The sequence below is a fragment of the Pseudomonas sp. LBUM1640 genome (assembly GCF_059716225.1).
Genome location: NZ_CP166816.1, coordinates 3,268,830 through 3,730,202, shown reverse-complemented (window position 1 = coordinate 3,730,202; position 461,373 = coordinate 3,268,830). Strand labels below are relative to the sequence as shown.

Annotated in this window: 362 protein-coding genes, 1 tRNA gene and 17 pseudogenes (2 of these 380 running past the window's edge); 160 read left to right on the top strand and 220 right to left on the bottom strand. The window is 59.6% G+C overall.

From position 1 onward, the window contains the following. Together ACA065_RS16615 and ACA065_RS16610 are read left to right on the top strand one after the other, a co-directional pair. Positions 1 to 234, top strand: partial view of an IS3 family transposase gene (locus ACA065_RS16615; protein ID WP_497695362.1) — the 3' portion only. Its footprint begins 603 nt before the window's first position; the window shows 234 of its 837 coding nt (coding positions 604-837); its start codon lies off the left edge, out of view; its stop codon occupies positions 232 to 234. A gap of 67 nt (positions 235 to 301) precedes the next feature. Further along, positions 302 to 565: pseudogene (locus ACA065_RS16610) on the top strand (MFS transporter); the annotation flags it as partial. Between the two features lie 1,057 nt (positions 566 to 1,622). On the opposite strand, the gene ACA065_RS16605 reads toward ACA065_RS16610, so the two are convergent. From ACA065_RS16605 to ACA065_RS16570, 8 genes are all read right to left on the bottom strand, one after another. Further along, positions 1,623 to 2,498 (bottom strand): LysR substrate-binding domain-containing protein, encoded by an 876-nt coding sequence (locus tag ACA065_RS16605; protein WP_497690619.1) that lies wholly within the window; start codon positions 2,496 to 2,498, stop codon positions 1,623 to 1,625. A gap of 128 nt (positions 2,499 to 2,626) precedes the next feature. Beyond that, a complete protein-coding gene (locus ACA065_RS16600; protein ID WP_497690618.1) occupies positions 2,627 to 3,796 on the bottom strand; it encodes a hypothetical protein in 1,170 nt (389 codons plus the stop codon). Positions 3,797 to 3,881: 85 nt separating this feature from the next. Continuing rightward, positions 3,882 to 5,519 carry a dipeptide ABC transporter ATP-binding protein gene (locus tag ACA065_RS16595; RefSeq protein WP_497690617.1) on the bottom strand — a complete coding sequence of 546 codons (1,638 nt, stop codon included), beginning with the start codon at positions 5,517 to 5,519 and terminating at the stop codon, positions 3,882 to 3,884. 2 nt (positions 5,520 to 5,521) lie between these two features. Continuing rightward, positions 5,522 to 6,358 carry an ABC transporter permease gene (locus ACA065_RS16590; protein ID WP_497690616.1) on the bottom strand — a complete coding sequence of 279 codons (837 nt, stop codon included), beginning with the start codon at positions 6,356 to 6,358 and terminating at the stop codon, positions 5,522 to 5,524. Then, positions 6,355 to 7,308, bottom strand: coding sequence for an ABC transporter permease (locus ACA065_RS16585; protein ID WP_497690615.1), 954 nt, complete (start codon positions 7,306 to 7,308; stop codon positions 6,355 to 6,357). Before ACA065_RS16585 ends, ACA065_RS16590 begins: the two co-directional genes overlap by 4 nt. A 65-nt stretch (positions 7,309 to 7,373) precedes the next feature. Next, positions 7,374 to 9,008, bottom strand: coding sequence for an ABC transporter substrate-binding protein (locus ACA065_RS16580; protein WP_497690614.1), 1,635 nt, complete (start codon positions 9,006 to 9,008; stop codon positions 7,374 to 7,376). Positions 9,009 to 9,407: 399 nt separating this feature from the next. Further along, positions 9,408 to 10,631, bottom strand: a complete 1,224-nt coding sequence (locus tag ACA065_RS16575; protein WP_497690613.1) for a M24 family metallopeptidase — start codon at positions 10,629 to 10,631, stop codon at positions 9,408 to 9,410. Between the two features lie 49 nt (positions 10,632 to 10,680). Beyond that, a complete protein-coding gene (locus ACA065_RS16570; protein WP_497690612.1) occupies positions 10,681 to 11,562 on the bottom strand; it encodes a HalD/BesD family halogenase in 882 nt (293 codons plus the stop codon). 105 nt (positions 11,563 to 11,667) lie between these two features. Here ACA065_RS16570 and ACA065_RS16565 point away from each other — a divergent pair, with 105 nt between their 5' ends. Beyond that, positions 11,668 to 12,582: a LysR family transcriptional regulator gene (locus ACA065_RS16565; RefSeq protein WP_497690611.1), complete on the top strand. Its 915-nt coding sequence runs from the start codon at positions 11,668 to 11,670 to the stop codon at positions 12,580 to 12,582. On the opposite strand, the gene ACA065_RS16560 is transcribed toward ACA065_RS16565, so the two are convergent. Continuing rightward, positions 12,520 to 13,752, bottom strand: coding sequence for an MFS transporter (locus tag ACA065_RS16560; RefSeq protein ID WP_497690610.1), 1,233 nt, complete (start codon positions 13,750 to 13,752; stop codon positions 12,520 to 12,522). The genes ACA065_RS16565 and ACA065_RS16560 overlap by 63 nt on opposite strands. Positions 13,753 to 14,038: 286 nt before the next feature. Here ACA065_RS16560 and ACA065_RS16555 point away from each other — a divergent pair, with 286 nt between their 5' ends. From ACA065_RS16555 to ACA065_RS16535, 5 genes are all read left to right on the top strand, one after another. Further along, the gene (locus ACA065_RS16555; protein WP_497690609.1) at positions 14,039 to 14,968 is read left to right on the top strand and encodes a LysR substrate-binding domain-containing protein; all 930 of its coding nucleotides are present in this window, start codon (positions 14,039 to 14,041) and stop codon (positions 14,966 to 14,968) included. A 1,087-nt stretch (positions 14,969 to 16,055) separates the two neighbouring features. Next, entirely contained in the window at positions 16,056 to 17,480 is a 1,425-nt protein-coding gene (gene aldA / locus ACA065_RS16550) for an aldehyde dehydrogenase (protein ID WP_497690608.1), read from the top strand. A 77-nt stretch (positions 17,481 to 17,557) separates the two neighbouring features. Continuing rightward, positions 17,558 to 18,868, top strand: a complete 1,311-nt coding sequence (locus tag ACA065_RS16545) for an MFS transporter (protein ID WP_497690607.1) — start codon at positions 17,558 to 17,560, stop codon at positions 18,866 to 18,868. Position 18,869: 1 nt separating this feature from the next. Continuing rightward, a complete protein-coding gene (locus ACA065_RS16540) occupies positions 18,870 to 20,087 on the top strand; it encodes a mandelate racemase/muconate lactonizing enzyme family protein (protein WP_497690606.1) in 1,218 nt (405 codons plus the stop codon). A 27-nt stretch (positions 20,088 to 20,114) separates the two neighbouring features. Next, a complete protein-coding gene (locus ACA065_RS16535) occupies positions 20,115 to 21,725 on the top strand; it encodes a GMC family oxidoreductase (RefSeq protein WP_497690605.1) in 1,611 nt (536 codons plus the stop codon). A 133-nt stretch (positions 21,726 to 21,858) separates the two neighbouring features. Here ACA065_RS16535 and ACA065_RS16530 read toward each other — a convergent pair. Both ACA065_RS16530 and ACA065_RS16525 read right to left on the bottom strand, forming a co-directional pair. Continuing rightward, positions 21,859 to 22,059, bottom strand: a pseudogene (locus ACA065_RS16530) (sodium:solute symporter family protein); the annotation flags it as partial. Between the two features lie 1,349 nt (positions 22,060 to 23,408). Further along, on the bottom strand, positions 23,409 to 24,512 hold the full coding sequence (locus ACA065_RS16525; protein WP_497690604.1) for a DSD1 family PLP-dependent enzyme: 1,104 nt from the start codon (positions 24,510 to 24,512) through the stop codon (positions 23,409 to 23,411). A 70-nt stretch (positions 24,513 to 24,582) separates the two neighbouring features. Between ACA065_RS16525 and ACA065_RS16520 the strand changes: the two genes are divergently transcribed. Beyond that, complete coding sequence (locus tag ACA065_RS16520) at positions 24,583 to 25,209, top strand: helix-turn-helix transcriptional regulator (RefSeq protein WP_497690603.1); 627 nt, start codon at positions 24,583 to 24,585, stop codon at positions 25,207 to 25,209. Here ACA065_RS16520 and ACA065_RS16515 read toward each other — a convergent pair. Together ACA065_RS16515 and ACA065_RS16510 are read right to left on the bottom strand one after the other, a co-directional pair. Continuing rightward, positions 25,197 to 25,577 (bottom strand): RidA family protein, encoded by a 381-nt coding sequence (locus ACA065_RS16515; RefSeq protein ID WP_497690602.1) that lies wholly within the window; start codon positions 25,575 to 25,577, stop codon positions 25,197 to 25,199. The genes ACA065_RS16520 and ACA065_RS16515 overlap by 13 nt on opposite strands. Further along, a pseudogene (locus ACA065_RS16510) lies at positions 25,574 to 26,538 on the bottom strand (threo-3-hydroxy-L-aspartate ammonia-lyase). The gene ACA065_RS16515 and the pseudogene ACA065_RS16510 overlap by 4 nt, the downstream one beginning before the upstream one ends. Positions 26,539 to 26,650: 112 nt before the next feature. On the opposite strand from ACA065_RS16510, the gene ACA065_RS16505 reads away from it, so the two are divergent. From ACA065_RS16505 to ACA065_RS16495, 3 genes are all read left to right on the top strand, one after another. Continuing rightward, a complete protein-coding gene (locus ACA065_RS16505; RefSeq protein WP_497690601.1) occupies positions 26,651 to 27,268 on the top strand; it encodes an LbetaH domain-containing protein in 618 nt (205 codons plus the stop codon). Positions 27,269 to 27,360: 92 nt separating this feature from the next. Beyond that, positions 27,361 to 27,879 (top strand): sigma-70 family RNA polymerase sigma factor, encoded by a 519-nt coding sequence (locus ACA065_RS16500; protein ID WP_497690600.1) that lies wholly within the window; start codon positions 27,361 to 27,363, stop codon positions 27,877 to 27,879. Continuing rightward, entirely contained in the window at positions 27,876 to 28,796 is a 921-nt protein-coding gene (locus ACA065_RS16495; protein WP_497690599.1) for a FecR domain-containing protein, read from the top strand. The genes ACA065_RS16500 and ACA065_RS16495 overlap by 4 nt, the downstream gene beginning before the upstream one ends. 24 nt (positions 28,797 to 28,820) lie before the next feature. On the opposite strand, the gene ACA065_RS16490 is transcribed toward ACA065_RS16495, so the two are convergent. From ACA065_RS16490 to ACA065_RS16480, 3 genes are read right to left on the bottom strand one after another with little or no spacing between them, the layout of a single operon-like run. After that, entirely contained in the window at positions 28,821 to 29,537 is a 717-nt protein-coding gene (locus ACA065_RS16490) for an ABC transporter ATP-binding protein (RefSeq protein WP_497690598.1), read from the bottom strand. Further along, the gene (locus tag ACA065_RS16485) at positions 29,534 to 30,361 is read right to left on the bottom strand and encodes an ABC transporter permease (protein WP_497690597.1); all 828 of its coding nucleotides are present in this window, start codon (positions 30,359 to 30,361) and stop codon (positions 29,534 to 29,536) included. The genes ACA065_RS16490 and ACA065_RS16485 overlap by 4 nt, the downstream gene beginning before the upstream one ends. Positions 30,362 to 30,371: 10 nt before the next feature. Then, positions 30,372 to 31,343, bottom strand: a complete 972-nt coding sequence (locus ACA065_RS16480; protein ID WP_497690596.1) for an aliphatic sulfonate ABC transporter substrate-binding protein — start codon at positions 31,341 to 31,343, stop codon at positions 30,372 to 30,374. 279 nt (positions 31,344 to 31,622) lie between these two features. Here ACA065_RS16480 and ACA065_RS16475 point away from each other — a divergent pair, with 279 nt between their 5' ends. Next, positions 31,623 to 31,838 carry a TOBE domain-containing protein gene (locus ACA065_RS16475; RefSeq protein WP_003173733.1) on the top strand — a complete coding sequence of 72 codons (216 nt, stop codon included), beginning with the start codon at positions 31,623 to 31,625 and terminating at the stop codon, positions 31,836 to 31,838. Between the two features lie 140 nt (positions 31,839 to 31,978). Here ACA065_RS16475 and ACA065_RS16470 read toward each other — a convergent pair whose 3' ends face one another. Continuing rightward, positions 31,979 to 35,326 (bottom strand): hypothetical protein, encoded by a 3,348-nt coding sequence (locus tag ACA065_RS16470; protein WP_497690595.1) that lies wholly within the window; start codon positions 35,324 to 35,326, stop codon positions 31,979 to 31,981. A gap of 317 nt (positions 35,327 to 35,643) precedes the next feature. Here ACA065_RS16470 and ACA065_RS16465 point away from each other — a divergent pair, with 317 nt between their 5' ends. Next, positions 35,644 to 40,026, top strand: coding sequence for an Mcf1 protease effector domain-containing protein (locus ACA065_RS16465; RefSeq protein ID WP_497690594.1), 4,383 nt, complete (start codon positions 35,644 to 35,646; stop codon positions 40,024 to 40,026). Positions 40,027 to 40,070: 44 nt separating this feature from the next. Here the strand turns inward: ACA065_RS16465 and ACA065_RS16460 are convergent, their stop codons facing one another. Then, positions 40,071 to 41,216 carry a MalY/PatB family protein gene (locus ACA065_RS16460; protein ID WP_497690593.1) on the bottom strand — a complete coding sequence of 382 codons (1,146 nt, stop codon included), beginning with the start codon at positions 41,214 to 41,216 and terminating at the stop codon, positions 40,071 to 40,073. Positions 41,217 to 41,561: 345 nt separating this feature from the next. Here ACA065_RS16460 and ACA065_RS16455 point away from each other — a divergent pair, with 345 nt between their 5' ends. Continuing rightward, positions 41,562 to 46,001 (top strand): Mcf1 protease effector domain-containing protein, encoded by a 4,440-nt coding sequence (locus ACA065_RS16455; protein WP_497690592.1) that lies wholly within the window; start codon positions 41,562 to 41,564, stop codon positions 45,999 to 46,001. Between the two features lie 1,142 nt (positions 46,002 to 47,143). Here ACA065_RS16455 and ACA065_RS16450 read toward each other — a convergent pair. Both ACA065_RS16450 and ACA065_RS16445 read right to left on the bottom strand, forming a co-directional pair. Continuing rightward, positions 47,144 to 47,446, bottom strand: coding sequence for a hypothetical protein (locus tag ACA065_RS16450; protein ID WP_497690591.1), 303 nt, complete (start codon positions 47,444 to 47,446; stop codon positions 47,144 to 47,146). Positions 47,447 to 47,974: 528 nt separating this feature from the next. Next, positions 47,975 to 48,826: a LysR substrate-binding domain-containing protein gene (locus ACA065_RS16445; protein WP_497690590.1), complete on the bottom strand. Its 852-nt coding sequence runs from the start codon at positions 48,824 to 48,826 to the stop codon at positions 47,975 to 47,977. A 244-nt stretch (positions 48,827 to 49,070) separates the two neighbouring features. On the opposite strand from ACA065_RS16445, the gene ACA065_RS16440 reads away from it, so the two are divergent. The 10 genes from ACA065_RS16440 (at position 49,071) to metC (ending at position 59,641) form a co-directional block, all read left to right on the top strand. After that, the gene (locus ACA065_RS16440) at positions 49,071 to 49,892 is read left to right on the top strand and encodes a transporter substrate-binding domain-containing protein (RefSeq protein WP_497690589.1); all 822 of its coding nucleotides are present in this window, start codon (positions 49,071 to 49,073) and stop codon (positions 49,890 to 49,892) included. Positions 49,893 to 49,894: 2 nt separating this feature from the next. Then, positions 49,895 to 50,701 carry a transporter substrate-binding domain-containing protein gene (locus ACA065_RS16435; RefSeq protein ID WP_497690588.1) on the top strand — a complete coding sequence of 269 codons (807 nt, stop codon included), beginning with the start codon at positions 49,895 to 49,897 and terminating at the stop codon, positions 50,699 to 50,701. Continuing rightward, positions 50,694 to 52,115: an FAD-binding oxidoreductase gene (locus ACA065_RS16430; RefSeq protein WP_497690587.1), complete on the top strand. Its 1,422-nt coding sequence runs from the start codon at positions 50,694 to 50,696 to the stop codon at positions 52,113 to 52,115. The genes ACA065_RS16435 and ACA065_RS16430 overlap by 8 nt, the downstream gene beginning before the upstream one ends. Continuing rightward, positions 52,112 to 53,314, top strand: coding sequence for an aminotransferase class I/II-fold pyridoxal phosphate-dependent enzyme (locus ACA065_RS16425; protein ID WP_497690586.1), 1,203 nt, complete (start codon positions 52,112 to 52,114; stop codon positions 53,312 to 53,314). The genes ACA065_RS16430 and ACA065_RS16425 overlap by 4 nt, the downstream gene beginning before the upstream one ends. After that, a complete protein-coding gene (locus ACA065_RS16420) occupies positions 53,311 to 54,036 on the top strand; it encodes an amino acid ABC transporter permease (RefSeq protein WP_497690585.1) in 726 nt (241 codons plus the stop codon). The genes ACA065_RS16425 and ACA065_RS16420 overlap by 4 nt, the downstream gene beginning before the upstream one ends. Further along, positions 54,026 to 54,709, top strand: a complete 684-nt coding sequence (locus ACA065_RS16415; protein WP_497690584.1) for an amino acid ABC transporter permease — start codon at positions 54,026 to 54,028, stop codon at positions 54,707 to 54,709. Before ACA065_RS16420 ends, ACA065_RS16415 begins: the two co-directional genes overlap by 11 nt. After that, entirely contained in the window at positions 54,696 to 55,520 is an 825-nt protein-coding gene (locus ACA065_RS16410) for an amino acid ABC transporter ATP-binding protein (RefSeq protein WP_497690583.1), read from the top strand. The genes ACA065_RS16415 and ACA065_RS16410 overlap by 14 nt, the downstream gene beginning before the upstream one ends. A 16-nt stretch (positions 55,521 to 55,536) precedes the next feature. Beyond that, positions 55,537 to 56,130: a cysteine dioxygenase family protein gene (locus ACA065_RS16405; protein WP_497690582.1), complete on the top strand. Its 594-nt coding sequence runs from the start codon at positions 55,537 to 55,539 to the stop codon at positions 56,128 to 56,130. A gap of 136 nt (positions 56,131 to 56,266) precedes the next feature. Next, positions 56,267 to 56,914, top strand: coding sequence for a glutathione S-transferase family protein (locus ACA065_RS16400; protein ID WP_497690581.1), 648 nt, complete (start codon positions 56,267 to 56,269; stop codon positions 56,912 to 56,914). A 27-nt stretch (positions 56,915 to 56,941) separates the two neighbouring features. After that, positions 56,942 to 59,641, top strand: a complete 2,700-nt coding sequence (metC, locus tag ACA065_RS16395; protein ID WP_497690580.1) for a cystathionine beta-lyase — start codon at positions 56,942 to 56,944, stop codon at positions 59,639 to 59,641. 40 nt (positions 59,642 to 59,681) lie between these two features. Here the strand turns inward: metC and ACA065_RS16390 are convergent, their stop codons facing one another. The 6 genes from ACA065_RS16390 to ACA065_RS16365 all read right to left on the bottom strand — a co-directional run bounded on the left by ACA065_RS16390 (position 59,682) and on the right by ACA065_RS16365 (position 65,859). Next, complete coding sequence (locus ACA065_RS16390; protein ID WP_497690579.1) at positions 59,682 to 60,758, bottom strand: nucleoside hydrolase; 1,077 nt, start codon at positions 60,756 to 60,758, stop codon at positions 59,682 to 59,684. Positions 60,759 to 60,786: 28 nt separating this feature from the next. Further along, the gene (locus tag ACA065_RS16385; protein WP_497690578.1) at positions 60,787 to 62,097 is read right to left on the bottom strand and encodes an MFS transporter; all 1,311 of its coding nucleotides are present in this window, start codon (positions 62,095 to 62,097) and stop codon (positions 60,787 to 60,789) included. A gap of 294 nt (positions 62,098 to 62,391) precedes the next feature. Further along, the gene (locus ACA065_RS16380; protein ID WP_497690577.1) at positions 62,392 to 63,024 is read right to left on the bottom strand and encodes an N-carbamoylsarcosine amidohydrolase; all 633 of its coding nucleotides are present in this window, start codon (positions 63,022 to 63,024) and stop codon (positions 62,392 to 62,394) included. A gap of 140 nt (positions 63,025 to 63,164) precedes the next feature. After that, complete coding sequence (locus tag ACA065_RS16375; RefSeq protein ID WP_497690576.1) at positions 63,165 to 63,917, bottom strand: maleate cis-trans isomerase family protein; 753 nt, start codon at positions 63,915 to 63,917, stop codon at positions 63,165 to 63,167. Positions 63,918 to 63,931: 14 nt separating this feature from the next. Beyond that, entirely contained in the window at positions 63,932 to 64,729 is a 798-nt protein-coding gene (locus ACA065_RS16370; RefSeq protein ID WP_497690575.1) for an alpha/beta fold hydrolase, read from the bottom strand. After that, positions 64,726 to 65,859 carry an FAD-dependent monooxygenase gene (locus tag ACA065_RS16365; protein WP_497690574.1) on the bottom strand — a complete coding sequence of 378 codons (1,134 nt, stop codon included), beginning with the start codon at positions 65,857 to 65,859 and terminating at the stop codon, positions 64,726 to 64,728. Before ACA065_RS16365 ends, ACA065_RS16370 begins: the two co-directional genes overlap by 4 nt. A 307-nt stretch (positions 65,860 to 66,166) precedes the next feature. Between ACA065_RS16365 and ACA065_RS16360 the strand changes: the two genes are divergently transcribed. From ACA065_RS16360 to ACA065_RS16340, 5 genes are all read left to right on the top strand, one after another. Next, positions 66,167 to 67,219, top strand: a complete 1,053-nt coding sequence (locus ACA065_RS16360; RefSeq protein ID WP_497690573.1) for a 2,5-dihydroxypyridine 5,6-dioxygenase — start codon at positions 66,167 to 66,169, stop codon at positions 67,217 to 67,219. Positions 67,220 to 67,425: 206 nt separating this feature from the next. Further along, entirely contained in the window at positions 67,426 to 67,860 is a 435-nt protein-coding gene (locus ACA065_RS16355) for a MarR family winged helix-turn-helix transcriptional regulator (protein ID WP_497690572.1), read from the top strand. Between the two features lie 142 nt (positions 67,861 to 68,002). Beyond that, positions 68,003 to 68,494 carry a (2Fe-2S)-binding protein gene (locus ACA065_RS16350; protein ID WP_497690571.1) on the top strand — a complete coding sequence of 164 codons (492 nt, stop codon included), beginning with the start codon at positions 68,003 to 68,005 and terminating at the stop codon, positions 68,492 to 68,494. Beyond that, positions 68,491 to 72,015 carry a molybdopterin cofactor-binding domain-containing protein gene (locus ACA065_RS16345; protein WP_497690570.1) on the top strand — a complete coding sequence of 1,175 codons (3,525 nt, stop codon included), beginning with the start codon at positions 68,491 to 68,493 and terminating at the stop codon, positions 72,013 to 72,015. The genes ACA065_RS16350 and ACA065_RS16345 overlap by 4 nt, the downstream gene beginning before the upstream one ends. Positions 72,016 to 72,292: 277 nt before the next feature. Then, entirely contained in the window at positions 72,293 to 73,624 is a 1,332-nt protein-coding gene (locus ACA065_RS16340) for an IS110 family RNA-guided transposase (protein WP_497690569.1), read from the top strand. Between the two features lie 143 nt (positions 73,625 to 73,767). Here ACA065_RS16340 and ACA065_RS16335 read toward each other — a convergent pair whose 3' ends face one another. Further along, the gene (locus ACA065_RS16335) at positions 73,768 to 74,415 is read right to left on the bottom strand and encodes a TetR/AcrR family transcriptional regulator (protein ID WP_497690568.1); all 648 of its coding nucleotides are present in this window, start codon (positions 74,413 to 74,415) and stop codon (positions 73,768 to 73,770) included. A gap of 159 nt (positions 74,416 to 74,574) precedes the next feature. On the opposite strand from ACA065_RS16335, the gene ggt reads away from it, so the two are divergent. Together ggt and xth are read left to right on the top strand one after the other, a co-directional pair. Then, a complete protein-coding gene (ggt, locus tag ACA065_RS16330) occupies positions 74,575 to 76,299 on the top strand; it encodes a gamma-glutamyltransferase (RefSeq protein WP_497690567.1) in 1,725 nt (574 codons plus the stop codon). Between the two features lie 65 nt (positions 76,300 to 76,364). Then, positions 76,365 to 77,159: an exodeoxyribonuclease III gene (xth, locus tag ACA065_RS16325; protein WP_497690566.1), complete on the top strand. Its 795-nt coding sequence runs from the start codon at positions 76,365 to 76,367 to the stop codon at positions 77,157 to 77,159. On the opposite strand, the gene ACA065_RS16320 is transcribed toward xth, so the two are convergent. The 4 genes from ACA065_RS16320 to ACA065_RS16305 all read right to left on the bottom strand — a co-directional run bounded on the left by ACA065_RS16320 (position 77,156) and on the right by ACA065_RS16305 (position 82,459). Then, a complete protein-coding gene (locus ACA065_RS16320) occupies positions 77,156 to 78,664 on the bottom strand; it encodes an FAD-dependent oxidoreductase (RefSeq protein ID WP_497690565.1) in 1,509 nt (502 codons plus the stop codon). The genes xth and ACA065_RS16320 overlap by 4 nt on opposite strands. Positions 78,665 to 78,746: 82 nt before the next feature. Next, on the bottom strand, positions 78,747 to 79,268 hold the full coding sequence (locus ACA065_RS16315; RefSeq protein ID WP_497690564.1) for an AAA family ATPase: 522 nt from the start codon (positions 79,266 to 79,268) through the stop codon (positions 78,747 to 78,749). Continuing rightward, a complete protein-coding gene (pnuC, locus tag ACA065_RS16310; RefSeq protein WP_497690563.1) occupies positions 79,265 to 79,828 on the bottom strand; it encodes a nicotinamide riboside transporter PnuC in 564 nt (187 codons plus the stop codon). Before pnuC ends, ACA065_RS16315 begins: the two co-directional genes overlap by 4 nt. Before the next feature lie 996 nt (positions 79,829 to 80,824). Then, positions 80,825 to 82,459, bottom strand: a complete 1,635-nt coding sequence (locus ACA065_RS16305; RefSeq protein ID WP_497690562.1) for a methyl-accepting chemotaxis protein — start codon at positions 82,457 to 82,459, stop codon at positions 80,825 to 80,827. 226 nt (positions 82,460 to 82,685) lie between these two features. Between ACA065_RS16305 and ACA065_RS16300 the strand changes: the two genes are divergently transcribed. From ACA065_RS16300 to ACA065_RS16290, 3 genes are all read left to right on the top strand, one after another. Further along, complete coding sequence (locus ACA065_RS16300) at positions 82,686 to 83,516, top strand: undecaprenyl-diphosphate phosphatase (protein ID WP_497690561.1); 831 nt, start codon at positions 82,686 to 82,688, stop codon at positions 83,514 to 83,516. Next, a complete protein-coding gene (locus ACA065_RS16295; RefSeq protein ID WP_497690560.1) occupies positions 83,513 to 83,896 on the top strand; it encodes a DUF1294 domain-containing protein in 384 nt (127 codons plus the stop codon). Before ACA065_RS16300 ends, ACA065_RS16295 begins: the two co-directional genes overlap by 4 nt. A 119-nt stretch (positions 83,897 to 84,015) precedes the next feature. Continuing rightward, on the top strand, positions 84,016 to 85,308 hold the full coding sequence (locus ACA065_RS16290) for an amidase (protein ID WP_497690559.1): 1,293 nt from the start codon (positions 84,016 to 84,018) through the stop codon (positions 85,306 to 85,308). On the opposite strand, the gene ACA065_RS16285 is transcribed toward ACA065_RS16290, so the two are convergent. The 3 genes from ACA065_RS16285 to ACA065_RS16275 form a co-directional block, all read right to left on the bottom strand. Further along, positions 85,295 to 85,648 carry an MmcQ/YjbR family DNA-binding protein gene (locus ACA065_RS16285; RefSeq protein WP_497690558.1) on the bottom strand — a complete coding sequence of 118 codons (354 nt, stop codon included), beginning with the start codon at positions 85,646 to 85,648 and terminating at the stop codon, positions 85,295 to 85,297. The genes ACA065_RS16290 and ACA065_RS16285 overlap by 14 nt on opposite strands. Next, positions 85,645 to 86,553 (bottom strand): LysR substrate-binding domain-containing protein, encoded by a 909-nt coding sequence (locus ACA065_RS16280; RefSeq protein ID WP_497695361.1) that lies wholly within the window; start codon positions 86,551 to 86,553, stop codon positions 85,645 to 85,647. The genes ACA065_RS16285 and ACA065_RS16280 overlap by 4 nt, the downstream gene beginning before the upstream one ends. Positions 86,554 to 86,747: 194 nt before the next feature. Next, complete coding sequence (locus ACA065_RS16275; RefSeq protein ID WP_497690557.1) at positions 86,748 to 88,127, bottom strand: NAD-dependent succinate-semialdehyde dehydrogenase; 1,380 nt, start codon at positions 88,125 to 88,127, stop codon at positions 86,748 to 86,750. A gap of 158 nt (positions 88,128 to 88,285) precedes the next feature. Between ACA065_RS16275 and ACA065_RS16270 the strand changes: the two genes are divergently transcribed. Next, entirely contained in the window at positions 88,286 to 89,212 is a 927-nt protein-coding gene (locus ACA065_RS16270) for an AraC family transcriptional regulator (protein WP_497690556.1), read from the top strand. On the opposite strand, the gene ACA065_RS16265 is transcribed toward ACA065_RS16270, so the two are convergent. Beyond that, positions 89,178 to 90,368: an MFS transporter gene (locus ACA065_RS16265; protein ID WP_497690555.1), complete on the bottom strand. Its 1,191-nt coding sequence runs from the start codon at positions 90,366 to 90,368 to the stop codon at positions 89,178 to 89,180. The two genes, ACA065_RS16270 and ACA065_RS16265, sit on opposite strands and share 35 nt — an antisense overlap. Before the next feature lie 233 nt (positions 90,369 to 90,601). Between ACA065_RS16265 and ACA065_RS16260 the strand changes: the two genes are divergently transcribed. Then, a complete protein-coding gene (locus ACA065_RS16260) occupies positions 90,602 to 91,213 on the top strand; it encodes an FMN-dependent NADH-azoreductase (RefSeq protein ID WP_197627987.1) in 612 nt (203 codons plus the stop codon). 240 nt (positions 91,214 to 91,453) lie between these two features. Beyond that, on the top strand, positions 91,454 to 92,491 hold the full coding sequence (locus ACA065_RS16255) for an alpha/beta hydrolase family protein (RefSeq protein ID WP_497690554.1): 1,038 nt from the start codon (positions 91,454 to 91,456) through the stop codon (positions 92,489 to 92,491). Here ACA065_RS16255 and ACA065_RS16250 read toward each other — a convergent pair. The 3 genes from ACA065_RS16250 to ACA065_RS16240 form a co-directional block, all read right to left on the bottom strand. Continuing rightward, entirely contained in the window at positions 92,485 to 93,660 is a 1,176-nt protein-coding gene (locus tag ACA065_RS16250; protein ID WP_497690553.1) for an MFS transporter, read from the bottom strand. The two genes, ACA065_RS16255 and ACA065_RS16250, sit on opposite strands and share 7 nt — an antisense overlap. A 264-nt stretch (positions 93,661 to 93,924) precedes the next feature. Further along, entirely contained in the window at positions 93,925 to 95,511 is a 1,587-nt protein-coding gene (locus tag ACA065_RS16245; protein WP_083358272.1) for an ABC-F family ATPase, read from the bottom strand. Positions 95,512 to 95,653: 142 nt separating this feature from the next. After that, positions 95,654 to 96,892 carry an MFS transporter gene (locus ACA065_RS16240; RefSeq protein ID WP_497695360.1) on the bottom strand — a complete coding sequence of 413 codons (1,239 nt, stop codon included), beginning with the start codon at positions 96,890 to 96,892 and terminating at the stop codon, positions 95,654 to 95,656. Positions 96,893 to 97,046: 154 nt separating this feature from the next. Between ACA065_RS16240 and ACA065_RS16235 the strand changes: the two genes are divergently transcribed. Next, positions 97,047 to 97,859 (top strand): class I SAM-dependent methyltransferase, encoded by an 813-nt coding sequence (locus tag ACA065_RS16235; RefSeq protein WP_497690552.1) that lies wholly within the window; start codon positions 97,047 to 97,049, stop codon positions 97,857 to 97,859. Positions 97,860 to 97,996: 137 nt separating this feature from the next. On the opposite strand, the gene ACA065_RS16230 is transcribed toward ACA065_RS16235, so the two are convergent. Further along, entirely contained in the window at positions 97,997 to 98,383 is a 387-nt protein-coding gene (locus tag ACA065_RS16230) for a TIGR03067 domain-containing protein (protein WP_497690551.1), read from the bottom strand. Between the two features lie 290 nt (positions 98,384 to 98,673). Between ACA065_RS16230 and lpxO the strand changes: the two genes are divergently transcribed. After that, complete coding sequence (lpxO, locus tag ACA065_RS16225; RefSeq protein WP_497690550.1) at positions 98,674 to 99,573, top strand: lipid A hydroxylase LpxO; 900 nt, start codon at positions 98,674 to 98,676, stop codon at positions 99,571 to 99,573. Between the two features lie 18 nt (positions 99,574 to 99,591). Here the strand turns inward: lpxO and ligD are convergent, their stop codons facing one another. Beyond that, on the bottom strand, positions 99,592 to 102,102 hold the full coding sequence (gene ligD, locus ACA065_RS16220) for a DNA ligase D (RefSeq protein WP_497690549.1): 2,511 nt from the start codon (positions 102,100 to 102,102) through the stop codon (positions 99,592 to 99,594). A gap of 24 nt (positions 102,103 to 102,126) precedes the next feature. Next, a complete protein-coding gene (ku, locus tag ACA065_RS16215; RefSeq protein ID WP_497690548.1) occupies positions 102,127 to 102,978 on the bottom strand; it encodes a non-homologous end joining protein Ku in 852 nt (283 codons plus the stop codon). Between the two features lie 184 nt (positions 102,979 to 103,162). Between ku and ACA065_RS16210 the strand changes: the two genes are divergently transcribed. Continuing rightward, positions 103,163 to 103,477: a hypothetical protein gene (locus tag ACA065_RS16210; RefSeq protein WP_497690547.1), complete on the top strand. Its 315-nt coding sequence runs from the start codon at positions 103,163 to 103,165 to the stop codon at positions 103,475 to 103,477. 12 nt (positions 103,478 to 103,489) lie between these two features. After that, entirely contained in the window at positions 103,490 to 104,647 is a 1,158-nt protein-coding gene (locus ACA065_RS16205; RefSeq protein WP_497690546.1) for a PQQ-dependent sugar dehydrogenase, read from the top strand. A gap of 125 nt (positions 104,648 to 104,772) precedes the next feature. Here ACA065_RS16205 and ACA065_RS16200 read toward each other — a convergent pair whose 3' ends face one another. Beyond that, positions 104,773 to 105,249, bottom strand: a complete 477-nt coding sequence (locus ACA065_RS16200) for a nuclear transport factor 2 family protein (RefSeq protein ID WP_497690545.1) — start codon at positions 105,247 to 105,249, stop codon at positions 104,773 to 104,775. Between the two features lie 53 nt (positions 105,250 to 105,302). Then, positions 105,303 to 105,866, bottom strand: coding sequence for a TetR/AcrR family transcriptional regulator (locus ACA065_RS16195; protein WP_497690544.1), 564 nt, complete (start codon positions 105,864 to 105,866; stop codon positions 105,303 to 105,305). A 124-nt stretch (positions 105,867 to 105,990) separates the two neighbouring features. Between ACA065_RS16195 and pssA the strand changes: the two genes are divergently transcribed. Then, entirely contained in the window at positions 105,991 to 107,334 is a 1,344-nt protein-coding gene (gene pssA, locus ACA065_RS16190) for a CDP-diacylglycerol--serine O-phosphatidyltransferase (protein WP_497690543.1), read from the top strand. 308 nt (positions 107,335 to 107,642) lie between these two features. Beyond that, positions 107,643 to 111,113: a hypothetical protein gene (locus tag ACA065_RS16185; RefSeq protein ID WP_497690542.1), complete on the top strand. Its 3,471-nt coding sequence runs from the start codon at positions 107,643 to 107,645 to the stop codon at positions 111,111 to 111,113. Positions 111,114 to 111,180: 67 nt separating this feature from the next. Here ACA065_RS16185 and efeO (ACA065_RS16180) read toward each other — a convergent pair whose 3' ends face one another. The 4 genes from efeO (ACA065_RS16180) to efeU are packed head-to-tail and all read right to left on the bottom strand — an operon-like array spanning position 111,181 to position 115,403. Then, the gene (efeO, locus tag ACA065_RS16180) at positions 111,181 to 111,999 is read right to left on the bottom strand and encodes an iron uptake system protein EfeO (RefSeq protein ID WP_497690541.1); all 819 of its coding nucleotides are present in this window, start codon (positions 111,997 to 111,999) and stop codon (positions 111,181 to 111,183) included. A gap of 26 nt (positions 112,000 to 112,025) precedes the next feature. After that, positions 112,026 to 113,330, bottom strand: coding sequence for an iron uptake transporter deferrochelatase/peroxidase subunit (gene efeB / locus ACA065_RS16175; RefSeq protein ID WP_497690540.1), 1,305 nt, complete (start codon positions 113,328 to 113,330; stop codon positions 112,026 to 112,028). 14 nt (positions 113,331 to 113,344) lie between these two features. Beyond that, positions 113,345 to 114,547: an iron uptake system protein EfeO gene (gene efeO, locus ACA065_RS16170; protein ID WP_497690539.1), complete on the bottom strand. Its 1,203-nt coding sequence runs from the start codon at positions 114,545 to 114,547 to the stop codon at positions 113,345 to 113,347. 10 nt (positions 114,548 to 114,557) lie between these two features. Further along, a complete protein-coding gene (gene efeU, locus ACA065_RS16165) occupies positions 114,558 to 115,403 on the bottom strand; it encodes an iron uptake transporter permease EfeU (protein ID WP_497690538.1) in 846 nt (281 codons plus the stop codon). A 169-nt stretch (positions 115,404 to 115,572) separates the two neighbouring features. On the opposite strand from efeU, the gene ACA065_RS16160 reads away from it, so the two are divergent. After that, positions 115,573 to 116,583 (top strand): AraC family transcriptional regulator, encoded by a 1,011-nt coding sequence (locus ACA065_RS16160; RefSeq protein WP_497690537.1) that lies wholly within the window; start codon positions 115,573 to 115,575, stop codon positions 116,581 to 116,583. Positions 116,584 to 116,659: 76 nt separating this feature from the next. Here the strand turns inward: ACA065_RS16160 and ACA065_RS16155 are convergent, their stop codons facing one another. From ACA065_RS16155 to ACA065_RS16080, 16 genes are all read right to left on the bottom strand, one after another. Then, positions 116,660 to 118,609: a hypothetical protein gene (locus tag ACA065_RS16155; RefSeq protein WP_497690536.1), complete on the bottom strand. Its 1,950-nt coding sequence runs from the start codon at positions 118,607 to 118,609 to the stop codon at positions 116,660 to 116,662. A gap of 375 nt (positions 118,610 to 118,984) precedes the next feature. Then, complete coding sequence (locus ACA065_RS16150) at positions 118,985 to 122,479, bottom strand: hypothetical protein (RefSeq protein WP_497690535.1); 3,495 nt, start codon at positions 122,477 to 122,479, stop codon at positions 118,985 to 118,987. 180 nt (positions 122,480 to 122,659) lie between these two features. Next, positions 122,660 to 124,075, bottom strand: coding sequence for an efflux transporter outer membrane subunit (locus ACA065_RS16145; protein WP_200624663.1), 1,416 nt, complete (start codon positions 124,073 to 124,075; stop codon positions 122,660 to 122,662). Further along, positions 124,072 to 127,251: an efflux RND transporter permease subunit gene (locus tag ACA065_RS16140; RefSeq protein WP_497690534.1), complete on the bottom strand. Its 3,180-nt coding sequence runs from the start codon at positions 127,249 to 127,251 to the stop codon at positions 124,072 to 124,074. The genes ACA065_RS16145 and ACA065_RS16140 overlap by 4 nt, the downstream gene beginning before the upstream one ends. Before the next feature lie 15 nt (positions 127,252 to 127,266). Beyond that, positions 127,267 to 128,508 carry a multidrug efflux RND transporter periplasmic adaptor subunit MexE gene (gene mexE, locus ACA065_RS16135; RefSeq protein WP_497690533.1) on the bottom strand — a complete coding sequence of 414 codons (1,242 nt, stop codon included), beginning with the start codon at positions 128,506 to 128,508 and terminating at the stop codon, positions 127,267 to 127,269. Between the two features lie 208 nt (positions 128,509 to 128,716). Continuing rightward, complete coding sequence (locus ACA065_RS16130) at positions 128,717 to 130,060, bottom strand: TolC family outer membrane protein (protein WP_497690532.1); 1,344 nt, start codon at positions 130,058 to 130,060, stop codon at positions 128,717 to 128,719. A gap of 22 nt (positions 130,061 to 130,082) precedes the next feature. After that, positions 130,083 to 131,600, bottom strand: a complete 1,518-nt coding sequence (locus ACA065_RS16125; protein ID WP_497690531.1) for a DHA2 family efflux MFS transporter permease subunit — start codon at positions 131,598 to 131,600, stop codon at positions 130,083 to 130,085. Next, positions 131,597 to 132,664, bottom strand: a complete 1,068-nt coding sequence (locus ACA065_RS16120; RefSeq protein ID WP_497690530.1) for an HlyD family secretion protein — start codon at positions 132,662 to 132,664, stop codon at positions 131,597 to 131,599. The genes ACA065_RS16125 and ACA065_RS16120 overlap by 4 nt, the downstream gene beginning before the upstream one ends. Positions 132,665 to 132,691: 27 nt before the next feature. Further along, positions 132,692 to 133,498 (bottom strand): DUF3050 domain-containing protein, encoded by an 807-nt coding sequence (locus tag ACA065_RS16115; protein ID WP_497690529.1) that lies wholly within the window; start codon positions 133,496 to 133,498, stop codon positions 132,692 to 132,694. A gap of 59 nt (positions 133,499 to 133,557) precedes the next feature. Continuing rightward, on the bottom strand, positions 133,558 to 134,511 hold the full coding sequence (locus ACA065_RS16110; RefSeq protein WP_497690528.1) for a fatty acid desaturase family protein: 954 nt from the start codon (positions 134,509 to 134,511) through the stop codon (positions 133,558 to 133,560). A gap of 10 nt (positions 134,512 to 134,521) precedes the next feature. Then, positions 134,522 to 135,349, bottom strand: a complete 828-nt coding sequence (locus ACA065_RS16105) for an SDR family NAD(P)-dependent oxidoreductase (RefSeq protein WP_497690527.1) — start codon at positions 135,347 to 135,349, stop codon at positions 134,522 to 134,524. Then, positions 135,346 to 136,488: an acyl-CoA dehydrogenase family protein gene (locus ACA065_RS16100; protein ID WP_497690526.1), complete on the bottom strand. Its 1,143-nt coding sequence runs from the start codon at positions 136,486 to 136,488 to the stop codon at positions 135,346 to 135,348. Before ACA065_RS16100 ends, ACA065_RS16105 begins: the two co-directional genes overlap by 4 nt. Positions 136,489 to 136,491: 3 nt before the next feature. After that, the gene (locus tag ACA065_RS16095; protein WP_497690525.1) at positions 136,492 to 136,935 is read right to left on the bottom strand and encodes a type II toxin-antitoxin system RatA family toxin; all 444 of its coding nucleotides are present in this window, start codon (positions 136,933 to 136,935) and stop codon (positions 136,492 to 136,494) included. 16 nt (positions 136,936 to 136,951) lie between these two features. Then, on the bottom strand, positions 136,952 to 138,211 hold the full coding sequence (locus ACA065_RS16090; protein WP_497690524.1) for an aspartate aminotransferase family protein: 1,260 nt from the start codon (positions 138,209 to 138,211) through the stop codon (positions 136,952 to 136,954). Continuing rightward, positions 138,208 to 139,272, bottom strand: coding sequence for an SDR family oxidoreductase (locus ACA065_RS16085; RefSeq protein WP_497690523.1), 1,065 nt, complete (start codon positions 139,270 to 139,272; stop codon positions 138,208 to 138,210). The genes ACA065_RS16090 and ACA065_RS16085 overlap by 4 nt, the downstream gene beginning before the upstream one ends. A 182-nt stretch (positions 139,273 to 139,454) precedes the next feature. Continuing rightward, positions 139,455 to 140,183 carry a helix-turn-helix domain-containing protein gene (locus ACA065_RS16080; RefSeq protein ID WP_497690522.1) on the bottom strand — a complete coding sequence of 243 codons (729 nt, stop codon included), beginning with the start codon at positions 140,181 to 140,183 and terminating at the stop codon, positions 139,455 to 139,457. 257 nt (positions 140,184 to 140,440) lie between these two features. Here ACA065_RS16080 and ACA065_RS16075 point away from each other — a divergent pair, with 257 nt between their 5' ends. Both ACA065_RS16075 and ACA065_RS16070 read left to right on the top strand, forming a co-directional pair. After that, a complete protein-coding gene (locus tag ACA065_RS16075) occupies positions 140,441 to 142,162 on the top strand; it encodes a ShlB/FhaC/HecB family hemolysin secretion/activation protein (protein WP_497690521.1) in 1,722 nt (573 codons plus the stop codon). A gap of 33 nt (positions 142,163 to 142,195) precedes the next feature. Continuing rightward, a pseudogene (locus ACA065_RS16070) lies at positions 142,196 to 151,288 on the top strand (two-partner secretion domain-containing protein); the annotation flags it as partial. 571 nt (positions 151,289 to 151,859) lie between these two features. Here ACA065_RS16070 and ACA065_RS16065 read toward each other — a convergent pair. Then, complete coding sequence (locus ACA065_RS16065; protein ID WP_497690520.1) at positions 151,860 to 153,119, bottom strand: IS256 family transposase; 1,260 nt, start codon at positions 153,117 to 153,119, stop codon at positions 151,860 to 151,862. Between the two features lie 61 nt (positions 153,120 to 153,180). On the opposite strand from ACA065_RS16065, the gene ACA065_RS16060 reads away from it, so the two are divergent. Beyond that, a complete protein-coding gene (locus ACA065_RS16060) occupies positions 153,181 to 157,836 on the top strand; it encodes a DUF637 domain-containing protein (RefSeq protein WP_497690519.1) in 4,656 nt (1,551 codons plus the stop codon). A 952-nt stretch (positions 157,837 to 158,788) separates the two neighbouring features. Then, positions 158,789 to 159,169, top strand: coding sequence for a hypothetical protein (locus ACA065_RS16055; RefSeq protein ID WP_497690518.1), 381 nt, complete (start codon positions 158,789 to 158,791; stop codon positions 159,167 to 159,169). A gap of 32 nt (positions 159,170 to 159,201) precedes the next feature. On the opposite strand, the gene ACA065_RS16050 is transcribed toward ACA065_RS16055, so the two are convergent. Further along, positions 159,202 to 159,369, bottom strand: a complete 168-nt coding sequence (locus tag ACA065_RS16050) for a hypothetical protein (RefSeq protein ID WP_497690517.1) — start codon at positions 159,367 to 159,369, stop codon at positions 159,202 to 159,204. 7 nt (positions 159,370 to 159,376) lie between these two features. Next, complete coding sequence (locus ACA065_RS16045; RefSeq protein WP_497690516.1) at positions 159,377 to 160,582, bottom strand: MFS transporter; 1,206 nt, start codon at positions 160,580 to 160,582, stop codon at positions 159,377 to 159,379. A gap of 118 nt (positions 160,583 to 160,700) precedes the next feature. Here ACA065_RS16045 and ACA065_RS16040 point away from each other — a divergent pair, with 118 nt between their 5' ends. Then, positions 160,701 to 161,612, top strand: coding sequence for a LysR family transcriptional regulator (locus ACA065_RS16040; RefSeq protein ID WP_497690515.1), 912 nt, complete (start codon positions 160,701 to 160,703; stop codon positions 161,610 to 161,612). A gap of 119 nt (positions 161,613 to 161,731) precedes the next feature. Here the strand turns inward: ACA065_RS16040 and ACA065_RS16035 are convergent. After that, positions 161,732 to 161,818 (bottom strand) — tRNA-Leu (locus ACA065_RS16035). A 230-nt stretch (positions 161,819 to 162,048) separates the two neighbouring features. Here ACA065_RS16035 and ACA065_RS16030 point away from each other — a divergent pair. Beyond that, positions 162,049 to 162,414, top strand: a complete 366-nt coding sequence (locus ACA065_RS16030; RefSeq protein WP_497690514.1) for a VOC family protein — start codon at positions 162,049 to 162,051, stop codon at positions 162,412 to 162,414. Between the two features lie 9 nt (positions 162,415 to 162,423). On the opposite strand, the gene ACA065_RS16025 is transcribed toward ACA065_RS16030, so the two are convergent. After that, positions 162,424 to 162,705: a hypothetical protein gene (locus tag ACA065_RS16025; protein ID WP_497690513.1), complete on the bottom strand. Its 282-nt coding sequence runs from the start codon at positions 162,703 to 162,705 to the stop codon at positions 162,424 to 162,426. 181 nt (positions 162,706 to 162,886) lie between these two features. Here ACA065_RS16025 and ACA065_RS16020 point away from each other — a divergent pair, with 181 nt between their 5' ends. Beyond that, complete coding sequence (locus tag ACA065_RS16020; protein ID WP_497690512.1) at positions 162,887 to 163,345, top strand: GFA family protein; 459 nt, start codon at positions 162,887 to 162,889, stop codon at positions 163,343 to 163,345. A 2-nt stretch (positions 163,346 to 163,347) separates the two neighbouring features. On the opposite strand, the gene ACA065_RS16015 is transcribed toward ACA065_RS16020, so the two are convergent. Then, positions 163,348 to 163,875, bottom strand: a complete 528-nt coding sequence (locus tag ACA065_RS16015) for a DinB family protein (RefSeq protein ID WP_497690511.1) — start codon at positions 163,873 to 163,875, stop codon at positions 163,348 to 163,350. Positions 163,876 to 164,000: 125 nt separating this feature from the next. On the opposite strand from ACA065_RS16015, the gene ACA065_RS16010 reads away from it, so the two are divergent. Next, positions 164,001 to 164,693, top strand: a complete 693-nt coding sequence (locus tag ACA065_RS16010; protein WP_497690510.1) for a DUF533 domain-containing protein — start codon at positions 164,001 to 164,003, stop codon at positions 164,691 to 164,693. Positions 164,694 to 164,856: 163 nt separating this feature from the next. Here the strand turns inward: ACA065_RS16010 and ACA065_RS16005 are convergent, their stop codons facing one another. The 10 genes from ACA065_RS16005 to ACA065_RS15960 all read right to left on the bottom strand — a co-directional run bounded on the left by ACA065_RS16005 (position 164,857) and on the right by ACA065_RS15960 (position 173,725). Next, complete coding sequence (locus tag ACA065_RS16005) at positions 164,857 to 165,678, bottom strand: PA4824 family protein (RefSeq protein ID WP_497690509.1); 822 nt, start codon at positions 165,676 to 165,678, stop codon at positions 164,857 to 164,859. A gap of 18 nt (positions 165,679 to 165,696) precedes the next feature. Next, complete coding sequence (locus tag ACA065_RS16000; RefSeq protein WP_083358296.1) at positions 165,697 to 166,044, bottom strand: DUF2493 domain-containing protein; 348 nt, start codon at positions 166,042 to 166,044, stop codon at positions 165,697 to 165,699. 65 nt (positions 166,045 to 166,109) lie between these two features. Further along, positions 166,110 to 168,824: a magnesium-translocating P-type ATPase gene (gene mgtA, locus ACA065_RS15995; protein WP_497690508.1), complete on the bottom strand. Its 2,715-nt coding sequence runs from the start codon at positions 168,822 to 168,824 to the stop codon at positions 166,110 to 166,112. A gap of 235 nt (positions 168,825 to 169,059) precedes the next feature. Beyond that, on the bottom strand, positions 169,060 to 169,368 hold the full coding sequence (locus ACA065_RS15990) for a hypothetical protein (protein ID WP_497690507.1): 309 nt from the start codon (positions 169,366 to 169,368) through the stop codon (positions 169,060 to 169,062). 317 nt (positions 169,369 to 169,685) lie between these two features. Then, positions 169,686 to 170,297 carry a LysE family transporter gene (locus tag ACA065_RS15985; RefSeq protein WP_497690506.1) on the bottom strand — a complete coding sequence of 204 codons (612 nt, stop codon included), beginning with the start codon at positions 170,295 to 170,297 and terminating at the stop codon, positions 169,686 to 169,688. 73 nt (positions 170,298 to 170,370) lie between these two features. Continuing rightward, positions 170,371 to 170,832 (bottom strand): helix-turn-helix transcriptional regulator, encoded by a 462-nt coding sequence (locus tag ACA065_RS15980; protein WP_497690505.1) that lies wholly within the window; start codon positions 170,830 to 170,832, stop codon positions 170,371 to 170,373. Positions 170,833 to 170,882: 50 nt separating this feature from the next. Continuing rightward, entirely contained in the window at positions 170,883 to 171,569 is a 687-nt protein-coding gene (gene arsH, locus ACA065_RS15975; RefSeq protein WP_497690504.1) for an arsenical resistance protein ArsH, read from the bottom strand. Positions 171,570 to 171,581: 12 nt separating this feature from the next. Beyond that, positions 171,582 to 172,052: an arsenate reductase ArsC gene (locus tag ACA065_RS15970; RefSeq protein ID WP_497690503.1), complete on the bottom strand. Its 471-nt coding sequence runs from the start codon at positions 172,050 to 172,052 to the stop codon at positions 171,582 to 171,584. A 13-nt stretch (positions 172,053 to 172,065) separates the two neighbouring features. Continuing rightward, complete coding sequence (locus ACA065_RS15965; protein ID WP_497690502.1) at positions 172,066 to 173,349, bottom strand: arsenic transporter; 1,284 nt, start codon at positions 173,347 to 173,349, stop codon at positions 172,066 to 172,068. A 19-nt stretch (positions 173,350 to 173,368) separates the two neighbouring features. Continuing rightward, positions 173,369 to 173,725 carry a metalloregulator ArsR/SmtB family transcription factor gene (locus tag ACA065_RS15960; protein WP_497690501.1) on the bottom strand — a complete coding sequence of 119 codons (357 nt, stop codon included), beginning with the start codon at positions 173,723 to 173,725 and terminating at the stop codon, positions 173,369 to 173,371. A 178-nt stretch (positions 173,726 to 173,903) separates the two neighbouring features. On the opposite strand from ACA065_RS15960, the gene ACA065_RS15955 reads away from it, so the two are divergent. The 3 genes from ACA065_RS15955 (at position 173,904) to ACA065_RS15945 (ending at position 175,194) form a co-directional block, all read left to right on the top strand. After that, the gene (locus ACA065_RS15955) at positions 173,904 to 174,119 is read left to right on the top strand and encodes a hypothetical protein (protein ID WP_017138831.1); all 216 of its coding nucleotides are present in this window, start codon (positions 173,904 to 173,906) and stop codon (positions 174,117 to 174,119) included. Positions 174,120 to 174,190: 71 nt separating this feature from the next. After that, positions 174,191 to 174,886, top strand: coding sequence for an AzlC family ABC transporter permease (locus ACA065_RS15950; protein ID WP_497690500.1), 696 nt, complete (start codon positions 174,191 to 174,193; stop codon positions 174,884 to 174,886). Further along, the gene (locus tag ACA065_RS15945) at positions 174,883 to 175,194 is read left to right on the top strand and encodes an AzlD domain-containing protein (protein WP_497690499.1); all 312 of its coding nucleotides are present in this window, start codon (positions 174,883 to 174,885) and stop codon (positions 175,192 to 175,194) included. Before ACA065_RS15950 ends, ACA065_RS15945 begins: the two co-directional genes overlap by 4 nt. A gap of 1,390 nt (positions 175,195 to 176,584) precedes the next feature. Here the strand turns inward: ACA065_RS15945 and ACA065_RS15940 are convergent. Beyond that, positions 176,585 to 176,842 (bottom strand): hypothetical protein, encoded by a 258-nt coding sequence (locus tag ACA065_RS15940; RefSeq protein ID WP_497690498.1) that lies wholly within the window; start codon positions 176,840 to 176,842, stop codon positions 176,585 to 176,587. Between the two features lie 109 nt (positions 176,843 to 176,951). Here ACA065_RS15940 and ACA065_RS15935 point away from each other — a divergent pair, with 109 nt between their 5' ends. Beyond that, complete coding sequence (locus ACA065_RS15935; protein ID WP_497690497.1) at positions 176,952 to 177,305, top strand: hypothetical protein; 354 nt, start codon at positions 176,952 to 176,954, stop codon at positions 177,303 to 177,305. Positions 177,306 to 177,450: 145 nt separating this feature from the next. On the opposite strand, the gene ACA065_RS15930 is transcribed toward ACA065_RS15935, so the two are convergent. The 8 genes from ACA065_RS15930 to ACA065_RS15895 form a co-directional block, all read right to left on the bottom strand. After that, positions 177,451 to 178,155, bottom strand: coding sequence for a YoaK family protein (locus ACA065_RS15930; protein ID WP_497690496.1), 705 nt, complete (start codon positions 178,153 to 178,155; stop codon positions 177,451 to 177,453). Positions 178,156 to 178,224: 69 nt separating this feature from the next. Continuing rightward, positions 178,225 to 179,859: an ABC-F family ATP-binding cassette domain-containing protein gene (locus tag ACA065_RS15925; protein WP_497690495.1), complete on the bottom strand. Its 1,635-nt coding sequence runs from the start codon at positions 179,857 to 179,859 to the stop codon at positions 178,225 to 178,227. 124 nt (positions 179,860 to 179,983) lie between these two features. Next, positions 179,984 to 181,033, bottom strand: coding sequence for a DNA topoisomerase IB (locus ACA065_RS15920; RefSeq protein ID WP_497690494.1), 1,050 nt, complete (start codon positions 181,031 to 181,033; stop codon positions 179,984 to 179,986). Between the two features lie 73 nt (positions 181,034 to 181,106). Continuing rightward, positions 181,107 to 182,186 (bottom strand): molybdenum ABC transporter ATP-binding protein, encoded by a 1,080-nt coding sequence (gene modC, locus ACA065_RS15915; protein ID WP_497690493.1) that lies wholly within the window; start codon positions 182,184 to 182,186, stop codon positions 181,107 to 181,109. A 5-nt stretch (positions 182,187 to 182,191) separates the two neighbouring features. Then, positions 182,192 to 182,872 carry a molybdate ABC transporter permease subunit gene (modB, locus tag ACA065_RS15910; RefSeq protein ID WP_497690492.1) on the bottom strand — a complete coding sequence of 227 codons (681 nt, stop codon included), beginning with the start codon at positions 182,870 to 182,872 and terminating at the stop codon, positions 182,192 to 182,194. Then, positions 182,873 to 183,646, bottom strand: a complete 774-nt coding sequence (gene modA / locus ACA065_RS15905) for a molybdate ABC transporter substrate-binding protein (protein WP_497690491.1) — start codon at positions 183,644 to 183,646, stop codon at positions 182,873 to 182,875. A gap of 113 nt (positions 183,647 to 183,759) precedes the next feature. Continuing rightward, complete coding sequence (locus tag ACA065_RS15900; RefSeq protein ID WP_497690490.1) at positions 183,760 to 184,824, bottom strand: NAD(P)H-dependent flavin oxidoreductase; 1,065 nt, start codon at positions 184,822 to 184,824, stop codon at positions 183,760 to 183,762. Positions 184,825 to 184,933: 109 nt separating this feature from the next. Beyond that, complete coding sequence (locus ACA065_RS15895; protein WP_497690489.1) at positions 184,934 to 185,812, bottom strand: alpha/beta fold hydrolase; 879 nt, start codon at positions 185,810 to 185,812, stop codon at positions 184,934 to 184,936. Between the two features lie 171 nt (positions 185,813 to 185,983). Here ACA065_RS15895 and ACA065_RS15890 point away from each other — a divergent pair, with 171 nt between their 5' ends. Next, positions 185,984 to 186,574 carry a CGNR zinc finger domain-containing protein gene (locus ACA065_RS15890; protein ID WP_497690488.1) on the top strand — a complete coding sequence of 197 codons (591 nt, stop codon included), beginning with the start codon at positions 185,984 to 185,986 and terminating at the stop codon, positions 186,572 to 186,574. Positions 186,575 to 186,594: 20 nt separating this feature from the next. Here ACA065_RS15890 and ada read toward each other — a convergent pair whose 3' ends face one another. The 4 genes from ada to ACA065_RS15870 form a co-directional block, all read right to left on the bottom strand. Then, entirely contained in the window at positions 186,595 to 187,638 is a 1,044-nt protein-coding gene (gene ada, locus ACA065_RS15885) for a bifunctional DNA-binding transcriptional regulator/O6-methylguanine-DNA methyltransferase Ada (RefSeq protein WP_497690487.1), read from the bottom strand. A 75-nt stretch (positions 187,639 to 187,713) separates the two neighbouring features. Next, a complete protein-coding gene (gene alkB / locus ACA065_RS15880) occupies positions 187,714 to 188,379 on the bottom strand; it encodes a DNA oxidative demethylase AlkB (protein ID WP_497690486.1) in 666 nt (221 codons plus the stop codon). A gap of 3 nt (positions 188,380 to 188,382) precedes the next feature. Continuing rightward, positions 188,383 to 188,550 carry a hypothetical protein gene (locus tag ACA065_RS15875; protein ID WP_497690485.1) on the bottom strand — a complete coding sequence of 56 codons (168 nt, stop codon included), beginning with the start codon at positions 188,548 to 188,550 and terminating at the stop codon, positions 188,383 to 188,385. A 26-nt stretch (positions 188,551 to 188,576) separates the two neighbouring features. Then, entirely contained in the window at positions 188,577 to 188,879 is a 303-nt protein-coding gene (locus ACA065_RS15870; protein WP_497690484.1) for a DUF1883 domain-containing protein, read from the bottom strand. A 212-nt stretch (positions 188,880 to 189,091) separates the two neighbouring features. Here ACA065_RS15870 and ACA065_RS15865 point away from each other — a divergent pair, with 212 nt between their 5' ends. The 4 genes from ACA065_RS15865 to ACA065_RS15850 all read left to right on the top strand — a co-directional run bounded on the left by ACA065_RS15865 (position 189,092) and on the right by ACA065_RS15850 (position 191,495). Continuing rightward, positions 189,092 to 189,442, top strand: coding sequence for a hypothetical protein (locus ACA065_RS15865; RefSeq protein WP_497690483.1), 351 nt, complete (start codon positions 189,092 to 189,094; stop codon positions 189,440 to 189,442). Between the two features lie 178 nt (positions 189,443 to 189,620). Next, positions 189,621 to 190,268, top strand: coding sequence for a c-type cytochrome (locus tag ACA065_RS15860; RefSeq protein ID WP_497690482.1), 648 nt, complete (start codon positions 189,621 to 189,623; stop codon positions 190,266 to 190,268). Beyond that, on the top strand, positions 190,265 to 191,188 hold the full coding sequence (locus ACA065_RS15855; protein ID WP_497690481.1) for a c-type cytochrome: 924 nt from the start codon (positions 190,265 to 190,267) through the stop codon (positions 191,186 to 191,188). Before ACA065_RS15860 ends, ACA065_RS15855 begins: the two co-directional genes overlap by 4 nt. A 76-nt stretch (positions 191,189 to 191,264) precedes the next feature. After that, positions 191,265 to 191,495, top strand: coding sequence for a hypothetical protein (locus tag ACA065_RS15850; protein WP_497690480.1), 231 nt, complete (start codon positions 191,265 to 191,267; stop codon positions 191,493 to 191,495). A gap of 8 nt (positions 191,496 to 191,503) precedes the next feature. Here the strand turns inward: ACA065_RS15850 and ACA065_RS15845 are convergent, their stop codons facing one another. Continuing rightward, a complete protein-coding gene (locus ACA065_RS15845; protein WP_497690479.1) occupies positions 191,504 to 191,788 on the bottom strand; it encodes a hypothetical protein in 285 nt (94 codons plus the stop codon). Positions 191,789 to 191,932: 144 nt separating this feature from the next. Beyond that, complete coding sequence (locus ACA065_RS15840) at positions 191,933 to 192,118, bottom strand: hypothetical protein (RefSeq protein ID WP_497690478.1); 186 nt, start codon at positions 192,116 to 192,118, stop codon at positions 191,933 to 191,935. A gap of 310 nt (positions 192,119 to 192,428) precedes the next feature. Here ACA065_RS15840 and galU point away from each other — a divergent pair, with 310 nt between their 5' ends. Further along, complete coding sequence (gene galU / locus ACA065_RS15835) at positions 192,429 to 193,268, top strand: UTP--glucose-1-phosphate uridylyltransferase GalU (RefSeq protein ID WP_003173830.1); 840 nt, start codon at positions 192,429 to 192,431, stop codon at positions 193,266 to 193,268. Between the two features lie 104 nt (positions 193,269 to 193,372). Further along, a complete protein-coding gene (gorA, locus tag ACA065_RS15830; RefSeq protein WP_497690477.1) occupies positions 193,373 to 194,731 on the top strand; it encodes a glutathione-disulfide reductase in 1,359 nt (452 codons plus the stop codon). Here the strand turns inward: gorA and ACA065_RS15825 are convergent, their stop codons facing one another. After that, entirely contained in the window at positions 194,732 to 195,739 is a 1,008-nt protein-coding gene (locus ACA065_RS15825; protein ID WP_497690476.1) for a DNA-binding protein, read from the bottom strand. Between the two features lie 170 nt (positions 195,740 to 195,909). Here ACA065_RS15825 and ACA065_RS15820 point away from each other — a divergent pair, with 170 nt between their 5' ends. The 3 genes from ACA065_RS15820 to ahpF all read left to right on the top strand — a co-directional run bounded on the left by ACA065_RS15820 (position 195,910) and on the right by ahpF (position 199,246). Further along, positions 195,910 to 196,842 carry a site-specific integrase gene (locus ACA065_RS15820; RefSeq protein ID WP_497690475.1) on the top strand — a complete coding sequence of 311 codons (933 nt, stop codon included), beginning with the start codon at positions 195,910 to 195,912 and terminating at the stop codon, positions 196,840 to 196,842. 132 nt (positions 196,843 to 196,974) lie between these two features. Next, complete coding sequence (ahpC, locus tag ACA065_RS15815) at positions 196,975 to 197,538, top strand: alkyl hydroperoxide reductase subunit C (protein WP_010210361.1); 564 nt, start codon at positions 196,975 to 196,977, stop codon at positions 197,536 to 197,538. 142 nt (positions 197,539 to 197,680) lie between these two features. Then, positions 197,681 to 199,246 carry an alkyl hydroperoxide reductase subunit F gene (gene ahpF, locus ACA065_RS15810; protein WP_497690474.1) on the top strand — a complete coding sequence of 522 codons (1,566 nt, stop codon included), beginning with the start codon at positions 197,681 to 197,683 and terminating at the stop codon, positions 199,244 to 199,246. A 107-nt stretch (positions 199,247 to 199,353) separates the two neighbouring features. Here ahpF and gloA read toward each other — a convergent pair whose 3' ends face one another. After that, positions 199,354 to 199,875, bottom strand: a complete 522-nt coding sequence (gloA, locus tag ACA065_RS15805; protein ID WP_448651187.1) for a lactoylglutathione lyase — start codon at positions 199,873 to 199,875, stop codon at positions 199,354 to 199,356. 198 nt (positions 199,876 to 200,073) lie between these two features. Between gloA and ACA065_RS15800 the strand changes: the two genes are divergently transcribed. Next, on the top strand, positions 200,074 to 200,610 hold the full coding sequence (locus tag ACA065_RS15800; RefSeq protein ID WP_497690473.1) for a DUF4946 domain-containing protein: 537 nt from the start codon (positions 200,074 to 200,076) through the stop codon (positions 200,608 to 200,610). A 110-nt stretch (positions 200,611 to 200,720) separates the two neighbouring features. On the opposite strand, the gene ACA065_RS15795 is transcribed toward ACA065_RS15800, so the two are convergent. From ACA065_RS15795 to ACA065_RS15785, 3 genes are all read right to left on the bottom strand, one after another. Beyond that, a complete protein-coding gene (locus ACA065_RS15795) occupies positions 200,721 to 201,086 on the bottom strand; it encodes a histone-like nucleoid-structuring protein, MvaT/MvaU family (protein WP_094952200.1) in 366 nt (121 codons plus the stop codon). A 200-nt stretch (positions 201,087 to 201,286) separates the two neighbouring features. Next, positions 201,287 to 202,828: an EAL domain-containing protein gene (locus tag ACA065_RS15790; RefSeq protein ID WP_497690472.1), complete on the bottom strand. Its 1,542-nt coding sequence runs from the start codon at positions 202,826 to 202,828 to the stop codon at positions 201,287 to 201,289. A gap of 121 nt (positions 202,829 to 202,949) precedes the next feature. Then, entirely contained in the window at positions 202,950 to 203,819 is an 870-nt protein-coding gene (locus tag ACA065_RS15785) for a LysR family transcriptional regulator (RefSeq protein WP_497690471.1), read from the bottom strand. Between the two features lie 76 nt (positions 203,820 to 203,895). Between ACA065_RS15785 and ACA065_RS15780 the strand changes: the two genes are divergently transcribed. Both ACA065_RS15780 and hppD read left to right on the top strand, forming a co-directional pair. Beyond that, entirely contained in the window at positions 203,896 to 204,819 is a 924-nt protein-coding gene (locus tag ACA065_RS15780) for a DMT family transporter (RefSeq protein WP_497690470.1), read from the top strand. Positions 204,820 to 205,062: 243 nt separating this feature from the next. Next, complete coding sequence (hppD, locus tag ACA065_RS15775) at positions 205,063 to 206,139, top strand: 4-hydroxyphenylpyruvate dioxygenase (protein ID WP_497690469.1); 1,077 nt, start codon at positions 205,063 to 205,065, stop codon at positions 206,137 to 206,139. 57 nt (positions 206,140 to 206,196) lie between these two features. On the opposite strand, the gene rarD is transcribed toward hppD, so the two are convergent. After that, the gene (gene rarD / locus ACA065_RS15770; RefSeq protein WP_497690468.1) at positions 206,197 to 207,078 is read right to left on the bottom strand and encodes an EamA family transporter RarD; all 882 of its coding nucleotides are present in this window, start codon (positions 207,076 to 207,078) and stop codon (positions 206,197 to 206,199) included. A 339-nt stretch (positions 207,079 to 207,417) separates the two neighbouring features. Between rarD and ACA065_RS15765 the strand changes: the two genes are divergently transcribed. Then, on the top strand, positions 207,418 to 208,668 hold the full coding sequence (locus ACA065_RS15765) for a dermonecrotic toxin domain-containing protein (RefSeq protein WP_497690467.1): 1,251 nt from the start codon (positions 207,418 to 207,420) through the stop codon (positions 208,666 to 208,668). Between the two features lie 39 nt (positions 208,669 to 208,707). On the opposite strand, the gene ACA065_RS15760 is transcribed toward ACA065_RS15765, so the two are convergent. Then, on the bottom strand, positions 208,708 to 209,715 hold the full coding sequence (locus ACA065_RS15760; protein WP_497690466.1) for an aldo/keto reductase: 1,008 nt from the start codon (positions 209,713 to 209,715) through the stop codon (positions 208,708 to 208,710). A gap of 81 nt (positions 209,716 to 209,796) precedes the next feature. Continuing rightward, positions 209,797 to 210,699, bottom strand: a complete 903-nt coding sequence (locus tag ACA065_RS15755) for a LysR family transcriptional regulator (protein WP_497690465.1) — start codon at positions 210,697 to 210,699, stop codon at positions 209,797 to 209,799. A 101-nt stretch (positions 210,700 to 210,800) separates the two neighbouring features. Between ACA065_RS15755 and ACA065_RS15750 the strand changes: the two genes are divergently transcribed. Beyond that, on the top strand, positions 210,801 to 211,505 hold the full coding sequence (locus ACA065_RS15750; protein ID WP_497690464.1) for an SDR family oxidoreductase: 705 nt from the start codon (positions 210,801 to 210,803) through the stop codon (positions 211,503 to 211,505). Positions 211,506 to 211,633: 128 nt separating this feature from the next. Here ACA065_RS15750 and ACA065_RS15745 read toward each other — a convergent pair whose 3' ends face one another. Then, positions 211,634 to 212,944 carry an MFS transporter gene (locus ACA065_RS15745; protein ID WP_497690463.1) on the bottom strand — a complete coding sequence of 437 codons (1,311 nt, stop codon included), beginning with the start codon at positions 212,942 to 212,944 and terminating at the stop codon, positions 211,634 to 211,636. 161 nt (positions 212,945 to 213,105) lie between these two features. On the opposite strand from ACA065_RS15745, the gene ACA065_RS15740 reads away from it, so the two are divergent. Next, on the top strand, positions 213,106 to 214,212 hold the full coding sequence (locus tag ACA065_RS15740; RefSeq protein WP_497690462.1) for a sugar diacid recognition domain-containing protein: 1,107 nt from the start codon (positions 213,106 to 213,108) through the stop codon (positions 214,210 to 214,212). A 91-nt stretch (positions 214,213 to 214,303) separates the two neighbouring features. Then, positions 214,304 to 215,443, top strand: coding sequence for a glycerate kinase (locus ACA065_RS15735; protein WP_497690461.1), 1,140 nt, complete (start codon positions 214,304 to 214,306; stop codon positions 215,441 to 215,443). Positions 215,444 to 215,460: 17 nt separating this feature from the next. Here ACA065_RS15735 and ACA065_RS15730 read toward each other — a convergent pair whose 3' ends face one another. Further along, positions 215,461 to 217,053 (bottom strand): alpha/beta fold hydrolase, encoded by a 1,593-nt coding sequence (locus ACA065_RS15730; protein WP_497690460.1) that lies wholly within the window; start codon positions 217,051 to 217,053, stop codon positions 215,461 to 215,463. A 179-nt stretch (positions 217,054 to 217,232) separates the two neighbouring features. On the opposite strand from ACA065_RS15730, the gene ACA065_RS15725 reads away from it, so the two are divergent. Then, positions 217,233 to 217,745, top strand: a complete 513-nt coding sequence (locus tag ACA065_RS15725) for a GNAT family N-acetyltransferase (protein ID WP_497690459.1) — start codon at positions 217,233 to 217,235, stop codon at positions 217,743 to 217,745. Here the strand turns inward: ACA065_RS15725 and ACA065_RS15720 are convergent. Continuing rightward, a complete protein-coding gene (locus ACA065_RS15720) occupies positions 217,742 to 218,434 on the bottom strand; it encodes an aspartate/glutamate racemase family protein (RefSeq protein WP_497690458.1) in 693 nt (230 codons plus the stop codon). The two genes, ACA065_RS15725 and ACA065_RS15720, sit on opposite strands and share 4 nt — an antisense overlap. 116 nt (positions 218,435 to 218,550) lie before the next feature. Then, positions 218,551 to 218,751, bottom strand: a pseudogene (locus tag ACA065_RS15715) (cbb3-type cytochrome c oxidase subunit I); the annotation flags it as partial. Positions 218,752 to 218,939: 188 nt separating this feature from the next. Here ACA065_RS15715 and ACA065_RS15710 point away from each other — a divergent pair. Both ACA065_RS15710 and ACA065_RS15705 read left to right on the top strand, forming a co-directional pair. Continuing rightward, positions 218,940 to 219,434: a hypothetical protein gene (locus tag ACA065_RS15710; protein WP_497690457.1), complete on the top strand. Its 495-nt coding sequence runs from the start codon at positions 218,940 to 218,942 to the stop codon at positions 219,432 to 219,434. A 69-nt stretch (positions 219,435 to 219,503) separates the two neighbouring features. Further along, a complete protein-coding gene (locus tag ACA065_RS15705; protein ID WP_497690456.1) occupies positions 219,504 to 220,175 on the top strand; it encodes a DUF3313 domain-containing protein in 672 nt (223 codons plus the stop codon). Positions 220,176 to 220,178: 3 nt separating this feature from the next. On the opposite strand, the gene ACA065_RS15700 is transcribed toward ACA065_RS15705, so the two are convergent. The 5 genes from ACA065_RS15700 to ACA065_RS15680 all read right to left on the bottom strand — a co-directional run bounded on the left by ACA065_RS15700 (position 220,179) and on the right by ACA065_RS15680 (position 228,360). Beyond that, a complete protein-coding gene (locus tag ACA065_RS15700; RefSeq protein WP_497690455.1) occupies positions 220,179 to 221,177 on the bottom strand; it encodes a YiiG family protein in 999 nt (332 codons plus the stop codon). Continuing rightward, the gene (locus ACA065_RS15695; RefSeq protein ID WP_497690454.1) at positions 221,174 to 222,736 is read right to left on the bottom strand and encodes a J domain-containing protein; all 1,563 of its coding nucleotides are present in this window, start codon (positions 222,734 to 222,736) and stop codon (positions 221,174 to 221,176) included. The genes ACA065_RS15700 and ACA065_RS15695 overlap by 4 nt, the downstream gene beginning before the upstream one ends. A 118-nt stretch (positions 222,737 to 222,854) precedes the next feature. Continuing rightward, positions 222,855 to 224,249 carry a DUF1254 domain-containing protein gene (locus tag ACA065_RS15690; protein WP_497690453.1) on the bottom strand — a complete coding sequence of 465 codons (1,395 nt, stop codon included), beginning with the start codon at positions 224,247 to 224,249 and terminating at the stop codon, positions 222,855 to 222,857. A gap of 178 nt (positions 224,250 to 224,427) precedes the next feature. After that, positions 224,428 to 224,787, bottom strand: coding sequence for a response regulator (locus tag ACA065_RS15685; protein WP_497690452.1), 360 nt, complete (start codon positions 224,785 to 224,787; stop codon positions 224,428 to 224,430). A gap of 222 nt (positions 224,788 to 225,009) precedes the next feature. Further along, complete coding sequence (locus tag ACA065_RS15680) at positions 225,010 to 228,360, bottom strand: OspG family effector kinase (protein ID WP_497690451.1); 3,351 nt, start codon at positions 228,358 to 228,360, stop codon at positions 225,010 to 225,012. Between the two features lie 276 nt (positions 228,361 to 228,636). On the opposite strand from ACA065_RS15680, the gene ACA065_RS15675 reads away from it, so the two are divergent. The 5 genes from ACA065_RS15675 (at position 228,637) to ACA065_RS15655 (ending at position 235,204) form a co-directional block, all read left to right on the top strand. Next, complete coding sequence (locus ACA065_RS15675) at positions 228,637 to 232,134, top strand: response regulator (RefSeq protein WP_497690450.1); 3,498 nt, start codon at positions 228,637 to 228,639, stop codon at positions 232,132 to 232,134. Beyond that, on the top strand, positions 232,135 to 232,965 hold the full coding sequence (locus ACA065_RS15670; protein ID WP_497690449.1) for a CheR family methyltransferase: 831 nt from the start codon (positions 232,135 to 232,137) through the stop codon (positions 232,963 to 232,965). It abuts the gene before it with no gap. Beyond that, entirely contained in the window at positions 232,962 to 233,561 is a 600-nt protein-coding gene (locus tag ACA065_RS15665) for a chemotaxis protein CheB (protein ID WP_497690448.1), read from the top strand. Before ACA065_RS15670 ends, ACA065_RS15665 begins: the two co-directional genes overlap by 4 nt. Continuing rightward, positions 233,555 to 234,748, top strand: a complete 1,194-nt coding sequence (locus ACA065_RS15660; protein WP_497690447.1) for a hybrid sensor histidine kinase/response regulator — start codon at positions 233,555 to 233,557, stop codon at positions 234,746 to 234,748. The genes ACA065_RS15665 and ACA065_RS15660 overlap by 7 nt, the downstream gene beginning before the upstream one ends. Before the next feature lie 78 nt (positions 234,749 to 234,826). Next, positions 234,827 to 235,204 (top strand): response regulator, encoded by a 378-nt coding sequence (locus ACA065_RS15655; protein WP_003217591.1) that lies wholly within the window; start codon positions 234,827 to 234,829, stop codon positions 235,202 to 235,204. Between the two features lie 57 nt (positions 235,205 to 235,261). Here the strand turns inward: ACA065_RS15655 and ACA065_RS15650 are convergent, their stop codons facing one another. The 5 genes from ACA065_RS15650 to ACA065_RS15630 all read right to left on the bottom strand — a co-directional run bounded on the left by ACA065_RS15650 (position 235,262) and on the right by ACA065_RS15630 (position 245,425). Beyond that, positions 235,262 to 239,854: an Mcf1 protease effector domain-containing protein gene (locus tag ACA065_RS15650; protein ID WP_497690446.1), complete on the bottom strand. Its 4,593-nt coding sequence runs from the start codon at positions 239,852 to 239,854 to the stop codon at positions 235,262 to 235,264. 228 nt (positions 239,855 to 240,082) lie between these two features. After that, positions 240,083 to 241,753, bottom strand: coding sequence for an ATP-binding protein (locus tag ACA065_RS15645; RefSeq protein WP_497690445.1), 1,671 nt, complete (start codon positions 241,751 to 241,753; stop codon positions 240,083 to 240,085). Then, positions 241,753 to 243,252: an ATPase domain-containing protein gene (locus ACA065_RS15640; protein WP_497690444.1), complete on the bottom strand. Its 1,500-nt coding sequence runs from the start codon at positions 243,250 to 243,252 to the stop codon at positions 241,753 to 241,755. The genes ACA065_RS15645 and ACA065_RS15640 overlap by 1 nt, the downstream gene beginning before the upstream one ends. A 143-nt stretch (positions 243,253 to 243,395) precedes the next feature. Continuing rightward, entirely contained in the window at positions 243,396 to 244,454 is a 1,059-nt protein-coding gene (locus tag ACA065_RS15635; protein WP_497690443.1) for a tetratricopeptide repeat protein, read from the bottom strand. Between the two features lie 77 nt (positions 244,455 to 244,531). Beyond that, on the bottom strand, positions 244,532 to 245,425 hold the full coding sequence (locus ACA065_RS15630; protein ID WP_497690442.1) for a bestrophin family protein: 894 nt from the start codon (positions 245,423 to 245,425) through the stop codon (positions 244,532 to 244,534). A gap of 236 nt (positions 245,426 to 245,661) precedes the next feature. Between ACA065_RS15630 and blaOXA the strand changes: the two are divergent. From blaOXA to ACA065_RS15595, 7 genes and pseudogenes are all read left to right on the top strand, one after another. Beyond that, positions 245,662 to 246,468 (top strand): annotated as a pseudogene (gene blaOXA, locus ACA065_RS15625) (class D beta-lactamase); the annotation flags it as partial. Positions 246,469 to 246,579: 111 nt separating this feature from the next. Then, complete coding sequence (locus tag ACA065_RS15620) at positions 246,580 to 246,918, top strand: Rid family hydrolase (protein WP_497695359.1); 339 nt, start codon at positions 246,580 to 246,582, stop codon at positions 246,916 to 246,918. A 186-nt stretch (positions 246,919 to 247,104) separates the two neighbouring features. Continuing rightward, entirely contained in the window at positions 247,105 to 248,754 is a 1,650-nt protein-coding gene (locus tag ACA065_RS15615) for an AMP-binding protein (protein ID WP_497690441.1), read from the top strand. 21 nt (positions 248,755 to 248,775) lie between these two features. Beyond that, the gene (locus ACA065_RS15610) at positions 248,776 to 249,543 is read left to right on the top strand and encodes an SDR family NAD(P)-dependent oxidoreductase (protein WP_497690440.1); all 768 of its coding nucleotides are present in this window, start codon (positions 248,776 to 248,778) and stop codon (positions 249,541 to 249,543) included. A gap of 12 nt (positions 249,544 to 249,555) precedes the next feature. Next, a complete protein-coding gene (locus ACA065_RS15605; protein WP_497690439.1) occupies positions 249,556 to 250,740 on the top strand; it encodes an acetyl-CoA C-acyltransferase in 1,185 nt (394 codons plus the stop codon). Between the two features lie 9 nt (positions 250,741 to 250,749). Next, positions 250,750 to 251,877, top strand: coding sequence for an acyl-CoA dehydrogenase (locus ACA065_RS15600; RefSeq protein ID WP_497690438.1), 1,128 nt, complete (start codon positions 250,750 to 250,752; stop codon positions 251,875 to 251,877). 11 nt (positions 251,878 to 251,888) lie between these two features. Beyond that, entirely contained in the window at positions 251,889 to 252,662 is a 774-nt protein-coding gene (locus ACA065_RS15595; RefSeq protein ID WP_497690437.1) for an enoyl-CoA hydratase, read from the top strand. Between the two features lie 561 nt (positions 252,663 to 253,223). Here ACA065_RS15595 and ACA065_RS15590 read toward each other — a convergent pair. From ACA065_RS15590 to arnC, 12 genes are all read right to left on the bottom strand, one after another. Continuing rightward, positions 253,224 to 254,375, bottom strand: a complete 1,152-nt coding sequence (locus ACA065_RS15590) for an acyl-CoA dehydrogenase family protein (RefSeq protein WP_497690436.1) — start codon at positions 254,373 to 254,375, stop codon at positions 253,224 to 253,226. Between the two features lie 3 nt (positions 254,376 to 254,378). After that, entirely contained in the window at positions 254,379 to 255,482 is a 1,104-nt protein-coding gene (locus ACA065_RS15585) for an enoyl-CoA hydratase/isomerase family protein (protein ID WP_497690435.1), read from the bottom strand. A gap of 117 nt (positions 255,483 to 255,599) precedes the next feature. After that, positions 255,600 to 256,313, bottom strand: a complete 714-nt coding sequence (locus ACA065_RS15580) for an HPP family protein (RefSeq protein WP_497690434.1) — start codon at positions 256,311 to 256,313, stop codon at positions 255,600 to 255,602. A 192-nt stretch (positions 256,314 to 256,505) separates the two neighbouring features. Next, positions 256,506 to 256,664 carry a type VI secretion system contractile sheath small subunit gene (locus ACA065_RS15575; protein WP_497695358.1) on the bottom strand — a complete coding sequence of 53 codons (159 nt, stop codon included), beginning with the start codon at positions 256,662 to 256,664 and terminating at the stop codon, positions 256,506 to 256,508. 311 nt (positions 256,665 to 256,975) lie between these two features. Continuing rightward, entirely contained in the window at positions 256,976 to 258,598 is a 1,623-nt protein-coding gene (locus ACA065_RS15570) for an ArnT family glycosyltransferase (RefSeq protein WP_497690433.1), read from the bottom strand. A gap of 3 nt (positions 258,599 to 258,601) precedes the next feature. Further along, complete coding sequence (locus tag ACA065_RS15565) at positions 258,602 to 259,981, bottom strand: UDP-glucose dehydrogenase family protein (RefSeq protein WP_497690432.1); 1,380 nt, start codon at positions 259,979 to 259,981, stop codon at positions 258,602 to 258,604. Then, a complete protein-coding gene (gene arnF, locus ACA065_RS15560; protein ID WP_497690431.1) occupies positions 259,978 to 260,391 on the bottom strand; it encodes a 4-amino-4-deoxy-L-arabinose-phosphoundecaprenol flippase subunit ArnF in 414 nt (137 codons plus the stop codon). The genes ACA065_RS15565 and arnF overlap by 4 nt, the downstream gene beginning before the upstream one ends. Further along, the gene (arnE, locus tag ACA065_RS15555; protein ID WP_497690430.1) at positions 260,388 to 260,735 is read right to left on the bottom strand and encodes a 4-amino-4-deoxy-L-arabinose-phosphoundecaprenol flippase subunit ArnE; all 348 of its coding nucleotides are present in this window, start codon (positions 260,733 to 260,735) and stop codon (positions 260,388 to 260,390) included. Before arnE ends, arnF begins: the two co-directional genes overlap by 4 nt. Further along, positions 260,732 to 262,387 (bottom strand): lipid IV(A) 4-amino-4-deoxy-L-arabinosyltransferase, encoded by a 1,656-nt coding sequence (arnT, locus tag ACA065_RS15550; protein WP_497690429.1) that lies wholly within the window; start codon positions 262,385 to 262,387, stop codon positions 260,732 to 260,734. The genes arnE and arnT overlap by 4 nt, the downstream gene beginning before the upstream one ends. Continuing rightward, positions 262,384 to 263,268, bottom strand: coding sequence for a 4-deoxy-4-formamido-L-arabinose-phosphoundecaprenol deformylase (arnD, locus tag ACA065_RS15545; protein WP_497690428.1), 885 nt, complete (start codon positions 263,266 to 263,268; stop codon positions 262,384 to 262,386). The genes arnT and arnD overlap by 4 nt, the downstream gene beginning before the upstream one ends. Continuing rightward, positions 263,268 to 265,259, bottom strand: a complete 1,992-nt coding sequence (gene arnA, locus ACA065_RS15540) for a bifunctional UDP-4-amino-4-deoxy-L-arabinose formyltransferase/UDP-glucuronic acid oxidase ArnA (RefSeq protein WP_497690427.1) — start codon at positions 265,257 to 265,259, stop codon at positions 263,268 to 263,270. The genes arnD and arnA overlap by 1 nt, the downstream gene beginning before the upstream one ends. Continuing rightward, positions 265,256 to 266,299 carry an undecaprenyl-phosphate 4-deoxy-4-formamido-L-arabinose transferase gene (gene arnC / locus ACA065_RS15535; RefSeq protein ID WP_497690426.1) on the bottom strand — a complete coding sequence of 348 codons (1,044 nt, stop codon included), beginning with the start codon at positions 266,297 to 266,299 and terminating at the stop codon, positions 265,256 to 265,258. The genes arnA and arnC overlap by 4 nt, the downstream gene beginning before the upstream one ends. A gap of 470 nt (positions 266,300 to 266,769) precedes the next feature. Between arnC and ACA065_RS15530 the strand changes: the two genes are divergently transcribed. Both ACA065_RS15530 and ACA065_RS15525 read left to right on the top strand, forming a co-directional pair. Beyond that, positions 266,770 to 267,588 (top strand): M949_RS01915 family surface polysaccharide biosynthesis protein, encoded by an 819-nt coding sequence (locus ACA065_RS15530; protein ID WP_497690425.1) that lies wholly within the window; start codon positions 266,770 to 266,772, stop codon positions 267,586 to 267,588. 108 nt (positions 267,589 to 267,696) lie between these two features. Next, positions 267,697 to 268,611 (top strand): site-specific integrase, encoded by a 915-nt coding sequence (locus tag ACA065_RS15525; protein WP_497690424.1) that lies wholly within the window; start codon positions 267,697 to 267,699, stop codon positions 268,609 to 268,611. 163 nt (positions 268,612 to 268,774) lie between these two features. On the opposite strand, the gene ACA065_RS15520 is transcribed toward ACA065_RS15525, so the two are convergent. Together ACA065_RS15520 and ACA065_RS15515 are read right to left on the bottom strand one after the other, a co-directional pair. Continuing rightward, a complete protein-coding gene (locus tag ACA065_RS15520; RefSeq protein ID WP_497690423.1) occupies positions 268,775 to 269,632 on the bottom strand; it encodes an SDR family oxidoreductase in 858 nt (285 codons plus the stop codon). 143 nt (positions 269,633 to 269,775) lie between these two features. Continuing rightward, positions 269,776 to 270,996, bottom strand: a complete 1,221-nt coding sequence (locus ACA065_RS15515; protein WP_497690422.1) for a multidrug effflux MFS transporter — start codon at positions 270,994 to 270,996, stop codon at positions 269,776 to 269,778. A 238-nt stretch (positions 270,997 to 271,234) separates the two neighbouring features. Between ACA065_RS15515 and rbsK the strand changes: the two genes are divergently transcribed. Genes rbsK through ACA065_RS15500 form a run of 3 tightly spaced genes read left to right on the top strand, consistent with a single transcriptional unit; the run spans position 271,235 to position 274,558 of the window. Continuing rightward, positions 271,235 to 272,155 carry a ribokinase gene (gene rbsK, locus ACA065_RS15510; protein WP_497690421.1) on the top strand — a complete coding sequence of 307 codons (921 nt, stop codon included), beginning with the start codon at positions 271,235 to 271,237 and terminating at the stop codon, positions 272,153 to 272,155. Between the two features lie 28 nt (positions 272,156 to 272,183). Then, positions 272,184 to 273,515, top strand: a complete 1,332-nt coding sequence (gene fucP, locus ACA065_RS15505) for an L-fucose:H+ symporter permease (RefSeq protein ID WP_497690420.1) — start codon at positions 272,184 to 272,186, stop codon at positions 273,513 to 273,515. Beyond that, entirely contained in the window at positions 273,512 to 274,558 is a 1,047-nt protein-coding gene (locus tag ACA065_RS15500) for an aldose 1-epimerase family protein (protein ID WP_497690419.1), read from the top strand. Before fucP ends, ACA065_RS15500 begins: the two co-directional genes overlap by 4 nt. On the opposite strand, the gene deoR is transcribed toward ACA065_RS15500, so the two are convergent. Beyond that, entirely contained in the window at positions 274,555 to 275,313 is a 759-nt protein-coding gene (gene deoR / locus ACA065_RS15495; RefSeq protein WP_497690418.1) for a DNA-binding transcriptional repressor DeoR, read from the bottom strand. The genes ACA065_RS15500 and deoR overlap by 4 nt on opposite strands. Before the next feature lie 128 nt (positions 275,314 to 275,441). On the opposite strand from deoR, the gene deoC reads away from it, so the two are divergent. Beyond that, positions 275,442 to 276,125: a deoxyribose-phosphate aldolase gene (gene deoC / locus ACA065_RS15490; protein WP_497690417.1), complete on the top strand. Its 684-nt coding sequence runs from the start codon at positions 275,442 to 275,444 to the stop codon at positions 276,123 to 276,125. Between the two features lie 80 nt (positions 276,126 to 276,205). Here the strand turns inward: deoC and ACA065_RS15485 are convergent, their stop codons facing one another. After that, positions 276,206 to 277,060 carry a DUF4238 domain-containing protein gene (locus tag ACA065_RS15485; RefSeq protein ID WP_497690416.1) on the bottom strand — a complete coding sequence of 285 codons (855 nt, stop codon included), beginning with the start codon at positions 277,058 to 277,060 and terminating at the stop codon, positions 276,206 to 276,208. A gap of 365 nt (positions 277,061 to 277,425) precedes the next feature. On the opposite strand from ACA065_RS15485, the gene ACA065_RS15480 reads away from it, so the two are divergent. Then, the gene (locus ACA065_RS15480; protein WP_497690415.1) at positions 277,426 to 278,487 is read left to right on the top strand and encodes an SDR family oxidoreductase; all 1,062 of its coding nucleotides are present in this window, start codon (positions 277,426 to 277,428) and stop codon (positions 278,485 to 278,487) included. Positions 278,488 to 278,804: 317 nt separating this feature from the next. Continuing rightward, positions 278,805 to 279,350 carry an SH3 domain-containing protein gene (locus ACA065_RS15475; RefSeq protein WP_497690414.1) on the top strand — a complete coding sequence of 182 codons (546 nt, stop codon included), beginning with the start codon at positions 278,805 to 278,807 and terminating at the stop codon, positions 279,348 to 279,350. A 176-nt stretch (positions 279,351 to 279,526) separates the two neighbouring features. Here the strand turns inward: ACA065_RS15475 and ACA065_RS15470 are convergent, their stop codons facing one another. After that, positions 279,527 to 279,775, bottom strand: a complete 249-nt coding sequence (locus tag ACA065_RS15470; RefSeq protein WP_497695357.1) for a hypothetical protein — start codon at positions 279,773 to 279,775, stop codon at positions 279,527 to 279,529. A gap of 342 nt (positions 279,776 to 280,117) precedes the next feature. Here ACA065_RS15470 and ACA065_RS15465 point away from each other — a divergent pair, with 342 nt between their 5' ends. Continuing rightward, positions 280,118 to 280,360, top strand: coding sequence for a hypothetical protein (locus ACA065_RS15465; RefSeq protein ID WP_497690413.1), 243 nt, complete (start codon positions 280,118 to 280,120; stop codon positions 280,358 to 280,360). Between the two features lie 399 nt (positions 280,361 to 280,759). On the opposite strand, the gene ACA065_RS15460 is transcribed toward ACA065_RS15465, so the two are convergent. The 9 genes from ACA065_RS15460 to ACA065_RS15420 form a co-directional block, all read right to left on the bottom strand. Further along, positions 280,760 to 282,295 carry an aldehyde dehydrogenase (NADP(+)) gene (locus ACA065_RS15460; protein ID WP_497690412.1) on the bottom strand — a complete coding sequence of 512 codons (1,536 nt, stop codon included), beginning with the start codon at positions 282,293 to 282,295 and terminating at the stop codon, positions 280,760 to 280,762. A gap of 24 nt (positions 282,296 to 282,319) precedes the next feature. Further along, a complete protein-coding gene (locus tag ACA065_RS15455) occupies positions 282,320 to 283,318 on the bottom strand; it encodes an ABC transporter permease (protein WP_497695274.1) in 999 nt (332 codons plus the stop codon). Positions 283,319 to 283,344: 26 nt separating this feature from the next. After that, a complete protein-coding gene (locus ACA065_RS15450) occupies positions 283,345 to 284,853 on the bottom strand; it encodes a sugar ABC transporter ATP-binding protein (RefSeq protein ID WP_497695273.1) in 1,509 nt (502 codons plus the stop codon). A 69-nt stretch (positions 284,854 to 284,922) separates the two neighbouring features. Continuing rightward, the gene (locus ACA065_RS15445; protein ID WP_497695272.1) at positions 284,923 to 286,011 is read right to left on the bottom strand and encodes a sugar ABC transporter substrate-binding protein; all 1,089 of its coding nucleotides are present in this window, start codon (positions 286,009 to 286,011) and stop codon (positions 284,923 to 284,925) included. A gap of 90 nt (positions 286,012 to 286,101) precedes the next feature. Beyond that, a complete protein-coding gene (rpiA, locus tag ACA065_RS15440) occupies positions 286,102 to 286,812 on the bottom strand; it encodes a ribose 5-phosphate isomerase A (protein ID WP_497695271.1) in 711 nt (236 codons plus the stop codon). Between the two features lie 40 nt (positions 286,813 to 286,852). Next, on the bottom strand, positions 286,853 to 287,692 hold the full coding sequence (locus ACA065_RS15435) for a MurR/RpiR family transcriptional regulator (protein ID WP_497695270.1): 840 nt from the start codon (positions 287,690 to 287,692) through the stop codon (positions 286,853 to 286,855). Then, positions 287,689 to 288,363 (bottom strand): HAD family hydrolase, encoded by a 675-nt coding sequence (locus ACA065_RS15430; RefSeq protein WP_497695269.1) that lies wholly within the window; start codon positions 288,361 to 288,363, stop codon positions 287,689 to 287,691. The genes ACA065_RS15435 and ACA065_RS15430 overlap by 4 nt, the downstream gene beginning before the upstream one ends. 10 nt (positions 288,364 to 288,373) lie before the next feature. Beyond that, the gene (gene xylB / locus ACA065_RS15425; protein WP_497695268.1) at positions 288,374 to 289,873 is read right to left on the bottom strand and encodes a xylulokinase; all 1,500 of its coding nucleotides are present in this window, start codon (positions 289,871 to 289,873) and stop codon (positions 288,374 to 288,376) included. A 3-nt stretch (positions 289,874 to 289,876) separates the two neighbouring features. After that, the gene (locus ACA065_RS15420; RefSeq protein WP_497695267.1) at positions 289,877 to 291,361 is read right to left on the bottom strand and encodes an aldehyde dehydrogenase family protein; all 1,485 of its coding nucleotides are present in this window, start codon (positions 291,359 to 291,361) and stop codon (positions 289,877 to 289,879) included. A 287-nt stretch (positions 291,362 to 291,648) separates the two neighbouring features. Between ACA065_RS15420 and ACA065_RS15415 the strand changes: the two genes are divergently transcribed. Genes ACA065_RS15415 through ACA065_RS15405 form a run of 3 tightly spaced genes read left to right on the top strand, consistent with a single transcriptional unit; the run spans position 291,649 to position 294,525 of the window. After that, positions 291,649 to 292,791 (top strand): fumarylacetoacetate hydrolase family protein, encoded by a 1,143-nt coding sequence (locus ACA065_RS15415; protein WP_497695266.1) that lies wholly within the window; start codon positions 291,649 to 291,651, stop codon positions 292,789 to 292,791. Then, positions 292,788 to 293,753 (top strand): C-terminal binding protein, encoded by a 966-nt coding sequence (locus ACA065_RS15410; protein WP_497695265.1) that lies wholly within the window; start codon positions 292,788 to 292,790, stop codon positions 293,751 to 293,753. Before ACA065_RS15415 ends, ACA065_RS15410 begins: the two co-directional genes overlap by 4 nt. A 10-nt stretch (positions 293,754 to 293,763) precedes the next feature. Further along, on the top strand, positions 293,764 to 294,525 hold the full coding sequence (locus ACA065_RS15405; RefSeq protein WP_497695264.1) for an SDR family NAD(P)-dependent oxidoreductase: 762 nt from the start codon (positions 293,764 to 293,766) through the stop codon (positions 294,523 to 294,525). Between the two features lie 188 nt (positions 294,526 to 294,713). On the opposite strand, the gene ACA065_RS15400 is transcribed toward ACA065_RS15405, so the two are convergent. The 10 genes from ACA065_RS15400 to glcC all read right to left on the bottom strand — a co-directional run bounded on the left by ACA065_RS15400 (position 294,714) and on the right by glcC (position 304,904). Beyond that, positions 294,714 to 295,385 (bottom strand): amino acid ABC transporter permease, encoded by a 672-nt coding sequence (locus tag ACA065_RS15400; protein WP_497695263.1) that lies wholly within the window; start codon positions 295,383 to 295,385, stop codon positions 294,714 to 294,716. A gap of 10 nt (positions 295,386 to 295,395) precedes the next feature. Then, positions 295,396 to 296,058, bottom strand: a complete 663-nt coding sequence (locus tag ACA065_RS15395; RefSeq protein WP_497695262.1) for an amino acid ABC transporter permease — start codon at positions 296,056 to 296,058, stop codon at positions 295,396 to 295,398. Between the two features lie 10 nt (positions 296,059 to 296,068). Next, positions 296,069 to 296,830, bottom strand: coding sequence for an amino acid ABC transporter ATP-binding protein (locus ACA065_RS15390; RefSeq protein WP_497695261.1), 762 nt, complete (start codon positions 296,828 to 296,830; stop codon positions 296,069 to 296,071). An 83-nt stretch (positions 296,831 to 296,913) separates the two neighbouring features. After that, entirely contained in the window at positions 296,914 to 297,750 is an 837-nt protein-coding gene (locus ACA065_RS15385) for a substrate-binding periplasmic protein (RefSeq protein ID WP_497695260.1), read from the bottom strand. 493 nt (positions 297,751 to 298,243) lie between these two features. Then, the gene (locus ACA065_RS15380) at positions 298,244 to 299,509 is read right to left on the bottom strand and encodes a histidine-type phosphatase (protein ID WP_497695356.1); all 1,266 of its coding nucleotides are present in this window, start codon (positions 299,507 to 299,509) and stop codon (positions 298,244 to 298,246) included. A gap of 7 nt (positions 299,510 to 299,516) precedes the next feature. Continuing rightward, the gene (locus ACA065_RS15375) at positions 299,517 to 301,637 is read right to left on the bottom strand and encodes a TonB-dependent receptor (protein WP_497695259.1); all 2,121 of its coding nucleotides are present in this window, start codon (positions 301,635 to 301,637) and stop codon (positions 299,517 to 299,519) included. Between the two features lie 113 nt (positions 301,638 to 301,750). Continuing rightward, positions 301,751 to 302,176, bottom strand: coding sequence for an ExbD/TolR family protein (locus tag ACA065_RS15370; protein WP_497695258.1), 426 nt, complete (start codon positions 302,174 to 302,176; stop codon positions 301,751 to 301,753). Next, entirely contained in the window at positions 302,176 to 302,904 is a 729-nt protein-coding gene (locus ACA065_RS15365) for a MotA/TolQ/ExbB proton channel family protein (RefSeq protein ID WP_497695257.1), read from the bottom strand. Before ACA065_RS15365 ends, ACA065_RS15370 begins: the two co-directional genes overlap by 1 nt. 84 nt (positions 302,905 to 302,988) lie before the next feature. Further along, entirely contained in the window at positions 302,989 to 303,714 is a 726-nt protein-coding gene (locus tag ACA065_RS15360; protein WP_497695256.1) for an energy transducer TonB, read from the bottom strand. A 422-nt stretch (positions 303,715 to 304,136) separates the two neighbouring features. Beyond that, positions 304,137 to 304,904, bottom strand: a complete 768-nt coding sequence (gene glcC / locus ACA065_RS15355) for a transcriptional regulator GlcC (protein ID WP_497695255.1) — start codon at positions 304,902 to 304,904, stop codon at positions 304,137 to 304,139. Between the two features lie 232 nt (positions 304,905 to 305,136). On the opposite strand from glcC, the gene glcD reads away from it, so the two are divergent. From glcD to ACA065_RS15310, 9 genes are all read left to right on the top strand, one after another. Next, positions 305,137 to 306,636, top strand: coding sequence for a glycolate oxidase subunit GlcD (glcD, locus tag ACA065_RS15350; protein WP_497695254.1), 1,500 nt, complete (start codon positions 305,137 to 305,139; stop codon positions 306,634 to 306,636). Continuing rightward, a complete protein-coding gene (gene glcE / locus ACA065_RS15345) occupies positions 306,636 to 307,700 on the top strand; it encodes a glycolate oxidase subunit GlcE (protein ID WP_497695253.1) in 1,065 nt (354 codons plus the stop codon). Before glcD ends, glcE begins: the two co-directional genes overlap by 1 nt. A 3-nt stretch (positions 307,701 to 307,703) precedes the next feature. Beyond that, entirely contained in the window at positions 307,704 to 308,921 is a 1,218-nt protein-coding gene (gene glcF, locus ACA065_RS15340; RefSeq protein WP_497695355.1) for a glycolate oxidase subunit GlcF, read from the top strand. 21 nt (positions 308,922 to 308,942) lie between these two features. Next, positions 308,943 to 309,344 (top strand): heme-binding protein, encoded by a 402-nt coding sequence (locus tag ACA065_RS15335; RefSeq protein ID WP_497695252.1) that lies wholly within the window; start codon positions 308,943 to 308,945, stop codon positions 309,342 to 309,344. Between the two features lie 50 nt (positions 309,345 to 309,394). Continuing rightward, the gene (locus tag ACA065_RS15330; RefSeq protein ID WP_497695354.1) at positions 309,395 to 311,575 is read left to right on the top strand and encodes a malate synthase G; all 2,181 of its coding nucleotides are present in this window, start codon (positions 309,395 to 309,397) and stop codon (positions 311,573 to 311,575) included. 428 nt (positions 311,576 to 312,003) lie between these two features. Further along, positions 312,004 to 312,813 (top strand): transporter substrate-binding domain-containing protein, encoded by an 810-nt coding sequence (locus tag ACA065_RS15325; protein ID WP_497695251.1) that lies wholly within the window; start codon positions 312,004 to 312,006, stop codon positions 312,811 to 312,813. 57 nt (positions 312,814 to 312,870) lie between these two features. Further along, the gene (locus ACA065_RS15320) at positions 312,871 to 313,545 is read left to right on the top strand and encodes an amino acid ABC transporter permease (RefSeq protein WP_497695250.1); all 675 of its coding nucleotides are present in this window, start codon (positions 312,871 to 312,873) and stop codon (positions 313,543 to 313,545) included. Beyond that, complete coding sequence (locus tag ACA065_RS15315) at positions 313,542 to 314,198, top strand: amino acid ABC transporter permease (RefSeq protein ID WP_497695249.1); 657 nt, start codon at positions 313,542 to 313,544, stop codon at positions 314,196 to 314,198. The genes ACA065_RS15320 and ACA065_RS15315 overlap by 4 nt, the downstream gene beginning before the upstream one ends. Further along, positions 314,195 to 314,920 (top strand): amino acid ABC transporter ATP-binding protein, encoded by a 726-nt coding sequence (locus ACA065_RS15310; RefSeq protein WP_497695248.1) that lies wholly within the window; start codon positions 314,195 to 314,197, stop codon positions 314,918 to 314,920. Before ACA065_RS15315 ends, ACA065_RS15310 begins: the two co-directional genes overlap by 4 nt. A 95-nt stretch (positions 314,921 to 315,015) precedes the next feature. Here the strand turns inward: ACA065_RS15310 and ACA065_RS15305 are convergent, their stop codons facing one another. The 6 genes from ACA065_RS15305 to ACA065_RS15280 all read right to left on the bottom strand — a co-directional run bounded on the left by ACA065_RS15305 (position 315,016) and on the right by ACA065_RS15280 (position 319,677). After that, entirely contained in the window at positions 315,016 to 315,828 is an 813-nt protein-coding gene (locus tag ACA065_RS15305; RefSeq protein ID WP_497695247.1) for an aspartate dehydrogenase, read from the bottom strand. After that, positions 315,825 to 316,592 (bottom strand): alpha/beta fold hydrolase, encoded by a 768-nt coding sequence (locus tag ACA065_RS15300; protein ID WP_497695246.1) that lies wholly within the window; start codon positions 316,590 to 316,592, stop codon positions 315,825 to 315,827. Before ACA065_RS15300 ends, ACA065_RS15305 begins: the two co-directional genes overlap by 4 nt. Positions 316,593 to 316,602: 10 nt before the next feature. Continuing rightward, positions 316,603 to 317,124: a cupin domain-containing protein gene (locus ACA065_RS15295; protein WP_177063203.1), complete on the bottom strand. Its 522-nt coding sequence runs from the start codon at positions 317,122 to 317,124 to the stop codon at positions 316,603 to 316,605. 137 nt (positions 317,125 to 317,261) lie between these two features. Further along, positions 317,262 to 318,296 carry a proline racemase family protein gene (locus ACA065_RS15290; protein WP_497695245.1) on the bottom strand — a complete coding sequence of 345 codons (1,035 nt, stop codon included), beginning with the start codon at positions 318,294 to 318,296 and terminating at the stop codon, positions 317,262 to 317,264. Between the two features lie 51 nt (positions 318,297 to 318,347). Further along, positions 318,348 to 318,914, bottom strand: coding sequence for an NIPSNAP family protein (locus ACA065_RS15285; RefSeq protein WP_497695244.1), 567 nt, complete (start codon positions 318,912 to 318,914; stop codon positions 318,348 to 318,350). 10 nt (positions 318,915 to 318,924) lie between these two features. Continuing rightward, positions 318,925 to 319,677 carry an SDR family oxidoreductase gene (locus ACA065_RS15280; RefSeq protein WP_497695243.1) on the bottom strand — a complete coding sequence of 251 codons (753 nt, stop codon included), beginning with the start codon at positions 319,675 to 319,677 and terminating at the stop codon, positions 318,925 to 318,927. Between the two features lie 577 nt (positions 319,678 to 320,254). Here ACA065_RS15280 and ACA065_RS15275 point away from each other — a divergent pair. Further along, positions 320,255 to 321,286, top strand: coding sequence for a LacI family DNA-binding transcriptional regulator (locus ACA065_RS15275; RefSeq protein ID WP_497695242.1), 1,032 nt, complete (start codon positions 320,255 to 320,257; stop codon positions 321,284 to 321,286). Between the two features lie 186 nt (positions 321,287 to 321,472). Here the strand turns inward: ACA065_RS15275 and ltrA are convergent. The 8 genes and pseudogenes from ltrA to ACA065_RS15235 all read right to left on the bottom strand — a co-directional run bounded on the left by ltrA (position 321,473) and on the right by ACA065_RS15235 (position 330,338). Continuing rightward, positions 321,473 to 322,895, bottom strand: a pseudogene (gene ltrA / locus ACA065_RS15270) (group II intron reverse transcriptase/maturase). A gap of 582 nt (positions 322,896 to 323,477) precedes the next feature. Further along, complete coding sequence (locus ACA065_RS15265) at positions 323,478 to 323,948, bottom strand: copper-binding protein (RefSeq protein WP_497695241.1); 471 nt, start codon at positions 323,946 to 323,948, stop codon at positions 323,478 to 323,480. Positions 323,949 to 324,051: 103 nt separating this feature from the next. Further along, positions 324,052 to 324,393 (bottom strand): hypothetical protein, encoded by a 342-nt coding sequence (locus tag ACA065_RS15260; protein ID WP_497695240.1) that lies wholly within the window; start codon positions 324,391 to 324,393, stop codon positions 324,052 to 324,054. A gap of 141 nt (positions 324,394 to 324,534) precedes the next feature. Then, the gene (locus tag ACA065_RS15255) at positions 324,535 to 326,121 is read right to left on the bottom strand and encodes a GMC family oxidoreductase (protein ID WP_497695239.1); all 1,587 of its coding nucleotides are present in this window, start codon (positions 326,119 to 326,121) and stop codon (positions 324,535 to 324,537) included. 46 nt (positions 326,122 to 326,167) lie between these two features. Further along, on the bottom strand, positions 326,168 to 327,052 hold the full coding sequence (locus ACA065_RS15250) for a sugar phosphate isomerase/epimerase family protein (protein WP_497695238.1): 885 nt from the start codon (positions 327,050 to 327,052) through the stop codon (positions 326,168 to 326,170). Continuing rightward, positions 327,036 to 328,076, bottom strand: a complete 1,041-nt coding sequence (locus ACA065_RS15245) for a glycoside hydrolase family 3 N-terminal domain-containing protein (protein WP_497695237.1) — start codon at positions 328,074 to 328,076, stop codon at positions 327,036 to 327,038. The genes ACA065_RS15250 and ACA065_RS15245 overlap by 17 nt, the downstream gene beginning before the upstream one ends. Then, positions 328,063 to 329,094 (bottom strand): glycoside hydrolase family 3 N-terminal domain-containing protein, encoded by a 1,032-nt coding sequence (locus ACA065_RS15240; RefSeq protein WP_497695236.1) that lies wholly within the window; start codon positions 329,092 to 329,094, stop codon positions 328,063 to 328,065. Before ACA065_RS15240 ends, ACA065_RS15245 begins: the two co-directional genes overlap by 14 nt. 77 nt (positions 329,095 to 329,171) lie before the next feature. Next, on the bottom strand, positions 329,172 to 330,338 hold the full coding sequence (locus tag ACA065_RS15235; RefSeq protein WP_497695235.1) for a Gfo/Idh/MocA family protein: 1,167 nt from the start codon (positions 330,336 to 330,338) through the stop codon (positions 329,172 to 329,174). A 437-nt stretch (positions 330,339 to 330,775) separates the two neighbouring features. On the opposite strand from ACA065_RS15235, the gene ACA065_RS15230 reads away from it, so the two are divergent. Beyond that, the gene (locus ACA065_RS15230; protein ID WP_032899479.1) at positions 330,776 to 331,642 is read left to right on the top strand and encodes a helix-turn-helix transcriptional regulator; all 867 of its coding nucleotides are present in this window, start codon (positions 330,776 to 330,778) and stop codon (positions 331,640 to 331,642) included. Here the strand turns inward: ACA065_RS15230 and ACA065_RS15225 are convergent. Beyond that, on the bottom strand, positions 331,633 to 332,724 hold the full coding sequence (locus ACA065_RS15225; protein ID WP_497695234.1) for a thiamine pyrophosphate-dependent enzyme: 1,092 nt from the start codon (positions 332,722 to 332,724) through the stop codon (positions 331,633 to 331,635). The genes ACA065_RS15230 and ACA065_RS15225 overlap by 10 nt on opposite strands. Positions 332,725 to 333,622: 898 nt before the next feature. Here ACA065_RS15225 and ACA065_RS15220 point away from each other — a divergent pair. The 5 genes from ACA065_RS15220 to ACA065_RS15200 all read left to right on the top strand — a co-directional run bounded on the left by ACA065_RS15220 (position 333,623) and on the right by ACA065_RS15200 (position 339,407). Further along, positions 333,623 to 334,783, top strand: a complete 1,161-nt coding sequence (locus ACA065_RS15220; RefSeq protein WP_497695233.1) for an ABC transporter substrate-binding protein — start codon at positions 333,623 to 333,625, stop codon at positions 334,781 to 334,783. A 109-nt stretch (positions 334,784 to 334,892) separates the two neighbouring features. Continuing rightward, positions 334,893 to 335,828, top strand: a complete 936-nt coding sequence (locus ACA065_RS15215) for an ABC transporter permease (protein ID WP_459021497.1) — start codon at positions 334,893 to 334,895, stop codon at positions 335,826 to 335,828. 28 nt (positions 335,829 to 335,856) lie between these two features. Next, positions 335,857 to 336,648 (top strand): ABC transporter permease, encoded by a 792-nt coding sequence (locus tag ACA065_RS15210; protein ID WP_010170899.1) that lies wholly within the window; start codon positions 335,857 to 335,859, stop codon positions 336,646 to 336,648. A 5-nt stretch (positions 336,649 to 336,653) separates the two neighbouring features. Then, the gene (locus tag ACA065_RS15205) at positions 336,654 to 337,721 is read left to right on the top strand and encodes an ABC transporter ATP-binding protein (RefSeq protein WP_497695232.1); all 1,068 of its coding nucleotides are present in this window, start codon (positions 336,654 to 336,656) and stop codon (positions 337,719 to 337,721) included. A gap of 114 nt (positions 337,722 to 337,835) precedes the next feature. Continuing rightward, positions 337,836 to 339,407: a GMC family oxidoreductase gene (locus ACA065_RS15200; RefSeq protein ID WP_497695231.1), complete on the top strand. Its 1,572-nt coding sequence runs from the start codon at positions 337,836 to 337,838 to the stop codon at positions 339,405 to 339,407. 155 nt (positions 339,408 to 339,562) lie between these two features. Here the strand turns inward: ACA065_RS15200 and hisD are convergent, their stop codons facing one another. Then, on the bottom strand, positions 339,563 to 340,846 hold the full coding sequence (gene hisD / locus ACA065_RS15195; protein ID WP_497695353.1) for a histidinol dehydrogenase: 1,284 nt from the start codon (positions 340,844 to 340,846) through the stop codon (positions 339,563 to 339,565). A gap of 288 nt (positions 340,847 to 341,134) precedes the next feature. On the opposite strand from hisD, the gene ACA065_RS15190 reads away from it, so the two are divergent. Genes ACA065_RS15190 through ACA065_RS15180 form a run of 3 tightly spaced genes read left to right on the top strand, consistent with a single transcriptional unit; the run spans position 341,135 to position 345,272 of the window. After that, positions 341,135 to 341,860: a ThuA domain-containing protein gene (locus ACA065_RS15190; RefSeq protein ID WP_497695230.1), complete on the top strand. Its 726-nt coding sequence runs from the start codon at positions 341,135 to 341,137 to the stop codon at positions 341,858 to 341,860. Beyond that, positions 341,857 to 343,644, top strand: a complete 1,788-nt coding sequence (locus ACA065_RS15185; RefSeq protein ID WP_497695229.1) for a thiamine pyrophosphate-binding protein — start codon at positions 341,857 to 341,859, stop codon at positions 343,642 to 343,644. Before ACA065_RS15190 ends, ACA065_RS15185 begins: the two co-directional genes overlap by 4 nt. A 17-nt stretch (positions 343,645 to 343,661) precedes the next feature. Then, positions 343,662 to 345,272 carry an FAD-dependent oxidoreductase gene (locus ACA065_RS15180; protein ID WP_497695228.1) on the top strand — a complete coding sequence of 537 codons (1,611 nt, stop codon included), beginning with the start codon at positions 343,662 to 343,664 and terminating at the stop codon, positions 345,270 to 345,272. A gap of 82 nt (positions 345,273 to 345,354) precedes the next feature. Here the strand turns inward: ACA065_RS15180 and ACA065_RS15175 are convergent, their stop codons facing one another. Further along, positions 345,355 to 346,452 (bottom strand): LacI family DNA-binding transcriptional regulator, encoded by a 1,098-nt coding sequence (locus ACA065_RS15175; RefSeq protein ID WP_497695227.1) that lies wholly within the window; start codon positions 346,450 to 346,452, stop codon positions 345,355 to 345,357. Positions 346,453 to 346,507: 55 nt separating this feature from the next. Continuing rightward, positions 346,508 to 347,635, bottom strand: a complete 1,128-nt coding sequence (locus ACA065_RS15170; RefSeq protein WP_497695352.1) for an MFS transporter — start codon at positions 347,633 to 347,635, stop codon at positions 346,508 to 346,510. 245 nt (positions 347,636 to 347,880) lie between these two features. Here ACA065_RS15170 and ACA065_RS15165 point away from each other — a divergent pair, with 245 nt between their 5' ends. Continuing rightward, on the top strand, positions 347,881 to 349,194 hold the full coding sequence (locus ACA065_RS15165) for an MFS transporter (RefSeq protein ID WP_497695226.1): 1,314 nt from the start codon (positions 347,881 to 347,883) through the stop codon (positions 349,192 to 349,194). Between the two features lie 71 nt (positions 349,195 to 349,265). On the opposite strand, the pseudogene ACA065_RS15160 reads toward ACA065_RS15165, so the two are convergent. From ACA065_RS15160 to ACA065_RS15150, 3 genes and pseudogenes are all read right to left on the bottom strand, one after another. Next, positions 349,266 to 349,373: pseudogene (locus ACA065_RS15160) on the bottom strand (LysR family transcriptional regulator); the annotation flags it as partial. 1 nt (position 349,374) lies between these two features. After that, positions 349,375 to 349,732 (bottom strand): annotated as a pseudogene (locus ACA065_RS15155) (transposase); the annotation flags it as partial. Between the two features lie 90 nt (positions 349,733 to 349,822). After that, complete coding sequence (locus ACA065_RS15150) at positions 349,823 to 350,968, bottom strand: asparaginase (protein ID WP_497695225.1); 1,146 nt, start codon at positions 350,966 to 350,968, stop codon at positions 349,823 to 349,825. A gap of 1,198 nt (positions 350,969 to 352,166) precedes the next feature. On the opposite strand from ACA065_RS15150, the gene ACA065_RS15145 reads away from it, so the two are divergent. From ACA065_RS15145 to ACA065_RS15125, 5 genes are all read left to right on the top strand, one after another. Continuing rightward, positions 352,167 to 353,417 (top strand): cation:dicarboxylate symporter family transporter, encoded by a 1,251-nt coding sequence (locus ACA065_RS15145; protein ID WP_497695224.1) that lies wholly within the window; start codon positions 352,167 to 352,169, stop codon positions 353,415 to 353,417. Positions 353,418 to 353,487: 70 nt separating this feature from the next. Then, positions 353,488 to 354,624, top strand: a complete 1,137-nt coding sequence (locus tag ACA065_RS15140) for a threonine synthase (RefSeq protein ID WP_497695223.1) — start codon at positions 353,488 to 353,490, stop codon at positions 354,622 to 354,624. A gap of 190 nt (positions 354,625 to 354,814) precedes the next feature. Continuing rightward, entirely contained in the window at positions 354,815 to 355,435 is a 621-nt protein-coding gene (locus tag ACA065_RS15135) for a helix-turn-helix transcriptional regulator (RefSeq protein WP_497695222.1), read from the top strand. After that, complete coding sequence (locus ACA065_RS15130; RefSeq protein ID WP_497695221.1) at positions 355,425 to 356,396, top strand: ornithine cyclodeaminase family protein; 972 nt, start codon at positions 355,425 to 355,427, stop codon at positions 356,394 to 356,396. The genes ACA065_RS15135 and ACA065_RS15130 overlap by 11 nt, the downstream gene beginning before the upstream one ends. A gap of 88 nt (positions 356,397 to 356,484) precedes the next feature. Next, positions 356,485 to 356,877: a RidA family protein gene (locus ACA065_RS15125; protein ID WP_497695220.1), complete on the top strand. Its 393-nt coding sequence runs from the start codon at positions 356,485 to 356,487 to the stop codon at positions 356,875 to 356,877. A gap of 973 nt (positions 356,878 to 357,850) precedes the next feature. Here ACA065_RS15125 and ACA065_RS15120 read toward each other — a convergent pair. Continuing rightward, positions 357,851 to 357,985 (bottom strand): annotated as a pseudogene (locus tag ACA065_RS15120) (transposase); the annotation flags it as partial. Positions 357,986 to 358,189: 204 nt separating this feature from the next. Between ACA065_RS15120 and ACA065_RS15115 the strand changes: the two are divergent. Then, positions 358,190 to 359,110, top strand: a complete 921-nt coding sequence (locus ACA065_RS15115; protein WP_497695219.1) for an aldo/keto reductase — start codon at positions 358,190 to 358,192, stop codon at positions 359,108 to 359,110. Between the two features lie 164 nt (positions 359,111 to 359,274). Here ACA065_RS15115 and ACA065_RS15110 read toward each other — a convergent pair whose 3' ends face one another. Beyond that, positions 359,275 to 360,603, bottom strand: coding sequence for an OprD family porin (locus ACA065_RS15110; protein ID WP_497695218.1), 1,329 nt, complete (start codon positions 360,601 to 360,603; stop codon positions 359,275 to 359,277). Positions 360,604 to 360,953: 350 nt separating this feature from the next. Between ACA065_RS15110 and ACA065_RS15105 the strand changes: the two genes are divergently transcribed. The 4 genes from ACA065_RS15105 to ACA065_RS15090 all read left to right on the top strand — a co-directional run bounded on the left by ACA065_RS15105 (position 360,954) and on the right by ACA065_RS15090 (position 365,178). After that, entirely contained in the window at positions 360,954 to 361,643 is a 690-nt protein-coding gene (locus ACA065_RS15105; RefSeq protein WP_497695217.1) for a GntR family transcriptional regulator, read from the top strand. Between the two features lie 22 nt (positions 361,644 to 361,665). After that, entirely contained in the window at positions 361,666 to 362,343 is a 678-nt protein-coding gene (locus tag ACA065_RS15100; protein ID WP_497695216.1) for a DUF2848 domain-containing protein, read from the top strand. Positions 362,344 to 362,350: 7 nt separating this feature from the next. After that, on the top strand, positions 362,351 to 363,691 hold the full coding sequence (locus ACA065_RS15095; protein WP_497695215.1) for an amidase: 1,341 nt from the start codon (positions 362,351 to 362,353) through the stop codon (positions 363,689 to 363,691). Between the two features lie 152 nt (positions 363,692 to 363,843). After that, complete coding sequence (locus ACA065_RS15090; RefSeq protein ID WP_497695214.1) at positions 363,844 to 365,178, top strand: MFS transporter; 1,335 nt, start codon at positions 363,844 to 363,846, stop codon at positions 365,176 to 365,178. A gap of 38 nt (positions 365,179 to 365,216) precedes the next feature. Here the strand turns inward: ACA065_RS15090 and ACA065_RS15085 are convergent, their stop codons facing one another. Genes ACA065_RS15085 through ACA065_RS15055 form a run of 7 tightly spaced genes read right to left on the bottom strand, consistent with a single transcriptional unit; the run spans position 365,217 to position 374,768 of the window. Next, entirely contained in the window at positions 365,217 to 366,008 is a 792-nt protein-coding gene (locus ACA065_RS15085) for a cyclase family protein (RefSeq protein ID WP_497695213.1), read from the bottom strand. Beyond that, on the bottom strand, positions 366,005 to 367,003 hold the full coding sequence (locus tag ACA065_RS15080; protein WP_497695212.1) for a fumarylacetoacetate hydrolase family protein: 999 nt from the start codon (positions 367,001 to 367,003) through the stop codon (positions 366,005 to 366,007). Before ACA065_RS15080 ends, ACA065_RS15085 begins: the two co-directional genes overlap by 4 nt. 35 nt (positions 367,004 to 367,038) lie before the next feature. After that, positions 367,039 to 368,268, bottom strand: coding sequence for an MFS transporter (locus ACA065_RS15075; protein WP_497695211.1), 1,230 nt, complete (start codon positions 368,266 to 368,268; stop codon positions 367,039 to 367,041). Continuing rightward, entirely contained in the window at positions 368,265 to 370,679 is a 2,415-nt protein-coding gene (locus ACA065_RS15070) for an efflux RND transporter permease subunit (protein WP_497695210.1), read from the bottom strand. The genes ACA065_RS15075 and ACA065_RS15070 overlap by 4 nt, the downstream gene beginning before the upstream one ends. Beyond that, a complete protein-coding gene (locus tag ACA065_RS15065) occupies positions 370,676 to 371,719 on the bottom strand; it encodes a WD40/YVTN/BNR-like repeat-containing protein (protein ID WP_497695209.1) in 1,044 nt (347 codons plus the stop codon). The genes ACA065_RS15070 and ACA065_RS15065 overlap by 4 nt, the downstream gene beginning before the upstream one ends. After that, a complete protein-coding gene (locus ACA065_RS15060; RefSeq protein ID WP_497695208.1) occupies positions 371,719 to 373,068 on the bottom strand; it encodes a DUF1329 domain-containing protein in 1,350 nt (449 codons plus the stop codon). Before ACA065_RS15060 ends, ACA065_RS15065 begins: the two co-directional genes overlap by 1 nt. A 38-nt stretch (positions 373,069 to 373,106) precedes the next feature. Then, positions 373,107 to 374,768 (bottom strand): DUF1302 domain-containing protein, encoded by a 1,662-nt coding sequence (locus ACA065_RS15055; RefSeq protein WP_497695207.1) that lies wholly within the window; start codon positions 374,766 to 374,768, stop codon positions 373,107 to 373,109. A 177-nt stretch (positions 374,769 to 374,945) separates the two neighbouring features. On the opposite strand from ACA065_RS15055, the gene ACA065_RS15050 reads away from it, so the two are divergent. Then, positions 374,946 to 375,902: a LysR family transcriptional regulator gene (locus ACA065_RS15050; RefSeq protein WP_497695206.1), complete on the top strand. Its 957-nt coding sequence runs from the start codon at positions 374,946 to 374,948 to the stop codon at positions 375,900 to 375,902. A gap of 30 nt (positions 375,903 to 375,932) precedes the next feature. Here ACA065_RS15050 and ACA065_RS15045 read toward each other — a convergent pair whose 3' ends face one another. Further along, positions 375,933 to 376,856: an AraC family transcriptional regulator gene (locus ACA065_RS15045; RefSeq protein WP_497695205.1), complete on the bottom strand. Its 924-nt coding sequence runs from the start codon at positions 376,854 to 376,856 to the stop codon at positions 375,933 to 375,935. 116 nt (positions 376,857 to 376,972) lie between these two features. On the opposite strand from ACA065_RS15045, the gene ACA065_RS15040 reads away from it, so the two are divergent. The 5 genes and pseudogenes from ACA065_RS15040 to ACA065_RS15020 all read left to right on the top strand — a co-directional run bounded on the left by ACA065_RS15040 (position 376,973) and on the right by ACA065_RS15020 (position 380,201). Continuing rightward, positions 376,973 to 377,971, top strand: coding sequence for a zinc-dependent alcohol dehydrogenase family protein (locus ACA065_RS15040; RefSeq protein WP_497695204.1), 999 nt, complete (start codon positions 376,973 to 376,975; stop codon positions 377,969 to 377,971). 375 nt (positions 377,972 to 378,346) lie between these two features. Continuing rightward, on the top strand, positions 378,347 to 378,532 hold the full coding sequence (locus tag ACA065_RS15035) for a hypothetical protein (RefSeq protein ID WP_497695203.1): 186 nt from the start codon (positions 378,347 to 378,349) through the stop codon (positions 378,530 to 378,532). A gap of 69 nt (positions 378,533 to 378,601) precedes the next feature. Beyond that, positions 378,602 to 379,297 carry a type 1 glutamine amidotransferase domain-containing protein gene (locus tag ACA065_RS15030; protein WP_497695202.1) on the top strand — a complete coding sequence of 232 codons (696 nt, stop codon included), beginning with the start codon at positions 378,602 to 378,604 and terminating at the stop codon, positions 379,295 to 379,297. Between the two features lie 17 nt (positions 379,298 to 379,314). Then, positions 379,315 to 379,410 (top strand): annotated as a pseudogene (locus ACA065_RS15025) (organic hydroperoxide resistance protein); the annotation flags it as partial. A 257-nt stretch (positions 379,411 to 379,667) separates the two neighbouring features. After that, positions 379,668 to 380,201 carry a TetR/AcrR family transcriptional regulator gene (locus ACA065_RS15020; RefSeq protein ID WP_497695201.1) on the top strand — a complete coding sequence of 178 codons (534 nt, stop codon included), beginning with the start codon at positions 379,668 to 379,670 and terminating at the stop codon, positions 380,199 to 380,201. Between the two features lie 87 nt (positions 380,202 to 380,288). Here ACA065_RS15020 and ACA065_RS15015 read toward each other — a convergent pair whose 3' ends face one another. From ACA065_RS15015 to ACA065_RS14985, 7 genes are all read right to left on the bottom strand, one after another. Further along, complete coding sequence (locus tag ACA065_RS15015; RefSeq protein ID WP_497695200.1) at positions 380,289 to 381,470, bottom strand: hypothetical protein; 1,182 nt, start codon at positions 381,468 to 381,470, stop codon at positions 380,289 to 380,291. Continuing rightward, a complete protein-coding gene (locus ACA065_RS15010; protein ID WP_497695199.1) occupies positions 381,460 to 382,701 on the bottom strand; it encodes a phosphopentomutase in 1,242 nt (413 codons plus the stop codon). The genes ACA065_RS15015 and ACA065_RS15010 overlap by 11 nt, the downstream gene beginning before the upstream one ends. Next, positions 382,698 to 384,005 carry a thymidine phosphorylase gene (gene deoA / locus ACA065_RS15005; protein WP_497695198.1) on the bottom strand — a complete coding sequence of 436 codons (1,308 nt, stop codon included), beginning with the start codon at positions 384,003 to 384,005 and terminating at the stop codon, positions 382,698 to 382,700. Before deoA ends, ACA065_RS15010 begins: the two co-directional genes overlap by 4 nt. Positions 384,006 to 384,015: 10 nt before the next feature. Then, complete coding sequence (locus tag ACA065_RS15000) at positions 384,016 to 385,281, bottom strand: NupC/NupG family nucleoside CNT transporter (RefSeq protein ID WP_497695197.1); 1,266 nt, start codon at positions 385,279 to 385,281, stop codon at positions 384,016 to 384,018. A gap of 54 nt (positions 385,282 to 385,335) precedes the next feature. Further along, positions 385,336 to 385,734: a cytidine deaminase gene (locus ACA065_RS14995; RefSeq protein WP_497695196.1), complete on the bottom strand. Its 399-nt coding sequence runs from the start codon at positions 385,732 to 385,734 to the stop codon at positions 385,336 to 385,338. 454 nt (positions 385,735 to 386,188) lie between these two features. Further along, on the bottom strand, positions 386,189 to 386,434 hold the full coding sequence (locus ACA065_RS14990; RefSeq protein WP_094951048.1) for an Arc family DNA-binding protein: 246 nt from the start codon (positions 386,432 to 386,434) through the stop codon (positions 386,189 to 386,191). Positions 386,435 to 386,568: 134 nt separating this feature from the next. Next, positions 386,569 to 387,180, bottom strand: coding sequence for a dTMP kinase (locus tag ACA065_RS14985; protein WP_497695195.1), 612 nt, complete (start codon positions 387,178 to 387,180; stop codon positions 386,569 to 386,571). A gap of 241 nt (positions 387,181 to 387,421) precedes the next feature. Between ACA065_RS14985 and ACA065_RS14980 the strand changes: the two genes are divergently transcribed. Beyond that, positions 387,422 to 388,624: a M48 family metalloprotease gene (locus ACA065_RS14980; RefSeq protein WP_497695194.1), complete on the top strand. Its 1,203-nt coding sequence runs from the start codon at positions 387,422 to 387,424 to the stop codon at positions 388,622 to 388,624. Next, positions 388,612 to 394,065, top strand: a complete 5,454-nt coding sequence (locus ACA065_RS14975) for a WGR domain-containing protein (protein ID WP_497695193.1) — start codon at positions 388,612 to 388,614, stop codon at positions 394,063 to 394,065. The genes ACA065_RS14980 and ACA065_RS14975 overlap by 13 nt, the downstream gene beginning before the upstream one ends. Positions 394,066 to 394,120: 55 nt before the next feature. Here the strand turns inward: ACA065_RS14975 and ACA065_RS14970 are convergent, their stop codons facing one another. After that, entirely contained in the window at positions 394,121 to 395,026 is a 906-nt protein-coding gene (locus tag ACA065_RS14970) for a LysR family transcriptional regulator (RefSeq protein WP_497695192.1), read from the bottom strand. Between the two features lie 151 nt (positions 395,027 to 395,177). Here ACA065_RS14970 and ACA065_RS14965 point away from each other — a divergent pair, with 151 nt between their 5' ends. Both ACA065_RS14965 and ACA065_RS14960 read left to right on the top strand, forming a co-directional pair. Beyond that, positions 395,178 to 395,375 (top strand): tautomerase family protein, encoded by a 198-nt coding sequence (locus tag ACA065_RS14965; protein WP_497695191.1) that lies wholly within the window; start codon positions 395,178 to 395,180, stop codon positions 395,373 to 395,375. Positions 395,376 to 395,425: 50 nt separating this feature from the next. Beyond that, positions 395,426 to 395,776, top strand: a pseudogene (locus ACA065_RS14960) (putative quinol monooxygenase); the annotation flags it as partial. On the opposite strand, the gene ACA065_RS14955 reads toward ACA065_RS14960, so the two are convergent. Together ACA065_RS14955 and ACA065_RS14950 are read right to left on the bottom strand one after the other, a co-directional pair. Further along, a complete protein-coding gene (locus ACA065_RS14955) occupies positions 395,769 to 397,088 on the bottom strand; it encodes an LLM class flavin-dependent oxidoreductase (RefSeq protein ID WP_497695190.1) in 1,320 nt (439 codons plus the stop codon). The pseudogene ACA065_RS14960 and the gene ACA065_RS14955 overlap by 8 nt on opposite strands. A gap of 23 nt (positions 397,089 to 397,111) precedes the next feature. Next, a complete protein-coding gene (locus ACA065_RS14950) occupies positions 397,112 to 398,068 on the bottom strand; it encodes an ABC transporter substrate-binding protein (RefSeq protein ID WP_497695189.1) in 957 nt (318 codons plus the stop codon). A gap of 317 nt (positions 398,069 to 398,385) precedes the next feature. On the opposite strand from ACA065_RS14950, the gene ACA065_RS14945 reads away from it, so the two are divergent. The 6 genes and pseudogenes from ACA065_RS14945 to ACA065_RS14920 all read left to right on the top strand — a co-directional run. Further along, positions 398,386 to 399,993 (top strand): efflux transporter outer membrane subunit, encoded by a 1,608-nt coding sequence (locus ACA065_RS14945; RefSeq protein ID WP_497695188.1) that lies wholly within the window; start codon positions 398,386 to 398,388, stop codon positions 399,991 to 399,993. Positions 399,994 to 400,009: 16 nt separating this feature from the next. Further along, entirely contained in the window at positions 400,010 to 401,197 is a 1,188-nt protein-coding gene (locus ACA065_RS14940; protein ID WP_497695187.1) for an efflux RND transporter periplasmic adaptor subunit, read from the top strand. A 9-nt stretch (positions 401,198 to 401,206) separates the two neighbouring features. Then, entirely contained in the window at positions 401,207 to 404,254 is a 3,048-nt protein-coding gene (locus ACA065_RS14935; RefSeq protein ID WP_497695186.1) for an efflux RND transporter permease subunit, read from the top strand. 82 nt (positions 404,255 to 404,336) lie between these two features. After that, positions 404,337 to 406,694: an AAA family ATPase gene (locus ACA065_RS14930; protein WP_497695185.1), complete on the top strand. Its 2,358-nt coding sequence runs from the start codon at positions 404,337 to 404,339 to the stop codon at positions 406,692 to 406,694. After that, positions 406,691 to 407,476 carry an HNH endonuclease gene (locus ACA065_RS14925; protein ID WP_497695184.1) on the top strand — a complete coding sequence of 262 codons (786 nt, stop codon included), beginning with the start codon at positions 406,691 to 406,693 and terminating at the stop codon, positions 407,474 to 407,476. The genes ACA065_RS14930 and ACA065_RS14925 overlap by 4 nt, the downstream gene beginning before the upstream one ends. Positions 407,477 to 407,570: 94 nt before the next feature. Next, positions 407,571 to 407,728 (top strand): annotated as a pseudogene (locus tag ACA065_RS14920) (LysR family transcriptional regulator); the annotation flags it as partial. A gap of 102 nt (positions 407,729 to 407,830) precedes the next feature. On the opposite strand, the pseudogene ACA065_RS14915 reads toward ACA065_RS14920, so the two are convergent. From ACA065_RS14915 to ACA065_RS14865, 11 genes and pseudogenes are all read right to left on the bottom strand, one after another. After that, positions 407,831 to 408,115 (bottom strand): annotated as a pseudogene (locus ACA065_RS14915) (IS4 family transposase); the annotation flags it as partial. Between the two features lie 833 nt (positions 408,116 to 408,948). Further along, a complete protein-coding gene (locus tag ACA065_RS14910) occupies positions 408,949 to 409,410 on the bottom strand; it encodes an SMI1/KNR4 family protein (RefSeq protein WP_497695183.1) in 462 nt (153 codons plus the stop codon). Beyond that, positions 409,407 to 409,865, bottom strand: coding sequence for a deaminase domain-containing protein (locus tag ACA065_RS14905; protein WP_497695182.1), 459 nt, complete (start codon positions 409,863 to 409,865; stop codon positions 409,407 to 409,409). Before ACA065_RS14905 ends, ACA065_RS14910 begins: the two co-directional genes overlap by 4 nt. Continuing rightward, positions 409,831 to 410,070: a hypothetical protein gene (locus ACA065_RS14900; protein WP_497695181.1), complete on the bottom strand. Its 240-nt coding sequence runs from the start codon at positions 410,068 to 410,070 to the stop codon at positions 409,831 to 409,833. Before ACA065_RS14900 ends, ACA065_RS14905 begins: the two co-directional genes overlap by 35 nt. A gap of 9 nt (positions 410,071 to 410,079) precedes the next feature. Beyond that, positions 410,080 to 410,322, bottom strand: coding sequence for a DUF4951 domain-containing protein (locus ACA065_RS14895; protein WP_497695180.1), 243 nt, complete (start codon positions 410,320 to 410,322; stop codon positions 410,080 to 410,082). A 118-nt stretch (positions 410,323 to 410,440) separates the two neighbouring features. Continuing rightward, entirely contained in the window at positions 410,441 to 410,761 is a 321-nt protein-coding gene (locus ACA065_RS14890) for a hypothetical protein (protein WP_497695179.1), read from the bottom strand. A gap of 461 nt (positions 410,762 to 411,222) precedes the next feature. Further along, positions 411,223 to 411,714, bottom strand: coding sequence for an immunity protein RhsI2 family protein (locus tag ACA065_RS14885; RefSeq protein ID WP_497695178.1), 492 nt, complete (start codon positions 411,712 to 411,714; stop codon positions 411,223 to 411,225). Continuing rightward, positions 411,714 to 412,063, bottom strand: a pseudogene (locus tag ACA065_RS14880) (hypothetical protein). Before ACA065_RS14880 ends, ACA065_RS14885 begins: the two are co-directional and overlap by 1 nt. A 206-nt stretch (positions 412,064 to 412,269) precedes the next feature. Further along, the gene (locus ACA065_RS14875; RefSeq protein WP_446436407.1) at positions 412,270 to 412,746 is read right to left on the bottom strand and encodes a hypothetical protein; all 477 of its coding nucleotides are present in this window, start codon (positions 412,744 to 412,746) and stop codon (positions 412,270 to 412,272) included. Further along, a complete protein-coding gene (locus tag ACA065_RS14870; RefSeq protein ID WP_497695177.1) occupies positions 412,743 to 425,225 on the bottom strand; it encodes a two-partner secretion domain-containing protein in 12,483 nt (4,160 codons plus the stop codon). Before ACA065_RS14870 ends, ACA065_RS14875 begins: the two co-directional genes overlap by 4 nt. 30 nt (positions 425,226 to 425,255) lie before the next feature. Continuing rightward, a complete protein-coding gene (locus ACA065_RS14865) occupies positions 425,256 to 426,965 on the bottom strand; it encodes a ShlB/FhaC/HecB family hemolysin secretion/activation protein (protein ID WP_497695176.1) in 1,710 nt (569 codons plus the stop codon). Between the two features lie 528 nt (positions 426,966 to 427,493). On the opposite strand from ACA065_RS14865, the gene ACA065_RS14860 reads away from it, so the two are divergent. The 5 genes from ACA065_RS14860 to ACA065_RS14840 all read left to right on the top strand — a co-directional run bounded on the left by ACA065_RS14860 (position 427,494) and on the right by ACA065_RS14840 (position 433,564). Next, on the top strand, positions 427,494 to 428,888 hold the full coding sequence (locus ACA065_RS14860; RefSeq protein ID WP_497695175.1) for an MFS transporter: 1,395 nt from the start codon (positions 427,494 to 427,496) through the stop codon (positions 428,886 to 428,888). A 128-nt stretch (positions 428,889 to 429,016) separates the two neighbouring features. Then, the gene (locus ACA065_RS14855) at positions 429,017 to 430,345 is read left to right on the top strand and encodes an OprD family outer membrane porin (protein WP_497695174.1); all 1,329 of its coding nucleotides are present in this window, start codon (positions 429,017 to 429,019) and stop codon (positions 430,343 to 430,345) included. 172 nt (positions 430,346 to 430,517) lie between these two features. Continuing rightward, a complete protein-coding gene (locus ACA065_RS14850) occupies positions 430,518 to 431,546 on the top strand; it encodes a LacI family DNA-binding transcriptional regulator (RefSeq protein ID WP_497695173.1) in 1,029 nt (342 codons plus the stop codon). Between the two features lie 22 nt (positions 431,547 to 431,568). Then, complete coding sequence (locus tag ACA065_RS14845; protein WP_497695172.1) at positions 431,569 to 432,561, top strand: nucleoside hydrolase; 993 nt, start codon at positions 431,569 to 431,571, stop codon at positions 432,559 to 432,561. A gap of 133 nt (positions 432,562 to 432,694) precedes the next feature. After that, positions 432,695 to 433,564 (top strand): isocitrate lyase/PEP mutase family protein, encoded by an 870-nt coding sequence (locus tag ACA065_RS14840; protein ID WP_497695171.1) that lies wholly within the window; start codon positions 432,695 to 432,697, stop codon positions 433,562 to 433,564. A gap of 45 nt (positions 433,565 to 433,609) precedes the next feature. Here the strand turns inward: ACA065_RS14840 and ACA065_RS14835 are convergent, their stop codons facing one another. After that, complete coding sequence (locus ACA065_RS14835; RefSeq protein ID WP_497695170.1) at positions 433,610 to 436,219, bottom strand: type III effector HrpK domain-containing protein; 2,610 nt, start codon at positions 436,217 to 436,219, stop codon at positions 433,610 to 433,612. Positions 436,220 to 436,827: 608 nt separating this feature from the next. On the opposite strand from ACA065_RS14835, the pseudogene ACA065_RS14830 reads away from it, so the two are divergent. Further along, positions 436,828 to 437,019 (top strand): annotated as a pseudogene (locus ACA065_RS14830) (OprD family outer membrane porin); the annotation flags it as partial. A gap of 43 nt (positions 437,020 to 437,062) precedes the next feature. Here the strand turns inward: ACA065_RS14830 and ACA065_RS14825 are convergent. Continuing rightward, entirely contained in the window at positions 437,063 to 437,863 is an 801-nt protein-coding gene (locus tag ACA065_RS14825; RefSeq protein ID WP_497695169.1) for a hypothetical protein, read from the bottom strand. Between the two features lie 151 nt (positions 437,864 to 438,014). Here ACA065_RS14825 and ACA065_RS14820 point away from each other — a divergent pair, with 151 nt between their 5' ends. Next, positions 438,015 to 438,395 (top strand): RidA family protein, encoded by a 381-nt coding sequence (locus ACA065_RS14820; RefSeq protein WP_497695168.1) that lies wholly within the window; start codon positions 438,015 to 438,017, stop codon positions 438,393 to 438,395. Positions 438,396 to 438,624: 229 nt separating this feature from the next. Beyond that, on the top strand, positions 438,625 to 440,604 hold the full coding sequence (locus ACA065_RS14815) for a peptidase U32 family protein (RefSeq protein WP_497695167.1): 1,980 nt from the start codon (positions 438,625 to 438,627) through the stop codon (positions 440,602 to 440,604). Here ACA065_RS14815 and ACA065_RS14810 read toward each other — a convergent pair. After that, on the bottom strand, positions 440,582 to 441,487 hold the full coding sequence (locus ACA065_RS14810) for a DMT family transporter (RefSeq protein ID WP_497695166.1): 906 nt from the start codon (positions 441,485 to 441,487) through the stop codon (positions 440,582 to 440,584). The two genes, ACA065_RS14815 and ACA065_RS14810, sit on opposite strands and share 23 nt — an antisense overlap. A 109-nt stretch (positions 441,488 to 441,596) precedes the next feature. Between ACA065_RS14810 and ACA065_RS14805 the strand changes: the two genes are divergently transcribed. Then, on the top strand, positions 441,597 to 442,037 hold the full coding sequence (locus ACA065_RS14805; protein WP_497695165.1) for an Lrp/AsnC family transcriptional regulator: 441 nt from the start codon (positions 441,597 to 441,599) through the stop codon (positions 442,035 to 442,037). Positions 442,038 to 442,138: 101 nt separating this feature from the next. Continuing rightward, a complete protein-coding gene (locus tag ACA065_RS14800; RefSeq protein ID WP_497695164.1) occupies positions 442,139 to 442,987 on the top strand; it encodes an NmrA family NAD(P)-binding protein in 849 nt (282 codons plus the stop codon). 198 nt (positions 442,988 to 443,185) lie between these two features. On the opposite strand, the gene xylB (ACA065_RS14795) is transcribed toward ACA065_RS14800, so the two are convergent. From xylB (ACA065_RS14795) to ACA065_RS14770, 6 genes are all read right to left on the bottom strand, one after another. Beyond that, on the bottom strand, positions 443,186 to 444,655 hold the full coding sequence (gene xylB / locus ACA065_RS14795) for a xylulokinase (RefSeq protein WP_497695163.1): 1,470 nt from the start codon (positions 444,653 to 444,655) through the stop codon (positions 443,186 to 443,188). Between the two features lie 16 nt (positions 444,656 to 444,671). Beyond that, entirely contained in the window at positions 444,672 to 445,664 is a 993-nt protein-coding gene (locus ACA065_RS14790) for a LacI family DNA-binding transcriptional regulator (RefSeq protein ID WP_497695162.1), read from the bottom strand. A gap of 21 nt (positions 445,665 to 445,685) precedes the next feature. Continuing rightward, on the bottom strand, positions 445,686 to 446,618 hold the full coding sequence (locus tag ACA065_RS14785) for an ABC transporter substrate-binding protein (protein WP_497695161.1): 933 nt from the start codon (positions 446,616 to 446,618) through the stop codon (positions 445,686 to 445,688). Between the two features lie 33 nt (positions 446,619 to 446,651). Continuing rightward, the gene (locus tag ACA065_RS14780) at positions 446,652 to 447,644 is read right to left on the bottom strand and encodes an ABC transporter permease subunit (protein ID WP_497695160.1); all 993 of its coding nucleotides are present in this window, start codon (positions 447,642 to 447,644) and stop codon (positions 446,652 to 446,654) included. Continuing rightward, positions 447,637 to 449,169, bottom strand: coding sequence for a sugar ABC transporter ATP-binding protein (locus ACA065_RS14775; protein ID WP_497695159.1), 1,533 nt, complete (start codon positions 449,167 to 449,169; stop codon positions 447,637 to 447,639). Before ACA065_RS14775 ends, ACA065_RS14780 begins: the two co-directional genes overlap by 8 nt. Before the next feature lie 1,422 nt (positions 449,170 to 450,591). Continuing rightward, the gene (locus ACA065_RS14770) at positions 450,592 to 451,590 is read right to left on the bottom strand and encodes a M14 family metallopeptidase (RefSeq protein WP_497695158.1); all 999 of its coding nucleotides are present in this window, start codon (positions 451,588 to 451,590) and stop codon (positions 450,592 to 450,594) included. 90 nt (positions 451,591 to 451,680) lie between these two features. Here ACA065_RS14770 and ACA065_RS14765 point away from each other — a divergent pair. Further along, positions 451,681 to 452,220 (top strand): annotated as a pseudogene (locus ACA065_RS14765) (TetR/AcrR family transcriptional regulator); the annotation flags it as partial. Here ACA065_RS14765 and ACA065_RS14760 read toward each other — a convergent pair. The 7 genes from ACA065_RS14760 to ACA065_RS14730 form a co-directional block, all read right to left on the bottom strand. After that, complete coding sequence (locus ACA065_RS14760; protein ID WP_497695157.1) at positions 452,176 to 453,174, bottom strand: DMT family transporter; 999 nt, start codon at positions 453,172 to 453,174, stop codon at positions 452,176 to 452,178. The pseudogene ACA065_RS14765 and the gene ACA065_RS14760 sit on opposite strands and share 45 nt — an antisense overlap. Further along, positions 453,171 to 453,869, bottom strand: coding sequence for an ABC transporter permease (locus ACA065_RS14755; RefSeq protein ID WP_497695156.1), 699 nt, complete (start codon positions 453,867 to 453,869; stop codon positions 453,171 to 453,173). The genes ACA065_RS14760 and ACA065_RS14755 overlap by 4 nt, the downstream gene beginning before the upstream one ends. 7 nt (positions 453,870 to 453,876) lie before the next feature. Then, positions 453,877 to 454,581: an ABC transporter permease gene (locus tag ACA065_RS14750; protein WP_497695155.1), complete on the bottom strand. Its 705-nt coding sequence runs from the start codon at positions 454,579 to 454,581 to the stop codon at positions 453,877 to 453,879. Then, complete coding sequence (locus ACA065_RS14745) at positions 454,581 to 455,435, bottom strand: transporter substrate-binding domain-containing protein (RefSeq protein WP_497695154.1); 855 nt, start codon at positions 455,433 to 455,435, stop codon at positions 454,581 to 454,583. Before ACA065_RS14745 ends, ACA065_RS14750 begins: the two co-directional genes overlap by 1 nt. Before the next feature lie 23 nt (positions 455,436 to 455,458). Continuing rightward, positions 455,459 to 457,453 carry an aminotransferase class I/II-fold pyridoxal phosphate-dependent enzyme gene (locus tag ACA065_RS14740; protein WP_497695153.1) on the bottom strand — a complete coding sequence of 665 codons (1,995 nt, stop codon included), beginning with the start codon at positions 457,451 to 457,453 and terminating at the stop codon, positions 455,459 to 455,461. Positions 457,454 to 457,649: 196 nt separating this feature from the next. Beyond that, complete coding sequence (locus tag ACA065_RS14735; protein ID WP_497695152.1) at positions 457,650 to 458,429, bottom strand: CDP-diacylglycerol diphosphatase; 780 nt, start codon at positions 458,427 to 458,429, stop codon at positions 457,650 to 457,652. A gap of 176 nt (positions 458,430 to 458,605) precedes the next feature. Then, entirely contained in the window at positions 458,606 to 459,589 is a 984-nt protein-coding gene (locus ACA065_RS14730; RefSeq protein WP_497695151.1) for an aldo/keto reductase, read from the bottom strand. 113 nt (positions 459,590 to 459,702) lie between these two features. On the opposite strand from ACA065_RS14730, the gene ACA065_RS14725 reads away from it, so the two are divergent. Both ACA065_RS14725 and ACA065_RS14720 read left to right on the top strand, forming a co-directional pair. Beyond that, positions 459,703 to 460,629 (top strand): LysR family transcriptional regulator, encoded by a 927-nt coding sequence (locus ACA065_RS14725; RefSeq protein WP_497695150.1) that lies wholly within the window; start codon positions 459,703 to 459,705, stop codon positions 460,627 to 460,629. Between the two features lie 155 nt (positions 460,630 to 460,784). Continuing rightward, positions 460,785 to 461,373, top strand: the 5' end (the start) of a protein-coding gene (locus ACA065_RS14720; RefSeq protein ID WP_497695149.1) for a glycosyltransferase. 4,415 nt of this gene lie beyond the right edge of the window; 589 of the gene's 5,004 nt are visible here — the first part of the coding sequence; the start codon lies at positions 460,785 to 460,787; its stop codon lies off the right edge, out of view.

Sequence of the window (461,373 nt, the reverse complement as noted above, 5' to 3'; positions counted from 1 at the left end):
ATGGCCCATGAGCTAAAGCAAAGCATGAGTCGAAAAGGCCAATGTTGGGATAACGCCCCGATGGAGCGCTTCTTTGGCAGTTTGAAATCCGAATGGGTCCCTGAAGACGGTTACGATTCAGAGTTCGAGGCCCGTGTTGATATCAACCGATATGTGGCGCGCTACAACAATGTAAGGCGCCACAGCTACAACGGATATCACTCGCCGGCAGCGGCAGAAAAGATGGCCGCTTGAGAACCGAAAAGAATGTCCAAAATTACTGGACCAGATCAGCTTGCTCGCGAAAGCGTCGGGCCAGCCCGTCAAAGCCGCGGCGTTGTTTCTACTGGCGGTGTTGCCCGGGAGTATGGCGTGGTTGATGGTGTTGACGTTCGGTGTGTTTACGTTGGTGCTGTCGGCGGTGAGCAATTTGGTCGGCGTGTTTCCGGCAGAAAGTTTCCCTACCGAAGTGCGTGCCAGCGGGATCGGTTTGGCGACGGCGGTGAGTCGCCTGGGGTCGGCGATTAGTACCTTGCTGTTGCCGGTGAGTGTGGCTGGGATTGGGTTGAGCCCGACCATGGTTATTTGGGATTGGGTACATATCCGTTGCTGCGGTAACGGCTGCTATGGGTTCCGCTCTTACAGCGGGTCACTTTTGGCAAACGCCCGGAATGCCGGCCCAGCCAAAAGTAACCAAAAGGTCTTTGCCCCACCACTCGGTGCCTCGCCTAGGCTCGGCATGCCCGCACTCCGGCCCGGTTCCGCGGGTCGCCGCGATGGGCCATCCCTGGCCCAGCGCGGCTAAACCGGCATCCTTGCCGGTTTACCCGCTCCACCGTGCCTACTTGCGGCCATCGTGGTTAACGGGGCCTGTCAGATCAAGATCAAAATCTACAGCACGGCGGCCTAGTAGCCGACCTGAGTGGTTGAAGCAAAAGCAGGGCAACAGCACAGCAAGAACAGATCAGAAGCAGAGCTGCTTTTCTGTGGGAGCTGGCTTGTCGGACCGCCGAACCGCTGCGATGCAGACACCTCGGTACATCAGGCATAACCAGTTGATGCCTTCGCAGCGGTTCGGCGGTCCGACAAGCCAGCTCCCACCTTTGACCGAGTACACACATCTACCTGATGTACTGAGTTCAAAATGTGGGAGCGGGCTTGCTCGCGAAGGCGGTGGGCCAGTAACAGATGAATTGACTGACACACCGCCTTCGCGAGCAAGCCCGCTCCCACATTTAGATCTCATTCCATCAGATGGATACTGTGTTGCCGTGCTTTTGCCCTGCTGTTGCTTCTACCACTCAGGTCGGCTACTAGGCCGCCGTGCTGTAGATCTTGATCTTGATTTTGATCTTAGGCGCCCCGTCAACCACGCTGGCCGAACGCAGGCTTTGGAGCGGGGGTAAACCGGCAGGACGCCGGTTTAGCCGCGCTGGGCCAAGGATGGCCCATCGCGGCGGCCCCCGCTCCAAAGCCTGCGTGCGGGCACACCGAGCCTAAGCGAGGTGCCGAGTGGTGGGGCAAGAGCCCTTTTGGTTACTTTTGGGGCTCTTTTCCAAAAGTGACCCGCCGTAAGGGCGGAACCCATATCCGCCATCACCCAAACAATGGATATACACCCCATCCCACCCACATTCCCATCATCAAGGATTGCTAACCTGGCCAAGCCATTGCGTAAACAGCCGAACCTTGGATAACCCCTGTTTGTCCGTCGCCACATCCAGCCAATAGCCATACGGGCCGATCACTTCCACGGGCGTGATCGGCAACAGGCTGCCATCGACCAATTCGCGCTCGATCATCTGCCGGTCAATCACGGCAAGCCCGCCGCCTGCCAGGGCCGTGTGAATCACCTGGTCCAGGGTGCTGAATTCCAGGCCCTGGCCCGCATCGATGTCGTTCCGGCCCATGGCCGCCAGCCAATTCTCCCAGACTCTCAAACGCTTGCCGTCGTGCAGGATATGCAGCAGTGGAAAACGCCGCAGGTCAGGCGGTTGGCCGTCGCTGAACAACTCCGGGCTGGCCACGGCGATGTGACGCTCCATCACCAGCAATTCACTGCTGCAATGCGCCGCCGGCTCCAGGCCGAACCGAATCCGGCAGTCGATTTCCGTGAGGCTGTCGTGGCTGTTCTGATGGGTCACGCTAAGGTTGATATCCGGGTAGCACTCGCAGAACCGTCGCAGGTGTGCCGACAGCCAGCGTGTGGCCCAGGTCGGCGGCGCGACGATGCGCAGGCGCTGGCGCAGGTTGGGCACACGTACCGCTTGCAGGGCGCGTTCGATATGGTCGAAGGCATCGCTCAAGTGCGGCGAGAGGGCGAAGCCCGCCTCGGTCAATGACAGGCCTTGGGGCGTGCGGATGAAGAGGGCGACGCCGAGGTAGTCTTCCAGCTGTTTGATCTGGCGGCTGACGGCGCCTTGGGTCACATTAAGGCCCACGGCGGCCTGGCTGAAGCTGCGGTGGCGAGCGACTTCTTCGAAGATGCGCAGCATATTTAGAGCAGGCAGTTGGCGCATGAAAGAACTTCCACACTTATTATTTTTGCAGTGCCCGTAGTGGCCTCTTCGCGAGCAAGCCCGCTCCCACAGGAGGAATGCATTCCAAAGGTGGGAGCGGGCTTGCCCGCGATGGCGTCAGTGGCCTATTAGAAGTAGTAACCAATGTTCATGTACAGCTGATTCTCCCACTGATTACTCCCACCTGCGCCCAAACTCTCGGTGTAGCTGCTGCCCCCAATATACGGATCGTTCTTGCCGATCAACCACTCCGTCGCCACCCACAACTTGCTCACCGAAAACGACGTGCCGAGGATCACCCGCTGCGACGTCTTGAACTGGCTCTCGGATTTATCAAACGCGCTGTAGTTGGCATACAGCTTCACGCCGCTGACCTGGTCAAACAGGTATTTGCCGCCCACGTCGTAGCTCAAATCCGCCACGTACAAATTGCCCCGGCTGGCCACGTTGAACGTGCCGTCATAGCCGCCCAGCGTCACCACGCTGTCGGTGCCTGGGTTACGCGGCGACATTTGCTGGCGCGCCGCCTGCAATTGCACGCCCCATGGCCCGTTCTTGCCCAGGTAGTGGATCGCCACGGCGTTGCGCCGGCCGTCGTCGTTGGTGTCTTTGTTCTCAAGCGTTGAGGTCAAGCCGGAAAGCCCCACTTCCGACTTCCAGTTGCCCAAGTCCATGGCCTTGGCCACGCGCACCACCACGGTGTTGCGTTCCTGGTTGTTGCTGCCATCGCCCACGTAGCTGTCGGCTTCGGAGATCACGCTGGAGTAGGTCACACCTTTGCTGGTGCCTTTGCCTTGCCACGCCGGGCGCAGGTAGTAGCCGGCCTGGATGTTCCAGTCGCCGCTTTGCTGGATGTACTTGGCGCCGACCTGTTGTACGTCTTCCAGGCCGATCACGTTGCCCAGGGTTTCATAGAAGGTGCTGCCGAAGTACGGCTGCAAGCCGAACGGCACGGTGTTCAGGCCCACCTGCACTTGCTGGTCCGGGTTGAACTTGTAGCCCACCCACGCAAACTTGGCGAACTGGATATCGCCGTAATTCTTGGTGTACTGATACGGGTAGGAGCGCCCGTAGAAGCGGTACTGCGCCTCACCGATCCAGGTGTCGGAGTTGTATTTGGCGCTGAGGAACGCGGTGTCGAGGCCGAACTTCTGGATGTCGCGGTCCGGGTCATAGTCCCAGCGCGCACGCACGGCGCCGCCGAGGTCGAGGTTGTCGGTGACCTGGTAGGCCATGACCGGTGCCGCCAGGGCGCCGAGCACAGGAACCAGGGCGATGTAACGTAGGATTGGTCGCATGGTTTTGCTCTCATTATTGGTTATTTTTTGGCAACAGCAGCCCGTTGCCGCAGCGAACACTGCGACGCGGGGAAAGGCTTGGAACTCAGTGCGCGGCGGGGCGGATCAACCTTAGTGGCGGCCCGGCAGCCGGTAATTGCGTGGCGCCCGGCGCGGCGGCGAGCAGCGCCTGGGTGTAGCTGTGCTGAGGGCGCAACAGCACCTGTTCGGCGCTGCCGTACTCGACGACTTCACCCTGGCGCATCACCGCGATGTGGTCGCTGATCTGCGCCGCCACGCGCAGGTCGTGGGTAATAAACAGGATGCTCAGGTTCAACTGCTTTTGCAGGTCGGCGAGCAACTCCAGTACCTGTTTTTGCACCGACACATCCAGCGCCGAGACGCTTTCATCAGCGATCAGCACTTCCGGGCGCATGGCCAGGGCGCGGGCAATGCCGATGCGTTGGCGCTGGCCACCGGAAAACTGCCGGGGCTTGCGCTTGAGGGCGTCGCGCTTAAGGCCCACTTGTTCGAGCAAATCACCGGCTTCGGCCCAGGCATCCTTGGCCGATAGCCCACGCAATTGCGCGGCGCGGGCAATGATGTCGCCGACCCGGTGGCGTGGGTTGAGCGAGCCGTAAGGGTCCTGGAAGATCATCTGGATACGTCGCCGATTGGCCGCCAGGGCCGAGCCACGCAAGGCCAGAAAGTCGGTATCGCCGACCCACACATGGCCGCTGTCACTGTCCACCAGGCGGATCGCGGCTTTGACCAAGGTGCTTTTGCCCGAGCCGGACTCGCCGACAATCGCCAGTGTCTTGCCGCGTGGCAGGTTCAGCGACACGTTGCGCAGCGCCGCGACCGAGCTGCCGCCGACGTTGTAGGTCTTGGTCAGGTTTTCGATGCGCAGGGCCAACTCACCGTCGGCACTCGGCGTGTGCAGTTCCGGGTGCAGCGCTGGCACTGCCGCGATCAGTTTGCGGGTGTAGGCATGCGTGGGGGCGTTCAGCACTTGGTCGCGCTCGCCGATTTCCACCAGACGGCCACCTTCCATCACCGCAATGCGGTCGGCAATCTGCGCCACCACACCGAAGTCGTGGGTGATAAACAGTATGCCGTGCTGGCCACGCCCGCGCAGGTCGCGCACCAGCTTCAGCACTTGGGCTTGGGTGGTCACGTCCAGCGCCGTGGTTGGTTCGTCGGCGATCAACAAGTCCGGGTTCATCGCCAAGGCCATGGCGATGACCACGCGCTGGCACTGGCCGCCGGACAGTTGATGGGGAAAGCTGTTGGCGATGCGCGGCGGGTCTGGCAACTGGGTGGACTCGAGCAGCGCGAGCATGCGTTCGCGGCGTTCACGCTGGGGCATGTGCGGGGCGTGGATGTCGAAGATTTCTTCGACTTGCTTGCCGATCCGAATCGCCGGGTTCAACGCCGCCATGGGCTCCTGGAAAATCATCGCAATGCGGTTACCGCGCAATTGCCGCAGGCGCGCTTCATTCAACGTGCAGATATCGTCACCGAGAAAGTCGATCACCCCACCGGCATGCCGCAGGCCTTTGGCGTAATCGCCCATGATCGCCGCCGACAGCACCGATTTGCCCGAGCCGGACTCGCCGATCACGCAGAGGATTTCGCCCTTGCGCACCTCCAGGCTGATGCCCTGCACGGCATGGCTGCGGTCGGCGCCGGCGGGCAGTTCGACCGACAGGTTGTGTACCCGTAATACTGGTTCAGGGTTCATGCTCAATTCCTCGCGCCGTGCTGGGCGTTTTCATCCAGGCCGTCCGCCAACAGGCTCAGGCCCAGCATCAGGGTGGAGATGGCAATGCAGGGGAAGATCACCAGGTGCGGGAAGGCGATGGCCATGGCGCGGCCGTCGTTGATCATGCCGCCCCAGTCCGGCGTGGGTGGCGGCAGGCCGAGGCCGAGAAAGCCCAGGGCACCGATCATGATCGCGGTGTAGCCGATGCGCAGGCAGAAATCGACGATCAGCGGGCCGCCGCAGTTGGGCAGGATCTCCACCAGCATGATGCGCAGTGAGCCTTCGCCCTGGGTGATCGCACTGAACACGTAATCTCGTGAGCGGATATCGATCGTCAGCGCACGCATGATGCGAAAGATTGCCGGTGCGCTGGTGAACGTCACCGCAATCAGGATATTGAGCGCCGAGGCGCCCAGGGCGATGATGATCACGATGTACAACACCAGCACCGGAAACGACAGCACGGTATCGGCCACATACGACAGCACGGCATCGACCCAGCCGTTGAAATAACCGGCGCACAAGCCCATGGCGATGCCCACGGCGAACGCGGTGAGCGTGGCCAGAATCGACCAGAACAGCACGGTGCGCGTGCCCCAGATCAGCCGCGAGAGTATGTCGCGGCCGATCATGTCGGTGCCCAGCAGGAAGCTCTGGCCGTTGTCGCCGGCGGTCATGGGCGTCAGCAATGGCGTGAAGCTTTCCAGCGGATCATGCGGTGCCAGCCACGGTGCAAACAGCGCGGTGACCACCCAGCCGCCGACCAGCAACAGGCCGAGCAACGCCAGGGGATGTTTGAAGGCTTGCAGGCGGTTCATCGGGCACCTCCACTGAGGCTGCGCAGGGTGATGCGTGGGTTGAGCCAGGTGTAGGCCAGGTCCGAGAAGATCTTGGTGATGCCCACCACCACGGCGCTGACCATGGCGCAGGCTTCGATCAGGTACACGTCATGGTTCAGTGACGCGGTGTACAGCAGCGAGCCAAAGCCCTTGTAGGCAAAGAACACCTCCACCACGATCACGTTGGACAGCAGCCACGGGATGTACAGCATGATCACCGTGATCGGCGCGATCAGCACATTGCGCAGGGCATGCCGTACGACGATGCGCGCAGTCGAAGCGCCTTTGAGCCGCGCCGTGCGGATGTACGGCGACTGCATCACCTCGACCATCGACGCCCGGGTGATCCGCGCCAGGTAGCCAATGCCAAACAGGCACAGCACCATCAACGGCAGCACCAGTTCCACGGGGCTGAAGCCGTCGCTCATGCTACTCACGCCGGGCAGCCAATTGAGCCAGAACACAAAGATCGCCGAAACGAACACCGCGCTGGCAAAGTCAGGAATCGAGGTGGTGACGATCGACAGGAACGACACCAGCCGGTCGAGTACCGAGCCCTGACGGATGCCGGCCAGAATCCCCAAGGTCAATGCCACAGGCACCATCACCAGCAAGGCCAGCCCGGCGAGGGTCAAGGTTTGTGCCAGGTTGGGGAGCAACAGCTTGATGACGGATTCGCGAAAGTACACCGAGGTGCCCCAGTCGCCGCTGACAAAGTCCTTGAGCCACAGCAGGTAGCGCCACACAAAGGGTTGGTTGTAGCCATGTTCCAGCAGCCACGCTGCTCGCTGGTCGGCGGCAGAGTAGGGGCCGAGGACATTGATGGCGACGTCCTCGATGTTCAGCTCCAGGGCCAGGAACACGATCAATGACACCGACAGCAGGGTTGCCACCAGCGCGAGTAATTTACGCAATAGAAAATGAGCCATGGGTGCATGCTCCGACTGTTCCAGGGAGGCCTGCCCGTAATCGGGCAGGGGTGTCGCGTATTAGCTCAAGCGCTGAGCCACACGTTGCCCATGGGGTAGAAGTCGGAAGGGTGCACCTGGAAGCCCTGGACCTTTTTGCTCACGGCGGTGAATTTATCACCCCAGAACGGCTGCACGATTACGCACGCGTCCTGCAGGATCTGCTCGACGTTTTGCATCGCGACGGCGCGTTGTTTGGGGTCAATGATGCCCATGGCTTTGTCCAGCGCGGCATCGAAGGCCGGGTCGCTGTAGTGGCTTTCGTTCCAGGCGCCGCCGCCGCGGTAGGCCAGCTCCAGGGACATCACGCCCAACGGGCGATGCGCCCAGTAGGTGAGGCTGAACGCGGCTTTGTCCCAGATCGGCCAGTACTGCGCGGCTGGCACCACTTTGAGGTTGATGCGAATCCCGGCTTCCAGGCAGTTCTGTTGCAGGATCTGTGCGCAGTCCTGCTCATAGCGGCCCTGGGTGTTGCCGACGATCAAATCGATGTCCAGGCCGTTGGGGAAGCCGGCGTCGGCCAGCAGTTTTTTCGCCGCCGCCACATCGCGGTTGCGCTTGGGCAGCGGGAAGTATTCGGGATGGGAGGGCGCCACATGGTGGTCTTCGCCCAGGGTGCCCATGCCGCGATAGGCGATCTTCAGCATCTGCGCGTTATCGGCGCACAGCACCACGGCCTTGCGGATGCGCAGGTCGGTGAACGGCTTTTGATCGCAAGCCATGCGCATCACCACGGTTTGCGCGGATTTGCAGGTGAGCAACTGCGCGCCGGGCAAGCGTTTGGCCAGGTCGAGTTCAGCCACGGTCACGCGGTACAGCACGTCGACTTGCCCAGCCTGCAGGGCGGCGAGGTGGGTGGACACGTCGGTGCCCATGTCAATGTAGCGCAGTTCGTCGAGGTGGGCAGGTTTGCCCCAGTAATCGGCGCGCTTGGCAAACGTCGCCTGCTTGTTCACCGCGAACGAAACCAGCTTGAACGGCCCGGTCGCCAGCGGGTTTTTCGCCCAGTCGTCACCGGCCTTGAAGCTGCGGTGCACGATGGCGCAGGTGAAGGCGTTGAGCATTTCCGGGATCGCCAGCATCGGCCGCTTGAGCTGCAGGCGGAACTGGTAGTCGCTGACTTTCTCGAAGGCCTTGATGTCCTGGAACGCGGTGCGGTTGACCGACTTGGAGTCAGCCGCGATCCAGCGTTCGATGTTGTGCTGCACATCGTCGACATTGAAGCTGTCGCCATTGCTCCACTTCACATCCTGGCGCAGGTTGAAGGTCCAGGTGGTGAGGTCGTCGGACGGGCTCCAGCTTTCGGCAAGATAAGGGTGGGTGATGTTGTCGGCGTCAACCCAGGTCAGGTACTCCAGCGAATTGCGCAGCAGGTTCGAGGCTTCGATCCAGGTGATCAGCATGGGGTCCTGGATTTCCTGGATCGCGCAGGCAAAGCGCAGGCTGCCACCTTGGCGGGCGGGTGTGCCATCGGCGGCCTGGGCGTCACTGCCCAGCAGCGCCGAGCCGAGGAAGGTGCTGGCGCTGGCAACGGTGACGCCTAGCAGCGCGGCGGTGCGCAAAAATTGGCGGCGGTTGATCTCGCCGCTTTGGGCTTGGGCACACAGGTCACTGATGGCTGGATGCGCCACGGCGCCGTCCAGGGTAGTCAACTCTTTCATAAGCCTCTCCGGTACTTGCGAATATGCGTTTTTGTTGAACCGCAAGGGTCAGTGGCAAGCGCCGCAACGGCGCAGCACGGACCGCTGTGAAGCCGGCAGAAGAACAAGGCGCAACGAAGTCAGGAGGCGGGCAATGGGACGGGACATAGGGCAGCTCTCATGTTGTTTTTATTAGAGATGCCCGCAGTTTTGTCATTTGCGCAAAGATCGACAAACGACAAATTCTGCGCAGTAACCTTCTATAAATGCATGTTACAGATCCGTTCCCAGGGCTGCCTGCCGTTGATCGTTCCCACGCTCTGCGTGGGAACGCCGCACCGGACGCTCTGCGTCCTGACTTTGCGAGGGTGACGCAGAGCGTCACGGGATACGTTCCCACGCAGAGCGTGGGAACGATCATTACCGCAGCAGGCGCGCGTCGAACGGGTAATCGGAGAGCAACTCGATGCCGTGTTCGTGGATGTAGATCTGCTCTTCAAGCTTCACGCCTTCGCCGCCGTCGTCGTGGCCGATGTAGCTTTCCACGCAGATGGTCATGCCGGCCTCGAACACGCCGTCGTAGCCCAGCGCGTCAATGTCTTCGCGGTGCACCACGTAAGGGTATTCACCGGTCATGCCAACCCCGTGCACCAGGGCGAAGTAGCGGTTGTTTTTGTAATGCTCGGGAATCTTCCAGGCCATCTCGGCGTATTCCTTGAAGCTGCGCCCGGCCTGGAGCATTTCCACATTGGTTTGCACTTGCTCGTAGGCGAGTTTGTACAGCGCTTGCTGCTTGGCGGTGGCGGCCTGGTCGCCACAGAGGAAGGTGCGCGAGAAGTCGGCGTAGTAGCCGAAGCGCCCGACCACATCGGTGTCCAGTGCCACCAGGTCGCCGGCTTCGATTGGGCGTGTGCTGCATTCCTGGAACCACGGGTTGGTGCGCGGCCCCGAGGACAGCAAGCGTGTCTCAACGTAGTCGCCGTCGGTAGCGATCACATGCTGGTGCAGGTGCGACCACAGTTGGTTTTCGGTGATGCCAGGCACGAGTTTACTTTCCATCAGGCGCACACCCGCCTCGGTGGCGCGCAGGCTGGCGCGGATCATCTTCAGTTCGTTGGGCACCTTGATGCAGCGCGCCCGCTCCAGCGGTTCCTGGGCATCGAACACTTGGTAGCCAAGCTTTTGCAGTTCAAAGGCGGCAGCCGAGGTGGCGCTCTCGATGGCGATGCGTTTGCCGCCACCGCACTTGCGCACCAACTCATCGATCTCGCCGGCCCAGTCGGCGGTGACGTTGCCGAGAAAGCTTTCACAGAAGTAGTAAGAGATGGCTTTGGCGGGGCGAACTTCGTCCACGGTATTGAGGGTTTCGGCCAGGTGCAGGCAGCCGCCGAACTCAAAGATCACCACCGGGCCTTCCGCCGGGATGAAGGCATAACGCGCCGGGTTGCGCGCCGAGTACACCTGCATGTTGCGTGAGCCGGTGGCGTAGCGCATGTGGGTCGGGTCGAACAGCACACAGGCGGCGTAGTCGCGTTTTTTCAGTTCATTGCGCACCCGTTGCAGGCGGTCCAGTTGGATTTGCTGGATCTCCTCATAGGTGGGTTCGCAGTCGGCGGGGTTGCGGTTCGGGCCGGACAGACTCATGGGGTGTTCCTCGCAGGGCAAATACGGTTTTAAGTTTTTTAGGGGTGAATCAGTCGAGCAACTGATCGCTGCGCACCAGGTTGCGTTCGGCTTGCAGGTGGGCTTCGGACAAGCGTCCGTAAAGCTGTTTGGTGCGTTGGGCGCGGCCGATGATTCCGGGCTTTTCCGAGTAGGCGAAGATCGCCGTATTGCGTTCGGTGACGCCTTCCACGCGGGTGACCCGGTGCACCGAGAAGCGGCCCTTGAAGATCTGCAGGTCGCCAGGGTTGAGCTCCAGCTCCTGCACCCGCGAGCGGTCTTCGCCGCGTACCACTTTGCCGACGGCGCCGAGGTTTTCCTGGCTGCGCGAGCGGATCATCGGTGCGTATTCGAACAGCCCGCCGGCCTCAGGCTTCTGGGTCATCATGCTGACGATGAATTCGTTGGTGTCGAAGTGCCAAGGCTGTTCGGTGCCTTCGGGCATCACGTTGATCACCAGGCCGGCGAACGGGTCGGCGTATTCGAAAATCTCCGGTTCGTCGAGGCAGGCACCGATGAAGCGCTTCATCATTGGCGAGACGTACAGGCGGTGGATGATTGCATCGGGGGCGATCATGTCGCGGGTCACAAAGCCGCTGGTGCGCTCCATGAATGTGCGGCGCGGGTCATCCTGGGGCAGGCTGGCGTCGTCTTCGGTGAAATAGGCGTTTACCTTGCGCACCGAATAAAAGGTCTTGCCCGACAGTGCCTGGCCTTCCAGGCGCGCCTGCTCCAGCACTTCGGGGCGCAGGAAGTTCTTCAGCAGGCAGCAACCGTCCTCGGCCAGTTCGGCCCGCGCATGTTCAATTAATGCCTGTAATTGAACATGGCCCGAATCATGTATGGGGTACAGCTCGGTATTAATGATGTCGCTGATATCACCGGTTTCGGCATCGGCAAGTTTAAGACTCATACACGGCTCCTGAAGTAGGCTGTTGTGTTGAATCGATAGTTGCGTAAACCGCTTTGAAGTGGAAATTACAAGTTGTGATCGAATCCATCGGCAGGGGCGATAGTGATGTCAGGCGAACTGGATGGCAGCTTACTTAAAGTATTTGTGGCGATTATCGAGTGCCAGGGGTTTTCGGCCGCCGCCGAGCGCCTGCATAAAACCCAGTCCACCGTCAGCCAGAGCTTGCAGCGGCTTGAAGAGATTGTCGGTACGCCGCTTATACGCCGCACCAGTCGCTCCGTCGGCCTGACCGCGGGCGGGGAGACCTTTCTGATCTACGCCCGGCAAATCCTCAAATTGCACCACGAGGCGGTGAGCGCTGCGCAGTTGCCCAATGAGCAGGTGTGCATCCACCTGGGCATGCCGGAGGACTACGCCGAGTATTGCCTGGGCGGGATGCTCAAGGACTTCCAGGCGCAATTTGCCCAGGTGCGCCCGGACATCTGCTGTGAGATGTCGACCGCGCTGGTTGGTCGTTTGCATCGCGGTGAGCTGGACCTGGTGTTGGGCGTTGAACATGCCGGCCTGCAAGCTGGGGAATACTTGTGCGACGAGCCGCTGGTGTGGGTGGCAGCGCCGAGTTGGAGTTGCGTGGGGCGCCAGTCGGTGCCGTTGGCGGTGTACGCCGAGGGCTGCGCGTTCCGTGCCAATGCCGTGCAGGCGTTGGCCGAGGCCGGGCGTTCATGGCAGGTGGTCTACACCAGCCAGAGCCCACGCGGGATCGCAATTGCGATTGAGCAGGGCTTGTCGGTTGGAGTGATGGCGCGACGCTTGGTGCCGGCCGGCTGGCAGATTCTGGATGAGCGCCAAGGCTTTCCACCGATTGCGCCAGCCCGCCTGATGTTCTGGCGTTCAGCCGGTTGCCAGGTGCCGGAGGTGGAGGCGCTGGTGGAGATTTTGCAGCGTCAGTTGGGGCGCTCAGGTTATCTGGACAGGCAGCGCCGTGTCAGTCGCACGCCGAGCCATGCATTTGAGCAATAACAGGCAGGCGAGCACCCCGCCGGCAATCCAGGCATGCACCACGGCAAATTCGCCGCTGGCTTGCAACAGCCAGCCGCAGAGCCCATTGGCCATAGCACTGGCCAGGCCATAGCTGACCATGCTCAGGCTCACCACTTGCAGGCTGTGCACCGGGTTGAGGCGCGCGCTGAGGTAAGCCGCCATCAAGCCCCATGACGGAAAATAGAACAACGCGAATAACCCGGCGGCCCACCAGCTCAGTAGCAGGCTGGGGTGCGCCAGCAGGCCAAGCATGGCCAGGCCGAACGCAGCGATGCTCAGCGCCAGCACCCGCAGCGCGCCCCAGCGATCTGCCAGTGTGCCCAGCAGCAACCCGCCAATCGCGCCGGCGATGCCGATTAATGTCCACATCGAACCGGTCACTGCTGCGCCGGCGTGCAGGCGGTCGCTGACAAAGGCCGACAGAAAGTTGAGAAACGGCCCACTGATCGCGCCGATAAACCCGCTGAGCAACACAATGTGCAACGCCACCGGCTGTTCCAGGCACAAGCGCAGCCATTGCCTCAGCACTTGGCTGAATACAGGCGTTTTGGGGGCGTGGGGTGCTTGCTCGGTGTGCGAGGCCAAGGCCCAGAGGGTCAGCAGGGTGACGATTAGCGTTAACCCGGCACAGATCAACCAGAATTGCCGTAAAGACAGGCCCTGCAACACGGCGATCAATAACCCATTCAAGCAGATCGCAAACGCCGCGCCCGAGGACGCCAAGCCCAGTACGCGGCTGCGGTGGCTGGCCGGGATGACCTCGCGTGCGAGTGCCGCAATTGCATTCCAGTTCGACACCGCACACGCCGACACCAGCGCCAGGCACAGGGCAAACGGCAGCACCCACGGGGTAGCGACAGCCAGTGCCAGCAGCGCGGGGCTCAGCACGATGGTCAGGCGCACCATATTGCGCGGGCTCACCCACGCTGCGGCGATCCCGCTGGCAATCGAGGCGCCCATATAGAACAGCTGCAACAGCGCGGCAATCAGCGCAGCCTGGCTGTAGCTCAGTTCAAATGCGTGACGAATCTGCGGTAATAAGGCGGAATACAGAAAAACACTGAAACCATGGGTCGTTGCGTTGCAGGCGGTAAAGACGAGTGCCAGCAGCCCGATACTTCGCCGCGATGAAACAGGTGTGTTCGACATGGCGCGACCCCGGTTTATTTAATCGTGAAGTGGCATGGGTTAGTTACAAGGCAGACTAACTTTTGTGGTGAGTCAGCGACCAATGCTTAATTGTCTTAGTGTGCATGCGTTATACGCGTGCTCTGTGTTCGTCAGCGACGTGATTAGTCCAAAAACGACAGCGCCGTTTTAAGCCGAGTTTCTTGGCGGTGCACAGGGTGCTACCCCTGACGCAATACAAAAAGGTATGTTGTGTGCAGAGTTTCGCTGTTCAATCTTCCTTGAATGCTGCTGTCGAGTGCCTTCCATGAAACGCAAAATGCCCGGTCTCAATGCCCTCAAAGCCTTCGAAGTGGCCGGCAGCACCGGCAGCTTTACCCGGGCTGCGCAGCTGTTGAACGTGACCCAAAGTGCGGTCAGTCGCCAGGTACGGCAGTTGGAAGAACAACTGGGTGAAAACCTCTTGGAGCGGCGCCATCACCACCTTGAACTCACCAGCGCCGGGCGCGTGTTGTTGCGGGCGTTGCACCAGTCGTTCGACAAGATTGAGCTGACGGTGCGCAGTATCCAACAGAAAACCCACTCCAATCGGCTGCATATCAATGCGCCTCCGACCTTTACCAGCCGCTGGTTGATGCCACGGTTGGGGCGTTTGCGTGAGGCGCATCCGGAGCTGGAGTTGAGCATTACCACGTGTTTGCAAGACAGCCTGGCGCAGACCAGCACGCTCGATTGCGCTATTCGGTTTGGTAATGGTGAGTGGGATGGGCTGGACAGCTCGTTACTGGTTCAGGAGCGGCACATCGCAGTGTGTGCGCCGTCGCTGTATGCCCGTGAGTGCAGTGATGGGGTGGATTTGAACCGCATGACCTTGCTGCATGTGTTGGCCAGTGAGGATCAGCGATACCTGACGTGGAAGCATTGGCTGGATGCGGCGAGGATTCATGGGGTGGATACTCAAGGTGGGTATGAGTTTGACCTGCTGGATTTGGCGATTCGGGCGGCGACGGATGGGTTGGGGATCACGATTGCGGACTGGCATATGGTCGCGGCTGAGTTGGCCTCGGGGCAGTTGACGCAGGTTCTGAATGTGCATGTGGAGGGGCATCAGTCGTATTGGTTGGTGACCCGGCCGGAGCAGACGGATATGCCGCAGTTGCAGGTGTTTGGGCGGTGGTTGCAGGAGGAGATCTGGTTGGCTCAGCGGCAGTTGGAGCCTTCTACGGCGGCGGGGTGAGTGGGGTTTTTTGGTTGGGTACATATCCGTTATTTAGGTAACGGTGGCTTAGGGTTTCGCTCTGTTACCCACGGATTCAAGCCTGCGTTCGGCCATCGTGGTTAACGGGGCCTGTCAGATCAAGATCAAAATCTACAGCACGGCGGCCTAGTAGCCGACCTGAGTGGTTGAAGCAAAAGCAGGGCAAAAACAGGGCAGAAGCAGAGCTGCTTTTCTGTGGGAGCTGGCTTGCCTGCGATGCAGACACCTCGGTACATCAGTAAGACACAGTCGATGCCTTCGCAGGCAAGCCAGCTCCCACCTTTGACCGAGTACACACATCTACCTGATGTACTGAGCTCAAAATGTGGGAGCGGGCTTGCTCGCGAATGCGGTGGGTCAGTTATAAATGAGCTGGCTGACACACCGCCATCGGGAGCAAGTCGAACCGTCGCACCGCCCCTCCCACCTTTGACCGAGTACACACATCTACCTGATGTACTGAGCTCCAAATGTGGGAGCGGGCTTGCTCGCGAATGCGGTGGGCCAGTTATAAATAAGCTGACTAACACACCGCCATCGGGAGTAAGCCCCTCCCACATTTAACCCAGTTCAGCTTCCAAGAACAGGTCGACTGTAAGGCCGCCTCGCTTTCGCTTTTGATCTAACCACTCAGGTCGGCTACTAGGCCGCCGTGCTGTAGATCTTGATCTTGATTTTGATCTTAGGCGCCCCGTCAACCACGCTGGCCTCACGCAGGCTTTGGAGCGGGGGTAAACCGGCAGGACGCCGGTTTAGCCGCGCTGGGCCAAGGATGGCCCATCGCGGCGGCCCCCGCTCCAAAGCCTGCGTGAGGGCACACCGAGCCGGAGGCGAGGTGCCGAGTGGTGGGGCAAGAGCCTTTTGGTTACTTTTGGGCTCTTTTCAAAAGTGACCCGCTGTAAGAGCGGAACCAATGGAGGCCATCACCCAAATAACGGATATGCACCCAATCCCCCAGTAACCTGCATTTTCCTCAAGTTACCCCACCCAATAAGTCGTTTGCACACCCCCCAAGCAAATACAAAACTGCATGTCACTCGCAAAACAACAACGTTGGGCAAACCACATGCAATTCGAGCGCAATTTCTACAACGGTCAGTTCGTCGAACCCGCCAGCGATGCCCTGATCGCCGTCTACAACCCTGCCACCGAAACCCTGGTCGGCCATGTCAGCGCTGCCACCTCTGACGAAGCCACCGCCGCCGTCGACGCCGCCGCCAGCGCCCAGAAAACCTGGGGCAAACTCACCAGCATCCAGCGCGCCGAATACCTGCGCGCGTTTGCCGATGCCCTGGACACCCACGCCGAAGCCATTGGCACAGCCTTGGCCAGCGAATCCGGCAAAAGCCTGCGCGACGCCAGCAACGAAGCCCGCTACGCCGCACAAATCACCCGCTACCACGCCGAATGGGCACGCCGCATCGAAGGCGAGATCATCCCCAGCGATACCCCGGATGAAAACCTGTTCCTGCAACGCGAGCCGATTGGCGTGGTGGCCTGCCTGATCCCGTTCAACTACCCGGTCTACACCCTGCTGCGCAAGATCGCCCCGGCGTTGATTGCCGGCAACACCGTGGTGGTGCGCCCGAGCAACAACACGCCGTTGTCAGCGTTTGAAATCGCCAAAGCTGTGGTCACAGCGGGGGTTCCGGCCGGTGTGATCAATATCCTGACCATGGACCACGCCACCGCCGCCAGCGTCTGCACCCATAAAGCCGTCGGCCTGATTACTCTTACCGGCAGCGTCAACGCCGGGCGTATCGTGCTCGATTACTGCAAAACCAATATCGCCAAGCCGTCCCTGGAGCTGGGCGGCAAAACCCCGGCGATCATCGAGGCCGATGCCGATCTGGAAAAGGCCGCCGAAGCGATCGTCGCGTCCAAAACCACCCACTGCGGGCAGCTGTGTACAGCGGTAGAGCGCGTGTATGTGCACGAGCGCGTCTACGACCAATTCCTCACATTGCTGAAAACCAAGATCAGCACGGTGAAGTTCGGCGACCGCGCCACAGATGAAAGCCTGATGGGTCCGCTGGTCAACGCCAGCGCCCAGAAGAATATCCACGCCATGGTCGAGCGCGCCGTCGCTGCCGGTGCTGTACTGGAAGCAGGAGGTGTGCTGCCGGTTGGTCCGGGCCATTTCTACCCGCCGACCTTGCTCAGCGGTTGCCGCCAGGACATGGAGATCATCCAGGAAGAAATCTTCGGCCCAGTGCTGCCGGTGCTCAAGTACCGCGATATCGACGAAGCCCTGGCGATGGCCAACGATCATCAGTTCGGCCTGTCGTCGGTGCTCTACACCGAAAATTACCGCACGGCGATGAAAGTGGCGAATGCCATCGAAGCCGGTGAGTTGTACGTCAACCGCACGCCGGCAGACCCGTATCAGGGCTTCCACGCCGGCTGGAAACGCTCAGGGCTGGGCGGTGATGATGGTAAGCACGGGATGCTTGAGTTCACCCAGACCCGCCTGGTGGTCATGAAGTACTGATTCACGAATAACCTGCTGCACCTTCAATAAAAACAATTATCAGGGCACCTGCGCATTGGGTGCCCGAGGTTCACACGATGTCCAAGCCTGCCCCCATTGCCCAGGTTCCAACCGCCGTGCCCGCGGCAAACAGCGACAAAGCCAGTCGTTATCTCCAACTGATGCTGCTGGTGCTCGCCGCCGGGGCGATCTACCCGATCCTCTACCTGCGCCAGGTCTACCAGACCACCATGCTGGAGGTGTTCCAGATCAACCACAGCCAGCTGGGTTATCTGTACTCAATGCTCGGCACGATCTTTTTGCTCAGCTACTTGCCCAGTGGCTGGTTGGCGGATCGCTTGCCGCCGCGCTTTTTGATTTTTTTCTCACTGGTCGCCACCGGCGCGCTGGGCCTTTGGTATTCGACGGTGCCGTCGATGACCGGCCTGATGATCATCTTCGGTTGCTGGGGCCTGACCACCGGCCTGACGTTCTGGGCCTCGGTGCTCAAGCGCGTGAAGATGATCGCCCATCACAGCGAACAGGGCCGTTTCTTCGGGATTCTGGATGGCGGTCGCGGTCTGGTGGAAGCGTTATTGGCCACCGCCGCGCTGGGCCTGTTCGCCTATGCCACCGAAACCCGCAGCCAGTCGGCGGCCGAAGGCTTCAAGCATGTGGTCTACCTGTACTCGTTCATTTGCATCGCCATTGGCTGCGGGCTGGTATTGCTCAAGGACCCCAAGTCGATGGCCGACACTGCGCCGGTAGAGAAGGGCAAATTCAACCTCATCGCCGACCTGACCACCCTGGTAAAAATCCCCGAGTTGTGGCTGGTGACCGCCATTGTGTTCTGCGGTTATCACATGTTCTGGGCCACCTACAGCTTCTCCGACTACCTGCAGGGCAGCGGCATGACCGCCGTGATGGCCGGCACCATCACCACCATCAAACTGTGGATGCGCCCCATCGGCGGCATCGGTGGTGGCTGGCTGGGCGACAAGTTCTCGAATATTTCGGTGCTGATCGTCGCGCTGGTCCTGGTGACGCTGGGCATGCTCGGGTTGATCGTGTTTCCCGGCTTTAACAGCCTGGGCCTGTTGATCGGCACGGTGATCTTTATCGGCCTGATGACCTACGCGATTCGCGGCTTGTACTGGGCGATCCTCGACAGCTGCGACATCCCGCTGCGCATCACTGGCCTGGCCATTGGCATTGTCTCGGTGGTGGGTTACCTGCCCGACACGTTTATCCCGCTGATCAATGGCTACCTGACCGATACCTACCCAGGTAAGGCCGGTTACAACCTGTATTTCGGCTACATCGCCTTTGTCGGCGTGCTCGGGACCCTGGCGGCCCTGGCCTTGCGCGCCCGAATCAACCGTAAAAAATTCAACCAGACAGGTGCCTGAGATGAAAATCGTCGCCCTTGAAACCCATATTGTTGCCGTTCCGCCGCCGCACATCGGTGGCATGTATTGGCTGTTCGTCAAACTCAAGACCGACTGCGGCATCGAAGGCGTCGGCGAAATCTACGCCGCCACCTTCGGCCCCAAGGCCATGCTGCCGATTATCGAGGATGTGTTTGAGCGTTACCTGCTCAACCATGATCCGCACCATATCGAACGCTTCTTCCGCCAGGCCTACTCGAGCGGTTTCACCCAGCGCCCGGACCTGACCATGATGGGCGTGGTCAGTGGCCTGGAAATGGCCTGCTGGGACATCATCGGCAAGGCGGCCAACAAGCCGGTCTACGAGTTGCTCGGCGGCAAGGTCAACGAGCGCCTGCGTTCCTACACCTACCTGTACCCGGTCAACAGCAAGGGTGAGTACGACTACGACGACCCGGACCTGGCCGCCGAGTGCGCCATCGATAACATGAACAAAGGCTTCACCGCGGTGAAATTCGACCCGGCCGGCCCGTATACGGCGTACTCCGGTCACCAGATTTCGCTGGAAGTGCTGGAACGCTGCGAGACCTTTTGCCGCAAGATCCGCGAGGCGGTGGGCGACAAGTGCGACCTGCTGTTCGGCACCCACGGGCAAATGGTGCCGTCGTCGGCGATTCGCCTGGCCAAGCGTCTGGAGAAGTACGACCCGCTGTGGTTCGAAGAACCAGTGCCGCCGGGCCAGGAAGAGGCGATGGCCCAGGTTGCCGCCAAGACCAGCATCCCGATTGCCACCGGCGAGCGACTGACCACCAAGTACGAATTTTTCAAGCTGCTGCAAGCCGGTGGTGCATCGATCCTGCAGATGAACGTGGCGCGTTGCGGCGGGCTGTTGGAGGCCAAGAAAATCGCGAGCATGGCCGAGGCCTACTACGCGCAGATCGCGCCGCACTTGTACAACGGGCCGATTGGTGCCGCGGCGAGTTTCCAGCTGGCGACCTGCACGCCGAACTTCCTGATCCAGGAAAGCATCATGACCTGGGGCGGCTTCCATGCCGAAGTGCTGACCAAACCGCTGCAATGGGAGGACGGCTACATCATCCCGTCCACCGAGCCGGGGCTGGGCGTGGAGCTGAACATGGACGTGGTGCGCAAACACACGCCGTATACCGGCGAGCGCCTGCACCTGCAAATGGGCGACACCCCGGCTGACGTCAAAGACACTTCGCCCGCCAAGGGCTAAAAAAAACGACTTACGCGGTAACCGTGAATGACATACGACTACATCATCGCTGGCGCAGGCGCGGCGGGTTGCATCCTCGCCAACAGGCTTTCTGCGTCCGGGCAGTATTCAGTATTGCTGCTGGAAGCCGGTGGCAAGGACAGTTCCTGGTGGTTCAAGATCCCGGTCGGTTTCGCCAAGATGTATTACAACCCGACCTTCAACTGGATGTACTACAGCCAGCCGCAAAAGCAGCTGGCTGGCCGTGAAATCTACGCGCCACGCGGCAAAGTGCAGGGCGGCTCGGGCTCGATCAACGCGATGATCTACGTGCGCGGCCAGGCCCATGACTTCAATGACTGGGCCGCCAATGGCAACGACGGCTGGGGTTTTAAGGACGTGTTGCCGTACTTTCGCAAGTTGGAAAACCACCCCTTGGGTGACACCGAATACCACGGCGGCAGCGGCCCCATCAGCATTACGCCGATGAAGGGCCAGACCCACCCGATTTGCGACGTGTTCCTCAAAGGCTGCGAACAGCTGGGTTACGCCCACAGTGATGACTTCAACGGCCCCAACTTTGAAGGCGCCGGGCTGTATGACGTCAACACGCGCAATGGCGAACGTTGCTCCAGCAGCTTTGCGCACCTGCACCCGGCGCTTGGCCGTGCGAACCTGACCGTGGAACTGCATGCATTGGTCGACCGCGTACTGTTCGACGACCAGCAGCGTGCTACCGGCATTGCGGTCACGCAACACGGTGTGGCGCGTACTTTCACGGCGCGCAAGGAAGTGATCCTCTGCGCCGGTGCGGTGGACACGCCGAAGATCCTGCAACTGTCGGGTGTGGCCGACCAGCACTTGCTCGCCGAGCACAGCATCCCGCTGGTCAAACACTTGCCGGCCGTGGGCGAAAACCTGCAGGACCACCTGTGCGCCAGCTATTACTACAAGGCCAATATCCCGACCTTGAACGACGAACTCAGCTCATTGTTCGGCCAACTGAAACTCGGCCTCAAGTACCTGTTGACCCGCAAGGGCGCGCTGGCCATGAGCGTGAACCAGGCCGGAGGCTTCTTTCGCGGCAACGACGCACAGAAAGACCCGAACCTGCAGCTGTACTTCAACCCGCTGTCGTATCAGATTCCGAAAAACAACAAGGCCAGCCTCAAGCCTGAACCGTATTCCGGCTTCCTGTTGTGCTTCAACCCGTGCCGTCCCACCAGCCGCGGGACCATTCGTATTGCCTCGAAGAACCCCCGTGACGCGGCGTTGATCGACCCCAACTACCTGAGCACCCAGAAGGACATCGATGAAGTGATCCAGGGCAGCCGGTTGATGCGCAAGATCATGCAGGCACCGGCGCTCAAAGGCATCACCGTGGCCGAAGTACTGCCCGGTGCGGCGGTGCAAACCGATGAGCAAATGCTGCAATACTTCCGCGAAAACAGCGGCTCGATCTACCACCTGTGCGGCTCCTGCGCCATGGGCTCGGACCCGCAAGTGTCAGTGGTGGACAAGCGCTTGAGGGTGCACGGGCTGGAAGGGCTGCGCATCGTCGATGCGTCGATCTTCCCGAATGTGACGTCGGGCAACACCCATGCGGCGGTGCTGATGGTGGCGGAGAAGGGCGCGGACTTGATTTTGCAGGATGCTTGATTGCTGCACTATTTGGATAAATGAGCGGTGCCCTACTTCCTTACAGTCGCGGGGTGACCGTTTGCTATTGAGCTGAAGCGTAGATGCGAACCCAGAGCGCTTTAATCAACGGTTTCTCAAATGTGAAGTCGATTGCGGTGCCGATGCTCACCGCCGTGCCAATAAACTCCGATAGCATCAAAAAGCCGATCAGGAATGCCGGAAAATGCCCACCCCCGGTGGTGTAGTTAGTAGCGCTGCGCGAGTGCCGACGTACCCCGTAGCTGATCAACGCAAGGCTGAGCATGTACAGGCCGGTGATGGACAGAACGATCCAGGAGGAATGGGGCTGAATCTTTATACTCTTTAGGTATTTTTATAATTGGCGTCAGTTTCCTCCCTTGGTTTTGTTTGCGTCTAATATCGAGTGAGTATGGTTTGATACTCAGTAGGTATTTATTTGTAAGGGCCGGTTTGAGGGCGATGAGCATAGGTATCTACACATCTTTTTTTACGGGTTGAGTGGTGTGGTTGTCACGGGGCCGCTGGGTACATATCCGTTGCTGCGGTAACGGCTTCGTAGGGTTCCGCTCTTACAGCGGGTCACTTTTGTAAAGACACAAAAGTAACCAAAAAGTCTTTGCCCCACCACTCGGTGCCTCGCTAAGGCTCGGCATGCCCTCACTCCGGCTTGAATCCGTGGGCCGCCGCGATGGGCCATCCTTGGCCCAGCGCGGCTAACCCGGCGTCCTGCCGGGTTACCCACGGATTCAAGCCTGCGTTCGGCCATCGTGGTTAACGGGGCCTGTCAGATCAAGATCAAAATCTACAGCACGGCGGCCTAGTAGCCGACCTGAGTGGTAGAAGCAAAAGCAGGGCAACAGCAGAGCAAAAACAGATCAGAAGCAGAGCTGCTTTTCTGTGGGAGCTGGCTTGCCTGCGATGCAGACACCTCGGTACATCAGGTACACCAAGTTGATGCCATCGCAGGCAAGCCAGCTCCCACCTTTGACCGAGTACACACATCTACCTGATGTACTGAGCTCAACATGTGGGAGACACCTCTGTACATCAGGTACACCGAGTTGATGCCTTCGCAGCGGTTCGGCGGTCCGACAAGCCAGCTCCCACATTTGACCGAGTACACACATCTACCTTGAATGTAATGAGATCTAAATGTGGGAGCGGGCTTGCTCGCGAATGCGGTGGGCCAGTTATATATAAGCCGACTGACACACCGCCATCGGGAGCAAGCCCCTCCACAATTTGACTGAGTTCAGCTTCCAAGATCAGGTCGGCTGTCAGGCCGCCTAGCTTTTGCTTTTGATCTAACCACTCAGGTCGGCTACTAGGCCGCCGTGCTGTAGATCTTGATCTTGATTTTGATCTTAGGCGCCCCGTTAAACCACGCTGGCCGAACGCAGGTATTACGGAGCGGGTAAACCGGCAGGACGCCGGTTTAGCCGCGACGGGGCAGGGACGGCCCGTCGCGGCGGCCCGCGGAGTAATGCCGGAGAGAGGGCACACCGAGCCGGAGGCGAGGTGCCGAGTGGTGGGGCAAGAGCCTTTTGGTTACTTTTGGGCTCTTTTCAAAAGTGACCCGCTGTAAGAGCGGAACCCATATCCGCCATCACCGAAATAACGGATATGCCCCCAGCGGCCCCGTAACCCTGCGCCGACAAGCCAGGCGCCTACAGGTTGGTGTCACCAGCCACGCAAACGCTCCCACACCTGCACGTCACCGCTCTCCAGCACCGCGCTGTAACTGCCGAACTGCGCACCCGTGGCACACGCGTGATTAGGCAAAATGCGCAAACGAGTGCCGAGCGGAAATTGCGTGACCACATCCACACCGTTGTTCTCGAACCGCACCACACCATGCTCTTGATTGGCACTGCTCAGCAACAACCCGTCGATCAGTTCACCGCGCTCATCACACACCTGGCCATAACCGAAATCGCGTTTCTGCGACTGGGTGCCGCGATCCCGACTCATGGCCATCCAGCCGGCATCGGTGATGATCCAGCCTTTCTCCGGTTGGTGGCCGATCACCGTGGTCAGCACGCTCAAGGCCAGTTCATCGGTACGACACACGCCAATGTTGTGCATCACCAAGTCGAAAAACGCATACACGCCCGCGCGCAGTTCGGTGACACCGTCCAGGTTCAGCGCCGATAAGGCGGTCGGCGTGGAACCGACGCTGACCTGTGCACACGGCAGGCCCGCCGCGCGGATGCGCTCGGCGGCGTCAACACAGTGTGCGCGTTCCTGTTCCGCGATGGTTTGCAAGGCCTCGGGTGTATCCAGGCCGTAGCTTTCCCCGGCGTGGGTCAGTACGCCGACGAGGCTGTCGCCAAGCAGCCGCGCGATGTCCAGCAGTAAGGGCGCTTGCGGCTTGACCCCAGAGCGATGGCCGTCGCAATCGATCTCGATCATCACGGCAAAGGTCTCGCCGTGCTGTCGGCCGAAATCGACAATCGCCTGGGCACCGGCGCGGCTGTCGGTGATCAGCGTCAGCGCGCACCCTCGGCGCCGCAACGCCAGGGCCTGGGGCAGTTTGTGCGGGGCCATGGCCACCGCGTAAAGAATGTCGTGGATGCCCAGCTCGAAAAAGTACTCGGCTTCTTTGAGCGTTGACACGGTGATGCCGCGCGCCCCGGCGGCGATCTGCGCGGCCACCACTTCGGCGCACTTGTGGGTTTTGACATGCGGGCGCAACAGCACGCCCAGGCTGTCGGCGCGTTGTTGCATGCGTTGGATATTGCGCTGCATTTTCAGCGTATCAATCAATGCGGCAGGGGTGTCCATGGTTGAAACTCCACAATGAGGGACAGCGGCAAAATTGACGCCCTGTCCAGGACTGGATATGTTGTCTTGCATGAAAAAGACCTCTCCCGAAGAAACCACCCTGATCAGCCAACTCGAGCAGATTGCCGAAGGCTTGAGCAAAACCTTCAGCCCGTTCTGCGAAGTGGTCCTGCACGATTTGCGCGACCCGCAGCACGCGATCCTGGCGATCCATAACAACCTTTCCGGCCGCCAACCGGGCGACCCCGCAACCGAGCTTGGGCTGGCGCGCATTGCCGACCCGGATTACCCGCAGGTCATCGCCAACTACCAGAACCAGTTCGCCGATGGCCGCCAGGTCAAGAGCACGTCGATAGGCATCAAGGACACGCATGGCAAGTACGTCGCCGCTTTGTGCATGAACGTTGATCTCTCGTTGTTCCGTGGCTTGCAGGGCATGCTGGAACAGTTTGGTTCGGTCAGTGGCGACAAACCCAATGAGTCCCTCGACCCCTCGGGTGCCGATGTGATTCGCGCGCGTATCGACCAGTTCGCCGCACGCTTGGCGACCACCCCGCGCGCACTCAAGACGGCCGATCGGCGAGTGCTGATGCAAGAGCTCAAAGACTCGGGCTGCATGGACATTCGCCGGGCCATGGAAACTGTGGCCTCGCACCTGGGCGTGTCACGCGCGGCGGTCTACACCTACGCCAAGTAGCGCGCCACGGCTTCAATCTCCACGCAATAACCGTGATGCAACTCGGGCACCGGCACCACCGCGCGGGCAGGGCGGTGCTCGCCCAGTGCGGCGGCGTAGACGCGGTCGAATGCTGGCCAGTGCTGCACCCCGACCACGTAGACCGTGACTTTCAGCAAGTCCTGGGGCGAGCCGCCCGCAGCGTTCAAGATGGCCAACAGATTGGCCAGCGCCACCTGCGCCTGTTCGGCAAACGACGCCTCAAGGTTATGCCGCCCGTCCGGGCTGACCGGCAATTGCCCGGAAATGTACAGCGTGTCGCCGTGGCCGACGGCTTGCGAATAATGGCCGGCAGGTATCGCGGCCGTTGGGGTGTGGATGAGGTTCATGGCGCCTCGCTGAGCAGGGCGGCGTAGCGCTCGATATCGACGTTGCCGCCAGTGACGATAAGCCCCACGCGTTGGCCCCTGAACCGCTCGCCCAGTTGGCGCAATGCCGCCAGGCCCAGGCAGCCGGTGGGCTCGACGACCAGCTTCATGCGCTGCATGAAGAAACGCATGCTGTCCACCAATTGCGCGTCGGTAACAGTGAGGATGTCGCTCACCTGATCACGGATGATCGGGAAGGTGTAGTTGCCCAGGTGCTGAGTCTGCGCGCCGTCGGCAATCGTTTTTGGGGTGTCGATGTGCACAATGCTGCCGGTGCGGAATGAGCGCTGGCCGTCGTTCCCGGCTTCGGGTTCGACGCCGAACAGCTGGCAATCCGGCGCCAGCGCGCGGGTCGACAACGCAGTGCCCGAGAGCATGCCACCGCCGCCGAGGCCGACGAACAAGGCGTCCAGGGGGCCGGTGAATTCCAGCAACTCCTTGGCGGCAGTGCCTTGGCCGGCGAGGATGTGCGGGTGGTCGTAGGGCGGGATCAGCGTCATCCCTTGCTCGTTGGCAAGGCGACGGCCGATCTGTTCGCGGTCTTCAGTGAAACGGTCATACAGCACCACGCTGGCACCATATTCCCGCGTCGCGGCGACCTTGGCGGCTGGCGCGTCGGTGGGCATCACAATCGTCGCCGGCATGCTCAGCAAACGCGCCGCCAGCGCAATGCCTTGCGCGTGGTTGCCGGAGGAGAACGCCACCACACCGGCCTTACGCTGCTGCGCGTCAAACTGCGACAGGGCATTGAACGCACCGCGGAACTTGAACGAGCCGGCACGTTGCAGGTTTCACATTTGATGAAGACCTGCGCACCGGTTTCGGCGTCCAGGGTGCGTGATGTGAGCACCGGTGTGGCATGCGCGACGCCCTCCAGGCGTTGGGCGGCGGCGATGACGTCTTGATAGGTAGGCAATTGCATGAGCGGACCTCGTGTGCATTTGTAGATAAAATATCCATATAAAGACAAATAGTAAAGTTCCGGATGTTCATGCTAGCGTTTCGAACTTCTCTGAACGCTGGAGGGTTCGACGTTGATCCGACTTGCCGACTACATTGCCGACTTTGCCCAATCCCCTTTGGCACCTTGGGCCGACTTGACGCCCTGGGCGCTGGTGAGCCAGGCGCCCGCTATCGTTCGCCACATGCTGGCTGAGCTGCCGGCTGACGAGTACGCCATCCACGATGAGGTCGCCGTGCACCGCACCGCCACCATCGAACCCGGCGCCTTGCTCAAGGGGCCACTGATCATCGGCGCCGAGTGTTTTATCGCCAGCGGCTCGCTCCTGCGCGGGGGCTGCTGGTTGGACGCACGGTGCATCATCGGCCCCGGTGCCGAGCTGAAAACCTCGTTTGTGTTCGGTGGCAGCAAGTTGGCGCACTTCAACTTCGTCGGCGACTCGGTGCTCGGCCACGGGATCAACCTGGAAGCGGGCAGCATCGTCGCCAACTACCGTAACGAGCGGGCAGACAAAGACGTGTGGGTGCGGGTCGACGGGCAGTTGCAGCGCACCGGTTGCGAAAAATTTGGCGCGCTGCTGGGCGATCAATGCCGGATCGGCGCCAATGCGGTATTGGCGCCGGGGGCGGTGCTGGTGCCGGCCAGCGTCATCGGGCGTGGGCAAGTGTTCGACGCAGAGGCGTCTGTATAAACGCAATGTTGAAAAGAGCATGGTGTCGCGGCGAGATATTAAATAGAATGAATCTCATTTGAGACTCACTCGCGCTGCGCAGGTCGCTTGCCATGAATGATGCCGTTGTTTCGACCCACGCCGCCGAACTCACCATGTCGAGTTTGTACCGCGACCACCGCAGCTGGCTCGAAAGCTGGCTGCGGCGGCGCCTGGGCAATGCTTGGGACGCAGCGGACCTGAGCCAGGATACCTTCCTGCGCGTGCTGGCCAGCGCCCAGCCGATTGCGCAGATGCAGGAGCCGCGGGCGTATCTGGTAACGGTCGGCAAGCGCTTGCTGGTCAACTTTCATCAGCGGCGCAGTCTCGAGCAGGCGTACTTGAATGCCTTGGCCAACCTGCCGCAGGCGTGTGTGCCGTCGCCGGAGCAACGCTGGCTGGTACTGGAAACCCTGCAGGCGTTGGATGAGTTGCTCGACGGTTTACCGGTGTTGGTGCGCCGCGCATTTCTGTGGAGCCAGCTGGAAGGCCTGGGTTATCGCGAGATCGCCGAACGGCTCGACGTCTCTGAGCGCACGGTAAAACGCTACATGGCGCAAGCCTACGAACACTGCTTGCTGGTCGACCTGTGAGCCGCGATGTTGCACGTGCTGCCGCCCAGTGGTTGGCGTTGCTGGAGTCCGGCGCGGCCACTGAGCGTGATCACGCCGCCTTGCAGCAGTGGCGCGACAGCCATCCCCAGCACGAGCAGACCTGGCAGAAAGCCCAGTCCCTGCGTCAGCGTTTCAGCGACTTGCCCCAAGCCTTGGCCATGGCCAGCCTTGACCGCCCGCAACCGGGGCGGCGTGCAATCTTAAAGCGTGCCTTGGGGGTCGCGGCGTTGGTGCCGACCGCCTGGCTGATCAGCCGTCAGCTGCCCATCGAGGCATGGCGGGCCGACGTGCACACGGCCACTGGCGAGCGCAGGCGCCTGCCGTTGGCCGATGGCAGCCGCTTGCAACTCAACACCGCCACGGCGGTGGATGTCGATCTTGCACAGCGGCGTATCACGTTGGTGGACGGTGAGCTGGCGGTGAATGTGCCAGGTTCGGCGTCGATGACGGTAAAAACCCGCTATGGCGAGGTTCAGGTCAGCCAGGCGCAGGTGTGTGTGCGGCAATTGGCGGCCGGGTGCCTGGTGTCGGTGATCGAGGGTGCGGTGCAGGTGCGCGATCTGCGTGGGCAACTGGCGAGATTGCAGGCAGGCCAACAAGCGTCCTTAAGAACCGCCGGGCTTGGCGCCTGGGTGCCGTTTGATGTGCTGCAGCTGGGCTGGCGTGACGGCGTATTGACCGCACAGAACCAGCCACTGGGGGATTTCTTGCGCGAATTGGAGCGTTATCGCCCGGGTGTATTGCGCTGGGACCCGAGCCTGGAAACATTGCGCGTTACCGGTAGCTTTCGCCTGGATGACACCGACCGCATCCTGACGCTGCTGTCCCAGACGCTGGGGTTTGAGGTGCGAGCGCGGACGCGGTATTGGGTGACATTGAGCCGCACCTTGGCGTGACCCTCGCCACAGGACAATCTGCCTCTAGATCACATGCGCCCGCTGCAGCTCGGTCAAGGCCAGCGCCTTGAGCCGGGCCAGCAACGGGTCACGCCGGTCCCGTGGGTGAGGCAGTTCCACCGCAATTTCCTGGCGGATGCTGCTCGGCCGGTTGCCCATCACCAGCACTCGATCACTCAGGTACAGTGCCTCGTCCACATCGTGGGTCACCAGCAATAACGCAATGGCATGGTGCTCAGCCAGTTGCAGCAGCAAGTCCTGCAGCTTCATGCGGGTGAAGGCATCCACTGCGCTGAATGGCTCGTCCAGCAGCAACACCTGCGGGCGCGAATACAGGCCGCGTGCGATGGCCACGCGTTGCGCCATGCCGCCGGACAATGCCTTGGGCAGCGCCTGAGCGAAGCCCTTGAGGCCGACTTCCTCAATCAACTGGGCGACCCAGGCCCGGTCATAGTGGTCGTCATCACTGAAACCGATGTTCTGCTCCACCGTCAGCCAGGGCATCAGCCGTGGTTCCTGGAACACGAACGCCACTTGGCCTTCGGGGCTGCGCAGTTCGCCTTGAAAGTCCTTCTCCAGGCCGGCGACGATGCGCAACAACGTGCTTTTGCCACACCCACTGGGCCCCAACAGGCTCACCGCTTCGCGCGGCTGCAAGGCCAGGTGCACACCTGTCAGCACGGCGGTGCTGGCGAAGCTTTTACGCTCGACGCGAATTTCCAGTAAGGGCTGCATGCTCATGGCTGCGCACCTTGGCCGTTGAACGTGTCACGCCAGGCCAGGCTGCGTTTCTCCACGGCCGCGAGCAAGCCATCACTGACCTTGCCGAGCAGCGCCAAGACGATGATTGCCGCCAACACGATGTCGGGCCGCGAGGTTTCCCGACCGTCACTGAGCAAGTAGCCCAAGCCCTTGGTGGCCGCGATCAACTCGGCTGCCACCAAAAACATCCACGCCAGGCTCAGGCCACTGCGTAAACCGGTAAACAGGCCGGGCAGGGCGGCGGGCAACAGTATCCTGCGCACCAGCCGGCGCCGGTTGAAACCATACATTTGCCCAACTTCCACCAGTTTTCGGTCGATATCGCGAATCGCCGCGACGCCATTGAGGTACACCGGGAAGAATGCGCCAATCGCAATCAGCACGATCTTGGAGGTTTCATCAATGCCCAGCCACAGCAGCAACAGCGGCACCCAGGCCAGGCTCGGGATCGAGCGCAGCCCGGCAAACGTCGGCTCCAGATAAGCTTCGGCCTCGCGGCTAAGCCCCACCCAGGCGGCAAACACCAGTGCCAGGCTGGCGCCGATGGCGAAGCCCGCCAGCACCCGCAACAGGCTGGCGCTGATATGTTTCCACAAGGCGCCTTCAGCCAGGTCAGTGAGGGTCACGGCGATCTCGCTAGGCGCTGGCATCTGGTACGACGGCAGCCAGCCGATACGCACGACCACCTCCAGCACCAGCAGGATCAGCACCGGCAACACCAGGCCTTTAAGCCGCCGTGGCCAGGCACTGCGGTGGGTGATCAACGGCGCCGCAAGCGGCACGATTTGGGTTTTGCTGGTCATCACGCGCCCCTTACTGTTTCGGCAAGGTTTGGCCGAACGAGGTATCGATCAATTGGTCGACCACCTGATCCACATTCACGCCACGGCGCACTAATTCCTCAGACACCAGAATCGGCGCAGCGGCTTTGGAGGACACCACATCCTTGCTGGTCAGCAGCGGGCTGCTGAGGTCGGTGCGCGACAGTTGCAGCTTGGCCACTTCCAGCGGCAGCCCGGATTCGTCGGCGAGCAGTTTGGCGAATTCGTCCGGGTGCTTCACCGCCCAGTCACGGGCCTTTTCATAAGCGCCGAGTACTTTGGTGATGGTTTGCGGATGCTCCTTGGCGTACTGCTCGGTGACGCTGACTACGCCGTAGCTGTTGAAGTCCTTGTTGCGGTACAGCAGGCGCGAACCGGCCTGGATTTCGCTGGCAGCCATGTGCGGATCGAGGCCGGCCCAAGCGTCCACGTCACCTTTCTCCAGGGCGGTGCGGCCGTCCGGGTGCTGCAGGTGTACAAGCTCAACGTCATCTTTTTTCAGCCCGGCTTTTTGCAGGCTGCGCAGGGTGAACAGGTAAGGGTCGGTGCCTTTGGTGGCGGCGATTTTCTTGCCTTTCAGATCCGTCACGCTCTTGAGCGGCGAGTCTTTGCGCACGACCAAGGCGGTCCACTCGGCACGGCTATACACGTAGACCGATTTGATCGGGCTGCCATTGGCGCGGCTCAATACGGCGGACAAACTGGCGGAGGAGGCGAAGTCGACGCCACCACTGTTGAGGTATTCCAGGGAGCGGTTGCTGCCCTGGCTCAGTACCCAGCCAACTTTGGTTTGCGGCAGCGCTTGTTCCAGCCAGCCGAAATGCTTGAGCACCAGGCTGACCGGTGAGTAGTAGGCGTAATCCAGGTTGACGTTCGCGGGGTCGGTTTCGGCGGCGAAGGCCTGCGGCTGCAAGCACAGAGCGAAGGCGCAGACGCCCAGTAAGCGTTGGGTGAAGGGTTTCATGGAACAGCTCCGGACAAGGCGTTGAGAGAAGGCATAACAGGAGAAGGTGCAGTCTCTGTGCCATCTGACGCGCCGGTGTATTTACGGGCGTTTAACGCCAATAGTGCTGTGACAGGTGTGAGCAGTTTGTTGATCAGATGTTGCCAGACAAACAGTGCGCATATATCCGTATCGAATAAATAAAGAGTTATATATTCCTTTTAATATATTTTCGGATGGCGCATTTTGAGGGCCTGCGCATTCGTGCGGATTGACCCAACAGCCAAAAGGAAAGCCGACATGACCATTAAAGCGATCAACGTGCGCAACCAGTTCAAGGGCGTGATCAAGGAAATTCTGCTGGGCGAAGTGGTGTCCGAGATCGACGTGCAAACCGCGTCCGGCATCGTCACGTCGGTGATCACCACGCGCTCGGTGCGTGACCTGGAATTGAAAGTGGGCAGCGAAGTGATTGCCTTTGTGAAGTCGACTGAAGTGTCGATTGCCAAGCTGTAAACCCCAAATCCAGTTGTGAGCCCAATCAAACATGTGGGAGCGGGCTTGCTCGCGAATGCGCAGTGCCAGACGATAAATAGGTCGACTGAACCACCGCATTCGCGAGCAAGCCCGCTCCCACGTTTGGTTTTGCGTATTAGTCAGTTGAGGCGTGGCCCACCACCCCCCGGTGGATGCGGCTGCGGTTTGTCCGGCGGCGCATCACTGGGCAGGCTCTTGGGCGGTGTGTTCGGGTCTTCGTAGTGCTTGTGCAAGTTCCCATCCAGCCGATTACTCGACGAGCCACCTTTTTGCGGCGTCTGGTCAAAGTGCTCCCATTCCGTCTGCTGGAAGCGAAAGATGCTGTCATCGGTCGGCGTGTCGCGGCCGTGGTAATGATGGATTTCGTAGTGGGCGTATTCGACTTTGTCGGCCCAGTTGTCCTGCAGGAGGCCGTCGCCCGCCAGGTCGCGATACCAGTCGTTTTCTTTCTCGGTGGCCTTCTGCTTTTTGTTGTGGTCGACAAAGTAGCCGATGATCCCGCCGACCACCGCCAACACCACGCCCACCAGAAACAACGGCCCAGTCAATGCCGCCGCGGTGCCCGCGCCAAACAGTGCCGCCGCGCCGAGTACGCCAGCCGAGGCGCCGAAGGCACCGCCCGCCACTTGCAGGCCACCGGCTGCCTGGGCCAGCGGGTCTTTGCTGTCGACCCCACTTTTGATCGCCAATGCACCCAACACAATATCGGCGAACCCGCCGGCGATGTCCGTGGCCGGGCCGAGCACCTTGATCACTGAACCTGCAATCTTCGCCGATTTGGACGCGCCCAGCTTTGCCGCGCCTGCTGCGGCCAGGCCGTCGTCCAGGTGCGTCGCCAGGCCTTCGGTGGCTTCGGTGACGGCTTTGTCACCCTCGCCGAACATCTGCGAGATGCCGTCGTATTGACTGTCTGGCACGGCATCCAGCGCGCTGCTGATCTTGGCTTTGACATCGGGGGGCATTTCGCTGACGCGAAACTCAAAATTCGGCTCCTGCAGGCCGGTCTTGCCCCAGATTTCAGGCAGGGTTTTGTCCAGCCCCAGGAAGTCCACCAGACCACCTTTGCCCAGGGTCTCACCGATCTTGTCACCCAGGCGTACAAAGTGGCTGGAGCCACCGGCAAAGCTCAAAAAGTCCTTGGCGATGGACATGCGCTGCGCTGGCGTTTCGCCGAGCTTGCCGCCTTTGCCCACCAACTGGTAAATCGCCGAGAACAGGGTCACGCCGGCGCCAAGGGAACCGAGGATGCCCTTGCTGTTAAGGGTGTGGAACACCTCGCCGAGCATGCCGCGATCGGCCACCGGGATATAGGGTTTGCTCAGCGCGGTTTTCAGGTCGGCTTCAGTGATGGCGCCGTTGTTCTTGTACACCTCGCCGAGCTCTTCCAGCGCCTTGGTAACGCCGGCAGATTTTTCCTTGCCCTCCAGGCCTTCGTTGAGGAATTTCTCCAGGGTTTCCTGGGTACGGCGCGGCAGGTCGAGCAAGGTGCCTTTCAGCACGCCCTTGAGCAGGCCGAACAGATCCTTGGTGGCCAGGGCCTTGTTTTCGTCGGAGATCTTGCTGGGGTCCGAGAGGATCGCGTTGAGGTCGGTGGTCAAGCCGTCGGCCTGGATATTCTGCGCAGCCTTGCTCGCGGCCTCCGGATCGAACAGCGACAGCGAGGTGAGGGTGTCGCTGAGGTCTTTTTGCGCCTCGGAGGTCTTGCCGTGGTCTTGCAGGTCCTTGAGGTACAGCACGTAATCCGGGTTAGACGTGAGGTCGAGCAGCTTCTGCTTGATCTCATCCTTGTTCGGCAGTTTGTTGATGGCGTCGTCCATCTTCGACTTGTAGTCGGCCTGCACGGTCGGGTCTTTGAACAACTCGCCGATCTGCTCCTGCACCGCCTTGCCATCGATGATGTCGTGCATGTCGGCCGAGGTCAGGTCGGTCTGCTTGTCATCGAACTCCCGCCAGGTGGTATTGAACGGGCGCTTGGCTTCTTCGTAGCCGGTGATGCCGTGGCCGTTCTGATAGGCCGCCTGGGCTTCCAGCGCGCGCACCAGCTTGGCCCGAGGGTCGTCCTTGGGAATTGAGCCGTCCTTGACGCCGGCGCGGTAGGTATCGATCAGTTGGGTGGTGGCCAGCTCGCTGACGCTGAGGGTCGGCGACTTGTCGTCTTTCTCATCGGCGTGCACGCCGGTGTCCATGTTCAGCACATCAAGGTCGCCGGCCTTGGGCAAGTTGTGCTGGGTGCGGGTGTCGTCGACCGCACCGGCACTGGAGGCGTCCCACTTGGCTTTGACGTCATCGTAGAGCTGCGGGCTGAGCTCCTTGGACACGATCACTTTGCCTTCGCTGGTTTCATAGCGGATCAGGCCATCGCCCAGTTCATCGGGTGAGCCGAAGGTGATGTCGGTGTTTTTCAGGAAGTCATTCGGCCCGGCCAGCTTGTAACCTTCGCCTTCGCTGGTATGGATCTTGGCCCAGGTGTCATTGGCAGTGGCCACACGCTTGAACAGTTCGGGGCTGATGTCGGAAGACACTACCACTTTGGTGCCATCCTGCAGTTCGTAGGTGAGGATGCTGTCTTTCTGGTCGTTGTTCCAACTGAACGTCTTGTAGTCGTTCAGGCCGGGCACCGGCGTGTTGGCGTCGGCCAGCGCCGCACCGTTATTGAGCTCGCCTTCCACCACGGCTTTTTTGCCCGGGTCGGTGTAGACCGCGTGCAGGCCCGCCAGGTAGTCGAACAGCTTGGGGTTATCGTCACGGGCTACGACCATTTTCTGGCCGTTGCTTTCAAAGCGAATCAGGCCGGGGCCCACTTCATCTTCAGGGCCGACCGTGGTGCCGGCATAGGGCGGCCACACTTCATTGTCGCTGGCGCGCTTGTAGCCGGCGCCTTCGCTGCTCGATAGGCCGCTGAAGCTCTCGTAGTCTTCCTTGGCTTTCTGGAAGGCTTCGGGGTTGTCGCGCTGGCTGATGACGACCTTTGTACCGTCCTGGGTCTCGTAGCGGATCACGCCCGGGCCGGTCTCATCGGGCGGGCCAAGGGATTTGTAATCGGCGAGTTTTTCCGGGGCCTTGCCATCCGCGCCGAGGCTTTGGTAACCAGCGTTTTGACTGGCGACTAAGCCCGTCAGCGATTTGAAATCGGCGCTGACCTGCTTGAACAGCTCCGGGCTGTCCTGCTCGCTGACGATGACTTTTTTGCCGTCCTGAGTCTCATAGCGGATCAGCCCAGGGCCCACTTCATCGGGCGGGCCGATGGCTTTGTAGTCGGACAGGGCAGGCGGCGGCGTGGCGTCCTTGGCGGCAAGTTCATAACCGTCCTTCTTGCTGGCATCGAGCCCCGATGGCGGCTTGTCCTGGGATTCTACTTTTTTGTTGGCGCTGTTCTTGAGCAGCACGTGAAAAGCGGCGCTCGATTTGGATGGCGTGCTGGGAAGGGCTTTAGGGTCGGACGCGCGATCGAGAGGCTGGGTCGCCATGCCATGGAACTCCTGCTGTTGCCGGTGGGACGGATAGGCAAAAACAGTAACAGCCGAGGCGGGCCCCACGTTGCGAAACGTTGTGAAATGCGGTGAGTCACGGCGGGGGATTCATTATGAATAATCCTGCACATCGCTCGAAGATTTAACGGCCAGTATTAAAATTAAACTTCCGATCTAAAACACCTTGTAAAACGATAGCGGAGTGTCGGCGGATAAGTCTGATCGTTACCCTGTTTTTATACTTGTACTGTTTCGGGATGGGACTCTATATGCCAATGAGTTCAAACTAGTAAGTTTATATTTCGGAAATAATAATGAACATATCCTCTCCAGCAATAACCCTGTTCTCGCCCCCCGTGGTGCCTGTTCGCGACACTTCCCAAGCGTCTTACTTACAACCGGATACCTCTGAACATAATCGCACCCGCCGGGATACATCGACTGTAACGGGGGATGACCGCGACGCACCTCGTGATGTCATACCGGATGAGGAAGTGCCCGCGATGTTTCAAGCAAAAGTCATACAGGCCAAGCACGGGGCTGCCGGTAGCGATTACTTGCTAGGCTATAAGGCACCCGCGTCTGTGGATGTGCCCGGCTATTCTGCATCAATGAGCCAATTGGCGCTTATGAGGCTTGCGTTGGATACCCGACTTAACCCGCAGCAAATGGGGGCCTTGCAGTACTTGAGTGAACAGCGCGTCAGGAAGGGGGCGGGTAACAACGTAGCGTTATACAACTCGATCATGACCAAGATAGGCGTGACGACGACCTCCAATCCCCAAAGTTACTACCTTTCCATTATCAACCAATTGGCCGGTGGAGAATGCGCAGGGTTCTCACATCTGCATTCATTAGCGGTGGCAGAGGGTAAAGATCAAATCTTCCTGGGGAACATCTTCCAGGCGACTGTCGATCCGGACGCCCCTGAGTCCCAAGCGTTTTTCCAGACGCTTGCGCAGGTCCAAGGCAAGCTCAAAAGCCGTGGGATTGCGCATGATCCTGCAACGGTTAAAGTTGCGCCCTTTACTAGCATCGCCCCACAGCTCAAAGATTCACCCACCACAAAAACACTACTGATCAGCAGTGAAGGCCATCGCTTGACGGCGGGCGTGATCGTGGGGCCGGGGGATACCCGAACGTATTACTATAGCGATCCGAATATCGGCCCTACTCGGTTTACGTCTGCCGAACTCTTTGAAGAAGGGCTGAAAAAGGCCTTTACCGATAAACGGCTGCAGCATCTGATTCAGCCGTTGAAAGGCTACTCTAATGGCCCCCAGTTCTTGGTCAGCGTGTTTAATCGCAACCACATACCTGAAGTGTCCGGCGACACCAATAGCATCAAGTTTATGTACGGCGCGCCCTTGTCCGGGCTCGATACGGTCAAGGTAATCAATGCTTCACGGCTGCCGACGTCGGACGATTTCCGCCTTCAGACCCCGGCCCCTGATAGTGCTGCCTTAAAGCAATATAATCAGGTGGTGCAAGGGCTGGACAATGTGCAGGCGGGTAATGGCATGGCGCAGTATCACCAAACATTGGCCGTGCTGGACTCAGTCAAGAACTTTATGGCTGACCATCCAAATTCCATGCTTATGTCTGCCATGAAGACACTTGGGCAAAAGTTGCTCAATGTGATCAATGAGGCGGAGGCGCCGGTCGACTATCCGTTTATCTTTGAGCGAATGGAGGCGGACCGTGCCAAGTTGGCAGAGCAGAAAATCGGTGTACCTACGCAGTTCAAGACCGAGATCATTCAGGGCAAGTCCGTTGATATAAAAAGTAATGGCAGCACCGACCCAAGCAGGATTAAAGCGGTGAGCGATGCCGTCGACGCAGCACTGAAGAAACTCTCACAGCGTGATCCGGCCGCCGCAGCGGCGGTGGGTGAGAAGATCAGAGTGGTCATTGCCAACCCCGGCGATCAAGCGGAAACACAGTTGCGCTTAGGCGAACCGCCGGTTCTGGTCATGGGTGACGATTTCTTTGCCGCTCCCGCCACGGCTGACACCACCGTTGCCGAGCGCATTGGCCGTGAGGCCCAATCGGGTGGCGGTGACTCTTCTACCCAGAAACACGCGGCGTTAATCGCCGGCAAACTGGGGATGGTGAGTTATTACAAAAACCACTCCAAAGAGTTCCTGGCGATGCTCAACAACACCGAACCGTTTCGCGGCGTCGGTAGTCACCTCAGCCCGCGCGCCTCCAGAACTTCACGGGACTTCATGGCGGAAGCATTCACCGCCCGTCTCTACGATGGAGCACTCAACAGCCAAATCGAAACGGCAATACGCAAGACTCTCCCGTTACCAGACGTTACCCAGGTGCCCGTGACCGTCACGCCACCGGCCGCAACTGTGGTACCCATTGACCAGGAGCAAGTGAGGCGCCTGCAATTACTTGATGATACGCAGCCTGCCTTGCGAATCGGTGAGGTGGAAGTCAGTCGTGTCGAGCTTTACAAAATGGGTGCCGAGCTCAATGGCAAGCCGATTGAAAGCGCGCTGGCCAATGACCCGCAGGGGCGCACACTCGCCAACACCGTGCAGATTGACTACGTCCGCTTTGCGGCCAATCGCAGAACCGCGTCGAATGATGTGACTGGGCGCATAGCCGATGTTGTCGAGGCGTTGGCGGCCAATCGCAACCCTGCAGCTGCGCCCTTGATCAGCCGTGCGGATGGCGGTCTGGTGCCTGAGACGTTACAAAAACCTATCCATGAAATAACTCAACACGCTGATGCGCTGCGTGCGTTGGAGAGCAGCGGCAAACCGCTACCTGCGGATTTCTTCTCCTCAGAAGCACCTGGCAAGGTCGGCGCGACGACCGCCGCAGGGCTGGGGATGCGATCCTTCTCTACTTACCATCAACTGCGCAGTGGCATCCAGAACCTGGAGAGTGGAGAGACCACGGCCGGGGTCATTAATTTGGGCTCCGTGGTTGCGGATTTCGCGGGCGACGGTGCGGAATATGCCCTGAACCGCGCGGCGCAAAAGATCATCAGCAGTCAAGCACCCTCCATTGCCGGCTTCAAGACCAGCAGCCTCGGCAAAATGATCGGCAAGGCCGGTGGTGGAATCGGGTCGCTGTTGAGCGTGCCTTTTGATATTTACACCGCAGTCGATTCATTCACCAAAGCCGGAAAAACCACGGGCAAAGAGGCTCAAGATCACTATGTCAACGGTGCGATGGCCGTCGCCGGTGCGGTCACGTCGATTGCCTTGAGCGCTTCGTTTATGTCGCGCGGCGGGGCTTCATCCCGAGTGGGGATGGCGGTGGCGGCGACATTAATGACGGCGCAAGCGATTTATACGGCGGTGCGTGGCGTGGAGGACATTGATGGCGTAACGCCGCTGACCGGCCAGCAGAAATTCAGTAGTGGCCTGAAGTTCTTCCTGGGGATTGAACCAGGCTTCGATGTCATGAAGCCCTACCTGGAAGCCAAATATTCGAAGGCGTATGAGGAAAGTAACCAGACCCGCTACGAGAACTTTTTGAAGGGGCCAGGCAAACAGTTTTTTGAGCGTGTTGTGATCGGCTCTACCGACGTAGAGGTCAAAAGGGTTCCGGCAAGCGTTGGGCTGACACCGTCCCTTTGGTATTCGCCCATCACGTGGCTGCTGAACCTTATCCCGGCGCCAGGGCTGGTGCCGGAGGTGACCGCAACAGGTGGTAAGGATCATATTTCCAGCAACCTCACGTCCTGGAACCAAAAGCCGGTCAAAACGGTAGAAGGCGAGCAAGGGCAGAACAAAGCCACATTCTGGGATTTGGGCGATGGCAGTGACTGGGTGGAGGGTATCAAGGGCAAACCCAACTATTTCGTCATGGGCGGTGGCAAAAAAGGGATCAAGGGCGGCGATGCGGACGATAAGGTCGTCTTCAACGCCGACGCCCGCCAGACACAGGCGCAAGCCAAGCAGGTGGAGCAAGCGCCAGAACAAGACAGCAATGCCCACGCGAGCGTACTGGATGGCGGGCAGGGTCGAAATACACTGATCTTTTCGGGGCCTTTAACGACCACGGTTAAAGAGAATGGTCAGGACACAACCACCAAATACTTGGGGCATCACATCAACTTAAAAACCAATACAGTCTCGATCAGAACCCCGGTCCGGTTGAGAGACCGAGACTATAAAGTCGATACGGACGGCTTGAAAAAAATCGCCCATATCCAGGCATTTTCTGATGTGACTACGGTGGCGGACGGGCTAAGCGTTATTCAAGGTGATGATCAGAACAATCTGTTCGCGCTCAATGGCAAGCTCGACACGGTTTTTACGGGAAAAGGCGCGAACTTTGTCGTGATCAATGGCGGCGCTGAAGTCACCGGTGAGGGAGGGGCCAATACCTATCTGGTTAACCAGGCCAGTCATGCCAATAGCAGCGTGACCATTGATGACCCCGCCGACAGTATCATCAGGCTCGACTATAGCGCTGCGCAAGTCTCGGGCTGGACCCTGTTACCGTCGGGGAATCTGATGGTAATGCTGGCGGGTGATACCTCTGATCAATCACGGGTTCTGATTATCAAGAAGGCTTTTTCCGATGTCTCGCCAGACGATAACGCGCGGCCGACATTCATCACCAATGACGGCGTGATGATGACGATCAGTGCCCCGCGACAGGCCGGTTCATCCAACCGTGTTGTGCAGGTCAATAGCATGAAGGTTGAGGTCAAGCCTAAAGACTAAGGCGTGCCGCGAGCTGATGGGCACCGCAAAGGTGCCCGTCAGTGTCAGCGGTTTTGCAGGCAGCGTTCCATGCGCTGCAACCCTTCTTCCAGCATCGCCCGTGGGCAGCCGAAGTTCAGGCGCACACACTGCTGGCTGTCATCACCGAATTCGATCCCCGCGCTCAAGCCGACCTTGGCCTGTTCCAGGAAGAATTGCTGCGGGTCAGCCAGGCCCAGCGCGCTGCAATCGAGCCACGCCAGAAAGGTGCCTTGAGGTGCATGCATCACCACGCCGGGCAAACGGGTGTGCACGGCGTTGAGCAAGTAGTCACGGTTGGCCTGCAGGTACTGCACCAACGCGTCCAGCCAGTCGCCGCACTCCGCGTAGGCGGCGCGGGTAGCTTCCAGGCCCAACGGGCTGACGCTGTCGACCATGCCACAGCGCGCGTTATTGAAACGCTCACGCACCTCGGCGTTTTGCACCACGGCAAAGCAGGTCTTCAAGCCGGCCACGTTGTAGGCCTTGCTCGCCGACATCAGGGTGATGGTGCGCTGGGCGATTTCTGCGCTGAGGCTGGCGGTAGGGATGTGGCGGCGGCCGTCGAAGCACAGTTCGGCGTGGATTTCGTCGCTGATGATCAGCGCGCCGTTTTCCAGGCAGGCGTTGGCCACCGCCAGCAGTTCTTCGCGTGGGAAGACTTTGCCGATGGGGTTGTGCGGGTTGCTCAGCAGCAGGGCGCCGGCGCCAGTCAGCGCCTGGCGCATGGCGGGCAACGGTGTGAGGTACTCACCGTCAACCTGCTCGAACGCCACTTCGATACGCGGCAGGTTCCAGTGCCCCGGCGCCAGGCGAATCGGCCGGTAGTTGGGGGTTTGCAGCACCACCGGCTGGCCCGGCTGCACAAAGGCATGCAAGGCCATATTGAAGCCAGGCTCGACGCCGGGCAGAAACAGCAGCTCTTCGGGCTGCACGCGCCAGGCGTACTTGGCCCACAGGTCGGCGACAATTGCCTCGCGCACATCAGGCCCTGCGACGCTGTAGCCGAGAATCTGCTGGTCGAGGCGCGCGTGCAAGGCGTGCAGTACGGCAGGTGGCGCGGCGATATCCATGTCGGCGATCCACATCGGCAAGACGTCTTGCGGGTAACGGTTCCACTTGGTGCTGCCGGTGCCGAGGCGGGGGTGGATCGTGTCGAAATCAAAGCTCATGGGACGCTCGTATCAGGAAGGCAGGCGCAAGAATGGCGCTGATTCTAGCGCCATTATTTTTATAGGCCAGCGCTGATTGCCGCGCGCAGTTGCCGGTGGGCGTGCTCCACGGCACGAGCGAACGCTTTTGCACCGCGCGTCCTCGCGCCCACGTAGACGAAATTCAGGGCGCGGACCGTGGGTCTCGAACTTTTTTTGTTGGCGCTGTTTTTGTTGTAAAGAGGGCACGAGAAGCAGGGGCGGATAAATCCGATAGTTACCCGTGGAGTGAATTTGTATGTTCGCCTGATCAGGACTCACGCTGACATGGACGACAGGCCCATCGATATATACACGGAACTATCCATGCAACGATTGTCTTCGCTCGCTCATCCGTTCTTGCCTGCCACCGTACCTGACCAGAGCGTCCCCTTGGTGCCCGACCAGGCCTCTGTAACGGCTCACACTCGGGCACGCAGGGACACCGCCAAGGTGACGGACACCGGCCAGACATCGAGGCCTGAAAAGATCAAAACCGCTCAAGTACCCATGCACTTTATAAATAAAACCAGTGAAACCAAAGTGGGGCCTGCGCACAGCGAATTTATGCAGGGCTTCAACAGGCCCTCTGCTGTAGTGATCCCCGGTTACTCTGACAAGATGAGCGACGTGGCGCTGATGAGGTTGGCGCTGAGTCCGTCGATAACGCCAGAACAACTCGGGGCATTAACCCGTATCAATGAGCAGCGTTTGATCAACAAGGAACATGACTACTCGCGCGTGTTTTCGAAGGAGTTATCGGGCAGCGGGGTGAAGGTCACACCCATGCCTCAAGGTTATTATCTCTCGGTGATCAACCAATCAAGCGAGGGCGAATGTGCGGCGATTTCACATCTGTTGTCGTTGGCCGTGAGAGAGGGTAAACAGCATATTTTCCTTGGTAATATTTATCAGGCCCTTGCCTACCCCGACAAGCCTGAATCACAGGTTTTTTTTCGTAAGCTTGCCGAGGTGCAGTTGCTGGTCGAGTCGAATGGCGCGCATGACCGTGCAACCTCCAAAGATGCCCCCTATACGGCTATTGCAGCCGAACTGACTGATTCGCCTACGACAAAAACAATGTTGATCACCAGTTCCGAGCATCGCATAACAGCCGGTGTGATCGTGGGGCCCGATAAGGAGCGAACTTACTACTTCAGTGATCCGAACGGTGCTTTTATCGAGTTTTCTTCCAAGGAGGCTTTTGACGAAGGATTAAAGAAGGTATTTACCAGTGCCAGGCTGAAGGGCTTTAACAAGCCGATTAATGACAGTTTTTATCATATGAGTGTATTCAATCCCCATCATGTTCGGCAGGCTGCTCCCACCTTGAGCGGCATTAGATTTATGTATGACGTTCCTTTGGCCGGTCTCGATGAAGTAAAGGTGATTGAGGCCTCTGTCGTACCGACGCCGAAGGAATTTGGCATTAGAGCACCGGCACCCGAAGGTGCGCCTTTGGCGGATTATCAAAAGGTGTCAAAGGGCCTGGAAAAACTGCATGAGTCCAAGGGAATGTCGCAGTTTCATGACACGGTAAGTGTATTGGCGGCCGCCCGACAGTTTATAGCTCACCATCCAGATGCTTCCCTCGTAAAGGACATGAAGGTACTTGAGCGAACGTTGCTCAACGTGATAAATGAGGCGGCTGCGCCTGTTGGGTATCCCTATGCCTTCGAGCGTATGGAGAAACAGCGGGCCGATCTGCCCCAGCGTGAGTTAGGTGCAGTAACCAAGTCTCAGGTTAAGGTCTTGCAGGGTGTAGAAGTTGATATGCACAGTCATATCAAGGCTGACCCCGACAGGTTCAAAGTCGTGATTGAGGCGGTGGATGCTGCGCTATTGAAACTTAAACAGCACGCCCCGCAAACCTTCGAGGCCGTGGGCCGGGAGATCAAAGTGATCATTGCCAGCCCCGGCGATCAGGCGCAAACACAGCTGCGCATAACCGACACAAAGCCCACCTTGATTATCGGTGGCGATTTTTTCACCCTCGGCGAGCGTGGCGACTCCGTTGCAGATCGAGTAGGCATTGTTGCTGGGCACAAGGGCGAACCTCCCTTGGCGAATAAGCAAGCTGCATCGCTCGCGGGCAAGTTTGGCACGCTGGGCTATTACCAAGCGGACCCCAAAGGTTTCCTCGAGGTCATTAACAATAAACAAAGGTTCGAACCCTCCGGGCCCGCTCTCAGTGCGCGTGCCGGCAGTAACCAACTGGAGTTTGTGACGGAAGCCTTCACCGCGCGTCTCTACGATGGGGCGCTTGATAAGCACACCACGGCCGAACTCGACAGGATTTTCGCGCCAACTGGCAGCGCCGTGGGGCCTGAGCCTGTAGTCACCTCTCCGCCTGCTTCAGGTACTGGGCCCACGCCTGTGCGCAGAGACGGCGCCCTGCGCGCAGGCGCCGCCGCTGCGCGGAGACCCTCCGCCGCACCTTCCATTTACGCACCACCGCCGCTGACGCTTGCGCACGTCAATGAGGCAGTACTGCTGCGCCTGCAAAAACTCGATGATGCCGGGCCATTGATCAACATGGGTGAAAAACAATTCAGTCGCGTCGAACTGTACAAAATGGGGTACAGCATCAATGGCAAGCCGGTCGAAAATCCATTGGTCGACGATCCGGATGGTCGCAAGTCAGCTGGCGCAATGCACTTGGATTATCCGAGTTTCCAGGCGTATCTCAAGGGCGGTGGCGACGATGTCAGAGCCGCTGATGCGTTTACTGAGATCGCCTCCCAACGCAGTGTGAGCGCGTCACCCATGATCAACAAAGGCGACGCAAGCACCTTTTTTGAGACCCTGCAAACATCCGCCCGTGACATGTCGAGACAGGCCGCCGAAATCAGTGAGATACAGCGCAGCAACAAGCCGGTCCCTGCGAATTTCTTCTCCTCGGGATCCCCCGACAGTCCAGGAGCGACGCACACGGCGGGTCTCGGGTTTCAGGCTTTCAGTACCTTTCAGGGGTTGCGCAGTGCCATCGACAGTTTCAATCGTGGTGATACCACGGCGGGCGCCATAAGCCTCGGTGCCGTGGGGGCTGACTATGTCGGCATGGGCATAGAGGTTGGCCTGAACACAGTGGCGCAGAAGGTGGTCAGCAAGGCAGCGCCCACCATACTCAGCTTCCAGGCCGCCAGTATCGGCAAAATGATCGGGAAAGTCGCGGGTACGGCCGGAACGGTATTCAGCGTGCCTTTTGATGCGGTGAATGCCGTCGATTCGTTCAAAAAAGCGGGGCAAAGCACAGGCAAGGAAGCTCAGGATCACTACGTCAATGGCGCCTTTTCAGTCGCCAATGCTGCCACCTCGATGGCCTTGACCGCCGCTTATCTGGCGGGCTTTAGTGCAGCCGGGCCGGCAGGGCTGATTGCGGCGGGGGTATTGATGTGTGCCCAGGCAATTTACTCGGCAGTGCGTACCGTAGAGGACATTAATGAACACATACCGCTGACCGGACAGCAGAAGTTTTCGATCGGTGCGAAGGCGTTCCTGGGCTTTGAACCGGGGTTTGACGTTATGAAGCCCTTTTTGGAAGCGAAGATACCCAAGGAGCACGAAGCGAGGGAGCGGGAGCGCTACAAAACATTTCTGGAGGGGCCAGGCAAGGATCTTTTTGAACGTGTTGTATTCGGCTCTGTGAAGGTTGAGGTCACGCAGATTCCGGGGAGGGTTGGGCTTACCGGGCAGCATTGGTGGGCGCCCATTACCTATGTGCTGAACCAGATCAAAGTGGATGGCAAAGTCACCAACGTCAAAACCCAGGGAGGAAACGATCGTCTTAACGCACCTCCCGAATCCTGGAACGGCAAGTTGGTGCCTCCTGTGGAAGGCGTTGGGGGGGAGAAAAAAGCCACGCTCTGGGACTTGGGCGACGGGGACGACACGGTGTCGGGCGTGCAGACCAAACCCAATTATTTTTCGTTGGGCGCTGGCAAAAAACTGATAAGCGGAGGAGAGGCCGATGATACGGTCATCTTCACCGCCGATGCGCGCCAGACATTGGAGCAAGCCCGGCAAGTTCGGGAGGCTGGAGCGAGCGGCATCAAACAGAAGGGTTCCGAGTTCTGGGGGGGCGAAGGCAGAAACACACTGAATTTTTCCGGCGAATTGAGCACTGAATTCACGGTCGTTCGCGAGCCTGCGACAGCCACCTATCTAGGGCATGTGATTGACTTCAAAACCGGTACGATTGCGGTCAATACCCCTGACTCGAACACTCAAGGCGCAGCGCCCATTGCGCGCTTTCATTCATTTTCCAATGCCGCCACGGTTGAAAAGGGGGAAAGCTTTATCCAGGGCGATGATCAGAACAATATGCTGACGCTCAATGGCAAGAACGACACGGTTTTAACCGGTAAAGGCGCGAACGTCATTGTGATCAATGGCGGCGCCACTGTCGTCGGGCAGGGTGATGCGAATATTTACATCATTAACAAGAACCAGCGGCCCGTGACCATCAATGACACGGCCGACAGCGTTGTCAGGCTGGATTACAGCGCCGCTCAAATCCGCGACTGGGGTGTTACGCCCGAAGGGAATTTGGTCGCAACATTGAACGGCGATGCACCTGGGAAGACGCGACTGTTGACGGTCAAGAATGCCTATCCCGATGGCTCGACAGCGGATAACGTCCGGCTGAAATTCATCACTGACGACGGCGTGATGATGACGATCAATGCCCCGCGCAAAGCGGGTTCATCCAAACGTGTTGTGCAAGTGAGCAGCATGAAGGTTGGGGGTGGCAAGCCTGAAGCTTAAGGGCTGGGAGGATTAACTTGCTGGCGCGGTTGTTGGTCTCGGTGCCGGATTACGCTGTTGCTGAGTTGGCTAATCGTGCGGGTTTGGCTATGGTTTTACGCAGGGTTATTGCTGAGTACATATCCGTTGCTGCGGTAACGGCTTCGTATGGTTCCGCTCTTACAGCGGGTCACTTTTGGCAAACGCCCCAAAAGTAACCAAAAGGTCTTTGCCCCACCACTCGGTGCCTCGCTAAGGCTCGGCATGCCCTCACTCCGGCTTGAATCCGTGGGCCGCCGCGATGGGCCATCCTTGGCCCAGCGCGGCTAACCCGGCGTCCTGCCGGGTTACCCACGGATTCAAGCCTGCGTTCGGCCATCGTGGTTAACGGGGCCTGTCAGATCAAAAGCAGATCAAGATCAAAATCTACAGCACGGCGGCCTAGTAGCCGACCTGAGTGGTAGAAGCAAAAGCAGGGCAACAGCAGAGCAAAAACAGATCAGAAGCAGAGCTGCTTTTCTGTGGGAGCTGGCTTGCCTGCGATGCAGACACCTCGGTACATCAGGCATAACCAGTTGATGCCATCGCAGGCAAGCCAGCTCCCACACTTGACCGAGTACACACATATACCTGATGTACTGAGCTCAAAATGTGGGAGCGGGCTTGCTCGCGAATGCGGTGGGCCAGTTAAGAATAAGCCGACTGACACACCGCCATCGGGAGCAAGCCGCCTCCCACATTTAACCCAGTTCAGTTTCCAACAACAGGTCGGCTGTCAGGCCGCCTCGCTTTCGCTTTTGATCTAACCACTCGTGGTTAACGGGGCCTGTCAGATCAAGATCAAAAGCAAGAGCACGGCGGCCTAGTAGCCGACCTGAGTGGTTGAAGCAGAAGCAGGGCAACAGCACAGCAAAAACAGATCAGAAGCAGAGCTGCTTTTCTGTGGGAGCTGGCTTGCCTGCGATGCAGACACCTCGGTACATCAGGCAAACCCAGTTGATGCCTTCGCAGGCAAGCCAGCTCCCACCTTTGACCGAGTACACACATCTACCTGATGTACTGAGCTCAAAATGTGGGAGCGGGCTTGCTCGCGAATGCGGTGGGCCATTCACCAGCTACATCAACTGACACACCGCCATCGGGAGCAAGCCCCCTCCCACAATTCAACCGAGTTCAGTTTCCAACAACATGTCGGTTGTCAGGCCGCCTCGCTTTTGCTTTTGATCTAACCACTCGTGGTTAACGGGGCCTGTCAGATCAAGATCAAAATCTACAGCACGGCGGCCTAGTAGCCGACCTGAGTGGTTGAAGCAGAAGCAGGGCAACAGCACAGCAAAAACAGGGCAAAGAGAGACCTGCTTTTCTGTGGGAGCTGGCTTGCCTGCGATGCAGACACCTCGGCACATCAGTGAGACACAGTTGATGCCTTCGCAGGCAAGCCAGCTCCCACCTTTGACCGAGTACATACATCTACCTGATGTACTGAGCTCCAAATGTGGGAGCGGGCTTGCTCGCGAATGGGGTGTGTCAGTTACAAATAAGCTGACTGACACACCGCATTCGCGAGCAAGCCCGCTCCCACAATTAGACCGAGAACAGCTTCAGTAAACAGGTCGGCTGCCAGGCCGCCTCGATTTTGCTTTTGATCTAACCACTCAGGTCGGCTACTAGGCCGCCGTGCTGTAGATCTTGATCTTGATTTTGATCTTAGGCGCCCCGTCAACCACGCTGGCCGAACGCAGGCTTTGGAGCGGGGGTAAACCGGCAGGACGCCGGTTTAGCCGCGCTGGGCCAAGGATGGCCCATCGCGGCGGCCCCCGCTCCAAAGCCTGCGTGAGGGCACACCGAGCCTAGGCGAGGTGCCGAGTGGTGGGGCAAGAGCCTTTTGGTTACTTTTGGGCTCTTTTCAAAAGTGACCCGCTGTAAGAGCGGAACCCATATCAGCCATCACAAAAATAACGGATATGTACACAACCCCCACCCCGACAAAAACCTCACAACCCCTGACTCCCCCGAATCAAATCATAAGCCTTACGCGCAATCGGATTCGCCGTATTCGGCCGAATCCACAAGTAATACGTCACCTCAGGCAAACGCGGCAGCCCATCCGTCTCCCCCAACACACGCATGTCCGGCCCTAACATTTCCATGCTGCGCGGCGTCACCCCCAACCCCGCGCGGGTCGCGGCCTTGATGCCAATCAGGTTCGACGCCAGGTACGCCTGCCGCCAAGGAATATTCGCCTGCTCCAACGCCTCGAGCGCATACCGCCGATAAATGCTCGGTTCATCCACCAATATCAACGGTAGCGGTTCACCGGGCTGGTGAATGTACTGCGCCGAACAAATCCACCATACCGGTGAAGTACGCAACGCAAACCCCTCCAGGTTCGGATCCGAACGCGTGGAAATCACCATGTCCACCTTGCCCCGGTGCAAGTCATCCATCAAAAACGGACTACGCCCCACATCAATCTCCAGGCGCAAACGCGGGGCCGAGCGGGCGATGTGGCTGAGGATCGGCGGCAAGATAGTGTCCGCGATGTCATGCGGCGAACCAATGCGCAACACGCCGCTCAAGCTGCTTTCACGCAGCGAATTCAACGCGTCGTCATTGAGCGACAGCATCAGCCGCGCATGCCGCAGCAGCTGCAAGCCCGGCTCGGTCAACTGCTTCTGACGGCCGCGCTTTTCGAACAGGCTCACGCCCACTTGCTGCTCCAGGCGCTGCATGTGCTGGGTCACGGACGACTGGGTACGCGCCAGGTGCGTGCCGGCTTCGGCGAAGCTGTGGTGGTCAACCACGGCGATAAAAGTGCGCAGCAGTTCCAGGTCTAGCGTCGACATAGGCCATTTCCGAAGGCGGTTTTATATCAGGACTGTGAAGTTAAACATTACAGATTTTAATGTGTTGTTGAGGCGGATTTTTATAAGTGCCAGCAAATAAAGGGTTATGCCTGAATCAAAGGTCGCCCTTACACGGCAAGTTATAACGATATGAGATATTTGCATTTCCGTTGCTGGCGCACTCTCCCTAGCATGCCCCTCCATCAGGTCGGGGTACGCCGATCATTCGCCAGGGGGAAGTCCAATGATGTTCAAGAAATGGTTGCCGGTGGCCCTGGGATCGATGATCGCCCTGGGCGGCAGCGTGGCGGCCCAGGCCGATGCGACGTTGGACAAAATCGAACAGCGGCATGTGCTGGTGGTTGGCGTGCTGCTGTCCGGCGGGCCGTTTGGCAGCATTGATCCGGCCACGCAGAAGCCCAAGGGCTTGAACGTCGACCTGGCCAACGAACTGGGGCGTCAGCTTAACGCCCAAGTGCAGCTGGTGCCGGTATTGCCCGCCAACCGCGTGCAGTTCCTGCAGCAAGGCAAAGTCGACCTGTTGATCGCCAACATGGAATGGACCGCCGAGCGCGGTGAAATCCTCGGTTTTGTGCCAACCCCGTTCTACCGCATCGGCGGCACCGCGGCGGTACTCAAGGACAGCAAGGTTACCCGCTGGGAAGACCTCAAGGGCCAGCCCGTGTGCACCTCCCAGGGCAGCAGCTACGTCAAGCCGCTGACCGAGTTCGGCGCACAGATCAAGGCATTCAAGAGCTCGTCCGAATCGCTGTTGGCCCTGCGTGGCAACAACTGCGTGGCGGCGGTGCATGACTCCACCCTGATCAACCCGCTGATCAACGACAGCGCCGAATGGAAGGACTACCGCGCCATCAGCCCGGAACTCAACCCGGCGCCGTCGGTGATCTGGACCCGTCGCGGCGAAAGCGACACCCAGGCCAAACTCGACCCGATCGTCAAGGAACTGCACCGCAGCGGTTGGCTGATCGACGCCCAGACCCGTAACCGCATCAGCCCGGCATCGCCGGCGCTGGTGGAATTGCAACACCAGTTCAAGGGGGCCTGAGCATGCCGTTTAAAACCCTCACCGCACTTGGCCTGGCCCTGTGCGCCGGTTTCGCCCACGCCGATGCCACCCTCGACAAGATCCAGCAACGCCATGCCATCAGCGTCGGCGTGATCCTCAGCGGCCCGCCGTTCGGCACCATCGACCCCAAGACCGGCGAGCACCTGGGCTACAACGTCGAACTGGCCAAAGGTATCGGCCAGGCACTGGGTGTCGAGACCAAGACCGTTTCGGTGCTGGCGCCCAACCGCGTGCAGTTCCTGCAACAGGGCAAGGTCGACATCCTGATCGCCAATATGCAGTTCACCGAAGAGCGCGCCGAGATCCTCGATTACGTGCCCACACCGTATGAAGAAGTCGGCGGCGCGGCGTTGATTCGCAAAGGTGCCGGGATCAAACAATGGGCCGATCTCAAGGGCAAGCCGGTGTGCGTGTCCCAGGGCAGCAACTTCATCAAGCCGCTGCAGGAAACCTACGGTGCGCAGATCAAGGCGTTCCGCAGCCAGTCCGAATCGTTGTTGTCGCTGCGCGGCAATGGGTGTGTGGCGGCGGTGCACGTCAGCCCGACCATGCATGCGTTGCTCAGCGAAGCCGAGTGGGACGGCTATGAAATTCCACTGCCGGGCGACCTGATTCCGTCCAAATCGGTGATCTGGGTTCGCAAGGGCGAACACGACACCCAGGCCAAGCTCGATGCCATCGTGCGCGAGTGGCATAAAAGCGGTTTCCTGATCGCCCTCGGCGAACGCACCGGCATGGCGCCGTCCCAGGCCCTGCGTGATCTGCACGAGCAGTACAGCCATGAGTGAAGCGCTTTTCGCTACCTTGCAACAACTGCTCGGCGCGGCCCATGTACAGACCAGTGATGAAGCGGCCCAGTACCTCACCGACAAGCAGGGTCGCTACACCGGCCAGGTCATCGCGGCGGTGCACCCGGCCACTACCGACGAAGTGGCCGCGGTGGTGCGTGCCTGCGTGGCCTTGCGCACGCCCATCGTGGTGCAGGGCGGCAACACCGGGCTGATGGCCGGCGCCACGCCGGATGCCAGCGGGCGTTCGGTGTTGCTGTTGCTCGACCGCATGAACCGCGTGCGCCAGGTCGACACCGATAACGACACGCTCACGGTGGAAGCAGGCTGTATCTTGCAGAACATCCAGGGCGTGGCCCGCGAGGCCGGCCGCTTGTTCCCGCTTAGCCTGGGCGCCGAGGGCAGTTGCACCATCGGTGGCAACCTGGGCACTAATGCTGGCGGCACCGCCGTGCTGCGTTACGGCAACACCCGCGAGTTGACGCTGGGCCTGGAAGTGGTGACCGCTGAAGGCGAGATCTGGCACGGTCTGCGTGGCCTGCGCAAGGACAACACCGGCTACGACCTGCGCGATTTGTACATCGGCAGTGAAGGCACGCTGGGGATTATCACGGCTGCCACCTTAAAGTTGTTCCCGTTGCCGCAAGCCCAGGCTACGGCGTTATTAGCCTTTGATGAACTGGCCCAGGCGGTAGCGTTCCTGTCCCATGCCCGCGCCGGGTTTGGCGCCAACCTGACGGCCTTCGAACTGCTCACCGCCGATTGCCTGGCGCTGTTGCGCGAGCAGTTTGCGGACGGCCCGCAGCCTTTCAAAACAGCCTGCCAGCCTTGGTTTGCCTTGATTGAGCTCTCCGATAATCACGGCGAAGCACATGCCCGCGAAGCCTTCGAACAGGTGCTGGGCGATGCCTTCGAACAGCAACTAATCAGTGATGCCTTGATCGCCGAAAGCCTGGCGCAAAGCGAGGCCCTGTGGCTGCTGCGCGAGAACATGAGCGAGGCGCAAAAGCGCGCCGGGCGCACTATGAAGCACGATATCTCGGTGCCGATTTCCCAGGTTGTGGCGTTCGTCGCGCACACCGATGCATTGCTGCAGCAGCACTTCCCCGGCGTACGCAACTTCACCTTCGGCCACTTGGGCGACGGCAACCTGCATTACAACGTGGCACACCCGCTGGATTCAACGGTGGACGCGCACATGGCCCATTACGCCGAGTTAAGCGCCCTGGTGCATGACAGCGCCCACGCCCACGGTGGTTCGATCAGTGCCGAACACGGCATCGGCCAGCGCAAGGTCGGCATGCTCAGCCGCTACAAGAGCGCGGTGGAGCTGGACCTGATGCGCCGCATCAAGCAGGCGCTCGACCCACATAACCTGCTCAACCCCGGCAAAGTCCTTGAGGTGCAGCCATGACCGTACGCTTGTCCACACGCGTGCAGCGCGTCGCGCTGTCGGCCAACGCCGCCGCCAAATCCCGCGCCACCGAATTGCGTGACGCCGGGCGCGATATCCTTGACCTGACCACCGGCGAGCCGGATTTCGACACCCCGGAACACATCAAACAAGCCGCTTACGCCGCCATCGCGGCGGGTGCCACCAAATACACGCCGACGCCGGGCGTCAAGGCGTTGCGCCTGGCAGTGCAACGCAAGCTGGGCGCAGAAAACAGTCTGGACTATCCGTTGTCGTCCATCGTGATTGCCAACGGCGCCAAGCAAATCATCTTCAACGCGTTTGCTGCCACGCTGGATGACGGCGATGAGGTGTTGGTGCCGACACCTTACTGGCCGTCGTTTCCGGACAGCGTGCGCTTCAACGGCGGCGAGCCGGTGTTTATCGAATGCGCGCTGGAGCAGGGCTGCAAGTTGCGGCCGGCGCAGTTGGAGCAACACATCACCCAGCGCACGCGCTGGCTGATCCTCAATGGCCCCGGCAACCCCAGTGGTGCGGTGTACAACGCCGACGAGCTGCGTGAGTTGGCCGAGGTGCTGCGCCGCCATCCTCAGGTGCTGGTGCTGCTGGACGAGCTTTACGAACACATCCGCTTTGACGGTCACCCGGCCCAAAGCCTGCTGAATGTCGCGCCGGACTTGCTTGACCGTTGCTTACTGGTGGGCGGCGTGTCCAAGACCTACGCCATGACCGGCTGGCGCATCGGCTTTGGCGCCGGGCCCAAAAAACTGGCGGATGCAATGGTGGTGGTGCAATCGCAATCCACTTCCGGTGCTTCATCGGTAGGGCAGGCGGCGGCCTTGGCGGCCTATAGCGGCGGGTTGGGCTTTCTGGCGGAGCAGGTCGCGGCCTATCAATTGCGCCGCGACATTCTGGTTGCCGCGCTGAGAAACGTTGAAGGCCTGGAAGTCCTCGAACCCCAAGGCGGCTTTTTCGTGTTCGTGCGCTGTGCCGGGCTGTTGGGCCGCTCTCGCCCGGACGGCCAGCGCATCGACAGCGACGAAGACCTGGTGGCCTGGTTGCTGGAAGAGGGCGTGGCCGGCGTGGCGGGCAGTGCCTATGGCCTGTCGCCGTGGTTTCGCCTGTCCATCGCCACTGCGACCGACAGCGTGGCAGAGGCGGGGCGGCGGATCGCGGCTGCCTGCGGACAGTTGCAATGATGCAGGCGTTCGTCCATTGGGCTGCCGGGTTCGGCCTGAACTACACCTTTCTGCTGGACGCCTACCAACGCGGCACGCTGGTCCAGGGCGCGCTGACCACCGGCTTGCTGTGCCTGTTCACCATTGTCGGCAGCCTGTTGGCGGGCATCAGCCTGGCGGCCATGCTGACCTCGGGCAACCCGTGGCTGGCCAAACCGGCACGGGTGTTTGTCGAGGTCACGCGTAATACGCCGACGCTGGTGCAGCTGTATTGCGCCTTCCTGGTATTGAACATGCTGCTGACCCAAGCGGTGGGCGCGGCCAACCCGCTGACGCCGTTTGCCTGGGTGGTGATCGTGATTTCCCTGCACAAGGGTGCGTTTCATGCCGAGGCTTTGCGCGCCGGCATCGAGGCGGTGCCTGCGGTGACGCTGGAAGCCGCGAGTTCGTTGGCCTTCAGCAGTCGTCAATTGCTATGGAATGTGCAGCTGCCGCTGGCACTGCGCTTTGCCTTGCCGTCGCTGATCAACAACCTGATCGACCTGGTGAAGATGACCGCGGTGGCTTCGGCCATCGCCGTGGGCGACATCACCTACGCCGCGATCATGATCTGGACCCAAAGCGACAACGTACTGGAGCTGATGATCCTGATCCTGAGTTTCTTCGGCCTGCTCAGCTTTATCGTCAATTGTGTGGGGCGCTGGCTGGAAGCGCGCCTGAGGATGCCCGGCTATGGCCATTGATTCATTCCCGGTGCTGTCGGCGTTGTGGCAGTGGTCGCCGGCGCTGGTCGCAGGTTTTGGCCAGAACATCCTGATCAGCCTGCTGGCGATTGCCATCGGCTCGCTGCTCGGCCTGTTGATCGGCGCGCTGGCGCTGTCGCCGCTGGGGTTTGTCGCACGGCTGTGGGTGCAGGTGTTTCGCAATGCACCGTGGCTGGTGCTGATCTATTTCACCACCTATGTGTTCCCGTTCGAGATCCATATCGGCAGCAGCTACGTGTCGTTCCCCGACTGGGTCAAGGTCACCATTGGCCTGGCGTTGCCCGCAAGTGCCAACGTGGCGGAGATCTTCCGGGGCGCCATCGGTTCGATCCCCAGCACCCAATGGGAAGCTGCGCGCTCACTGGCATTCACCCGTGGCCAGCTGTTCCGTTCGATCATCCTGCCGCAGTGCTTCAAACGCATGTTGCCACCGTGGATGAACCTGTATGCGGTGGTGACCATGGGCACCGCGCTGGCCTCCCTGGTGGGTGTGCATGACGTGATCGACACCGCCCAGATCGCCAGCAACACCGTGAACCTGACCGGCTTTACCGTGGTGATTTACCTGAGCCTGCTGGTGCTGTTCTTCGCCTACTGCTATCCGATCTCCCGCCTGACCCAACACCTGGAGCGCCGCTATGCCTTCTATTGAACCCCTGGTGAGCCTGCGGGATATCCACCTGTCGTTCGCCAGCAACCCGGTGCTCAAGGGCATTGACCTGGATGTGCATCGTGGCCAGGCCGTGTCGATCATCGGCCCGTCCGGCTCGGGCAAATCCACGATTTTGCGTTGCATCACCGGGTTGTTGCAGCCCCAGCGCGGCAGCATTCGTGTGGGTGAAACCCGCGTCGACACCCTGGCCCATGAAGCCCAGCGCATCGAGCTACGCAAGCGCGTCGGCTTTGTGTTCCAGCAATACAACCTGTTCCCGCATCTGTCCGTGCTGGAAAACCTGGTGATCGCCCCACGCAAAGTGCTCGGCCGCAACCGTGCCGACGCCGAAAAAGACGCGCGAGCGCTGCTGGCCAAGGTGCGCATGGAGCACAAGGCTGATGCTTATCCCGGCCAGTTGTCCGGCGGCCAACAGCAGCGCGTGGCGATTGCCCGCGCCCTGGCAATGCGCCCGGAGCTGATCCTGTTCGACGAAGTGACTTCGGCACTCGACCCGGAAACCGTCGGCGAAGTGCTGACGGTGATCCGCGAACTCACCGAAGAGGGCATGACCTGTGTGCTGGTCACCCACGAAATGCGCTTCGCCGAAGAGATCAGCGACCTGGTGTACTTCACCGAAAACGGCGTGATTGTCGAGCACGGCAGCGCCGCGCAGATCTTCCAGAACCCCGGCAGCGAACGCACCCAGACGTTCCTGCGCCATGCCCTGGGTGATTCGGGGCGCCGTGGCCCCATCGCCCACGACCCGTACCTGTTGACCAATTTGAGCCGTTACAGCCTGTCAGTCTGATAAGAGGAAAACCGTCATGAGTAGCGTAAACCGTGCTGCTGTCATCGAAGCGTTCTTGCAGCAAATCCGCGTCATCAACCAGCGCGGCGTAGACCGTGCGGCTTTGGTAGAAGTCGTCAGCCTGCTGGAAACCCTAGCCGAGCGCCGCGACCTGTTCAACTTCGACGCCTTCCCCGCGCCGGTGCCGGGGCAGGGCAGCACGGCGTTCCGTTATCGCCTGAATGACGACGGCGACACCCCGACGCTGTACCTCAACTCGCTGTTGCCGGGCAAAAGCACCATCGCGCACAACCATGAGACCTGGGCGATCATCAGCGCCATTGAAGGCCAGGAAATAAACTACGTTTATGCGCGCAATGACGAAGGCCGCGCGCCGGGTTTCACCACCTTGACGCTGGAGAAAGAAGTGATCGTGCAGCCGGGTACGTCGATCTCGTTTCTCGGTGAAGACCTGCATGGCATCAAGGTTGAAGGCGAACAGGCCACCTTGCACTTCCACCTCTACGGCTTGCCGCTGGAATCGCTGAACGGCCGTTATGGCGTGGAAGCGGACGGGCGCATCCTCAACTACAACGCCTCGCAGATGGCGCCGTCGATTCGCGCGTACTGATCGTTCCCACGCTCTGCGTGGGAATGCTTCCTGTGGCGCTCCGCGTCACGCTTAACCCCGGGACGCAGAGCGTCCCAAGCGACATTCCCACGCAGAGCGTGGGAACGATCAGACGATCAGAGGGCGGTGTTTTTTTATGATTGATCTGTATTACTGGCCAACCGGCAACGGCCTCAAAGTCGGCATCCTGCTCGAAGAGCTTGGCCTTGAATACCGCCTGCTGCCGGTGAACATCCGTGAAGGCGAGCAGAAGCACGCCAGCTTCCAACGCATCAGCGCCAACGGGCGGATTCCAGCGATTGTCGACCATCGCCACGAAACACCGCTGAGCCTTTTCGAGTCCGGTGCGATCCTCAATTACCTGGCCGACAGCGCCGGGCAATTCCTGCCAGCGGCCGGCACTGCCGAGCGGCAAAACGTCCAGGAATGGCTGTTCTGGCAAGTCGGGCATATCACCCCGTATCTGAGCCAGTTGCAGGTGTTCAAGGAGAAGGCACCGGAACCGATCCCGTTCGCCCTCGACCTGCTCAATGCCGAAGCCACGCGGCTCTACCGCGTGCTGGAGCAGCGCCTGGCCGAAGTGCCGTATGTGGCGGGCGAGTATTCAGTGGCCGATATGGCGATCTTTCCGTGGATTCAGCCGCTGCGCCAGGGTCAGGACCTGGCCCACTACCCGCATATCCAGGCCTGGCGCCTGCGCATCAAAGCGCGGCCGGCGGTGCAGCGTGCCTATGCCAAAGGTCGCGAAGTAGCACCGGGCGAGCGCTCGTTGGCGTTGCAGTAACTCTTTTCTTACTTTGTTGGGACTTCCATGAGCCAGACCATCACCCCAAGTCAACTGCAGCAATGGCTGTTCGACGGGCAGGAAATCGCCGTGTTCGACGTGCGCGAACACGGGCAATACGGCGAAGCCCACCTGTTCCACGGGGTGAATTTGCCCTATAGCCGGCTGGAGTTGGAAGTGCGCCGCCTGGCGCCCAACCCGCAGGTGCGCCTGGTGATCTACGATCAGGACGGCGGTGAAGTGGCGGCCCGCACAGCCGAGCGCCTGCAGGCGCTGGGCTACAACCAGGTGCATGTATTGGCGGGCGGCGCCGAGGGCTGGCAAGCGGCAGGTTTGCAGCTGTTTGCCGGTGTGCACGTGCCGTCCAAAGCGTTTGGCGAATTGGTCGAAGAGGCCAGCCACACGCCCCACGTCACCGCGCGGCAATTGGCGCAGTGGCAGGCGCGTGGCGAGCCGCTGGTGGTGCTGGACGGTCGGCCGTTCGATGAATACCGCAAGATGACTATTCCCGGTTCCATCTGCTGCCCGAATGGCGAATTGGGCTACCGCGTGCATGATCTGGTGCCGGATGACAGCACGCCAATCGTGGTCAATTGCGCGGGGCGCACTCGCAGCATTATCGGCGCGCAAACGCTGATCAATCTTGGCTTGAAAAACCCGATCTATGCCTTGGAGAACGGCACGCAAGGCTGGTATCTGGAAGATTTCCAGCTGGAGCACGGCAGCACCCGACGTTACAGCGAGCAGGTCAGCACCGACCTGGCCCAACAACGCCAGGCCGCGCGGCAATTGGCTGAGCGGGCAGGGGTGGTGAATGTCTCGGTGGATCAGGTTCGAGACTGGGCGGGTGACGCGCAGCGCAGCCTGTTCCTGTGCGATGTGCGCACTGGCGAAGAGTTCGCCGTCGGCAGTTTGCCGGGTTCTCAGCATACCCCGGGCGGGCAGTTGATCCAGTCCACCGACCTGTACATCGGCGTGCGTCAGGCGCGCATTGTGCTGGTGGACAGCGATGGCGTGCGCGCGCCGATTGTGGCCAGCTGGCTGCGCCAGTTGGGGCACGAAGCCTATGTGTTGAGCGGCGGCATCCACAGCGGCCTGGCCTTGCCAGTGCTGCAGCCGGTGGCGTATGAGCCGCTGCCGTTGATCAGTGCCCAGGCGCTGGCGCTGGAATTGAATGACGTCAACCTGATCGACCTGCGCCCGAGCATGCTGTATCGCAAGGGGCATATTGCGGGCTCGCAATGGTCGATTCGGTCACGCTTGAAAACTGATCATCGGCCTTTGGTGCTGGTCGCGGATGATCCGGCGTTGGCGGCCTTTGCTGCCGAAGGCCTGTCGGCGAGGCTGCTGGACGGCGGTTTCGCAGCCTGGGCCGCAGCGGGTTTGCCGGTCAGCGACAGCCCGCAAACCCCGCCTGACGCGCAGTGCATCGACTTCCTGTTTTTCACCCACGACCGCCACAGCGGCAACAAGGACGCCGCGCGCCAGTACCTGGCCTGGGAAATCGGCCTGTTGGCGCAGATGAGCGAAGCGGAAATCGCCAGCCTCAAGCCACTGACGCCGCCGTCGCGCGTGCGCACGCGGCTGATCCACGCCGCGCGTACCGAAAAGGGCCACGGCGGCCGCGCGGTAAATGTACCGATCACGCGCTTGAGCACGGTGCTGTTCGATAACCTGGCGCAGATGCGCGACGCCCGCGCGCGGCGTGACAGCGAGCGGGTGTTGAGCTACGGCGCGCGTGGCAACCCCACGTCCCACGCACTGGAAGACTTGGTCACGGAGCTGGAAGGTGGCTATCGCACGCGGCTCTACGGCACCGGGCTGGCGGCAGCCGCTCAGGTGTTCCTGGCCTACCTGCGCCCCGGCGATCATGTGCTGATCACCGACGCGGTGTATTCGCCGGTGCGTAAGCTGGCTCGCGAGTTTCTGCAGCCATTCGGCATTGAGGTCAGCTACTTCGCGCCCGATGCGACGGGTCTGGGCGCGCAACTGCAAGCCAATACCAGGCTGGTCTACGCCGAAGTGCCGGGCTCGCTGCTGTATGAACTGTGCGATTTGCCGGCGATGGCGGCGTTGTGCAAGTCACGCAACATCCTGCTGGCCGTCGACAACACCTGGGGCTCGGGCTACCTGTACCGGCCGCTGGCATTGGGCGCAGACATTTCCATCATGGCCCTGACCAAATACCTGGGCGGTCACAGCGATGTGATGATGGGCAGTGTGTGCACCTCTGAAGCCGCCTGGCCGGCGCTGGGCAAAATGAGCGATACCTTCGGCAACGCGGTCAGCGCCGACGATGCTTACTTGATCCTGCGTGGTGCGCGCACCTTGGCTTCACGCCTGGACGTGCACGAGCGCCAGGCCGTAGAGATTGCGCACTGGCTACAGGCGCAACCCCAAGTGAAGCGCGTGTTTCACCCAGCATTGCCCGAGCATCCAGGGCATGCGCTGTGGCGCCGGGATTTCACCGGCAGCAATGGTTTGTTGTCGTTTGAACTGGCGAATGCAGACGCAGCTTACGTGGAGCGCTTTATCGATGCCTTGCAGCTGTTCGGTTTGGGCGCGTCGTGGGGCGGTTACGAAAGCCTGGTCACCGTGGCCGATACCCACGACCGCGAGAGTACGGCGGACCGTGCCTTGAACCCGCTGGTGCGCTTGCATATCGGCTTGGAAGATGTGGCGGCGCTGATCGAGGATCTGCAGCGCGGTTTTGCCCTGGCAGGCTGAATGAAGATCGCTCCCACGCAAGGTGGGAGCGATCAACCGGTCAGTGTTTGACCGGAGTCGGCAGGGTCACGAGGTTGACGTAGCCATCCCAGAATTTCTTCTGATCCACCTCGAATACCACTTTCGCCTTTTGCGTGCCCAACGGCGCACCTTTCTTGTAACCCAGTGCGCGGCCGTAATCCGCGCCGAAGGTTGCGTCTACGTCCACCCACAAATCGCGCGACTGCGTGACGATCTCCGGGCTGACCAGGAACAGCGCCGGCAGGCTGTCCCAGGTGAAGCTGTGATAGCTGGGGTCTTTGTCGAACAGCGGCCCGAACTCATGTTTGTACAGGTCGGCAATCGCGCCTTTCTGGGCAATCACGCGCTGGTACACCGATTTGTCGAAGGTGACTTTCTCGCACACATCATTCGGGAAAATGACGTGTTCAATCGGCGAGCGCAATACGATCTTCGCGGCCTCCGGGTCGAACCACCAGTTGAATTCCGCCGCCGGCGTGGTGTTGCCCGGAATCTCCAGCGCGCCGCCCATGTACACGATGCGCTTGATCAGCGGCACGATGTCCGGCGCCGAGCGAATCGCCAGGGCGATGTTGGTCAACGGGCCAACGGCGAGGAGGGTCACTTGGTGCGGGTTGGCGCGTACGCTTTCGACAATAAACTGCGCGGCGGTTTCACTGCGCAGTTTGGTGTGGGTGGCCAAGCCATCCGGTGGCGCGATCAACTGCGTCGGCGAGGTGGGGCGCGGGTTCTTGAACGCGCCCGGCCAGCCGGAGCCGAAAAGAGTTTTTTCGGCCTCATAGGTGGCGTAGTCATGCAGCAGCGGGTAGGCGGCGCCCGAGTAGACGCCGACCTCTTTCTCTACGCCCATGCGTTCGACGGCCTTGAGCGCATCGACCTGTTCCTGGTCAACCCAGGCGTTGCCGCTGACCAGGGTCATGCCCAGCAGCTCGATGCGTTTTTGCGCATGCAACTGGGCGAGCATGATAAAGGCCTGGCCGTCATCGTTGAGCACGTTGAAGTCGGTGTCGAAGATGACTTTTTCCGCCGCCTGCGCGGTGCCGGCACACAGGCCGACCGCCACGAGCAGCGCACAGCTTTTCAGAAAACCTTGCATGGTGATTCATCCGCAAAAATTGTTGTTGTTAACGGTTCACCAGTTTCGCCGGCAAGGCGATGACCAGGAAGCTGCTGAGGATCAGGCAGCCGGCGAAAAACCACAAGGCACCCGCGCTGCTGCCGGTGACGTCGATCGCCACCCCCATCAACGAGTTGCTCACCAGGCCGGCGATATTCGCCACCGAACAGGCCAGGGCAAAGCCTGTGGCCGCTGCGGTGCCTTTGAGAAAAGTCGCCGGCAGGCTGAAAAACACCGGCACGGCGCCGATGATCGCGGCTGAGGCGATGGCGAACAGCAGCACGGTGGCCGCCACGTTATGGGTGAAGAAAGTGCTGGTGGCCATCGCCGCCGCGCCGATGAAAAACGGCACGATGATGTGCCAGCGGCGTTCACGGTGTTTATCGGAGCTGGCGCCGATCAGCAGCATGCCGAGCAACGCTGCCACACTGGGCAACGCGGTAAGGATGCCGATATGGAAGGTGTCGGTCACCCCGGCGTTGCGGATGAACGTCGGCATCCAGAAGCCCATGGCGTAGGCGCTGAGCAGAATCGAGAAGTCGATACCGCCGAGCATCCACACTTTGAGGTTGAAGAAACCGTCGCGGAAGCTGTGCTTGCTGCCGGTGGCGTCGGCTTCGTCCTTGCGCAGCTCATTTTCGAGCAGGGCTTTTTCTTCGTCCGACAGCCATTTGGCTTGCTGGAAGGTGTTGGGCAGCGCCCAGAAGGTCAGCACGCCGAGCAAGACGCTGGGCACTGCTTCGATCAAAAACAGCCACTGCCAACCGCGCAAGCCGCCCATGTTGTCGAAGTGGCCCATGATCCAGCCGGACAACGGGCCGCCGATCACGCTGGACAGCGGCAGGCCGATCATGAACAGCGCAATGATGCGGCCGCGCCGATGGGTCGGGAACCAGGTGGTCAGGTAATACAGCACGCCCGGCAAAAAACCGGCTTCGGCAGCGCCGAGCAGAAACCGCAGGATGTAGAACTGGGTGGTGGAGGTGACCAGCATGGTGCACGCCGAAAGCAGGCCCCAGGTGATCATGATGCGCGCGATCCAGATCTTCGCGCCGACCCGTTCCAGCACCAGGTTGCTCGGCACTTCGAAGATGATGTAGCCGACGAAAAACAACCCGGCGCCAAGGCCGAATGCGGTTTCACTGAAGTGCAGCTGGTCGAGCATCTGCAGTTTGGCGAAGCCGATGTTGATGCGGTCGAGGTAGGCGGCCAGGTAGCAGAAACACAGGAACGGAATCAGCTTCCAGGTGACCTTGTGGTAGAGCGTGGTAACGGGGTCGGCGACCGTGGTCGCGGGCGCTGCATTCGCAATGGGCATTGGGGTGTCTCCTGGCGGTGACTTATGGTTTTTATACAGCCGCTTTTGTTCCAGCACTTCGGAGTGCTGTAGAAGCGACTTCCAAAGGCAGTGTCAGAAGACTGAGATTTCCCTGCTGGAGGAGATCAAGTGTGGGAGCGGGCTTGCTCGCGAAAGCGGTGGATCAGTCAGTACATTTTTAACTGACAGACCGCATTCGCGAGCAAGCCCGCTCCCACATTCGATTGCATTCCAAAGTGGGAGACGCTCAGTTTTTTCCGGACCACGCTCTTTGTCGTGGTTCCTGGTGAATCGTTATTGCTCCCTGAACTTGCTCATCGCCTCCTGCTTGCTCACCACGTCGCCATACTTGCTGTCGATGTCGAACAAGTTGGCTTCATGGGGCGCCGGGTGTCGATCACCCACACATTCGCGCACGACGATGGTGCGAAACCCGTGTTGCACTGCATCCACCGCGGTGGCACGAATGCAACCGCTGGTGGAGCAGCCGGCCAGTACCACGGTGTCGATGCCTTGAGCGTGCAGCATCGGTGCCAGGCTGCTGCCGAAAAACGCACTGGCGTACTGCTTGGTGATCACCACTTCATCGGCCTGGGGCAACACCTCGGCGCAGAACGCCGCGAGCGGGTTGCCGTCGACCATGTCTTTCATCACTGGGGCTTTCTTGACCCAGATACCGCCGTCGGCGAAATGGCCGGGATGGTAGCGGATATTGGTGTGCACCACCGCAATCCCGTGTTGGCGCGCACTGGCCAGCAACTCGACGCTTTCAGCCACAGCCGTGACCACGCCCGGCGCGAACAGTGGCGCGCCTTCGGTGGTGTAGCCCTGCATGAAGTCGATCATCAGCAGGGCGGCCTTTTTGCCAAAGCCGATGCGGTTGCCCCAGACGCCTTGGTAATTGGCATCGGCGGATTGGTCACTCATTGTTTTATCCCCTGATTCTGGAAGGTGCACCTGCCCTGTGGCGAGCGAGCTTGCTCGCGCTGGAGTGCGCAGCGCTCGCGTTTTTTCAGGGCCGCTTCGCGCCCCAGCGGGAGCAAGCTCCCTCGCCACAACAGCTTCACTTAGTACGCACCGGAGAGCAAAGCACCGGCACCGGGCACGATGGGTTCCAGGCCCAGGGCTTTGAGCATCGCGTAGGTGGTGGCGATGGCGGCGGTGAGCACCGGTTTGCCGGTTTGCGCCTCGACCTTGGCCACCACGGGCAGCGACTGCATCTGCACGCAGGCCGAAAGCACGATCACGTCGACGCCTTCCAGGTTCATGCCAGCGACGATGGCCGGCAGGTTGGCCGGGTCGTGGCGCGCCACTTCAAGGTTGTCGGGGATCTCCAGGGCGCGCCAGTCCACCACCTCAAAGCCTTCCTCACGGATGTAGTTCACCACCAGTTCGGTCAGCGGCTTCATGTACGGCGCGACGATGGCGATGCGCTTGGCACCCATCACTTTCAACCCTTCGATCAACGCACCGGCACTGGTAATCACCGGGGCATTTGCGTCGTTATCGGCGGTGGCCTTGCGCAGGCGCTGTTCGGAGTTGCGGTGATAACCCAACCCCATGGCCATGATCGCCACCAGGCACGCATAACCCAGCACGTCGACCTTGGCGTCGGACAGCTCGACGGCGCAACGGTCGGACTCGCCGTCCATCGCCGCCAACTCCTCTTTACGCACTTGCTTCATGCGCATGCGGCTGGAGTGAAAGGTAAAACGTTCGGGGCGGATCGCCTGGCGCGCGTTGAGCATCGCCGGGATTTCGGTTTCCATGGTGGTGTTGGAACTCGGCACGATCTGGCCGATGCGGTAAGGCTTCTGCATGGTGGTCTCCGTTCTTATTGTGTGAGGAAGTCGCCGAGGGCGTGGAAGAAGCCGTCGAAGTCATCCCACGGAATCATGTGGCCGGCATTGGGCACGCGGGCGACCTGGATACCCGGTTGCAGGCCCTGGATTTCGGCAACATCCTCATCGAGGATCACACCGCCACGCCCGGCCACCATCAACAGGGCAGGGGCCTTGAGGTGGGGCAGGTCCTGGTGGAAGTCAACGTCGTGGAAATCATTGAAGGCGCGCACGATGGCGGGCTCAAAACAGGTGTGCAGCCATTCGGCGCGCAGTTGCAGTTGCTCGTGCGTCCAGGTGGCGCAAAAAGCGCGCATCGCCTCAGCGTCCATGCCGACCAATGATTGGCGGATCGAATCGACATACCACGGCAGTTTGCTCGGGTACTCACGGCGGCCGGGGCCGGACACGGGCGGGTCGATCAGCACGACGCGGTTCACGCCCTGCGGATGTTTCACCGCACTGCGCACGGCAAAGCGCGCGCCCATGGAGTGGCCGACCAGGTGGTAGCTGTGCAGATTGAGCGCATCGGCGAACGCGCCAATGTCGTCGCTGCAGGTGTCGGCGCTGTAATCCAACTCGGGGCCGGTGGACGACAAGCCGCGCCCGCGAACATCCAGCACGTAAGTGTCGAATTGCGCGCCCAGGCGTTCGGCGACAAAGCCCCAGGTGATCGCCGGGCTGGTGATCCCTGGAATCAGGATCAGCGCCGGGCCTTTACCGCCGTAACGCAGGTAGTGCTGGCGAATGCCGTTGGCCTGCACGTTGCCGCCATAGAGAAAGCTGCTCACGCGGCCACCCCCGATTTCAGTGGCTGGGCATACAAGTCGTAGCCGTACACCCAGTCCGGGTCTTCCTGAGTGCGCAGCCACGTGTTGGCGTTGGACACCGCCTGCACGCGGGAGGCGCGCTCTTTGCGGTTGGCTTCGTAAAGCTGGAACGCGGTGCGGTAGTCATTGATGCCGGTTTCCTGCAGGCAGCGGGTCAGCATCGCAGCGTCTTCGATGGCCATGCCGGCGCCCTGGGCCATGTGTGGCTTCATCGGGTGGCAGGCATCACCCAGCAACACCAGGCGGCCACGGCTCCACAGCGGCAGCGGGTTGCGGTTGCGCAGCGGCCACTTGGTCACGCTTTCAGTGGACTCGATCAGCGCCTGCACGGTGGGGTGGTAGCCCTTGAAGGCGTCGAACATCTCTTCGCGGCTGCTGTCGACGAACGCGCCCTGGAAGTCCCATTCGGCATGGGGCACGCCGGTCACGTAGTAGTACTCGTCACGTTTGCCGGTGGTGTAATACACCATCATGTGGCGGTCTTCGGTCCACCATTTGATGCAGTCTTCGAACTTCAAGTCGTACTTGGCCAGTTGGTCGCCACGGATCAGCGCACGGTGCGCGACCCAGCCGCTGTACAGCGGTTTTTCCACGCCGAGCAGTTCTTCACGAATCTTCGAATTAATGCCGTCGGCGCCGATCACGATATCGGCGTAGGTCACTTCGCCGTCTGCAAAGGTCAGGCGCACTTGGGTGTCGGTTTCTTCGAGGGTTTCCAGGCGTTTGTTGAAGTGCAGGGTGCCGGGTTTGAGGGTCGACATCTGCAGGGCGTGCAGGTCGCCGCGGTGCACGGTGATGTAGGAAGCGCCATAGCCGGTGAGCGGGATGCGCGAGAGGTAGTCGCCGGTTTCGCCGCAACGGCTGAACCAGTGTTCGGGGTGCGAGCCCATCAGGTCCAGCTGCTTTTCGATGCCCATGCGGCGAAAGATTTTCATGATGTTGGGGCCCATGTGAATCCCCGCGCCCAGCCGGGAAAACTCCGGCGCCTGTTCGTAGATGTCTACGTCAAAACCGGCTTGTTGCAGCAACGTGGCAGCGGCGGCACCGCCCAGGCCGGCACCGACGATGGCGATTTTTTGTGTGCTTCCCATGGGGCGTGATCCTCTGTCTTTGTAATTTTCGGCGGTGTTTGTCCGCAAGGTTTTTAAAGTGTATACGCTCATTTTTTGAAATAGGAAGCCTTCGGTTATAAATTTATTTTTTGGCCGTATTTATCTTGTGTAACGCTATGTAGCCAGCAAATGCTGAGCATGTTTCGATAGGTAACGTTTTGGCGCGTTGCTTGCAGTCCGCCTTCAAATCAGGTCTTATCGTTATTAATTGGCGTATACGCTATAAAAACGCACTAGAGTGAAGCGCGGTGCTTGAACTTGGTGCAGCCCCACAGGAGACAGGAAGATGCCGGTAAGCGATTGCGAACTGACCCAGATGTTTGAACACGTGCTGAAGCTGTCGAAGGTCGACCCGACCCAGAGCGTCGCCGTGCTCAAGAGCCATTATTCCGACCCGCGCACCGTGCGCGCCGCGATGGATGCGGCGCAGCGCCTGGGCGCCAAGGTGTATGCGGTGGAGCTGCCGTCGTTCAACCATCCGCGGGCGATGGGCAATGACATGACCGCCTACTGCGGCGACACTGCGCTGACCGGCAATATCGCTGCGCAACGTGCGTTGGAAGCGGCCGACCTGATTGTCGATACGATGATGTTGCTGCACTCGCCGGAGCAGGAGCAGATCCTCAAGACCGGCACGCGCATCCTGCTGGCCGTGGAGCCACCGGAAGTACTGGCGCGCATGCTGCCCACCGAAGAAGACAAGGTGCGCGTGCTGGCGGCCGAGCAGTTACTGAAAAAGGCGCGCTCGATCCATGTTAAATCCCGCGCCGGCAGTGACTTTCGCGCTGCCTTGGGGCAATACCCGTCGGTGACCGAATATGGGTTTGCCGATGAGCCTGGGCGCTGGGACCATTGGCCCAGCGGCTTTCTGTTTTCCTGGCCCAACGAAGAAACCGCCGAGGGCGTGCTGGTGCTGGACATCGGCGACATCCTGCTGCCGTTCAAGACCTACACCCGCGAGAAGATCACCCTGGAGATCGAGAAGGGGTTCATCACCAAGATCCACGGTGGTTTCGAGGCCGAATACCTGCGTGATTACATGAAGTATTTCAACGACCCCGAGGTGTATGGCATCTCCCACATCGGCTGGGGCCTGCAGCCACGGGCGCAATGGACCGCCATGGGCTTGCATGACAAAAACGACGGCATGTGCATGGACGCGCGGGCGTTTTATGGCAACTTCCTGTTTTCCACCGGGCCGAATACCGAAGTGGGCGGGACGCGCAAGACGCCGTGTCATATGGATATTCCACTGCGCAATTGTGATGTGTACCTGGATGATGAGGCGGTGGTTATCGCCGGTGACGTAGTCGCCCCAGCAGCCTCTCTGGCCCGCTGAAGATCCTAATGTGGGAGCGGGCTTGTGTGGGAGCGGGCTTGCTCGCGAATGCGGCGTATCAGTTAAAGATGTATTGACTGACACACCGTATTCGCGAGCAAGCCCGCTCCCACAGTTCTAACCGTGTTTCCTCAATGAGAAACTTGAGTCGATCCGGTAAGCCAGCCATCATGCCTCCCCATCGCCAATCACCCACCGAGCCCGCCGTGCCTGATTCCTACGTTTTCTCTGAACAAGTTGGCCACCTGCTGCGCAAGGCCTACCAGCGCCACCTGGCGATCTTTCAGCAGAATGTCGGCGACTCCCAGCTCACCGCCGTGCAGTTCGTCACCCTGTGTGCATTGCGCGATCATGGTGCAAGTTCCCTCACCGAACTGGTCAAGGCCACCGCCGTCGACCAGGCGACTATTCGTGGCATCGTCGAACGGCTCAAGGCCAAGGAGCTGATTACCCTGGAGCCGGACCCGCAAGACAAGCGCAAGGTGGTGGTGGACCTGTCTGCTTGCGGCGCCGAACTGGTCGCGCAAACCGCGCCCCGGGCCGCACAGATCAGCGAACTGACCATGAGCAACCTCAACCCGGCGGAACGCGTGGCGGTGCTGTTTCTGCTGCGCAAGATGATCGACGATCCGCAGGAATAATCCCTGCTGGCATCGATTTTGCTCTGTGTTGATGTAGTAGCCACTTCACCCTTCAAGTGTGTCGCGAGGCCCCAGGTCCGCGATGCTTTTTTTTGGCTGTTTCGTGTAGTAGCTGCTTCACCAACTGACACAGGCGAAGCGAATGACCAGCCCCCCCATCACGGTAGCCCTTGAGGTCAACGGCCACACCCGCGAAGTCAGCGCCATGGCGGATACGCCGCTGTTGCTGGTGCTGCGCAATGACCTGGCGCTCAACGGCCCCAAATACGGCTGCGGCCTTGGCGAGTGCGGTGCCTGCACCGTGATCATCGACGGCGTGGCCGCGCGTTCCTGTGTGTTCCCGCTGGCGGGCGCAGTCGGTCGCCAGATCGTCACCCTTGAAGGCCTTGGCACACGCCAGGCACCGCACCCGGTGCAGCAGGCGTTTATCGATGAGCAGGCGGCGCAATGTGGTTACTGCCTCAACGGCATGATCATGACCGCCAAGGCCTTGCTCGACCGCAACCCTAACCCCAGCGAAGCGCAGATCCGCAACGAACTCTCGGGCAACCTGTGCCGTTGCGGCACCCATATCGAAATCCTGCGCGCAGTGCTGCGTGCCGCTCACCTTTTGACCGTGGATGGCCAACCATGACCGACACCGCACTTTCCCGTGACCAGTGGCTGGCCAAGGCCGGCGTCTTGTTGATCGTCGATGACGTGCTGCCGCCTTCTGGCCCTGTGGCCAAGGGTGGCACGCCGACCGTGAAGCCCAAGGAGCTGGGGCTGTTTATCGCGGTAAATGATGACGGCCTGGTCTACGCGTTCAACGGCCATGTGGATTTAGGCACCGGTATTCGCACCTCGCTCGCGCAGATTGTCGCCGAGGAACTGGACCTGACCATGGACCAGGTCAAGATGGTCCTGGGCGATACCGAGCGTGCGCCGAACCAAGGCGCGACCATCGCCAGTGCGACCTTGCAGATTTCCGCGATCCCGTTGCGTAACGCGGCGGCCGAAGCGCGGCGTTTTTTGCTCGCGCGGGCGGCGGGGCGCTGGGGCGTGAGCACAGCCAGCCTCAAGGTTGAAGCCGGCGTGATTCACGCTGCAGACGGGCGCACCACCACCTACGCGGAGCTGGTCAGCGGCCAACATGACCAGTTGCGCATCAGCGGCGAGGCGCCTTTAAAAGCCATCGAGGATTACCGTCTGGTCGGCAAGGGCACCGCGCGCGTGGACATCCCCGGCAAAGCCACTGGCGAACTGACCTACGTGCACGATATGCGTGTGCCGGGCATGCTCCACGGCCGCGTGGTTCGCCCGCCGTATGCCGGTTTGGACTGCGGGGATTTTGTCGGCAATAGCCTGTTGAGAGTGGATGAGGCGTCCATTGCGCATATCCCTGGGATTGTCGCGGTGGTGGTGATTCGCGATTTTGTCGGTGTGGTAGCACTGCGCGAAGAGCAGGCGATCAAGGCTGCCCACGAGTTGCAGGTGCACTGGAAAGCCTGGAACAACGCCTTGCCGGACATGAGTGACGTCGAGCAGGCCATCCGCGACAACCCTCGCGTGCGCCGCACGGTGCTGGACCAGGGCGATGTCGACGCCGCACTGGCGGGCGCCAGCCAGCGCATGCCGCGCAGTTACCTGTGGCCCTATCAGATGCATGGCTCGATTGGCCCGTCCTGCGGCGTGGCGGATTACTCGCCAGCCGGCAGTCGCGTGTGGTCGGGCAGCCAGAACCCGCATTTGCTGCGTGCTGACCTTGCGTGGTTGCTGGAGTGTGATGAAACGCTGATCGACGTGATCCGCATGGAAGCCGCTGGCTGTTACGGGCGCAATTGCGCCGATGACGTCTGCGCGGATGCCTTGCTGTTATCGCGCGCCGTGGGCAAGCCGGTGCGGGTGCAGTTGACCCGCGAACAGGAACACCTGTGGGAGCCCAAGGGCACCGCGCAGTTGATGGATGTGGACGGCGGCCTCAACGCCGACGGCAGCATCGCCGCCTACGATTTTGAAACCAGCTACCCGTCCAATGGCGCGCCGACCCTGGCGCTGTTGCTCACCGGCCGCGTCGAGCCGGTGGCGGCGATGTTCGAGATGGGCGACCGCACCTCGATCCCGCCCTACGACATCGACAATTTGCGCGTGACCATCAACGACATGGCGCCCATCGTGCGTGCCTCATGGATGCGCGGCGTGTCGGCCTTGCCCAACACCTTTGCGCATGAGTCCTATATCGACGAGCTGGCGTTTGCTGCCGGGGTCGACCCAGTGGAATACCGCCTGCGCTACCTCAAGGATGAGCGCGCCATCGACCTGGTGAAGTCCACCGCCGAGCGTGCCAAGTGGTCACCGCGCACCGCGCCGATGCAAACCGCCAATGAAGACCATTTGCTGCGTGGGCGCGGCTTTGCGTATGCGCGTTACATTCACAGTAAATTTCCGGGCTTCGGTGCGGCATGGGCGGCGTGGGTGGCGGATGTGGCCATCGACAAACACACCGGCGACGTGTCAGTGACACGCGTGGTGATCGGCCATGACTCGGGCATGATGATCAACCCGGCCGGCGTGAAGCACCAGATCCACGGCAATGTGATCCAGTCCACCAGCCGCGTGCTGAAGGAACGGGTGACCTTTGAAGAGTCGACGGTGGCGAGCAAGGAGTGGGGCGGTTACCCGATCCTGACCTTCCCCGAAGTGCCGCAGATCGACGTGCTGATGATGCCGCGCCAGGACCAGCCGCCGATGGGCGCCGGTGAGTCGGCTTCGGTGCCCAGCGCGGCAGCGATTGCCAATGCGATCTACGACGCCACCGGCATTCGCTTCCGCGAGCTGCCGATTACCCCGGAACGGGTGTTGGCGGCATTGAATGCGGGCACGCTGGGCGAACCGGCCAAGTCACCGCACACACGCAAAAAATGGTGGTTTGGTGCGCTGTTTGCGGCCCTGGGCGCAGTGTTGGCCACGGCCTGGCCGTTCCACAATGAAATCGCACCGATTGCGCCACCCAGCGCGGGCACTTGGTCCAAGGCCACCCTGGAGCGCGGGCGTTTGCTGGCGGCGGTGGGTGATTGTGCGGTGTGCCATACGGCGCCAGGCGGCGCGACCAATGCCGGTGGCTTGGCGATGGAAACACCGTTCGGCACGCTGTACAGCAGCAATATCACCCCGGACGTGAAAACCGGCATCGGCGCCTGGTCGTACCCGGCGTTCGAGCGGGCGATGCGTGACGGCATCGGGCGCGACGGGCGCAATTTGTACCCGGCGTTTCCGTATACGGCGTTTCGCAATATCAATGAGGCGGACATGCAGGCGCTGTATGCCTACCTGATGTCACAAGCGCCGGTGAGCCAGGCGCCGACGCCGAATGCCATGCGTTTTCCGTTCAATATCCGGCCGTTGATGGCCGGGTGGAATGCGCTGAATTTAAGGCGTGGCGAAATCACTGTGCAGCCAGAGCGCGGTGAGCAGTGGAACCGCGGCAATTACCTGGTCAACGGCCTGGGGCACTGCGCCGCGTGCCATTCGCCGCGCAACCTGATGGGCGCGGAGAAGGGCGGCAAGGCGTTCCTGGCTGGCGGCAGGGTCGATGGCTGGGAAGCCCCGGCATTGACGGGGTTGTCCAAGGCACCGACGCCGTGGACCGAGGATCAATTGTTTACCTACCTCAGCACCGGCTATTCCGACGCCCACGGCGTGGCGGCAGGCCCGATGGGGCCGGTGGTGAGTGAATTGTCGAAGTTGCCCAAGACAGATATCCGCGCGATGGCGGTGTACCTGGCGTCGCTTAATAGTGATGCGACTGCTGAGGCGCAGGTTGCAGCGGCCACGGTGCCGAACCCAAATGGCCGACGCGTGTTTGAAGGTTCGTGCAAGGCCTGTCACGCCGATGGCCTGGGGCCGAAGTTATTTGGGGTGAGCCCGTCATTGGCGACCAATACCAATGTGCACAGTGATCAGCCGGATAATTTGATCAAGGTGATTTTGCAAGGCATCAGCAACCCAGCCACCAAGGACCTGGGGTATATGCCGGGGTTCAAAGACAGTTTGTCGAACACTCAGGTTGCCGACTTGGTCGAGTACCTGCGCGGGCAATTTGCGCCGAATGCGCCGCAGTGGAAAGGGGTGGAGCAGAAGGTCGCACACCTGCGGGCCAACCCGGGCACCCACTGATATTCCAAAACCGGTGAAGATCAAATGTGGGAGGCCCCGCCACATCTTCGACGTAGCGCTGTCGCGCATCAAACTGGTTCATCGTAAAGTTGAAGAACGCGTGCGGGGCAAAGGCCGTAACCAGCACTGGCGTATCAGCACCCGAGTGGGAGAGTGGCCTGCACGGTATCGGCGTGGAGTCATTGTCGGCACAGCTAGCTGTGACCACGTATGAGAGAGTGAATCCGCTCGCCACCGTGTACCCCGCACGCGTCGTTCAATCCTGCGAGGAATTGTCATGACGCGCAAGAACCAAAAGCGTTTTGAAGTTATTCACCCCGACTGTGCTGCCGTTGATGTGGGCGGTGGTGAGCATTGGGCCGCTGTTGATCCGACGAAATGCGCTGAGCCGGTTAAGAGGTTTTCAACCTTCACCGATGATTTGCATGCCATGGCCGATTGGTTTGAGTCCATGGGAGTCAAGGTGGTGGCGATGGAGGCGACCGGGGTTTATTGGATCCCGCTCTTCGAGATACTGGATAGACGAGGTTTTGAGGTTTATCTCGTTAATTCCCGCGCGACTCGACAGATAACCGGTCGCAAGTCCGATGTGCTTGATTGTCAGTGGATCCTTCAGCTCATGACGCATGGCCTGTTGAGAGGCGCTTTTCGGCCCTCGGACGAAGTGTGTTCACTGCGTTCATTGGTCCGTCAGCGTGGCAATAAGGTTCGCGACCAAGCTAAAGCCCTTAACCGCATGCAAAAGGCTTTAGTCCAAATGAATATCCAATTGGCTCAAGTCATCAGCAACATCGCCGGGGTGACAGGCATGGGTATTTTGCGGGCAATCGTTGAAGGCGAACGCGACCCCGAAGTGCTTGCAAGGCTTAGAGATAAGCGTGTCAAAGCCGACCAGGCCACCGTCGCCCGCAGCCTGCGGGGCAACTGGCGAGCTGAGCATTTGCATTCGCTGAGTCAGGAATTGGCGGCTTATGACTTCCTGGAAAAACAGATTGGTGAATGCGACCAAGCCATTGCTTTTGCACTTGAGCGGCTGCCCGTCCTTCAGACACAAATCACGCCACCCAATAAAACCCTACGTAATCCACACCGCTCCAATGAGCAGCAATTGGTGCTGCATCGGGCGTTGAACACGGTGATGGGGGTGGATTTGACTGCAATCCCCACCATAGGGGTCGACACAGCCTTGGTTTTGGCCAGTGAATTAGGGCCAGATTTATCACGTTTTCCGACTTCGCAGCACTTCTGCTCTTGGCTGGGGCTTGCGCCACCCACGAGGATTTCCGGAGGTAAGCCTCTTCCTGGCAAAGGCGTAAAAGTGATCAATCGAGCCGCACAGACGTTGAAGCAAGCTGCTTCCATCGCACGCAACGACAAGAGTTTTATCGGCGCCAGCCATCGTGCTCGCCTGACGCGGATGGACACCTGCTGCGCGATCAAAGCAACAGCGCATCAGCTCGCACGATTGATTTACGCGATGCTGACTAAAGGGCAGCCCTATGTTGAGAAAGGAATAGAGGAATTTGAAGAAAGAAGCCGCGACCGGCAGATGCGCGCCTTGGAACGCAAAGCGCGCAAGTTAGGGTTGCAGCTGGTTAAAGTTGCATGATTTTTTAAGAGTAAAAACAATGAGTTGCTTTTTGTTTGATGAGAGCTGGCTTGCCTGCGATAGCGGTGTGTCTGCACCGAAAATACTACCTGACACATCGCCATCGCAGGCAAGCCAGCTCCCACAGGGATTAGAGCCGGTTTCTACAGTGAGGTTGGGGTGACGCCCCTCAGCACCAAATCACTGATAAACCCCAGCCAATCCTGCTGCTGCCCTTTATCCGCCAGGTCTTCACCCAGAAACGAGCTGAGCGTATGGCGGTTGGAATTATAGAAGTAGCACAGCGAAGCAATCATCAAGTACACATGCTTGAGGTCGACATCCTGGCGAAACACGCCTTGGGCTTGGCCCGCCTCGATAATCGGCCGCAACACGCCCACCGCTTCACCCGACAGCCGCCGCATCTCGCCGGACTGTTGGGCATGTTTGCCTTGGTGCAGGTTTTCGATGCTCAGGATCGCTACAAACTCAGGGTGCTTGACGTAGTAATTCCAGATAAATGCCACCAGGTCCTGCAACGCCTGCACCGGCGCCTCCAGATCCAGCTTGAGTTTGCTTTCGGCCTTGTTGAACTGCTCGTAGACGTATTCCAGCACGCAGATGAACAGGTGTTCCTTGCTGCCAAAATAGTAATAAAGCATGCGGTCGTTGGAATCGGCTTCCTTGGAAATGCTGTCGACACGCCCACCGGAATAACCGTCGCGAGTGAACACCTTGACCGCCGCCTGCAAGATCCGCGCACGCGTCTGGTCGGCCTGTTGAGCCCGAATACCGGTCTTCTTGATCACCATCTCAAAGTGCCTTGCAGCCAGTCTGGGCGCGAAATATAGCATGGGCTTTTTCGCGTCCGTTCTATGACCGACAAGTTCTGTAATAAAAACGCCATTGCGCTGGGGATTGGATTCGACTCGGGCTATTTTGGGGCGTCCCAATAACTAGAGTAGCCATGGATGAAATACCAACCCTTCAGCCGCACCTTAATCGCCACCGCCCTGGTGTTGACGGTCAGCGGTGTACAAGCCGCTTCCCAGGCCCCGGTGGCCGGTGAAAACGGCATGGTAGTAACCGCCCAGCATTTGGCCACTCATGTGGGAGTGGATGTGCTCAAGGCCGGCGGCAACGCGGTGGATGCGGCCGTGGCCGTGGGCTACGCGCTGGCCGTGGTGTACCCGGCGGCAGGTAACCTGGGCGGTGGCGGTTTCATGACCGTGCAGTTGGCGGATGGGCGCAAGACCTTCCTCGACTTCCGCGAAAAGGCCCCGCTGGCGGCCACCGCCAACATGTATTTGGATAAAGACGGCAAGGTCATCGAAGGCCTCAGCGCCAAAGGCCATTTGGCGGTCGGCGTGCCTGGCACCGTGTCCGGCATGGAAACCGCGCTGAGCAAGTACGGGACCCTCAAGCGCGCCCAGGTGATTGCCCCGGCGATCAAGCTGGCCGAAAACGGCTTTGAACTGGAGCAGGGCGATATCGACCTGCTGCACACCGCCACCGGCGAGTTCGAAAAAGACCAAGACCTGCGCGGCATCTTCCTGCACAACGGTAAACCGATGCAGGTGGGCCAGAAACTGGTGCAAAAAGACCTGGCCAAGACCCTCAAGGAAATCTCCGCCAAGGGCACCGACGGCTTCTATAAAGGTTGGGTGGCCAAGGCGCTGGTGGATTCCAGCCAGGCTGGCAAGGGCATCATCACCCAGGCCGACCTCGACAAGTACAAAACTCGTGAGCTGGCGCCCATCGAGTGCGATTACCGTGGCTACCACGTGGTTTCGGCACCGCCGCCAAGCTCGGGTGGTGTGGTGATCTGCCAGATCATGAACATCCTCGAAGGCTACCCGATGGCCGACCTGGGCTATCACTCGGCCCAAGGGTTGCACTACCAGATCGAAGCGATGCGCCACGCCTACGTGGACCGTAACAGCTACCTCGGCGACCCGGATTTCGTGAAGAACCCAATCGCCCACCTGCTGGACAAGGACTACGCCGCCAAATTGCGCGCCGCCATCGACCCGCAGAAAGCCGGTGATTCCCAGGCGATCAAGCCGGGTGTGTCGCCCCATGAAGGCAACAACACCACGCACTATTCCATCGTCGACAAGTGGGGTAACGCAGTCTCGGTCACCTACACCCTTAACGACTGGTTCGGTGCCGGCGTGATGGCGAGCAAGACCGGGGTGATCCTCAACGATGAAATGGACGACTTCACCGTCAAGGTCGGCGTGCCGAACATGTATGGGCTGGTTCAGGGCGAGGCCAACGCCATCGCGCCGGGCAAGGCGCCGCTGTCGTCGATGAGCCCGACCATCGTGACCAAGGACGGCAAGGCCGTGATGGTCGTCGGTACGCCAGGTGGCAGTCGCATCATTACAGCAACCTTGCTGACCATCCTGAATGTCATCGACTACAAGATGAACATCCAGGAAGCCGTCGATGCGCCGCGTTTCCACCAGCAATGGATGCCTGAGACCACCAACCTTGAGACCTTTGCGGTCAGCCCGGACACCCAGAAAATTCTGGAGAGCTGGGGCCACAAGTTTGCCGGGCCTCAGGACGCCAACCACTTGGCCGCGATCCTGGTGGGCGCGCCGTCCCTGGGTGGCAAGCCCGTGGGCAACAACCGTTTCTATGGGGCTAACGACCCGCGCCGCAACACTGGGTTGTCGCTCGGTTACTAATGGCTGATTGAACATCTGCACACCTTCCAGGCTCTACCCCTAGAGACCTGGAAGGACCCCGCCCCATGAAAGCGCTGAAAGTCGCCACCTTTAATATCAACGGCATCCGTGCCCGCTTGCCCAACCTGTTGCAATGGCTTGAGCGTGAGCAACCCGATATCGTTTGCCTGCAAGAGCTCAAGGCGCCGGAAAGCCTGTTTCCCTATGCCGAGTTTGAAGCGGCCGGCTACGGCGCGATTTGCCTGGGCCAGGCGTCCTGGAACGGTGTGGCGATACTGGCGCGCGACGCCCAGCCACTGGAGAGCCGACGGGGTTTGCCGGGCGATGACAGCGACACCCAGAGCCGCTACCTCGAAGCCGCCGTGCATGGCGTATTGGTTGGCTGCCTGTATTTGCCCAACGGCAACCCGCAGCCGGGGCCGAAATTCGATTACAAACTGGCCTGGTTCGAACGCCTGATCGACTATGCCCAGGCGCTGCAAGCCAGCGAGCACCCGGTGCTGCTGGCCGGGGATTTCAATGTGGTGCCGACCGACATGGACATTTATAACCCGCGCTCCTGGCTCAAGGACGCGCTACTGCAACCCGAGAGCCGCGCCTGTTATCAGCGCCTGCTGGAGCAAGGCTGGACCGACTCGCTGCGCCATCTGTATCCCGAAGCACGCGTCTACACCTTCTGGGATTATTTCCGTCAGCATTGGCAGAAAAATTCCGGGCTGCGCATTGATCACCTGTTGCTTAACCCCGCACTCAAACCCTACCTGAAAGACGCCGGCGTGGATGCCTGGGTGCGCAACGAGCCGCATGCCAGCGACCACGCGCCGACGTGGATTCAACTGAGTACGCGCAAAAAACGTTAACCCCCGCGAATGATCGCCAGGGCCTCGGCCTTGCCCAACGGCTGCTGCATACGCTGCGACAGCCGCGCCATCGCTTGCTGATGTTCGCAGGCAACCACGGCTTCGACCTGATCGTCGTGGCAGAGCAGGGCAATGAAATCGTGGCGTTGAAGGTCGCCTTCCACCTGCAGGCGGTTCCAGTGGTGCGGGTGCCCGAGCACTTCAAAGGTTTTATCGAAGTGGTAGGTCCAGAAGAACGGCACGTCGGCATACACCTGCGTATCGCCGAGCATATTGCGCGCGGCCAGTACGGCCAGTTGTTGGGCCACGCGCCAGTGTTCGATGCGCGTAGGCTGCTGTTGCCAGGGGAACGTCACGTTGTCGCCTGCTGCCCATAACCCAGGCGCCACTTGCAGCTGGCTGTCAGCGTTCAGCGACTGGTCCTCGGCCTTGTCCACGTCGTGGATAAAGCCGGTGGCAGGCGTGACACCAACGCCCATGATCACCAGGTCTGCGGCCAGGCGCTTGCCGTTTTTGAGCAGTACGGTACTCACCGTGCCGTGGCCGTCGAGGCGCTCGGGTTCAGTATTGCTGTGGAATATCACACCGTTGTTTTCGTGCAATTGGCGGATGGCCGCACCGATGCGCTTGCCCAACTGCGCCGCGAGAGGCATTTGATGGCGGCTGACGACTTGCACCACCAGACCGCGTTGGCGCAAAGCGCAGGCGGCTTCCAAACCGATAAAGCTGTCGCCGATGATTACCGCGCAGGTTGCTGACGTCGCGGCTTCGTCGATGCGCGCGGCATCCTCGCGGCTGCGCAGTAAAAACACGTTGCTGAGGACGGCGCCGGGGATGTCCAGCGGCTGGGCTTCGCCACCGCAGGCAACCAGCGCAGCGTCATAGTTGTAGTGGCGGCCGTCGGCGAGTTCGATGCGTTTGGCGCGCGCGTCCAGGCGCTGTACGTCGCCGTGAATGCTGATGGGTGGGTCTTCGAGCAGTGACGGCGTGTCTGCGGGGGCCATTTTGCCGGCGATCACGAATTTGCTCAGGGCCGTGCGGTCGTAAGCGGGCGCCTGTTCTCGGTCGATCCACAACAGGCGCCCACTGAAGCCTTGCTGGCGCAATGTAGCGACGGCGGCCGAGCCTGCCGCGCCTGCGCCGATCACCGCAAAACAGCGACGCTCACCCAGTGCGGGCGGGGTGGCAGGTGTGATCGGCTGGTCGCCGACACTGACCACGCCATCGTGGACCTGCACCGGGTATTGCTTGAGCGCCACCAGCGCCGGAGGTTCCAGCACCGCGCCGCTGTCCACGGCAAACGCCGCTTTGTGCCAAGGGCAAATAATCCGTCCGTTGCAGATAATGCCTTCTTCCAGCGGTGCGCCGGCGTGCGGGCACTGTGCCTGGTAGGCACGTACCTGGTCGCCGACACGCACGAGCAAGAGTGGAAGTTCTGCCGCCGTGACGCGCACGCCACGGTTTTCCGGCAAGTTGATCAGGCGAGCAACAATGCGCATGTTCATAGGCCAATCTCCTTTAGAAGATTGACTGGCGCGCAGGGAAAGGGACTGCGTTGACCCGATGGTCGGTATTACGGGTTGAGCATCAAGCCAGCAGTTGCGTCACCGCTTTAAATGCCTGGGCGCGGCGTTCTGCCCAGTCGCCGCGAATCACCACGGCGGGCTGCCGGTGCTGCTCGATCCACGCCAGGCTGCCCTGGAAAAACGCCCGGCGATCAGCCAGTTCCGGCTGGCAGCGCTGGCCGTCGGCGGTCCACTCCACATCCTCGGGAGAGAGCAGCAGGTGCAGGTCGTAATGGCGGGCCAGCAATTCGTCGTCCAACCATGCGGGGTAATCGCCGAACAGGGTTTGGCTCCACAGTTTGTTGGTCAGCAGGTGGGTGTCGAGGACGAGTAAGGTGGGTTGCTCGTCGCGGGCGGCGTCTTCCCAGGCCAACTGGCCACGGGCAATCGCCGGGATATCCGCCAAGGTGGTGTCGCGCTGGTGATGGTCGATGAAATACCGCACGTATTCACCGACCATCAGCCCACCGAAGTGCGCGTGCAACTGCGCCGCCAGCCAGCTTTTGCCGCTGGACTCGGGCCCGGCCAGTACCACGACTTTCATGCATGCAACGCCGAGTCGGTGCGCCATTCACGCCAGCCTTGCACGGCAATCACGGTGAACAGGGCGTAGAGCGCGGCGGTGAGGTAGAGGCCTTTGTAGAGGAACAGCCCGACGAAAATCACATCCACGGCAATCCACAGCGGCCAGCACTGCACGCGTTTTTGTGCCATCCACATTTGCGCCACCAGGCTGAAGCCGGTAAGGGCGGCGTCGAGCCACGGCTGGGCGGCGTCGGTCCAGTGGGCCATGGCGGCGCCGAGCAGCAGGCTGAACACGGCGCCGACGAACAGGCTGGTCATGATCGCAGGCCAGCCGAGGCTTGTGACCTGGCGGCCTTGCTTGACGGTGCCGGCGCGGGTCCATTGCCACCAGCCGTAGAGTTGCAGGGCGGCGTAGACCACTTGCAGGAGCATGTCGGAGTAGAGTTTTACGTCGAAGAACACCCAGGTGTAGAGCAACACCATGACCAGGCCGATGGGCCAGCACCAGGGGTTCTGTTTGACCGTCAGCCAGACGGCGATCACCCCCAGCGCGGCGGCGAACAGTTCAAGCCCGGACATGGTGGTTCCTTGGGGGAGTGGGAGAGGGGGTAATTGTAACCAGAGGTGAGTTTTCTTCAAACTTAGATGTGAGTACATATCCGTTGCTGCGGTAACGGCTTCGTATGGTTCCGCTCTTACAGCGGGTCACTTTTGGCAAACGCCCGGAATGCCGGCCCAGCCAAAAGTAACCAAAAGGTCTTTGCCCCACCACTCGGCACCTCGCCTAGGCTCGGTGTGCCCGCACTCCGGCCCGTTTCCGCGGGTCGCCGCGATGGGCCATCCCTGGCCCAGCACGGCTAAACCGGCATCCCTGCCGGTTTACCCGCTCCACCGTGCCTACTTGCGGCCATCGTGGTTAACGGGGCCTGTCAGATCAAAAGCAGATCAAGATCAAAATCTACAGCACGGCGGCCTAGTAGCCGACCTGAGTGGTAGAAGCAAAAGCAGGGCAACAGCACAGCAAGAACAGATCAAAAGCAGAGCTGCTTTTCTGTGGGAGCTGGCTTGCCTGCGATGCAGACACCTCGGTACATCAGTAAGACACAGTCGATGCCATCGCAGGCAAGCCCGCTCCCACAATTAGACCGAGAACAGCTTCAGTAAGCAGGTCGGCTGTCAGGCCGCCTTGGCTTTGCTTTTGATTCAACCACTCAGGTCGGCTACTAGGCCGCCGTGCTGTAGATCTTGATCTTGATCTTGATTTTGATCTTGATCTTAGGCGCCCCGTTAAACCACGCTGGCCGAACGCAGGTATTACGGAGCGGGTAAACCGGCAGGACGCCGGTTTAGCCGCGACGGGGCAGGGACGGCCCGTCGCGGCGGCCCGCGGAGTAATGCCGGAGAGAGGGCACACCGAGCCGGAGGCGAGGTGCCGAGTGGTGGGGCAAGAGCCCTTTTGGTTACTTTTGGGGCTCTTTTCCAAAAGTGACCCGCCGTAAGGGCGGAACCCATCTCAGCCATCACCCAAACAACGGATATGTACTCAATCTATAAAAAAGCCCCCCCCAGTGAGCGCTAAACCTTGAACTGGCGCAGCAACCCACCCAGCTGTTCACTCAACCCACGCAACTGCGCACTCGCCACACTCGACTGCTCCGCCGCCAACGCGGTGCTGTGGGACAACCCCGCCGCCTGGGTGACGTTCTGGTTGATGTCCTCCACCACATGCGCCTGTTGCAAGGTCGCGCTGGCAATCGAAGCATTCAGCCCATTAAGGTTGCGCAACGCCTGGCCAATGGCGGTGAGGCTGGCACCCGCCTGACCAGCCTGTTCAATGGTCAGTTGCGACGCACTGTGGCTGTCGCTGATCACCTTCACCGCCGCTTCCGAATGACCTTGCAGACGCTCGATCATCACCTGGATTTCAGCCGTGGATTTCTGCGTACGCTGAGCCAGCAACCGCACCTCATCGGCCACCACGGCAAACCCGCGGCCCTGTTCCCCGGCGCGCGCGGCTTCAATCGCGGCGTTAAGGGCCAGCAAGTTAGTCTGGTCGGCAATCGAGCGAATCACTTCCAGCACCCCACCAATCTGCGTGCTTTCGCTGGACAGCGTGCGGATCACCTCAACGGCCTGGCTGATGGTGCTGGAAAGCTGGTCGATCTGCTGCAAACTGCCGTCGATGTTCACCTGGCCCTGCTGCGCCTGGGCCTGGGCGTCACGCATTTCGCTGGCAGCATGCTCGGCGTTTTTGGCCACATCCTGCACGCCGTAGGTCACTTCATTGATCGCCGTCGCCACCAGCTCCATCTGCTGCGACTGTTGCTGGCTGCGGTCATGCGCCTGGCTGGCATTGGTGCCCAGCTCCGTGGACGACTGGCCCAACGCGTTGGCGCACACCTGCAGTTGGCCGACCACTTGGCGCAGCTTGGCGGTAAAGCTATTGAAGTGCTGGGACAACTGGGTGACTTCGTCGCGCCCATGGGTGTCGAGGCTGCGCGTCAGGTCGCTTTCGCCACTGGCGATATTGGCCATGGCGTTCACTGCCGCCTGCAACGGTTGCACGATGCTGCGGGCGATCAGCAGCACCAGCACGGCCATCACCAGCGCGATGCCCAGACCAATCAGTGAGGCTTTCCATACCTGGCCTTTGAACTCGGCCTGCACATCATCCACGTACACGCCGGAGCCGATAATCCAGCCCCAGGGTTCGAACAGTTGGATGTAGGAGGTTTTTTCCACCGGTGCTTCGGCGCCGGGCTTCGGCCAGCGATAGTTGACGATGCCAGCGCCCTTGGCCTTGGCCAGGATCACAAATTCGTTGAACACCGCAAAACCATCCGGGTCGCGAATCGCCGAGAGGTTCTGGCCATCCAGCTTGGGGTTGGCCGCGTGCATGATCATCACGGGCGTGAGGTCATTGATCCAGAAATAATCGTCGTGGTCGTAGCGCAGGCCACGCACCGCGCTGAGCGCTTGTTTTTGCGCCACGTCGCGGGTCAATACGCCGGTTTTTTCGAGATTCTGGTAATAGGCCAGCACGCCGCTGGCGGTCTGCACCACGTGCTGGGTTTGCTGGCGTTTGGCCTGGTAGAGGTCGCCGTGGATCTGCTTGAGCATCAACAGCCCCAAGGTCAGCAGCATCAACACGGCGACTATCAGGATCAGCCACAGACGGCGGCTGATCGACATGTTGCGCAAACTGTTCATCGTCCTGTCACTCCCTGCTTTTTATAATTGTGTGCTGCATCGACAATTCCAGCGTGTCTGATAGGCTTTCGGCCTGTAATCGGAAAACCTGAGTACTCCCTGATTTTTCACGAAATTTTTGCAGACCGATGTTGAAAATCAGCAGCGGAAATTGAGTGCGCTTGCGTCAGTGAACCATTAAAAAGACAGACAAGGCATGCCACCGCGCATGACCTTTGGGGGAAGCATGGATTTTTGGACCGCCATACAGGCATTGATTCTTGGCGTTGTGGAGGGGCTGACTGAGTTCCTGCCGATTTCCAGCACCGGCCACCAGATCATCGTCGCCGACTTGATCGGCTTCGGCGGTGAACGCTTTGAAGCGTTCAACATCATCATTCAATTGGGCGCAATCCTGGCCGTGGTCTGGGAGTTTCGGCGCAAGATCTTCGACGTGGTCATCGGCTTGCCGACCCAGCGCAATGCCCAGCGTTTCACGGTTAACCTGATGATCGCGGTACTGCCGGCGATTGTGCTGGGGGTGATTTTTGCCGACCTGATCAAGCATTACTTGTTCAACCCGATCACCGTGGCCACCGCGCTGGTGGTGGGCGGTGTGATCATGTTGTGGGCTGAACGCCGCCAGCATGCGGTGCACGCGCAAACCGTGGACGAGATTACCTGGAAAGACGCGCTCAAGGTCGGCCTGGCCCAATGCCTGGCGATGATTCCGGGCACTTCACGTTCCGGCGCCACCATCATCGGCGGCCTGCTGTTCGGCCTGTCGCGCAAGACCGCCACCGAGTTTTCGTTCTTCCTGGCCATGCCGACCATGGTCGGTGCGGCGGTGTATTCGGGCTACAAGTACCGTCACCTGTTCCAGCCGGATGACTTGCCGGTGTTCGCCATCGGTTTTGTCACCTCGTTCATCTTCGCGATGATTGCGGTCAAGGCCTTGCTCAAGTTCATCGCCAGCCACAGTTATGCGGCGTTCGCCTGGTATCGCATTGCCTTTGGCGTGGTGATCCTGGCGACCTGGCAGTTCGGTTGGATCGACTGGTCTGCGGTCAAGCCATGAACATTCAGCACCCGCGCCTGAAGGCGCTGATCTTTGTGCTGCTGTGCGCCGCGCCGCTGCTTGGCGCGGCACTGGTGTGGTATCGCGGTGAGACGGTGATCCCGCTGGCGGCCTATGGCGTGGTCAGCGTGGTGGCGTTTTTCCTGTACTGGGGCGACAAGCGCAAGGCTCAGGCCGATGGCCCGCGCGTTCGCGAGAATATCCTGCACGCCGTTGAGCTGGCGGGCGGATGGCCAGGCGCGTTGATCGCCCAGCAGGTGTTCCGCCACAAGACGCGCAAGGTGTCGTACCAAGTGCTGTTTTGGGTGATTGTGCTGCTGCACGAGGTGTTCTGGCTTGATCAGTTATTCCTCGGCGGTACGTTGCTGTCAGTGATATAGGCCAGGGGGGATGGATCTTCCCTACAAGATTGCGGGAAGCTCCTGACCCAATCATCGATATGAACCGGCAGCCCACAGGCGTTATTCTCCAGGCACTTGAACGTATTGGGCTAACACGGATGTCTTTTTCGGATTCATTGCTACGCCATTCAGCGACTGAGCTTGCCGCACTGATTCAGCAGCGCAAGCTTACCTCCACCGCGATTGTTTTCACCTACCTGGCCCGTATCGAGGCGCAAAACCCTTCGATTAACGCACTGGTGCAAGTGTGTGCCGAGACGGCGCTGGCCGGTGCATGGGCGGCGGACCGTGCAATCGCTCAAGGTGAGTATGGCGGCGTGCTGCAGGGCGTTCCCTTTACCGTCAAAGACGTTATCGATACCCGTGGCGTGGTGTCGGCGGCGGGGTTGATGGATCGGGCGGGCTTTATGCCGGAGCAGGACGCCGTAGTGGTGACGCGCATGAAAGCGGCCGGTGCCATTTTGCTCGGCAAAAGCAACTGCCCTCCGGGCGGCGGCGGTGGGGTGACCGACAACCCTGTTTACGGCGCCACACGTAACCCGCACGCGTTGTCCCATAGCCCTGGCGGCAGCAGCGGTGGTGAAGCCGCGGCGCTTGCTGCAGGGCTTTCCCCGCTGGGGCTGGGCAGTGATTCCGGTGGCAGCTTGCGCGTGCCGGCGCATTTTTGCGGTGTTTGTACGTTGAAACCCACCAGTGGCCGCGTCCCCAACACCGGTGTTTTCGATCATCCGGGTGGGTTGAGCGACTGTCGCAGCCAGATTGGCCCGATGGCCCGGCATGTCGAAGACCTGGCCTTGGTACTCCAGGTGATTGCCGGCGAAGATGGCCAGGATGCCGGGGTGATTCCAATGCCCCTGCGTGCTGTGCATCCTCAAGCACTGAGTGGTTTGCGCGTTGCTTGGTACAGCGAGGGTGGCATAGAGCCCGTCGATGAGATAACCCAGGCAACTTTGCAGGTGGCTGCACACCTGTTGGAAAACGCAGGCGCGGTGCTGCATAGCGCGTACCCCTGGGCACTCAGGCATTCTCGCGACATTACTGAACGCTATTGGGCGATGAGCAAAGGCTCCGGGGCGCAGGCGATAAAGCTGTTTGCAGACTGGGACCAGTTTCGCAGTGCCATGTTGGGGTTTATGGCGGATTACGACCTTATCCTGTGCCCGGTTGACGCCGCCGCCGCGCCGCGTTTGGGAGAGATGCGGCCAGGGCTGTTCAGCCACACTTTGCCTTACAGCCTGGCGGGTTGGCCCTGTGTGGTGGTGCGTGCGGGTACGGATGCGTCGGGTTTGCCGGTTGGTGTGCAGATTGTCGCGCGACCGTGGCACGAGCATTTAGCGTTGGCGGCGGCGATGGCCATTGAGCGCGCACTGCCGTTTGTCAATCCAACCTGAGCCCCACCTGAGTGCGCTTGGGCAGTTTACTCACGACCAACTGGTGAGAGCGCTGCAACAGGCCGCGCAGTTCCTCGGCGCCCAAGGGGTAAGGCGTGTTCATGATGACCCACTGCGCCCGCGCCAGGTAGGGCGCCGGGTGGATGCCGGGGCGGTCCACATGGCCGAGGAACAGTTCCTTGTCGACCTTGAACGCCAATGACTCGCCGCGAAGGTTTTGCAGGGCAAACATCTTGTTGCCGGCAATCGAGAACACGCGCACGCCGCCCCATTTGTAGTCTTCCCGCGCGCCGGGCAGGCTCAGGCAGAAAGTGGCCACCTGTTCCTCGTTCATTTTCATAGCAAGCGGTCTCCGCAGCCCTTGAAGGCTTCTTCCAGGTAGTCGATCCAGGCCCGAATGGCCGGCAGCACGCCACGTCGGTGTGGGTACACCGCCTGCAACCAGCCGCCCGGCGACGACCATTGCGGCAGCAGTTGCACCAATTGGCCGCTGGCCAATTCTTGTTCGCAGTACATCATCGGCAATACGGTAAAGCCCAGGCCTTTCATGGCGCAGGCTTTGCGCACGATGAAGTCGTCGATGCCCAGGCGGGCTTCCAGCGCCAAGTCTTCAGTGTTGCCTTGCGGGTCGATCAGGCGCAGGTGCACCAGGCGGTCGGCTTCCAGCGCGCCCAGTACCGGCAGTTGCTTGAGGTCTTCGAGGCTGTCGATGTGCCGCTCGCGGATGAATTCCGGGCTGGCCACCAGGATGGTCTGGGCCTGGCGCAGGCGCTTGGTCACCAGCAGCGGGTCTTCATCGCCTGACTCGCGCACGCGCAGGGCCACGTCGATGCCCTCGGCGACCAGGTCGACGCGGCGGTTGACCAAGGTCATCTCAAGCTGCACCAGTGGGTGGGCAGCGAGAAACCCAGCGACCATGTTCGGCAGCATGTGCTGGGCCATGCCCACCGGGCAACTGACCCGCAGGCGCCCGCGCGGCTCGCTGGACATACTGGCCACGGCCTCGTCGGCCATCTCCGCTTCCAGCAGCATGGCCTGGCAATGGCGCAAATAGCGCTCGCCGACGGCGGTCAGGGTCAGTTGGCGGGTGGTGCGCTGCAACAGCCGAGCGCCGAGGCGTTCTTCCAGCTCGGCAATACGCCGTGACAGCCGCGACTTGGGAATCCCCAGCAATCGGCCCGCCGCCGCAAAGCCGCCAGCTTCGACGACTTTGGCAAAATAGTAGAGGTCGTTGAGGTCTTGCATGGTCAACCTATTGTCCTGTCAGTGGGACGAACTATCCGCGTCTGGCGAGGGCAAATCCACTACAAATAGTGGCGATCTCTGTGGCGAGCAAGCTTGCTTGCGCTGGAGTGCGCAGCGCTCCCGCTTTTTTGGGGGCGCTACGCACCCCAGCGGGAGCAAGCTCCCTCGCCACAGGAGGCCAGTTTCTACAGGGGTTAGAACTGCGCGCCGGCCATCAGCACATACTTCACATGCACATATTCTTCGATGCCGTAATAGCTGCCTTCGCGGCCATAGCCCGATTGCTTGATACCACCAAACGGAATCGACGCGGTGCCGACCGAGCCCGAGTTGAGGATCACCATGCCGGCCTCCAGCTGGCGCGACAGGCGCAATGAACGGCCCAAGGCGCTGGTATAGGCATAGGCCACCAGGCCGAACTCGGTCTGGTTGGCGCGCGCAATCACTTCTTCTTCATCCTTGAACGAGTAGATGGCGAACACCGGGCCGAAAATTTCCTCGGTGGCCAGCGGTGAGTCGTCCTGCAAACCGGTCAATACCGTCGGTTCGTAGAACAAGCCGCCCTTGGCGTGGGGCTTGCCGCCCATCAGCACTGTGGCGCCGGCGGCCTTGGCGTCTTCGACCAGGCGCACGACTTTGTCGAACCCCAGTTGATTGACCAGCGGCCCGACCACAAAGTCTTCGCGCAGGCCTTGATCCACTTCGATCTTGGCGACGGCCGCCTTCACCCGTTTGATGAAGTCCTCGAGGATGCTGTGCTGCACAAAGATGCGGTTCGGCGAGATGCACACCTGCCCGGAGTTGCGCAGCTTGGCACTGACCAAGCCCTTGACCGCCTCATCCAGATTGGCGTCCTGAAACACAATAAACGGCGCGTTGCCGCCCAGTTCCAGGGTCATCTTCTTGATGGTGGCCGCGCATTGCGCAGCGAGCAACTTGCCGACGCCGGTGGAGCCGGTAAAGGTGATTTTGCGGATGCGCGGGTCGCCGGTGAAGATCAGGCCGATTTCCCTGGGGTCGCCAACCACCACTTCCAGCACGCCGGGTTCGATACCGGCCTTGCGTGCGTAGTCCAGCAGCTTGAAGGCGGTCAGCGGCGTGTCTTCGGCGGGCTTGATCACCATGGTGCAGCCGGCCGCCAAGGCCGTGGCAACTTTGCGGGTGATCATCATGAAGGGGAAGTTCCACGGCGTGATCGCCGCGACCGGGCCGATGGCTTCCTTGGTCACCAGCACGTTGGCGTTGCGGTCGTGGGTGGGAAGGGTGTCGCCATAAACGCGCTTGGCTTCTTCGGCGTACCACTCGATAAAGCCCAGGCCGTAGTCGATTTCGCCGCGGGCTTCGCTCAGGCACTTGCCGTTTTCGCGGCACAGCAGTTCGGCGAAGGCTTCCCTGTCGGCCTTAACGGCGTCGTGCCAACGGCGCAGGATCTCGCTGCGTTCCTTGGCAAGCCTGGAGGACCATTGCGGGAAGGCCGCGCAGGTGCGGTCCACCGCCGCCTTGACCTCGGCTGAGGTGTGCTTGGCAACGCGGCCGATTTCTTCGCCAGTGGCAGGGTTGTAGACGATAAGCATGAGGCAATCTCCGAGGGCTGAATGTGCTGTTTCAGGCTACGGAAATAGGCGGGATGAGCGAATATCCATTCCAATGTGCTGATTGCCTATTCCTATGAGCGCGTAGCCATGGCGAGGTTTGCGCAGTAACGTGCGGTTTTCCCCAGGAGCCGCGCACCATGGGCCGTACCCAACGAATCATCGAGCTGATGGGCGCTTTGGCGCCTGTGGAAGGCTATAACCTGACCGCGTTGGATGACGTGCGCTTCCTGCGTTCCAACCGGCCTTTGCAGCGGGTGCCGGTGCTCTACGATCCGGGCATTGTGATTGTCTGCCAGGGGCGCAAGCGCGGTTATCTGGGCGAAGAGATTTACCTGTATGACGCCCAGCACTATTTGGTGGTGTCGGTGCCGGTGCCGTTCACCATGGAGACCGAGGCCACTGAAGCAGAACCCATGCTGGCGGTGTACTTGCGGCTGGATTTCACCCTCGCGGCTGAGTTGATGGTGGCGCTGGATGAGTTCCCGGCGTTGGTTGAGGCCAAGCCCCGGGGCATGTATTCATCGCCGATGGATGAACAGCTCAGCGAATCACTGCTGCGTTTTCTTGAGGCCATGAGCACGCCGATGGAGGCGCAAATTCTCGGCCCTTCGCTGATGCGCGAGATCTACTACCGGATCATCACGGGCGAGCAAGGCGGCTCCATGCGCGCCGCGCTCAACCGCCAAGGCCAGTTCGGCAAGGTGGCGCGGGCGATCCGCAAGATTCATGGGTGCTACCACGAGCACCTGAACGTGGAGGAGCTGGCTGCGGAGGCGATGATGAGCGTGCCGAGTTTTCATGCGCACTTTCGCACGGTTACCGACACCTCGCCGATGCAATACCTCAAGTCCACGCGCCTGCACCAGGCGCGCTTGTTGATGTTGCGCAATGACATTACGGCCGCCACGGCCTGTGCCAAGGTCGGCTATGAAAGCGCCTCGCAGTTCAGCCGTGAGTTCAAGCGCTTCTTCGGGCGCACGCCACAGGAAGAGATCCAGTGGATGAAACGCACGTATGCGTTGCCGGCGCCTACGTCGGCGTCGATTTATGTGTCGTCGCATTGAACAGGGTCATCAGCAACGCCAGCCCGGCAAACGCCGCACCGGTCAGCGCCTGGCCCTGCCAGCCGTAGTGTTCGGAGGCGAATGCGCCGGCGGCGGAACCCAAGGCGCCGCCGATAAAGTAGACCACCATAAACACCGTGTTCAGGCGGCTGGTGGCTGACGGTTCCAGCGCCAATACGCGGGTCTGGTTGGCTAACTGGTTGGTCCGGTTGCCCAGGTCGAGAAAGGTCGCCGCGATCAGGATCGGCCACCACCAGCCGCTGAGGCCCAGGGTGTAGATCAGAATAAACGCCACCAGCACCGTGGTGATGCCGACGCGCTCGAGCAAGCGGCCGTGGCGCCGGGTGTGTTGGCCGATGGTGGATGCGCAAAGAATCCCGACGATGGCCGACAGACCCAGCAGGCCGGCCTGGGCACTGGAAAAACCATACGGCGGCAACGCCAGCAAGGCCGCCATCGAGCCCCAGAACACATTCAAGGCGCCGAACACCAACGCGCCTTTGACGGCTGATTGGCGCAAGGTCGGGTGCTGGCGGGCCAGGCCCCACAGGGATTTGAGCAAGGCGCCATACGCGAGTTTGCTGGTCGAAATCGACACCGGCATGCGCGTCAGGATCGCCATGAACAGCAGCACATCCAACGCCGCTGCCACAGCAAACATGCCGCGCCAGCCCAGCCAGCCGCTGACCACGCCGCTGACGGCCCTGGCCAGCAAACCACCGGCCGACAAACCGCTGACCATCAAGCCCAGCACCACGCCTTTCTGTTCAACGCTACTCAGGTCCGAAGCGGCAGGGATGATCACCTGCGCGCTGATGCCCGACAGCCCCAGCAGCACGCTCGCCACCAGCAGCCAGGCATAAGACGGTGCCGTGGCCGAGGCCAGCAGGGCGATGAAGTTGATGCACAACACAGCCAGGATCAGCGTGCGCCGGCTGATACGGTCGCCCAGCGGCACGAACAGCAGCAGGCCGCTGGCGTAGCCCAACTGCGTGAGCATCGCGATCTGCCCGACGTGCGCGGTGGACACCTCGAAGGTATTGGCAATCAGCGGCAGCATCGCTTGGTTGTAGTAAATCGTGGCGACCGAAAACCCGCAGCAGATGGCGAGGATAAGGGTCAGCCCCTTGGTCAGTGCGGGCGTGTGTGGGTGCATGGCGCGGCCGGTGGCTGTAGGAACTGCCGGCGAGAATGAAGTGAAGCGTGGGCGAAATCCAGTGCTGCAGAGGATTGGGCAATAAGCCTGTCGGATTGGGTTTTGCCAATCAATGGATTGTCCTGCTGGCAGGACGAACAGTCATATTTTAGCCGGCTAATCGTTTATTGGGTTCATGTGTAGGATCAGCCTCACTCGATCGCCTGGTCGCGATCCTCACTTGGAGATTCCGCATGAAACTGTTGCATATCGATTCGAGCATCCTTGGCGACAACTCGGCTTCCCGTCAGCTCAGCGCTGGTGTGGTCAAGGCCTGGCAAGCGGCTGAGCCGGGTGTGGAAGTGACTTACCGTGACCTGGCGAGCGAAGGCATCAGCCACTTTTCCGGCCTGACCCTGGGCGCCCTGGGCACCGCGGCTGAATTGCGCGACGCGGTACAACAGCACGAGGCTGAGCTCAGCGCGTCGTCGCTGGCCGAATTCATCGCTGCCGACGCCGTGGTCATCGGCGCGCCGATGTACAACTTCTCGGTGCCTTCGCAGCTCAAGGCCTGGATTGATCGCATCGCCGTGGCCGGCCAGACCTTCCGTTACACCGAAGCCGGCCCTGAAGGCCTGTGCGGTGGCAAGAAGCTGATCATCGTCTCCACCGCCGGCGGCCTGCACGCCGGCCAGGCAAGCAATGTTGGCCATGAAGACTACTTGAAACTGGTGTTTGGCTTCCTTGGCATCACTGACATCGAGTTCGTCCGCGCCCAGGGCCTGGCCTACGGTGAAGAAGTGCGCAGCAAAGCCTTGAGCGACGCCAACGTGGTTATCAACGAACAATTGTTCGCCGCCGCGTAAGGCTTGTGTAAATTTTGCCTTCGCCCGGTTCCAATCTGAAACCGGGCGCCTAAACTCTGTATTCTGGTCGCCTCAAACGACCGGAGTACGGAGTTTTTTCGTTTACCCGCTGTCACTACCTTGGCCCAGGTTATGCACGTATGGGTTTATCAACCGGTGCGAGCGCCTTGAACCATGGACTTCTCATATAGACATGCCGCGGGTGTTGAACGTGGTCGCGCAGCAAAGGTGAACATCCCCATGATGCGTCTTTGTGCTGTTTTGGTTCTCTCCCTGCTCGGTGGCCTGATTTCAGTGCACGCCGCCCCAGCGCCGCACCCGCATTGGAGTGTGGGCTTCCATCGCATGACCTTTCTCGACCCGCTGGATTCGCAGCCGATGAAGGCCATCGCGTTTTACCCGTCCACCGACGATGAACACAGCACACAGTTGGGCGCCTACCACGTCGCCGCCTCCGAAGACTCCAAAGTCGCCATCGGCCGCTTTCCGATGCTGATGCTGTCCCACGGCAACACGGGCACGCCACTGGCGTTGCACGACCTGGCCACGTCGCTGGCGCGCAAGGGTTTTGTGGTGGTGGCGGTATTGCACCCCGGCGACAACTACAAGGATCACAGCCGCCTGGGCACCGTGAGCAACCTGTACGGCCGGCCGATACAGATTTCTGAAGCCATCACCGCCACCCTCGGCGACCCGATGCTGTCGCCGTTCGTCAACGTTGATCAAGTGGGCGTGATCGGCTACTCGGCGGGTGGCGAGACTGCGTTGATCCTGGCCGGCGCCAAGCCGGATTTCGACCGCCTGCGCCGCTATTGCCAGGAGCGCCCGGAAGACCGCGATGCCTGCACCACCAAAGGTGAACTGGTAATCGACCGTGACGACCTGCAACCGCAGGCTGACCCGCGTATTCATTCGTTGATGCTGATGGCGCCGTTGAGCCTGATGTTCGGCCGCCATACCCTGGCCGATGTGCATGTGCCCGTGCTGCTGTACAGCGGCGATGGCGACAAGTTGGTGGCCGTGGATAAAAATGCTGCTGCCCTGGCGCGTAAACTGCCGGAGCCGCCGGACTTCAAACTGTTGGCGGGGGCAGGGCATTTCGTGTTCATGGCGCCGTGTGACAGCGACCAGTTGGTGGCGATGCCGGCTATTTGCACCGATGCCGATGGCGTTGATCGCGAAGGCATTCACCGCGACTTGATCTCAGAGGCGGGGCGCTTCTTCTCCCACAACCTGGGCCAGGCAACCCGTGCCGGTTTGCAGACCGCCGATCAGTAAGCGCGGCGCTTGAGCAACACGGTCAGGGCCAGCGCCGTGACCGACAACAGCGCGGCACAAAAGAAGATCCAGCCATAGCCGAGGTTCAGCGCCACGGCACCCATCAAAGGCCCGGCAATCGCCAGGGCCAGATCAAAAAACACCGCATACGCACTCAACCCGGCGCCACGGCTGCTATTGGGCACCTGTTTGATGGCTTCTACGCCCAGCGCCGGGTACACCAGTGACAAGCCGAAACCCGTCAACCCGGCACCGATCAAGGCGACACCGGTGGTCGGCGCCAGCCACAGCAGGGTCAAACCGAGGGTTTCGATGATCATGCAGGCAATCGCCGCGCTGAATCCGCCAAAACGGCTGATGGCCGAGATAAACACCAGGCGCGACAGGATAAAACACACGCCAAACACCGTGAGGCAGTACGCCGCGCCAGCCCAGCCGCGGTTGAGGTAATACAGGGTGATGAACGTCGTCAGTGTGCCGTAGCCAATCGACGCCAGGCACAGGCTGGTGCCAAACGGCGCGATGCGCCCGAACACTGCCCAAAAGGGCAGCCGCTCGCCACGCACCACTGGCACCGAGGGTTTGTTGCGGATCAGCACCAAGCCCAACCCGGCCAGCACTGATAGGACAATACCGAGGCTGGTGTAGCCATATTCGGCCACCATCACCACGCCCAACGGCGCGCCAATGGCGATGGCGCCGTAGGAGGCGATGCCGTTCCAGGAAATCGAGCGTGCCGTGTGTTCGGCGCCGACTGCGCCCATGCACCAACTGATGGTGCCCACGCCGATCAGGCCCTGGGCCACGCCAAGCAGCAGACGGCCGACAATCAGGATACCCAGGCTCAGGGCGGGCAGGCTCTGCACCAAGGTGGCGAAAAACGTCAGCACACCGCTGACCAGAATACCGGCCAGGCCCAGCACAATCGCGCGCTTGGTGCCGACGTTGTCGGACATGCGCCCGGCCATGGGGCGGCTGAGCAGGGTGGCCAGGTATTGCGAACCGATGGTGACCCCGGCCACTACCGCGCTGAAGCCCAATTGTTCATGTACATAGCCTGGGATGACCGCAATCGGCAGGCCGATGCAGATAAAGGCGATGAAGGTGTAGAAGACGATGGAGACGATCTGCAGGGTGATCGACAATGAGCTGGGGGCGGCGGCAGGCATGGTCACTCGTTCGCGGGCGGGCGGTGACGGCATGATGGCAAGGGCTTGGGGGAAAAGGAAGCAGGCTAACTAGTTTGTTTGATGGCCGGTGCTTTTGTGGTGAGCAGGCTTGTTATGGCGATTGGGCTTGCCCCGCGTTGGGCTGCGCAGCAGCCCCCATAAAAAACACCGCGTTCTGCCAGGCAAAACGCGGTGTTTGATTTCAGGGCCGCTGCGCAGCCCAACGCAGGGCAAGCCTGCTCGCCACAAAGGCAGTGCAGCGGTTTAGAACACCACACCTTGGCTACGCAGGTAGTCATCATAGGTGCCGCTGAAGTCGATCACGCCATTGGCGCTCAACTCGATGATGCGGGTGGCCAGGGACGATACGAACTCACGGTCGTGGCTGACGAAGATCAGCGTGCCCGGGTAGTTCTCCAGCGCCAGGTTCAGCGCTTCGATGGATTCCATGTCCAAGTGGTTGGTCGGTTCGTCCATGATCAGCACGTTCGGCTTTTGCAGGATCAGCTTGCCGAACAGCATGCGGCCTTGCTCACCACCGGAGATGACTTTGACCGACTTGAGGATCTCGTCGTTGGAGAACAGCATCCGGCCCAACGTACCGCGAATCATTTGTTCGCCCTGGGTCCACTGACCCATCCAGTCGAACAGGCTCATGTCATCTTCGAAGTCGTGCGCGTGATCCTGAGCGTAGTAGCCCAGTTCGGCGGCGTCGGTCCACTTGATGCTACCGGCATCCGGGGTCAGTTCGTTGACCAGGGTGCGCAGCAGGGTGGTCTTGCCGATACCGTTCGGGCCGATGATCGCAACACGCTCGCCCGCTTCAACCTGGAAGCTGAAGTCTTTGAACAGTGGCTTGCCGTCGAAACCCTTGGCCATTTTTTCGACCATCACAGCCTGGCGGTGCAGCTTCTTGTTCTGATCGAAACGGATGAACGGGCTCACACGGCTCGAAGGCTTGACCTCGGCCAGCTGGATCTTGTCGATTGCCTTGGCACGCGAAGTGGCCTGCTTGGCTTTCGAGGCGTTGGCCGAGAAGCGGCTGACGAAGGATTGCAGTTCGGAGATCTGCGCCTTCTTCTTGGCGTTGTCCGACAGCAGTTGCTCGCGGGACTGGGTCGCCACGGTCATGTACTCGTCGTAGTTGCCCGGGAACAGGCGCAGCTCGCCGTAGTCCAGGTCAGCCATGTGGGTGCACACGCTGTTCAGGAAGTGACGGTCGTGAGAGATGATGATCATCAGGCTCGAACGCTGGGTCAGGATGTTTTCCAGCCAGCGGATGGTGTTGATGTCCAAGTGGTTGGTCGGTTCGTCGAGCAACAGCACTTCTGGGTCCGAGAACAGCGCCTGGGCCAGCAAGACGCGCAGTTTCCAGCCTGGGGAGACTTCGCTCATCGGGCCGAAGTGTTGTTCCAGGGGAATGCCCAGGCCCAGCAACAGTTCACCGGCACGCGATTCGGCGGTGTAGCCGTCCATTTCGGCGAACTCGGTTTCCAGCTCGGCAACGGCCATGCCGTCGTCTTCGCTCATTTCCGGCAGCGAGTAGATACGGTCGCGCTCGGCCTTGACCTTCCACAGCTCCTCGTGGCCCATGATCACGGTGTCGAGCACGGTGAATTCTTCGTAGGCGAACTGGTCCTGGCGCAACTTACCCAGGCGTACGTTCGGCTCGAGCATGACCTGGCCGCCGGACGGATCGAGGTCGCCGCCGAGGATTTTCATGAAGGTCGACTTGCCGCAACCGTTGGCACCGATCAAACCATAACGGTTGCCGGCGCCGAATTTGACCGAGACATTCTCGAAGAGCGGCTTGGCGCCGAACTGCATGGTGATGTTAGCTGTGGAGATCAATTACTTTACCTATCAATGGGTTGCGAGCGTGGCGGCAGGAGCCTTCAGGCGTGCGTCAACAGCGACATCAAGGCGCGAAACCCGGTCGCTGAGCAGAAAATTTTGGATGTGTGTTGGAATTTGGCGCGCATTGTCGCATATGTCAGGTGACAGTTGTAATGCGTGCGAACGATGGTTTTGCCAATGTCTCCGGCATGGCCAGCCATAACAGGGCCAAGGCCGACGCCGCGACGCCCGCCAATGTCAAGAAGGCCGCGTTGTAACCGGCCTGTTGCACCACAAAACCGGCCAGGCTGCTGCTCAGTGCCGCGCCCAGGCCAAACACCGTGGACAGCGCGCCCAGGCTGACGTTGAAGCGGCCGGTGCCTTGGGTCAGGTCCTTGACGATCACCGGGAACAGCGCGCCGAAAATCCCCGCGCCGATGCCGTCGAGCATCTGCACGGCGACCAGCCAATAAGGGTCGTCGGACAAGGTGTACAGCACCCCGCGCAACGGCAAAATCAGGAAACCGGCCAGCAACAGCGGCTTGCGCCCCCACACATCGGCTTTGTTGCCCACCAGCCAGGCCATCGGCACCATCACCAATTGGGCGGCGACGATGCACGCCGAGGTCAGCGGCGTGGCCATTTGCAGGTTGATCTGCGACAGCTTCTGGCTGACCAGCGGCAACATGGCGGCATTCGCCAAGTGAAACAGGGCGCAGCAAATGGCGAATAGCAGCAGCGAGCGATTAGCCAGCAACACTCTGACGCCGGACGGCTGTTCGTGTTCGCTGGCATGGGATGGGTCAAAACCGCGGGCGACCTCATGATCAATCGCCGACGCTGAGACACAACTGACCGCAACGATGCTGGCCACCGCCATAAACGCCATCAGGTAAAACACCACCACCGGGCCGTACAGATAAGCCAGGCCACCGGCCAGCAGCGCCGCCACGGCATTGCCGGCGTGGTTGAAGGTTTCGTTGCGCCCGGTACGGCGGGTGAAGGCGCGCGGCCCGGTAATCCCAAGGGAAATCGCCGAAATGGCTGGGGCGAATACCGAGGCAGCGACGGCACTGGCTGCTTGGGTCAACGCCACCCAACTGAACGAGCTGACAAACGGCAACACCAGGCAACTGACGGTCACGAGGATGGCGGCTACCGCGATCACCGCGCGCTTGCTGCGCGTGCGGTCGATCAACGCGCCCGCCGGGCCTTGGGTGATCAAGGCGGCGATGCCCGCCAGGGTCATGACTACGCCGATGCTGGCCGGGTCCCATTTATGCACGGCCAGCAGGTAAATCGCCAAGTAGGGCCCGAGGCCGTCGCGTACATCCGCCAGGAAGAAATTCAGGCTGTCCAGGGACAGGGTAGTGCGCAGGTCGGCGGGATGGGCCATGGCGTTATCTTCGGCAAGGGTGTTCTGGGGCTGAACACTCATTGGGTTAGTGACACGCGCGCTATGTCGGAAGTTTCGACGCTGCAGAGGGTTTTATCTGACCGGTATTTGGCTTATTTTCCGAAGCCCGCTGTACTGACTATTTGGAGACGCAATGGACATGCCCTCAGCCCAACAGGCTATCGCCAGTAACAAAGACGCCTGGGATGCATCCGCCGAACTGCACAAAGGCACCGCTAACTGGAAAGCACTGCTGGAATCGGTTGCGCTTGCCGATTTTTCACGCCTGGACCCCACCATTACCGCATTGCTGCAAGACGTCGGCGTTGCCGGCAAGGACGTGGTGCAATTGGGCTGCAACAACGGGCGTGAAAGCCTGTCGCTGTTCAGCCTGGGCGCGCGCTCCGTGGTGGGTGTGGATCAATCCCGCGCCTTTCTTCAGCAAGCGCAGGAACTGGCTGAGGTTTCGCCCCACAGCCCCGAGTTCATTGAGGCCGATATCTATCAGCTACCCGAGCGTTTGCACGGGCGCTTTGATATCGCCTTGGTGACCATTGGCGTCTTGGGCTGGATGCCGGATGTGGCGGCGTTCATGCAGCACGTGGCGAGCACACTCAAGCCTGGTGGCACCCTGGTGATCTACGAGACTCACCCGTTCCTGGAGGTGTTCGACCCGCTGGCCGCCAACCCGCTGCTGCCCGTCTCGTCGTACTTCCAACGCGACCCCTTCGTGCTGCAGCAGTCGATTGTCTACGAAGGGCTGGAAGAGATTGCCGGGCCGACGTCCTATTGGTACGTGCATACCCTGGGCAGCGTGGTGAGCGGGGCGATTGCGGCGCACTTGCAGATCGAGCATCTGCAGGAATACCCGCATTGCAACCGCGAGGAACTGTATGAACAGTACGAGCATCAGGCGGCCCAATTGCCGCTGTGCTTTACCTTGACCGCCACCAAGCGCCGCACCTGAGCGGTTTGCGCAGGCGCAAAAAAAAGCCCGCGAGGAGAGGCGGGCCAAGTGATTCACTGGAGTAGGTAGGCCTCACCCTATAGGCCGAGAAGTGAAGGCCATGTGAAAACCGTGTCGCAACTTCGGATGGGGGCGGATCAACCTCTGCGCACAAAACTGCGCATGGTTTGCCCTGGCCCGGTGCTGAATTCCGTCGGCCGGGGCATGCCTTCATCGGCGGCGATAAACACAAATTCGTCGCCGTCCAGGCGATAGCTGGCGGGCAATTGTTTGCCGGCGTCTTCGCCGATGGAATCCACCCAGGTAATGCTTTTTGGCGTGGTCGTGCTGTCCAGGGAAAAGTGACCCGCCAGCAATACCTCGCCGCTCGTCGTGCGCACTTCAAAGCAGTCGCCGGTGATGGTGGTCAGGGCACCCGGTGCGCTGTGGCCGTCGATCGGGTTGAGTACACCGCTGTCTTCGAGCGCGGTTTGTTCCCAAGTGCCTTGCAGCGCTTGATGATCGGCGTGTAACAGAGCTGACATACAAAATCCTTTTTGTTGAGGGTTGTTTCCGACAGTGCACCATGGCGTCTGTCTCGAGACAAGCGCATGTGTTGATCCAGCACAAAGCGTGGACAGCTTTTCACAATTCTTAGTTAACCTTTGGTTACAAACTGTGGCTAAATAACTGCCAATGGCGCTGAACCGGTGGTCGCTGAGCCGGTCGTGCCGCCTATATGTGAATTGTGATTTCAGGTGCTGCTTATCCAATCCTCGGCCGTTGTGGGCACGCAGGAGCAGCCTGTTTTCTCTACTGACGTGTGACGAATCCCTTGAAACTCATCATTGTTGCTCTCTACGTTGCCTCCATTGCGTATGTTCACCTGCGTGGTCGGGTGCGACACAAGCTGGGTCGCCAGCTTAGCGATCACTCGACGTTCCTGGCGCCGATCAATTGCTTCCTTTACCTGTTCTCCAAGCAACCCAGTCGCCCGTTTCTTTCGCCCAGTGACTTTCCGGACCTGAGCCCCCTGCAGGAAAACTGGGAGCAGATCCGTCAGGAAGGCCAGAACCTGATGCGCATGGGCGAGATCAAGCGCTCGGACCAGTACAACGATGTGGGTTTCAACTCGTTCTTCAAGTCTGGCTGGAAGCGTTTTTACCTCAAGTGGTACGGCGACAGTCACCCGTCGGCGATGAAGCTGTGCCCGCGCACCACCGAACTGGTGCAAAGCATCGGTTCGATCAAGGCGGCAATGTTCGCCGAGTTGCCACCGGGTTCCAAACTGGTGCGCCACCGCGACCCGTACGCGGGCTCTTACCGTTATCACTTGGGCCTGGATACGCCTAACGATCCTGGCTGCTACATCAACGTGGACGGCGAAAGTTATTACTGGCGTGACGGCGAGCCGGTGATGTTTGATGAGACCTACATTCACTACGCAGAAAACACCACGCAGCAGAACCGCATCATTTTGTTCTGCGATATTGAACGCCCGATGAAGTACCGCTGGGCGGCGGCGTTCAATCGCTGGTTCAGCCGTAACGTGATGGCGGCGGCGGGTTCGCCCAATGATGATGGCGACAAGACCGGTGGCCTGAACCGCGCGTTTACCCGCCTGTACAAAATCCGCCTGCGTGGCAAAGAGCTGAAGAAGCGTAATCGCGCGCGCTACTACCTGGAAAAATGGGCGATTTTTGCCGGCTTGGCGCTGATCTTTATCCTCATCTAAACCACCCTCGGGCGCGAATCACTGCGGTGGTTTCGCGCCCAGCTTGTCCCACATCTTCTTACTGATCTTCTGCCGGTTGGCATAACCGGCCCACGGGTCGCCCTTCAACTTTTCCAAGCGCTCGTGCAGGTTGGCGACTGTCCACTGCTGGGCGCCGCGTAAGCCGTTCAATTCCTCGCGACTCACCGGCACTGACACCGGCAGGCCTGGGCGTGCCCGCACCGAATAGGCGGCCACCGTACTCGCGCCCCGTGCGTTACGCAGATAGTCGATAAAGATCTTGCCCACGCGATTCTTCGGCCCGGAAGTGGCGGTAAAACGTTCGGGCAACTGCACGGCCATGAACTGGGCGATGGCCTTGGCGAAGGCCTTCACCGTGTCCCAGCCATCGCGACGCGCCAGTGGCACCACCAAATGCAAGCCTTTGCCGCCGCTGGTCTTGGCGAACGCCTGCAACCCCAACTCGTCGAGCACTGACAGCGTCAGTTGCGCCGCCTCCAGCATGGCTTTCCACGGCAGCGCCGGGTCTGGGTCGAGGTCGAGTACAAACAGGTCGGGGGTTTCGATTTTGTCGGTGGTCGCGCCCCAAGTGTGCAATTCCATGGTGCCCATCTGCACGGCGCCGATCAGGGCATTGCTCGTGTCAATTTCCATCAAGCGCGCATGGCCCGGGTCGAGTGCCTGGTCCAACTGCTTGATATGCGGTATGGCCAGTCGCTCGGAATGCTTTTGGAAGAACTGTTCGCCTTCGATGCCTTGCGGTGCGCGCAGCAGCGACACGGGCCGGTGCTGCAGAAACGGCAGTATCCACTCGCTGATGCTGTTGTAGAAGTCTGCCAACTGCTGTTTTTGCGTACCGCTTTGCGTGTCGATCACGCGGTCAGGGTGGGTGATGTTTACGCCGCTGCTGATGTTTTTCTTCGCGGTGGCGGTCTTGGTGACGGACTTGGCGGTGCGCGGCAGCTCATGAGTGATCTGCGCCACCGGTTTGTCGGTGCGCAGCGCAATGAACGACGCTTGGCGCACGACACCTTCGCGGGTCCATTCGGCGAAATTCACCTCGCCCACAAGCTTGGGTTCAACCCACTGCACGCCGCGCGCCTGGGCGCTGGTCAACGGCTTTTCCAGCGGTGAGGTTTTGCGTTCCAGGGGCGTGAGTTGCGCATAGATAGTCTTCAGCGCCGTCTGATCAAAGCCGGTGCCGACACGTCCGGCATACACCAGCCCTGAATCATCATTCACCGCCAGCAGCAACGCGCCGAAGCCGCTGCGTGAGCCCTGCGGCCGCGTGTAGCCGACAATCACGAATTCCTGGCGCAAACGACATTTCAGTTTGATCCAGTCGGCATTGCGGCTGGACACATACGCGCTGCCGACACGTTTGCCGATCACGCCTTCCAGCGCCAGGTCGCAGGCACTTTCGAAGATGTCGCGCTGGTTGGCGGCAAAGGCTTCGGAGAATCGCAGCAGTTTGCTGCGGCTGCCGGACAGCGCGGCTTTGAGAGCGGCGCGGCGTTCCTCCACGGGTGTTTTGCGTTGGTCCTGCCCGTCAAGAAAGGGCGCATCGAACAGGTAATACACGATGTCCAGGCTGCGGCCGATATCAAAGGCATTTTGCAGCGCCTGGAAATCCGGCAGGCCATCGCCGTTAAGGCTGACCACTTCACCGTCGAGCCAGCTGTCCTTTAGCTTGAGGGCTTGCAGGGCTTTGACCTGGCGCGGCAGGCGGTCAGTCCAGTCATGGCCATTGCGCGTGAACAGGCGTACTTCGCCGTCGCGGATGCGCGCGAGCATCCGGTAGCCGTCGAATTTGATTTCGTACTGCCAGTCGCCGTCCGGCGCGCGATCAACCAGGGTCGCCAGTTGCGGGGTGAATTGCTCGGGCAGGGCAGTGATTTGCTTGGCGCCAGGTGTTTGTTTGGCCGGCGCTGCTTTTTGGCGTTTCGCAGGCTTCTTGGGCGTGCCGACCGAGGCGTCGCTGAGCACGCTTTTCGGCTCGGCCTCGACGATGTCGTAGTCATTGGAGGGCCGCGCCTGCAGGTCCTTTTCCTTGATCAACAACCACTGCTCCTTGTCGCCGCTGCCTTTGAGGCGGGTGCGCACCAAGGCCCAGTCCCCGGAGAGCTTTTCGCCGACCAAGGTGAATTTGAGTTTGCCAGCGGCATAGGCCTTGTGCGGGTCCTCATGCGGCTGCCACACGCCACGGTCCCACACGATCACATCGCCGGCGCCATATTGGCCGGCAGGAATACTGCCCTCGAAATTGCCATAGCTCAGCGGGTGGTCTTCCACGTGCACCGCCAGGCGTTTCTGGGTCGGGTCCAGGCTCGGGCCTTTGGGCACCGCCCAGCTCTTGAGCACGCCATCAAGCTCCAGGCGAAAGTCATAGTGCAGGTTGCGCGCGTCGTGTTTTTGAATCACGAACGACAGCGCCGACGCCTTGCGTTTGCCCCCTGGCGCGCTGCCGGCGGGCTCTGCAGTGATCTCGAAGTCGCGTTTGCGGTTGTATTCGCTCAGGGGCTTGGCCATGGCGTTCTCCGGCTAATGGCGGGCTCAAGAGGCCTTTTTGGTGGATTTTTTCGCGGCAGGCTTTTTCGTCGCACTCTTGGTCGCCGGCTTGCCGGCCAGGCTGCGCTTGAGCAGCTCGGTGAGGTCGATGACATCCGCCGATTTACGCTCTTCACTGCCTTCCTGGCTTTCCACGTCTTCGATTTTGCCGGCCTTGGCCTTCTTCGCCACCAGCGCCATGATCTTGTCCTGGAAGCTGTCGCGGTACTCGTCGGGCTGCCAGTCGGCGCTCATGTCTTCCACCAAGCGCTTGGCCATGTCCAGTTCGCCTTTGGCCAGGCTGGGTTTGGTCACATCACTGCCCAGCTCAAGCTCGTCCAGGCTGCGCACTTCGGCGGGCCAGCGCAACATCACCAACACCAGCGCAGAGTCCAGCGGCATCAGCGCCGCCAGGTGCTGCTTGGTGTGCAGCACCACATTGGCGAGGGCGACCTTGGCGGTTTTTTTCAGGGTTTCGCGCAGCAGCGCGTAGACCTTGCCGCCGCGTTTGTCCGGGGCCAGGAAGTAGGGCGTGTCGATGTTTTGCAGAGGGATCTGGTCGGCGGCGACAAAAGCGATGATTTCGATGGTCTGGGTCGACTTGGGGTGGGCCGAGCGAATCTCGTCTTCACTGAGCACCACATAGCGGCCTTTCTCAAAGGCCACACCCTTGACGATGTTCTCTTTGGTGACGTCCTTGCCGGTGGTTTTGTTGATGCGCTTGTAGCCCACCGGGTCCATGCTGCGTTTGTCCAGCCAGTCAAAATCAACGCCTTGGGAGGACGTGGCTGAGACCAGTGATACCGGGATATGGACCAAGCCGAAACTGATGGCGCCTTTCCAGATTGCCCTTGGCATGCCTGCGATTCCTTGAGAAGAGACTGTGTTCTGGTGACTCGCAGGCGTTGGTAAAAGTTTCGATGAGCAGATGCGCGGACAGATTGTGTTACACCTGATGAGAAACTATTTAGTGTCGAAAGCCGAACCCAAGGCGTAGCGTGTTATCGAAAGCACGTACAACTCGCCCCAGAGAGGCTTTGTGATGAACAGCTGTGTGCGTTATCTCACCGTACTCGCGTTGGGCCTGGCCATTGCGCCATTGGCCCAGGCGCAGAACCTGCCCGGCACCCACGACACCAACAACAGCCCTATTCATCGGGCCAACCCGAACAGCATGCAGGGCACCCAGCCCAATGCACCGGCCGTTCGCGGTATTCAAACCGGGCCGACCAGGCCCGCACCGACCGTGGAAAACGGCGGCATCGGCAATCGCTATCCGACGCGTAATGCCGCGCCGAGCCGTCCTGCCACCGACACCAAAGCGCCCACTTACGATGCCAACGGCAATCGCCGGTAAGGATTCCGTCTTATGTTTCTACGCAAAACCCTGCTAGCCGCTCTATGCGCAACCACGCTGCTGCCACTGGCCGCGGTGTACGCCGCCGATGCCCAGCAATTTCCGAGTGAGCAAGGCAGCATCACCGCGACCCCGATCGCCAAAGGCCTGGACCACCCTTGGGCGGTGGCGTTTTTGCCGGACAAACAAGGTTTCCTGGTGACCGAACGCCCAGGCCATCTGCGCTTTGTGAGCCCCGACGGCAAGCTGTCCGCCCCGTTGACCGGCGTGCCGCAGGTGTGGGCCAAAGGGCAGGGCGGTTTGCTCGATGTGGTGCTGTCGCCCGACTTCAAGCAGGACCGCATGGTCTACCTGTCGTATGCCGAAGGCGGCGGCGAGGGTGGCAAAGCCGGCACCGCCGTCGGGCGTGGGCGGTTGGCCGATGACTTGAGCGGCTTGAAGGACTTCAAGGTGATCCTGCGCCAGGAGCCCAAGCTGTCCACCGGCAATCACTTCGGCTCGCGCCTGGCCTTTGACCGCGATGGCTACCTGTTTGTGACGCTGGGTGAGAACAACGACCGGCCGACCGCCCAGGACCTGGACAAGCTGCAAGGCAAGGTGGTGCGGATCTTCCCGGACGGCCGCGTGCCGGATGACAACCCGTTCGTGGGCCAGCAGGGCGTACGCCCCGAGATCTGGTCCTATGGCCAGCGCAACCCGCAAGGGCTGGCGTTGAACCCGTGGAGTGGCACGATCTGGGAAAACGAACATGGCCCACGTGGCGGCGATGAAATTAACATCATCGAGCGCGGCAAGAACTACGGCTGGCCACTGGCGACCCATGGCATCAATTATTCGTTGACGCCGATTCCCGAAGCCCAGGGCAAGACGGTGGAAGGCACGGTGGCGCCGCATCACGTCTGGGAAAAATCACCGGCCATCAGCGGCATGGCGTTCTATGACGCCGACCGCTTCAAGGCGTGGCAGCACAACCTGTTTATCGGTGCGTTGGCCAGCCAGGAGTTGATTCGCCTGCAGTTCGATGGCGATAAGGTGATTCATGAAGAGCGCTTGTTGGGAGGCTTGAAAGCACGCATTCGCGATGTACGGCAGGGGCCGGATGGCTTCCTGTATGTGCTGACCGATGAGGATAACGGCGTGCTGTATCGGGTGGGGTTGAATCAGGACTAAGCTTGGCAACAAGCTAATGTGGGAGCGGGCTTGCTCGCGAAGGCGGCGGATCAGCCAATGCATCTGTTGACTGACACACCGCCTTCGCGAGCAAGCCCGCTCCCACATTTTGATTTGCGTGAGATTCAGAGGCCTAGTTCGGACAACCCCGGATGATCATCCGGGCGCCGGCCCAGCGGCCAGTGGAACTTGCGCTCGCTTTCCTTGATCGGCAGGTCATTGATGCAGGCAAAACGGTTAGCCATCAGGCCATTCTCGTCGAACTCCCAATTTTCATTGCCATAGGAACGGAACCAGTTGCCGGAGTCGTCATGCCACTCATAGGCATAACGCACGGCGATACGGTTACCGGTGAACGCCCACAATTCCTTGATCAACCGATAGTCCAGCTCCTTGGCCCATTTGCGGGTCAGGAAACCTTTGGCTTCTTCACGGTTATGCGCGAATTCAGCGCGGTTGCGCCACTGTGTGTCCAGCGTATAGGCCAGGGACACCCGTTGCGGGTCGCGGGAGTTCCAGCCGTCTTCAGCCAGGCGAACTTTCTCGATAGCCGACTCACGGGTAAACGGCGGCAGGGGCGGGCGTACTTCTGTGTTAGGCATGGAGCAGCTCCTGGAACAGTAAGGGATTGTCGAAAGTTGCATGGCTTGTGCGTTCAAAGCCCCAATAACGTTCGCGCCATGCATTGCGCATTATCAGCGGCGGTTGAATCGCCCATCACCAGGGCAACGGTAATGGCGCCATCGATCAGGATCAGCAGTTGCGCGGCCTGCTTTTCGGGGTCGGGGGTGCCATGTGCTTTACACAGTTCGAGCGCGTACTCGAACAGTTTCTGTTTATGCGCTTTGGCCAACAGGCGCACCGGGTTGTGCGGGTCGCCCGTTTCGCCACTGGTATTGATAAAGGCGCAGCCGCGAAAGTCCGCCGAGCCAAACCAGGTTTTCAGGGCACTGAACAGTGCCAGCAGGCGCTCGCCACTGCCTTCGCTGCGTTGCACTTCGCTGCGCAACCACTGCAGCCAACGCGCGTCGCGGCGTTGCAGGGCGGCAATCACCAACTCATCTTTATTGGCGAAGTAACGGTAAATACTTTTGCGCGAGACCCCGGCGGTTTTCACCAGTAAGTCCATGCCGGTGGCGGCGATGCCATGGCGATAGATCAACTTCTCGGTGACGTCGAGGATAATGTCGCGGGTGTCATTGAGGGTCATGTCGTTCATGCTGAAGACAGTAGAATGATCGTTCTCCTTGGTCAATTAACTTTTCGCCTGTTTATCGGCGAGACCTGAGCAGCCCCATGGTGTAAGCTCGGGGCCTCTTCGGATTCGACCCATTGCGAGCCTTATGCCGTCGTTCTTCAAACGCTCCCTGTTACCTAAACTGCGCGGTTTTCCACTGTCTCCCGAGGCCATTGAGGTGCTGTCCGGCGCCGCGGCGTTTCGTGGTTGCCTGCTGGAAAAAATCCCCCAGGCCACGCGGCGTATCTACATCGTTGCGCTGTATTTGCAGCAGGACGAAGCGGGCCAGGAGATCTACGACGCCTTGCACGCCGCCAAGGCTGCACGGCCTGAGCTGGATATCGTGGTGGTGGTTGACTCGTTGCGTGCCCAGCGCGGCCTGATCGGCGCCGGCAAGCAGCCGGGGAACAGCGCCTGGTATCAAGCCATGACCCAAGCCCACGTCAGTGAAGTGCCGGTGTACGGCGTGCCGGTGCAAACCCGCGAGCTGTTCGGCGTGTTGCACCTCAAGGGTTTTGTGATCGACGACAGCGTGCTGTACAGCGGCGCGAGTCTGAATAACGTGTACCTGCACAAGTTCGACAAGTACCGCTATGACCGTTATCACCTGATCCATAGCCAACCGCTGGCGGATTCAATGCAGCACTTGGTGGAGCACGGCCTGATCACCTCCAAGGCGGTGCATCGCCTTGACCTGCCGAACCCGCCCACCACGCGCAGCTTGCGCAACGACATCGGCGACCTGCGCAGCCGCCTCAAGCATGCCGCCTACGACACCACCACGGGGCTGTTGCCCAATGGGCACATGTCGGTGAGCCCATTGCTCGGCGTCGGCAAGAACAACCCGTTGAACCGGGTGATCCTCGAACTGATCGCCAGCGCCCAGCATCAACTGACCATCTGCACGCCGTACTTCAACCTGCCGCTGCCGGTCACCCGTGAAATCAACCGCGCCCTGGCACGCGGCGTGAAGGTCGACATCGTCGTCGGCGACAAGACTGCCAACGACTTCTACATCCCGCCCAGTGAGCCGTTCAAGGTGATCGCGGCGTTGCCCTATTTATACGAGATCAGCCTGCGCCGCTTCGCCAAACGCCATCAGCCGATGATTGAGACCGGCCAGCTGAACCTGCACCTGTGGCGCGACGGTGACAACACCTATCACCTCAAAGGCATGTGGGTCGACCAGCGTTACACCTTGCTCACCGGCAACAACCTCAACCCGCGGGCCTTCCGCCTCGATCTGGAAAATGCCTTGCTGATCGATGACCCGCAAGGCCAGTGGCTGCAGCCACGGCGTACCGAGCTGGCGCAAATTTTCGAGCACACCACGCGCATCGAGCGTTACCAGCAGTTGCAGACGCTGGTGGATTATCCGCAAGCGGTCGGCAAGTTCCTGCGGCGCGTCAGCCGGGTGCGGATCGAGCGGTTGTTGTACCGCATTTTGTGATGTCGGCTAGTCGGCCTGGTTAAGGTTTTGCCTACAGGCTGAACGAGAGGCTACCTCGCACTGTAAACCCGCCATTGCGCCAAGCCATTTGGGGCGGGACGTTGGCCCAAGCCTGGCTTGACCGGCCCTTTGCCCGCGACAGGCATCTGATTGCGCTCGAACCTCCTTGTAGGCTTTCTGCCCACGAAGCTCCCTTCAATGCATTGAGAGTTTACCTACACACATTCTTCGTGTTCCTTCGTAGGATCTTTGTTCGAGGTTCTTATGGACAAGAACTCTTGCCACTCATTGGTATAGAGAAATTGAAAATGTCGAACATCACGCTCAGCCAACAGGCGCACAGGGTTAATTTATCGGTGTTGCCTGTCACACAAGCACCTGTCGCTGATTCTTTATCCGACATCGCGGCTCGCGCCAAGCGCAGCCCGGCGCCTGCGTCGACCACGGCGCAAACCTCCCCGTGGACACTTCAACCTTTACCGACACCTTCAACTGAAGCTTCTTCTGCCGCCGATCGTTGGCTTCTCGAAAGGCGGGGCGAGCCCCACACACGTCATGCGGCGCACACCAAAGTGCAACTGCAGCCCGCAGCAACCATTTTTCCGCTCTTTGATGCTTACCGGCGCGCGCTGAATTCGCCTGAGTTACGGGCCTGGTTCCAGAGTAAAGGCATTGTGCTGTCGTCGCTGGTGGTTAAGCCCGACTCCGTCAGCGGCAGCGTGGCCAAAGACGACGTGAGCAGCGTGCAAACCTTTACCACTCATGATTTGACGGGGTGGTGGCAAGCCAGTGCGAAGTTGCGCGCCGCTGTGCAAGCCCTTGATCCCGAGGGCAAGGGCCTACCGTACGTTCACCAGGACGCCGATACCTTACCGCTTGACTCGGTTTTACGCTGGTACTCGAGCCCTTCTTCCCTCGATACGGCCGGTGTAGCGCAGGCTGGGCAGGGGCCATCAATGGCCGACGGGGCTGCGCTGACCCCTGCCAACAAGGCAGTGCTGGAGCATCGGGTGCAAAAGGCGAGGCAAACCATTGATGCCTTGGATGATCGCGCTCACTTGGCACACACGCTGGCAGGCCTTGTCGCAGGCAAGGGCGATGCTGAAAAGGTGTCGCTGACCGATCTGAAAGTGCAACTCAGCGCCACCTCGACGCTGGCCCGCGACGCGGCGGGCAAGGCACCGATCGCTGACGTCTTGCAATCCTATGGGGTGCCGCAACCGAATACGGTGGGCGAGCTGCGTAATGCCCTGCGCTGGCTCAAGGCAGTTTTGCCTTCGCCGCCACTTCATGGGAATTACACCTCCAACCTGCTATCGAAAAAATGGTCGCCTGGAGCCATGTCTGACGCCGACAAGCACTATTTGATCCAATTGAACAATCATGAGGATCCAAAAAAGTCGAGCGCCTACAACCTCCTGGCCGCGTTGGATGTTGAGAATAGTATTCTCGATCGTTACTCACCCATCGTGCTGCGCACTGGAGCTGACCGCTTTCTCGACCAGTTACTCAGTAACGATCAGACGTTGCATTGGGGCGAATTGTTCGCCCAGGAACAGGGTTACCACGGGGCATCCGGCACGACACAGCTTTCGGACGATGAACGCAGGCAATGGTTAATCGCCGCGATCAAGCTACAGATTGATCCTGACGCCCCTGGGCGTGCGGGGACCATTGCCGACTACGACATCTATCAGCCGGGTAACAGCGGGCGCAGCCTGGCCGAGGTGCGCACGGAAATCGAAACCCATTTGAAGAAAAACCCACTGCTCAACCCCAAGGCCGCGCCGCTCGTGGCCCATCTGTTCCTGGCAAGTGTGGCGCCTGAGTTTCTGGTTCGGGACGTGCCCACCACACTGCGCGTAGGCACCCCGGAATGGGCAGACTTACGCCTGGGTGTTGCAATTGCTGAGCACCTGGGGGGGCCGGGGGCATCCCGCGTCATGAGCTACAAGGACCTCATGGCCCTCACTCGGCTGGACCCGCGCACACCGGAAGAGGCCGCTGTGCTCGATAACTATGGCGTCGATGCAGTGCTGGATTGGGGCTTGATGCAAGGGGTCTACGCCCAGCCCGCGGACGGGCTATATACACCGCAGATGCATCAGGACGCCACTGAAGCCCTCAACGCCCAACAAGCTCAACTTCTCAGTGCTTTTAAGCATTTTAATGAGGTGCTGCCTACTCGAGAAGACGTGGCGATCCAAAACTTGCAACTGGTGTTTCCCGAGTACAGCGTTAAACAATTGAAAGCGATGAGGGTGCACATTGCAGACCTTGACGTGATTCGCAATAAAAAGTTGTCGGAGCCGGCCACTCGCCCTCTGATAGAAACGTATATGACCGGCGATCTGCCCAAACAACGCTGGATGCTATTACTGCCAGGGGAGCAGATACCCGAACCCGCGAAGCAGAAAACGCCCTATGACATCAACCGAGGCCTGAGCAAGGAACAACTAGAAGCTATCGACAAAAACGTTAAGGCATTGAAAGCCAGGACCATCGACCTGCCGGATGTGGAGACCCACTTGTCCGCTGAGGTCGATACCTATCTGAGCGGCCTCAAGCGGGCCTTGAGCGTCTTCACGAAGCGGATGATTGCGAACCTGCCACTGCCTGTTCGCCAGGCCCTGGAATTTGGGACCGTCAAAGTACTTGCTTTGCGTGAAAACGTGAAAGACGTGCCCACGATAGACCTGACACCTGAGCTGAAGGAGGAGCGACGCGGGCGCAAAGGTTCATTGATAACGTGCGAACACCTGGGTGTGACCCGTGTTTTAGAGGTGTTCCCGGATAAAATGCTGATCGTGGAGCGTAACGACCTCGTGGGCGAACTGAAATTGGGCGGTACCCTGGAAAGCTACCAAAATACGTTAGGGCCGTTCGCGCCCTCAGACCTTCAACGGCATATTGGGGACGAGGTCCCGATTGATTTCACAGCGTATAGCACCGACGCTTTGCCCAGGCATGGTGTGAAGTCGCCGGGCATCATTATCGAACAGTTGGGTGAGACCTTGATTCCACCACCACCGACTGTGCCGGAAGTTAAAGAGCCCGTTGTCCCCGACAGTTTTTTTTCGGAACGGACTGAGGCGATTGTCGACCGGATAATGCAGGGCAATTTTGTCCATCATCGCGCCAGCGTGTGGAAGATCGCCCGAGGCGAGTTGCCGTTGGAGCAACAGCGCGAGGTATTGAAGAGCAATGATCGTATTTTGCTCGGTATGATCCCCTTTGTCGGCGCAATCGTGGATCTGGCAAACGGCAAGATTATCGAGGGTACGCGAGGGCTGATTATCGATACGGCTGGCGCTTTTCTAGGGGGCGCAGGCTCAACTTTGAAACCTTTTGTCAAAGCCACAAAAATGGTTGCGCCCTTCGGCGCCAAGGCTATGCGGGTACTGGAACGCGGCGTAAGCGTCGTCAACGGCTTTTTGAATCCGATTGCAGGCTCTGCGGAAATTATGGTGGGTGCTACGAGAGGGGTCATTGCCCTGCCGAAAGTGTCGAAAATGGCGTTGAAACCATCACTGTTGGCGAACATAGGGTCTGCAGAGGAAAAGATGCGCACCTACCTCAATGCGACATCGGCGTTGAACCAACTCGGAACCGACCAGGGCGGCGGAGAACAGCCCGCCACTCACAACGGGCACAATAATAACGTGCCTGTTAATGCGGTGCAGGTCGGTGAGTACTGGTATGAGACTAACCCGGCCACCGGCTTGCCGCTTGGCACGCCGTTGACGGCGTATAAACCATTGAACGCGACGAATGTATAGCACCCCACCGATGGCTGACGCCCGAGCCATGTATACGACACACCGTGTACATGGCTCGGCGTTTCTATCAGTTCAAGCCCAACTTGCCACGTAGCATCGACAGGTCTTCAGCCAACGTATTGACTGGACCTACCAGCGCCTTACGGTCGTTTTCCTTCACTTTGTCATAGGTCTCAAAGCCGCCATCCTTGGTTTTGTACTTGGCCAGGATCTTGTCCACGGCGGCAAAGTTCTTGTCGACCTTGGCCAGGAAGGCCTTGTCTTGTTTCTCGATCTGACCACGGAACAGGTCGACGATTTTCTTCGCGCCGTCGATGTTGCCCTGGAAGTCATACAGGTCAGTGTGGCTGTAGCGGTCTTCTTCACCGGAAATCTTGGTGGCGGCGACTTCTTCCAGCAGCGCTGCGGCGCCGCCGACGACTTTCTCTGGCGGGAAGGTCAGGCCATCCACACGGGTTTTCAGGTCGTTGACGTCGGTGTTGAGCTTGGCGGTCAGGGTTTCCAGGCCTTTGGTGGTCTTCTCGGAGAACAGCACGTATTCGATGCGGTGGAAGCCGGTGAAGTCTTCGGCGGTCACGCCTTTTTCGTGGTCGTCCACGCGTGAGTCGATGGACGCGTCGAGGTCGCTGAACAGCTCGGCGATCGGCTCGATGGACTCATAGTGCACGCGGGTTGGCGCGTAGAGCTTCTGGGCGGTCGCCAGGTCGCCTTTGTTGATGGCGGCGGTGAACGCCTGGGTCTGGGTGACCAGCTCACCGATTTCTTCGGTGACGTAAATTTTGTAGTCCGACACCGGGCCTACCAGGTCCAGCGGCGCCGTAGCGGCGAACGCTGCCAGCGGCGAAAGGGTCATTAACAACGACAACGCGATAGTCGACTTCTTCATGGGACGTTTTTCCGCTCTGGTGTGTTTTAGGTGTTGGCAGTGGTTTGAGGGTGCGTTGCAGTGAGCAGCGTGCGGCCAATGAAATCCGCAGGCCCGGTGACCCCCGGCAAGGTGAAGAAATACCCACCGCCGACCGGCTTGAGGTACTCCTCCAGGGGCTCGCCGTTGAGCCGGGTTTGCACGCTGATAAAGCCTTTCTCCAGGTCAGCCTGGTAGCAGATGAACAACAGCCCCATGTCCAGCTGACCGTTTTTGTTGACGCCGTTGGAGTAGTTGAACGGCCGACGCAGGATCAGGTTGGCCTGAGTCTGCGGGGTGCGCGGGTTAGCCAGGCGGATGTGGGCATCGAGCTTGGTCAATTTGCCTTCCGGGTCCTTGCTGTAATCAGGCACCTGGGTTTCTGTGTCGCCATCCATGGGTGCGCCGGTGGGTTTGACGCGGCCAATGATGCTTTCCTGCTCTTGCAGTGGCGTACGGTCCCAACGCTCGACGAAGTTGCGGATGATGCGCACGGCCTGGTAGCTGCCGTTGGCGGCCCAGGCAGGCTCGTCGCTACCGGGCTGCACCCAGACAATCTGGTCCATGGCTTTGGCGTCGTTGGAGTTCGGGTTGGCCGAGCCGTCACGAAAGCCGAGGAAGTTACGCGCGCTCTGGGCCGGCTCTCCAGGCTTGGCAGGCGCCTGCGGTGGCACGCTGCCTTCCTGTTTCCAGCGCACCAGCAGCAGGTCTGGCAGGTTCTTCACGATGTCGCGCAGGGCGTGGATATTGGTGTCCGGGGTGTTCGAGCTGAACTGCAGGCTCAGGTCGCCATGGCACTGCGCCGGTTCCAGCGCATCGTTGGGGAAGCCGACCATACGGCTCAGGCGCTTGGGCTTGACGGCGGTGAGGCCAAAGCGCTCATCGAACAGCGATTCGCCGACGGACACGGTGATGGTCAGGTTGTCGGGGGTGACCACCGGGCCAAGGATGCCGGAATCGGTGGGCGGCAGTTTCGGGTCGACTTGCGGCACGGTGCCGCCGGTCATCAGGAACGCTATGCGCTCGTTCAGGGTGCGGAACAGGCGCTCCAGGTCTTCGCGGTCGCTGGCCAGCACGTCAAACGCCACGACCATGCCGCAGGCCGGGCGCGGGGTGACGATGCCGCTCTGGTGCTTGCCGAAAAAGTCGTGATGGTCCTGGGTTTTGTCACTGCGCGGTGCCGTGGTGACTTGCTCGGCCGCAGCGGCGATGGCCGGGCAGGTCAGGGTGCTGCCGGCAATCGCGGCGCCGGTGGCTGCCATGCCCAACAGGACACGGCGACGTTGCGCGCAAAACTGTTCTGAATCACTCATGTAGTAGGTCGTCTTCACTGCAGGCCGGAAAGGCCAAGGGCGGGGTCGATTCCATCGAGTGCAACGGCCAGAGCCTTGGCCTTGTCGGCGATCTGCTTGCGCTGATCGGCCGTGACGCTGTCGTAGCGGCTAAACTTGCCGTCGACTTTCAAACTATCGAGCTGGGCATCGAAGGCGGCGAGGGCGCTGTCGATTTTGGGCAGCAAGTCAGCCGCGGACTTGGTCAACAATGGGCGCATCAACTCCACTACCTTGTGGGCGGCTTCCAGGTTGGCAGCAAAACCGTTCAAGTCGATGTGGCTGTAGCGCTCCTCTTCACCGTTGGCGGCGCGCACGTCCGCCAGGCTGTTGAGGTTGCGTATCACAATGCTCACCAGTTGCTCCGGTGGCAGCGACTGGGCCAGCAACTGTTGCTTGAGCGTGGTGACATCGGTGACCAGGCGCTGGGCAATCGGCGCCAGGCCATCGAGGCTGCGCTGCTGGAACAGGCTGTATTCCAGGCGATGGAAGCCGCTGAAGGCTGGGTCTTGCTCGCGCTTTTCAAAGTAATCGGCGCGGGCGTTGATCGCGTTATCCAGCTCGGCCAGGCGTTGCGATGCCGGCGCCAAGCGCTGGTAAGCCTCACGCGCCGGCGTATAGAGGGCCTGCGCCTGGGTCAAGTCGCCGGCCTCAATGGCTTGCTGCAGGGCGGTCACAGCCTTGACCAGTGCACTGCCTTGGCCGCTCAGGTACACGCGAAACTCCGACAGCGGGCCGATAAACGCCACCATCGAGGGCTTGGCTTTGGCCTGGGCGTCGGACTCTGCGGTTGGCGTCACGTGCAACGTGCCGCGCGGGTTGCTCAGCAAGCCGCAGGTGATTGCATAGTCGCCGGGCAACAGGTTGGCGTTGATCACCTGGCTCAGGCCGGGCGCGATGTTTTCCCGCTCTTCGATCACCAGCACGCCGTCGAGGATTTCCCACTCCACCGCCCGGTCGGAGCGGTTGATGATGCGGAAACTTGCGCGCCCGGCAGGCACGGTAATTTCGTTGGGTTCACAGGCGTGACCATGGATCGTCACGGCGATTTCATTGTGGTTGGTCTGGCGTTTGGCCGCAGCCAATTGCGAGGCGTAATAGAACAGCGCGCCAGCGGCGATCATCACGACCACCGAGCCTGCCACCGCCCAGCGCAAGGCGCGGGAAGGCGGAGCCGGTTGAGGGGTTGGGTTGGACAAGAGGCGGTCCTTAATGGCTGGAAACAGAAGAGGTATTGGCGACTGGCTTGGGTGGGGCAGAGGGCAGGAAGAACATCACCAGCGCCACCACCAGGTAAATCAGATAAGCGCCCAGCGTGCTGACGGTCGGCGCATCCTGATAGCCGAACATCCCGGCCAGCACCGAGCCCAACGGGCCATCCATCGGCAGCGTCGCGCTGAAATCGAACAACACGGTTTGCAAGTGGTTCCACACCCCTGCTTCGTGCAGGGCTTGGACCGAGTTGGCGAGAATGCCGGCGGCGACCACCAGGATGAACAGGCCGGTCCAACGGAAGAACGCACCCAGGTTCAAGCGCATGCTGCCGGTGTAGATCAGGAAGCCGACGATGATCGCCAGAATCAGGCCGAGCAGGGCGCCAATCGGCGCGCCCGGGCCTTCGCTCTGCTGGAACACGGCGAGCAGGAAGAACACCGTCTCCAGGCCTTCGCGGGCCACGGCAAAAAACACCATGGCGATCAACGCGATCACCTGGTGCCTGGAGCCGGCCAACGCATGGTCGAGGGATTCGTGCAGGGCGTGCTTGATGGAGCGCGCTACTTTGCGCATCCAGAACACCATGGAACTCAGAATGCCGACGGCGACCAGGCCGACCACGCCTTCGAACAGTTCCTGTTGTTTTTGCGGGAATTCAGCGCTGACCAGCTCCAGGCCACCGCCTACCAGCAAGGCCAGGGCGGCGGCGAGGAACACGCCGATCCACACGGCGGGCATCCACTGGCCGCGGCCGGTCTGTTGCAGGTAACTGGCGATGATGCCAACGATCAATGCTGCTTCAATGCCTTCGCGCAGCATGATTAGAAAGGGAACGAGCATTCGGCACCGCATCAAGGCTGGAAAGGATGCTAATTTGTAACATAATGATACTCATTACTAAACAGGCAATATTGACCTTTGCTGAACCGCGGCTGAACGGTGGTGGCGAAGCGCAACCGCCCTTATGATGCACCCCATCTTTTTAGATAAAGCCGAACAGCCCACTCCCATGTCGGAAAAAGACACGATCTCCATCCACCTTGTGCGCGAAGCCTTGCTGCAAAGCTGTGCGCCTGGGGCGGCCACGGTTGAGGCGTTGAGCAAAGTCGGAATTGCCCCGGCCTTGCTTGAGCACCCCGACGCCCGTGTGCCTGCCAACGCCTATGCGCGCCTCTGGCGCTTGTTGGCTCGGCGTATGGATGATGAGTTTTTCGGCATGGACCCGCGCAAGCTCAAGTCCGGCAGCCTGGCGTTCCTGTGCCGCGCTGCGATGGCGCAACCGAGTCTGGATGCCGGGCTGGAAACCGGCTTGGGGTTTTTGTCGTTGATGCTGGAGCAGATGCCCGCCCAACTGGTGCGCCAACAAAGCCTGGCGGAAATCGTGTTGCTCGAACCCGAGCCTAAACGCGCGTTTACCTATTTCACCTACTGGATGATCGTGCACGGCGTTGTCTGTTGGCTGGCAGGCCGGCGAATCCCGATCCTGGCCATTGAACTGCGTTGTTCGCAGCCGGACTTCTGTGACGATTACCGGGTGATGTTCTCCGACAACCTGCGCTTTGACCGGCCGCGTACCCGCATGATTTTTTCCGCTGACTGCCTGGACCTGCCGATCAAGCGCAGTGCGCCAGAGCTCAGGCGTTTCCTGGCCCATGCGCCGGCCAACATATTGGTCAAGTACCGCGACCCTGCCAGCCTGGCTAACCGTATCAAGCACGACCTGCGCCAGATGCCGCCCGACACGTGGCCGGAAACTGAAGGGTTGGCTGCGCGTTTGTGTATCTCCGCCTCGACCTTGCGCCGCCGTCTGGCGGATGAAGGGCAGACCTATCAGGGGCTTAAAGACAGCGTGCGCAAAGAGCTGGCGATTGTCTGGCTGGCTGAGCCGCAGATCAGTTTTGCCGAAATTGCCGTGCGCTTGGGGTTTGCCGACGCGAGTTCGTTTTATAAGGCGTTTCGTAAGTGGTCGGGGTCGAATCCGGGGCATTATCGTAGTTTGATTCTTAATGGGGCAGGTTGAAAGTGTCGAAAAAAGGGACAGCCTATGTTAAAGAACTGCCCCGAACTATCAGCGATAGTTGTTAAAAAGTTTATAGTTAGTAAATTATAAACTGATCCAATAAAAATTGCGTATTGGCTATAATAGAGATGGTTTTTATTTCACCAATAAATCCTGAGTCGACCAAGGTCTCGTTGTGAATGAAATAGGTATTGGTCTGTGCGAGTGTCTTGCTCCCAAGTGGGGTGCCCGCTGCATTTAAATAATAAATAGTAAACGATGGATTGGGTATGGTTATATTTCCTCCCGCTAACCAAAAACTGATTCTTTGCGACGTTCCATTAATGACCTCAATTTCATAGCGAATAGGATTGGTTCCAAGGGGGTGGCCCCCTAAATAGCAAAGCATCACCTTATTGTAAATGTGAGGTTTAAAGTAGCTGGGCGTGGGGGTGTCAATCGATATATAGTCAGCAGTATCGCGCTTTTGAGTAAGTTTAAATCTCAACAGTCGTGTAGCTATTGGAACGCCTACCGTACCCACCTTTTGCATCGGGGCGTCTTCGAAGTTCTCCACGGCGTAAAGGGCGCCAACCGTCACTTCCTGAACATCCGACTTGGTTGTTTTGCCCCCCACCGTCACCTCGTAACTTAACTTGATAACTTGGCCCGCGCTCTGGGCGAGGGTTTGCGCATCGATGCGGAAGATCACTGTTCCACCGTTTATCCCGCTCTTTAGCCCAAGGGTGACGACGGTGCCATTTGGAGTGGTCGACGTGAGGCGGATTACATCGGCAGTGGTTATGCTCCGGTACGCCACCGTCACATCGGCGCCATTGGCATAGTTCTGCAGGGTGATCGTCTGAGGCCCTGGCTTGTTGTCGAAGGCCGGCGCCGGATACGTCAATACCCGCGTGCCCCCCACCCGCACCGTGCTGCTGCCCGAGCGTCCAAGCAATACCCCTGTTGGGGTTAACAGAACGAACGACATGCGAACAAACCCTTCCTCTTGGAAGTAATCATCAGGCACCGGCGTTTTATCGCCGGCCCTTTGCGTGTGCGCAAACGGCGGCAAGCTCTTGCTCGCGCGTATTGTTGTACCGTCAGGCCTGAACCAGGTCAGCGTCACAACGATCTGGTTGGGTGGGCTGGGGAACCCTACCGTGCGTCGCGGTGTAGCCAGCACGCTGAGAGGGAGATTACTTTGGGTGCCCAGATCAAACACAATGGACTCAATGTCTTTGACATAAAGCAACGGTGGATCAAACAGCAAGGGGTCCGCGTTGCTGTTCAACATGAAGGGCGGCGAAAACTTATCGTTCCCCTCGGGTGTGTTTCCGGCCACGTCTAACACGGTGCAAATAAGCGCTATGGGGCCGGATTGACTGATCTTCTTGAAGACCGTCGGCGGTATGAACACCCGATACGGCCCAGCCCCGCGGGCCTCTGTGGCGCTCAAGCGATGTTTGGTGGGGACACCGTCCAGGTAGACGAAAATTTCGTCGTTCTCACGGGCGTTCAGATATTTATCAACCAGAGCCCACATCCCGCGAGCTGCAGTGTTTTCATCAATATCCGACTCTGCCGAAAAGCCTTCAGCCACCACGCGCAATCCGTCGTGCCCGAAGATGTCCGGCCTACGGTCTATGCCGGCAGGGTGGGTTTTCATGACCAGATACGTCTCGGTCGTCGAACGACTTTTCTGACCGGTCCTGCGCTCCACTTCCCAGTACACATTGACCAAGCCCTCCGGCAGGTCGTTCAGGAGGACTTTCAAGAAGTAACGCGTTGCCTTGGTGGTAATGCTGCCCTTGCTCACCAGTTTGTCATTACAGTACAGGTAGAATTCGTCACCGATGGATTCAGCGAACCAGGCCTCGGAGGAGAACTCGGCATAAGGGTCCGTGGCGCGCAGCCCCAAGGCCCATTTTGCTATTTCAGGGTAGTCGAGTTTATATGGGATCTCGGTTTCATCAAGCGCGATGGCGAAGGTCGCTTTGGGTGCATTCAGGGATATGTCAACGATTGGGCCGGTAGGAGTCGTCATCATCATTGCCTTGCTGGTTTAGGGCGCGCGGGAATGGCGCGACGGGCAAGATGAATGAGGCGCTTGGAGGATTAACCGAATCTACTGTCAGAATTGACAGTGGCGACGAGTGGTCACGCGACACGGATGTCAAAAAAACCTTAACCGAACTCGCCATGGGATAAACATTCGCTGGGTGTAACCCGCCAAAAGGAGCGCCTTACCACACTTGCGGCTGCGTTGAGCGGCGAATGGAAATGTGTACACATGGATGCTTAAAAAGCTTCGAAAGAATCTGCTGTTGAGGGGGGCGGGTCGGGTGCGAGAGTGTCAGTGGCACGTGGCGTATGGGTGTGAAATTGACGTACTGAGCATCCCTGCTCGAAGCAGTAATGGTTAAGATTGAGCGCTTATTGTGCTGCCGGGGGATTGGACGGGTGGCGGTTGCTGGCTGAAGTCATGTGTGCCGATCCCGGTGTTTATCAACCCTGTGTTACTCAGCAAACCCGCAGTTTCATCGGCCGTCCAGGCTTTGAGCGATCGCCTGATCTGGCTCTGGCTGTGTCCGCAGGGCACCCATTTTCGAAAGTCGGCAAGGCCTTTGGCCAAGGTTCCAGAACCGGCATTGCCTAGGCTTCTGACCCCAATTGATGAGAGGCGGAATAAAGACTTACCGGTGTCCACGACGGCACCCGGAAAGTTGAACATCGACACGGCTGCCTTACCCACTTGTGCAAGTTTGAACGCTATCGTAGTGCCTTTTGCGGCTGCCTTGATAGCGCCGCCCACTACGAACAGGGTGCCGAAAACTTCCAGCCCGAGACCGAGCATCCCCATCGCCATACGTTTTGGATCGCCTGAGGCGATTTCCTCAATATTGGACTTGAAGGGAATGAGCGTGTTGATAATAAATGTTTCAGCAATGTCGAATCGCTGCTGAATGCTCTCACTTTTGGTTGTCCCTTTGGCGCTCGTCAGCATCAATGGGCGGTTGATAAACATCCGATTATTCTTGAAGACCTGAATCATTTCATTTGTCCGCTTGGATGAATAGGTGTTCGGTACCTGTGCAGATCCGTCTCGATAGTTTTTATCCGCTGGGAAATGCCCCTTGATATCAATATCCCCCGCCAACGTCGGATGGTGTTTTTTGAGCATGCGCAGCGTATTTTTGTGTCTCTCCAGATCAACTTTTTTCAGGGTGTGCATGCTGGCCAGCAATTCCGGGCGCAAGATATAACTGTTTGTCGCCGGGAGAAACTCATAACACTGGGCGCCCGAGGCATCACTGGCAAATACGATAGGTCCCATTTTTTGTTGGGCCTGCTCTTGGGTGAGGTCTGCGCCCTCGGACTGCTGTAACGCTGAGGCGCCAAATATAAAGACATCGCCAAACTCCAGCCGGGTTCTATCTTCGAGAGGCATTTCGCTCATCATCACTCTGGCTGACGTGAGCTTGAAATTCTCAAGGTGCTCACTCCCGGCATTGAACTTGCCATCGAATACCTCGTTGATAGGCTTTAACTTTGATAGCTGGGGCTTGAGCGACTCAAATTTCAGTCGCTCCTGCAGGCTGGTAAATTTCCATGGCGTGGTACTTACATTTTCTGCAGTCAATACGCCCGACATGTACAGGTCGTAGGGGGAGCTCGCTTCAATTAAGAGTTCCGCCGTCGACACCGGCCGCTTATCAACAACGTAGTGCGATCCGCCCGAGGCCGAACTGGAAAAAGCTAAAACGGCTTTGCCGATTTTATATAACGTTGAGTCTGGCTCAGCATAAATCGTGCTCTTTTTAAAAAAGTCACCGTTCCCCGGGCACACCCTCTCTAGCTCTTGTCTGCCGGCTTCAAGACGGGTGGTATACACTGCGTGGGCGTTTTCAAGATCACTGCTCATGGCCTTGTATTCGTCGATACGTTGGTTGTAGCTTTTGAGTGCTCGTTTGACGGCTGACGGCGAATACGCTTCCTTGGTGGTGACAACCCCCTGCGCAAGGGCCCAATCATAAATGGGGCCAGCGCTCTCCACCGCTTGCAATTGCTGGTGATCACTGGATATAGGGCTCAAGAACGCGCGTGAACTGATCTGTTCTGTACTCATGTCACGCGAACTGCCTTGAGAGGCCAGTTCCACCATTGCGGTTTGAATACGCAAGTTCACCAGCGCCACACTCCCCACCCGTTCTTCGCCAGCGCCCTTGACCAGGAACTCGGGAGCGGCAGTCGCCAATAAGGCATGCGTGACTAATACCGCCTGGTTCATGGGGATCTGTTTCGTTGCGCCGATGTATTGCTCCAGCTCAGCACGCACCTCGGACAGGGTTTTTCCTGTGTTCGATGCTGAATACAGGTTGTAGCCAGCAATATAATTACGTTTCAAGCCCAGCTCTGGATCGATGCAGAGCAGATCACGGGTCAGGATCATCTGTTTGCGGTAGCTTGGGGACGCTTCTTGCGCCGCCGATGACGGATCGTCTTTTAATGCACGCAGAATAGGATCGCAACGCCCCAAGCCTACGCCTTGAGTCAACGACTGGGTAATGAGCTCATCAGCGTTCTCACGTACTTGCTCCAGGGTTTTCCCTGACCACGGCTGCGGCGAACAATCGAGCATCATCAACGTTGGCTCTGCACCCGCGCCAGACACTGAACGGCGTACTCTGTCGCGCTGCTCGGTGCTCAAGTTGTCAGGTGATTGCAGGCCCGTCAGGAACTCCCGCGCGTAGCTGCCTAATGCAGGCCCAGGCGGCACCGGGTTGAGTTTCCAGTTCAACAGGTTCTGCAGCTGCGCAACAGTGACTCTGGCGGGCAACGCGCCCATCCCCGCAAAGCGCAGCAGCTGCTCTGCGCTAGCCTTTGCGCCTGAATTGATGATATTCCCAGTACTTTTCGCTTGTTCGATAGCGTTATCCAAAAGGCGGGACAGTTCTGGCCTGCTTCTAAGGTCCACCGTCACGTCGATCCATTGTGCGAGCGGGCCACGGCTCTTAATATAAAACGCCCCATCGACTAGCCGAGCGGGAGCATTCCAATCAGCTTGGCAGCTTCGCAGGACAGACAGCATGAGGGGGTGGTCCCTCAGGTTCTTCACCAGTTGGGGCTTGGACCTGTTGGCAATCGCGAAGGATGACCCCGGCGTAATGGCCTGAAGAATCGTGCGTAGATCGATTGGCGTATTGCCAAGCTTTCCCTTGATGACGCCGAGCAATGTCTTTATCAGCGCGGCCTCTTGCTCTGAGTCCATGAATTCACGCGATGCCAGCTCCCGAACCTGAGAAGAGCGCAAAGGATCTTGCGCCACACCCACGGAGGGGAAGCCGCTGGCCCTGAGTTGACCGGCCTGCGCATTACTGAGAGGCCAGGTCAGGCCGTAGAACGCCGCGACGTTCTCCGGCCAGAGAACAGCCCGAGAAGCGCCGAGCAGACCTGACTGTTGCGGGTCAAGTATGGCAGCGCTGGCGATGGCTTGGCGGCCTATCGGCCACCAACCAGATCCATCCGATGGGGTAAAGGTTCGCTGGGTGATTTTGCCGTTCACGATCGATTGCGCTGTCAGTGTGCAACCCCGTAGACGAAGCGAGCGAGGCACGAAGTTTTGTGCCTTCATCCAAGCCTGCATTGCAGGCGCTGCCCACGACCGGTTGAAAAGATCCAGCCACTTGCCAACCGATGTTTGTGTGGACAGAGGCCGCCACAATCCGATGTCGTTGTGGACGTCGGCTAAAAACGTGGCCAGTTCATCGTCAGCTTTTTTCTGCAGGTCAACCGACCGCCCCAACTTGACGGACACCTGCGCACTGGGTGGCTCTTTCCTGTTGACGTTGGCTTTGGGCGCGAAAAACCGCCCGCTGTACGAAACTCTTCCTGCATCGGCATTGAGTAAACTCATGAAAAAAGCTCCAGGCTAAAAGGAGCCAGCATTCTGAAAATCCTTTTCCCCGCTCAGAAGCAGATTCGTCCTAATCGCTCAAGTCGGCCCGTACTGAACGCTCAAAAAAAAGCCCCGCGACCGAATGGGGCGCGGGGCTAAAAATTGGCTGGATGCGACCAACCAAAGGAGCTCTTTACATCACTTGCTGCTGGCGACAACCGTGTCCGGCTGCCAGCCGCCACCGAGGGCTTTGTAGATCGCGACAATCCCACGATACAAGTCCACTTCGGCCTGGGCCTGGGAGTCTTCAGCGGCCAAACGTTCACGTTGTGCGTCGAGCAGCACCAGGAAATCCACAGTGCCTTCGCGATAACGGATCGCCGCTAGGTCGGCAGCGGCACGACTCGACTCACTTTGACGGATCAGCGAGACCAGACGCTGCTGGCGTTTGCCGTAATCACTGAAAGCATTTTCCGATTCTTCCAGCGCCAGCAACACTTGTTGCTCATAGGTTGCCAGGGCGCCATCGGCCTCGGCATTCGCCCCACGCAAGCGCGCACGCACGCTGCCCAGGTCAAACGCCGCCCAGGTAATACTCGGGCCCAGGGACCAGGCATTCGCTGCGGCCGAACCGATCTGCGAACCACGCCCGGCGGTAAAGCCGAGGAAACCGCTGAGGCTGACCCGTGGGAACAGATCGGCCTTGGCCACGCCGATACGCGCGGTGGCGGCAGCCAGTTTGCGTTCGGCGCTGAGGATGTCCGGGCGACGTTGCAGCAGTTGCCCCGGGTCGCCAATCGGCAACGCCTTGGCAATCGCCGGCAGGTCTTTGGGGCTCAGGTCCACGGTCAGCTTGTCGGGGCGCTGGCCGAGGAGGGTGGCGATGCGGTTACGCTCGCGCACTTGCTCAGCCTGCAGTTGCGGCACGCTGGCTTCAACGGCGGCCAGGCGCGCATCGGCGCGCTCCACATCGAGCTGATCACCGACGCCGGCATCCCGCAGGCTCACGGTGATGGTGCGCGATTCCTGCTGGTTCTTCAGGTTGTCCAGGGCGATGCGTTCACGCAACTGAGCGCCGCGCAGTTGACCATAAGCGTCCACCAGTTCAGCAATCATGGTGACTTGCAGTTGGTACAGGTCGGCTTCGGCGACCTGTTGGTCAGCGTCGCTGGCTTCCAGGTTGCGGCGAATGCGCCCGAACAAATCCACTTCCCAGGCCATGTCCAGGCCCAGGTCGTAACGCTCGCTGTTGACGCGCTTGGTGGTCTGGCCAGGGATCTGGCCTTTGCCCACGTCGCTGCTGGCACGGCTGGTCACCACCGGCATGATGTCGTTTGCCGCGTCATCGCGAATGGCACGGGCCGCTCGCAAACGAGCAAAGGCTACGCGCAGGTCACGGTTACCGTTCAACGACTGGGTTACCAGTTGGTCGAGGGTCGGGTCGTCGAACTGCTGCCACCAAATGCCTTCGTACTTGGCATGGTCATAACTCTTGGTGTCGGCGGCGGCTGTGATATTGGCCGCCTCCAATTTCTCGGTTTTGTAGTCCGGGCCCACGGCACAGGCGCTCAGCGCCAATACCAGCAAGCTCGGCAGAAAGACTTTCACACTCATTGCTGTGTCTCCAGCTTCAAGGCCTTGGCCGCTTTGCGCGCTTCGCCGCGCTCCACATAGCGACGGATCAGTACGTAGAACACTGGCGTCAGCAACAGACCGAAGAAGGTCACGCCGATCATCCCGGAGAACACCGCCACGCCCATGGCATGCCGCATCTCGGCACCGGCGCCGCTGGACAACACCAGTGGCACCACGCCCATGATGAAGGCGAACGAGGTCATCAGGATCGGCCGCAGACGCAGGCGGCAGGCTTCCAGTACCGCGGCAAGCGGGTCGAGGCCTTCCTGCTGTTTATCCTTGGCGAACTCGACGATCAGAATCGCGTTTTTACACGCCAGGCCCACCAGTACGATCAAGCCAATCTGGGTGAAGATGTTGTTGTCGCCGCCCGAGATGATCACCCCGGTAATGGCCGACAGCAGCGTCATCGGTACGATCAGGATCACCGCCAGTGGCAGGCTCCAGCTTTCGTATTGGGCGGCCAGTACCAGGAACGCCAGCAGTACGCAGAGCGGGAACACGAACAGCGCGGTGTTGCCCGAGAGGATTTGCTGATAAGTCAGGTCGGTCCACTCGTAGGTCATGCCGTTGGGCAGTTCCTCTTTCAACAGTTTTTCAATCGCCGCCTGAGCCTGGCCGGAGCTGTAGCCCGGTGCGGCGTTGCCGTTGATTTCCGCAGTGATAAAGCCGTTGTAGTGCATCACGCGGTCGGGGCCCGAGGTGTCGCTGACCTTGATAAAGGTCGCCAGCGGGATCATCTCGCCTTTGTTGTTACGCACTTTCAGCTGGCCGATCTGGTCTTCATCCTGGCGGAACTGTTGCTCAGCCTGCACGTTGACCTGGTAAGTACGGCCGAAGCGGTTGAAGTCGTTGGCATACAGCGAGCCCAGGTAGATCTGCAGGGTGTCGAAGATGTCGCTGACGGCCACGCCGTGGGTCTTGGCCTTTTCACGGTCGATGGCAGCATCGACTTGCGGCACGTTGACCGTGTAGCTGGTAAACAGGCCGAACAATTCAGGCGTGGTGCGGCTCTTGGTGATGATGTTCTGCACTTCTTTGTACAGCTCGTCATACCCCAGGTTGCCACGGTCTTCGATCTGCAGGCGGAACCCGCCAATTGTCCCAAGGCCCTGTACTGGCGGCGGTGGGAAGATCGCCATGTAGGCTTCTTCGATGCTGCTGTATTTGCCGTTCAACGCACCGGCAATCGCCCCGGCGGACATGCTTGGGTCTTTGCGCTCGTCGAACGGTTTCAAGGTCACGAACACGATGCCGCTGTTCGGGCTGTTGGTGAAACCGTTGATCGACAGGCCCGGGAACGCTACCGCGCTTTCCACGCCCGGTTGCTTGAGCGCGATGTCGGACATGCGCTTGATCACGTCTTCGGTGCGGTCCAGGCTCGCGGCGTCCGGCAGTTGCGCAAAGGCCACCAGGTACTGCTTGTCCTGGGCCGGTACGAAGCCGGTCGGCGTGTGGGCAAAGCCCAGCCAGGTCAGGACCATCAGCCCGGCGTACAGGAACAGGGCGATACCACTGCCGCGAATCACCCGGCGTACGGTGCCGACATAACCATGGCTGGCTTTTTCGAAGAAGCGGTTGAACGGACGGAACAACCAGCCACCCAACAGCTTGTCGAGCACCTTGGAGAAGCGATCCTTCGGCGCGTCATGGCTTCGCAGCAACACGGCGGCCAGGGCAGGGGACAAGGTCAGCGAGTTGAAGGCCGAGATCACCGTGGAAATCGCGATGGTCAAGGCAAACTGCTTATAGAACTGCCCGGTCAAGCCACTGATAAACGCCGCTGGAATGAACACCGCACACAGCACCAACGCGGTGGCGATGATCGGGCCGGTCACCTCGCTCATGGCCTTTTCAGTGGCCGGGAACGGTTCCAATCCCAACTCAATGTTCCGTTCGACGTTCTCCACCACCACGATGGCGTCGTCCACCACGATACCGATGGCCAGTACCAAACCGAACAGCGACAAGGCGTTAAGTGAGAAGCCAAACAGGTGCATCACCGCAAACGTACCGATCAACGATACCGGCACCGCCACCAACGGAATGATCGAGGCGCGCCAGGTTTGCAGGAACAGGATCACCACCAGCACCACGAGGATCAGGGCTTCGAACAGGGTGTGAACCACCGCTTCGATAGAGCCACGTACGAAGATAGTCGGGTCATAGACGATGCTGTAGTCCATGCCTTGCGGGAAGCTCTTTTTCAGCTCCTCCATCTTGCCGCGTACTTCGTTGGAAATCTCGATGGCGTTGGAGCCTGGGCGCTGGAAGATCGGAATCGCCACGGCCGGCTGGTTGTTGAGCAACGAGCGCAGGGCGTATTGGCTGGAACCCAGCTCAACCCGTGCGATGTCCTTCAGGCGCGTGATTTCACCATTGTCGCCTGCGCGAATAATGATGTTCTCGAACTCTTCTTCAGTGACCAGACGGCCCTGCGTGTTCACCGACAACTGGAAGCTGGTGGCAGTCGGTGCAGGTTGCGCACCCAAGGCACCGGCGGCCACTTGACGGTTCTGCTCACGGATTGCGTTGACCACATCGGTCGCGGTCAAGTTGCGCGAAGCGGTCTTGTTCGGGTCCAGCCATACACGCAGGGAGTAGTCGCCCATGCCGAACAGTTGCACGTCACCCACACCGCCCAGCCTGGCCAGCTCATCCTTCACGTTGAGCAAGGCGTAGTTGGACAGGTAAAGCATGTCGTAACGCTGATCCGGGGAGGTCAAGTGCACCACCATGGTCAGGTCGGGGGAGGCCTTGTCCACGGTGATACCGATGCGGGTCACTTCCTCAGGCAGTTTCGGCTGAGTGCGCGTCACACGGTTTTGCACTTGCACCTGCGCGTTGTCCAGGTCAGTGCCCAGGGCGAAGGTGATGGTCAGGGTCAGCTTGCCGTCGGCGGTCGACTGCGAGGACATGTACAGCATGTTCTCGACGCCGGTGATGGCTTGCTCGAGCGGCGCTGCCACGGTTTCACCGATGACTTTAGGGTTGGCGCCCGGGAAGTTGGCGCGTACCACTACCGTCGGTGGCACCACTTCCGGGTATTCGCTGATCGGCAGTTGGAACAGCGAGATCGCACCGGCGATCAGGATCAACAGCGACAGCACCGCTGCGAAGATCGGCCGCGAAATGAAGAACTTGGAAAAATTCATCTTGAGTTGTATCCCTTAACCGCGTGGAGTCGCGACGCTGGCAACTTTTGGCGCAGCTTTATCCGGCGCCACTTGTTCCAGGTTGCTGGCTTCAAGCGCTTGTCGTTGTTGTGCCAAGGCGGCGAGGGTTTCCTTGCTGGCCATCGGGATGGTTTCCGGCGCAACCGGCGACCCCGGGCGAATGCGCTGCAGGCCCTTCACGACGATGGTGTCTTCCTTGTTCAAACCGCTGCGCACGATGCGCAAGCCTTCAATCTTTGGCCCAAGCTCCACCGAGCGATAGGCCGGCTTGTCGCCGTCCATCACCAGCACGAACTTCTTGCCAAGGTCAGTGCCGACGGCTTCGTCGTTGATCAGCACGGCGGAGTAGGTGCCGCTGCCGACCAGCTTCAAGCGCGCATACAGGCCAGGCGTGTATTCACCCTTGCTGTTATCGAACACCGCGCGACCCCGGATGGTGCCGGTGGCCGGGTTGACCTGGTTGTCGACGAAGTTCATCTGGCCCAGGTGCGGGTTGCCGGTTTCGTTGGACAGGCCCAGGTACACCGGGGTGGTCGCGCCACGACGGCCTTCGCGCGCCAGTTGGGTGTACTTGAGGTACACGCGCTCGTCAGCGTCGAAATAGGCGTAAACCTTGTCGGTGGACACCACGCTGGTCAGCGCGGTGACGTCGGCGGTCACCAGGTTGCCGGCGGTGATTTCGGCACGGCTGACGCGGCCACTGATCGGCGAGGTCACGCGGGTGAAACTCAGGTTCAGCTTGGCCAGGTCCAACTGCGCCTGAATCCCGGCGACGGCGGCGCGGGCTTCCTGGGCGGCGGTGGTGCGCGAGTCGGCCAGTTCGGCGGAAATTGCATTGCTCTGACGCAGGCGGTCGCCACGTTGCGCTTCGTTATCGCTGCGGGTGGCGGCGGCTTTGGTTTGGGCCAGCTGGGCTTCGAGGCGGCGTACTTCAGCCTGGAACGGACGCGGGTCGATCTGGAACAGTAAATCGCCTTTCTTTACCAAGGCGCCTTCGGTGAAGGCCACTTGGTCGATCTGGCCAGACACGCGTGGGCGAATCTGCACGGTTTCCGGGGCTTCCAGGCGACCGGTGAATTCATCCCACTCGTTGACCGGTTGTTCGAGCACCTTGGCCACACTGATTTTCGCAGGGGGCATGGCGGCCGCTTGTTCCGGGCTCTTGCCGCACGCGCTCATCACCACCACGGCCAAAATCGCCAGGGGGAAGCGCAAATGTTTGAGTGACTGTTCCATGAGGTGCATCCGCCAATGTATTTGAGATGGGCGGATCATGCGCGGCGATGTGCTATGTCACGAATCGAATGAAACAAAGGTAACTATCATTCGGAATGATATAAGCGCCAGATTAGCCCTCTAGCATGCGGCTTTCGTTAGGAAGCTATCAATGGGAGTGATGACAAAAGACTGTTGCGCGGGCTGCAAGGAACACCCGCGCTATTTTTTAGTCCAGCAGGCGGCTGACTTCGCGCAAGCGCACGTCGTTGAGGTTGCCCGTGGATGCCAGCAGGTTCAGTTGCGCCAACAGGATCGCATAACGCTGCTGCGCCAAACGCTGCTGAGTATCGGTGACTTTCTGCTGGGCATCCAACACATCGGTATTAATGCGTGACCCCGCTTCAAAGCCATGCGTCACGGACGCAAGGTTAACCTGGCTGGATTTGAGCGCCTGCTTGAGCGCCTGGTATTGGCTCATGCCGCTGGTGACTTGCAGGTACGCCTGGCGTGCCATCAGCCCGGCGCTGCGGCGTGCGTCTTCGAGCTCATCCAGGGCCTTGCTCTGCAGCGCGTGGGCTTCGCGCACACGGCTGCTGGTGCGGCCACCGCCATACAACGGCACGCTCAATTTGACCCCGACCACGGTCTGGTTATAGCGGTTTTCCGGCAAGGTGACGTCGTACACCTCACCGCCCACCGAGGCAAAGCGGCCGTGGGCGGCGATCAAGTCGAGGGTCGGCAAGTGGCCGGCCTGTTCCTTGTCGATGTCCATTTCGGCCAGGCGCTGGGCGATCTGCGCGCGCTGCACGGCAAGGTTGCCTTGCTGCGCGGTGTTCGCCCAATCGCCGATGGCGGCGGGCACCGGGGCGCTGAACTGCGGCTCCTTGCCCGACCATGGGCGCGCCTGGGCGGCGGTCAATTGGGTGAGGGTTTCGGTGGCGATATCCAGCGCGCCGCGTGCGGCAATCTGTTCGGCGAAGGCCTGGTCGTATTTGGCCTGCACCTGTTCAAGCGCGTTGGCGGTGGTGGCGCCGTCGGCCAGCAAGCGCCGGCTGCGGTCCTGGCTCTCCAGCAGCGTTTGCAGTTGTTGCGTACGGGTATTCAACAGTTCCTGGTTGAGCAACACATCAAAATAGGCGCGGGCCACACGCAGCATCAGGTCCTGGCGCGCCTGTTCGGTCTGCACCTCGCTGGCGCTGATCAGCAGTTTGCTTTGGTCGTGGGCGATCACATTCTGCCAGCGCAGCAGCGGTTGGGTGAGCACCACGGCGTAGGCATTGGTGTTGTTGCGGTTGCGGTGGTAATCCGACGAGTCCTCGGCGTCCACCCAGGCGGCGCCGCCGGTGACGGACAGGTCCGGCAGCAGGTTGGCGCGGCTTTGCGGTTCTTTTTCCGCCGTGGCCAACTGCTGGGCCTGGGCGGCGGCGAACTTCATGTCGTGGCTCAGTGCTTTTTGATACAGCTGGTACAAGTCTTCTGCCGACGCGTGTGCCGGGCAGCAGGCAAGGGCGAGCCCGCACAGGGAGGTGAGCAGGGTGAGGTGTTTTAGATGCAGCCCTGGAATACGCAAGGGTAGGTGCTCCACAAAAAAATTATCGGCTGAGGGTGCTTCTGCGCATCATCAGCACCATGGGAATGCCGATGGCCATGACGGCGCCCAACGTGCCGAACAGCATGCTGAAGGCCAGCATTTGCGCTTGTTCACGCGCTTGCAGGTAAGGCATCAAGGCCAAGGCTTGTTGATGGCTGGCAAGGCCCAGGGAAAGGAACAACGGGTTGGATTCCAAGCCGCCCCAGCCATTGGCGATCAGGCTGGACTCGGTCACGTGTTCGGAGAGCAGGCGATAGCGCTCCCACGAGAACCGCGTGAGCAACGTGGCGGCGATGGCGATGCCGACGCTGCCGCCGAGCTGGCGCATCAGGTTCAGCACGCCCGAGGCGCCGGAGATCAACGTCAACGGCAGCCGACGCATGGCCAGGTTGGTCAGCGGCACGAAGATCATGCCCAGGCCCAGGCCGCGAATCACCAGCGGCCAATACAGCGTGTCCGGGTTGCTGTCGAGGGTGAACTGGGTGTGCAGGAACATCGCGTAGCAGTACATGACGATGCCCAAGGTCACGAACACGCGTTCGTCGATCTTGTTTTCCTGGGACAGCTTGCCGATCACCAAGGTGCTGATGGCGCTGGCCACTGCGCCGGGGAAAATCACCAGCCCGCTCTGGTACGCGCTTTGCGCCAACAATGTCTGCAAGAACAACGGCACCATAAATAACGTGCTGTACAGCCCGAAGCCCACGCAAAACGCGCAGATACAGCCCATCAAAAACTCGCGGTTCTGAAACAACGCGACGTTGACGATCGGGTTGGCCACGCGTCGTTCCCACCAGAAAAACCCCACCAGGCTGAAGCTGCTGAGCAACAGGCAGGCCACTGTCCAGTTGGATTCCATCCAGTCCCAATGCTCGCCACGCTCCAGCAGGATCTGCAGGCTGCCAACCCCCAGGGCCAGCAGGCAGAAGCCGCTGTAATCGACACTGCTGGGTTTTTGCTCATTGGCCGAATCGCCGATGCACAACCAGCACAGCAACAGCGCCACGGCACCGATGGGCACGTTGATCAAGAAGATCCAGTGCCACGACAAGGTATCGATCAGGTAACCCCCGACGGTCGGGCCCAGGGTCGGCCCCATCATCACGCCGACACCGTACAGCGCCATGCCGCTGCTGACCTTTTCCTTGGGGAACACGTCGTAAATGATCGCCTGGGAAATCCCCAGCAACCCACCACCCGCCAAGCCTTGCAGCACGCGGAAAGCCACCAGTTGCCACAGCTCGGCGGAAAACGCGCAGCCCACTGACGCCAGCACAAACACGGCGGTGGAGACCAAGTAGTACCGGCGCCGCCCAAACCAGGCGGACAGCCAGCCGCTGACCGGCAGGATCACCACGTTGGCCACCACGTAGCCGGTGGAGACCCACGAGATTTCATCGACCGACGCCCCGTAGGTGCCCATCAGGCTGGGAATGGCCACGTTGACGATGGTGACATCGAGCAACTCCATCATCGAGACCAGCGTCACCGTGAACGCAATCAGGTACGGCGACTTCATAGCGTCTGGCTGCCGGTGTGTTGCGTGGCGACTTCGACGAAGGCGCTCATGCCGGGGCTCAGCAAGGCCTTGTAGTCATCCGGCACGTCGGTGAGGGCAATCCGCACCTGAACGCGCTGCACCACCTTGGTGAAGTTGCCCGTGGCATTCTCCTGCGGCAACAGCGAGAACTTCGCCCCGGTGGCCGGTGCCAGGCTTTCGACCACACCGTCAAAGGCGTGGCCGGGAAACGCATCCACGGTGACCTTGGCGTGCTGGCCGACACGCACGCGGCCGACTTGGGTTTCCTTGAAGTTGGCGGTGATCCACAGCGGGTCGGTGGCGATCAGGCTCAAGAGCTTCTGGCCGGCAACCACGAACTGGCCGGGTTCCACCTCTTTTTTCGACACGATGCTGCGCACCGGTGCGGTTTGGCGGGCGTCGTGCAGCTTGATCCTGGCCTGCTCCAGCTCGGCTTGCGCCGCCGCGATGCGGTAGTCCTGCACCTTGAGTTCGGCTTTGTTGGCCAAGGTGCTTTGCGCCGCGGCCTGGGCATTGCTGCGCGCGGCTTCCTGGGCGTGGCTCAGCGCGTCGAAACGCGCCTTGGCCAGTTCCAGGTCCTGGGTGCTCAATACGCCCTGGGCACCCAGGCGACGGGCACGCTGGTAGTCATTGCGCGCCTGCTCAAGGTTGGCGCTTGACTGTGCCAAGGCTGCCTGCGCGGCCTGGCGCATGGCGACGGCGCCGAGGATCTGGCTGTCCAGCGCACCCGGGCTGCCGCTGCGCCCGGCGGCGGCGAGCAGGGCTTGCCATTGCGCTTCACGCTGCTCTACCTGGTATTGGTATTCGCTGTCGCGTATCTGAAACAGCAGGTCACCGCTTTCCACGGTGACGTTATCCATCACCGGCACGCTCATCACCACGCCTGACAGCTTGGCCCGCACCGGAATAATCACCCCATCGAGCTCCGCGTTGTCGGTGCTGACGTAGGCGCTGGAATACTGCCAGCGCTGCCAGCCGAGCAGCAGCAAACCCCCGACCACGACAGTGCACAGTGTGAGTTTGATTAGCTTGCCTTTGGTCATGTCTTGCTCCCTGTGTTCATGCGCGGCTCAGAAACTGTGTGCAACCCGGCGCACGGGGCGTTGCGTGGTGTGTTGCGCTTTCTCCTGGAGGAAGTGGTGCACGCCGTCCCACAGGTCGATCCGTGAATTGATCGCGGTCTTGGCGCTGTCGATCATGTGTTGGTGTTGCTCGGGCGTGGTGACGATTTCAGCGATGATGCGTTTGGCCGCCGGGCCGTGGTCGTCGCCGTCCATCTCAATGTGGCGCTTGAGGTAATACGTGAGCATCGGCACCTCGTGCTCACTCACCGACCACTGCGTCAGCAGGCGCCCGAACATGTCGGGGATGATGTCTTCGCGGCCAAAGAAGAAGTACGCCAACACCGCTTCGGTAGAGCCGTGTTGCGCGACATCGAGGGTCTGGCACATGAACACTTTCGCCGCCAACGGAATGTCGCGGTCGTTGAGCGCCTTGGCCAGCGGCACCTTGGCTTGGATCGCGGCAAGGAAACGGCGGAACACCGAACTGTCGGCACCGATTTCGTCCATGGCCGTGAGGTACAGGTCCAGGTGGCTGATAAAACCGCCGCCTGGGTGTTCGTCGGTTTCTTCACCCACCACGATTTCATTGATCAAACGCGCAGCGGTAATGTGCATCGGCGGCACCCACGGCAACTCCACGCAGGTGAGGTCGCGCTGGATGCGCTTGAGCAAGGTCATAAAGTCCCACACGGCGAACACGTGGAACTCCATCAAGCTGCGCACGTCTTCAACGGTACGGATGTTGGCAAACAGCGGGTGGCCGAATAATTGCGCGCGTTCGGCTTCAATGTGGCTATCAATATCAAACGGCATACATGCTCCTGCAGCCTGAGGTTCAGGCGGGAAATCCATGGGGAATTGTGGTTGTGTGTTTAGTCGTTCACCGTGTCTGCACGGTAAGGGTGGCGGCGGGTGGCGTACTTGAAGGACGCGACGAAGTTTTTTTCCAGCAGGTGCTGGCGGTCGGCGTACCAGCCCGCGTCGAGCAGTTGCCGGTGCACCTTGGGCAGGCGCCAGCACGGCACGGCGGGGTAAAAATGATGCTCCAGGTGAAAGTTCGCGCCGGCATGCATCCAGGTACACAGGCGCGCCGTGCGCGAACGCGCGGGCGGCTGTTCATCGTCGGTGCTGAAGGCATGTTCCTGATAGGCATTGAAGGCCGACACCAGAAACGCCACTGCCAAGCTCAGGCAAAACCCCAGCAGCAGCCCGTCGATCTGCCACAAGGCAACCGCGTACACACCGAGCCAGCCCACCTGACAGGCGATATTGCAGCGCGCCAAGCGTTGCACCTGCGCCGCGCTCAAGGGCAGCGGCGAAGGGTTGCTCAGCGGGCCGAACGCCAGGCGCAAGGTGGCCTGCAGGTAGTTCGAGGTCGCTAGTAAGCGCGACAGCGCGATGCGGCTCAGCAAGGTGCGATAGCGCGAGAAGTGCCGGTAGTCCGGGTCGTTTGCGCTGTTGCTGAAACGGTGGTGTTGCCAGTGGTCGACGAAGTAACCGGTCACGCAGAACCCCGGCAGCATCGAACTGGTGAAGATGCCCAGGTAACAGCTGTGCATCGGGTTACGGCTCAGGTTGAAGTGAAAGCCTTCATGCCCAAGGATCGCTTGCAAAAACATCCCGTACCCGGCCATCACCCACAGTGGCGAGCACAGCACCACCACCCACAGGCTGGGCGCCGTGTTCACCACCCACACAAACAGCGCGAGCGGCAGCAGGTAGAGGCACAAGGCGTAACCGATGATCAACAAGGACTCGCCCGTGTGCGCTTTGAACAAGGCGCGGTCGAGACGGACCTGGGGCTTGGCGTACAGTTGTCTGGCCATTGGCGAGGCGTTACTCGATCAGTTCAGGTTTGAGTGCCAAGTGCCCGCCGCGTGTCAGCGTGCGCAGGCGCAAGGCGATAAAGGCGTCGACCACACTCGGCGCAATGCGCGCGGTGTACATGGCCAGGGTGCCCATGAAGGTCAACCCACGGTTACGCAGGCCGTTTTTCCGGCAGGCACGCACCAGCCCGTCAGAAGCGGCATCGAGTGTTTCTTCCAGGGACAGCAAGGTCTTGTCACCCCGCATGAAAGTCACCAGCCGCTTGACCGACAGGCCTACCCGCTGGGCCGGCAAATGAATCGCGGTGTCGATGAACCCCGGGTACACCGTGACCACATCGAGCTGCCCGCGATACTGCATGCGCAGCACGTCGGAATAAGCACTCAGCGCGCGTTTGCTGGCGGCATACGCGGCCACATACGGCGCATTCACCAAGGCAAACAGCGACGACACGTTGACCACCTTGCCGCGCTTGCGCAGCAGCCCCGGCAGGAACCCGGCCACCAGTTGCCACGGCGCGAACAGGTTCACATCCACCGCGCGGGTGACTTCGTCAGTCACGCCGGTTTCGCCACGCTCCAGGGTCAGGGTGCCGGCGTTATTGACCAGCATGTCGATGTCACCGAAGTCAGTGCTGATGGCCGCAATCACATCAGCCAGCGCCCTGCGGTCACTCAGGTCGACTTGATAAAACCCGTCGAGCAAGCCAAGTTCCTGCGGCGCCAGGATGTCCAGGCCGATCACTGTGGCGCCTTGCTGCTTGAGCTTGCGGGCGGCGGCGTGGCCCAGGCCCCGTGCAGAGCCGGTGATGACGATGATTTTTCCGAGCAGGTTCATGGGTGCGCTCCGGCGATGCTGAAGGATGAATGGGACAAGTAGGTGTCGAGGTTGGTCGCCATCGAGATCTTCGCTGGCGGGTGAAACTGCAGGCCCCGGCAGGCCATCAACCAACTGGAGCTTTGGTTACCGGTGATAAAGGCCATGCCACCGAGCATGGCGTGGGCCTGGTCCGACAGCTGGGTCAGCAGTTGTTCGATGCCGTAGCGCACCAGCAGCAGCCGTGCGAGCACGGTGTGCAGGTCGTGCGGGTTGCGTTCGATGTCCAGCGTTGCGCCTTCCAGGGCGGTGATCGCCAATTGCAGGTTGGCCGCCAGGTCCACACGGTGATGGGCGGTCCAGCGTGCAGCGTCGGTCACGGTTTCAATCAGGCCGGCGCAGGCACCCACGTAGGACGCGCAAATCAACAGCTCGAACCAGATGAAGCCCACGGTTTGCACGTCGCCCAACAGGTGCTTGTAGCCGGCGGAAAACACCATGCGTTGCGGCACGAACACTTCGTTGAGGCGCACTTCGATGCTTTCGGCGGCGGCCAACGCGCTGTTTTGCCAGAACGGTGCCCGGCTGATGCCCGGCGCATTCGCGGGAACCAATGCGACCATCAATTCTTCGCCTTCCACGCCTTGACGGGTGTAGCTGGCGGTGAGCAAGTCCATTGACTGGCCGAGGCAGCATGGCTTTTTACTGCCACTGAGCAACACGCCTTCCGGGGTGTGTACGGCCTGCATGTTCGAGTCGAGGATGCCGGCGCCCGAATTGCCCTCGGCGAACCCCGAGGACAGCAGCAAGCGGTTTTGTGCAACGGCGGCCAGCAACAGGCCTTCGGCGCCGCCGCCGTTTTGGGTGAGTGCCAACAGGCTCGCCACGGAGAATTGGTGCATGGTGCTGGCCACGGCCAGCGAGGGCGAGCGCGCACCCAGGGCGATCTGCACATGCACCGCATCGAGGATGCCCGCGCCCAGCCCACCGCCTGCGCGGTTGACCAGCAGCCCGACCGGGCCGTGTTGTTTGAACAGGGCGACGACTTCGCTCTGCGGTGCTTCACGTTCAGCGAACGCAATGTCCGCCAGGCGCGCGTCAAAACCTGGGGCGTAGGTGTGGAGTACCGCGCGTGAGCGGTTCAACAGGGACAGGGTCATGGCTCAGGCCTTCAAGTAGCTTGCCGGAAACAACCCGGTGATGATCGAGTGAATGTTTTCGCGGATGGCTGTTTTGGCCACGGGGTCGAGCATGTCGGCGAGCATTGGCAGGCCCAGGTCAAAGCGTGAAGCGAAAGTGATGATTGCGTCCTTGCCGTCCGGCAGTACTTGCCAGGTGCCGGAAAAGTGATCGACATCGCCGGCCAATTGCTCGAAGTGGATTTCGCGGGTTTGGGCGTTGAACGTGTCGCGCTCCTGCCATTTGAGAATGCCGCTGTGGAAGTTGACTTCCCACGAGGTGAACGACACCTGGTCGCTGACCTTGTTGATGGTGATATTGCGCACCGAATCGCACAGCGTTTCGTATTGGCTGAAGTCGCTGATCAAGGCGAAGACTTCATCAGCGCAGGCGTGGGGGATGTGCGCCTGGACATTGACTTCTTGCATGGGGTAACTCCAAAGATCAAAGGGGAGAGAGGGAGGTGGTGAGCGCCTGGGCGAAACCCTCGATCAACCAGTTGCAGTCCTGGGCGCTGAGCAGCGGCGACGGCGTCAGCCGCACGACCCGGTGATCATTGAGTGAATGGCACACAATGATGTGCTGCTCGATCAGGGCCATGACCATGTTCGCGGCGATTGAGGCGTCGCTGAATTCAAAGCCCAGCAGCAAGCCCGCGCTGCGCAATGTCACGCGCTTGGCCAGGCCCATTTGCTGCAGCAATGCGCTGAAACGCGCGTGCAGGTCCTGGCCCATCAGCCGGGCACGCTGCACCAGGTCTTCTTGCTCCATCACTTGCAAGGTGGCCTGCACGGCCGCCATGGCCAGCGGGTTGGCGCCGAAGGTCGAGGTGTGCACCGTGGGGTTGCGGTTGAACGGCGCATAGATCGCCGCGCTGGCGACCATGGCGCTGACGGGGACGCAACCACCGGACAGGCTCTTGCCGACCAGCATGATGTCGGGCACCACCTGTTCCTGGTCACACGCCCACCAATGCCCGGTACGGCCCAGCCCGGATTGGATTTCATCGATGATCAGCAGTGCGCCGTACTGGTCACACAAGGCGCGCACACGCGTCAGGTAACCGGGAGGTGGAAGGATGACGCCGGCTTCGGCCTGGATCGGTTCGAGAATCACGCAGGCCTTTTCCGGCGACGCCAGCAGTTGCTGTTCCAGCGCGGCACTGTCGCCGAAGGGCACGAACGCGCTCTCACTGAGCAGACCACTGAACGGCTCGCGGTAGCTTTCGCGGCCGGTGACAGCCAGCGCGCCGAGGGTTTTGCCGTGGAAACCGCCGAGGGTCGACAGCGTGCGACGGCAGCCGTTGAGCCGGGCGAGTTTCAAGCCGGCTTCGGTGGCTTCGGCACCCGAGTTGCAAAAGAACACATAGTCCAGGTTGCCGGGGCAGCGTGCCGCCAGGGCGTGCGCGGCCAAGGCCTGTTGCGGGTTGAGCAACAATTTGCTGGCCAGCGCGTTCTGCTGCAGTTGCCGGGTCACGGCCTCCACCACGACCGGGTGGCCGTGACCGAGGAAGAACACGCCATAGCCGCCGGCATCCAGGTACTGGCGCCCTTGGCTGTCATAGATATAGACGCCGTGGCTGGACTGCTCGATGGGCAGGTTCATCAGCGAGGCCAGGCGTGCATAACCCAAATTCACATGTTGGCGGAAATACTGGTCAATCTGCTCGGCGTCGGCGGTGGGTTCGATAAGGCGCTGGTTCATGCCACGGATGCCTCTGCGAAGGGCGGAACCGGCTGCTTGAGCATCCGCGTCAAGGCACCCAGCTTGGGCGCCAGGTGATTGAGCGACAGCAGCAACTCGCGGCTGACATCGCGTGCGCTGAACGCCGCTTCGCCAAGCAACTCGGGCAAGGAAGTGGGCAGCGGCGTGCGCAGGCAGGCATAGCGACACAGTTGATTGGCACGGCCCAGTGCGGCCTGGATATTGCCGGTCAGCGCCGGCAGAAACACCGGGCGGATCAACCGTTCATAAATGTCCGGCGCCATGCAACGTGGCCGCGTGAACGCTTGCGCCTGGGCTTGCATGGATTGGCACATCAAATCCAGCAGGCCAGTAAGATCCAACGCCTGCGGGCCGCTGGTGAGGAAGTAGTCCTTGCCGATCAAACGCTGGTGCAATGCATTGGCAATCGCACGTGCCGCGACGTCGCGGGCGATCAGGTCGATATAGCCGGCGGGCGGGCAGGGCACGATAGGCAGTACGCCGGACATCATCAGGCCCATGGTCATGTGAAAACCCTGGAAGTTGGGCATATGCCCGGTGCCTGAATCGCCGATGATGATGGACGGGCGAAAGATCGACACGTCAATGTCGGCCGAGCGCACCAGGGTTTCGGCCTGGCGCTTGGCGACTTCGTACGGGGTTTGTGCCTGCACGCCTTCGTAGTAGTCGCACGGGTGGGTGAAGGCGGTGCTGATGTGGTAGAGCGGCACCTTGGCCTGCTGGACAAAGCTCACGACGTTTTCGGTGCCGAGGTAATTCACCGAGAAAATCTGGTCGACATCGCCATCCATGCGGGTGACGGCCGCGGCGTGAATCACCCAGTCGACGCGTTTGAGCAGGGCTTCATAATCGGCGGCGTCCAACCCCAGTCGAGGGCGGCAGATGTCGCCCTTGAGCACTTCCACCTGAGGGTGGCGGATGCGACTTTTGCGCGCCAGGCAGACCAGGTGAAAGTCCTGCGCCAGGCAGTCGATCAATGACTCACCGAGCACGCCTGAGCCTCCCGTGAGAAGGACGGTTAATTTTTGCTGTTCTGACATGTAGGACGCTTCCTGCGGACTCATCGAAAGAATGACTGTTACGCTCCGCCAAACCGCAGGCACGGGTGCCCCTGGCGAACACTCTTGTATTCACTTTCGGTGGCGCTGACGTGCTTTGTGGGAAGGCAATCAGCGCTTAACGTTTTCGCGAATAAGAGGCGATCGATATTGGCGTTTTGATATCACTGCGTCTTGAACGAAACGCTTGTCTTGCGCAAAACCTTGGCAGCGGTGCGGGGCGTCATGCCAATCATGCGGCGCATCATGCGGGCTAGGTGCGCCTGGTCGGAAAAGCCACCCTCTGCAGCGGCGTCCGACAAGGTAGAGCCGCCCGCCAGGGACTTGGAGGCGCGCTCAAGTTTGTTCCAGATGATCCATTGCGACAGCGAAACGCCCATCTGGTGAGTGGCGACGCAGCGCAAGCGCGGGCTGGACAGGCCGACCGCGTTGGCCGCACGGCTTACGCAGCCGGGGCCGTCGCGGTCCAGGCGCAGAATGTTCAAGGCCTTATAGAGGCGCTGATCGATGGGCGGCGTGATCGCCAGCAACCGTGCGAGCGCCTCGACAAACTGCGGCAGGGACGTGGTGCGGCGAAAACACTCCAGCAGTTCGTCACTGGCCAGAGCGATGCCGTTGTCATGCAACAAGGCTTTGAGGGCGCGGCCCAGTGGAGTGTCCGGGCTGATGTAGACAAAGGCCACTGGATGCTTGTCGGCCACCGCACGGTGCTCGACGTTGGGGCCGATGATCACCCCGGCCGCGCGGATCAGCTGGCCGGGCAACTGCAGCTTGACGGGCTGGTGCACGCCGATGCACAGCTGAATGGCGACATGGGAGTGGGCAGTATTTTGATCCGCGCGCCCAATGTAGCCGGCCCATGAATCACCAAAGGTAACGCTGCCATCCCACATGTAAGGTCTTCCTGACGCTAAGGGTGAGTTTTTCGGTGTGCAGGGTAGGCTTGCACAGGTCTGGATTCAAGCACCGAGCATGCATTGACCGCTGCTGAATGTAATTAACTAATTGATATCTATAAAGATAGTTAAATGAGGTGGAAATTCTTATGTATGAGTAGAGATACAAAGCCGTACATTTAATTGACGCCATCAAAACGCCACCCTAAGATCGCAAAAAATAATGGCACAACGCCATGCAGAGGGATCTGGAAATGTGGCGTTTTATGCGTCGGACCAGGCTTGGCCTGTTGTCCGTTCTTCTCAGCCTGGGCACTGTCGGACTCGCGCACGCCGCCCCCCCGCAGAACACCCCCGGCATCACCGATCTGATTCGCGACCGCCAGGACCGCCTGCTCGAAGAGCAGCAAAAGCGCCTTGAAGACCTCAAGGACCTGCCCGGCAAGTCCGCTGCCCCTGCGGCACCGACCACGCCCGCTGACACCCGTTGCTTCCCGATCAAAACCGTCGAGCTTGCCGGCGCCGACGCGTTGTCCGAAGGCGAGCGCGCTGAGTTGATCAAGCCCTACATCGGCCAATGCCTGGGCGTGCCGCAGCTCAACGCGGTGCTCAAGGTGATCACCGACCGCTACCTCGCAAAAGGGCTGGTGACCAGCCGCGCTTATCTGCCACAACAGGACCTTTCCAGCGGCAACCTCAAGATCCAAGTGGTCGAAGGCAAACTCGAAAGTTTGCAAGGCGCCGAAGGCAGCGGCATCACCGACCGCCAGTTGGCGATGAGCTTCCCCGGCAAGACCGGCGAGTTGCTCAACCTGCGCGAGATCGAGCAGATGGTCGACCAGCTCAACCGCCTGCCATCGAACCAGGCGCAGATGGAGTTGGCGCCGGGCAAGGCCGTGGGCGGCAGTGATGTGCTGGTTAAAAACACCCCGCAAAAGCCTTGGCGTGTCGGCTTGTCACGGCACAACGGCGGCCAGCGCAGCACCGGCGAGCAGCAGTGGGGCGCGAGCCTGGATTGGGATAACCCGCTGGGTTTGGCCGATCAGCTTTCATTGCGCGGCGGCCATGATGCAGTCAGCGATCACCAGAAAACTTCGCGCAACTCGATGCTCAATTACAGCCTGCCGTTCGGCTGGTGGAACCTCACCTACACCTACAGCGAAAGTGAATACCGCTCCCAGGCCCAGGCGAATAATTTCAAGTTCAAGCAGACCGGCGACAGCCAGAACCACCAGTTGCGCCTGGAGCGCGTGATCCATCGCGACGCGCTGAGCAAAACCTCGCTGAGCACCGGCGTGGCCTACCTGCGCACCAATAACTTCATCGAAGACAGCAAGCTGGCGCTGAGCAGCAACCGCCTCAGCGAAGCCCAATTCGGCATCAACCACGGCCGGCGCATCGGCAGCGCATTCCTCAACATCGACCTGGGCATGCAAAACGGCATCGGCGCATTCGACGCCCAAGCCAATCACGACCCAAAACCCGGCCAGGCCGATGCGCGCTACCGCAAATACACCGCCACGGTGAGCTACTTGTACCCGTTCAAGGTGTGGGGCGAGTCGCTGAGTTTCAGCAGCCTGATGACCGGCCAGCACAGCGAAGACGTGCTGTTCAGCCCGCAGCGCATGAGCTTGGGCGGGCAGTCATCGATTCGCGGCTACAAGGACCAGATGCTCTCCGGCGACAGCGGCGGCTACTGGCGCAACGACCTGCGCTGGAGCCGTCCGGTGACCTGGGCCTGGCTGCAGCCGGTGTTCGGCGAATACGGCACCAGCCTCGGTTACGACCAGGGCGTGATCAGCCGTGACCGCTACAACGCCGAGCAGCATGGGCGCATGAGCAGCAACTCGGTGGAGCTGTTTGCGCGCGGCCAGAATGTCGCCGCCACGGTGACCTTTGCCCACTCTTTGGAACGACCCGGTGCGATCACGGAACGTGAAGCGCCGATTTACTTCCGTATGGATTTTTTCCTTTAAATTTTTTAACGCCCTCGGGCATCGGGACATGACATGGACGTTCGTCAGTTTGCCTTCCTCGCGCGCCAGCCTTCTGCTGCCGTAAAAAGCCGCTCCAAGTTCCTGGGGCTGCCTAAACGTGGGTTAGCGTTGATCCTGGCCAACGCCATGTTCTGGCAGCCGCTGCTGGCCCAGGCGGATGGCATTGTGGTGAGCGCGCCGGGCACGGGCCTGGCGCAAGCGGGCAACGGCGTGCCGATCATCAACATCGCCGCGCCGAACGCCAACGGCCTGTCGCACAACCAGTTCCATGACTACAACGTCGGCGCCAACGGGGTCATTCTCAACAACGCCACCGGGCGTACTCAGTCCACCCAGCTGGGCGGCATCATCGTCGGCAACCCGAATTTCCAAGGCACCGCCGCCACTATCATCCTCAACGAAGTCAACGGCGGCAGCCCCAGCCAATTGCGCGGCTACACGGAAGTGGCGGGGCAATCAGCGCATGTGATCGTGGCCAACCCTTACGGCATCAGCTGTAACGGCTGCGGCTTTATCAACACCCCGCAAGCCACATTGACTACCGGTAAAGCCGTGATCGAAAACGGCCAGATCAGCCGTTACCAAGTCGACAAAGGCAACGTCGCCATTGAAGGCGCCGGCCTGAATGCCAGCAACGTCGACCAGTTCGAAATCATCACCCGCGCCACCACCATCAACGCGCAGATCCAGGCGAAAAAACTCACCATCGTCGCCGGTCGCAACGACGTCGACGCACGTACCTTGAACGCCACGGCACGCGCGGCGGATGGCAGCCAGGCGCCGGATTTGGCGATTGACTCGTCGGCGCTCGGCGGCATGTACGTGGGCGCGGTCAAGTTGGTCGGCACCGAGGCCGGTGTGGGCGTGCGGTTGTCGGGTGACATGGTGGCTGGCGGCGATATTCAGATCGACGCCGCAGGCAACGTGGTGATGGGCCAGACCTCGGCCGGTACGGCCGTAAACGTGAAGGCTCAGAGCGTCGAAGCCAAAGGCGCGGTCTACGCCGGTACGGATTTGTCGATCAAAACCCAAGGCGCACTGACCAACCAACAAACCCTCGCCGCTAAAGACAGCATCACGCTGGACGCGGGCGGGCGGTTGACCAACAACGGCATTATCGAAGCCGGTGTCAACCCCGACAACAGCCGCAACACCCAAGGCGACGTACGCCTGACCGTTCAAGCCCTCGACAACACCGGCAAGACCGTCATCGCCAGCCGCGACCTCAGCGTCACAACCGGCGAACTCGCCAACCAGCGCGGCACGCTGAGCGCCCAACGCGCTGCACAGCTGACCGCCACGCAGATCGACAACCAAAACCAAGGCCGAATCCTCAGCGCCGGCAGCCTCGCCATAAATGCCGACCAACTGCTCAACAGCCAAGGCGGCCTGGTCACCAGCACCGGCAACCTTACGGCGGGTATCGGCCAACTGGTCAACCGCAGTGGCGAACTGTCGAGCCAGGCGCAGGTTACGCTGCAACTGGCGGCGTTGGATAACGTGGCGGGGCTGGTATCGGCGGGGCAGTTGTTGAGCCTGAATGCCGCAGGCCAGGTGAATAACCAGCACGGCAGCTTGCGCGGCGATGTGCGCCTGGACTTGAAAGCCGGCCACGTCGACAACAGCGAAGGCGGGCGCATCAGCGGCAGGCAGGCGCTCAATGCCAATGTCGCAAGCCTCGATCAGCACAATGATGGCCGTCTCTTCGGCCAGGGCGCCGTCAGCCTCGACCTCAATCGCGGGCACCTGAATAACAACGGTGGCGTGATCAATGCGCCGGGCCAATTACTGTTGAGCAACCTCAGCAGCGTCGATAACAGAGGCGGCGAGATCTCCAGCAGCCAGGCCTTTACCCTGGCCGCCGACACCCTGAACAACGGCAACGCCAAGCTCTTAAGTGAACAGGCGCTGACCGTGCGCATCGCCCAGGCGCTCGACAACACCCAAGGGCTGGTCTCGGCCAAAGCCCTGGATATGCGTGCCGGCAGCCTGAATAACAGTGGCGGCACACTCAGCGCCGGTGACGGCCTGCTCGCGCAGATCGACGCGGCACTGGATAACCGCAACGGCAAAGTGTTGGCGCGAACCGCATCGGTCAACAGCGCGTCACTGGACAATCGCCAGGGGCTGCTGCAAGGCGACACCACCCTCAACCTCAGCAGCCTCGGCCTAATCGATAACCGCCAGGGCACGCTGTTCGCCGGGCAGGCGGTTGATATCAGTGCCGGCAGCCTCGATAACAGCGGCGGCAAGCTGGTCAGTGACGGACGCCTGACTGCGCTGATCAGCGCGCAGTTGCTGAACCAAACCGGCCTTTTAAGTGCGGTGGGCCAACTGCAAATCAGCGCCGCCAGCCTCGACAACAGCGCCAAAGGCAACCTCTTCAGCCAGGCGGGCGTGAGCCTCGACCTGAACCATGGCCATCTGAATAACCAGGGCGGCTTGATCCACGCGCCGGGTGTGTTGCTGCTGAGCAACCTCAACAGCGTCGACAACCAGGGCGGAGAAATTTCTACTGCTCAGGCGCTGGATTTCAACGCTGCAAGCCTCGATAACCGCAGCGGCAAATTGCTCAGCGAGCAAGGGCTGTTGGTACGTGTAGCCCAAGCGCTGGATAACACCAAGGGCTTGATCGCCTCCACCGGCCTGGACCTGCGGGCCAACAGCCTGATCAACGCTGAAGGTGAACTCAAAATACGTGACGACGTGAACGTACTCGTCACCACTGCGCTGGACAATCGCCAAGGCAAAATTGTCGGCGCGACCACCACCGTAAACAGTTCGACACTGGACAACAGCAAAGGTCTGCTCCAGGGCGACAGCCTGCTGACCGTCACCAACGCGGGAATTGCGATCAACCGTGGCGGCCGCTTTATCAGCGGCCAGCGTCTGAACCTGAACGTCGGCCAGTTCGACAATCAGGGCGGTGAAGTGTCCAGCGTCAGCGACCTGTCCTTGGTCGGCAGCCAGTTCGATAACAGTAACGGCGGACGCGTGCTGGCCAATGGCGCGGTGCAACTGACTGTCGATAACGTGAACAATCAACAAGGCACCGTGCGCGGCGATGGCAACCTCACACTGCAAGCCGCCACGCTGACCAACGACGGTGGCCGCATCAGCAGTGGCGCGGCGCAGGTGTTGGCTCTCACGGGGGGCATCAGCAACCGCAACGGTGAATTGCTCAGTGCCATGGCGTTGACCCTGAACAGTGCCAGCCTGGACAACCGTGGCGGCAAACTGATGGGCGACGGTGCCGTGCGCGTCACCACCGGCAGCTTGAACAACCAGTACAGTGGGCGCCTGACCAGTGCAGATCGCCTCGACCTGACAGCGGGGCAGGTGGATAACCGCTTTGACGGCCATATCGCCAGCAACCAAGCGCTTAACGCCAGCGTTACCGGCCTCGACCAGCGCGGTGGCGGCGAGCTTTACAGCCTCAGTGACCTGACGCTGGACATGCACCAGGGGCAGCTCAATAACGCCGGTGGGCTGATCCATGCGCCCGGGCAACTGCTGCTCAAGAACCTGAACAGCGTCGCCAACCAGAACGGCGAGATCTCCAGCGAGCAGGCGTTCACCCTGACCGCGCAAAGCCTGGATAACAGCAATGGCCAGGTGCTCAGCGATCAGGCGTTGACGCTCAAGATCGACCAGGCGCTGATCAACGTCAAAGGTCTGGTTTCTGCTGCCGGGATCAGTGCCGACGCAGCACGTCTGGATAACAGCGGCGGGGTGTTCAGCAGTTCCAAAGGCTTGGCGCTGAACCTCGGTGCCGACTTGCTCAATGTTGGCGGTGAGGTCTCAAGCAGCGGCGCGAGTGTGGTCAACACCATGACGTTGAATAACCGCAACGGCCAAGTGATGGGCGATATAAGCCTGGCCCTGACGACGACCGGCGCAGTGGTCAACCAGGGCGGCACCTTGGGCAGCGGGCAACGTTTGAACGTCACGTCAGCCAGCCTGGACAACAGCCAGTCCGGCAGCCTGGTGAGCGATGGTGGTGTGACCGTGAAGGTCGATGGCCTGTTGGATAACCAAGCCAAAGGCAGCGTGTTGGCCAAAGGGATCATGGATATCCAAGCGGGTAGCGTGGACAACCGTGAAGGTCGCCTGTCCGGACAGAACCTGCTGACCTTACGCGGCAGCAGCCTGGATAACCGTGGCGGCGCGGTGCGTGCCAATCAGAACCTGGACCTGCAAATCGGCCAGATAGACAACCGTAACGGAGTGCTCAACAGCAAGCAGGCACTGGCAATCACTGGCCAAACCCTGACCAACCAGGGTGGCCTGGCCAGCGCTATCGGGCCGGTGCGCTTGAGCCTGGACAGCATCGATAACACCAAGGGCCGGATTGCCAGCCAGGACGATCTTGACGCCAGCGTCGGCGTGTTGAACCAGCAGGGCGGCGAGCTGGTTGCCCAGGGCAACCTGACGCTCAACGCCGATGCTGTCGACAACCGTGACAAAGGCCTGATCGCTGCGACAAAAGCGCTGAAACTGAAGGCCGACAGCGTCGACAACCGCGCCGGGGAAATTTCCAGCCAGCAAAGCATTGAACTCAGCGGCCAGCGTCTCGATAACAGCGGCGGCAAGCTGCTGGCGGGGACCGCGCTGGAACTGGTGATGGCGCAGGTGATCAACCAGGCCAAAGGCTTGGTCTTTGCGCAAGACACGCACCTTATCGGCGCCAGCCTGGACAATACGGATGGCACCGTCGGTGGTCAGCGCTCGCTGGTGCTGCAACTGTCGGCGGGGCTGGACAACACACGCGGCAAGCTCACCAGCGAAGGCCTGCTGGAGTTGGCTGCCCAGCGTATCGATAACACCGGTGGCAGCCTCTCCAGTGCCGGTCCGCTGGCCATCACCAGCGTCACGGATTTGATCAATACAGGTGGCACCGTCGAGAGTGCGCAAAGCCTTAAGCTGGCTAGTGCCAGCCTCGATAACGCCAACGGTCTGATCAAAAGCCAGGGCGCCGCAACCCTCACTACCGGCGTCCTTAAAAACGCTGTCGACGGGCGTGTCACCAGTGGCGACAGCCTTGATCTTACGGCCACCCAATTGACCAACAGCGGGCATATCGGCAGCGTTGGTGTGCTGAATGCCAACCTCACCGGGCTCACCCAACTGGGCGGCGCCGAGCTGTTGAGCACCACGCAACTGAACCTCGACTTGCACGAGGGCGAGCTGGTCAACGTCGGGTTGATCAACGCACCGATCCTGGTGCTGAATAACCTCGCCAGCATCAACAACCAACACGGTGAGATCTCCAGTCAGAACGCCTTCACCCTGGCGGCTAAAAACCTCGATAACAGCAATGGCAAGCTCATCAGCAATCAGGCGCTGACCTTGCGCGTTGAACAGGTGCTGGCCAACGTCAAAGGCCAGGTCAGTGCCGCCAGCCTCAACGCACGCAGCACGCAACTGAACAATGCCGATGGCTTGCTCAGCGGTCGCGGTGGTGTGGACATCAGCGCCACTGAGTCGATGGATAACCAGCGCGGCAGTTTGATTGCCGACGGTGCCTTGCTGTTGGCCAGCGCGGTGCTCAATAACCGTGGCGGCGAGATTGCCGGCAAGGCCCACGTCACGGTTAACGCAGGAAGCGTGGATAACCAGAACGGCAAGCTGATCAGCACCGACGGCCTGCAGCTGAGTGCTGCCACGCTGGACAACCGCAACGGTCTGGTAGGCGCGACAAAAGCGCTGAAACTCGACGTGGGATCTGTCGACAACCGCGCCGGCGAGCTGACCGGCAACGCCGACGTCAGCATCACCGGCCAGCAGTTGAACAACAGCGACAAAGGCACCGTGTTTGCCGGCGGCGCTTTGAACCTGGCAGTTGATCAAGTCATCAACCGCACCCTCGGTGAATTGAACGGCCAGCGCCTGACCCTTATCGGCAGCTCGCTGGACAATAACGAGGGCAAGCTGCTCAGCCAACAACCGCTGGTGCTGGAACTGACGGGCGATCTGGACAACAGCCAGGGCGTGCTGAGCAGCGAAGACACGCTGAGCGTCAAAGCGCGCAGCCTCAACAACAGCAAGGGCAGCGTTTCCAGCGCCCAAGGCTTGAATGTCGCCGTCACCGACAGCGTGAACAACCAGGACGGCACGTTGCTCACCGACGGCAACCTGGTCGTACACAGCGCTAGCCTCGCCAACCAGCAGGGCACCCTCAGCGGCAAAGGCCCGGTCTCGGTCAGCACGGGCGTGCTGAATAACCAAGGTGGGCGCCTCAACAGCGGCGACACCCTGGCGTTGAGCACCGGGCAACTTAACAACGGCGGCAGTATCGGCGGCGAGAAGGGCGTAACCGCCAGCGTCACCGGGCTGGACCAGCAAGGTGGCAAGCTGTTCAGCAACGCCGGCTTGAGCCTGGACCTGAACAACGGCGGGTTGAACAACGCGGGTGGTTTGATCAATGCCAAAGGTCCGTTGCTTTTGACTAACCTCAACACCGTCACCAACCAGAACGGCGAAATTTCCAGCGGCCAAGCCTTCACCCTGGCCGCGCAAACACTGGATAACAGCAACGGCAAACTGCTGAGCAATCAGGGCCTGACACTGCGCATTAACCAGGCGTTGACCAACCTCAAAGGCCTTATTGGTGCCACCAGCCTGGATGCGCGTGCGGCGACCGTGGACAACCGTGGCGGCACCTTGACCAGCCGCAGCGGCCTGCAACTGACCAGCGACGGCCTGCTGAACAACGGCGACCAAGGCTTGATCAGCGCAACCCAAGCGTTGACGGTGCACAGCGCAGACCTGAGTAACCAGAAAGGCAGCGTGCTCGGCGGCGCCGTCACGCTCAACGCCATGGCCCTGGACAACAGCGCAGGCGGCCTGATCAATAGCCAGAGCACCTTGAACCTGACCGCCGCCAGCCTCAACACCGGCAACACGGGCGAAGTGTCGGCCAAAGGCACGTTGAGCATCGGCGTTAACGGCCTGGCAGTCGCGGGCGGGCGGATCGTCGGCGAGCAGGGCGTGGCCCTCGACCTCAACAACAGCGACCTGGATAACCGTAATGGCCTGATTCTCGCCAACGGCCCACTGACCCTTAACAACCTGCGCGACCTCAACAACCAGGGCGGCGAAATCTCCAGCCAGCAAAGCTTTTCGCTGGCGGCGCGCAGCCTGGACAACAGCGCCGGCAAGCTGATCAGCAGCCAGGCGTTGACCCTCAACGCTGCCAGCCTGGTTAACAGCGCAAACGGCCTGATGTCCGGTTGGCAAGGCCTGAATGTCAACGGTGGCAACCTCGACAACCGCGACCACGGCACGCTGTCCAGTCGCAACGGCGCGATCGATGTGCGCCTGACCGGCGCGCTGCAAAACAACACTGATGGCGCGCTCGTCAGCCAAGGGCGGTTGGATGTCCGTGCCGCCAGCCTGGATAACCGTGACAAAGGAGTGATTTCCAGCGGCGGCGCGCAGAACCTGACGGTCAGCGGGGCGCTGGTGAACGGCGACGGCGGCTTGATCGACAGCGGTGCCACGCTGGATCTGCAAGCGGCGACCCTGGCCAACCAGTCAAGCATCACAGCACAACAAGCACTGACCTTCACTGGGGGCGACCTGACCAACAACGGCGGCACCCTGGCGAGTAACGGTCGCTTGACCCTTGACCTGCTCGGCAACCTCAATAACAGTGGCGGCAAACTCGCCAGCGCCGGGCCGTTGCTGCTGCAACGGGCCAACCAGGTCTACAACGACGCAGGTGGCCAGATCGTCAGCCAAGGCCTGTTGACGCTGTTCACCGGCGGCCTGAATAACAGCGAGCGTGGCACCATCGCCGGCAAGGAACGGGTGGCAATCACCAGCACCGGCGCGGTGCAAAACCAAACCGACGGCTTGATCTACAGCCAGGACGCTGACGTGCAGTTGAGCGCGGCTAGCCTCAATAACGCCAATGGCTCGGTGCAGGGCCAGACCGGCCTGGGCTTGAGCGTTAACGGCGACATCGACAACAGCGACGGCAAGCTCGTTGCGCAAACCGGTGACCTCAACGTCAAGGCCGGCAACCTGGACAACCGTGGCGGCACACTTGCCAGCCTCAAGGGGTTGCTGGATGCGCAACTGGCCGGTGCTTTGAATAACCTGGGTGGCACCACCCAAGGCCAGCGCCTGAACCTGCTCGCCAACAGCCTCAATAACCAAAGCGGCCGCGTGGCTGCGCAGACGGGCGACCTATGGGTCAACACCCAGGATTTCGCCAACACCAGCGGCGCCGTGTACGCCAAGGGCGTGTTGAAAGTAGGCGCTCAAAGCCTGGATAACACTGCCGGACAGATGGCCGGTGGCGCGATTGACCTGAGTAGCAACGCTGCGCTGACCAACCGCAATGGCGTGATCGAGAGCGACAGTACGCTGAGCGTGACGGCGAGCAACCTCGATAACCAGGGCGGCAAACTGCGTGCGCTGGGCCGCGACGGCAAGACGCTGTTCCAGATCGGCAGTGTGTTTGATAACCGCAGTGGCGTGGTGGAAACCGCCAATACTGACCTGACCCTGGCCGCCAACAGCTTCCAGAACAGCGATGGCCGCTTGCTGCACCTGGGTGACGGCAACTTCGACATCTCTCTGCCGAACGTTACCGGGGCTGGTGGCAGCATCGTCACCCGTGGCGGCTTGACCCTCAACGCCGACACCTGGAACAACAGCAGCGTGATCCAGGCCGGCCGGCTGAACGTTAACGTCAATAACTTTACCCAGTCAGAGACCGGGCAACTGCTGGCGTCCACGCGCCTGGAAGGCAAGGGCGGTAATTGGACCAACAACGGGCTGATCGCCAGCGACGGCAGCATGGCCCTGCAAGTGACCGGCACGTATCAGGGCAACGGCAAGGTCAGCAGCGTAGGCGCCCTGGACATGTCGGCGGCGCAATTGAGCCTCAATGAAGCGGCGAGCATCGCTGCCGGTGGTATCACCAACGTCACCGTTGGTGGGCAGTTGACCAACCGTGGACGGTTAACCTCCAACAGCGCGTTGAACATCAACGCCGGTGGCGTCAGCAACTTCGGCACCTTGGCCAGCGGACAAAACCTGCTGATCAATACACAAACCCTGACCAATGATCGCGTGCGCGTGGGTGCAGGTTCAGCGCTGATCAGCGGCGGCGACATGAAGCTGCAGGTGGGCACGCTGACCAACAGCTACAGCGACATTTACAGCCTCGGCGGGGTCGAGGTGGGCGGGTACAACGGCGCTGAGCGCGCGGCGCGGGTGGATAACCTGTCGGGGCGGATTGAGTCGACGGGGGATATGTCGCTGAAGGCGGCGGTTGTGACGAACAAGATGGAGAGTTTTAGTGTTAAGGCGACCAGCTTGGTGTCTTCCTCGATCGGGGTGAGGTGCTATGACTGTAACTATGTGGGACAGAACGGGGTGTTCACCTCCCATTTGGTTTGGCAGCAAAAATTTAACGTCGAGGCCACCGGCGAGCAGGTGGTTGCAAACTTGGTGTCCGGTAAAAAATTGAACGTGCAGGGTGATAAGTTCGAGAACTTTAACTCTGCTGTGACCGCCGTCAGCGACATCAGTATTGCAGTCAATGACTTTGTGAATACCGCCAGCGCAATGGGTGGCTATACCAGTCTGAAATATATAGCGGAGAGTGTCAGATTTTTTGTGTGCGGGCCGGTAACGGCCTGCCGTCAGGCAGGCCTTAGTTTTACCAGGTTGGCCTGATAAATCGATCTCCATACAGGATCGCAAATTGATTCATCGCGTTCTTCCAGTCGTGTGCCGGCTTACCCCAATTTGCGGTGATGTTGCGTAAGCCCAACCAAATTAGCTTCGTCGCGGCATCATCTGTTGGGAAGTGGCCTCTGGTCTTGATGATTTTGCGCAACTGAGCATTGATACTCTCGATGGCGTTCGTTGTGTAGATCACTTTACGTATGGCCGGGGGAAACACGAAGAACGGGATAACGCGATCCCAGGCACGTTTCCAGGCCTTTACGACCGTTGGATATTGCTTGCCCCAAGGGCCGACTTCGAAGGCTAACAGCGCTTGTTCAGCAGCGTCAGCGTTGAGTGCCTGATAGATCGGCTTCAATGCTTTCGCTAGCTCGCGGCGTTTATCCCAAGGCGCGTAATCAAGGCTGTTGCGGATCAAATGCACAATGCAGGTCTGTAACGTCGTCTCAGGAAATACTGCGCTTAGGGCTTCAGGCATACCTTTAAGGCCATCAGTTACTGCGATCAAAACGTCCTCGACACCTCGAGTTTTCAGGTCGTTGAAAACCTTCATCCAAAACTTCGCACCTTCGGTTGTTTCAATCCAAATGCCCAAGATGTCTCGAGTTCCATCCGGTAAGACACCCAGCGCCAGGTAGATCGCTTTGTTGCGAACCAAACCTTCGTCGCGAATTTTGACTCGCAATGCGTCGAAGAAAATCACTGGGTACATCGGTTCAAGTGGTCGTTGTTGCCAGGCAGTTACTTCGTCTAAAACCGCATCGGTAACTGAGCTGATGAAGTCGTGAGAGACGTCTGTTCCGTACTGTTCAGATAGAAATGCACGGATCTCACGAACCGTCATGCCTCGGGCATACATTGCAATGATCTTGTCGTCGAAACCAGTAAAGCGTCGTTCGTGCTTGGGGATCAGGATCGGCGCAAAGCTTCCATCGCGATCCCTGGGAATGTCTAGGCGAAGCGGGCCGTCATCGGTGAGCACCGTTTTACTGCTCTTGCCGTTGCGCTGGTTGCTCGAATCCTCAGGGCGCTCGGCGCCCTGAGGATAACCAAGGTGGTGACCCAGCTCAGCACCAAGGGCTCGCTCGATCAGTGCCTTTTTGAACGCCATCGACGCATCCTGAATGGCTTCGGCACTCATCGGGCCGCTGACGAACTGGTCGATCAGCTCTTTTGGAATGGTTGGAAGGTCTCGCGGGGCCTCACGGGCCAGTTTCTTTTTGGTCGGCATACATGCACCTCTTCAGCAATGTTATGCCCGAACACAAAATTTATGACAGTCCCATATAGCGATGCGCCCGTCCATTGATTTGTGGGGCAAGTTGCTGACGTACAATGCTATCAACGACCCAACGTATAATAAGAATATTCACTTCTGGAACGCGGCCGAGCAAGAATCAATTGTCGGACTTAAGCAGCCCAGCGATCGAGGTCAAAGCTTTGCGACTTACTCGTATAACTTTGGCCCCAAGGGCGGGTCCGGTGCGACCATTCCTAAAGTCAGGTACACACCCGGTGTAACAAGCCAGGCACCCGCAGAAATTATCAATGCCACTCCGTTCGCCGAAAAAATAATCGCGGCCGATGGGGCGAGCTTTGTACCCGCCATTATCCAGAGTGGCGGTAACGTTGCGATCAACGCCACTAACAAAATCACCAACGGCGTCGAGCGCTCCTTCACTACAACTGCTGCCGGCGCATCGCGCAGCACCAATACCCAGGTTGCAGGAACGGGCAACACCACCGTCATCAACCTCAATCGCCAACTGCCTCCGGACCTGGCTCAGCAGCAGGTCAACCCCGTAACCCTGCGCGGCTTCAGCTTGCCCACCGGTAAAAATGGCCTGTTCCGCCTGAGTGAGGACGGCGCCAGCGCCCAACCGACCGGCCAAGGGCATTCCGGTGCGCAAAGTTGGACGATGGGCGGGGCTGATATCGATTTGGCCCAGCGTCAAAAAGCCCTGCCTGAAAGCCAGGGCAGAACCCTTCAGTTGGACGGCGCGGCCCAGGTTGCGGCAGACACCCACCAGGTCGTGGTCGCCGCCCGTGAAGCCAACGGCATCAACGTCCAGGCCCGCACCGTCGATGCATCCGTCGTCGGTAATGCGGACGCCGGCATCGTATTGCCGGGGCGCACTTCGGGTACGGATATTACGCGGGTAGATGGCATCAGCGCGGGCAACACAACGGGAGCGCCCGCCGTCGGCGGTCTGAACACAGCGGACAGGGACCCTCGAAACCTCGTGACGGCGCCGGGAAGTTTGCCATCCCTGAATGTGCCAGGCGTGTCCAGCGCTGAACGCGACACCCGCGTAGGCGCCAATCAGTCCGGTGGTTTGAACCTGCCTGACCTGACCCCGCTGGCCTCCGCCGCGTTGGTTTCCTCAGGCGCAAGCGGCCAAACCCTCAACCGGGTACAAGGCTTGCCGGGCAGCAAGGCGGTGTCGCAGCCGCACAAATACCTGATCGAAACCAACCCGGTGCTCACCGACCTCAAGCAATTCATGAGCTCGGACTACCTGCTCGCAGGCTTGGGTTACAACCCGGATGAAAGCGCCAAGCGCTTGGGCGATGGCCTCTACGAACAACGCCTGATTCAGCAGGCGATTGTCGAGCGCACCGGCCAACGCTTTATCGACGGCCAGACCTCGGACGAGGCGGTGTTCCGTTACTTGATGGATAACGCCATCCGCAGCAAACAGACCCTCGATTTGTCGGTGGGTGTGTCGCTGACGGGGCAGCAAGTCGCTGCGCTGACCCACGACATCGTCTGGCTGGAAGAGCATGAGGTCAATGGTGAAAAAGTCCTGGTGCCGGTGGTGTACCTGGCCCAGGCCGAAAACCGCCTGGCACCGAATGGCGCGCTGATCGCGGGTCAGGATGTGAGCTTGATCGCCGGTAAAAACCTGGAAAACGCCGGCACATTGCGCGCCAGCAACAACCTGTCGGCGGTAGCGGGCAATGACTTGGTCAACAGTGGCTTGATCGAAGCGGGCAAGCGCGTGGACCTGCTGGCGGGCAACAACATCGTCAACAAAGCCGGCGGCATTATTGCCGGGCGCGATGTGTCGATGACGGCGGTCAATGGCGACGTGATCAACGAACGCAGCATTACCAGCGCGGGCTACAACATCGGCTTCTCGAAGAACACCGATTACATCGACAGCGCCGCCCGTATCGAAGCGGCCAACGACCTCGGCATCCGGGCTGGTCGCGACGTCACCAGCGCCGGCGGTGTGCTTCAGAGTGGCAATGACACCACCATCGTTGCAGGGCGCGATGTAAATCTGGTTTCCGCGCAACAGCACGACACCATGAACGGCGGCAAGCGTAATCGCGCCGAGGAAGTGACCCAGAACGGTTCCAGTGTCGAGGCCGGTCGTGACCTGAAAGTCAGCGCAGGGCGAGACTTCACCGCAATCGCCAGCGAAATCGACGCCAAGCGCGACGTCGCGATGAGCGCAGCCGGCGATATGTACTTTGCCTCAGGCGCTGACGAGCAACACTCCTACTCCAAGACATCGAGCACCAAACGCCAGGAGGATCACGTCAGCCAGGTCGCCACCACCGTGGCAGCGGGCCGTGATGTGACCTTGAGTGCGGGCAAAGACCTGGCGTTGATCGCCAGCCGTATCAGCGCAGGGGACGAAGCCTATCTGGTCGCAGGCAATAACCTCGGGCTGCTTTCTGCCGAAGACAGCGACTATTCGCTGTACGACATGAAGCGCGGAGGCGGCTTCGGTTCAGGCAAAACCCAGCGCGATGAAGTGACTAAAGTCAAAAACATCGGCAGCGAAATCAAGACCGGTGGTGATCTCACCATTCAGAGCCTGGGTGACCAGAAGTACCAGGTCGCCAAGTTGGAAAGTGGCGAAGACCTGGCGATTGTCAGTGGTGGGGCGGTGACTTTTGAGGGGATGAAGGACCTTCATCAGGAAAGTCATGAGAAGAGCAAAAGCAGTTTTGCCTGGACCAGCGCGAAGGGCCAGGGCAATACCGATGAAACCCTGCGCCAAAGTGTATTGATTGCCAAAGGCGATATGACCATCAAAGCTGTTGATGGCTTGAAAATCGACATCAAACACATTGATCAGAAGACCGTTAGCCAGACTATCGATGCAATGGTGCAGGCAGACCCGCAACTGGCATGGCTCAAGGACGCTGAGAAACGAGGGGATGTGGATTGGCGGCAGGTTAAGGAGATTCACGACAGTTTCAAATACAGCAACTCAGGGCTTGGAGTCGGAGCCCAACTGGTCATAGCCATCGTCATGGCCTATTTCGTAGGGCCCATGGCAATGGATGCACTGACTGCTGCGGGTGCCAGCACGGCAGTTGCTGCAGGTGGTGCTGCGGTTGCTACCAGCGCGGCAACCAACGCGACGGTTAGCTTTGTCAATAACCGCGGCGATCTCGGTGCTGTAATAAAGGATACGACCTCTAACGATGCTCTAAAAGGCTACGTGGTCAATGGGCTAACATCAGGACTCGCAGTAGGTGTTTTCGGCGATCTGACGGGTACGCAAGTAGACCCGTTGACCGGGAAAATCAAGATTGACCTAACGACCATAAATGGCATCGGTCGATTCGCTGCCACTCAGATATTGCAAAACGGTACGTCAACAGCGCTGAGTAAGGTGCTGGGGATGGATGCAAGTTTTGGCGGAGCGCTGACCACGTCGTTGCTCAATACAGTGGCAGCCGCAAGTTTCGATGCGGTCGGAGGGCAGCGGATGGTCGACGGCAGCGCCGACAAGATAGCGGTCCATGCACTGATCGGTGGTTTACTGGCGCAGGCGTCGGGGAGCAGTTTCCTGGCGGGGGCAGTGGCCGCAGGTGCGAACGAAGCCCTCGCCACTCAATTGCGACGCACGGTGACGCAGTTGGATCCGCAACAACGAGATCTGCTGTTGACCTCCGCCTCTCAACTGGTGGGATTGTTGTCGGCTGCCCTGGCGGGTGGCGACGCCGAAGCGCTGGAGACAGGTGCATGGATTGCTAAAAATGCCACCCAATATAACTTTCTGAACCACTATGAAATGGTGGACTTCGTTGGGGACATGAATGCCTGCGCAGGGAGCGACATCTGCTATCGGAACACGTGGACAGCGCAGTACGGTAATACAAACTATAGCCAGCTGAGTCAGGATAACCTCAAAGATGCCTTGGGCACTGTTGGGCCTGCCAGGGCTAATGCCCTGCTAGGCGAAATCCATGGTGGTCTTGCTGCCTTAGGTGAGTTGCAATGCACATCACCTGTCTGTGATACGTACAAGTTTACATTGATCGACAGAGCTTTGACGGCAAGAGCCGAGCTGCAAAAAGTATACGCTGAAGGTCCTGGAATCATAGGTGGGATACTGCTCGGGCCGATTGGGGCGGTGGGCGGCTCGGTTCGAGGTAGCAGCACGGCAGCGGAAGCGAGTGGGATTGAAAAGGCGTATGCTTATTGGGCTGGAGTGCGGGAAGCAAAAAACATCCCAACTATAGCTAAAGGTTTTGTACCGGCGGAACGGACGGGCTTGGAGTTTGAGATAAAGTCTGTTTCTGGTGCGGAGGGACATATAAGCGTTGAGCTTTCAGCAAGGCAAAAATTTGACAGTTCAGGGAAAGCCGTCAGCAGTAACTATGCTCAATCTGACCTGCTTGCTAGATATTCTCCTGAAGGAGAGTTATATATCGATTGGTATGGTACTACAGTGACGGGTCGCGGGGTTGGTAGTGAAATGGTATCAAGGGCCATAGAAACTGTTGGTCCAGGCAATGTTAAATCTGTTGCAGCGCAGTTAGGTCATACAAATCTAGAAGCTTTTAGAGCGGCAACGGCTTCGGGATTGACTAGAGAACAAGCTATATGGTTAACACCGCTTGGAAAAACAATGAATGCTTTAGGGTTTACTAAAGCTGAAATATCTGGAGCTGGTAGCGGTGTGAGATTTCTACCTTAACGTGGAGAGCAATTTTGGAAAAAGTCGAGGCGATTCGGCAACTCGTAAACGTCGGGCGGGCTAGAGATGTCTTGGCTTTTGTCGAGGGCGACTCTTCATATGTAACCAGTGAGAGCGTTGGCGCACCTCAAGAGTTGGAGTGTCGGCGCTTGTGGATTCTAGTTGTTCACCATTTGCGGTTCGTTTCGGAGTATGGCGCTCACTCGTCAGGAATAATGAAAGACGGAAAGTATTTAACTGCGTTTTCCCAGGAGTTTGATCGGTGGCTTCAAATCGGTGCACCTGGAGTTTCCAGTGAGGATCTTGATGTGTACCTAAAGGATTTTCCGTTGTAATGATAGCGACGTATATCTGAGGCAGAGAGGAAGGGTGGCCCTGAGATATACATCGGTAGACGGGTCCTCAATAGATTGATAGAAGGCAGCTTTGAAAAAGAAGGCTTACGTAAATGGTGCCAGATCACCGTAATTTAAATCGTGGGCTGGCCCGTATTGAACGCTAAATCAAATTGGCGAGGGCATAGCAGGAGGGGGCGCACGTGCGGGAGCTACAGGAGCAACCGACGCAAGTGTTGGGGCAGGAAGAGCGTCAGGTTCAGTTGGCGAAGCAATTGAAACGGGCGGAACGAAAACCACTGTAGAGGTTTCCAAAAATGGATTAGGGCCTTCTTATCGGCCGGCCGATAGCGAAAGGCTTGAAAAGATATTGGACTCTTATTATGGTGCGGTTAAGACGGGTAACAGAGTCGGAAATGGCGGGTTAGCTGACGCTGTTCGTTATGAGAAATCTACGGGCGAATTGTTGTCCCCGGCAGGGCACGAGCAAAAAGCCATCGAAGTAAGTAAACGGCTTGGTGATCTGATTAGAAATGCCGAGAACCAACCTGCGGGGAATTATCCTTACACTCAAAGGGATATAAATTTTGCTAAACAGCTTGTAAAGGATCTCGAAAATGCTCTCGGACGATGAGTACTTTAAAAAAAGCCTTTTATGGCTCGCATCGCAATTTTCAATTTCAAAGACGCAACTAGAAGATGCATTGAGTGATCTGGGTGGCGTGTCAGGAGTTATAAATAATGGGTACTACATTTCTGCATACGAGTCATTAGGCGCTGTGGTTGTGCAGGAAGTGACGTCTGGTGACTTACTTAAGATCGTAAAAGACAGTGAGTTGGCTTTGGATCACAATGTTGAATGTATGTATTATTTTGTCGAGTCAATAGTCGATCATGCATTGCTACAGGGCTGTAGTGCGGAAGTGCTGATAGGTGTTGCGCCAGAAAGTTGCAAAAAATTTTTACGCAAGCGCTTTTTGCCGGAGCAGGATATATGAGGCGCAGGATAATCAAAGTCAGAGCTTTATAGTTACATCGTCGCGTGGTGCATGCGGATCTCCGTCAGCAACTTGCTGAAATTAACCCCCTCGTCCGCCAGTCGACGGCGCAACGTCGCTTCACTGACTGCCAACTCATAGCCGGCGAGTGCGGCGTCCAGGGTTGCTCGGGCGCTTTGGCGAGCAGTCGAGGCGCTCACTATGGGCTTACTTCAGCTCTTCAGGGGGGCGCTGAGCTGAAAGGGCAACCCCCACCCCGTAGAGCAACCCACCGGCAATGATAAACAGCATCAACATGTAAAAAATGTAGTGAGCCGGCTGCGTTGCCAGCACGATGCCACACAGCACCGGCCCTAGCGCCGCGCCGATGTTGCTTAAGTTCTGTGCGGCGTAATACATGCCGCGCAGGTGACTCGGTGCAATGTTGTCGATAAACATGTATTCGGCCGGGAAGACGATGATTTCGCCCAGGGTAAAAATCGCCATGGACGCCATCCATACCATCAACGTGGTCGACAGGGCAAAACCGCCAAGCCCGACGAGAAACAGGCTGAGTCCCGCCGCGAGCCAAACGTTCAGGTGTCGACCGGAAATGCGCTTGCCAATGCTGTATTGCAGGCTGATCACCATCAGGGCGTTGGTCGCAACGACCGTACTGATAGTCCGGTAGGCCGCGTGGGGCGTGGTGGTCACAATCAGGTACTGCGAGAGGTAAGCGGTGAACTGGCCAAATACCACGGCACTCAACACCCCGCCGAGGGTGAAGCACACCAGGCGGTAATCGCGCAGCAGCAGTTTGCCGACGGCCAGAAAGGGCGCGGGTTTGGGCTGTGCCTCGCCAGTCGCCAAGCCCCTGTCGCCCCACACGAAGTAAACAAAAAAGAACCCGGCGCCAAGCCCCGCCGAGAGCAAAAACGGCAGGCTGATGTCGAGGGCGGCCACGCCCGCGCCGAGGAACGGGCCGACGGCATAGCCGATATTGGTCAGCGTGTATTTGATCGAAAACACTTCGCTGCGCTGGTCCACAGGGAGCAGGCTGCCAAACCCGGCTTTCACCGTGATATCGATGACCGCATACGCCAGGTTGATTGACACCAGGCACAGATAAAACAGCCACAGCGCGGATGCGCCGTACGCGCCCAGAAAGCCCAGCGTGAACACGCCGCAGCAGGTGAGGATCAGCCGGTAACTGGACAGCCTGTCGACGAGAAAGCCGCCGTACAGGCTCAACAGCGAGCCGATGATCAGCGTGCTGCCGATCACCAGGCCGATATCGGCGATGCTCAAGCCAAAATTGCCTGACAAGTAAATCACCAGATAAGGCAGGGTGATCGCGCGGGCCAGGGTTAATACCAATGACGCAGACAGCAGCAGGTTAAGGGTGGAGGGATAGGTTTTCAGCGTGGCGAGCATTCGGGCCTCATCGTCCATTTACAGGGTGCAAGCGACACAGCTTACTGGTGAGGTGAATTCTGATTTAGGATGCTTTCTATCGAAAGCCAAGAATTGAATTCATGAATAAGGAACGTCAATGTTTTCCTCCGAACGCTTGAAGGGTATCGACGTGTTTGTCTGCGTCTCGGAGCACGGCAGCTTCGCGGCGGCGGCCGAGAAAATGAACCTGACGGCCTCTGCCATCAGTAAAAGCATCGCCAGGTTGGAAAAACGCTTGGGCGCCCGACTGTTTCAACGGACGACGCGTACACTGGCGCTGACCGACGCGGGCACGGCGTTCCTGCGTACGTGCACCGGGGTGCTGGCCGACCTGGAAGAGGCCGAGTTGTCACTGCACAGCGAAAGTACCGGGCCGCGCGGGCGAGTGCGCATTGACCTGCCAGGCCCATTCGGTCGCACGCAGGTACTGCCGATCCTGCTGCCCTGGATGAATGAGCATCCGTTGCTGGTGCCGCACATATCCTTCTGCGATGGGTTGGTAGACCCATTCCAGGCTGGCGTCGACATCGTGGTTCGTATCGGCAATGCGGATGTTTGGCCGCAGACGGTAGGGCACAGGCTGCTCGCGCGCGAGCGGCACGTGTTTTGTGCATCGCCTGCGTACCTGGCTCGCCATGGCACGCCGTTGTCAGAGGGCGACCTTGAGCACCATCAATGCATTGCCTACGGCTGGGTTGACGGACGCATCAGCCCTTGGCGGTACACCAGCGAGCAGGGCGTGACGCAGCATAGGCAAGTTACGCCGCAACTGGTGGTGGGCAATGGCGATGGACTGGTGATGGCTGCACGGGCGGGCTGCGGCATCGTCCAGTTACCCTCGTGGCTGATTGAGCAGCAGCTACAAGAAGGGGCACTGGTTGAGGTGCTGCCGCACCTGGCGACTGAAGGGTTTGAGGTCACCTTGGCCTGGGTCAAAAGCCGTCAAGCACAGCCCAAGGTTCGCGTAGTGCTTGAGGCATTGGTGGCGGGGCTGAGTGACTTTGAATGAGTCGGGCCAATCGGTGGAGTCAACTGAAGGCGGTCGGAACGCTATAACGAAAAAACCCGCCAATAAGGCGGGTTTTAAAGGGTTCCACGGACTTTGCTGGCTGCCAGTGGAACAAAAGATGGTGCCCGAAGCCGGAATCGAACCGGCACGCCCTTACGAGCGGGGGATTTTAAGTCCCATGCGTCTACCAGTTTCGCCATTCGGGCGGCAGCGCGGTGCAGCAGGGTTGGGAATATATAGACCCACGCGCTTGGATGCAAGGTCGAAGCTTGAGTTTATCGCATTCATGCAAAGCTGAAAAAGCTTGTAGGATCAGTGATCTACACCGGAAACCTGGCGCTGTGGGGAGGTTCTTGATACCGGCCGAAACGCTCCTGCCAAGAACTGACACGGGTGTGAAATAGAGTGAGGTTTCACTTTCAAGCCAGGTTCACTCATGAAATTCGCCTCCGTCCGTCTCGTTACCCAGCAATTTGAGCAACTCCTCCAGTTCTATCAAAAGCTTTCTACCCTTGAACCCCGGCATCTCGCGGAGGGCTTTGCTGAGGTGCATTTTGATGGCGTCGTCTTGGCGATCAGCGATGAGCGTTTGATCCGCCTGCATAACCACGGGCTAGCCGTTGCGGCGAGCAACCGCTCGGCGATCCTGGAGTTTCAAGTGGAGGAGGTGGAGGCCGTCGTGCTGCGGGTCAGCAGCGTGAACGTGGTAATGCCCGCGACGAAAATGCCATGGGGTAACACGTCCGCGCTGCTCCAGGACCCAGATCAGAACTGGGTGAATATTTTTTCAAAGCCCGAATAGGTCAGGCGCTCAGACAAATGGCTGACCGCTGAAACCGCGTGGCAAACGCTGCAACCCAGGCAGGTCGGTGAGGCGTTGTGTCCAGGCGCTGCGCCAGTCGCTGGCAGTGTGGGTGCGGGCTTTGCGCGCGGAGCGGCGCGCGGCATTGCGCTGGGTGCGGCGCGCCTCTTTGTAGGCGTCGGTATTGCGGCAGGTACGGCATTTGACCCGGTTCAGCTCAGTGCTGGAGGTGAGGTTGCTGCCGTGATGGCCGCAGGCTAAATGCCCGGCGACCTTGAAGTGAGTGACCATGTAAGCGTCTCCTTCTTATGGGGGTACGCGCCGCCAAAAGCAGTGGTTGCGCGCGAGCAGGGCGGGGCAATTAACCCCGGCGCCTTATGGTTACGACCCCAGGCGTGGCGCAGCGTTCGGTTTTGCACTTACATGGGTTCACGCTACCCTGTGCCGCCACACTCATAAAAAGGAATGAATGATGAGCGTCGAAACCCTGCCGCTGGAAGGCAGTTGCCGCTGTAACCGTGTGCGTTTCAGTGTCAGCCTGCCGCCGGTGATCACCATGGCGTGCCATTGCAGCGGCTGCCAGAAAATGACCGCCAGCGCCTTCTCCCTCAGCGCCCTGATTCCCGCCAGCGGCTTCACCGTGACCCAAGGCTGCCCGGTGATTGGCGGTTTGCACGGTGTGGATCGCCATTATTGCTGCCCGCACTGCATGAGCTGGCTGTTTACGCGGCCCCATGGCATCGACGAGTTCGTCAACGTGCGTGCTGCCTTGCTGGATAATGCCCACGACTACGTGCCGTTTATGGAAACCTGGACCAGTGAAAAGCTGCCGTGGGCCGCCACGCCCGCCGTCGAAAGCTTTGCACAATTACCTGCGCCGCAAGACTTCCCACGCTTGATGCAGGCCTACACCGCGTTCAACGCGCGCTGAGTTCAGTCAATCAGCGCCAGCAGGTCGGTATCGCCCACGTCCACGCCCGCCTGGGTCAGCAACGTGGTTGCCTGGCCTCGGTGGTGAGTCTGGTGGTTGAAAAAATGCACCAGCAGGCCGAAGAACGGCTTGGTGTTCGCCACGCCGCGCATGTTGTGGTAGTTGAGGTGTTGATCCAGGTCGGGCTCGCGCAGGCTCTGGGCCCAGTCGATGATGAGTCGATCCAGCCAGGTGCGATGGGCTGACAGCTCGCGGATATCGGCAAAGGCCAGCCGCTTGAGGTCGGTGGGTGTGGCAATCACACTTAATGGCGCCAGCGCCGAAAAGCCTGCCGGGTGCTGGGCGAAGCGCTTGAGCCAGACGGTATCACCGAGCGCCAGATGATTGAGGGTGCCGAGAATCGAGCCGAAGAATGCCTGCCGATCCGCCTCTAATTCATTGTCTGTCAGCTTGTCAGCGGCGGCGTAGACCTTGCGGTTCATCCACTGGTTGTAGTTGGCCATCAACGCGATGTGTTCAATGCGGTTCACGTGTGTGCTCTCTCAATGGCGCGATGTCGCCATCATAAAGCGTGCCCGCCCGGCGGTCATGGTGTTCCACTGGCAGCGGGCTATGGTTGTTGAATGCCAATATTGCGCCTTCGGAGGGTGACACCATGAACACCAGCAATCTACTCGAACAGCTGTTGCGTGCCGGGCAGCAAGGCGGCGCCGCCTCAGGCGCAGGGTTAGGCGGGCTGCTCGGCGGTTTATTGAAAGGCACCAGCACCGGTAACGCCTCGGCGGGTGGTGGCCTGGGTGGGTTATTGGGTGGCCTCGGCGGTTTGTTGGGTGGCGCACCGGCCAGTGGTACGACGCAGGCGCGCTCCGGGGGGATGAACTACGCGGCGCTGGCGTCGTTGGGGATGGCGGCCTTTCAGGCGTACCAGGCCTGGCAACGCCAGCAGGCGACGGCGCCGCAGCAAGCCATCCAGACGGTGGACCAGCTGCAAGGCCCCGAAGCTGAAGCGCATAGTCATGCGTTGTTGCGTGCACTCATCGCAGCGGCCAAGGCGGATGGCAAGATCGATGAGCAGGAGCAGCAGATGATCTCTACCGAGCTCGGCCGCCACACCGATGACCCGCAGCTGCAGCAGTGGCTCGATGCTGAAGTCGCCAAGCCGCTGGATGCAGCGGATTTCGCTGAGTATGCGAAAGATCCTGCGGTGGCTTCGGAGGTCTACCTGGCCAGCGTGATGCTGGTGAACGATCAACAGGATGCAGAGCGTAGTTACCTGGATGACCTGGCAGGGCAGTTGCAGATCGACCCGCAGCTGCAACTGCAGCTGGAGCAGCAGGCTAAAGCTTAGAGTGGCGACAGCAAAAGCAGAGCAGCACCATCGCTAACTGAATGTAATGAGATCCAGATGTGGGAGCGGGCTTGCTCGCGAATGCAGTGGGGCAGTTACAAATGAGCTGACTGACCCAACGCATTCGCGAGCAAGCCCGCTCCCACAGGTTGTCCGAGTCAAACTAGAAACGCACCGTAGCACCGGTAGTCAGCCACTGGTTGCGGTCCCCGCTCAAGCTTTGCCCAACCACCACATCCACATCAACCAGTTGGCCTATATGGAAGCGCGGCCCGGCCTGCCAGGCTTGGTCGCCGCCTTCCTGGCCGTAGCGCTCACCTATCAGTGTCAACGCATCCGCCAGTTGATACTCGAACCCGGTCCCCCACGTCAGCCGGTGATTCTGCTCACCGCCGTTATAGGCATGTGTCCAACCGCCATTAATGTTCAGACGCAATGCTTCGACGGGTTGCCAAGTCAACGGCACGTTCAAATCTGCGCCATCAAACGCATGGTGGCGGTCCAACGCAAAATGCGACGTTGCCGAAACCGCCAGCTGCAGCCCCACGTCATCGCGTGACCACACCTGGGCCTTCACTTGCGGGCTGACCTGCGTTTCGGCATCGCCTGCATTGCTGGCGCGCGCGAGTGCGGCGCTCCATTGCACGGAGGGCAGTGCGCCAAAGGTGCAGGCCGGGTTCAAGGTCTGGTTATGGATGTTGCCTTGGTGCCGATCGGCCGTGTACCAGCCGTCCACATTGCATTCGCCCGGCGCGTTGACCGCGCCGTCGTCAACCACATAAGCACCTCCGGCCGCGTGGGCCTTGGAAAACAGCGCGATGAGCAAAACAAGGCCCAGGGTCACGCCGATAAACGTCAGGTTACGTTGCAGTGCACGCCGCTTGGCCGGTGGCAACAGCAACAGGCTATGGCGGGCGCCGCGATAGTGACGCGCGCGGTATTTGGCAAACCCATCGTTGCGAAGAGGCGTGTGTTTTTTGTGCATGATGCACCTCGCTTGAATTCAGCTTTCTACGGTCAGCACCGAAATGCCGCTGGCTTTGGCCTGGCAGACCAACTCCGAGGTGTCGTCACCACCCGGCAGGGCGATGACCACGTCGGGGCGGCTGTCGGCCAGCATGAAATGGTTGCGCTGGCGTTCCGCCTGCTTGCCGTGGCGTTGCCAATTGGGCGGGTAGCGCACCACGTCGATGCCGATTTCCCGCGCCCATTCCTCAACGTCACTGCCCAGGAATTGGTTGCCACCGTGAATCAATACCTGCACCGGGCGCAGGCGGTGGTAGGCGTCCAGCACTTGGCGGGACTTTTTGGTGTCGGCGTAATGACGACCTGCACAGATCAAGACGCGCATATTCGAAATCCTTGTGTTGCACGGTGGCGGCCGGGCGACCGCTACCGTTTAAACGGCGGGGGTGATCAGTACCACTGCTTGAAGCGGCGGATGTAGATCGTTTTCATCAGTTGAGCCACGCAGCAGTAGGCGAGCAGGGTGCCGACCAACCATGGGAAGTACGCCAGCGGCAGCGGCTCCAGGCCCACCAGGGTGCCCAGCGGCGAGAACGGCACGTAGATCCCCAGCCCGATGACGATGGCGGTCATCATCAACACTGGCCAGGCGGCCGTGCTCTGGAAGAATGGGATCTTGCGGGTGCGCAGCATGTGCACCACCAGGGTTTGCGAGAGCAGCCCTTCGATAAACCAGCCGGACTGGAACAGGGTCTGCATTTCCACACTGTTGGCGCTGAACACGTACCACATCAGTGCAAAGGTGGTGATGTCGAAGATCGACGAGGTCGGCCCGATCCAGATCATGAAGCGGCCAATGTTTTTCGCATCCCACTTGCGTGGTTTGGCCAGGTATTCCTTGTCCATCTTGTCCCACGGCAAGGCCAGCTGGGAGATGTCGTACATCAGGTTTTGCAGCAGCAGGTGGATCGCCAGCATTGGCATGAACGGAATGAACGCACTGGCTACCAGCACCGAGAACACGTTGCCGAAGTTGGAACTGGCGGTCATGTTCAGGTACTTCATGATATTGCCGAAGGTTTCGCGGCCCTTGAGCACGCCTTCTTCCAGCACCATCAGGCTCTTTTCCAGCAGGATGATGTCGGCCGATTCCTTGGCGATGTCCGTGCCGCTGTCCACCGAGATACCCACGTCGGCATCGCGCAGCGCTGGCGCATCGTTGATGCCGTCACCGAGGAAGCCGACGGTGTGGCCGTTGGCTTGCAGTGCCTTGAGCACGCGGGATTTCTGCAGCGGCGTCAGCTTGGCGAATACCGTGCGTTCTTCCACGCGGCGCATCAGGGTCGCGTCGTCCATTGCTTCGATTTCAAAGCCCAGCAGCGGCAGGCCTGGCTCGAGGCCAACCTGGCGGCAGATCTTGCTGGTGACCACAGCGTTGTCGCCAGTCAGCACTTTCACCGCCACGCCGATTTGTTGCAGCGCCGCAATCGCCGGGCCTGCAGTTTCCTTCGGTGGATCCAGGAAGGTCAGGAAACCCTGGATGATCAGGTTGCGCTCATCGGCCGTGGTGTATTGCTGGCGCGCCAAGGATTTAGGGATGTTGCGGGTGGCGACCACCAGCACACGGAAACCGTCTTCGTTGTAGTCGTTGGCCAGCGCCAGCAGCTCGTTACGGCGGCGATCATCCAGCGGCACCGCAGCACCATCTTCCATCACATGGGTGGAAATGCTCAGCATTTCTTCGACGGCGCCCTTGCACACCAGCAACTGGTCGCCGGCAGCGTCCTTGACCACGATCGACAGGCGACGGCGCACGAAGTCGAACGGCAATTCGTCGACCTTGCTGTAGGCAAATGGCAGCTGGAACTTGGGGTTGTGTTCCGAGAACTGCACCACGGCCTGGTCCATCAGGTTCTTCATGCCGCTCTGGTGGTAGCTGTTCAGCCAGGCCAGGGACAGCACCGCATCATCACGTTGGCCGAAGGCGTTGACGTGGTGTTCGAGGATGATTTTGTCCTGGGTCAGAGTGCCGGTCTTGTCGGTGCACAGCACGTCCATCGAGCCGAAGTTTTGGATCGCATTCAGGCGTTTGACCACCACTTTGCGCTTGGCCATGGCGGTAGCGCCCTTGGCCAGGTTGGCGCTGACGATCATCGGCAGCATTTCCGGGGTCAGGCCCACGGCCACCGCCAGGGCAAACAGGAACGCATCGCCCCAGTCGCCTTTGGAGAAGCCATTGAGCAGGAATACGATGGGCACCATCACCAGCATGAAACGGATCAACAGCCAGCTGACGCTGTTCACGCCACGGTCGAACGCCGTTTGTACCCGCGAGCCGACAATCGCTTTGGCCAGCGAGCCAAAGTAGGTGCGCGGCCCGGTGGCGACCACCACGGCTTTGGCGCGTCCGCTGACCACGTTAGTGCCCATGAAGCAGATGTTCGGCAGGTCCAGCAGGTTGCCTTGGTCGGCGGCCAGCGAGGAGGCGGATTTCTGCGTGACGTCGCCCAGTGTGTCGTACTTTTCGACCGGCAAGGCTTCGCCGGTCAGCACGGCCTGGCTGATAAACAGGTCGCGGGATTCGATCAGACGGATATCGGCCGGGATCATGTCGCCGGCTGACAGCTGCACGATATCGCCGGCCACCAGCTCGCGCATCGGCACTTCGCGCAGCGTTGGTTGCGCGCCGACGTGCTCACGGCGCAGCACAGTGGCAGTGGTGCGCACCATGGCTTTGAGGGCTTCGGCGGATTTGGCCGAGCGGTGTTCCTGCCAGAAGCGCAGCAGGCTGCTGAGCAGGACCATGGTCATGATGATGATGACTTTGGTCAGGTCGACTTCTTCACCGGCCTGCAACGGCAGCCAGTAGTCGGTGACAAAGCTGATGCCGGCCAGGGTCAGCAGCACATAGATGAAGGGGTTGTTCAGTGCCTGCAGGAACTGGACGATGGCGTGAGGCGGCTTGTCATGGGCCACTTCGTTATAGCCTTCGCGTTGCAGGCGCGCCGAGGCGTCCAGTTCGGTCAGGCCATCCTGGGTGGCGCGCACATTGGCAAGGGTGGCCTGCAGGCCATTCTGGGCTTCACGGGCGGCACGCATCGACAGTTTGGTGTCGGTTGCAGTGCCATTTTTCTTGTGCAAAGGCGTGTTTTTTACGGCGCTCATTGTCTGTACTCCTGTCGCCAATTCTCGACAAAACATACCCGGTACTTACCTGAATACAGGCGAGCGAAAGCATGCCGAGCCGCGGACTTCGCGATCGGTTTAAATAAGGTGTTCACATAACTTTTACAGGGCCCGCCAAACGCGCGTTAGTTAACTAACGCGCAGCGGGCCACTACTGGACTTGTTCATAAAGAACTCCAGGCTATTGATCAGGAAGTTGCTGTTTCCAGCCGGTTTAAGCGGCGCGCATACTCAGGTAAACACCGAGCAGCAGGCTGGCTTGAGCCAGTGTGGAAACCTGGGGTCTCTGCGGGTCTTGAGGGTCGGCGTGGTCCCAGTGCTGCAGCAGTTGGCCGCTGGCAGGGCAGATACGCCAGCGCGCCAGCACAGGGGTCGGGCGCGCTTGGTCTTTACTGGCTTGAGGGAGGGGTGCAGCAAAGGTGCCCCGGGTAGGCGAGAAGCCTACTGGCTCACGGCACAGCTTGGCGCGCAGGGCTGCCGCTCGCGTACGTACATCTGGCAAAACTAAAAGTTGGAAGGTCATAACACACCTCGGGACCGGACGGGCGACCGGTGAGGCAGTTACGGTGGAGCATCAAGCTCTAGCGCAGCTTACCGGACCTGGAAGGCGAGTCCTGTCATATTCTGGGTTTGGCGCCCGATGCCCGCGTTAGCGGTGCTCGGACAGCGACTAGATACTGTGTCCATTGGCTTCTTTTGTGAGGTTTAAAAAAGGCCCCAGTTGCGGGCACGGGCAATCTACTCAGACGGTTACAAAATGTCAACGCATGATTAATTAAATTAACCCGTGTTCAGAGTTCATTCAGACAAGCCGCACAGCAACTTCCGGGGTATATAACTTCATATACCTTGTGTTGCAAGAACGGCCAGATAGATCAATACCACGCCACACGCACCGTAACTGATGCGCTGCCACAGCGGTGATGCGTTCTTGCGTAACAGATTGACCAGCGCCGCTATCAGAAAACACGAGAGCACTGACGCCAGCATGAAGCCCGCAAAAAACATCAGAGTTTGCCCATGGCTCGGTGTGGCGCCGACGATACCCGACAAGGCGCTGCCGAGTGCGCCCCAGTAAACAATGTTCTTCGGGTTGGCCAAGGAAATGGCCGCGCCCACCGCCAGCGCATTCTGCCCGGAACTGGCCGGTGCGGTGCCCGCTTGGGGCAAGTGCCAGGCGTCGAGCAAACTGCGCACGCCCAGCCAGGCCAGGTAAAGCGCGCAGACGGCAGTCAGCGGCACCCGCACGGCATCATGCGCAATCAGCAGGGCGATACCGGTGAGGCCGATCACCGCCCAGACCGCGTCACCCACCAGCGAGCCGATCTGCACCAGCAAGGCTGGGGTAAAACCGTGGAGCAACCCACGGCGTAAGGTTTCCGCCAGCACTGCGCCGGGTGAGAGGCAAAACACAAAGCCGAAGACCAGCGCGTAAAAAAAGATCGTCAACATGCCCGCGTTCCTTCAGAAGATGCGCGCAGTGTGCCAGTGAGTGGTGCGGCCGTCTTGAACCAGATTGCGCAATTCAGCGTTTGAACACGCTTTGATAGCGCCCGGGGGTGGTGCCATAGGCGGCGCGAAAGTGTCGATTGAGGTGGCTCTGGTCGGCAAAGCCCAGGTCATGGGCGACGTCGCTGGCCGAGACGCCGTTGCGCAACAGGCCCTTGGCACGGCAGGTGCGCAGTTGCATTGCCCATTGCCTGGTGCTCAACCCGGTTTCTTTCTGAAAGGCGCGCAACAGGTGGAACTTGGACAGGCCCAGCTCGTTGCCCAGTGGGTCCAGCGGCGGCGACTGGTGCAGTTGCGAAGCGAGCAATTCCTGGGCGCGGCTGATCAGGCTTTTGCCAATTTTCGCCACGCGGGGCAGGCGCACACCGCTGACGCCGATCACGCATTCATCATGGCTGTGGCGGGCAAAGGTCAGGCCGGTGCAGGTTGTACTGCTGACTTCGTAATTGCCCAGCCAGGCGTGTTGAATGGCGCTCATCGCTATAGCTCGGTTACAGGATAGGCATGAGCATACGCCGGCAGCGTGGGTCAGATCGACCGTTGATTGACGCGCTGCGACAGCTCGGCAGCGCTTTCCTTGCGCTGCGAGTAGCGGTCGACCAGGTCCGGGCGCTCGCGCAGCAACAGGGTGAACTTCACCAGTTCTTCCATCACATCGACGACACGGTCATAGAGCGCCGACGGCTTCATGCGGTCCTGGTCATCGAACTCCATGAATGCCTTGGGCACCGAGGATTGATTGGGGATGGTGAACATGCGCATCCAACGGCCCAGCACGCGCAGTTGGTTGACGGTGTTGAAAGATTGCGAACCGCCGGACACCTGCATCACCGCCAAGGTCTTGCCTTGGGTGGGCCGAACAGCGCCCAGGGCCAGCGGCACCCAATCGAGTTGTGCCTTGAACACGGCCGACATCGAGCCGTGCCGTTCCGGCGAGCACCACACCTGGCCTTCGGACCATTGCATCAGGTCCAACAGCTCCTGGACTTTGGGGTGATCGTTGGGCGCATCGTCCGGCAGCGGCAGGCCCGATGGATTGAAAATTTGCGTGTCGGCGCCGAAGTGACGCAACAGGCGCGCGGCTTCTTCCACCAGCAAGCGGCTGAATGAACGGGGCCGCGTGGAGCCGTACAGCAACAGAATGCGCGGCGCGTGCGCGGGGCCGGTGTGCAGCGGCGTTGAAAGGGTTGTATCCAGACTGGGCAGGGTGGTCATCAGCGTCTCCGGTCACATCCGCGCAATGCGGTCGAGTTCAGCCTTCAGTTCAATCGGGCCGAGGCGGGCAAAGGGCAGCGCAAAAAACGCCTGGCAGCGAGTGGCGATGATGTTGAGGGTGGCGTTAAAAGCGGCCTCGACGCGGGTGTCGTCACCGTGCAGTTCAGAGGGGTCTTCCAACCCCCAGTGCGCCTTCAATGCCGGCCCGAAATACACCGGGCAGGCTTCGCCGGCAGCCTTGTCGCACACGGTGATGACCACGTCCGGCGGGCTGCCTTCAAAGGCTTCATTGCCCTTGCTGTACAAACCTTCGGTGCTGATGCCCGCCGCCTGCAGCGTGCTCAGGCTGCGCGGCAGGACCTGGCCCTTGGGAAAGCTGCCGGAACTGATCGCTTCGAAGCCTTTCGGCGCCAAGTGGTTGAACACCGCTTCGGACAAGATGCTGCGACAGCTGTTGGCGGTACACATGAACAGGACTTTCATTGCAGTCTCTCCGTCAGATACTCAGGCGCAAGGCGAGCGCCGCGAGGGTGATTAACAGCACCGGCAAGGTCAGCACAATGCCAACCTTGAAGTAGTAACCCCAAGTGATGGTGATGCCCTTGCGCGCAAGGATGTGCAGCCATAACAAGGTGGCCAGGCTACCGATAGGGGTGATTTTCGGGCCCAGGTCACTGCCGATCACATTGGCGTAGATCATCGCGTCCTTGACCACGCCCGCGGCATGGCTGGACTCGATGGACAGTGCGCCGATCAGCACCGTGGGCAAGTTGTTCATCGCCGACGACAGCAGCGCCGTCAGCACGCCGGTGCCCATGGCCGCGCCCCACACGCCGTAGGTGGCGAAGGTGTCGAGCCAGGTGGCCAGGTAGGTGGTCAAGCCAGCGTTACGCAGGCCGTAGACCACCAGGTACATGCCCAGGGAAAAGATCACGATCTGCCACGGCGCTTCTTTGAGCACTTTGCGCGTGGAAATCGTGTGGCCCTTGGCGGCGATCACTAGAAGCAATACGGCGCACACGGCAGAAATCGCGCTGATGGGAATGCCCAGCGGCTCCAGGGCGAAACAGCCGACCAGCAGAATACCGAGCACCCACCAACCGGCACGGAACGTCGCGCGGTCGTGGATGGCGCTGGCCGGGTCTTCGAGGTCGGCCGGGTCGTAGGCCTCTGGAATGTCACGGCGGAAAAACCACAGCAGCACCGCCAGGGTTGCTGCAACGCTGACGAAGTTCACCGGCACCATCACTGCGGCGTATTCGTTGAAGCCGATCTTGAAGTAGTCCGCCGAGACGATGTTGACCAGGTTCGACACCACCAGCGGCAAGCTCGCCGTGTCGGCGATAAACCCCGCGCCCATCACGAAGGCCAGGGTCGCCGCCGGGGAAAAGCGCAGGGCCAGCAGCATCGACATCACGATCGGTGTGAGGATCAACGCCGCACCGTCGTTGGCAAACAATGCCGAGACCAGGGCGCCGAGCAGCACCATATAAGCGAACAACCGTCGGCCACGCCCACGGCCCCAACGTGCCACATGCAGCGCGGTCCAGGCGAAGAACCCGGCTTCATCAAGCAACAGGCTGATGATGATCAGCGCAACAAAAGTGCCGGTGGCGTTCCAGATGATGTGCCACACCACCGGGATATCGGCCAGGCTGATCACACCGCACGCCAGGGCGAGGATCGCGCCCATCGTTGCACTCCAACCGACCCCAAGGCCTTTGGGCTGCCAGATGACCAGGACAATGGTGAAGATAAAAATCGCAATCGCGACAAGCATGAATAAACGCTCCGATGGCTCAGCAGCAGGTGCTGGCCCGTTGTGGTCTGTCGCCCATTGCATCAAGACGCAGTGCGTCGTTCTGCAACCATGGCTGGTTGGCTTGCAAGGTGGTGCCCAGCACGTCTGTCACCCAGGCGGGCAGTGCCGGATTGATGCGGTAATAGACCCATTGGCCCTGGCGACGATCCAGCAATAGCCCGCAGCTGCGCAGTTGCGCCAGGTGGCGAGAGATTTTTGGCTGGCTGTCGTCCAGAGCATGGATCAGCTCGCACACGCAAAGTTCGCCCTCGCGCAGGATCAACAGTGCCAATCGCGTTCGCGTGGCATCTGCCAGGCATTTGAACAGTGTGGGAGGGGTGAAGAGGTCTGACATAATCAAGGTCTTTGTACATATGGTTATCCGAATATACCGATACACATATATGTAGGTCAAATCCTGAATTCGATTGACATGGATCAAATCCCCGCAAATCGACCACAAGTGACTGAAATTAAAATGAAACACGAATGTCCTAAAGTGCCTGCCCATTGCTGATGAAGGAAGAACCCGCGTGACCCGTGCCACTCGCAACCTGCGCAAGACCCTCGATTCCGTCGCGGACAATAACGAAACCGCGGCGTTTGACCTGATGCGTGCCGTCGAAAAACTCGGCGATGAAGTGCTGCGCCAACGCCTGCTCAACACCATTCACCGGCTCAACCAGGATGCCCATGAGCTGCGCGAAGCGCGTGACTCGGTGGAGCAGGTCTCGGTAAAGCTCGCCTGAGCACGATCGTTCAAGACAAGCCCTTTATGACGCTGGCATGCTTGTCGACTGTCTGTCGATGAGCCGTCTCCATGCCTACAGCCTTACCTCATTACGCCTTCGGTCGCGGCGCTATCGCCGTTATCCCCTTGTCCCTGGCCTGTGCGCCTTGGGGGCTGCTCGCCGGTTCCATGGCCATTGACGCGCAATTTACCCCGCTGCAAGCCCAAGGGTTGTCCGCCATCGTATTCGCCGGTGCCGCGCAGTTGGTCGCCATCGGTATGGTCAAGAGTGGCGCCAGCCTGATTTCGATTGTGTTGACCACGCTGCTGCTGACTTCCCAGCACTTGCTTTATGGCATGCATATGCGCTCGACGCTGTCGTCGCTCAATGCGCGCTGGCGCATGAGCTTGGGTTTTTTGCTGACTGACGAATTTTTTGCGCTGGTTAATCACTATGACCGTGAGACCTTCAACCGCTGGTATGCACTGGGCGTCGGCCTGACGTTTTATATCATCTGGAACCTGTTTACCTTGGCCGGTATTGTGCTGGGCAAAAGCATTCCCGGCCTTGATCAGTTGGGGTTGGAGTTCTCGATTGCGGCGACGTTTATTGCGTTGATCACGCCGGTGGTGCGTGATGTGCCCACGGTGGTGTGTGTGGCGGTTTCGTTGTTTTGCTCGGTGTGGTTGAGTTACTTGCACTGGGAATCGGCGGTGGTGGTCTCGGGTGTGCTGGGGATGAGCGCGGGGTTTGCCTGCAAGCGGCTGGGGGTAGGGCAGCGATGATCTACGTGATGATTGTGGCGATGGGGCTGGTGGTGTTTTTTAACCGCTATGTGTTTATTGAACCTCGTCTGCCTGTGCGTCTGAACCGCGGGGCGCGGGAGTTTCTTGGGTTTGCGGTGCCGGGGATGCTGACCGCGATTTGTGGGCCGATTATTTTTCTCGCGGATCATCGGTTGAATTTGAGTTTGGCTAATCCTTACTTGGTGGCGGGTGTTTGTGCGGTGGCGTTGATGTTCTGGACGCGCAGTGTGTTGATTACTGTGCTGCTGAGTATGGGGTTGTTTTATTTGTTTCGTTGGTGGGTTTGATACGCAGGTCTCGTTGGGTTTTGGGGGCATATGGGGGCATATCCGTTGCTGCGGTAACGGCTTCGTATGGTTCCGCTCTTACAGCGGGTCACTTTTGGCAAACGCCCGGAATGCCGGCCCAGCCAAAAGTAACCAAAAGGTCTTTGCCCCACCACTCGGTGCCTCGCCTAGGCTCGGCATGCCAGAACGAAGGCCCGGTTCCGCGGGTCGCCGCGATGGGCCATCCCTGGCCCAGCGCGGCTAAACCGGCATCCCTGCCGGTTTACCCGCTCCACCGCGCCTACGTTCGGCCATCGTGGTTAACGGGGCCTGTCAGATCAAGATCAAAATCTACAGCACGGCGGCCTAGTAGCCGACCTGAGTGGTTGAAGCAAAAGCAGGGCAACAGCAGAGCAAAAACAGATCAAAAGCAGAGCTGCTTTTCTGTGGGAGCTGGCTTGCCTGCGATGCAGACACCTCGGTACATCAGGCATACCCAGGTGATGCTTTCGCAGGCAAGCCAGCTCCCACATTTGACCGAGTACACACATCTACCTGATGTACTGAGCTCAAATGTGGGAGCACGGCGGCCTAGTAGCCGACCTGAGTGGTTGAAGCAAAAGCAGGGCAACAGCACAGCAAAAACAGATCAGAAGCAGAGCTGCTTTTCTGTGGGAGCTGGCTTGCCTGCGATGCAGACACCTCGGTACATCAGGTACACCGATTTGATGCCTTCGCAGCGGTTCGGCGGTCCGACAAGCCAGCTCCCACATTTGACCGAGTCACACACATCCACCTGATGTACTGAGCTCCAAAATGTGGGAGCGGGCTTGCTCGCGAATGGGGTGGGTCAGCCACCAAATGCATCAACTGACACACCGCCATCGCGAGCAAGCTCCCTCCCACATTTAACCCAGTTCAGTTTCCAGGATCAGGTCGGCTGTCAGGCTGCCTCGCTTTTGCTTTTGATCTAACCACTCAGGTCGGCTACTAGGCCGCCGTGCTGTAGATTTTGATCTTGATCTTAGGCGCCCCGTTAAACCACGCTGGCCGAACGCAGGTATTACGGAGCGGGTAAACCGGCAGGGATGCCGGTTTAGCCGCGACGGGGCAGGGACGGCCCGTCGCGGCGGCCCGCGGAGTAATGCCGGAGAGAGGGCACACCGAGCCGGAGGCGAGGTGCCGAGTGGTGGGGCAAGAGCCTTTTGGTTACTTTTGGGCTCTTTTCAAAAGTGACCCGCTGTAAGAGCGGAACCGATACCCGCCATCACCCAAACAACGGATATGTACGCAATCCAACCCAACCCCAAGGCAAAAAAAAGCCCGCGGGAGGGCGGGCAGAAGGGAGACTTCTTAAAAATGAGCCTGCCAACTATAGGCAGCACAACCTCCCTTCACAGTGAAACTAAATTCATTCGGCAGCAGCTGACGCCTTCTTCTTGGCTTTGGCCTCAGCCGCCAGGCATTCCAGCGCGAACTGCTCGGTGTAGGTCATCTGGATCGGCGTGCTTTCGCCTTTCACGGTACGCGCGCCATCAAGGATGTAACGGATACGCTTGTCGGTAACGCCGATGCGCTTGGCGATCCACGTGGGCGTCTGGCCGATGCGGCTGATCAGCTTGTCGGCGTAGTCGGTGGAAGGGTTGTAGCGTTCGGCGTTGGGGGTCATCGGTTTTCCAGGTGCAAACGAGGTCGTAAGTAGGCGCCAGGGTGACGTAATAATCCTTGGGTGTCGCCTGCAAATGGTAGAGTCGCGGTTTTTCCAAGGAAGCGATGGCATGCGAAAGCTGGTAATTGGCGCATTGGTGGTGGCAGCACTGTCCGGTTGCGCGGGTTCGAAAATGAAAGAGGCGCGCACCGGCACGCCTTACAAGACCCTGGCGTCGGAGAAGGCCCCACTGGTGGTTGCCCAATGCATCCAGTTCGGTTGGCAGGATGAGACCGTATTCGGCGTTGACGCCGGCGGCTTCAAGGAGCCGATCGAAGCCGGCGGTTATACGGTGTACACCACCGGCGGCGACTATTTCGTCGACGTGCGCAGCGCGGGTGCCGGTTCTACCGTGAATTACTTCGCGGGCCAGGATTCGATGCCGGCAAAACGTCGTTTGGCCGCACTCGCGACCTGTCTGTAGGCTGTCGCCTAAGCGTTTTTCGGAAATGCCTGGCGGGACAGCCGCCGGGCATTCGCTTATCATTCCTCCCGCTCGCTCGACGTGATGGCTCTTTACCAGTACACGGACGTCGAGGCCGAAACGTCGGGCGGGCCTCTTTTGTTCCTTATCGCGGCATGTAACCCAAGTGCCAGCGCCGGGGAATCTTCAGCGACACCAACCCCAGCAACGCGGCCAATGCGCCACTGACCAGCAGCGCCTTGAGGCCGAGCTGATGCTCCAACAGTGCGCCAATCACCGCACCGACAAACATCCCCGCCCACGGGATCAGTTGCACCCGCCAGCCATTGCGCCGCTCTCCGAGTATCCAGCGGCCCAGCCCGCGACCAAAGCGTGACAGCGCCCCGGTCACATAGGTCAGGCCCACCGGCAAACCGTTGACCTCTTCTACCGCCGCATTGAGCATGCCCATGGCAATGATCGCCGCGAGCAACGCCGGCAATGTATCGGCAAACGGCCACAAGGCCGCGCCGCATAACAAGGCCGCAATGCACAACAGCAAGGGCAGCGCATGCCGCCTGGCGATGCGGCTGACCACCACGCCCAACGCGTTGCCGACCACGAACATCGCGATCAGCAACAACAACCGCCCCGTAAGGCCCAAGTCCCCCGCGCCAATTGCCACCGCCAGCCGCGTGGTATTACCGCTCATGAACGAGACAAAATCGCCACTGGCCATAAAACCAATGGCGTCGGTCATGCCGGCCAGCACGGAAAGACTGGCCACCAACATCAAACCGACCCGGCCGCGCCAACGTTGCCGATGAGCCAGGGCGGCATTGGCGTAAGGTTTGCGCGATGCAGGCAGCATGGGGCCGGGCTCCTTGGTGAGATTATTCGGCCACCACCGTAGGACGCTTTGAGCGTGCGCGCAATGACCTCAGACACATGCCAGCCTCCAGCCCCGACTTTGCCAGGTTAAAACGTGCGTCGGCCTGATCGCCTGCACAAACGCCTCGTCATGGGACACCACCACCATCGCCCCGGTAAAACCCTGCAACGCCTGTTCAAAGGCCTGCACGGATTCCAGGTCCAGGTGGTTGGTGGGCTCATCCAGCAACAGCAGTTGGGCCGGGACTTTGCGCCACAAGGCAATCGCCATCGCCGCTTTTAAGCGTTCGCCGCCACTCAACTGGTCGGTGGGTTGAGTCACGCGCATTGCGTCCAGTTGCAACAAGGCCAGGCGCGTGCGCAGTTCGCCTTCGGCCAGCGGTGTGTCGAGCCGGTTGAGCTGTTCGACGATGCTGCGTTCGTCCTCCAATAGCGCCAAGTGTTGATCGATATAAGCGCTGGGTACTTGCACGGAGCATTCGCCGCTGACGGGCTGCCACAGGCCTGCCAGCAGTTTGAGCAGGGTGGATTTGCCGCAGCCGTTCGGCCCGTGCACGGCAACGCGCACCGGGCCCATCAGGTTGAGTGTGAGGTAAGTAGAAGGCGACTGCGGATCCAGCCACGGCAGCTGCGCATGCTCCAAGGTCAGGACGTGGCGACCGTTGGGCACTGCCGAGCCAGGCAAGGCGAGCAGGGTGGGCGTTTCGTCGACGACGCGTTCGTAGGCCTGACGCACCTGCACATCAAGCTCGTTTTTATACGCGCGGTGTGCACTGCGCGCGGTGCTGACAATTTCCGTGGCGGCGCCTTTCCAGCGGGCTTTGGTGAACCGATCGACGTTGGCGGTCTCGGCATGCTTGCGTGAGCGGGCGGCGTTGCGTTGCAAACTGTCGTGGTCTTTTTGCAGGCGCTTGTGCTCGCGGCTACGTTGCAGGCGCGCGTGCTCAAGGGCTGCAACGCCAGCCTGCTGCTCGGTGTTGCGTTGCAGGCGGTAGGCATCGTAATTGCCGCCATACGCGCGCGCGCCGAGGGGCGACAGCTCGAGGATGCGGCCCATGGTGTTGAGCAATTGCCGATCATGGCTGACCACCACCAAGCCGCCGTGCCAGCCTGCCAGTACCCGCAACAGCCAATCACGGCCGTCGCTGTCGAGGTGGTTGGTGGGCTCATCGAGAATCAGCAACTGCGGTTCGGTCAACAGTGCACCGATCACCGCGACCCTGGCCAATTGGCCGCCGCTGAGCTGTTTGGCCGGTGTATCCGCATCCAGGTGTGGCAAGCCTGCGGCGCCCAGTGCGGTGCGCAGGCGTTCGGCAAGGTCCCAGCGATCGTCGATCAGCGCCAGGTCGTCCACCCGCGCTTCGCCCCGAGCCATGCGTGCAAGTGCGGCCAACACGTTGGCGGTGCCGGTGACATCGGCGATGGTTTCGCCCGGTTGAACCGCCACTGCCTGGGCGACGTAAGCCACGCTGGCTGAGCGCTTCAGCGTGCCGGAAGAGGGCGCCAGCACCCCGGCAATCAATTTGGCGAGGATGCTTTTACCGCGACCATTACGGCCGACAATCCCGGTGGGCGTGTGATCAATCGACAGGTTGAGGTCTTTCAGCAAGGTGTCGCCATTGGCGAACTGGAAAGATACGTGTTGCAGAGAAACGAGTACGGGCAGCCGGTTGACGTCAGTCATCAGCACCTCCAAAAAAATGTCGAACAGGCCAACAAGCGCGCCAGGCGGCTCGTTGCAGTTACATTTTGGAAGGCTTAGTTGTTCACGTCGGCGGTCATCCCGGGAGTCAGAAGGGACGCAGAGGCTAACCCACCTTGGCGTTCTTCGGCAAGTCGGCGGCCAACTGCTCGAGGAACATCGCCAGTGCGACTTCTTCGGCTTTCAAGCCCTTGCGCACCCGTGGCTTGGGCAGCCTGGACAGCTGGCCCAGGCTGAAATGCTCCAGTACGGCCGGGTGGATATAGCACTTGCGGCACACCGCCGGGGTATTGCCCAGTTGCTTGGCGACGTCTTGGACCGTTGCTACCACGTGCCGCTTGGCATCGGATTCCGGCTGCCATTCCAGTTCGCGCAACACGGCCAAGGCGAGGGCGGTGCCGGCCCAGGTGCGGTAATCCTTGGCGGTGAAATCGGCGCCCGTCAGGCTGTGCAAGTAGGCGTTGACGTCGTGGGAACTGACGGTATGCCGCTCACCGTCTTCATCCAGGTACTGAAACAGGTTTTGCCCAGGCAGCTCCAGGCAGCGCTTGACCACCGTGGCCAGGCGCCGGTCCTTGACGCTGATCTGATGCTCCACGCCACTCTTGCCGCGAAACTGGAATTGGATCTCGCTGCCCTTGATCTCCACATGGCGGGTGCGCAAGGTGGTCAGCCCGTAGGATTTGTTGTCCCGCGCGTACTGGGTATTGCCGACGCGAATCAGCGTGGCGTCCAGCAGCATCACCACCGTGGCCAACACTTTGTCCCGGGTGAAACCGGGTTCGGCGATTTGTGCTTCTAATTTCGCGCGCAATTTTGGCAAGGCATTACCGAACTCTTGCAGGCGTGAGTACTTGTCGCTGTCACGCACTTCACGCCAGCGCGGGTGGTAACGGTATTGCTTGCGACCGCGTGCATCGCGGCCAGTAGCTTGCAGATGGCCAAGCGGGTCGGCGCAGATCCACACGTCGGTGTAGGCGGGCGGTACAGCCAGTGAGTTCAGGCGTTTGATCTCGTCGGCATCGGTGATGCCTACACCTTTGGCGTCGAAATACTGGAACTTGCCGCGCAGCTTTTTGCGGCGGATACCCGGTTGGGTGTCGTCTACGTAATGCAGGTCGCGGGGCAGGTCGGCAAGCAGTGCGGAGTCGGGCATGGTGCAAATTCCTTGGCGGTAATCAGGCCGGTATGTCTGATTGACCGCAGGGTTTTGCATGGGTGCCAAATAGTTATGCGAGTACGGCTACCGCCTTGATTTGCGCCCACAGCCTCAGACCGGGCTGCAGTTGCAGTTGGTCGCGGGAGAACCGCGTAATGCGCGCCAGCAGCGGCGTGCCGCCAACGTCCAGGCGCACCAGCACATGGGCATTGTTATCCGCAGAAGTCTCCTGGGTAACCGTCACCGGCAGGCGATTGAGGATGCTGCTGGGTTCTTGCCCATACAAGCTGAGGCTGACATCTCGGGCCTGCACCTTGATGCGCAGCGGCTTGCCCACTGCCAGCGGCGCGTGCGCCACGCGTATCTGCAACGGGCTGTCGGGCAATTGCAGTGTGAGCAATTGATAGTGCTCATCGTAGGCACTGACCGTGCCATTGATCACCACGCCGGCGTCGTCACCCAAGGCCATCGGCAGGTCGAGCCGGGCGAGGGTTTCACCAATGGGCCCGCTGGCAAGGGCTTTGCCGTCGCTGAGCAAGACGATGTGATCGGCCAGCCGCGCCACTTCGTCCTGGGCGTGGCTGACGTACAGCATGGGTATGTCCAGTTCATCGTGCAGGCGTTCGAGGTACGGCAAAATCTCGCTTTTGCGTTTGCTGTCCAGGGCCGCCAGCGGTTCATCCATCAACAACAATTGCGGGCTGGTGAGCAGCGCGCGGGCGATGCCAATGCGCTGGCGCTCACCGCCGGACAAGTGCTGCGGGTGGCGCTCAAGCAGGTGGCCGATACCCAGCAGTTCGGTGGCGTGGGCCATGTCCACCCGACGAAGCTTGCGTGGAATACGCTTGAGGCCAAACTCCAGATTGGCGCGCACTGACAGATGGGGAAACAGGCTCGCTTCCTGGAACACATAACCCAGCGCGCGCTTGTGCGGCGGCACAAACAGGCCCTTGCGGCTGTCTTGCCAGACCTCATCGTTGATCTGCACAAAGCCGTCCTCGGCCTGCTCCAGCCCGGCGATGCAGCGCAGGCAGGTGGTTTTGCCCGAACCGGAATGCCCGTACAACGCGGTCACGCCACGGCCGGGTAAATTCAACGCCACATCCAACGCAAAGCCGGAGTAATTCAGTTGCAGGCGTATATCAATCATCGCGATCAGCTCCAGCCCATCTTGGTTTTACGGCTTGAGTAGAGCGCCAGCAATACGAGGAAGGCGAACACCACCATGGAACCGGCCAACCAGTGGGCCTGGGCGTATTCCATGGCCTCGACGTGGTCGTAGATCTGCACCGAGACCACGCGCGTCTTGTCGGGGATATTGCCGCCGATCATCAGCACCACGCCAAATTCACCGACGGTGTGGGCGAAACCGAGAATCGACGCGGTGATAAACCCCGGGCGGGCCAGGGGCAGGATCACCGTGAAAAACGTGTCCCAGGGGTTGGCGCGCAGCGTTGCGGCGACCTCCAGCGGGCGCGTACCGATGGCGGAGAAGGCGTTTTGCAACGGCTGCACCACAAACGGCATGGAATAGATCACCGAGCCGATCACCAGCCCGGTAAAGCTGAACGTCAGGGTGCCCAGCCCCAGCCATTGCGTGAACTGGCCGAAGTAGCCATTGGGGCCCATGGTCAACAACAGGTAGAAGCCGATGACCGTGGGTGGCAACACCAACGGCAGAGCGACAATCGCACCAATGGGGCCGCGCCACCAGGAACGGGTGCGCGACAGCCACAGGGCAATCGGAGTGCCGATGACCAGCAGGATCACGGTGGTCAGTGACGCCAGTTTGATGGTCAGCCAGATCGCGGAAAAATCGGCACTCGACAGCGGCATTTAGTTGGCCAGCTCATAACCGTAGGACTTGATCACCGCAGCGGCTTTAGGGCCTTTGAGGTAGTCGACCAGGGCTTTGGCGGCGGCGCTGTCCTTGCCTTTGTTGAGGATCACGGCGTCCTGTTTGATCGGGTCATGCATCGAGGCTGGAACGACCCACGCCGAACCGCTGGTGACTTTGCCGTCTTTGTAGATTTGCGACAGGGCGACAAAGCCCAGTTCAGCGTTACCGGTGGAGACAAACTGGAAGGCCTGGGTGATGTTCTGGCCTTCAACGAGCTTGTCCTTGACCTTGTCGGTCAAGCCTTCTTTAGCCAACACTTGGGTGGCGGCCAGGCCGTAGGGCGCGGCTTTCGGGTTGGCGATGGACAGGTGCTTGAATTCATTCTTCTTCAGCACCTCACCTTTGGCATCCACATAACCGTCCTTGGCCGACCACAGCGCCAGGGTGCCGACCGCGTAAGTGAAGCGCGAACCTTTGACGGTGTCGCCTTCGGTTTCGAGTTTTTGCGGGGTGGTGTCGTCGGCGCTGAGGAACACTTCGAACGGCGCGCCGTTCTTGATCTGCGTGTAGAACTGGCCGGTGGCGCCGTAGGCTGCAACCAGTTTATGGCCGGTGTCTTTTTCGAAATCGGCGGCAATCGCCTGGATCGGTGCGGTGAAGTTGGCCGCAACGGCAACCTGTACTTCATCCGCCTGGGCTGAGCCAAAGGCACAGGCGGCAATCAGGGTGGCGAGGGCCGTGGGGGCCAGGCGTGAGGCGCGGATCAACATGAAGCAGCTCCTTTGAAGGTGTACGGCTCGTTATAGGTAGAAGGCGTTACCGCTATGTATGGGAATATATAGCGGTTGGCCATTGCCGGTACAGTGCAAAGTTGCCGTAACTGTCAACGTTGGTTGAACTTGGCCAGCGCCTGCTCGGCCAATTCGCGGGTCAGGTCATAGGTGGATACGTCTTTACCCAGACGCAAGGCTTGGCCTGACCACAGATTGCTGAAACCGGCTTCATCCTTGGCTTTGAGCGGCATCAAGGCGCCGCCAGACGTGGGGAAGGCAGGCGCATGCGGGTGGATCGCGCCGAGTTCACGCATCACGCGGTTGACAATGCCCCGCGCCGGGCGGCCCGTGAACACGTTGGTCAGCGCGGTTTCGCTGGCCTGGGCGTGACGCAACGCGTGATGGTGGGAGGCATTGACGCTGGCTTCGGGGGTAAACAGGTACGCCGTGCCGATTTGCACCGCTGAAGCGCCCAGGGCGAATGCCGCGACAATGCCACGCGCATCACCGATACCGCCGGCGGCAATCACCGGCACGCTGACCGCGTCGACAATTTGCGGCAGCAGTGCCATCAGGCCGATCTGGGTGTTGAGGTCGTCACTGAGAAACAACCCGCGATGCCCACCCGCCTCAATACCCATCGCAATGATCGCATCGCAACCCTGCTGTTCCAGCCAGATGGCTTCTTCCACGGTGGTGGCCGATGACAGCACCTTGGCGCCGGTGGCTTTTACCCGGTCGAGCAAGGCTTTTTCCGGCAGGCCAAAGTGAAAACTCGCTACCTCGGGGCGGAACTCCTCGACCACTTGGCAAGCGGCGTCGTTGAAGGGCGCACGGTTGGACACGGGCGTTGGCGCATCAAAATCGGCGCCGAGTTCACGGTAGTAGGGCTCCAGCAAGTCCTTCCAGCGACGGTCACCGGTTTGGTTGGCGTCAGGCGGCTGATGGCAGAAGAAATTCACGTTGATAGGCCGCGAGCTTGCCTGGCGGATAGCGGCCAAGGCTTCGCGCAATTGCTCGATAGTCAGCGCGGCGGCGGGCATTGAGCCGAGCGCGCCAGCCTCGTTCGCGGCGATGACCATGGCGGTGGTCGTTGCCCCGGCCATCGGGGCCTGGATGATGGGTACTTCAATACCCAGCAGGTCAAGAATTCGCGTGTCAGGCCAGGTGCTCATCGGATGCGTCTCCAGCGTTAGTAAGGCTTTTCGCTGTTTTAGCAGGGCCATCGGCACCCGGCCAGTCTGTTTTATTCACTGGACGAGGGCGCAGTTTCGTGCCCCGCCATTAGTCGATTGCATGCCCAAGCACGGCGTGAATGCGCTCGGCGATATGGGCGGCGTGGGTTTCCAATGCGAAGTGGCCAGTGTCCAGCAGTTCCACCACGGCATTGGCGTTGTCGCCCTTGTAGGCATGCGCGCCAGGCGGAATGAAGAACGGGTCGTGCTGGCCCCAAATCACCAGCGTGGGCACTTGGCTGGCTTTAAAGAATGCCTGGAACGCCGGGTACAGCGTGAGGTTGTTGCGGTAGTCGAGGAACAGGTCCAACTGGATTTCGTCGTTGCCGGGGCGTTGCATCAACAGCACATCCAGCATGTAGGACTCCGGCGCGACCAACTCCGGCTGATTCACGCCGTGCAAGTACTGATAGCGCGTGCCTTCCAGATTGATCACATTGTTGCGGATCACCTCGCGATTGGCTTGGCTCGGCTCGGCCCAGTAGGCCCGAATCGGCGCCCAGGCATCGCCCAGCCCCTGCAGGTAAGCGTTGCCGTTTTGCGAGACCAGCGCGCTGACCCGCTCCGGATGCGCCACCGCCAGCCGCAGGCCTACCGGTGCGCCGTAATCGAACACGTACAGGGCGTAGCGGCTCAGCTTCAACGCATCGACGAAATGCCCGACGGTGATCGCCAGGTCATCGAAGCGGTAGTGGTAATTGCGCTCGGCCGGTACTTCGGTGAAGCCAAAGCCAGGTAAGTCGGGAGCGATAACCCGAAAGCGCGTGGCAAGCAGCGGGATCAGGTCGCGGAACATGTGCGACGAGCTGGGAAAACCATGCAGCAGCAACATGACCGGGGCGGCGGGGTCGCCGGCTTCGCGGTAGAACATGCGCACGCCATCGACATCGACGTGGTGGTAGCGAACGACAGGGGCTGCGATAGACATGACGGAACACCTTTGTAACTTGATAAAGTGTGATTACGGGTTACCTGATTAAAAGCTGCGCCCAAAAAAGTAACCTGTCAAATTAATTATGGAGGTTACGTGTTTGCATGCTGTAACTATCAAGCCACTAAAATAGCGGTTACGATTGCACGGTGCTCAAGAGGACGAATCATGGCCACCCCCACACCTGCAGCAACACCTTCAGAACCCTATGTGCTGGCCGATGACCCGGTGCTGGACATGCTCAATACCTTGGCGACTATCGATGGCGTGCCGTGGGATTTTTGGAAGGTTGATGCCGATGTGACGCGCTGGCTGGTGCGCCTTGAGTGGGCCCAGGAGGGGAGTATTCCCGCGTTTGAAGAGGGTGCCTTGCTCAGCGCAGCCCGCGAATTGCGCGAGGTTATTCGCGAACTGGTGGCTGCGCGTAAGAACGGTGAGGCGGGCAACCCGGCTGCCCTCAATTGCTTTTTACGCAAAGCGGTCAGCCACCCGCAGTTAGTCTGGCCTGCGTCGGGTGTGCCGCAGCTGGAGCGCCAGCGTAAGCAGCAGACGGCTGAGCAATTTTTGTCGCCGATTGCCGAAGCAGCCGCTCATTTATTGGTCGCCGGCGACTTCAACTTGATTCGTCGCTGCGAGCATCCGGAATGCATCCTGTGGTTTTATGATCGGACCAAGGCCCACAAGCGCCGCTGGTGCAGCATGGCCTTGTGTGGCAACCGGCATAAGGTTGCTGAGTTTCGTAAACGCAAAGCTTTGTGAGCGCAACGGGCGCTTTCTGTTCAGCGCGTCTCACGCTCCAGCAACTGCCGTTTGCGTTCGACGCCCCAACGGTAGCCCGACAGCTCGCCATTACTGCGCACCACGCGGTGGCAGGGGATCGCGACTGCCAGGTGGTTGGCGCCGCAAGCCTGGGCCACGGCGCGAAAGGACTTCGGAGCGCCGATCCGCAGGGCAATCTGCGCGTAGCTGGCGGTGCTGCCCACCGGGATTTCGCGCAGCGCCTGCCACACCCGTTCCTGGAACGCGGTGCCGCGTAAATCCAGGGGCAAATCCAGACCCAGCGCAGGTGCCTCGATAAAGCCCACGACTTGGGCAACCAACTGTTCAAAGTCTCGGTCCGCACCGACCAACTCGGCCTTGGGGAATTGGTCTTGCAGGTCACGCACCAACTTGTCCGGGTCGTCCCCCAGCAGAATCGCGCAAACGCCCCGTTGACTCTGGGCCACCAGAATCGCCCCCAAGGAGCATTGGCCCACTGCAAAACGTATTTCGCTATGGGTGCCACCGGCCTTGTAGTCGCTGGGCTTCATGCCGAGCAGTTGATCAGCGGATTCATAAAAGCGGCTGTTGGAGTTGAAGCCTGCGTCATACAGCGCATCGGTCACCGAGTGCTGCCCCTTCAGGCCGTCGCGTACTTTGCGCGAGCGCAGGGCGCTGGCGTAACCCTTTGGGGTCAGGCCGGTGATGGCTTTGAAGACGCGATGAAAATGAAACGAACTCAACCCGGCGAGACGCGCGAGTACGTCCAGGCTGGGCGGCGTTTCGGCCTGTTCTATTTTCCGGCACGCATCGGCCACCAGTTGCCCGTGGTGCGCGGCCAATTGAGTCTGATCACCGCGGGCGCGTTTGCTGGGCCGGTAACCCGCCGCTTCGGCCTGTTCGGGGTTGTCGAAGAATTCGATGTTTTCCGGCCGTGGCACACGTGAGGCGCTGCTGGGGCGGCAATACACGCCGGTGGTTTTTACGCCGTACACAAACAGCGTGTCGGCCTTGGCATCGCGGGCGACGATGGCGGCCCAGCGGGGGTCTTGTTCGTTGTTCATGGCCTGCACTCTTGACGGGGCTCCGGCAGATTAACCGCGCGGGCCACTCTCGGCACTCGCAAGCTTGCGGTCAAATTAACCCGCGGTGCGAAAGGTCAGGTTGATGCGTTGCGGGCCCATGATCGGATGCACCCCGTCCTTGATTGGCATCACCCCATGAAAGCGCAAGCGATCGACCCCACCCCAAACCACGACATCACCGTGAAACAGGGAGATCTTTTGCGTGCGGCTGCCGCGTTCATGGCCGCCGAACAGGAAAATCGCCGGCAAGCCCAGGGATACGGAGACCACGGGGGCGCCGTAGCGGCGTTCGTTCTTGTCTTGGTGCAGGGACATCTTGGCGCCGGGCACATAGCGGTTGATCAGGCAGGCATCTGGGGCGAAGTCGCTGAAGCCGGCCTCTGCCGCCGCCCGCACAGCCAGTTCGCGCAAGGCGTCAGGCATGGCAGGCCACGGTTGCTGGCTGCGCGGGTCAAGGGGGCTGTAACGATAGCCGCTGCTGTCGGTGGTCCAGCCCAGTTCGCCGCAACTGCTCAGTGCCGCGGACATGGTAAAGCCACCGGGTGTGACCATCTGCCGAAACGGGGATTGGGCTAATATCCGTCGCAACTCAGGTAACAGTCGCTCAATCCAGGGCAGGGCGTAGCCCCTTAGCACGTAAGACTCTTCGCCAATCTGTTCGCGCCCCGTGGGTTGTTGCAGGGCGTCATCGGCGAACAGATCGGCAGTCGGGCCTGGCATGGCTTACAGCGCCTTGCTCACGGTGATGTCAGTGATTGCGTCAGAGGCGTCGTGAATTTTCGCCAGGGCTTGTTTGGCCTCTTCCACGTCGTTGCTTTGCAACTGCGCGAATTCAAAGCGGCGTTCGCCGTTGAGCTTGTACTTGATGACGTATTTAGTCGTGGTAGTCACAGCTGTTTTCCTGTCGAGTGTGCGGGTCAGCTCAGCTTGGTGCTGGTGCGCCGAACGATGCTAATTTTATGGGACAGCGCCGGTTTGCGCGTAACGCTGATGGCGCGGCGCGTCACCACATCCAGGGTGATGTTCCAGAAACCGGTGCTGGGGGCGGTGATTTTCGCCGGGAACTTGTCGAAGGCGCCGCCGTGGTAGGTGTGGCGGCCACCGTTCTTGAAGCTGCGAAAGTTGGCGTCGCTCATCAGGCGAATGTTGCAGGTTTGCGAGCATTCGATGACAACGATGTCGCCCTCGTTGAGGTGCTCGCGCTGGTGGATGAATTTCATGGGGTGTCTCCAGAAGGGCTTTTTCTGAAAAATCAGAATGATACGTAGGTTAAGATGGAGTTTATCAGCCCCAGCGAGTTTATTATCGGGTCGTCGTCGACGACTTCGACAATTTAAAACAGTTATTCACCGTGTTTTCAGAGATAAATCCTACATTGGCGGGAGAAATTTACTCTCTACGCTGTCGTAGGGTCTTTATCGGAGGTTTTAGTATGAAGTGGAGTGTGTTGGTTCTGGCCTTGGCGTTAGGTGGGTGTGCTTCGGTTGCAGATATCAAGCAGACCCCGCCAACGTTGGTGGTCATTTCAGGGAAGAAGCCGCCGGAATATGCCGCGTGCGTGGTGCGTAAACTGGCCGAGACTCGTCGTCCGCCGCAGATAGAACCGCATAAGGACGGTGTACAAGTGATTGTGCCGCAGAAATTCTCGGCTGACCCTTCGGCGATCTTGGAGATTGAGGAGCGCTCAAGCGGCAGCAGTATCAAGCTCTACGAGAGTATGTCCAATGTACCGATCCGCCCTGGCGACGTGAAGAAAGCCGCGGAGGAATGTATTTCCGGCTGAGCCCCCCAGGCTCATCCCGTGCACTCGAATCCGATAAAAAAGCCTGGCCCTGCCGATGCAGCGCCAGGCTTTTTTTTGTACTGATTTTTTGGGTGTTGTCGCAAGAGGGTCATTACCCTACCATTTGTAGGCTTATGCGATTGTGAGCTAAGCATATAACTATAAAAATGGAGCCGTGATGATGTCTCTGGAACGCGTTTTAATGGGTGGCGCATTGATGCTGCTGCTAGGCAATGCCCACGCATTGGATGGGAAAAAGATTTTTACCGAAGGTGGTTCACAGCCTGGCGCGATGCCGTGTGTGGCCTGTCATGGCGCCGATGGGCTAGGGCTCGCCGCGGCAGGATTTCCCCGGCTGGCGGGGTTGCCTGCAGCGTATGTGCGAAAACAACTGGCGGACTTCAGCAGCGGCGCACGCACTAACCCGGTGATGCAGCCCCTGGCCAAGGCGTTGACTGACCCCGAAATCGCTGCGCTCAGCCAGGCCGTGGCGGCGATGCCGTTCCCGGTTCCGGCCACGGTGCAGCGCAGCGAAATGCCCGGCAACGCGGCGCAGAAACTCGCCCTGCAAGGCGCCTGGGAGCGGCAGATCCCCGCTTGCGTCAGTTGCCATGGGCCTGCCGGAGTAGGGGTCGGCGACGCATTCCCAGCGTTGGCCGGCCAGCCTGCCGCCTACCTGACGGCGCAACTGACAGCCTGGCAGAACGGCACTCGACGCAATGACCCCAACGATTTGATGGGCCACATTGCCAAGTCCCTTACGCCCGAAGAAGTGCAGGGCGTCGCCCACTACTTCGCGTCGCTGCCTCTGGAGGCAAAGCCATGAAGCGCTTCATGTTTGCGCCCGCGTTGGGCCTGCTCCTGGCACTGCCAGCCCATGCCGCCACGATTGCCATGGAGGACCAGTCGCAATTGCAGCCCTTGGCAGCGCACCCGGTCGCCAATCAATTCCAGCCGCCTCAAGAAAGCGAATTGCCTGACAACGCCTACGGCAAATTGGTGCGGCAGGGTTACGCCTTGTTCGTCGACACCAAGCGCCTGGCACCGCAATTTGTCGGTAACGGGCTCAACTGCAGCAACTGTCACCTCGACCAGGGCCGCCTTGCCAACTCAGCACCGCTGTGGGGCGCGTACCCGATGTATCCCGCTTATCGAAAGAAGAACGACAAGGTCAACACCTTCGCCGAGCGTTTACAGGGCTGCTTTCAATTCAGCATGAACGGCGGCACGCCACCTGCGGCGGACAGCCCCGAGATAACCGCGCTGTCGGTGTACGCCTACTGGTTGGCCAGCAAGGCGCCCTTGGGTGTAGAGCTGCCGGGGCGCGGTTATCCCGATGTGGCGCAACCGGCCAATGGCTACAACCTGGCGTCGGGTGCCGAGGTTTATAAAGGGCAATGCGCGGTGTGCCATGGTGGCGAAGGGCAGGGGCAGAAGGTCGGCGACAGCTTCGTCATGCCGCCGCTATGGGGTAAAGACTCCTACAACTGGGGCGCCGGCATGCACCGAATCAATACGGCGGCGTCTTTCATCAAACACAACATGCCATTGGGCAAGGGCGGCAGTTTGAGCGACCAGCAGGCCTGGGATGTCGCTGCTTACGTCAACAGCCATGAGCGGCCGCAGGATCCGCGCCTGGTGGAAGGCTCAGTGGAGAAAACCCGCGTCAAGTTTCACGCCAATGATGGCGTCAATCTCTATGGGCAAACCGTCGATGGCGTGTTGATCGGGCAAGGCATCCGTTAAACTACGGCCATTCAATGCCAAAAATGCCGCGCAAGCCTTGAGGTTGCGCGGCATTTGTCTTTTTTGGGAAACCGCCATGAAACGTGAACACGTCAAAGCACGCTATGCCGAGGGCCAGATATCGGCCACCCATGTCATACAAAACCCTGCCGACCTGGGCGAGTGGATCGTCTTCTTCAAGAAAAGCGGCGGGCGCAGTTACTTCCTGGTGGATGATCAGGATGAAGTCGAGTCGTTCCCACGCCTGGATGACCTGATCGAGCTATTGCGCGACCTGGGCATCAAGTTCGCCGAAATTCACCTGTAGCCTGCGGGTTACTTGCAGACCACAACCACGCTGCGGCTTTTGAAGTTGCCGACGTCTTTGCCCAGGGTTTTGTCGCTTTCTTTCAGCGATGGCGTGCCGTCAGTGCCGACGATGCGGTAGCCGGTGCCCGCGCACGAAGCGTCGGCTTTTTCGTAGCAACTGGCCCAGGAGTTGGCCTCGCCCGAACAGTCAATCGTCAGGCCTTGCTCGCCGTTTTTCAGGAAAGTGTCGGAGGTAGTGGTGCAACCGGTCATCAGCACCAGGGCCGCAGTCAGTGCCAGGATTTTGTTCATGTGTGGGGTCGTCGTCGAGGGTATTGGAGGGGCGCTGACACTGTCGTGGGGCGTTTGCAGCAGATTATAGCGAACGGCCATCAAGGTACAGACAAACACAAAAAAGCCCCGCTAAACGGGGCTTTGTGCGCGGGGCGTTTGTACTTACTTGCTCTTCGGGCGCTTGCTCGATGCATGACCGGCTTCATCCACAAACACTTCGGCGACTGCAACAGCCATGGCTTCGGTCGGGAATACCCCGGCAACGCTGTCGCCGTGGAAGTTGATCAAGTGCCAGCCGTCTGCGCGCTGGGTGATCAGGTAGCCGTTTACACCTTTTGGTTCTGACATCTATTAACAATCTCGTGGTCTGGTTCAAGGGCGCAATGATAGCGCCAAATGGCCTGCGCCCGCCGAAGTTATTCCACATCAGTGCCCTCGGCTTGAAAGCATGCTAAAAGGGATGTAGCCCTCAGAAACATTGGCTTGTAGGTTGTTTACGTGTTGAGGGTGACGGTACTTGTCGGAAGATAAGTGGAACTTACGCCGACATTTTTTCTCTATGTTGACATCGCAACGCCAGCAGGACCCATTGTAAGGTGACTGCGGCCTGATTAGACTGCGCCGAATTCCGTACGCACAGCCCTTTGTAAGGACTCATATGATCAAGAAATGCTTGTTCCCAGCAGCCGGTTACGGCACTCGCTTCTTGCCAGCGACCAAAGCCATGCCCAAAGAGATGCTGCCGGTGGTGAACAAGCCACTGATTCAGTACGGCGTCGAAGAGGCACTGGATGCCGGCCTGAACGAAATCTCCATCGTCACCGGCCGTGGTAAGCGCGCGCTGGAAGACCATTTCGACATCAGCTACGAGCTGGAAAACCAGATCAAGGGCACTGACAAGGAAAAATACCTGGTCGGTATCCGTAAATTGCTCGACGAGTGCTCGTTTTCCTACACCCGTCAGACCCAGATGAAAGGCCTCGGCCACGCCATCCTCACCGGCCGCCCACTGATCGGTGACGAGCCGTTCGCCGTGGTTCTGGCAGATGACCTGTGCGTTAACCTGGAAGGCGACGGCGTACTGACCCAGATGGTCAAGCTGTACCAGAAATACCGTTGCACCATCGTTGCAGTGATGGAAGTTAACCCGACCGAAACCAACAAGTACGGCGTGATTGCCGGTGACGACATTGGTGATGGCCTGATCCGCGTACGCGACATGGTCGAGAAGCCAGCGCCGGAAGACGCGCCGTCTAACCTCGCGATCATCGGTCGTTACATCCTCACGCCGGACATCTTCAAGCTGATCGAAGAAACCGAGCCAGGCAAGGGTGGCGAGATCCAGATCACCGACGCTCTGTTGAAGCAAGCCAAAGACGGTTGTGTGATTGCCTACAAGTTTAAGGGTCAGCGTTTCGACTGCGGTGGCGCTGAAGGCTACATCGAGGCGACCAACTTCTGCTACGAGCACTTCTACAAAACTGGCAAGGCTTACTGATTCACGCTTGCTGGTTGTTTTAAGAGAAAGCCACCTTCGGGTGGCTTTTTCGTTTTTCAGCCCCATCTAAATCGGTATGCTGATGTCCTGCCGAGGAGAGTGAAATGGCCTACGATTTTGACCTGTATGTAATTGGCGCCGGTTCCGGCGGTGTTCGCGCGGCGCGGTTTGCTGCTGGTTTTGGCGCCAAGGTGGCTGTGGCGGAAAGCCGTTACCTGGGCGGCACCTGCGTTAACGTCGGCTGCGTGCCAAAAAAACTGTTGGTGTACGGTGCGCATTTCGCCGAGGACTTCGAACAAGCCAGCGGTTTTGGCTGGTCGCTGGGTGAGGCGAATTTTGATTGGGCGACCTTGATCGCCAACAAGGACCGCGAAATCAACCGCCTCAATGGCATCTACCGTAACCTGCTGGTCAACAGCGGCGTGACCCTGCATGAAGGCCATGCGCGTGTGGTGGATCCGCACCAGGTAGAGATTAACGGCGAACGCTTTACCGCCAAACACATCCTGATCGCAACGGGCGGCTGGCCGCAGATCCCGCAAATCCCGGGGCATGAACACGCGATTGGCTCCAACGAGGCGTTCTTCCTGAAGGAGCTGCCTAAACGTGTGCTGGTAGTCGGCGGCGGTTACATTGCTGTCGAGTTCGCGGGTATTTTCCATGGTTTGGGCGCACAGACTACGCTGCTGTATCGCGGCGATCTGTTCCTGCGCGGCTTTGATGGTTCGGTGCGCACGCACCTGAAGGAAGAATTGACCAAGCGTGGCCTGGACCTGCAATTTAATGCCGATATCCAGCGCATCGACAAGCAAGCGGACGGCAGCCTCAAGGCCACCTTGAAAGATGGCCGCGTACTCGAAGCAGACTGTGTGTTCTACGCCACTGGCCGTCGCCCGATGCTGGACAACCTGGGCCTGGAAAATACCGGCGTCAAGTTGGACGAGCGTGGTTTTGTTGAAGTGGATGACCTGTACCAGACCGCCGAGCCGTCGATCCTGGCGCTCGGCGATGTGATTGGTCGTGTGCAATTAACGCCAGTCGCCCTGGCCGAAGGCATGGCGGTGGCACGTCGCCTGTTCAAGCCTGAGCAGTATCGTGCGGTTGACTACGCGATGATCCCGACGGCGGTGTTCAGCCTGCCGAACATCGGCACCGTCGGCCTCACCGAGGAAGAGGCGAAGAAGAACGGCCACAAGGTACAGGTCTTCGAAAGCCGCTTCCGGCCGATGAAGCTGACGTTGACCGACTGCCAGGAAAAAACCTTGATGAAACTGGTGGTCGACGCCGACACCGACAAGGTGCTGGGTTGCCACATGGTCGGGCCGGACGCTGGCGAAATCGTGCAAGGCCTGGCGATCGCGCTCAAGGCGGGCGCGACCAAGCAGCATTTCGATGAAACCATCGGCGTGCATCCCACGGCGGCGGAAGAATTCGTCACCATGCGCACGCCTGTGGCTGGCTGATCAGCCTTGCGGGGTTGCTTCTGGCGCTGCTGCAACGGCAGCCGCCAGGCGCAATGCCTCGATACTGGCCTGAGCCTTGATAAGGTCCAGCTCCAGGCTCTTGTTGCTCTGCTGGTGCTCGGTCAGTGCTTGCTGGCGTGACTGGCTTTCCAGCACGGCAACCCGTAGGCGCTCCTGAAGCAAGGTGCGTTCGCTTTCAATCAGGCTCACCTGTTCGCTGAGCTTGTGCTGCACGGCTTGGTCTTTGCGGGTTTGTTCCTGCAAAGCGGCCAATTCCTTCGCGGTCACGCGGTGCTCGATCAGCAGTCGCTCATTGTCACGATGCAGCTGCGTGATCTCATCCTGACGCACCATCGCGCTTTGCTGGGCCTGGCGCAGTTCCGCCTGCACCTGTTGCACCTGGCCTTCATGGCGGCGCTGTTCCTGCTCGCGCTGCTCCTTGATCGCAGTGCGGTAATGCTCCAGGGCATCCCGGGCGTGCAGGTGCTTTTCTTCCAGTGAGCGAATCTGCTCGTCTTTGTCGCTGATACGTAGCTCGTAATCGCAGCACGCCTGGCTGAGCCCGGCGTTGCGGGTTTGCTCGGTTTGCAGGCTGGTGCTGGCGGTTTGCAGGGCGGCGCTTTCTTCTGCCAGTGCGCAAGCCTGGATTTCAAATTGCTGTTTGAGCTCGGTGTGAGCTGTCTCCAGCGTTTCTAGCTGGGCGAGCAGGGCGGCTTTGTGCTGTTCGAAGTGTGCCAGGGCCAGGTCGATGGGCTCCTGGGCTTTGTCTTTAAGGCGTTGGGCCAGGCGTGCGACCAGTTCGCCCAGCTCGTCATCAATCGGCGCCTCGGTGATGGTCAGCCGGCTTTCGCTGTCGTCCAGCTCCTTTAAGTAGCGATGAATCGTGGTTTTCGAGCCGGTGTTGCCCATCTCGATACGCACCGCATCGATGCTGGGGTTTTCGCCACGGGCCAGGATTGCCAAGCGTGCCGTTTGAACTACTGCTTTGTTTATGCCGCCGCGCGCCATGGGGTCTCCGTCGATTTCGTACTGTGGTACAGGGTATGTAGATACATACTGTAACATGAACGAAAGTGCGTTTAAATTGTTGATTTAACAGGTGGGATATTGGCGTATTATCCCGTGTCATAGCCGTTTTAAGCGCGGATTCACCCTGTAGCAGTACGAATGGGCCTTTCATGAGCGATCTGGATCGGTATCTCAACGCCGCCACCCGCGATAACACACGCCGCAGTTACCGTGCGGCCATCGAGCACTTCGAAGTGAGTTGGGGCGGGTTCCTGCCCGCTACCAGCGACAGCGTGGCTCGCTACCTGGTGGCGCATGCCGGCGTGCTGGCGGTCAACACCCTGAAATTGCGGCTTTCAGCACTCGCGCAGTGGCACGCCAGCCAAGGTTTCCCTGACCCGACCAAGGCACCGGTGGTGCGCAAGGTGCTCAAGGGCATTCGCGCCGTGCACCCGGCGCAGGAGAAGCAAGCAGAGCCGCTGCAGGTCAAGCATCTCGAACAAGTCGTTGCTTCACTGGAGGCAGAAGCGCTTCAGGCGAGCCAAGACCAGGACTTAGCACAGCTGCTACGCGCCAAGCGCGACACTGCATTGATCCTGTTGGGCTTCTGGCGGGGGTTTCGCAGTGATGAGTTGTGCCGCCTGAACATCGAGCATGTGCAAGCAGTGCCGGGCGCCGGCATCAGCTTGTACTTGCCGCGCAGCAAAAGTGACCGCGACAACCTCGGCAAGACCTACCAGACCCCGGCGTTATTGCGCCTGTGCCCGGTGCAAGCCTACAGCGACTGGCTGAGCGCTTCGGGCCTGGTGCGTGGCCCGGTGTTTCGTGGGATTGATCGCTGGGGCAACCTGGGCGAGGAGGGCCTGCACCCCAACAGCGTGATCCCACTGTTGCGTCAAGCGCTGGAGCGCGCTGGCATTCCTGCCGACCTGTACACCAGCCACTCGCTGCGCCGCGGCTTTGCTACCTGGGCCCATCGCAGTGGCTGGGACTTGAAGTCACTGATGAGTTATGTCGGTTGGAACGACATGAAATCGGCAATGCGCTATGTTGAAGCGACGCCCTTTCTCGGGATGACCTTGGCGACCCAGCCGCTGATTTGAGATTTCTTCTATTAATACAGTTACCTGATAGAGAAAACCAATCGTCAGCATCAGGTTTGCCAATGAGCCATCGACCGAAAGAGTCGGTAGGATTCACCTCATCAACTTCTTAACCCTGACGGAGAGTCATCGATGCCTATCATCAACAGCCAAGTAAAACCGTTCAAAGCTACCGCGTACAAAAACGGCAACTTCGTAGACGTGTCGGACGCTGACCTGAAAGGCAAATGGTCCGTCGTGTTCTTCTACCCAGCCGACTTCACTTTCGTTTGCCCAACTGAGTTGGAAGACCTGGCTGACAACTACGCCGAATTCCAGAAGCTGGGCGTCGAAATCTACAGCGTTTCCACCGATACCCACTTTGCTCACGCTGCCTGGCACAACACTTCGCCAGCCATCGGCAAAATCCAGTACACCATGATCGGCGACCCAACCCTGACCATCTCCCGCAACTTCGACGTGCTGATCGAAGAAGCTGGCCTGGCTGACCGCGGTACATTCGTGATCAACCCAGAAGGTCAGATCAAGATCGTTGAACTGAACGACGGCGGTGTTGGCCGTGACGCTTCCGAGCTGCTGCGCAAAATCAAGGCTGCTCAGTATGTTGCTGCCCACCCAGGCGAAGTGTGCCCAGCCAAGTGGAAAGAAGGCGAAGCGACTCTGGCTCCGTCCCTCGACCTGGTCGGCAAGATCTAAGTCTGTGAAATACCTGCTCTTGAGAAAGCGGCGCGGGACTACCGCACCTAAGTAAGCAGCTTCCGCCCCCAAAACGCCCGGGCGAGATTCGCTCGGGCGTTTTTTTGTCTGCAATAAACCGAATTAATAGGAAATCGCCCGTATGTTGGACGCCAATCTTAAAGCTCAGTTGAAGTCATACCTGGAACGGGTCACCCAGCCGATCGAGATCGTCGCCTCCCTCGACGACGGTGCGAAATCCCAGGAAATGCTTGCCCTTTTGCAGGACGTGACCAGCCTCACCACGCTGATCACCCTGAAAACCGATGGCGATGATGCGCGCAAGCCATCGTTCTCCATCAACCGCCCGGGTGCGGATATCAGCCTGCGTTTCGCCGGCATCCCAATGGGCCATGAATTTACTTCGTTGGTGCTGGCCCTGCTGCAAGTCGGTGGCCACCCGTCGAAGGCCAGTGTCGAAGTGATTGAACAGATCCGCGCCCTTAAAGGCGAGTTCAGCTTCGAGACGTACTTCTCGCTGTCCTGCCAGAACTGCCCGGACGTGGTCCAGGCGCTGAACCTGATGGCCGTGCTCAACCCGAACATCCGTCACGTCGCCATCGACGGCGCGCTGTTCCAGGCTGAAGTCGATGAGCGCCAGGTTATGGCGGTGCCAAGCGTCTACCTCAATGGTGTGAATTTTGGCCAGGGCCGCATGGGCCTGGAAGAAATCCTCGCCAAGCTCGACACCAGCGGTATCGAAAAAGCTGCCGAGAAAATCAGTGCCAAAGACGCCTTTGATGTACTGGTCGTCGGCGGTGGCCCCGCCGGTTCGGCAGCCGCCATCTACGCCGCACGTAAAGGTATCCGCACCGGCGTGGCAGCTGAACGCTTTGGCGGGCAAGTGCTGGACACCATGTCCATCGAGAACTTCATCTCGGTGCAAGAGACCGAAGGTCCTAAACTGGCCAGCGCCCTTGAAGCCCACGTGCGTCAGTACGACGTGGACATCATGAACCTGCAACGTGCCAGCAGCTTGGTTCCGGCGAAAAACGCCGGCGGCTTGCACGAGATTCGCTTTGAAAGCGGTGCGACGCTCAAGTCCAAGACCTTGATCCTGGCCACGGGCGCCCGCTGGCGCGAAATGGGTGTGCCAGGCGAGCAGGAATACAAAGCCAAGGGCGTGTGCTTCTGCCCGCACTGCGACGGCCCGTTGTTCAAAGGCAAGCGTGTGGCAGTGATCGGCGGCGGCAACTCCGGCGTTGAAGCAGCCATCGACCTGGCCGGTATCGTCAGCCACGTGACCCTGCTGGAGTTCGACAGCAAGTTGCGCGCCGACGCTGTGTTGCAGCGCAAGCTCTACAGCCTGCCGAACGTCGACGTGATTACTAGCGCGCTGACCAGTGAAGTCAAAGGCGATGGCCAGAAAGTCACCGGCCTGGCGTACAAGGATCGCGACAGCGGTGAGTTCAAGACCATCGACCTGGAAGGCATCTTTGTGCAGATCGGTCTGCTGCCCAACACTGACTGGCTCAAAGGCACTGTAGAACTGACCCCGCGCGGCGAGATCATTGTCGATGCGCGTGGCGAGACTTCACTGCCCGGTGTATTTGCCGCCGGCGACGTAACGACTGTGCCGTACAAGCAGATCGTGATCGCGGTAGGTGAGGGCGCCAAGGCTTCCCTGAGTGCTTTCGATCACCTGATCCGCACTTCCGCACCGGCGTAAATCCGGGCCCGCAAATGAAAAACCCCATGAGTGATCATGGGGTTTTTTTGTCGTTCCCACTCTTCGAGTGGTATGCCTGCGGTGACGCGCCGCGTCACAAAGTAGGCTTACATCGGTGCTGGCTGGATAATCTCAACCCAGTACGCATCCGGGTCCTTGATGAAGGCCAGGCTTTTCATGCGGCCATCGCTCAGGCGCTTCTGGAAATCGCAGCCCAGGGCTTCGAAACGCTCGCATGCGGCGACGATATCCGGCACCGAGATGCAGATGTGGCCAAAGCCACGCGGGTCAGTGTTGCCGTTGTGGTAGGCAAAGTCGGCATCGTTTTCGGTGCCATGGTTGTGGGTCAGTTCCAGGATGCCCGGGATCGACTTCATCCACTGGGTGCGCTCGGCGGCGTCGGCCGGGATCTGGGCCTTGTCGACCAGGGCCAGGAAGTACAGGCTGAATTCGGCTTCCGGGAAGTCGCGCTTTTCCACCAGGGAAAAACCCAGCACGCGGGTGTAGAAATCCAGCGACTTGGTGATGTCCTTGACCCGCAGCATGGTGTGGTTGAACACGAAGTTCGCGGTGGCGGTGTCAGGTTGGGCGGTGACGCCCGGGAAAGTGTTCAGATCGTGCAGGCTCATGGGCCCTCCAGAAAAAAATGGGGCAAACGCGACTTGAAATAATAGGCGCGGTCCGTTGGCTTGCGGCAAGCATCCCTGCAGCCGAGCCATGATACGCAAGGCCCGCCCACGGCGCCAAATGAAAAAGGTCACGCAGCGCTTGCGACCAGCAGGTGTCGGGCTCAAACTTTGGCGCTTGACCCTTGGGTGTTTTTCGTAATGATTGAATTTCGTAAATCGCTGTTGAGCTCTATGTGTTTCCTGTTGGTCAGCCCATTTGTGACCGCGGCCGACCCGGAAGTTCATTGGCCCAGCGGCTGGCAAGTCGAAGAAGTGGAATCGGATGGCGAGGCGCCCATAAAACCCCAAGCCGTGTCGCGCCAGCGCGCGATCAAGAACGACGAAAATGGCAACACCTTGATGGTCATGGAGTTAACCGGCACACCGATAGAGGCTGGGCACAAAGTTAATCTTCAAGGTGTATTGCTGGACATGCGCAAATCGATCCAGAAAGACTTTGCGCAAAGCGGTTACCAAAGCGTGTGCAGCAAGATGCACCCCAGCACATTGAGCCGTCTTGACGCACTGGAAACTACTTGCGTGATTACTGAGAACGGGCGACACGTGTTGTCGCAAACATTGGTCGGCGCAATCGATACCGATAAAGCCTATGTTTTTTCATACGCCGGCCAAGCTGAAGCCTACGAGGCCAGCAAGGAAGAAGTCGGTTCGGTACGCGACAGCCTGAAACTTTGAATGCAGTAGGTTGATCGATGTTGAACGAAGTGAGCGGGGCGTTAAGTTCGTTTTCGAACCTTTAAACAAAACGCCCCGCGTAGGCGGGGCGTTTTGTTAGTGCGTTGCGATCAGCCGCGCAGCCAGGAATCTACAGTGGCGGCGCCATACTGTTCTTTCCAGGCTTTCAGGCCGCGGTGGTTGCCGCCTTTGGTTTCGATCAGCTCGCCGGTGTGCGGGTTGCTATACACTTTGACCACGCGTGCGCGGCGCTGTTTTGGTGCAGCGGCGAGCGTGGCGCCGGCCTTGCCAGGGTTTGGATCAAGGATCGAGATGATGTCGCGCAGGCCTTTGCCATAGTGCTTCATCAAGCCCTGCAGCTTTTCTTCAAATTCGATTTCTTTCTTCAGGCCGGCGTCGTTCTTCAAAGATTCCAGCTGGGCAAGCTGCTCTTGAAGGGCTTTTTCTGCTGCGCGAAATTCGGCGAGTCTGGACAAAATCTATACTCCAATAATGGTGTTTGCTGACATCAACTGCAGACAAAGCAATAAGCCAAGCGCTTATAAGGTGACTCAAAGAAAGAGGCCTTTCTGCGAGTTCAGCACAGGCAGGAAAAATTGTAGTAGTTAATGCCCCACGAGTAAATCACGTCTTTTGCCTAAATAAGATTATTTCATCAAGCGCAGTAGGTGGCTATTCAATGGCTGCTCAGCGACTTAATGAATTCTTCACACGGTAACGGCCGACCAAACAGGTAACCTTGCAGGAAATCCACACCGTGTGCCGCCAGATAGTCGCACTGCTCGGCTGTTTCCACCCCCTCGGCAACGATGCCCAGGTCCAGCTTGCCGGAGAGTTCGATGATACTGTCGAGAATATGCCGCGAGAGTGCATCCGCACCAATCATGGCCACAAAGCTTTGATCGATCTTCAAGTAATCGACATTGAAGTTGCGCAAGTAACCCAGGCTGGAATGGCCGGTGCCAAAGTCATCAATCGCAATCATCACCCCCAGTTCATGCAGGGCGTCGAACAGGCGACGGGTGATATCGGTTGGCTTGATCAGCTCCCGCTCGGTCAACTCCAGCACCAGCGTGACCTGGCCAGGCTCGAACGCGGCCAAAAACACTCGACAGTCCTCAACCAGGTCCAGGTCCTCGCAGTGGCGTGCGGTGATATTCACGCCGATATGAAAGCCCGGACTGAAGCGCGCGGCATGCGGGGCGAGTTGTTCAGCCGTCTGGCGCAGCAAGGCGCGGGTCATCGGCACAATCAGCCCGGAATGCTCCGCCAATGGTATAAACAAGTCAGGGCGCACCAAGCCTTCCTTCGGATGCTGCCAACGCATCAGCACTTCACAGCCGGCCCATTCACGCGTATCACCACGCACCACAGGCTGGAAATACGGGATGAACTCGTTGGCGCCCAAGGCGCGCTGCAACTCATGGGTCGGCGCGGACGAGCGCTTTTGCAGCCAGTGCGCAAGCACGCCTGCCAGCACACCAAAGAACACCAGCAGGCTGAACAGCGCCGGGTAGCGTGCTTCCATATAGCGCCACACTTCACCGGACGGCATGCCGGCCTCGACGCTGTAGTGATAGCGCTCTGAAGCCAGATAATGATGGGCCACGGCAAACTCCGGCACCGGCGTGTTGTGTACCTTGCCGTCGGCGTCCAGCCAGTTGGGCCCCACTTGCAGAACCAGGTCTGTGTAGCGGCTTATCAGGCGCAGCGCGTTGGTCAGGTGGTAGCCGTCAACCGAGGCGAACGCCGCCTTGTCACCGTCGACCAAGCGGTAAACCAGCAGCGCAGTGTCCGGTGTTACCGGGTTGCCGTTCATTAACCACAGCGTGCCGTCCACATAATCATCCGGGTTGACGGGCGACTGGTAGTTACCCCCGAACAGCGAGCTGCAATAGATGTTTTTCTGCCAGGACAGCGTGGTTGCCCGCACAAAGGGCCGACGCGTGACTTGTTCACGCAGCGCCAGTTGCGCGCCGTTGTCACACGGCTGGCCTGCCAGTGGCAGCAAGGTTTGGGCGGCGAGGGCGGTGTTGTTGAGCATCAGGTCAAACTGGCGCACAGCCTCCTGGGCAGTCTGCGCAGTGCTTTGTTGCAGCGTGCGTTCAGCCTGCCAATACAGGATGACGATGCCCAATGCGATCGGCAGCACGCCGCTGAACGCTGTGATCAAGTAGCGGGTAGCGCGTTTGCGCGGGCCGTTGACGGTCAGGGGCATGGGAGGAACGGCCTGTCACAGGGTGGGAAAAGCACTGAAGGCGCTGATCAGAATAATTGGATGATAGATGGCGTGGCCGAAATAAGCTCGCCATACCTGACCGTTCGGCTAGTCGGCAGCACTAGAAATCAATGCCTTGTGCCAAGTGAATAAACGCAAGGGTCGCGGGCGTCGACTGACGTTGATCCAGCACCGCCAGGCCGATGTCACGACTGACGGGTGGCGAGAGCGGGCGCACCTGGTAACGCGCGTTCGGCGCCTCGGGCAGCGACGCCTGCGCCACCACACTCACGCCGTCGCCTCGGCTGACTGCCTCCAGGGTGCTGAGCAGTTGCGAGCATCGGTAACGCACATTCGGTGTCAACTGCGCGGCACTGAATAAACGCGAGACCAGCTCCTGCGAGCCGGCGTCGGTAAGAATGAACGGGTCGTCACACAGCGCCTTCAATTCCACGCAAGGCTGCGCGGCCAGCGGGTGTGCGGCGGGAAGCAGCGCAACCATCTGGTCCTGGAACAGCGCAAACGTATCGAAACGCTCCTGTCCCAGCACCACAAAACCTACGTCGATACGTCGCTCATCCAGCCACTGGGTCACTTGGCGGTCCGGGCCTTCATCCACATGCACTTCAATGCCCGGATGCTCGCGCCTGAACTGCTTGAGAATGCGCGGCAGCAGGCGATTGGACGAGGTTGGGCCGAACGAACCGATGCGCAGGGTGCCACGCTTCATGCCACGGGCATCCGAGGCTTCCTGTTGCAGGGTATCGGCAACGCCCAAGAGCGTGCGTGCGCGCATCAGCAGTTGCTGGCCGATATCACTGAGTTCGACTTGGGACTGATGGCGCCGAAACAGTTCGACGCCCAACGCCTGTTCAAGGGCCTTGATCGCATGGGACACGGCTGACTGGCTGATGCCCAGGCGGTGGGCGGCGTGAGTGAAGCTTTGCAGCTCGGCCACCCGAGAGAAGATTTCCAGTTGCGTGAGCGTCATGAGTGTTTACTCATTTTACAATGACCTGTCATTAGCCAGAGGATACCCCAATCCTGACACTCACAGAGCACCGCCGATGACGCTTTCGACCGACCGCCTGACCTACCTCAAGCTTGCCGCTGTCACCATGATCTGGGGCGCGACCTTCGTGGCAGGCCGCTACCTGGCCGCTGACGTTGACCCGCTGCTGGCCGCGACGTTGCGTTTTGTGCTGGCAAGTGCAGCGCTGCTGGGGTTCATGGCCTTTGCGCGGGTGCGCCTGGCTCGGCCCAGTGTGGCGCAGCTCGTGCAATTGGCGATGCTGGGGTTCTTCGGCATTTTTTTCTACAACCTGTGTTTCTTTTACGGCCTGCAATACATCAACGCATCGCGGGCGTCGCTGATCGTCGCGTTAAACCCGGCGGTGATCGGCCTGGCTGCGTGGCTGCTGTACAAGGAGCGTTTGGGCGCGGCCAAATGCTTGGGCATTGCCTTGTGCCTGGGCGGCGCAGGCGTGGTCATCGTCAGCCGCAACCCGCAACTGTTGCAGGGCGCCGACAATGCCTGGCGCGGCGACTTGCTGATTTTCGGCTGCGTGGTGGGGTGGGGCGTGTACTCGCTGTTTTCCCGTAGCCTCAACCAAAGCCTGGGGCCATTGCAAACCGTGACCTGGTCCATTCTGTTGGGCACGGCGATGCTGACGATCACCACGCTCGTCGGCGGCAAGCTCAGCTTAAGTGCCTTGAGCGCCATTCACCTGCCGCAACTGCTCAGCCTGCTCTACCTGGGTATCTTCGGCTCAGCGCTGGCCTATATTGCCTGGTACGACGGCATCCGCCGCATCGGCGCAACCCGCGCCGGCGTGTTCATTGCGCTTAACCCGCTGACGGCGGTCATCTGTGGCGCTGTGTTGTTGGGTGAGCAACTGACCGCGCCGATGCTGCTGGGTGGGGCGGTGATCCTGCTGGGCATTTATCTGTGCAACAAACCCCTTGCACCGGCCCGGCCATTGGGGCTTTGATAAGAGTGCGGACAAACACTGTTACGCTGTGTAGAATCGATTTACGCATACAAGAATATGGACTTGCGCTCACGCAAGCCTCGGCCGTCAGAGACTGATGTAACCATGAAGCTACTCGGCTCCCCCCTCATCTTTGGTGACTTCCTCGCCCGCAGCGTGCGAGGCCTCTCCTGTGCGCCGCCCTCCAACCTCATCCTTGCTCGCAAATAACTATTTGTTCACTACAAGAATGAGGCGCCGAAAATGGCCGACCAATACGAAAACCCAATGGGCCTGATGGGCTTTGAATTCATCGAATTCGCATCGCCAACCCCCGGCACCCTGGAGCCGATCTTCGAGATCATGGGCTTCACCAAAGTCGCGTCCCACCGTTCCAAGAATGTGCACCTGTATCGCCAGGGCGAGATCAACCTGATCCTCAACAATCAGCCCGACAGCCTCGCGTCGTACTTTGCGGCCGAACACGGCCCGTCGGTATGTGGCATGGCGTTTCGTGTCAAAGACTCGCAACAGGCTTACAACCGCGCCTTGGAACTCGGCGCACAGCCGATCCATATCGAAACCGGCCCGATGGAGCTGAACCTGCCGGCCATCAAGGGCATCGGCGGCGCGCCGCTGTACCTGATCGACCGTTTCGGCGAAGGCAGCTCGATCTACGACATCGACTTCGTGTACCTCGAAGGTGTGGACCGCAACCCGGTGGGCGCCGGGCTCAAGGTCATCGACCACCTGACCCACAACGTGTATCGCGGGCGCATGGTCTATTGGGCCAACTTCTACGAGAAGCTGTTTAACTTCCGCGAAGCGCGCTACTTCGACATCAAGGGCGAATACACCGGCCTGACCTCCAAGGCCATGAGCGCTCCAGATGGCATGATCCGCATCCCGCTGAATGAAGAGTCGTCCAAGGGCGCCGGCCAGATCGAAGAGTTCCTGATGCAGTTCAACGGCGAGGGCATCCAGCACGTGGCGTTCCTCACCGACGACTTGATTAAAACCTGGGATGCGTTGAAAAAGATCGGCATGCGCTTCATGACCGCGCCGCCAGACACCTACTACGAAATGCTTGAAGGCCGCCTGCCGAACCACGGCGAGCCGGTGGACCAGCTGCAAGCACGCGGCATTTTGCTCGACGGTTCGTCGATTGCCGGCGACAAGCGCCTGCTGCTGCAGATCTTCTCGGAGACCCTGATGGGCCCGGTGTTCTTCGAATTCATCCAGCGCAAGGGCGACGATGGGTTTGGCGAGGGCAACTTCAAGGCGCTATTCGAGTCGATCGAGCGTGACCAGGTGCGTCGTGGCGTTTTGACCGCCGACTAAGTGCACAAAAGCCCGGCCGAGGTTAACCCCTCGGCCGGGCTTTTTATTGCCTGCCAATCACGCTTTGCGCTGACGCACCAAGTGCTTGAAACCCTCGTACACCAGCACCATCACCGCCAGCCAGATCGGGATATAGGTCAGCCACTGGCCGCCCTTGATGCCTTCGCCCAATATCAACGCCACCGCCAGCAGCAATACCGGTTCCACGTAGCTGAGCAGCCCGAACAGGCTGAAAGGCAGCAAGCGGCTGGCCACGATATAGCTCACCAGCGCCGAGGCACTGATCACGCCCAGCAGCGGAATCAGCGCGTACAGCTTCGGATGAATATCCATCACCGCAAAGCCTTGTTCGCCGTGCTGCACAAACCACCAGGCCACGGGCAGCATCAGCGCCATGTCCAGCCATAAGCCGCCCAGGTGATCGGTGGTCAGGTATTTGCGCACCACAAAATAGATCGGGTAACCAATGATCACCACCAGTGTCGCCCAGGAAAAACCACCGGCCTGATACAACTCGTTCAGCACGCCGAGCGCGGCAAAAAACACCGCGATCTGCTGCAGGCGCGACAAGCGTTCGCCGTACACCAGACGCCCGGTCAGCACCATGGTCAGCGGTAGCAGGAAGTAACCCACCGACACATCCAGGCTGCGCCCATTGAGCGGTGCCCACATAAACAGCCACAGTTGCACACCCAGCAACGCCGACGACAGCAGCACACCGCCGATCAGCCGCGGTTTGCTCGCCAGCATTCGCAGCAGTTCCCACACCCTGCGCCATTCGCCGCTGATGATCATGAACACCGTCATGCACGGCACGGTCAGCAGCATGCGCCAACCGAAAATTTCCAGGCCGCTCAATGGCGTGAGCAGCGAGGTGAAGTAATACATCACGGCAAACAACACCGAGGCCAATACCGACAACACAACACCTTTAGACACACTGTCCTCGCGAAAGCCGAATTATTCAAAAAGAAGAGGTATTCAGGGGGGAATATAGGGGGCGCGACAGCTTTTGTCACATCAATTACGTCGCTCTAATGGAACAAATTCCCACGGTAATTCCACATAAGTACAACGGCACTTGGTGAGCGTACCCAGAAGTCGTATTTCACGGAAAGTTTCACATGACCCCTGTGTGTCATGTGAAAACCTCAACTAATGGAACGAAGGTATTCATCGCGACCTCAAGCGTGTTCTCCGTTCTGTCGTTCACCAAGAACTTGGCGGAGAGCATACCTGGAAGTTTAGGGCTTTAGCATTCTACAGAGAGTGAATTTTATGACCGTCGTCTCACCCTATTATGGTTCATCACAAGCTACCTTCAGCACCCTGCCGGGTATTATAGGTCGATTTGGGGAAAGCCGGCCGTTTCCTACCGATAACACACCTGCCTGGAAAAAACTTGATGTCTATAAAACATTTTCTGAGTCGTTGGCGAGAGATACAGAGCTCGGTGTACTGACGGCGGGTGGTAAAGAGCTGCTTGATGCGGCGGTATCTCCAAACCCTTCGACTCAGCCTCGCGTAACTGTTTCCAACTTTAACGTGGGGCCTCATTACGCCAAGGACATGTTTTTTGTTAGGCGCGAACCGATCGAGCCAGGCAAAGTCAACTTCGTACTGTATATGCCGGAGAAGGGCTTTAAATCAAATTATGAGTTCAAAAGCTATCAGGAAATGGATGGTTTCTTGAAAAGCCTGGCGAAAAAACCCGACTCACTTAACGCATTTCTTGCCCACTTTGCAGACAAAACAGAATCTGCTGCCGTCAGGGTACACCTCCTGGAGCTGGCATCCACACCTGAAGGCAGCCAGCGCACGGTGCTGACGGGGCCCGGCAAACAGATCATGGGGAATGTGTTTGAACACTTGGATCAGTCAAGTGAAAACCCCACAACCTTTATTTATGTCAATGGCCTCGTCAATCAGCAGTTGGAGTCGCTCGATTCTGGCAGGCCCACTTACAGTGGCGTGAGACCCGATGGGGAGAAAGTGGTTTACCGGTACGACAAGAGCGGTCACCTGTTAGGCTCCGGTGATAAAGGAAACTTTTATTTCCTGATAAACGGTGCAAACAGTAAGTTGCCGCTTGTTCCAATCACGTTGCAACAGTTAAGAGTGGTCGCCTTTGGTGATGACCCCACGCTGCTATGCACCAACGCGATCGCAAACTTTCTTGAGCATCCATTTTCCGGCGTTTCAACGCTACTTCAAGGGCTGGGTGTCGATAAAAGCACTGCCGATTCTGTAGAGCAAGGTCTGGATAATCCAGTCACTGGCGTATTGCTCTTTCTAAATAAAAATAATGATATCGGTAGGGTGTTCGGTCTGCCAAAGAGTGAAATGGACGAGGCACTTTCCTATTTTGGTAGTACGGCCCAAGGGTTTGTTCCTACCTATGGCACCTACCGGGCTGTCGCGGAGGTATTGGCGAAGATGATGAGGCGAGAGCCTGTGACGGCGCAAGAGGCCAGAGATGCCGCCAATGGGTTAGGTGTGAAAGCGGATTTAAACTTCTTACGCACGTAACGAACAAGGCTGCCCACATAGGTCATGTGGGCGGTTGTATTATCGAGAAATACGACCCGATACAAAATGGCTCACATCATTAAACCCTGGCGTAGACGAATGCCCCGGCGTCACCAGCGAGTCAATAAATGCTTCATCCTCAGCCGTGATCTTCACATCCAGCGCCCCGGTGTACGCATCCCACTGCGCCTGCGTACGCGGCCCGACAATCGCTGAGCTTACCGCCGAGTTATTCAGTACCCAGGCAATCGCAAACTCGACAATGCCCACGCCACGTCCTTGGGTGTATTGCTGAATCTGCTGGGCGATGCGCAGCGACTCCACCCGCCATTCGGTTTCCAGAATGCGCTTGTCCTGGCGCGCCGCGCGGCTGCCGGCCTCGGGTTTCACGTCGGGTGCGTACTTGCCGCTGAGCACACCCCGCGCCAACGGGCTATAAGGCACCACGCCCAAGCCGTAGGCCGCCGCGGCGGTGATCTGCTCGACCTCGGCCTGGCGATTGACGATGTTGTACAGCGGCTGGCTGATGATCGGCTTGTCCACGCCCAGACGCTCGGCCACGCGAATGACCTCGGCGATACGCCAGCCGCGGTAGTTGGACAGGCCCCAATAGCGGATCTTGCCCTGGCGGATCAGGTCGCCAATGGCCGACACCGTGACTTCCAGCGGCGTGTCGTGGTCTTCGCGGTGCAGGTAGTAGATGTCCAGGTAGTCAGTGTCCAGGCGCGTGAGGCTGGCTTCCAGGGCGTTGAAAATGCGCTTGCGGCTCAAGCCGCTGCGGTTGGGCAAGCCGTCGGTGGGGCCGATCGCGACCTTGGAAGCCACCACCCAATCCGAACGGTGGCGGGCAATCGCCTCGCCGACGATTTCTTCGGAGCGCCCGCCGGTGTAGACGTCGGCGGTGTCGATAAAATTGATGCCCTGGTCCCAGGCCTTGTCGATGATGCGCAGCGAGTCTTCGGTGTTGGTCTGTTCGCCAAACATCATGGTGCCCAGGGTCAGTGCGCTGACCTTCAACCCGGACTGGCCCAATGTGCGATAAATCATGCAAAGCTCCTCATGGCAGGAAAACGTGAACCATGCAATAGCAGACTCGAGGGCTCTGGAACAAGCCCTGGGCGCATTTGTTCATGCGCTCAGCAAGGCCTGACAGCGCGCCTGGAGAAAACGGTGCAGCACTTTCACCCGTTCCGACACTTGCAGCCGGTGCGGGCACATCAGGTTGAAAGGCGTCGGCTCGCCTTGCCAGTCGGGCAACAGCGGCACCAGGCGCCCGGCGCGGATATCGCTGGCAATGTCCAGGTGGGCTTTATAGGCGATGCCATGGCCGGCCAAGGCCCAGCGGCGCACGATTTCGCCGTCGTCGCTCAGGTAATCGCCCGTCACCTCGACCTCCTGCAACACGGCGCCTTGGCGAAAATACCAGGTGTTGTTGGCCTGCCCTCGGCGCATGTAGCGCAGCGTGCTGTGCTGCGCCAGATCCGCCGGCGTGTGGGGTGTGCCGTGACGCGCCAGGTAGTCGGGGCTGGCGCAGGGGATGCGGTGGTGGCCGGGCACCACGGGCAGCGCCACCAGGCTCGAATCGCGTGGCACACCAAAGCGCAGGGCAATGTCGACGGTGTCACGGAACAAATCGGCGTTGCTGTCGTTGAGCAACAACTGCAAGCGGATGTTCGGGTGTTCGCATTTGAATTCGTCCAGCCAGCCCAGCAGCACATTGCGGCCAAAATCAGACGGCGCCGCCAACTGCAATAAACCACTGAGGCTCTGGCCTTGCTGCTTGATTGCCTGCTCGCCTTCCGACAACGCTTCCAAGGCCACCCGAACGCTGTCCAGATAGCGCCGCCCCTCTTCGGTCAGGCGCATGCTGCGCGTGGAGCGGGCGAGCAGGCGGATGCCCAGCCGGGTCTCCAGGCGTTTAAGCGCGATACTCGCCGCCGCCGGTGTGAGGTTGAGGCTGCGCGCCGCCGCCGACAGGCTGCCGTTGTCGGCAGTGCGCACGAACACTTCAAGGTCCAGGGTTGAGCTCATTTGTAAAAATCCTTTAAAGATCTTGTCGTTTTACCGGGATTTTTCCGTGATTGCCAAGCTGGGAAGATGAACGCTCACTTTCTCAGCCAGGTAGTTACCCCATGACCTCTTCCCTCAGCGGTAAAACCGTCATCGTGATTGGCGGCAGCAGCGGTATCGGCGCCGCCGTGGCCAAGGCCGCCGCAGCGCGTGGCGCACAGGTGGTGCTGGCCGGGCGCCGGTTAACGTCCAGTGTCGACAACGGTGTACGCAGCGAGCCGGTCGACGTGACCGACAGTGCGTCCTTGCAGCGTTTATTCGAGGCGGTGGGGCGTTTCGACCATCTGGTCTTTACCTCCGGGCCGTCGGTGCGGGCCAAGCCCTTGATCGAAACCGACCTGGCCGAAGCCCAGGACAATTTCAATGTGAAGCTCTGGGGCTCGCTGCGCGCAATTCAACGGGCGCTGCCATTTCTCGACGAGCACGGCAGCATCAGCCTGACCTCGGGCCAACTGGGCCGCAAGTTGGCGCCTGGCCAGTTCATCAAGACCGCTATCAACGCTGCAACCGAGGCGCTGGGCAAGCAATTGGCGAAAGAACTGGCACCGCGCCGGGTCAATGTGATCAGCCCCGGGGTGATCGATACGCCCGCTTATGCAGGGTTGGCAGAAGAACAGCGCGTGGCGATGTTTGCCAAGGCCGGTGGGGCGTTACCGGTTGGGCGAGTAGGGCAGGCTGAAGAGGTGGCAGCGGGCTATGTGCTGGCCATGGAAAATGGCTTCATGACCGGCGCCGTGATCGACATCGACGGCGGCGGTCTGTTGTAAACACAGGAAAGAAATGTGTGAGCGGGCTTGCTCGCGAAAGCGATGGTTCAGTCAATACATTCGGTGGCTGACACACTGCATTCGCGAGCAAGCCCGCCCACTTTGATCTCATTGCTGCTGAAAAAGCGCTATACCTTCAAGGTCCGCGTCATGCGCAGCGCCAACACACTGCCGGCCACAATCACCGCCGCCAGCAAGTACAACGCCATATCCGTGGACCCGGTGGCATCCTTCACAAACCCTACGATGTAAGGGCTGAGGAACCCGGCCATCTGGCCCATGGAGTTGATCAGTGCCAAGCCGCCTGCCGCTGCGCCCGCACTGAGCATGGCGGTCGGCACCGGCCAGAACATCGGCAGGCCGGTGAGGGCGCCCATGGTGGCGATGGTCAGGCCGAGAATTGCAATTGCCGGTGTGGTGGCGAAATTCACCGCGATCACCAGGCCGGCAGCGCCCATCAACATCGGCACCACCAAGTGCCAGCGACGCTCCTTGCGCAAGTCGGCGGAGCGGCCCACCAGCAACATGAACACCGCGGCCAGCAGATACGGAATCGCACTGAGCCAGCCAATCACCAGGTTATCGCTGAAGCCCAGGTTCTTGATGATCGACGGCAGCCAGAAGTTGATGGCGTAGACGCCGCTCTGGATGCAGAAATAAATCAGGCCGAACGCCCAGATGGCCGGGTTCTTGAACACTTCGCCCAAGGAATCGGTGCTGGTTTTCGGCTTGTTCGCCAGGTCAGTCGCTTGATCGGCTTCCAGCACCGCGCGCTCATGCGGCGTGAGCCACTTGGCGTTGGCAAAGCTGTCGCTCAGCAGGAAGTAGGCGAGGGCGCCGAGGATCACGGTTGGGATGCCTTGCAGCAGGAACATCCACTGCCAGCCAGCCAGGCCACCTTGGCCGGCGGCGAAGTGGTTGAGAATCCAGCCGGAGAACGGGCTGCCGAGCAAACCGGAGACCGGGATCGCCGACATGAACAGCGCCATGATGCGCCCACGGCGGAAGGTCGGGAACCACTGCGAGAGGTACAGCACCACACCTGGGAAGAAGCCGGCTTCGGCGGCGCCGGTCAGCAGGCGCAAGCCGTAGAAATGCGTCGGTGTAGTCACGAACAACAGGCAGGTAGACAGCGTGCCCCACACGATCATCATCAGCGCAATCCAGCGCCGTGGGCCGAACTTGGTCAGCGCCAGGTTGCTTGGCACGCCGCACAGCACGTAGCCGATAAAGAAGATCCCGGCACCCAGGCCGTAGACGGTCTCGCTGAATTTCAATGCATCGAGCATCTGCAACTTGGCAAAGCCAACGTTCACCCGGTCAAGGTAGTTGAACAGGTAGCAGATAAAAATGAAGGGGATCAGGCGCAGGGTAATGCGCTTGTAGATGGCGTTTTTATCGTCATCGGTGGCCAGTGTGGCAGCGGCGCTCTGTGACATGGCAGTCTCTCTTTATTATGATTTTTGGCGATGCGAAGGTAACGTTGATCGCCCAATGAGTCTCGGCCACCTGGCGGGGCGCTGTCTTTGTGCTCGCGCACAGTCAGGCAGGGTTTGCGCTGTGCCTATGAACAACGCGCTTTTTTCAGGAATTTAGCCCCATGTTCGAGCTGGATCATGACTTGGCGCAGGATATCGTCAATCGCACCATGGCCATCCTGCCCTATAACGTCAACGTCATGGACAGCCAGGGCCTGATTCTCGGCAGCGGCGAGCCCGAGCGTATCAATACCCGGCATGAAGGCGCGCAGCTGGTCCTGGCCAACGGCCGGGTAGTGGAAATCGACGGCCAGACCGCCAAGCACCTCAAAGGCGTGCAGCCCGGCATCAACCTGCCACTGATGCACGATCAACGCCTGATCGGCGTGCTGGGCATTACCGGCGAACCCGAGCTGTTGCGCACGTATGCCGAACTGGTACGCATGACGGCCGAGATGTTGGTCAGCCAACGCCATCAGCAAGCTGAGCAACAATGGCGGCGCCAGCGTTGTGATGACTTGCTGGCGTTGCTGCTGGCTGAAAGCGGTGATTCGCCGCGCCTGGTCGATGAGGCCCAACAACTGGGGCTCAAGCCGCAGCTGGCGCGCACGCCCTATCTGTTTGAACTGGGCGTAGGCCAATCGGCAGATGCACTGAGCGCCTGGCTGACCAGCCGTTACCCGGACAGCTGGTGCGTGAGCTCGGCGCAGTTTTCGCTGTTGTGGTGCCGGCCAGCTGCGGCCCAAGTCGACAACCCACGGCTGCTGGAGAAACTCCAGGGCCTGGGTTGGAACATCCTGCGTGTGGCTGTCGGCGGTCAAGCGGATGGCCTGGCAGGTTTGCGCCGTTGCTATCGGCGGGTCGGCGACTTGCTGGCTTACGGTCGGGATATTTTGCCCCAGTCACAGCTGTTGACCCTTAATCGCTATCGCCTGCCGGTGATGCTGTGGCGTCATCGTAACGACGATGCGCTGGATGAGTTACTCAACCCTTTGCGCAAAGTCTTGGCCAAGGACACGAACGGCCAGCTGCTTGCCACCTTGCGCAGTTGGTGCGAACACGACGGCCAAAGCCAGGCCTGTGCCGATGCCTTGGGTATTCACCGTAACAGCCTGCGCTACCGCATGGAGCGCATCGCCGAACTCAGCGGCGTCGATCCGCTGACCCTCGACGGCATGCTCGCCCTCTACCTCGGCGTACAGCTATTGCCCCAGGCTTTGTCGGAATGAACAACAAACCTCACCCACACTTGTGCATCGGACCGGCGTTATTGCCGCAGCCAACTGGCAGCATGGGCGTTATAAAAACCGGAGAAAGCCCATGAAAATCATCATCGCCCCCGACTCGTTCAAGGACAGCCTGAGTGCCGAAGGCGTCGCCCAGGCCATTGCCGAAGGGTTGGCTCAGGTGTGGCCGGATGCGCAATTGGTCCAGTGCCCGATGGCGGATGGCGGTGAAGGCACGGTGGATGCGGTACTCGCTGCGTGCAACGGCGAGTTGCGCAGCCAGTCGGTGCGAGGCCCCCTGGGTAACACGGTTGACGCGCGCTGGGGGTGGTTGGCTGAGAGTCACACTGCAATCATTGAGATGGCTGAAGCCAGCGGCTTGCAACTGGTTCGGCCGGGGCAGCGTGACGCCTGTTCGAGTAGCACGTACGGCACCGGCCAACTGATTCACGCGGCGCTGGAGGCGGGCGCGCAACGCGTCATCCTGGCGATTGGCGGCAGTGCCACCAACGACGGCGGCGCGGGGGCGCTGCAAGCGCTGGGCGTGGAGCTGTTCGATGCACAAGGCCAAGCGTTGCTGCCGGGTGGCCTGGCGTTGGCCGGCCTGGAGCGTATCAACCTTGAGCGCCTGGACCCACGGTTGGCGCAGGTGCGGTTTGAGATTGCTGCTGATGTGAACAACCCGCTGTGTGGCCCGCAGGGTGCTTCGGCGATTTTTGGTCCGCAGAAAGGCGCTAATCCGCAGCAGGTCGAACAATTGGACGCGGCGCTTGGCCACTTTGCCGATCATTGCGCCAAGGTGTTGCGCAAAGACGTGCGCAATGAGCCTGGCAGCGGTGCCGCGGGCGGCTTGGGGTTTGCCGCCAAAGCCTTTCTCGGTGCGCAGTTCCGCGCGGGTGTGGAGGTTGTTGCCGAGCTGGTTGGTCTGGACGCGGCCGTGCGCGGTGCGGACCTGGTGATCACCGGCGAGGGCCGTTTCGACGCCCAGACGTTGCGCGGTAAAACTCCGTTTGGCGTCGCCCGCATTGCCCGGCAGCACGGCGTTCCGGTCATCGTGATCGCCGGCACTTTGGGCGATGGCTACGAGCAAATGTACGCCCACGGTGTGGATGCTGCGTTTGCCTTGCCGTCCGGGCCAATGAGCCTGGAACAAGCCTGTCATGAAGCACCGCGTTTGCTGCGCGAGCGTGCGGCAGACGCCGCTCGTTTGTGGCGGGCGGCGACGCGAGGGTGAACCTGTTGCGCGTGGGCTCAATCTGACACGAAGCAAGTCGCAATACGGTCGGGTTTACGACCGTACGCCAGGTAATCACCCACATTACGGTTCACGCAGGCGCTCAGGTCGGCGAAAGAAACACCGTGCTGATTAACCCCCTTGAGCAACACCAGGCGGGTATTGGGCAAGCTGCGGAAGGCGTTAAGGGCGCCCGATGCAGGTGTTTGACCGTCGTACTCGGCCTGAACCATCACGATGCTGTCAGCCTGTGCAAGTTTATCCAGCGGCACACCGGCCAGCGGCTTGGCGCTCCAACCTGCGCAATGCCTGGCCTGGAAAAAACTGCCTCCGACCGGGTAGCGGGCGGCATACTGGTTTTCCTTCTCGACCCAGAATGCGTCGTTCGCCGCAGGCGAGTCATTGCACAACACGGTACTGCGTACAGACACGGCCGGGCCGAGCTTTAACGGGCCCGGTTCGATGTCATTCCAGGGCGCCGGGTTACGGATGACACTGAGCAGCTGCGTAAATGCACTGTTCGCCTGTTGGTTAATGTCGGGGTCGGGGCTGAACCGATAAGCCTTGGCTTTTTTCTGTAATTGCGCGTCTTTCAGCTCGGGCGACTGGCGTAACCAGTCGCTGAGTGCGCGCGCCGCCACCAAGTATTCGATTGAGCTGTAAAACTCGCTGTCAGAGCGCAGGGCGACGCGCACCTGGGGCAGCAAGCCTGTAAAAATCTCGCCGATGGCCCGGGGATCGTTGCCCATTTGGTAAGCCTTCGGGTTTTCGGCAGCGCGCTGCGCAACAAAACGCGTGAAGATCCGCTCCTTCTCTGGCGCCTGGATCAACGAGGCGTTCTGGAAGGTCGAGGTCCAGTCGGTATTGGAGTCCAGCACCATGCGTCCGACGTGCTCGGGAAACAGGCCCGCGTACCAGGCGCCCAGCCACGTACCGTAGGAGTTGCCAAAATAGTTGAGGGTGGGTTCTTTGAGCGCGAGGCGCACGAACTCCATGTCCCGCGCGGTTTGCTCCGTATTGATGTAAGGCGCGATCCGCTGGCTGGCGCAACCCCTGGCCAATACCCCGGCGTTATGCCGGATCGCCTCGATATTGGCCGCGCTGCGATCTTCGGTGATGTCGTTTTGCGCCACAATCATTTCGTCGGACTGGCATACCAGTTGCGCGTCCGGCGTACTGCCTAGCCCACGGGGGGTTATGCCGATGATGTCATACGTATTCGTCAGGTGCTGATAGGCCTCACCATCGGGCATATCCGCGTAACTTTTCCATAGCGACGCCAAGACCACAGCAAACCCGCTGCCATCGGCACCCGGGCCGCCAGGGTTGGTAAACAGTGCTCCCGCGCGCTTTTGCGGTTCCAGGGCTGCAACGCGGGTGATGTCCAGCTTGAGGTTACCGAGCCTGGGTTTGAGGTGATCCAACGGCACGGTCGCGATACCGCACTGTGTCCTGGAGACCACTTCCGGGTCCAGCCCGCTGATGGGGCGACCCTCGCAGTCCGGTAGCCATCTGATACCCAGCTGGGGTTGCGGTCTGGTTCCGCAAGCACTGACCGCCAGTAACAGGGCCACACCAATGCTGGCGACGATCGCCCGTTGTTTCATCATTACGCCGATACATCCTGTTCATGCTTGGAAGCTGCAAAGTATTGCAAAATCGGTTGAGCAGGCCTGTAGGAAGCCGATGCGTTTGGGGCAGGTAAACTCTGAGAGCTCACGTGGCTTTCCATAGTGCAGGCTTGCGTCCTACACTGGCCTGCCTCTTGTCTTTCAAAGGATGAAACACAATGCACACACCTGAACCCCATATCGTGATCCAGCGCTTTACTGAAGCCCACCTGGAAGGCGTGGCCGCGCTCTATAACGAACCGGCCGTATGCCGTCAGGTGCTGCAAATGCCTTTCCAGTCAGTCGAAGCCTGGCGCAACAAGCTGGAGCTGGATAACGAGCGGCGGCTACAGCTGGTGGCCGTGCATGGCGGTGAGGTGATCGGCCAGCTTGGCCTGGAACAAACCCTGCGGGTGCGCCGCAGCCATGTCGGCTCATTCGGCATGGGCGTGGCCACGGCCTGGCAGGGCAAGGGCGTGGGCTCGAAGCTGTTGGCGGCGGCGCTGGACGTGGCCGACAACTGGATGAACCTGCGCCGCGTGGAACTGACGGTGTACGCCGACAACGAAGCGGCACAAAGCCTGTACCGAAAATTCGGTTTTGAAGTCGAAGGCCTGTTGCGTGATTACGCCCTGCGTGACGGTAAGTTTGTCGACACCGTCAGTATGGCGCGCCTGCGCAAGTCGGCTTAATCCCCCAGAGCAAACGCCACCGCAGCCTGCGCATGCAGCTCGGTGGTGTCCAACAGCGGCAAGTCGCTGTGCTCTGGCTTGATCAGCAGGCCGATTTCCGTACAACCGAGGATGATCGCCTGGGCGCCACGCGCGGCCAGCGACTCGATCACGCGTTGATAGACCTGGCGCGATGCGTCACTGATCACCCCGACACATAACTCTTCATAGATGATCCGGTGCACAGCGTGGCGCTCGTCCGCGTCAGGCACCAGCACGGTCAGGCCTTGAGCAGCCAGGCGCGCTTTGAGAAAGTCCTGTTCCATGGTGAATGCGGTGCCGAGCAGGCCAACCGTCAGCGTGCCGGCCTCAACAGCGGCTTGACCTGCCGCATCAGCAATGTGCAGGAACGGGATCGACACCGCCGCCTCGATGCGCGGCGCTACCAGGTGCATGGTGTTGGTACACAGCACCACGCACTCGGCGCCACCGGCTTGCAAGCGGCGCGCGGCCTCTTCGAGGATCAGCGCGGCGTCATCCCAACGGCCGGCATGCTGGGCCTGTTCCACCGGGCCGAAATCCACGCTGTACATCAGCAGTTGCGCCGAGCGCAGCGGACCCAGCTGATCGCGTACGCGCTGGTTGATGATGCGGTAATACTCGGCGCTGGACTCCCAGCTCATGCCGCCGATAAGGCCGATGGTACGCATGCGATGCTCCGGACAGGGGATGTGGCCTCACCTTACCCATCGGCCGCAGTTTAGTCATACGCAGTTACCCGCAGAATGACCGGTGCAGTTTCACATCTAAAGCGATCCGCGCATCAAAAGATCACCAGGCTGGTGTGCCGCGGCCGTAGCCGGCCAAACGTGGTCCAGGGCAGATCAAGGTTCATTTGCGGCCACATCAATTGCGACGCGATCCACACGCCCATGGCCATGCCCACCACGCCCCACACCAGGGTCGCGATGACGAATTGGCGGACGACTTTATAGTTATAGGCCTGTTCGATTGTTGCACTGCTCATGCTCAGCCCTCCCACGGTTCCAAGTGGCGGGCACTGTAGGAAGCATGGGCAAAACAAAACAGGCTCAGAGAAAGCTCATTCCTACGGATCAGCGCCAGCTCGCTGTCGCGCAGGCGTTAATCGTACGGCCAGGCGCAGCATCTGCCATGATCACCGCTTGCAACCTGGCTCACCCAAGGAGTTCCGCAATGGACGATGTACAGCAACTGGGCGAGATGCTTCGTCATTACGCCGACAGCGAAGCGCACAAAAAACAGCAATTTGATGTGCAATCGGCCCGCTGGGCGCAAAAGCTCGGCGAGCTGTTCGGGCAGATCGAGCAGTGGCTGGAGCCGGTCAAGACCGTTGGCTTGCTGGAAGTCCAGCGTGAAGCCTATGTCGCCAGCGGCCCGAGCCTGCCGGTTGAGACATCGACCTTCAAGACCGAAAAACTGACGGTGCAGATCACTGGCAAGACCGTGGAGTTCGTACCGGAAGTCATGGGCGCTGGCGGCTCGATTTCGGTGTCGGTGATGGGCCTGACCGCCGCGCGGCACGGCAGCGTATCGCTGGTGCTGCCGGCGGATAAAAACGACTGGCTGTGGAAGAAAACCAATGGCCTGAAAGACCCGGACACCTACGCCTTCGATGCCAACTTCCTGGCGGCGCAGCTGCAGAGCCTGATCCCTCGCGAGCGCGGCTGAGCAATTTGACGCGGCGTTGGCTATACCTATAGCTCGATGTTTCGATGATCGCCTCCAGGGAGCTCAATGATGAAACTAAGGCTAATGGTCAGCGCACTATGCGTCGCGTCAATCACACTGGCAGGGTGTGCCAGCAAGGTCACCCAGCCGGACGAGTATTCCGGCTTTCTCTCGGACTACAGCCAACTCAAAGAGGCCAAGTCACCTTCGGGTGCCGAGGTGATGCGCTGGGTCGATCCCAACCTGGACTTGAGCCGCTACAACGCGGTGTTTATCGAACCGACCCAGTTTTATCCCAAACCCCAGGCCACCGCGAAAATCCCGGACAGCACCCTGAACGGCATTAACAGTTACTACAACCAGGCGCTCAAGCGCGAACTGGCCAAGTCACTGCCGATCGCCAACACCCCCGGGCCAGGTGTGATTGTGGTGCGCGCGGCCATCACCGCGGTCAGCAGCAAAACCGAAAGCCTCAAGCCTTACGAATATGTGCCTGTGGCCTTGGTCGCCGCGGCAGTCAGCACCGGCACCGGCATTCGCGACCAGGAAACCACCCTGGGCACCGAAGCGCAGTTCCTTGACGGTGCCAGTGGCAAGGTGATTGCCCAAGTGGTGCGCAAAGGCACCGGCAAGCCGCTGTCCAACGACTCGCAGGTGATGAAGGCCGATGACGTCAGAGGCGTTATCGATGGCTGGGCGTCGGACCTGCATCAGTCCTTTGTGAAGCTGAAAAAACGCTAAGGACTAAAACGCGTTCCGTGCTGGCCGGTTGTAGTAGCTGAGCAGGGCGTCGTAGCGGCGGGTGACGAGGTAGTAGTCGTCACTCAGCTGTTGCGGCGGCGCGTGGTCGAGCCAGTTTTGAAGCATGCTTTGCAAGGCGTTGAGGTAGTCATCGGCGGGACCTCTGAGGGTGTACCAGAGGTGCAGGGTTTCATCGTTGAGGTTTTTATTCGGGATTTTGTCCACGAACGCGGCACTGCGCTCGTTGGCGCGCTGTACCGCAGCGGTCAATGCCGCCAGGGTCTTAGGTGTCAGGTTGGCCTCGCGTACACCGCTGTCAATCTGGTTGACCGCCTGGCGTGCGGTGATCATGTAGTCGAGCAACTGCCAGTGCAGGTCCTGACCCAGGCGCGCTTGCAGCAAGGCCAGCTGTGCAGGGCGCAGGCGTTGCTCTTCCAGCGCCAGCGCGTTGCGCAGCTCGGTGGAGATGGCCGTGTAGGCTTGTCCATCTCTGCTGAGGTCCTCCTCGTAGCGTTGCTGCATCGCCCCGCCGAACTCCCGTACTCGAGACGAAGCGTTCAGCGTCGAGATGATTTTTCGCAGGCTCGACAGGTACTCGGCGGTCATGCCGATCAAGGGGCTGTCAGGTTGTTGATGCGCAAGCTTGGTGGTCATCGTGGGCGCGCACACGTCTTTCTGGATCTGGCGTGCCTGCGGCTCGTTATTGTCGCCAAATTCCTCGCGTGAGCGGGCGTAGCGGCCCACCGGCAACGAAGTTTGTACTTCAGGCTCGGCGTCGGGTTGTGGTGGGTGAGCGGCCCGCTGGAGGGTCAACCGGGTGTCGCGGTCGACGCGATTCATGCAATCGATGATCGGCGCCAACGCGCTGGCAGAGGCCGTTTGCGGGCTGTCGAGCTGATCCACCCACAGCTCGATCACTTGGATTTGTGTACCGGCGCCGGTCAGGCCGAACAACATCAGCATAAAGACCACGCCAACAGGCAATAACAGGCTCGGGTTCATTGGGTGGCCTCCTGGCCGTACCATTGCGCGTGTGTCGCCGGCGCCTGGCAGGGCTCGGCGGATTGCGGCATGCGGCTGCACACGCGCTCGGTCCATTGCTGCAGGCCCTGGTTGCGACTGACCTGATGGCGGCTGTCGAGGTATTTAAACCCGGCGAACACCAGCGCAAAGGCAATGGCACCCAGGCCGATTGCACCGATAGCCTTGCGCGGGAAGATGGCGGCCCATTCCTTCACACTCAGGCGTGCTCGGCGTTTGCCCGCGCCGATGGCCGCCAATACCGCCACCAGCGTCAGGCCGGCGACAGGGCCGAACTGAACACTGACGGCAATGCTCATGGCCGCACCCGGGATCAGGTCGCGCACGGGCAACAGCGGTAAACGGGTAGGGCTCAGGCCGCGTGGCAGTTTTGCTGCGAGGCGTTCATCCAACACACGCAACCGATGCGCCAACGGGCGCCACACTTGCCAGGCCAACGCGCCAACGGCCATGTAGGCCATCGACCACGCCAACGCCTCACCCGCGGTGCCCACCAGCGCGCCAGCCTGCCAGGGCGCCTGGAGCAGCGCACCGGCCAGGCAGCCCAGCACAATCGCTACCAGCAGCGGCAACGTGTCGATGGCGGTTTCCCAATCCTGCCAAAAATAAGGTGTGCCACCCGGCATGGCGAGTGCAACCTCGGGGTGGTCAGCTTTGAGGGTCGCGGCCAACGTTCGGCACGCATCCCAGTCTTGTTCACTCAACCGCTGGGCAAAGGCGCGGCGTTGGCCCAGGGACATCGGCGCCAGCATCAACCGCGCAGCGCGCTGCTGTGGAGTGTCCGGTGCGGTGGCCGCCAACGCACGCTGATGGGCCATGAAGACCGGGCCTTGCTGGCGCCGCAACAGGTGCTGCCATTCGTCTGCGGGGCAAGCGTGCTCGCCGCCATACCAGTCCTGGCCGGCGCGCACGGCCTCAAACACCGCAGGCGACCAGAAATGGCTTTCGGTCAGCATGGTTGCCAGCATTTGGTTAAACCACTGGGTATGCGCCGGCTGTTTGAGCCACGGCTGTTCAAAGCGCGCCGCATAAGCGGCGAGAAAACCCGCTTCGTCACGCTGAGCCATGGCCAGGGCCAGTGAATATTGGAGAGCCATCTTGCATTGATTGGCCAGGGCGTCGATCAAGTCGTCCGGCAATTCCAGGCGTTGCCAGGCGCTCAGCCACTGAAACGTATCAAACGCCCAGCGGCGATCTTCTTCGCTGACCTCGTCGTCCGAGAGGCAGCGTTTGAGTAACGCCACTTCGAATTCCAGCCCACGACCTGCGGCCATCGCCTGCTGGTAGTGCGCCTGCAAGGTGTCGGCGGCGACGGCCATTGGCGCCTCGGCCACGGTGCAGGTGTCCTGCTCTTGTGCCCATTGCTGCCAGTTCAACGCTTGTTCGTAAGCTTCGCGCAGCCGCTGAAACCCTTCGGCGTCTTCATCCGGCCGGGTTTTCTTTAACAACGTCGCGTAGTGGCGCTTGATCGTGCGGCTATCGGCATCCGAGGGCAGGCCGAGTACATCCCAGCAAGTCATGTGCGGTACAACTCCATAAAATCACCGCACGCACCTTACCTGCTTTATTGCCTGGTAAACCAGCGGTAGACAGCGAAGGCGTTGCCCGGCCGAAGCCTGTTGCGGCCGGGCACGGGTATTACTTGAGCGGCGTCAACGGCGGCAGCTTCCATTGGCCCACTTCAGGCGTTGGCAGGTAGATCCGCAGCACGGCGTAAAACGGACCGGGCGGGGCCGGCAGCCAGTTGCTCTGTTCGGCCTTCGGCGGTTCGTGGTGCTGCAATGCCAGAGTCAGGCCGCCGTCGGCGTCCCGCTTGAGGTTAGGCAGCATCTGCGAATTGATTTGGTAGCGCTTCTTGAGGTTGGGTGCCAGCAGCTTGGTTTTGGCGTCGTACATGGTCAGCGACCAGAACGCTTGCGCGGGCGGTAGCTGGTCCTTGGCAAAGTGCACGGTGTAGCTGTGACGCGCACCGTTAGCCGGTTTGCCTTCGCTGTCGACGTGGTAGCTCAGGTATACGGCTTCATCGGGAGAGTTGCCGAAAATGCCCAGATCAGCGCCAGCGTAGCGGTAGAGGTAGTTGTTTTTAAGGCGGTCACGGCTGCCAAACAGGTCACCGCTGGACACTTGGTGAGTGTCGATTTTGTCTTTCTTGAACGCCGCAAACTCAGCCCTGGCGTCGGCAATCCCATCTTCCAGGGCTTTACGTTGTTCGGCGCTCAACGCTTTGAGCTTGAACGGTGCCCCAGGGGCGATACCGATTTTGGCAAAGCGTGCCAGCAGGTCTTTTTCGCTGTCTTGCGGCGCAGCGAAAGACAACATGAAGTTCAAGTAACGGAACAGCTGAGGGCCTTCAGTCATGGTGGCCATTGGCTTGGGCCAGACGACTTTAGGCACCGGGGCCGGCGCTGCCTGTTTTACGTAGCGGCTCAGCGGCTGCACTTTGTAGCCGTTCTGGATTTGCTTGACCTTGTTCAGGTCCTTCTCGTCAAACAGCTGCGTGCGGTACAGGGCATAGGCGATATTGCTTTCGCTGTAGACCACGCGGTCGACGTCGACCGGCTGCTGACCTTTCCAGTCGGGGCCGGCGATCATGTAATGGCCGCCATTGTTGCCGGTGCTGCGCGTGCCCAGGTACGCGATGTTCTGCGTGTAGAGGTCGATCAACTGCACCGAGTAGTAACGGTTGTCTTCGATCTTCGGCAGGGTCAGCACCAACGGTTCTTTGCGCAGGTCCATCCACACGAAGGAGTAGGGCGTGTCGGAGTTCGGGGTGGCGAATGCAGTGTCCTTGGGGGTGAACACTTGGGCGGTATTGCCGATATGGTTAAACGGTGCCTTGAAGTTGGCACCGCCTTTATCAACGGCCTGGGTATAGAGCGTCTTGTACATCGCCACTACCGGGTAGCCATACAGATAGGCTTCCTTGGCAATGGCGCGGGCTTCGGCAGGGGTTGCCGTGAAGTCGGCCAAGGCGCCGGTGCTCATGAGTATCGAGAGGCTCGCCAACAGCAGGCGCGTCGGTTTTCCAATCATGTTGTTGCGTCCTTCCACAGTGCTTTATATAGGGCGGGGAGATCAATGCGCCGAGTTTCCAGTTTTATTGGCCGGACGTCACGTTAATCCCTGCAAAATGCAGGCGCGGGGTCATTACACTGCTTTGCGAGAGTCGACATGCCGCGCCGCCGTAGCGGCGCCTGGGTTTGGGAGGGGATCAGGCCAGCATGCCTTTGACTTTGTCGCGCAATTGCTCGATGGAGAAGGGCTTGCCAATCACCTGCATGCCGGGCGGCACGTCGATGCTTTCGGCATAGCCGCTGGCGAACAGCACCGGCAGAGCAGGGCGCAACTCCCGCACCTTGGTTGCCAGTTGTTTACCGTCCATATCGGGCAGGCCTACGTCGGTCATCATCAGGTCGATCACCTGATGGGTATTCTCGACGATCTTCAACGCCGCTTCAGCGTCTGCCGCTTCAACCACCGTGAACTCCAATTCTTCGAGTACATCGACGATCAGCATGCGCACGATGGCGTCGTCTTCGACTACAAGGATGGTGGAGGAAGCAGCGGACATAGGGGAAATTCCTGATGAGTTGGTAGTGCAGGCCTTTAGTCATTTAACGACCCTTCTCATCCCTGAGTCCTGTCGATCCAGGTAAGTTCCCCCAGACATCGAAACATTGTGGCGCTAACGGGCGGCAATGTCGCGTGCTGTGAGAGGGCGCTGCAGGGCAAGGCCAGGTAAGCGCCCGGCAGGCACTGCGCGCCGGGCGTTCGTTTCATTCAAACCTGTCGATCAAGTAAGGTCATCGTAATCTTCGAAATTAACTTTCGAGGCTTCGCCGTTTTGTGCAGGAAATTCAACTTTAGGACGAGCGACCGTGTCAGTGTAAGAGGGTAGCTTCGGCTTGGCTGGAAGCGGAACGCCGTCTGCATCAAAACGAACTGGATTGTAGTCTGGACTGTGTGTGTAGATGCTTCGACCGTCCGCAGTTCTGCCTGTCTCTATGTACTTAACAGCTTGGTGTTTTCTTTTGCCAATGACCGTATCGTCAATATAGTCCCGCAGGCGGGCTTTATTCGCAAATGTCCGTGCAGCTAAATCTTCCATGACAGGATTATTGACATGCATTTTCCCCACGAACCCTTCAACGGGTTTATGGGTGATTTTTGCAAATTGCGCAGCAAATGAATTAGCGCCGCCTGACGCGGAATGACACATGGTTAAACGAATTTCTACGTATTTGTCCAGCTTAACACCCTGTGCTTTCAGTAAATCAAATAACTCATTGGGGGTTAGCTCTGTACCATTCACCGCCATGAGGGCTGAACTTGCCTCCTTATTTAGATGGCCATGGGCATCCAAGGTCAGGCGAAGGCCGCGTTTTGTTGTGTCTGCGGACATCGCCAGGCCAGTACCCAAAACCTTGTAATCTTGCATCACGCCCGCCATGGCTACGCTTTGAGGCGTAAACATAGCAAGCGGCTTGCCATAGTGGCGGCCGGTAATGGGGCTGTAGCCATACCATTTGCCCTCGTGCAGCACCGCAGCACCTTCGTAGGTGCCGTCTACACCTTTGTAGGTGCCCGTTGCGACGACACCCTGGTTTTTACTGGCAACCTTAAGTAGCTCGTAACTGCCCGTTGCGCCTTTGAGCTTATTCACCAACTCAGCGCCCTTGGTAAACGTTTTATTAATCAGGGTGCCACCGAGCGCTATGGCACCGACCGGGCCATTGAGTGGGTTGAGCACATCAATAGCGGCGGTGCCAACGAACTTCACGGCCCTGGTGATCTTTGAGGTCGCGTTCAAACCGTGCCCCAAGCCTTTTACGGCTTGCGCAGCCTTGCCCACGCCCACAGTGAGTAATCCGAATATATCAAGGGCTAAATCTTTTACGGTGTCGCCGTAGTTGCCTTTCCCGAGGTTGACGATGGCAGACCGAAATGGAATCAGGTTGAGCAGGAACTGACCAATCGCCGCATCACCTGACCGGTCATGATCGAAAGACGTCACGCCCTTGGAATAGTTAAGTAAAGACTCATCATCCAATTTCAGGGACTTGACATAAAAATCGGCAATGTTATTGGTCCGGTCGGAGTCGTAGCTCTTGGGGATCGCAGTAGCGTTTTTGTTCTCCTCGGAGTTCGGGGCAGGCGAGTCAGTGAAGGGGTGATAGGCCTCAATAAGAGAGAAGGTTTGTTCCGATTGCTCATTCGGTTTTGGATTGTCAACAGGGTCGAAGAGTTTTTTTAATCGGTCATTTTCTTTAGTGACAGTGCCGGTGCTGGCGTCAAATTTGTACAGATTGCCGCCGTCCTTGTCCTTGAACGTGGTTTTCACGTACAGCACATGCCCACGGTTCACCTTTTCGATGCGGTTACCCGCTGTTTTCTTGTAGTCATTGCAGGAGAAATATTCGAGTTTGCCGTATTCAAGGTTTTTTTGATCAGCTAACGGCAATTCGGAAATCAGGTGTTTAACCATCAGGTAGTTACCTTCTTTCTGCGCCTTTATCGCCGGGTCATACTCGCTATTGAATTCTGTGTTGGGAACAGTAAGTTTGTCGGTGCGTGCAAAGTTGTTGAACGCATCGATTGGCACCCGACTGTCGTTGGTGATCCATTTAAACTTTTCCCCAAGTTTTTCACCCTCCATCGCAACGTCAAGCATCGAGCGTGGCCTTGGATCACCGGTCGGCGCGCGGCCTTCTCCCGTATAGCGCTTCGCCAACACTTTGGCTTCAAAAACCTTCGGGTCAAGCTCCGGAAACTCCTCTTTAAGGCACCTGAGCGCAATCGCCTTTCGATTGGGTATCGGCGTATACAGCGACGTAGAAGCAGTCGTTAACGCTTGCAGTCGACTGTTATAGGCCACTCTGACCCGTTCGATGTCGGTCTCCGACGGCTCGTGCTCTATGGGTACAAACCGGCCATCGACACCGCGCCATGAGGTTTCCGGAAGTGTCAGTATACCTTTGGCCACACCCCAATCTTTAAGGGCTTCGCGCTGGGCAACTTGAACGTCGACGGTGTCGCTCGGCAGGGATTCCGCCGCAGCAAGAACCTCGACGTAGGTCATGCTCGCGACCTTGCCGGGCGTCTGTGCTTCGATCTTGCTGGCTGCAATGGTCAGCTGTGACCAGAGGATACCGCCGACGGTGACGTGTTTTGGAATGTCTTTAATCAAATACTGCGGGGCCAGCCTACCCAACAGCAAGTGGGTCGCGAGTTTAACGGTCGCAGGGGTTGCGCGCCCTTCGTGGATCAGCTCTCCGCCTAGACACTCGACTACCAGCGAGGGCGATTCGCCCCAATGCGAGGGTTCGTCCAACTGATTCCCGGCTATTTTGTTGCGTTCAGCAAACCAGATGGAGTCCGGATCGAGCCTAATGTTAATCGCGGTCAATAGATAATCGTAAATACTGCTTTCGGTCGGTATGCCCTTCAGGTGCGCCTGCAGCGCTTGCCCTAGTACTTGGGCCTTGGGTGAGTCGAGCAATTTTTGAAGCGCCAGAGACGGGTTTTGCAGCTCGCTATGCGTCAACGAAACGCCTTCCATCAAGTAATGCAACGTGCCATTGCCATGCCTTGGCAATGGCAGGCCAGGCACGCCCGTACCACTTGAAAAGAGGAATGCGCGAATGCGCTCCTGGTCCTCTTGCGGCATCGGAATGGGCCAGGAACGCGCGCCCCCAAAATTTCCCAGCGCAGGTGTTGAGGCCTGTTGCTCAATTTGATTGGCCAGTGAACTGAGTTGATCGCCGGTCGTTGGCAACTCAAAACCGAGATCGGTGATAGCGGTCGCCAATGTTGGCGGTGTGGAGCTGGCCAATGCATAGGTCGAACCTGCAAAAGGCACCTCAATTTGGCTTTTCAATGCGCTTGAAATCTGCGGCGGGGTAAGGGGCTTGCCATCATTCCGGGTATTCATTTGGCGAAGCTGGTCGACCAGATTGAAAAGATTTTGCTTATCGGCCGAGAGCTGTTCCACGGTTTTGGTGGGTGACGTAGGAGCTGGGGAAGCGCTTTGGAAGGTTGACACGGTTGCAGTGCCGGAGGCGCCTTGCTTAGGAAGTTCAGGCGCTTTGATGGCGGCGCCGGAGGAAGTATTTACTAGTTGCTGAGTAACGCTGGAAATGCTCATTTAGCTTACCTTGGTCGGTCAGAAAAGACGCCTTCCCAAAGATCTTCCGTGTTCCTGAGGCGCAGTCCTGAGTGCCATAACAGTGAAAGTTCGTTCCTCATTGGCTGTAGGAATCTGTTTTAAGGTGTGTAAATGAGTCGAAGAAACCGGCAGGAATCAGCGCGAAATCTACACGCAGTGCGTAGGTTTTTGCGACAGATCAGCGCGCAAACATAGCCCTGGCCCCTGATGTTCGGGCAAACTCTCCCTTTTTCCGTACCTGGCCAAGGCATGCCCATGACTCCCGCGTCGTCTGTCGATGAAAAGAGCTTTCGTAAACTGCTGAGCCGCAACGTGGCGCTGCCTCTGGGCGTGGGCGTGCTCAGTGCGGCATTTTTCGTCGTGCTGATTACCTACCTGTTGTCGGTGATCCAGTGGGTGGAGCACACCGACCGGGTTATCAATAACCTCAATGAGTCGTCCAAGCTGACGGTTGACCTGGAAACCGGGTTGCGTGGCTTCCTGATCACGGGCGACGAGCATTTCCTCGACCCGTATGAAGTGGCAAAGCCGCGCATCATTGGCGATTTGCGTAATTTGCAGGAGCTGGTGGCGGATAACCCGCAACAGGTGGATCGCCTTAAACGCCTGGAGGCGATGCAGGCCGAGTGGAATAAGTACGCGCAATCGATGATCGACCTGCAGCGCAGCAGCGGTGATTACCGCGCGGCGGTGAAGGCTGGCCGGGGCAAGAGCCTGACCGACACCATTCGCCAGGAATATGTGGACGCCGTAGCCATGGAGCAGCAGTTCCGTGTTAGCCGCAACGCGGATGTCACCCGTACGACTGTGATCAGTGTCACTTTGTACCTGGCGTTCGTGCTCGGGCTGAGCGGTTTCCTCGCCTATGTTGGAAGGAAGAATTTAATCGCCTTATCAGAGAGTTACAGTGCAAACCTCGCGTCGCAACAGAAGATTGCACGGCGCCTGGAACAGCAAGCCTGGCTGCGCAACGGCCAGACCGAACTGGCCGAGCAGGTACTCGGCCAACTGAGTTTGAACATGCTGGGCCGCAATATCCTGCAGTTCTTTGCCCAATACATGGGCTCCGCCGTCGCGGCGCTGTATGTGCGAGAAGAGCATGGCGGTCTCAAGCGCGTGGCCACCTATGGTTTCTCCCGCGAACAAGAGCAGCAGGAACAATCGATCTACAGCGACGAAGGCATTGTTGGGCAGGCCGCCCAGCTCGATCGCCTGATTCGCCTGGACGATGTGCCGGTGGACTACTTCAAGGTCAGTTCGGGCCTGGGTGAAGGCCCGACCCGCAGCGTTCTGGTGATGCCAACCAGTGATGACGACCGTGTCAACGGGGTGATCGAACTCGGTTTCCTGCGCCCGCTGCAAGAGCGTGACGTCGAACTGCTGGAACTGATTGCCGGCAATATCGGCACGTCCATCGAAGCCGCGCGCTACCGTCAGCGCCTGCAGGAAGTATTGGCCGAAACCCAGCAGCTCAACGAAGAGCTGCAAGTGCAGCAGGAAGAACTCAAGACCGCCAACGAAGAACTCGAAGAGCAGTCGCGCATCCTCAAGGAATCCCAGGCCCACCTGGAAACCCAGCAAGCCGAACTTGAGCAGACCAACGAGCAGTTGGCCGAGCAAACCCAGACCCTGGCCGAGCAGCGCGACGCCATGGACCAAAAAAACGTTGAACTCAACAAAGCCCAGCTTGAACTGGAAGACCGCGCCGACGAATTGCAGCGCTCCAGCAAGTACAAGTCCGAATTCCTCGCCAACATGTCCCACGAGCTGCGCACACCACTGAACAGCTCGCTGATCCTGGCCAAGCTGTTGGCGGAAAACCCCCAGGAAAACCTCAGCGCCGAGCAGGTCAAGTTTGCCGAGTCGATTTACTCGGCCGGCAATGACTTGCTCAACCTGATCAACGACATCCTGGATATTTCCAAGGTAGAGGCCGGCAAGCTCGAAGTGCGTCCGGAAAACTCCAGCGTCGTGCGCCTGGTGGACGGGCTGCGCGGCATGTTCGAACCGCTGGCCGCCGACCGCAAGCTAAGTTTCCAGGTGGAGGTTCAGGAAGGTGCACCGACGCTGTTGTTTACCGACCGCCAGCGCCTGGAGCAGATCCTCAAAAACCTGTTGTCCAACGCGGTCAAGTTCACTGAACAAGGCGAGGTCAGCCTGTCGGTGTCGGGTGCGCCGGGCGAGGGCATTGCGTTTACGGTGCGTGACTCCGGCATCGGCATTGCCCCCGATCAGCAGGAAAGCATCTTTGAAGCCTTCCGTCAGGCCGATGGCACCACCAACCGCCGCTACGGCGGCACGGGCCTGGGCTTGTCGATCTCCCGCGACCTGGCAACGTTGCTCGGCGGCTCTATCAGCGTGACCAGCGAACCGGGCAAGGGCAGTGTGTTTACCTTGGTACTGCCGCAGCAGTACGTGGAGCGCGAGGAGGGCGCCGCGCCTGTCGAGCCGCCGCGCCAAGTAGTGGCTGCGCCGACACCCAAGCCCATCGCGATCTCGCCGTTGCCGGTGGCGGATGCCCAGCAGATCCCGCGCTTTGCCGATGACCGCGACAAGGCACCGTTCACCACCCGCTGCATCCTGGTGGTGGAAGACGAACCGAACTTCGCGCGCATTCTGTTCGACCTGGCCCACGAGCTGGGCTACAACTGCCTGGTTGCCCATGGCGCGGACGAAGGCTACAGCCTGGCCGAGGAATTCGTCCCGGACGCGATCCTGCTGGACATGCGCCTGCCGGACCATTCCGGGCTGACCGTACTGCAACGCCTGAAAGAACACGCCAGCACCCGCCACATTCCCGTGCACGTGATTTCCGTGGAAGACCGCGTCGAAGCCGCCATGCACATGGGCGCCATCGGTTACGCCGTCAAGCCGACCACCCGCGAAGAGCTCAAGGACGTATTTGCGCGCCTGGAGGCCAAGCTGACCCAGAAGGTCAAGCGCGTATTGCTGGTGGAGGACGATGACCTGCAGCGCGACAGCATTGCCCGCCTGATCGGCGACGACGACATTGAAATCACCGATGTCGGTTATGCCCAGGCCGCCCTGGACCTGCTGCGCACCAACATCTACGACTGCATGATCATCGACCTCAAGCTGCCGGACATGCTCGGCAACGAGCTGCTCAAGCGCATGGCCACCGAGGATATCTGCTCGTTCCCGCCGGTAATCGTCTACACCGGGCGCAACCTGACCCGCGATGAAGAAGCCGAGCTGCGCAAGTATTCGCGCTCGATCATCATCAAGGGCGCACGCTCACCTGAACGCTTGCTGGACGAAGTGACACTCTTTCTGCACAAAGTCGAATCCCAGCTGTCCCATGACCGCCAGAAGATGCTCAAGACCGCGCGCAGCCGCGACAAGGTCTTCGAGGGGCGCAAGATCCTGTTGGTAGACGACGATGTGCGTAACATCTTCGCCCTGACCAGCGCCCTGGAGCACAAGGGCGCCGTGGTGGTGATCGGGCGTAACGGCCGTGAGGCCATCGACAAACTCAATGAAGTCGACGATATCGACCTGGTGCTGATGGACGTGATGATGCCGGAAATGGACGGTTACGAGGCGACCGCCTTGATTCGCCAGGACCCGCGCTGGAAAAAGCTGCCGATCATTGCGGTGACAGCCAAGGCCATGAAGGACGATCAGGAACGTTGCCTCGCGGCGGGCTCCAACGATTACCTGGCCAAGCCGATTGATCTGGACCGTCTGTTCTCACTGATTCGCGTATGGCTACCCAAGATGGAACGCATTTAAGTGGAGAACGTTTTTTTGGAAAAAAGCAGCGACATTGAGCTGCGCCTGCTGATTGAGGCGATTTACCTCAAGTACAGCTACGACTTTCGAGACTATTCCGGTGCGTCGGTCAAACGCCGCGTGGCGCATGCCCTGCGTCAGTTTGACTGCGCAACCATTTCCGCACTGCAGGAGCGGGTGTTGCACGACCCGGCTGCGTTCATGCAGTTGCTGCAATTTCTGACGATTCCGGTCAGCGAGATGTTTCGCGACCCATCGCACTTCCTGGCTATACGCCAGGAAGTGGTGCCATTGCTCAAGACCTACCCGTCGATCAAGATCTGGATCGCCGGCTGCAGCACGGGGGAGGAGGTGTACTCCATGGCGATCCTGCTGCGTGAAGAGGGTTTGCTGGAGCGCACCATCATTTACGCGACGGATATCAACCCCGCCTCCCTGGATAAAGCCAAGCAGGGGATTTTTTCCCTGGAGAATGTTCGCGCCTACACTGCCAACTATCAGCAGGCCGGCGGCCAATGTTCATTTGCCGACTACTACACCGCGGCCTACGATTACGCGATCTTCGACAAGACCCTGCGCGAGAACGTCACCTTTGCCGATCATAGTTTGGCGACTGATAGTGTATTCTCAGAGACTCAATTAATTTCATGCCGTAACGTACTGATTTATTTCAATAAAAAATTGCAGGATCGTGCGTTCGGATTGTTTCATGAGTCGCTGTGTCATCGCGGCTTCCTGGTGCTGGGCAGTAAGGAAACCCTGGATTTTTCTGCCTATAGCAAGCAATTCGAACCCTTGGTCAAGCAGGAACGGATCTACCGAAAATCATGAACGACGCGCAAGCCAACCCGATCAGCGGGATTGAGGCCATCGTCGTCGGCGCTTCCGCCGGCGGCGTCGAGGCGTTGCTGAAGATATTTGGCGAGCTGCCTGAGGGCTTTGGCCTGCCGATCATTGCGGTGCTGCACCTGCCGGATGAGCGTCGCAGCCAGTTGGCGGAAGTGTTTGCACGGCGCCTGCGTATTCCGGTGAAGGAAGCGCAAGACAAGCAAGCAATCGAGGCGGGCACTGTGTACTTCGCCGGGCCCGGCTATCACCTCTCGGTAGAGCATGACCGCAGCCTGTCCTTGAGCCAGGAAGACCGTGTGCATCATTCGCGGCCTGCCATCGATTACCTGTTTTCGTCAGCCGCCGATGCCTACGGCAAGCGGTTGCTCGCGATCCTACTGACCGGCGCCAACCAGGATGGCGCCCGTGGACTGGTCCACGTCAAACAATCGGGTGGCACTACCGTCGTCCAAGACCCCACTGAAGCACGGATTGCCGTGATGCCGTTGGCGGCCCTGGCGTTGCATACACCCGACCATATTCTGACCTTGAGCCGCATTGCCTCATTGCTCGCTTCCCTGGAATCTTCCCCATGTTAAGTAATATCCAGGCCAAACTGCTGATCGTCGACGATCTGCCGGAAAACCTGCTGGCCCTCGAAGCGCTGATCAAGCGCGAGGATCGCCAGGTCTACAAGGCATTGAGTGCCGATGAGGCCTTGTCACTGTTGCTGGAGCACGAGTTCGCCATGGCGATTCTCGACGTGCAGATGCCCGGCATGAACGGTTTCGAGCTGGCCGAACTGATGCGCGGCACCGAAAAAACCAAAAATATCCCGATTGTGTTCGTCAGCGCCGCCGGCCGCGAACTCAACTATGCCTTCAAGGGTTATGAAAGCGGCGCCGTCGACTTCCTGCACAAACCGTTGGATATCCACGCGGTAAAGAGCAAGGTCAATGTGTTCGTCGACCTGTATCGCCAGAGCAAGGCCATGAAACTGCAGGTGGAAGCCCTGGAGCGCAGCCGTCGCGAGCAGGAGCTGCTACTGACGCGCCTGCAAGCCACCCAGGCCGAACTGGAGCAAGCGGTGCGCATGCGCGATGACTTCATGTCGATCGTCGCGCACGAAGTGCGTACGCCGCTTAACGGCCTGATCCTCGAAACCCAGCTGCGCAAGATGCACTTGGCCCGGGATAACGCCGCGGCGTTCACCCTGGACAAGATGCACGCGATGGTCGACCGCGATGAGCGCCAGATCAAAAGCCTGATACGCCTGATTGAAGACATGCTCGACGTGTCGCGCATCCGCACCGGCAAACTGTCGATTCGCCCGGCGCGTTTCGACCTCACCCAGTTGGTGCACAACCTGGTGGAAAACTTCGCACCGCAAGTGGCGGCGGCCGAGTCCTCGATGCACTTGGAGACCGAAGGCCCGGTGGAGGGCAATTGGGATGAGTTTCGCATCGAGCAAGTGGTATCCAACCTGCTGACCAACGCCTTGCGCTATGGGGCCAAAAGCCCGGTAGAGGTGCGCGTGTACACCGCGCATGGCGAAGCGCGGGTTGAGGTGCGCGACCATGGCATCGGCATCAGCGAAGACAACCAGAAGCGTATTTTTCAGCAGTTCGAGCGGGTGTCCGCCAGCCACGTCTCGGCGGGCCTGGGCCTGGGGCTGTTTATTTCCGAGCAGATCGTGGCGGCCCACGGCGGCACCATCGAAGTGCAAAGCCAGATAGGCGAGGGTGCGCTGTTCCGGGTGTGCCTGCCGCTTGAGGTGTCGACATGAAATCAATCGTCACCTCGACGCAACCTCTGCGTGACCCCATGGTCGTAACTGCAGCAATTGACCGGACAAAGGCTTCCCATGAGTGAAGATGCACAAGATGTCGTTCTGATCGTCGAGGACGACGAATCCATTATGTTTGTGCTGGGTGAATACCTGGCAGGGTTGGGCTATCGGGTCTTGAAGGCAATTGATGGGGAGCAGGCCTTCGAGATCCTCGCGACCAAGCCGCACCTGGACCTGATGGTCACCGACTACCGCCTGCCGGGCGGCATTTCCGGGGTGCAGATCGCTGAGCCGGCGATCAAGCTGCGGCCGGAATTGAAAGTGATCTTTATCAGCGGTTACCCGCAAGAAATCCTCGACTGCAACAGCCCGATCACGCGTAACGCGCCGATCCTGGCCAAGCCGTTTGACCTGGATACGCTGCAAGAGCATATCCAGCGTTTGCTGGCCTGACTGCTAGCTTGCCCGCGATCTGCCGGCGAGAGTAGCTCCTCGCCGACAACCTCGATGTCAGTCAATAAAACCCAATACCTCCTGCTTTTGGCGTTGCGTGAACTCGCTCACTGGACGATTGCCTTCGATCAACTCGAATGTCCCATTCGGCTTGACGTCAATGCCACTGGCGGTAGTGATCGTGATTGAGTTCGGGTGCTGAGTGGCCAGATCCCGCAGCAGCGTTTCCCCGTTTTGCTCCTGCTTCAACACCGACGCTATTCCGTATGGGCGCCAGGTGTTGTCGCCTCCCACCACAATAAGTTTTGCAGCACCGTCGCCAAATGAAGCCTGTGCGTCTCTCAGTGCCTTGGATTGCAGTTCGTTCAACGAGCTGCCTCGCAGGTGCATCAGGGTTCGCTTGTGGTAAATACCCTCCTTGAGGTCCGAAAGAATCACGATCGCCGTGCAGTCGCTGATACCGCGGGTAGTGAGCACAGTGCGGGTGTCGATGACCGTTGCCGAATCGTATTCTGGAACAAACACCGATTCCGGCTTGGCGGAGGCTGCCGTTGCGGCGTTTGCAGGTACGGATTCAGGCTGTACCGTACTGCGTGGTGGGAACAGAGAGTCTTCGTACAGATGCGTTACCGATTTTCGATTAACACTGGCCGCATTTATCCATGAGTCGTCATGTACGCTGATTTTGAACTCAAGCGTGTTTGTCGTGCTGCCGTACGTTGTGTACTGAATCGGCAGCTTTTTATCATTGAAGATTTTGTCCAGGCCACGCTTCATCATTTCCGGGTCTGAAAAGGTAGCGATACCGAAATTTGGATCATAGAAAAAGTATTTTCTATTCACGCCTTCGCCCGCCACGCCGGCCATTACCGCGTGCCCGGGCATACTCATCATCAGCGTTTTGTTGCCTATCGTGCTGGCCAACTCAGGGACAATCTCCACAGGTGAGATTTGTCGAGTCGGCTGTGCCCCATGAAACATGACAGGGCTGGTCACCTGTTTTTGCACATCGCTGAGTGCAGATATGAACTTTCTAGCCGGCGCAGCGGTGGGATTGGCCGCCGCTTCGAATAAGTTACCCATCAACGTCAGTTCCTTTCCCTCCTCAATTGCATGAGCCATTACGCGTGAAAGTGCCGCACATTGCCCTCCGCTGAGCGGATTGACTTGGCTGAGGTAGAGCACCTGCGGCAGGGGTATCAGCGTTCCGCCCACAGAACTTACATTTTCCGAAAACTTATTGGCACTCCTCAGCCCATGTTGAACAGCGAGCCGTTCACGGTGCCGGGCGAGAATCCCCAGTTCTTGCGCCGTCAGTGTTTTATGGTTGACGGCCAACTTCATTACGTCTTCAGCTTTCATCTTCGCCGAGTAGCCCGCAACGTCCTTGGGCAAGCCACCGTTGTAACCGTTTTCAAATAACGCCTTGTTCGGGCCGTTTTTAGTGTTTTCAAGCAATTCGCTCCACTCTTTTTGGATCCGCTTTGACTCGGGTGACTGGGACTGAATAAAGCTTTGCCATTTTCCGAGTTCATCAAGGTCGGCACGCGCAGAAGGTAAGAAACCGTCGAGGGGGACGCCACAAGGCTTCCGGGTGACTGCGTCGAGCGCATACCATTTTCCAGTCTTCATCACCCCTGCGCCCTCAACGATTACGCCCTGGGCCTTGAATGTACCGATCGCGCCTGCATCGAATTGTTTGAACGCCTTGATCACATCATAGTTGGAAGCGGCCCCGGTCAACGTTCTGACACCTTTGAGACCTTTCGACAGCACGGTTTTGCCGCCTTTTGCCACAGCGCCCAACAACGCACCCACACCGTCCAAGGGGTTGAGCGAGCCAATGGCGGCACGCCCAAGGATACTTGCGACACGGCTGACATGTTGGCCTACCGTGGCCCCGGCCTTGAGGACTTTAGCGCCTTTTGCAGCGGCCCCAAGACCGATGACAAAGCCCAGGGCGTCCAGCGCCAAATCACCAATGCCCGCGCCAATATTACCTTGCTGAAAGTTACGAATGGCAGAACGAAGAGGAATAAGGTCGAGTAAAAACTCACGCGCCCTTTTATAAAATGGAACTTCCGTGTCGAACGTGGTCGTGCCCTTGGCTGCGCTTGCGTACTCTCGAATGCCGGTGTCTTTAACCATGGCATCAGCGATGTATTGCGTGCGCTCGCTGAAGTAACTGTCAGGGACGCCAGTGTCACCTTTGGGGAAGAGGATGTGGGCGTTGTAGTTGCCGTCAGGCACTACCGGCTCCAGATGAGTCTGACTAATGCCTGCGCGGAATTCAGTAGGTTTTGGCTGCGGGGCAAACGCGCTTGTCGCGTGGCGTACGTGAATGCTATTAGTCGATAAATTCAGGGTATAGACGCGTGTTTCACCCGCCAGCTCACTCTTTATCTTCAAGCAGTTGGGGGTCGCTCTTTTTTCGGTGGTTGCGCCGAAATTATTCGTTTGAAAGAGGATCTCCTTGACGATAGTCAATCTGCCATTCTCAATAAACTTGCGCTCTGGCAGCGGTAGTTTAGAGATCAGGTTTTTGGTTTGCGCCGCTACGGCCGCTTCAACGTTATTAAAATAAAGTGGAAGGTCGCGTTTAAAATCTGCCTCAACCTTATAAATACTCGGCACTTGGTCAGCACGTTGCCTGATCAACGACACGTCTATCTCGGTGTTACTGGAAACCATCGTGCGCTCAGAATGCTCCAGCATGCCTTTACGGTAAATGTCCGAAATAGAGTAAGGGCCTGGCTCATCGCGATTTTCGGGCGTGAAGGTTATGCACTTGTCGTCAAAAGGTAAGTCGCCGTACACCTGTTTCAAGTTATCCCGTGCCCTGCGCGGAAAGTCGGGCATATCCGTTGCGAGCGTCTTGGAAGCGGCGCTCAACTCAGCCACTTGCTTGCTGAAGGCCGCCCTTACGGTGCCCATCTGCGCCTCGGTGTATTCATCGCGGCTGTTCGGCGTGATCAAGCCATGGACGACGCCCCAATCTTTCAGGGCGGTGTATTGAGCTGTCTGTTCAACTAACCGGTCTTCAGCGGTAACCGGTGCCAGGTCGGCACGCAGCATGACTTGCGCAAACGTCATGTGGCTGCTCGAGCCGGGAGCCTGCGCCTCGATACGCGCTACTGCGGTACTCAACGTCACCCACGTGTGGGTCCCGTAGGTCACTTGCTCGGGTATGTCCTTGACCAGGAGTTCCGGCGCCTTGCGCGACAAGAGTAAATGCACAGCAATGGGGGCCATCTGCGCCGTGGCTTTTTTCTGGCGGATCAAGTGATCAGCCAGCGCCTTGCGAATGGCGGACGGGTGTTGGTTCCAGTGGCTGCTGCTGGTCAGGTCAAATCCTGCGGCCTTGGTTCTTGAGGAGGCCGGTGGGTTGGTAAAGATACTCTCCTTGTCAAGCGAGGCGTGGATCTGTGCCAGTACCCAGTCATTGATGCTTTGAGGCGTCGCTATTCCCTGGAAGGCGTCCTGAGTGTCCGCGCCCATCTTTTGAGCTTTGTCTGATTGGAGGATCTCGCCGATCACCTGATGCGGAAAATGATTGAGGGTGTTCGTTCCCCAGTGAAGGTTGCGGGTCAAATAGCCAAGGATAGACGAGTCTGGCGTCCATTCCAGGAATGTAACCGACCTGGAATGGAGCTTGCGCTGCGCCTCGTTACTCAGCGGTACGGGCCAAGACAGCGCTCCGCCACCATCGCCGTGGGCAGGCGTTACAGGTGGAGCGGTCTGCAGCGCTTGCGCAAGGTTCATCAGCTCATCAAAGTTCTGTGGAAGGCGCATGCCTTGGTCAACCATGAACTGATACAGGCTGACGGTTGCGCCGGGTTTCAGGTTGTGCTGCCAGTAATAGGAAGAAGCAGGATCTACCTGCAATGTAATACGTTTAAAGGCGTCTTGATGGGCGGGGGTAAAGGGTTTTACGCGATCTTCGGCAGTCTTGAAGGGCCAAAAGCTTTCCACATAGCCGGGCTGCGACGTGATTTCCACCTCCGCCAACTTAAGGTGCAGCTCGGTACGTATCTGCGTACATAGGGCGGTTTGATTATTCAAATCGCCCAGTCCCGACGCTTCATGACTCAGGTCGCCCCTGAGATCATTGACCGAAAAAGGTTGAGCTTGCAGCTGCTCGGCACGTTGCATCAGGAGTTTCTTGTAATCAGGTGAGCTGACGCGGAAGTCGCTGGGGATAACTTCGCCATAAAAACGCGCGACGTCTTGCGCACTGGCGGTATTTTGCGCCCCGACCCTGACGAGGCCACCGGAAGGCGCCAGCGCTTTGACTGCACTCACGAGCAGGGGCCAGCCGATGAAGTCGTGGTAGTTGATGGACTGGGTTACGCCCGCGACCGAGCAGACGATGTTTCCGGGCGTGGCATTGATCATTAAGCCTTTGGACAGATCAATATTTTTCTCTTCGGCCCAGCTCTTCATCTGCGGGCTTTTGAGCAGGTTATGCAGATGGGTTCGCCATTGCCCGAACGTCGACGTCGGCGGAATATTATTGATGATTGAGTCGTGAGGATCCTGAATCGGTTCGGCCTGTACACACTTAAGCAGCGTGTCGGCGTACAACCTTGTCAATGCTTTGTCACCGCTGGCCTCAGGTGTTTCATCGGTCGGTTGCGTGGTGCTTATCACTGAGCCTTGGGCGGAGGAGAGGGCCTGTGATCTCCCCTCGGCGGGCTGGATGACACTGCGGGGCCAACGCGGGGCAGATTGGAGCAGATTGGAAACGGATATATTCATTGATGGAATTTTCCCCCGGTCGATGCGGATTTAGGTTTTTCGTACGTACGCCTTAGCGTTTCGTGGAGAAAAACACGCATCGATTCCATCTTTTCCTACTAAAGTCGTATCCGCTCGTTGCTAGCCCTGGATCATCTCCCGCACTTTTGCCGTCAACAGATCAAACGTGAACGGCTTGGTGATCAGCTGCATCCCCGTGTCGAGAAACCCACCGCGCACCGCAGCGTGCTCGGCGTAACCGGTAATAAACAACACCTTGAGGTCCGGCCGTAGCTGCCGACCGATCTCCGCCATCTGCCGGCCGTTCATGCCGGGCAGGCCAACGTCGCTGATCAGCAGGTCGATACGCTGCTCAGACTCGATAATGGGCAGCGCCGTATCGGCATCACCCGCCTCGACGAAGGCATAGCCCAGCTCTTTGAGCACTGCGCACACCAGCACTCGCACCGCCGGGTCATCCTCTACGATCAACACCGTTTCACCGGCATTGGCGAACGGCAGCAGTGTTGGGTTCAGCGGCTCTTGCGTGATCATTTCGCCGACGAAACGCGGCAGGAACAGGCTGACGGTGGTGCCGTTGCCGACTTCACTGTGGATCGTTACATGGCCATGGGACTGGCGGGCAAAGCCATAGATCATCGACAAGCCAAGGCCGGTGCCTTGGCCGATGGGTTTGGTGGTGAAAAACGGATCGAATACGCGGCCCATCAGGTGTTCCGGGATACCACAGCCGGTGTCGCTGACGCTCAGTTCGACGTAGTCACCGGGCGTCAACGTGCCGTAGGCGGCGGTGAATACGCTGTCGAGGTGGCGATTGGTGGTTTCAACCACCAATTGGCCGCCGCCGGGCATCGCGTCCCGCGCATTGATCACCAGGTTGAGCAGGGCGCTTTCCAGTTGGTTGGGGTCGGCTTCGGCGGTCCAGAGGTGTTCGGTAAGGCGCATCTGCAGGGCGATGCTTTCGTTGATGCTGCGTTGCAGCAGCTCGCCCATCGACGTCACCAACTGGTTGATGTCCACGGGCTTGGAGTCCAGCGATTGGCGCCTGGAAAACGCCAGCAAACGGTGGGTCAGGCCGGCGGCGCGGTTAGCCGACGTCACGCCCAGGTCGATCAGGCTGTCGAGGTCGTCGAGCTTGCCGCGCGACACGCGTCGGCGCAGCAGCTCGAGGCTGCCGATAATCCCGGTGAGCATATTGTTGAAGTCATGGGCAATGCCGCCGGTCAATTGGCCCACGGCTTCCATTTTTTGTGACTGGCGCAACGCTTCTTCGTTGTTACGCAGTTGCGCCGTACGTTCTTCGACTTGCTGTTCCAGGGTCTCCAGCGTGCGCTGGAGGCGCAGCTCGCTTTCGCTCAAGTCGATCAAACGGTCGCGGGCTTCATATTGCCGCCGTCGACCGCGCAGGGCTGCACTCACCAGGCTGATCAGCGTCACCGGATGGAAGGGCCGCTCCAAAAAAGTCACGTTGCCCAGCAGCCCGCCCAGGTGCGAGGAGCCGTTCTGTTCGGTTCCGCCGTGGTGAGTCATCAACACAATCGGCAAGTCCGACCAGGCCGGCTGTTGATGCAAGTGCTCCAGCAGCGGTTCGATATCTACGCCGCGCAGGGCTTCGGCGGCAATCACCAGCAAGCCGGCGCCCTGTTCCAGGGCTTCGCATAAATGTGTCAGGCCACTGGCAATGATGCCGCTGTAACCGGCTTCGTTAAGCATCATCAGCGCCAGTGAGCCGTCACGGCCCAAGGGCGCCAGGATGATCGCACGCTCGGACGTGGGAGACAGGCGGGTCACTAGCCCTCATCCTTGAGCAGAGGCGAGCCGGCGCCCATGTACGTCGGAATGCCGCGCAGCACGCCCTGGAAATTGTCCAGGGGTTCGCCCACCGTCATGCCACGGCTGCCGATGCGGTATTCGCGAATCGTCGACTCGTGGGCACCGGTGCGTTTCTTGATGATCGAAATGGCTCGGCGCACTTTGCCCAAGGCTTCGAAGTAGCGCAGCAGAATCACGGTGTCAGCCAGGTAAGTGATGTCGACCGGCGCTTGCATGTCGCCGACCAGCCCGTGCTGGGCAACGGTCATGAAGGTCGCCGCGCCCCGGCGGTTCAGGTACAGCAGCAATTCATGCATGTGCAGGATCAGCGCGTTTTCTTCCGGCATGGCGGCCTGGTAGCCGTTGATGCTGTCGATGACCACGGTTTTGATCCCGCCTTCGTCGACGCAACGGCGTACCCGGTGCGAGAACTCGCCGGGAGACAGCTCGGCGGCGTCAACCTGCTCAATCAGCAGATTGCCAGTGGCTTGCAGCGCGGCCAGGTCAATGCCCATGTTGCGCATACGTTCGAACAACAAACCCAGCTCTTCATCGAAGATGAACAGCGCGGCTTTTTCGCCACGGGCCACGGCGGCAGCGGCAAAGACCATCGAAATCAGCGACTTGCCCGTACCGGCCGGGCCGAGGATCAAGCTGCTGGAACCGGTCTCGACGCCGCCGCCCATCAGGTCGTCCAGCGCGGTGATGCCGCTGCTCAGGGTCTGGCGCATGTAACCGCCGCGATGCTCAGCCGCCACCAGGCGCGGGAACACATGGATGCCGTCGCCCATGATGGTGAAGTCGTGGAAACCGCCGCGGTATTTCTGGCCACGGTATTTCACCACCCGCACGCGGCGGCGTTCGGCGCCGTAGCTGGGGGTCAACTCTTCCAGGCGAATCACGCCGTGCGCCACGCTGTGCACGGTTTTATCCAGGGATTCGGTGGTCAAATCGTCCAGCAAAAGCACCGTGGCGTCGTAGCGCACAAAGTAGTGCTTGATCGCCAGGATCTGGCGGCGATAACGCAAGGAGCTTTGCGCCAGCAGGCGGATCTCCGACAGGCTGTCGAGCACCACGCGGGTCGGCTTGACCCGCTCGACCACTTCAAAGATCTGGCGGGTGGCTTCGCCCAGTTCCAGGTCAGAGGAGTACAGCAAGCTCTGCTGGTGGTCAGCATTGAGCAAGTTTTCCGGTGGGGTGAGTTCGAAGATATGGATGTTGTCAGCCAGGTCCCAGCCGTGGGACTTGGCGCCCTGGCGCAATTCGCGCTCGGTTTCGGACAGGGTGATATACAGGGATCGCTCACCGTTTTTCGCGCCGGCTTGCAGAAAGTGCAGCGCTACGGTGGTTTTGCCGGTGCCAGGTTCGCCTTCCAAAAGGAACAGGTGGCTGCGTGATAGCCCGCCGGAAAGAATGTCATCAAGACCTTCGATACCGGTGGCCGCCTTTTCACTGAACAGCTCTTTGGATGTAGACAAGAAGTGCCCTCGGGTCACGTACAAGTAGAGGAGCGCGCCGCCTTGGGCGCGCCATATTTACTTGACCGTAGTGGCCCGTGGCGGTTCAACGTTTGCTGATATTTGTACAATGCGGCTTTGGATTTACAAGTTTTTCAGCCGGGTTAAAGGCCTTGCTGCAGGGCCGGGTCGTCTGGGTTCTGTTGCTCAAGCTGGGCCAGCAAAACTTGCACGTTCTGCAATTGGCCGGTTTCTTTCCAGTAGTTGACCAGCAACACGCGGGCTTTGCGGTTGGCGGGATGGCGTTGAATGATTTCTTCCAACTGGCGTTGGGCCGCTTCCAGTTCTTCCTGGGCGTGCAGGGTGGTGGCCAGGTCGTAACGGTAGTCTTGATTGTCCGGCTCCAGCTCCACCGCCTTGGACAGGCCGAGCAGGGCGTAAGGGCGCTCGCCATGGTGCAGCAGCCACATGCCCAGCGCGTGCTGCAAGTAGGCGGATTCCGGGTGCGCCGCCAGTTGCCGCGCCAGCAATTGGCGGGATTCGTCTGTCTTGCCTTGCTTGTCCAACAGCTCGATCTGCGCCACCACGGCTTGCAGGTTGTCCGGCTGCAAACGCATGGCCTGCTCCAGCGCATTTTGCGCGTCCGGCAGCAGAACGCTGTGGATGTACAGGCGCGCCAACTGAATCCAGCCTTCAGCGGTTTCGGGCTGGCCCTTGAGCTTTTTCACGAACTCATCGAGTACCTGCTGCAAAGGGCCGAAATACAGGCCCAAGGTATCCGGCGACAGGCCGAGCAAGGCATTGGCGGCAGCAAAGCGCACTTCCTGTTCGGGATCATCCAGCACGGGCCCCAGTAACAAGACGCGTTGGCCGCTGGGCACCAGGCCGACGATGCTGTGGATCGCCGCCTCACGCACCAACGGCGAATCATTGGCCAAGTCCTTATCGGCGAGCTTCAGTGCCTGGGGGCTTGGGTAGTTGGGCAATTCAGCGTGCAATGCCGCGCGCCGTTCAGGCGACAGGTCCGGTCGCCCAAGCTGTTGATACAGCACCCGCGCCGCGCCTGGTTCACCGTTATGTGCCTGTTTCAAGGCTTTGGCGTAACCATGGGCAATGGCCGGCGGCACGGCCACCGGAGTTGCGCGGGAGAAAAACCAGGTGAGCAATACAATTAACAACAGGGCGCACAGGCCGATGATGGAGTAACGGCGTGACTTTGACATGCAGGCGTCCAAAAGCTGGGGGCAGCTATCGCAAAGCCATCAGCTTCGGTCAGACCACGGCGGGTGTCAAACCCACATCAGGTCAACACGTAGTCAATCGGCTCCAAAGCAGGCGGCAAGTCGACTTCGCCCAGCGCCGCGAGAATCTCACGCTCCAGAGTGCGCACGATGGCATTGCAGGGCAGGTCGTTTTCATCAAAGCCGAACGGGTCTTCCAGGTCGTCGCCAATTTCATCCAGGCCAAAGAAGGTGTAGCTGACGATGGCGGTGAACACCGGCGTCAACCAACCCAATGGCTCGGCCATGGCGAACGGCAGCAGAATGCAGAACAGGTAAATGGTGCGGTGCAGCAGCAAGGTATAGGGGAAGGGCAGTGGCGTGTGTTTGATCCGCTCGCACGCGGCCTGCACCTGGCTCAGGCTGACCAGTCGGGTTTCCAGCTGGGTGTAGCGCCATTCGCTGATCACGCCTTGTACGGCCAGCTGGGAAAACCGCGCACCCAACTGTTGCACTACATGGTCGGGGAGGTTGGGGTGCGCCGGGTCAACGCCGATCCAGGGTTTTATCGCGCAAGCCTCGTCCTCATGGCGCAGGCGCGCAACCAAACCATGCGCAAAGCCGCAAAGGCCACGCAGCAACCCGGCACGTTGAACCGGGTCACCCAGCACCTGGGTTTCGCGAATCAGCGAGCGCACCTCAATGACCATCTGCCCCAACTGCTTGCGGCCTTCCCACCAGCGGTCGTAGCAGGCGTTATTACGAAAGCTCATGAAGATCGACAGCGACAACCCCAGCAAGGTGAAGGGCGTGGCATTGACCTTGGAAAAATAGGCCGGGTGCAGGGTTTCGACCAGCACGATCACCGAGGCCAGTAACGTAACCAGCAGGCTGCGCAGGGCAATGCGCTTGGCAATCGAACCCTTGAGGGAAAACAGGATACCCAGGAGGTTGGGTTTGGGACGCACAATCATCGCGGGGAAGCTTCTTCGGTGGCGCAGGCCATCAGGTTAGAAGCTGGAATGAGGTGCGTCCAATCACTTGCGCCAACAGCATCATCGGCAGGGTCTATCAGCACCCTAACGAGGTGTCGCGCAGCCACAAATATTTGGAAACAGGCGGACGCTTACCTTCGCAGAGTTCGAATCCTATGATCACCGACCGGTTAGTCGCGGGCCAAATGATCCCTAAACTTAAAAGGAAGCTACGCATGTTGCTCAAGCGTATTTTTTTGGTCGCCGGTCTGCTGCTCGCCGTCCCGGCATTGGCCATCGAACTGAGAACCAGCCCCGCCATTGATGAAGTATTCAAGAACGCCAACGTAACCGGCACATTCGTGTTGTATGACACGAAGACTGGCCAGTGGGTTGGCCATGATCAGAAACGCGCTGCGACACGCTTTATTCCTGCGTCCACGTTCAAGATTCCCAATAGCCTGATCGGCTTGCAGACCGCCAGCGTCAGCAGCGTCGACGAGGTGTTCTATCGCCACGATGGCAAGCCGCAGATGCTCAAAGCCTGGGAAAAAGATATGAGCCTGCGGGAGGCTATCAGTACGTCCAATGTTTTGGCTTATCAGGAGCTTGCGCGGCGTATCGGCTTGAAGCCGATGCAAGCGAACCTGAATACACTCGACTATGGTAACCGCATCATCGGCAACTCAGTGGAGACATTCTGGCTCGACGATTCGCTGCAGATCAGTGCTATCGAGCAAGTAATATTTCTTACCCTCCTCGCACAAGGGAAATTGCCATACCCGGCGGCCGTTCAAACAGAGGTACGGGAAATCATCAAGCTGGAGACAGGAACAGATTGGACCCTGTACGGCAAGACTGGCTGGGCCGGGAAGGATGACCCAGGCATCGGCTGGTTTGTAGGGTGGGTCGAACAAGCAGGAAATATCCATGTATTTGCCTTGAATATCGATGTACCGCGCGACAGTGCGCCGCCGACCTTGCCGACGGCGTTGGCAAAGCGGGTGGGCATCACCAAAGCGAGCTTGGCGGCAGCAGGTGTGGACCTTTCACCGGCAAATCAAATAAAGCGTGTACACATTCCTGGCTCCGACTTTCCAGTGTCGCAGGCCGTTGTGGTGCCACCCAATGCACATACCTATCTGCTCAGCGGAATGCTGCCGAACGTGGCCGACAAAAGCGCCCCGAAAGACACCGTGCAAGCCTATGGGAGTACGCAGGTCCAGACCGTCTCCGTGCTTGGCCGTATAGAGGCCGCCCTGGCCAGGCAAGCGCTGACCATGGGCGACATCGTTCAATTGCGGGTCTATCTGGTGGGTGACCCCCGCAGTAAGGGCAAACTGGACCTCGCAGGCTTCCATGCAGGTTACAACCAGTTTTTTGCAACCGGCAATCAACCGAATAAACCGGTACGCATGGTTGTGCAGGTCGCTGGGCTCGCGCTGCCGGGTGCTCTGGTTGAGCTCGAAGCCACAGCCGCCAAAGTGCACTAACCCTCAATATTTACCCGTATCTGCCGTGCAGTGCGGGTAACGCCAGTGGCGAATTAACTATTGGCCAAACCAGTCAGCCAAGTTGAAGGCTTTGACCATTGCTGCTGTAAGGCTCTAGAGCGACTATTTCCGCGATTTACATGCTCAAAAATGTCCTGAAAATAAAAAACACAAGGATTTGAAGCGATGCGTGAGTATTTGGCTGCCACCACCGAGTTTGATTACCAGCACACCGTCGACGCCGCACTGGCCGGTAACCTGCAGGCGCTGAATGCCTGTGTGGAATGCTGCGACCGACACGCGTTGCCGGGGCGCATCGCGTTATTTTGGGAGGGCAAGGACGGGCAAAGCGCGACGTCGACCTTCACCCAGTTGCAAGACCAGGCAGCCCGCTTCGCTAATTTCCTGTTGGCCCAGGGCGTCAAACGCGGTGACAAGGTGGCGGGCCTGCTGCCACGCACGGCGGAACTGCTGGTGGTGGTGTTCGCCACGTGGCGCATCGGCGCGGTCTATCAACCATTGTTCACCGCGTTCGGGCCCAAGGCCATTGAGCATCGGCTGAACAGCTCCGGCGCGGCCTTGGTGGTCACTGATGCGATAAACCGGCCCAAGCTGGCCGACGTTGAGGGCTGCCCGACCATTGTCACGGTTGCCGGCGCCAAGGGCGAAGGCATCGTGCGGGGCGATTACAGCTTTTGGGCTGAATTGCCCAATTATTCAAATGTCTGCGAGCCGGTGTTGCTGGGCGCAGACGACCCATTCCTGCTGATGTTCACCTCGGGTACCACGGGCCCGTCGAAAGCCTTGTCGGTGCCGCTCAAGGCGATTGTTGCGTTCCAGAGCTACACCCGCGACGCGGTGGACCTGCGCCCCGAAGACGCGTTCTGGAACGTGGCCGACCCGGGCTGGGCCTACGGCATCTATTTCGGCGTGACCGGGCCGTTGTCCATGGGCCACCCGATCACCTTCTACGATGGGCCGTTCACCCTGGAGAGCACGTGCCGGGTGATTAACAAATACGCGATAACCAACCTCACCGGCTCGCCGACCGCGTACCGCCTGCTGATTGCCGGTGGCGAGCAGTTCGCCCGCTCGATCAAGGGCAAGCTGCGCATTGTCAGCAGCGCGGGCGAGCCGTTGAACCCAGAGGTGATCCGCTGGTTCGCCGATAACCTGGGCGTGACCATTCATGACCACTACGGCCAGACCGAGCTGGGCATGGTGTTGTGCAACCACCACGGTCTTGAGCACCCGGTGCATGTCGGCTCGGCCGGGTTTGCCTCGCCGGGGCATCGCATTGTGGTGCTGGATGACGATCACCAGGAACTCTCTGCCGGCCAGCCGGGAATCCTGGCCATTGACCGTGAACAGTCGCCGATGTGCTGGTTCGCCGGCTACGAGGGCGTGAAGACCAAGGCGTTTGTCGGCAAGTACTACCTCAGTGGCGACACCGTGGAGCTGAACCCGGACGCCAGCATCAGTTTTGTCGGGCGCAGTGACGATGTGATCACCACCTCCGGCTACCGCGTAGGCCCGTTCGACGTGGAAAGCGCCTTGGTCGAGCACCCGGCCGTGGTCGAAGCCGCCGTGGTCGGCAAGCCGGACCCGGAACGCACCGAGCTGGTAAAGGCCTTCGTGGTGATCAACGCGCAGTACCGCGCCACCCCGGAGCTCGCCGAAGAGCTGCGCCTGCACGTGCGCAAGCGCCTTGCCGCGCATGCCTACCCGCGAGAAATCGAATTTGTCAGCGACTTGCCCAAGACCCCGAGCGGCAAGCTGCAGCGTTTTATTTTGCGTAATCAGGAAATCGCCAAGGCTCAAGCGGCACTGGCGTGATCTCTTTCAAAGGAAATAAAGATGCAGATTGAAAACAAGGTATTCCTGGTCAGCGGCGGCGCTTCGGGCCTCGGCGCGGCCACCGCAGAAATGCTGGTAGCCGCCGGCGCCAAGGTGATGTTGGTCGACCTGAATGCCGAGGCCGTCGCGGCCAAGGCCAAACAGCTCGGTGATAACGCTCGCAGCGCGGTGGCGGATATCAGCCAGCAAGCCGCTGCCGAAGCGGCCGTGCAAGCCGCTGTCGCCGCCTTTGGCGGGTTGCATGGGCTGGTGAACTGCGCGGGCGTGGTGCGCGGCGAAAAAATCCTCGGCAAAAACGGCCCGCACGCCCTGGCCAGCTTCGCCCAGGTGATCAACGTCAACCTGATCGGCAGCTTCAACCTGTTGCGCCTGGCCGCTGCGGCCATCGCCGAAACCGAGGCGAATGCCGATGGCGAACGCGGCGTGATCATCAACACCGCCTCAGTGGCAGCCTTTGACGGGCAGATCGGCCAGGCGGCGTATGCGGCGTCCAAAGGCGCCATCGCCAGCCTGACGCTGCCGGCCGCCCGCGAACTGGCGCGCTTCGGCATTCGGGTCATGACCATCGCCCCGGGCATTTTCGAAACGCCGATGATGGCCGGCATGACCCCTGAGGTGCGCGACTCCCTGGCGGCCGGCGTGCCATTCCCGCCACGCCTGGGCAAACCGGCCGAGTACGCCGCGCTGGTGCGGCACATCATTGAAAACAGCATGCTCAACGGCGAGGTGATCCGTCTCGACGGTGCCTTGCGCATGGCAGCCAAGTAAGGAGGATTTTTTATGAACGATCCCATCGTTATCGTCAGCGCCGTACGCACGCCCATGGGCGGGTTCCAGGGCGACCTCAAAGGCCTGACCGCGCCGCAATTGGGCGCCGCCGCGATTCGCGCCGCCGTCGAACGTGCCGGCATTGCCACCGATGCCGTGGATGAAGTGTTGTTTGGCTGCGTTCTGCCCGCAGGCCTTGGCCAGGCGCCAGCGCGTCAGGCCGCCTTGGGCGCCGGGTTGGACAAGGGCACCCGCTGCACCACGCTCAACAAAATGTGCGGCTCGGGCATGGAAGCGACCATTCTTGCCCATGATTCATTGTTGGCCGGCAGTGTTGATGTGGTCATCGCCGGTGGCATGGAAAGCATGTCCAACGCGCCGTACCTGCTGGACCGCGCCCGCAGCGGCTACCGCATGGGCCACGGCAAGGTGCTCGACCATATGTTCCTCGACGGCCTCGAAGACGCCTACGACAAGGGCCGCCTGATGGGCACCTTTGCCGAAGACTGCGCCGAGCACAACGGCTTGAGCCGTGAGGCCCAGGATGCTTTCGCCATTGCCTCGCTGACCCGTGCCCAAGAGGCGATCACCCACGGCAGCTTTGCCGCCGAGATCGTCGCGGTGCAGGTCACCGTGGGCAAAGAGCAAAAAACCATCCTGCATGACGAACAACCACCGAAAGCCAGGCTGGACAAGATTGCCAGCCTGAAACCGGCATTCCGCGAAGGCGGCACGGTGACGGCGGCCAACTCCAGCTCGATTTCCGACGGCGCGGCGGCGTTGCTGTTGATGCGTCAGTCCGAGGCGGATAAACGCGGTCTCAAACCGTTGGCAGTGATCCACGGGCATGCGGCATTTGCCGATGAGCCGGGGTTGTTCCCGGTGGCGCCGGTGGGCGCGATTCGCAAGTTGATGAGCAAGACCGGCTGGAACCTCGGCGACGTGGACCTGTTCGAGATCAACGAAGCCTTTGCAGTGGTCAGTCTCGTCACCATGAGCAAGCTGGAAATCCCCCACAGCAAGGTCAATGTCCACGGCGGCGCCTGCGCCTTGGGCCACCCGATTGGTGCATCGGGTGCGCGCATTCTGGTGACGTTGCTCTCTGCCCTGCGCCAGAAAGGCCTCAAGCGCGGTGTTGCCGCCATCTGTATCGGCGGTGGTGAAGCCACGGCCATGGCCGTTGAATGCGTGTATTAAGGACCGTTTATGCTGCCCAATGACGAACAACTGCAAATCAGCGACGCGGCTCGGCAATTTGCCCAAGAGCGTTTAAAACCCTTCGCCGCCGAATGGGACCGCGAGCATCGCTTTCCCAAGGAAGCCATCGGCGAAATGGCCGAACTGGGCTTTTTCGGCATGCTGGTGCCCGAACAATGGGGCGGTTGCGACACCGGCTACCTGGCCTATGCGATGGCTCTGGAGGAAATCGCTGCGGGTGACGGCGCCTGCTCGACCATCATGAGCGTGCACAACTCGGTGGGCTGCGTGCCGATTCTCAAATTCGGCAACGATCAGCAGAAAGAACAGTTCCTCAAGCCCTTGGCCAGCGGTGCCATGCTCGGCGCCTTTGCGTTGACCGAACCGCAGGCCGGCTCCGATGCCAGCAGCCTGAAAACCCGCGCACGCCTGCAAGGCGATCACTATGTGCTCAACGGCTGCAAGCAGTTCATCACCTCCGGGCAGAACGCCGGAATCGTGATTGTGTTTGCGGTCACCGACCCGGCCGCCGGCAAGCGTGGGATCAGCGCCTTTATCGTGCCGACCGACTCACCGGGCTACACGGTCGCGCGGGTCGAAGACAAACTCGGCCAGCATGCGTCCGACACCTGCCAGATCCTGTTTGAAGACGTAAAAGTGCCGGTGGCCAATCGGCTTGGGGAGGAGGGCGAAGGCTACAAAATCGCCCTGGCCAACCTGGAAGGTGGCCGCGTGGGCATCGCCTCGCAATCGGTGGGCATGGCCCGCGCTGCGTTTGAAGCCGCCCGCGACTATGCACGTGAGCGCGAAAGCTTTGGCAAAGCCCTGATCGAACACCAGGCCGTGGCGTTCCGCCTGGCGGACATGGCCACGCAAATCGCGGTCGCCCGGCAAATGGTGCATTACGCCGCCGCCTTGCGCGACAGCGGCAAACCGGCTTTGGTCGAGGCCTCGATGGCCAAGCTGTTCGCCTCGGAAATGGCCGAAAAAGTCTGCTCGGCCGCCTTGCAAACCTTGGGCGGTTACGGTTACCTGAGCGACTTCCCCTTGGAGCGGATCTACCGCGATGTGCGGGTCTGCCAGATTTACGAAGGCACCAGCGATATCCAGCGCATGGTCATCTCACGCAATCTTTAAGGAGCCGATACATGAGTTACGAAACCATTTTGCTTGAAGTGCAGGGCCGCGTCGGGCTGATTACTCTTAATCGCCCGCAAGCCCTGAACGCCTTGAATGCACAACTGGTCAGCGAGCTGAACCAGGCTTTGGATGGCCTGGAAGCCAACCCTGAAATCGGCTGCATCGTGCTGGCCGGCTCGAAAAAAGCCTTCGCCGCCGGGGCTGATATCAAGGAAATGGCCGAGCTGACCTACCCGCAGATCTACCTGGACGACCTGTTCAGCGACAGCGACCGCGTGGCCAACCGCCGCAAGCCGATCATTGCCGCCGTCAACGGCTTCGCCCTGGGTGGCGGCTGCGAACTCGCGTTGATGTGCGACTTCATCCTGGCGGGCGATGGCGCCAAGTTCGGCCAACCGGAAATCAACCTCGGCGTACTGCCGGGCATGGGCGGCACCCAGCGCCTGACCCGCGCGGTGGGCAAGGCCAAGGCCATGGAAATGTGCCTGACCGGGCGTTTTATCGATGCGGTGGAAGCCGAGCGCTGCGGGATCGTGGCGCGCATTGTAGCGGCCGATGAGCTGCTGGAAGAGGCGTTGAAGGTGGCGACACTGATCGCCGGCAAATCGGTGCCCATCAGCATGATGGTCAAGGAAAGCGTCAACCGCGCGTTTGAAGTGAGCCTGTCCGAAGGCGTGCGCTTTGAACGCCGAGTGTTTCATGCAGCGTTTGCGACGCAGGATCAGAAGGAAGGCATGGCGGCGTTTGTGGCCAAGCGCGCGCCGGAGTTCAAAGACAAGTAACCCGATCTCAACAACACTGGAGATCAACCTGTGGGAGCTGGCTTGCTCGCGAATGCGGTGGATCAGTCGGTACATTCGGTGACTGATACTCCGTATTCGCAGGCAAGCCAGCTCCCGCATTGGTTCTGCGGTGTATTGGTTAGAGTGGGTAGTTCTTGAGTTCGCTGGCAATCGCCATCCCGTAGGCGCGCGCCGGTGTTCAAAGACAAGTAACCCGATCTCAACAACACTGGAGCTCAAAATATGGGAGCGGGCTTGCTCGCGAATGCGGTGGATCAGTCGGTACATTCGGTGACTGATACTCCGTATTCGCAGGCAAGCCAGCTCCCACATTGGTTCTGCAGTGTATTGGTTAGAGTGGGTAGTTCTTGAGTTCGCTGGCAATCGCCATCCCGTAGGCGCGCGCCGGTGTTCAAAGATAAATAACCCGATCTCAACAACACTGGAGCTCAAAATGTGGGAGCTGGCTTGCCTGCGATAGCATCACCTCGGTCTTTCACCTAAACCGAGGTGCCTGTATCGCAGGCAAGCCAGCTCCCACTTTGGTTTGCGGTGTCTAGGTTAGAGCTGGTAGTGCTTGAGCTCTCGCGCGATCACCATCCGCTGAATCTCGCTGGTGCCCTCGTAAATCTGCGTGATCCGCGCGTCCCGGTAGTACCGCTCCACCGGGTAGTCTTCCAGATACCCATACCCGCCATGAATCTGCATCGCCGAGGAGCAAACCTTTTCGGCCATTTCCGAGGCGAACAGCTTGGCCTGGGAGGCTTCCGACAGACACGGTTTGCCGGCACTGCGCAGGCGCGCGGCGTGCAGGATCAGCAAACGTGCGGCATTCAGGCGGGTTTGCATGTCGGCCAACAGGTTGGCGACACTCTGGTGCTCAATGATCGCCTGGTTGAATTGCACTCGGTCGCGGGCATATGCCAGCGCCGCTTCAAACGCCGCACGGGCGATGCCCAGGGCCTGGGCAGCAATGCCAATGCGGCCGCCTTCGAGGTTGGACAGGGCAATGGCCAAGCCTTTGCCGCGCTCGCCGAGCAGGTTGGCTTCGGGCACCGTGCACTGGTTGAGGGTGACGGCGCAGGTGTCCGAGGCCCGAATGCCCATTTTGTGTTCCGTGCGGTCGACCACAAACCCCGGCGTGGCCGTGGGCACCAGAAAGGCGGACAGGCCTTTCTTGCCCAAATCCGGGTCGGTCACTGCAAACACGATGGCCAACTTGGCGCGCTTGCCATTGCTCACGAACTGTTTGGCGCCGTTGATCACCCATTGGCCATCACGCAGTTCGGCGCGGGTGCGCAGGTTGTGGGCTTCGGAACCGGCCTGGGGTTCGGTCAGGCAGAAGCAACCGATGGCCTGGCCACTGGCGAGGTCAGGCAGCCAGGCTTGCTTCTGTTCTTGTGTGCCGTAGTTGAGGATTGGCCCGCAACCCACTGAATTATGGATACTCATCAGGGCGCCGGTGGCGCCGTCACCGGCGGAGATTTCTTCGACGGCCAGGGCGTACGCAACGTAATCGACATAGGTGCCGCCCCATTCTTCGGGCACTACCATGCCCAGCAAGCCCAGTTGGCCCATCTTGGCGACCAGGGCATCATCGATCCAGCCGGCTTTTTCCCAGGCTTGGGCGTGAGGGGCGATTTCGCCACGGGCAAAGTCGCGCGCCATGTCGCGAATCATCACTTGTTCTTCTGTGTATTCAATATCTTGCATGGCTTATCTCCCAACCTGCTTGAAGTTTAGAAAGAAGCTCTCGACATGGCTGGCGTCCAGCTCATGGACCGCGGGCGGGTTCCAAACAGGGGCTTTATCCTTGTCGATGATCAATGCGCGAACGCCCTCGATCAGGTCGCCGCGCTCGAACCACTGGCGATCCAAGTGCAGTTCCAACGCGAAGCACTGCTCCAGCGGCAGGCGGCGGCCACGGCGGAGCATCTCCAGGGTGACAGCCATTGCCAGCGGCGAGCGGGTTTGCATCAGGTTGACGGTGGTCAGCGCCCAGTCATGCGTGTCGGCGACGGTGACTTGCTGCAACTGCTCGACGATGCTGGGCACGTCCGGCAGGGCAAAGAAATGGTCGATGGCCGGGCGCAACGCCGCCAGCGGCGGGTCGGGCAATTGCTGCACAGCCAATTTGGCGAGTAAGCCTTGCAAGTCCTTGAGTGGCGAGTCCTGCCATTGCAGGCGGTCAAGCTTCAGGTCCAGGTCGCTGAGCTTGACGCTGTCGATGTACCAGTCGGCCAACCCGCAATACAGGGCGTCGGCGGCGCGAATCTGTACGCCGGTCACGCCGAGGTAAACCCCCAGCTCTCCGGGAATGCGTGGCAGGAAGTAGCTGCCGCCCACGTCTGGAAAATAACCAATGGCCACTTCCGGCATCGCCAGACGGCTGCGTTCAGTCACCACGCGCAGATCGGCGCCCTGCACCAGGCCCATGCCACCGCCCAGGACGAACCCGTCCATCAGTGCCAATACCGGCTTGCGGTAATGATGAATGGCCAGGTCGAGGGCGTACTCCTCGACGAAAAAGTCTTCGTGCAGGCTGTCACCGTTCTTGAAGCTGTCATAAAGGGAACGAATGTCGCCACCGGCGCAGAAGGCTTTTTCGCCGGCGCCGCGCAATACCACGGCGTAGACCTGCGGGTCGTCCTCCCAGGCCTGCAGGTGTGTGGTCAGGTTGCGGACCATGTCCAGCGTAATGGCGTTCAAGCCGGCGGGGCGATTGAGGGTGAGGTGGCCGATGTGGTTGCGGACCTCGGCCAGCACTTCTTCCTGAAGAGTCTCGGCGCGGCTTGCTTGGGATGAAACCTGAGCAGTCATCTGTAACTCCCTGCTTTTATTGTTCTTTATCAAGATGTTCGCGGACGAACCTTCTTGTGATCGTACCAGTGCAAATTTGCCCAGTACAACCCAGAATCATGCAGGTCGTTTTTGCATTTATGCAGCAGGACGGCTGGCCAGCACTTCGCCAATGCTGCGGCGTCGCGCATGGCCTTCTGCCGCGTGGATCAGTTGCTCAAGCTCCGTCGGTGCGACGTCGTAGAACTGCTCCATTTCAGCCAAGGCCCGCTTCAAGTCGACCGCGGTGATCGACGGGTCGGTGACCGGCGCAGCGGTGCCCATGACAACGCTCGGCGACTCAAGCGTACCCTTGGGGTAACGCGTGCGCGTGACGTTGTTATAGGCCAGCGCACACGCCAGCAGTGCTCCTGCGCCGAGCATGACCGGCGCCAGTTCCTGCCAACCGAGGGCAATCGACGCCGGGTCGGCGAGTACCAGGGTCATGGCCAGGCCGCCTGCGGGCGGGTGCAGGCAACGTAGCCAGCACATCAGGATTACGGTCATGCCCGCCGCGAGGCAGGCGCTGCCCAACGTGCGCCCCAATACCCGCGCGACCAGCAGTGCCACAACCCCGGCACACAGGTAGCTACCGATAATCGACCATGGCTGGGCCAGCGCACCGGAGGACACCGCAAACAGCAGCACGGCCGAAGCACCGAGCGGGCCGAGCAAGTGCAGGGCCACCTGCATACCAAACACTTGGGCACATACCCATACACTGAACAGCGTGCCCAAGGCCATGCCGATGGCGGCGCGGCTCCATTCGGCGGGGCGGGTATTGATGGCGGTGGGTAACCAGCGAGCGAGCATCGTACGGATCCATAAACAGCGGGCAAAAAAAAAGCTCGTCTGGTTTCCCGGAAGAGCCCTTTGAAAGTTCCAACATTTGGGGGAGGAACCCGCACAGTGTGCCGACCTTGATGCGTGATCGCCAATGCATATTAATGGAGGTTGAATGCAAGAAAAGTGCAGTTAAGTGGTTTCACTGGGCGGGATCAAGCGCTACTGCTGCGCCAGCGCAGTGCTCAGGTGGCCCAGTACACGAGTATCCGTCTCTTCGTTGAACAGGTGTCTTTGCAGGTTTTCCTGCAGCGCAGGGTCGTCGGCCAGTGGCCCCTTCAGCGCGACCAAGGCGTCACGCAATTCCATCAATCGATCCAGACTTGGTACAGGAATAAGTAACAGATCTTCCGGCACGGCATTGCCCTCTTAATGAAGTAAGTCACGGTGTTTTATGTGGCCTACGGCATGCTTGTAGTGATGCAGCGTGCACTTACCCCAGCCTGTCGAACTCGTGGTAGTAGATAGTTGATGCACTGGCAACGAGTCTACATTTGGGTTCCAGGCGCCGGAAGACAAAGTGCGCCAGCCGTTACGCATAGCTACGTAGGCGTTTTCTTGGTGGTTATGACGAAAAACGCCCACTCTTCAAAGAGTGGGCGTTGTTTATTAAACGGCGGCTGTAAACGCGATCAAGGCGCGGAGGGCTTGGCCAGATGCAGCAACACATAAGGGTCTTTATCGAACTCCCCGGTCAGCGTCGGGGTGAGCGAACGCAAGCGCGGGTCTTGCAACCGATTAAAGTCCTGAGCACTCATCACCAGCCAGGCAGGCGCTTGCAGCGGCGCCAGGTCAGCGGATGACCGGGTAAACAGCGGCACCTTATCGCAGTCGAAGTTGACCATGAACTTGATGGCCTTGGCGTCTTTACCCAAGCCATGCAGGACCACCGGTGCCGGTTGCTGCATGATCTGGGCTTTGACCGCGAGGCTGAACGTGCGGGTGTCGTAGAGCGCGCGCTCCAGCGGTTCGACCACCACAATGTAGGTCGACCACAGTGCAAGCACCGCAGCGAATGCCGGAGCCAGAGGCCGCCACCGAGGCTTCAACACCGCCAGCAGTGCCAGCACTTGCAGCACGCCAAGCACCGCGAAGATCAGCCCAAGACTGCTGAGCTGTTCCGGGTAACGCCGCCGCGCAACCACCAGGCCGATCACCAACAGCGCCGGTAACAGCGTCCAGAGGCCCAACATAAAACCGCGCAACCAAGCAAACAGTCGCCCTTGGGTGACCTGGAACGGGTAGGCCGCGATGATCGCCGCCATCGGCAGCATCGGCAGGATGTAGCGGGCTTTTTTCGCCTGAGGCACCGACAAACCCAGCATCACCAGCAAACCGGCTGCCGCGCAGTACAACACCAACTGCAACGCCGGGCCTGGGGTGCGACGCCCGCCCGCCACTACAGCCAGCAGCACCAACAGTGCCAGCGGGTAGGCCAGGGCATAATTGCCGATGGAACTGGTGAAGTAATACAACACGCCGCCGGAGCCTTCGGTGCCGTCCATGCGCCCAAGGAACTGCATGCGGATCACGTCCTGCATGAAGTCCTCGCCACCACTGAGCTTGGCCAGTAGCAGCAACAGGCCGACACACGCCGCCAGCAGCGCCAGGGCGATCAGACCGAACGAGAACAGTTGGCGCCATTGCCGGTTGAGCACGTAATAGCTGCACAACACACCCGTTGGAATCACCAGGCCGATGGGCCCGCGGATGGCAAAGCCGATAATCAGCAGCAGGAACAACCAGTGCAGGCGTTTGGCGGCGCCGAAGTGATCGTGCGCATAACCCAGGTAAAACACCGCCAGGGCAACGGCGGCGAGCATCTGGTCCAGGGACACCGCGCGGGTTTCACTGATAAAGGTGCTGCTGAGCAGCAACATCGCGATGCTGAGCAGGCCCCAGCGCGTGGAGTAGGGCGCTGTCAGGCGATACACCAGCGTGACGATCAGCGCCGACGCGATGGACGTGGGCAGCCAAGCGGTAAAGCTGGTGACCTGGCCAAACGGCAACGACAACACCCACGTCAGCAGCGTCGAGGTCGCCAGGTAATCGGCGTAAGGCTGGCCGTAGGTGGTGGGGAAGAAACTCGGCCCATGGCGCAGCATTTCCTGGGCGAACACCACGAAGCGCGAGTCGAAGCCGATAATTGCCTGGTGCCAGTTACCGATAATAAACAGCACCAGGGCCAGGAGCCCAAGCCCCAGCGACTGGTGACGGATCGTTGCGTTGAGCAATGGCGGATGAGCTTTGTTCACGTCTCAGGCTTCCTTGGCCTGCTGCACCCAGTTTTGCTGAGGGATCGGCAGTTCGCAGGAGTCACCCCGGCCCATTGGGAAATACTTGAAGCCTTTGCGTGCCAGGCGCTCACCGTCGTACAGGTTGCGACCGTCGAAGATCACCGGGTTTTTCAGGCGATCATGGATCAGGTCGAAGTCCGGTGCCTTGAACTGCTGCCATTCAGTGCAGACGATCAGCGCATCGGCGCCGCTCAACGCCGATTCCGGCGTGCCCAGCAGGGTCAGGCGCGACTCGTCGCCGTAGATGCGCTGGGTTTCCTGCATGGCTTCAGGGTCAAACGCACGCACATTGGCGCCCGCCGCCCACAGCGCTTCCATCAGCACGCGGCTGGGCGCATCGCGCATGTCATCGGTGTTGGGCTTGAAGGCCAGGCCCCACAAGGCGAACGTCTTGCCCTGCAGGTTGCCCTTGAAGTAAGCATTGATGCGCTCGAACAGCTTGCTCTTCTGGCGTTGGTTGATGGCTTCCACGGCTTCGAGCAGGTCGCTGGAGCAATTGGCCTCTTTGGCGCTGTGGATCAGGGCGCGCATGTCCTTGGGGAAGCACGAGCCGCCGTAGCCGCAACCGGGGTAGATGAAGTGGTAGCCGATGCGCGAGTCGGCGCCGATGCCCAGGCGTACGGCTTCGATGTCGGCGCCCAAGTGCTCGGCCAGCTCGGCGATCTGGTTGATAAAGCTGATCTTGGTGGCCAGCATGCAGTTGGCGGCGTACTTGGTCAGTTCGGCGCTGCGCAGGTCCATGAAGATGATGCGGTCGTGGTTGCGGTTGAACGGCGCGTACAGGTCGCGCATCACTTCCCGCACTTGTTCACGCTCGCAGCCGATGATGATGCGGTCCGGGCGACGGCAGTCGGCAACGGCCGAGCCTTCCTTGAGGAATTCCGGGTTGGAGACGATATCGAACTCCAGGTGGCGGCCGGCCACGCGCAGGTTCTTTTCGATATGGGCGCGCAAGGTGTCACCGGTGCCAACGGGAACGGTGGATTTTTCCACCAGGATCACCGGTTCCACGCGGTGGCGGGACACCGCATCACCCACCGACAGCACATATTTCAGGTCGGCCGAGCCGTCTTCGTCCGACGGCGTGCCCACGGCGATAAACAGTACTTCACCGTGCTCAACCGCAAGTTTTTCATCGAAGGTGAAGTGCAGGCGTCCGCTTTCCAGGTTTTCCTTGACCATGGCCGCCAGCCCCGGCTCGAAAATGGTCACGTGGCCTTTTTGCAGCGACTCGACCTTGCTCTTGTCAACGTCCATGCAGATCACATCGTGACCGACTTCGGCCAATACGGTGGCTTGCACCAGACCGACGTAACCACTACCAAATACACTGATTTTCATGGGGCATTCCTGGGGCTTGCAACGCTAGCACGACGAGAGTTAATAACCAGTACTCCAAGGATGACCAAGGCCACCCCCAGGGTTTTTGAAAGCGAAAAATGTTCGTTGAACACCGGCAGGCTGGCGGCCAGCAGGTACACCAGCGCGTAGCTGATGCTGAGCAGCGAATAAGCGCGGCCCAGCGGTAAATGCTTGAGTGCACCGAGCCAGCAGAGCATCGACAGCGCATAGGCGATGATCGCCAGGATCACCACGGCCAGGGCGCCCATATCGATGCTGTTGCTGTTGAACGCGTTCAGCCACTCGGCAGGCAGCGGCAGGCGCGTCATGCTCCAGCGCATGCCCAACTGGGCGGCGCTGACCAGGCCGACACTGCCCAAGGCCAGGGCAAAGCCTTGAACCCGGCTCATACGTGACGCCCCAGCAACACCACACCGCCGATCACCAGCGCCACGCCCAGCCAGTGACGGCCATCGATGTGCTCATGAAAGACAAAGCGCGCCATCAGCGTGACCAGTACAAAATTCAGGCTGAGCATGGGGTAGGCGATGCCCACTTCCAGGCGCTGCAACACCAGCAGCCACACCAGCAAGCCCAGGCCCAGGCACACCAGCGCCGCCCACAGCCAGGGCGAACGCAGTTTGGGTGCCCAACCGTCCGGCTGGTCGCGCCAGCTTTCCACGGCAAACTTCTGCGAAACCTGGCCCATGCACGTGAGCAGGCACGCGCTGAGTAAAAGAACCAGGGTGATCATGGCGCGGCCTGTGGAAAGATCAGGATCACCAGGTTGCCTTGCTCATAGCGCTTGCCGTCCTGGGGCAGCAAGTTCACTTCGGCGACTTCATCCTCGCCCTTGACCCGCATGACCACACCGACCGGCCCTTGTTTGCGCGCATCAGTCATCCATTGCTGGACCTGAGAGGTGCCGATCTTGCGGTGGGCCGTGTCTGCGTAGGCGATGCCGTATTTCACTTCACCGACGGTGTTGTAAAGCGCGACATCCGGGCGCCCGAGGCGCCAAGACAACGCCGACGCCGCGCCCAGGTCATTGCTGAGCAAGGCGGTGGTCGATTGCAACTCCTGCTGGTGGTCGATGATGAACTGATCCGGGATCTTGTTGTAAACCACCGAGTGGGGCAGTGCGCCAGGCACGAGCAGCACCAGCAAGCCGCTGCCAATCAGCGGCGCCGCCCACAGTTTCAATGGGCGAGCGGCTTGCAGCAGGTTGGCGATGATCCAGCCGAACAAGCAGGCAAAGACCAGCACCAGGCTGAGGGTTTCCTCGCCGTGTTCGTACACCGGTTTCTTCAGTTGGAACCAGCTGAGTGCCAGCAAGGCCAGCACACCGAACGCCAAATTCAGCCAGCCGTTGATGCGCAGTGCGCGGCCATGGCCCTGTGCAAGTTTGTCGCTCAGGGTTGCACCCATCAGCAGGGCCAATGGCAGCAGGCACGGCATGATGTAGGACGGCAGCTTGCCTTTGGCCAGGCTGAAGAAGGCCAGGGGCATCAACAGCCACAACAGCAGAAACGCGGTTTTAGGCAGGCGTTTTTCCCGCCACGCGTGTTTAACGGTGGACGGCAGCAGGGCCACCCACGGCAACGAGAACGCGACCATCAACGGCAGGTAATACCAGAACGGCTCGGCATGCTGGGCGTCGTCCCCGGCAAAGCGTTGGATATGCTCGTGCCAGAAGAAGAAGTTCCAGTAGTCCGGCTCTTGCAGGTGCACGGCCAGCGCCCACGGCAGGCTGACCACAACGGCGACGACGACCGCGACCACGCCATAGCCAAGCAATTCACGAAAGCGTTTCTGCCAGATCGCATAGGGCAGGGCAATCAGCACCGGCAGCAACCAGGCGAGAAAACCCTTGGTCATGAAGCCCATGCCGCAGGCAAAGCCGAGCAAGGCCCAGGAGCCTAAACGGCCACGGCGCGTGGTGCTGTCGAAACAGAACCAGAGTGCCACGCCGGTCAGGTTGACCCAGAAGGTGAACTGCGGGTCCAGGTTGGCATAACCGCCGAGCAAGGCCACGCTGACAAAGCTCATGTACAGCACGGTGCTGACCAGGCTTTTTTGCGGGTCATTCCACAGCCGGCGCGACACCCAATAAACCAGCAGGATGCTCAACCCGGTGCTCAAGGCCGAGGCAAAACGCACGCCGAACAGGTTCTGCCCGAAGATCGCCTGGCCCAGCGCGATCATCCAGTAGCCAGCGGCAGGCTTTTCAAAGTAGCGAATGCCCATGAAGTGCGGCGACGCCCACTTACCGGTCAGCAGCATTTCCTGGCTGATCTGTGCGTAACGGGTTTCATCCGGAATCCACAGGCCGTGAGTGGCCAGCGGTAACAGGTAAAACGCGCCAAAGGCCAACAGGAGCAGGGGCAATGCCCAGCGCCGGATCATGCCTGCTGCACTCCGAGCCAACCCTCGCGACCGCTCAGCGCGCCACGCACCAGCTGTTGCTGGGGCAGGGTGGTCACATCCGCAGGCAACAGGTCGCCCAGGGGAGTGAAGTCGATGCCGCGCTGCCCGGCCTGGGCGAGCAACTGACGAAAATCTTCAGCCATCAGAATCCCTTCTACTTCTGCGTGGATCGTGTAGACGTTCAGCTTCGACTCAGTAAACCGGTCAAGAATGAAGCTGTTGAAGTCTTTGGCAGCCACCACCGGCCCAACGACTTCGTCGAAGGTCGGCAGGTCTACCGGAATTTGTGGGGTGCCCGCACTGCCATCGGCCAAGGTCGGACGAAACAGGCTGGTGCCCCGGCAATCGCTGTTGTAGCGAAAATTGAAGCCTTGCTTGGCTTGCACCACGCGCTCATCGGCGCGCCAGCCGGCGGCCGCTGAGCAGTCGATGCGCTCACCCAGAATGTCGCTCAAGGTGTCGACGCCACGGCGGATCTGTTCGACCAGCTGTGCGTCGCTCCAACGCCCGGTGTTGGCCTGCCAGCCGTGGTGGTCCCACGCATGCAGGCCAACCTCATGGCCGGCGGCCTTGGCCTGGCGCATTAAATGCCCCAGGTCACGGCCAATCGGTTTGCCCGGCCAGGCGGTGCCGGCCAGCAAAATGTCCCAGCCATACAGCCCGGCGGCATTGGAACGCAGCATCTTCCACAGAAATTGCGGGCGGATGAGGCGCCATAAGTGGCGCCCCATGTTGTCCGGCCCAACGCTGAAGAAGAACGTCGCTTTTACCCCTGCTTCATCCAGGGATTCGAGCAACCGCGGCACACCTTCACGGGTGCCACGGTAGGTGTCGACGTCAATGCGCAAGCCTGCCTTCATTACTTGTTGTCCGCGATTTCGAGCATGGCTTCACGCAGGAAGAAGTCCAGGGTGTTGCCGATGGTTTCGCTCATCTCAACGGTTGGCTCCCAGTTCAGCAGGCGCTTGGCGTTTTCGATGCTTGGCTTGCGGTGCGCCACGTCCTGGTAACCGGTGCCGTAGAACGCCTTGCTTTCTACGTCGCGGAAACCGGCGAACGGTGGGAAGTTGCTGCGCAGCGGGTGAGCTTCGAACTGACGCAGCAGCTCTTCGCCCAGCTGACGGATGCTGGCTTCGTTTTCCGGGTTGCCGATGTTGATGATCTGGCCATTGCAGACATCGTTGTCGTTATCAATGATGCGGGCCAGTGCTTCGATGCCGTCGGCGATGTCAGTGAAGCAACGCTTCTGCTCGCCACCGTCGAACAGGCGGATTGGCGTGCCTTCCACCAGGTTCAGGATCAGCTGGGTGATGGCGCGGGAGCTGCCGATGCGGGCCGAGTCCAGGCGGTCCAGGCGCGGGCCCATCCAGTTGAATGGGCGGAACAGGGTGAAGTTCAGGCCTTTGTCGCCGTAAGCCCAGATCACGCGGTCCAGCAGTTGCTTGGAGACCGAGTAGATCCAGCGCTGCTTGTTGACCGGGCCGACGACCAGGTTGGAGGTGTCTTCGTCGAAGTACTGGTCCTGGCACATGCCATAGACTTCGGAGGTCGACGGGAAGATCACGCGCTTGTTGTACTTGACGCAGTAGCGAACCAGCTTGAGGTTCTCTTCGAAGTCCAGCTCGAACACCCGCAGCGGGTTACGGGTGTATTCGATTGGGGTGGCGATGGCGACCAGCGGCAGTACCACGTCGCACTTCTTGATGTGGTACTCGATCCACTCGGAGTGAATGCTGATATCGCCTTCCACGTAATGGAAGTTGGGGTGGCTGCGCAGGCGCTCGATGGCGTCGGAGCCGATGTCCAGGCCGTAGATTTCGTAACGGTCGTCACGCAGCAGGCGCTCGGACAAGTGGTTACCGATGAAACCGTTCACACCCAGGATCAGCACGCGGGTACGGCGTGGCTTGCGGCCCGACTCGGCGCCGCGCAATACGGAACCGTCCACCAGGCCCAGTTCATCGGCCAGGGACGGGCCAGCCAGGTACAGGCCATTGGCGTTGCGCTGGCCGAACTTGACCACCAGGGAATCTTCACCGCAGGCGATGCGCAGCGGGTTGACGCTGATTACGCGACCTGGCGCCAGGCCTTCGTTGCCCTTGACCACTTCGGCTTGCCAGACGATCAGTTTGTGCTCGCCGACGGCGCAGAAAGCGCCTGGGTACGGTTGAGTCACGGCGCGAACCAGGTTGAACAGTTCTTCAGCCGGCTTTTTCCAGTCCAGCTTGCCATCGGCGGCGGTGCGGCGGCCGAAGTAGGTGGCTTGGCTTTCGTCCTGAGCGGTTTCAGCCAGCTTGCCTTGAGCCAGTTGCGGCAGGGCGTCACGCAGCAGGCTGGTGGCGGCGTCACGCAGTTTGGCGTGCAGGGTCAAGCCGGTGTCGGTGCGGTCGATGACGACTTTCTGCTGGGCCAGGATCGCGCCGGCATCGGCACGCTTGACCATACGGTGCAGGGTCACGCCGGTTTCGGTTTCGCCGTTGACCAGTACCCAGTTGGCCGGTGCGCGGCCGCGGTATTTGGGCAGCAAGGAGCCGTGCAGGTTGAACGCGCCTTTTTTGGCGGTGACCAGCAGGGCCTCGCTCAGCAGGTTGCGGTAGTAGAACGAGAAGATGTAATCCGGGTTCAGCTTGGCAATGCGCTCGATCCACAGTGGGTGGTTGGCGTCTTCCGGTGCATGCACCGGGATGCCGTTGCGGGCACACAGTTGGGCGACGGAGCCGTAGAAATTGTTTTCCTTGGGGTCGTCGGCATGGGTGAACACGGCAGCAATTTCGTAACCCGCATTGAGCAGGGCTTCAATACCAGCACAGCCAATATCGTGGTAAGCGAAGACAACAGCTTTTGAATTCATGACGAAACCTGATCGGAAGGAGAAGTAGTAGAGGTGGTGGTATGGGAGGACACCAGGCCGTCAACGACGACCACTGGAGTCGGTGCTGCCGGTTGGTTGCGCAGCACTTTTTCAATGAAGAAACGTGGGCGGGCGCGCACATCGCTGTACATGCGGCCCAGGTATTCACCCAACAGGCCCATGCCGATGAACTGGCCGCCGGTGAACACGAAGAGCACCGCGAACAAGACGAACATGCCGTCGCCGGCCCACTGAGCGCCAAAGGCCAGGCGCAGGACGATCAACGCCAGGGCAAACAGCACGCCCAGGGCGGCGAGGCTGAAGCCTACAATGCTCAGCAGGCGCAGCGGCGTGGTGGTCATGCAGGTCAGCAGGTCGAACATCAGGCTGATCAAGCGCATCGGGCTGTATTTGGACTCGCCATGTTCACGCTCGGCGTGATGCACCAGGATCTCGGTGGTGTGGCGGGCAAAACCGTTGGCCAGGATCGGGATGAAGGTGCTGCGCTCGCGGCAGGCGAGCATGGCGTCGACGATGGTGCGCCGATAGGCGCGCAGCATGCAGCCGTAGTCGGTCATGGCCACGCCGGTGGAGCGTTGCACGGCCAGGTTGATCAGGCGCGAAGGCCAGCGGCGAAAGGCCGAGTCCTGGCGGTTGTTGCGTACGGTGGCAACCACGTCGTAGCCCAGGGCGGCTTGTTCGACCAGGCGCGGGATTTCTTCCGGGGGGTTCTGCAGGTCGGCGTCGAGGGTGATCACCACCTCGCCCCGGCACTGTTCGAAGCCGGCCATGATCGCCGCATGTTGGCCGTAATTACGGTTGAGGATCACCGCCACTACGTTGCTGCCTTCTTGCGCGGCAGCGTCCTCCAGCAATTGGGCCGAATTGTCGCGACTACCATCATCCACCAGGATGATTTCGTATTCGTAAGCCAGTTGCTTGCAGGCTGCCGTCGTGCGACGCAGCAATTCAGGCAGGCTCTCTTGTTCGTTGTAGACCGGGATAACGATCGACACGCAATGAATAGGGTAGGGTTTCAAAGATTCATGACCTCGGGGCTATTGCAGGTTGGAGCGTGAAAACAGCAGTCATCAGCGGCTGAATGCTCAGAAAACTGATTGAACCTGGCAGCGGTTGGCGGTGTGCATTCGACGTTCCTGGGACGGGCAATGGTTTCTTCCATGGGCAACTGCAGTAAAGACGAAAAGTCGCAAAGGTAAAACGTAATCAACAGGTTAGTCGTAGGACACGCGGCTCGTTCTCAAGTCCTGTGGCCAAGATTAAGCGCAAAAATGTTGAACGAATATGAAAGGCGGATGAAAAACTCGTTTATTTGACAGGTAGACAGCTAGGGTTCAGCTAAGTAATAGAGCCGCCAGGGGTGCCTTTGATGGGTAAAACCCCGGCGTTTTTTCGACACCACTGTGTGCGGTCGGCGTTATTCAACAAACTTCTCTGCATTGCCCCTCAAGTGCCGGTAAAGTAAGCCATCTCTTGCCAGGGTACTCGGATGAATAGCGTGCAGCTTTTACGCGGCCAGTTGCGGCCCGCGTTGATGGGATTGTTGATGGCCGTGGCCTGTGTCACGACCGTACGGGCCGATGACGGGGTTGCGCTCACCACGGTCGACCAAGTGCCGGAAGGCGTTGAAGTGCGCGGTAAACAAGTCGCGGCGTATACCTGGGACGACCGCCAAGGCAAGAATCTATTGGTGCTCGCCGAGCAGGTCAGCGAGCGTGACGACGACGGCACCCAGACTGCATTTGTCTACGCAGCCCAGTATTTGCTGGGCGGCGACCATCCCAAGCGCGTGTGGATGCTCTACGACGACGTGCAGCATTGCCAATTCGATGCGGCGCTGCGCTTTGACATGGCGGCGACCAAGGTCACCGACCTTGCGGGCGATGGCATCACCCAGGCCACCGTGGGCTATTCGCGTACCTGCACCAGTGATGTCAGCCCCAACGAATTCAAGTTGATCATGCATGTCGGCAAGTCCCAGAAGTACCGCCTGCGCGGCGTTGATCGCGTCGGCGCGAGCTGGTGGGACGAGGAAGCCGGTGCTTTGCGTGGCATGCCGTTGCCCAAGGATTGCAGTGTGGCGGCGCAGCAGGCCTTGGTCAGTCAGTACAAGGAGCAGGGCACCGAGTTGCCCCTGCCGGGCTGTTATGGCGATGAAAAAGACTTTGCCAAGGCCCCGGACAGCTACCTGGCGTTCATGCGTCAGCATTGGTTCGCGTTGATGCAAAAACAGGACACCGACTGGAGCCAATCCCAGACCCAGCCTCAACCCGAGGACCCGACCGAGGATGACGAGTCAGCCCCGTGATTTTGTGCCAGGGCCGGTCCTGCGTTAGACTCAGCCCTCGCCAATTCACTAAATACCTCGATTAAACAATGGCTTGCTTGAGGTATTTAATCCAAGGGCTGATCTACCTTGACTGAGTCTATCCGTAACCCGCTGACCCTCTACCTCACCCGTCTGGCCCCCTCCAGCCAACTGACCATGCGCTACGTGCTGCAGGATGCCGCCGACCGCCTGGGCTTTGACGACATCAACCTCGAAGACATCGACTGGCACCTGTTGCAACCCGAACACGTGATTGCCCTGGTCGCCGCGCTGCGCGAGGACGGCTATGCGCCGAACACGTCATCGCTGTATGTGAATGCGGTGCGCGGGGTGATGAACGAAGCCTGGCGCATGAGCCTGATCAGCCAGGATCACCTGTTGAAGATGCGCTCGGTCAAGGCCACGCCCGGTACACGCCTGGGCCAGGGGCGTAACCTGCGCCGTACGCTGATCCGCGAAATGATGGACGTCTGCGCCGCCGACCCGCGCCCACAGGGCCTGCGGGACGCGGCGGTCATCGGCATTCTGTATGGCTCGGGCATGCGTAAGTCGGAATCGGTAAACCTTGACCTTGCGCAGATCAACTTCGCAGAACGCAGCTTGCGCGTAACCGGCAAAGGCAATAAGGAGCTGATCAAGTACGCGCCGGCCTGGGCCTTTGAAAAGCTCACGGCGTGGCTGGAGTTTCGCCGCGAACACCTCAAGGAAGGCGAGCAGGACGATACGTTCTTGTTCAATCGCATCCGTCGGGGCAGCCATATCACTCGCGAGCGCATCACCAAGCACGCGATTTACTACATTGCCCGTCAGCGCGGCGAACAGGTGGGGGTGAAGATCATGCCGCATGATTTCCGGCGTTCGTTCATCACCCGAGTGATTGAGGAGCATGACCTGTCGATCGCGCAGAAACTGGCCCACCACACCAATATCCAGACCACCGCCAGCTACGACGTGCGCGACGACAATGAGCGGCGGCGGGCGGTGGATAGGTTTGATTTATAGTTTTTAGCGCAGATCGAAATGTGTGCAGGCTTTGTGTGGCGAGGGCGCTTGCTCCCGTTCGAGTGCGTAGCGCTCGCTCGCTTTTTAGGGGCGCTTCGCACCCCAGCGGGAGCAAGCTCCCTCGCCACAGAAGCCAGCTGCCACATTTGGGCGTGTGTAAGCGTCAGAGGATTGGCTTGCCGCCGGTCACCGCATAGCGTGAGCCGGAAATGTAGCTGGCTTCATCGCTGGCCAACAACACATAGATCGGTGCCACTTCCACCGGCTGGCCGGGGCGGCCCAGCGGGGTTTCGCTGCCGAAGCTCTTCACGTCTTCATCGGTCATGGTCGACACGATCAGCGGTGTCCAGATCGGGCCCGGCGCTACGCTGTTGACGCGGATGCCCTTGCTGCCGAGCAACTGCGCCAAGCCACCGGTGAAGTTGGCGATGGCGCCCTTGGTGGCGGCATAGGCCAGCAGTGTTGGCTTGGGCATGTCCGAATTGACCGAGCTGGTGTTGATGATCGAACTGCCGGGTTTCATATGGGGCAGGGCGGCCTTGCAGATCCGAAACATCGCGGTGATGTTGATATCGAACGTCTTGACCCATTCCTCGTCCTCGATCTCTTCGAGGGTTTCGTGGGACATCTGGAACGCGGCGTTGTTGACCAGCACGTCAATGCGGCCGAACTGTTCGACGGTTTTGTCGACCAGCGCCTGGCAGGTGGCTTTTTGCGCAATGTCACCCGGCAGCAGCAGGCATTGGCGGCCAGCTTCTTCGACCCAGCGCGCAGTTTCCTGGGCGTCTTCATGCTCGTCCAGATAGGCGATGGCCACGTCGGCGCCTTCTCGGGCGAAAGCGATGGCCACAGCGCGACCGATGCCGCTGTCGGCACCGGTGATCAAGGCGATCTTGTTGGCCAGCCGCCCGGTGCCTTTGTAGCTCTTCTCGCCGCAATCGGGGTAAGGGTCCATTTTCTTTTGGGTACCGGGCACGGTTTGGGCTTGAGGGGCGAACGGTGGGCGAGGGTAGTCAGTCATTTGCGTCTCCATAGATCTTGAAGGGTGCTATGGAGTTAGTAGTTTTGCCCGCGCCGATAGTTGTAACGGATATCGGGCAGGCCCGACGAATGGTTCACTGGCGCGCAGGCAAAAACTCATTGAGCGCCAGCTCCTGAGTATTTTCAGTGGGTTGGCGGCGTGTGCAGGCCGTTGGATGCCAAGCGTGTCGGTAGACGGCTCAAGGTCCACAAGGTGACAAGCATCGCGGCGACCGCACACAGGGCAATGCCAATCAACATCGGCGCCGGCGTGTGGTCGGCGAACACACCCACCAAGGTCATGGATACCGCCGCCGTAATCATCTGAATCGCCCCCAGCAGCGCCGATGCAGAACCCGCCACGGCGCCGTGATCCTCCATGGACAAAACGCCGGCGGCCGGCAATAACAGGCCGAGAAAACCGAAACCGATAAACAGCAGCGCCATCATCAAGGCCAGGTTGTCGCTCCACACCGTGGTGGCGGCCAGCAACGTCATGACCACGGCCACGCCCACCACCGACCAGCGAATCAGCGGGGCCAGGCCAAAGCGTGCGCTCAGGCGTGCAGTCAGTTGGCTCATCGCGAAAAATGAGGCGGCGTTCAGCGCAAAGCACAGGCTGAACTGTGTAGGCGTGAGGCCGAAATACTCGATGTAAACGAACGGCGCGCTGCCGATAAACACAAAGAACGTTGCCAAACCAAACCCGCACACCACGGACAGGCCGGTGAATACCGGGTCGCGCAGCAACGCACCGTAACTGCCGATCGCGCTGCCCAGGGTCTTGCCCAGGCGGCGCTCGGCTGGGTGGGTTTCGGGCAATTGCACGATGGTCATGACCAGGCACAGCACGGCCACCACCGCCAGCACGGCAAACACTTCACGCCAACTCCAGAGCGCGATCACCACGCTGCCGGCCAGCGGCGCCAGGATCGGTGAAACGCTCATCACCAGCATCAGCAACGCCATCAAGCGTGCCGCTTCGTGGCCGGTATACAGGTCGCGAACAATCGCGCGTGGAATCACCATGCCGGCGCATGCGCCAAACGCTTGCAGCGCACGAAAACCGATGAGCACCTCGATGGTGGGGGCCAGCGCACAACCGACGCTGGCCACGGCGAAAATCACCAAACCGGCATAGATCGGTGGCTTGCGACCGTACACATCGCTGATCGGCCCGTAGAACAGCTGGCACACGCCGATGATCATGAAGAATACCGTCAGGCTCATCTGCACGGCAGCCGGTGATGCCTGCAGGCTGGCGCCCAGTGTGGGTAGCGCGGGCAAGTAGCTGTCGATGGCGAACGGGCCAATGGCGGTGATCAACCCCAGCAGCAAGGCGAGGTGGGCAATACTTCGAGGCATGGGGCGTTCCGGGTCACAGCAAAAAGATCGGCCAGCTTAGAGATGGCCCCGAGGGTGCACAAGGTGGTGTTTACACAGACGCTACATTTCCCCGCCTTTGCACTTTTTCTCCCATGGCGTCGGCAACGTTGATCGCTCAGCGCAAAAATAGATTGAATAATCACACCTAATGTTATTTAAATAACAAAACAAGAGCGCCCCGACCTGCCTGGTCGTGCCGCAACAAGGTGGGATAGCAATGAGCAAGATCGCAGTCATCGGCAGCAATATGGTGGATTTGATTACCTACATCGACCGCATGCCGGCCCAGGGTGAAACCCTGGAGGCGCCGGGCTTTGCCCTGGGTTGCGGTGGCAAAGGCGCCAACCAGGCGGTGGCGGCAGCCAAGCTTGGCGCCGATGTATTGATGTTGAGCAAGGTCGGCGACGACATGTTTGCCGACAACACCTTGGCCAATTTCCAGCGCTTTGGCATCGACACCCGCCATGTGCAGCGGGTGCCCGGCGTTTCCAGCGGCGTAGCGCCGATTTTTGTGCAGGCCGACTCCCATAACAGCATTTTGATCGTCAAAGGCGCGAATGCGCATTTGTTGCCGGCGGATATCGATGCGGCGGCAGCCGACCTGCGTGAGTGCACGCTGATCGTGCTGCAGTTGGAGATCAACCTGGCGACGGTTTACTACGCCATCGAATTCGCGCAACGGCATGGCATCGCGGTGCTGCTCAACCCTGCACCGGCGCTGGCCGGGCTGAGTGCCAAGCACTTGGCGCAGCTGGATTTTTTGATCCCCAACGAATCAGAACTGGCGTTGATCACAGGCCGTGTCGTGGACTCGCCGGACGCCGCCCGCAGTGCCGCACGCACCTTGGTGGCCAGCGGCATTCGCCATGTGATCGTCACCCTCGGCGAGCAGGGGGCCTTGTACGTGGGCGAGGAGGGCGAGTTCCAAGTGCCGGGCCAGCGGGTTGTCGCCCGTGACACCACCGGCGCCGGCGACGCCTTTATCGGTTGCTTCATTCAGCACTGGAACCGCGATGGCGGCATTCGTCAGGCCATGGAACAGGCAGTGGCGTATTCCGCGTGCTCGGTAACGGCGCTGGGTACCCAGACGTCCTATCCCGACAGCGAAGCGTTCGCCCGCTTCCAGCAACAGCGTTAAGCCTTTCAATTCAGCCCGGAGAACAATAATGAACAAACCTGCGCTGCAACAGACACCCGATGGTTTTTACCTGAACCGCACGCCCTGGTTCGCCTTTATCCTGCTGTGCAGCATCTTTGCGTTATGGGCCGCGGCGGCGAGCATGAACGACGTACTGATCGCGCACTTCAAGAAAGCGTTTTTGCTCAGCGATTTCCAGACGGCCTTTGTGCAGTCGGCGTTTTACCTGGGCTACTTTTTTGTGGCCATTCCGGCCGCGATGGTGGTGCGCCGCTTGAGCTACAAGAGCACGATCCTGATCGGTTTGCTGCTGTACATGCTCGGTTGCCTGTTGTTTTTCCCTGCGGCGTCCACCGCCAAGTACGGCATGTTCCTGCTGGCTCTGTTCGTGATTGCCGCCGGTCTGTCGTTTCTGGAAACCGCGTGCAACACCTACTCGACGCTGATGGGGCCACGAGAAACCGGGACGCGGCGCTTGAACATCTCGCAGACCTTTCACCCCTTCGGCGCGATGGCCGGGGTGTACGTGGGCAGCTTCGTGATGTTCAAGGACACCGACGCGACCACTGAGCAACTCAAGCAGATGAGCGTCTCCGAGGCGGCGGTGCAGCAGTTGCAAATGATCCAGTCCACGCTGTTGCCCTACAAGTGGATGATCGCCGTGCTGGTGCTGATGTTTATCCTGATCGCCATTACCCGGTTCCCCGCCTGCAAGGGCAACCAGCCGGCGGGCAGCAAACCGGGCAGCATTCGTCAAAGCTTGGGTCGGTTGTGGCGTAACCCGCGCTTTACCTTTGGCGTACTGGCGCAGTTTCTGTATGTGGGCGCGCAGGTCGGCGTGTGGAGTTTCACCATTCGCCTGGCCATGCAAATGGGCGGTATGAATGAGCGCAGCGCGTCATGGTTTTTGCTGACCACCTTTGCGGCTTACTTTGTTGGCAAGTTGATTGCCAACCTGCTGATGCGGCGTCTGCACCCGGCCAAGGTATTGGCGATCTACGGCGTGCTGTGCATCGTGCTGCTGGCCTACACGATTCTAGTGCCGAACATCTCGGCGGTGTATGCGGCGGTCGGCGTGAGTATTTTTCTCGGCCCTTGCTGGCCGACCATTTACGGCCTGACCATCGATGGCCTGGGTGAAGACACCGGTGTCGGCGGTTCATTGCTGGTGATGAGCATTGTTGGTGGCGGGGTGATTCCGATCTTCCAGGGCCTGTTGTCCGACGCCAGCGGTGGCAACATGCAGCTGGCGTACAGCGTGCCGCTGCTGTGCTTTATCGTGATCGTGATGTACGCAGTCAAATGCCTGCGCCAGTCAGACACATTACCGTCGGGTGCGGCAACGGCGGTGGCCTCATGAATACGCGTATCGCGCTGTACCCTGCGGTGTTTGCCGAGCAGAAAAGGACGCTTTTACAGTCTGAGGGTTTCAAGGTCAGCGCATGGGCCTACCCGTCCGGGGTGTTGGCGGTGAGCCTGGAAAACAGCCGTGGGCGCCTGGTGGTGCTGCCTTATCAAGGGCAGATGATCTGGTCAGCGGTGTTCGAGGGGTGCGACCTGACCATGACCAACCTGTTCGACCAGCCCCAGCCCAGCCCGACAGTGATCGATACCTATGGCTGCTTCATGTTTCACAGCGGCATGCTGCGCAATGGCTGCCCGGCGCCGGATGACACGCATGCCTTGCACGGCGAAATGCCCTGCGCGCCGATGGACACGGCCTGGCTGGAAATAGGCGAGGGCTTTGTGCGCCTGGGCGGCTCCTATCAATATGCCAAGGGTTTCGGCGATAGCTACCGCGCGTGTCCCAGCGTGACGTTGCGTGCCGATTCGGCATTGTTCGATATCGACATGGACGTGACGAACCTGGCTGGTAAACCCATGGACCTGATGTACATGGCACACATGAACTACGCCTATGTGGCCGGCGCTCGGTTCGTCGAGCCGCTGGGCATGCAGCGTTTGCGGCTGCGCACCAGTGTGCCGGACCACGTCAAGCCGACGCCTGACTGGAGCGCCTACATGGCGCAGCTCGCCGAGCAACCAGCCCAGCTGGTCAGCCTCGAGCAGCCGGCGCTGTACGACCCTGAAATCGTGTTTTTCTTCGACGGCGTCGGCACAGACGCCAGGGGCCACGCACATTTTTTGCTGGACCACCCTGATGGCGCGGCGTTCTACACCCGTTATCGTCCCGAGCAATTCGAGCACGCCGCACGCTGGATCCTGCACTCAGTTGATCAGCAAGTGGCGGCGTTCGTACTGCCATCAACCTGCGAACCCGAAGGCTATAACGCAGAGAAAGCCAAGGGCCACGTGCGTTCGCTGGCGGCCGGGGCCAGCGCCTCATTTAGCGTGACCACCGGCTACTTGAGCGCGCAGGAGCGGCTGACGTTACTGGGTTAAACCAGCAATTGCGCGCCGCTGGCCTGGATGGCGTCTTGGTAGACGCGGGGGATTTTCTTGTCGCTGACCACGTACTGAAAGTCTTCCAGGGCGGCGAAGTGAGCGGTGCGCACCGTGTCGAACTTGCTGAAGTCGGCGAGCAGCACACGCTGCTGGGCCTGGCGCAAAACCTTTTGCTTGACCTCGACTTCATTGAAGTTGAAGCACGTCACGCCAAACGCCTGGCTGACGCCGGCGGCGGTCACGAAGGCCCATGTCAGGCGCACGCTGTCGAGAATGCTGCTTTCGGCACTGCTTTCAAACACCTGGTTCTTGCGGTGAAAGGTGCCGCCGCACAACACAATGTGGCAGTTGGGCTTGTTCTGCAGCTTGAGCAGCACGTTCAACGAGCTGCACACGGCGGTGAACTCCAGCTCATCAGGGATGAAATCAATGACAAAGGGCGAGGTGGTGCCGCAGTCAAAAAACACCGTGTCACCGGGTTGTATCAACCGTGCGGCGAGTTTGCCGATGCGACGTTTTTCTTCGACGTGGCGCGTGTCCTGGTCGGCTACCCGGTAATCACTGGCCTCAGTGCCGACCCGGGTGATGTAGCCGCCCAGCAGACGCACGTGATCGCTGAAGTGGTTGAGATCACGGCGCAGGGTCATCTCGGAAACGTCCAGCAGCGCAGCCATTTCCCGCAGGTGAATGGCGTTCTGGTCCTGCAAGGCTTGTTGGATAAGCTTAAGTCGCTCGGCTTTTTTACTGTCCACGCGTATTCCAGGGCTTGATTGTTGGTGTTAGATAAGTAACATTTAATGATATTATTGTAACGCATTAATGTGAGCGCTGTGACAAGCAGCCCACGATCATTGGCAACATACAGGCAAGGGCACGTTAAATGAATACACTTCAACCCGCAGCATTGGCCAAGTACATCGATCACACCTTGCTGGCGCCCGACGCCTCCCGTGCGCAGATTCGCACCCTGTGCGAGGAAGCCATGCAGCACGGCTTTTATTCGGTGTGCCTGAACTCCGGGCAAGTGCCTTACGCCGCTGCGTGCCTGAGCGACAAGACCGTGTTGATTTGTGCAGTGGTGGGCTTTCCACTGGGCGCCGGCCTGAGCGACACCAAGGCGTTTGAAGCCGAACGGGCAATTGCCGCCGGGGCAGGGGAGATCGACATGGTGCTCAACATCGGCTGGCTGAAGGACGGCTTGCTGGACGCGGTACGCGAAGACATCGCGCTGGTTCACAAGGCCTGCGGTGCAGTGCCGTTGAAGGTCATCCTGGAAACCTGCCTGATGAACGACGAACAGAAAGTCCAGGCGTGTGAAATCTGCCGGGATTTGGGCGTGGCGTTCGTCAAGACGTCCACCGGGTTCAGCAAAAGCGGCGCGACCGTTGAGGACGTTGCACTGATGCGCAAAACCGTGGGCGCGGCGGTTGGGGTCAAGGCGTCTGGTGGCGTGCGTGATTATCCGACGGCAGTGAAGATGATTGAGGCCGGGGCAACGCGCTTGGGCAGCAGTTCGGGGATTGCTATTGTGGGTGGGGCGATGACGGCGGCCAGTGGTTACTGACACGCACTAATATAACTAAACTAAATGACTATTTAGTTTAGTTATAATTAAAAGGAATATGCCCGGCGGGAGAGGGCACCTCAAAGAACTTTCGGTAGTTCCGTGCCATTCAGCATCTTATTGCCTGGGCCTATGAATTCGAATTCATCGCTGTAAGCGTAAATCTGTCTAGTGGCATTGCGAATAGTGCTGCTATTAAGTGCAGCAACAGCTTCTTTGTCTAATGAAATTATTCTTTCTGTTGCCTCATAATCACCGATCACAGCAAAATTCTTATTCAGTGGAATAAATACGCTCACATCTTTTAATGCAAAACCAAGCCCCCAACCATCGTCAATTCGAGATGGGTGAGGTATTAGGTTTACGGGGTAATCTGAGGTGACAAACCCTGGTGAATCTTCGCCAGCTTTAAGGAAAATCCATTTTCTATCGAGTAGGCATTGATGAATATCCCCAATAATATTCAGCTCCAGTGATGCATGTTTAGATGTATTCATCTCTAAGGCAGCAGCAGCCCCTGGTGATTTCAAACCTTCCTGTCCCAAAGCCGAGATAATAAGTATCTGGTTAAGAGGTTGGACGCTCTCCGCAAATGATTGCCTATCACGTGGGTTTCTAGTCGCGAAAAGTGAAAAAAGTAGCAGGACAGCTTCACGATCCAACGCATTTGAAAAATTACCACATTCTAAAACTCGCTTGAGTGCACCAAGTGAAGGTCCCTCAAGCTCATTTGCATAGGTTGTCTCAAGAATATTGGGATCTGGATGGCCGTCTAGCCGATTAAAGTGATCCTCTCCGGCGACCTTTTTTACGTTTTGCGGAAATCCTTTCTTGGCATCTAGGTCAACGCAATGGACGACATAATGCTTTCCTGATTTCGCAAAGCCTCTCAAATATCCAGCTGAAACATAGTGGTGGTAGATCGGTTCGTTCATATCAGACTCATGGTCGTGCCATTCGATGTGTTGAAGGTAACTCATGCCCCCGATTTTCGCGTCCGCGAAAACGCCGGTGTGAGCCAGTGCCAAGCTTCAAATCTGACCGCCAGAGCCCCCCATCTCCGCATAGGACGGTTCGCATAATGTATATTATGTTAAATCATGTGTCATGCTGGATAAGGGGATATCCTTTCCGGCCGTCGGTGATCAGCTCGCGCTTTTACATCTGAGGCCGTTGCGAAAATACTGGAGTTCGGTAGGTGTGTTCGACATCCTCTTACGACGGCCCGCCATACGGATCCGGTTTAGGTTGAACCTCTGTTACTTAGGTGGACTCCCAAATCTAAATCCAGGAGAAACGTATGACCCAGACAGCTTTGGTCGTAGGCGCCAGCGGCATCGTCGGCAGCGCCATCACTCAGTTACTCATCGACAACAAGTGGCAGGTTGCCGCGCTATCGAGGCAACCGTCGCAATCGCAAGGCGTGATCCCCGTCGCGGCAGACCTCCGAGATCCAGCTTCGCTGAAACATGCGTTTGCGGATCTGAAACCTACTCATGTGTTCATCACCACATGGTCACGGCAAGCCACGGAGGCCGAAAACATTCGCGTTAATGCCGCCATGGTTCGCAATGTGCTCGCCGCCATTCGACCAGCCAAGAGCGTTGAGCACGTAGCACTGGTTACTGGCCTGAAACACTACCTCGGCCCTTTCGAAGCCTATGGTAAAGGCAGCCTTCCGCAAACACCGTTCCGCGAAGAGCAGGGTCGTCTGAATGTCGAGAATTTCTATTACGCCCAAGAGGACGAACTTTTCGCCGCTGCTGAAAAGGACGGCTTCACATGGAGCGTTCATCGCCCGCATACCGTCACCGGGGTTGCCGTAGGCAACGCGATGAATATGGCAGCCACCCTCGCCGTCTACGCCTCGATTTGCAAACAAACCAATCGCCCTTTTGTATTTCCGGGATCAAGAGTGCAGTGGGACAGCCTCACCGATATGACGGATGCACGGCAATTGGCGAAACAACAACTGTGGGCGGCCACCACGCCGGCTGCGGCCAACCAGGCATTCAATGTCACTAATGGCGATGTGTTTCGCTGGAAATGGATGTGGAGCCGAATTGCCGAATACTTCGACTTGCCTGCTGCCGATTATCCCTCCTCACTCTCACCTCTTGAGAAGCAAATGGCGGAAGACCAAGCCGTGTGGACGCAAATAGTCGCGGAGCACGGCTTGAAAGAATCCGATACTGGTCGCCTGATATCCCCATGGCATACCGATGCAGACCTTGGTCGACCAATCGAAGTCGTCACTGATATGTCGAAAAGCCGTGCAATGGGCTTCACCGCCTACCAAGCGAGCGATCAAGCATTTTTCGATGTGTTCGACAAACTACGCGAGATGCGCTTGATACCCTAGGCCGTTCAAGAGCGGAATAACGTTCGTGGGGCCCTGGAGACAATCGGCGAGAACGCTGGCCACATCAAGCAAGGTCTAGCCGGGCTCAAAAAGCTCCCACGAGGCAGCCGTTTTTTGATTTTGATCTCAAACGCGTCTTTGGCTGAGTGATTTCCGTCAGCAGACGAAAAGCAACGACTGCTTGATCTCCTGGATACTGGGAAGTCAAAGCTTCAAGAAATAGGCAAGCTGGAAAAGGTGGAGCTTTGGCTCAGCTCGCAGTAACGTCAATGGAGCAATAGGAATGCAGCCCGCACAGGGCGAGCACAACGAGGGCAATGGATATGCGCAAAAAATCTCAACCGTGGCTTGTCCCGCTTCTGATTCTTATCGCTGTCTTATGGGCAATGGGGAAGAAAGACACACCTCCAAGCCAAGTTAGACCCAACCCCCCTCCTCCCGCTAACTCCCTGGTGTCAGCTCCTCTCCCTGCGGCTCAACCTATACAGACCTCCCCGAGTTATCGGTTTGTGAATGCGGATAGACTGAACCTGCGGAATGAGCCGGCAGGGAAGGTAATTTCAACCCTGACGCGTGGAGACAAGATACAAGTCTTTGAATGGAGAGATGATTGGGCTCGTGTCAGCGCCGATGGCCAACCAGCCAGATGGCTGTCATCCAAAAGCCTCTGCGACGCGGTACATTGCTACGTAATCTCCAGGCCGGAAACAACTCGCCCTGCACGCCTTTCACCTCAGCCGATACCTAGGCAAACCCCGAGTTACGGATCCTCCTGCACTTGTTCATCTGGAACAGTCTGCATAGGGCCACGGGGCGGTAGGTACTGCATTACTTCTGGCGGGAACAAGCGCTACGGTGTTTGAGCGAAGGTCGCAGGGCTGCGCGACAATCCCTGCACCCAGTCAGTCGAGCTCTAATGTCTCAGTTGATTTTACTTCTAACCTCGACGCGTGGCATTGCTGCCATAAGCACTACTGATCCAGCCTTGGTCGAAGGCAGCACAGCCTGAGGAAGCTAGGGCGTTAAGCCCTAGCAGATCTCACTTCTTCTTTTTTGCAGGTTTCTCTGCCTTCTCTGATTTCTTCGCCTTTTCAGGCTTGCTATCAGCTTTTTTTACAGATTTCTTTGGTTCGGAATCTTTCTTCTTATCTTTCTTTTCGGAAGATTTTGAAAGAGTCGATGCTGCTGCGGATTTCTTTGCTGGTGAGGACTTTTTGTCTTTCAAGTCCTTGCTCGCGTTCGAAGCTTCACCTTTGCTTTTCTTGTCGTCTTTAGCCACGTTGACCACCTCGCAGAGTTTGCCGTTGTTGGCAAAATGCCTGTGCAATTCTTCACAAGCTAATCATTAGGTGAGCGCTTTCACGGGCGGTTCAAATTTTTATTGCGTCGAAATAGACTGGCCAAGTCACCCTGAACGGTTTTCCAAGGATAGTTCCTCCATATCAGTGGTGGATGGAAGAGCCAAATACGGTTCGCCTCGAAGGGCTGCTTCTGGCCGATAGCAGCCCTCCGCAACGGGCAGCTATGGACCCAAAGCTGACATCAGGCGATGGATGCTCTTGGCCAATAGCCGTGATCAAGCAACCAGCGTAATCTTTCGGCCTTCTCGCACAATTGAGGCAAGCAACAGATGACGGAACAGCTTTGCGTTGTATTCATTCCGGCGCTTTCGGTGGCTTTGCAAAGCGCCGAAACGAAAAAAGGCTCCCCACTTACAGAGTCCGAGGCACTCAAAATCCGTGATCAAGCGACGTGTGTTGCAGTTCCATTCGACGTCGCCCTGGATATGGAGAACGAACGTGGCTTCCGGGACTTAGTTGCCGAGGACTGCTGGAATGAATGGCAGCGACTACGGCTCTTGATGAAGAAATGACCCCTCTGAATTGCACCAATACTCAGTCATAAGATGCAGTCTTCACCTGCCCATTGCTGCCGAAATGAGAGGCAGCTCTTGGCCGATAGCTGCCTGCCGCGACGGGCAGCAACCGGCCGATAGTGCAGAACATGTTGCCGAGCAGCATTTATTCTGGCCACCTCTTTGCTATGTACCTTCGCGTGCCTGATCTCGCTGGTAGATGGCCGTGCGGGTTTGTTAGATCGACAGATCCGCGCCCTCCTCCAAGCCGTTTTTGATAAGGCCACGGAGAATATGCGCATTCACTCTCATGACCAAAAGCGGGCGCACTCTGTGAAACGCATCGGCATGCGGGATCGCGGTTGGCGACGTAACAAGAGCCCCCTCAAAAACTTCGTTTACCATCACCCCTCTTAACTATTCCAATGGAACCGACAAATACCGCAAATCCAAAGGTAATAAAGTGCTCGGAATGTTCTGATAGCTAACCGGCCGCAGGAATCGGCGGATGGCCATGGTGCCCACCGATGTGGCGCCAAAATTGGTCGACGCCGGATACGGCCCGCCGTGCACCATCGCCTCGCTCACTTCGACCCCCGTCGGGAACCCATTGGCCAGGATACGCCCGGCCTTGCGCTCCAGAATCGGCAGCAGGCGCCGGGCTTCATCGGTATCGGCCGGTTCCATATGGAGAGTGCAGGTCAGTTGCCCCTCAAGCGAACGCGCCACCTGCAATAACTCATCAGCATTCGCCACGGTCACGACCAGGCCAAGCGGGCCAAACACTTCGTGCCCGAGTGATGCATTGGCCAGCCATTCGCGGCCCGTAGTTGCAAACAGATAGGGCGTTGCCTGGCGCAGCTCACAGGTGGTGGTCAGCACCTCACGCACACCGACCGACTCCGCCACCCGATCACGCCCGGCCCGATAGGCTGCGGCAATCCCCTCGGTGAGCATGACTTGCGCGCCCACCGGTTCCAGCGCCTGTACTACCGCCCGGATAAACGCAGTGGCCTCCTCGCCCTGGACCAGCACGGCAACCCCCGGGTTGGTGCAGAACTGTCCGGCGCCCTGGGTCAGCGAACCGGCCCAGCCCTTGGCAACCTCCAACCCACGTTCGCGCACGGCGTGAGGCATCAGAAACATCGGGTTCACCGAGCCCAGCTCGCCATAAAACGCAATCGGCTCAAAGCGCTTGGCACACAGGTCAAACAGCGCCCGGCCTGCGGCAAGCGAACCGGTAAAGCCGACTGCCTTGATCAGCGGATGCTGCACCAGGCGCTGCCCCACCGCCCGGGAGCCTCCGTGGACAAGGCTGAACACGCCTGGGTGAACCGCACATTTTTCAATCGCGGCGTGAATCGCCTCGGCCACGATCTCACTCGTTCCCGGATGCGCCTCATGCCCCTTGACCACCACCGGGCAGCCGGCGGCCAGCGCAGAGGCTACATCGCCGCCCGCAGTGGAGAACGCCAGGGGAAAGTTTGACGCACCAAACACCGCCACAGGCCCAAGGGGACGCTGCATCAGCCGAATATCCGGGCGCGGCAGCGGCTGACGATCCGGCAGCGGCACGTCATGCCGCCGGTCCAGGTAATCACCCGCCAAAATATGTGCGGCAAACAGCCGAAGCTGGCCCACGGTGCGACCCCGCTCGCCCTGGAGCCGCGCCTCGGGCAAGCCGGTTTCCAGCGAGCCGATCGCGGTGATCGTCTCGGCGCGTGCCTCGATTTCATCGGCAATCGCATTCAGAAACGTCGCCCGTGCTTCCCTCGTCGAGTAACCAAAGCTCCAGAAAGCCTCTTCGGCCGCCTCACAGGCACGGTTCACCAGGTCGACATTACCTGCTGAAAAATGGCTGACCGGGCCGTCGGTCGGTGCATTGGAAAAGGTCGTGTCGGTCGCGACCCACTGCCCCGCGATAAGGTGCTTGCCGTGCGCAGTAAAAGACATTGGCGTTTCCTGAAATGGGATGAGTTAACCGAAATACCGCACGCGAATGGCGTCGATGGCGACCGCGATAAAAATCATCACGCCACCAATCATGCCGACGTAGAACGAAGGCACATTCACAATGGCCAGGCCGACCTGGATGACCGTCAGCAGTAACACACCGCCCAGTACCCCCTTCACGTTGCCGCGCCCGCCAAACACACTGACGCCGCCAATAATCGGCGCCGCAATCGCGTAAAGCAGGTAGCTGGAGCCTTGGCTCGACGTGATTGCCATCTGCCAGGAAGCCAGCAGGAAGCCGGCCAGTGCGGCCAGGAAACCTGAAATCGTGTAGGTAATGACCTTCACCCGGTCGACGCGGATACCGGCGGAATTCGACGCGATCGGGTTACCACCCACCGCATAGATCGAACGGCCCAGCACCGTGCGCCGCAGCACGACGCCCATCACCACCAGCGCCAGTAGAAAAACCACCGGCATCAATGGCCAGCCATCAATCGTCACCTGGCCGATCCAGATGTAGCCGTCGGCCATGTTGGTCAACGTGGTGCCCTGGGTCAGGGCCAGCAAGGCGCCCTGCAAAATGATCATCATCGCCAGGGTTTCAATCAGCGACACCATCTTCAGACGAGTAATACACAGCCCGTTAAAGAAGCCGATCAAGGTACCCACCAGCAGGCCGATGAACACGGCCAGGTACCACGGCAACCCCCAGCTGGAGTAGGCCAGAGCCCCCACCGCCGAGGAGAAACCGGCATTGGCCGGAATCGACAGGTCGATTTCCGCCACCAACAGCGGCAACGCCACTGCCAGCCCCAGGGTGCCCAGCACCGTGGCCTGCACCATCACGTTCTGCAGGTTGAACAGGGTGAAGAAGAATTCGTTGAAGGCGCCGAACAGCGCCACCAGCGCGATCAGCCAAATCCACACCACGTTGTGTAAAACCCAACCCAATACTGCTGGGCCGTTGATCTTGGTCGCGGCAGGCGACACCCGGTTGACGGGCCTGGCGATAGTTTCCATTTCGGCGTCTCCACTCTTATTCTTTTTCAACTGCTGGATCCTTGTACGGATGCGCGAATGCGCTCGACGGTAATGTCCTCTCCCGTCAATGTTTCCTTGATCGTGCCTTGATCGAAGATGCACACACGGTCCACTGCGCGCACCAGTTCATCGGTGTCGCTGGAGATGATGATCACCGCTACGCCGGCATCGCTGAGTTCATCGATGATGCGCAGTACGTCCTGCTTCACCCCCATGTCGATGCCACGGGTCGGCTCGTCGACCATCAGCAAGCGTGGCTGAGTGGCGAGCACGCGACCCAGGCAGACCTTCTGCTGGTTGCCACCGCTGAGGGTGTTCACCGAATAATCCGGGTTGGGCGACTTGACGCCCATCGCCGCAAAGTAGTGATCGATCACCAAGGTTTCGGCCTGGGTGTCGATAAAACCGAGTCGGGTTCGCGCCCCCAGAGAGGACATGGCGATGTTGCTGCCAATGGACATCTGCCCCACCGCCCCGTCCTTGCGGCGATCATCGGAGAGGTAGGCGATGCCCGTCTCGAACGCCGCGCTCGGCGATCGCGGTAATGGCCGTATCGCTTCGCCATTGATCGAGAGCGTGCCCATCGACGGATGCAGCCCGAAGATGGCACGGGCCATTTCCTTTGCACCGGCGCCCGGCAGGCCGGTGAACCCCACTACTTCGCCTGGCGCAATATCGAGGCGGTCCAACGCCAGGCATTTGCCCCGTACACCGCGCAACGAAACCGCCGCGGGCTTGCCGGCATGATTACGGCGTTTGCGCTGGAACAACTCCACGCCATGGCCAATCACCAATTCGGTGAGCTGCTCCGAGGTCAGCTCGGTGAGGTCATCGCGAGTGCCGGCCAGGCTGCCGTCACGCAACACGGTGACCGCGTCGCAGATCTCGAGAATTTCGTCGTTGTAGTGGGAGATGAAGATGAAGGTCACGCCCTCGCCTTTCAGGCGCAGCATGAAGTCGAACAACTGTCGCCGGTCGACCACCGTCAACGACGCCGTCGGCTCATCGAGAATGATGACCTTGCCCCCGGAAAACATTGCCCGCAGGATATTCAGCTTGCGCCGCGCCACCGCGTCGAGGCTGCCGGCCAGTGCCTGGGGGGCGATGCCCGAGCCATCGAGCATTCGCGTGGCGTCGGCGCCCAACTGTTTCCAGTCAATCAGCCCGTTACGGGTCGGCCAAATGCCCAGCATCAGGTTCTCGGCAGCCGTCAGATTACCGATGATCATCGGCTCCTGGGTCACCAGAAATACCCCGGCCTGCTCCATCGCCTTGACGTCCACCTGCTTGAGCGCACGGCCATCCATGAGAATGTGCCCGGAGGTCGGGATGACCTGACCCGAGATGATCCCCACCAGCGTGGATTTACCCGCGCCGTTCTCGCCCAGCAGCCCGTGGATCGAGCCGCGACGAATCTGTGTGGACACACCACGCAAGGCATGCACCGGGCCATAGCTTTTTGCGACGTTATCGATCATCAGGATCGTGTCGTCAGGCATTGGGTGTAAGGTCATTTTATTATTCTCACCATTACCTTGTCGGAGAAACATCGCAGCAGAGCTTCACTCTGCAGCGACAAGCCATCACTTGGAGGACACACCCCACACTTTCTCGGCAACGTAGCCCCAGTGGCGTTTGTCGTCGGCGTTTTCCGGGGTAATCATGAACGCCGGAATAATCAGCGCCGGGCCGGTCTTGCTCTGGACAATTTCACCGCTTTCCCAGAAGTAGTCCTTGTTCTGGTAGGTGCCGAGGGGCACCGCCTCGCCCTTGAGGGCGTGCTTGGTGATCATCTCGACGGCAATCTGGCCATACGCCACTGGGTCCTGGGAAACACAGCCGTCCATATAGCGGTCCCTGATCCACTCAAGGGCTGCCGGCTCGCCATCAATGTTGATGAAAATGACATGGCCTTTTTCACCGATTTTCTTCCAGCGGTCTTTCTGCTTGAGGGCCGCGACGATACCGCGCGAGGGTGAGTCCGAAGGGGCATGCACCGCGTCCAGGTCGGGGAATTCCGAGAGGGTGGACAGCGTTACCGACTGCATTTTGTCCAACTGGCCTTCGGTGGGCCGGGCCAGGTATTTGATCTGCGGGTACTTGGCGAACACCGAGTCCATACCCTCCTTGCGCAGGCGCCAGGCCACCGACGCCAGGGCGCCGAAACAGTTGAGAACCGTACCTTTGGGGCTGCCGTATTTGTCCACCAGGCGCTTGACGATTTCTTCGGCGGCCATCACGCCACCCTTGAAGTTATCGAAGCTGACGGTGATCGCCACATCGCCGCCGTCGGCCGGGGTATCAATGATGCCCACCGGAATCTTGCGTTGGTTGTAGCGCTTGATCGCGGAGACAATTGCCTGGCTGTCGATGGGGTCAGAGATGATCGCCGTCGGCTGGGACAGCATCAGGCTCTGCCATTGCCCCAGTTGGGTGGTGGTGTCGAAGCTGGCGTTGGTCGCCTGGAATTTTCCGGAGAGTGCCTGTACGGCTCGCTTGACTGACTCTTCCTGGATCACGAAGAAGTAGTAGTCCAAACTCTTGTTCGAGTAGGCAATCGACAGTGGCGCCGCCGCAAACGCGCTGCGCCCCAGCATGGCACCCAACCCAAGTACTACACCGCCAGCCAGCACGTTACGGCGGCTTACGTTTGATAGATCGACTTTTTTCATGGAAGTATCTCCGACTTATTATTGTAGGTTTAATACTGTCTTTCGCCTTCTTTCACGCAGGTGCAGCCTTGCTCCGGGCAGCGGATACGGTTATCGCATCCGCACGTAGGAAGACCCGTCGAAACATCCTACGACCATGCCCACCGCCTCGCGGGTGAACAGGCCGTTTTCCACTACGCCAGGAATACGGTTGAGTTCGATCTCCAACGGTGCCGGGTCGCTGATGACCGGGCCACAATGGCAATCGAGAATGAAGTTGCCGCTGTCAGTGACCACCGGCTCGCCGTTGCGCAGGCGGCGGATGATGTTGACCTCGGTAATGCCCTGCTCGGCCAATACCTGTTTCACCAGGCGCTCGGTCTGCTTCCAGCCAAACTGCACCACTTCCACCGGCAGCGGGAACTGGCCCAGGCTATCGACGATTTTGGTTTCGTCGCACACGCAGATCATGCGTTTGGAGGCATGGGCAATGATCTTTTCCCACAGCAGGCAGGCACCGCCGCCCTTGATCATGTTGAACTGGCGGTCGATCTCGTCGGGGCCATCGACGGTCAGGTCGAGCTCACCGATTTCGTTCGGGTCGGTAATCTCGATGCCCACTTCACGCGCCACCTCATTGGTCGAGCGAGAGGTAGTGGTGCAGGTCACTTGCAGGCCGGCGGCAACCAGCTTGCCCAGTTCACGAACGAAGAAGTGCGAGGTGGTCCCGGAACCCAGGCCCAACTTCATGCCGTCGTGCACGAACTCTTCGATCACTCGGCGCGCCGCGACTTTCTTGGCTTCGTTCTGTTGGTTACTCATTTACGCCTCCTACTTGGGCAGTGTTCCCACAGGCTGTGGGTCAAATCTTGTCGGTTCGCCATGAGTCGAGGGCGGTCAGTTGATCGGGGAACTGACTGCCACTGGCGATCGCAATCGCCGCGACCAGCATGTTGGTCACCAGGTGATGGTTCAGCCGCGACGCCAGCGGCGTCATCAACTCGGTATGTTCATAGGGCTTCACCGCGATCAACACGTCGCTGACCCGTGCCAGCGGGCTGTCATCGGCAGCAATCGACACCACTTTCGCCCCGGCCTTACGCGCCGCAATGGCCACATCAACCATCTGCCGGGTGTGCCCCGACTGGGAAAAGATCAACGCGACTTCACCGGCCCGCGCCCCTTCGGCATGCATCTCCTGGCGCTTGCCACCCAACAAGGCCTGGCAACGCATGCCCAGGCGCTGAAACTTGTGCTCGGCGTCCAGCGCGTTGACCACGGAAATGCCGGTGGCGTAGATCCCGGTCCAGGCGGCGGCCTGTAACAAGTGCGCAGCGTCGGCGACGGTTTGCGGCTGAAGGTCTTCCTCCAGCCGCTGGATCGCGTTCAGCGAGTTGCGGCAGGTCTTGCGCACAATGTTTTCGATGCTGTCATCGGGGATGATCTGCTCGTAGGCAAACGGCGCCGACGGCACCAGGCTCTGCACCAGGTGCAGCTTGAATGCCTGGTAACTCTCAAAGCCAAAACGCCGGCAAAAACGCATCACAGTCGGGTCGCTGACCGCACAGGTTTCCGAGAGCTTGGCCATGCTCATTTGCAGGACCTTGGCCGGCGAGGTGGAGACAAAGTTGGCCACCCGGCGTTCAGCCCGGTGCATGTCTTTGCTTTCATCAATAATGCGTTGCAGCAAACTGTCGCTCATATCCGCTCCTTGGCGATTTGTGGGCTGCGTTGTAACAGATCAGCCAAACGGTTCAAGCGCTGCTCACGAGAAACTTCCACATTGGGACCGCCGCCCCAAGGCACTACAAAAAACACCACGCCCGCCGCCTGCGCCGTCACCTGGTCGACCCGGGTGTCACCCACGTAGGCCCAGGCGTTGTCTGCCAGGTTCATGGCCTCGGCCACCGCAAGCAGGTGCCGTGGGTCCGGTTTGCATGCCGGTACCGCGTCGGCGCCCAGGGCCACTTCGAACAACCCGGCCAAGCCCAGTTGCTCCAGCAGCTTGCCGGTGACGGCGTGGTTTTTGTTGGTGCAGATCCCCAGGCGAATCCCCGCATCGTGCAGTGCCTGAAGGTCTTCACGCACATGCGGGTAAAACCGCGTGCTGCCCGCCGGGTCGTCCATGTAAGCCTGCAAATAGCCGTCGAGCGCGCGCTGCACCTGCAGGTCGTCATAGGCAATGCCGAGGTCTTCAAGGATGTCGACGATCAAGCGACGAGGCCCGTTGCCGAGAAAACCTTCGACATGCACAGGGTCAAGATCAGGCCAGTCGTTCAGCGCAAAGCCGACATTCAGGGCTTTGGCGATATCGAATGCGCTGTCGATGAGCGTCCCGTCAAGATCGAAAATGAGCGCGCTATAGACGGACATGAAAAGACTCCTAATCAAAAAGAGGGGCACCGAGCTCGACAAAGGTTTCCCTGAGCGTCGGATAAAGGCTGTGATAGATGCGATGCGCCTGAGCGAAGACCTCGGCAGTGGCGGCATCCGGTGCCTGGCGCGTAATCGCCCGGCAGCTTGCCGCCGCGCTGGCCGAATCGGCCCACACTCCCACGGCCAGTCCGGCCACCAGCGCAGCACCGAACGCGGCCCCTTCGGCGGCACCCTCGGTGGTCAGCACGTCGCAGCCGAAAATATCCGCCTGAAGCTGGCGCCACAGCGGCGAACGCGCGCCGCCGCCGGAGGCTTTGATCACACGGCCCGCAATGCCCAGGGGCTGCATCAGCGCGTGCATGTCGGCGAGTGCGTGCACGGCCCCCTCCATCACAGCGCGCGCCATGTCGCCACGGTTATGGCGGCCAGTCAGGCCAACGAAGGCCGCGCGCAGTTGCGGGTCTGGATAGGGGCAGCGTTCACCATTCAAATAAGGCAGGAACAACAGGCCATGGGCGCCCGGCGCGCTGTCGCCCGCCTCGGCCATGATCTGATCGAACGAAGCACCGGCACAAAAGGTGTCGCGGAACCAGTTCATCGAACCGCCGGCATTCAAGGACACGCCCATGCAATGCCACTTGTCCGCCGCGACGTTGCAAAACACCTGCAAGCGACCGTCGGGGTTGTCCTGGGGTGCATCCAGGGCCGCCGCAAGAATCCCGGCGGTGCCGATGGTGGTTTGCAATTCGCCCGGCGCAATCACCCCGGAGCCGATGGTCTGGATGACCGAATCACCACCACCGCCAGCCACCGGCAAGCCTGCGGGCAGGCCGAACAACTGCGCGCCTGCCGCGCTGATACGGCCCGAAATCACTTGGGACTCGAACACCGGCGGCAGCAAGGCCGGATCAATCCCCAGCGTCTCGACCAGGCCGGTCGCCCATTGCCGCAAGCGCACATTGAACAGGCCGGTACCCGAGGCGTCCGAGACTTCGCTGGCGACCTCGCCGGTCAGGCGCAGGCGCAGGTAGTCCTTGGGGTTGAGCACGCAGGTCGTGCGTGCAAACAGTTCCGGCTCGTGGCGTTGCATCCAAAGGATCTTGCCGCCGGTGTAACCCACCAGCATCCGATTATTGGTGGCCGCCAACAAACCCTCGATGCCACCCGCGGTCTCGGTGATCCATTCACATTCGGCGGCGTTGCGCTGATCGTTCCACAGGATTGCCGGGCGCAACACGCGCTGCGACGCATCCAGCGGCACCAGCCCGTGCATTTGCCCGGACAGCCCCACACACAGCAACTCCACGCCTGGCGTCCTGGCCAGCACGCCGGCAATGGCGCGGCGTGCGCCTTCTATCCACAGTTCAGGGACTTGTTCAGTCCAGCCGGGCCTGGGTTGCGAGAGCGGGTACATCGCCGTGTCGGTGGCAATCACCGCGCCGTGGATATCGAGCAGCAATGCCTTGCAACCCGAGGTGCCTATATCAATGCCAATGAGTGCCTGCATGGCTCAATTCCCTACACCATGGTGCAGACGGATATGCTTGAAGTTGAAGTACTCCAGCAACCCTTCGCGACCATGCTCGTAACCCACACCACTCTGTTTGCGGCCACCGTAGGGCGCATTCATGATCCCGGCGTCGACGTTGTTGATGGCCACGTTGCCGTAGTCCAGCCGGGCCGACAGCGTATGAATCTCGGCCAGGTCGCGGGCATAGACGTAAGACGCCAGGCCATAAGGGGTGTCGTTGGCCAACGCGATCGCTTCGGCCAGGTCGTCGAACGGTGCAACGCCCACCAGCGGGCCGAAGGTTTCTTCGCTCATGACCAGCATCTGGTGCGTGCAGTCGGCGACGACGGTTGGGCGCATAAAATGCCCATTCGCATATTCGGCACCCTCAGGCGCCTTGCCGCCGGCGATCAAGCGAGCGCCCCTGGCCAGTGCGTCCTCCAGGTGCGCGCGGGTTTTATTCAGGGGTTCGGCGGAGGCCATCGCGCCCAGGTCCGCGCCTGGATGTTCAAGGCCGTTGTGCACACTCAGGGCATCGGCGGCAGCGCCCAGCTTGCTGAGGAATACCTCGTAAAGGGAGCGGTGGACATAGATGCGGTTGATCGCGATACAAATCTGCCCGCAATTACGGAAACTGCGGCGGGCCGCGCCTTTCACGGCGGCATCCAGGTCGGCGCTGGCCGTCACCACCATCGGGCAATTGCCGCCCAACTCCAGTGACAGGCGCTTGACCTGCGGGCAAGTGCGCTGGATATGCAGGCCAACGGCGCTGGAGCCGGTAAAGGCCACTTTGCTGATCTGCGGGTGCTCTACCAAGGCTTGCCCGACCTGCGAGCCCTTGCCGGTCAACACGTTGACCACACCAGCCGGAATCCCGGCTTCCATGCATTTTTGCGCAATCGCCAAGGCGGTATAGGGCGTTAATTCAGCGGGTTTGATCACAATCGTGCAACCCGCCGCCAGGCTGGCGCAGAGTTTCCAGCCCACCAGCTCCGCCGGGTAGTTCCACGGCGTAATCGCCGCAACGACACCGATCGGCTCACGCACCACCAGGCTCTGAAAACCCGGCTGGTCGTTGGGCACGATCTCGCCGTGTACGCGGGTCGCTTCCTCGGCATAAAAGTGGCAGGCCTCGGCGAGCTTCAGCACTTCGCCCTTGGCCTCGTTCACGGGCTTGCCTTGTTCTGCCGTCATGATCTGCGCCATGTTCAGCGCGTCAGCACGGATCAGGTCGCCCAAGCGATGCAGAGCACTGGCGCGGGTTTTCGGTAACTCGCGGGACCAGGCGGCAAAAGCGTGATGGGCGGCAGACACCGCCTCTTCGATTTCCTGCGCGGTGGCGGCAGCGATGTGGCCGAGCACTTCACCTGTCGCGGGGTTCTCCACCGGCAAGCGACCGCCCGCGCCTTGACGGAATTGGCCATTGATAAACAAAGCGCCTTGGAGCGCGGCAATCGACTCGGAGAGAGAATTATTGTTATGCATGGGACTGCTCCGTCACCTATCTCTGCGGTTGAACCACTGACTTAATTCAAAAATATAGTATTGCTAGATTTTTGCAATAGCCCGTTGAAAACTCATACTTCTCAGCTCCGCACTCAAATCGATCACTTACGCCTGAAACACTTAATATTCGTCTTGTTTTTCAATATTTTAGTACTAAAAGACAGGTTTTAACCGGAAAAAAGCGATTTCTTTCATGCGAGATGGCTTGACCGTGCTTAAAATCAAAACGTAGCATTACTAGATATCAACAATAAGGAAACCTGCTCATGCTGCCCATCTCACTTAAAAACGCCAAACTGGTAGGTCGGGTCTGGCTTCCCGGCAAAGGCCCCTGCGTGGTTATCCTGCGGGAAAACGTGCTGATTGATGTCACCTCATCCGTGGTATCCATGGCCGATTTTCTCGACAACAACCCCGCCGAACGCTTCGACACACTGTCTGGCGAGCCCATTGGCGATCTCGCCGACCTGATCCTTGAGCCCTCCGAGATGGGCTATCACTCCGACCGCCCTTGCCTGCTGGCGCCCTGCGACTTCCAGGCCTTGAAAGCCTGCGGCGTGACCTTTGCCAGAAGTATGGTCGAACGTGTGATTGATGAACGAACTGCCGGCGACCCGGGCCGTGCCAACGAGTTGCGCGCGCTGATCGGCTCACTGATTGGCGATAGCCTGTCCAGCGTTCAGGCCGGCTCACCGAAGGCCGCCGAGATCAAGGCCGCCTTGATTGCCGAAGGGTTGTGGTCCCAATACCTGGAAGTGGGCATCGGCCCCGACGCTGAGGTGTTCACCAAATCCCAGCCCATGGCGGCAGTGGGTTATGGCGCACAGGTCGGCATCAACCGTATCTCGCAATGGAACAACCCCGAACCGGAAGTGGTACTGGCGGTGGACAGCCAAGGCAACATTCGCGGCGCCACCCTTGGCAATGACGTGAACCTGCGCGACGTTGAGGGCCGCTCCGCCCTGCTGCTGGGCAAAGCAAAAGACAACAACGCCTCCTGCTCGATCGGCCCGTTTATCCGCCTGTTTGATGAACACTTCACGCTCACCGACATTGAAAACGCGACCCTGACGTTGTCGGTCAGCGGCCTCGACGGTTTTGAAATGTCCGGCGGCTCCAACATGGCCGAGATCAGCCGTAAACCGGCCAACCTGGTCGCGCAGGCGTGCAATGACTCGCACCAGTATCCCGATGGCTTCATGTTGTTCCTCGGTACGATGTTCGCGCCAACCCAGGACCGGGAGAAAAAGGGTTCCGGCTTTACCCATAAGCCTGGCGACCTGGTGGATATATCCACACCGCTGCTCGGCACCCTGCGCAATACCGTGGTTTATTCCGACGAGGCAGCGCCCTGGACCTACGGCACACGCGCCCTGATGCGCAACCTGGCAAAACGGGGGCTGTTATGAGCCAGGCGAACCTGAAATTCGTGGTCACCGACCAGGCCTTCGGCAATACCCGCCATGAACAGGCCGCCGCCGCCGCAGCAGGTGCTGTATTCGTTGAGCACCAGTGCCGCACGGAGGATGAAACCCTCGAAGCCGTGCGTGGCGCCCAGGCCGTGTTGAATAATTTTGCGCCGATGACGCACCGCGTGATGGAGGCCATGGCGCCGGGCGCAGTGGTGGTGCGTTACGGCGTCGGGGTGGATAACGTCGACCTGGTCGCCGCCAAGGCATTGGGCATACGGGTGTGCAATGTGCCGGACTACGGGGTTGAAGAAGTGGCGGACCACGCCGCCGCCATGACCCTGGCGCTGGCCCGCAAGCTGGATTATTACGGCACCGGCATTCAGGGCGGCGAATGGAAAATCGCGCAGATGGTCGACGGCATACGCTCCTTGCGCGACACCACCGTCGGCCTGATCGGCCTGGGCCGCATTGCCCGCGCCTACGCCGCGCGCATGGCGGCATTCGGCTGTACCGTTGTCGGCTATGACCCTTACGTCACCAACCAACAGGCCCGCGCTTGCGGTATAGAGCCAATGTCACGCGAAGAGGTGATCAACTGCGCCAACGTGTTGTCGCTACACGTGCCACTGACTCCCGAGACGCGCCATGTCATCAACGTTGATGCCTTGGCCCGCATGCCCAAGGGCGCCATCCTGATCAACTGCTCTCGCGGCGGGCTGATTGATGAAACGGCGTTGGCTGCCGCGCTGGTCAGCGGGCACCTGACCGGCGCCGGGCTTGATGTGTTTGAAAAGGAGCCGCTGCCCGCCACTTCGCCCCTGCGCACGGCGCCGCATGTGCTTATGTCACCGCATGCGGCCTTCTTCTCGGACGCGTCAGTAGATGCACTGCAACGACTGGCCAGCGAAGAAGCCCTGCGCGGCCTTCGTGGCGAGGCCCTGCGCTGCCCACTGACCTGAGAGGCAGACGATGAACTACCTTGAAAAACAATCGCTGAACGGCAAGCTCGCCCTGGTAACCGGGGCGGGCCAGGGTATCGGAGCAGCCATCGCCGAGGCGTTGGCCGCCACCGGTGCCGAAGTCATCTGCACCGACATTGTGCGCGAACGCGCCCAGTCCACCGCACACGACCTGAACACCAAGGGCTACAGGGCCCGGGCCGAAGCCCTGGACGTGACCGACAGCGCGGCGATCAACACCCTGGCCGCCTCCCTCCCAGCGCTGGACATATTGGTGTGTAACGCCGGAATCGTCACCAACACCCCCGCTGAAGCAATGACCGATGAGGAATGGGACAAGGTCATTACCGTCAACCTGACGGGCGTGTTCCGCACGTGCAGGGGCTTTGGGCGGCGAATGCTGGAGGCCGGGCGCGGCTCAATCATCAACATCGGCTCGATGTCCGGGCTGGTGGTGAACGTACCCCAGCCGCAGTGCCACTACAACGCATCGAAGGCAGGCGTGCATCAGCTGACCAAGTCGTTGGCGGTGGAATGGGCAAAACGCGGCGTTCGGGTAAACGCCGTTGCCCCGACGTATATAGAGACGCCACTGCTGCACGGGCTGGAAAATCAGCCGGGCCTGATTCAGAAGTGGCTGGACATGACGCCCGCCGAACGGATGGGGCAGCCCCATGAAGTCGCTTCACTTGTTCAGTTTCTTGCATCGGAAGCGTCCAGCCTACTGACGGGTTCAATCATCACGGCCGACGCTGGCTATACATGCATATGAGGTGTCATCAAACATAAATATATTCTTAGGGCATGCTGTATTTAAAAATAAGATTCCGTGTGCCTGATACACGCTGAGATAAAGCATACTGCGGAGCGCATTAATGTTCACCTGACTATCGATTTCGAGACGTCATTGATCGGCCAACAAGCGAATACCCTTGAATGGAGGGTTGAGTGGATCAAACGCTAAAGTTTCAAGCGCTGCAGTATTCGGCCTTCGACGGTTGAAACAGCTTGGGTTAATGGAAAAGCGATGATGAAATAAATCACGGCAATCAACGTTAATACTTCAATGGGGTGCCCCGTCGCACTGGATACATTGCGGCCCACGAACATCATATCCACCATGCCGACAGCCGAAACTATGGCTGACTCCTTGAACACTGAGACAGCGTTCGACAATAAAGTCGGTGCTGCCCGTAACAACGATTGGGGAAGGATCACATACAGCATCATGACGCGCCCCGGAATGCCCAGCGCAACACTCGCATCCCATTGTTCTTTCTCGATAGTCGCAAACGCCGACCGGAAAGACTCGCTGCAGATGGCCGCCATGTACATCATCAGTGCAAAGAACGCAGAAAAGAACGGGCTAGTCTCAATTCCAAATAGAACCGGGAAGCAAAAGAACACCCAAAACAGCTGAATCAGTACGGGAACACCACGCAAAAACTCAACAATGGCTGTAGCAATCGCTGAAAGAACGAAAGAGCTGTAGGTCCTTATGTAGGCGAGGAAAAATCCTACCACCGCGCCCACCAAGATGGCTGCCAGCGCCACTTGTAACGTGATCAGCAGCCCCGAGCCTATCACCGGCAAAAACTTCCAGAGTATCGAAAAGTCGAACGTGTACGTCATGATCGGCCCCTTACTTTAAGTCGATCAATCGACTGGTACGCTTGCCGACAAACTCGACGATGCGACTCATGACCAGGGAAATCAGAAAGTAGACCCCCGCCGCTACTGTAAAAACTTCTACCGGTCGATACGTTTGCGAGGCCAATTGCTTGGATTCATACATCAAGTCGTTGACGGCAACGAGTGCCACCAACGCACTTTGCTGGATCATGCCGATGCTGTTGGTCAACAACACGGGCACCGCCAGCCTCAGGGCCTGGGGGAAAACCACGAAACGGTAATACTGCGTGCGCTTGAGCCCAAGCGCCACGGCCGCATCGCTATGAGCACTCGGTACTGCCTGAATCGCCGCCCGATAAGCCTCTGCGTTATACGCCGTCAGATTCAGGGAAAACACGATCACGCCCATAGTGAAGGGTTCCCAGAACACATTGAACAGCACCGGTACGCAGTAAAAGAACCACACCACCTGCACCAGTGCGGGCGTGCAGCGAAAAATTTCTATGTACGCTCGAATCGGCAACCGTACGATGCTGTAAGGGCTGATGGAGAGCAACGCAACAACAAAGCCGGTGAAAGTAGAGATCGTAATCGTGAGCGCTGAAAGTTCCAATGTAATAAGCAAGCCGGACCAGAGCTGCCCGGCGTTATTAATGACGGAGTGGAAGTTCATTATTCAACCCTCACTCGGACCCACCGGACCTGATTGATTTCAGAAACTCTCGGGTTCGCGGCATTTTGGGCGAACCAAAGAACTCTTTGGGAGGCGCGGATTCAACAATAATGCCCCCGGCACAAAATACTATTTCGGTTGCAATATTCTTCGCAAAGCTCATGTCGTGCGTCACGATCATCATAGGCATGCCTGCATCGGCTAACTCCGACATCATGCCCTCCACTTCAAACACTAACTCTGGGTCCAGGGCCGAAGTCACCTCATCGAATAGCATTAACTTGGGGTCAAGCATTAAAGCGCGAGCAATTGCCACCCGTTGCTTTTGGCCACCGGACAACCTTGCGGGGGGGGCATCCAGTTTGGTAGCCAACCCAAATCGCTCCAGCAGACTCTCGGCCTTTTCATTTGCCACCCTGGGCGATACTCCATGGGCACGCACCGGCGCCAACGTCAGGTTCTGTCGAACCGTCAAATGAGGAAACAGCGTGTAATGCTGAAACACCATGCCGATTTGCTTTTGCAACTTACGGTTGATCACGGTCTTGCCATTGCGCCCGGTGGAAACGTAACGCTCGCCATCCATTTCGATGCAACCGGAGTCAATATCTTCTAGCCCCATGACACAGCGCAGCATGGTGCTTTTTCCGCCACCGCTGGGTCCTACAATAACCAGTCGGTCATTGCGCTCGATCAGGCGGTCCAAGCCGTTGAGGACTTTGAGCGCGCCGAGGCCATAACTTTTATGCAAGTTCGAAATCTTGATGAACACGTCGGACACCTCGGTATCTCTCACAAGAACTGTGCAACGGAACCGCCGACTGGCGGCCCCGGTCACTACCATCGTTCGAATCGTTACTGGGCGGTTGGCTTGGCAGAGTACTTCTGGGTAAGACGACCAACGCTGCCGTCTGCCGCTTTCTGTTCGATGAAAATATTGAAAGCCTCAATGTCGTCCAGGGGGACCGAACGACGGAAACCATAGGCTATCCCCTGTTTTGCCAGCGCCGGGTCCGGCGTTGCAGCGACAGCCCAACCCTCGTTGGCATTGATGAACAGTTGGTTAGTGACCGAGTCAGCGACTGATACATCAGCACGACGACTCGAAACCGCGAGACCTACATCACCAATGTTAGGCAGCTTCAGAATCTTGGCTTTGTGAACCCGGGCAGACAGTGCCTGCTCTTCGGCGGTCCCGCCTACGACGGCAAAGGTAATGTTTTCGTTATCAAAGTTTTTTGAAAAGTCGCTGATTGCTTTAATTTTTGGGTTGTCTTTGTTGTAGACCAGTGACACTTCAAAGAACCGCGAGGGCTCACTGAAATGAATGACCATCGCCCGCTGTGGTTTACGGTTGATCGCCATGGCCACATCCCATTTATTGCTGTTGAGGCCGGCGATCATATTGTCCCAGTCGGTGTCGACGAACTGGACCTTGACTCCCCCCAGCTCCTTGTCGGCAAATTCGCGAAGCAGATCCACGAAAATGCCGCTGTACTCTCCGGTTTGCGGATCGCGAATCACATCGGGTGGTGCCAAGCCGGCGCCCGCTCGGAGTACACCTGCCTTTTGTGCATTAGCCCACAGCGGCTCCGTGGCGGGCTCAGCCGCCATCGCCAAGTCTGAAAACACGAGTACTGCAACGACTGTGGCGAAAGCTGTTTGAGTGAAGCGCTTCAAGTAATTTTTCATGGAAATCGTTCCGGTTGTGTTGAGCAGGAACCAGCTTCTGGTTCGTCAATAGGCAGGAATGCAACCAATTTTTTATTATGTAAACGTTTACATGACATCATCTTTCCAAAAGAGAGTCAAGGGAGGTAACAATTTTTTAAAAGTCGGAAATAGCCCGTATTTACTGGGCGAAAAGCGCACTCAAAGAAGTCAAAAAAGAAATAAATGCTTCTTTTTGAGTCTTTTTTTCTGAAAATTGCCTTGCGTCAGGACTGAAAAAACCAGCGAGAAGGCGACACTCGGGGAGAATGAAATGCAGAGCGGTGGGACCGTAATCACCCTGCATTACAGCGATCAGCAACGACCGCTGTGTTGTAAGCGTCACTGTTGCACACGTTGGGGCTGGAAGACTGATGCAGTTGTTTACTGACGCGGCAGCGGCTCCACCTACATTGGTCCATGCACCGCATTCGTCACCTCGCTTGGTGTAATACCAAAACGTCCACCCCCATAATCACGGACTGCCGTAATGCTGCACCTCGGTCGCAGAAGGATCGAAGCGCCCTTCCATCTCGGTAACAAACCCCTTCAATGGCATCAAGCGCTCTCCTGCATACCCTGGGTATTGCTCCTGATATGGCGGCGCATCAGACAAACTGCGTAATTGGTCAAGGCTTTGCGCCACGTAGGCAACGCTGACAAACTGCGCGCCTGTGCGGTCGTTCACCCAGCGTTCAAACGCGATAGTGCCACCAGGCGCTGCGTCATTTTCGGGGTATTCAGCGATTTTCCAGTCGAAACCCAGCAACGTGCGCAACTGGGCGATGTTGCTGTCGTGGCCCACGTACGCCAACCATTTGGTACCCGGCGGGCTGCCCAGGGAGGCAGGTTGCAGGGCCAGGAGGATTTGTCCGAGCAATTGCGAAGCACCCCGCTGGGCAATGTAAGGTACGTGATTGCTCAACGCGTACTTGCCCGAACGCAACACCATCAAGCGCGATACATCTGCCGCGCTGCGCCCTTCGCCAAACGCCACCTGGTCCAGTGGCAGGCCTTCGGCGTATTGCATGCGAAAGGTTTCGCTCATGGCCGCGCCCACGCTCAACGGACCGCTGAGCTTAATGGTGCCGGCCTTCTCTTTCAGCGCCCAGGGTTGCTCGCTCAGGGCACAACTCTTTTTCCCGCAGGGCGTCGGCACGCCGACCAATTGCTGCATGGCCAATACAGGCGCGGCGAAGCGCTCGCGAGCGACGTCGACGCTGCCGCCCATGGCAGCCAGCATCGCCGCCTGGGTGCGCGCCGGGTCCAGTGGCGCCAGGCCATTTTCATCGCCGTGGAACAGCCGGTCTTCACTTTCGCGCACATGATGTACGGCTACGCCGCAGCCCGGGAACATCCCCTCGAGCAACGCCGCACTGGTGGCCTGGGTACGTGCTACCGGGCTGGACCACACGTAGGCCTCCCCCGCCTGCGGGCACTGCCCGGCCTTGAACAGGCCGAGCGAATCCAGCGTGCGGCGCTGCCATTGGCCCAGCAGCACGGTGGCAGCGCGGCCGTGGGCGGTTAACTGGCCGTCCTGGGTACCAAACGCCGGCCAGGTCTTGGCTGACCAGCGTTGCAACTCGGCGGTGTCGGTAGCCGGGCGGATGCCGTGGCGCATCACCAGCACCACCTTGTCCAGGCGCAGGCCGGAGGTGTTCAGTGGCGCGGCCACCGATGGAAGCGCCAGGCACACGCCCAGCGCCAAACCCGCGTACTTCGATAACGTCGACTTCATCATCACGGGCCTAGAAGTCATAGCGGGTATTGAGGCTTAACGTACGTGGCGAACCCGGCTGCAGGTAGTTTTCCTGGTAGTAGGTCCAGTACTTCTTGTTGGCAAGGTTGGTGACGTTAGCCCCCAAGGTCAGCGCATGGCCATCGCCCAGACGCAGACGATAACCGCCCCCGGCATCGAACAGGCTGTAGGCCGGCAGGGAGTGCACGTTGCCCGAGTCCACCGCCATTTCGCCGATACGCTGGGCGCCGGTGTGCAGGAACATCCCCGGCACCATGGGCACACGGTACGTGACCTGCGTCGCGGCCTGATAGTGCGCCGCACCGGCTGCACGGTTTCCGTCCACACCGTCCCCCGCGTCGTGGTAAGCCGAGTCCAGCGACATGACGCTACCTTCCACGGTCAGGTCCGGTGTGGCATCGACGCTCGCGTTCAGTTCCAGGCCCTGATAGCGGACGGTGCCGCTTTGCACGTAGACGTTGGCGTCGTTGGTGTACTCGGCGCCACGGTCAATGCGAAACGCTGCGGCGGTGGCACTCCAGTTACGCTGCTGGGCTTTCACGCCCACCTCGTATTGCTTGCTGCGCAGCGGGCCCAGGGTCTGGTCGGAGTTGACGGCAGTGGTAGGCGCAGTACCGCCGCTCTCCAGGGATTCGACGTAACTGGCGTACAGCGTCACGTCCTGGGTCGGCTTGTACATCAACGCCACGGTCGGGGTTGCCGGACGGGCCTTGTATTGCGTCGCCGAGGAGGTGGCGGAGTCGTGGGTTTGCTCACGGAAGTTTTCGTTGCGAAGGCCCGCCAGCAACGACCAGTGCTCGCCCAGGCCGATAGTGTCGCTGGCGAACACCGCACTTTCCTTGACGTTGTCGTCGCCATAGGTGCCGCCGCTGTAGTCGATGTTGTACACCGAGAAAATCGTCGGGTTGTACAGGTTGCCTTTGCCCACGGTGGTTTTGGGAGTGACCACGGATTTGTCCGAGTTCAGTTGCGAATAGCTGGCGCCCAGTACCAGGTCGTGAGTGAACCATCCCGTGGTGAACTTGCCTTCCAGGGTGCCCATGGTGTCGTTGTAGTCGTAAGCGTGGTACTCGGACGTGACCTTGTCGGTGTAGGCGCCGGCGTCGCTGGAAATCTGGTATTGGTCCTTCGCGTAACGGCGTGTCGAATCGGTGTAGCGGTACGCCAGTTTACCGGTCCAGTCGGGCGAAAACTTGTAGGTGGCGCTCACGGTCGACAGGCTGTAGTCGACATCGGTGTAGGAGCCGTTGCTGTACAAGCGCTTGCTGCCATCAATCGGGCTGGGCAAGGCGTTCTTGGTGTTGACGATGATGTCGGTGCCGCCGCTGGTAGTGCGCTTCTGGTACAGGGTGTCGAAGTCGACGCTCAGGTCATCGCTGAGCTGTGCGTTCAGGGCCACGCCGACCGCCGTGCGGTTGACCTTGGCGTCACCCGAAGCGGCATCGCCCTCCTCGTGCACTACGTTGACCCGGTAGCCGAAACGCGGGTCATCCAGGCGCCCTCCGGCGTCCAGATGTTCCTTGTAGAGGTTGTCGGACTGGTAACCGGCGTCGACGCTGAGGGTGGTCTTGTCGGTAGGCCGCTTGGTCACGTAGTTGACGATGCCACCCGGGCTGCCGAAGCCATACATGAAGCCCGACAGGCCTTTAAGCACATCGACCCGCTCGAACATCTCGAGAGGCATTTCCACACCGCGGTTGATGTTGGCCATGCCGTCGACCTTGTAGCCGTTCAGGTCATCCAGGGGCAGGCCGCGAACGGCCAGTGTGGCTGGGTGGGTGCCGTAGCTGGAACTGATGGAGGTGACCGAGGCGTCGTACTTGACGGCCTCAGACAGGATGCCCGCCTGACGCGCCTGGATTTCGTCGCTGCTAACGCTCCTGAACGAGAACGGCGTGTCGATCACCGCGTGGCTGCCCAAGGCACCGCTGTTGGTCTGTTGGTGTAACGCCGGTTTGCGCTTGGCAGCCTTTACTGTGACTTGAGGCAACGTGGCCAACGTACTGTCGTCGATGGCCGCGGGAACATCGGCCGCAAAAGACGGCAAGGCCAGGGCAAACGCTGCGAAACCGAGACCTGCACGCAGATACAACGGGGATTTGCGAAACATGACTGCACCTTCGAAAACGGCCGTTCACGGCCTGGTTGATTTCTGTGGCGCGCACTTCGCCGTGGCCGGCTGTAACAGCCGACCGAGGGCGTTGGACGAAGGCGACGCGGTTGTTAAGGCGTTACGGCCTGGGTCACAAAGCCGATCTTGTCCAGGCCACCGGACTGCGCAGCAGCCATTACCTGCACCACCTTTTCATAGGGGGTGTTGCGCTCGGCACGCAGATGCAACTCCGGCACAGGCTGACGTGCGGCGGCCTCGGCTATCAGTGGAGGCAAGTCAATGTCGCTGATGTCGCGGTCGTCCCAATGCAGGTGCCCGTCGCTGTCCAGCGCCAGGTCCACGAAGGGTGGCGGCTTGTTGTCTTGCTGCGCGGCGGCCTTGGGCAAGTCAATCTTCACCGCGTGCTGGATGGCCGGGACGGTGATGATGAAGATCACCAACAGCACCAGCATCACGTCCACCAGTGGCGTGGTGTTGATCTCGGGATTGAAGCCGTCCTCTTCCAGATCGTCACCGTCCAGCAACCCACCGGCCATCAGACGTACTCCGCCTGAGCGTTGAACGTGCTGCGCGCAGGCTGCCCACCGCGCGGGGTAGCACGGGCGCCGATCACCAGCAGGTCGTGCAGCTCGAAGGCAAACTTGCCCAGTTCAGCCAATGTCTGTTTGTTACTGCGCACCAGCAGGTTGTAGCCCAGGGTGGCCGGAATGGCCACGGCCAGACCCAGGGCGGTCATGATCAGGGTTTCACCGACGGGGCCTGCGACCTTGTCGATGCTCGCGTCGCCGGTCAGGCCGATCTTCATCAACGCGTGATAGATGCCCCACACAGTGCCGAGCAAGCCGACAAAGGGTGCACTGGAACCCACAGTGGCCAAAACCGCCATGCCGCCTTGCAATTGCCCGCCCACGGTCAGGGTGGCTTGGCGCAAGGCGCGGGTCAGCCATTCACTGAAGGCTGGCGGGTTCATGTCGCCATCCAGCGCATCACGGTGCTGGCGTGCGGCGCTGACGCCGGCGTGGGTGAGTTCGGCGTAGGCGCTGCGATGACCCAGTTGTTGCACGCCATCCTTGAGCGTCGCTGCGTTCCAGAACGCCGCCAGCAATTTCGGTGAGCGCAGGCGATGCAGTGCCAGGCGCACCAGCTTGTCGAGCATCACGTACCAAGACGCAACCGACATCACCAACAACATCAGGGCTACCCCGCGGGTGACAAAATCGGCCTCTTGCCACAAAACATTCAAACCCAGTGTTCCGGTTTCCATGTGTATTTCCTTTCTTTGAGGTGAGCGCTGCCCTGACCGGGAGGCCCTTCGTTAAAAGTGGGCGGGGTTAAACCTGCATGAGTGCTAACTGTCGAGCTGGAATCGCAGCGGGACGATCACGTAAACCGACACCGCATGCCCCTCCTCCAGATAAGGCTTGAACAGTGCGCCGCGTACCGCCGCCCTGCCCGCCTCGTCGAGGTTGCCGAAGCCGGAGGAACGCACCACGTCCACCGCGCCGGGCTTGCCGTGTTCGTCCACCAGCACCCGCAGAATTACGGTGCCCTCGTGGCCCTCTTCGCGGGCACTGTCGGGGTATTCGGGTTGCGGTTCATGCACGTATTCGACGCCACGGGTGAGTGTCTTGGGTTGAGGCGGTGGTGCGGGAGTTGGCGCTGGAGTTGGCATGACTGCTGGTGCGGCGGCCGCCGTGCTGGTAGTCGCGGGGGCGGTTGTTGCGACGGCCGCAACGGGGCGTTGCAGCACATGCGGCTTGGCCACGGGTTTAGGCCGGACGACTGGCTGAACGGCCACAGGCGGCGGAGCGACCGAGGCAACGGGCGGTGGTGGTGCGGGTGCGGGTGCGGCAGTGGCGGCTGGCGCCGGACTCGGTTCATTGATGACCGAAGCGTAAATAGTACGAATCACCGGTGGTGCAAACGCCGGGGTCGATGACCGGCTCACCACGCTCAATGCCACCACATGCACCGCCACCACCAGCGCCACCGCGCAGCCTCTGCGCAGTAATCGTGAGGCATTGCCGGCAGGCAATGGCTGAAGGTGCAGCAGGGGTGTCAGCGTCGCATCCACGATTGATTTCCTCCAGGCCGGTAGCCGGGTACATCGGGCGCATTCCCTGCGAAAGTTGGGCCCGAGGCCCTGTATAGGCGCCTCGTGACAGGTGTCGCAGGAATATAGGAGTGACGAATGACAGATGCGTGACAGAGAAGGATTATCAAGTAAGCAGTTTGTTACAACTACGTCGGCGCCAACCGGCAAGACCTCCTAAACGGTCATTACGGGATTGAATCCACGTCACACGCCTCTTTGTGGCTGCTCAATGGCGCGCTCATGCTGGTCGGTATTGGCAGCGCAATGTTGCTCTCTGCGCTGGCTCTGCTCGTATGTTTTGGCGTGAGCGTGTTCGTGTCGCGCCGTCCCTGAGCGCAGGGTGCCTACTGCTCCCACTGGGGATAGCTGAATCGCTCAGCCAGAAAAGTGATCTGAATGCCTCACGCCCACCCCTCGAGGCGCAATGTTGCGCGGATCAACCGCTGCTCCTCGACTTCGATTTCCTTGAGGTTCTCACAAATGCTACGCAGGTGAGCAATGGCCGCTTTGCGCGCTTGGTCCGGCATACGCCCGATCACGGCGTTATAGAGCCTTGCGTGCTGGCGGTCGATTTGGCGTTTTTGCGGCTCGCGGTGATAGAGATTATTGACCGAGGCAAACACCGTATTGAGCAGCAGGTCTGTGAGCGAACGCAGCGTCTGTACCAGCACCGGATTGTGTGAGGCCTCGCAGATTGCCAAATGAAAGGCATGATCAAGCCGGGCATGCTCGCCGGTATCCAGACTTCGGGTATGTGCGTCAACCAGCGTCTGGTAGCTACGGGTGATCAGTACAAAATCGGCCTCGGTCCCGCGTAATGCAGCCAAGCGTGCGGACTCCCCTTCAAGAAGGCTGCGTACCTCGAACAGATCGTAAAGTGTGCGTGGCTGCGAGCTGAAAAGATGCATCAGCGGCGACGCAGCACCGTGGCTCGACAGGTCGGCAACGTACGACCCCTTGCCGTGCTCTGTGTCGATAATTCCACGCGCACGCAACAGCTTTAACCCCTCGCGAAGCGCCGTACGGGATACGCCAAGTTTCTCGGTCAGGCGCCGTTCGGACGGCAACAATTGCCCGGTCTTGAACACACCGTCCACGATCAAGCGCTCGATGCGTTCACAGACCACGTCTGCGACCTGGGGATTTCGTCTTGAACCTGTGCCGTCCATCCTGCCTCCGAGTGGTATTACCAGTACAAGCTTCTTTTTACAGGTATCCAATACCAGAGATTAACTACATGTTTTTAAACTTATTTATCTGATATCCAAAAACACAATAAATAAAAAACTGGTTCGACCAGTAAAACATCGCATAGACAGTAAAACGCCTCAGGTCAATGATGCAAGCCAGCCGTAACCGCAACAGCCTCTAATAAAAACAATTGAGAGTTGCCACCTGCCTATGAACATTCTCTACGATGAGCGCGTCGACGGCGCTCTGCCTGACGTCGACAAATACGCACTTGTAAAGGCGCTGCAGGCGCGATTGCCCGATCTGGAGATCCTGCAGCAGCAAGAAGAACTCAAGCCCTACGAATGCGACGGCCTGTCGGCCTATCGCACCACGCCAATGGTGGTGGTACTGCCCCGCCACCTCGATGAAGTTCAGGGTGTGCTCAGGCTGTGTCATGAGCGCCAGGTACCGGTGGTGGTGCGAGGTGCAGGAACGGGCTTGTCGGGCGGTGCCCTGCCGCTGGAAAAAGGCGTGCTGCTGGTGATGGCGCGTTTTAACCAGATACTGCACATCGACCCGGATGCGCGTACCGCCAGGGTTCAGCCTGGGGTGCGCAACCTGGCGATTTCCCAGGCGAGCGCGCCGTATGGCCTTTACTACGCACCGGACCCCTCCTCCCAGATCGCCTGCTCCATCGGCGGAAACGTTGCCGAAAACGCCGGCGGCGTGCACTGCCTTAAATACGGGCTGACGGTACACAACCTCCTTAAGGTCGACATCCTCACCGTTGAAGGCGACTACCTGAGCCTGGGCTCGAACGCCTTCGACTCTCCAGGTTTTGACCTGCTGGCCTTGTTTACCGGCTCTGAAGGCATGCTGGGCGTGATCACCGAAGTGACGGTCAAACTGCTGCCAAAACCGCAGTCTGCGAAGGTGCTGCTGGCTGCCTTCGATTCTGTGGAAAAGGCTGGGCGCGCGGTCGGCGACATCATTGCTGCCGGGATTATTCCCGGTGGCCTGGAGATGATGGACAACCTGGCGATACGTGCCGCCGAAGACTTTATTCACGCCGGCTACCCGGTCGACGCACAAGCCATTCTGCTCTGTGAACTGGACGGTGTTGAAGCCGACGTGCATGAAGACTGCGACAGAGTCCGCCAAGTGCTTGAGCTGGCGGGCGCCACCGAAGTACGCCAAGCCCGGGATGAGGCAGAGCGCGTGCGGTTCTGGGCAGGACGCAAGAACGCGTTCCCGGCGGTGGGCCGGCTGTCACCGGACTATTACTGCATGGACGGCACCATTCCACGGCGCGAATTGCCCGGTGTACTGCAGGCCATCGCCGCGCTATCTGCTGAGTACGACCTGCGGGTGGCCAACGTCTTTCATGCCGGTGACGGCAATATGCACCCGCTGATTCTGTTTGATGCCAACCAGACGGGCGAACTCGAGCGTGCCGAAGCGCTGGGCGGCAAGATCCTGGAGTTATGCGTGAAGGTCGGCGGCAGCATCACCGGTGAACACGGTGTGGGCCGCGAGAAGATCAACCAGATGTGCGCGCAGTTCAACAGCGACGAGCTGACCCTGTTCCATGCGGTCAAGGCAGCGTTCGACCCGAGCGGGCTGCTCAACCCAGGCAAGAATATTCCGACCCTGCATCGCTGCGCCGAGTTTGGCGCGATGCACGTTCATATGGGCCAGCTGCCCTTCCCTGAACTGGAGCGTTTCTGATGCGCAATCAACTCGATATCGATGCCAGTGGTGCGCTGCTGGAGCAGGTCAATCAAGCGTTGCGCGATGCAACGCCTTTACGTATCCAGGGTTCCAACAGCAAAGCGTTCCTGGGGCGCAGCGTTGCCGGTGATGTACTCGATACCCGGGCCCACCGCGGCATCGTCAGCTACGACCCCACCGAACTGGTCATAACCGCACGCTGTGGCACGCCATTGGCGGAGCTTTCCCAGGTATTGGACGCGGCGCAGCAGATGCTGCCTTGCGAGCCTCCAGGCTTCGCTGGCACCGCCACGGTTGGCGGCATGATTGCCAGCGGGTTGTCGGGGCCACGGCGCCCCTGGTCGGGGTCGGTGCGCGACTTCGTCCTGGGAACCCGGGTGATTACAGGCCAGGGCAAGCATCTGCGCTTTGGCGGTGAGGTCATGAAGAACGTCGCCGGTTACGACGTGTCGCGGTTGATGGCCAGCAGTTACGGAACACTGGGCCTGATCACCGAAGTTTCCCTCAAGGTGCTTCCCAAGCCTCGTCAAACCTTGAGCATCAGCCTGGAAATGGGCAGCGAACGTGCCTTGCAGCACTTGGCGCAATGGGGTCAGCAACCGTTGCCAATCAGTGCGGCGTGTCATGACGGTGAACGCCTGCACCTGCGACTGGAAGGCGGTGAAGGCTCGGTAGCTGCGGCCCATGACCGGCTCGGTGGCGAGCTGCTGGACGGTTCGTACTGGGCCGATCTCAACGAGCATCGATTGAGCTTCTTCGATGCGGGTCAACCACTTTGGCGGCTGTCGCTACCGAACAACACACCGATGCTCGACTTGCCCGGCCAGCAATTGATCGACTGGGCCGGGGCCCAGCGTTGGCTTAAGTCTGGCGCCGACGCTGCGTTGATTCGCCAGGTTGTCGAAAAAGCCGGTGGGCATGTGACCTGCTATAGCCACGGCCACGCCGATAGCCCGTTCCAGCCGCTACCGGCGGCTCTGATGCGCTATCACCAAAACCTCAAGCGGCACCTGGACCCCAGCGCAATCTTCAACCCCGGACGCCTTTACGCGGAGCTTTGAGTGATGCAGACCACCTTGAGTGAACACGCCAGCCAACTCCCACGCGCCGCGGAAGCAGAACGCATCCTGCGCAGTTGTGTGCACTGCGGCTTTTGCAATGCAACCTGCCCGACCTACCAGCTGCTGGGTGATGAGCTGGATGGGCCCCGAGGCCGCATCTACTTGATCAAGCAGGTTCTGGAAGGCAATGAAGTCACCCGCAAGACCCAGGAACACCTGGATCGCTGCCTGTCCTGCCGTAATTGCGAAACCACCTGCCCCTCCGGCGTGGAGTACCACAACCTGCTGGATATCGGCCGGGCGGTGGTTGATGCGGCGGTGCAAAGACCCCTTGCCCAGCGGCTCCTGCGCCAAGGGTTACGCAAACTGGTGCCTAATCCTGGGTTGTTCAAAGGTTTGATTGGCAGCGGCCAGGTCTTGCGTGCATTGCTGCCAGGCCACCTCGAATCAAAATTGCCGCGCAGCGCTGAGCCGGCCAAGCAGCGCCCCGTCTCCCTGCATGCGCGCAAGATGCTGATCCTGGAAGGCTGCGTGCAATCAAGCCTTTCGCCCAACACGAACGCGGCTGCCGTGCGGGTTCTCGATCAACTCCAGATCAGTGTCACCTCGATCAAACAGGCCGGCTGCTGCGGCGCGGTGGAATACCACCTGGACGCTCAAGCGGCCGGGCTTGATCGAGCCCGTCGAAACATTGATGCCTGGTGGCCGAGCATCGAGCTTGGGGCCGAAGCCATTGTGCAGACGGCCAGTGGCTGTGGGGCGTTCATCAAGGAATATGGTCACTTGCTGAGCACCGACCCGGCCTACGCCGACAAGGCAAGAAGGGTCAGCGCCCTGGCCAAAGACCTGGTTGAAGTGCTACGTGACGAGCAACTGGAGCGGCTGGGAGTTAAAAGCGCTCAATCAATTGCCTTCCATTGCCCCTGCACCTTGCAGCACGCGCAGAAGCTCGGCGGAGCCGTCGAGGCGGTGCTCACAAGCCTTGGCTTCAACCTCACCGCTGTTGCGGATGGTCACTTGTGCTGTGGGTCGGCGGGCACCTATTCAATTACCCAACCCGAACTGTCACTGCAACTGCGTGACAACAAACTCAATGCCCTGGAAAGCGGAAAACCCGACGTGATCGCCACGGCCAATATTGGCTGCCAGACCCACCTCAGTGGCGCGGGTCGCACCCCTGTGCGGCATTGGATCGAGTTGGTTGAAGCTGCGTTGCCCTGACCGAACCCCTGGAGAAGCCCCATGAAAAGCAAAGCCATATTGAGTCAACTCGAAATCAACCAAATCCTGAACGCTGCACGTGCCGAAGCACACAATAACCAGTGGGCGGTGACCATCGCGATTGTTGATGACGGCGGCCACCCTCTGATGCTCGAACGCTTGGACGGTTGCGCCGCGATCAGCGCCTACATCGCCGTTGAAAAGGCGCGCACCTCCGCATTGGGTCGACGCGAATCCAAAGGCTACGAAGACATGGTCAATGGTGGGCGGCACGCCTTTTTATCAGCGCCATTGCTGACATCCCTGGAAGGCGGCGTACCGATTTTCGCCGATGGGCAAGTGATAGGGGCCGTCGGGGTTTCCGGCGTTAAAGCCGAGCAGGATGCACAGGTCGCGAGGGCTGGCGCGCAATGCGTGAGCTGAACACAAAAGCAAAGCAACCGAATGAACACCGTATGATGGAGATGCACAAAGTGACCGATTTCGTTAACTGCCATGGCCTTAAAGTCGCCCCCGTCCTGCAGCATTTTGTGGATGCTCGGGTGTTGCCCGGAACGCAGCTTTCCCCTGAAGCGTTCTGGAGCGGTTTTGCAAGCCTGGTGCATGATTTGGCCCCCCAGAACCGCGCGCTATTGGCTGAACGTGATCGGCTGCAGATGGAACTGGACGACTGGCACCGAACCCATCCGGGGCCCGTCACCGACATGCAGGCCTATCAGGAATTTTTGGCGGAAATTGGCTACCTGCAACCGCAACCCGACGACGTCAACGTCACCACCAGCAACGTTGACACCGAGGTTAGCGTGCAAGCAGGGCCGCAACTGGTGGTGCCTGCGGTTAACGCGCGCTACGCGCTGAATGCCGCGAATGCACGCTGGGGGTCGCTGTACGACGCGCTCTACGGTACGGATGCGATCCCTCATGAGCACGGTGCCGAACCTGGCGCACGTTACAACCCGGTGCGTGGAGCCAGGGTTATTGCGTTTGCACGTGCTTTCCTGGATGGGGCATTTCCTTTGAGCAATGGCTCACACGCAGCCGTTGCTCAGTACACGGTCGAAGGCGCAACACTGCGGGCGACTCTGCAAGATGGCACCCAGGCAGTGTTGTCGGATACCACACAATACACCGGGTACCAGGGTGTGCCGACAGATCCGGTCGCCATTTTGCTGAAACACAATGACCTGCATGTGGAAATACAAATCGACCGGCAAAGCCTCATCGGTCAAAGCGATGGTGCGGGCGTCAAGGATCTGCTGATTGAGTCCGCACTTTCCACGATCATCGATTGCGAAGACTCGGTGGCAGCGGTCGACGCGCAAGACAAAGTCCAGGTCTACAGCAACTGGTTGGGCCTGATGAAGGGCGACCTGACGGAAAGCCTCGAGAAAAATGGCAAAACCATTATCCGCCGCCTCAACCCGGACCGGGTGTACACAGCCGCAGATGGCAGCTCGTTGACACTCCCTGGGCGCTCATTGCTTTTCATCCGCAACGTCGGGCACCTGATGACCTGCCCGGCCATTCTCGATAACACCGGGCTTGAAATTCCAGAGGGCATTCTCGACGGCGTCATCACCAGCCTGATTGCTCTGCACGACCTGCAGCGCAAGGGCAACTCACGCACTGGCAGTGTCTACATTGTTAAGCCGAAAATGCATGGCCCTGCCGAAGTCGCTTTCGCCGACCACGTGTTCAACCGTATCGAGGACCTGCTTGGGCTCCCACGGCACACGCTGAAGATTGGCATCATGGATGAGGAGCGACGCACCAGTATTAACCTGAAGGCCTGCATCGCCGAAGCGTCGTCAAGGGTAGCGTTTATCAATACCGGGTTCCTGGATCGAACCGGCGATGAAATGCACACGTCCATGGAAGCCGGCGCGATGTTGCGTAAGGGCGACATGAAAAACACCGCCTGGATCAAGGCCTATGAGCTTAATAACGTGCTGGTCGGGCTGGACTGCAAGCTGCGCGGGCGAGCCCAGATAGGCAAGGGCATGTGGGCCATGCCCGATCGGATGGCAGATATGTTGGCGCAGAAAATCGCCCATCCAAAGTCGGGTGCGAATACCGCTTGGGTCCCCTCCCCGACAGCCGCCACATTGCACGCACTGCACTATCACCAAGTCAGCGTACGAGCGGTGCAGGAGTCACTCGAAGGCACCCGGTCGGGCAGCACCCGGCAAACGCTTCTGGATGGATTGCTCAGCGTGCCGGTTGTTACCGACAACGAGTGGTCGGCGGATGAAATCCGCCAGGAAGTCGAAAACAACGCGCAGGGTTTACTGGGCTATGTGGTGCGCTGGGTCGAACAGGGTATTGGTTGTTCGAAGGTTCCCGATATCCATAACGTGGGATTGATGGAGGATCGCGCAACCCTGCGTATTTCCAGCCAACACATGGCCAACTGGCTGAGGCATGGGGTTATTACTGAAGCTCAAGCCCTGGAGGTCCTGCAACGTATGGCACGGGTGGTCGATGAGCAAAACGCGGCAGACCCCCACTATGCCCCGATGGCGCCTGACTTCTACAGTTCGTTGGCATTTCAAGCGGCTTGCGCGCTGGTGTTCGAAGGACGAGCCCAACCCAATGGTTATACCGAACCGCTGTTGCATAAATTTCGGCTCACGTTCAAGCAGTCGACGGTTTAAACCATTCGGAACAGGTTTCACCTGCGCCGCCAGCGCCCGATGCATTGCGTCGGGCATTGGCGCTTTGGCAGGTAGCGGCGGGCACTCTGGGTTTAGGAGCACCGTCGATCCGTCACCCTTCGCCGCATCTCGTCCTTCACCCGCACACGCCCAGCGTTACGAATTTTCTCATCGTCGGACCGCGAAAGTAATCGATTACATAGCCGAGCACTAAAACAGAGCAGCGAATGTGACATATCAGCTCATTTTGATCGTTGAAAGTCTTTAAAGGCTGTAAATACGGACTATATTCTATCAATAGAACGTAAAACTCCGCAAAAGACTGGCATATGAAGGCAGTCAAGGCCGCTGAAAATCGATATGGCACGCTTTCTGCTTTTGCAGATGTAAAGGATTACATTACTTACCATCAACCAAAGGTATGAAGAATGAACGTGAAGCAGAAACTGGTTACCACCACCGCTCTGGTGTCGCTGATGGCAGCCGCGGCACCCGCCATGGCAGACAAACTCGACGACGTGATCTCGGCAGGCGAGCTTAAATGCGGCGTCATGCTGGACTACCCGCCTAACGGTTTCCGTGACTCGTCCAATAACCCGACAGGTTATGACGTCGAGTATTGCCAGGACCTGGCCAAGGCGTTGGGTGTCAAACCGGTGATTGTCGAAACGCCCTCCCCTCAGCGTATTCCGGCGCTATTGTCGAGCCAGGTCGATATCTCGATTGCCAGCGCAACCATCACCCTGGAGCGCGCAAAAACGGTCGCCTTTACCTCTCCTTATTCCTCATACAGCTTTGTCGTGGTCGCGCGCAAAGACGCGAACATCAAAACGTTTGATGATTTGAAAGGCAAGCGTGTAGCCGGCGTACGTGGTGCAGCAGAAGACTCGCTGTTCCAGAACTACTTCAAGAAATGGAATGACGCCAGCGGCCAATACCTTACCGTCAGCAATGACAGTGACCGAAACCTTGCACTGGCCCAAGGCAAGGTCGACGCCTTTATCGTCAATGTTCAAGCGGCCAGCGAGCTGATAAAACTGCCTCAGTACCAGGCGTTTCATACCTGCTGCGATGCCCCGTTTCCCAAGGACACTGTTGGGATGATGGTGACACGCGACAGTACAGACTTCCTTCGTTTCACCAACTTGTTTCTGCACCAGCAGCAAGTGAGTGGCCGTTACGCAGAGCTGTACAAGAAGTGGTATCAAGCCGACGCCCCTGCCCTGGACAAGCTTTAATTACGTTGAACGGTGGGAGCCTTCGGGCTCTCACCCTATTGAAGGAGGGGCGATGCCTTGAACTATCACTTCCAATGGGCGCCAGTATGGAAGGCGTTCCCCGACTTGCTGCCCGGGTTGCTCATGACCCTGGAACTGACGCTGCTCGCGTTCGTTCTCGGGTCAGTGATTGCATTCGTATTGACTTGGGGTAAATCCTCGAGCAATCAATTCGCGAAGGGAATCTGCGTCAGCTGGATCGAGATTGCGCGCAATACTCCGTGTTTGTTCCAGATCTATATGGCGTACTTCGGCCTGGGGGCACTCGGCGTTGATGTGAACTCCTTCTATGCCGTGCTGGGCGCTATTACGTTCAACACGGCCGGGTACCTGGCTGAAGTGATTCGCGGCGGAATAGAAGGTGTTGACCCGCGGCAATACCGTGCGGGTACCGCTCTGGGAATGAACCGGCGCCAAACATTCGTGCGAATCATCCTTCCTCAATTGGTGCCGTTGATTTTGCCTGGCGCCGGTAACCAGTTGATCTGGAGTCTGCTGAACACGTCGTTGGGCATGGTTGTTGGCCTTCAGGAACTAACCGGAGCCACTTACACCGCCCAGTCGCTGACCTTTCGCTCGTTCGAGTTTTTTATTGCTACCGCAATCATCTATTACGTGCTCGCCAAGTTGGTGACGCTGATGCTTTACGGGGCCGCTCGGCTGTACGGCGGAAAACGGAGAGCTCAAGCATGAACAGTGTGCCGTTATTCTCGGGGCTGCAGCCCAATGACCTTCTCTACTTGCTCCAGGGGGCAGGACACACACTCTGGCTCGCGCTCTGGGCGATCCTTTTGGGCACATTGCTGGGCTTTTTGATGGGCTGGCTGAGATCGGTATCAAAGATCGGCAATGGCCTGATCATGATACTGGTGGATGTTTCCCGCTCTGTTCCGCTGCTTATACAGTTAATCGTAGTGAACGCTGCGTTGGCCGCCTTTCGTTTTCCGTTAAGCCCGTTCTTGTGCAGCGCACTCGTACTCACCTTGTACATGGCCTCGTTCTGCTCGGAAATCTACAAGGGTGGATTCGAGGCGGTACCGCAAAACCTGCAGAAGGCGGCACGGTCTCTCGGCATGAGCTACCTGCAGGCATTCGTCAGCGTCACCGCGCCTATCATGCTGCGGCGCACATTTGCCTCATGGATCGGCATTGTCCTGGGTGTCCTGAAGGATACCTCCCTGGCTGCGGTCATTGGCTACATAGAGCTTCTGCGTGGATCACAAATCATCGTTACCCGAACTCAGGAGCCACTGTTGGTGCTGCTGATCGTCGGCGTCTTTTACTTCCTGTTGTGCTACCCCATCGCTCGTTTGGGTGCCAAAGTTGAAAAAGGTCTAAGTCAATGATCGAAATCAAGAACGTCCATAAGTCCTACGGCAACCTGAGCATTTTGAAGGGTGTCGACATGAGTGTTGAAAAGGGTGAAGTGGTATCGATTATCGGGCCAAGCGGCTCTGGAAAATCAACCCTGCTTCAGTGCATCAATGGCTTGGAAAGCATCAGTGACGGCAATATTTGTGTCGATGGCATCGATGTTTTCTCGCGAGCTACTGACCTCAATGCGCTTCGGGCGAATGTAGGCATTGTGTTCCAGCAGTACAACGTATTCCCCCACCTTTCAGTGCTCGACAACGCGGCATTGGCCCTCAAGGTTGTTCGCAAGATGAAGCGCCAGAATGCCGAGGAAGTGGCCTACGCCCAGCTCGAAAAAGTCGGGCTGGGCGATAAGGCGAACATGTCCCCTACCCAGCTATCCGGTGGCCAACAACAGCGCCTGGCGATCGCTCGCGCCTTGGCGATGCAGCCTCGGTACATGCTGTTTGACGAAGTCACCGCTGCACTTGATCCGCAGTTGGTACGTGAGGTGCTCGATACGCTGTTGATGTTGTCGACTGAAGGGATGACGATGGTGCTCGTCACGCATGAAATTGCCTTTGCCCGAGAGGTTTCCAGCCGGGTTGCCTTCTTCGACGCCGGCAAGATCGCAGAGATTGGCCCTGCGGCCCAAGTCATCGACTCACCCAGGAACGTGCGTACGCAGCAATTCCTTTCCCATCAGATTCACTGACAAACACAAACGGCGACGCACATTCATGGAGGGCGTCGCCGTTGTCTATGGGTTACTGCTGAAACGCTGTATTCGATTACATTAAAGCTCGAAGATCAGAACACCGTACTGAGCAACTGCTTGCTGACCGCTTCCTCAATGCTCAACGCGGCCAGCCACGAGGTTTTAACGTTGTCTGGCAGAGGATTATTGACCAGTCGAATCGACAACTCGCCAAACGCCCCCTTGGCGTTCACTTCGTGAACGTTTTTTGCAACAGTCGGGTCCGCGATCAGCTCCACCTGTGTGTGATCAAAACCCACGCCCGACAACGCAACGGCCGCCGTGACGTTTGCATTTTTTGGGAAGCGAACTGATGCAAGGGCGGCCGTACCTCTGAAGATGGTCGTTGGCACTTTGATCTGATCCAGATCGAATGCGTCCTCGGCAGGCGTCCCAGCCCATGCCTTGGGAGGTTTACGACCGATATACAACACTTCATCAAGGCCTGCAGAGCGAGCGGAGCGCAGGGCATCCAAACCACCGATTGCGCCAGAAACGAGGATCAAGCGTGCGCCACCGGATTGTGCGGCGTGCTCAAGAGTCGCCGCCAACGCCTTATCAGCCAGCGCGCCGATAGAGGCGATGACGACATCGACTCCTGCGTTGAGGAAAGCCGGCACTGCATGAACAACCGCGCTGTGCCCTGCACACTCGATGACCAGGTCTGGTTTCCAGTCGATCAGATCCTGAACTTCAGTAAATAACTCGACCTTGCGACCTTTGGCATAGCCATCAACATCAGCAGCGTGACTAATCGCAGCATAGGAAGCCAATGGCAGGTGCCGGGCTTGCAAGGCGTTCAGGACACGCTTGCCGATCGCTCCAAGCCCGATGATCCCGACGCGCTTGATTTTATGGGTACTCATGCTAGGGACTCCCAGAATTGACGAAGCAGTAATGAGTAATATTGAGTACACGTAACCGGTGGGAAGTGGCCGCCACTGAGCTCTACAAGACTGGCGCCCGGAATCAGGCTGGCAAGTTCCTGCGAGTGGTGAAAAGGGATGATGTAGTCATCCTTGGCACCTATCACCCAGGTGGGCAGCTTGAGTGACGCCAACTCGTCACGGCGGTTGAAGTTCAAAAGCATCTCCATACGCGCGTAGGTCATCTCGACATCCAGCGATGAGCTTTCTTCAAAATCCAGCGGATGCTCCGCTGCGAAATGCTCGCCATACCAGGTGGACGGGTAAGCGACCAGGCGAGTCAGCGCGTTGTAGGCAGTGCCTCCGAGCTTGATCAGCAGGTATTGGCGGTAGGCAAAAAAGTCCTTGAAGCGCTTGTCGGGCTTCGCCCAGCCGCAGCTCAACACGATGCTCTTCACCCGTTCCGGGTGATCCAGCGCCATGCTTTGCGCGACCAATGAACCGGTCGAGTGCCCTAAAATATGCGCAGACTCAACGCCCTTCTCATCCAGCAGCCCGACCAGAGCATCCTTGATACCGAGGATAGTGGGTGCGCCTTCAATTTCGCTCTGGCCTACTCCTGGATGGTCGAACGTAATGACCCGGTAGTCATGCTTGAGCAGATTGACGACGGGCTTCCAGAAGTCGGCCAGCCCGCCCAGCCCTGATATCAACACCACAGGGATGCCCGCTCCCTCCTCATGGGCGTAGAGCTTTTTGGCCATGTCATCAGTCTCATTTTTTGGTGTAGGCGAAAAGGCCCGTGGACTCGATTTGGTCGATGTTCTCGGGCCGTTCAAACGGCTCAGGGGCCGCCTCGCCGTGCTGACGAGGGCGACCTATATCACGGAAGAACGTCTCCAGGCCGCTGGGCGTCATAAACCAAACCCAGTGCAAATCGACGTCGCCGTCGTTGCTGAATGTGTGGGAGTTGTGTTTGCCCAAAAACAACGTCGCGCCAGGCTCAAGCTTGAAGACCTTGCCATCGACCACGGCGGTTCCGGTGCCGGAAACGAAATGCAGGACCTCTTCGTTCATCACATGGGCATGCTCACGAACACGGCCACCCGGCGGAAGCAATTGGGTGCCCACAGAGAAGTTGTGATTCATCTCGAACAGCTGGGGTGACACCGCAACCGATACGTAGCCGTTAGCCGGCTTGGGCTGCCAGTAACTCACCTCCGTCTCGCGAGTGACGTACACCAGCGTTCCTTTAACGTCTGGCGTTTCGTTTGAATCAATTGCCTTGTTAGTCATGAAAACCTCCGTCAGCCTTGCTGGATGAACCGGTAAAGACCTGCTTTACCGGCTGGTAATCGTTTACATATCAAGATAAAAAAACAGCCTCTACCGGGTGGGCTCCCGACAGTTCCAGCCGAGGCCCCAGCCAATCATCAGCTATTTTTACGCCAGGTATCGCTCAGGGTGTAGCCGGTTGGGAATGGATCATTTGGGTCAAGAACATACTGGTGAAAGCCGGTGAGGAACGCTTGGCCGCTGATGGCCGGGCGAATGCCGGCGCGATCGCCTACCGTCAGCGTCTCGACGATTTCACCGACAAACTCAGTGCTCAGAATAGACTCGTGAATCAGCTTCTCGCCCGGCTTGATCTGGCCCCGCGCATGCATGACGGCCAGGCGTGCGCTGGTGCCCGTGCCGCAGGGCGAGCGATCAAGACGGCCAGGGGACACGATCACGCCATTGCGCGAACGCTTGCCTTGAGGGTCATCGCGCATTGGCCCGGCAAAGAGGGTCTGGTTGATGGTGTGAATTTCGGGTTGTTCGGGGTGTACCGCGGGGATTTGCTCTGCGGCCGCCGCCTTGATGGTCTCCCCAACGCTGACCAGCGTTGCCGCTTCGTCAGGTGTAATGTCGAAACCAAGCGATTGAGCATCTGCCAGCACGTAGATCATGCCGCCATACGCCACGTCGACTTTAAGCGTACCCAGCCCGGGTACTTCTATGTGCTTGTCGAGGGCAAATACGAAGCATGGGACGTTAGTGAACTTCACACTCAGGCATTTGCCATCCTGGCAGCGTGCTTCAACACGCACGAGGCCACCCGGGGCTTCGAGGGTCAGACGAGTAACAGGCTCGACCATCGCAATCATGCCGGTCTCAAGCAACGCGGTGACTGTACAGATCGTGTTGCTACCCGACATCGGCGGGTAGAACTCGGATTCCATAATGACAAAGCCGGCATCCGCTTCCGGGTGCGATGAAGGCAACACCAGGTTGATGCACTGGGTCACGGTGCCGCGAGGTTCCTGAAGCAAGAATTTACGCAGGTCATCGCCCTGGGTTTCCAGGTATTTCATCTTGTCGAACATGGTTTTCCCTGGCACATCCAGGACACCACCGGTAATCACATCATTGCGCTCACCGGCAACGTGAGCCCCGACAACATTGATCATTCGTTTGAATTTCATAGGTCACTTTTCTGAGTCATTGAGAAGTAATCCAGCCGATGTGTCCGGACGTCAGCTGCGCAGAACGCGTAATGGCTTGAGAGAACGTGTTTCTACGACCAGCGATGCCTGGATGTCGACGTGGGGGGCCTCGAGGTCGGCACCCATGACGACCACCTGGTTGGGGTCTGAAAACTCCGTCGCCCAAAGGCCGCACACCTGAGATCGGCCTTCAGCTACTGCGCGATTGATTTGCTGGATCACAGCACCTGCCTTGCCCGTTGGACAGCGATATTTATGCAGGTAACGAACCGGCGCGAGGCTATCGATGACCGTTTCAAGCCTGGGTATAAGCACTTGCAGGAACTGCTGGCTGACCTGGGCTGCTGCCTGAGGCAAAAAAATTTCTCGCCATGCATCTACTTTGATCAATTGCGCCCTCAAGCGGGCCCGCTCGTCCAGGGATTCATACCGCCAAAGGTGCCGAAAGGTGACGTTGTCCCCTACTCGCTCCTGCCACAGGCCTTGCAACTTGCCATATTTATCACCCCGAATCGGCATACAAAGGCCCTCGAAAAGAGTCCAGTATTTTTCCCAGGCTTGAGTGGTGAATTGGTATTCGCGCAGTTCATCGATCATCGGCATGTCCTCACCAGGCGGTGTAGCCACCGTCCACAGTGAACATCGCGCCCGTTGCGAAACTGGAATCCTGAGAAGCCAGGAACAAAATCACGTTGGCGATATCGATTGGCTCGCCCATTTTGTTCAATGGCGAACGTGCTTCCAGCCCTTTTTTGAACGCTACCGGGTCTGGAACGGTTTCGAAAATCTTGTCGTAATAGCTGGAAGCAATCACGCCTGGCGCCACACTGTTCACACGAACGCCTTCAAGGGCATGGTCAAGGGCCATCGCACGCGTCAGCGCTGCAACGCCGCCTTTGGCAGCAACGTAAGCTGCGCGATCCTTGATACCCACCACAGAAATAGTAGATGCCAGGTTCACGACCGCCCCGCCGCCACGTCGAATAATTTCAGGAATGGCGTATTTCGAGCACAGAAATACACCCTTCAGGTTGACGTTGATGACCTCGTCCCAGGTTTGCTCATCGACGGTGACGACAGTTCCCAGCGTACCGAAACCTGCGTTATTCACCAGGATGTCGATGCCGCCGAAATGCGCCACGGCTTTTTCAACCATCGCCTGGACCTGAGCCGCATCAGAAACATCAGCCTGAACCGCAAATGCCTGGCTGCCCAGTGCTTGTGCTACGGCCAGCGCTTGCTCGATGTTGCGATCGGCGACGATAACCTTGGCGCCCTCAGCCACGAACAGCTTGGCGGTCGCTTCACCAATACCCGCACCGGCGCCCGTAATCAGTGCAACCTTGTCTTGTAATTTCATCGTTCAATTCCTTCACATATCACTAAAAAAGCATCATTGGAAAACAGAACGCACTGAAGCCAAGCGAATAGCGGACTGTTCAATGTAAACGTTTACATACCGTAGCTCAAAATATCAACAAATAATCACCTTAGGAAGATGCTTGTAGAAATCTCTGTGTTGGATGGAATCCGTAAAGCAAATCGCATGCCCGTCAGCAGGCGCCTTGTTTTGCAGGCCTGCGGGCCCCTGCCTGGGCAATATCAGCCTCTACGCCCGCCCCCAATCGAGCCTTTGTGTGTGTTACTGCACTGCCTGTGTGCGAAAAATGGTAACGTTTACTGAAATTGATTACATTGCGCAAAGCAGGCCTTTGAAGCCAGCTGGAGCGGCGCCCGTAGGGGGATTTTGTCCGCGGCGGCCCCTTCACCGGCGTGCTCTTTTTTTTTGATGCGGGACGGGACGCAATACCGCAGAATCGGGATATATAGCCGTGCAAACGGCTCCAGGGAGCAGGCTGTAGGCTGAGTGAGCGGTAATCGATATCAGTCGCTAAACGCCGCGTCTTCATCTGCATGCGCCATCATGAGGAATCTGTGTGAGTATTAAGCGAAATCCATCGGGACGGGTAAACGTCACGGATGTGGCAAAAGCTGCCGGTGTTTCGGTGGCCACCGTCTCCAGGAGCTTCAATTTACCCCATCATGTTCGGGACGACGTGCGAGAAAAAGTCCTGCAGACGGCGAGTAAAATGGGCTATACACCCAACTCTGCAGCCAAGGCCTTGAGGCTTCAAAAGACCCACGTTATTGGGGCGATCATCCCCACACTTGACCATTCCATTTACGCGACGATGGTCAAAAGCTTCCAGAACAAACTCGCAGAGTACGGTTACGTCGTCTACGTACTTAGCTGCGGATTTGATTCAAATGCAATCGCCGACAACGTACGGTTGCTGGTCGAACGGGGTGCCGAGGCTCTGCTGATCGTGGGGGATATCGCCGACCCTGACCTGATCCGGTACCTCAAGGAGTACCGCATGCCGGTGGTCTGTACGTACTCCTACTTTGAAGACAAGGCTTTTCCCTTCATCGGCTTCGATAATTACCTGGCCACGAAACAGATGACGGAATACCTGCTTGGTCTTGGGCACCGCCACATGGCGATGCTAACCGGCCCTATGCAAGGTAATGATCGCCAACAGGCACGCCACAAAGCATTCATTGATGCGCTCACTGTATCCAAATCCAAATGCACTCACTTCACCTACGAAAGCGCCGGCGGATACACCATTGAGTTCGGTGAAAAAACCCTTCGCCGAATCCGCCTGGAATACCCGGATGTGACCGCGATAATTTGCAACAGCGACGTTATCGCTTTTGGCGTTCTCTCAGCGTGCAAAAAGCTGGGTATTGATGTGCCCAGGGAGATGTCGGTAGTGGGGTATGACAATCTCGAGTTCGCTGAATACCTGGACCCTCCCCTGACGACGCTTGCAGTACCCGCAGGAGAGATGGGGCTGAGGAGTGCCGAGGCGCTGATCGCAAACTTGAAAAACGGTACCGAGATCAAACCGCTGCTGCTCGGTACTCAGTTGATGATCCGTCAATCCAGCCACTCAATCGAGTAGCCCTCGCGCTCTGAGGCCAGCGAGGCAGAATGGCTGTCTGAAAAAGCTGGATGTCACCTTACAGGGGCGGGAGTCCAAGGTGAAAATATCAGCAGTATAGAGGGCTCATCTCGGCATCGAGTAGGAGGCGGATTTACATCCGCCGTCCTCTCACACCACCGTACGTACGGTTCCGTATACGGCGGTTCAGGTTATGCGATTAAGCCGGTTTATCGTATCCAGTATCGAGACCAGTCCCAAACGATCCCATAGTTTCTTCGGTAGCGCCTGATTCATATGTGACGCTCCCGAGTTCCACCAAGGGCCTCGACCATTGAAGGCAGACTTACACGCACGGGCTTCGTCCAGCCCCAGGCGCATCAGGTTACGCGCCCTCGTAGAGGGCCGTTTCCATTGGCGCCACACGACACACCGAAGTTTGTGCCGCACCCAACCGTCCAGCGCCTCAAGGGGTCTTTTGCTCTGGCTCAGCTTGAAGTAACTAGCCCAGCCACGTAGCACCGGATTTAGTCGCTCGATAAGACTGACGACTTTGTAACCCTGTGCCCCGCGTAGCAACGCTCTGAGACGGTCGCGCAAGCGACCAAGGCTCATTTCTGCCACCCGCAGCCTCGGCTGTTTATTCCAGCTCATCCCATAACCCAAATAATCACAGACCCACGGCCGTGCCACGCGGCTCTTTTCCCGATTCAACGTCAGCTTCAGACGCTGATTCAAGAAACGCTCAACTCCTGCCAGCACTCGCTCGCCAGCACGGAGACTACGTACATAAATGTTCGCATCGTCGGCATAACGAACGAAGCGATGGCCCCGCCGCTCCAACTCCCGGTCGAGTTCGTTGAGCAGGATGTTCGACAGCAACGGCGAGAGCGGGCCGCCTTGCGGCGTCCCTTCCTGCCGTCGGCTGGCGATCCCGCCCGACATAACTCCCGCTTCAAGGTAACGGCGGATCAGTCTGAGCACGCGTTTGTCTTCGACATGACGCTCAACTTTGGCCATCAACACGTCGTGATTCACTCGATCAAAGAACTTCTCAAGATCAAGTTCCACGCACCAGCGGTGGCCCGCCGCCACATGGCCGCGAGCGGTTTCGATGGCTTGATGGGCGCTTCTGCCCGGACGAAAACCGTAGCTGTAATCCGAGAACAGGGGATCGAAGATCGGCGTGAGCTGTTGCAGCAAAGCCTGTTGGATCAGGCGATCCACGACATTGGGGATACCCAGTTGGCGTGTTCCACCCTTGGGTTTGGGGATTTCGACAGCGCGTACACCTTGCGGGTGATACTCGCCGGCCAGCAGCCTTGCCTTGAGGGTCGGCCAATACTGTTTCACGTGGCCCGCCAACTGGTCGACCGTCATGCCATCGGCACCCGGTGCGCCCTTGTTGCTGACCACGCGTTGATACGCACGCTTGAGGTTGGCGGGTGCAAGCACCCGCGCCATCAGCGTGTCCGGCTCCGCGTTCGTCCACGTCACAGACGCCGCCGATGTCTGCGCACTGCCAGCCGCAAACCCCGGATTCCGTCCGGGACTTGGGGTTACAGCTCTCGTGTTGAGAGATTTCTGCTTTATCGACATTCGACGAGACTCTGACGCCTACTGGCGGCATAACCTGTTCGGCCCTTGGTGGCGTGGTTTTTTTTCCGCCACTTACTACGGCCTCGGCTGACTTCTGCATGTTCATCCCGTCGCCTCTCGACGCTCGGTAGCACAGTGGCAAACCTGCAGATCTCCCAGGGTAATTCGCGCGACCTTCCTGCTTATGCCTGTCGGATATACGTCACAGCGTTCCGTGCAAGTATTGGGCTTTGACGATTATGGCCGCCTTACCCCGCTGTGCAGCCTCATCCGCTTCCTGTTCGTCAGGCCAGCATTTTGCCTCGGGCTTCCTTCAGATTCGCAGTCACCCGCGACACCCTTGCCTCTGGCTAACACTTCCCCTTGCCGGGTGTGTAGAGGACTTTCACCTCCAAGTCATTCGACTCACCACCACAGTGAGTCGAACAGCACCAGTCATGGCGCTGCGCGCCATGCCTGGCGCACCAAAAAAAAGGCGCCTGAATCAGGCGCCTAAATCCATCCTCCACACCCAAAGAGCGAAACTGGAGGGCGGTGAAGCATTCAACTCTTCATGGCGAATAGCTGACCCGGCATCAGCGTGTGAGTGTCGAGCCAACTGACCAAGCCATTGTTACTTCAGCGTCTTAATCGACACTATGCTGGCTGTCTTTCCATCGGCGCGAAACCCAAACGCAACCTTGTCCCCAGGCTTCAGGCTTGCCAGTTGTTGGGTTGTTGCGTTGAAGGACATGGTCATTGCTGGCCAACTCATAGCCGGGATGGGGCCATGAGCGATCGTTACCAAGTGCTTCTCAGTGTCAATCGCCTTAACGATGCCTTGCGCACTGACTCCGGACACCTCCATGGCTGTCTGCCTGCTCATGCTCTGCATTGATTCGCCCCCCATATTCATCTCCTCTGCATAGGCATTGAGAGAGAGCGCGGCCAAGGCGGTTACGATTGCAATGAGAGTCAGTTTCATACCATTTTTCCTTCTAAGGTCGTCGTTACCACGGGAAGATGAGGGCGTTGCTTCAGGCGCTAAACCGTCCGAATGACGAACAGATGCGGACCAACCCATGTAATCGTTTATGGATTTCATACTTACGACTCCTGTAATGCTTCACTGCGCGTCATTTAGGAATCCACGCAGACATGCCATCCTGCCAAGGCAGAATGAGACTCAAGGGGGGGGAATACAGGAATCAGATACGCGGAGGTCGCCACACCCCGGGCGGGGTATAAGTGGGCAGGAAGTCGCTGAAAAGGGAAAGCATCATGGGCCTGGCAAAGCGGGTGACCGATTTCACAATCGACACTTGCAACACGCTGGCGCTCTTGCATTCCTGACCTGGCTTGCAGGGTTTACTGTGATCGGAGGGGCTTTTAATGTCGTAACAGCAGTCCTGACCCATGTCCCCCGTCATCGCCACGCCCGCTTCTTTCATTGGGCATGGTTCAACCGGCGCCTGAAAGCCCGCCATCCCGCTGAGGGAAAACGCCAGGGCAAACAGAAAAATGAGGCAGCATCGCAGGTAGCGTTTCATACGGGGAAGTCTAGCGGCCGGTAATGGACTGTACAATTACGAATTTGTCAGGAAGAGCCTGTCGGGTAGTGTCTAAAAGTCAAAATTCACAACCAACGAATGTAGGCCATCGCAGGAACACAATGCCCGCATTCGGCAACCCTATCGGGTGCTTTTGATCATGTCGGCGACCTTTTCGCCGATCATGATGCACACCGAGTTGGGGTTACCTGAAATCAGCGTTGGCATAATCGACGCGTCGGCCACTCGCAGCCCCTCGATGCCATGCACCTTGAGATCCGGCCCAACTACCGCCTGTTTATCTACCCCCATGCGGCAGGTGCCTGAAGGGTGCAGCGCGGCATGGGCTTCCTGGTGACAGAATTCCCTCATGGCTTCTCGCGAGCGTACGCTCACATCCGGTACATGCCGCCGTGCCACATAGGGTTTGAAAGCCGCCTGGGCCATGATCTGTTCGCCAATCAGACAACCGTCCACCAGGCTTTCGATGTCGTACGGATCGGAAAAATAGTTCGGTACAATGCGTGGCGGTGACATCGGGTCGGCTGAATACAGCTCCACATAACCCCTGGACCTTGGCCGTATCTGCCCCAGGTTCAAGGTGCAGCCATTGCCGCCGGGCACCGAATCCACGCCCTCCTCGATGCCCGCGCCCACCACCATGAAATACTGGATATCCGGATGCGCCGCTGTCTTGTCGCCCCACCAGAACGCCCCGCCTTCAATCAGGTTGGACGCCGCCGGGCCTTGCCGGAACAGCGCGTACTGCAACCCCGCCATGAGTTTCCACCAAGGCTTTTTGTATTTGTCATAGCTGTGCGGGCCGGTCAGCTCATACACCAGCGATATTTCAATATGGTCCTGCAGGTTCTGCCCCACGCCGGGCAAATCCTGAACAACTTTAATTCCGTGTTTCTCCAACTGCGCGGCGGGCCCGATCCCGGACAACATCAACAACCGGGGTGAGTTGATCGCGCCGCAGGACAGGATGATTTCCTTGTCGGCGTGCATCACCTGGCGCACGCCCTTCTCCAGGTATTCGACACCAACAGCCTTGTTACCCTGCATCAGGATACGCAGCACCCGGCAACCGGTCTTCACCGTCAGGTTCTTGCGCGACTTGGCGGGCGCCAGGTAGGCCACGGCGGCGCTGCTGCGAAAACCGTTCTTGGCGGTGATCTGGTACAGCCCGCAGCCTTCGGGTTGGCCCGAGTTGAAGTCGTCGTTATAGGGCAATCCGTACTGCTGGCAGGCGCGCAGCCAGACCTTGGTCAAGGGGTGAATATTGATCGGGTCCGACACGCCCAACGGCCCGCCGACACCGTGTACCTCATTGCAGAAACGCTCGTTGTCTTCAGCCTTTTTGAAGTACGGCAGCACGTCCTTGTACGACCAGCCGGCAGCGCCCTGCTCGGCCCAGCCATCGTAGTCGGCGGGCACGCCACGGATGTAAATCATCGCGTTCACCGAGCTGCCACCGCCGAGCACGCTGGCCTGGACCATCGTCGGCGTTTCGCTGCGGTGCTGGTCCTCGGTGGGCTCCCAGGCATAGCGCTTGAGCAGCGGGCCCTGGGCAGTCTTGTAGTAGGCGCCGGGAATATGGATGTAGGGGCTGCGATCGCGCGGCCCTTCCTCGAACAGCACCACTGACACACCTTCCTCCTCGCTCAGGCGCGATGCGACCGTGCAGCCTGTGGAGCCGCCCCCGATTACGATGAAATCCACCATGACAACCTCAGATCTTTTTAGTATTCAGCCAGTGTTAAAACGCGCGTTATCGACCGACCAGGCCGGTTAACAGCGTCTTCAATTGTTGGGCGACGACGTAGCTGTTTTGCTGCTGCTGTTTTTTGCAGAACAACTCGCAACTCCACCAACCGACGTAACCGGTAGCCTTTACCGCGGCGGTCCACTCGGCCAGGTCGAGCACCCCGCTGCCGGTGGGAACATCGCGCAGCACTTCTTCATTCGGGATGCCGCCTTCGAAGGCCAGCGAGTCGCAGACATGCACGCCGTAGATCACGCCCTTGTCGAGCCTGGCGACGTCCGCAGGGGTAACGCCGCTGGTAAAGCAATGCCAGTAGTCGATCACCATCTTCACGTTGCTGCGCCCGGTGCGTTCGATCAGTTGCAGTTGGTGGTCCAGGGTATTGAGTGGCGTCCAGGACAGCGCTTCCAGATAAAGCAGCAGGCCGTATTGCTTGGCCACATCGGCCAGCTCCGCCAGGTTGCTGGCCGTGCGAGCGTACTGTTCGGCTTGATCCAGCCCCAGCAAACCCGAGTAATGGTCGCTCTTGCCCCTCGCCTGGAAATCAATCACCGCCTGCACATTGATCGGGCCGGTGAGCACTTGTACGCCTTTGGCGCCGACCAGGATCGCTAACTCAAACAGCCGCTCAGCTTCCTTGAACAGCTCATCGCGCTCGGCACCCTGGCGCTCGATATCCCGCAGGTAGCCGATGCCGGTGACAGGTACGTCTTTGAGCAGTGCTTGAAGTTCCGCCTCGCAATAGCCGGCCTGCAGATACCCTTCCAGCTTGCCACTGTTGATCTCCAGCGCGTCAAAACCCAGTGCCTGTGCGATGTCGATATCCATCGCCAGGGTCGAGTGTTTGGCGACGGTGGAATGCAGGGCGAGACTATTATTTTGGGTTGCCATATGACGCTCCTACGGTTGAATAACGGTCAGCCAAGGCACCCACGGCCAGCGCCGCAGCGTCCAGCCGAGCCTGGGGCAAAGTGCCCTGGGCGACGGCGGTGACAATTGCCCGAGCGATTTTCGGCACCTGCGCCATGGCGCCGGCAGAAATCAGCAACAGGTCAGCCCCGGCATTCAACGCGGCCACTGCGACCTCGCCGAGGGACATCTGGCCGATGGTCGAGCGGTGATCGAGGTCGATGGTCATCACCAGCCCCTTGAAGCCCAACTCCTGGCGCAACACGCCGATCAGTTCCGGCGATATCGAGGCCGCCGTGGGCGGTGTGCACGCGGCGAATATCGCCGGGCCCATCATCACCGCATCCGCCCCCGCCTCGATCCCGGCCTGGAACCCCGGCCAATAGGCACGCAGTTGCTTCATGGATTCGCTGACCACCGCCGTTTCAGTCGACGGCTGCTGAAACAGCACCGGATGCCCGGGGAAGTGCTTCAGGGTACTGGCCATCCCGGCCCGCCGCACGCCACGCACATACGCACCGACCATCGCCGCCGTCTGCTGCACGTCGTCCGAAAGCGTGCGCCCTGCCAGCCACACATTGGGGCCGCCAACAACATCCGCCGTCGGCGACAGCAACAGATTGACCCCGGTCTTGCGCACGGCGGTCGCAACCTTGAAGCAGGCCTGCTCCAGCGCCGCGCAGTCCATCGCCCTTGCCACGTCGGGTTCAGGCAGCGCCGGGGTGATCCCTTGCAAGCGGTGCACGGCGGATATGTCGGCGTCTGCCGCCAGCAGCAGCGGCCCGCCGAGCGCGGTGGCCGTGCCGGTAAAGCGTTGCCAGGTGTCCAGGGTTTCGGTTTCCAGGCGGCTGGCGCTCATTTTTCCGCTGACGTATTCCTCGCCCGTCTCACCAAACAACAGACTGCGCCCGCCATTCCCGAGAAACCGGCGCACGTCATCCGTCATCTGTACGTCCAGCAACACCGGGAACAGTACGCCGTAAGCCTTGCTTTTATTCGCGCTCATGGTTAGTCCCCTGGGTCGCGATTGCCAACTGGCGGACCCTGGCGGCTGCATCCAGCAACACCTGGCGATCCAGCGTGCCTTCGTGAACGGCGGCGACGATCGCATCGGCGATGCTGTCCAGGCCGGACTCGCTGGAAACCAGCAACAGGTGCGCACCGGCCACCAGCGACGCGACAGCGGTGTCGGGAATGGTGTTGCCGCGCAGAATGGAAACCGCGTCCAGATCATCGGAAATGATCAGGCCTTCGAAGCCGAGGGTGTCGCGCAGTACGCCGATAACCTTGGATGAGGTGGAGGCCGAGTGATCGGCATCAATCGCAGGGAACACCGCCGGGCCTGGCATGATGGCTTTCACGCCGGTGGCGATGACCTGCTTGAACACTTCAAGGTTGTCATGCAGCAATTCCAGCGGACCCGGCACGGTGGCTTCGGCAATGGCCGGGTCGTGTTCGGTGACGTAATGCCCGGGGAAGTGCTTGGCGGTGGCGATCACACCGGCGCGCTGCACCCCACGAATAAACGCGCAGGACACCCGGCTGACTTCCACCGGGTCGGCGCCGAGGTGACGGTTATGCAGCCACGGATTGGCGCCGGTGACCACGTCCACGATCGGCGCCAGAAACAGATTCACCCCCAGCTCACGGGCCACGGTGGCCATCTCGAAGCACCGTTGCTCGATGTCCTGGGCACTGAGGCCCTGGAGCTGCGCCCGGGAAGCGACCGCCGGGACCAGTTGGTGCAGGCGCTCGATCCCGCCGAGTTCCTGGTCTACAGCGATCAATACCGCAGAACCCGCCAAAGCCGTAGCTTCCTTAACGACATTGACAAAATCAGCCTTGGACTCGGCTGCCTTGCGCGCCGGGCTCATGCCTCGGCCAACGTATTCATCGCGGGTTTCCCCGAGCAACAGGGACACACCACCACGGCTCAGGTAACGGCGCACGTTGTCGTCCAGGTGCAAATCCCCGAACGCGGGAAGCAGTACCGAATACGCGGCGCTATGCAGTTCGCTTGACATTGCTTTTCCTCAACAGCGTTATGGTGAGCGGAACGCTCGACTCGGTGGTTGCGCGGCGATGCCACGCATCAATTCAATTACAGCGGGAACGGTACCCAGGCACGCCGCTGGTGGGATTCGACGCAGGCCTGGGACAACAGCACCCCGCGCACGCCCTCCTGGATATCCGGCAACGGCACGCGGGTCGCCGTGCGCCACTGCGCCCCGGCCTCCAGGGCGTCGGAGAAGTCGGCGTACAACACCGCGAGCGCTTCCAGATAGCCCTCGGTATTGCCCGCCGGCAGGCTGGTGAAGGTCAGCGTCTGGGGCATGTTGTCTGCCTGGCCACGCCGGTAAATGCGGTCGGCGCCGTCGATGGGTGTGAACAGCAGGGTTTCCGGTGACTCCTGGCGCCATTCGAGCGAGGCCAGGCTGCCGACGATCTTGAAGCGTAAGCCGTTGCGATGCCCAGGCGCCGCGAAGCTGGCCCACAACAAGCCGTCTACGCCGCCGTCGAACTCCAGTTGCACCACGCAGGTGTCGTCCAGTGCCCAACCCGGCACCACGCTGGTCAACTTGGCGTTGAGCTGGTTGCAGCGCTGCCCGGAAAGAAACTCCAGCAGGTTGAACGCGTGGGTACCGACGTCGCCCAACGCACCGGTGGGGCCGGCCTTTTGCGGGTCACCGCGCCACGCCAGGCTGTTGCTTAAGCCGGCCACGCCGGGCGCCAGCCACTCCAGCAAATATTCCACGTAGAGGAAGCGCAACTCCCCCAGCTCACCGGCCTGGATCCGACTGCGGGCGTCCCTCACCATCGGATAACCCTGGTAGGTGTAGGTCAGCGCAAAAAACGTCCCGTGGCGCTCGGCAAGGCTCGCCAGCTCGAGGGCTTCGTGGGGATGGTGGACCAGGGGCTTGTCGCAGATCACCGGGATGCCCGCTTCCAGAAACAACCGGCACGGCTCGAAATGCAGGTGATTGGGCGTCACGATGACCACCGCCTCGATCGGGTCGGGCCGGCGCGACTCGGCGGCGGCCATGGCCTCGAACGACAGGTAGATGCGATCGGCTTCAATATTGAGCGCAGCGCCCGCCTCAAGGCATTTGTCCGCGTCCGACGAGAAGGCCCCGGCGACGATGTCGAAGCGATTACACAGGCGCATCGCGGCACGGTGGTAACTGGCGAAGTAAGCGCCCTGCCCGCCACCGACCATGCCGACCTTGAGTCGCCGCTTTCCTGGAATGTCGCCGGTCAACCTTGCCATCACCCAATCCTCCGCAAAAAGCATGGGCCGAGTATCAAGGGTGATGTTTGTTTCCACCATTTCGCACCCTGGGTGATACCTGACGCGGACTGAAGCACTCACAAGCAGCACGCGGTGTTACCCGCGGCGTTTCAATGTGTTACTGGGCGCCGTGATTCTGCGACTGAAACTACGATGCCGCGCTTGTCGGCGGTGCCGAACAGCCAGCAAAAGCGCTTACAATCTGACGCATTCAGTCGCTTTAAAACTTCATGAAGAAACTTATACAAACGGCACGAAAGATGCTTCGGTAATGACTGAAATTTTCAAACGCTTAAACGGTTATTAAGGTTATACGAAGGGTTATTCGATAACTGCGCTATAACTTTAATAACTGGCGCCTTAACCCAGCCAAGTACATCGAGATAATAATGCACAGTCGCCCGGACGCATCCCCCCTGTCGTTAGCCGCCGCCACTTCGCACCCCGAGCGACAGCAGGCGCGCAGTGACTTGCAGGCCAATGTGCAAAAGAACCTGAGCACCCTGGTCGAGTCCTGCCGGTCGGTAGCCGATATGTGTCGCAAAGTTGATGTGAATCGCCAGCAGTTCAACAAGTACCTGGTGGGCCAGCACGTTCCGTCGCAGAAGATCCTTCAGAAGATCGGGCGTTACTTCATGATGGAAGCGGAAGACCTGTTCCGTCCGCCCGCCGAGTTCAAAAAGTTCTATGAAGGCTATGAAAACGAATTGCCGACCGGCTTGCGGGCCTCGGAGCAGTTCAATCATTTCCTGCCGCTGGCCAAGCAGTCGGCAGACGTGCTTGAAGACTATCTGGGTGTGTATTACCGCTATCACAATTCGTCGATCTACAAGGGGCGCATCCTGCGTTCTGTCACCTGCCTGTACCGGGCCGATTCGATGGTGCAGTACGTCACCGTGGAGCGGTTTCCGTTGCGCGATGGCAGCGGCAAGATCGGTTATTCATTCACCTACCACGGGTTCTGTTTGCTGTTGGGCGATCGCCTGTTCATGGTGGATTTCGAAGGCAAGCAGCGTAACGAGATGACGTTTTCGATCCTGACGCCGCAGCACCGTCGGCCGATCCGCTTTCTGTATGGGTTAGTGACGGGTGTAGCCTCGTCCTCGTTTCGCCAGCCCTTCTCTACGCGCATGGCGCTGGGGCTGGTGGACAAGGGCAAGATCCGCAAGCATCACTTGCGCAATGCAACGGTGCTGTTGCCCAGTGATCAGTCGATCCCGCTGGATGTGCGTGAGTACATGACCGGCGACAACGCCACTATCGTCTGGGGCGGTCAGGACTGAGGAGCTTGCAGGGGCTGGCGCGTGGTCATCATTTCGACCAGCGACGGGCCCTTGCTGTTCAGGGCCTTGACGAGGGTCGCGTTGAGTTGTGAGGCGTGTTCGACGCGCCAGGCTTCAAGGCCGAAGTTACGGGCGATGCCGGCGAAGTCCGGGGCGTAGGGCTTGCCATCGGGCAGGTTGAATTCACCAGCCCGGTGTTGCTCGATGGGTGACGTTTGTACGTCGTTTACGGCGTCGTCAGCGCTGCTGTTGAAGACCAGAAATACCACCGGAATGCTGTGCATCACGCACACGGCCATCTCTTGCATCGATTGCAGGAAATCCCGATTGCCCACGGCGCAGACCACTTGGCGCGCAGGCATGGCGAGCTTGGCGCCGATTGCCGCCGGGACCGCCCAGCCGAGGGTGGCGGGGTTGCCGGCGCAGAGGTGCCTGCCGGGGTAATGCACCGGGAACATTTCGCGGGCCATGGGCTGTGTGGGCCCGGCACCGAGGACGAGGAGCGCATCGTGTTCCAGCACGGAGCGTGAGGCGCGGCCTTCGCGCAGTACGGTTATTTTTCGCGGGGTGGGTTGGGGTTCTGCGCGCAGGGTGGCGAGTGGCAGGCTGGCGTTGGTGGAGGCGCGTTGGAGGCTGTCGTCGATGGACAGGCTAACCGGGCCGGAATGGGCGCTCAGCATGGTGTCGAAGGCTTGGCGCAGGGCTTGGGGTAGCTGTTGTATGGTCTGGACTGTCGTCTGGTCTTTCAAGACGTTGACCGATACCGTTTCGGCCTCGGCGTTGCTGATGACCATTAGTGCGCAGGCGTCCTGATGCGCGGTGGCCAGGGCTCCCAGGGCTGAGGGGATGCCCAGCGGACCGGTCAGTACGACGGCCATAGGGCGCCCGCACGCGCGAAAGTAGCCGTCGGCGAGGTGCACGGCGCTGTGGGCCTGGATGACGTGGATGAACGGGATGTCGGTGCCTGGGGTCAGCAGTGCTTCGACCAGGGCCCGGGAGCCGTCGCCCGGGATGCCGGCTACGTAGTCGACACTGTTGGCTTTCAGTGCCTTGGCGATGATTTGGCCACCTGTGAGTTTCACTTAACACTCCAGCGAATGCGCGGCGTCTGGGCCGGGGATCGGGCTTGGAGTATTCGCCTGATGCGGGGTGGGCTCAATTTCGCACCTTGGGTAAAAGAGACGCAGATTGACGCAGATGCGGGGGTTTGGGGGGCGTTGCTGGGTTTGGGGTGGATATCCGTTATTTGGGTGATGGCTTCGATGGGTTCCGCTCTTACAGCGGCTCACTTTTGAAAAGCGCAAAAGTAAGCAAAACGCTCTTGCCCCACCACTCGGCACCTCGCTTAGGCTCGGTGTGCCCTCTCTCCGGCATTACTACGCGGGCCGCCGTGCTTTTGATTTTGATCTGACTGCCCCATTTAGCCCGAGGCCGAACGCCGAGCCACAGCGAGGCGCCGACAGGCAGGGCAGAGCCCTTTGCTTACTTTGGGCTGGGCCGGCATTCCGGCTTTTCCAAAGTGAGCCGCTGTAAGAGCGCAACCCTAAGCAGCCGTTACCGCAGCAACGGATATGTACTCAATCCCCCACCAAAACCCCAAACCCAGAAGCCTGCGCCGATTAGGTCACTTCAATGCGTCAGAGTGCGTCGCTTTTAACCCCCCTGCGAAATTGAGCCCCCCGCCTCCCGGCTCAATACTCAACCCATGAAAACAACAAGCCGAGCCTATCAAGCGCTGGGCGCACCGCTTCAGGCCTGCAACTCCATAGCCCGGAAAAAGCGTGCGTCGCCCAGCCCAGGAAGAGTCAATCGGAACAGTGGAGGCCTTACCACCCTCCCCAGCAGCATGGAGTCAATGCTGGCCATAACACTGCCGATCCAACTGACTGCATACAAAAGGAAGCACCCGGCCACGCCGCCGGGCCCACGCCTTGCAAGTCGCTCAACGTTCGCACCCACCACCCCAGGCAGGAACTCGAAATGAAAAAAGAAATAGAGACGGGTTATGGTTTGACCGGCATTGACTTCAATTCCCTCAGCTTGAAACGACGCTCGTTTCTGCTGGGCGCTGCCGCCTCTGCCGCAGGCTTGTACCTCGGCTCGTTCGTGCCCAGCGCATTTGCCGCCACCACCGGCCACCTGGAAATCCTCGGTTGGGAAGGTGAAACCGGCGACGCCGAACTTGCCGACTGGCGCAAGCAGCGCAACGTCACCGTGCGCTCCAGCTATGCCAGCAACCAGGACGACATCACCGCACGGTTGGCAGGCTCCGATCCGGTGCAACTCGACCTGACCATGTACGCCCTGGGCTACGAAAAGATCTATCAGGAAATGGGCCTGCTCAAGGCCATCGACACCACGAAAATCCCCAACTATTCCGCCGACAATACCCTCGCGCTGTTCTACAAGGGCAGCCGCTGGTACTGGGACGGCAAGCAATGGGGCATCCCGTTGCTGTGGGGCATGAACACCATTATCTACAACCCCAAGAACGTCAAAAAACCTACCCAATACACCGACCTGCTGGACCCGAAACTCAAGGGCAAGCTGACCTTTGTCGATGACGGCACCTCGAACTGGTCGCTGATCGCGACCATCGCAGGCTACGGCGACAAATACCCCAACCTGACCCGCGCCGAATTCAACGATGCCTTCGAAAAACTAAAGCCGTACCGTGATCAGTGCCGGGTGTTTGCCGCCTCTTCGGGCGACGCGGTGTCGCTGCTGGTGTCGGGTGAAGTGGACGCGGTGTTCTCGGCCTCCGCCAACACCCCGAGCGAAACCATCAAACGTGGCGTGACCACTGCCCTGTCGGTACCCACCGAAGGCGCAGCGCTTTGGTGCGATGCGTTGTTCATCCCGAAAACCGCAAAGGACATTCCCCTGGCCCTGGAATTCATCAACAAGACCCTCGAGCCCGACATCCAGGCCAAGATGGCGACCACGATGTTCTCCGGCGTAGTCAACCCCAAGGCCGTGCCGCTGCTGCCCGAGGACCTTAGAAACACTTTCGACTACGCGAACCTGGACAGCTTTTTCGAGAAATCCAAACTCTATGGCCAACCGCCCCTGAGCTCCGAAAAATATGTGACCTATGCTGAATGGATCGATCAGTGGGCGAACTTCAAGGGTTCGTTCTAGAGCGCTTGGCACGCCGGTGCAGGCAGCCGTGGGGCGAGGGTTCACCAACACCCGCCCCACGGGTCAACGCGCCCTGACTATCGAATAAAAACGCAAAGGCAATCTCATCATGACCGTAGTCAACAATACCGAGTCCATGCCCCTGGACGACCGGGATTCAAGGGTCGGCAAACACATGAAGATCGACAAGAGAACCCTCAGCGGGTATTGGCTGGCGTCGCCACCGTTGCTGTTTCTGGTGGTGTTCTTTCTGATTCCGTCAGTGCTGCTGCTGGTCGCCAGTTTCTGGACCGCCAAGACCTTCAGCATGGAACCCGCCGCCACCCTGGCCAACTATGCCAAGGCCCTGAGCGCCAGCGGGTTTTATGACTCGTTGTGGATCGCCCTGCAAAACGGTTTCTGGACTGCCCTGCTCTCCACCGTGATCAGTGCGCCGGTAGCCTATTACATCGTGTACCGCACGCGCTCCAACGCCGTGTTGTACCTGGCGCTGGTGTCGTGGTTTTCCAGCTATCTGGTGCGGGTCTACGCGTGGCGCTCGATCCTGGGTACCAACGGCGTGATCAACTCCACACTGTTGCACTTCGGCCTGATCGACCAGCCGCTGGATTGGCTGGTGTTCAGCAAGTTCGCGGTGGTGCTGACCCTGGTGCACATCATGCTGCCTTTCACCCTGTTACTGCTGGTGTCGGGCCTGCGGGACATCAAGAAGGACTACCTGGAAGCGGCCGCCGACCTCGGCGCCGGCGGCGTCACCATTCTGTGGCGGGTGATCATGCCGATGGCGCACAAGAGCATCGTCAGCTCGTTCATGTTCACCTTCGTGCTCGCCGCCAGCGACTACGTCACCCCCCAATTGCTGGGTGGCCGGGATGCGATGACCACCGGGCTGGTGATCGCCAACCAGTTCCGTTCGGTGGGTAACTGGCCACTGGGGGCGGCGATGGCCTATCTGCTGTTGATCGTGTTCATGCTGGTGTACGCGTTGCTGCTGGCGGTATTGCGCGCTGCCAACCTGGCACCCGGCAAGCGTTACCACGACTGAATACCGCCCATAAAAAAGGTAACTCGCCATGATCCGGCTATTCACTTACGTCTACATGCTGTTCCTCTACGCGCCCATCGCGATTATCGCGCTGTTCAGCTTCCACTCGTCGGCCTCGTTGTCGTTCCCGTTCGAGGGTTTTTCCACGCGCTGGTATGAGGCGCTGTTCAGCAGTTCAGACTTTATGACAGCCCTGACCAACAGCGCGATCGTCGCCGCTGGCTCGGCGATTCTTACCACGCTGCTGGGCACGTTCTCGGCCCTGGCGCTGATGCGCATGAAAGGCCGGGTAAAGGCCGTGTTCGCGTTCATGAACTTCGCACCCATCGCCTTGCCCGGTTTGTTCCTGGGGATTGCGCTGGTGATTTTCTTCTCGCTGATCGGCCTGCCCCGCTCGCTGCTGACGGTGATCATCGGCCATACGCTGTTCACCTTTCCGTTCTTTGTGGAGTCGGTGCGTTCGCGGCTGGAGTATTTCGACCTGTCGTTCGAGGAGGCCGCGCGCGACCTCGGCGCCTCGCCCCTCAAGGCGTTCTGGCTGGTGACGCTGCCCATCATCGGGCCAACCATCGCCGGCGCCGCGATCCTCGCGGTGGCGCTGTCGATGGATGAATTCCTGATCACCGTGTTCGTCACCGGCAGCGACACCACGCTGCCGCTCATGATTCTTTCGATGATGCGCCGCGCCGTCAGCCCCACCATCAATGCCGCCTCGGTATTCATGCTGGTGGTGACCATCGCCATCATCGCCATCGCCGGCCTGGTCATGACCCTGCGTCGTCGCCGCCTCGAACTTGAACGTGCTGAAACTGCAGAGTAATCAACATGACCAACAGTATTGAACTGACCGGAATTTCCAAGAGCTACGGCAACCTCACTGCCCTGGGCAAAGTCGACCTGACGGTCAAGCGCAACGAGATCCTGACCCTGCTCGGCCCCAGCGGCTGCGGCAAGACCACCCTGATGCGCATCATCGCCGGCTTCGAAGAGCCCACCACCGGCAAAGTGGTGATCGACGGCAAGGACTCCACCGCCCTGGCGCCTGAACACCGCCCGGTGAACATGGTGTTTCAGAAATACGCGCTGTTCCCGCACCTGGACGTGTTCGACAACGTGGCCTTCGGGTTGCGCCTGAAGAAGAAGCCCAAGGATGAGATCAAGCGTGAAGTGAACAAGGCGCTGGAACTGGTGCAACTGGAAAGCTTCAAGAGCCGCTGGATCTCCGAACTCAGCGGCGGGCAGGCGCAACGTGTGGCCCTGGCCCGCGCACTGGTGAACCGCCCGGCAGTACTGCTGCTGGATGAACCCCTGGCGGCTCTGGACCTGAAGATTCGCCACCATATGCTCAACGAGATCAAGCGCATCCACGAAGAGACCTCCACCACCTTTGTGTATGTGACCCACGACCAGGATGAAGCGATGATCCTGTCAGACCGTGTGGTGCTGCTGAACAAGGGTGGCATCGAGCAGATCGGCGGGCCGCAGGAGATGTATTGGTCGCCGCGCACCTTGTTCGCCGCCAAGTTCTTCGGCGATACCAATATCGTCAACGGCACGTATGGGCTGGGTGGCGTGGTCGACTTGCCGTTCGGGCGCTATGCCCATACCGCCAAAAGCGGCGTGGTTGCGGGGCCGGTTAATGTGTCGATCCGCCCCGAAACCATCGGCCTTGAGCCCGCACTGGGCGCCACGCTGGCCGACGGCGCGTTTGCCGGCAAGGTCAAGGACACTTCGTTCATCGGCAACCGGGTGATCTACCGCGTGGAAGTGGCCGGCGGCACGCTCGACCTCAAATGCCAGCAACTGCCCACACCTGGCAGCCACGCATTGCCGCCTGGCACGAACGTGGCACTGACCTGCAAGCCGGAAAGCTTTGTGGTGATACCGGCCTGATGTTTTGAACAAGGGGCCTGGCTGAATCAGCCGAGGTTCATTTTTTACGCTGGATCATCCGCTCTTTCACGGGAGCCTGGTCCGGCGTTTTTTTTGCCCCGGGGGAAAATAATAATGGTCGATTACATCGTGGTCGGGGGCGGGTCAGCCGGGTGTGTGATTGCTGCACGGCTGAGCGAAAATCCCGAGGCACGCGTGGTGCTGCTTGAGGAAGGACCGAGGGACACCCATCCGCTTATTCATCTGCCGGTGGGCTTCTACAAGACCAGCCAGGGCAACCTGGTGGAGCATTACCCCTGGGAGCCGCCCGCGGACTACATCGGCGCGCCCAAGCCGAGCATGGTGCAGGCGCGAGTGCTGGGCGGCGGCAGCTCGGTGAACGCCATGGTGTACCTGCGCGGGCAACCGGCGGATTACGACAGTTGGGCCCAGGGCTGGGCTTATAAGGACGTGCTGCCGTTTTTCAGGAAGTGCGAGACCAACGACCGCTTCAGCAATGAAGCCCATGGCACCGACGGCCCGGTGGGTGTCAGCGACCAGCGCTATACCCATCCGCTGACCAAATTCTGGCTGCAAGCCTGCCAGCAGGCCGGGTTGGCGTATAACGCGGACTTCAACTCCGGAGTTCAGGACGGTTGTGGGCTGTATCAAATCAACGCCCGCGACGGGCTGCGTTCGAGCACTTCGGTGGCGTATCTGAAGCCGGCCCGGCGGCGCCCTAACCTCACGATTAAAACCGGCTGCCGAGTGCTGCGGGTGCTGCTCGAAAAGGGCCGTGCAACGGGGGTTGAATACGTTGAAAAAGGCCAGCGCCAGATCCTGCGGGCCGAACTCGAAGTGATCATCAGCGCCGGCGCGATCAACAGCCCGAGGTTACTGATGCTCTCGGGGATCGGCCCTGCCGGGCATCTGCAGGATACGGGCATCAAGGTGCTGCATGACTTGCCAGGCGTCGGGCAGAACCTGCAGGACCATATTGAAGTCTCGCTGATCAATGAACTGCGTCGGCCCCTGAGCTACGACAAGTACAAAAAGCCCCAGTGGAAACTGGCCGCTGGCTTGCAGTACGCACTGTTTCGCGAAGGCCCGGTGACGTCCAATGTGGTGGAAGGCGGCGCGTTCTGGCGCACCTCACTGGCCGAGGGCCGGGCGGACGCGCAGTACTGTTTTATGGCCGGTGCCGGTGTCGAAGCCGGCGTGGGCTCGGTGCCGGGTGGCAATGGCTGCACGTTGAACGTGTGCCAGACCCGCCCGCGCTCCGTGGGCTCGGTGCAACTGCGCAGTGCAGACCCGACGGACTTGCCGGTGATCAGACCCAACTATTTGAGCGATCCGTTTGACCTGGCGTGCATGGTTGAAGCGACCGAGTTTGGCCGGCATATCCTGGCTCAGGAGGCCATGGCCGGGCATATCCTGCGCGAGCATATGCCTGCGCAGCCGTTGCGTAGCCGTGAGGATTACCGCCGGTTTGTGCGGCAACAGGCGCATGCTGCGCTGCATCCTGTGGGCACCTGCAAGATGGGCTCGGATGCGCGGGCGGTGGTGGACAGTGTGTTGCGGGTGCATGGGATTGAGGGGTTGCGGGTGGCCGACAACTCGATTGCGCCAACGTTATGTTCGAGCAATACCAATGCGTTGGCGATCATGATCGGTGAGAAGGCAGCGGATCATATTTTGCGGGTGTGAAGGGCCTGATCGTTCCCACGCTCCGCGTGGGAATGCATACCGTGACGCTGCGCGTCACCATTGCACAGGATTTCAGCGTTGCGTCGATAGCAGGACGCGGAGCGTCCAGGGCGGCATTCCCACGCAGAGCGTGGGAACGATCATCAAAGCAGTTCTTAGGCGGGTTTGCTGTAGCGGCGAATCCGGATATCCGCCTGCTCCTTGTGCCCCGCAAACCCTTCCATGCCGCAAAGCCGCGAGCAGTACTCGCCCACCAGGACCGACGCCTCATCCGTCAGCACCCGCTGATAGGTGCAGGTCTTGATGAACTTGCCGACCCACAGCCCGCCGGTGTACCGCGCGGTCCCGGTGGTAGGCAATGTATGGTTGGTGCCAATCACCTTGTCGCCATAGGAAACGTTAGTCCGCTCGCCGAGGAACAACGCGCCGTAATTGGTCATGTGCTCCAGGAAATACAAAGGGTCGCGAGTCATCACCTGCACGTGCTCGGAGGCGACGCGGTCGGCTTCCTGCACCAGTTCGTCGACGGTGTCGCACAGAATAATCTCGCCATAATCCCGCCAGGCGATGGAAGCCACCGGCGCAGTGGACAAGATCGCCAGCTGACGCTCAATCTCCGCCGGCAGCGTTTCCGCCAACTCAGCACTGTTGGTCAAGAACACCGCAGGCGAATTAACCCCGTGCTCCGCCTGCCCCAACAAATCGGCAGCAATAATCTCCACATCGCTGCTGTCATCAGCAATCACCAACGTTTCAGTAGGCCCGGCAATCAAGTCGATACCAATCTTGCCGAATAACTGACGCTTGGCCTCAGCCACATACGCATTACCCGGCCCGACGATCATATCCACCGGCTTGAACGTATCGGTCCCTAACGCAAACGCGGCAATCGCCTGCACCCCGCCCACGCAATAGATCTCATCGGCACCGGCCAAATACATCGCCGTCACAATGGCCGGATGCGGCTTGCCATCAAACGGCGGCGCGGCGGCCACAACGCGCTTCACCCCCGCTACCTTGGCCGTCAGTACGCTCATATGCGCCGACGCCAGCAACGGATACTTGCCGCCCGGTATGTAGCAGGCCACCGAGTTCACCGGAATATTGCGGTGCCCCAGGATCACCCCCGGCAACGTCTCGACTTCCACATCGTGCATCGAGGCTTTTTGTACCTCGGCAAACCGCCGAACCTGCGCCTGGGCAAAGGTGATATCGCCAATTTCCTGCTCGGAAAGGCTCGCCACGCACGCCGCAACTTCTTCGTCGGTCAGCCGGAAAGACACGGGCGACCACTGATCAAACTGCTTCGAATATTCACGCACGGCCGCGTCGCCATTGCGGGCGACGTTGGCGATGATTTGCTCAACGGTATCGCGGACTTGGGCAGCAATCTCGGCTTGGGCTTCGACCGGTTTAGGTGTTTTCAGGTAACGAATCATCAGTGGCTCCAGGTGGTTCTTGAGGGCACGCGACATGCCCCCCGGCATTGGCAACCATCTTTTCCTACCCCCCTGCCCCCGGCAATTTCGCAGCCACCCTATAGATGACGCAACCTGACGCAACGCAGACGCAGTGTTGAAGCACTCCCGAGGTCGCTAACGTTATTCGTATAACCGCTCACGAAAAATAGGCGAGCCCCATTGACTTAGTGTTTCGTAGTGATAGGTTAAATAAGCGGTTATACGTATAACCTAATAATCACACCCAACGTAAAGAGGTGATCAACCGTGAGTCGAGTCTTGTATCTATTCGGTGGCTGGCCCGGCCATTTCCCCTACGAAATTGCGGCATGGGCGCGCACCGTTTTCCAGGAGCTGGATTTCGAGGTCGAAGAGTCCACCGACATCTTCACACTGGACAGGGACTTGACCGGTTATGACCTGATCGTGATCGGCTGGAACAACGCGGTCACCACCGAGACGCTCACCGCCTCCCAGGAAAACCACCTGCTGCAAGCGATCGAAAGCGGCACCGGCCTGGTGGGTTGGCACGGCGCAGGCGCGGCGTTTCGCGCCAGCCTCAAATATCACTGGGTGCTCGGCGGCTCATTCCTCGAACACCCGATGGGCGAAGGCTTTCCCCACCCGTATCAGGTCAACGTCATCGACCACAGCCACGAGGTGACCCAAGGCGTCGAGGATTTCGAGGTACGGTCCGAGCAGTACTACATGCAGGTCGACCCGAACATTCACGTTCTGGCCGAAACCACCTTCGACGGCAACCCCTTCCCCTGGCTCAACGGCCATCGCAGCCCAGTGGCCTGGGTGCGCCAGTGGGGCCAGGGCCGGGTGTTCTATCACTCCATCGGGCACGACACCAGCAACCTCGCCGACCCGAATATCCGCCGCCTGACCAAGCAAGGCCTGAACTGGGCAACACGCGCACGTGCAACCAGTACCGGACCCACCGACGCAAACACCCCCGTTTCATCAACCCAAGGAGTCCTGTCATGACTAAATTGACCGGTAGCCAGATCGTGGCTCAAACCCTGAAAAATTATGGCGTCGAATACGTCGCCGGTATCCCTGGCCACGGTATCTGGACCCTGACGGACGCCTTCCTCGAGGAAGACTCCAAGCTCAAGTTCATCCAGGTGTTCCATGAGCAGAGCGCGGTTCACCTCGCCGACGGTTACTACCGGGTGAGCGGCAAGCCGATGGCGGCGGTGACCTCCATCGGTGCCGGCGCCACCAACACCGTGATCGGCATGGCCACCGCGTTTACCGACTCCACCAGCCTGATGCTGATCACCGGCGGGCCACCCACTCACATGCGTGGCCACGGTTTGTTGCAGGAGCTGGAACGCTACACCGACAACGACTTCCCGAAAATTGCCGAAGCCGTGACCAAGCGTCATTGGGTGGCGACCCGCGTTGAAGAGCTGCCATTCATGATGCACCGCGCCTGGAGCGCGATGGTCACCGGGCGCCCAGGCCCTGTGCACCTGGAAATCCCGATGGACGTGCAGGCCGAGGCCGCTGAAGTGACCCTGCATGCCCTCGAAGAACGTACTCCGATCGGTAAATGCTTCCCGGATCCGGCAGCCACCGCCCGCGCGGTGCAAGAGCTTAAACTGAGCAAGCGCCCGGTGCTGGTGATCGGCGGCGGCGTGATTACCGGCGAAGCCAGTGCGGAACTGTTCGCCCTGGCCGAAGCCTGGAAGATCCCGGTGGTGACCACCTGGAACGGCAAAAGCGGCTTCCCGGAAGATCACCCGTTGTTCGCCGGCAGCGTCGGCCAGACCGGTACCCTGTGCGGCAATAAAGTCGCATCCACCGCCGATGTGATCATCGCCGTGGGCTGCCGTTTCACTGACTGGTCGTCGTCCAGCTATGCCAAGGGCGTGACCTTTGCGATCCCGCCGTCGAAGCTGATCCACATCGACATCGACCCGCACGAGATCGGCAAGAATTACCCGGTGACCGTGGGGATTTGTGCCGACGCCAAATACGCGCTCGCCGCCATCGTTGAAAGCCTGAAAGGCGAGACGGTCGAGCGCGAAGAGTACCTGAACGACCTGCGCGGTTATCAGGAAGAATGGGAAACCAAGCTGGCGGGCCGTCGTGACTCCGATCGCTTCCCGTTCACCTCACAACGCCCCCTCGGCGCGCTGCGCAAAGTGTTCCCGCGCAACACCATCGTGGTGGTCGGCTCGGGCAACACCCAGGGCGCGGTCAAGCAGACCTTCCCGGTCTATACGCCACGTACGCACCTGACCTCCGGCGGCTTCTCGTCCATGGGCTGGGCCGTGCCTGCCGCTATCGGCGCCAAGCTGGCTGCGCCTGACCAGCCGGTGGTGTGCATTCTCGGGGATGGCGATTTCCTGATGACCTCCCAGGAAATTGCGATCTGCGTGACCAACAATATCCCTGTGGTGTTCCTGATCCAGAACAACGCCGGCTACATGTCGATTCGCGGTGGCCAACGCAAGCAGACCAGCCGCCATATCGGCACCGAGTTCAACCACCCGGACGGCACGCCCTACAGCCCGGATTTCAAGGCAGTGGGCGAAGCCTTCGGCCTCAAGTCCTACCGTGTGGAGCGCCCGGAAGACCTCGAGCCGATCCTGCAGGAAGCGCTGGATTTGAACGTGCCGGTGCTGATCGAAGTACCGACCGACCGCGACGCAGCCGGCCCTTGGGTGCCGGGCTGGTGGGACTTCCCGATTCCGGAATACATCACCGACGAACGCCAGGATGAGTACTGGCAGATCCGTAATTCCGAACAACACCTGTAAACGCTGGAGCGGCTCACATGAGTGATGCATTGATTTCGCATCATGCAGAGCTGAACCCACAATCGGGGGCGTCGCGCGAACCGCGCGCCCTCGGCGTGGTGACGCCTGATGCAGATGGCACGATCAACTGTGATGTGGTGATTATCGGCTCGGGCATGGGCGGTTCGACCTTCGCCCATGCCTTGCGTGACAGCGGGCTGGATATCGTGATCGTCGAACGGGGTGATTTCCTGCCGCGTGAGATCCAGAACTGGAGCGCTGAAGCGGTGTTCAGCCAAGGGCGCTATCGTAATGCCGAACCGTGGCTGGACCAGGCCAACCAAGCGTTTTCGCCGGGAGTGTTTTATTACGTCGGCGGCAACACCAAGTTCTACGGCGCCATGCTGCCACGGTTTCGCGAGGCGGATTTCGGCGAGATCCAGCATGCCGAGGGCGTGTCTCCTGCGTGGCCCGTCAGCTATGCCGAATTTGAGCCGTGGTACGCCGAAGCGGAAAAACTCTACCGCGTGCATGGCCAGGCCGGCATCGACCCCAGCGAACCCTGGCGTTCAGGGCCCTTTCCGCAACCGGCACTGAAGCATGACCCGGCCCTGGTTGCGCTGGAGCAAAGCATGCAGCGCGCCGGGCTCAAGCCGTTCGTGATGCCGGCGGCGGTGGACTATGGCGATGGCGGCAATTGCGTGTTGTGTTCAAGCTGCGATGGCTATCCGTGCCTGATGGATGCCAAGGCCGACGCCGAAGTTTCTGCGCTTAGGCCCGCCCTGCGCAATGGCAGCGTTCGGCTGATGACTCGCACCACGATCAAGCAGCTGAACACCGGTAGCGATGGCAAAACCGTGACTCAAGCGCGGGGTCTGTTCGATGGGCGCGAGGTGACACTGCGTGCTAAACGCTTCGTGCTGGCGTGCGGCGCAGTCAACAGCGCGGCGTTGTTGTTCAAGTCTGCGAACGCTCAACATCCTCACGGCCTGGGCAACAGCTCCGGGCAGTTGGGGCGTAACTACATGGTGCACAACAGTACCTTCATGCTGGCGGTGGACCCGCGACGCAAGAACAACGTGACCTTCCAGAAAACCCTGGCCATCAACGACTGGTACAGCGCCAGCCCGCACAACGCATTCCCCTTGGGTAACGTGCAGATGCTGGGAAAAATCCGCGAGCCGATGATCAGTGCCATGCGGCCCTGGCTGCCGAAATTTGCTTCTCGCTATATCACTGACCACAGCGTCGACCTTTACCTGACCTCGGAAGATCTGCCGACCCAGGACAACCGCGTCACCTACGACGTGCAGCGCGAGGCGATCAAGGTTCACTGGACGCCGAACAACCTCAAGGCCCATGAAGGCCTGGTGAGCAAGGCCACCCAGACCATGCGTGACGCGGGGTATCCGCTGATCCTCAAGGCGCGCATGGGCATCGCGACGAACTCCCACCAGTGCGGCACTGCCGTGATGGGCAAGGACCCGGCCACCAGCGTGCTGGACCTGAACTGCAAGCTGCATGACCTGGAGAACGTGTGGGTGGTGGACAGCTCGTTCTTCCCGTCGTCGGCGGCGGTCAATCCGGCACTGACCATCGCGGCGAATGCCCTCAGGGTAGCGGCACACTTCAAGGGACAGCCCGGGTAAAGGTGGGAGCCGGCCGGCCTGCGATGCAGTCGACTCGGTCTGTCAGTGGTATTGAGTCGATGCCATCGCAGGCAAAACAGGATCAGGCGTCTGCCGGCTGGATACTGCGAGTCGAGGTGCGCACCACCAGCTTGGTGGCGAAGATCTTCTGCTCGGGCGCAAGCGGCGCATCGGCGGGGGCATTCAGTTGCTCGGTCAGCAAGCGTGCGGCGTATACGCCCTTCTCCACCATAGGCTGGGCAATGGTGGTCAAACCGAGCTGCACCGCCTCGGGGATATCATCAAAACCAATCACCGAAAGCGTCTCCGGGACCTGGCGATTGAGGGCGTGGGCGGTTTTCATGCAGGCAATCGCCATCACGTCCGAACACGCTACCACCGCCGTGACTTCGTTGGAGGTCAGCAACGTAAACGCCGCGGCCTGCCCCGACGTGGAGTCCAGCCCGCCGGCCTCGATCACGCTGAGGTCTGCGAACACCAGGCCGGCAGCAGTGGCCGCCTCCACGTAACCGGTAAGGCGCTCGCGAACAATTCGCTCGCTGGCGCTCTTGAAGCGTTGCAGGTCGATCGGGCCGCGATAACCGTCCGGGTTGAGGCGATCAATAATGACGCCGATCTTGCGGTGGCCCAGGTCCAGCAGGTGCTGCATCTGCGTGCGGGCGGCGCCGCGATCGTCGATGCCGACAAAAAACGAATTCTCCACCAGCGGCGAGTCGATCACCACGAACGGAATGCTGTGCTTGACCACCGCCAGCACCGCCGGGTGGTCATCGGGCAGGGTCGAGATAATCAGGCCATCCACCAGCCCGCGCAGGGCCAGGCTGCCGTGGTTGGCAGCTTGCCCCCGGCCCACCAGACGGTTGTTGTTGAGCGGGAACAGTGTCAACGCGACATTTTCCAACTCGCCCACCTCACTGATACCGCGCAGCATGGCAATGGTGCACGGATCGGCAAATGCCAGGGATAACTTGTCCATCATCATCAACCCGATCGCCCCGATCTTGCCCGAGCGCAGGCTGCGACCCAGCACATTGGGACCTGGGTAACCCAGCGAAGCAGCCACTTCGAGAATATGCTCGCGCTGGGCCGGGGACAGTTTTGAGGGTCGATTGTAGGCGTAAGACACCGCAGGCTGGGACACCCCTGCCGCCAGTGCTACGTCTTTCATTGAAACGGCCATCGCTTGCTTCCCAATCCTTTTGAAACCTCATGCGAGGTCATGAAAAAACAGGCGCTCAGTGTACCCGTTGAGAGGAAACCTTCGGAACCAGTCGTGTGGCACTGAACATGATCGCGACCATCAGCGAGGCAACCGCCAGCAGCGCCCAGGATAAATTCGTCGCATGGGCGAACAAGCCGATCACCGCCGGGCCCATCAGGATACCCAGATAACCGAGGCTGGTGGCCGCGGCAATCGCCAACTCCCCCGGCATGGTCTTTTGTGCGCCCGCCAGGGACAGGTAGACCGGCGCGATGTTGGCCAAACCGATACCAATGACGGCAAAGCCCACCAGGTTCACCAGCCAGTTCGTTGCGAGCACCACCGTGAGGAACCCAAGGATAACAATCAAACCGCCGCCCACCAGCACCACGCGGGCACCGAGCTTGAGCAGAATCCGGTCGCCACTCAATCGCCCCAGCGCCATCATCACGGCGAAGCACGCGTAGCCCAGGCCCGCGATGGAAGGTTCAACATCACGCACCTGGGTCAGGAACACCGCACTCCAGTCGAGAATCGCGCCTTCCGCCAGAAAGGCGAACAGGCACAGCACCCCCAGCACCAGGACTTTGCGCGTGGGTCGCACAAAGATCGGGGCGCCTTCATCGCCGCTGCGTCCGAGCATTTGCCGCCCGTAGCTCAGGACAAACGCAGCCAGAGCCGCCATCACCGCACTGCTGGCCATCAGCGGCGTGGCGCCCAGCCAGAGCAGCGCGGTGATTCCCGCCGCACTGACGATCGTGCCCAGGCTGAAAAGGCCATGAAAGCCCGACATCAGCGACCGGCCTGTCGCGCGCTCAACCATCACGCCTTGCACGTTCATCGTCACATCCACCGCGCCGCACCCGGCACCGAACACGGTCAGGGCAAACATCAAGCCTATGAATGAATGGGTGGTCGCCAGCAGAGGCAGCGTCAGGAATACCAGGGTGATCCCGATGTGCATGGTAAAGCGGCAGCCTTTGCGGGCGTTCAGGATGCCCGCCAGCGGCATCATCACCAGCGAGCCCAGGCCCAGGCACAGCAGCAAAATGCCCAACGCACCATCATCGACCCCGGCCCGGCTGCGCGCATAGGGAACCAGCGGCGCCCAAGCGCCCATGCACAGGCCGGACAGCAGAAACGTCAAGCGATAGGCCGGCATATGCGGCGTGGAGCATGGCACCAACAACTCTTGAGACGACACGCAAACCCCGACACCCGGACAAGTAGAGTTATACGTATAACCTAAAATCAAGACGTCGGCCACTGCCTTGTTACTGTTACATATTATGGTCTACCGAAGCATTGACAGCCCACAGGGTGCAGGTTTTACTTCCGCAAGGTTATTCGTATAACCCCCCCCCCCAGTGCATAACCACCCCATAAAAACAACAGGGACCATGCAGCGTGATAAGCACTCTTGAGAAAACACCGATTCCCCCGCGTATTCGCAAGGCACGTATCGCCACCTTTCTCGGCTTCATGATGATCGGCGCCATGATGTACATCTGGTCCACCGGTGTGAGCGTGTTCAGGACGCAACTGGGTTTGACGGGTGAATCCGGGGATTCAAGCTTCGGCTTGATTGCCCTCGGGGTCGGCGTTGGTTCCGCAGCCGGCGCGTTGCTGGTCGGCCGGCTGCTGGACACCTTCGGCGCAAAGCCGGTGATTACCCTGGGCGCACTCGCCTATCCCCTGTCGATTATCCCGCTGGGCTTCGTCAATGGTTTCTGGTTTGCGCTGTGTTTCGGCTGCGTGTTGGGGCTGTTGCGCGGCGCCCTGGATACCGCCTTGAATGCCCATGGCGTGCAGGTGGAGCGGTTTTATCGACGCTCGATCATGTCCGGCTTCCATGCCTTCTATTCCCTGGGTGGTTTCCTGCTGGGCATGGTGTGCAGTTGGCTGACCCGGTTCTACACCGACAGCGTGCTGGTGCCCTACACCGTGCTGGGCCTCGCGATGTTCATCCTGGGCGGTGTATTCAGCCGATGGTTATTGGGCAAACACGACGTGCCAAACGCCCAGCTCGACGACTGGCAAGCCGGCAGCCAGTCCCGGGACGAAACCGGCAAGGGCCCCTCGACCAAGACGCTGCTGGTGATGATTGCCCTTGGCGCCCTGCTGCTGGGCAGCATGATGGGTGAGAACGCGATTGCCGACTGGGGCCAGGAATATATTCGCCGGGAGTTCGAAACCACCACCACGACCGCAGGCATGGCGGTCTCGCTGTTCGTCGGTGCGTCATTCGTGGGGCGGCTTTTTGGCGACCGCCTGGCGGCCGCGTTCGGTAATGCGCAGGTGGTGTTTGGATGCGGCACACTGTGCGTACTCGGCATGGTCGTCACAATTTTGGGCAGCACGGCCGTCACCGGCATTATCGGTTTCGCGATGTTTGGCCTAGGCCTTTCGTGCATCGCTCCGTTGATGATCTCCGCCGCCGGGCGCCGAGATCCGGCACATGCCGGGCGTAACATCGGGATTGTCAACTGCATCGGCTTTTCCGGGATGCTGGCGGGCCCTGCTGTGATCACGGTGATCGTCAGCAACTTCGGCCTGGGCAAGTTGATGTTTTTCCCACTGGTGATGCTCGCTTTAATGGCAATGCTCGGGCCACTGCTGATACGTGCGCCGAGACAAAGCGTTTGTGGAAAACCACTAATCGACGCATCACATAGCAGAGCGGGTGGTATTCGTGACCCGCTAGAATCGTTACCGCAGTAGCAGCAAACTTACCAGAATCAGGCATTTTGCATTTTGGATGATCAACGCAGAATCGGATGTTTGGGTTGAGATCAAACGGCCGCTTTTCTGCGGATTAAGTCAATGAACAGCCTCAATTCGCGACTAATATGATGCCCCTTGAGCAGCATTCCGAACGGTGCGAGTTGCACCTGCAATCCCCCAGGCGTAATAACCGCTGAGATGGACTCTCAGCGTCAGGCAAAGCCGTCGAATCGAATAGTCGCCCGCGCGCTGCTTGATAAAGGCGTACTTCAGCCGCACTCCTTGGCAAAGTACGCGGCGGCCTTTTTTAATCAGTGACGCGCTTGAGTTTCGCTCGCAGATGACCCAGTTCAGCTAGCAGATCGTCGTCCTACTGTCGTTCTTCTTAAGGTTTGCTGTAGCGCTTTATCCAGGCATAGAGGCCATGCGTCGACACGCCAAGACGCGCCGCCACATCAGCGACAGGCAGCTTCTTTTCGGTCACTTGATTGACCGCTTGGATTTTGAATTCTTCGGGATAACGCGGGTTGCTCATGGCACCTCCTGATTGGCCTCAGTTTAAGGCAAAGAGGTGTCTACGAAACCCGGGGCGATTCAACGGCACCCTCGAATCTATGCACTAGTACTAGCGATCAAATGCGGCTTGAAGTTCTGCATGACCGCTGACACCGCTCTGCAGCAAGAGCATGAGAAGCAGGCGCGCCTTTTGAGGGCTCAGATCGCCGGCCATCACTGCACCCGCTTCGTAGGTGGTCTTGCCGCCGCCAACGAAACCATAGACCGGCATTGTGCGGCCGTTGGGCACTCGGGTCGCAACCACCACCGGTACGTTCTTCGAAAGGGCGTACTTGACCGCCTCGAACATAGAGACGTTCATGTTGCCCATGCCAACAGCTTGCACCACGATGCCTTTGGCACCCTGGTCGACGGCGTAGCGCAGCAGCGATCCATCGGCCCCACCGAACATGGCTAGAATCTCTACGCGCGGCATCTCTGCGGTACCGATGTCGATATGCTGGCGGCGCAGCGGTGCGTTAGTGAAGACGACCTTGTCCTCCCAGACCTCGCCAAGAAAGCCGAAGTCACCAGACTTGAAGGTCTCGACATCTCCTGTGTGAGTCTTGGTGACGCTGCGCGCCGCATTGATCTGGTTGTTCATCGCCAACATTACGCCCTTGCCGCGGGCTTGCTCCGTGGTAGCAATGCGGATGGCATTGAGCAGGTTTCGCGGACCATCGAAATCGGGCGAGGATGCATTACGCTGCGCACCGATCAGGATTACCGGCTTGTCGGACTTGACGGTAAGGTCCAGCCAGTAAGCCGTTTCCTCCATCGTATCGGTGCCGTGCGCGATGACGACGCCGGCGACCTCGGGACGCGCGAGCGCATCATCAACGGCCTTAGTGAGACGTGTCCACCACTTCGCTTCGACATAGTTGGCCGACATGTTCGAGAAGTTGTTGACTTCGACGATCGCGTATTTGCCGGCATCCGGCACCGTCTGCATCAGGTCATCTCCCGAAATCGCGGGGACGACACCTTTGGTCAGCGGGTCGATCTTCATGGCTATCGTCCCGCCCGTGGCGATGAATTGCACCACAGGTTGTGCTTGGGCTGATGCATCCATCGCCGCGAGGCACATCGCCAAAGTCACAAGCGTTTTTCTCATTGTCCTCATGCATGAATAGTTGCGCCAGGTGGCAACCTGGGAGGTTTTATCGCCATATTGCGTAGCCGAAGCGCTCAGAACGGTTCCAATCGAAATTTCCATTCATCCATCCAAATTTTTTGTGGTGTTGGGATTGGGTTTCAAGCAGCAATGAGAATGTTGTTGCGACAGATCTTATGCACTGCTGGGACCAGCGTCTATCTCACACGAGAAAATCTGAACATTCAGAGGGGGTATGGATGAAGACAATTGAAAAGTTGTGACCGGGACGACACTCTCCATAGAGTCCCCTAGCAGAATGGGGAACCCAGAAAAGGATTGACCAGCGATAATCAACTCCTCAGCCGCCCACACAAGCTCTATCTACAGTTCTCTACGCTGATCAGAAATCCAACTCCTTTGTCTGCTTTGATAGAGAAGTCATCGACCATTTCTCGAGCAATGTCTACGAGCTTCTAAGGGTTTGTTTCTAAGAAGGTACATATCTAACGATTCACCAGTACCAGATGACTGGCCGTCTGGGCCCCTGATTCAGGCGAGGTTTATTCGCTCGACTGGGGGCAAGCTGCTGTGGGCTGGTGCAGCTGTCCAGCGAGCTTAAGGATCAGTCAGCGATAAACGCTTCGGCAGCGTTTCGATCAGAGCCTCTTCATCGAATGCCTCAACGTACTCACGCACGGCGCGGTTGCTTACCTCCCCAAAGAACCATCCAAGAGAGCGTTGATTGGCGCTCTAGCGTTCGGTTATTTACCGGTAACGATGCTCCTGTCATCCGCCGGGATCCGCAGAAATTGGATGAACGCGACACCCGACATCAAGGCCTTGATCGCGGCCAACCCCCTGACTCGACTGCCTATGCGTGCGGTCGACCCAATGCCACTCGCCGGGGTATTGGCCGGCGCGTGAGCGTGTCCTTCAAATAAGTTTATGGATCATCCAGCCGTGCATCGCATGCAGGGAAACTGCAGTTTCTCTGCGCCGTACAGGCTTACGAATGTCAGGTTAAAACTCACGGACTCCACCCTCAACCTCGTACGCGGTGATGCCGTGCTGCGCCTTTTCGATGATTCAAGACACTTAATGCTGTACGAAAACACAGTATTGGACATTCTGTCTTTTAAAAGATATTTTGTCACATCGCATTGAACACGCTACGGCCATGGCAAGGAAATGTTCAACGACATGAAGGTTTGCCAGGACCGGCAAATGCCTTTGGGTAATTGAATAAAAACAACACGGGGGCACCTTGACGTGCACCTACCTTTATGACTCCTGCCGCTTTCTAAGTGGAGTACGTCTCATGTCCGTAACCTTGAACACCCACATCGCAAAAAAACCGATGTATTACTCTCTCTCCTTCCAACTTGCTATTGGCCTGGTCCTTGGCGCAATCGTTGGAGCCCTTTGGCCATACTTTGGCGCACAGCTGAATCCGATAGCGGTCGCCTTTGTAAAACTCATCAAGATGGTCGCCGGCCTTATTGTATTTCTGACTATCGTCACCGGCTTTGCGCAGATGAAACGCGGGGCGGGCTTAGGACGCTTGGGCGCAGTGTCGCTGCTGTACTTTGAGATTGTCAGCATCTTCGCCCTTCTACTAGGACTGGTCCTGGCAAACGTATTTAAACCCGGCCTAGGGCTCTCGATTCCCGTTGACGGCGTCGCCAGCGTTGCAACAATCGCCGAAAGTGGTAAAGCGCTCTCGACCGTAGACTTCCTGCTCAATGTGATCCCGAAAACCGTATTTGACGCTCTGGCAGGCGGAGTGATGCTGCAGATTTTGCTTGTGTCACTGCTGTTCGGTTATGCGCTGTTCGCCCTGGGGGAGAAAGCAAAACCTTTAACCGACCTGCTGTCGCTGGCAACAGATGCGACGTTCAAGGTTGTAGACATCGTTATCAAACTTGCACCTATCGGTGTTTTTGGTGCCGCCGCCTTCACCTTGGGCAAGTTCGGTTTGTCGGCACTTTTGCCACTGGCCAAGCTTGTAGGCTTGGTTTATCTGGGCTGCCTGATCCTATTCCTCGTGGTTTTTAGCCTGGTCGCCTATTTGACCAAGTTCAGCTTGTGGTCGTTTTTGAAACACATCAAAGAAGAGATGATTATTGCGTTCACCACCACTTCGGCGGAAGCGGCGCTGCCCGGCCTGATGCGTAAACTGGAAACCGCAGGTTGCAGTAAAAGTGTGGTGGGTTTCGTGGTACCCACGGGCTACTCGTTCAATCTGGATGGATCGTCCATTTACATGACCCTGGCCGCACTTTTCATCGCCCAGGCCGCGGGTCTGGATCTAGGCTGGAGTGAGCAAATCGCTCTGTTGCTGGTGTTCCTCCTAACCTCCAAGGGCATTGCGTCGGTCACCGGAGGCGCATTCGTTACCCTGGCTGCCTCGCTGGCCATGTTTCCCGATATTCCTCTGGCAGGCGTTGCTCTAATTCTTGGTGTCGACCGCTTGATGGATGCGATGCGCACCTTGACCAACGTGGCCGGCAACGGAGTTGCAACTATGGCCATCTCCTACTGGCAGGGCCAACGCATCGATCCCAGATGAAACCATCGAAGCACTTGATACGCAGGACGCAATGAGTGTTCCTGAACTTGCACTGACCTGAGACAAAGACATGAAAGAAGCCTATTACATCGAACCATTGAGCGGCGCGCGTTTTGCCATCGATACACCTCGCTGGTGTTCAGACGAATTCGATCCGCTGCTAATCAATCGTCAGCCGGGTATCTCGCGCGATGAGATCGAAAAGTCGACACGTTCGTTGTGGCGCTACAGTGCGTCGCTACCGGTAGAAATCGCCTCGCCGATCTCGATGGGTGAAGGCTGCACTCCTCTCGTGCAGAAGACATGGGGTGACCACCGACCGTTCTTCAAGCTGGAGTGGTTCAACCCAACCAGCAGTTTCAAGGACCGCGGCACCACAGTAATGCTTTCTTACCTGCGGCAGTTGGGTGTCGATGCCGTGCTGGAAGACAGCTCGGGAAATGGCGGTGCCTCAGTAGCGGCTTATGGGGCTGCAGGTGGCATGCGCGTGAAGATACTTGCGCCATCTTCAACTTCAACCGCGAAGGTTGCCCAGATGTTGGCCTACGGCGCAGAAGTGCAACTGGTCGACGGGCCCCGCGAAGAGTCACAACATGAGGCGGTACGGCAGTCCAAGTCCATCTTCTACTCCAGCCACAACTGGCAGCCGTTTTTTCTGGAAGGTACCAAGTCGATCGCCTATGAACTGTGGGAAGACTTCAACTTCGATATACCGGACAACATCATCATTCCGGTAGGCGCTGGCAGTAACTTGATCGGCTGCGACTTGGGCTTCAAAGAGCTTTTGGCAGCAGGCCAGATCAAAAAGCTGCCCCGCCTCTTCTGCGCGCAACCGTTGAACTGCTCTCCGGTCGATGCCAGTTTCAAAGCTGGCGTCGACAGCCCTGTCGATAGAGCCGTTACGAAAACCATCGCCGAAGGTACGTCGATCAAAAATCCTCTGCGTCTGCGCCAGATGATCGCGGCAATCAGAGAGAGTGGCGGTCAAACCGTAGCCGTAACCGATGATCAGATTATCACTGCACTCAAACGCCTGGCATTGCAGGGATTGTTACCTGAGCCGACCTCCTGCTCCGCAGTCGCTGCGATGGACGTTCTGATTAATCAGGGAACAATCCGGGCCAATGAAAAAACGGTGGTTCTGATCACCGGCACTGGAGTGAAGACCGCACCCTTCATCGCTGAACTGTTCAGTGAGAGGGCGTAAAGGACCACTGCCGAACGTCGCCAGCTTCTATTCACTGGCCTCTTTCACCGAAGATTGATTCGCTTGCATATTTTGGCAGCCTGCAGGGTCGCTAATGACACTCGAGCGTTTGTAGAGTAGCGCCCTGCTGGCAATTCGCGCATCCGGCGAGTTTGAATGAATTTTGTGAATCAGGGGTTTAGGAAGATCTATGAAAAACAGAACCGAACATCTGAATCTTCTGGAGCAATTGAAGCTGGTCGCTGAAGGACTGGGGGAAACCTTTGCACCATTCTGCGAGGTGGTGGTCCACGATCTGCAAGATGCGAAGCATGCGATCTACGCTATCCATAACAATCTGTCTGGACGCGGCATCGGCGACCCAGCCACAGAACTTGGGCTGGCACGTATTGCTGATCCTGAGTTTCCCGAAGTGATAGCCAACTACGCCAATCGTTTCGCTGATGGCCGACAGGCTAAAAGCACTTCGATCGGTATCAGGGACTCCAAAGGAAAATACGTTGCCGCTCTCTGCATGAACGTCGACCTGACGCTTTTCCAGAGCGTGCAATCGGCTATAAGCCAGTTCACTAGCGTAGAAGCGCGGGTGACCGAAACGCTTGATACCGACAGTGCCGGAACGATCAGGGCCAAAATCGATCAGTTCGCCGCGCGCTTGGCCAGCACTCCTCGCTCACTAAAACCTGAAGACCGTCGCGCTCTACTCAGAGAACTGCGGGATTCGGGATGCCTTGAAATTCGTAAGTCAATGGAGGTTGTGGCGCAGCACTTAGGTGTATCTCGCGCCGCCGTGTACAACTATGCGAAATGACGCAAAACTGCTTGTTCTGGACAAAAACCATGTTGAGTCACTGCTGACGCACGACGATGTGTTGTACGCAGTTCATGAAGCCTTCGTCTTGCACAGCCAAGACGAAGGCCGAGTTTTTCCGGTTGTTCGGGAGTCCTTGGTAACCGGGGGCGTTTTTGGAATCAAATCCGGCGACGTCCAGAGCCAGAACCTGTTGGGTTATAAGGCAGCAGGATTTTGGCCATCCAACCGAAAGGTGGGGGGCGAACCACATCAAGCAACAGTCATGCTGTTCGATCCTGAAACTGGACGTCCTACTTGCCTGATCGACGGCAACGCTATTACCACCGTTCGCACCGGCGCTGCAGGTGGTTTAGGTCTCGAACTTTTCGCCCGACCTGAGAGCACTAAAATCTGCGTAATCGGCAGCGGTGTACAGGCGCGTATTCAGTTGCAATTTGCATTGAGAATGCTGCCATCCATGGAGTTCGCTCAGTACGTCACCTATGACGGTCAACGAGATCTGGCGTTTGAGTCAATCTTTGCCAATCAGTGTGACTTGGCCCATTCCAAACATCCAAGTCTGGCAGTAAGCGGCAGCGACGTCGTTGTGACCGCCACACCCGGCGGCGGGGAACTGTTCAAACTCGAGGCAGTACAACCGGGAACGCACATCAACTGTGTCGGTACCGATACACGAGGTAAGCGTGAACTTCCGAGTGGTCTACTGGAACAAGCTCGGGTTTTTGTCGATGACCGCATTCAGGCACAGCAGATCGGCGAAACCCAGTGGGCTCCTTCTATCCACTGCACGGAGATCGGCGATGTGCTCAGCGGTAAAGAAGGCTTTGAACGTCGCCCTGGAGACATCACCATTTTCGATATGACAGGGTTGGCACTTCAGGACTTGACCGTGGCTCGCATGCTCCAAACCAAAGCAAATGAGCGCGGACTGGGCATACAACTTCCCTGGCCTTGGTAAGGCTGGCTTCATAATTTCTACACAACTGAACTTCTAATTTCGCCTGGGGAAATGTATTCCCTTTGTGCTTCTCATTCGGATGAAACTCATGTCGAACGCAATTTTCTGCGCCAATAGCCTTGAAATCACTCCTCCAGTTGGCCATTACTCCCATGTCTGCATAGCAGGCAATTTCATCATGATTTCCGGCCAGTTACCGGTTGACCCTCAAGGCAAGCCCTTGAACAACCATTGTTTCGAAGACCAGGCCAATCAAGTGCTGGCCAACCTGGAAAGTTGCCTACAGACAGCCGGCGTCGACAAAAACAGTTTGGTTCAGGTGAGGATTTATGTGACCGATATCCAGCAATGGCCGCTTTTCAATAAAATCTACGCGCAGTGGATTGGTGATCATCGCCCGGCACGTGCGGTGGCGGGCGTCGCGGAGTTGCATTACGGCGTAGCCGTAGAAGTCGAAGCAATGGCCCTCGCCGCCGTTTAATGGGTGCTTAAATTCCTCGGGCGCTCTGGTCAGCATTGTCTTGAAGAACCAGAGTTGATATTCGGGCGGGCATTGCCAACCGACTTCCAAGCTCAGTTGGCTTCACGCCTTCGTCAAAGGATTGAGCGCGGAAGAGAACCAACGAATGGCGCCTCAAGATCCCTCCCTTCGACATGAAGCTCTCGGCCAAAAGCGGTCACTCCGTCTCGCTAACGAAACAGGGGAGTGCTTGCGCGGTTTATTTTTCTAGCCAAGACAAGAAAGAAGATATGGAAGCATTTATTGCCCAACGCCCGGCTGCGTTTGAATGGCGATAAACGCAGACGGCCTGCGTTAATGCTAACGGCCGCGATGGTTCCCTGCACTTTTTCCCCGTAGTGAGAGTTTGCCATCGGTCCTGGGAAACCTCCGATGGCAACCACCGAAACTAGCAATTCAGGATTGGTTTACAAAGCCTGAACTATATTTTCAGTTGCTTGAAGTGAGCCTACACAGGTGTTACACCACGGTCCATGATTGCAGAAAGCCTTGGAGTAAAACCTCGCTGGTTGCGGCGATTTCGTTCTCAAGGGATAGCCAAAACGCACTCAAAGCTTGTTTGCTTTCATCTACGTAATCGGCAGGAAAAGTTCACTGGGAGACGCCATTTGCGAAATTGCACTCCACCTGTCCAACCGATTGAATCGGTACTGCCCCTCCCCTGCATTCGATCCTGGTCAATACCTTTATAAAGCATGTTTGGCTGAAAGCTGCGCATTGCTTCCGGTGGCGAAAGAAAGAGATCGCTCCAAAGCACCTTGTCCGAGTGCTTAGGAAATCGGGGACGATTCAGTCAGCGCGTTTGCGGGTTACGAAGCTGGTATCCAGCAGGTATGACCTAGGGACGGCATGGCTCAAACCACCTGCTTTGGTTCTCTTCGTCACAGCGCAGCAACGAGTGTGCGCCACGGGCAACCCCAATGAAGAAACAAGTTCGATACGATGTTCCTATGCCTGAGGCAACCGCGAATCTTTCAGGCATATCGTGCCATGCGGTACCTGAACACAGCGCCCATTGGATGCCGTTGAGCATCAGGCGGTCGTTGTTCAGGGGGCGTCCCATTTTCTGTGACCCTCGCTTACTCCCCAGGAAGCGTCGAATACGGTTGCTTTATCCGAGGCAATATTGCTTGACTTACTTTATTGCATTACTGCTACTGTTTTTGCGCAGTGAAATGTCTTCGGATCAACCTTGGACTCAGTGAAAAAGCTGAGCTTATTCAATCAGCCTGCCTGCATATAGGCGCTATTTTTCGCATAGAAGGGAATGTTAATGGATGTTTCACCACGAATATCTCTCACCTCTCAAGGACCGGAGTTTTCTCGAATCGTGTATGGCATGTGGCGCTTGAACGAGTGGTCTCTATCGGTCTGCGAACGCCAGGAACTTATTGAGGCAGCACTCGAACTAGGGGTGACGAGCTTCGATCACGCGGACATTTACGGTGGCTATCAGTCCGAAGAGTTGTTTGGTGAAGCGCTCGCGGCAGCACCGCACTTGCGCAAACACATGCAGCTTGTCAGCAAGTGTGGAATCAAGCTGATCTCTTCTCGGCGGCCAGAGCATCGACTCAAGAGTTACGACACGAGCTTCAGTCACATTGTCGCGTCAGCCGAAAGCTCACTACGAGCCCTGCGCACCGAGTACCTTGACTTACTATTAATACATCGTCCTGATCCGTTGATGGATGCAGATGAAGTTGCACGCGCATTCATGGTGTTGCGCCAGGAGGGAAAAGTTCGCCATTTCGGCGTGTCGAATTTCTCACCGGCTCAGTTTACGCTGCTCCAGGACCGGTTGGTCGCCAATGGTATGACATTGGTCACGAATCAGGTCGAATGCTCATTGCTGCACTTGGACCCTGTCTACGATGGGACGTTTGACCAAGCCCAACAGTTGAAGTGCGCTCCAATACTGTGGTCGCCACTCGCCGGCGGAAGTATTTTTACCGATTCAGGCCCGGTGGCCAAGCGAATCAGGGAAAGCCTCACACGCATAGGAGAGCAATTGGGCGAGTCTGCAACAACGGTTCTTATGGCTTGGTTGCTTGCGCTGCCATGCCAACCGTTGCCGATTGTAGGATCGAGACGTCTCGATGTTTTACGTGAATCGGTACGTGCTTGCCAGCTAGCCATTACGAAAGATCACTGGTTCGAACTTCTGCTCTCGGCACAGGGGAGCGAAGTACCGTAATGAGTGGTGATTCGGCAGGTGAGAGCTGGATTGCCGCACGGAAAATCTCGATAGCCAAACTGCCCTACTAGACACTCGATTTGCGAAAAACACCTAGAGATTTGGAGAAAACACTTCAGCCAACCTTCCCTGGCTCGGTTGGTCCATCAACCGGGCCTGCCTGTTTAGAGGATATTCAACGGATATTCGGTAATCAGGCGCGTCTGCACCAGGTGCCCTCCGGTGGATGCATCGCCATCGTGCAAAGCCTCGCGCAGACGGAAGGACAGTTTCTTGGCCGGGCCGCTCTGTACTACGTATTTCACTTCGGCGTCGGTTTCGTGTTCCTGGTCGTTTGCACCATAGAACCCGGTGTAGGCCGAATTGCCGGGAGTATGCGTTCCGTCGATGCCGGAACCGCGGATATGACGGGCCATGAAGCTCAGGCCAGGGGCGCCAAAGGTGCTCATGTCCAGGTCATAGCGCATCTGCCAGGACCTCTCGCCCGGGCCGTTGAAGTCGGAGTACTGCACCGAGTCAGCGAGGTTGATTGAGTTTCCGTAACGGCCGGCACCGACGCCTGCGTTGGTCTCTCCAAAACCGACATAGTCGAATGGCTCGTTACCATCAACCTTCTGTCCGGCCAGGGTGAAGGTCTGCGCGCCAACGGTGTAGGCCGCCGCCAGCGAGGCTGCAGTGGTGTCGATGGTCCCGGCCTTGGCGCTGCCGTCGTCCAGTGTGCGATAGAGGTTGAAGTCCAGCGCGACGGATTGGTCAGTGGTCAGTGGATGAACAAGGTTCAAGTTGACGTAGTACTGATTCCAGACGTCTTCCAGGTGAGCTCCGTACAGCGACGCGGTGAACTCCTTGCTGAACTGGTACTTGCCCCCCGCGAAGCTGGCCGACGGTGCCGCCACACCTGCATAGCTGGCGAGAATGTCGCCGCTGCGCGAGGTGGTGGTGTTACCGGTGCCCGAGGTGTAATGGCCGGCCTCCAGGTTCAGGCCGGTGATCTCATGGCTGTCGATCTGCAAGCCCGATGCTGTCTGTGGCATCAGGTAGTTATCGGCAGTGGCGAACACTGGCGCCGTGGGCTGCAAGTCGCCGATCTTGAGCGTGGTGTTGGAAACACGGAACTTGATGTCACCACCGGCCTTCGCATAGCCTCGATCCGGATTGCCATTGGCGTCGGATGGAATGGTCGGGCCACCGGCACGGTCGGTGTTCCCATCGATGCGCAACGCCAAGTCGGCAAACGCATCAATGCCGATGCCAACGGTGCCTTGGGTGAAGCCCGAACTGTAGGTCGCCATCAGCGCCTGGCTCCAGTCACGGGTATGGCTGCCGCTGCCGTTCTGGTTCCAGAACACGTTGCGGTTGAGAATGTTTAAACTGCTGTCCGCGACAAAACCCTTGGCGTCGGACTGATCGCTTGCATAGCTGATGGCCGGCAAGGCAAATGCCAGCGCCACGGCCAAGGTGTTGAGTTGAAGTAGCGGTTGGCGTTTTCTCATTATTTGCTCCTGTGCACGAGTTCGTGTTTGAGCATTAAGGCGACAGCCCAGACCATCAACAAATGAAACTGGATGAATATTTTGATATCAGACCTGGCTCCTGGATAGGCGATGTCTGCGCATCCGTAGCCACCTTTTTCGTTGATACCTCGCCCGCACAAACATCGAGCACACACGTCCGAAATCGGGCACATAAGTAACAAGTAGCACCGACCGCCCTACCCTCCAGCGTACCGTCGATTGCGCCCAGCCCTTGTGAACCGGGGGTTTTACCACTCCGTCAAAAATTGGCATAGGCTTTGCTTATTCTGAAAATCATCTGATATATCAGATGATTTTCAGGAGTGAGCATGACCGAACCTAGCGACTTTTCCAGCCATCGCCAGAGCGCGATAGCCCCCACAAAAAGCGCAGCCCAACTGCGCGAACTGGCCTATGCGCAGATCAAGCAGCGGATTATCAGTTGCGAGTTTCGTCCTGGCGATGCAATCAACGAAGCGCAACTGATTGCCGCCCTGGGTATCGGCCGAACCCCCATCCACCAGGCGCTGCACCGCCTGGAAGTGGAAGGCATGGTCACCATCATGCCGCGCAAAGGCGTGATGGTGACCGCGCTGTCACTCAACGATGTACTCGACATGATCGAAGTGCGCGTGAGCAACGAACAGCTGTGCGTCAAGCTCGCCGTTGAGCGCGCCAAAGACACCGACATCCAGGCCATGCGCGACATCCTCGAGCGCACCCCTGCCCTTTTAGCCAAACACGATGTGGCAGGGCTGATGGCGCTGGACCTGCAATTTCACATGTCGATCTCGGCCGCCGCCCACAACCGCGTGCTGGCCGAGCTGCTGCGCAACCTGCACGAAAAACAGGCACGGTTCTGGTACCTGACCCTGTCCGAAAACCACCACAGCGAACGCATCTACGACGAGCACCTGCAAATCCTTGAAGCGGTGGAACAGCGCGACGGCACTGCCGCCATTGCCGCGATCCATCACCACATTGACGATTTCCGCCGCGCCATCATGCGCACGCTTTGATCACTCAACACGAGAGCTTTTTATGACTCAGCTAACTTTCCACGTCGTCGGTCAAGGCGAACACAACGCCAGCATCAAACACTTGATCATCGCCGGCTGGGCTGGCCGTAACAGTGAAGCGGTCGAGCACCACATCGCCGAACTGGAAGCGCTGGGCGTACGCCGCCCGACCCAGGTGCCATGCTTCTACCGCGTGTCTGCCAGCCTGTTGAACAACGCCGAGACGATTCAGGTGCCGGGCAAGGATTCTTCCGGCGAGACCGAATTCGTGCTGATCCCCAGCGAGCAAGGCCTGTTGATCGGCCTGGGCTCGGACCACACCGACCGCAAGGTCGAAAGCTACGACGTGACCGTGTCCAAGCAGATGTGCGACAAGCCCATCGCCCAACAGGTGTGGCGCTACACCGAAGTGCAGCCGCATTGGGATGACTTGGTCATGCGCACCTGGCGTGTTCGCGATGGCGTGCGCGAACTGTACCAGCAAGGGCCGGTGACCAACCTGCTGGCGCCGGAAACCCTGCTGGCCAAACTCAACAGCGACGCCGCGCTGCCGGCCGACACCGCGATGTTCTGCGGCACGCAATCGGTCATCGGCGAGCTGGGTTATGGCGAAGCCTTTGAAATGGAACTGTTCGACCCTGTCCTCAACCGCAGCCTGCGCCACCAGTATGGTGTCGAATCGCTGCCTGTCGCCGAGTAAGCCCACGATGACCACGATTGCAGCGTTCGCCCTGGCCCTTGCCGAGGGTCGCACCACCAGTGAAGCATTGGTCAATGAGGCGTTGAAGCGCATTGCAGCGCATCGCGCGTCAGGCGGCGTGGCCTATGTCAGCGTCGACGCCGACAGCGCCTTGCAGGCAGCACGCGCCAGCGACCTGGCGCGCGCATCCGGCTATGTGCCGTCGGCGCTGGCCGGGTTGCCCGTGTCGATCAAGGATCTGTTTGACGTGGCCGGCCAGGTCACAGCGGCCGGCTCGCAGTTACTCGCCGACGCCCCGCCCGCCCGCCGCGATGCGCGGGTTGTCGAGCGCCTGAGAGCGGCGGGCGCGATACTGCTCGGGCGCACCAACATGAGTGAGTTTGCCTTTTCCGGGCTGGGCTTGAACCCGCACTACGGCACACCGTTCACGCCCTGTGCCGATGGGCGTATCGCCGGTGGCTCCAGCTCCGGCGCTGCCGTAAGCGTGGCACTGGGCATGGCGGTGGCAGGCTTGGGCACCGACACCGGTGGCTCTATCCGCATCCCTGCCGCGTTCTGCAACCTCACCGGTTTCAAACCCAGCGCCAGCCGTGTACCGATGGCCGGCACCTTTCCTTTAGCCGCCAGCCTCGACTCAGTCGGCGCGCTGTCAAACAGCGTCGCCGACTGCATCCTGCTGGACCAGATACTCAGCGGCCAATCGCTCGATACCCGCGCCGCGCCGTTGGCCGGGCTGCGCCTGGCGGTCACCCGCGATGTGGTGCTCGAACAACTGGACGCCACCGTGGCGGCTGCGTTCGAGCGCAGCCTGGAACTGCTTGCCAAGGCCGGTGCAAGCATTCGCTGGTTCGACTTCCCGGAGCTGCACGAACTGCCGCGCATCAATGCTGCAGGCGGGCTCACGGCCGCCGAAGCCTGGCATGGCCATCGCCAATGGCTCGAAGGTGATCACAGCGAAGCCTATGACCCACGCGTTGCGCAACGCATACGCCGTGGCGCGGCCATCAGTGCCGCCGATTACCTGGACATCCACGACGAACGCCAACGCCTGATCAGCGTGGCGCGTGAACGCCTGGGCGATGCCGATGCGTGGTTGCTGCCGAGTGTCGCGGTGGTGCCGCCAAAACTGGCCGACCTGGCCGATGATGCGGCCTTTTTCGCCACCAACGGCCTGGTCTTGCGCAATACCAGCGTGCTGAATTTTCTTGACGGCTGCGCCCTCAGCCTGCCGTGTCAGCGCGGCGACGAACTGCCCGTAGGCCTGTCGATTGCCGGCCTGCACGGTCAGGACGCGCGGGTGTTGCAAGTGTCTCGCTCGATCGAGGCTCTGTTGCGCGAAAGCACGTAATACACCGTCGTTGAGCCAACGGCAGGCGCGTCCTGCCGTGGGTTCAACCACTGACTCACCGCAAAAAAATCCACGGCGGCCGCCCGTGCGCCCGCACTCGCCTGCCAATCGGCTTGCGTAGCCCACTGCGCAACGAATTGACGAGACACTTTATGAACCCAAGTAACGCAACGTCATCGCTGGAACTGGACCACACGCCGATGCCCGACGAAGTGGCTGTGGTGTATCGCAAGATCGCCTGGCGGCTGCTGCCGTTCCTGGTATTCCTGTTCGTACTGGCCTGGATCGACCGGGTCAACGTCGGTTTCGCCAAGCTGGCGATGCTGCAGGACCTGGGGTTCAGCGAAGCCGTCTATGGCCTGGGCGCCGGGATATTTTTCATTGGTTACTTCTTCTTCGAAGTGCCGAGCAACCTGCTGCTTGAGAAGATCGGCGCGCGGCGCACGCTGGCGCGCATCACGATTATGTGGGGCCTGACGTCCGTCGCCATGGCCTATGTCGAAAGTGCCTGGTCGTTCTACGTGTTGCGGTTCTTGCTCGGCGCCTTCGAGGCGGGCTTCTTCCCCGGCGTGGTGCTGTACCTGACCTACTGGTTTCCGGCGGCGCAGCGCGCAAAGATCAACGGCATGTTCATGACTTCTTTCGCCATCGCCGGCGTGGTCGGTGGCCCGCTGGCCGGGTTTATCATGAGCCGTATGGTCGGGGTCGGCAGCCTGGCCAACTGGCAATGGCTGTTTATTCTCGAAGGCATTCCCTCGGTGATCGCAGGTTTTCTGGTGCTGCGCTACCTGCCGGAAAAACCCATCAATGCCAAATGGCTGAGCCCGGCGCAACGCAAGATGGTCAGCGACACCATCGCCCTCGAAGACAAGGCGCCCGGCAAACACAGTGACCTGCGTTCGCTGATTCGTTACCCCAAGCTGTGGCTGTGTGCGCTGGTGTATTTCTGCCTGGTCAGCGGCAACGCGACCATTGCGTTCTGGACCCCGTCGGTGATCAAGGCGCTGGGCGTGGATGACACCCTGCACATCGGCCTGCTCTCCTCGATCCCGTTTATTTTGGGCACCGTGGCAATGCTGTGGAACGGCTTTCATTCCGATAAAACCTCGGAACGCCGCGTGCATTGCGCCATGGCTGCGCTGCTGGCCGGGCTCGGGCTGATTGGCACCGGGTTGTTTATCGGCAACGCCGTTCTGGCATTGATCGCCCTGACTATTGCGGCCATGGGCATCCTTGCTGCGTTCCCGGTGTTCTGGTCGATTCCGGGCGCGTTTCTTGCCGGCACCGCCGCCGCCGGCGGCATTGCCTTGATCAACTGCATCGGCAACCTGGCGGGGTTTGTCGCGCCTTACATGATCGGCTGGCTCAAGACCCTGACCGGCAGCCTGGCTGCCGGCCTGTACATGGTCGCCGCCTTTGAAATACTCGCCTGCTTGCTGCTGCTGGTGCTATTCAAAGGGATCAAAGTCAGCAAATCACCGGTTTAGCGGGTTTGCATTCGGGTGGACTCGTGGAGGGTCACTGTTCACACACCCTCCTCAAAGATGGCAACCGCCCTCACAAAACCGGCCGAGGCGTGTTTAATCTTGTAGGGGAAACACGAGACCTCAAAGCCGTGGGCCGGCAACGTTTCCAGATTAGAGAGTTTCTCCATCTGTCCGTAACCGATCTCCCGTCCAGCCTTGTGCCCTTCCCATATCAGGGAACTGTCTCCGGTGGCGGCAAACCGAACACGGGTATGGCTGAACGGCGCGTCCCAGCTCCACGCATCGGTGCCTACCACACGCACACCTCGCTCGAGCAAGTACAAGGTGCCTTCACGGCCGATACCCACGCCCGCGTCGAGGTAGCCAGGCTGGCCAAACAACGCGCCTGCGCGGGTGTTGACCAGCACAATATCCAGCGGTTGCAGCACGTGATCGATGCGTTTGAGTTCGGCCTCGATCTCTGCTGCGGTGACCACATGCCCATCCGGAAGGTGGCGAAAATCCAGCTTCACACCGGGGCGCAGGCACCACTCCAGCGGCAATTCATCAATGCCGTAGGCCGGCTTGCCGCCATCCGTGGTAGATGCGTAATGCCACGGTGCGTCCATATGCGTACCGCTGTGGGTGGTGATGTCCAGCCGTTCTGCAGCCCAGGCCTCCTGACCGGGCATGTCTTCAATGTTCAGGCCGGGAAACATCGCCAGCAGTTCTTCGATTCCGGTCTGATGGTCGGCGTACTTGATTTTCGGCAGCAGCGGCGGCGGATCGGTGTAGGGGTTGTTTTCCAACGTGACGGACAGGTCCACGAGTCGACGTTTGCGTTCAGTCATGACAGTGCCTTTTGTGTCAGAGAAGTAGCATCCACTACGCGCTGATCGATAGCGCCGAATACCGATTCGCCTTCGCCGTCCAGCGCCTCGATGCGGATGCGGTCGCCAAAGTTCATGAACCCGGTCAGAGGCTTGCCTTGTTCGATCATCTCGATGGCCCGTCGCTCGGAGATGCACGCCGACCCTGCCGCACGGTCGACGTTGGACACCGTGCCGGAGCCAATGATGGTACCTGCACGCAGGCGCCGGGTGCGGGCGGCGTGCGCGATCAGGTCCGCGAAACTGAAGCTCATTTCGGCGCCATTGGGCGCACCGAACCAGCTTTGGTTCCAGGTGACCGTCAACGGCAGGCATACCCGTCCATCTCGCCATGCATTGCCGAGCGCTTCGGGGGTAACGGCCACCGGCGAAAAACTTGATGAGGGCTTGGCCTGCAAAAAGCCGAAACCGGTGCTCACCTCATGCAGCAGAAACCCGCGCAGGCTCACGTCGTTGACCAGCAGCACCAGCCGCACGTATTGCAATGCCTGGTCGGCGGGGCAGCCCATCGGCACCTCGCCGACGATCACTGCAAATTCGCCCTCGAAATCGATATTGTGGTTCACCTCCGGTAACGGGACGTCATCGCACGGCCCAAGGAAGTCGTCGCTGGCGCCTTGGTACATCAAGGGGATGCGCTCGTCTTTCATGGGTGCCAGGTCGAAGGCCTTCTGCAGCAAGTGTGCGTGGTTGAGAAACGCCGAACCGTCACACCACTGATAGGCGCGCGGCAGCGGCGCAGCAACGAGGGTCGGGTCGAATGCAAACGCCTCGAACGCCCAGCCCTGGTTGAGCGCCTGATACTGCAAGTTCAACACCTGTTCGGCCTCGGTCCAGTTGTCCAAGGCCTGTTGCAAGGTGGCAAAGGGCTTCGCGATCACCGCACTGCGCAAATCCCGGGAGACCACCACCAACTGGCCGTCGCGCTGGCCATTTTTTAACGTAGCAAGTTTCATCGAAGCCTCCTTCTGAAGGGAAAACAGCGGTCGTGTCAATGCAGCACCAAGTCATCGGCGACCTGAATCGGGTCCAGCAAGCGCTTGCCCGCAATGGCCGGAGCAATCAGCGATATCAGCGCCGCCAGCAACAGCCCCCAGCCCACCAGTGCCACTGCGCCGACGCGGCCATCCGCAGCGCCGGACAAGGCCATCACCAGTAAAGGGCTGGCAAACTGGCCACCGAAAAACCCCGCATTGAACAGGCCGGTGCCCTTGCCACGGTGCTCGATGCTCAAGGTCGACAGCGCCCAACTCAGCACCGTGGGCAACGCCAGGCCTCCGCCTAGACCGTTGACCATCACCGCGATGATCACCGTGCGGTAGTCCACGGCATTGGCCAGCATCAGGATGCCGACTCCGGAAGTCAGAAAACCCAGTGCCAGCAGCAGACCTGGCCCGAAACGACTCAGGCGGCGGAACAGCAGCGCACCGAGAAACACCGCTGAATGGCCCAGGCCGATCGCCATGCCGATGCGTTGCGGCGAGTCGATGCCAATGTGTTCCAGCAGGAAACCGGTTTGTACCGGCACGATAAAAAAGCCCAGCGCGACGAGAATCGTCATGGCGCAAATCACCGACAGCGAGCGCAACGGAAACGCGCTGGTTTGCGACGCCTGGACCACCGCATTGGCGCGGCGCAGCGGCTCGCTTAACGCCAAGTGCATCAGCGGTGCAAACACCAGGCCGACGATGTACAGCGCAAACGGCACGCGCCAGCCGTGCTCGCCAATGAGTCCGCCGAGCATGAAAAATGCGGTGGCCGAGAGTGAGGTGACGATGGTCTGCCACGAAAGCAATTGCACACGCTCGCGGCCGTCGTAGTAGTCACCGATCAGCGCCGTGCAGCAGGTCATGATCGCCGCCTCTGCAAGGCCCAATCCGGCGCGGCTGAGCAGGATCATGTTGAGGTCGTCCAGCAGCAACGGCAGCGGCCCGCAGATGCCATACAGCAGCATCGCCACTACCAGCAGGCGCTTGCGCCCGATGCGGTCGGAAAGCCAGCCGGCAAAGGGCGAAAACAGCGCGATCATCAGCGCCGGCAGTGTCAGCACGATGGGCACCAGCAGCCCGACATTGGCCGTGCCGGCGAAGTGTTCGGCGATACGTGGCAACACCGGCGCAATCAACACGCCGCCCAGCACCGGCAGGCAACTGCCGAGCAACAACAATATGCCCGAACCGCGCCGACGCGGCACGAGAGCGGCTTGCGAGAACTGACTCATGAGGCTTTTCCTGTTGTTGTTATCGAGTGTTCGGAAGCGTCAACTGCTGCCGGCGAGGGCAGCAGGAAATACGCCAGGGCCGGCAGCAGCACCAGCGCGCCGACCATGTTCAGCAAAAACATGAACGCCAGCAGAATGCCCATGTCGGCCTGGAACTTGATCGGTGAAAACGCCCAGGTGGCCACGCCGACTGCCAGGGTCACGCCGGTCAGCATTACCACTTTGCCGGTGAACAGCAGCGCCTGGTAATACGCCTGGGACAGGTTGTCTCCGGCCTTGCGTCGCGCCAGCAGAATGCTCATCACGTACAGCGCATAATCCACGCCGATGCCCACGCCCAGTGCAATCACCGGCAAGGTCGCAACCTTGACGCCGATGCCCAGCCACACCATCAGGACTTCGCACAGGATCGAGGTGAGCATCAGCGGAAGAATCACGCAGACCACCGCCGCCACCGAGCGGAAAGTCAGCAGGCACAACACGATTACCGCACCGTACACCCAGTAGAGCATGTCGTGGTTGGCCTGCTTGACCACGATGTTGGTCGCGGCCTCGATTCCGGCATTACCGGCGGCCAGCAAAAACTTCACATCCTGTGTGTCGTTGGCCTGGGCGAACGCTTGCACTTCATCAACCAGGCGCGTGAGGGTCACCGCCTTGTGGTCGCGCAGGTAGGTGTAGAGCGTGAGCGTATTGCAGCTCTGGTTGAACAGCTCGCGCGGCGCCCGCCCGGTGATCGAATTGAGCAACGCCTGGTTTTGCGTCAGGTCGTACCACTTCGGGTTGCCTTCGCTCATGCCCACCAACAGGCTGCGATTGAGGCTCGCCAGGGACGCAGTGGACTCAACGCCCGGTAACTGATGCAAGCGCCACTCCAATGCATCTATGCGCATCAGCGTGGCGTAATCGGCGCAGGCGCCTTCAGGGGTGCGCACGATCACCGCAAACACATCGCTGCTGGCACCGTAGTGCGCCACCATAAACGCGTTGTCGCGGTTATAGCGTGAGTCGGCGCGCAGCTCCGGCGCGCCGGCGTCCAGGTCGCCGACTTGCAGTTGCTGGCTGATCCACCAGCCACCCCCGCCGAGCAACGCGCTGACGATCAGCGTGACCGTCGCCCAACGGCGCTGGGTGAAGCGATCCAGGAACGCCCACAGCGCATGCTTCTGCCCGTGCCGGGCGGCCTCTTCACTGCGCAGGCTACGGGCTGCAGCGCGGGCGCTGACCCCGAAATAGCTGAGCAGAATCGGCAGCAGGATCAGGTTGGTAAACACCAGTACCGCGACACCGATGCTGGCGATTAACGCCAGGTCTTGAATGACCTTGATGTCGATCAGCATCAACACGCCGAAGCCCACTGCATCGCACAACAACGCGGTAAGGCCGGCGAGGAACAGCCGTCGAAAGGTAAAACGCGCCGCCACCTGGCGGTGCATGCCGCGCCCGATGTCTTGCATGATGCCGTTCATTTTCTGCGCGCCGTGGCTCATGCCGATGGCCAACACCAGAAACGGCACCAGCACCGAATACGGGTCGAGCTCAAATCCGAGCAACGCCACCAGGCCCAGTTGCCACACCACAGCGATCAACGAGCAGGCCATCACCAGCAAGGTGCTGCGCAGGCAGCGGGTGAACGCGTAGAGCATCAGGGTGGCGATCACGATCGCCGCGGCAAAAAACAGCAGCACCTGGCGCAAGCCCTCGATCAGGTCACCGACCACTTTGACGAAACCGGTGATGTGCAGGGTCAAGCCCTGCGCCTGGAACTCGGCACGCAGTTGCTCCAGTTGTTGCGACAAGGCGCTGTAGTCCAGCGGCTTGCCGGTTTGCGCGTCGATGTCCATCAACGGTACGAAGATCAGGCTGGAGTGGCCGTCGAGAGCGATGGTCTGGCCGATCTCACCCGAGCGCGCAGCATTCAGGCGCACGGTTTCCAGGCTGCCGGGCGAGCCGTCGTAGTCGTCGGGGATCACTCGACCGCCTTCCACGCCCTCTTCTGTCACGGCCATCCAGCGCATGTTGGGGGTCCACAGCGACTTCATGAAAGGCCGGTCGACACCCGGCAACAGGAACACTTTGTCGTTAAGACGCGCCAGCAACTCCAGGTAGTGCGCGTCATAGATCGAATCGCCGGGCGCTTCGACGGCGATGCGCACGGCATTGCCCAGGCCGGTGAGCTCCTGTCGGTTGGCCAGGTAGTTGGCGATGTAGGGATGCCCAGTGGGAATCATTTTTTCGAAGCTGGCGTTAAGCCCCAGGCGCGTGCTCGCGGCGCCCAGGCCGAGGGTCAGCAGCAGGCACAGCCACAGCACCAGGCCGCGATGGTTGAACAACGCGCGTTCGACCAGCGAACCGGAACGACGGTCGAATGCCTGGAGATTCTGTAGCGCGGGATTACTCAGATCGGTCATTGCGCTTTCACCTGTTCCACGTGCTGGATGCCCCGTGCGCCTACCGTGATCCATTGGCCGTCTGCCGCCTGGGCAAATGCCGCCACGGCGCTCGACTGCCCTTGCTCACGCAGCGCGGCGCCCGGCGTGCTGAGCAGCAGATGGCCGCCCTGGTCGGCGAGCATCACGCCTGCGCTTCCCAGCGAACGTGCCGCCATAACGCTGCTGTTGAAAGGATTGCTCACGGCTTGCCAGTGCTCGCCTTGATCGTTGCTGCGCCAAACGTTGCCCTTCAGACCGGCGACTAATACGTCGCCATCCGGGGCCAGGTCGACGGCAAAAAAACTGCCGTCATAGGGGCTGTTCAAGCGGGTGAAACTCGTGCCACCGTCCGCCGATGTCCACAGGGCGCCCTGTTCGCCGGCGATGTAGATACGCGGGCCCTGGGCGGCGATTGCGTACAGGTGATTGCCCGCCGGGTTGGGCAAGCGGTCGACCCAGGATTGCCAGGTGGCACCGCCGTCCGTGGTGTGCAGGATCAGACCGAAGGCGCCCACCACGGTGCCTTCGCGGTCGTTGCTGAAGTGAACTGCCAGCCAGGGTTTGTCGGCACCGTCGGCGACGAACCCTTGAGCAGTTTTGAGCTGCTGCTGATTGCCGGCAGGCACCGCATCAAGCACTCGTTGCGCGGCGAGTTTGCCGTCAAGCTGAAGCGTCCAGTGCTCACCGGCATCGACGGTGTGCAGCACCACGCCCGCATGCCCGACCGCCCAGCCTTGCAAAGCAGAAGCAAAGCTCACCGACGTGAGGCTCACGCTGGCAGGTACCGAGGCTTGGCGCCAATGTTGGCCGTTGTCGTCCGAGAGCAGTATCAGCCCTCGCTCGCCTACGGCCACCAGGCGGTTGCCGGCGCGGGTGATGTCGATCAGCACCGCCCGTTCCGGCGCGCTTACCTTGAGTGCCGGGCGCAGCAATACATCGCTGACCGGCGCTTCACCGGCCTGGGTTGCCAGGCTCACACCGAGCAGTCCCAGCGCCAGCCAGAAGGGATAACGAGGCATCAACGCACACCATCGGCAGCCAGGCCGTCCGGGCTGAAATCACTGTCGGGGAACGGCGCGACGACATCGTTGTGCACGCGTTTTTCGGTGACCACGTTGTGGGCCATCCAGGCACCGGTTTGCAGGTCGTACTGGCCGTACAAACCGCGCACCAGCCCGGGCAATTGCGGCATCAAGTACGGAAGCTGGAAGTAGGTGCGCCAGAGTTTTTGATTGGCGTCCCAACTGTCGCCGAGCACAGCCATCCAAGTGTCCTCGTCTACATACAAGCGGCGCTTGGGCATGCTGTGGCGCTTGCCTGCAACCAGATTGCCTTCGATCACCCACACGCGGTGCAGCTCCCAACGCATGTGGTCGGGGTTGAGGAAGCGCTCGCTGAGGACGGCATCATCCTTGGCCGGTTGCAGGATCTTGTTGCTGTTGTACGGAATCAGCATTTCCTGCTTGCCGACGATCTTCCAGTCGTAGCGGTCCAGCGGGCCGGTGAACACCGAGACTTCGTCGAAGTTGGCCACGCCGGAACTGGTAGGCGTCGGTGTGTCATACGACGAGACTGGCAACTTGCGCACCCGGCGCTGGCCGGCCAGGTAGACCCAGGATTGCGGGCCGCCGTTGGCGTAGTCCAGCGGTTCGCGGCCCAGCAGCGCTTCACCGACGCGTTGCGGCGGGCCGAGGTTGACCAGCCGAGTCATCCAGTACACGCCCTTGTACTCGGTTTTGCCGTCCTGGAAGTAATACGGCATCTCGCGCTGTGCCTGCACGGTGGCTGACAGGATGCGCTGGCCACTGGCGGTGATCACATACACGTTGTAGTCGTTTTTCCAGGCCACGCCGCGCCAGCTCAGGTGATGGTTCCAGATAACCTCGGCGCCGTTGGTGGGGATCGGAAATGGAATGCCGCCGCTGGCGCCTTCCAGGGTGTTGCCCTGATTGGTCAGGTGCGCGCTGGTGGCGTTTTTCAGGGTGTTGTCGTAGACCCATTGCGGCGCGGCGGCGGTGCGCCGGGTCGGGTACACATCGATACGGTAGGTCGGGTATTTGGCGAACAGCGCTTTTTGCCCGTCGCTGAGTTTGCCGGCGTACTGCGCAACGTTTTGCGCAGTGACCGAGTACAGCGGTTTGTCATTGGCAAAGTAGTCCGGCAGCCGCGGCCCCGGGTTGACGCCAGCCGGTACTTGGGTAAAACCCTTGTCCCAGGCGGGAATACTGCCATCGGCGTTGCCGGCGCGCTCGGCGCCCAACGGGGTCAGCGTGGACTTGAGTTGCTGGGCTTGGGCATCGGTCGCCGCCCAGCCTGAGGGCGCAATGGCCACTAGCAAACCCGCGAGCATCAACGGTTGGAGTTTCATGAAACGCACCTCTGTTTATTATTGTTGTGCTGCTGTGCTTAGAACGATCGCTGGACGGTAAAGGCAATGAAGTCGCGGTCCTTGAGCGGTTGCCCGTAAGTGTTGGCATTACGGCTGTCCAGGAAGTTATCGCTGCCGCCGATATAGCGCGTGTAGTTGAGGCCGGCCTTCCAGGTTTGCAGGTACTCAAGCGCTACGCCGAGACTCACGTCACCGCCCTTGTCGCCCACGCCGTTGTTGAACTTGCTGATGACAGACGAGCGTCCCTTGGGGTTGTAGCCAAGCCCAAGGGGCACACTCAGGTCGACACCGGGGTACACCTGGAAAAAGTTCGGCGTGAAGCTCATCCGCAGGCCCCAGGCATCGCGCTCACTGTTGGGGTCCAGCGCGGCGGCGTTTTTGGTGATGCTGGTGCGTCGGTGCCACGCCACTTCGCCGGCCAGGCTGGCGGAATCCCAAATGCCATTGCTGTTGAACGAGTAGAGGCTGGAGAGCTGGGCGTGCAGCGAGTTGCCTACGGCATACAAGGCATGGCTGTCGTTGTCTCCCAGGCCCGTCGGGTTCGCCTGGGAGAGGCTGACCAGCGGCGTATTGCGCCGCACCGAGACTTCGCCGGCGACGTTGGCGTCGCCCACCGAGGTACTGAAGCTGGCGCCAAAGGCGCGAATCCCTTCGGCGTACACCAATTCATACTCACCCAACTGGCCGGTCTGCACGTTAGGACCGGTAGCATTGGTTCGCGTGTAAATCATCGGGTCCTTGGCGTGGTAGCGGATCGCGTACAGGCCAAAATCGGTGTTCCAGTCCTCTGGTGAAAAACGTATCGACAAACCGTACTGCCCTTTGTCGTCAGCCTTGATGTCCTTGCCGCGAAAAAACGCCAGGGGTTGTCTGTTGGGGCCGATCGGGCCGCCGACAATCAAGCGCTCGCCGCCCTCACCCACGGCATCCGAGGTGGAAAAGTAACTGCCTACAGCGGGGATACGGTTCTCTTCCCACGCAAACTGGTAGTACCCGGCCACCGATATGTTCGGCCGCAGTTGAATCTGCCCGGAAAACTGATTGACCGGGCGAATCAATTCCTTGAACGGGGTATTGGGTACCGAGGTGGCCTTGATGATGTCCACCGGTGCTTGTCCGCCCGCAATGCCGTTGGCACCGAAGAACAGGCTTTCGCCCCACAGCACGGTGTGCCGGCCCAGGCGGAAGCTGGTGGGCAGTTCGCCGAGGTTGCCCTTGCCGAAGACAAACGCATCGAGGATCTCGGCATCGCTGCCGTGCAGCTTGCGGGTATCGTCAGTGAAGTGGTCATAACGAACTGAACGCTGGTTGGCGGTGGCCGCAGAATCGTTGTCGTTGCTGCCTTCGTAAATGCTGTCATACCAGCCAGCCGCACTGACGCGGGCGCCGAAGTTGTTATAACGCGCATCGAATTCGGACAGGATATTCAGCCGATTGGAGATCAGGCCCTTGTTGAAGTTGCGGTCGCTGTCGTCTTGGTTAACCGCGCTGACGAGCTTGCTGTCACGGTCTTTGACGCGCCAGGCGGCGTTGTACTTGAGGGTGTTGTCCCAGCGCAGGCGCAGGTCAGAATCACCGGTATCGATTTCAAAAGCACCCGCCTGTGGCAGGTAGCCAACAGCGGCGATTGCGGCAGCCAACGCGGCCGTCTGGCGGCAGCTCATAGGTATCCGTCTCATTTGTTCCAACCTCTGACTTGTTATTTTTGTCTTTAAAGGTCTGTTGCGAACATGCGTACATGCAGTTCTTGAGAAGGATGATAGGGACGGCCAAACAATCCGAACAATCGATTATCGGGATGCTATTCATCCAAAAAAAATGATACAACGCAGCAGGCTCATCCCGGAGGCATCGCCATGCGTTTTCATCACTTGGATTTGAATTTGCTGGTGGTTCTCGACACCTTGCTCACGGAACAAAACATCACCCGCGCCGCCGAGCTTCTGAATGTCAGCCAGTCAGCCGCCAGCGGTTTGCTGGCCCGATTACGAGAGTATTTCGATGATGAGTTGCTGGTGCAGGTAGGTCGCAAAATGCTGCCGACGCCGCTGGCGCAGAGCCTGGCGGAACCGGTGCGACGGGTGCTACTGGATATTCAGTCAACCATCGTCAACAAACCGGAATTTGACCCGCGGACCTGCAAGCGTCACTTCAAGCTGATCGCCACCGACTTTGTAACCACCGTGATTCTCGGGCCTCTCACTCAGCGGCTGCAGCAACGAGCGCCACACATCACCCTCGACATTCAGCATGCTTCCGATCGCTACAACCAGATGCTGACCCAGGGCGAGGTGGATTTCGTGATCATGCCAGATCAATACCTGTCGAACCTGCATGCCAAGGAGTTGCTGTTCGAGGATGACTACCAATGTGTGGTCTGGTCGCAAAATACTCTGGTAGGCGAGCAGTTAAGCTTGGAGGAGTACCTGAAACTGGGCCACATTGCCGTCAACTTCGGCAGTGCGCGCGAGCCGAGTTTCAGTGAAAAAATCCTGCAGGGTTATGACCACGTGCGACGGGTTGAACTGACCACCAGCAGCTTCAATACGGTGCCACATCTGCTGGTGGGTACCCAGCGGGTCGCGGTAATACCACGCAGCTTGACGTCCCTGTATGGCGAATTCCTGTCATTGCGAGCGCTGGCGCCGCCGTTCGAAATGCCCTTGCTGCGTGAATTCACCCTGTGGAATAAAGTGCTCGACAGTGACCCGGCACATCGTTGGATACGCAATTTGCTTCAGGAAATCGCTGCGGAATATACCCTACGCACGGCCAAGCTTCACCGCTCGTATCATCCTGAACGTAAAGGTTAGCTAAACGCAGTATTTCTCCATGCAGAGGAACTACGCACTACGGGTGCTGACGTGGCGCTCTTGCCGCCACTGCCCGGGAGCCTTTCCGGTGACTGCCTTGAATGCTCGGCTGAGCGCAACATCGGAGCCATAGCCGGTCTGTTCGGCCACCGCCGCAATAGAGTGACCGGCTGCCAGTAAAAGCTTGGCTTGGTAGATACGCCAGGTACCGATGTAAGTCATCGGCGGCACACCAATGACAGACTTGAAGAGCGCCGCGAACGAAGAGCGCGACATCGCCGCATCCCGGGCGAGGTGCTCTAACGTCCAGGGGCGGGCCAGGTCAGCATGAATCTGGTGCAGCGTCCCGGCAAGCTGGTGGTGGCTCAGGCCGGCAAGCCAGCCGTCCGGCATATTGCCCTCGGAGGCCGCCCATAGCCGGATCGCCTGGATGAACACAACGTCCAGAAGCCGGCTGACGATATACGGTGCGCCGAGCCCATCCTGTGCCTCTTCTGCACCAATCTGCTCAAGGATTAACAGCATCCGCCCCGCATCAGGGGCAGCCATTGCGACATGCACGACGTTCGGCAGCAGCGCCGACAAGGGCTCGCCCGCGGCATGATCAAAGGTGAATAACGTCGAGAAGAACTCACACACCTCCCCGTCGCCACCGAAGGAAACCGTGTTTCCAGTCACGTGATCGGCCACCTCCCAACAGGGGATTGCATTGCGGCCCGGCGCATCACCAAGGATGCCCTCGACGCCTTGCTTGATGATGAGGCAATCCCCTGCGCTGACAACGACCGGAGGCTGGTCGGCCCGGGTGAACCAACACTGCCCTTTGGCGATGACCACCAACCTTGCTTGGGCACCACTGTCGAAAGAAATCGCCCAAGGGCTGTGCCCGCGCAGACGGACGAACAGCGAGCTCTCAAGGCGCATCGCATTCAGGACGGAGTTAAACGGGTTCACTCGGGCACACTTTGGACGATGGGTTAGTAATTCGATATTCCTGGCAATGGATCATCCAGTCAAGCCGAACCAATATGGTCCCACAGGCCGATAAGGCGCCCACCATTGGAAATGACATGAAGGTTTATCGTTTACAGACCATCGGCTCAATCGACGGCCTGGAGCTTTGCGAAGAGCCGGTTCCCACACCTGGGGCCGGCGAAGTTCTGATCCGGATCATGGCGACCTCACTGAACTTTCGAGACCTCGCCATTCTGAATGGTTCGATGCCCTTTGACGTGGAGAAAGGGCGAGTACCGCTGTCGGACGCGGCGGGAATCGTTGAAGCCGTGGGACCTGGCGTAACCCGCTTCGAGGTAGGTGATCGAGTGGTGAACGCCTTTGCACCGGGTTGGACCTCAGGGCCGCTTCGCGAATTCGCGCCGCAGTACGGCATTCACCTCGATGGATGGTCTGGCGAATATCGCTGCGTCAACCAGCACGAGGTCGTCGCCATACCCACGTCAATGAGTTTCGCCAATGCGGCTACGCTACCCTGCGCGGCGGTCACCGCTTGGTCTGCGTTAATCGGTGTAGGGCCGCACCAACGCGTCTTGACTCAAGGCACTGGCGGCGTATCGCTGTTCGCGGTCCAGCTTGCCAAGGCCGCCGGTGCAGAAGTGATTGCGACAACATCGTCACCAGAGAAGGCGGCACGGCTTCGCGAATTGGGTGCGGACCATGTCATCAATTATATCGAGACGCCCAACTGGGGTGAGGCCGTTAAGGCAATTGCTGGCGGTCGAGGTGTGGACCGCGTGGTTGATGTGGGCGGTCCCGGAACCTTGGCCCAGTCGGTTAAGGCCGTTGCGATCGGCGGCCAGATCTCGATGGTTGGCGTCCTGGCATCAGGCGAAATGCCTGGCTTCATGGAGATGTTTTTGAGCCAGGCACGGTTCCAGCCAATCGCGACGGGCAGCCGCCAAGATCTGGAAGATGTCATCGCAACGGTAGTTCAACACCGTCTGCAGCCGGTGATTGACCGCACTTTCGCCTTCGACGCCGCCCGCAGCGCATGGCAGCACTTCGCTACGCGCAACCTGTTCGGCAAGGTCGTCATCACGCAGGACCCGTGAATGGCCCTGAGTCAAACGTTAGGGAAGCGCTGATCAACTTGCTGCAAATGCGCAGCAAGTTGAAAACCTCGTGCCGTTCGGCGCTATTTCTCGCGAATCTAGGGAGGGTAAATCCAGGCCTTCAAGTATCGGCAGCCGTATCGAGCGCGTAGCCATGTGTTCACTGCGGTCCCACTGCAGCACGTCCACGCTTCATGAGGGCGAGCGATAAATCGAAGCCGACGCGTTCGGCGATCTCACGCTATAGATCTCTCAATCCTTAGAAAAACCCTGAAAAGCGACGCGGGAAAAAACTTTAAAACAACACTAGACGACCGGTCTAATTACAAATACAGTAGCCACACATTCACCCCACCCGACAAAAGGAATACACCAATGAACACGCGTACCAAGCTGGCCGCATTCATCTCCTCATTGGCGTTCGTCGCCCATGTCGGTATCGCCGCCGCCCAGGACGCCGCGGCATGCCGTATCGCTGGAAGTGCCATCGAGCCACGTCGCGATGCTGTCTTATCCGCAACAAGTCGCGGACCTGATCATCAAGGCCGCCAAATAATTTAACGCCGACCACGTAATAGACGACCAGTTTAATTAATCCCGCAACGCCACACTGAAAACAGGCTACTGAGCATGAAAATTCTTATGGTACTCACCTCCCACGACACCTTGGGCAACACCGGCCGTAAAACCGGTTTCTGGCTGGAAGAATTGGCAGCGCCCTACTACGCCTTTCTCGCGGCCAACGCCGACATCGTTCTGGCCTCGCCAAAAGGCGGCCAGCCACCCCTGGATCCGAAGAGCAACGAACCATCGTTCCAGACGGATGTAACCCGCCGCTTCGAGAACGATGCCGCGGCGACCGCCCAGCTCGCGAACACCGTGCGACTGGACAGCGTTTCGCAAGATGATTTTGACGCCGTGTTCTACCCAGGCGGCCACGGCCCGCTGTGGGACCTGGCGGAAGATCCAAAGTCGATCCAACTGATTGAAGCATTCCTGGCCGCCGGCAAACCTGCCGCCTTGGTGTGCCACGCGCCCGGCGTACTGCGCCACGTGAAAAAGCGCGACGGCACACCGCTGGTCGCCGGCAAAAAAGTTGCCGGTTTCACCAATACCGAGGAAGAAGCAGTCGGCCTGACCAACGTCGTGCCCTTTCTGGTTGAAGACATGCTGATCGCCAACGGCGGCCTGTACTCCAAGGGCGCTGACTGGTCCTCCTACGTGGTCAGCGACGGCCTGCTGATCACTGGCCAAAACCCGACCTCGTCCACCGAAGCCGCCCAGGTCCTGATCGCCAAGCTCAATCAACTCAACGTCATTAAATAAGTAAAACCGCCCTGTAAACGCTCTATACCGCAGTCGCCACCGCAAGCGGTGGCCATGATGGCCGCGCTGTTTCCAGCGACAAAAACTTCGACGTAAAACTGGCCACTCCAAAAGGACACCGACATGAACTGGTAATCGAAGGATCCCATCGCCCATGAAAACGCCCGACCTTTATGGTCGGCTTTTTCGTTACCGACCTACGAGACGAATGCGTGGAGCACCACTGTCAAGCCGCCGCACGAAGTGCGTAAAATCGAGACCGCTAGTAGACCGATCAACTATAACCGACTACCATTTCCCGATGAATACTCCAAAGACCCGCGAAACATCCGACGTCCGCCAGGGAATCCTTGATGTAGGCCAGCGAATCATGGCCGCCAAAGGGTACACCGCCGTGGGCTTGAACGAGATCCTGGCCGCTGCCGGTGTGCCAAAGGGTTCTTTCTATCATTACTTCGGCTCCAAAGACGCGTTTGGCGAAGCCTTGCTCGAGAACTATTTCGAGGCCTACCTCGATGATATCGATCAGAGGCTCGCTCAGCCCGACCTGACGATGGCGCAACGGCTACTGAACTATTTTCACATCTGGCAGGACACCCAGTCTTTCCAGGATTGTCAGGGCAAGTGCCTGGCGGTGAAGTTGGGCGTGGAAGTTGCTGACCTTTCCGAAGCCATGCGTGCCGTCCTCATGCGCGGTACAGCCGGAATCACAGATCGACTTGCGAGTGGAATTGAGACGGGTGTGGCTGAGGGTTCACTGATCATCACCAGTAGCCCTCACGACGCTGCGCAGAGCCTCTATCAATTGTGGGTCGGCGCCAGTGTCATGGTTAAAATTACGAAAAGTGTCCAGCCCTTCGAGACGGCGATGGCCACCACCCGCCAGATTCTCAACCTGCCTTGATTCATGCGGTGAATGGTGCCTCGCCCATTGCGGTGCGGCACTGCGCTTGAGGCATCTCACTGCTCGGGCGCTGGGTCATTCAGCGCTTCAGAGCAGGTCTGACAGGAGAATCTTCAGCTGTAGGAAAACAAACCACACAAAACAGCTGCCGCTGGCCAGGAACAGGCTAATAAGCACGAGCCGACTCCATGGGCGCATCGTGTTCTGCCACTGCGCGACAATTCGAGTGAATGCCAGCGCAGAAGCGTCGGTGCGAAACAAGTAGATCAGACCTTCTGCATAGGCAGACACCGTCAGATTCCGCGCGGTTGGTAAGCGCGATTGAAAGTCCAGCGAGTTGTCGAACCAGCGCACCACCAAGTCGCCCTCCTTGCCTTCCTTAGCCATAGCCGCCTCGCTCTTGTTCATGACGCTCAAGTGGAGGTTACGCAGTGGCGTATTAAGTGGGCAAATTCGATGCCCTGGCATGAATTCCTGGTACTCGCTGGGCTTGAAACCCACCCGCCAGAACACGGTAGATGTCAGTTGGGCATACTCATGAAATGCATACTCGAGCCGCGCGGAGGCGAAATCACCAAAGCCACCGTAGGCTGCAATGTCACCCTGGCGAGTGATAGCAAGCGCAATCTGGTGTTGATCGGACTCAGGCCTGATGCTGCCCACATCCAGCTCATAGGGTTTAATGCTCCACCAGCGTCGCAGCTCATCTTCAACGAGTGCGAGCAGCCAGCGGCGCCCTTCAATGCCAAGGTACTCATCCTTGCCGGCAAGCGTGCGTTTTAGCAGAACCGGACATCTGCACTCCAACCAAGTCACCGCCAACAAGTAGAAGCCCCCGCCGACCAGCAACCAGCTCAAAGGCCCGATCGCCGCCTCCGCGCCTTTCAGCGGGGGAGCTGCCTGAAGGAATGCGGCAACCAAGCCCCCCACCGCGGCGAGCTTGATACCGGCACCCGACTTCATCCGCGACCAGAACGCCCAACTCGTTATCTGTCGAAACCGGTGATACGCCATCTCCTGGCGCGTGTTGCGTCGCTCAGCAAGGGCAGGCCTATAGACCTCTTCATTCGGAAACTCATCGTAAAACCAGGAGATCCAACTGAACTCAAACCGCTTCTCTCGACGTTTGTAACGACGGTGCTCTTTTTCCGATTCCGCTATCTGCCGGCGCATCTCGTCGGTGAGCACAAAAGCCTTTTTAGGCTTCACGATTGAATCGCTTTGGTTGTTTTGGTTTGCGGCTTCTGTTGGCTGGTGTTCAGTTGACAATGTGTTGTTCCCTCAGCAAAAACGACGCCCCCCACGCCAACGGCGCCAACCCCAAATGCGCCGCCAACGTCTGGCCAATATCAGCAAAGCTACCCCGCTCGCCCAACCAGCCAGCCGCCACGCCTGTACCATAAGCCAATACGGGCACATGCTCACGCGTATGATCGCTGCCGGGACGAGACGGGTCGCAACCGTGGTCGGCGCTGATGATCAGCAACGTTTGCGGGTCCATCAACGCCAGTAACGCCGGCAGCCTGCGGTCGAAGGCTTCCAGCGCGGTAGCGTAACCGATGAGGTCTCGGCGGTGGCCATAGAGCATGTCAAAGTCGACGAAGTTGGCAAACACCAGGCTGTTGTCTGGCGCCTCCTGGCAGGCCCTGAGTGTGGCATCGAACAGCGCATCGTTGCCGTCCGCCTTGTACAACCGGCTGATGCCTCGGTGCGCGAAGATATCACCGATCTTGCCCACCGCATGCACGGTGCCACCGGCTTCGCAGAGACGATCAAGCAATGTCGCCGACGGCGGTGGCACGGTGTAGTCGCGGCGATTGCCGGTGCGACGAAACTCGCCTGCGTGCTCACCGGTGAACGGCCGGGCAATGACCCTGCCGACGGTGTATTCATCGCACAAATCACGCGCGATTTCACACACCCGGTACAGCTCATCAAGCCCGAAATGGCTTTCATGGGCGGCGATCTGCATCACGCTGTCGGCCGAGGTGTAGCAAATCGGCTGCTTGCTGTGGATGTGCGCCTCACCCAAGTCGTCCAGTACGGTGGTGCCCGAGGCATGGCAGTTGCCCAGGATACCCGGCAACCCTGCCCGCTCAATCAGCTCGGCCAGCAACGCTGGCGGGAAAGAGTCGACCGGCTGCTCGAAATAACCCCAGTCGAACAACACCGGCACGCCCATCATTTCCCAATGCCCGGACGGCGTGTCCTTGCCTGAAGATTGTTCCCGCGCATGGCCGAAGGCGCCGATCGGTGCCGCGCCCCCCCAGTTGCCCGGCAACGGGCCGTCACCACTGGCCGCCGCGGCGGCACCCAACCCCAACCGGCCCAGGTTCGGCAGGCACAAAGGCCCCCGGCGCAACGGCCCATCGGCATCGCCACGGGCGCACGCCTCGGCGATGTGGCGCAGGGTGTCGGCGCCTGTATCGCCAAAAAGAGCGGCGTCGGCACTGGCACCGATGCCCAACGAGTCCAGCACCAACACGATGGCCTTGCTCATAGTATTTCCTGGATCAAATCACGGGCGGCCGGGCTTTCACCGCCTAACCGATAGGCTGCGCGCAAAGCGGCTGCGCCCTGCGCGGCCTGCTCCTGATTGCGTGCGTGAACCCAACCCAGGGGCCGTTGCGCGTTTACCTGCTCACCGACAAAGGCCAGCTCGCTGAAGCCCACGGACAGGTCCAACACGTCATCTGGATGACTGCGTCCGCCCCCCAATGCCACTACCGCCAAGCCCACCGCCCGCGTGTCGATCCCGGTGACGCGCCCCTCTTCTTCGGACCACACCGGCACCGACACGGCGGCCTTGGGTAAATGCTCTTCGGCGTTGCGGGTAAAGCCCTGCGGGCCGCCCAGCGCACTGACCATTTGCTCAAATCGCTGCAAAGCCGCCCCGCTCTGCCAGGCCTGAAGCAATTGATCACGGGCCTGGGCGTCATCCCGAGCCAGGCCGGCCATCGTCAGTGCCTGGGTGGCCAGCGCCAAGGTCACCGCCCACAGGCGCTCACTGCGCACCTCGCCCTTGAGCAGGGCGACTGCTTCAGCAACTTCCAGGGCATTGCCGGCACTGCGTGCCAGCGGCTGGTTCATGTCGGTGATCAGCGCGCGGGTGTTGACCCCGGCACCGTTGGCCACCGCGACAATGCTGGTGGCCAGCTCGCGCGCCTGCTCAGGTTCGGCCATGAAGGCGCCGTTGCCGGTTTTCACATCCATGATCAAGACGTCGAGGCCGGCAGCGAGTTTTTTGCCGAGGATCGACGCGGTGATCAGATCAATCGACTCCACCGACCCGGTCACATCGCGGATCACATACAAACGCTTGTCCGCCGGCGCCAGGTTGGCCGTCTGCCCGATGATTGCGCAGCCGACTTCAGCCACCACCGTGTGCAGGCGCTCCTGGCTGGGTTGGCAGTCGTAGCCAGGGATGCTTTCGAGCTTGTCCAGCGTGCCGCCGGTATGCCCCAGGCCACGCCCGGAAATCATCGGCACGTAACAGCCGCAGGCCGCCAGCAACGGCGCGAGCAGCAAGCTGATCATATCGCCGACGCCACCGGTGGAATGCTTGTCGACTATCGGCCCCGGCAGCGCCCACTTCAGCACTTGGCCGGAGTCGCGCATCGCCTCGGTCAAGGCGATGCGTTCGCTTACGTCCATGCCCTTGATGAACACCGCCATGGCGAACGCCGCTACCTGCCCATCGCTGAGGCTGCCGTCGGCAATGCCGGCGACAAACCGTTGAATGTCCATTGCGGCCAGGGCGTGCCCGTCGCGTTTACGGCGAATCACTTCTTGTGGCAACCACATACCGTACTCCTTACAGCGAAATGAAAAAGCCGACAATCGCCGCACTCATCAGGTTAGAAAGCGTGCCGCCGATCATCGCCCGCAAACCCAGCCGCGCCAGTTCCTGACGCCGTTGCGGGGCGATACCCGTCAGGCCGCCCAACTGGATGGCAATCGAAGACAGATTGGCAAAACCGCACAGGGCAAAGGTGACGATCACTTGGGTGTGCACCGACAACAGCGGCACACCGGCTTCGGCGGCCTTGGCCGGGGTCAGGTAGTTAGCCAGGTCGGCATAGGCGACGAACTCGTTGAGCACCAGCTTTTCGCCGATAAAACCGCCAGCCAGGACCGCCTCATGCCACGGCACGCCGAGCAGAAAAGCGATGGGCGCCAACACGTGCCCGAGGACCAGTTGCAAGGTCAACTGTGGATAACCAAACCAGTTGCCCGCCCAGCCCAGCAGCCCGTTGAACAGGGCGATCAACGCGATAAATGCCAGCAGCATGGCACCCACCGACAAGGCCAGACGCAAGCCGACCTGGGCGCCCTCGGCAGCGGCGTCGATGATATTGGTGGGTCGATTCTCGGCCTGGCCCAGTTCCTCGATCACCTGTTCGGTTCGGGCGGGTTCGGTTTCCGGCTCCATGAGCTTGGCCATCAACAGCGCCCCCGGCGCCGACATGAAACACGCCGCGATCAAGTACTTGAGTTCCACCCCCAGCCCGGCATAACCCAACAGCACCGAACCTGCCACCGCCGCGAAACCGCCGACCATCACCGCGAATAACTCGGAGCGCGTCAGCTTGGCAATGAATGGGCGCACCACCAGCGGCACCTCCGACTGGCCGATGAAAATCGCCGAAGTCACCACCATCGACTCGATACGGCTGGTGCCCAGCAACAGGCGCAGGCCGCCGCCCACCAGTCGTATGATCCAGCCCATCACGCCAATGTAATACAGCACCGAGATAAAGCTGCCGAAGAACACGATCATCGGCAATACCCGGATAGCGAATACAAACCCGCCACTGCCGAACACTTCAAACATGTGCGGCGAACTCAGGCCGCCGAACAAAAACTCGATGCCTTTGTTAGCGTAGAGCTGCAGTGACGCTACCGCCCCCGACAGCGAGGCCAGCACCGTCTGGCCCCAGGGCACGTACAGCGCAAACGCGCCGATCAATACCTGGATCACAAACGCGACCGAAACCGTGCGCCAGTTGATCGAGCGGCGCTGATGAGATAAAGCAATGGCAATGAGAATAAGGGTCGCTATTCCGACAAGACTGATCATGCAGGCGTCTCAACAATGGACCAAGCGGATGCAGGCCCGCAGGCCTGCCCAGGATTAGAAAGCGTCGAAGGCGCCCGGCAGCAATTGCGCCAGGGTCCAGGTGCGCGTGGCGGCCGGGTCACTGCCCTGGCAAATCACCACCGCATCCTTGGCCATCAACTCCAGCATCACCTGGCGGCAGGCACCGCAAGGGCTTATCAGTGAAACGTTGGGTGCATAAACCGCCATGGCCTTGAAACTGCCCGGCGCATGGCCCTGGCTGATGGCGCTGAACAAGGCGCTACGCTCGGCACAGTTGGTCAGCCCGTAGGAGATGTTCTCCACGTTGCAGCCCTGTATGACCTCACCGTCGGCAGTCAGCAACGCCGCGCCCACCGGGAAATGCGAGTAAGGCGAGTACGTGCTCTGGGCGGCACGCTTGGCCTGTTCCATCAAACGCTGTTCAATTGTCATTCACAGGGTCATCCCTTCTTATTGCGAGCACGTCCAGGGCGGTCGTGACGCTATTGTGGTGTTATTTAAATAACAATTGATGTGAATATTCAATCTTTTTCTGCGCCTGTGAACACAGGAAGTCGCCCAAACCCTTGGCTGCCTCAAGTGCACGCGTATATCGGTAAGCGTCTGCCCGACACGCCTTGCGCATACGTCGGGCATTCCATCATGCGTATTTCAGTGCATTGCCATCTATGTGGCAGATTTTGTGGCGCGGGGGGGGTTGGGCTTGAAGGGTTTTAGGAAGGGTTCAGGCAATAAACACGCTGGAAGGCGTGCGCAAGTGTTTGACAACCAGGTCACGCAATCCATACGGGGTAAAGAACCTGGTTGCCAAACACGAATTGAGTTTGCGACTGAATCGGTTGGGTGTATTCAGGACGGGTCTTAAAACTCCATAACCCCACGCATTTTATTGGGAAGCAGACAGTTGTTTTTGCAAACGTTCAACTTCTTCCTCGAGCGTAGCAATGTGCTCACATAAAAGTGCTTTAAGTTTATCGTCTGCAGCGACGAGTCGGGTTGCTGAAAAGGATCCCTCAAGCCTACCGACAATCTCGTTATTCATGCTTCGTCTGTCGGCCTTTGCGGTGGTCTTGATTTTCGCGTGTAACTCACTTGGAAGGCGGACGATAAAAGCCTCAAGGTTGTTCGACATGTGACGCTCTAGCTGCTGTAAAGGAGAAATATCATATGAGTATCATTCGACAGATTTCTCTAGGAACTTTCTGAAAAACGCGGCTGAATTTTCCCCAGTTCCGCCAATTTCCTCTTGGTTTACCTCCCCGGCAATCATCGAAGGACGCGATAGATCTCAGAAACCACCTGCAGCGTTGCGTCTTCAATCGTTCCTTCATTACGGCATAACACCCAGCCGTGCTCTGCAATCGCTCGCTCGAACGCCTGCGTACACGCGACTTGTTCCTCCAGTTTATGGATCACCGTACTGCTCAGCCCACGCCGTCGTGCCGCGGCCCGCGCCCATGAAATATCAGGGGCGGTGACAACCCCGACATGCAGGTCCGGCACTTGAACGTTTCGATCAATGTTCAACTGTAGAATTTCTGCAAACGGGACTATCCGGCGAAACGCCGCATCAGATGGGTACCAGCGATCAATCAGCACGATGCTGCCTGGTGGCTGTTTAGCGAGTACGTTTTCGGATATCCAGGCACGGCTATCAGCAAAGCGCCCACACACCTCCAACTCCAAATCCCGGGTGGGGTTTCTGACGAATTGGTTTACGAGGGTCATGGTTTCACGCCGATAGGGATCGCTTTTTTTCTCGCAAAGCCGGATCACCTTTTTGTTGCCTGCCCTCAGGGCTTTCGTGACGGCTTCCAACAGCGTGGTTTTGCCGGTGCCCTTGGGCCCATCCAGAGAAACAAACAGAGGACGATTCATTCTTCAACTAATAATTGATGTAGGCATTGGTGAACTCTATCTGAATTTATGCCTGAGGGTCCCCAAAACCCCGAGTTAAAGCCGCTTATTAACACCCGTCATTGCCCCTATTTAAATGACGTATCTGCCCTTCCTAGGTATGCTCCGCGTTTATTACCGATCATTGCTACCGGGATGCCAGCCCAAGCCTCTGCTGCCCAGGCGCAGCTTATGAAGCCGTATCCTCAAGGACGTTTGAACGATGAGTACCCCCGCGCTGGACATCAGCAGCCTGACGCCACTGCCTTACCACCAGCAGGTGGTCGACTACCTGAAAACCAGTGAACCTGCCGTGTGGAGCTGGGCCTCGTCCCTGGGCGTGCAGCAGGAACATGCCCAGGATGTGCGTGCGCAATTGCTGCGCGACACCTATCGCCTGAGCCCCGAGACTCACCCACAGGCCTATCAGGCCTGTGAAGCGGCGTTGCAGCAGTTGCAGATCCAGGCGCCCGCCACGCTCTACCAGGCCGGCGACGGCGCGATGAATGCGAGCCTGTATTACCTGGCCGGTGAAGTGCATGTGGTGTTTTACGGGCCGATCCTTGAACGGCTCGACGCCCAGGAGCTGCTGGCGTTGCTGGGGCATGAGCTGGCCCATTACCGTTTGTGGTCGGAGCACGACGGCGACTTTCTCACTGCCGAGCGCATTCTCAACCACGCGATGGCCGACGCGTATACGCCGCCCAGCCTGGAACAGACCGCACGTTTATATAGCCTGCACACCGAAATCTACGCCGACCGCGGCGCGGCGCTGGTGGCCGGTGGACCTGAAGCGTCCATCACCTCGCTGGTGAAGATTCACACCGGGATTGTCAGCGTCGACGCCGCGAGCTATCTGCAGCAGGCCCGCGAGTTGGATGGCAAGGATGCGCAAGTGTCCCAGGGCCTGTCGCACCCGGAGACGTTTCTGCGTTCCCAGGCGGTAGACAGTTGGTGGCAGCAGCTCCCGGAGACAGACGCCTGGCTGCACCGCCGCTTGCGCGGGCCGCTGTCGCTCAGTCGCCTGGATGTGACCGACCAGGTCGAGCTGACCGCCCTCACCCGCGGCTTTATCGCCAGCTTTATCGGCGCCTCTATTTTGCAGTCGGAGGCGGTGCTCAATCAGGTGCGTGGCTTCTTTCCCGATTGGAAGACCACTGAAACGCCGCGGGACCTCACCACGCTGAATGCAGAACGTATCGATGCAAGCATCCACGAATACCTGCACTTCATCATGCTCGACCTGAGCCTGAGCGACCGTGACCTGCGTGATGAAGCCTTACTGCACGCGGCGCGCACGGCAAAGAAGCTCGGCAGCGCCGACGACTTTATCAGCGTGCTCAAGCGCGATATCAAACTACCCAAACGTGAGCTCGACCCGATCGTTCGCGCGCTCAAAGCGGAGGTCGACACATGGACCCAGTAACCCAACCCGTCACCTTCACGCAATTGTTGCAGAGCCACGATGGCGCCGCCGTGCCCATCGACGATGTGTTGTTCCTGGCGCTCCCATTGCTGCGCCAGGTGGCGCAACTGCATGAACTGGGGCGTGTCGCCCAGCTCAGCTACCTTGACGTGCTGCAAGGCCCAGAGCGCACCCTGCACCTGCGCGACCCCGAAGGCGTACCGCCGCGCCTGGCGCTGGACGCGATCAAGCAGGTGCAGCCGAACCCTGAGTCGGCGCTGAACATCGTCGGCAAGGTCCGCCTGACCCGTGATTCGGAAACGGGCGTGGCGTTTACCGACCTGCAAGTGCAGGAAGACCCACACCAGGCCATCGATCACCCGGTGTTCCTCACGGACTTGCACAGCTGGGAGCATCGTCTCGGTCATCACGACGAAATCACCGATATTTTCCAACTTGGCCAGCTGTTGGCATGCCTGGCCTGCGGGTTGGATTTTGCCGATATCAACGACCTCAAAACCTTTGCCCGGCACCGGCGCAACCTGTTCCAGCTCAATGGCCGGCTCAACCCGGTGCTGGCCAACCTGATCGTCGAGATGACTGAGCTTAACCGCCATGAGCGCGCCACCGATGTCGGTTCGCTGGCGCGGCGCCTGGAATCCTGGCGCGAGCAGCCGGCCAGCCTGGATGTCGAGCGTGTGCTGGCCCAGGCTGAAGGCCCGGCGTCGCGGCGCACGGTGGTGCTGGAGCATCTGCGCAACCGGCTGTTCGACCTGTCGCGGCGCAATCGCCTGCTGTACTTCCGGCCGACCCAGGCCAACGTCAACTTGACCGTGGCCAGCGTACCGCTGGTGATGCAGATTGAAAGCATCCGGCCCGAGGCGTTGTGCACCTGGCAGCCGACTTTCGGTGGTTTCTCCGAGCAAGTATTGAGCGGCAAGCCTGTTGGCCTGCAGCAATGGCTGCGGTTTGAAGACCAGACCTGGCTGCAGGCGTCCCTGGAACGCCTCATCCAGGAAACCCGTCGCGACCGCGCCGAGTTCGGCTTCAGCAACCTGCGTCTGGTCGTCGCCTTCATGCGCTGGCACAACCTCAAGGACACGCCCGAAGAGCGCATCGTCACCCCGCTGCTGTGGCTGCCGGTGGAGCTGAGCCGCAAAAAAGGCGTGCGCGACCAGTTCATGTTGCAGTGCGATGAAACCGAGGCAGAATTCAACCCGGTTCTGCGTCATCAGTTGCGCCAGCTTTACGATATCCAGCTGCCAGAAACCGTCGACCTGCAAAAGACCTCGCTGGAAGACATCCACGCCGATATTGCGCGTCAGATCAAACTGACCGAGCCCGGCGTGGAGTTGCGCCTGCAAAGCAAGCCGCAAATCGAACTGATCCACCAGAAGGCGGTGCAGCACCTGCACCACTTCCAGCGCCGCCGCGCGCGTCAGCGCTCGGCCATGCCCTTGGTGAAGCCGGACTTCAGCTACGACCGCGAAGATTACCGCCCGCTGGGCCTGCAATTGTTCCAGCAAAAAGTGCTGCCCAGCCAGTTACCGCTGCGCATGGCGGTAGGCGGCAAACCTTCGCTGCGCGACCAGCACCCACAAATGGTCGCCAGCAGCACCGAAAACAGCACCTACTCCATGCCCGAGAATCAGGGGCACCGCTACGCCTGGGATATCGACCTGACGCAGGTGACCCTGGCCAACTTCAACTATCGCAAGATGTCGCTGGTGCGCGATTACGCGCAGTTGATCGACGAACCGGCGCAAAACGAAGCGTTTGACCGGATGTTTTCCATCGAGCCGCGCGAGGTTGAGGTCCATGCTCCGGACCCGATCCCGTTGCCCGAGCAATGGAACGTGGTGGCCGGCGACGCCACTCAGAACGCCGCCGTCAGCCTGGCCCGCACCGGGCGTAACTTCATCATTCAAGGGCCGCCGGGCACCGGTAAGTCGCAGACCATCACCAACCTGATTGCCGACTACGCCGGGCGCGGCCTGCGCGTATTGTTTGTGTGCGAAAAACGCGCAGCACTCGATGTGGTGTTCCACCGCCTGCAACAGAGTGAGCTGGGCGATTTGTGCTGCCTGATTCATGACTCCCAGACCGACAAGAAGGCCTTCGTGGGCGACCTGCGCGAGTGTTATGAACGCTGGATTGCCGGCGACGCCCAATCGCCCCAACTGCAAGCCCGACGCAGCGCCACGCTGGCGACCCTCGAGCAACAGCTGGGCCTGATCGAGCGCTTCGAACAGGCCATGGCCGGGGTGCCGGAGACGTTGGCGTGCTCGGTGCGCGAGCTGGTGCGGCATCTGATCGAACTGCCTGCTGTGTCGGCAAAGCTGCCGCCCGAGGTGCTGGAACGCTTGCCCGAATGGCGTCACTGGCAGGCCCAACGTGAGCTGACCGGCCGTTTGTATCAGGCGATCAACGAGCGTTTCGGCCTCGACAGTTTTGCCCGTCACCCTTTCAGTCATCTGGCCTCAAGCCTCATCACCCACGAGCATGCCTATGGCCAGCTCAAGGCGTTCCTCGATGAAGCCAGCGGCTTGATCGACAGTGTCGAGCAGTTACTGGAGTCATCCTCGAGCTTGATATCCAGTGACACACGCCTGGCGGATGCGCGCGTGCTGACCGAGGCCGCCGAGCAATTGACCGGTGCCAACCTGGCGGCGCACCTCGACTTGCTGGAGCCCGGCTCAGCGGGTTCCCAGACGCTGCAAGCCGAACAGACGGCGTTGCAAACGCTGACCGTGCAACACCACAACGCCAGCGAAACCACCCGCCATTGGCGCGACAAACTCGCGCCCCAGGACACCCAGGCCGCCCAGGATCTGGTGCAGCGCCTGGAAGGCTCGCCATTGCGTTGGCTGCAACCGTCCTGGTGGCGGCTGCGTGGCGAGCTGCAACGGCGCTACGACTTCAGCCAACACGCCATCCGCCCCAGCTACCGCAGCGTGCTCGACAACCTGGCCGCGGAACAGCGCGCCACCGCCCAATTGCAGGCCGAGCAGCAACGCTTGCAAGGTCGCTATGGCGTGCAGGATATCGACCTGTTCGTGCACAACCTGCACGCCCTGCTCCAGCAACTGAGCGCTTCACCGTTATTGCGCCAGTGGGTCGAAGGCCTGCGCGACAACCCGGATGCCCTGCCCCGTGTACGCCAGGAAGCCAGCCTGCGCCAGCCGGTTGAACGGCTGAGCGAGTTGGTTGCGCAACACTGTGTGTTCGAACCGGCACCAAGCCTGGGCGCGTTGGCCGAATACCTGCGCGACCTGCGTGAAGAACTCGACGAACTGCCCGACGCCCTGCCCCTGCTCAATGAGCTGCACCAGGCCGATCCCGTTTGCCTGTTGGCCGTGCAACAGCATGCCTTGGCGCAACCCGCACTGGATGGCTTGATTGCCCAGGAGAACCTGACCCGCCTGTATCGCGCCAACCCGCAGTTGGCGCGCTTCGATGGCGCGGCCCTGGGCCTGGCGGCGCGTCAGGTCAGCCAGGCGCAAAGCAGCCTGCTCAAGCATAACGCCCATGTGCTCAGCGCCACGCTGCACCAACGCTTCCTGGAACATGTGAAGCACTCGGCGATGTCGGTGACCCAACTGGACGCCCAGGCCCGCGAGTTCAAGAAAACCTATGCCAAGGGCCGCCGCGAACTGGAGCACGAACTGGGCAAGACCATGCGCTATCGCTCCATCCGCGAAATGGCGAGTGGCGACAGCGGCCGGGTGATCAACGACCTCAAGCCCATCTGGCTGATGAGCCCGCTGTCGGTGTCCGACACCCTGCCGCTGACCCCGGACCTGTTCGACGTGGTGATTTTCGACGAAGCCAGCCAGATCCCCAGCGAAGAAGCCGTGCCGGCCTTGAGCCGTGCGCAGCAGGTGATTGTGGTGGGTGACGAGATGCAGTTGCCACCGACCAACTTCTTCTCCAGCGCCGGCGACCAAGACGATAACGAACTGGTTGCCATGGAAGACGGCGAACAGATTGCAATCAACCTCGATGCCGACAGCCTGCTCAGCCAGGCTGCGCGCAATTTGCCAGCGACCCTGCTGGCCTGGCACTACCGCAGCCGTCATGAAGCGTTGATCAGCTTCTCCAATGCGGCGTTCTACGAAGGCCGGTTGATCACCATTCCCGACCGTCGCATCGAGCGCCCTGCCCCGGCCCAGGCCGCCCTGGACTCCACCGATGCCCAGGCAGTCTTGCAGGGCGCCGACACGCTGCTCGACAGCCCGATCAGCTTCTTGAAGATGAGCGATGGCGTCTACCTCAGCCGCAGTAACTTGGCCGAAGCACGGTATATCGCCAACCTGGTGCGTGAACTACTGCAACGCGAGACCGGCCTGAGCCTGGGCATCGTGGCGTTCTCCGAAGCCCAGCAAGGCGCCATCGAACAGGCCCTGGAAGACTTGGCTGCCAGCGACTCAGCCTTTGCCACCCGCCTTGAGCGCGAATACGTGCGTGAAGACGCCGGGCAGTTCAATGGCCTGTTCGTCAAGAACCTGGAAAACGTCCAGGGTGATGAACGCGACGTGATCATCCTGAGCATCTGCTACGCGCCGGGACCGAACGGCAAGATGCTGATGAACTTTGGCCCGATCAACCAGCGCGGCGGCGAAAAACGCCTGAATGTGATCTTCAGCCGCGCGCGCAAGCGCATGGCGATCGTCTCCAGCATTGAAGCCGATGCCATCACCAACACCCACAACGACGGTGCCGCGGCATTGCGCGCTTTCCTGCAATTCGCCCAGGCCAGCGCCAGCGGGGATGCGCCACGCTCCCAGGGCATCCTCGCCAACCTCAACCCAGGCGCCAAGCAATCCTTTGCCGTCAGCCTGCCCAAGGACACCCTGCGCACAGCGCTTGCCGCCGCGTTGCGCAAACGTGGGCATACGGTGCAGGAATATGTCGGGCGCTCACAGTTGCGCTGCGACCTGGCAATCAGTGACGCCAACGGTGAACACTTCAGCCTCGGCGTGCTGCTCGACAGCGATACCGCGGCGGCGGCCAACGTGCGTGAGCGTTACATCTTCCGCCCGACCGTGCTGCGCAGTTTTGGCTGGAAGATCATCGACGTGCTCAGTCATGACTGGCTGCACGACCCGCAAGACGTGCTTAACCGCATCGAAGCGCTGCTGCGTGGCGAAGAGGCACCCGCGCTGGCAGAGCCGGAACAAACCGTGGAACCGGAGCCGCAACCGATTGAGGTAGAGCCGCTGCCAGCGCCTGACGCGGCGACGCCGATGCGCGAGTTCACCTTTGGTGAAGGTAACTCCAACAAGTTCTGGCGAATTGGCGTCACAGAGGCGGAGGTGGTGGTGAACTTCGGCCGCATCGGCACCAAGGGCCAGACGTTGATCAAGTCGCTTGAAAGCCCTGAACGGGCGTTGCGTGAGGTGGAGAAGTTGATCGCGGAGAAGCTGCGTAAAGGCTATCAAGAACAGGTGGGGGCGAACTGAACCTACCGACGCTGGGCGGCGACTCATGCGCCCAGCGTCGGCTCCGGCTTTATCCCTACACCGGCCAATGCGCACACAGCTTGACCAGTTCATCCACCACATACCTCACCTTCGGCCGCAGGTGCGATACCTTCGGCCACACGGCATGTACATCCACCGCTTCCGGTTCGTAGGTGTGCAGCACCTCAACCAAGCGCCCCGCGTCGATATCGCCCTGGAACAGGCTACGCGGCATCTGGCACAGGCCGGTGCCGGCAACCGCCGCTAGAATCATGGCGTCGCCATCGCCGATCTGATGGGCCGCGGGAGGCGCGTACCACTGCGTATGCCCTGCCTGCATGACTCGCCACGCCAAAGGCTGGCCGCGTCGGTGCCCGACAATGCAGCGGTGGTGGCTCAGGTCTTCCAGGGTGTGCGGCACTCCAAACCGTGCCAGGTAACCCGGCGCGGCACAAATGGCCCAGCGTTGGCGCGTCAACCTGCGCGCTACCAACCCACTGGTGTCCTGCAATTCGCCGAAGCGCACCAGCAAATCAATCCCCTCCTCGAACGGATCCACCAGGTGGTCGGAAAACGTCAGGCTCAAGTGCAGCGACGGGTATTTATTGGCGATCTCAAATAGCAAGGGCGCAACCACGCGACGACCGAACGCCACCGGCACATCGACACGCAGGCGCCCGGAAGGCTCACCACCGCCCGGCCCCAAGCCACTTTCAGCAGTGCCGATTTCTTCCAGGGCCGTAGAGCACGCCACGAAATAGGCTTCGCCATCGGCGGTCAGAGAAATCCGCCGTGTTGTGCGATGGAACAGCTGCGTACCCAGGCGCTCTTCAAGACGCGCGATGGCTTTGCCCACGGCGGATTTCGACAGCCCCAACCGCTCCGCAGCCTGAGTGAAGCTGGCCGAACGCGCGGCGACGACAAAGGTGATAACACCCTGGAAGGAATCGATAGGGACCATGCCGCACTCGCTGATTGTAGAGTTTTAGTCTACCCAGATTATAGCCAGAGGCCGTTTACCACCAGCTTGTTCAACAGTAGGATGGATTCCAGTCAAACAACGGTGCACATCGCGCACCTCTCCCAGATCAATGTCCCAAGAGGAATACACCATGCCCGTCGTACGAGTGAGCTGGTTCGAAGGTAAAGAACACGCACAAAAAGCCGCAGTTGCCGCCGACATCACCGAAAGCATCGTCAAACACACCGGCACCGATGCCAATTACATCTACGTCATTTTTGAAGACGTTGCGCCGTCCGACTGGGCGGGTGCCGGCAAACTGTTTGCAGACGCCCCCGACAAGTCTTGAGCGCCTGCCACTCAACAGGTGCCGCCTGGCGCCTCTTACGGAAACCCAACATGCACCCTTATATTTCCTGCCTGTTCACCCTCGCGGTACAGCCCGCAGCGTTCGCCGAATTCAAGGCGCTGATCACCACCATCGTGACGGCCACTCGTGCCGAACCCGGCACCCTGGTTTACGAATACAGCGCCAACGAAGACACCAGCACCGTGCATATCCTTGAGCGCTACAACGCTGATGCCGTGGTCAGCCACGTCGACACCACGTTTGCACCGTTCGGCCAGCGCTTCCTGGAGCTGTGCAGCATCACCAGCCTGGTGGTGTACGGCACGCCGGATGCCGAGATCCGCAAGCGCCTGGACCCATTCGGCGCGGTATACATGACCCCGTTCGACGGTTTTAGCCGCCAAACCGCGGAATCCTCAACCCCAAACTCTCCCGCAACGTCGTCCCTTCATACGCCGTGCGATACACCCCACGCGCCTGCAACAACGGTATGACTTCTTGGGTAAACCGCGTGAACTGCTGCGGATGCCCAATATAGATATTGAACCCATCCACCGCCCGCGCTTCAAACCATTCCGCCATTTTCCGCGCAACCGTGTCCGCCGTTCCCACAAACGCTCCCGGCCGCAGTTGCCGTCCAAACTCCACCGCCTGGCGCAACGTAAACCGGTTCTCCCGCGCCTGATCAGCGATGCGTTTGGCATTGGTGAAAAAGCTGCTGCGCGCGGCCTCCAGGCTCTCTTGCGGGAACGGCGCATCGAGGTCGTACTGGCTGAAATCATGCCAGCCGAAATTACGCCCAAACTCCTTCAGCGCCAGCGCAAAACTGTGATCGGCCTGATGGTAGTGCTGCTCGATTTCGCGCGCCTGCGCGTCGGTGTCGCCCACATAGATCTCGGCGCCGGGCATCACCAGCAATTGCTCCGGGTCGCGACCGAGTCGCGCCGCCCGGCCCTTTATGTCCCGGTAAAACGCCTGGCCCTGTTCGATGCTGGCCGCGTGGGTGAAGATCACGTCCGCCGTGGCGGCGCCCAGGTCGCGGCCTTGCTCTGAGTCGCCGGCCTGGAAGATCACCGGCTGGCCTTGGGGTGAGCGTTGGATATTCAGCGGGCCGACCACAGAAAAGTGCTCGCCCTTGTGGTTCAGGCTGTGCAGTTTGCTCGGGTCAAGAAACTGACCGGTGGCCCTGTCGCGCACAAACGCATCATCCTCATAGGAATTCCACAGGCCCTGCACCACCTGGACATGCTCGGCGGCGCGGCCGTAGCGGGTGTCGTAGTCATAATGCTCGTCGCGGCTGTAGTTGCCGGCGGTGCCGGCGTCGCCGCTGGTGACCACGTTCCAGCCCGCGCGGCCTTTGCTGATCAGGTCGAGTGAGGCCAGGCGCCGTGCGACGTTGTAGGGCGAGTTGTATGAGGTGGTCAGCGTACCGACCAAGCCCAAGTGTCGCGTGCTGACGGCCAGTGCCGATAGCAGCGTCAGTGGCTCCAGGCGGTTCAGGTAGTGCGATGGCGAGCCTTTGGTGATGAACTGGCTGTCGACGATAAACATCAAGTCGAACAGCGCCGCCTCGGCCTGGCGGGCAATGTCGATGTACCAGTCGACGTTGACGCTGGCATCGGCGGGCAGTTGCGGATCAAGCCATAGGTTGTGGCGACCCGGCCCGCCGCAACCCATGGTCAAGGCGCCGAGTTTGAGCTGTCTGTTGGTCATGTCAGCAGTATTCCTTGAAGCGTTCAGGGCTGGGTTTTGGCGACGGCTGGCTGCAGGGCTGCCGAGAAGGAATTGTCGAACAGACTGGCGGCCGAGTAAGACTTGACCAGGCCAAGGCTTGCGAAAAAGTCCACAGTCTTTTGCGCTTCTACCGGCGATTGGGCCGTGAGCGGTTCGACCGTGGTGCGCGCTCGGGCAAACCACGCGCGTGCGATGTTAGCGTCGGCGCGGGTGCGTTTGGCCCAGGCATCGGCATAGGCGTCGGCGTTGGCCGGGTTTTCGCGCACCCAGTCACGGGCTTTTTTCAGGCGTTGCAGAAAATCACTGATTTGCGCCCGCTTGGCATCGACGGCCTTGGCGTTGGCGGCAATGAAACTCTGGGCCGGGATCAGGCCCTCAGCGGTTGCGAGCACGCGGGCACCTTGGCGTTCCTGTTGAGTGACGTAGGGTTCCCACGTGGCGATGACGTCAACCGAACCGCCCTCCAGCGCATGGGAGGCATCGAGGGCGCTGAGGTAGCGCAGCTCCAGCGAGTCGTGCGGGACGCCGGCTTTGTCCAGCGCAGTGAGCAGCAATTGCTGGCTCCAGGAGCCCTTCCAGACGGCGGCACGCTTGCCGGCAAGATCGGCCAGGCTGTGAATCGACGAGTCCTTTCTGACCAGGATCGCCACGCCTTCGAGGTTTTGCCGGCTGACTGCAATCACCTTGATCGGCGCGCCCAATGCGCCCAGGAACAGCACTGGCGCATCACCGAGCAAGCCGATATCCAGGCTGTTGGCATTCAGCGCTTCGGCAACCGGCGAGCCTGCGGTGAATTGCTTCCATTCAAGCGTGTAGGGCAGGTTTTCAAGCACCCCCGCCGCTTCCATCACGGCTTGGGCGTTGTAGCTTTGGTCACCGACCACCAGCGTTTGCGCGTTCGCGGTCAGGCACAGCACGGCGGCGGCCAACCCGGCCGCCAGTTTTGTCAGGTAACGCACGTTCGTCTCCAAGTGCCTTGTCAGGCATTCAAGTCGATCCGCACGCGCGGTCTCGGCAGTGTTCGTAAGGGCTCATACGATGCGGTTATAACCAGCGCCTGTAAAATACTGATAACGCATAACGTAATGCATAAATAATGCGGCAACCGCATTTTCAGATAACAGCTAATTCAGCGGCACATTGCGCAGTGCCCGGCGGCGCCTACACTGATTTAAACCTCGGTACGCCGCGCCTTTTTTAAGCGGCCCAGGCGGATCACCCTGCACGCATTACTCAACAATAAAAGCAGTTAACCAACTGATTACTTAGAGTAAATATGAAAGATCAGCTTCGCCGGCGTGCATCAGGGGTGGCGCCCATCCGTGCCCTATTCCAGCCACCACCACGGCTGGCGACCCTGAGCCTGCTGTGCATCGCCCTCGCCGGCTGCACGGTTGGGCCAGACTTCACGCGCCCCGATGTGCCGTCGAATGCCGGCTATTCAAAGGACAAAATCACCACCACCGCCCAGGCAGACATCGACGCCGGTGGCGCGGCGCAGCGGCTGATCGCCGGCATGGATATCCCTGGGCAATGGTGGGCGCTGTTCCGCTCGCCGCCACTCAACGCTTTGGTCGAAGAGGCCCTGCGTGCCAACCCGGATGTCAGCGCTGCTCAGGCGGCATTACGCCAGGCCAACGAGCGGGTGTATGCCGACCAGGCTTCGCTGTTTCCTTCGGTGAGCGGCAATGTGCAGAAAGCCCGCGAGAAAGTCTCGGGCGTGACCTCGGGCATCCCGGAGTCGCCGATTCTTACGGTGAGTTCGGCGTCGCTCAGCGTGTCCTACGCCCCGGATGTGTTCGGCGGCACCCGCCGGCAAATCGAATCGACCACGGCGCAAGCCGAGTACGAGCGCTTTCAGCTGGAGGCGACTTACCTCACGTTAACCGCCAACGTGGTCAACACGGCAGTCAACCTGGCCTCCCTGCGTGATCAAGTCGCGGCCACCGAGGAAATCATCAAACTGCAGGGCGGCCAGCTCGACCTGCTTCAAGCTCAGCGGCGACTCGGCGCCATCGGCGACAGCGACGTGCTCACGCAGCAAACCGCTCTGGCGCAAACCCGCGCCACCTTGCCGCCGCTGCAAAAGCAGTTGGCACAAACGCGCAACCAGTTGATGGCGTACCTGGGGCGCTTTCCGAATCAGGACCAAGGCGAACGCTTCAACCTGGCCTCCTTGCACCTGCCTGAAGAACTGCCGGTCAGCCTGCCCTCGGCCATTGTCGGCCAGCGGCCGGATGTGCGCTCGGCGCAAGCGCAACTGCATCAGGCCAGCGCCAATATCGGCGTGGCCGTCGCCAATCAATTGCCGCAGTTCAGCATTACCGGGTCGCTGGGATCCACGGTGGCCAGTGGCACCAAGCTGTTTTCGTCCGGCAGCGGCGTCTGGAGCCTGGCCGGTTCAATCACCCAGCCGATCTTTGATGCCGGCGCACTCGAACATCGCAAACGCGCGGCCGTGGCCGCCTATGACGAGTCCGCCGCGCGCTATCGCGGCACGGTGATCACCGCGTTCCAGGACGTGGCCAACGCGCTGCGGGCGCTGCAGGCGGATGCCGATGCGCTCAACCAACAGGTCGTGGCTGAGCGCTCCGCGCAAGCCAACCTGGATTTGGTGCAAGCCCAGTTCCGCCTCGGCGCGGTGGCGTATATCAACTTGCTCACCGCCCAGCAAACCTACCAGAACACCGCACTCGCACGCGTGAAGGCCCAGGCCGCCCGGTACAGCGACACCACGGCGTTGTTCCAGGCATTGGGCGGTGGCTGGTGGAACCGCACGGACGTGGACCCCGCCACGAAGGGCACGCCGGACCGCTTCGGCCTGCCGTCGTGGCAAGAGATCATGCCAGCCAGCAATAAGGCTGCACCTCAATTGAATCATTGAAACAGTGAGAAACCCCATGGCTGACGTTCAGACTGCCTCTGCCCTGCCCCCCGAGCCCGGCGTACCGCGCAAGCGTCGCCTGTGGCGGCCGATGCTCATCATGGTCGTGGTGGTGCTGGTGATCGTCGCGATCATTGCCGGGTTGAAATTCGTGCAGATTTCGGCGCTGATCGCTCAATCCAAAGCGCCGTTGCCTGCCGCCGCGGTGACGGCCATGCAGGTGCCGTTCAGTGAGTGGCAACCGAGCGTCTCCGCCGTGGGCTCGATGAAAGCGGTGCGCGGCGTGGACGTGACCACGGAAGTCGGCGGCATCGTGCGCACCCTGGGCTTCACGCCAGGCCAAGAAGTCGCGGCCCAGGCGCTGCTGGTGCAGCTGAATGCCGACTCGGATATCGCGCAATTGCACGCCCTGGAAGCAACCGCGGACCTCGCCGGTATCGTGCTCAAGCGCGACAAGGCGCAACTGGCGGTAAACGCCATCTCCCAAGCCCAGGTCGACACCGACACCGCCGACTTGAAGGCCAAACTCGCCGCCGCCGAACAACAGCGCGCGCTGGTGGCGAAAAAAACCATTCGCGCACCGTTTGCCGGGCGCATCGGCGTTACCAGCGTCAACCCTGGGCAATACCTCAACCCCGGTGACAAAATCGCCACGCTGCAGACCTTTGATCCCATCTACATCGACTTCTCGGTGCCGCAGACCCAGCTGGAGGCCATCGCCATCGGCCAAAGCGTGGCCGTGACGGCCGATGGCCTGGCGAATAAAACCTTCACGGGGAAAATCAGCACCATCGATACGCAGTTCGACTCGACCACACGCAACGTCACCGTCGAAGCCACCGTTGAAAACCCCAAGCGAAGCCTGGTGCCCGGCATGTTCGCGCGCGCCGTGGTCAACTCCGGCACCACTCAGCGTTACCTCACGGTTCCGCAAACGTCAGTCACCTACAACCCTTACGGCACCACGGTGTTCATCGCCACGTCGAGCAAAAACGACAAAGGCGAAGAGGTACTCACTGCGCAACAAACCTTCATCAAGACCGGGCCGACCCGCGGCGACCAGGTCGCGGTGCTGTCGGGCGCGAAGGAAGGCGACCTGTTGATCACCAGCGGCCAGATGAAACTCAAGAACGGCTCGCCGGTGAAGGTCGATAACAGCGCCGCTCCGCTGAACGACCCGGCGCCGACGCCCCAAGAACATTAAAGGTGTCCCATGAAGCTTACCGATACCTTTATTCATCGGCCGGTGTGGGCCGTGGTGGTTTCGCTGTTCATCCTGATCCTGGGGCTGCGTTCGATCTTTGAATTGCCGGTGAACCAATGGCCGCGCACCGAAAATACCGTGGTCACCATCACCACCGCCTACTACGGTGCGGACGCGTCCACAGTCGCGGGCTTTATCACCCAGCCGCTGGAGTCGGCCATCGCCCAGGCCCAAGGCATCGACTATCTATCCTCGACCAGCATCACCGGTGTCTCGACGATTACCGCCACGCTGCGCTTGAACTACGACGCCAGCAAGGCGCTCACCGAGATCAATACCCAGGTCAACTCGGTCAAGAACCAACTGCCGGCGCAGTCCCAGGAGCCGGTGCTGACCATCGCCGTCGGGCAGACCACCGACGCCATGTACCTGGGCTTCTACAGCGACACACTGCCCACCAACAACATCACCGACTACTTGGTGCGGGTGGTCAAGCCCAAGCTGGATTCGATCCAGGGCGTACAAACCGCAGAGATCCTCGGCGGGCGCCAATTTGCCCTGCGTGCCTGGCTGGACCCGGAAAAACTGGCGGCGCACAACGTGACGGCGCAGGACGTCTCAACAGCCCTGGCCAATAACAATTACCTGTCGGCTGTGGGCTCGACCCGTGGGCAAACCGTGACCGTTGACCTGACCGCCGGCACCGACCTGCACACCGTGGATGAATTCAAGCGCCTGGTGATCAAGCAAAAAGGCGATGCACTGGTGTACCTGGAGGATGTGGCCACCGTGACCCTCGGTGCGGAAAGCTACGACAGCAGCGTGGCGTTTTCCGGCAAACGATCGGTGTTCATCGGCATCAAGGCGGCGCCCACCGCAAATATCCTGACCGTCGCCGACAGCGTGCGTGAGGCGTTCCCCGAGCTGCAATCGCAACTGCCGTCCGGCGTGCGCGGCGAGATCGTGTATGACTCCACAGAGTTCATCAACACCTCGATTTACGAGGTGGTGAAGACCCTGGTCGAGGCGATGATCATTGTTTCGGTGGTGATCTACCTGTTCCTCGGCTCATTGCGCGCGGTGATTGTGCCGCTGGTGGCGATCCCGCTGTCGCTGGTCGGGACCTTCTTCATCATGTACCTGCTCGGCTATTCGATTAACCTGCTGACCCTGCTCGCGCTGGTATTGGCGATTGGCCTGGTGGTGGACGACGCGATTATCGTGGTGGAAAACGTCGACCGGCATATCAAGGAAGAAGGCAAAGGCGTGCTGGAGGCCGCGCTGATCGCGGCGCGGGAACTGGGCGGCCCGATCATCGCGATGACCGTGGTGCTGGTGGCCGCCTACGTGCCCATCGGCCTGCGCAGCGGCCTCACCGGGGCGCTGTTCAAGGAATTCTGTTTCTCGCTGGCGGGCGCCGTGACCGTGTCGGCCGTGGTGGCGTTGACGCTGTCGCCGATGATGACCTCCAAGCTGTTCAAAACCGGGCAGGAAGAAGGTCGTTTCGCGCGCAAGCTCGACCAGTACTTTGACTGGCTGCGCGGGCGTTACCACCGCGTATTGTCCGGTGGGCTGGACATCTGGCCGGTGCTGGTGACCTTTGGGTTTGTGCTGTTCCTGCTGGTCGCCGCCAGTGGCATGACCGCCAAAAGCGAACTGTCGCCCACCGAAGACCAAGGGCTGGTGTTCATGCAGATCAAAGGCCCGCCGACGGCCTCGCCGCAGCAGATGGAGCGCATTGCCGACCAGGCTTTCCAGATCGCCAACAAAGAAACTGAATACGCGCAGATGTTCCAGCTGACCGGGCTGCCCATCCTCAACCAAGGCTTGGGCGGCGTATTGCTCAAATCCTGGGGCGACCGCACGCGCTCCCAGGCCCAGTTGATTCTGGATCTGCAGCAAAAATGGAACCAGGTGCCGGGCGCAACCATCGCCGCCTTCCCACTGCCGTCGCTGCCCGGCGCCCAAGGCTTGCCGGTGCAGTTTGTGATCACCACCACCGACTCGGTGGAAAACCTCAACGAAGTGGCCCAGGCGGTCATGGCCGAGGCGCAGAAACAACAGCTGTTCTGGTTCGCCGACATGGACTTGAAACTGGACAAGCCGCAAGCCAAGTTAGTGGTTGATCGAGAAAAGATCGCCGCATTGGGCATGACCCAGGCCGACGTCGGTGCCGCGCTGTCTGCTGCGTTGGGCGGCAACTACGTGAACTACTTCTCGACGGCCGGGCGCTCCTACAAGGTTATTCCCCAAGTGCTGCAGGTTAACCGCCTCAACCCGGAGCAAGTGCTCGATTACTACATCCGCACGCCCGCAGGCGCGATGATCCAGGCGCGCACAGTGGCGCACATCGAGACCTCAACCCAGCCGGAATCGATCAACCACTTCCAGCAACTCAACTCGGCGACCTTGTCGGGCGTGAGTGGCGTGGCCCAAGGCGAACTGTTGGCCAAACTCAACACCATCCTCACCAACGTGGCGCCCTCGGGTTACACCTCCGACTTTGCTGGCGAGTCGCGCCAGTTCATCCAGGAGTCAGGAGGCTTCTTCGGTTTGCTGATGTTCTCGATCCTGATCGTCTACCTGGCGTTGGCCTTCCAGTTCGAGAGCTTCCGCGACCCCGTGGTGATTCTATTCTCGGTGCCGCCTGCACTGTTCGGCGCGCTGGCTTTCATCACCATGGGCTACGCCTCGATCAACGTGTATACCCAAGTGGGCCTGGTGACGCTGCTGGGGTTGATCACCAAGCACGGCATCCTGATCGTGCAGTTCGCCAACGAATTGCAGCGCGCCGGGCACAGCAAGCGTGAAGCCATCGAAGAAGCGGCCGGCGTGCGGTTGCGCCCGATCCTGATGACCACCGCCGCCATGGTGCTCGGCGTGGTGCCGCTGGTGTGGGCTTCAGGTGCCGGTGCTGCGGGGCGGCATGATATGGGCCTGGTGATCTTTGCCGGGTTGTCGATTGGTACGCTGCTGACGCTGTTTATGGTGCCGGCGATGTATATGTTTATTGGGGAAACGCATCATCAGGAAGCTGAAGCTGCCACCGTGAGCTGAGGACCATGGGAGCCTCTAGCAATGGAGGCGAAATGACATACACTAATGCCCTTTTTGAATTCAGGCCTCTAAGGGACTAGGTATGGTTGATGAAGTAGAACGACTCGACGAAATGGAGCAGCTCGACGAGAGAAATGTTCACGCCCACAACTTATTCCACTCATTCCGCTCAGTACGCACCGACTTGGCGCCAGATCGCTTTAATGCGCTACTGCTGTACTTCGTCACTTATCTGATTCAGACAGCCTATAAAAGTGACGAGGATGGCGTGGAGCGAGTCTTCGTTCGACGCGCCATCCCGGTCGTGGTTGAGGGTATGACTCAACTGATCGGCCGCCACTCTAAAGGCCTTGCGAACAGAGACGGGCTGATTGAGGCGCTGTCTGAAGACCTTCTTACCCAGCTGATGGACCAGTTCCAGTACATGGAACCCCGTGTAAGTAAAAACACCGGCTTCGCACGGCGTGTGTTCGACGTAATGCTCCGTCGGGTTTTGAGAGAAGACTGGCACATCAGCTTGTTCCATTCCCACGTGGTGGCAATACTCGCCGTGAGCCTGGGCAAGACCAACACACGCATCATCGAAACCTTCCCTTACAGCGGTGCGGCCTCTGTCACCGCCCAAGTTCTGAAAAAAGACATCGATACATCTTACCGAGAAAGGTATGGCTACCCTTACCAGCATCAGGACCTGATCAACCTGCGCTTGCAGGTGCGTGGCCTGTCGCTGCACCCGCTCGCCGAAATTGATACCGGTGACATGATTTTGGTCGATGGCGCCCAGCAACTGGAGCCTGGACATTCAGCCATTGCAACATTGGAACAGTTGATCGACCTGGGAGATCTGAGCAACTCGGTGCTTGTGATTGTAGATCCAGCCCAGAGCGGTGAGTTGCCCCAGGCGTTGCGCGATCACATTCAAAAGCACAATTTGTTGGAAGCGGTGATTGATCTGCCGAGCAAGGACGCCTTCGAGAACGGCACGGTGTTCACTGCATGGCTGTTGAATACTGACAGGGACAGAGACAACGCTGGGGAAACACTGTGCATCAACGCCACGCGGATGCAAGAAGACGCGGGATATTTCGAGCTTGCCGGGGTTTGCGCCGCGATCATCAAACGGTGGCGTTCATCCCAGTACAAGATCGATGCTAGGTTCTTGAAAGAGTGTTTCGATAGCGCCCTTATCCCAGAAGTACTCAACCATTTCAAAGATCATTACAGAAACCTTCCTGGCCTATGCCGTGCCCTCCCCATTGAGGCAGTTCTGCGCGCCACAGAGATCACTGCAGACAAACTCATCGGCCAAGAGGCATTTGATCTAAAACTTTACAGGCCGGAAATAAGTCCTCTGCGAGACATACTCATAGGTCCTCAGACGGTCCCCAGTTGCACCTACATAATTGGGAACAATGGTACGGGTAAAAGCTTGCTGCTCAGGGACCTGATTGACGATCTTGGCCAGGCAAACCTCAACTCGGTCGGTATCGCTTTCAGTGCGCTTGATCGTTTTCCAGACGAGTCGTCTGAAGCGCCGTTGTTCGACTATCAAGGCGCTCGCCGTCATCCCGACGATCCATTCCAGCTGGATTGGCTGCACGGGCTCGGTCTGGCGCTACACGGTATTTATCAAGAATCCCATCGATTGAATATCTTCACCGAAGCACTGGAATTGCTCGCGTTCAATCATCGTCACTACCTTGTTCCCGTCAGTGATCCACATAACCCAATCACCCACTGGGAGCGCGGAATTTCCAGCTTCGAACTCCATGAAGGTGTGAGCGTGTCCCTGGGAGACAAACGCTATGAGCCCGGAATACTGCAAAGAGAAGATAGCCCCATAGCACCCTTCAGTGACTTGAGCTCCGGCGAGCAACAAGTGCTCTCTCTGTTAATCAAGGTCTGCGCCAAGGCCGATCAGCACACAGTTGTTCTCATCGACGAGCCGGAAATCAGCTTGCACGTGAGTTGGCAGCAGCAACTGCCAGGCTTACTGTCGTTTATCGCCCAGGCGTTTGATTGCTCGTTCGTCGTGGCAACTCACTCTCCCATCATTGTGGCGAATGCACGCGATGCAAACATCCACTGTTTTCTGGCACAAGATCGGCAGCTGATTCCTATCCCGGCGCATCAGCGCCACTCCGTTGAGTCCATCCTGCTTGACGGTTTCAACACCTATACCCCCGATAACACCGAGGTCAGCGAACGTTGCGCGGTTTTAGTATCACGGGCAATCCAAGTGACTAACCAGCCAGGAAAGGTCGATCATCGCCAGAGAAAAAAATTGATCCAACCGCTTCAAGCGCTGAGAGCAAAACTTGAGGCAACCGCATCCGTTCAACGCGATCAACGCTTCCAGCAAGACCTTACGTTGATCGGCCAAGCGATAGCCGCCATTGAAGAGCTGTTTAAACGCGCAAAAAAAGGCGCGCAGCCATGAGCGCGACCTTGAGCGATAGTGAACAGCTGGCCCAACGCGAGGCTTATCTGCTACGAGCGCATGAAGTCGCCAGCCATATCAACGACACCGTAAAATTTCTGCGCACGATAAAGCGGCATTCGTACCTTAAAGCCGATGCCTGGAAAGAGCTTTCGGCCCACAATGAAGCCAAGACCAGCGGGGTGACGGGCCCGCTGATCAAGCAGGCGTTTCGCAAATTTGTCGTTGAGTTGCAGGGCAACCGTTGCTGTTATTGCCGCCGCTGGTTACTCAACATCGCCCACGCCAAGCCCATCGAACACATTCTGCCCAGAGCCCACTACCCGCAGTTCTCGTTGAGCTTCTGGAATTTGGCTGTCGCCTGTTTTGACTGCAACCAGCTAAAGCAGGCGAGCAACTGGAGCACCGTTGCGCTGCATCAACTCAACTACCCGAAAGCAAAGATGTGCACTGAATTCTTCCACGCACGCTTTCACCGCTACGGGGAGCATGTCAGTTATGAACGCAGGGAAAGCAATCACTCTAGCAATGTCACTTACACGGGGCATACGTCACAAGGCAAACACCTATGCCGGGAAATGCTCTACATCATTGCCGCTCGTGAGAATCTCTATAGCAACAACCCGACCCTGGCAGAAGCCGTTACCAGCATTCAGCAATTTCAAGATCGACACCCAAGCGGTGAATTACCCTGCCTGGACGCTTTCCGTAACGGGCTGAACAAGTCAATGCAACTGCAACTGGACGATAGCGGCGTGGATGCAGGTCCGCTCAAGCGTTAGCCACTCGTGGGTCGCTGAAAAGCATAGTGGGGTAGCCCTGCACGACCCGCTAACTTCTGAATGCCTTCTCTCCTTCAAAATGCCGAGGCCGCAACTGGATTACTTCACTGCACTGACCGCCTTCGTCGCAGCCGCTGACGGAAACAATTTCTCGCGCGCGGCCGAGCGCCTCGGCATCAAGGCGTCAAGGCGTCAAGGCGTCAAGGCGTCAAGGCGTCAACGGTCTCCCGCTATGTGAAGGACCTGGAACAGAAAAATATCGGTAAAATATCCGGGGTCAGACCACCATTATTCAAATGTAGCCTGACCCCAATTTTATGATTATTAAGATGTGGTCTGACCCCAATTACTTTTTAAGATTAAAGGGTGCTTCAAGGAGCCCAACAAAGCCCGCAGCATCACCCAGTAGAACAATGGCCGCTCTGTTCTCAAGTGTTGTTTACCCAACAATCGGTCCACTCGCTTGATCGCATGTTTTGGATACGCCTGCCCTGGCATAAAACGTCCCAGCGCTGTCAGCGTCAGGCGACGGCCTTGCAGTAACGAACTGACACAACTCATCAGCGTTGTCAGGCGGCGAGAATGGATTGAAGGCAGTGCTTGAGCGAGCGCTCTGTGTAAAAATCGGATGGCCTGCATAGGTTCGGGTTCTTGTTTTTGTGTGGTGCAAACCAAGTTGCCGACTCATGCAGGCCTCTTCAATATTCCAACTTATTGATTTTTAGTAAGAAGAATCGGGGATTCCTCAGGGTCTGACCCCAATTACTTTGACCCCAATTACTCACTGAAAAAATCCGGTCGAGGTACTTTAGGCATGTTCTCGTAAGCTTTCAAAACAGTTTGTAACGGTGTCAGAATTTCATCGTTATGCCAGTAGACAATCTTGAGCCATGTAGCTGCACGAATATATTGCCCACCGCCCAACCAAGTTTTTTTTGTAAATTAGCCTGAAGCATTTATCTGCCAGCTTTAAAAAGTTCGTCTTCATCAAACTCCTGACGGGTCGTTCGATGAAGGCACAAAGCATAGCCAAAGTCTCGGGGCTTCAAAGCGCTGGATAGCAATATTTCTCTTTTGCCACTCCAACGTTGATACATCTCAATACTTGAGCACTGCTACGAAACTTGTTATCCCACAAAGTGACTCACCTGTAGCTGAGTTGACAGACACTAAATCCGCGCCGTGCGTGCCTATAGCATCGCCGTACTGGACTACCGTTTGATTGGGCAAGGCGGCAACATCATTTGCCAACTTCAACTCGCCGACATAGCCGTTAACCTGGGAGTTAGCAATGTTAGGATTGGAGGAGCCCAGCGTTTTGGGCGTGTACTCTAGGCCATCCACTGGATCAGGTAGACGCGGATCAAGTGGAACACCGTTGCTCACTCAAGGTAAAGCGGCGCCGGCGTCACCTGTCAGGTCCTCCAAGACTTTTGCACCTTATTACATTCGAAGTAATACCTTGAACCGTATTAATTTAAGTCCGACCATTGTAAAAGATGGTTTCCTATTGATGCAATTAAGAAGCTTGAAAAGCTATCCCAAGTTTTAGTTATCGAACTCTGACCTTCAAAAAACTGAAACACTGGCGGATCGTCAGAGACCGGTAGAAAATAATTAATTTCATATCCTTGATGCATGCAGAATACCTTAGCATCCGTAGGCAGCAAATCAGAGAGACCTAACTCATCAAGCAACTCATTCGCCTCAAACTTTAGGCTAAGTAATCTCGGATAAAATATATCAACACCACAAAAAATCTTACCCGCCGAACGCCCCGCAATCGTCAAAAACTCACGATATGCCAAAGGAACTTTACAACCAAAATGTTGCTCGATTGATGCAATATCCACTTCGGAGCAACCAACAAGAGTAGAATCTAAAATTACTCCCCGCAGCACTAACTCATGAAAAATATCCCGAACGTTTTTCATCTTGGCTTTCCTGTTTCTACTTTAACAATCACACCGGGGAACCTTTGTTGAAACTGACTTATAACCCCGCTGCATGAAACGCAAACTGGGAGCTCTGAGTAAATATTCACGACCCCTTGTGACGAGGGGGTTAGCTTATCTTCCAAACTCGACAATATTTTATACTCTGAGTCCATTGTCCTTGGATTGTTACCAGTTTGTATTGTGTCGAAGACCTGTTTTTCAGGGACATCGACCGTTCCAGGGCGCTTCGCTAGCCCGCTTACCCCTACAAGCTCAGCGCTTTGTCCATCAATTGAATACTCAGCAACAGCAATATACCTACCGCTACCAACATTTAGCTCCGAGCGAACTTGCACCGCCCGTTCAGATAATCTTGCTAATTCATTGGCGGCGGCAGCCTCTTTTGCACCACAAAAATTAACTTTGTGGGCTCGGGACTGCATCTTGACCATTTATAAATACTGAAACCACACTGCCTTCCCAACCATAAAAAATTAGTCCTTTATCGAAATACTCCACTTCGAAGCTTCCATCAGCTACCCCCCCTTGCCCTACGACATCAACCGACACTCCGGGCTCAAGCCAATACTCTTCAGCCCAAGGCTCGATAATAAGCAGCATGACTTCAGATGTTCCATTGATGCAGCTTATTTTCATGATGTCTTTTTAATTCCAGTTATCTAATATTTTCTGCATAAGCTCAACACGATTTTTCGCAGTAATATTATGTGCATTCCTAGAGAACTCGTTAGAGCAAAAGTCTTTCCACTGTGTAGCCATCTCACGCGTCAATCCTTGCTCTTGCATTGAGGCAACCTCTGAGGAACTGATGGTCTCTAGACGCTGTAATGCCCCTTCTGGCCTAGCTCCCCATCCAACTACGTCCTTCCCAAATTGGCTTTGGGTCATTCCTTCAGGAATCAATGGCCGATCTAGTTTGGGAATTTCTGGGTTGGTTACTCCCTTGGGAATATCACTAACCGCCTCAGTCGCTTTTGCACCAAATCAATTCGATATTACAAAAAGATCATACTACTGAAACAAAATCCGGCCGAGGTACTTTAGGCATATTTTCGTAAGCTTTCAAAACAGTTTGTAACGGTGTCAGAGTTTCATTGTTGTGCCAGTAGACAATTTTGAGCCATGTAGCTGCACGAATATATTGCCCACCGCCCAACCAAGTTTTTTGCAAATTGGCCTGAAGCATTTTTCTGCCAGCTTTAAAAAGTTCGTCTTCATCAAACTCCTGACGGGCCGTTCGATGAAGGCACAAAGCATAGCCAAAGTCTCGGGGCTTCAAAGCGCTGGATAGCAATATTTCTCTTTTGCCACTCCAACGTTGATACATCTCAATACTTGAGCACTGCTACGATACTTGTTATCCCACAAAGTGACTTCACCTGTAGTTGAGTCGACAGACACTAAATCCGCGCCGTGCGTGCCTATAGCATAGGCCGTACTGGACTACCGTTTGATTGGGCAAGGCGGCAACATCATTTGCCAACTTCAACTCGCCGACATAGCCGTTAACCTGGGAGTTAGCAATGTTAGGATTGGAGGAGCCCAGCGTTTTTTGCGTGTACTCTAGGCCAGCCACAGGATCAGGTAGACGCGGATCAAGTGGAACACCGTTGCTCACTCGAGGTAGAGCGTCGCCGGCGTCACCTGTCAGGCTCTCCGAGACTTTTGCACCTGTAAAGTTCGCATCGTTAGCCGCAGGTGTACTGTCACCTACTACTTTTTTTTCACCAGACAGTAAATCGGTCGCAGGTCCTTTTGCACCAAGGGACGCACCCTTTGCCTTTTACTCTAGACAGATGTGGTGACAGGCTCCAATGAAACCGCCATTTCTAACGGAACTTCCAAATAGTTTATGCCGCCGTCCGGTGCAGGCTGTTTTTTTAATTCATCTAGAGCAAAAACAATCTGCACTCGGCATCCAACTCGGAAGAGTGAAATATCCGTCTTATCGTTGACATAAATACCTTCAGCACGAACTGAGCCATCATCCAAAAGTAAATCGATACCATTGTTTTCGTTGCCGCCGTCCTGGCCTGCGACATACGCACGGTGAACGATACCAGAAACAAACAATAACGGCATTTTTCGCTGCTGGATATTTACCCACCACTCTGGCGACCCATAAAGCCCATATGTGCCTTTAAGTCCTAGTGCGGGTTTAGATTGATTGACTGTAAGCGCTTGTGCCGCTGCAACCCGCTCCGGGTCAGCCTTTAGCTTTTCGGAGTGCTTATATACCAACTTCATCGGCCCGCTCGCCTTTTCTAAGCACAACAACATCAATGACCTCCTTTAGGGCCCAACGCAAAGTCCACAATGTTCTGATTGAGGATATCGATAGCCTTGCCTTGCCCAAGCTGCGTCGTCATCTGTCCGCCCTCAACTTTGAAGCGCGCATTTGTTTGCATCCAACTTCCTGAGTTGACATATTGGGAAACTGAATAGCTGCCGGTTTATTTGCTGCAATTCCAATTTCTTGAAGAGCATCGGATGTTCCCGGCGCTACCGTGATTTTTACCGTCACACCGTCATATTTTGACGAATATAGCACAGAGGGAGAAATTGAAGTTTCAGTAGTAGGCGGTAACTTACCAGATTCTGTAAACTGCAAATACTGTTCTTTAGACATTGTGCGATACATGATTTCATTCCCGTACGCATCGTGCTCCAGAACAGGGCTGAGCGGGTTTTTCGATCTGGAAACAGGGAATCCAATTTCTGCGGCTGCATTATTTGCACCCGCCTCCAAAACATTCCGCTCAACCAGCGTACCAGCTTCCGAATCAGTCAGAGCACTAGTTGCATTTGGGTTTTTTGTGACAACCCCTTTTGCACCTAGTCAATGACTTGAAAAAAGGTAACAGTAGGACCGTAATCCTGATCTGAATTCGAAACATCAACAGAAAATTTACGTTCTGGGAATTTGTCTTTTAGGACTAGCCGCCATGACAAAGCAATAGTTTCAGCTAGCTGTTCAAAAACAACATCATCAACCTCATCAGTACAGCCTGAAAAAACATCGTACAAGTGAGTATGATTCATTATTTTTTCAACTGCGCGCGCATCACCGTCAAACTTTTTTAGCCATACAACGAAAACATCATGATCGTATTTAGCGCTTAAAAAAATCGCGCCTTGGCTAACAAAAAAATCAGGAAACAACAGCCTGCAAAATAGCAGACAGTCTTCAGGATTGCACATGGCGCTAACATAAGAAAATATATCTATATTATCTTTCTTAGCCCAGCCTGACGCCCATAACTCGTATCTGCTTAAACCACTAAACTGTCTAAGAGTATCAACTTTCATCATGGAATCTCATTCGGATTGGTAGGCCGTGGAGCCAGTTTCGTAGAAGGCGACTGAACTCTTATTGTCCCGTCCGGCAACGTATTTCTACCATACTCTATTACATGTGGTGTCGACACATCAGCATGAGCTGCACCTGTAACGTCAACCCGCTTAACAATCATCCCAGCTGAATCATAGACAGCGTAGCTGGTGATATTTCCTTGATTATCGGCCCGATACACAGCTCCATTCGCTGGGCCACCGTCTAGCTTAAAGCGGCCGCTAATCTGAGTAGCGTTTTCAAGCGGACCTCCTGCAAGATCATTTGCGTTGCGAGGAACAGAATTGAAGCTCGTCGACCCTTTTGCACCGACACCATCTAACTCAAGTGCTGCACCCGCCCCGCTCTCCTCCAAACCCAGCGTGGAAGGTAACGCACCGCCAGCTTCGCTGCCAGCCGATACCGCCTTCCCGATAGTCACAGCGCCTATCGCAGCAATCCCGGCCAATCCCTCCTCAGGCAACATGGCAATCTGCCCGATTTGGACGTCTTGCTCCTGTGCCTTTGCTATCTGCTCGCTGTGCCCGATGCCGTTGTAGAGCGTTTCATCCTCGCTGGCTGAGCGAAAGGCTGTTTTCAAAAAGTCTAAAGCTGTTTGGGAATTGGCAGCCGTCCATTCAGCTTTCTGTTCCGGTGTTCCGGCAAAGGGGAAGTCGTAAGTGGTAATGGCGCCATTCTGCTTCAAGCCGCTTAACGCGGCGCCCGCCAGCCCCCCACCGACTTTGCTGACCATTTCGTCGTAGTACTGTTGATATGAATCAACCAGAAAGGACCGCTCTGCGTCGGTTAGCGGGTCTCCAGCCGCAACTTTCGAGCGCAGGTAATCGCTCTGCTGATCGCGTTGTTGCAATTCCTTGTATTCAGCTGCCTGCTGAACTGTCGCAGTACCGTGTTCCAGTGCCTGACGATCTGCCTCTCGACGGGCTATCGAATTCGGCCCCAGGAAATTGTTCTGCGTAGCATTTTCCGCCACGGAAGCACCAATCGAGGCATTCCCGCCTGTCGCCGTGGCGGCAAGGATGCCAACCAGCCCTGACAGCGCGACCAGCCTCTGCTGCGCTTGCTGCAGGGTCAGCGAATTGGCCGTCGCAGGATCAGGCATGACCAGGTCCGACAAGCTCTTGACGACAGCTTCGTCAGCCCCCGCTGCCAACGCGCCCGTCTTGAAATCCCCGCCTTGAGCGACGGATAGAACGCCGCCGAGCAAGGCATGCATGCCGATCTTGGTCAACGAACCGTCGGGCAGGTAAGTCCCTCCGATATCGTTAGCTACCGTTGCGCCACCGACGTTAATCGCGGCACCGGCCAGCGAGCTAACCAGATTGCCCTGCAGACTCCCGCCCTCGACAGCCGTTTTAGCAACGGCATTGGCAACCGAGGTGACAGCCGCCTTTTCGAGGTTGTCCACGCTGAACACGGTAGGGTTGTAAGGCAGCTCGTAGCCTATTCCCGCAGTAAGTCCCGCCAACACATCGCTTTTAAGGCTTGATGTCGAGAGTGCGTCCTTCAGGGTCGCGCCCAGATTCCCTTTGTTATTGATCAAACTCACCGCACCACTGCTGGCCATTGAGGTCAACACGGCCGAGGCCATCATGTTCCCCAAGCCAGCGGTGGTCGCATCAACAGCGGCAGTCGTTGCAGTGGCTGCGACTTCAGCTGTAGCCGCAGCCATGGTCGACCCAGCGCCAGCCCCGGACATTGCAGCCACCGCGCCACTCGCCGCCCCCGCCGTCAGCACCGAGACAATGATGATGATCGCCAGCATCGCGCCTTCGCCCAAGCTGGAATGGCTGTACTTGTAGGCGTCGTGCATTTCCTTGACTTGCTGCCAGTTCACATCGCCGCGGGCTTCGGCATCTTTCAACCACGCCAGGCTCGGGTCAGCCTTGACCATGACATCGATGGTTTGCGCAACCGTGTTTTGATCGATCTGCTTGATGCCGATATTCAAGCCGTTCACCGCATTGATGACGGTCTGCCCCTTGGCCGTCATCTCGGTCTGGCGAAGGGTTTCATCGGTACTGCCTTTCCCTGACATCGACGTCCACGCCAGGCTGGAATCGCTCTTGCTGTGGCTCTCCTGGTGCAGATCCTTCACCGCCTCAAACGAAATGCTCCCGCCACTGTTCAGCGACAGGTTCGCACCGCTATCAAGCTTGGCGTTCTGGTACACCTGGTCGCCGCCGCTGATCAGCGATAGCGCCCCGCCTGTTTGGATCTGACTCCCCACATTGCGAACATCAGTCACTTCATCATGCTGAGTCTTCAGCGCGCCAAAGCCACCTTTCTTCTTCATGTCGTACAGCGAGTAATCACTGTCTTGCGCAGCATTCAGATCAAGCGTGTTGCCGGCATACAAATACGCCTCATCCCCCGCCGTCACCCGGCTCGCCGTCAACCCCAGGTCTTGCCCGGCGCTCAGCGCCACGTCGCCACCGGCCTTCACCGTGGTCGACACCTGGCTCACATGGTCGTCTTCACTCTTGACCTTTTTCGAGGTAAACGAGGCATGGGATTCGTCCGCCGCCGACGACAGCGACAGATCGCCCACTGCCGACATCGTCACATCGCGCTTGGCATCGATCTCACTCGCCACCGCGCTGATGTCCCGCCCCGCCTGTACCTTCAAATCACCGCCGGCATCCACGCGGCTGCCGTACTGGGTCACGCTGCTGTCCTTGAACAGCCCGCTCACCGTGTTGCTATTGTCGCCTTCGGCCGCGACGAGGTTGACGTCGCGCCCGGCCTTGATCGTGGTGTCGGCGCCGCTGCTGGTTACCCCGCCTACGCTGTCGACGTCGCGGCCGGCTTGCAGGCTCAGGTTGTTCGCAGCTTCGATGCGTGCGGCGCTGTCCACGGAGTCGGTGTGTTCGGTGCGGTAGCCGCTGCTGCTGTCATGGCTGGTGACGCTGCGCTCGTTGAGGATGTCGCCATTGGTGGCGGTCAGGTTCACGTCGCGCCCGGCGATGATGCCGCCAGCGGTGTTGACGATGCTGTTGCCGGCCAGCAGGTCCAGGCGGTTGCCGGCCTGGATCAGGCCGCTGTTGCTGAGGTCGTTGCCGGCCTGGGCCGACAGGTTATTGCTGGCCCGCAAGGTACCGACGTTGTCCAGGTTCTGGCCGGCGATCAGGTTGACGTCGTTACCGGCGATCAACGCGCCGTCCGGGGCCAGGCGGTTGTTGGCCTGGGCCAGGTAGACCACGGGCACCAGGACGTTTTCGCCGTTCACTTGCTCGTTCTCGAGCCACACGATGTCGTGGGTCAGCGCCGCGACTTGGGCCGAAGTGAGGCTCACACCCACACTTAGGCCAAGTTGCTGTTTGCTGCTGATGGCGTTGTCCATCAGGTACTTGAGCATGCCCGAGTCGGAGTTCTGGCCGTCGATGAAGCGTTGGCCGGTGCGGGCCACCACCGCTTGTTCGACCAAGCGTTGCTCGTAGAGGCCGTCGCCGAGGCGCTTGGCGCTGTCGTCGGGGTTGTAGCCAAGGCCGGAAAGCAGGTAGTCCGAGCTCATGAACTGCTTGAGGTCGGTGAGCACCGGGTTGGTTTCGATCAGGTATTTCTGTGGCTGCGACACCGGCTGGGTGTTTGGCAGGCCCTGTACACGGGCGATGCTTTGGCTGGCTATCAGGGACGGGTTATCGATCACACCGGGTTTGTGCGGTGTGTTCGGGAGGGATGCAACAATCGCTGGCGCTGCGCTGCTGCGGTCCGGGCTTTGAATGCTGGCGCCGCCGCCGTCGCTGATCGCGCCAACGCCGCTGCCACTGGCGCCAATGCCGCTGGCTTGGCGGCTGGCCAGGTCAAGTTGAACGCTGTTGGCCGTGTCGGGGGCCGGCGCACTCACCTGTATCAATCGGCCGGCGGTCGAGGGCGCGGTGATTGGATGCGCGTCCAATTGAAGACTGGCGCCACTCACGGACCAGCCCGGTGCGCTGTTATTGGAAGCCGTGGCGCTGCTGCCCTGCCCGCTCAGGCGGAACAGGCCGTTTTGCCCGGTTGGCAGGCTGAACCCCGGCAAGGTCAGTGGGTTGATTTGCCGCTGGGCCAGGTCGGGCGGCAGTTGCCCGTTGACGGTGATACGGGTGGAGAACGCACTCGCACCGCTCGCGCCAGCCGCGCCAGTGCCGGTTTTGGCACCCGCACCGACGTAAGTGAAACCTGGTCGCACCACGCTGTTATCAAGGTCGGCCTGCGCCCTGACGTTGACCGCGCCACCCGCCTGAATCACCCCGGCGTAGCTTTGGTCGCCGCCGCCGATCTGGGTGACGGTGCGCAACACCGTACGCTCAGCCTCGGTGATACCGATGAACGAGGCCATGGCGCCCTGCAGACCACTCAGGTCATTGGGGTTGTAGCTGGCGCCGCCAATGGAGTAACGGCTATTGAACGCTGCGGCGGCGTCGTACCACATTTCGGGATGGCGGGTACGCTCGGACACGAACAGGCGCGAGGTATCGGTTTCGCCGGTTTCAACGCCACTGTTGGTCAGGTTGTTGACGGCAACGCTGAGGTTGCCGCCCGCGCCGATAGTGCTGCTGGCATTGACGACGTCGCCGCCGGCAATGCTGAGGTTTTGCCCGGCGGTGATGCTGGAGGCGGCGCTGGAGGCCGTCACTTCGAGCTTTTCGCGCTGATCGATTTGCCACAGGTGGTTCTGTTTGCCGCTGCAATCACCCGCGTAGTTCGGGCCTTCGATGCAGGGGAATTCCGTGATCGAGGCGGTGTAGATGCCGCCCGCGCTGGTGGTGAGTACCGCGCGCACGTTCTGAAGGGTGCTGGCGGCCAGGCTCATATTGCCGTCGCTTTGCAGGCTCGACGAACTGTTGACGATCGCCGTGGCAAAGCCGCCTTGGCCGTCGCGGTCGATGCTCAGGTTGCCCAGGCTGTAGACGTCGGCGTAGCTGTTGGTCAGCGTGTCGACGCGCAGGCTCATGTCGCCACCGCTGAATATCAGGCCATGGTCATTGAGCAAGGCGCCGGTGGTGGCGGTGAGCTTCTGAGCGCTGCCGAGGGTTGCGGTGTTGTTTATCGCGCCGGCATTGATGATCAGGTCGTTGGCCGAGGTCAGCCGCCCGGCGTTGTTCAGGGTGCCGGTGATAGTGGCGCTGGTGAGGCCGCCGCCGGCCACGCTGGCGGTGCTGCTCAGGTTCAGTTGCGCGGCGCTCAGGCTCAGGTCGCCCTGGCTGGTGATGCGCCCAGCGCCGTTGAGCGTGCCGCCTACATGCAGGTCGAGGCTGCCGTCACTGGCGATCAGGCCGTTGGTGGACCAGTTGCCGCCCGTACCGCTAAACGCGTTGCTGGCCAGCAATTGGCCGTCGGTGGTCTGGTTGAGGGTGTTGACGGTGACCGTCAGCCGCCCGGCCTGGATCACGCTGTTGTTGGTCCAGGTGTCCTGGGCGACGGTCAACCCGCCGCGCGTCACCAGGCTGCCGCCGACGCTGTTGAGGTTGCTCGGCGCAATCGTGAAGTTGCCATTGCCGACGTGCAGCACGCTGCCGCCGACGTTCTGCAGGCCGCCGGCACCGAGTATCAGGTTGCTGTTGGCGGTTTCAAGCACACCGTTAGTGTTGTCCAGCAGGCCGCCGATGGCGAACTCGGTGGTGCCCGCGTTGCCCAGGGCGCGCAAGCGGCCGTTGCCGTTGTCAAGGCTGGCGGCGCTGACCTTTAGGGTGGTTTGGCTTTCGACGATACCCAGGCGGTTATTCAATGCGCCGCGCAGGCTCAGGTCGATCTGTTGGCCGGCGATCTGGCCGTCGTTATCGCCACTGTTGTCGAAGTCGTTAGCGCTGACGCTCACCAGGCCCGTGGCATAGATGCCGCCGTTACGGTTGTCGACGTTGCCGGTGGTGATGAGCGCATCGCCGCCTTGGGCAGAGACACGTCCGCCATAGTTATCAATCATCGCCGCCAACAGGTTGAGGCGCTGGCCCTGCACCGTGCCGCCCTGGCGGTTGTTGTTCAAGTCGTAGCCGTTGCGCAGCACGCCCACCAGTTGCGCCTGCACTGCGCCGTTGAGGCTGGCGAGCGTGCCGCCACGATTGTCGAGGCTGTTGGCGTTGAGCGTCAGGTCACCGGTTTGCGCAAGTAATTTGCCGCTCTGGTTATCCACGTCGCCGCTGGTGTTGAGGGTGAGGCCGTTCTGGCCCTGCACCACGCCGCGAGCGTTGGCCAGCCCGGCAGCCTGTAACTGCACGCCAGCGCCCTGGCTGTAAATTAAGCCGTCGGCGTTGTTTTGCAGCATGCCATTCGTGTTGATCGCCACGTTGCCGGTGCCCGCGAGGGTGCCGTGTTGGCTGTTGTCGATTGCACCGGCAAACAGGCTCAGCAGGTTCTGGCTGACTATCTGCCCGCCCTGGTTATTGACCTGGTTGGCACGCTGCACCAGCAACGGACCGGCGCTGGCCAGTGTGCCGTTGGTGTTAATCAGGTTGCCGAGCAGGTTGAGGTTCACTGCGGCGTTGCCTGCCAGGGTGCCGGCGTTGTTGCTCAGGTCGGTGGCACTCACCGCCAGCGCCTGCTGCGCGTTGATCTTGCCGGCGTCGTTGCCCAGGGTCGCTGCCTGAACGTCCAGGGTCGCGCCGCTGTCGATCAAACCGCCGCCACTGTTGTTGAGCAGGCCGCTGACCGTCAGGCCCTGCCCCGCAGCGCTGGACAGAATCCCGCCACTGCTGTTGTCGAGGCTGGTCGCGTTAATGTCCAGCCGGCCCTGGCTGACCAGCGCACCGGCGCCGCTGTTGAGCAGCGCGCCCGTGAGGTTGACGGCCATCGCGCCGCTGCGGCTGGAAAACGTGCCGTTGTTGCGGTTGTCGAGGCTACCGCCGCTGAAGCTGAGGCTCTGCCAGCCCGACACCAGGCCATTGGCGTTGATCAGGTTGGCCGCGCCGAGGGTCAGTGCCTGGCTGCTGATCAGCTTGCCGGCGCTGTTGTCCAGCGTACGCGCGGCCAGCGTCAGGTTCTGCTGGCTGGAGACTTCACCCCCTTGGTTGTTTAGGTCACGCAGGTGGTTAATCGTCAGCGGGCCTTTGCCGAGGATCAGGCCGCCGTGGTTATCCAGGTCGCCGTTATTCAGGTCGCCGTTGCTCAGGTCCAGGGTCACGCGTTGCTCGCCTGTCACCCGGCCGTTTGCCGAGGTCAACGTGCCGGTGCTCAGGTCGAGCGTACCCAGGGCCGACACTTCACCGCCGTTGCCGGTATTCAGGCTGGCCGCCGTGAGGTTCAGGTTGCCTTGGCTGTGGAGCAGGCCAAGGCCGGTGTTGTTCAGCAGGCCGTCGCTGGCCAGTTGCAGGTCGCCCCGGCTGTTCAGGGTGCCGTTGCTGTTGTCCACCGAGGCGGCGTGGGCGTCGAGGCCGGCAGCACCGATCAGGCCCTTGATGTTTGTCAGCGCCTGGTTGATGCGCAGGGTCAGCGCTTGGTTACTGAGCAGCTTGCCGTTGCTGTTGTCGAGGGTGCGCGCGGCCAGCGTGAAAGCCTGGCCGCTGGAGATTTCACCGTTGCTGTTGGAGACGTCGGTGAGGTGGTTCAGTTGCAGCGCCCCGGCCGAATTGATCAAACCGCCGCTGTTGTTCAACACGCCGTTGTTCACGTCGAGCGTCAGCGCGCCGTTGCTGAACAGCTTGCCGCCTTGCTGGTCCAGGCCGTTCACGCTGACGGTCAGTGCGTTGCTGCTGCCGATGCTGCCGCCGTTGCTAAGGTGGCCGGCGGTGAGGTTCAGGGTGTCGCCGCTGCTGATGCTGCCGTTCTGGTTACTCAGGTCACCGGTGATCAGCGCCACCGCACCTTTAGCACTGAGGCTGCCTTGGCCGTTACTCACCCCGAGGCTGTTCAGGCTCAGGGCGCCGTCGGTCACCAGTTCGCCGCCGAGGTTATTGACCTGGCCGCGCAGGCCCAGCGTGAGGTCTTGTGCGCTGGAAATGCTGCCTTGGGCATTGTTGAGGTTGGCGGCGCTGAGGCTCAGTTGGCTTTCACTGCTCAACACGCCCTGAGTGTTGTCGACGTCACCGGTCAGGGTCAGCATCAGCGGCTGCTGGCTGAAAACCTTGCCGCCGCTGTTGTCCAGCGTCGAGCCGCTGAGTGTCACGCGCTGGCCGTTGAGCTGGCCCAGCGTGCGGTTAAGCAGTTGGTCGACGGTCAGGCTCAGGGCGTTCGCCGCGAACAGCTTGCCGCCGTCGCTGTTGTCCAGGCGCTGGGCATTCACGCTGACATCGGCGCTGCCGGTCAACTCGCCCGCGCGGTTGTCGATGCTGCCCACGCCCAGTGTCAGTGCGTGTGTAGCGCCGACCAGACCCAAGCGGTTATCCAGGCTGGCAGCGCTGATGTGCAAGGTATCGGTGCTGACCAACTGGCCTTGCTGGTTGTTGATGGCGTTGGCGTTGAGCGTGGTGTCGGCCTTGCCGGCCACTTGACCACTGCGGTTGTCCAGGCTGGCGGTGGTGAGCAGCAGCGCACCATCGCCGACCAGGCTGCCGCGCTGGTTGGTGAGTTGGTCACGGGCAGTGATGTCGACCCCGGCATGGCTGCTGATGATGCCGTCGGTGTTATCCAGTTGCGCGCTGCGCGCGGTGAAACCTGCGGCGCTGATGTGGCCGTTGACGTTGCCCAGTTGCTGGTCTGCAGTGAGGCTCAGGGCCTGATTGCTGATGAGTTTGCCGTTGCTGTTGTCCAGGCTGTGCGCCGCCAGCGAGAACGCGTTCTGGCTGGAGATTTCGCCGCCCTGGTTACTCAGGTTGCCCAGGTTGCTCAGCAGCAGGATTGGCGCATTGATCAAGCCGCCGTTGCTCAGGTCGCCGCCGTTGAGGTTCAGGTTCAGCTGGGTGTTGCTGAACAGTTGGCCGCCCTGCTGGGTCAGGCCGGTGACGCTGGCGGTCAGTACATCGGCGCTGGCGATACGCCCGCCGTTGTTGACCTGGGTCGCGGCCAGGTCGAGCTTGCCGGTGCTGGTGAGGGCACCGCCGGTGGCGTTGTTGAACTGGCCGGTGGTGACGCTGGCTGCGCCGTCACTTTTGATCAGGCCTTGCTGGCTGTTGTCGAGGCTGGCGCTGGTGAGTGTCAGGCCGTGTGCCGAATCGAAGGTGCCGCCCAGGTTCAACAGGTCGCCAGTGCTGGTCACACTGAGCATGCCCGCGCTGGTCACCTTGCCAGCGCTGTTGTCGAGGCGTTGGCCGAGCAGCGTCAGGTCGCCTTCGCTGCTAAGAGTGCCGCCGGCATTGATCAGGCTGGCACCCGGCAATGCGGCCGGCGCCAGTTGAATCGCCAGCGAGTGCTGGGCGGCCACGCTGCCTTGGGTGTTGTCCAGGCGCGTGCCGACAAGGTGCGCATCCTGCGCGTATATCAGCCCTTCGGCCTGGTTGATCACCTGGGCCACGGCCAGTTCCAGTGCCGTCGCGGCAAGCAGCTTGCCGCCGCTGTTGTCCAATTGCTGGCCGGCCAGCGCGACGTCTTGCTGGCTGGAAATCTCCCCGGCGCGGTTGTCGGTGCTGTCGACCTCCAGTTTCAGCGCTTTTGTCGCCGCTACCAGCCCGCCGTTGCTGTTGTCGAGGGTGTTGGCATTCAGCGTCAGCGCCCCCTGGGCCGTCAGCTCCCCGCCTTGTTGAGTCAGTGTCCCCAAGGTTGCGTCGAGGTCGCCTTGGCTGGCGATACGGCCCTTGGCGTTGCTGACGCTATCGAAGGCCAGGTGCAGCGGACCGGTGGCGCTGATCAAGCCATTACTGTTATTCAGCGACTGGCCAACAAAGCCCAGCGCCTGCTGGCTGTTGATCACGCCCTGGCGGTTATCCACCTGGCCGGTGTGCAGATTCAGGTTCTGGTTGGCACGCATCAACCCGTTGCGGTTGTCCAGGCTGGCGGACTGGATGCTCACCGCGCCCTTGGCCAGCACGCTGCCTTGCGCATGGTTGTCGAGCAGGCCGTCTACGGTTGCGTTCAGGCTGCCATCGCTGACGAGGCTGCCGGACTGGCTGTTGTCCAGGCTGGCAGACTTCACTTGCAAGCGCTGGCCGGCGCCGAGGGTGCCGCCCTGATTGCCGAGTGCGCCGATAACGCTCAGGTCGAGGCTGTTATCGCCCAGCACCTGCCCGCCCTTGTTGCTCAGCGCCGTGGCATTGACCACGCTGGCACCGGCGCTCGACACCTCGCCGCCGTCGTTGCCCAGGCTGCCGCCCACGCTCACCGCCAAATCCGTCGAGCTGCTGAGCAAGCCGTGGGTGTTGTCCAGCGTGCCCACTTGCGCTTTGAGCCCGGCTGCCGAAATTTCACCGTTGAGGTTCGCCAGCAACTGGTCGACCTGCAGGGTCAGCGCCTGGTCGCTGATCACCTTGCCGCCGCTGTTGTCGAGGTTCTGCGCGGCAAACGTAAAGGCCTGCGCGCTGGAGATTTCACCGCCACTGTTGCCCACCGTGGCGAGATGGCTGAGCAGCAGCGCGCCTGGGGTATTGATCAGGCCACCGGCGTTGTCCAATTGCGCGTGGTTCAGCTCCAGGGTCAGGCTGCGGGCGCTGTACAACTGGCCGCCCCGGTTGCTGATCGCCCCCTGGCTGGTGAGCGCCCATGGCCCGGCGCTGCTGATGGCCCCGCCGTCGTTGATCAGGTTGCCTACTTGCGCGCCAAAACTGCTATCGCTGCGCACCACACCTTGGGTGTTATTGAGCTGATTGCGCAGTACCAACGACAGGTCGTCTTTGGCGTACACGCTGCCTTGGCCACTGTTGTCCAGGCTGCCCGCATTGAGGCTGACGGTGTGTTGCCCGCTGAGAATGCCTTTGAGGCTGTTGTCGAGGCTGTCGGCGTTCAGTTGCAGATCACCGGTGGCGGCGAACAGGCCGGCCTGATTGAGCAGTTGCCCGGCGATCTGTGCCGTGAGCTGGCCGTTGCTGGTCAGGCTGCCGTTGGTGTTGTTCAGGCTCGCCGCCCTCACGTCGAAGGCTTGGCCGGCTACCAAAGTACCCTGGCGGTTATCAATCGCGCCCGTGCCAACAAGGCTCAGGCGGGTGTCGCCCTGCACCCGGCCCTGACGGTTATCCAGCGTGCCCACGTTGACCGAAGCGGTGCGCGCCAGCACCTGCCCGTTGCGGTTATCCAGCAAGCCGCCGTTGAGGTTCAGGCTGAGGTCTGCGGCGCTGACAATCCGGCCTTGGCTCTGGTTGTCCAACTGATCGGCGTTGATCTGGCCCTGGCGCTGGGCGCTGAGGGTACCGTGCCGGTTGACCAGCGCAGCGGCATTCACCGTCAAGTCACGGCTGGCGATGACGGTGTTATCGGTGTTGTCCAGGGTTTGCGCAGCCAGGCGCACATCGCCGTTGGTATTGCGGCTGTTATCGGCATTTACGCCCGCTTCGATAATGCCGCTGTTGCTCAGGCGAGCGCCGCTGTCGAGCGTGATGCTGTCGCGGGCTGCCAGGTTGTTGGAGTTGCTGAGGTCGCCTTGGGCCTTGATCGCCAGGTCTGTACCGGCATACACCGCGCCTTGGGTTTCCAGGCTTTGGGCGGTCACATTCAAGGCAGTGCCGGCCGAGGTTTGTCCCAGGGTCAGGTGCCCGTTGGCATCGATACGGATATCCCCACCGGCAACCATGTTGCCGGCAAGCCGCACCCCAACGCCTGCCTCAGTGCCCACCAGCCTGATCGTACCGGCGTACATCCCGCCCAACGCCGATGAGTCGATCGCCAGCGTCGGTGCGGCACTGCCGTCAGCCGCCCGTGCGGTGGCATTCAAGGTGGCGGCGTCGACGTCATTGCGCCCGGCGATGATGGCCAGCTTTTGTGCCTGAATCTGCGCGTTGATGTGCGCGGCGCGGGTGATGATTTCGAACTGACCAACGTTGCTCGCGTTCACACCGTCGCCATCAACCGACACACTGCCCTGGTCCACCTGGTAGCGGCTGATCTTGCCGTTTTCAATCACAGCCTGGCCGGTGGTCAACGTCACCTGCGGCGTGTTGATAAAGCCGCAACCGTTGCAGCTCACGCCGTAAGGGTTGGCGACAATCACATGCGCTGACTGCCCCGCCACTTCGGTGTAGCCGCGCAACTGGCTCGGGCTGCCGCCGTTGACTTCGTTAAGGATGGTGCTGGCGGCCTGCCCGGTGAAGTTGGGGTTGCCGACAATGATCCCGCCCAGCTGTGTGCTTTGGGTGCGGTCGGTGACGTTATTGAGGATCAGGCCTTGCGTGCCGACGTTGTAGTCATGGAACTGGTTATGGGACAGGCCCGCCGCATTCGGCGCCGCGATGTTGACAATCGGTACGCCATTGCCGGCTTGCGCCAGCGTGGTGCCGGGCGCATTCACAACAATGCCGTCCGCCTGCGCCAGCAACGGCTGCCAGAACAGCGCGTTCACCAGAATCAGCGCCAGCCCGCGTTTGGGCAGGCCCAGAAACGACGTGCGGTTTTTTAGCGCTGCGCAAGGCTGGCGCGCAAGAAAGGCGAACTGGCGGACGTCCATGTGAAGTCTCGATGCACGAAGGCAAAAAAGTTAAAGAAAGAAATCCAGGCGCAAATAGATCGGTGCTTCACGCTCGGTGATGGCGTCCGGTCGCTCCAGCGAATGCGCAAAGGTCACGGTGGCGGCGACGTTCGGGCCGCGGGCAAACAGCTCCAGCGCGTCACTGGTCATGCGCCCGTGCTGGTCCGGGTTGTAGCGCCCGTGGCTGATCACGCCCTGGTCATAGCCGAGGCTGCTGCCGTACTCGGCAAACACCGCGTGCATCCAGTTCCAGGTCACCGGGCGGGTCCAGCGCAGGTCGTTGCGCCAGTAACCGCCGCTGTCGCCGGTGAGGGATTGGTCCTGATAACCACGAATCGACGACTGCCCGCCAAGGCTGGTGCGCTGTGGGCTGAACAGCACGTCTTCACTGTGTTGCCCGGTGATCAGGCTGCTGAAACTGAATGACTCATCCCACAGCTTGAACGGCTGCAAATAGCTGAGGGTGGCTGTGTATTTGCGGTAGCGCGCGTCGGGCTGCCCGGCTTTGACGTCGCGATTGCTTTGCGCATCGAAGGCGCCGATGCCGTCTTGCATGCCCAGGTCGATGTTGAGAAAAGCACCGCCGATGCGCCGGCCATGGTTGATGCCGAACTGGGCTTCGCTGATGCGGTTGCTGCTCAGGGCCAGCTTGCTGTCTTCGATGTAGTTGTGGGTGCTGAGGTAGGACACGCCTGTGTTCAGCGAGGTTTTGCTCAGCGCATCGCGATAGATCACCCGCTCCAGGCGCAGTTGGTGGTTCTGGCTGTCGCCGCTCTGCTTGAAGCTGAAACCGTTGGCCTGGGCCTGGGAGCGGTATTCGCTTTCGCTGTAGCTGTAGGTGAGGTTCCACCAGCCGAACGGCAGGTTGTAATTGAGCATCGCGTTGCGCGAATTCTTGCTGGTATCACTGACCACGTCGTGCCCGGCGCGCAGCGAGAGTTGGTCGGACAACCCCAGCGGGTTATCCCAATCCAAGCTGGTGCCAGCCTGTTGGCGACCGGTGCTGCGCTGGCCGTCGTTGCTGTAGGACACACCGGCGCGCCAGGGCTTTTGCGGGTTGTTCTTGACCAGCACGTCGCTGCCGCCCACGGCCTTGCCCGGCGCCAGCTCCATTTGCGCTTGATTCGACGGCAAGCGATTGAGCTGGTCAACCATCTGCTCGATCTCCCGCAGGTTGAGCACATCACCGGGCTTGCCGGGAAACACCTGGGCCAGCTGGCGCTCGGAAAAGCCACTGCCCTCAGCGCCCTTCAAGCCTTCGAGGCGGCCCTCCACCACCTGTACCTTCAGGTTGCCGCTGGACAGATCCTGTTGTGGCAAATAGGCGCGGCTGGTCACCATGCCTTTGTCGATGTAGCGCTCGGTGATGGTTTTAAGCAGCGCATTGAGCTGCGCCACGCCCAGGCATTGCCCGGTATAAGGCGCCAGCATCTGCGTGCGTTCGTTGGCGCCAAGCGCGTCTGCGCCACTCAGTTCGGGGGTCTTGATTGGGAAACAGCGATTGTCCGCAGCAACGTTTGGCGCGGGTAACGGTGTGGCGTTGCCGGGCAGGTCCTTAATGTCGTCCAGGCGGCGGCGCTGTTCTTCGAGGAGTCGGTCCTGGCGGTCGCGGATCAGGTCGGTATCACCCGGGTTGGGCGCCGCCTGCAGCGTCATGGCCACCGCAAGACTTGTCAGCGCCAGCGCATAGCAACTCACTGTGAGGATTGAAACGCGCATGGCCATTCCCTTGACTAAATGGCGTAGTGCCATCACTGGACGGCGATACTATGGACACATTTTTTTGGCGTCAATTTGTCAAACATGAAACTTTTACAAAATGTTTCATGTTTGTATTCTGGCTAAAACAGCGGCATTGGTTTATGAGCCGCGAACGGTTTTTGGGTTGTCCATCGCCGAACTGTGAACCGAGGATCCATACAACCTGCGTGCGCAACGCACGTTGACCAGCAGCACCTCGACCCTCAGCGCCTGCCCCGCACGCCACCGGTCGCCTTGGAAAAAGCGCGACTGCTGTCATCGGCCCGCAACATAACCCTGCCTAGAATCCCGCCCGGAGATAGGTCACACCCGTCTTCCTGACCCCATACGTCAGTCATTGACCAACACCGCTCCATCGATTGTCAGCATCGGCCTTTGAGGTTCATCCTCGGGCCGTTTTTCAAGGACTGGAATCTACGCGCGTAGATAGCTGTGGAACAAGGGATCGAGTGGTGCCTGGCACATCCTCAGATCGGGAGTTTTTTGATGTCCATGCTTGAACAAACCGCCTATCCCGCCTCGTCGGCAGGCCGTGGCGCCGCGGATGAAAGTCTGTCCACCCCGCGTGGGCGCCGGGAGATGTACCGCGCCACTCTTGCCTGCTGGTTGGGCACGGCAATGGAATATGCCGACTTTGCTCTGTATGGGTTGGCGGCCGGTCTGATCTTCGGCGACGTGTTTTTTCCCAATGTCACACCGGCCATGGCCTTGTTGTCGACCTTCGCGACCTGGTCGGTCGGTTTCGTGGCGCGCCCCATCGGCGCATTGTTCTTCGGCTGGCTGGGCGACCGCCAGGGCCGCAAGGTGGTGATGGTCTCCACTGTTGTGCTGATGGGCGCTTCTACTACGTTGATCGGCCTGATCCCCAGTTACGCGTCCATCGGCATCTGGGCTCCGACCTGCCTGGTGCTGCTGCGGTTCACCCAAGGCTTTGGCGCCGGCGCCGAGCTCGCGGCGGGCACTGTGATGCTCGGCGAATTCGCACCGGCCAAGCGCCGGGGGCTGGTGTCTTCGGTGATCGCCTTGGGCTCCAACAGCGGTACGTTAGTGGCCTCGTTGGTGTGGTTGGCGGTGATACAGATGGATCAACAGCAACTGCAGGACTGGGGCTGGCGTATCCCGTTCCTGTGCAGTTCGCTGATCGCGCTGGCTGCGTTGTGGCTACGACGCAACCTGCAGGAAACCCCGGTGTTCGAACAAAGAAAGGCCGAACTGCAAGCTCAGCGCGACACACGAAGGGCCGCCCTGCCCTTGCACACGCCATCAGCCGGTGTCTGGAAAAACCGCCGCGCGTTCCTGACCATGGTGGGTTTGCGCATCGGCGAAAACGGCCCGTCCTACCTGGCTCAGGGGTTTATCGTCGGCTATGTGGTGAAAGTGCTGACTGTGAACAAGTCGGTCGCAACCCAGGCGGTGTTGATTGCTTCAATCCTGGGTTTCCTGATCATCCCGCTGGCCGGCTGGCTGTCCGACCGTTTCGGCCGCCGCATGGTGTACCGCGGGTTTTGCCTGTTATTGATGCTCTATGCATTTCCGGCGTTCATGCTGCTCGATTCCCGCGACCCGCTGATCGTCACCGCCACCATGGTGGTCGGCATGGGCCTGGCATCACTGGGCATTTTCGGTGTGCAAGCGGCGTGGAGCGTCGAGATGTTCGGCGTGAAAAACCGCTACACCCAGTTGGCGTTGGCCAAGGAGCTCGGCTCGATTCTCTCGGGCGGCACTGCACCATTGATTGCGGCGGCGCTGTTGTCTTGGACCGGCCATTGGTGGCCGATCGCAACCTACTTTGCCGCCATGGCCAGCATTGGTTTCTTCACCACGTTTGTCGCCCCGGAAACCCGTGGTCGCGACCTCAACGCGCTGGAAGATGCCATCTAACGCAGACCCTTCACCCGTAAAAACCAGCACCCCCTGACGCCTCGTAGAAGGCGCCAACCCGCACGACTGTGAATCAGCAGCCGGGCGAAGCCATGCCTGAAAAACGGCACATTAATAGGAGCGTCGTCATGAAAAGATCCACCCTGGCACTCGCGATAACGGCAACATTCCTGGCCCAGCAGGCCCTGGCCGCAGGTTTCGTCGATGACAGCAGCGCTACCCTCGGCGCACGCACATTCTACTTGCGCAGTGATAACCCCACTACGCCCGGCGTCGACCAGAACCAACTCACCCAAGGTTTCAAACTCGATTATCTGTCGGGTTTTACCCAAGGCACCGTGGGCTTTGGTATTGATCTGCAAGCACTGCAGGCATTCAATCTGTCCGGCGGCACCCAGCATCCGAGTGCCACGACACAGAACTCGCTTTCCCCGGTAAGCGCCGACGGCAGCCCGGTCGACGACTGGAGCCGCCTGGCCGGCAATGCCAAGGTCCGGCTCTCCAAGACCGAGTTTCACGCAGGCGGCGCACTCTCCCCCAACCTGCCGATTCTCGTCGCCAATGATGGCCGGCTGCTGCCACAAACCTTTGAAGGTGTAACGATGACCTCCAGGGAAATCGACAACCTGACGATCAATGCCGGGCAACTGGACCGTTCTACCGGTCGCGCGTCATCCAACGCCACCGCGTTAGCCGTTGCGGGCGGCACCGAGGGCAGCACGTTCACCTACGCCGGCGCCGATTGGAAACCCAACAAAGACACCACCGTACAACTCTACCGTGCCAACCTCAGCGACTATTACAACCAGACCTTCCTGGGTCTGTTGAACACCACCCAGCTTGATGGCAATTCACGCTTCAAAACCGACTTGCGCTACTTCAACAGCACCTCCCAAGGCAAAAACGGCCAGCCCGGGTATGTGTTCAACAACAACGGGGGCTACGCCAGCAACCCCGGCAAAGTCGATAACACTACCTGGAGCGCCGCATTCACCTACACCCTGGGCGGCCACGCGGTCATGCTCGGCCGCCAGCAAGTGTCCGACTCCGGCGGCGTGGTGTACCTCAACCAGGGCAACGTGCTGGACGGCAACGGCAACAACCAAGGCAATGGCGGCGCGAGCGTGTACCTGATCACTGACGTGATGGACAACTCCTTCATCCGTGCCGGCGAAAACACCTCTTTCGGCCAGTACTCCTATGACTTTGCGGCCCTGGGCATACCCGGCCTGACCACGTCAGTACTCTACCTGCATGGCGATAACATTCGATCAGCCGGCGGCGAGCGCTATTCGGAGTGGGAACGTGATGCACGTATCGACTATGTGGTGCAAAGCGGGGCCCTCAAAGGCTTGGGCGCGACCCTGCGCGAAGGCAGTTTGCGCAGCGGTGTTCCAAATGTCGGCGCGGTCGATCAGGCCCGCGTTATCTTCAGCTACACCTACGCCCTGTTCTAAAAAGTGCGCGCGCGCAGACGCCGCGGGTCATCAAACTGCAACAAAACCGAAGGGATAATGTCGTTTATGAAAAGTCGGTGCTGCCCCGTGTCTGCCACCCCTTTTCTATTTTTTTAACCCCAGGGTCTACGCGGGTAGACCCTCTGCCAAGCCCTCTGCTGGGGAAGGTTCCTTGACCAGACAACACACAAGCCGCGCCACTCGCGATGACGTCGCCCGTGAAGCGGGCACCTCGGTGGCGGTCGTCAGCTATGTGATCAACAACGGCCCCAGGCCCGTGGCCAAAGCCACCCGGCAACGCGTACTGGACGCCATCAAAGCCACCGGCTACCGCCCCAACGGCGTGGCCCAGGCACTGGCGTCGGGCAAGACCAGGACCTACGGGTTGATCGTCCCGAACATCTCCAACACCTTCATCGCCTCCTTTGCCCATGCGCTGCAACAAGAGGCGCTGGATAACGGGCTGGTGATCCTGCTGGGGGATTCCGGTGATTGCCGTACACGCGAATTGAGCCTGATCAACAGCCTGCTCAGCCAGCGCGTCGACGGCCTGTTCTACACCAGCGTCGACCGTCACCCTCACATCGAACTGATCCAGGCCAGCGGCACGCCGTTTGTCATGCTCGACCGTGTCGACCCCGAGCTGCGCGTCAACATGTTGCGAGTCGACGAACGCGCCGCGGCCCGACAAGTCACCGCGCACCTGCTCAGCCATGGTTACCGCGACGTCGGCATCATCTGCGGCCATGCACAAATGCTCAACGCCCAGGACCGTCTCAACGGCTGGCGCGACGCACTGAATGACGCCGGGGTTGAAGCGCACCCGCACTGGATCTTTCCTGCCAGCTACACCCGCCAGGGCGGTTATGACGCCACTCAACGCATGCTGGCGAACGGCAGCCCTCCGCGCGCGCTGTTCTGTTCCAACGAGGCGCAAGCCATCGGTTGCGTACGGGCCCTGTCGGAACATGGCCTTAAGGTGCCGGAGCACGTCGCGCTGGTGTGCTTCAACGGCACCGAGGCCTCGGCGTTTTGTACCCCGTCCCTGACCACCGTGTGCCAGCCCGTCAAGGAGATGGCCAAGGCAGCCATTTCGATGCTGCTGGCCTGGGACGGCGAGGTGAAGTTGCAAGAGTTTTCCCATCGCCTGGTGCTGGGTGAATCCTGCGGATGCACGGCGGCAAACACCCCGCGCGCCTGAAACAAGAAAACAAGAAGGTGAAATGAAGCGTTTAATTATTGATTGCGACCCCGGCAACGGGATTGCAGGCGCAAATGTTGACGACGGCCTGGCGTTGGCGCTGGCATTGGCGGCCCCCGGGCTGAACCTTGAACTGGTCACCACCGTCGCGGGCAACACGCCCAGCGCCATAGGCTACAACGTGGCCCAGGATTTGATGGTCCGGGTCGGTCGACCGATGCAGGTGGTACAGGGCAGCACACAGGCCTTGGAAGAACCCGCCGCCCCCTGGCGCGAGGCCTTGGACAACGGCGTACACAAGCGCCAGCTCGCGCATTTATGGCAAGGCGTACGCGCGCCCGCGGCATACCAGGCCCCCGCGTTGCAGGCGGCTGACGCGATGGGTCAGTTGATTTGTGCCAACCCTGGGGAAATCACCCTGGTCGCGATCGGCCCCTTGACCAACGTTGCACAAGCGCTGCAACGCTACCCGCAGATGACCGTCGCCGTGAGGCAAATTGTGATCATGGGCGGCGTGTTTGGCCTGGACGACTACATCAAGGACACCAACTTCGGCTTCGATCCCGAAGCCGCCCACCAAGTCCTCAACAGCGGTGCAAACATCACCCTGGTGCCGCTGGATGTCACCACCCAGACCCTGATGACCCACTCCGACCTCGACCGTATCGCACAGATCGACACGCCACTCGCTGCATTTGTCTGCGAAACCTTCCGCCCCTGGATCGATTACTCGATGACCACCCGTGGCCTGCCCGGTTGCTGGATCCACGACGCTCTGGTCATCGCCTGGCTGCTTGACCCCGACATCGCCACCGCCAGTGCCTATTTTGCCGATATTGAACTGCGCGCAGGTCGTACACGCGGTAAAACCTGGCGTTACAAGCAACCGCTGCGCCTGGATGTGGGCATTGAGGCGCCTGCCGGCCGCCCGATTAACGTGCTGCAAACCGTGGACAACGGCCGGTTGCTGGCGCTCATAGAACGGCACTTGCGCGCGTCCATTCCCAAACCGTGAACCGAAGATCCATAGGTTTGGCGCATGCCTCATGCTCAAACGTCATAATCCCCCGTTCGCCTGCGTGGTAATCTGGCGCCACCACGAATAGACATTGATCGTCACTTGACGATGACCAGAGCCAGGAAAGAACATGCCAAAGATTTCTCACTCAGCGCTACGCCGCAACTTCCGTGAACTGCTTGCAAAACAAATCTGCGTTGAAACCGCCTCCGTCTTCGACCCCATGTCTGCGCGTATCGCCGCCGACCTGGGCTTCGAAGTCGGCATCCTGGGTGGTTCGGTCGCATCGTTGCAGGTCCTCGCGGCACCCGATTTTGCGTTGATCACGCTGAGTGAGTTCGTTGAACAGGCCACCCGCATTGGCCGTGTCGCCCAACTGCCGTTCATTGCCGACGCCGACCACGGTTACGGCAATGCGCTGAACGTGATGCGCACTGTCGAGGAGCTTGAGCGCGCAGGCGTCGCGGCACTGACGATTGAAGACACGTTGTTGCCCGCACAATTTGGGCGTAAGTCCACCGACCTGATTTCCGTCGAGGAAGGCATCGGCAAAGTGAAGGCCGCCCTCGAGGCGCGGGTCGACCCTGCGCTGTCGATCATCGCCCGCACCAATGCCGGTGTGTTGCCGACCGCAGACGTAATCGCGCGCACCAAGGCCTATGAAAAGGCCGGTGCCGATGGCATCTGCATGGTCGGCGTCAAAGACTTCAACCACCTTGAACAGATCGCCGAAAACCTCACGGTGCCGCTGATGCTGGTGACCTACGGCAACCCGCAGCTCAATGACAGCGAACGCCTGGCCGCGTTGGGCGTACGCGTTGTGGTAGCCGGCCATGGCGCTTACTTCGCCTCGATCAAGGCGACTTACGACAGCCTGCGCGCCCAACGCAAACTGACCAGCAGCACCACGAACCTCAGCGCGACTGAGCTGACGCATACCTACACGCTGCCGGAAAGTTATGTGGCGTGGGCGCAAGAGTTCATGGATGTGAAAGAGTAAGCGTCAGTCAATCGGCGGCCAGTACCGACTGGCCGCCGCTCTCAGTCAGTAATTGGCGCTGGGATTCCCCACGTCCACGTAGCCATTTTTTGGCGCAATGATCACGTCCAACGGCGGCGGCGTAACACCGAAGTCATCGAGCTGGTCCTTGAGCCCGGTGTACCACTCTTCCTGCTGTTTTTTGCGCGCATTGTCGGCTTTGATGTCGGCAATGATCGCGTAGATCAGCCCGCCCACGGCGGCGATGCCGCCGACTGCGCCAGCCAATGCGCCCGCAGCCCCGCCAATCACGCCTGCCGCCTCTGCAACGCCCGCCGCCACCGTGGTAATGCGCGGCACTACGTAAGTGGCGACCTCCACCACGCCGGCCACGGCCGACAGGCCATTGAGCCCAGCGAAGGTGCCCTGGAAGCCGGCCCCGACCTTGTCGCCACTCTGCGCCGAGTTCTTGGCGGAAATCGCCCCGGTAACCAAGCCCAACACGTTACCCGCCACGCCGCCCAGGCTCTTGCCGACGTTCTCCACGTCCTTCACATACTTGGGCGCGTCAAACTTGTAGGTGCCTTGTTGGGTGCGGTCGAACTGGTCCTGGACAAACTTGGCGCCGCCTTCCAGGAACAGCCCGGCCGCCTGGAACGACTGCCCAACCGTTTGCGCCGTGCTGCCGCCCTTGCCGGCGGCGATGCGCGTGCCGATGGCGCCTGCCAGCAACACGCCGGACACGCCATGCATGACCCCGGCCTTGTACGTTGCGCTGACCCCGGCCGGCAGTTTACCGCCCCAGGTGCTTTGGACTTTCTTGATCGCGTCGTCGAACTTGGCGCCCCCGCGCATGGCGTCTTCCACCGCACGAATGCCACTGATGATGTCGGCGGTTTTCGGCGGTGCTTCGCCGGGCGCGGTGAACGCGGCAATGTTGTCGTTGATCACTTGCTCAAGGCGCGGGTCGTTGGCGCCGGTCACCCCCAGGCCGCGGTAGAAATCGTCGATGGACTGGCCTTTAAGCAGGTCTTCGCGGCCCAGTTTGGTGGCCGCGTCGTTGAAGCTTGAGCTGCCTGCCTGCACGGTCTTGTCGTCGAGTACTGCGTCGAAGATGGCCTTGTTCACGCCGGACTGAATCACCGCCTTGTCTGCCGGCACGCCGCTGGCGATCAGGTCGTTGATCTGCTTGCCGGAGGTGATGTCGGCGTACTCGGCCTTGACCTTGTCCTTGATCGCCTGCGGGGCGTTTTCCAGGGCTTTTTTGTAGTCCGGCTGCTTGCCGAGAGCCTGGGCGTAGAAATCCGGGTACTTGATAAAACTCGACAGCGCATCCGTGGTGCTGCCGCCCTTGACGGCGAAGGCACTTTCCAGCGCGTCGGTACTCGATGACGCTTCCAGGCGCCGTTCCATCTCAGCTTTCAGGGCCGGGTCGGCGGCCACCGTTTTCTGCAGTTGCTCGGTGCCTTGGGTGTTGAGGAACTGCTGCACGTCCGGGTCTTTGCTGAGCCTGTCGATACGGCCTTGCACATCCTTGATAAAGTCCTCACGCTGCTGACCCGGTGACGGGCCGTCGCCTGACCACTCATTGGCCGCATCCGGCCCCTGGTGCGCGAACGCATCCGCGCCGGCCTTGTAGTTGGCAAGGCCGGTGGACAGCTGGATGATCGCGGCGGTTTTGTCCGCACCGCTGGCGCTGCTGTTGCCGCTGACGAAATAGTCGGCGCCGACCTTGGAGGCGTTACCGCCAGCGGCCTTGACCGCGTCTTCGGTGGCCTTGGCGTTCATGTCCTTGATCTGGTCGTCGGCGCTGTTGCCATCCAGGCCTTTGAGGTTGTCATAGCCGTACTTGCCGAAGTCCTGCAGGCGCCCGGCTTCCGTACCGTGGCGGGCTTCGCCATCCTTGGTGAAGCCGTCGATGCGGCCATTGCCGACGTTGCCGCCGTCAATGTGCTTGCCGGTCTCGTCGTAGTTCTCGACATAGTTGAGCACCTGCGCCGCACGCCAGGCCGCATCGGGGTCGTGCTCGAAGTCGCCGACGCGCTCGCGCAGCGTGTCTTTGACCCCACTCTGGTTGCCGAGGTTTTTCAGCAAGGGGTTGTCGTCGATGATCTGTTGGGCGCTGCGGGTATCGCCCAGCGGGCGCCCTTCGCCGGGCAGTGGCAAGTGATTGGACGGCACGTCACCCTTGGGCGGCGCCTTGGGTTGGGTGGCGGGGAGATCGCCCTTGAGGGTGTCCCAGCCGTACTTGCCAAAATCCTGCAGGCGCCCGGCCTCAGTACCGTGGCGCGCATCACCGCCCTTGGTAAACCCGTCGATCTTGCCGTTACCGGCGTCGTTGAGTTCCGAGCGTTTAACCGTGGGTTTGCCGTTTTCGTCGAGTTTTTCGATGTGCTCCAGCACTCGGCTGGCTCGGTAAGCCGCGTCCGGGTCATGCTCGAAGTCCCCCACACGCTCACGCAGTTTGTCTTTCACGCCACTCTGGTTGCCAAGGTTCTTGAGCAACGGGTTGTCGTCGATGATCTGCTGCGCGCTGCGAAAGTCGCCTTGAGGCCGCTTTGTATCAGGCCCGAGGCGGTTGTCGCCGGGCTGATTGTCTACCGCCCTGGACACCGCTTTATTCCAGTTGGGGTTAGCGCCCACTTTGGGTGTGCTGTCGACCGGGTTGACCTGCATGACCGCTCTCCTTGATATGGCGTGGGAGAGAGGATTATTGGCGGGTAAGTGCAACAGTCATGTTACACACAAATAATCGGGACGAGCAGAGTCATATCGCCACTAGTTAGTGGCAAACTCTACGTATCAATCTTTATATAAGTTTATTTAACTAAGCCTAAAAAATCCGCCGCAGAGCCTGCGGCGGCAAACCAAAGGTTTTTTGTCGAAGCAGAGCGGCTAAGACCCTATCAAAGCTACACCTGTTCCCGATTAAAAAACGTGAAGTTTAATTAATCGAGTTTAATCCTCGGCACCGCTGTAACCCTCGAAAAATATGATAAAAATCAGTTTCGACGACCACGTCGAACACAATAAAAACGGCATGCCGCTCACTGAAAAATCTGCCAACAAAACTCATGCGCCATTTCAACAATTGCGGTATTTCTGTGCACGCGTTAATTATTCCGGGGAAGTAACAACATGATCAAACAGTGGAGCCTGTTAACACTGGTGGAGTGCGCCAGCGTCAGCCAAACCGGTTTTAACCTGACCAGCAGCGAAAGCGCCAAGGTCGGGGCCATCAACAACACCACGTACTCGGTGGCTGCGACCTACTCGTTCCTGGCAGCCCATACGACGGTGCCGATGGCGACCACCACGAGACGGATGTGGAGGCCAAATACGTGCTGCAGAGCGGCCCGGCGAAAAACCTGTCGCTGCGTGTGCGTGACGCCATGGTTTCCTCGGATGCCGACCAGCGCGATGGCAAACTGAACGAGCTGCGGGTGATCGTCGACTACCCGTTCACCCTGCTGTAAGCAGCACAGGTGCGCCGGTATAATCTGCGCAGGCCGGCGCCATTCAAGGCCTCACTACAGCGCCGAAGTACTCGGTCGCTTGCTGCATTTCGAAATAGGCCTGCGCGGCATTAAGCGTGGGTGCAGGGCCATGCAGAAAGAGTGTGACATGCTGGCCCTCGGTCAAGAGCTTGGCAGCAGGATCAGTGAGTTTGAATTTGGCCCTGATCGGCACCGGCTTGTTGTCCGTCGTGAACTTAAGCCAGGTCACGACCAAGATAACGTGGCTCAACACACGGACCGTCGCCCCTGCATGGGTGACCAGCCGATCACATCCCAATAACGAGGTGTCCTTTTGGGTCGCGGTTAGTTGGGCGAAAGCGTCGAAGTAGCTCAATGGTTGGCCTGCGATCGTCAACGGGGTTTGATGACGGTCGCTCACCGACATTGAAGACCAGGCATCAACGACTTCAGCCAACGTGCCGAGGTGGATGACCGCCGGCGCGGCCGTTACCCGCACGATCAAAGCTTTCATGTCATCCACCGATGGCTTGGCATTCTTGCGCCGGGTAGCAAGTTTGCCCAAGTGGCTAGGAACGTGCGGCGCGGGTGACGAGGCCGGTCTTGGCGTTGATACGCCGGGCACCGCGGATGCATGCGACTTTTCTTTTTCGTTGTCACAACCCGGCTTGTGGGAATTGAGTGCTTTGAAAAAGTAGTTACCTATTGTCGAAATTGAAGCGACGACTTCGTTGAGGCAACAAGGGCAAAAATAAAAAAGATCTTTGTCACTATGGGCAAAGCTGGCCGATACATTCGCATCCATGTCCCAACACACTGCTGTCGTCATCAACTCGTTTGCCATTCGATGTCCTTACCATTGATAGCCGGATATTTAGGGCGAGAGATTACCTATCGATCTTCTCATCGACCACAAAAAAGGGCGCCGTGACCTTACCGCGCCCTGTGTTTAAACTGTGCGCCAACCTTCTTCCCAGCTTATTTCAGAGGCACCCATGGCCAACCACGACCTGTCCTACACCCCCGACCCGGATGCCGATTCGATCTCCTCCGACGTCATCGGCTTCAACGGCATCCTGGTTTCCACCCAGATCCCGACCCGCGCCGACGGCAGCCTGGAACTGGGCGACATCACCCTGCAAAGCGAATGCACCCTGCAAGCGCTGAAAGTCGCACTGGAGAAAGCCGGCAGCTCCATGGACCGCGTGATGCACCTGACCATCTACCTGACCGACATGGTTGACCGTGCTGCGTTCAACGAAGTCTACAAGCGCTATTTCGCCAAGCCATGGCCGGTTCGCGCAGCGGTAGGCGTGGCTGCATTGGCCGTGGAAGGCATGCGTGTGGAAGTCACCGCAATGGCGGCCCAGGCCTGAGTTCTCACTGGCAATACACCTCAAAATGTGGGAGCGGGCTTGCTCGCGAATGCGGTGGGGCAGTCACACATGAGCTGACTGAAACACCGCATTCGCGGGCAAGCCCGCTCCCACATTGGATCGGCGGCGCCTTAGCGCATTCGGCAATGCAGCCCTGCGGTAGATGCCGGTCGGGCATTTCACAGCTACAATGCGCGCCTCGACCGTGACAAGCCTGACTAAAAAAACTATGTCCTTGCCCAAGCATCACCTGGAATTGCTCAGCCCTGCCCGCGATGTCGCCATCGCACGCGAGGCTATCTTGCATGGCGCCGACGCCATCTACATCGGCGGCCCAAGCTTCGGCGCCCGCCACAATGCGTGTAATGAGGTGAGCGATATCGCTCAACTGGTCGAATTCGCCCGCCGTTACCACGCCCGCGTGTTCACCACCATCAACACCATCCTGCACGACAACGAGCTGGAGCCCGCGCGCAAGCTGATCCATCAGCTGTACGAGGCCGGTGTCGATGCGTTGATCGTGCAAGACCTGGGCGTGATGGAGCTGGATATTCCGCCCATCGAGCTGCACGCCAGCACCCAGACCGACATTCGCACCCTGGGCCGCGCCAAGTTTCTCGACCAGGCCGGTTTCTCGCAGTTGGTATTGGCCCGTGAGCTGAACCTGCAAGAGATCCGCGCCATCGCCGATGAAACCGATGCCGCCATCGAGTTCTTTATCCACGGTGCCCTGTGCGTGGCGTTCTCTGGGCAGTGCAATATTTCCCACGCGCAGAATGGCCGCAGCGCCAACCGTGGCGACTGTTCCCAGGCCTGCCGCCTGCCGTACACCTTGAAAGATGACCAGGGCCGCGTGGTGGCCTTTGAAAAACACCTGCTGTCGATGAAAGACAACAACCAGAGCGCCAACATCCGCGCGCTGGTCGAGGCCGGTGTGCGTTCGTTCAAGATCGAAGGCCGCTACAAGGACATGGGCTATGTGAAGAACATCACCGCCTATTACCGTCAGCGCCTCGACGACGTCCTTGAAGACCGCCCGGACCTGGCGCGCGCTTCCAGCGGCCGTACTGCGCACTTCTTCCTGCCCGACCCGGAAAAAACCTTCCACCGTGGCAGCACCGACTACTTCGTCACCGACCGCAAGGTCGACATCGGCGCGTTCGACACGCCAACCTTCACCGGCCTGCCGGTGGGTGTGGTGGAAAAAGCCGGCAAGCGCGACTTGCAGGTGGTCACCCATGAGCCGCTGTCCAACGGCGATGGCCTCAATGTGCTGATCAAGCGCGAAGTCGTGGGTTTCCGCGCCAACATCGCCGAACCCAAAGGCGAGTTCGAAGAAGACGGCCAGAAACGCTACCGCTACCGCGTCGAGCCAAACGAAATGCCGGCCGGCCTGCACCAGTTGCGCCCGAACCACCCGCTGAATCGCAACCTGGACCATAACTGGCAACACGCCCTGCTCAAGACCTCGGCCGAGCGCCGTATTGGCTTGGCATGGTTCGCACGCTTGCGTGAAGACCAGTTGGACGTGACCGCAACCAGCGAAGAAGGCATCAGCGCCAGCGTCACCCTGCCCGGCCCGTTTGGCGCGGCCAACAAGCCGGAACAGGCGCTGGACACCCTGCGCGACCTGCTTGGCCAACTCGGCACCACCGAGTACCACGCCACAAATATCGAGCTGGACGCGCCGCAGGCGTTTTTCATCCCCAACTCGCAGCTCAAGGCGTTGCGCCGTGAAGTGATCGAGGCGCTGACCGCCGCTCGCGTCGCGGCTCACCCGCGCGGTGGGCGCAAGGCCGAGACGTCACCGCCGCCGGTGTACCCGGAAGCGCACTTGTCGTTCCTGGCCAACGTCTACAACCAGAAAGCCCGTGACTTCTATTACCGTCACGGCGTAAAGCTGATCGACGCGGCCTTCGAAGCCCACGAAGAAACCGGCGAAGTGCCGGTGATGATCACCAAGCACTGCCTGCGGTTCTCGTTCAACCTGTGCCCTAAACAGGCCAAGGGTGTGACGGGTGTGAAGACCAAAGTGGCGCCAATGCAACTGATTCATGGCGATGAAGTGCTGACCTTGAAGTTCGACTGCAAACCGTGCGAGATGCACGTGGTGGGCAAGATCAAGGGGCACATCCTGGGCTTGCCGCTGCCGGGCAGCGGCGTGGGCCATTTCGACCCGGAAAACATCATCTTTCAGGGCACGCACTAACCTTTGGGGAGCGGGGCCACCACCAGCCCCGCTGCAACCCCGCTGCCGCCAGCAGAATCGCAACAACCCCCAGCCATTGCAGCCAACCCAGGCGATGCCCAAAGGCAATCCAGTCGACAAAAATCGCCGCAATCGGGTAGATAAACGACAGCGCACCGGTAATCGCGGTCGGCAGTTTCTGGATCGCCCCGTACAGCAACACATACATCAGGCCGGTGTGCACCACGCCCAACGTGACCAGCGCAGCCCAGGCATGGGACGCTGCAGGTAAGCTGTTCCAAGGCACTAACGGCGCCAGCAACAGTGCGCCAGTGATCACTTGAATCAACGCCATCAAGTGCGGCGGCACTTCCTTCAAGCGCTTGATGATCAGCGCCGCAATCGCATACAAAAACGCCGCGCCCAAGGCCAGGGCGATACCCACCCGATAATCCCCGCCACCGCTTTGCTGCTCGCCATGGGCGGTGACAATCGCCAACATGCCGAGGAATGCCACGCTCAACCACACGAGCTTCTGCACGGTGATCTTTTCACCCAGAAACAGCGCCGCCAGCATCACCAACATGAATGGCTGTACGTTGTACACCGCGGTACTGATAGCGATGGACGCACGTGAATAGGATTCGAACAACAGCAGCCAGTTACCAACGATGGCCACGCCGCTGAGTATCGCCAGACCGAGCTTGGCCCAGGTCAGCAGGTTCAGCCGCAGGTAACCCAACATCGCGCACACCAGCAACAACGTCAGCGCGCCGATCACGCAGCGCCAGAACACCACTTCGATCACCGATACGCCAGACACCAGCACAAACCAGCCGATGGTGCCCGAAATCAGCATGGCGGCGACCATTTCCCATGACCCGCGACGAGTAGATGTGTCCACGATGCAAGCTCCTCAAGTGAGGCACAATTATGGCAATCTGCTGGTTGGCGACGCCAGCGACTAAAATAGGCAAACAACCTCAATCACCTTTTCTTATTAGGCGCACAGCATGATTGACACTATCGACCAGCAACTGATCGCGGCCTTGATGGACGACTCGCGCCTGTCGCTCAAGGCCTTGGCGGGCATCACCGGGCTGTCTTCGCCCAGCGTCGGCGAGCGCCTGCGCCGCCTGGAAGAGCGCGGCGTGCTGACCCATTACACCGTCGACATCGACCCCAAACACTTCGGCTACCTGCTGCAAGCTATCGTGCGTATCCGCCCGTTGCCCGGCAAGTTGCAGGAGGTGGAGCGCCAGATCCAGGCCATCCCCGAGTTCACCGAATGCGACAAGGTCACCGGCGAGGACTGCTTTATTGCGCGCCTGCACGTGCGCACCATGGACCACCTCGACACGCTGCTCGACCGGCTCAACGCCTATGCCGAAACCAACACCGCCATCGTCAAGAAAACCCCACTCAAACGTCGCTTGCCGCCGCTGGCCGATTAGTGATTCTGTGTCACTAACGCAATGACCTGATCGCTATTCTGTCATCGCCGGCCAAACTTTATGCTGGGCTCCACTCATTGGAACCCACAGGTGTAAAGCGCATGTACGTTATTACTGGCATCACAGGCAAAGTCGGCGGCGCCCTGGCGCGTAACCTCCTTAACGCAGGGCTGCCCGTTCGCGCGGTGATTCGCGACGCCGGCAAGGCGGCTTATTGGGCGGACCAGGGTTGCGAAATCGCATTTGCCGCGATGGAAGATGCGCAAGCGCTGACTGAAGCGTTCAAGGGTGCAACCGGCGTATTCATCCTGCCGCCACCGGGCTTCGACCCACAGCCTGGGTTTCCTGAAGCGCGCGCGGTAATTGCAGCGGTCAGCCAGGCCCTCCAAGCCGCCGCACCGCAAAAAGTCTTGTGCCTGTCGACCATCGGCGCGCAGGCCACAGAACTCAACCTGCTGACCCAGCGCACGCTGATGGAGCAAGCGTTGCGCGCCCTGGACATCCCCGTGACCTTCCTGCGCCCAGGCTGGTTTATGGAAAACGCAGCGTACGATGTCACCACCGCGCGCGACACCGGCGTGATCCATAGCTTCCTGCAACCGCTCGACAAGCGCGTGCCGATGGTTGCCACCGCCGACATCGGCACACTCGCCGCGCAGTTGTTGCAGCAAGACTGGGCCGGCCAGCGCGTGGTCGAATTGGAAAGCCAGTGGGTCAGCCCGAACGACATCGCCCAGACCCTGACGCACGTGCTCGGCCGTGAGGTGCGTGCTGAAGTGGTTGAGCGCGATACCTGGGAACCGCTGCTGCGTGGCCAAGGCGCGCAACACCCATTGCCGCGCATGCGCATGGTCGATGGATTCAACGAAGGCTGGATCTGTTTTGAGCATGATCAAGTGCTCAAGGGAGCCACCTCGCTGGAAAGCGTGCTGCGCACCCTGGCCGGTTAACCCGCTTAATCCCCTCAGTTATGCGAACGCAGAGCTCAAAGCGACGAAGATTAAATGTGGGGGCGGGCTTGCTCGCGAATGCGGTGAGTCAGTCAACTCTTATGTAGCTGACCCACCGCTTTCGCGAGCAAGCCCGCTCCCACAGGGGCGCTGCGTTTAACTGAACAATTATGTGATTCTCTACAACCCGCAGGCGGCTCAGTCGTGCAACGCCTTCGCCGCCGCCAGCAACCCCCGGAACTTGCGATAGCGCGCCTCAAGCACCGGCTGTTGCTTCACATCAGGCCAATACCGCGCCTTGACCGGCATGCCCGCCTGCAACAACTCCGCGCCCTGCCCGATCGAAAGAAACCCCAACTTCGCCGCCCCGATGCAGGCGCTTAATTCACTGCCCTGCAAGGTGAAAATCTCGCGTTGCAGAATATTCGCCAACAGCTGCGCCCAATACTCGCTGCGCGCGCCGCCGCCCACCAAGGCGCATGCCCCCACGCTGGCGCCGGCTGACTGCACGGCGTGCAAGGCATCCAGCAAGCCAAAACCCACGCCTTCCATCACGGCATAACCGAGCATCGCCGGTGTGCAATCGTGGCCCAGGCTCATGAACCCGCCACGCAGCAACGGGTCGTTATGCGGCGTACGCTCACCGGCGAGGTAAGGCAAAAACAGCGGCGTGCCCACAGGCACTGGCTGTGTAATCGGCAATTGCGCCTGCACCTGATCCAGTAGCGTTTGTTCGTCCTGGGTGCCGGTTAGCCGCGTCACCCAGCGCAAGCAACTGGCGCCGGCCAGCATGGCGCCCATGGTGTACCAGCGATTGGGCAGCGCGTGGCAGAAGCTGTGCACGGCACTGGTTGGGTTGCCGACGGCGTGATCGGTGATCGCGACGATGGCCGCGCTGGTGCCCAGCGTAATGAAACCGTCACCCGCATTGATTGCGCCGATGCCGACGGCCGCCACCGGGTTGTCGCCGCCGCCCCCGGCAATCACCACCTCGGCAGACAGCCCCAGCCGTGCTGCAACACTCGGTGTCAAACCCGCACTCGCCGCGCCGCCCTCGACCAATCGGGGCATCTGTGCAGGCGCAAGGCCGGTGGCGCGCACCATCGGCGCAAACCATTCGCGCTGTGCCACATCCAGCCACAGCGTGCCGGCAGCATCCGACATCTCACTGATGCGCTTGCCACTCAGGCGCAAACGCAGGTAATCCTTGGGCGACAGCACGCAGTCAATTGCCTTGAACACCTCGGGTTCATGCTGTTGCAGCCACAGCAGTTTGGGTGCGGTCAGCCCGGCCATGGGCAAGCTGCCGGTAATCTCGGCAAAGCCAGGCCCGAGCTGTTGTGCTTGGGCAACGGCGCGGGAATCGTCCCAGAGGATCGCCGGGTACAACACGCGGTCGTCATCGCCGAGCAGCACCGCGCCGTGCATCTGCCCCGACAACCCGATACACGCCACATGACTAAACGCCGCATGGGCGCGCAACGCGTCGAGCGCCTGTAAGCAGGCCTGCCACCAGTCTTGCGGCGCCTGCTCGGACCAGCCGCTGTGGCGCCGCGAAACATTCAAGCGCACACCGGCGTGGGCGAGTACGGCGCCCTCGGCGTCCATCAGGATCGCCTTGAGTTCGGACGTGCCAAGATCAATACCAAGGGAAACAGGACTGCTCATACGTGGGTCATTCCGATCAAATACAGCCACATGAATTACGGTATTGCAGGCTCGGCGCCAGGCGCACACTCTGCACAGGCGCACCGGGCGAGGCCATGCGTTGCAGCAGCATCTGCACCGCTCGCGCGCCCAGCTCCTTCACGGGCTGGGCAATCAAGGTCAGGCGCGGCACGAAAAAATCCGCCCAATCAAAATCGTCAAAGCCCACCAGGGCGATCTGCCCCGGCACCTCAACCTGCGCGTCACGCAGGGCGTGCATGGCGCCCAGCGTCATCAGGTTATTGCCCGCCATGATCGCCGTCGGTGGCGCGGCCAGGGCCAGCAACTGCGCAGTGGCAGCACGCGCCGGCTGACTGTTGGAGTCGCCGTTGACCAGCAGCTGCGCGTCGAACGGCAAACCTGCCGCGAGCAAGGCGGCACGATAACCCGCCACGCGCTCATCGGTAGTACCCAGCCCCGCGCGCCCGGCGATAAAGCCGATACGGCGGTGCCCATGTTCAATCAGGTGCGCGACCAGGGCCTGGGTGGACTGGGTGTTCTCCACCCCGATCTGGTCAAACTGCTCACTCATCATGCGGTCCACCAGCACCGTCGGCATCTCATTGGCCTGCAGGTATTGCAGGGCTTTTGAGCCGGTGGACGGTGCCAGCAAAATCCCGTCAACGCGCCGATGATGCAGCGCTGTGACCACCCGCAGCTCCTGCTCCGGGTCGTCGTGGGGGTCGACAAACAGCATCATGTAACCGTGCTTGGCGCATTCGGTTTCAATCGCGTGCACGGTTTCGCTGAAGTAGTGGTTGGACAGCGCCGAGATCGCCACGCCAATCGTGCTGGTACTCGAGCGGGCCAGCGAGCGCGCCAGGGTATTGGGGATGTAGCCCAACTCCTGAATCGCGCGCTGCACCGCCTGCACCGTGGCCTCGCTGACCTTGCGAGTGCCGTTCAACACGTGGGACACGGTCGACGTCGACACCCCCGCCCTGCTTGCCACGTCATCCATGGTGACCACGACGCTTTCCCCTTCAATGGATCAATGTTTGCTCGACCAGCCGCTGTACGTACCGACGTTGTCACGGGTGATCAGTTTTGGCGTGAGCAGGGTAACCGCTTCGGCCGGGGCTTTGTCATTGAGAATGTCGTTGCCCACATTCACTGCCGTCTGCGCCATGGCCCACGGGTCCTGGCTGGCCGAGGCCTGGATTTGCGTATCGGTCTTCAGTGCGTGTTCGATGTCCGGTGCGCCGTCCACCGAGGTAATGAGGATGCCGCTGCGTTTGAGCTGCTTGGCCGCCAAATCACTGCCAATCGCTTGTGGATCATTGATTGCGAACAGGCCATCGATTTTCGGGAAACGCGTGAGATAGCCCTGCATCACATTCAGGCCGCCTTCGCGCGAGCCTTTGCCGTCCTGGTCATCGGACAGCACCTTGATGCCCGGTGCGGAGGCGAACGCGGCCTTGCAACCTTTGACGCGGTCGGTCACGGCGGTGACTTGCGGGCCATTCTGGATGATCACATTGCCCTTGCCCGCGAGCTTGTCCACCAGGAACTGGCAGGCCAGCTTACCGGCTTCGACGTTGTCGGTTTGCACCGTGGCATTCACACCTTTGGCGTCCACATCCACCGCCACCACGACGATGCCGGCATCCCGGGCTTTCTTGATCGCCGAGGCCATCGCCGATGGGTCGACGGCATTGAGCAGGATCAGGTCGACCTTGGACGAGATGAAGTTATCGATCTGCGAAAATTGCTTGCTCAGGTCATAGTCGGCCGACACCGACGTCACCTTGACGTTGGGGTTCAGCTCTTTGGCCCGCGCCGTGGCGCCGTCGGCCAGGGTCACGAAATACGGGTTGCCGAGCGAGCCCATGCTGATGCCGACGGCCTTGAGTTCGCGGGCTTGGACCACGTTGGACATCACGGCAGCCAAGGCAATAACGGGAAACAGGCGTTTGAAGTTCATGCGGGTCTCTCTTGTGATTGTTGTTGGAGTGAATCAGGTGCGTGCGCCGGATTGGCGATAACGATCCAGCGCCACCGCGCCGATGATCACGATGCCCTTGATGATGTACTGCCAGATATCCGAGACCCCCAGCAGCACCAGGCCATTGGTGAGTACCGCGATAATCAGCGCGCCGATCAGCGTGCCGCCGATGGTACCCACGCCGCCGGTAAAACTGGTGCCACCGAGGATCACCGCAGCAATCGCGTCCAGCTCATAGGACTGCCCCAGTTGCAGGCCGTTGGCAGCGAACAGGCGCGAGGCACTCATCACCGCACCCAGCCCGGCCAATGCCCCGGACATCGCGTAGACAAACAGCAGCACCTTCCACACCTTGATCCCCGACAGCCGCGCTGCTTCCGGGTTGCCGCCGACCGAATAGATCTGCACACCCATGACTGTGCGGCGCAGGATGAACCACGACAGCACCACCACGGCCACGGCAATGATCACCAGCCACGGCACGCCAAGTACCGAATCGTTGCCGATAAACGCAAACGGCAGGTCGGGGTTAAACACGGTTTTGTCATCCGCCAGCAACCGCGCCAGGCCACGCATGGCGGTGAGTGCGCCGAGGGTGACGATAAACGGCGGCAGACGCATGAAGGCGATCAAGCCGCCGTTGACCAAGCCCAGTAACAGACCGAAACCGACGCCGGCCGCAATCCCGAACATGCCAAATTGCGGCGACATCGAGGCCTGTAACGCGACGACGGCGGAGGCCGCCAGAATCGCGCCGACGGACAGGTCGATACCCGCAGTGAGAATCACAAAGGTCATGCCCGCCGCCAGCACCACATTCACCGAGGCCTGCTGAGTGATGATCGACAGATTCTGCACGGTAAGGAAGTTTTCGCTGGCCAGGGCAAACCCCACCAGCAGCAATATCAGCACCGGCAACATGCCGACGGTGCGCATCAGTTCGCGAATGCGCTCCGCCTTGCCGACGGGTGCGAGGGGCAGTGTGTTGTTGTTTGAATCAGCCATGGGCAGCCACCTGATCGCCACCGGTGGCGAGGTCAATAATGCGTTCTTGGGAAATAGCGTGGCCCGATGCCCCGCCGACTTCGGCCACCAACTGGCCTTCGCGCATGATCAGCACGCGGTCGCAGGTGCCGATGATTTCCGGCAGCTCGCTGGAGATCACCACGATGCCAACGCCCGCAAGCGCCAGTTGATTGATGATGCGGTAGATCTCGGACTTGGAGCCGATGTCCACGCCGCGCGTCGGTTCGTCGAGGATCAGCACATGGGGCTTGACCTCCAGCAGCCGCGCCAACAGCACTTTTTGCTGATTGCCGCCACTCAATGCGCCGACATTGACCTTGCCCGACGCCACGCGAATCGACAGTGACTTGATCGCATCATTCGCGCGTTGCAACCCGTGGCCGCGATCCAGCACGCCACCGGCATGCGCGTCCGGCACACAGGCGCACACGTTGATGTTGTCGGCCACGCTCATGTCGAGAAACAGCCCCTGGGCCTTGCGGTCTTCGGTGAGGTACACCACGCCGGCGCGAATCGCGTCCGCCGGGTTGCGCAGTTGGGTCACGGTCTTACCGACCACTTCAAGCGTGCCGCAGGTGCGCGGGTCGGCGGCGAAGATCAGCCGCGCCAACTCCGTGCGCCCTGCCCCGACCAGCCCGGCAATGCCCAATACCTCACCGGCATGCAGGTCGAAGCTGCAGTTGCGCACGCGCTTGCCATCGGCCATGTCACGCACACGCATCACCACGTTGCCGGGGTTGTAGGCGGCGTGTTCCTTCTTGTAGAAGCCGGACAGGTCGCGACCGACCATCATTTTCACCAGCACTTCGGCTGACAAGGCTTCGCGAGTCAATTCACCGATGTACTGGCCGTCGCGTAGCACCGAGACCCGGTCCGACAACTCGTAGATCTCGGCCATGCGGTGGCTGATATAGATGATCGCCAGGCCCTGGCTGCGCAGCTGCTTGATCAAGGCAAACAGGCGGTCGGTCTCACGGGACGAGAGTGGCGTGGTGGGCTCGTCCATCACCAGGATCCTGGCGTGGGCATGCAGCGCGCGGGCAATTTCCACCAACTGGCGCTCGGCAATCGACAGGCTGCTGACCGGCGTGGCGGGTTTGAACTCGGCGCCCAGGCGTTGCAGCACCTCAATGCAGCCTTCCTGCATGCCCTTGCGGTCGATGGTCCAGCCGCGCCGCAGTTCGCGGCCCAGGTAGATGTTCTCGGCCACGCTCAGGTTCGGGCACAGGCTCAGTTCCTGGTAGATCACAGCAATGCCGAGGGTTTTGGCGGTGGCGGGGTCGAAGGTGGCAACGGGCTGGCCGTCGATGCGGATTGTACCGCCGGGGTCGGCCTGGTAAGCGCCGGAAAGGATTTTCATCAGGGTCGATTTGCCGGCGCCGTTCTCCCCCATCAACGCGTGAATTTCACCGGGGTAGACCTTCAGGCCGACATTCTTGAGCACGCGCAAACCATTGAAGGTTTTGCTGATGCCCTGCATCTCAAGCAAGGGTTCAAGGCTCATGGATGAGCTCCTGGAATTATTATTTTTGTAGTCGAGTGCTGCCGACTCTAGTCCAGTTACATTTCCTTACGCAAGCGCTTGCGTGTGCCGTTTATCGTTTGATTAAACGTTTCATCAAGTGCTGGAGCGTAAAACACGTGTTTTTAGGACTCGCATGAAATGAAATTTACAAGACAGAGGAATAGAACCCTCGACCCGCACGTTCTGCCCACAGTCATTGTGGGAAAATCAGGACGCGTCATGGCCTCCAACGCATGTATGTAACGCCGAAAAACGTCGCACAAATCTGCAATGAACTGCTTGATGTGGGGTTGGCGATCAAGGCAAAAAGCCAGAATTGCCCGGTGAAAGGTCCGTTTATGTTTGGGCTAAGGTAGTCGGGCTGGCGCAGGGTAATTTGGCTGATCGCTGACCTGCATTTGTGTGGTAGCTGGTTTGCCTGCGATGGCCATGGGTATCTACACATCTTTTTTACGAATTGAATTCTGCGGGTGTCGTGGGGGGCGCGGGTACATATCCGTTGCTGCGGTATTGGCTGATATTGGTTCCGCCCTTACGGCGGGTCACTTTTGGAAAAGAGCCCCAAAAGTAACCAAAAGGGCTCTTGCCCCACCACTCGGCACCTCGCCTAGGCTCGGTGTGCCCTCTCTCCGGCATTACTCCGCGGGCCGCCGCGACGGGCCGTCCCTGCCCCGTCGCGGCTAAACCGGCGTCCTGCCGGTTTACCCGCTCCGTAATACCTGCGTTCGGCCAGCGTGGTTTAACGGGGCGCCTAAGATCAAGATCAAGATCAAAATCTACAGCACGGCGGCCTAGTAGCCGACCTGAGTGGTTAGATCAAAAGCAAACTCGAGGCGGCCTGGCAGCCGACCTGTTTACTGAAGCTGTTCTCGGTCTAATTGTGGGAGCTGGCTTGCCTGCGAAGGCATCGACTGTGTCTCACTGATTTACCGAGTTGTCTGCATCGCAGGCAAGCCAGCTCCCACAGAAAAGCAGCTCTGCTTCTGATCTGTTTTTGCTGTGCTGTTGCCCTGCTTTTGCTTCAACCACTCAGGTCGGCTACTAGGCCGCCGTGCTCTGCTTTTGATCTTGATTTTGATCTGACAGGCCCCGTTAACCACGATGGCCGAACGCAGGCTTGAATCCGTGGGTAACCCGGCAGGACGCCGGGTTAGCCGCGCTGGGCCAAGGATGGCCCATCGCGGCGGCCCACGGATTCAAGCCGGAGTGAGGGCATGCCGAGCCTTAGCGAGGCACCGAGTGGTGGGGCAAAGACCTTTTGGTTACTTTTGGGGCGTTTGCCAAAAGTGACTCGCTGTAAGAGCGAAACCATACGAAGCCGTTACCGCAGCAACGGATATGTACTCAATCTACCTAACCCCATCGCAGGCAAGCCAGCTCCCACAGAAAAGCGGAGCTGCACTACGGGTCCAGCACCCCGCCACTGTAGCTGTCGGACAACCGCGTGCCGGTAAACTTGGCCACCACCGAACCCTGCGCCACCAACCGCTCGCGGTGGCGGGTAACCATGCGGCCGGTCTGCGCGGCGTGCAAAATCACTTCTGACGTTGGGTCGCCGGGGCGGCCGATGATCCGGGCGAAACGCTGGCCTTCTTCGACCTGATCACCCAGGCCGGTTTCAAACACCAGCACTCCGGCGCAGGGCGCAAGGATGGTTTCCATGCAGCCCATGTCCACTACTTCGCCTTGCCATTCACTGATGGCCGCCACTTCATCAATCACGCCGTTGATGCACAGCCAGGCCCATAACCCATCGGCATCCTGCTGCGCCAGCGCATCACTGACATCCGCTTGGCCGCGCAATTCGATAGTCGCCGCCAAGCGCGGCGCGCCGTGGTTGATGAGGGTTTCTTCGAAGGAGCCGTCACCGCCGTCATCCCAGACGATCACCACGTCCACCTGCAACGCCGCCGCCAGCGCCAGGCCTTGCTCTGGCCAGAAGCTGCGGTGAATGTAGAGATAAGGCAGTGCCTCATCGTCGGTGTGCAGGTCCAGCACCAGTTCGGCGGCGGCGGCTAACTGCACCAGGCTTTTTTGCCACTGCGCCAGGTTGCTCGCCGGGCGCTCCATGGCCAGGGAATGATCGAAGGCACGGTTGAAGTTCTGCCCGGTGGCCTCGTGAAAACGCCCCAGCAACTTGCCCTGGCGAAATTGGCCGATACCGAAGGGGTTCGCCTGGGGCACGACGGTCACCGTGCCTTTGAGACGACCCTGATCCTGGCACGCCTGCAAGCGCGGCAGCAGCTGATGCAGCACCAGCATCCCGGCGATTTCATCGGCGTGCACGCCCGCTTGCAGGTGCACCGTAGGCCCGCTGCCGTCGCCTTCAAAGCGCCAGGCGCCGATGTGCAGCACGTTGCCGGAATCACCGGCCACCTGCCACGAAAGGTCTTTTGCCATGCCTTGCCCTCCTCACATTATTTTATCGCTAGAGATTGAACACACGTTCAACTAACCTTAGCGCTCTGGTCTTTCATCAAAGGCATTCCCGTGACCGTCGACCCTCCCAAACTGCGCCGTGCCGACCCCGATGAACGTCGGGACCTGCTGATTGCCGCCACCCTCACCAGCCTTTCCCGCGACGGGCATGCCGGCATTTCCGTGCGCAAGATCGCGGCGCAAGCCGGGGTTTCGGTGGGTTTGCTCAACCATCATTTCGGCAGCATCGATGCGCTGATCGCCGAGACCTACCACAAGCTGGCCAGTGAATTGACCCGCGCGCTGTGGGCTCAAGTCGAGTTGGCCGAAGGCGCCGCCGCACGCCTGGATGCGTTTCTCAGTGCATCCTTTTCGCCGCGCGTCATGGACCCCGACCTGCTCGGCGTGTGGGTGGTGTTCTGGAGCCTGATCCGCCACTCGCCCCACGTAAACCAGGCCCACGAAAACAGCTATCGCGCCTACCTGGCACTGATCCAGGCGCTGCTCGATGACTTGGCCCGCAGCGAAAACCTGGTGATCCACGACAGCCACCTGGCTGCCATCGGTCTATCGGCGATGCTTGACGGGCTCTGGCTCGAGGGGTGCCTCAACCCCGGCACTTTCAGCCCCGCCAACGGCTTGCACATCTGCCGCTGCTGGGTACAGGGGTTGCGTCACGGCGCATTCAGCGCCGACCACGTCCTGTGATTCAGGGTGACGCGCGCTGAGCATCGCCAAGGTGCCGCTGACTGCAATCAGCACCGCGCCGATGATCAACGACACATCCATCGACGTGCCCCAGATCAGGCTCGACAGCAGAAACGCCCAGATCAACCCGGTGTATTCGAACGGCGCGAGCAAGGTTGCGGTGGCCCGGCGGAAACTCGCAAACAGCAGGAACTGACCGATACCGCCGACCAGACCGGCGGCCAACATGCCCAGCCACGCGGGTGTCGGCGCCGGGGTGTGGGTCCAGGGCAAGGTCACGGCCATGCAGATCACGAACACCACATTGGTGATCAACATCTGCTCCAGCACCGAGGTGGTCGGGTCGACCTGGCGCAGTTGGATATAGGTGAATGCCCAACACAACGCAGCGGCCAACGTCAGGGCGATGGGCAGCGGGTCGACCATATTGCTCGGGCGACAGGCGATCACGACACCGACAAAGCCGATGATCAGCGCAACCCATTGGCCCCGGCTGGCGCGCTCCTTGAGGATCAGCGCCGCGAGCAGCGTGACCATGATCGGCGCAGAGAAATACAACGTGGTCATTTCCGCCAGGGTCAGGTCCTTGGCGGCGGTGTAATACAGCAACCACGCCAGCAACGACAGCAGCCCGCGAATGATCAGCAGCCTGCGGCTGACCGAGGTCCAGGCCCGGCGCAACAAGCCCATACGCCCGGCGATTACACACGCGCCGACCACCACCAGGCTGCGCCAGAACAGAATGCTGAACACCGAATAATCGGCCACCAGCCATTTGATCACGGCGTCCTGCAACGCCAGGAACGCGTAGGCCAGCGAGCACAGGGCAATCCCTTGCAACGAACGGTTCTGGTTCATCCCACCGACCTGCGCAGTGGCGTGCCGCGCCGTTCGGCGATGGCGTAGACGCCTTCGATAAGGAAGGTCAGGCACAGGTAGACACCAGCCACCAATAGCAAGGGTTGGTAGATTTGCAAGGTCTGCGCCCGCACCACGTTGGCTGCGCCCAGCAGGTCGACCACGGCAATTGTCGAGGCCAGTGCAGTGGACTTGAGCAACATCACCGTCTCCCCGGCCAGGGTCGGTAGCAGCAGCCGCATCGCCCGTGGCAAACGCACGCGCAGCAAGGCCTGGCGCGCGGTCATGCCAAAGGCAGACGCGGCCTCCATTTCGCCCTTGGGCACCGCCAGCAGGCCACCGCGAATCACTTCACCCACATAGGCGCCCACCGACAGCACCAGGGCAAATACGATGTACCAATAGCCGTCGCGCAAAAATGGCCACAGGAAGCTGCCACGCACCATCGGGAACTGAGCAAACAAACTGCCCAGCCCGTAGTAGAAAATGTAGATCTGGATCAACAGCGGCGTGCCGCGCAGCACACTGGTGTAGGCCAGTGCACCGCGCGCCAACCATTTGCGCCGCGACAAGCGGGCCAACGCCACCAGTACCGCCAGGGCAAAGCCCAGCACTGCTGAGATCGCCAGCAGCGTCAAGGTGGTCTGCAGCCCCTTGGCGATCAGCCCCGCGTAATAGCTTATCCACTCAGGCATGGGCCGCTCACTCGACAACCGGCATCCAGCGACGAATACGTCGCTCCAGGCGCCCGGACAGGTAGTTGGAAGCCAGCGTCACCAGGTAATACAAGGCGGCGGCCGTGAGGTAGAACAGCAAATAGTGACGCGTGGAACCCGCCGCCTGCTTGGCGGTGTACAGCAGTTCGTTGGTGCCGACCACGCTGATCAAGGCGCTGTCCTTGATCAGGTTGATCCACAGGTTGGACATACCGGCCAAGGCGTAGGGCGCCATGATCGGCAAGGTCACCCGGCGAAACAGGCCAAACCCGCTCAAGCCAAACGCACGCGCCGCTTCGATCTGGCCGTGGGGAATCGCCAGGATTGCCGCACGGAAAATCTCCGAGGCGTACGCGCCTTGAACCAAGCCCAATACCAGGATAGCCACCAACGGGCCGCTGATATTCACCTGCTCGAACCCCAGCCACAGCATCAGCGCATTGAGGCCCATGGAGCCTGCGTAGTACAGCAGCAGGATCAGCAGCAGTTCCGGTACTGCGCGAAACACCGTGGTGTAGCCGCGCATGAGGAGTGCAATCGGGCGCGGTGCGCTGAGCTTGGCGCAGGCCACCACCAAGCCGATCAACAACCCTACGGCAAACGAGCCTGCAGAAATTTGCAGGGTCATCCATAACCCTTTAAGCAGCGCGTTGCCCCATCCTTGTTCACCAAAGCTGAGGAGATCGAGCATTATTCGGTCTTCTGGGCGATTTGCTGGTACGGGCTGTCGCAGGTCTTGCTCACATACGCCGGGGTGTCGCTACGCTTGCACGGGCTGACTGACACACCGAAGTAATGCTGGGACAGGTCATCAAAGTCCTTGCTCACCAGCAGCTCGCCGATGGCCTTGTCCAGACGCGCCTTGAGCGCGGTGTCTTCCTTGCGCAGACCGGCGCCGACACCACGGCCGATGATCGGGTCGTAGGGCACGCTGGCGATATGCGCCAGGCCGCTGGCTTCCGGGGTTTTGACCATCATGGCGATGGCGGTGTCGTCGGCCATCATGTAGTCGATACGCCCGGCTATCAGGTCGGCGTTGGCCGACTCCTGGGTGTCGTAGTACTTAAGGTCGGCGATGTTTTCGTAATATTTTTTCAGGTAATTGGCGCTGACCGTGGAGATCTGCACACCGATCAACTTGCCCTTGAGACCTTCAGGGGTGATGTCCACGGTCGCGCCCTTGGGGCCCGCCACACCGAGCAGCGAATCGTAATAGGCGCGACTGAAAGCGATCTGCTTTTCGCGCTCATCGGTGACCGACATCGAGGAGAAAATCACGTCGACCTTCTTTGCCAGCAACGACGGGATGATGCCGTCCCATGCCACTTCCTTGATCTGACACTCGGCTTTCATGCCTTCACACAGCTTGTGGATCAGGTCGACTTCAAAGCCGGACCACTGGCCGTTGCCGCCCTTTACGGTAAACGGTGGGTAGGGTTCCGCCGCCACCGCGAACACGATGGGTTTTTCTGCCGCCTGGGTAAACCCTGCGGCCAACATCAACACTGCACTGCTCAACCACGTTGCCATGCGTCTGGATTTCATGATTTGCCCCGTCTTTTTTGGTGTTAGCGAGTTTGATGCGCGTTGACGAATTGTCGGCAACGCTCACTGCGTGGGTCGATAAACACCGAGTCCGGCGTGCCGGTTTCCTCGATCATGCCTTGGTGCAGAAAAGCCACTTTGGAGGACACATCCCGGGCGAAGGCCATTTCATGGGTGACCAGGATCATGGTGCGGCCTTCTTCGGCCAGCGAGCGGATAACGCGCAGCACTTCGCCCACCAGTTCCGGGTCGAGGGCTGAGGTGGGTTCGTCGAACAGCATGACTTTGGGGCGCATGGCCAACGCGCGGGCAATGGCCACCCGTTGCTGCTGGCCGCCGGAAAGAAACGCCGGGTATTCGTTGCGTTTGGCGGCCAGGCCCACGCGGTCGAGCAAGGCTTCGGCACGCTCAATGGCCTCGGAACGGCTTTCACCCAGTACCTGGGTGGGCGCTTCGATCAGGTTTTCCAGCACGGTGCGGTGCGGCCACAGGTTGAAGTTCTGGAACACCATGCCCAGGGTCGAGCGGATGCGCACCAGTTGCTTGGCGTCGGCCACCAGTGGCGCACCGGGGGTGCCGTAATTCAACTTGATGCTTTCGCCATCGACGAGGATGCTGCCCTGGTCGGGCACTTCGAGCATGTTGATGCAGCGCAGCAAGGTGCTTTTACCCGAGCCGCTGGCGCCGATCAGCGAGATAACCTCGCCTTCGTGGGCGGTCAGCGAAATGCCCTTGAGCACTTCGATATTGCCAAAGCGCTTATGCAGGTCGATGACTTCAATCATCTTCTTGGCTTGGGCCGGTTGCACCACCTCGATCTTCGGCGCGGCCGCGATACGCGGCTCACCCGACAGCTTGGCGACGAACGCGACGATGCGTTGGCAGGCCGCGGCCAGGCGTTCTTCACCGAGGGTGAAGGACAAGCGCACGAAACCTTGCGCCGGCTCACCAAAGGCGGCCGCGTCGAGCACCGACACGCCCGCTTCGCGGAACAACCGCCAGGCGAAATCCAATGAGCCCAGGCCGGTGCCGCGCACGTCCACCAGCACAAACATGCCCGCTTGCGGCGCCTGCACCTTGATCCCCGGGCACGCGCTGAGGCCGGCGACGACCAGGTCACGGCGGCGCCGGTAGATTTCGCGCATGCCCACCGTCACCTCCTCATGGGCCAGAACCGCCGCGGTGGCAGCTTCCATCACGAAACCGGGCAAGCCATACAGCATGCTCAGCACCAGGGTTTCTGCATGAACGACCATCTGCGGCGCGGCAATGATCCAGCCGATCCGCCAGCCGGTCATGGCGTGGGATTTGGACAAACTGCCGATCACAATGCAGCGCTCAGCCATGCCCGGCAACGCGGCCAGGCTGTGGTAGTGGCCGTCAAATACCAGGCTTTCGTAGACCTCATCCACCACCACCCACAGGTCATGGGCGATGGCCAGCTCGGCAATCGCTTGCAGCTCTTGCGGGTTGAGGACTACGCCGGTGGGGTTGTTCGGGTTGGAGAAGAAAATCGCCCGGGTGCGCGGGGTAATCGCCGCGGCGAGCCGTTGCGCATCCAGGCGAAACCCTGACTCCGGCGAACATGGCACGCGCGTAAGCGTCGCGCCGCTGGCCTTGAGCGTGGCTTCGTAGGTGACGTACATCGGGTCGAGCACCAGCACTTCATCACCGGCTTGCAGCAGGCACAGGGAGCTGATGAACAAGGCGTTCTGCGCACCCGCCACGATGATCACGTTGTCGGCGCTCAATGGGCGCGACAGGGTTTTGCTGTAGCGCGCAGCAACCGCATCGCGCAATGTCGGGCGACCGGGGATCTCGGTGTAGTGGGTGTCACCGCCGCGCAACGCACTCACGGCGGCATCGGTGATAAAGGACGGCGTGGCGAAATCGGGGTCGCCGACGCTGAGGATGATGATGTCTTCGCCTTGGCTGGCAGCCTGGAACGCCGCGTGGTGGATGTCCCAGGCGGCTACGCCCTGCCCTGCAATTCGTTCAACGAAGGGGGAAAACCGCATGCCAGGGCCTCTCGTTCAAGAAGAAAAAGCGCGAACCCGTTTGCGTGCAAATGGGTGGATGCGGTCAACATAGTGCAAACTGAACACTCGTTCAATGGATAGGTTTGGGTGGGTGTCGTTTATCGGTTAAAGAGGTCGTGAATGAAGCTTGCCTGATGCGGGCACGCCTACATTTGATCGAGTTTCAGGTTAACCATCAGCCTGACTGCAACCCGCTGGCGCCGGGTGGGTTCATCAAGTCACAGCGGTAGTCCTGCAGCTCGCCGGCCGAACCCAGGTTCAGTTCAGTCAATGCCAGGTGCGTGGCCAGCAGTACCAGGCTGCCATCGGCGCGGGGCGTCATCAGCACGCTGTACTGGCTCATCGCGTCGCCCTGCGCATCCACGTATTCACGCAACACGGCCAATGGGTCGAGCGCATCGGCATCCGCCGCCGAGAGCGTGCGGGCACTGTAGGTGTGCCCCATCAGGCGAGTCGGCAACACCTGCCACTGCGCATCAAGGTGACGGGTTTGGCTATTGAGCACGGCAAAGACATCCGGGCGCAGGCAAGCGATGTGCACATGCAGCTGGTTCTGTGAGCGGCCGTAGCGCGAGTTGATTGCCACCGACACGAACTTATCCGGAATCGGTTTTGTCAGCCCTTCAGACAACACAGCGCGGTGCCGCCAGGCCTGGGCAAAGTAATGCGGCAGTAACTGACGGCCAAGGGCGGCGTCTTCAATGCCGGTGACTTTGTCGACCGGGATCAGCAGGTCATGCAACGGGCCGTTGCGGTCTTTGAACAGCGTGTAGCCACGGTCCAGGTCCACCGCCAGGCACGGGCCGGGGTTTTGCTGCTGTTGCTGATGGGGCACGCATTGCTGGCTGACGATGTGCCACAGGGCATCGGGGTTGCCCCGCCATTGCCAGGCCCCGACCAGCGCAAGCCCACAGAGCAAACCACCGGCGATCTTGAATAGGGAACCGCGTTTCATGCAAAACCTCAACGTACGGAGATGTCAGTTATTGTTGTCGCTGACATCCCTGTCGCGTGTCCCGTCTCGCAAATACGATCCTCTTTCGACGAGTGGCTGTTGTTGTCAGGCAACGCAGCATGGCGACAACAGACGCCGTCTAAAAGGGTCAGTTTTTGTGAGACGGGACACCTGGTTTAACGTTTGGGCGGGGCCATAAATTCCGGCCCGATTGGATCTTTTATCGTGCTGGCGAGGATACGGTCGATATGTGTCAGGTCATCGGCACTCAACTGCCAGCCGAACGCCTCTTCATAGCCGCGTAATTGTTCCGGCCGACGCGCGCCCCACAGCGCAATCGTCGGGCCTTGATCGAGCACCCAGCGCAGCGCCAACGCCAGCACTGACTTGCCGTGGCATTCGCGGGCATAGCTATCCAGCGCCGCCACGGCGGCCAGGTATTGCTCAAACCGCGGCGCCTTGAACTTCGGGTCGAGCGCGCGCACATCGTCACCGCCAAAGCGGGTGGCCGAATGCATGCTGCCGGCCAGCAACCCTCGGCACAGCGGGCCATAGGCCAATACCACCAGGGAATGCTGCTTGGCGTACGGCAGGATATTGCTGTCGATGGCGCGTTCGAACAGGTTGTACGGCGGCTGCACGGTGGCCAACGCGGTGTGGCGGCTGAAATCGTCCATTTGCGCGCAGGAGTAATTACTCACACCGACGGCCAGAATCTTGCCCTCACGGCGCAGTTGCTCAAGCGTTTCGGCGGTTTCCTCCTGGGCCACCAACGGGTCGGGCCAGTGCACCTGGTACAGGTCGATGTAGTCGGTTTCCAAACGCCGCAACGAGTCTTCAACTTCTTTACGAATACGTTGGGCCGTGGCATTGCGCCGGGGGGTACCATCGTCCCATTGCAAGCCGGCTTTGGTCGCGATCACCGCGCTATGGCGCACACCGTGCAACGCCTTGCCGATCAGCTCTTCGGACAGGCCAAACCCATACACCGGCGCCGTGTCGATCAGGTTGATGCCGTTTAACAAGGCATGGCGGATGGTTCGGCTCGACTGCTCATTATCCGCGCCACCCCACAAATGCCCGCCCATGGACCAAGTGCCGAGGGCAACCCGCGAGACCGCCTTATCAATCCCGGCTATGCGCAGGGTCTCGATACTCATGAAAAATTCCTTGTGCCAGCAACAATACATAGAAAAGCAATTACTCTAGATCATCCCAGGTTGAATAGGGCTCAACGCCCCGTACAACCGAACTCCTACTAAAGAGGCTTGTAATGGCTGCGTTTAATCGTTCCGAATTGGCCGATCTCAATGTGTTCATGGCGATCATCCGCCGCCGCAGTTTCCGCCATGCGGCCCACGAACTTGGGGTGACCACCTCGGCGTTGAGCCACACCATGCGCAACCTGGAAACCCGCCTCGGCGTGAAGCTGCTGTACCGCACCAGCCGCGCCGTGGAGCCGACTGACGCGGGCACCCTGCTCGCAGAAAAACTCACCCTGGGGTTTGCGACGATCCAGGACGGCCTCGACACGCTTGAGCTGTATCGCGAAGCGCCGATTGGCCGCCTGCGCCTGAACGTGCCACACGATGCCTCCGTGCTGCTGTTGGCACCGATCCTCGGCGATTTCGCCAACGCTTACCCGCAACTGCGCCTGGACCTGATCGTTGAAGACCATCTGATCGACATCATTGCCGAGGGCTACGACGCCGGTATCCGCTATGGCGCGACCGTGCCCCAGGACATGGTCGCGGTGCCGCTGACCGGCGCGTTGCGCTGGATCATGGTCGCCTCCCCCGCCTACCTCGCCCGCTGCGGCACACCGCAGGCACCCAAGGACCTGCTGCAGCACGCCTGCATCCGTATGTACCTGGGTGACAAGACCACTTACAAATGGGAACTGGGCAATGGCCCGCGCCAACAACGTATCGACGTGCCCGGCAACTTCAGCGCGGCCGACACCGAGACCATCGTGAATGCGGCGTTGCAGGGTGTGGGGGTGGCTTATTGCCTGTCCAACCGCGTGCAACAGGAACTGGCGGACGGCCGCCTGGTGGAAATCCTGCCGGACTGGGCATGCATCGGCGAACCGTTATGTATGTACTACCCCAGTCGTCGCCAGTCGCAGCCGGGCTTGCGTCAGTTGATGGACATGATCCGCCTGAAAACCATCGGCTCGCAGTTGATGGCGCCACATTGAACCTGTGCCGGCAGTGGCTGCGGCGCTCGACACACAGCGTAACGACATAAAAACCGAGCCAAGGAATCAATACCACCCTGAGCACAACATAAGGTAAACGCCTCGGGAGCCTTCTAGACCGGGGCTTCCCTGTTATTTCTCAGGCGACAGACCTTATGCACAGCGTTTCCCATCGCATTCCCGATATCCCTCACCCGTCACAGGCGCCAGCACCTTCCCCCCTGCCGCCGCTGCACAGGCAAAAACGTGACGACGCTTCCCCGCCGCAACTCGAAGTCACCACGCGTGCAGGGGGAGACCGTGAATTGGCAACGCAGTACTCGATTGCCCTGAGCCTGGCCGGACGGCGTATCAACGTTGACGACTTCGACTACATTCCTCCCCACTCCACATTCGGCCAATGGTGGCGGCACTTGCATGACGCCTTCCAATCACCCGACGTTCAACAGTGGATTCAGACTGTAGGTATCGACCCCGCGTCGATAAAACTCCACCCGAAATCCGGTCAAGTTTCCTTCTGCCTTGAGCGCTATCTCGACCCACTGCAGAGTGTGCATACGGTCGGCCAAGACGATAACCAGTGGGCCGCCCTCAGTGGGCCGATCCTTCAGGCCGCACGCGTGATTGGCGCAGAGGCTCCTTTTGCACCGCCGGTCGAGCGCCCGAGCGAACCGGTTCCGTGGTGGCTAGTGGGGCGTTTTTATAAAGAACGGCAGGACCTTACGTTCCCCGGGATGCTTAGCC

Coding starts and splice junctions, on each gene's coding strand:
- ACA065_RS15940 (WP_497690498.1), bottom strand. CDS start 176,842: ATGACCCCCAACGCCGAACGCTACAACCCTTCCACCGACTACGCCGAC.
- ACA065_RS16065 (WP_497690520.1), bottom strand. CDS start 153,119: ATGCCGACCAAAAAGAAACTGGCCCGTGAGGCCCCGCGAGACCTTCCA.
- ACA065_RS15055 (WP_497695207.1), bottom strand. CDS start 374,768: ATGAGACGGATACCTATGAGCTGCCGCCAGACGGCCGCGTTGGCTGCC.
- ACA065_RS16055 (WP_497690518.1), top strand. CDS start 158,789: ATGCTCTCGGACGATGAGTACTTTAAAAAAAGCCTTTTATGGCTCGCA.
- rbsK (WP_497690421.1), top strand. CDS start 271,235: ATGAGCAAGATCGCAGTCATCGGCAGCAATATGGTGGATTTGATTACC.
- ACA065_RS14785 (WP_497695161.1), bottom strand. CDS start 446,618: ATGAACTTCAAACGCCTGTTTCCCGTTATTGCCTTGGCTGCCGTGATG.
- modA (WP_497690491.1), bottom strand. CDS start 183,646: ATGTTGATCCGCGCCTCACGCCTGGCCCCCACGGCCCTCGCCACCCTG.
- modC (WP_497690493.1), bottom strand. CDS start 182,186: ATGATTGATATACGCCTGCAACTGAATTACTCCGGCTTTGCGTTGGAT.
- ACA065_RS15215 (WP_459021497.1), top strand. CDS start 334,893: ATGACCGTAGTCAACAATACCGAGTCCATGCCCCTGGACGACCGGGAT.
- ACA065_RS16020 (WP_497690512.1), top strand. CDS start 162,887: ATGAGCGTCGAAACCCTGCCGCTGGAAGGCAGTTGCCGCTGTAACCGT.
- ACA065_RS15205 (WP_497695232.1), top strand. CDS start 336,654: ATGACCAACAGTATTGAACTGACCGGAATTTCCAAGAGCTACGGCAAC.
- gorA (WP_497690477.1), top strand. CDS start 193,373: ATGGCCTACGATTTTGACCTGTATGTAATTGGCGCCGGTTCCGGCGGT.
- ACA065_RS16340 (WP_497690569.1), top strand. CDS start 72,293: ATGACGCGCAAGAACCAAAAGCGTTTTGAAGTTATTCACCCCGACTGT.
- gloA (WP_448651187.1), bottom strand. CDS start 199,875: ATGAGCCTGCACGATCTGAACACTTTCCCGGGCGTCACCGCCCAACCT.
- efeO (WP_497690541.1), bottom strand. CDS start 111,999: ATGAAGAAGTCGACTATCGCGTTGTCGTTGTTAATGACCCTTTCGCCG.
- ACA065_RS15315 (WP_497695249.1), top strand. CDS start 313,542: ATGAACAGTGTGCCGTTATTCTCGGGGCTGCAGCCCAATGACCTTCTC.
- ACA065_RS15725 (WP_497690459.1), top strand. CDS start 217,233: ATGCACACACCTGAACCCCATATCGTGATCCAGCGCTTTACTGAAGCC.
- ACA065_RS15530 (WP_497690425.1), top strand. CDS start 266,770: ATGAATAGCGTGCAGCTTTTACGCGGCCAGTTGCGGCCCGCGTTGATG.
- ACA065_RS14755 (WP_497695156.1), bottom strand. CDS start 453,869: ATGCCTGAGTGGATAAGCTATTACGCGGGGCTGATCGCCAAGGGGCTG.
- ACA065_RS16555 (WP_497690609.1), top strand. CDS start 14,039: ATGAAACGCAAAATGCCCGGTCTCAATGCCCTCAAAGCCTTCGAAGTG.
- ACA065_RS14910 (WP_497695183.1), bottom strand. CDS start 409,410: ATGAAAAACGTTCGGGATATTTTTCATGAGTTAGTGCTGCGGGGAGTA.
- ACA065_RS14805 (WP_497695165.1), top strand. CDS start 441,597: ATGATTGACACTATCGACCAGCAACTGATCGCGGCCTTGATGGACGAC.
- ACA065_RS15475 (WP_497690414.1), top strand. CDS start 278,805: ATGGATATGCGCAAAAAATCTCAACCGTGGCTTGTCCCGCTTCTGATT.
- ACA065_RS16030 (WP_497690514.1), top strand. CDS start 162,049: ATGAAATTCGCCTCCGTCCGTCTCGTTACCCAGCAATTTGAGCAACTC.
- ACA065_RS16415 (WP_497690584.1), top strand. CDS start 54,026: ATGGCCATTGATTCATTCCCGGTGCTGTCGGCGTTGTGGCAGTGGTCG.
- ACA065_RS15135 (WP_497695222.1), top strand. CDS start 354,815: ATGAAAAACAGAACCGAACATCTGAATCTTCTGGAGCAATTGAAGCTG.
- ACA065_RS14945 (WP_497695188.1), top strand. CDS start 398,386: ATGAAAGATCAGCTTCGCCGGCGTGCATCAGGGGTGGCGCCCATCCGT.
- ACA065_RS16150 (WP_497690535.1), bottom strand. CDS start 122,479: ATGAGTTTACTCAATGCCGATGCAGGAAGAGTTTCGTACAGCGGGCGG.
- ligD (WP_497690549.1), bottom strand. CDS start 102,102: ATGGCCAAGCCCCTGAGCGAATACAACCGCAAACGCGACTTCGAGATC.
- ACA065_RS14735 (WP_497695152.1), bottom strand. CDS start 458,429: ATGAAACGCGGTTCCCTATTCAAGATCGCCGGTGGTTTGCTCTGTGGG.
- ACA065_RS16290 (WP_497690559.1), top strand. CDS start 84,016: ATGTCTTTTTCGGATTCATTGCTACGCCATTCAGCGACTGAGCTTGCC.
- ACA065_RS15280 (WP_497695243.1), bottom strand. CDS start 319,677: ATGAAATTACAAGACAAGGTTGCACTGATTACGGGCGCCGGTGCGGGT.
- ACA065_RS14995 (WP_497695196.1), bottom strand. CDS start 385,734: ATGACAATTGAACAGCGTTTGATGGAACAGGCCAAGCGTGCCGCCCAG.
- ACA065_RS16565 (WP_497690611.1), top strand. CDS start 11,668: ATGTCAGGCGAACTGGATGGCAGCTTACTTAAAGTATTTGTGGCGATT.
- ACA065_RS16075 (WP_497690521.1), top strand. CDS start 140,441: ATGTGGCGTTTTATGCGTCGGACCAGGCTTGGCCTGTTGTCCGTTCTT.
- arnA (WP_497690427.1), bottom strand. CDS start 265,259: ATGAATTCAAAAGCTGTTGTCTTCGCTTACCACGATATTGGCTGTGCT.
- ACA065_RS15260 (WP_497695240.1), bottom strand. CDS start 324,393: ATGAAACGCTACCTGCGATGCTGCCTCATTTTTCTGTTTGCCCTGGCG.
- ACA065_RS16335 (WP_497690568.1), bottom strand. CDS start 74,415: ATGGTGATCAAGAAGACCGGTATTCGGGCTCAACAGGCCGACCAGACG.
- ACA065_RS15855 (WP_497690481.1), top strand. CDS start 190,265: ATGAAGCGCTTCATGTTTGCGCCCGCGTTGGGCCTGCTCCTGGCACTG.
- ACA065_RS15590 (WP_497690436.1), bottom strand. CDS start 254,375: ATGCAAGATATTGAATACACAGAAGAACAAGTGATGATTCGCGACATG.
- ACA065_RS15430 (WP_497695269.1), bottom strand. CDS start 288,363: ATGTCCGTCTATAGCGCGCTCATTTTCGATCTTGACGGGACGCTCATC.
- ACA065_RS16345 (WP_497690570.1), top strand. CDS start 68,491: ATGACCGACACCGCACTTTCCCGTGACCAGTGGCTGGCCAAGGCCGGC.
- mgtA (WP_497690508.1), bottom strand. CDS start 168,824: ATGAGCGCCGTAAAAAACACGCCTTTGCACAAGAAAAATGGCACTGCA.
- ACA065_RS15110 (WP_497695218.1), bottom strand. CDS start 360,603: ATGAGAAAACGCCAACCGCTACTTCAACTCAACACCTTGGCCGTGGCG.
- ACA065_RS15325 (WP_497695251.1), top strand. CDS start 312,004: ATGAACGTGAAGCAGAAACTGGTTACCACCACCGCTCTGGTGTCGCTG.
- ACA065_RS16145 (WP_200624663.1), bottom strand. CDS start 124,075: ATGAGTGTGAAAGTCTTTCTGCCGAGCTTGCTGGTATTGGCGCTGAGC.
- ACA065_RS14815 (WP_497695167.1), top strand. CDS start 438,625: ATGTCCTTGCCCAAGCATCACCTGGAATTGCTCAGCCCTGCCCGCGAT.
- ACA065_RS15890 (WP_497690488.1), top strand. CDS start 185,984: ATGGCCACCCCCACACCTGCAGCAACACCTTCAGAACCCTATGTGCTG.
- ACA065_RS15040 (WP_497695204.1), top strand. CDS start 376,973: ATGAAGGTTTATCGTTTACAGACCATCGGCTCAATCGACGGCCTGGAG.
- ACA065_RS16295 (WP_497690560.1), top strand. CDS start 83,513: ATGAACATTCAGCACCCGCGCCTGAAGGCGCTGATCTTTGTGCTGCTG.
- ACA065_RS15305 (WP_497695247.1), bottom strand. CDS start 315,828: ATGAGTACCCATAAAATCAAGCGCGTCGGGATCATCGGGCTTGGAGCG.
- ACA065_RS16425 (WP_497690586.1), top strand. CDS start 52,112: ATGACCGTACGCTTGTCCACACGCGTGCAGCGCGTCGCGCTGTCGGCC.
- ACA065_RS14840 (WP_497695171.1), top strand. CDS start 432,695: ATGCCAAAGATTTCTCACTCAGCGCTACGCCGCAACTTCCGTGAACTG.
- xth (WP_497690566.1), top strand. CDS start 76,365: ATGAAAGCGCTGAAAGTCGCCACCTTTAATATCAACGGCATCCGTGCC.
- ACA065_RS16260 (WP_197627987.1), top strand. CDS start 90,602: ATGAAACTGTTGCATATCGATTCGAGCATCCTTGGCGACAACTCGGCT.
- ACA065_RS14775 (WP_497695159.1), bottom strand. CDS start 449,169: ATGAGCCTTGAACCCTTGCTTGAGATGCAGGGCATCAGCAAAACCTTC.
- ACA065_RS14730 (WP_497695151.1), bottom strand. CDS start 459,589: ATGAGTATCGAGACCCTGCGCATAGCCGGGATTGATAAGGCGGTCTCG.
- ACA065_RS14820 (WP_497695168.1), top strand. CDS start 438,015: ATGGCCAACCACGACCTGTCCTACACCCCCGACCCGGATGCCGATTCG.
- ACA065_RS16360 (WP_497690573.1), top strand. CDS start 66,167: ATGCCGGTAAGCGATTGCGAACTGACCCAGATGTTTGAACACGTGCTG.
- ACA065_RS16475 (WP_003173733.1), top strand. CDS start 31,623: ATGACCATTAAAGCGATCAACGTGCGCAACCAGTTCAAGGGCGTGATC.
- ahpC (WP_010210361.1), top strand. CDS start 196,975: ATGCCTATCATCAACAGCCAAGTAAAACCGTTCAAAGCTACCGCGTAC.
- xylB (WP_497695268.1), bottom strand. CDS start 289,873: ATGCAGGCACTCATTGGCATTGATATAGGCACCTCGGGTTGCAAGGCA.
- ACA065_RS15990 (WP_497690507.1), bottom strand. CDS start 169,368: ATGACCTTCCAACTTTTAGTTTTGCCAGATGTACGTACGCGAGCGGCA.
- deoC (WP_497690417.1), top strand. CDS start 275,442: ATGAATACACTTCAACCCGCAGCATTGGCCAAGTACATCGATCACACC.
- ACA065_RS15410 (WP_497695265.1), top strand. CDS start 292,788: ATGAGCCAGGCGAACCTGAAATTCGTGGTCACCGACCAGGCCTTCGGC.
- ACA065_RS16155 (WP_497690536.1), bottom strand. CDS start 118,609: ATGACGACTCCTACCGGCCCAATCGTTGACATATCCCTGAATGCACCC.
- ACA065_RS14860 (WP_497695175.1), top strand. CDS start 427,494: ATGTCCATGCTTGAACAAACCGCCTATCCCGCCTCGTCGGCAGGCCGT.
- ACA065_RS16605 (WP_497690619.1), bottom strand. CDS start 2,498: ATGCGCCAACTGCCTGCTCTAAATATGCTGCGCATCTTCGAAGAAGTC.
- ACA065_RS15610 (WP_497690440.1), top strand. CDS start 248,776: ATGCAGATTGAAAACAAGGTATTCCTGGTCAGCGGCGGCGCTTCGGGC.
- ACA065_RS15870 (WP_497690484.1), bottom strand. CDS start 188,879: ATGAAATTCATCCACCAGCGCGAGCACCTCAACGAGGGCGACATCGTT.
- ACA065_RS16265 (WP_497690555.1), bottom strand. CDS start 90,368: ATGCACCCACACACGCCCGCACTGACCAAGGGGCTGACCCTTATCCTC.
- ACA065_RS15235 (WP_497695235.1), bottom strand. CDS start 330,338: ATGGCAAGGTTGACCGGCGACATTCCAGGAAAGCGGCGACTCAAGGTC.
- ACA065_RS14990 (WP_094951048.1), bottom strand. CDS start 386,434: ATGTCGAACAACCTTGAGGCTTTTATCGTCCGCCTTCCAAGTGAGTTA.
- ACA065_RS15765 (WP_497690467.1), top strand. CDS start 207,418: ATGACCGTCGTCTCACCCTATTATGGTTCATCACAAGCTACCTTCAGC.
- ACA065_RS14835 (WP_497695170.1), bottom strand. CDS start 436,219: ATGCAGGTCAACCCGGTCGACAGCACACCCAAAGTGGGCGCTAACCCC.
- ACA065_RS15405 (WP_497695264.1), top strand. CDS start 293,764: ATGAACTACCTTGAAAAACAATCGCTGAACGGCAAGCTCGCCCTGGTA.
- ACA065_RS16110 (WP_497690528.1), bottom strand. CDS start 134,511: ATGGCCAGACAACTGTACGCCAAGCCCCAGGTCCGTCTCGACCGCGCC.
- ACA065_RS16275 (WP_497690557.1), bottom strand. CDS start 88,127: ATGCTTATCGTCTACAACCCTGCCACTGGCGAAGAAATCGGCCGCGTT.
- rpiA (WP_497695271.1), bottom strand. CDS start 286,812: ATGAGTAACCAACAGAACGAAGCCAAGAAAGTCGCGGCGCGCCGAGTG.
- ACA065_RS15970 (WP_497690503.1), bottom strand. CDS start 172,052: ATGAAAGTCCTGTTCATGTGTACCGCCAACAGCTGTCGCAGCATCTTG.
- ACA065_RS15690 (WP_497690453.1), bottom strand. CDS start 224,249: ATGATTGGAAAACCGACGCGCCTGCTGTTGGCGAGCCTCTCGATACTC.
- ACA065_RS16450 (WP_497690591.1), bottom strand. CDS start 47,446: ATGTACTCGGTCAAAGGTGGGAGCTGGCTTGCCTGCGAAGGCATCAAC.
- ACA065_RS15115 (WP_497695219.1), top strand. CDS start 358,190: ATGGATGTTTCACCACGAATATCTCTCACCTCTCAAGGACCGGAGTTT.
- ACA065_RS14985 (WP_497695195.1), bottom strand. CDS start 387,180: ATGAATCGTCCTCTGTTTGTTTCTCTGGATGGGCCCAAGGGCACCGGC.
- ACA065_RS15300 (WP_497695246.1), bottom strand. CDS start 316,592: ATGGCCAAAAAGCTCTACGCCCATGAGGAGGGAGCGGGCATCCCTGTG.
- ACA065_RS14900 (WP_497695181.1), bottom strand. CDS start 410,070: ATGAAAATAAGCTGCATCAATGGAACATCTGAAGTCATGCTGCTTATT.
- efeB (WP_497690540.1), bottom strand. CDS start 113,330: ATGAGTGATTCAGAACAGTTTTGCGCGCAACGTCGCCGTGTCCTGTTG.
- ACA065_RS16270 (WP_497690556.1), top strand. CDS start 88,286: ATGGGCCGTACCCAACGAATCATCGAGCTGATGGGCGCTTTGGCGCCT.
- ACA065_RS15010 (WP_497695199.1), bottom strand. CDS start 382,701: ATGAGCAAGGCCATCGTGTTGGTGCTGGACTCGTTGGGCATCGGTGCC.
- ACA065_RS15065 (WP_497695209.1), bottom strand. CDS start 371,719: ATGCCTCGTTATCCCTTCTGGCTGGCGCTGGGACTGCTCGGTGTGAGC.
- ACA065_RS16375 (WP_497690576.1), bottom strand. CDS start 63,917: ATGCAGAAGCCTTACCGCATCGGCCAGATCGTGCCGAGTTCCAACACC.
- ACA065_RS16380 (WP_497690577.1), bottom strand. CDS start 63,024: ATGAGTGACCAATCCGCCGATGCCAATTACCAAGGCGTCTGGGGCAAC.
- ACA065_RS16095 (WP_497690525.1), bottom strand. CDS start 136,935: ATGCAAGAAGTCAATGTCCAGGCGCACATCCCCCACGCCTGCGCTGAT.
- ACA065_RS16525 (WP_497690604.1), bottom strand. CDS start 24,512: ATGGACACCCCTGCCGCATTGATTGATACGCTGAAAATGCAGCGCAAT.
- ACA065_RS16315 (WP_497690564.1), bottom strand. CDS start 79,268: ATGAAAGTCGTGGTACTGGCCGGGCCCGAGTCCAGCGGCAAAAGCTGG.
- ACA065_RS15095 (WP_497695215.1), top strand. CDS start 362,351: ATGACCACGATTGCAGCGTTCGCCCTGGCCCTTGCCGAGGGTCGCACC.
- ACA065_RS15485 (WP_497690416.1), bottom strand. CDS start 277,060: ATGAACGAACCGATCTACCACCACTATGTTTCAGCTGGATATTTGAGA.
- ACA065_RS15250 (WP_497695238.1), bottom strand. CDS start 327,052: ATGGCAACCCAAAATAATAGTCTCGCCCTGCATTCCACCGTCGCCAAA.
- ada (WP_497690487.1), bottom strand. CDS start 187,638: ATGAACAACGAACAAGACCCCCGCTGGGCCGCCATCGTCGCCCGCGAT.
- ACA065_RS16575 (WP_497690613.1), bottom strand. CDS start 10,631: ATGAGTCTGTCCGGCCCGAACCGCAACCCCGCCGACTGCGAACCCACC.
- ACA065_RS14965 (WP_497695191.1), top strand. CDS start 395,178: ATGCCCGTCGTACGAGTGAGCTGGTTCGAAGGTAAAGAACACGCACAA.
- ACA065_RS14855 (WP_497695174.1), top strand. CDS start 429,017: ATGAAAAGATCCACCCTGGCACTCGCGATAACGGCAACATTCCTGGCC.
- ACA065_RS16085 (WP_497690523.1), bottom strand. CDS start 139,272: ATGTCAGAACAGCAAAAATTAACCGTCCTTCTCACGGGAGGCTCAGGC.
- ACA065_RS15760 (WP_497690466.1), bottom strand. CDS start 209,715: ATGATTTATCGCACATTGGGCCAGTCCGGGTTGAAGGTCAGCGCACTG.
- ACA065_RS15825 (WP_497690476.1), bottom strand. CDS start 195,739: ATGGCGCGCGGCGGCATAAACAAAGCAGTAGTTCAAACGGCACGCTTG.
- ACA065_RS15370 (WP_497695258.1), bottom strand. CDS start 302,176: ATGGCCGGTGGGTTGCTGGACGGTGACGATCTGGAAGAGGACGGCTTC.
- ACA065_RS16350 (WP_497690571.1), top strand. CDS start 68,003: ATGACCAGCCCCCCCATCACGGTAGCCCTTGAGGTCAACGGCCACACC.
- ACA065_RS15420 (WP_497695267.1), bottom strand. CDS start 291,361: ATGCATAACAATAATTCTCTCTCCGAGTCGATTGCCGCGCTCCAAGGC.
- ACA065_RS15620 (WP_497695359.1), top strand. CDS start 246,580: ATGCTGCCGAACGTGGCCGACAAAAGCGCCCCGAAAGACACCGTGCAA.
- ACA065_RS16080 (WP_497690522.1), bottom strand. CDS start 140,183: ATGTGGGATGGCAGCGTTACCTTTGGTGATTCATGGGCCGGCTACATT.
- ACA065_RS15395 (WP_497695262.1), bottom strand. CDS start 296,058: ATGAACTTCCACTCCGTCATTAATAACGCCGGGCAGCTCTGGTCCGGC.
- ACA065_RS15750 (WP_497690464.1), top strand. CDS start 210,801: ATGACCTCTTCCCTCAGCGGTAAAACCGTCATCGTGATTGGCGGCAGC.
- ACA065_RS15450 (WP_497695273.1), bottom strand. CDS start 284,853: ATGACCTTACACCCAATGCCTGACGACACGATCCTGATGATCGATAAC.
- ACA065_RS16205 (WP_497690546.1), top strand. CDS start 103,490: ATGTTTCTACGCAAAACCCTGCTAGCCGCTCTATGCGCAACCACGCTG.
- ACA065_RS15200 (WP_497695231.1), top strand. CDS start 337,836: ATGGTCGATTACATCGTGGTCGGGGGCGGGTCAGCCGGGTGTGTGATT.
- ACA065_RS15660 (WP_497690447.1), top strand. CDS start 233,555: ATGTTAAGTAATATCCAGGCCAAACTGCTGATCGTCGACGATCTGCCG.
- ahpF (WP_497690474.1), top strand. CDS start 197,681: ATGTTGGACGCCAATCTTAAAGCTCAGTTGAAGTCATACCTGGAACGG.
- ACA065_RS15035 (WP_497695203.1), top strand. CDS start 378,347: ATGAACACGCGTACCAAGCTGGCCGCATTCATCTCCTCATTGGCGTTC.
- ACA065_RS15380 (WP_497695356.1), bottom strand. CDS start 299,509: ATGATGAAGTCGACGTTATCGAAGTACGCGGGTTTGGCGCTGGGCGTG.
- ACA065_RS15935 (WP_497690497.1), top strand. CDS start 176,952: ATGCGAAAGCTGGTAATTGGCGCATTGGTGGTGGCAGCACTGTCCGGT.
- ACA065_RS16105 (WP_497690527.1), bottom strand. CDS start 135,349: ATGAACCTGCTCGGAAAAATCATCGTCATCACCGGCTCTGCACGGGGC.
- ACA065_RS15060 (WP_497695208.1), bottom strand. CDS start 373,068: ATGAAACTCCAACCGTTGATGCTCGCGGGTTTGCTAGTGGCCATTGCG.
- ACA065_RS15285 (WP_497695244.1), bottom strand. CDS start 318,914: ATGATCGATGAACTGCGCGAATACCAATTCACCACTCAAGCCTGGGAA.
- ACA065_RS16300 (WP_497690561.1), top strand. CDS start 82,686: ATGGATTTTTGGACCGCCATACAGGCATTGATTCTTGGCGTTGTGGAG.
- ACA065_RS15075 (WP_497695211.1), bottom strand. CDS start 368,268: ATGAGTCAGTTCTCGCAAGCCGCTCTCGTGCCGCGTCGGCGCGGTTCG.
- arnT (WP_497690429.1), bottom strand. CDS start 262,387: ATGATCCGGCGCTGGGCATTGCCCCTGCTCCTGTTGGCCTTTGGCGCG.
- ACA065_RS15070 (WP_497695210.1), bottom strand. CDS start 370,679: ATGACCGATCTGAGTAATCCCGCGCTACAGAATCTCCAGGCATTCGAC.
- ACA065_RS15950 (WP_497690500.1), top strand. CDS start 174,191: ATGCCTACAGCCTTACCTCATTACGCCTTCGGTCGCGGCGCTATCGCC.
- ACA065_RS15180 (WP_497695228.1), top strand. CDS start 343,662: ATGAGTGATGCATTGATTTCGCATCATGCAGAGCTGAACCCACAATCG.
- arsH (WP_497690504.1), bottom strand. CDS start 171,569: ATGACCACCCTGCCCAGTCTGGATACAACCCTTTCAACGCCGCTGCAC.
- fucP (WP_497690420.1), top strand. CDS start 272,184: ATGAACAAACCTGCGCTGCAACAGACACCCGATGGTTTTTACCTGAAC.
- ACA065_RS14870 (WP_497695177.1), bottom strand. CDS start 425,225: ATGGACGTCCGCCAGTTCGCCTTTCTTGCGCGCCAGCCTTGCGCAGCG.
- ACA065_RS15605 (WP_497690439.1), top strand. CDS start 249,556: ATGAACGATCCCATCGTTATCGTCAGCGCCGTACGCACGCCCATGGGC.
- ACA065_RS15965 (WP_497690502.1), bottom strand. CDS start 173,349: ATGCTTGTCGCGATTGCGATTTTTATCTTCACCATTGTCCTGGTCATC.
- ACA065_RS16280 (WP_497695361.1), bottom strand. CDS start 86,553: ATGCAAGACCTCAACGACCTCTACTATTTTGCCAAAGTCGTCGAAGCT.
- ACA065_RS15740 (WP_497690462.1), top strand. CDS start 213,106: ATGTTCGAGCTGGATCATGACTTGGCGCAGGATATCGTCAATCGCACC.
- ACA065_RS16430 (WP_497690587.1), top strand. CDS start 50,694: ATGAGTGAAGCGCTTTTCGCTACCTTGCAACAACTGCTCGGCGCGGCC.
- ACA065_RS16385 (WP_497690578.1), bottom strand. CDS start 62,097: ATGCCCATTGCGAATGCAGCGCCCGCGACCACGGTCGCCGACCCCGTT.
- ACA065_RS16590 (WP_497690616.1), bottom strand. CDS start 6,358: ATGAACCGCCTGCAAGCCTTCAAACATCCCCTGGCGTTGCTCGGCCTG.
- ACA065_RS15105 (WP_497695217.1), top strand. CDS start 360,954: ATGACCGAACCTAGCGACTTTTCCAGCCATCGCCAGAGCGCGATAGCC.
- ACA065_RS16405 (WP_497690582.1), top strand. CDS start 55,537: ATGAGTAGCGTAAACCGTGCTGCTGTCATCGAAGCGTTCTTGCAGCAA.
- ACA065_RS16570 (WP_497690612.1), bottom strand. CDS start 11,562: ATGAGTCTTAAACTTGCCGATGCCGAAACCGGTGATATCAGCGACATC.
- ACA065_RS14750 (WP_497695155.1), bottom strand. CDS start 454,581: ATGCTCGATCTCCTCAGCTTTGGTGAACAAGGATGGGGCAACGCGCTG.
- ACA065_RS15595 (WP_497690437.1), top strand. CDS start 251,889: ATGAGTTACGAAACCATTTTGCTTGAAGTGCAGGGCCGCGTCGGGCTG.
- ACA065_RS15170 (WP_497695352.1), bottom strand. CDS start 347,635: ATGCCGGCCTATCGCTTGACGTTTCTGCTGTCCGGCCTGTGCATGGGC.
- ACA065_RS15240 (WP_497695236.1), bottom strand. CDS start 329,094: ATGTCAAGCGAACTGCATAGCGCCGCGTATTCGGTACTGCTTCCCGCG.
- ACA065_RS15175 (WP_497695227.1), bottom strand. CDS start 346,452: ATGGCCGTTTCAATGAAAGACGTAGCACTGGCGGCAGGGGTGTCCCAG.
- ACA065_RS15960 (WP_497690501.1), bottom strand. CDS start 173,725: ATGTCAGACCTCTTCACCCCTCCCACACTGTTCAAATGCCTGGCAGAT.
- ACA065_RS16410 (WP_497690583.1), top strand. CDS start 54,696: ATGCCTTCTATTGAACCCCTGGTGAGCCTGCGGGATATCCACCTGTCG.
- ACA065_RS15185 (WP_497695229.1), top strand. CDS start 341,857: ATGACTAAATTGACCGGTAGCCAGATCGTGGCTCAAACCCTGAAAAAT.
- ku (WP_497690548.1), bottom strand. CDS start 102,978: ATGCCAAGGGCAATCTGGAAAGGCGCCATCAGTTTCGGCTTGGTCCAT.
- ACA065_RS15220 (WP_497695233.1), top strand. CDS start 333,623: ATGAAAAAAGAAATAGAGACGGGTTATGGTTTGACCGGCATTGACTTC.
- ACA065_RS14940 (WP_497695187.1), top strand. CDS start 400,010: ATGGCTGACGTTCAGACTGCCTCTGCCCTGCCCCCCGAGCCCGGCGTA.
- deoA (WP_497695198.1), bottom strand. CDS start 384,005: ATGTGGTTGCCACAAGAAGTGATTCGCCGTAAACGCGACGGGCACGCC.
- ACA065_RS15265 (WP_497695241.1), bottom strand. CDS start 323,948: ATGAAATCCATAAACGATTACATGGGTTGGTCCGCATCTGTTCGTCAT.
- ACA065_RS14825 (WP_497695169.1), bottom strand. CDS start 437,863: ATGGCAAACGAGTTGATGACGACAGCAGTGTGTTGGGACATGGATGCG.
- ACA065_RS15930 (WP_497690496.1), bottom strand. CDS start 178,155: ATGCTGCCTGCATCGCGCAAACCTTACGCCAATGCCGCCCTGGCTCAT.
- ACA065_RS15820 (WP_497690475.1), top strand. CDS start 195,910: ATGAGCGATCTGGATCGGTATCTCAACGCCGCCACCCGCGATAACACA.
- ACA065_RS15125 (WP_497695220.1), top strand. CDS start 356,485: ATGTCGAACGCAATTTTCTGCGCCAATAGCCTTGAAATCACTCCTCCA.
- ACA065_RS15245 (WP_497695237.1), bottom strand. CDS start 328,076: ATGAGCGCGAATAAAAGCAAGGCTTACGGCGTACTGTTCCCGGTGTTG.
- ACA065_RS16500 (WP_497690600.1), top strand. CDS start 27,361: ATGAATGATGCCGTTGTTTCGACCCACGCCGCCGAACTCACCATGTCG.
- ACA065_RS15680 (WP_497690451.1), bottom strand. CDS start 228,360: ATGAGCATTTCCAGCGTTACTCAGCAACTAGTAAATACTTCCTCCGGC.
- ACA065_RS16235 (WP_497690552.1), top strand. CDS start 97,047: ATGGACATGCCCTCAGCCCAACAGGCTATCGCCAGTAACAAAGACGCC.
- ACA065_RS15415 (WP_497695266.1), top strand. CDS start 291,649: ATGCTGCCCATCTCACTTAAAAACGCCAAACTGGTAGGTCGGGTCTGG.
- ACA065_RS16060 (WP_497690519.1), top strand. CDS start 153,181: ATGCGCCCGTCCATTGATTTGTGGGGCAAGTTGCTGACGTACAATGCT.
- ACA065_RS14885 (WP_497695178.1), bottom strand. CDS start 411,714: ATGTTGTTGTGCTTAGAAAAGGCGAGCGGGCCGATGAAGTTGGTATAT.
- ACA065_RS15500 (WP_497690419.1), top strand. CDS start 273,512: ATGAATACGCGTATCGCGCTGTACCCTGCGGTGTTTGCCGAGCAGAAA.
- ACA065_RS14725 (WP_497695150.1), top strand. CDS start 459,703: ATGGCTGCGTTTAATCGTTCCGAATTGGCCGATCTCAATGTGTTCATG.
- ACA065_RS16540 (WP_497690606.1), top strand. CDS start 18,870: ATGAAAATCGTCGCCCTTGAAACCCATATTGTTGCCGTTCCGCCGCCG.
- ACA065_RS15030 (WP_497695202.1), top strand. CDS start 378,602: ATGAAAATTCTTATGGTACTCACCTCCCACGACACCTTGGGCAACACC.
- ACA065_RS16585 (WP_497690615.1), bottom strand. CDS start 7,308: ATGGCTCATTTTCTATTGCGTAAATTACTCGCGCTGGTGGCAACCCTG.
- ACA065_RS15445 (WP_497695272.1), bottom strand. CDS start 286,011: ATGAAAAAAGTCGATCTATCAAACGTAAGCCGCCGTAACGTGCTGGCT.
- ACA065_RS15090 (WP_497695214.1), top strand. CDS start 363,844: ATGAACCCAAGTAACGCAACGTCATCGCTGGAACTGGACCACACGCCG.
- ACA065_RS15720 (WP_497690458.1), bottom strand. CDS start 218,434: ATGCGTACCATCGGCCTTATCGGCGGCATGAGCTGGGAGTCCAGCGCC.
- arnF (WP_497690431.1), bottom strand. CDS start 260,391: ATGAGCCGGGTTCAAGGCTTTGCCCTGGCCTTGGGCAGTGTCGGCCTG.
- ACA065_RS16400 (WP_497690581.1), top strand. CDS start 56,267: ATGATTGATCTGTATTACTGGCCAACCGGCAACGGCCTCAAAGTCGGC.
- ACA065_RS14865 (WP_497695176.1), bottom strand. CDS start 426,965: ATGCGCGTTTCAATCCTCACAGTGAGTTGCTATGCGCTGGCGCTGACA.
- ACA065_RS14740 (WP_497695153.1), bottom strand. CDS start 457,453: ATGCGGTTTTCCCCCTTCGTTGAACGAATTGCAGGGCAGGGCGTAGCC.
- ACA065_RS16435 (WP_497690588.1), top strand. CDS start 49,895: ATGCCGTTTAAAACCCTCACCGCACTTGGCCTGGCCCTGTGCGCCGGT.
- ACA065_RS15655 (WP_003217591.1), top strand. CDS start 234,827: ATGAGTGAAGATGCACAAGATGTCGTTCTGATCGTCGAGGACGACGAA.
- ACA065_RS15865 (WP_497690483.1), top strand. CDS start 189,092: ATGAAGTGGAGTGTGTTGGTTCTGGCCTTGGCGTTAGGTGGGTGTGCT.
- ACA065_RS16560 (WP_497690610.1), bottom strand. CDS start 13,752: ATGTCGAACACACCTGTTTCATCGCGGCGAAGTATCGGGCTGCTGGCA.
- pssA (WP_497690543.1), top strand. CDS start 105,991: ATGCCGTCGTTCTTCAAACGCTCCCTGTTACCTAAACTGCGCGGTTTT.
- ACA065_RS15210 (WP_010170899.1), top strand. CDS start 335,857: ATGATCCGGCTATTCACTTACGTCTACATGCTGTTCCTCTACGCGCCC.
- ACA065_RS16115 (WP_497690529.1), bottom strand. CDS start 133,498: ATGCCGTTTGATATTGATAGCCACATTGAAGCCGAACGCGCGCAATTA.
- ACA065_RS16185 (WP_497690542.1), top strand. CDS start 107,643: ATGTCGAACATCACGCTCAGCCAACAGGCGCACAGGGTTAATTTATCG.
- metC (WP_497690580.1), top strand. CDS start 56,942: ATGAGCCAGACCATCACCCCAAGTCAACTGCAGCAATGGCTGTTCGAC.
- ACA065_RS16420 (WP_497690585.1), top strand. CDS start 53,311: ATGATGCAGGCGTTCGTCCATTGGGCTGCCGGGTTCGGCCTGAACTAC.
- ACA065_RS16240 (WP_497695360.1), bottom strand. CDS start 96,892: ATGGCCCATCCCGCCGACCTGCGCACTACCCTGTCCCTGGACAGCCTG.
- ACA065_RS15050 (WP_497695206.1), top strand. CDS start 374,946: ATGCGTTTTCATCACTTGGATTTGAATTTGCTGGTGGTTCTCGACACC.
- ACA065_RS14955 (WP_497695190.1), bottom strand. CDS start 397,088: ATGACCAACAGACAGCTCAAACTCGGCGCCTTGACCATGGGTTGCGGC.
- ACA065_RS15845 (WP_497690479.1), bottom strand. CDS start 191,788: ATGAACAAAATCCTGGCACTGACTGCGGCCCTGGTGCTGATGACCGGT.
- ACA065_RS15900 (WP_497690490.1), bottom strand. CDS start 184,824: ATGAGCACCTGGCCTGACACGCGAATTCTTGACCTGCTGGGTATTGAA.
- ACA065_RS15665 (WP_497690448.1), top strand. CDS start 232,962: ATGAACGACGCGCAAGCCAACCCGATCAGCGGGATTGAGGCCATCGTC.
- ACA065_RS15615 (WP_497690441.1), top strand. CDS start 247,105: ATGCGTGAGTATTTGGCTGCCACCACCGAGTTTGATTACCAGCACACC.
- ACA065_RS15850 (WP_497690480.1), top strand. CDS start 191,265: ATGAAACGTGAACACGTCAAAGCACGCTATGCCGAGGGCCAGATATCG.
- ACA065_RS16365 (WP_497690574.1), bottom strand. CDS start 65,859: ATGGGAAGCACACAAAAAATCGCCATCGTCGGTGCCGGCCTGGGCGGT.
- ACA065_RS15790 (WP_497690472.1), bottom strand. CDS start 202,828: ATGCCCCTGACCGTCAACGGCCCGCGCAAACGCGCTACCCGCTACTTG.
- ACA065_RS16535 (WP_497690605.1), top strand. CDS start 20,115: ATGACATACGACTACATCATCGCTGGCGCAGGCGCGGCGGGTTGCATC.
- glcD (WP_497695254.1), top strand. CDS start 305,137: ATGAACATTCTCTACGATGAGCGCGTCGACGGCGCTCTGCCTGACGTC.
- ACA065_RS15515 (WP_497690422.1), bottom strand. CDS start 270,996: ATGCCTCGAAGTATTGCCCACCTCGCCTTGCTGCTGGGGTTGATCACC.
- ACA065_RS16320 (WP_497690565.1), bottom strand. CDS start 78,664: ATGAACATGCGCATTGTTGCTCGCCTGATCAACTTGCCGGAAAACCGT.
- hppD (WP_497690469.1), top strand. CDS start 205,063: ATGGCCGACCAATACGAAAACCCAATGGGCCTGATGGGCTTTGAATTC.
- ACA065_RS15755 (WP_497690465.1), bottom strand. CDS start 210,699: ATGAGCTCAACCCTGGACCTTGAAGTGTTCGTGCGCACTGCCGACAAC.
- ACA065_RS16470 (WP_497690595.1), bottom strand. CDS start 35,326: ATGGCGACCCAGCCTCTCGATCGCGCGTCCGACCCTAAAGCCCTTCCC.
- ACA065_RS16005 (WP_497690509.1), bottom strand. CDS start 165,678: ATGCACAAAAAACACACGCCTCTTCGCAACGATGGGTTTGCCAAATAC.
- ACA065_RS14845 (WP_497695172.1), top strand. CDS start 431,569: ATGAAGCGTTTAATTATTGATTGCGACCCCGGCAACGGGATTGCAGGC.
- ACA065_RS15520 (WP_497690423.1), bottom strand. CDS start 269,632: ATGACTGACTACCCTCGCCCACCGTTCGCCCCTCAAGCCCAAACCGTG.
- glcC (WP_497695255.1), bottom strand. CDS start 304,904: ATGGACGGCACAGGTTCAAGACGAAATCCCCAGGTCGCAGACGTGGTC.
- ACA065_RS15685 (WP_497690452.1), bottom strand. CDS start 224,787: ATGTCCGCTGCTTCCTCCACCATCCTTGTAGTCGAAGACGACGCCATC.
- ACA065_RS15785 (WP_497690471.1), bottom strand. CDS start 203,819: ATGACGCTCACGCAACTGGAAATCTTCTCTCGGGTGGCCGAGCTGCAA.
- ACA065_RS15565 (WP_497690432.1), bottom strand. CDS start 259,981: ATGAAAATCAGTGTATTTGGTAGTGGTTACGTCGGTCTGGTGCAAGCC.
- ACA065_RS15295 (WP_177063203.1), bottom strand. CDS start 317,124: ATGACTAACAAGGCAATTGATTCAAACGAAACGCCAGACGTTAAAGGA.
- ACA065_RS14745 (WP_497695154.1), bottom strand. CDS start 455,435: ATGAAATCCAGACGCATGGCAACGTGGTTGAGCAGTGCAGTGTTGATG.
- ACA065_RS14760 (WP_497695157.1), bottom strand. CDS start 453,174: ATGAACCAGAACCGTTCGTTGCAAGGGATTGCCCTGTGCTCGCTGGCC.
- ACA065_RS16445 (WP_497690590.1), bottom strand. CDS start 48,826: ATGTCGACGCTAGACCTGGAACTGCTGCGCACTTTTATCGCCGTGGTT.
- ACA065_RS16485 (WP_497690597.1), bottom strand. CDS start 30,361: ATGACCAGCAAAACCCAAATCGTGCCGCTTGCGGCGCCGTTGATCACC.
- ACA065_RS14895 (WP_497695180.1), bottom strand. CDS start 410,322: ATGACCCAAAGCCAATTTGGGAAGGACGTAGTTGGATGGGGAGCTAGG.
- ACA065_RS16090 (WP_497690524.1), bottom strand. CDS start 138,211: ATGAACCAGCGCCTTATCGAACCCACCGCCGACGCCGAGCAGATTGAC.
- ACA065_RS15385 (WP_497695260.1), bottom strand. CDS start 297,750: ATGAAAAATTACTTGAAGCGCTTCACTCAAACAGCTTTCGCCACAGTC.
- ACA065_RS14770 (WP_497695158.1), bottom strand. CDS start 451,590: ATGGCAAAAGACCTTTCGTGGCAGGTGGCCGGTGATTCCGGCAACGTG.
- ACA065_RS15255 (WP_497695239.1), bottom strand. CDS start 326,121: ATGGTGGATTTCATCGTAATCGGGGGCGGCTCCACAGGCTGCACGGTC.
- ACA065_RS15455 (WP_497695274.1), bottom strand. CDS start 283,318: ATGGAAACTATCGCCAGGCCCGTCAACCGGGTGTCGCCTGCCGCGACC.
- ACA065_RS16390 (WP_497690579.1), bottom strand. CDS start 60,758: ATGCAAGGTTTTCTGAAAAGCTGTGCGCTGCTCGTGGCGGTCGGCCTG.
- ACA065_RS15695 (WP_497690454.1), bottom strand. CDS start 222,736: ATGACTTGCTGGGATGTACTCGGCCTGCCCTCGGATGCCGATAGCCGC.
- ACA065_RS15150 (WP_497695225.1), bottom strand. CDS start 350,968: ATGGAAATTTCGATTGGAACCGTTCTGAGCGCTTCGGCTACGCAATAT.
- ACA065_RS15435 (WP_497695270.1), bottom strand. CDS start 287,692: ATGAGCGACAGTTTGCTGCAACGCATTATTGATGAAAGCAAAGACATG.
- ACA065_RS16125 (WP_497690531.1), bottom strand. CDS start 131,600: ATGAAGTCGCCGTACCTGATTGCGTTCACGGTGACGCTGGTCTCGATG.
- ggt (WP_497690567.1), top strand. CDS start 74,575: ATGAAATACCAACCCTTCAGCCGCACCTTAATCGCCACCGCCCTGGTG.
- ACA065_RS16140 (WP_497690534.1), bottom strand. CDS start 127,251: ATGAATTTTTCCAAGTTCTTCATTTCGCGGCCGATCTTCGCAGCGGTG.
- pnuC (WP_497690563.1), bottom strand. CDS start 79,828: ATGTCCGGGCTTGAACTGTTCGCCGCCGCGCTGGGGGTGATCGCCGTC.
- ACA065_RS15145 (WP_497695224.1), top strand. CDS start 352,167: ATGTCCGTAACCTTGAACACCCACATCGCAAAAAAACCGATGTATTAC.
- ACA065_RS14875 (WP_446436407.1), bottom strand. CDS start 412,746: ATGATGAAAGTTGATACTCTTAGACAGTTTAGTGGTTTAAGCAGATAC.
- ACA065_RS14780 (WP_497695160.1), bottom strand. CDS start 447,644: ATGGCTGATTCAAACAACAACACACTGCCCCTCGCACCCGTCGGCAAG.
- ACA065_RS15925 (WP_497690495.1), bottom strand. CDS start 179,859: ATGACTGACGTCAACCGGCTGCCCGTACTCGTTTCTCTGCAACACGTA.
- ACA065_RS14890 (WP_497695179.1), bottom strand. CDS start 410,761: ATGTATCAACGTTGGAGTGGCAAAAGAGAAATATTGCTATCCAGCGCT.
- ACA065_RS16545 (WP_497690607.1), top strand. CDS start 17,558: ATGTCCAAGCCTGCCCCCATTGCCCAGGTTCCAACCGCCGTGCCCGCG.
- ACA065_RS15480 (WP_497690415.1), top strand. CDS start 277,426: ATGACCCAGACAGCTTTGGTCGTAGGCGCCAGCGGCATCGTCGGCAGC.
- ACA065_RS15710 (WP_497690457.1), top strand. CDS start 218,940: ATGGACGATGTACAGCAACTGGGCGAGATGCTTCGTCATTACGCCGAC.
- ACA065_RS15945 (WP_497690499.1), top strand. CDS start 174,883: ATGATCTACGTGATGATTGTGGCGATGGGGCTGGTGGTGTTTTTTAAC.
- ACA065_RS15580 (WP_497690434.1), bottom strand. CDS start 256,313: ATGCTCGCTCGCTGGTTACCCACCGCCATCAATACCCGCCCCGCCGAA.
- ACA065_RS15310 (WP_497695248.1), top strand. CDS start 314,195: ATGATCGAAATCAAGAACGTCCATAAGTCCTACGGCAACCTGAGCATT.
- ACA065_RS16200 (WP_497690545.1), bottom strand. CDS start 105,249: ATGCCTAACACAGAAGTACGCCCGCCCCTGCCGCCGTTTACCCGTGAG.
- arnD (WP_497690428.1), bottom strand. CDS start 263,268: ATGAAGGCAGGCTTGCGCATTGACGTCGACACCTACCGTGGCACCCGT.
- ACA065_RS15085 (WP_497695213.1), bottom strand. CDS start 366,008: ATGACTGAACGCAAACGTCGACTCGTGGACCTGTCCGTCACGTTGGAA.
- ACA065_RS16250 (WP_497690553.1), bottom strand. CDS start 93,660: ATGCCTGCCGCCGCCCCCAGCTCATTGTCGATCACCCTGCAGATCGTC.
- ACA065_RS15745 (WP_497690463.1), bottom strand. CDS start 212,944: ATGTCACAGAGCGCCGCTGCCACACTGGCCACCGATGACGATAAAAAC.
- ACA065_RS16000 (WP_083358296.1), bottom strand. CDS start 166,044: ATGCGCGTCTTGATCTGTGCAGGTCGTCATTACGCCGACACCAAAAAG.
- ACA065_RS15800 (WP_497690473.1), top strand. CDS start 200,074: ATGATTGAATTTCGTAAATCGCTGTTGAGCTCTATGTGTTTCCTGTTG.
- ACA065_RS16515 (WP_497690602.1), bottom strand. CDS start 25,577: ATGAACCTCATCCACACCCCAACGGCCGCGATACCTGCCGGCCATTAT.
- ACA065_RS16460 (WP_497690593.1), bottom strand. CDS start 41,216: ATGAGCTTTGATTTCGACACGATCCACCCCCGCCTCGGCACCGGCAGC.
- ACA065_RS15100 (WP_497695216.1), top strand. CDS start 361,666: ATGACTCAGCTAACTTTCCACGTCGTCGGTCAAGGCGAACACAACGCC.
- hisD (WP_497695353.1), bottom strand. CDS start 340,846: ATGATTCGTTACCTGAAAACACCTAAACCGGTCGAAGCCCAAGCCGAG.
- ACA065_RS16025 (WP_497690513.1), bottom strand. CDS start 162,705: ATGGTCACTCACTTCAAGGTCGCCGGGCATTTAGCCTGCGGCCATCAC.
- glcF (WP_497695355.1), top strand. CDS start 307,704: ATGCAGACCACCTTGAGTGAACACGCCAGCCAACTCCCACGCGCCGCG.
- ACA065_RS14970 (WP_497695192.1), bottom strand. CDS start 395,026: ATGGTCCCTATCGATTCCTTCCAGGGTGTTATCACCTTTGTCGTCGCC.
- mexE (WP_497690533.1), bottom strand. CDS start 128,508: ATGGAACAGTCACTCAAACATTTGCGCTTCCCCCTGGCGATTTTGGCC.
- ACA065_RS16210 (WP_497690547.1), top strand. CDS start 103,163: ATGAACAGCTGTGTGCGTTATCTCACCGTACTCGCGTTGGGCCTGGCC.
- ACA065_RS16230 (WP_497690551.1), bottom strand. CDS start 98,383: ATGTCAGCTCTGTTACACGCCGATCATCAAGCGCTGCAAGGCACTTGG.
- ACA065_RS15840 (WP_497690478.1), bottom strand. CDS start 192,118: ATGTCAGAACCAAAAGGTGTAAACGGCTACCTGATCACCCAGCGCGCA.
- ACA065_RS14800 (WP_497695164.1), top strand. CDS start 442,139: ATGTACGTTATTACTGGCATCACAGGCAAAGTCGGCGGCGCCCTGGCG.
- ACA065_RS15780 (WP_497690470.1), top strand. CDS start 203,896: ATGACGCTTTCGACCGACCGCCTGACCTACCTCAAGCTTGCCGCTGTC.
- ACA065_RS15080 (WP_497695212.1), bottom strand. CDS start 367,003: ATGAAACTTGCTACGTTAAAAAATGGCCAGCGCGACGGCCAGTTGGTG.
- ACA065_RS16040 (WP_497690515.1), top strand. CDS start 160,701: ATGTTTTCCTCCGAACGCTTGAAGGGTATCGACGTGTTTGTCTGCGTC.
- ACA065_RS15705 (WP_497690456.1), top strand. CDS start 219,504: ATGAAACTAAGGCTAATGGTCAGCGCACTATGCGTCGCGTCAATCACA.
- ACA065_RS15635 (WP_497690443.1), bottom strand. CDS start 244,454: ATGTCAAAGTCACGCCGTTACTCCATCATCGGCCTGTGCGCCCTGTTG.
- ACA065_RS15920 (WP_497690494.1), bottom strand. CDS start 181,033: ATGCCCGACTCCGCACTGCTTGCCGACCTGCCCCGCGACCTGCATTAC.
- ACA065_RS15140 (WP_497695223.1), top strand. CDS start 353,488: ATGAAAGAAGCCTATTACATCGAACCATTGAGCGGCGCGCGTTTTGCC.
- ACA065_RS15860 (WP_497690482.1), top strand. CDS start 189,621: ATGATGTCTCTGGAACGCGTTTTAATGGGTGGCGCATTGATGCTGCTG.
- ACA065_RS14975 (WP_497695193.1), top strand. CDS start 388,612: ATGGACCCAGTAACCCAACCCGTCACCTTCACGCAATTGTTGCAGAGC.
- ACA065_RS14925 (WP_497695184.1), top strand. CDS start 406,691: ATGAGCGCGACCTTGAGCGATAGTGAACAGCTGGCCCAACGCGAGGCT.
- ACA065_RS16285 (WP_497690558.1), bottom strand. CDS start 85,648: ATGAAAATGAACGAGGAACAGGTGGCCACTTTCTGCCTGAGCCTGCCC.
- galU (WP_003173830.1), top strand. CDS start 192,429: ATGATCAAGAAATGCTTGTTCCCAGCAGCCGGTTACGGCACTCGCTTC.
- ACA065_RS14930 (WP_497695185.1), top strand. CDS start 404,337: ATGGTTGATGAAGTAGAACGACTCGACGAAATGGAGCAGCTCGACGAG.
- ACA065_RS16305 (WP_497690562.1), bottom strand. CDS start 82,459: ATGAACAGTTTGCGCAACATGTCGATCAGCCGCCGTCTGTGGCTGATC.
- ACA065_RS15020 (WP_497695201.1), top strand. CDS start 379,668: ATGGCCGCCAAAGGGTACACCGCCGTGGGCTTGAACGAGATCCTGGCC.
- modB (WP_497690492.1), bottom strand. CDS start 182,872: ATGCCGCTGTCGAGTGCCGATTTTTCCGCGATCTGGCTGACCATCAAA.
- ACA065_RS15585 (WP_497690435.1), bottom strand. CDS start 255,482: ATGACTGCTCAGGTTTCATCCCAAGCAAGCCGCGCCGAGACTCTTCAG.
- ACA065_RS15600 (WP_497690438.1), top strand. CDS start 250,750: ATGCTGCCCAATGACGAACAACTGCAAATCAGCGACGCGGCTCGGCAA.
- ACA065_RS15465 (WP_497690413.1), top strand. CDS start 280,118: ATGACGGAACAGCTTTGCGTTGTATTCATTCCGGCGCTTTCGGTGGCT.
- ACA065_RS15460 (WP_497690412.1), bottom strand. CDS start 282,295: ATGTCTTTTACTGCGCACGGCAAGCACCTTATCGCGGGGCAGTGGGTC.
- ACA065_RS16120 (WP_497690530.1), bottom strand. CDS start 132,664: ATGACCAAAGGCAAGCTAATCAAACTCACACTGTGCACTGTCGTGGTC.
- ACA065_RS15000 (WP_497695197.1), bottom strand. CDS start 385,281: ATGATCAGTCTTGTCGGAATAGCGACCCTTATTCTCATTGCCATTGCT.
- ACA065_RS15895 (WP_497690489.1), bottom strand. CDS start 185,812: ATGTCTATCGCAGCCCCTGTCGTTCGCTACCACCACGTCGATGTCGAT.
- ACA065_RS16465 (WP_497690594.1), top strand. CDS start 35,644: ATGAACATATCCTCTCCAGCAATAACCCTGTTCTCGCCCCCCGTGGTG.
- alkB (WP_497690486.1), bottom strand. CDS start 188,379: ATGCCAGGCCCGACTGCCGATCTGTTCGCCGATGACGCCCTGCAACAA.
- ACA065_RS16045 (WP_497690516.1), bottom strand. CDS start 160,582: ATGCTCGCCACGCTGAAAACCTATCCCTCCACCCTTAACCTGCTGCTG.
- ACA065_RS16580 (WP_497690614.1), bottom strand. CDS start 9,008: ATGAAAGAGTTGACTACCCTGGACGGCGCCGTGGCGCATCCAGCCATC.
- ACA065_RS16480 (WP_497690596.1), bottom strand. CDS start 31,343: ATGAAACCCTTCACCCAACGCTTACTGGGCGTCTGCGCCTTCGCTCTG.
- ACA065_RS14980 (WP_497695194.1), top strand. CDS start 387,422: ATGAGTACCCCCGCGCTGGACATCAGCAGCCTGACGCCACTGCCTTAC.
- ACA065_RS16195 (WP_497690544.1), bottom strand. CDS start 105,866: ATGAACGACATGACCCTCAATGACACCCGCGACATTATCCTCGACGTC.
- ACA065_RS16100 (WP_497690526.1), bottom strand. CDS start 136,488: ATGACCCTGTCCCTGTTGAACCGCTCACGCGCGGTACTCCACACCTAC.
- ACA065_RS15735 (WP_497690461.1), top strand. CDS start 214,304: ATGAAAATCATCATCGCCCCCGACTCGTTCAAGGACAGCCTGAGTGCC.
- ACA065_RS15700 (WP_497690455.1), bottom strand. CDS start 221,177: ATGAACCCGAGCCTGTTATTGCCTGTTGGCGTGGTCTTTATGCTGATG.
- aldA (WP_497690608.1), top strand. CDS start 16,056: ATGCAATTCGAGCGCAATTTCTACAACGGTCAGTTCGTCGAACCCGCC.
- ACA065_RS14935 (WP_497695186.1), top strand. CDS start 401,207: ATGAAGCTTACCGATACCTTTATTCATCGGCCGGTGTGGGCCGTGGTG.
- ACA065_RS16160 (WP_497690537.1), top strand. CDS start 115,573: ATGTCGGAAAAAGACACGATCTCCATCCACCTTGTGCGCGAAGCCTTG.
- ACA065_RS16520 (WP_497690603.1), top strand. CDS start 24,583: ATGAAAAAGACCTCTCCCGAAGAAACCACCCTGATCAGCCAACTCGAG.
- ACA065_RS16600 (WP_497690618.1), bottom strand. CDS start 3,796: ATGCGACCAATCCTACGTTACATCGCCCTGGTTCCTGTGCTCGGCGCC.
- ACA065_RS15335 (WP_497695252.1), top strand. CDS start 308,943: ATGAAAAGCAAAGCCATATTGAGTCAACTCGAAATCAACCAAATCCTG.
- ACA065_RS16440 (WP_497690589.1), top strand. CDS start 49,071: ATGATGTTCAAGAAATGGTTGCCGGTGGCCCTGGGATCGATGATCGCC.
- ACA065_RS16255 (WP_497690554.1), top strand. CDS start 91,454: ATGATGCGTCTTTGTGCTGTTTTGGTTCTCTCCCTGCTCGGTGGCCTG.
- arnE (WP_497690430.1), bottom strand. CDS start 260,735: ATGATCACCCTGGTTCTTTTACTCAGCGCGTGCCTGCTCACGTGCATG.
- ACA065_RS16010 (WP_497690510.1), top strand. CDS start 164,001: ATGAACACCAGCAATCTACTCGAACAGCTGTTGCGTGCCGGGCAGCAA.
- xylB (WP_497695163.1), bottom strand. CDS start 444,655: ATGAGCAGTCCTGTTTCCCTTGGTATTGATCTTGGCACGTCCGAACTC.
- ACA065_RS15130 (WP_497695221.1), top strand. CDS start 355,425: ATGCGAAATGACGCAAAACTGCTTGTTCTGGACAAAAACCATGTTGAG.
- ACA065_RS16595 (WP_497690617.1), bottom strand. CDS start 5,519: ATGAACCCTGAACCAGTATTACGGGTACACAACCTGTCGGTCGAACTG.
- ACA065_RS15730 (WP_497690460.1), bottom strand. CDS start 217,053: ATGATGAAACAACGGGCGATCGTCGCCAGCATTGGTGTGGCCCTGTTA.
- ACA065_RS15365 (WP_497695257.1), bottom strand. CDS start 302,904: ATGGAAACCGGAACACTGGGTTTGAATGTTTTGTGGCAAGAGGCCGAT.
- ACA065_RS15985 (WP_497690506.1), bottom strand. CDS start 170,297: ATGTTGACGATCTTTTTTTACGCGCTGGTCTTCGGCTTTGTGTTTTGC.
- glcE (WP_497695253.1), top strand. CDS start 306,636: ATGCGCAATCAACTCGATATCGATGCCAGTGGTGCGCTGCTGGAGCAG.
- ACA065_RS15375 (WP_497695259.1), bottom strand. CDS start 301,637: ATGTTTCGCAAATCCCCGTTGTATCTGCGTGCAGGTCTCGGTTTCGCA.
- ACA065_RS16455 (WP_497690592.1), top strand. CDS start 41,562: ATGCAACGATTGTCTTCGCTCGCTCATCCGTTCTTGCCTGCCACCGTA.
- efeU (WP_497690538.1), bottom strand. CDS start 115,403: ATGCTCGTTCCCTTTCTAATCATGCTGCGCGAAGGCATTGAAGCAGCA.
- ACA065_RS15675 (WP_497690450.1), top strand. CDS start 228,637: ATGACTCCCGCGTCGTCTGTCGATGAAAAGAGCTTTCGTAAACTGCTG.
- ACA065_RS15290 (WP_497695245.1), bottom strand. CDS start 318,296: ATGAAATTCAAACGAATGATCAATGTTGTCGGGGCTCACGTTGCCGGT.
- ACA065_RS15630 (WP_497690442.1), bottom strand. CDS start 245,425: ATGATTGTGCGTCCCAAACCCAACCTCCTGGGTATCCTGTTTTCCCTC.
- ACA065_RS15980 (WP_497690505.1), bottom strand. CDS start 170,832: ATGAGCGCCATTCAACACGCCTGGCTGGGCAATTACGAAGTCAGCAGT.
- ACA065_RS14905 (WP_497695182.1), bottom strand. CDS start 409,865: ATGGTCAAGATGCAGTCCCGAGCCCACAAAGTTAATTTTTGTGGTGCA.
- ACA065_RS15400 (WP_497695263.1), bottom strand. CDS start 295,385: ATGACGTACACGTTCGACTTTTCGATACTCTGGAAGTTTTTGCCGGTG.
- ACA065_RS16490 (WP_497690598.1), bottom strand. CDS start 29,537: ATGAGCATGCAGCCCTTACTGGAAATTCGCGTCGAGCGTAAAAGCTTC.